General features: G+C 65.2%; 355 protein-coding genes, 1 tRNA gene, 2 other RNA genes and 2 pseudogenes (1 of these 360 running past the window's edge). 162 read left to right on the plus strand and 198 right to left on the minus strand.

Going from position 1 to position 416,736, the window contains the following annotated elements:
• On the minus strand, window positions 1-213 hold the 5' end (the start) of the coding sequence (locus QRQ56_RS23310; protein WP_438743274.1) for a LuxR C-terminal-related transcriptional regulator. Its footprint begins 3,066 nt before the window's first position; only the first 213 of its 3,279 coding nucleotides appear in the window; the start codon lies at window positions 211-213; the stop codon falls past the left edge of the window.
• On the opposite strand from QRQ56_RS23310, the gene QRQ56_RS23315 reads away from it, so the two are divergent.
• Window positions 207-542 (plus strand): nuclear transport factor 2 family protein, encoded by a 336-nt coding sequence (locus QRQ56_RS23315; RefSeq protein ID WP_438743276.1) that lies wholly within the window; start codon window positions 207-209, stop codon window positions 540-542. The genes QRQ56_RS23310 and QRQ56_RS23315 overlap by 7 nt on opposite strands.
• A gap of 158 nt (window positions 543-700) precedes the next feature.
• Here QRQ56_RS23315 and QRQ56_RS23320 read toward each other — a convergent pair whose 3' ends face one another.
• Both QRQ56_RS23320 and QRQ56_RS23325 read right to left on the minus strand, forming a co-directional pair.
• Window positions 701-904, minus strand: a complete 204-nt coding sequence (locus QRQ56_RS23320; RefSeq protein WP_438743278.1) for a hypothetical protein — start codon at window positions 902-904, stop codon at window positions 701-703.
• Between the two features lie 138 nt (window positions 905-1,042).
• Entirely contained in the window at window positions 1,043-1,384 is a 342-nt protein-coding gene (locus QRQ56_RS23325; protein WP_438743280.1) for a hypothetical protein, read from the minus strand.
• A 181-nt stretch (window positions 1,385-1,565) separates the two neighbouring features.
• Between QRQ56_RS23325 and QRQ56_RS23330 the strand changes: the two genes are divergently transcribed.
• Window positions 1,566-1,811: an ATP-binding protein gene (locus QRQ56_RS23330; protein WP_438743281.1), complete on the plus strand. Its 246-nt coding sequence runs from the start codon at window positions 1,566-1,568 to the stop codon at window positions 1,809-1,811.
• Between the two features lie 64 nt (window positions 1,812-1,875).
• Here the strand turns inward: QRQ56_RS23330 and rocF are convergent, their stop codons facing one another.
• Window positions 1,876-2,853 carry an arginase gene (rocF, locus tag QRQ56_RS23335; RefSeq protein WP_438743282.1) on the minus strand — a complete coding sequence of 326 codons (978 nt, stop codon included), beginning with the start codon at window positions 2,851-2,853 and terminating at the stop codon, window positions 1,876-1,878.
• A 258-nt stretch (window positions 2,854-3,111) separates the two neighbouring features.
• On the opposite strand from rocF, the gene QRQ56_RS23340 reads away from it, so the two are divergent.
• A complete protein-coding gene (locus QRQ56_RS23340; RefSeq protein WP_438743284.1) occupies window positions 3,112-3,372 on the plus strand; it encodes a hypothetical protein in 261 nt (86 codons plus the stop codon).
• Between the two features lie 98 nt (window positions 3,373-3,470).
• Here QRQ56_RS23340 and QRQ56_RS23345 read toward each other — a convergent pair whose 3' ends face one another.
• A complete protein-coding gene (locus QRQ56_RS23345) occupies window positions 3,471-3,650 on the minus strand; it encodes a hypothetical protein (protein ID WP_438743285.1) in 180 nt (59 codons plus the stop codon).
• Between the two features lie 437 nt (window positions 3,651-4,087).
• On the opposite strand from QRQ56_RS23345, the gene QRQ56_RS23350 reads away from it, so the two are divergent.
• Window positions 4,088-4,852, plus strand: coding sequence for a hypothetical protein (locus QRQ56_RS23350; protein WP_438743286.1), 765 nt, complete (start codon window positions 4,088-4,090; stop codon window positions 4,850-4,852).
• A gap of 387 nt (window positions 4,853-5,239) precedes the next feature.
• Here QRQ56_RS23350 and QRQ56_RS23355 read toward each other — a convergent pair whose 3' ends face one another.
• Together QRQ56_RS23355 and QRQ56_RS23360 are read right to left on the minus strand one after the other, a co-directional pair.
• Window positions 5,240-5,365: a hypothetical protein gene (locus tag QRQ56_RS23355; RefSeq protein WP_438743287.1), complete on the minus strand. Its 126-nt coding sequence runs from the start codon at window positions 5,363-5,365 to the stop codon at window positions 5,240-5,242.
• A 2-nt stretch (window positions 5,366-5,367) separates the two neighbouring features.
• A complete protein-coding gene (locus tag QRQ56_RS23360; RefSeq protein ID WP_438743288.1) occupies window positions 5,368-5,676 on the minus strand; it encodes a hypothetical protein in 309 nt (102 codons plus the stop codon).
• A gap of 509 nt (window positions 5,677-6,185) precedes the next feature.
• Between QRQ56_RS23360 and QRQ56_RS23365 the strand changes: the two are divergent.
• Window positions 6,186-6,859, plus strand: a pseudogene (locus QRQ56_RS23365) (SOS response-associated peptidase).
• Window positions 6,860-6,947: 88 nt separating this feature from the next.
• Here the strand turns inward: QRQ56_RS23365 and QRQ56_RS23370 are convergent.
• Window positions 6,948-7,976: a SphA family protein gene (locus QRQ56_RS23370; RefSeq protein ID WP_438743289.1), complete on the minus strand. Its 1,029-nt coding sequence runs from the start codon at window positions 7,974-7,976 to the stop codon at window positions 6,948-6,950.
• Between the two features lie 120 nt (window positions 7,977-8,096).
• Window positions 8,097-9,971 carry an alkyl/aryl-sulfatase gene (locus QRQ56_RS23375; protein ID WP_438743291.1) on the minus strand — a complete coding sequence of 625 codons (1,875 nt, stop codon included), beginning with the start codon at window positions 9,969-9,971 and terminating at the stop codon, window positions 8,097-8,099.
• A 420-nt stretch (window positions 9,972-10,391) separates the two neighbouring features.
• On the opposite strand from QRQ56_RS23375, the gene QRQ56_RS23380 reads away from it, so the two are divergent.
• Complete coding sequence (locus QRQ56_RS23380; protein WP_438743292.1) at window positions 10,392-11,372, plus strand: helix-turn-helix domain-containing protein; 981 nt, start codon at window positions 10,392-10,394, stop codon at window positions 11,370-11,372.
• A gap of 158 nt (window positions 11,373-11,530) precedes the next feature.
• On the opposite strand, the gene QRQ56_RS23385 is transcribed toward QRQ56_RS23380, so the two are convergent.
• Together QRQ56_RS23385 and QRQ56_RS23390 are read right to left on the minus strand one after the other, a co-directional pair.
• Window positions 11,531-14,272, minus strand: coding sequence for an EAL domain-containing protein (locus tag QRQ56_RS23385; protein WP_438743294.1), 2,742 nt, complete (start codon window positions 14,270-14,272; stop codon window positions 11,531-11,533).
• A 55-nt stretch (window positions 14,273-14,327) separates the two neighbouring features.
• Window positions 14,328-15,551, minus strand: a complete 1,224-nt coding sequence (locus QRQ56_RS23390; RefSeq protein WP_438743295.1) for a FecR family protein — start codon at window positions 15,549-15,551, stop codon at window positions 14,328-14,330.
• Between the two features lie 130 nt (window positions 15,552-15,681).
• On the opposite strand from QRQ56_RS23390, the gene QRQ56_RS23395 reads away from it, so the two are divergent.
• The 4 genes from QRQ56_RS23395 (at window position 15,682) to QRQ56_RS23410 (ending at window position 19,098) form a co-directional block, all read left to right on the plus strand.
• Complete coding sequence (locus QRQ56_RS23395) at window positions 15,682-17,478, plus strand: ShlB/FhaC/HecB family hemolysin secretion/activation protein (RefSeq protein WP_438743296.1); 1,797 nt, start codon at window positions 15,682-15,684, stop codon at window positions 17,476-17,478.
• 155 nt (window positions 17,479-17,633) lie between these two features.
• On the plus strand, window positions 17,634-18,464 hold the full coding sequence (locus QRQ56_RS23400; protein ID WP_438743298.1) for an alpha/beta fold hydrolase: 831 nt from the start codon (window positions 17,634-17,636) through the stop codon (window positions 18,462-18,464).
• 75 nt (window positions 18,465-18,539) lie between these two features.
• Window positions 18,540-18,746: a hypothetical protein gene (locus tag QRQ56_RS23405; protein WP_438743300.1), complete on the plus strand. Its 207-nt coding sequence runs from the start codon at window positions 18,540-18,542 to the stop codon at window positions 18,744-18,746.
• A 34-nt stretch (window positions 18,747-18,780) separates the two neighbouring features.
• On the plus strand, window positions 18,781-19,098 hold the full coding sequence (locus tag QRQ56_RS23410; RefSeq protein WP_438743301.1) for a c-type cytochrome: 318 nt from the start codon (window positions 18,781-18,783) through the stop codon (window positions 19,096-19,098).
• Window positions 19,099-19,346: 248 nt separating this feature from the next.
• On the opposite strand, the gene QRQ56_RS23415 is transcribed toward QRQ56_RS23410, so the two are convergent.
• Together QRQ56_RS23415 and QRQ56_RS23420 are read right to left on the minus strand one after the other, a co-directional pair.
• Entirely contained in the window at window positions 19,347-19,688 is a 342-nt protein-coding gene (locus QRQ56_RS23415) for a phasin (protein WP_438743302.1), read from the minus strand.
• A gap of 132 nt (window positions 19,689-19,820) precedes the next feature.
• Window positions 19,821-20,006 (minus strand): hypothetical protein, encoded by a 186-nt coding sequence (locus QRQ56_RS23420; RefSeq protein WP_438743304.1) that lies wholly within the window; start codon window positions 20,004-20,006, stop codon window positions 19,821-19,823.
• Between the two features lie 657 nt (window positions 20,007-20,663).
• On the opposite strand from QRQ56_RS23420, the gene QRQ56_RS23425 reads away from it, so the two are divergent.
• On the plus strand, window positions 20,664-21,020 hold the full coding sequence (locus QRQ56_RS23425; RefSeq protein WP_438743305.1) for a hypothetical protein: 357 nt from the start codon (window positions 20,664-20,666) through the stop codon (window positions 21,018-21,020).
• 46 nt (window positions 21,021-21,066) lie between these two features.
• Here QRQ56_RS23425 and QRQ56_RS23430 read toward each other — a convergent pair whose 3' ends face one another.
• Both QRQ56_RS23430 and QRQ56_RS23435 read right to left on the minus strand, forming a co-directional pair.
• A complete protein-coding gene (locus QRQ56_RS23430) occupies window positions 21,067-21,642 on the minus strand; it encodes a hypothetical protein (RefSeq protein ID WP_438743729.1) in 576 nt (191 codons plus the stop codon).
• 44 nt (window positions 21,643-21,686) lie between these two features.
• Window positions 21,687-22,217, minus strand: a complete 531-nt coding sequence (locus QRQ56_RS23435; RefSeq protein ID WP_438743306.1) for a GcrA family cell cycle regulator — start codon at window positions 22,215-22,217, stop codon at window positions 21,687-21,689.
• Between the two features lie 168 nt (window positions 22,218-22,385).
• Here QRQ56_RS23435 and QRQ56_RS23440 point away from each other — a divergent pair, with 168 nt between their 5' ends.
• Entirely contained in the window at window positions 22,386-22,994 is a 609-nt protein-coding gene (locus QRQ56_RS23440; protein WP_008130247.1) for a S24 family peptidase, read from the plus strand.
• 97 nt (window positions 22,995-23,091) lie between these two features.
• Window positions 23,092-23,367: a hypothetical protein gene (locus QRQ56_RS23445; protein WP_438743307.1), complete on the plus strand. Its 276-nt coding sequence runs from the start codon at window positions 23,092-23,094 to the stop codon at window positions 23,365-23,367.
• A 39-nt stretch (window positions 23,368-23,406) separates the two neighbouring features.
• On the opposite strand, the gene QRQ56_RS23450 is transcribed toward QRQ56_RS23445, so the two are convergent.
• On the minus strand, window positions 23,407-24,381 hold the full coding sequence (locus QRQ56_RS23450; RefSeq protein WP_438743309.1) for a quinone oxidoreductase family protein: 975 nt from the start codon (window positions 24,379-24,381) through the stop codon (window positions 23,407-23,409).
• A 224-nt stretch (window positions 24,382-24,605) separates the two neighbouring features.
• Between QRQ56_RS23450 and QRQ56_RS23455 the strand changes: the two genes are divergently transcribed.
• The 3 genes from QRQ56_RS23455 to QRQ56_RS23465 all read left to right on the plus strand — a co-directional run bounded on the left by QRQ56_RS23455 (window position 24,606) and on the right by QRQ56_RS23465 (window position 27,295).
• A complete protein-coding gene (locus QRQ56_RS23455) occupies window positions 24,606-24,806 on the plus strand; it encodes a hypothetical protein (RefSeq protein ID WP_438743311.1) in 201 nt (66 codons plus the stop codon).
• 147 nt (window positions 24,807-24,953) lie between these two features.
• Window positions 24,954-25,901 carry an AAA family ATPase gene (locus QRQ56_RS23460; protein WP_438743312.1) on the plus strand — a complete coding sequence of 316 codons (948 nt, stop codon included), beginning with the start codon at window positions 24,954-24,956 and terminating at the stop codon, window positions 25,899-25,901.
• A gap of 5 nt (window positions 25,902-25,906) precedes the next feature.
• On the plus strand, window positions 25,907-27,295 hold the full coding sequence (locus QRQ56_RS23465) for a vWA domain-containing protein (RefSeq protein ID WP_438743314.1): 1,389 nt from the start codon (window positions 25,907-25,909) through the stop codon (window positions 27,293-27,295).
• Window positions 27,296-27,314: 19 nt separating this feature from the next.
• Here QRQ56_RS23465 and QRQ56_RS23470 read toward each other — a convergent pair whose 3' ends face one another.
• Entirely contained in the window at window positions 27,315-27,497 is a 183-nt protein-coding gene (locus QRQ56_RS23470; RefSeq protein WP_438743315.1) for a hypothetical protein, read from the minus strand.
• Between the two features lie 348 nt (window positions 27,498-27,845).
• On the opposite strand from QRQ56_RS23470, the gene QRQ56_RS23475 reads away from it, so the two are divergent.
• On the plus strand, window positions 27,846-28,067 hold the full coding sequence (locus QRQ56_RS23475; RefSeq protein WP_438743316.1) for a hypothetical protein: 222 nt from the start codon (window positions 27,846-27,848) through the stop codon (window positions 28,065-28,067).
• Window positions 28,068-28,108: 41 nt separating this feature from the next.
• Here QRQ56_RS23475 and QRQ56_RS23480 read toward each other — a convergent pair whose 3' ends face one another.
• Window positions 28,109-29,482, minus strand: coding sequence for a hypothetical protein (locus QRQ56_RS23480; protein WP_438743318.1), 1,374 nt, complete (start codon window positions 29,480-29,482; stop codon window positions 28,109-28,111).
• A complete protein-coding gene (locus QRQ56_RS23485) occupies window positions 29,475-29,699 on the minus strand; it encodes a hypothetical protein (RefSeq protein ID WP_438743319.1) in 225 nt (74 codons plus the stop codon). The genes QRQ56_RS23480 and QRQ56_RS23485 overlap by 8 nt, the downstream gene beginning before the upstream one ends.
• A 238-nt stretch (window positions 29,700-29,937) precedes the next feature.
• On the opposite strand from QRQ56_RS23485, the gene QRQ56_RS23490 reads away from it, so the two are divergent.
• The 4 genes from QRQ56_RS23490 to QRQ56_RS23505 all read left to right on the plus strand — a co-directional run bounded on the left by QRQ56_RS23490 (window position 29,938) and on the right by QRQ56_RS23505 (window position 34,658).
• Window positions 29,938-31,527: an ABC transporter ATP-binding protein gene (locus QRQ56_RS23490; RefSeq protein WP_438743320.1), complete on the plus strand. Its 1,590-nt coding sequence runs from the start codon at window positions 29,938-29,940 to the stop codon at window positions 31,525-31,527.
• Window positions 31,511-32,602 carry an ABC transporter permease gene (locus QRQ56_RS23495; protein ID WP_438743322.1) on the plus strand — a complete coding sequence of 364 codons (1,092 nt, stop codon included), beginning with the start codon at window positions 31,511-31,513 and terminating at the stop codon, window positions 32,600-32,602. The genes QRQ56_RS23490 and QRQ56_RS23495 overlap by 17 nt, the downstream gene beginning before the upstream one ends.
• Window positions 32,589-33,506: an ABC transporter permease gene (locus QRQ56_RS23500; protein WP_438743323.1), complete on the plus strand. Its 918-nt coding sequence runs from the start codon at window positions 32,589-32,591 to the stop codon at window positions 33,504-33,506. The genes QRQ56_RS23495 and QRQ56_RS23500 overlap by 14 nt, the downstream gene beginning before the upstream one ends.
• A gap of 75 nt (window positions 33,507-33,581) precedes the next feature.
• Window positions 33,582-34,658, plus strand: a complete 1,077-nt coding sequence (locus tag QRQ56_RS23505; RefSeq protein ID WP_438743730.1) for a BMP family ABC transporter substrate-binding protein — start codon at window positions 33,582-33,584, stop codon at window positions 34,656-34,658.
• A 105-nt stretch (window positions 34,659-34,763) separates the two neighbouring features.
• Here the strand turns inward: QRQ56_RS23505 and QRQ56_RS23510 are convergent, their stop codons facing one another.
• Complete coding sequence (locus tag QRQ56_RS23510; RefSeq protein ID WP_438743325.1) at window positions 34,764-36,113, minus strand: 8-oxoguanine deaminase; 1,350 nt, start codon at window positions 36,111-36,113, stop codon at window positions 34,764-34,766.
• A 139-nt stretch (window positions 36,114-36,252) separates the two neighbouring features.
• Between QRQ56_RS23510 and QRQ56_RS23515 the strand changes: the two genes are divergently transcribed.
• Together QRQ56_RS23515 and QRQ56_RS23520 are read left to right on the plus strand one after the other, a co-directional pair.
• Window positions 36,253-37,077, plus strand: a complete 825-nt coding sequence (locus tag QRQ56_RS23515; protein WP_438743326.1) for an FAD binding domain-containing protein — start codon at window positions 36,253-36,255, stop codon at window positions 37,075-37,077.
• Complete coding sequence (locus tag QRQ56_RS23520) at window positions 37,074-39,815, plus strand: molybdopterin-dependent oxidoreductase (protein ID WP_438743327.1); 2,742 nt, start codon at window positions 37,074-37,076, stop codon at window positions 39,813-39,815. Before QRQ56_RS23515 ends, QRQ56_RS23520 begins: the two co-directional genes overlap by 4 nt.
• A gap of 182 nt (window positions 39,816-39,997) precedes the next feature.
• On the opposite strand, the gene uraD is transcribed toward QRQ56_RS23520, so the two are convergent.
• The 4 genes from uraD to QRQ56_RS23540 all read right to left on the minus strand — a co-directional run bounded on the left by uraD (window position 39,998) and on the right by QRQ56_RS23540 (window position 43,570).
• Window positions 39,998-40,885 (minus strand): 2-oxo-4-hydroxy-4-carboxy-5-ureidoimidazoline decarboxylase, encoded by an 888-nt coding sequence (gene uraD / locus QRQ56_RS23525; protein WP_438743328.1) that lies wholly within the window; start codon window positions 40,883-40,885, stop codon window positions 39,998-40,000.
• Window positions 40,886-40,890: 5 nt separating this feature from the next.
• Window positions 40,891-41,826: an allantoinase PuuE gene (gene puuE, locus QRQ56_RS23530; protein ID WP_438743329.1), complete on the minus strand. Its 936-nt coding sequence runs from the start codon at window positions 41,824-41,826 to the stop codon at window positions 40,891-40,893.
• The gene (locus QRQ56_RS23535) at window positions 41,827-42,240 is read right to left on the minus strand and encodes a DUF3830 family protein (RefSeq protein ID WP_298243817.1); all 414 of its coding nucleotides are present in this window, start codon (window positions 42,238-42,240) and stop codon (window positions 41,827-41,829) included.
• Window positions 42,241-43,165: 925 nt separating this feature from the next.
• Window positions 43,166-43,570 carry a hypothetical protein gene (locus QRQ56_RS23540; RefSeq protein WP_438743332.1) on the minus strand — a complete coding sequence of 135 codons (405 nt, stop codon included), beginning with the start codon at window positions 43,568-43,570 and terminating at the stop codon, window positions 43,166-43,168.
• Window positions 43,571-43,857: 287 nt separating this feature from the next.
• Here QRQ56_RS23540 and QRQ56_RS23545 point away from each other — a divergent pair, with 287 nt between their 5' ends.
• The gene (locus QRQ56_RS23545; protein ID WP_438743333.1) at window positions 43,858-44,109 is read left to right on the plus strand and encodes a DUF2798 domain-containing protein; all 252 of its coding nucleotides are present in this window, start codon (window positions 43,858-43,860) and stop codon (window positions 44,107-44,109) included.
• 6 nt (window positions 44,110-44,115) lie between these two features.
• Here the strand turns inward: QRQ56_RS23545 and QRQ56_RS23550 are convergent, their stop codons facing one another.
• The 3 genes from QRQ56_RS23550 to QRQ56_RS23560 form a co-directional block, all read right to left on the minus strand.
• Window positions 44,116-45,903 carry a chloride channel protein gene (locus QRQ56_RS23550; RefSeq protein ID WP_438743334.1) on the minus strand — a complete coding sequence of 596 codons (1,788 nt, stop codon included), beginning with the start codon at window positions 45,901-45,903 and terminating at the stop codon, window positions 44,116-44,118.
• An 8-nt stretch (window positions 45,904-45,911) separates the two neighbouring features.
• Window positions 45,912-46,565: a class II aldolase/adducin family protein gene (locus tag QRQ56_RS23555; RefSeq protein WP_438743336.1), complete on the minus strand. Its 654-nt coding sequence runs from the start codon at window positions 46,563-46,565 to the stop codon at window positions 45,912-45,914.
• 159 nt (window positions 46,566-46,724) lie between these two features.
• Window positions 46,725-47,351, minus strand: a complete 627-nt coding sequence (locus tag QRQ56_RS23560) for a MarC family protein (RefSeq protein WP_438743338.1) — start codon at window positions 47,349-47,351, stop codon at window positions 46,725-46,727.
• Window positions 47,352-47,579: 228 nt separating this feature from the next.
• Here QRQ56_RS23560 and QRQ56_RS23565 point away from each other — a divergent pair, with 228 nt between their 5' ends.
• The 4 genes from QRQ56_RS23565 (at window position 47,580) to QRQ56_RS23580 (ending at window position 51,254) form a co-directional block, all read left to right on the plus strand.
• Window positions 47,580-48,143, plus strand: a complete 564-nt coding sequence (locus QRQ56_RS23565; protein ID WP_438743339.1) for a YciE/YciF ferroxidase family protein — start codon at window positions 47,580-47,582, stop codon at window positions 48,141-48,143.
• Between the two features lie 152 nt (window positions 48,144-48,295).
• Window positions 48,296-48,679 (plus strand): Hsp20/alpha crystallin family protein, encoded by a 384-nt coding sequence (locus QRQ56_RS23570; protein WP_135161854.1) that lies wholly within the window; start codon window positions 48,296-48,298, stop codon window positions 48,677-48,679.
• 8 nt (window positions 48,680-48,687) lie between these two features.
• Window positions 48,688-51,093 (plus strand): endopeptidase La, encoded by a 2,406-nt coding sequence (gene lon, locus QRQ56_RS23575; protein WP_438743340.1) that lies wholly within the window; start codon window positions 48,688-48,690, stop codon window positions 51,091-51,093.
• Window positions 51,090-51,254: a hypothetical protein gene (locus tag QRQ56_RS23580; protein WP_438743755.1), complete on the plus strand. Its 165-nt coding sequence runs from the start codon at window positions 51,090-51,092 to the stop codon at window positions 51,252-51,254. The genes lon and QRQ56_RS23580 overlap by 4 nt, the downstream gene beginning before the upstream one ends.
• A 72-nt stretch (window positions 51,255-51,326) precedes the next feature.
• Here QRQ56_RS23580 and QRQ56_RS23585 read toward each other — a convergent pair whose 3' ends face one another.
• From QRQ56_RS23585 to QRQ56_RS23625, 9 genes are all read right to left on the minus strand, one after another.
• On the minus strand, window positions 51,327-51,629 hold the full coding sequence (locus QRQ56_RS23585; protein WP_025037698.1) for an HU family DNA-binding protein: 303 nt from the start codon (window positions 51,627-51,629) through the stop codon (window positions 51,327-51,329).
• Window positions 51,630-51,972: 343 nt separating this feature from the next.
• Window positions 51,973-53,205, minus strand: a complete 1,233-nt coding sequence (locus QRQ56_RS23590) for an acetyl-CoA C-acetyltransferase (RefSeq protein ID WP_438743342.1) — start codon at window positions 53,203-53,205, stop codon at window positions 51,973-51,975.
• 181 nt (window positions 53,206-53,386) lie between these two features.
• Window positions 53,387-54,850 (minus strand): GH1 family beta-glucosidase, encoded by a 1,464-nt coding sequence (locus QRQ56_RS23595; protein ID WP_438743344.1) that lies wholly within the window; start codon window positions 54,848-54,850, stop codon window positions 53,387-53,389.
• A gap of 145 nt (window positions 54,851-54,995) precedes the next feature.
• Complete coding sequence (locus QRQ56_RS23600; RefSeq protein WP_438743346.1) at window positions 54,996-56,567, minus strand: hypothetical protein; 1,572 nt, start codon at window positions 56,565-56,567, stop codon at window positions 54,996-54,998.
• Between the two features lie 416 nt (window positions 56,568-56,983).
• On the minus strand, window positions 56,984-57,391 hold the full coding sequence (locus QRQ56_RS23605; RefSeq protein ID WP_438743348.1) for a hypothetical protein: 408 nt from the start codon (window positions 57,389-57,391) through the stop codon (window positions 56,984-56,986).
• A 60-nt stretch (window positions 57,392-57,451) separates the two neighbouring features.
• Window positions 57,452-57,619: a hypothetical protein gene (locus QRQ56_RS23610; RefSeq protein ID WP_438743349.1), complete on the minus strand. Its 168-nt coding sequence runs from the start codon at window positions 57,617-57,619 to the stop codon at window positions 57,452-57,454.
• A 121-nt stretch (window positions 57,620-57,740) separates the two neighbouring features.
• Complete coding sequence (locus tag QRQ56_RS23615; protein ID WP_438743350.1) at window positions 57,741-58,076, minus strand: hypothetical protein; 336 nt, start codon at window positions 58,074-58,076, stop codon at window positions 57,741-57,743.
• 112 nt (window positions 58,077-58,188) lie between these two features.
• Window positions 58,189-60,663 (minus strand): TonB-dependent receptor, encoded by a 2,475-nt coding sequence (locus QRQ56_RS23620; RefSeq protein ID WP_438743351.1) that lies wholly within the window; start codon window positions 60,661-60,663, stop codon window positions 58,189-58,191.
• A 163-nt stretch (window positions 60,664-60,826) separates the two neighbouring features.
• Entirely contained in the window at window positions 60,827-62,185 is a 1,359-nt protein-coding gene (locus tag QRQ56_RS23625) for a histidine kinase (RefSeq protein WP_438743353.1), read from the minus strand.
• 138 nt (window positions 62,186-62,323) lie between these two features.
• Between QRQ56_RS23625 and QRQ56_RS23630 the strand changes: the two genes are divergently transcribed.
• Both QRQ56_RS23630 and fghA read left to right on the plus strand, forming a co-directional pair.
• Complete coding sequence (locus QRQ56_RS23630; protein ID WP_018320706.1) at window positions 62,324-62,944, plus strand: response regulator; 621 nt, start codon at window positions 62,324-62,326, stop codon at window positions 62,942-62,944.
• Between the two features lie 68 nt (window positions 62,945-63,012).
• Window positions 63,013-63,858 carry an S-formylglutathione hydrolase gene (gene fghA, locus QRQ56_RS23635; protein ID WP_438743355.1) on the plus strand — a complete coding sequence of 282 codons (846 nt, stop codon included), beginning with the start codon at window positions 63,013-63,015 and terminating at the stop codon, window positions 63,856-63,858.
• Window positions 63,859-64,070: 212 nt separating this feature from the next.
• Here fghA and QRQ56_RS23640 read toward each other — a convergent pair whose 3' ends face one another.
• Window positions 64,071-64,643: a DUF3280 domain-containing protein gene (locus tag QRQ56_RS23640; RefSeq protein ID WP_438743356.1), complete on the minus strand. Its 573-nt coding sequence runs from the start codon at window positions 64,641-64,643 to the stop codon at window positions 64,071-64,073.
• Between the two features lie 59 nt (window positions 64,644-64,702).
• On the opposite strand from QRQ56_RS23640, the gene QRQ56_RS23645 reads away from it, so the two are divergent.
• The 6 genes from QRQ56_RS23645 to QRQ56_RS23670 all read left to right on the plus strand — a co-directional run bounded on the left by QRQ56_RS23645 (window position 64,703) and on the right by QRQ56_RS23670 (window position 69,541).
• Window positions 64,703-65,884: an ABC transporter substrate-binding protein gene (locus QRQ56_RS23645; protein WP_438743357.1), complete on the plus strand. Its 1,182-nt coding sequence runs from the start codon at window positions 64,703-64,705 to the stop codon at window positions 65,882-65,884.
• 8 nt (window positions 65,885-65,892) lie between these two features.
• Entirely contained in the window at window positions 65,893-66,861 is a 969-nt protein-coding gene (locus tag QRQ56_RS23650; RefSeq protein ID WP_438743358.1) for a YVTN family beta-propeller repeat protein, read from the plus strand.
• Complete coding sequence (locus QRQ56_RS23655; protein ID WP_438743359.1) at window positions 66,858-67,664, plus strand: ABC transporter ATP-binding protein; 807 nt, start codon at window positions 66,858-66,860, stop codon at window positions 67,662-67,664. Before QRQ56_RS23650 ends, QRQ56_RS23655 begins: the two co-directional genes overlap by 4 nt.
• Window positions 67,661-68,509 (plus strand): ABC transporter permease, encoded by an 849-nt coding sequence (locus QRQ56_RS23660; RefSeq protein ID WP_438743361.1) that lies wholly within the window; start codon window positions 67,661-67,663, stop codon window positions 68,507-68,509. The genes QRQ56_RS23655 and QRQ56_RS23660 overlap by 4 nt, the downstream gene beginning before the upstream one ends.
• Window positions 68,506-69,114 carry a hypothetical protein gene (locus QRQ56_RS23665; protein ID WP_438743363.1) on the plus strand — a complete coding sequence of 203 codons (609 nt, stop codon included), beginning with the start codon at window positions 68,506-68,508 and terminating at the stop codon, window positions 69,112-69,114. Before QRQ56_RS23660 ends, QRQ56_RS23665 begins: the two co-directional genes overlap by 4 nt.
• 127 nt (window positions 69,115-69,241) lie before the next feature.
• On the plus strand, window positions 69,242-69,541 hold the full coding sequence (locus tag QRQ56_RS23670) for a copper-binding protein (RefSeq protein WP_438743364.1): 300 nt from the start codon (window positions 69,242-69,244) through the stop codon (window positions 69,539-69,541).
• A gap of 222 nt (window positions 69,542-69,763) precedes the next feature.
• Here the strand turns inward: QRQ56_RS23670 and QRQ56_RS23675 are convergent, their stop codons facing one another.
• Window positions 69,764-70,321 carry a PQQ-dependent catabolism-associated CXXCW motif protein gene (locus QRQ56_RS23675; protein WP_438743365.1) on the minus strand — a complete coding sequence of 186 codons (558 nt, stop codon included), beginning with the start codon at window positions 70,319-70,321 and terminating at the stop codon, window positions 69,764-69,766.
• On the minus strand, window positions 70,318-71,199 hold the full coding sequence (locus QRQ56_RS23680) for a substrate-binding domain-containing protein (RefSeq protein WP_438743366.1): 882 nt from the start codon (window positions 71,197-71,199) through the stop codon (window positions 70,318-70,320). The genes QRQ56_RS23675 and QRQ56_RS23680 overlap by 4 nt, the downstream gene beginning before the upstream one ends.
• 171 nt (window positions 71,200-71,370) lie before the next feature.
• On the opposite strand from QRQ56_RS23680, the gene QRQ56_RS23685 reads away from it, so the two are divergent.
• Window positions 71,371-72,297, plus strand: coding sequence for a quinoprotein relay system zinc metallohydrolase 2 (locus tag QRQ56_RS23685; RefSeq protein WP_438743367.1), 927 nt, complete (start codon window positions 71,371-71,373; stop codon window positions 72,295-72,297).
• Window positions 72,298-72,380: 83 nt separating this feature from the next.
• Window positions 72,381-73,199 carry a quinoprotein dehydrogenase-associated SoxYZ-like carrier gene (locus tag QRQ56_RS23690; RefSeq protein WP_438743368.1) on the plus strand — a complete coding sequence of 273 codons (819 nt, stop codon included), beginning with the start codon at window positions 72,381-72,383 and terminating at the stop codon, window positions 73,197-73,199.
• Window positions 73,200-73,397: 198 nt separating this feature from the next.
• Here the strand turns inward: QRQ56_RS23690 and QRQ56_RS23695 are convergent, their stop codons facing one another.
• Complete coding sequence (locus tag QRQ56_RS23695; RefSeq protein WP_438743369.1) at window positions 73,398-73,757, minus strand: hypothetical protein; 360 nt, start codon at window positions 73,755-73,757, stop codon at window positions 73,398-73,400.
• A gap of 126 nt (window positions 73,758-73,883) precedes the next feature.
• Between QRQ56_RS23695 and QRQ56_RS23700 the strand changes: the two genes are divergently transcribed.
• The 4 genes from QRQ56_RS23700 to QRQ56_RS23715 are packed head-to-tail and all read left to right on the plus strand — an operon-like array spanning window position 73,884 to window position 76,680.
• A complete protein-coding gene (locus tag QRQ56_RS23700) occupies window positions 73,884-74,843 on the plus strand; it encodes an ABC transporter substrate-binding protein (RefSeq protein WP_438743370.1) in 960 nt (319 codons plus the stop codon).
• A 1-nt stretch (window position 74,844) separates the two neighbouring features.
• A complete protein-coding gene (locus QRQ56_RS23705; protein ID WP_438743372.1) occupies window positions 74,845-75,582 on the plus strand; it encodes an ABC transporter permease in 738 nt (245 codons plus the stop codon).
• Window positions 75,572-76,282 carry an ABC transporter ATP-binding protein gene (locus QRQ56_RS23710; protein ID WP_438743373.1) on the plus strand — a complete coding sequence of 237 codons (711 nt, stop codon included), beginning with the start codon at window positions 75,572-75,574 and terminating at the stop codon, window positions 76,280-76,282. Before QRQ56_RS23705 ends, QRQ56_RS23710 begins: the two co-directional genes overlap by 11 nt.
• A 44-nt stretch (window positions 76,283-76,326) precedes the next feature.
• Entirely contained in the window at window positions 76,327-76,680 is a 354-nt protein-coding gene (locus QRQ56_RS23715) for a hypothetical protein (RefSeq protein ID WP_438743374.1), read from the plus strand.
• A 9-nt stretch (window positions 76,681-76,689) separates the two neighbouring features.
• Here the strand turns inward: QRQ56_RS23715 and QRQ56_RS23720 are convergent, their stop codons facing one another.
• From QRQ56_RS23720 to QRQ56_RS23735, 4 genes are all read right to left on the minus strand, one after another.
• Window positions 76,690-76,899, minus strand: a complete 210-nt coding sequence (locus QRQ56_RS23720) for a hypothetical protein (RefSeq protein ID WP_194403575.1) — start codon at window positions 76,897-76,899, stop codon at window positions 76,690-76,692.
• Between the two features lie 134 nt (window positions 76,900-77,033).
• Window positions 77,034-77,873 carry a hypothetical protein gene (locus QRQ56_RS23725; RefSeq protein ID WP_438743376.1) on the minus strand — a complete coding sequence of 280 codons (840 nt, stop codon included), beginning with the start codon at window positions 77,871-77,873 and terminating at the stop codon, window positions 77,034-77,036.
• A gap of 271 nt (window positions 77,874-78,144) precedes the next feature.
• On the minus strand, window positions 78,145-78,225 hold the full coding sequence (gene pqqA, locus QRQ56_RS23730) for a pyrroloquinoline quinone precursor peptide PqqA (protein WP_035663753.1): 81 nt from the start codon (window positions 78,223-78,225) through the stop codon (window positions 78,145-78,147).
• A 361-nt stretch (window positions 78,226-78,586) separates the two neighbouring features.
• Window positions 78,587-78,979: an EF-hand domain-containing protein gene (locus QRQ56_RS23735; protein WP_438743378.1), complete on the minus strand. Its 393-nt coding sequence runs from the start codon at window positions 78,977-78,979 to the stop codon at window positions 78,587-78,589.
• Window positions 78,980-79,323: 344 nt separating this feature from the next.
• Between QRQ56_RS23735 and QRQ56_RS23740 the strand changes: the two genes are divergently transcribed.
• From QRQ56_RS23740 to QRQ56_RS23765, 6 genes are all read left to right on the plus strand, one after another.
• Complete coding sequence (locus tag QRQ56_RS23740) at window positions 79,324-80,988, plus strand: methanol/ethanol family PQQ-dependent dehydrogenase (protein WP_438743380.1); 1,665 nt, start codon at window positions 79,324-79,326, stop codon at window positions 80,986-80,988.
• A gap of 11 nt (window positions 80,989-80,999) precedes the next feature.
• The gene (locus tag QRQ56_RS23745) at window positions 81,000-81,356 is read left to right on the plus strand and encodes a c-type cytochrome (RefSeq protein ID WP_438743731.1); all 357 of its coding nucleotides are present in this window, start codon (window positions 81,000-81,002) and stop codon (window positions 81,354-81,356) included.
• The gene (locus QRQ56_RS23750; protein WP_438743381.1) at window positions 81,353-82,282 is read left to right on the plus strand and encodes a substrate-binding periplasmic protein; all 930 of its coding nucleotides are present in this window, start codon (window positions 81,353-81,355) and stop codon (window positions 82,280-82,282) included. The genes QRQ56_RS23745 and QRQ56_RS23750 overlap by 4 nt, the downstream gene beginning before the upstream one ends.
• A gap of 262 nt (window positions 82,283-82,544) precedes the next feature.
• Window positions 82,545-83,534, plus strand: a complete 990-nt coding sequence (locus tag QRQ56_RS23755) for a Bug family tripartite tricarboxylate transporter substrate binding protein (RefSeq protein WP_438743382.1) — start codon at window positions 82,545-82,547, stop codon at window positions 83,532-83,534.
• 136 nt (window positions 83,535-83,670) lie between these two features.
• A complete protein-coding gene (locus QRQ56_RS23760; RefSeq protein ID WP_438743384.1) occupies window positions 83,671-84,096 on the plus strand; it encodes a hypothetical protein in 426 nt (141 codons plus the stop codon).
• A 181-nt stretch (window positions 84,097-84,277) separates the two neighbouring features.
• Window positions 84,278-84,550 carry a hypothetical protein gene (locus tag QRQ56_RS23765; RefSeq protein WP_438743385.1) on the plus strand — a complete coding sequence of 91 codons (273 nt, stop codon included), beginning with the start codon at window positions 84,278-84,280 and terminating at the stop codon, window positions 84,548-84,550.
• Window positions 84,551-84,648: 98 nt separating this feature from the next.
• On the opposite strand, the gene QRQ56_RS23770 is transcribed toward QRQ56_RS23765, so the two are convergent.
• Window positions 84,649-85,617: a helix-turn-helix domain-containing protein gene (locus QRQ56_RS23770; protein ID WP_438743387.1), complete on the minus strand. Its 969-nt coding sequence runs from the start codon at window positions 85,615-85,617 to the stop codon at window positions 84,649-84,651.
• A gap of 514 nt (window positions 85,618-86,131) precedes the next feature.
• Here QRQ56_RS23770 and xoxF5 point away from each other — a divergent pair.
• From xoxF5 to QRQ56_RS23805, 7 genes are all read left to right on the plus strand, one after another.
• On the plus strand, window positions 86,132-87,937 hold the full coding sequence (xoxF5, locus tag QRQ56_RS23775) for a lanthanide-dependent methanol dehydrogenase XoxF5 (protein WP_438743388.1): 1,806 nt from the start codon (window positions 86,132-86,134) through the stop codon (window positions 87,935-87,937).
• Between the two features lie 110 nt (window positions 87,938-88,047).
• Window positions 88,048-88,536 carry a c-type cytochrome, methanol metabolism-related gene (locus tag QRQ56_RS23780; RefSeq protein ID WP_438743389.1) on the plus strand — a complete coding sequence of 163 codons (489 nt, stop codon included), beginning with the start codon at window positions 88,048-88,050 and terminating at the stop codon, window positions 88,534-88,536.
• A gap of 60 nt (window positions 88,537-88,596) precedes the next feature.
• Window positions 88,597-89,706 carry an S-(hydroxymethyl)glutathione dehydrogenase/class III alcohol dehydrogenase gene (locus QRQ56_RS23785; RefSeq protein ID WP_438743390.1) on the plus strand — a complete coding sequence of 370 codons (1,110 nt, stop codon included), beginning with the start codon at window positions 88,597-88,599 and terminating at the stop codon, window positions 89,704-89,706.
• A 32-nt stretch (window positions 89,707-89,738) separates the two neighbouring features.
• The gene (gfa, locus tag QRQ56_RS23790) at window positions 89,739-90,302 is read left to right on the plus strand and encodes an S-(hydroxymethyl)glutathione synthase (RefSeq protein ID WP_438743391.1); all 564 of its coding nucleotides are present in this window, start codon (window positions 89,739-89,741) and stop codon (window positions 90,300-90,302) included.
• 628 nt (window positions 90,303-90,930) lie between these two features.
• Window positions 90,931-91,383 carry a (2Fe-2S)-binding protein gene (locus QRQ56_RS23795; protein WP_438743392.1) on the plus strand — a complete coding sequence of 151 codons (453 nt, stop codon included), beginning with the start codon at window positions 90,931-90,933 and terminating at the stop codon, window positions 91,381-91,383.
• 1 nt (window position 91,384) lies between these two features.
• On the plus strand, window positions 91,385-93,727 hold the full coding sequence (locus QRQ56_RS23800) for a molybdopterin cofactor-binding domain-containing protein (protein ID WP_438743394.1): 2,343 nt from the start codon (window positions 91,385-91,387) through the stop codon (window positions 93,725-93,727).
• Between the two features lie 72 nt (window positions 93,728-93,799).
• Window positions 93,800-94,057 (plus strand): hypothetical protein, encoded by a 258-nt coding sequence (locus QRQ56_RS23805; protein WP_438743396.1) that lies wholly within the window; start codon window positions 93,800-93,802, stop codon window positions 94,055-94,057.
• A gap of 205 nt (window positions 94,058-94,262) precedes the next feature.
• On the opposite strand, the gene QRQ56_RS23810 is transcribed toward QRQ56_RS23805, so the two are convergent.
• The 4 genes from QRQ56_RS23810 to QRQ56_RS23825 all read right to left on the minus strand — a co-directional run bounded on the left by QRQ56_RS23810 (window position 94,263) and on the right by QRQ56_RS23825 (window position 98,593).
• The gene (locus QRQ56_RS23810; RefSeq protein WP_438743733.1) at window positions 94,263-95,990 is read right to left on the minus strand and encodes a methanol/ethanol family PQQ-dependent dehydrogenase; all 1,728 of its coding nucleotides are present in this window, start codon (window positions 95,988-95,990) and stop codon (window positions 94,263-94,265) included.
• A gap of 129 nt (window positions 95,991-96,119) precedes the next feature.
• Entirely contained in the window at window positions 96,120-96,773 is a 654-nt protein-coding gene (locus QRQ56_RS23815) for a ubiquinol-cytochrome c reductase iron-sulfur subunit (RefSeq protein ID WP_438743397.1), read from the minus strand.
• Window positions 96,774-97,036: 263 nt separating this feature from the next.
• Window positions 97,037-97,501, minus strand: coding sequence for a group III truncated hemoglobin (locus QRQ56_RS23820; RefSeq protein ID WP_438743398.1), 465 nt, complete (start codon window positions 97,499-97,501; stop codon window positions 97,037-97,039).
• A 240-nt stretch (window positions 97,502-97,741) separates the two neighbouring features.
• Window positions 97,742-98,593, minus strand: coding sequence for a 3-hydroxybutyryl-CoA dehydrogenase (locus QRQ56_RS23825; RefSeq protein ID WP_438743399.1), 852 nt, complete (start codon window positions 98,591-98,593; stop codon window positions 97,742-97,744).
• Between the two features lie 400 nt (window positions 98,594-98,993).
• Between QRQ56_RS23825 and pstS the strand changes: the two genes are divergently transcribed.
• From pstS to QRQ56_RS23840, 3 genes are all read left to right on the plus strand, one after another.
• A complete protein-coding gene (gene pstS / locus QRQ56_RS23830) occupies window positions 98,994-100,064 on the plus strand; it encodes a phosphate ABC transporter substrate-binding protein PstS (protein ID WP_438743401.1) in 1,071 nt (356 codons plus the stop codon).
• A gap of 237 nt (window positions 100,065-100,301) precedes the next feature.
• On the plus strand, window positions 100,302-100,673 hold the full coding sequence (gene arsC, locus QRQ56_RS23835) for an arsenate reductase (glutaredoxin) (protein ID WP_438743403.1): 372 nt from the start codon (window positions 100,302-100,304) through the stop codon (window positions 100,671-100,673).
• Complete coding sequence (locus QRQ56_RS23840; protein WP_438743405.1) at window positions 100,670-101,368, plus strand: ABC transporter permease; 699 nt, start codon at window positions 100,670-100,672, stop codon at window positions 101,366-101,368. Before arsC ends, QRQ56_RS23840 begins: the two co-directional genes overlap by 4 nt.
• On the opposite strand, the gene QRQ56_RS23845 is transcribed toward QRQ56_RS23840, so the two are convergent.
• The gene (locus QRQ56_RS23845; RefSeq protein WP_438743406.1) at window positions 101,342-102,151 is read right to left on the minus strand and encodes a substrate-binding domain-containing protein; all 810 of its coding nucleotides are present in this window, start codon (window positions 102,149-102,151) and stop codon (window positions 101,342-101,344) included. The genes QRQ56_RS23840 and QRQ56_RS23845 overlap by 27 nt on opposite strands.
• Before the next feature lie 156 nt (window positions 102,152-102,307).
• Between QRQ56_RS23845 and QRQ56_RS23850 the strand changes: the two genes are divergently transcribed.
• Entirely contained in the window at window positions 102,308-102,580 is a 273-nt protein-coding gene (locus QRQ56_RS23850) for a hypothetical protein (RefSeq protein WP_438743407.1), read from the plus strand.
• A 62-nt stretch (window positions 102,581-102,642) separates the two neighbouring features.
• Here QRQ56_RS23850 and QRQ56_RS23855 read toward each other — a convergent pair whose 3' ends face one another.
• Window positions 102,643-102,978 carry a hypothetical protein gene (locus QRQ56_RS23855; RefSeq protein WP_438743409.1) on the minus strand — a complete coding sequence of 112 codons (336 nt, stop codon included), beginning with the start codon at window positions 102,976-102,978 and terminating at the stop codon, window positions 102,643-102,645.
• Between the two features lie 299 nt (window positions 102,979-103,277).
• Between QRQ56_RS23855 and QRQ56_RS23860 the strand changes: the two genes are divergently transcribed.
• From QRQ56_RS23860 to QRQ56_RS23875, 4 genes are all read left to right on the plus strand, one after another.
• The gene (locus QRQ56_RS23860) at window positions 103,278-104,666 is read left to right on the plus strand and encodes a hypothetical protein (RefSeq protein WP_438743410.1); all 1,389 of its coding nucleotides are present in this window, start codon (window positions 103,278-103,280) and stop codon (window positions 104,664-104,666) included.
• A gap of 60 nt (window positions 104,667-104,726) precedes the next feature.
• Window positions 104,727-105,002 (plus strand): TonB-dependent receptor plug domain-containing protein, encoded by a 276-nt coding sequence (locus QRQ56_RS23865; RefSeq protein WP_438743411.1) that lies wholly within the window; start codon window positions 104,727-104,729, stop codon window positions 105,000-105,002.
• A 154-nt stretch (window positions 105,003-105,156) separates the two neighbouring features.
• Window positions 105,157-106,041, plus strand: coding sequence for a BJP family subclass B3 metallo-beta-lactamase (gene blaBJP / locus QRQ56_RS23870; protein ID WP_438743412.1), 885 nt, complete (start codon window positions 105,157-105,159; stop codon window positions 106,039-106,041).
• A 296-nt stretch (window positions 106,042-106,337) separates the two neighbouring features.
• The gene (locus tag QRQ56_RS23875; RefSeq protein WP_438743413.1) at window positions 106,338-108,347 is read left to right on the plus strand and encodes a putative bifunctional diguanylate cyclase/phosphodiesterase; all 2,010 of its coding nucleotides are present in this window, start codon (window positions 106,338-106,340) and stop codon (window positions 108,345-108,347) included.
• Window positions 108,348-108,368: 21 nt separating this feature from the next.
• On the opposite strand, the gene QRQ56_RS23880 is transcribed toward QRQ56_RS23875, so the two are convergent.
• The 8 genes from QRQ56_RS23880 to QRQ56_RS23915 are packed head-to-tail and all read right to left on the minus strand — an operon-like array spanning window position 108,369 to window position 116,730.
• Complete coding sequence (locus QRQ56_RS23880; RefSeq protein ID WP_438743414.1) at window positions 108,369-109,088, minus strand: ABC transporter ATP-binding protein; 720 nt, start codon at window positions 109,086-109,088, stop codon at window positions 108,369-108,371.
• Window positions 109,081-109,836 (minus strand): ABC transporter ATP-binding protein, encoded by a 756-nt coding sequence (locus QRQ56_RS23885; protein ID WP_438743415.1) that lies wholly within the window; start codon window positions 109,834-109,836, stop codon window positions 109,081-109,083. Before QRQ56_RS23885 ends, QRQ56_RS23880 begins: the two co-directional genes overlap by 8 nt.
• On the minus strand, window positions 109,833-110,831 hold the full coding sequence (locus QRQ56_RS23890; RefSeq protein WP_438743416.1) for a branched-chain amino acid ABC transporter permease: 999 nt from the start codon (window positions 110,829-110,831) through the stop codon (window positions 109,833-109,835). Before QRQ56_RS23890 ends, QRQ56_RS23885 begins: the two co-directional genes overlap by 4 nt.
• Window positions 110,828-111,703, minus strand: coding sequence for a branched-chain amino acid ABC transporter permease (locus tag QRQ56_RS23895; protein ID WP_438743734.1), 876 nt, complete (start codon window positions 111,701-111,703; stop codon window positions 110,828-110,830). The genes QRQ56_RS23890 and QRQ56_RS23895 overlap by 4 nt, the downstream gene beginning before the upstream one ends.
• Window positions 111,704-111,714: 11 nt before the next feature.
• Complete coding sequence (locus QRQ56_RS23900) at window positions 111,715-112,956, minus strand: ABC transporter substrate-binding protein (protein ID WP_438743417.1); 1,242 nt, start codon at window positions 112,954-112,956, stop codon at window positions 111,715-111,717.
• A 23-nt stretch (window positions 112,957-112,979) separates the two neighbouring features.
• Window positions 112,980-115,355 carry a xanthine dehydrogenase family protein molybdopterin-binding subunit gene (locus tag QRQ56_RS23905; protein WP_438743418.1) on the minus strand — a complete coding sequence of 792 codons (2,376 nt, stop codon included), beginning with the start codon at window positions 115,353-115,355 and terminating at the stop codon, window positions 112,980-112,982.
• Window positions 115,352-115,873, minus strand: coding sequence for a (2Fe-2S)-binding protein (locus QRQ56_RS23910; RefSeq protein ID WP_438743419.1), 522 nt, complete (start codon window positions 115,871-115,873; stop codon window positions 115,352-115,354). The genes QRQ56_RS23905 and QRQ56_RS23910 overlap by 4 nt, the downstream gene beginning before the upstream one ends.
• On the minus strand, window positions 115,870-116,730 hold the full coding sequence (locus QRQ56_RS23915) for an FAD binding domain-containing protein (protein WP_438743421.1): 861 nt from the start codon (window positions 116,728-116,730) through the stop codon (window positions 115,870-115,872). Before QRQ56_RS23915 ends, QRQ56_RS23910 begins: the two co-directional genes overlap by 4 nt.
• A 255-nt stretch (window positions 116,731-116,985) precedes the next feature.
• Between QRQ56_RS23915 and QRQ56_RS23920 the strand changes: the two genes are divergently transcribed.
• A complete protein-coding gene (locus QRQ56_RS23920; protein ID WP_438743422.1) occupies window positions 116,986-117,606 on the plus strand; it encodes a TetR/AcrR family transcriptional regulator in 621 nt (206 codons plus the stop codon).
• Between the two features lie 376 nt (window positions 117,607-117,982).
• Here the strand turns inward: QRQ56_RS23920 and hutU are convergent, their stop codons facing one another.
• From hutU to hutI, 3 genes are read right to left on the minus strand one after another with little or no spacing between them, the layout of a single operon-like run.
• A complete protein-coding gene (gene hutU, locus QRQ56_RS23925; RefSeq protein WP_438743423.1) occupies window positions 117,983-119,653 on the minus strand; it encodes a urocanate hydratase in 1,671 nt (556 codons plus the stop codon).
• Window positions 119,654-119,664: 11 nt separating this feature from the next.
• Entirely contained in the window at window positions 119,665-121,224 is a 1,560-nt protein-coding gene (gene hutH, locus QRQ56_RS23930; protein WP_438743425.1) for a histidine ammonia-lyase, read from the minus strand.
• Entirely contained in the window at window positions 121,221-122,435 is a 1,215-nt protein-coding gene (gene hutI, locus QRQ56_RS23935; protein ID WP_438743426.1) for an imidazolonepropionase, read from the minus strand. The genes hutH and hutI overlap by 4 nt, the downstream gene beginning before the upstream one ends.
• A gap of 88 nt (window positions 122,436-122,523) precedes the next feature.
• On the opposite strand from hutI, the gene QRQ56_RS23940 reads away from it, so the two are divergent.
• The 6 genes from QRQ56_RS23940 to QRQ56_RS23965 all read left to right on the plus strand — a co-directional run bounded on the left by QRQ56_RS23940 (window position 122,524) and on the right by QRQ56_RS23965 (window position 128,510).
• Window positions 122,524-123,882 (plus strand): formimidoylglutamate deiminase, encoded by a 1,359-nt coding sequence (locus QRQ56_RS23940; RefSeq protein WP_438743427.1) that lies wholly within the window; start codon window positions 122,524-122,526, stop codon window positions 123,880-123,882.
• On the plus strand, window positions 123,879-124,607 hold the full coding sequence (hutC, locus tag QRQ56_RS23945) for a histidine utilization repressor (RefSeq protein ID WP_438743429.1): 729 nt from the start codon (window positions 123,879-123,881) through the stop codon (window positions 124,605-124,607). Before QRQ56_RS23940 ends, hutC begins: the two co-directional genes overlap by 4 nt.
• A gap of 108 nt (window positions 124,608-124,715) precedes the next feature.
• Window positions 124,716-125,660: an ABC transporter substrate-binding protein gene (locus QRQ56_RS23950; protein ID WP_438743430.1), complete on the plus strand. Its 945-nt coding sequence runs from the start codon at window positions 124,716-124,718 to the stop codon at window positions 125,658-125,660.
• 69 nt (window positions 125,661-125,729) lie between these two features.
• Complete coding sequence (locus QRQ56_RS23955; RefSeq protein ID WP_438743431.1) at window positions 125,730-126,503, plus strand: ABC transporter permease; 774 nt, start codon at window positions 125,730-125,732, stop codon at window positions 126,501-126,503.
• Entirely contained in the window at window positions 126,500-127,285 is a 786-nt protein-coding gene (locus tag QRQ56_RS23960) for an ABC transporter ATP-binding protein (protein WP_438743432.1), read from the plus strand. The genes QRQ56_RS23955 and QRQ56_RS23960 overlap by 4 nt, the downstream gene beginning before the upstream one ends.
• Window positions 127,278-128,510, plus strand: coding sequence for a Zn-dependent hydrolase (locus QRQ56_RS23965; protein ID WP_438743433.1), 1,233 nt, complete (start codon window positions 127,278-127,280; stop codon window positions 128,508-128,510). The genes QRQ56_RS23960 and QRQ56_RS23965 overlap by 8 nt, the downstream gene beginning before the upstream one ends.
• On the opposite strand, the gene bamA is transcribed toward QRQ56_RS23965, so the two are convergent.
• On the minus strand, window positions 128,507-131,020 hold the full coding sequence (gene bamA, locus QRQ56_RS23970; RefSeq protein WP_438743434.1) for an outer membrane protein assembly factor BamA: 2,514 nt from the start codon (window positions 131,018-131,020) through the stop codon (window positions 128,507-128,509). The two genes, QRQ56_RS23965 and bamA, sit on opposite strands and share 4 nt — an antisense overlap.
• Window positions 131,021-132,395: 1,375 nt before the next feature.
• On the opposite strand from bamA, the gene QRQ56_RS23975 reads away from it, so the two are divergent.
• Together QRQ56_RS23975 and QRQ56_RS23980 are read left to right on the plus strand one after the other, a co-directional pair.
• Window positions 132,396-133,550: an MFS transporter gene (locus QRQ56_RS23975; protein WP_438743435.1), complete on the plus strand. Its 1,155-nt coding sequence runs from the start codon at window positions 132,396-132,398 to the stop codon at window positions 133,548-133,550.
• A 158-nt stretch (window positions 133,551-133,708) separates the two neighbouring features.
• Complete coding sequence (locus tag QRQ56_RS23980; protein ID WP_438743437.1) at window positions 133,709-136,549, plus strand: ATP-binding protein; 2,841 nt, start codon at window positions 133,709-133,711, stop codon at window positions 136,547-136,549.
• An 18-nt stretch (window positions 136,550-136,567) separates the two neighbouring features.
• On the opposite strand, the gene msrA is transcribed toward QRQ56_RS23980, so the two are convergent.
• Window positions 136,568-137,083 (minus strand): peptide-methionine (S)-S-oxide reductase MsrA, encoded by a 516-nt coding sequence (msrA, locus tag QRQ56_RS23985; protein ID WP_438743438.1) that lies wholly within the window; start codon window positions 137,081-137,083, stop codon window positions 136,568-136,570.
• Between the two features lie 367 nt (window positions 137,084-137,450).
• Between msrA and QRQ56_RS23990 the strand changes: the two genes are divergently transcribed.
• Window positions 137,451-138,158 carry a hypothetical protein gene (locus QRQ56_RS23990; RefSeq protein ID WP_438743440.1) on the plus strand — a complete coding sequence of 236 codons (708 nt, stop codon included), beginning with the start codon at window positions 137,451-137,453 and terminating at the stop codon, window positions 138,156-138,158.
• 313 nt (window positions 138,159-138,471) lie between these two features.
• Window positions 138,472-138,978 (plus strand): annotated as a pseudogene (locus QRQ56_RS23995) (helix-turn-helix domain-containing protein); the annotation flags it as partial.
• Here QRQ56_RS23995 and QRQ56_RS24000 read toward each other — a convergent pair.
• From QRQ56_RS24000 to QRQ56_RS24010, 3 genes are all read right to left on the minus strand, one after another.
• Complete coding sequence (locus QRQ56_RS24000) at window positions 138,906-141,227, minus strand: molybdopterin guanine dinucleotide-containing S/N-oxide reductase (protein WP_438743442.1); 2,322 nt, start codon at window positions 141,225-141,227, stop codon at window positions 138,906-138,908. The pseudogene QRQ56_RS23995 and the gene QRQ56_RS24000 overlap by 73 nt on opposite strands.
• Window positions 141,228-141,485: 258 nt before the next feature.
• The gene (locus QRQ56_RS24005) at window positions 141,486-141,668 is read right to left on the minus strand and encodes a hypothetical protein (RefSeq protein ID WP_438743757.1); all 183 of its coding nucleotides are present in this window, start codon (window positions 141,666-141,668) and stop codon (window positions 141,486-141,488) included.
• 126 nt (window positions 141,669-141,794) lie between these two features.
• Entirely contained in the window at window positions 141,795-141,989 is a 195-nt protein-coding gene (locus QRQ56_RS24010; RefSeq protein WP_438743443.1) for a hypothetical protein, read from the minus strand.
• Window positions 141,990-142,075: 86 nt separating this feature from the next.
• On the opposite strand from QRQ56_RS24010, the gene QRQ56_RS24015 reads away from it, so the two are divergent.
• Window positions 142,076-142,591, plus strand: a complete 516-nt coding sequence (locus QRQ56_RS24015) for a YciE/YciF ferroxidase family protein (protein WP_438743445.1) — start codon at window positions 142,076-142,078, stop codon at window positions 142,589-142,591.
• Window positions 142,592-142,653: 62 nt separating this feature from the next.
• Here the strand turns inward: QRQ56_RS24015 and ubiV are convergent, their stop codons facing one another.
• Genes ubiV through ubiT form a run of 3 tightly spaced genes read right to left on the minus strand, consistent with a single transcriptional unit; the run spans window position 142,654 to window position 145,138 of the window.
• A complete protein-coding gene (ubiV, locus tag QRQ56_RS24020; RefSeq protein WP_438743447.1) occupies window positions 142,654-143,589 on the minus strand; it encodes a ubiquinone anaerobic biosynthesis protein UbiV in 936 nt (311 codons plus the stop codon).
• A 26-nt stretch (window positions 143,590-143,615) separates the two neighbouring features.
• Entirely contained in the window at window positions 143,616-144,593 is a 978-nt protein-coding gene (ubiU, locus tag QRQ56_RS24025) for a ubiquinone anaerobic biosynthesis protein UbiU (RefSeq protein ID WP_438743736.1), read from the minus strand.
• The gene (gene ubiT / locus QRQ56_RS24030) at window positions 144,593-145,138 is read right to left on the minus strand and encodes a ubiquinone anaerobic biosynthesis accessory factor UbiT (protein WP_438743449.1); all 546 of its coding nucleotides are present in this window, start codon (window positions 145,136-145,138) and stop codon (window positions 144,593-144,595) included. The genes ubiU and ubiT overlap by 1 nt, the downstream gene beginning before the upstream one ends.
• A gap of 100 nt (window positions 145,139-145,238) precedes the next feature.
• Between ubiT and QRQ56_RS24035 the strand changes: the two genes are divergently transcribed.
• Together QRQ56_RS24035 and QRQ56_RS24040 are read left to right on the plus strand one after the other, a co-directional pair.
• Window positions 145,239-146,768: a UbiD family decarboxylase gene (locus QRQ56_RS24035; protein ID WP_438743450.1), complete on the plus strand. Its 1,530-nt coding sequence runs from the start codon at window positions 145,239-145,241 to the stop codon at window positions 146,766-146,768.
• A complete protein-coding gene (locus QRQ56_RS24040) occupies window positions 146,765-147,361 on the plus strand; it encodes a UbiX family flavin prenyltransferase (RefSeq protein WP_438743451.1) in 597 nt (198 codons plus the stop codon). Before QRQ56_RS24035 ends, QRQ56_RS24040 begins: the two co-directional genes overlap by 4 nt.
• A gap of 35 nt (window positions 147,362-147,396) precedes the next feature.
• Here QRQ56_RS24040 and QRQ56_RS24045 read toward each other — a convergent pair whose 3' ends face one another.
• From QRQ56_RS24045 to QRQ56_RS24055, 3 genes are read right to left on the minus strand one after another with little or no spacing between them, the layout of a single operon-like run.
• A complete protein-coding gene (locus tag QRQ56_RS24045) occupies window positions 147,397-147,720 on the minus strand; it encodes a metal-sulfur cluster assembly factor (RefSeq protein ID WP_438743452.1) in 324 nt (107 codons plus the stop codon).
• A complete protein-coding gene (locus QRQ56_RS24050; RefSeq protein WP_438743453.1) occupies window positions 147,717-148,226 on the minus strand; it encodes a DUF2249 domain-containing protein in 510 nt (169 codons plus the stop codon). Before QRQ56_RS24050 ends, QRQ56_RS24045 begins: the two co-directional genes overlap by 4 nt.
• Window positions 148,227-148,240: 14 nt before the next feature.
• On the minus strand, window positions 148,241-149,587 hold the full coding sequence (locus tag QRQ56_RS24055) for a hypothetical protein (protein ID WP_438743455.1): 1,347 nt from the start codon (window positions 149,585-149,587) through the stop codon (window positions 148,241-148,243).
• Window positions 149,588-149,619: 32 nt separating this feature from the next.
• Between QRQ56_RS24055 and QRQ56_RS24060 the strand changes: the two genes are divergently transcribed.
• A complete protein-coding gene (locus QRQ56_RS24060) occupies window positions 149,620-150,276 on the plus strand; it encodes a hypothetical protein (protein ID WP_438743457.1) in 657 nt (218 codons plus the stop codon).
• A 153-nt stretch (window positions 150,277-150,429) separates the two neighbouring features.
• Window positions 150,430-152,970: a magnesium-translocating P-type ATPase gene (gene mgtA / locus QRQ56_RS24065; RefSeq protein WP_438743459.1), complete on the plus strand. Its 2,541-nt coding sequence runs from the start codon at window positions 150,430-150,432 to the stop codon at window positions 152,968-152,970.
• Between the two features lie 47 nt (window positions 152,971-153,017).
• On the opposite strand, the gene QRQ56_RS24070 is transcribed toward mgtA, so the two are convergent.
• The 11 genes from QRQ56_RS24070 to QRQ56_RS24120 all read right to left on the minus strand — a co-directional run bounded on the left by QRQ56_RS24070 (window position 153,018) and on the right by QRQ56_RS24120 (window position 199,289).
• Entirely contained in the window at window positions 153,018-153,236 is a 219-nt protein-coding gene (locus QRQ56_RS24070) for a DUF6894 family protein (protein ID WP_438743461.1), read from the minus strand.
• A 266-nt stretch (window positions 153,237-153,502) separates the two neighbouring features.
• The gene (locus QRQ56_RS24075) at window positions 153,503-187,372 is read right to left on the minus strand and encodes a tandem-95 repeat protein (protein ID WP_438743462.1); all 33,870 of its coding nucleotides are present in this window, start codon (window positions 187,370-187,372) and stop codon (window positions 153,503-153,505) included.
• A 21-nt stretch (window positions 187,373-187,393) separates the two neighbouring features.
• Window positions 187,394-188,080 (minus strand): hypothetical protein, encoded by a 687-nt coding sequence (locus QRQ56_RS24080; RefSeq protein ID WP_438743463.1) that lies wholly within the window; start codon window positions 188,078-188,080, stop codon window positions 187,394-187,396.
• Window positions 188,081-188,164: 84 nt separating this feature from the next.
• Window positions 188,165-188,794 (minus strand): toxin-activating lysine-acyltransferase, encoded by a 630-nt coding sequence (locus QRQ56_RS24085; protein WP_438743464.1) that lies wholly within the window; start codon window positions 188,792-188,794, stop codon window positions 188,165-188,167.
• A 584-nt stretch (window positions 188,795-189,378) separates the two neighbouring features.
• A complete protein-coding gene (locus tag QRQ56_RS24090) occupies window positions 189,379-190,842 on the minus strand; it encodes an HlyD family type I secretion periplasmic adaptor subunit (protein ID WP_438743465.1) in 1,464 nt (487 codons plus the stop codon).
• Window positions 190,839-193,028 carry a type I secretion system permease/ATPase gene (locus tag QRQ56_RS24095; RefSeq protein ID WP_438743466.1) on the minus strand — a complete coding sequence of 730 codons (2,190 nt, stop codon included), beginning with the start codon at window positions 193,026-193,028 and terminating at the stop codon, window positions 190,839-190,841. The genes QRQ56_RS24090 and QRQ56_RS24095 overlap by 4 nt, the downstream gene beginning before the upstream one ends.
• A gap of 595 nt (window positions 193,029-193,623) precedes the next feature.
• Window positions 193,624-193,699: transfer RNA gene (locus tag QRQ56_RS24100), tRNA-Lys, on the minus strand.
• A gap of 169 nt (window positions 193,700-193,868) precedes the next feature.
• A complete protein-coding gene (locus QRQ56_RS24105; protein ID WP_438743467.1) occupies window positions 193,869-194,504 on the minus strand; it encodes a Spy/CpxP family protein refolding chaperone in 636 nt (211 codons plus the stop codon).
• A 209-nt stretch (window positions 194,505-194,713) separates the two neighbouring features.
• On the minus strand, window positions 194,714-195,718 hold the full coding sequence (locus tag QRQ56_RS24110; protein WP_438743469.1) for a TRAP transporter substrate-binding protein: 1,005 nt from the start codon (window positions 195,716-195,718) through the stop codon (window positions 194,714-194,716).
• Window positions 195,719-195,964: 246 nt separating this feature from the next.
• Window positions 195,965-197,527, minus strand: coding sequence for a 2-isopropylmalate synthase (locus QRQ56_RS24115; RefSeq protein ID WP_438743470.1), 1,563 nt, complete (start codon window positions 197,525-197,527; stop codon window positions 195,965-195,967).
• Between the two features lie 1,501 nt (window positions 197,528-199,028).
• Window positions 199,029-199,289: a hypothetical protein gene (locus tag QRQ56_RS24120; protein ID WP_438743471.1), complete on the minus strand. Its 261-nt coding sequence runs from the start codon at window positions 199,287-199,289 to the stop codon at window positions 199,029-199,031.
• Between the two features lie 321 nt (window positions 199,290-199,610).
• Here QRQ56_RS24120 and QRQ56_RS24125 point away from each other — a divergent pair, with 321 nt between their 5' ends.
• From QRQ56_RS24125 to QRQ56_RS24175, 11 genes are all read left to right on the plus strand, one after another.
• Window positions 199,611-200,828: an SMP-30/gluconolactonase/LRE family protein gene (locus QRQ56_RS24125; protein WP_438743472.1), complete on the plus strand. Its 1,218-nt coding sequence runs from the start codon at window positions 199,611-199,613 to the stop codon at window positions 200,826-200,828.
• Window positions 200,829-201,064: 236 nt separating this feature from the next.
• The gene (locus QRQ56_RS24130) at window positions 201,065-202,249 is read left to right on the plus strand and encodes a calcium-binding protein (RefSeq protein ID WP_438743474.1); all 1,185 of its coding nucleotides are present in this window, start codon (window positions 201,065-201,067) and stop codon (window positions 202,247-202,249) included.
• 124 nt (window positions 202,250-202,373) lie between these two features.
• Window positions 202,374-203,474, plus strand: a complete 1,101-nt coding sequence (locus QRQ56_RS24135; RefSeq protein ID WP_438743475.1) for an NAD(P)/FAD-dependent oxidoreductase — start codon at window positions 202,374-202,376, stop codon at window positions 203,472-203,474.
• Between the two features lie 200 nt (window positions 203,475-203,674).
• Window positions 203,675-204,919, plus strand: a complete 1,245-nt coding sequence (locus tag QRQ56_RS24140; protein WP_438743476.1) for an ABC transporter substrate-binding protein — start codon at window positions 203,675-203,677, stop codon at window positions 204,917-204,919.
• A gap of 101 nt (window positions 204,920-205,020) precedes the next feature.
• A complete protein-coding gene (locus QRQ56_RS24145; protein WP_438743477.1) occupies window positions 205,021-205,896 on the plus strand; it encodes a branched-chain amino acid ABC transporter permease in 876 nt (291 codons plus the stop codon).
• A 1-nt stretch (window position 205,897) separates the two neighbouring features.
• Window positions 205,898-206,824, plus strand: a complete 927-nt coding sequence (locus tag QRQ56_RS24150; protein WP_438743478.1) for a branched-chain amino acid ABC transporter permease — start codon at window positions 205,898-205,900, stop codon at window positions 206,822-206,824.
• Window positions 206,824-208,305 carry an ATP-binding cassette domain-containing protein gene (locus QRQ56_RS24155; RefSeq protein WP_438743480.1) on the plus strand — a complete coding sequence of 494 codons (1,482 nt, stop codon included), beginning with the start codon at window positions 206,824-206,826 and terminating at the stop codon, window positions 208,303-208,305. The genes QRQ56_RS24150 and QRQ56_RS24155 overlap by 1 nt, the downstream gene beginning before the upstream one ends.
• A 38-nt stretch (window positions 208,306-208,343) precedes the next feature.
• Complete coding sequence (locus QRQ56_RS24160) at window positions 208,344-209,579, plus strand: ABC transporter substrate-binding protein (protein WP_438743482.1); 1,236 nt, start codon at window positions 208,344-208,346, stop codon at window positions 209,577-209,579.
• Between the two features lie 153 nt (window positions 209,580-209,732).
• Window positions 209,733-212,243 (plus strand): excinuclease ABC subunit UvrA, encoded by a 2,511-nt coding sequence (gene uvrA / locus QRQ56_RS24165; protein WP_438743483.1) that lies wholly within the window; start codon window positions 209,733-209,735, stop codon window positions 212,241-212,243.
• A gap of 238 nt (window positions 212,244-212,481) precedes the next feature.
• Window positions 212,482-213,792, plus strand: a complete 1,311-nt coding sequence (locus tag QRQ56_RS24170; protein WP_438743485.1) for an ABC transporter substrate-binding protein — start codon at window positions 212,482-212,484, stop codon at window positions 213,790-213,792.
• A gap of 549 nt (window positions 213,793-214,341) precedes the next feature.
• On the plus strand, window positions 214,342-214,542 hold the full coding sequence (locus QRQ56_RS24175) for a hypothetical protein (protein ID WP_438743486.1): 201 nt from the start codon (window positions 214,342-214,344) through the stop codon (window positions 214,540-214,542).
• A 182-nt stretch (window positions 214,543-214,724) separates the two neighbouring features.
• Here the strand turns inward: QRQ56_RS24175 and QRQ56_RS24180 are convergent, their stop codons facing one another.
• The 3 genes from QRQ56_RS24180 to QRQ56_RS24190 form a co-directional block, all read right to left on the minus strand.
• On the minus strand, window positions 214,725-215,894 hold the full coding sequence (locus QRQ56_RS24180) for a Gfo/Idh/MocA family oxidoreductase (protein WP_438743487.1): 1,170 nt from the start codon (window positions 215,892-215,894) through the stop codon (window positions 214,725-214,727).
• A gap of 74 nt (window positions 215,895-215,968) precedes the next feature.
• A complete protein-coding gene (locus QRQ56_RS24185) occupies window positions 215,969-216,283 on the minus strand; it encodes a septal ring lytic transglycosylase RlpA family protein (protein WP_438743488.1) in 315 nt (104 codons plus the stop codon).
• 104 nt (window positions 216,284-216,387) lie between these two features.
• Window positions 216,388-217,233 carry a CmcJ/NvfI family oxidoreductase gene (locus tag QRQ56_RS24190; protein ID WP_438743489.1) on the minus strand — a complete coding sequence of 282 codons (846 nt, stop codon included), beginning with the start codon at window positions 217,231-217,233 and terminating at the stop codon, window positions 216,388-216,390.
• A gap of 142 nt (window positions 217,234-217,375) precedes the next feature.
• Here QRQ56_RS24190 and QRQ56_RS24195 point away from each other — a divergent pair, with 142 nt between their 5' ends.
• Window positions 217,376-217,516 carry a hypothetical protein gene (locus QRQ56_RS24195; RefSeq protein ID WP_438743490.1) on the plus strand — a complete coding sequence of 47 codons (141 nt, stop codon included), beginning with the start codon at window positions 217,376-217,378 and terminating at the stop codon, window positions 217,514-217,516.
• A 15-nt stretch (window positions 217,517-217,531) separates the two neighbouring features.
• On the opposite strand, the gene QRQ56_RS24200 is transcribed toward QRQ56_RS24195, so the two are convergent.
• Complete coding sequence (locus QRQ56_RS24200) at window positions 217,532-217,978, minus strand: hypothetical protein (protein WP_438743491.1); 447 nt, start codon at window positions 217,976-217,978, stop codon at window positions 217,532-217,534.
• Between the two features lie 368 nt (window positions 217,979-218,346).
• Between QRQ56_RS24200 and glgC the strand changes: the two genes are divergently transcribed.
• From glgC to QRQ56_RS24215, 3 genes are read left to right on the plus strand one after another with little or no spacing between them, the layout of a single operon-like run.
• Window positions 218,347-219,609 carry a glucose-1-phosphate adenylyltransferase gene (gene glgC, locus QRQ56_RS24205; protein ID WP_438743493.1) on the plus strand — a complete coding sequence of 421 codons (1,263 nt, stop codon included), beginning with the start codon at window positions 218,347-218,349 and terminating at the stop codon, window positions 219,607-219,609.
• The gene (gene glgA / locus QRQ56_RS24210; RefSeq protein ID WP_438743495.1) at window positions 219,606-221,060 is read left to right on the plus strand and encodes a glycogen synthase GlgA; all 1,455 of its coding nucleotides are present in this window, start codon (window positions 219,606-219,608) and stop codon (window positions 221,058-221,060) included. The genes glgC and glgA overlap by 4 nt, the downstream gene beginning before the upstream one ends.
• 37 nt (window positions 221,061-221,097) lie before the next feature.
• The gene (locus QRQ56_RS24215) at window positions 221,098-221,358 is read left to right on the plus strand and encodes a SemiSWEET transporter (protein WP_438743497.1); all 261 of its coding nucleotides are present in this window, start codon (window positions 221,098-221,100) and stop codon (window positions 221,356-221,358) included.
• Window positions 221,359-221,458: 100 nt separating this feature from the next.
• Here the strand turns inward: QRQ56_RS24215 and QRQ56_RS24220 are convergent, their stop codons facing one another.
• Entirely contained in the window at window positions 221,459-222,253 is a 795-nt protein-coding gene (locus tag QRQ56_RS24220; protein WP_438743498.1) for a DODA-type extradiol aromatic ring-opening family dioxygenase, read from the minus strand.
• A 153-nt stretch (window positions 222,254-222,406) separates the two neighbouring features.
• Here QRQ56_RS24220 and QRQ56_RS24225 point away from each other — a divergent pair, with 153 nt between their 5' ends.
• Entirely contained in the window at window positions 222,407-222,586 is a 180-nt protein-coding gene (locus tag QRQ56_RS24225; RefSeq protein ID WP_063202383.1) for a hypothetical protein, read from the plus strand.
• A 22-nt stretch (window positions 222,587-222,608) separates the two neighbouring features.
• Here the strand turns inward: QRQ56_RS24225 and QRQ56_RS24230 are convergent, their stop codons facing one another.
• Complete coding sequence (locus tag QRQ56_RS24230) at window positions 222,609-224,069, minus strand: carboxylesterase/lipase family protein (protein WP_438743501.1); 1,461 nt, start codon at window positions 224,067-224,069, stop codon at window positions 222,609-222,611.
• A 76-nt stretch (window positions 224,070-224,145) separates the two neighbouring features.
• Window positions 224,146-224,358 carry a hypothetical protein gene (locus tag QRQ56_RS24235; protein ID WP_438743502.1) on the minus strand — a complete coding sequence of 71 codons (213 nt, stop codon included), beginning with the start codon at window positions 224,356-224,358 and terminating at the stop codon, window positions 224,146-224,148.
• Between the two features lie 229 nt (window positions 224,359-224,587).
• On the opposite strand from QRQ56_RS24235, the gene QRQ56_RS24240 reads away from it, so the two are divergent.
• The 3 genes from QRQ56_RS24240 to QRQ56_RS24250 all read left to right on the plus strand — a co-directional run bounded on the left by QRQ56_RS24240 (window position 224,588) and on the right by QRQ56_RS24250 (window position 228,077).
• Complete coding sequence (locus tag QRQ56_RS24240) at window positions 224,588-227,275, plus strand: flavin-containing monooxygenase (RefSeq protein ID WP_438743503.1); 2,688 nt, start codon at window positions 224,588-224,590, stop codon at window positions 227,273-227,275.
• Window positions 227,276-227,405: 130 nt separating this feature from the next.
• Window positions 227,406-227,678, plus strand: coding sequence for a hypothetical protein (locus QRQ56_RS24245; protein ID WP_438743505.1), 273 nt, complete (start codon window positions 227,406-227,408; stop codon window positions 227,676-227,678).
• 93 nt (window positions 227,679-227,771) lie between these two features.
• The gene (locus QRQ56_RS24250) at window positions 227,772-228,077 is read left to right on the plus strand and encodes a hypothetical protein (RefSeq protein WP_438743507.1); all 306 of its coding nucleotides are present in this window, start codon (window positions 227,772-227,774) and stop codon (window positions 228,075-228,077) included.
• Between the two features lie 287 nt (window positions 228,078-228,364).
• Here QRQ56_RS24250 and QRQ56_RS24255 read toward each other — a convergent pair whose 3' ends face one another.
• The 10 genes from QRQ56_RS24255 to QRQ56_RS24300 form a co-directional block, all read right to left on the minus strand.
• Window positions 228,365-228,520, minus strand: coding sequence for a hypothetical protein (locus QRQ56_RS24255; protein WP_438743509.1), 156 nt, complete (start codon window positions 228,518-228,520; stop codon window positions 228,365-228,367).
• A gap of 102 nt (window positions 228,521-228,622) precedes the next feature.
• The gene (locus QRQ56_RS24260) at window positions 228,623-229,144 is read right to left on the minus strand and encodes a septal ring lytic transglycosylase RlpA family protein (RefSeq protein WP_438743511.1); all 522 of its coding nucleotides are present in this window, start codon (window positions 229,142-229,144) and stop codon (window positions 228,623-228,625) included.
• Between the two features lie 155 nt (window positions 229,145-229,299).
• On the minus strand, window positions 229,300-229,467 hold the full coding sequence (locus QRQ56_RS24265; RefSeq protein ID WP_438743512.1) for a hypothetical protein: 168 nt from the start codon (window positions 229,465-229,467) through the stop codon (window positions 229,300-229,302).
• A 30-nt stretch (window positions 229,468-229,497) separates the two neighbouring features.
• The gene (locus QRQ56_RS24270) at window positions 229,498-230,748 is read right to left on the minus strand and encodes a DUF1501 domain-containing protein (protein ID WP_438743513.1); all 1,251 of its coding nucleotides are present in this window, start codon (window positions 230,746-230,748) and stop codon (window positions 229,498-229,500) included.
• 2 nt (window positions 230,749-230,750) lie between these two features.
• Complete coding sequence (locus tag QRQ56_RS24275; RefSeq protein WP_438743515.1) at window positions 230,751-232,220, minus strand: DUF1800 domain-containing protein; 1,470 nt, start codon at window positions 232,218-232,220, stop codon at window positions 230,751-230,753.
• A gap of 118 nt (window positions 232,221-232,338) precedes the next feature.
• Complete coding sequence (locus QRQ56_RS24280) at window positions 232,339-234,858, minus strand: M56 family metallopeptidase (protein WP_438743516.1); 2,520 nt, start codon at window positions 234,856-234,858, stop codon at window positions 232,339-232,341.
• Window positions 234,855-235,247: a BlaI/MecI/CopY family transcriptional regulator gene (locus QRQ56_RS24285; RefSeq protein WP_438743518.1), complete on the minus strand. Its 393-nt coding sequence runs from the start codon at window positions 235,245-235,247 to the stop codon at window positions 234,855-234,857. Before QRQ56_RS24285 ends, QRQ56_RS24280 begins: the two co-directional genes overlap by 4 nt.
• Before the next feature lie 288 nt (window positions 235,248-235,535).
• Complete coding sequence (locus QRQ56_RS24290; protein WP_438743519.1) at window positions 235,536-237,188, minus strand: NAD-dependent malic enzyme; 1,653 nt, start codon at window positions 237,186-237,188, stop codon at window positions 235,536-235,538.
• 323 nt (window positions 237,189-237,511) lie between these two features.
• Window positions 237,512-238,510, minus strand: a complete 999-nt coding sequence (locus QRQ56_RS24295) for a Bug family tripartite tricarboxylate transporter substrate binding protein (protein WP_438743521.1) — start codon at window positions 238,508-238,510, stop codon at window positions 237,512-237,514.
• Between the two features lie 99 nt (window positions 238,511-238,609).
• Entirely contained in the window at window positions 238,610-240,949 is a 2,340-nt protein-coding gene (locus QRQ56_RS24300) for a mechanosensitive ion channel domain-containing protein (RefSeq protein WP_438743523.1), read from the minus strand.
• 726 nt (window positions 240,950-241,675) lie between these two features.
• Here QRQ56_RS24300 and QRQ56_RS24305 point away from each other — a divergent pair.
• A complete protein-coding gene (locus QRQ56_RS24305) occupies window positions 241,676-242,560 on the plus strand; it encodes an MBL fold metallo-hydrolase (protein WP_438743524.1) in 885 nt (294 codons plus the stop codon).
• Between the two features lie 140 nt (window positions 242,561-242,700).
• On the opposite strand, the gene QRQ56_RS24310 is transcribed toward QRQ56_RS24305, so the two are convergent.
• The 8 genes from QRQ56_RS24310 to QRQ56_RS24345 all read right to left on the minus strand — a co-directional run bounded on the left by QRQ56_RS24310 (window position 242,701) and on the right by QRQ56_RS24345 (window position 250,159).
• Complete coding sequence (locus tag QRQ56_RS24310) at window positions 242,701-243,618, minus strand: polyphosphate kinase 2 family protein (protein ID WP_438743525.1); 918 nt, start codon at window positions 243,616-243,618, stop codon at window positions 242,701-242,703.
• Window positions 243,578-244,597: a branched-chain amino acid ABC transporter permease gene (locus QRQ56_RS24315; RefSeq protein ID WP_438743737.1), complete on the minus strand. Its 1,020-nt coding sequence runs from the start codon at window positions 244,595-244,597 to the stop codon at window positions 243,578-243,580. Before QRQ56_RS24315 ends, QRQ56_RS24310 begins: the two co-directional genes overlap by 41 nt.
• 11 nt (window positions 244,598-244,608) lie before the next feature.
• Window positions 244,609-245,490, minus strand: coding sequence for a branched-chain amino acid ABC transporter permease (locus tag QRQ56_RS24320; RefSeq protein WP_438743526.1), 882 nt, complete (start codon window positions 245,488-245,490; stop codon window positions 244,609-244,611).
• Between the two features lie 14 nt (window positions 245,491-245,504).
• Window positions 245,505-246,209, minus strand: coding sequence for an ABC transporter ATP-binding protein (locus QRQ56_RS24325; protein ID WP_438743528.1), 705 nt, complete (start codon window positions 246,207-246,209; stop codon window positions 245,505-245,507).
• Window positions 246,209-246,979, minus strand: a complete 771-nt coding sequence (locus QRQ56_RS24330; protein WP_438743529.1) for an ABC transporter ATP-binding protein — start codon at window positions 246,977-246,979, stop codon at window positions 246,209-246,211. The genes QRQ56_RS24325 and QRQ56_RS24330 overlap by 1 nt, the downstream gene beginning before the upstream one ends.
• Window positions 246,980-246,994: 15 nt before the next feature.
• On the minus strand, window positions 246,995-248,305 hold the full coding sequence (locus tag QRQ56_RS24335; RefSeq protein ID WP_438743531.1) for an ABC transporter substrate-binding protein: 1,311 nt from the start codon (window positions 248,303-248,305) through the stop codon (window positions 246,995-246,997).
• A gap of 94 nt (window positions 248,306-248,399) precedes the next feature.
• Window positions 248,400-249,104, minus strand: a complete 705-nt coding sequence (locus QRQ56_RS24340) for an NUDIX hydrolase (RefSeq protein WP_438743532.1) — start codon at window positions 249,102-249,104, stop codon at window positions 248,400-248,402.
• 29 nt (window positions 249,105-249,133) lie between these two features.
• Complete coding sequence (locus QRQ56_RS24345) at window positions 249,134-250,159, minus strand: ABC transporter substrate-binding protein (RefSeq protein ID WP_438743533.1); 1,026 nt, start codon at window positions 250,157-250,159, stop codon at window positions 249,134-249,136.
• Between the two features lie 149 nt (window positions 250,160-250,308).
• On the opposite strand from QRQ56_RS24345, the gene QRQ56_RS24350 reads away from it, so the two are divergent.
• The gene (locus QRQ56_RS24350; protein WP_438743534.1) at window positions 250,309-250,758 is read left to right on the plus strand and encodes a cupin domain-containing protein; all 450 of its coding nucleotides are present in this window, start codon (window positions 250,309-250,311) and stop codon (window positions 250,756-250,758) included.
• A 45-nt stretch (window positions 250,759-250,803) separates the two neighbouring features.
• Here QRQ56_RS24350 and QRQ56_RS24355 read toward each other — a convergent pair whose 3' ends face one another.
• Both QRQ56_RS24355 and QRQ56_RS24360 read right to left on the minus strand, forming a co-directional pair.
• A complete protein-coding gene (locus QRQ56_RS24355; RefSeq protein ID WP_438743536.1) occupies window positions 250,804-251,592 on the minus strand; it encodes an ABC transporter permease in 789 nt (262 codons plus the stop codon).
• On the minus strand, window positions 251,592-252,410 hold the full coding sequence (locus QRQ56_RS24360) for an ABC transporter ATP-binding protein (RefSeq protein ID WP_438743537.1): 819 nt from the start codon (window positions 252,408-252,410) through the stop codon (window positions 251,592-251,594). The genes QRQ56_RS24355 and QRQ56_RS24360 overlap by 1 nt, the downstream gene beginning before the upstream one ends.
• 124 nt (window positions 252,411-252,534) lie before the next feature.
• On the opposite strand from QRQ56_RS24360, the gene QRQ56_RS24365 reads away from it, so the two are divergent.
• Window positions 252,535-253,317 (plus strand): ATP-binding cassette domain-containing protein, encoded by a 783-nt coding sequence (locus QRQ56_RS24365; protein WP_438743539.1) that lies wholly within the window; start codon window positions 252,535-252,537, stop codon window positions 253,315-253,317.
• Complete coding sequence (locus QRQ56_RS24370; protein WP_438743540.1) at window positions 253,314-254,873, plus strand: glycine betaine ABC transporter substrate-binding protein; 1,560 nt, start codon at window positions 253,314-253,316, stop codon at window positions 254,871-254,873. Before QRQ56_RS24365 ends, QRQ56_RS24370 begins: the two co-directional genes overlap by 4 nt.
• Window positions 254,874-255,067: 194 nt before the next feature.
• Here the strand turns inward: QRQ56_RS24370 and QRQ56_RS24375 are convergent, their stop codons facing one another.
• The gene (locus QRQ56_RS24375; protein ID WP_438743541.1) at window positions 255,068-256,780 is read right to left on the minus strand and encodes a sulfatase-like hydrolase/transferase; all 1,713 of its coding nucleotides are present in this window, start codon (window positions 256,778-256,780) and stop codon (window positions 255,068-255,070) included.
• Window positions 256,781-257,005: 225 nt separating this feature from the next.
• Window positions 257,006-257,662, minus strand: a complete 657-nt coding sequence (locus QRQ56_RS24380) for a TetR/AcrR family transcriptional regulator (RefSeq protein ID WP_438743542.1) — start codon at window positions 257,660-257,662, stop codon at window positions 257,006-257,008.
• A gap of 107 nt (window positions 257,663-257,769) precedes the next feature.
• Here QRQ56_RS24380 and QRQ56_RS24385 point away from each other — a divergent pair, with 107 nt between their 5' ends.
• Window positions 257,770-258,390, plus strand: coding sequence for a hypothetical protein (locus tag QRQ56_RS24385; protein WP_438743543.1), 621 nt, complete (start codon window positions 257,770-257,772; stop codon window positions 258,388-258,390).
• 9 nt (window positions 258,391-258,399) lie between these two features.
• On the opposite strand, the gene QRQ56_RS24390 is transcribed toward QRQ56_RS24385, so the two are convergent.
• From QRQ56_RS24390 to miaA, 8 genes are all read right to left on the minus strand, one after another.
• Window positions 258,400-259,248, minus strand: a complete 849-nt coding sequence (locus QRQ56_RS24390; RefSeq protein ID WP_438743739.1) for an SDR family oxidoreductase — start codon at window positions 259,246-259,248, stop codon at window positions 258,400-258,402.
• Window positions 259,249-259,808: 560 nt separating this feature from the next.
• Complete coding sequence (gene ilvC, locus QRQ56_RS24395) at window positions 259,809-260,828, minus strand: ketol-acid reductoisomerase (RefSeq protein ID WP_438743544.1); 1,020 nt, start codon at window positions 260,826-260,828, stop codon at window positions 259,809-259,811.
• Window positions 260,829-260,961: 133 nt separating this feature from the next.
• Window positions 260,962-261,564, minus strand: a complete 603-nt coding sequence (locus QRQ56_RS24400; RefSeq protein ID WP_438743545.1) for a LysE family translocator — start codon at window positions 261,562-261,564, stop codon at window positions 260,962-260,964.
• An 8-nt stretch (window positions 261,565-261,572) separates the two neighbouring features.
• The gene (locus QRQ56_RS24405; RefSeq protein WP_438743547.1) at window positions 261,573-262,448 is read right to left on the minus strand and encodes an EamA family transporter; all 876 of its coding nucleotides are present in this window, start codon (window positions 262,446-262,448) and stop codon (window positions 261,573-261,575) included.
• A 63-nt stretch (window positions 262,449-262,511) separates the two neighbouring features.
• A complete protein-coding gene (locus tag QRQ56_RS24410) occupies window positions 262,512-263,201 on the minus strand; it encodes a class I SAM-dependent methyltransferase (RefSeq protein WP_438743548.1) in 690 nt (229 codons plus the stop codon).
• Window positions 263,202-263,204: 3 nt separating this feature from the next.
• Entirely contained in the window at window positions 263,205-263,747 is a 543-nt protein-coding gene (ilvN, locus tag QRQ56_RS24415; RefSeq protein ID WP_028145447.1) for an acetolactate synthase small subunit, read from the minus strand.
• A 24-nt stretch (window positions 263,748-263,771) separates the two neighbouring features.
• On the minus strand, window positions 263,772-265,547 hold the full coding sequence (locus QRQ56_RS24420; RefSeq protein ID WP_438743550.1) for an acetolactate synthase 3 large subunit: 1,776 nt from the start codon (window positions 265,545-265,547) through the stop codon (window positions 263,772-263,774).
• A 332-nt stretch (window positions 265,548-265,879) separates the two neighbouring features.
• On the minus strand, window positions 265,880-266,821 hold the full coding sequence (gene miaA / locus QRQ56_RS24425; RefSeq protein WP_438743551.1) for a tRNA (adenosine(37)-N6)-dimethylallyltransferase MiaA: 942 nt from the start codon (window positions 266,819-266,821) through the stop codon (window positions 265,880-265,882).
• 11 nt (window positions 266,822-266,832) lie between these two features.
• On the opposite strand from miaA, the gene serB reads away from it, so the two are divergent.
• Window positions 266,833-267,738 (plus strand): phosphoserine phosphatase SerB, encoded by a 906-nt coding sequence (serB, locus tag QRQ56_RS24430; RefSeq protein WP_438743553.1) that lies wholly within the window; start codon window positions 266,833-266,835, stop codon window positions 267,736-267,738.
• Between the two features lie 141 nt (window positions 267,739-267,879).
• Here serB and QRQ56_RS24435 read toward each other — a convergent pair whose 3' ends face one another.
• The 12 genes from QRQ56_RS24435 to QRQ56_RS24490 form a co-directional block, all read right to left on the minus strand.
• Window positions 267,880-269,379, minus strand: a complete 1,500-nt coding sequence (locus tag QRQ56_RS24435; protein ID WP_438743554.1) for a Do family serine endopeptidase — start codon at window positions 269,377-269,379, stop codon at window positions 267,880-267,882.
• Window positions 269,380-269,521: 142 nt separating this feature from the next.
• Window positions 269,522-269,728, minus strand: a complete 207-nt coding sequence (locus QRQ56_RS24440) for a DUF2065 domain-containing protein (protein ID WP_270162114.1) — start codon at window positions 269,726-269,728, stop codon at window positions 269,522-269,524.
• Between the two features lie 72 nt (window positions 269,729-269,800).
• Window positions 269,801-270,697 (minus strand): protease modulator HflC, encoded by an 897-nt coding sequence (hflC, locus tag QRQ56_RS24445; protein WP_438743555.1) that lies wholly within the window; start codon window positions 270,695-270,697, stop codon window positions 269,801-269,803.
• Entirely contained in the window at window positions 270,694-271,830 is a 1,137-nt protein-coding gene (hflK, locus tag QRQ56_RS24450) for an FtsH protease activity modulator HflK (RefSeq protein WP_438743556.1), read from the minus strand. Before hflK ends, hflC begins: the two co-directional genes overlap by 4 nt.
• Before the next feature lie 153 nt (window positions 271,831-271,983).
• On the minus strand, window positions 271,984-272,496 hold the full coding sequence (locus QRQ56_RS24455; protein ID WP_438743557.1) for a dihydrofolate reductase: 513 nt from the start codon (window positions 272,494-272,496) through the stop codon (window positions 271,984-271,986).
• Window positions 272,496-272,981: a GNAT family N-acetyltransferase gene (locus QRQ56_RS24460; RefSeq protein ID WP_438743558.1), complete on the minus strand. Its 486-nt coding sequence runs from the start codon at window positions 272,979-272,981 to the stop codon at window positions 272,496-272,498. The genes QRQ56_RS24455 and QRQ56_RS24460 overlap by 1 nt, the downstream gene beginning before the upstream one ends.
• A gap of 64 nt (window positions 272,982-273,045) precedes the next feature.
• On the minus strand, window positions 273,046-273,840 hold the full coding sequence (locus QRQ56_RS24465) for a thymidylate synthase (protein ID WP_438743559.1): 795 nt from the start codon (window positions 273,838-273,840) through the stop codon (window positions 273,046-273,048).
• 172 nt (window positions 273,841-274,012) lie between these two features.
• Window positions 274,013-274,996 (minus strand): tripartite tricarboxylate transporter substrate binding protein BugD, encoded by a 984-nt coding sequence (locus QRQ56_RS24470; protein WP_438743561.1) that lies wholly within the window; start codon window positions 274,994-274,996, stop codon window positions 274,013-274,015.
• Window positions 274,997-275,126: 130 nt separating this feature from the next.
• The gene (locus QRQ56_RS24475; protein ID WP_438743562.1) at window positions 275,127-276,641 is read right to left on the minus strand and encodes a tripartite tricarboxylate transporter permease; all 1,515 of its coding nucleotides are present in this window, start codon (window positions 276,639-276,641) and stop codon (window positions 275,127-275,129) included.
• A gap of 7 nt (window positions 276,642-276,648) precedes the next feature.
• Window positions 276,649-277,410 (minus strand): tripartite tricarboxylate transporter TctB family protein, encoded by a 762-nt coding sequence (locus QRQ56_RS24480; RefSeq protein ID WP_438743563.1) that lies wholly within the window; start codon window positions 277,408-277,410, stop codon window positions 276,649-276,651.
• Between the two features lie 94 nt (window positions 277,411-277,504).
• Window positions 277,505-278,035 carry a chromate transporter gene (locus QRQ56_RS24485; protein ID WP_438743565.1) on the minus strand — a complete coding sequence of 177 codons (531 nt, stop codon included), beginning with the start codon at window positions 278,033-278,035 and terminating at the stop codon, window positions 277,505-277,507.
• Window positions 278,032-278,637: a chromate transporter gene (locus tag QRQ56_RS24490; RefSeq protein WP_438743566.1), complete on the minus strand. Its 606-nt coding sequence runs from the start codon at window positions 278,635-278,637 to the stop codon at window positions 278,032-278,034. Before QRQ56_RS24490 ends, QRQ56_RS24485 begins: the two co-directional genes overlap by 4 nt.
• Before the next feature lie 96 nt (window positions 278,638-278,733).
• Between QRQ56_RS24490 and ssrA the strand changes: the two genes are divergently transcribed.
• The 10 genes from ssrA to QRQ56_RS24540 all read left to right on the plus strand — a co-directional run bounded on the left by ssrA (window position 278,734) and on the right by QRQ56_RS24540 (window position 288,698).
• Window positions 278,734-279,108, plus strand: a transfer-messenger RNA (tmRNA) gene (ssrA, locus tag QRQ56_RS24495).
• 112 nt (window positions 279,109-279,220) lie between these two features.
• Complete coding sequence (locus tag QRQ56_RS24500; RefSeq protein ID WP_438743567.1) at window positions 279,221-279,739, plus strand: SspB family protein; 519 nt, start codon at window positions 279,221-279,223, stop codon at window positions 279,737-279,739.
• An 88-nt stretch (window positions 279,740-279,827) separates the two neighbouring features.
• Window positions 279,828-281,276: a class II fumarate hydratase gene (gene fumC / locus QRQ56_RS24505; protein ID WP_438743568.1), complete on the plus strand. Its 1,449-nt coding sequence runs from the start codon at window positions 279,828-279,830 to the stop codon at window positions 281,274-281,276.
• A 281-nt stretch (window positions 281,277-281,557) separates the two neighbouring features.
• Entirely contained in the window at window positions 281,558-281,746 is a 189-nt protein-coding gene (locus tag QRQ56_RS24510; RefSeq protein WP_438743569.1) for a DUF4169 family protein, read from the plus strand.
• Complete coding sequence (locus QRQ56_RS24515) at window positions 281,743-281,994, plus strand: ribbon-helix-helix domain-containing protein (RefSeq protein WP_212080678.1); 252 nt, start codon at window positions 281,743-281,745, stop codon at window positions 281,992-281,994. The genes QRQ56_RS24510 and QRQ56_RS24515 overlap by 4 nt, the downstream gene beginning before the upstream one ends.
• A gap of 123 nt (window positions 281,995-282,117) precedes the next feature.
• Window positions 282,118-282,393: a FeoA family protein gene (locus tag QRQ56_RS24520; protein ID WP_438743571.1), complete on the plus strand. Its 276-nt coding sequence runs from the start codon at window positions 282,118-282,120 to the stop codon at window positions 282,391-282,393.
• 63 nt (window positions 282,394-282,456) lie between these two features.
• On the plus strand, window positions 282,457-284,328 hold the full coding sequence (gene feoB / locus QRQ56_RS24525; RefSeq protein ID WP_438743572.1) for a ferrous iron transporter B: 1,872 nt from the start codon (window positions 282,457-282,459) through the stop codon (window positions 284,326-284,328).
• Window positions 284,329-284,535: 207 nt separating this feature from the next.
• Window positions 284,536-285,033, plus strand: coding sequence for a GNAT family N-acetyltransferase (locus QRQ56_RS24530; protein WP_438743741.1), 498 nt, complete (start codon window positions 284,536-284,538; stop codon window positions 285,031-285,033).
• Between the two features lie 435 nt (window positions 285,034-285,468).
• A complete protein-coding gene (locus QRQ56_RS24535) occupies window positions 285,469-286,983 on the plus strand; it encodes an ATPase domain-containing protein (RefSeq protein ID WP_438743573.1) in 1,515 nt (504 codons plus the stop codon).
• The gene (locus QRQ56_RS24540; RefSeq protein ID WP_438743574.1) at window positions 286,980-288,698 is read left to right on the plus strand and encodes an ATP-binding protein; all 1,719 of its coding nucleotides are present in this window, start codon (window positions 286,980-286,982) and stop codon (window positions 288,696-288,698) included. The genes QRQ56_RS24535 and QRQ56_RS24540 overlap by 4 nt, the downstream gene beginning before the upstream one ends.
• A gap of 31 nt (window positions 288,699-288,729) precedes the next feature.
• Here the strand turns inward: QRQ56_RS24540 and QRQ56_RS24545 are convergent, their stop codons facing one another.
• The 4 genes from QRQ56_RS24545 to QRQ56_RS24560 all read right to left on the minus strand — a co-directional run bounded on the left by QRQ56_RS24545 (window position 288,730) and on the right by QRQ56_RS24560 (window position 295,449).
• Window positions 288,730-288,972 (minus strand): hypothetical protein, encoded by a 243-nt coding sequence (locus tag QRQ56_RS24545; protein WP_438743576.1) that lies wholly within the window; start codon window positions 288,970-288,972, stop codon window positions 288,730-288,732.
• Between the two features lie 19 nt (window positions 288,973-288,991).
• Window positions 288,992-290,110, minus strand: coding sequence for a DUF2336 domain-containing protein (locus QRQ56_RS24550; RefSeq protein ID WP_438743577.1), 1,119 nt, complete (start codon window positions 290,108-290,110; stop codon window positions 288,992-288,994).
• 321 nt (window positions 290,111-290,431) lie between these two features.
• The gene (locus QRQ56_RS24555; RefSeq protein WP_438743578.1) at window positions 290,432-294,073 is read right to left on the minus strand and encodes an AsmA family protein; all 3,642 of its coding nucleotides are present in this window, start codon (window positions 294,071-294,073) and stop codon (window positions 290,432-290,434) included.
• 143 nt (window positions 294,074-294,216) lie between these two features.
• On the minus strand, window positions 294,217-295,449 hold the full coding sequence (locus QRQ56_RS24560) for a cytochrome P450 (RefSeq protein ID WP_438743580.1): 1,233 nt from the start codon (window positions 295,447-295,449) through the stop codon (window positions 294,217-294,219).
• A 144-nt stretch (window positions 295,450-295,593) separates the two neighbouring features.
• Here QRQ56_RS24560 and QRQ56_RS24565 point away from each other — a divergent pair, with 144 nt between their 5' ends.
• Window positions 295,594-296,205 (plus strand): TetR/AcrR family transcriptional regulator, encoded by a 612-nt coding sequence (locus tag QRQ56_RS24565; RefSeq protein WP_438743582.1) that lies wholly within the window; start codon window positions 295,594-295,596, stop codon window positions 296,203-296,205.
• A 35-nt stretch (window positions 296,206-296,240) separates the two neighbouring features.
• Here QRQ56_RS24565 and QRQ56_RS24570 read toward each other — a convergent pair whose 3' ends face one another.
• The 3 genes from QRQ56_RS24570 to QRQ56_RS24580 all read right to left on the minus strand — a co-directional run bounded on the left by QRQ56_RS24570 (window position 296,241) and on the right by QRQ56_RS24580 (window position 302,990).
• Entirely contained in the window at window positions 296,241-298,826 is a 2,586-nt protein-coding gene (locus QRQ56_RS24570; protein ID WP_438743743.1) for an EAL domain-containing protein, read from the minus strand.
• Window positions 298,827-298,979: 153 nt separating this feature from the next.
• Window positions 298,980-300,287 carry an MFS transporter gene (locus QRQ56_RS24575; protein ID WP_438743583.1) on the minus strand — a complete coding sequence of 436 codons (1,308 nt, stop codon included), beginning with the start codon at window positions 300,285-300,287 and terminating at the stop codon, window positions 298,980-298,982.
• 273 nt (window positions 300,288-300,560) lie between these two features.
• The gene (locus tag QRQ56_RS24580) at window positions 300,561-302,990 is read right to left on the minus strand and encodes a bifunctional diguanylate cyclase/phosphodiesterase (protein ID WP_438743585.1); all 2,430 of its coding nucleotides are present in this window, start codon (window positions 302,988-302,990) and stop codon (window positions 300,561-300,563) included.
• A 289-nt stretch (window positions 302,991-303,279) separates the two neighbouring features.
• On the opposite strand from QRQ56_RS24580, the gene QRQ56_RS24585 reads away from it, so the two are divergent.
• Window positions 303,280-304,446, plus strand: a complete 1,167-nt coding sequence (locus QRQ56_RS24585; RefSeq protein ID WP_438743587.1) for an ABC transporter substrate-binding protein — start codon at window positions 303,280-303,282, stop codon at window positions 304,444-304,446.
• Here QRQ56_RS24585 and QRQ56_RS24590 read toward each other — a convergent pair.
• Genes QRQ56_RS24590 through QRQ56_RS24600 form a run of 3 tightly spaced genes read right to left on the minus strand, consistent with a single transcriptional unit; the run spans window position 304,443 to window position 308,325 of the window.
• Complete coding sequence (locus QRQ56_RS24590) at window positions 304,443-305,420, minus strand: NAD(P)-dependent oxidoreductase (protein WP_438743588.1); 978 nt, start codon at window positions 305,418-305,420, stop codon at window positions 304,443-304,445. The two genes, QRQ56_RS24585 and QRQ56_RS24590, sit on opposite strands and share 4 nt — an antisense overlap.
• A gap of 12 nt (window positions 305,421-305,432) precedes the next feature.
• Window positions 305,433-307,292 (minus strand): TRAP transporter large permease, encoded by a 1,860-nt coding sequence (locus QRQ56_RS24595; RefSeq protein WP_438743590.1) that lies wholly within the window; start codon window positions 307,290-307,292, stop codon window positions 305,433-305,435.
• A 1-nt stretch (window position 307,293) separates the two neighbouring features.
• Window positions 307,294-308,325: a TRAP transporter substrate-binding protein gene (locus tag QRQ56_RS24600; RefSeq protein WP_438743592.1), complete on the minus strand. Its 1,032-nt coding sequence runs from the start codon at window positions 308,323-308,325 to the stop codon at window positions 307,294-307,296.
• Window positions 308,326-308,509: 184 nt separating this feature from the next.
• On the opposite strand from QRQ56_RS24600, the gene QRQ56_RS24605 reads away from it, so the two are divergent.
• The gene (locus tag QRQ56_RS24605) at window positions 308,510-308,677 is read left to right on the plus strand and encodes a hypothetical protein (protein WP_438743593.1); all 168 of its coding nucleotides are present in this window, start codon (window positions 308,510-308,512) and stop codon (window positions 308,675-308,677) included.
• 78 nt (window positions 308,678-308,755) lie between these two features.
• Window positions 308,756-310,234 (plus strand): caspase family protein, encoded by a 1,479-nt coding sequence (locus QRQ56_RS24610; protein WP_438743595.1) that lies wholly within the window; start codon window positions 308,756-308,758, stop codon window positions 310,232-310,234.
• A gap of 48 nt (window positions 310,235-310,282) precedes the next feature.
• On the opposite strand, the gene QRQ56_RS24615 is transcribed toward QRQ56_RS24610, so the two are convergent.
• On the minus strand, window positions 310,283-310,639 hold the full coding sequence (locus tag QRQ56_RS24615; RefSeq protein WP_438743597.1) for a hypothetical protein: 357 nt from the start codon (window positions 310,637-310,639) through the stop codon (window positions 310,283-310,285).
• Between the two features lie 51 nt (window positions 310,640-310,690).
• Window positions 310,691-312,115: an FAD-binding oxidoreductase gene (locus QRQ56_RS24620; RefSeq protein ID WP_438743598.1), complete on the minus strand. Its 1,425-nt coding sequence runs from the start codon at window positions 312,113-312,115 to the stop codon at window positions 310,691-310,693.
• Between the two features lie 83 nt (window positions 312,116-312,198).
• Here QRQ56_RS24620 and QRQ56_RS24625 point away from each other — a divergent pair, with 83 nt between their 5' ends.
• Window positions 312,199-312,705: a thioesterase family protein gene (locus tag QRQ56_RS24625; protein WP_438743600.1), complete on the plus strand. Its 507-nt coding sequence runs from the start codon at window positions 312,199-312,201 to the stop codon at window positions 312,703-312,705.
• A gap of 57 nt (window positions 312,706-312,762) precedes the next feature.
• Here QRQ56_RS24625 and QRQ56_RS24630 read toward each other — a convergent pair whose 3' ends face one another.
• Window positions 312,763-312,936: a DUF1328 domain-containing protein gene (locus QRQ56_RS24630; RefSeq protein ID WP_018319670.1), complete on the minus strand. Its 174-nt coding sequence runs from the start codon at window positions 312,934-312,936 to the stop codon at window positions 312,763-312,765.
• A 237-nt stretch (window positions 312,937-313,173) separates the two neighbouring features.
• Here QRQ56_RS24630 and QRQ56_RS24635 point away from each other — a divergent pair, with 237 nt between their 5' ends.
• From QRQ56_RS24635 to QRQ56_RS24675, 9 genes are all read left to right on the plus strand, one after another.
• Window positions 313,174-315,753: an ATP-dependent helicase gene (locus QRQ56_RS24635; protein WP_438743601.1), complete on the plus strand. Its 2,580-nt coding sequence runs from the start codon at window positions 313,174-313,176 to the stop codon at window positions 315,751-315,753.
• A gap of 8 nt (window positions 315,754-315,761) precedes the next feature.
• Window positions 315,762-316,043 (plus strand): type II toxin-antitoxin system HicB family antitoxin, encoded by a 282-nt coding sequence (locus QRQ56_RS24640; RefSeq protein ID WP_438743602.1) that lies wholly within the window; start codon window positions 315,762-315,764, stop codon window positions 316,041-316,043.
• 88 nt (window positions 316,044-316,131) lie between these two features.
• Window positions 316,132-316,548: a hypothetical protein gene (locus tag QRQ56_RS24645; protein ID WP_438743604.1), complete on the plus strand. Its 417-nt coding sequence runs from the start codon at window positions 316,132-316,134 to the stop codon at window positions 316,546-316,548.
• Window positions 316,548-317,219, plus strand: coding sequence for an OmpA family protein (locus tag QRQ56_RS24650; RefSeq protein ID WP_438743605.1), 672 nt, complete (start codon window positions 316,548-316,550; stop codon window positions 317,217-317,219). The genes QRQ56_RS24645 and QRQ56_RS24650 overlap by 1 nt, the downstream gene beginning before the upstream one ends.
• Window positions 317,220-317,389: 170 nt before the next feature.
• The gene (locus QRQ56_RS24655; RefSeq protein ID WP_438743745.1) at window positions 317,390-317,908 is read left to right on the plus strand and encodes a DUF962 domain-containing protein; all 519 of its coding nucleotides are present in this window, start codon (window positions 317,390-317,392) and stop codon (window positions 317,906-317,908) included.
• A 27-nt stretch (window positions 317,909-317,935) separates the two neighbouring features.
• Window positions 317,936-318,967: an NAD-dependent epimerase/dehydratase family protein gene (locus tag QRQ56_RS24660; RefSeq protein WP_438743606.1), complete on the plus strand. Its 1,032-nt coding sequence runs from the start codon at window positions 317,936-317,938 to the stop codon at window positions 318,965-318,967.
• A gap of 27 nt (window positions 318,968-318,994) precedes the next feature.
• Entirely contained in the window at window positions 318,995-319,621 is a 627-nt protein-coding gene (locus tag QRQ56_RS24665) for a methyltransferase family protein (RefSeq protein WP_438743607.1), read from the plus strand.
• Window positions 319,622-319,908: 287 nt separating this feature from the next.
• Window positions 319,909-320,118, plus strand: coding sequence for a hypothetical protein (locus tag QRQ56_RS24670; RefSeq protein WP_438743608.1), 210 nt, complete (start codon window positions 319,909-319,911; stop codon window positions 320,116-320,118).
• 150 nt (window positions 320,119-320,268) lie between these two features.
• Window positions 320,269-321,573: a PQQ-dependent sugar dehydrogenase gene (locus tag QRQ56_RS24675; protein WP_438743610.1), complete on the plus strand. Its 1,305-nt coding sequence runs from the start codon at window positions 320,269-320,271 to the stop codon at window positions 321,571-321,573.
• Window positions 321,574-321,768: 195 nt separating this feature from the next.
• Here the strand turns inward: QRQ56_RS24675 and QRQ56_RS24680 are convergent, their stop codons facing one another.
• Both QRQ56_RS24680 and QRQ56_RS24685 read right to left on the minus strand, forming a co-directional pair.
• Window positions 321,769-322,593 carry an aspartate dehydrogenase gene (locus tag QRQ56_RS24680; protein ID WP_438743612.1) on the minus strand — a complete coding sequence of 275 codons (825 nt, stop codon included), beginning with the start codon at window positions 322,591-322,593 and terminating at the stop codon, window positions 321,769-321,771.
• Between the two features lie 37 nt (window positions 322,594-322,630).
• Window positions 322,631-323,548, minus strand: coding sequence for a LysR substrate-binding domain-containing protein (locus QRQ56_RS24685; RefSeq protein WP_438743613.1), 918 nt, complete (start codon window positions 323,546-323,548; stop codon window positions 322,631-322,633).
• Window positions 323,549-323,733: 185 nt separating this feature from the next.
• Here QRQ56_RS24685 and QRQ56_RS24690 point away from each other — a divergent pair, with 185 nt between their 5' ends.
• Complete coding sequence (locus tag QRQ56_RS24690; protein ID WP_438743614.1) at window positions 323,734-324,807, plus strand: tartrate dehydrogenase; 1,074 nt, start codon at window positions 323,734-323,736, stop codon at window positions 324,805-324,807.
• A 70-nt stretch (window positions 324,808-324,877) separates the two neighbouring features.
• On the opposite strand, the gene QRQ56_RS24695 is transcribed toward QRQ56_RS24690, so the two are convergent.
• Together QRQ56_RS24695 and QRQ56_RS24700 are read right to left on the minus strand one after the other, a co-directional pair.
• Window positions 324,878-325,828 (minus strand): LysM peptidoglycan-binding domain-containing protein, encoded by a 951-nt coding sequence (locus QRQ56_RS24695; RefSeq protein WP_438743615.1) that lies wholly within the window; start codon window positions 325,826-325,828, stop codon window positions 324,878-324,880.
• 159 nt (window positions 325,829-325,987) lie between these two features.
• Window positions 325,988-326,467 (minus strand): MarR family winged helix-turn-helix transcriptional regulator, encoded by a 480-nt coding sequence (locus QRQ56_RS24700; protein WP_438743616.1) that lies wholly within the window; start codon window positions 326,465-326,467, stop codon window positions 325,988-325,990.
• Window positions 326,468-326,567: 100 nt separating this feature from the next.
• Between QRQ56_RS24700 and QRQ56_RS24705 the strand changes: the two genes are divergently transcribed.
• Together QRQ56_RS24705 and QRQ56_RS24710 are read left to right on the plus strand one after the other, a co-directional pair.
• On the plus strand, window positions 326,568-327,779 hold the full coding sequence (locus QRQ56_RS24705; protein WP_438743617.1) for an ABC transporter substrate-binding protein: 1,212 nt from the start codon (window positions 326,568-326,570) through the stop codon (window positions 327,777-327,779).
• Between the two features lie 16 nt (window positions 327,780-327,795).
• Window positions 327,796-328,974, plus strand: a complete 1,179-nt coding sequence (locus tag QRQ56_RS24710; RefSeq protein WP_438743619.1) for a cytochrome P450 — start codon at window positions 327,796-327,798, stop codon at window positions 328,972-328,974.
• A gap of 49 nt (window positions 328,975-329,023) precedes the next feature.
• Here the strand turns inward: QRQ56_RS24710 and QRQ56_RS24715 are convergent, their stop codons facing one another.
• Window positions 329,024-329,644 (minus strand): CGNR zinc finger domain-containing protein, encoded by a 621-nt coding sequence (locus QRQ56_RS24715; RefSeq protein WP_438743620.1) that lies wholly within the window; start codon window positions 329,642-329,644, stop codon window positions 329,024-329,026.
• Between the two features lie 145 nt (window positions 329,645-329,789).
• Between QRQ56_RS24715 and QRQ56_RS24720 the strand changes: the two genes are divergently transcribed.
• The gene (locus QRQ56_RS24720) at window positions 329,790-330,641 is read left to right on the plus strand and encodes an alpha/beta fold hydrolase (protein WP_438743622.1); all 852 of its coding nucleotides are present in this window, start codon (window positions 329,790-329,792) and stop codon (window positions 330,639-330,641) included.
• A gap of 21 nt (window positions 330,642-330,662) precedes the next feature.
• Window positions 330,663-330,941, plus strand: coding sequence for a hypothetical protein (locus QRQ56_RS24725; protein WP_438743624.1), 279 nt, complete (start codon window positions 330,663-330,665; stop codon window positions 330,939-330,941).
• Window positions 330,942-331,005: 64 nt separating this feature from the next.
• Here QRQ56_RS24725 and QRQ56_RS24730 read toward each other — a convergent pair whose 3' ends face one another.
• On the minus strand, window positions 331,006-331,725 hold the full coding sequence (locus QRQ56_RS24730) for a hypothetical protein (RefSeq protein WP_438743625.1): 720 nt from the start codon (window positions 331,723-331,725) through the stop codon (window positions 331,006-331,008).
• A 286-nt stretch (window positions 331,726-332,011) separates the two neighbouring features.
• Here QRQ56_RS24730 and QRQ56_RS24735 point away from each other — a divergent pair, with 286 nt between their 5' ends.
• Together QRQ56_RS24735 and QRQ56_RS24740 are read left to right on the plus strand one after the other, a co-directional pair.
• A complete protein-coding gene (locus QRQ56_RS24735; RefSeq protein WP_438743626.1) occupies window positions 332,012-332,935 on the plus strand; it encodes an ABC transporter ATP-binding protein in 924 nt (307 codons plus the stop codon).
• The gene (locus QRQ56_RS24740) at window positions 332,932-333,693 is read left to right on the plus strand and encodes an ABC transporter permease (RefSeq protein WP_438743628.1); all 762 of its coding nucleotides are present in this window, start codon (window positions 332,932-332,934) and stop codon (window positions 333,691-333,693) included. The genes QRQ56_RS24735 and QRQ56_RS24740 overlap by 4 nt, the downstream gene beginning before the upstream one ends.
• Window positions 333,694-333,808: 115 nt before the next feature.
• Here QRQ56_RS24740 and QRQ56_RS24745 read toward each other — a convergent pair whose 3' ends face one another.
• Window positions 333,809-334,132, minus strand: coding sequence for a hypothetical protein (locus tag QRQ56_RS24745; RefSeq protein WP_438743630.1), 324 nt, complete (start codon window positions 334,130-334,132; stop codon window positions 333,809-333,811).
• Between the two features lie 288 nt (window positions 334,133-334,420).
• Here QRQ56_RS24745 and QRQ56_RS24750 point away from each other — a divergent pair, with 288 nt between their 5' ends.
• Window positions 334,421-335,251 carry a L,D-transpeptidase gene (locus QRQ56_RS24750; protein WP_438743632.1) on the plus strand — a complete coding sequence of 277 codons (831 nt, stop codon included), beginning with the start codon at window positions 334,421-334,423 and terminating at the stop codon, window positions 335,249-335,251.
• Between the two features lie 37 nt (window positions 335,252-335,288).
• Here the strand turns inward: QRQ56_RS24750 and QRQ56_RS24755 are convergent, their stop codons facing one another.
• Window positions 335,289-336,551, minus strand: a complete 1,263-nt coding sequence (locus QRQ56_RS24755; protein WP_438743634.1) for a hypothetical protein — start codon at window positions 336,549-336,551, stop codon at window positions 335,289-335,291.
• A gap of 129 nt (window positions 336,552-336,680) precedes the next feature.
• Here QRQ56_RS24755 and QRQ56_RS24760 point away from each other — a divergent pair, with 129 nt between their 5' ends.
• On the plus strand, window positions 336,681-337,694 hold the full coding sequence (locus tag QRQ56_RS24760) for a glycerophosphodiester phosphodiesterase (protein WP_438743635.1): 1,014 nt from the start codon (window positions 336,681-336,683) through the stop codon (window positions 337,692-337,694).
• A gap of 106 nt (window positions 337,695-337,800) precedes the next feature.
• Here the strand turns inward: QRQ56_RS24760 and QRQ56_RS24765 are convergent, their stop codons facing one another.
• Complete coding sequence (locus QRQ56_RS24765; protein WP_438743636.1) at window positions 337,801-340,080, minus strand: spermidine synthase; 2,280 nt, start codon at window positions 340,078-340,080, stop codon at window positions 337,801-337,803.
• Window positions 340,081-340,288: 208 nt separating this feature from the next.
• Here QRQ56_RS24765 and QRQ56_RS24770 point away from each other — a divergent pair, with 208 nt between their 5' ends.
• Window positions 340,289-341,899 (plus strand): phytoene desaturase family protein, encoded by a 1,611-nt coding sequence (locus QRQ56_RS24770; protein WP_438743637.1) that lies wholly within the window; start codon window positions 340,289-340,291, stop codon window positions 341,897-341,899.
• 272 nt (window positions 341,900-342,171) lie between these two features.
• On the opposite strand, the gene QRQ56_RS24775 is transcribed toward QRQ56_RS24770, so the two are convergent.
• The gene (locus tag QRQ56_RS24775) at window positions 342,172-342,327 is read right to left on the minus strand and encodes a Flp family type IVb pilin (RefSeq protein ID WP_438743747.1); all 156 of its coding nucleotides are present in this window, start codon (window positions 342,325-342,327) and stop codon (window positions 342,172-342,174) included.
• Window positions 342,328-342,490: 163 nt separating this feature from the next.
• On the opposite strand from QRQ56_RS24775, the gene QRQ56_RS24780 reads away from it, so the two are divergent.
• Window positions 342,491-343,378, plus strand: a complete 888-nt coding sequence (locus tag QRQ56_RS24780) for a 50S ribosomal protein L11 methyltransferase (protein ID WP_438743638.1) — start codon at window positions 342,491-342,493, stop codon at window positions 343,376-343,378.
• Window positions 343,379-343,471: 93 nt separating this feature from the next.
• Here the strand turns inward: QRQ56_RS24780 and QRQ56_RS24785 are convergent, their stop codons facing one another.
• Entirely contained in the window at window positions 343,472-343,651 is a 180-nt protein-coding gene (locus tag QRQ56_RS24785) for a hypothetical protein (RefSeq protein ID WP_438743639.1), read from the minus strand.
• A 188-nt stretch (window positions 343,652-343,839) separates the two neighbouring features.
• On the opposite strand from QRQ56_RS24785, the gene QRQ56_RS24790 reads away from it, so the two are divergent.
• Together QRQ56_RS24790 and QRQ56_RS24795 are read left to right on the plus strand one after the other, a co-directional pair.
• Window positions 343,840-345,669 carry an aminopeptidase P family protein gene (locus QRQ56_RS24790; protein WP_438743640.1) on the plus strand — a complete coding sequence of 610 codons (1,830 nt, stop codon included), beginning with the start codon at window positions 343,840-343,842 and terminating at the stop codon, window positions 345,667-345,669.
• A 303-nt stretch (window positions 345,670-345,972) separates the two neighbouring features.
• On the plus strand, window positions 345,973-347,253 hold the full coding sequence (locus QRQ56_RS24795) for a multidrug effflux MFS transporter (protein WP_438743641.1): 1,281 nt from the start codon (window positions 345,973-345,975) through the stop codon (window positions 347,251-347,253).
• A gap of 161 nt (window positions 347,254-347,414) precedes the next feature.
• Here QRQ56_RS24795 and ligA read toward each other — a convergent pair whose 3' ends face one another.
• From ligA to rsmH, 20 genes are all read right to left on the minus strand, one after another.
• Window positions 347,415-349,562, minus strand: a complete 2,148-nt coding sequence (ligA, locus tag QRQ56_RS24800) for an NAD-dependent DNA ligase LigA (RefSeq protein WP_438743642.1) — start codon at window positions 349,560-349,562, stop codon at window positions 347,415-347,417.
• Window positions 349,563-349,744: 182 nt separating this feature from the next.
• Complete coding sequence (recN, locus tag QRQ56_RS24805; RefSeq protein ID WP_438743644.1) at window positions 349,745-351,415, minus strand: DNA repair protein RecN; 1,671 nt, start codon at window positions 351,413-351,415, stop codon at window positions 349,745-349,747.
• A gap of 13 nt (window positions 351,416-351,428) precedes the next feature.
• Window positions 351,429-352,334 (minus strand): outer membrane protein assembly factor BamD, encoded by a 906-nt coding sequence (locus QRQ56_RS24810; protein ID WP_438743646.1) that lies wholly within the window; start codon window positions 352,332-352,334, stop codon window positions 351,429-351,431.
• A gap of 259 nt (window positions 352,335-352,593) precedes the next feature.
• Window positions 352,594-353,556 (minus strand): UDP-3-O-acyl-N-acetylglucosamine deacetylase, encoded by a 963-nt coding sequence (gene lpxC / locus QRQ56_RS24815; protein ID WP_438743648.1) that lies wholly within the window; start codon window positions 353,554-353,556, stop codon window positions 352,594-352,596.
• 363 nt (window positions 353,557-353,919) lie between these two features.
• On the minus strand, window positions 353,920-355,713 hold the full coding sequence (gene ftsZ / locus QRQ56_RS24820; protein ID WP_438743650.1) for a cell division protein FtsZ: 1,794 nt from the start codon (window positions 355,711-355,713) through the stop codon (window positions 353,920-353,922).
• An 87-nt stretch (window positions 355,714-355,800) separates the two neighbouring features.
• Window positions 355,801-357,123, minus strand: coding sequence for a cell division protein FtsA (gene ftsA / locus QRQ56_RS24825; RefSeq protein ID WP_438743651.1), 1,323 nt, complete (start codon window positions 357,121-357,123; stop codon window positions 355,801-355,803).
• Window positions 357,120-358,148 (minus strand): cell division protein FtsQ/DivIB, encoded by a 1,029-nt coding sequence (locus QRQ56_RS24830; protein ID WP_438743653.1) that lies wholly within the window; start codon window positions 358,146-358,148, stop codon window positions 357,120-357,122. Before QRQ56_RS24830 ends, ftsA begins: the two co-directional genes overlap by 4 nt.
• A gap of 348 nt (window positions 358,149-358,496) precedes the next feature.
• Window positions 358,497-359,483, minus strand: a complete 987-nt coding sequence (locus tag QRQ56_RS24835; RefSeq protein WP_438743749.1) for a D-alanine--D-alanine ligase family protein — start codon at window positions 359,481-359,483, stop codon at window positions 358,497-358,499.
• A 132-nt stretch (window positions 359,484-359,615) separates the two neighbouring features.
• The gene (gene murB / locus QRQ56_RS24840; RefSeq protein WP_438743654.1) at window positions 359,616-360,533 is read right to left on the minus strand and encodes a UDP-N-acetylmuramate dehydrogenase; all 918 of its coding nucleotides are present in this window, start codon (window positions 360,531-360,533) and stop codon (window positions 359,616-359,618) included.
• 4 nt (window positions 360,534-360,537) lie between these two features.
• Entirely contained in the window at window positions 360,538-361,941 is a 1,404-nt protein-coding gene (gene murC, locus QRQ56_RS24845; RefSeq protein WP_438743656.1) for a UDP-N-acetylmuramate--L-alanine ligase, read from the minus strand.
• A 122-nt stretch (window positions 361,942-362,063) separates the two neighbouring features.
• Window positions 362,064-363,164 (minus strand): undecaprenyldiphospho-muramoylpentapeptide beta-N-acetylglucosaminyltransferase, encoded by a 1,101-nt coding sequence (gene murG / locus QRQ56_RS24850; RefSeq protein WP_438743658.1) that lies wholly within the window; start codon window positions 363,162-363,164, stop codon window positions 362,064-362,066.
• Window positions 363,165-363,322: 158 nt separating this feature from the next.
• Window positions 363,323-364,474: a putative lipid II flippase FtsW gene (gene ftsW, locus QRQ56_RS24855; RefSeq protein WP_438743660.1), complete on the minus strand. Its 1,152-nt coding sequence runs from the start codon at window positions 364,472-364,474 to the stop codon at window positions 363,323-363,325.
• 224 nt (window positions 364,475-364,698) lie between these two features.
• Window positions 364,699-365,010, minus strand: coding sequence for a hypothetical protein (locus QRQ56_RS24860; RefSeq protein ID WP_438743662.1), 312 nt, complete (start codon window positions 365,008-365,010; stop codon window positions 364,699-364,701).
• 86 nt (window positions 365,011-365,096) lie between these two features.
• A complete protein-coding gene (gene murD / locus QRQ56_RS24865) occupies window positions 365,097-366,494 on the minus strand; it encodes a UDP-N-acetylmuramoyl-L-alanine--D-glutamate ligase (RefSeq protein ID WP_438743664.1) in 1,398 nt (465 codons plus the stop codon).
• 109 nt (window positions 366,495-366,603) lie between these two features.
• Window positions 366,604-367,707: a phospho-N-acetylmuramoyl-pentapeptide-transferase gene (gene mraY, locus QRQ56_RS24870; RefSeq protein WP_438743666.1), complete on the minus strand. Its 1,104-nt coding sequence runs from the start codon at window positions 367,705-367,707 to the stop codon at window positions 366,604-366,606.
• Window positions 367,708-367,857: 150 nt separating this feature from the next.
• The gene (locus QRQ56_RS24875) at window positions 367,858-369,237 is read right to left on the minus strand and encodes a UDP-N-acetylmuramoyl-tripeptide--D-alanyl-D-alanine ligase (protein ID WP_438743668.1); all 1,380 of its coding nucleotides are present in this window, start codon (window positions 369,235-369,237) and stop codon (window positions 367,858-367,860) included.
• On the minus strand, window positions 369,234-370,706 hold the full coding sequence (locus QRQ56_RS24880; protein WP_438743670.1) for a UDP-N-acetylmuramoyl-L-alanyl-D-glutamate--2,6-diaminopimelate ligase: 1,473 nt from the start codon (window positions 370,704-370,706) through the stop codon (window positions 369,234-369,236). The genes QRQ56_RS24875 and QRQ56_RS24880 overlap by 4 nt, the downstream gene beginning before the upstream one ends.
• Before the next feature lie 85 nt (window positions 370,707-370,791).
• Window positions 370,792-372,534: a peptidoglycan D,D-transpeptidase FtsI family protein gene (locus QRQ56_RS24885; protein WP_438743672.1), complete on the minus strand. Its 1,743-nt coding sequence runs from the start codon at window positions 372,532-372,534 to the stop codon at window positions 370,792-370,794.
• Window positions 372,531-372,923: a cell division protein FtsL gene (ftsL, locus tag QRQ56_RS24890; RefSeq protein ID WP_438743674.1), complete on the minus strand. Its 393-nt coding sequence runs from the start codon at window positions 372,921-372,923 to the stop codon at window positions 372,531-372,533. The genes QRQ56_RS24885 and ftsL overlap by 4 nt, the downstream gene beginning before the upstream one ends.
• A 3-nt stretch (window positions 372,924-372,926) precedes the next feature.
• Window positions 372,927-373,916: a 16S rRNA (cytosine(1402)-N(4))-methyltransferase RsmH gene (gene rsmH, locus QRQ56_RS24895; protein WP_438743675.1), complete on the minus strand. Its 990-nt coding sequence runs from the start codon at window positions 373,914-373,916 to the stop codon at window positions 372,927-372,929.
• A gap of 514 nt (window positions 373,917-374,430) precedes the next feature.
• On the opposite strand from rsmH, the gene QRQ56_RS24900 reads away from it, so the two are divergent.
• Entirely contained in the window at window positions 374,431-375,213 is a 783-nt protein-coding gene (locus tag QRQ56_RS24900) for an N-acetylmuramoyl-L-alanine amidase (protein WP_438743676.1), read from the plus strand.
• 119 nt (window positions 375,214-375,332) lie between these two features.
• Here QRQ56_RS24900 and QRQ56_RS24905 read toward each other — a convergent pair whose 3' ends face one another.
• Together QRQ56_RS24905 and QRQ56_RS24910 are read right to left on the minus strand one after the other, a co-directional pair.
• Window positions 375,333-376,565 carry an RNA polymerase sigma factor gene (locus QRQ56_RS24905; protein ID WP_438743677.1) on the minus strand — a complete coding sequence of 411 codons (1,233 nt, stop codon included), beginning with the start codon at window positions 376,563-376,565 and terminating at the stop codon, window positions 375,333-375,335.
• 61 nt (window positions 376,566-376,626) lie between these two features.
• Window positions 376,627-376,980 carry a YciI family protein gene (locus tag QRQ56_RS24910; protein ID WP_438743679.1) on the minus strand — a complete coding sequence of 118 codons (354 nt, stop codon included), beginning with the start codon at window positions 376,978-376,980 and terminating at the stop codon, window positions 376,627-376,629.
• A gap of 150 nt (window positions 376,981-377,130) precedes the next feature.
• Between QRQ56_RS24910 and rnpB the strand changes: the two genes are divergently transcribed.
• An RNA gene (gene rnpB, locus QRQ56_RS24915) (RNase P RNA component class A) lies at window positions 377,131-377,558 on the plus strand.
• Window positions 377,559-377,691: 133 nt separating this feature from the next.
• On the opposite strand, the gene QRQ56_RS24920 is transcribed toward rnpB, so the two are convergent.
• The 3 genes from QRQ56_RS24920 to QRQ56_RS24930 all read right to left on the minus strand — a co-directional run bounded on the left by QRQ56_RS24920 (window position 377,692) and on the right by QRQ56_RS24930 (window position 379,419).
• Complete coding sequence (locus tag QRQ56_RS24920) at window positions 377,692-378,210, minus strand: GNAT family N-acetyltransferase (RefSeq protein WP_438743680.1); 519 nt, start codon at window positions 378,208-378,210, stop codon at window positions 377,692-377,694.
• Window positions 378,207-378,917: an alpha/beta fold hydrolase gene (locus tag QRQ56_RS24925; RefSeq protein WP_438743681.1), complete on the minus strand. Its 711-nt coding sequence runs from the start codon at window positions 378,915-378,917 to the stop codon at window positions 378,207-378,209. The genes QRQ56_RS24920 and QRQ56_RS24925 overlap by 4 nt, the downstream gene beginning before the upstream one ends.
• A 67-nt stretch (window positions 378,918-378,984) precedes the next feature.
• The gene (locus QRQ56_RS24930) at window positions 378,985-379,419 is read right to left on the minus strand and encodes a DUF983 domain-containing protein (protein ID WP_438743682.1); all 435 of its coding nucleotides are present in this window, start codon (window positions 379,417-379,419) and stop codon (window positions 378,985-378,987) included.
• A gap of 79 nt (window positions 379,420-379,498) precedes the next feature.
• On the opposite strand from QRQ56_RS24930, the gene QRQ56_RS24935 reads away from it, so the two are divergent.
• On the plus strand, window positions 379,499-380,869 hold the full coding sequence (locus tag QRQ56_RS24935; protein WP_438743683.1) for a PLP-dependent aminotransferase family protein: 1,371 nt from the start codon (window positions 379,499-379,501) through the stop codon (window positions 380,867-380,869).
• 1 nt (window position 380,870) lies between these two features.
• Here QRQ56_RS24935 and QRQ56_RS24940 read toward each other — a convergent pair whose 3' ends face one another.
• Window positions 380,871-381,125, minus strand: a complete 255-nt coding sequence (locus tag QRQ56_RS24940; RefSeq protein WP_438743751.1) for a hypothetical protein — start codon at window positions 381,123-381,125, stop codon at window positions 380,871-380,873.
• A gap of 218 nt (window positions 381,126-381,343) precedes the next feature.
• Here QRQ56_RS24940 and QRQ56_RS24945 point away from each other — a divergent pair, with 218 nt between their 5' ends.
• Together QRQ56_RS24945 and QRQ56_RS24950 are read left to right on the plus strand one after the other, a co-directional pair.
• The gene (locus QRQ56_RS24945; RefSeq protein WP_438743684.1) at window positions 381,344-382,087 is read left to right on the plus strand and encodes a sulfite exporter TauE/SafE family protein; all 744 of its coding nucleotides are present in this window, start codon (window positions 381,344-381,346) and stop codon (window positions 382,085-382,087) included.
• A gap of 125 nt (window positions 382,088-382,212) precedes the next feature.
• On the plus strand, window positions 382,213-383,040 hold the full coding sequence (locus QRQ56_RS24950) for an FkbM family methyltransferase (protein WP_438743685.1): 828 nt from the start codon (window positions 382,213-382,215) through the stop codon (window positions 383,038-383,040).
• Here the strand turns inward: QRQ56_RS24950 and QRQ56_RS24955 are convergent.
• From QRQ56_RS24955 to QRQ56_RS24975, 5 genes are all read right to left on the minus strand, one after another.
• Window positions 382,929-384,251 (minus strand): O-antigen ligase family protein, encoded by a 1,323-nt coding sequence (locus QRQ56_RS24955; protein ID WP_438743687.1) that lies wholly within the window; start codon window positions 384,249-384,251, stop codon window positions 382,929-382,931. The genes QRQ56_RS24950 and QRQ56_RS24955 overlap by 112 nt on opposite strands.
• 100 nt (window positions 384,252-384,351) lie before the next feature.
• Complete coding sequence (locus tag QRQ56_RS24960; protein WP_438743688.1) at window positions 384,352-385,758, minus strand: MATE family efflux transporter; 1,407 nt, start codon at window positions 385,756-385,758, stop codon at window positions 384,352-384,354.
• Between the two features lie 61 nt (window positions 385,759-385,819).
• Window positions 385,820-387,619, minus strand: coding sequence for an ABC transporter ATP-binding protein (locus QRQ56_RS24965; RefSeq protein WP_438743689.1), 1,800 nt, complete (start codon window positions 387,617-387,619; stop codon window positions 385,820-385,822).
• Between the two features lie 485 nt (window positions 387,620-388,104).
• Window positions 388,105-389,688 carry a DHA2 family efflux MFS transporter permease subunit gene (locus QRQ56_RS24970; protein ID WP_438743690.1) on the minus strand — a complete coding sequence of 528 codons (1,584 nt, stop codon included), beginning with the start codon at window positions 389,686-389,688 and terminating at the stop codon, window positions 388,105-388,107.
• 27 nt (window positions 389,689-389,715) lie between these two features.
• The gene (locus QRQ56_RS24975) at window positions 389,716-391,026 is read right to left on the minus strand and encodes an HlyD family efflux transporter periplasmic adaptor subunit (RefSeq protein ID WP_438743691.1); all 1,311 of its coding nucleotides are present in this window, start codon (window positions 391,024-391,026) and stop codon (window positions 389,716-389,718) included.
• 195 nt (window positions 391,027-391,221) lie between these two features.
• Here QRQ56_RS24975 and QRQ56_RS24980 point away from each other — a divergent pair, with 195 nt between their 5' ends.
• Together QRQ56_RS24980 and QRQ56_RS24985 are read left to right on the plus strand one after the other, a co-directional pair.
• Window positions 391,222-391,857: a TetR/AcrR family transcriptional regulator gene (locus QRQ56_RS24980; RefSeq protein WP_438743692.1), complete on the plus strand. Its 636-nt coding sequence runs from the start codon at window positions 391,222-391,224 to the stop codon at window positions 391,855-391,857.
• A 46-nt stretch (window positions 391,858-391,903) separates the two neighbouring features.
• Entirely contained in the window at window positions 391,904-392,245 is a 342-nt protein-coding gene (locus tag QRQ56_RS24985) for a DUF6665 family protein (protein ID WP_438743693.1), read from the plus strand.
• A 17-nt stretch (window positions 392,246-392,262) separates the two neighbouring features.
• On the opposite strand, the gene QRQ56_RS24990 is transcribed toward QRQ56_RS24985, so the two are convergent.
• The 3 genes from QRQ56_RS24990 to QRQ56_RS25000 all read right to left on the minus strand — a co-directional run bounded on the left by QRQ56_RS24990 (window position 392,263) and on the right by QRQ56_RS25000 (window position 395,295).
• Entirely contained in the window at window positions 392,263-392,844 is a 582-nt protein-coding gene (locus QRQ56_RS24990) for a histidine phosphatase family protein (protein ID WP_438743694.1), read from the minus strand.
• 103 nt (window positions 392,845-392,947) lie between these two features.
• Complete coding sequence (locus tag QRQ56_RS24995; protein WP_438743695.1) at window positions 392,948-394,102, minus strand: extensin family protein; 1,155 nt, start codon at window positions 394,100-394,102, stop codon at window positions 392,948-392,950.
• A 332-nt stretch (window positions 394,103-394,434) separates the two neighbouring features.
• Window positions 394,435-395,295: a DUF2147 domain-containing protein gene (locus tag QRQ56_RS25000; protein WP_438743696.1), complete on the minus strand. Its 861-nt coding sequence runs from the start codon at window positions 395,293-395,295 to the stop codon at window positions 394,435-394,437.
• 194 nt (window positions 395,296-395,489) lie between these two features.
• Here QRQ56_RS25000 and QRQ56_RS25005 point away from each other — a divergent pair, with 194 nt between their 5' ends.
• Both QRQ56_RS25005 and QRQ56_RS25010 read left to right on the plus strand, forming a co-directional pair.
• Window positions 395,490-396,287 (plus strand): DUF2147 domain-containing protein, encoded by a 798-nt coding sequence (locus QRQ56_RS25005; protein ID WP_438743698.1) that lies wholly within the window; start codon window positions 395,490-395,492, stop codon window positions 396,285-396,287.
• Between the two features lie 297 nt (window positions 396,288-396,584).
• Complete coding sequence (locus QRQ56_RS25010; RefSeq protein WP_438743753.1) at window positions 396,585-398,078, plus strand: FecR domain-containing protein; 1,494 nt, start codon at window positions 396,585-396,587, stop codon at window positions 398,076-398,078.
• 263 nt (window positions 398,079-398,341) lie between these two features.
• Here QRQ56_RS25010 and QRQ56_RS25015 read toward each other — a convergent pair whose 3' ends face one another.
• Together QRQ56_RS25015 and asd are read right to left on the minus strand one after the other, a co-directional pair.
• Window positions 398,342-398,929 carry an NUDIX hydrolase gene (locus tag QRQ56_RS25015; protein ID WP_438743699.1) on the minus strand — a complete coding sequence of 196 codons (588 nt, stop codon included), beginning with the start codon at window positions 398,927-398,929 and terminating at the stop codon, window positions 398,342-398,344.
• 66 nt (window positions 398,930-398,995) lie between these two features.
• The gene (gene asd, locus QRQ56_RS25020; protein WP_438743701.1) at window positions 398,996-399,859 is read right to left on the minus strand and encodes an archaetidylserine decarboxylase; all 864 of its coding nucleotides are present in this window, start codon (window positions 399,857-399,859) and stop codon (window positions 398,996-398,998) included.
• Between the two features lie 35 nt (window positions 399,860-399,894).
• On the opposite strand from asd, the gene QRQ56_RS25025 reads away from it, so the two are divergent.
• Window positions 399,895-401,559 (plus strand): aminotransferase class III-fold pyridoxal phosphate-dependent enzyme, encoded by a 1,665-nt coding sequence (locus tag QRQ56_RS25025; RefSeq protein ID WP_438743702.1) that lies wholly within the window; start codon window positions 399,895-399,897, stop codon window positions 401,557-401,559.
• A 284-nt stretch (window positions 401,560-401,843) separates the two neighbouring features.
• Here QRQ56_RS25025 and QRQ56_RS25030 read toward each other — a convergent pair whose 3' ends face one another.
• The 3 genes from QRQ56_RS25030 to QRQ56_RS25040 all read right to left on the minus strand — a co-directional run bounded on the left by QRQ56_RS25030 (window position 401,844) and on the right by QRQ56_RS25040 (window position 404,403).
• The gene (locus QRQ56_RS25030; RefSeq protein ID WP_438743703.1) at window positions 401,844-402,503 is read right to left on the minus strand and encodes a hypothetical protein; all 660 of its coding nucleotides are present in this window, start codon (window positions 402,501-402,503) and stop codon (window positions 401,844-401,846) included.
• 123 nt (window positions 402,504-402,626) lie between these two features.
• Window positions 402,627-403,316: a methyltransferase domain-containing protein gene (locus QRQ56_RS25035; protein ID WP_438743705.1), complete on the minus strand. Its 690-nt coding sequence runs from the start codon at window positions 403,314-403,316 to the stop codon at window positions 402,627-402,629.
• 34 nt (window positions 403,317-403,350) lie between these two features.
• On the minus strand, window positions 403,351-404,403 hold the full coding sequence (locus QRQ56_RS25040) for a glycosyltransferase family 4 protein (protein WP_438743706.1): 1,053 nt from the start codon (window positions 404,401-404,403) through the stop codon (window positions 403,351-403,353).
• Window positions 404,404-404,677: 274 nt separating this feature from the next.
• On the opposite strand from QRQ56_RS25040, the gene QRQ56_RS25045 reads away from it, so the two are divergent.
• From QRQ56_RS25045 to QRQ56_RS25060, 4 genes are all read left to right on the plus strand, one after another.
• Window positions 404,678-405,394, plus strand: a complete 717-nt coding sequence (locus tag QRQ56_RS25045) for a L,D-transpeptidase (RefSeq protein WP_438743708.1) — start codon at window positions 404,678-404,680, stop codon at window positions 405,392-405,394.
• A 108-nt stretch (window positions 405,395-405,502) separates the two neighbouring features.
• Window positions 405,503-405,922: a c-type cytochrome gene (locus QRQ56_RS25050; RefSeq protein WP_438743709.1), complete on the plus strand. Its 420-nt coding sequence runs from the start codon at window positions 405,503-405,505 to the stop codon at window positions 405,920-405,922.
• Window positions 405,923-406,137: 215 nt separating this feature from the next.
• Complete coding sequence (locus QRQ56_RS25055; RefSeq protein WP_438743711.1) at window positions 406,138-406,467, plus strand: GIY-YIG nuclease family protein; 330 nt, start codon at window positions 406,138-406,140, stop codon at window positions 406,465-406,467.
• On the plus strand, window positions 406,464-407,003 hold the full coding sequence (locus QRQ56_RS25060) for a GNAT family N-acetyltransferase (RefSeq protein WP_438743712.1): 540 nt from the start codon (window positions 406,464-406,466) through the stop codon (window positions 407,001-407,003). Before QRQ56_RS25055 ends, QRQ56_RS25060 begins: the two co-directional genes overlap by 4 nt.
• Before the next feature lie 39 nt (window positions 407,004-407,042).
• On the opposite strand, the gene QRQ56_RS25065 is transcribed toward QRQ56_RS25060, so the two are convergent.
• Together QRQ56_RS25065 and QRQ56_RS25070 are read right to left on the minus strand one after the other, a co-directional pair.
• Window positions 407,043-407,288, minus strand: a complete 246-nt coding sequence (locus QRQ56_RS25065) for a hypothetical protein (RefSeq protein WP_438743713.1) — start codon at window positions 407,286-407,288, stop codon at window positions 407,043-407,045.
• Window positions 407,281-408,060, minus strand: coding sequence for a DUF899 domain-containing protein (locus tag QRQ56_RS25070; RefSeq protein ID WP_438743714.1), 780 nt, complete (start codon window positions 408,058-408,060; stop codon window positions 407,281-407,283). The genes QRQ56_RS25065 and QRQ56_RS25070 overlap by 8 nt, the downstream gene beginning before the upstream one ends.
• Before the next feature lie 150 nt (window positions 408,061-408,210).
• On the opposite strand from QRQ56_RS25070, the gene QRQ56_RS25075 reads away from it, so the two are divergent.
• The 7 genes from QRQ56_RS25075 (at window position 408,211) to QRQ56_RS25105 (ending at window position 416,656) form a co-directional block, all read left to right on the plus strand.
• Complete coding sequence (locus QRQ56_RS25075) at window positions 408,211-409,431, plus strand: helix-turn-helix domain-containing protein (RefSeq protein WP_438743715.1); 1,221 nt, start codon at window positions 408,211-408,213, stop codon at window positions 409,429-409,431.
• A 28-nt stretch (window positions 409,432-409,459) separates the two neighbouring features.
• Window positions 409,460-410,098, plus strand: coding sequence for a Vgb family protein (locus QRQ56_RS25080; protein ID WP_438743717.1), 639 nt, complete (start codon window positions 409,460-409,462; stop codon window positions 410,096-410,098).
• A gap of 131 nt (window positions 410,099-410,229) precedes the next feature.
• Window positions 410,230-411,798, plus strand: a complete 1,569-nt coding sequence (locus QRQ56_RS25085; RefSeq protein WP_438743718.1) for a DUF4403 family protein — start codon at window positions 410,230-410,232, stop codon at window positions 411,796-411,798.
• Window positions 411,799-412,125: 327 nt separating this feature from the next.
• Complete coding sequence (locus QRQ56_RS25090) at window positions 412,126-413,235, plus strand: ABC transporter ATP-binding protein (RefSeq protein ID WP_438743719.1); 1,110 nt, start codon at window positions 412,126-412,128, stop codon at window positions 413,233-413,235.
• A gap of 64 nt (window positions 413,236-413,299) precedes the next feature.
• Window positions 413,300-414,349 (plus strand): ABC transporter substrate-binding protein, encoded by a 1,050-nt coding sequence (locus tag QRQ56_RS25095; protein WP_438743721.1) that lies wholly within the window; start codon window positions 413,300-413,302, stop codon window positions 414,347-414,349.
• A gap of 220 nt (window positions 414,350-414,569) precedes the next feature.
• Window positions 414,570-415,832, plus strand: a complete 1,263-nt coding sequence (locus tag QRQ56_RS25100; RefSeq protein WP_438743722.1) for an ABC transporter permease — start codon at window positions 414,570-414,572, stop codon at window positions 415,830-415,832.
• Window positions 415,829-416,656, plus strand: a complete 828-nt coding sequence (locus QRQ56_RS25105) for an ABC transporter permease (protein ID WP_438743723.1) — start codon at window positions 415,829-415,831, stop codon at window positions 416,654-416,656. The genes QRQ56_RS25100 and QRQ56_RS25105 overlap by 4 nt, the downstream gene beginning before the upstream one ends.
• Window positions 416,657-416,736 lie beyond the last annotated feature (80 nt).

The raw sequence follows: 416,736 nt of genomic DNA on the forward strand, positions 1-416,736 counted from the left end.
CAGTCCCTGCAGGACGATCGGTTGCCGGTCAACAAGCACAAGCCGGATGGGTTTGAGAATCCCCTGCTTGGCAGATGCGTCCAACATCGACTTGGCCTCGGCCCGGTCCTCTATGTCCTTCGGCATATGGCCGTGGCCGGGTGGAATAATAAAATGCAATTGCTCGATTTGGTTCCTGCGGCTTAAATCAGATGGGACGGCAGTAAGTGACAAACATCTCCTATGACCCGATGGCCATTGCGGTCGACTGGCTTGATGCCTACCGCGCCGGCGATCTCGAAGCGATCATGGAACTTCATTCGGAAGATGCCGTGGTGCACTGCGGTTGCTGTGGCGTCCAAACCATCACCGGCCGCGAGGCAGTTCGTGCCTATTGGATCGATCGCCTTCGAAAATGCCCGGCCGGCACGCTGGACGACCTCAATCCTTCAGACGATAGAACCGTGATCCGCTACGTCACTGATGCGGGTGTCATGAGCGCAGTCTTGGCGTTCGACGCCGCCGGGAGGATCAAGGTGCTGGACTGCAGTCCATTGTATTAGCCGGACGCAGTCGGGCGTGGCGTCCGCAAACTAACTTCCGAAGATGACGCGCAAGGCGATCACGATGATCGCCGAGATGAGAGACGAAATCGCGAGCAACGTCCAACTGGGCCTTGTGCTTCCGCGGACTACGCGCGCGACCAGCGTTTTCATGCTCGTCAACATTCGTCGCTGGGGAGCCGGTACAGGTAAGCGATCCCGAAGCTGGCGAGTTCTTCGGTATCGCTCTGGCGCTCTTCTCTTCTCGTGAGCAGGTAACGTTCCAGCAGGCATCGCCGACTGTCGGACGCGTCCACATCGGGATGCCGCGCCCGATAGACGGTCCAGGCGGTTTCGGTGGCCTTCTTCAAGACGTCGTCCACGATGCTCGCTCTCCGAACCCGGATTCATCGCTGCCAACTCGAGGCGCCCCCGAAAGTTGCCAGTTTTTCCCGGTCATGTGACGCAATGCGGTCGCACGCGAGCGACCGCGGCTCTCATCAGTGAGGCAAGGCGCTGCGCTAAGGTCGCGCCGGCTGCGAGGGCGCTGGCGCCACGGGCTGCTGTGAAGGTGCGGTTGGCGGCTTGGACGGCTCCGCCGGCGCAGCAGGGTCGCTCCCACTGTGCGGCACACAGGTGCCCACGTTGCTCAGAAGCCGCTTTGCTTCGAGATCCCGGGCCTTCTTGTAGTCCCTGCGCCGGTCGATCCGCGCCGCAGCCGTGCGGTCCCACGCCTCGAACGCGTCGGAGTAATGCTGTCGCATCTGCTCCTCCGCGGACAGGCAGTCACTGAACTTGTCGAAGACGAGATCGGTGTTGACGGGCGCGACGCCACCCACGAGGACCACAAGCATCCATTTCATGACTCTTGCCTATATGCGCACCTGTTCAACGAAACCCGTGATGTCGGCACGGCTTCCGGTCGCCTCGCCGCGGCTTCGAAAAAAAGGCCCCGGCTCGCGGGAATAGTGGGGGGCATTCAAGCCGGGGCCATACGGGGTCACCCTTGGGGAAGGGCATCGGGAAAACTTGGCAATCGCGGGAATGTTCCTCTCCGAATGTTCACGCCGCGCCGACCCGTCTATCCAGGATACCGGCGCCGGAGTGCCCCCGCAGGACATGGAGCGTGTGTTTGATCCCTTCTTTACGACCAGGCCGGCGGGCATTGGACCGGGATTGGCGATCTGCCGCACCATCATCGAAAGGTATGAGGGCCGTTTGGTGCTTGCCGAATCCCGACCCCAAGGCTCGACGTTCGAGGTCATTTCGAGCTCATACTGCCGGTCGTAGGCCAGGCGCGTTAGTACGGAGGCTTCTCGATGTCGTTGGCGGCCACCATCGATCCGGCGCCGCTTCACTCGCCCGGAGCGATGGCGTTGCTCGGCGTCGGCCGGTCGGTGATCTGCTGGCCGAACAGGCTGCCGATCAGCTCGACGGCGGTGCGCGCCGTCCGGCCGCGTTCGTCGAGGAAAGGATTGAGCTCGACGATGTCGACCGATCCGACCACGCCGGAATCGTGCAGCAGCTCCATGATCAGGTGCGCCTCGCGATAGGTCGCTCCGCCCGGCACCGTGGTGCCGACGCCGGGCGCCACGCATGGATCGAGGAAATCAACGTCGAAGCTGACATGCAGCACGCCGTTGCGCGCCTTGACCCGCTCGATGACGCGCCGGGTCAACACTGCGACGCCGAACTCGTCGATCTGGCGCATGTCGACGATCCTGATCCGGCGTGCGCGCATCAGCTCTTTTTCCAGCTTGTCGATCGAGCGCGCGCCGAACAGATCGAGTCGGTCCGGGTCGATCGAAGCCCGCGGCTCGTCGCCGAGCAGGCCGTCGAGGCCGGGCTCGCCGCACAAGAACGCGGCCGACATGCCGTGCATGTTCGCCGTGATCGTCGTCTCCGGCGTGTTGTAATCGGCATGGGCGTCGAGCCAGAGCACGAACAGCTCCCGTCCGCTCTCCTGCCAGTGACGCGCCATGGCATTGACCGATCCCATCGACAACGTGTGATCGCCGCCGAGGAAGATCGGCAATGCACCAGTCTTTGCGATCTCGTAGCCTCTGCGGCTCAGAACGCGCGTCCAACGCTGAATCTCGCGGTAATGATTGGCCCTGTCCGGCGGACTGTCGGTGAGGTCTCGCATCTCGGCCACGGAAAGGTCGCCGTAGTCGACGACCTCGAGATCCAGGCTTTCGAGCAGCGTCGCAAGGCCCGCGGTCCGCAGCGCTGCAGGGCCCATCAAGGTGCCGCGCTGCGATGCCCCCATGTCGATGGGGGCCCCGAGCAAAGCGATGCGCCGGGCTCGATCCATCATGGTTTGATCGGTCACGGCTGTCTCCTGACATCAACAAGGCTCAGTCAGCCTAACAGAGATTCGCGCCCGGCGTTTCCCGGGGTCGCCGCCGCCGACATACCGCCAGGAACAAATTCATGCGCGCTGAATTGCCAATCAAGGGCCGGCACCCGCCGTTAATGACGGCGCCTGTCGCGGATAGCCAAAGGTCGTCAGACCCGCTGTTCAAAACGAGCGCTCGCGCGGATAGCCAAAGGTGCCGGCCTTGTTCATCGGTCATTGGAGGTCGCGCGCGTGAGCACGGAGATACCGCAGTCCCCTTCCCAACCCGGCGTGGCCGAGCGTGCCATCGATGCGGCGGCGGATGTCTCCCGCACGGTCGGTGAAGTCGCCGGAGGCCTGCACGCGGCCGTCAACCGCCTGACCTCGACGATCGAGGAATCGCGCAGGCCCGGCGGAGCCCTCGCGACAGTCGCGGCAGTCACGCGCGAAGCGCCGCTGGCCAGCCTGTTCGTCGCCTTTCTCTTTGGTGTGGCCGTCGCGCGGCGGCGATAGCTTTTCGGCGACCGCCCGCGTGGCAAGGCAGTCGTCCACTCGCCGTCGCTCCTCTCAGACGAGTGGAAGGAGAGCGAGATCGGTCCGTTTGGCACAGTTCAAACCGTATTCAATGGAGGCCTTCGCGCTTCATCAAGCGCTTCTTCGTCCAAGATAATCAGCTCATAGACGTCCCGACGATCGAACGGAGGCTCCACATCTCTCGGCATGATTGGGGTGCCGCCATTCTTCTGCGCGACGAAGGCAAGATATTTCTTCAGAAGTTGTCGATAATCCATATTGAAACTCCCTTCAGAACGGCAGTGAGCGCTAGGTTTCATCCCACTCTATGCGAGCTTCGCCGATAAACGCGTCCCCCGTGACAAATGCGCGAGAGCCACCGCAGGCGGGGCATGCGCGTCCCTCTGTTTTGTACTTCGGTGGAAAGGCGGTCGTGAGGTATACTTTATCGCAAATGGGGCACGTGAAGGCAGCGTTGTTACCGAACCAATCGGCGTTGGCATTGCCGTTGGCGCGGCCTCTGTAAAGCTCTGGATCCAAGTGTCTGACTGGCATTTTGCTCTCCGCTCCCCCGTCGTGGGCGGTCGAGAGGCTATTGCTTCCAATATGACCCGACAAGTTCGTTACCTCAAAGTGCGGACTTTCGTCGGGGTGAACTTCGCTCTATTCTTTACCAATGTCGGAAGCGGGTCCAAGGAGATACCCCGAGGCCGGAATGAAGGCGGCCGCCGTGGTCTCCGAATACATGTTGAAGCTTGCGCGGCCTCTATTTTGGCACATAGGGGCGATGTACGACGGTCCGTTGCGTGGGGCTACAACGTTCATATTGCGGTTCGAGAAACGGCATTTCGCCGTAACCGCTGACCATGTACTTGCGCAATATTTCGATGCCCGACGAAGCGATGCTCGCACTATATGCCAAATCGGAGAATGTCAGGTCTGGCCAGAGACGACGCTAATTGGGCGGAGCGCCAAGCTTGACATCGCAACTTTCGAGATTGATCCGGTCCAGCTCCGTGCGATGGGGGCTGAACCATTCGATTGTCGAAAGGATTGGCCGCCTATTAACGTAGAAGATGGAGATAGTTTGAGTTTGGCCGGCTATCTCGATAGTCGGCGCAGGGTAATTCGGCGCGGTCACCGCGAGCACGAGGCGTGGGGTGCGCATGGCATTGTCGACGCAGTCAGCGACCGAGAAATCATTACCATATACGATCCAGCAAAGGCGTTTGCTGCGGATGGTGTTGCAATGCCGCCGCTCGGCTTCAATATGAGCGGGTGTAGCGGCGGCCCCGCGATTTTGCTCAAGGACGTGAACGGCCTTCTACGCACTTTCCCCGTTGGCCTCATCTTCAAAGGATCAAATGGAAAGGCCGAAGGAGCGTTCGCAGACTTCGACCGAATTCATGTTCGTAAGCTTCACTTCATCCAACCTGACGGAAAGCTAGCTGAACCGGATTCAGGCTGGCTGCCAAGGTAATCTTGAGAGTAGTCCCCCCGTCCATCCCTCAGGGCCTCCAAACACCTAACGACGGAATGGTAGTGCTCCGACCGACCAAAAGACTTCCGCTCGGTTCTCATAACCGGACATTCTTCTAAGAACGCAAAGCCTGCAGCACGGAACGTTTCAGCAATAAGGAAGCCCGCGGCATCCCGCGGGCTCTCGCATTTCAAGTGTCGGATACTCGACTTAGTATCCGGATGTCGCGCCGCTCTTCGCTTTCCGGTGAGGCCGCTTTGGGCGGCGGGTCCAGCACTGCCAGTGGGCTCTCCGGCTGATACGCAAGCGCCTCCGCGATCCACCTCGGCCATTTCGGTTCTGGACCCGGCTCAGGACGCGCTTGAAGCAGCTTCTGGAGTAGGTCGCTCATGCCTGCTCCTGTGAATTCAGCCAACGCTCTTCAAAGGCTGCTTCGGAATCGCATATCGCGCCGAGGCTCCCGAGAACGCTGATCGGCACGCGCTGTGCGCTCTCCTCGATCTGGGCTTCCATGATCACGTTGTCGCGGGGGTGAACGATAACCCGCTCGATGCGGTGAACAAACTCCACGGGCTTGCCGTCTTCGCCGGCTGCAGCGCCTTGCCCCAGCCTCGATCGAAAATGAGGCTCGCTGCGGCGACGCGGGCATGGGCCGGGGCTTCCTTGTCGCGCATGATCTGCACGAGAGTTCTCATGGCGAGGGCGGTGTGCGTCCGTGCCAAGGACTTAATTTCGGTCAAGGTGCGTTGCTTCACCGCGCGACGAGCGGCCGCCCTCGCGAGCGCGTTCTGGGACAACAGGTTGACATTAGCTGGGTCAGGCATTGAAAGATTCCTCCAAATTCCCATGTTGATTCAAGATCGAGACGCAAAAAACCCGCGGCGGAATATCCGGCGCGGGTGCAAAACAATCTTCGTCTCGATGATGTTACTCTGACAGTGCTTTGCCCGACGTGTCAATTTGCGACGAAAGGCGATCGCTTGAACAAGCGTCGCCGTAAAACCCAAAGTTAGCTCGGTTCGCAGACCTACAGGAAGAGAACGCCGCCCGAATGGGGTCAAGCAGGGGGCGCACAGAAATTTCCTGATTACCCCAAAATAAAATTCAACCAGTCGGACGGGCAGCTTGGTGTGCCCGCATTGTGGGAGGTCAGCGTCGGCTGCGAACAAGGACCGTGCAAGAAGGCTGTCCCCTGACGACTCTTTGGTTTGCGACCGCGCACCCTGCACCGCTTCCAACAAACTTAAGAAGTGGCGAATGTGGGGAGATACGAAGCAGCCAATAGATGACATGATCAAAAAAGGTCAGTGACAGCCAGGCCGCGAAGAGGTGCCTGAAGGAGTGGTATTCGATCACGACGAACCAGGCTGCCATCACCGAACTGTTCCGCGTCGTCCGGCGCTACGAAGGCAACTTGCCGCCGATGCCCGGCGTATTTCCAGACTATCCCGCCCCCGTCGTCCGTGAAGCAGGCGGCGAGCGAGAAATGGCATTGATGCGCTGGGGCATGCCGCCGCCGCCGCGCACCGGCGGCCCGCCGGTGACGAACATCCGCAACACATCGTCGCCGCATTGGCGCGCTTGGCTGAAGCCGGAGCATCGCTGCCTCGTGCCCGCCAACAGTTTTGCCGAATACGCGCCCGAGCCGAACCCGGAGACAAAGAAGAAGGATGTCGTCTGGTTCGCGCTGAGGGAAGAGCGGCCGCTTTTTGCATTCGCCGGCATCTGGACAACGTTCAACGGCGATCGCGGCACGAAGTCCAAGCCTGTTCCGGGTCCGCATCAGGTCTATGGGTTTCTCACGACGAGTCCCAACGCGATCGTCGAACCGATTCATCCGAAGGCGATGCCGGTAATCTGACTTCACCCGAGGAGTGGGACATCTGGTTGCGTGCGCCGTGGGATGAAGCAAAGTCCTTGCAGCGGCCACTTCCTGGCAAAGAACTGAAGATCGTCGCCCTTGGGAGTGACAAGGAAGACACTGGAGGCAGTCCTAGGGACTTATAATCCCCTACGTCCGCTGATCTCCCGGTAGCGTCGCGAAAGCGGACATTGCGTGAGGTCCGGTAAGGGCCAAAAACAGACCAAAGCGAACTCAGTATTTTCGGCTTATTACGCTCGCGGATGGCGTCTTCTCGGGTGGTGCCGCGGAGACCGCAAACGTCACCCAAGTGCTCCATGTGCTTGCTCGGTTTTCGACTTCCAGATCCTTGTAGCCACGCAGATTGAGATAACCCTGATATCCCTCGGACAGCGGAATGATGAACCCGATCTGAGGCCCAATCCCTATTGCCCTACCTCTGAAGCCGCCGAGTTTCGCGCCGGGGCCGCTGTCGTCGGTTATCTGTTGGAAAAAGTAGCCGGCTACGCCGACGTGGACATTCTTCGTCACGAACTGCGAGGCCGCCCAGTCGACATGGAAGTCGATGCCGTTCTGATACTGCAGGTACGGATTGATAGTGCTGTAGGTCAGGCCGCCGACTACCGAGAACTCATGTCCGCTCTTGGGATCCAGGTAGGTGTAGCCCGCGCCTGCATCAATGGCCGGAAATCCGGGATTCAAATTGGCGAGGCGGGTCGGATCGTAGGTGCCGCTTGGGATGTTGCCGGTCACGTACACCATCGTATTGTGGACGCCCTGGTTCCACTTCAGCGTCCCCTGGTAGTAGATGTCGGATAAGGTCGTGCGGTTATCGCTCTGGCCGCCCGAGATGGTGTTGCCTCTGGGGCCGGTCAGCGTTGCATCGACCCCAACCCCGAGATTCCCCGGGGCGGCCAGCACGCTGAAACCGGCCTGGCCGCCGAGTACGGGCATCGCGGACGTATAGGTGATTCCTTGAACGAGGACGTCAGCGTGCGCATCGATCCCGGCTACCACGGACCCACGCGCACCGTTGCTGGTCACAAAGTTCTGTGAGGCGCCCGCGTTGGCCTGCAGGTGCAGGTAGACAGTCGAGTACGCCCAGCCGGGCGTTACCGGGGCGGCAGCCAGGCTGCCGAAGATACCGGGAAGCCAGAAGCTGACGCCGCCGGCGTCGGCACGCGCCTGTTGCACAAACTGCAAACACGCCAGCGCGCAGGCCCCGGCTTGAAGAATGGCTCGAACAATCGCGGTCCGTCCCACGTCGCTACTCCTCTTTCGGTCAGTTCTCGAATCATACGACTGGGGCCCTTCGAGACTCCGCCTTCGGCCAGGATGGACCTTCAAAAGCGCTCATCGTGAGCCTCTCTGCGCGGTGCGAACTCATCCCTTCCAAGCCGGGCGCGTCACGATCGGAAACAAGAACGGAGGGGTGGTCGTGAGGCCCAATAGTTCCGATAGCGCCGTCTGGTTCCCGTCGAAACTGAGTCCTGAATTCTCGCCAGATTTTCCGCTCATCAGCGCTGCTACGACGGCCGCGGTCGAACCCTTGACCGTCAGATCAGGCGAGGTCGCCGGCTTGTTGGAGTGATTGAGCACGCGATTGCGTAGCGTCAGCGACCGCTTTTCCTTACCGTCAACCTCGAAATTGATGGTGATTGATTTCCCAGCCGCCTTGTCGCTATCGATCTGAATTCCAAGGAAATCGAAGGCCATCTCAATCGGAAGGGCTTTGGCCATGTCCGGAGACGCCGCGAGACCCGGCGCCTCCTTTGGCAGACCATCTCTCAGCTCCTGCGCGCCTGCGAAGTAGATGTTGCGCCAGGTCGCCGCTTCGGACTGGTAGCCGAGTTGTTCGAAGGCATCGGCCTGGAGGTAACGCGCATTCTGGTTCTCGGGCTGTGCCAGAACCAGGTGTTGGAGGATCTGCGCGGCCCAGCGGTAGTCGCCCGCATCGTAGGCCTTCTGCGCCTTGTCTAGCAGCGCCTCCGGACCACCCATCAGCTCGACGTAGCGGGGCGCTGCCTGGATCGGCGGCAGAGGCTCGAGCTCGGCGGGATTCTCGCTGAAATAGCCGAGATAGAAATTGTAGACCGCACGTGCGTCATGGCTGACGGTGCCGTAGTAGCCACGGGTCGCCCAATTCTTCTCCAGCTCAGGCGGCAGCTTCACCAGCTCGCCGATCTCGGGCATCGTGTAGCCGGCGTTGGCGAGGTGCAGCGAGCGGTCGTGGATGAATTTGAAGGCGTCGCGATAGTTCTCAATGTGCTTTCGGATGTTCGCATTGCCCCACACTGGCCATTGATGCGGCGCGTAGAGAACCTCGGCCTGGTCGCCCCACATCTCGAGCGTCTGGTTCAGGTACTTCACCCACTTCGAGGAATCACGTGTCTTGGCGCCGCGCAAGGTGTAGAAATTGTGCAGCGTATGACAGGCGTTCTCGGCTGTGCACAGCGCCTTCAGTGCCGAAATGTAGAAGTGCATCTCGCTCGGCGCTTCACTCCCGGGCGCCATGAGAAATTCGAACTCGAGGCCGTCGATCGTCATCTTCTGACCGGTCTCGGTGATCGAGTCCGTCGGCGTAATGAGGGTCAAAGGATCGGTGGCGCCGGAGATTCCAAGCGCCGACCCGAGCGTTTGGCCGGCCCCCGGCCCTCGGCCCAGTCCGCCGCCCCCCATATACATCGTCCGGCGCAGCATCGCGTTGCCGGCGTAGACGTTCTCGCTGACGGCCTCTTCGGTAAAACCTGCGGGCGCGATCACCTTCACCTTCCCGGCGGCGACGTCCTCCCGCGAGATGACAGCTCCGACGCCGCCGAAATGATCGGCGTGGCTATGGGTATAGATGACCGCCGTGATCGGCTTTCTCGGCCGATGGGCAAAGTAGAGTTCGACGGCATTCCGGGCTGCCGACGTCGCGATGGCGGGGTCCATCACGATCACGCCGGTGTCGCCCTCGATGAACGTCACGTTGGCGATATCGAGATTCCGGGCCTGGTAGATGCGGTCGGTGACCTTGAAGAGGCCGGCGAAGCTGTTGAGCTGTGAAATGCGCCAGAGCGAAGGGTTCATCACATCGGGAGCAGGTCCCTCGGTCGGTACCTGAACGGTCTTCAAATCGAAAGTGACCTTCCCCTGTTCGTCCTTGAGCGCATTGCCCGGAACGCCGGCGATGAAGCCGCGCTGCGCGTCCTCGAAGTCCGTGCGATCGTTGAAGGGAAGCGTCTCCAGCACGCGGCGGTTGGCGGCCTTGGTCACATCCGTCGGCGGCTTTGGAGACGCCGATTGCGTCCGCGCGCTCTGCGCAGAGGATTGGCGGGAACTAGCCAACATTGAGATAGCGGCAAGCGTTGTCCCACCCAGCAGCGCAGATCGCCGGTTCATACTCGCAAATTTTTCGGCGGTGTTTTCGTCCTGCTTTTCCGGGCCGCTCATTGTGCACTCCATTCTTTTTGATTTGACGCCGTGGTGAGGCGCTCCCGCTTTGGTTGTGAATGCTATCCTAGCTCACCCCCAATGTGAGGCGTAGTTTCTGCCACTGCGACGCCTTGCCGCTCGGCTTAAAAACGACGTTCTTTCAGTCGCATAGGCCAGCGCGTTTTGAAGCAAACTGTCGACGCCGCTTTTCAGACGCAATTCCCCCTGAGCTTGTCGGTACGTGCGGCAATGGAGAGCTTTATGCCTGGCACCGTTGCAGCTATGGACCGTCCGGCCCCGAGCGACGTCGTGACGTCCAGCGAGGTCACTATCGACGGATTCGAGCAGCTTCGAGCGGCGACACCGACGACACGCGCCGAGATCATCCAGATCGAGGCTGGTCGGATGCAGGGCCGGCTCAAACACGCCGGCGTCGGTAGTCTCTCGCTCGGACTGGGCAGCTTTTCGCGCGGGCTCATCTCGCGAGGTGTCTACAGCGACGAGCGCGTGACGATCGGCTTTCTGTTCAACTCGGGCGGACCCGGGTCTCGGAGGGCTGGTGCTGCCGGCATTCGCATCTGGTCCCCTGGCGCGGAACACGAAAGGCGCCACTACGCTGGCGCGTCGTTTGGCGCCGTAGCGCTACCGGTCGACGACCTGGTGCAGTTCTTCGGCCCACGCAGCCGCTTCGGCGATCCGGCAGCCTGGCTCAATAACAACTCATTTCAGACGGCGGCGGGAGGGGGGAGCACCTCGGCCTTCGCGCTGCGGAGCATCATGGCAGGATTCGATCGGCACGCCGGCAAGCTGAAGTCGTCCGAGGCGGAATATTGGAAGAAGGCGATAATCGAGAGTGTATGCTATGCGGTCTCGAATTCAGAGCGGTCCGATTTGTTCGTTTCCTCGCCACGTCGCCTTGTGAGAAGGGCGGAGGAGTATCTCGACAGCGTTGGTTCGGCTCCCGTCCACATCTCGGCGCTCACGACGGCGCTGGGCGTTTCACATCGGTCTCTCTACAGGGCCTTCGACGAGGTTCTCGGCATCGCTCCCATCGTGTATCTGCGACACAAAAGATTGTGCGAAGCTCGAATTCTTCTGCAGCAGAGCGCGAGCCCCGAGACGGTCGCTGACGTAGCCTTCCGTCAGGGCTTTTCCGATTTCGGGCGCTTCGCCGGATACTATCGAAAGCTCTTTGGCGAGGGTCCCTCGGCCACGCTGAAATGGTCGAGGCGCAGGGAATAGGCCGTTATCGACAATGTACCGTGTCAGCTAATGTTGAGGTCTGCTCTGGGTCATAAGGGGCGGTGCAGCAGACGCTGTCCTACGTCCGGCCTGCCGTCAAAAGCCGACAGATGACCTCAAGCGTTGTTCGGTTGAGGCTCAAGCGAAAACAGCCTGGCTCAGGCAGCGCTCACGGCTTCGAGCTCAGCCGCCAAAAATTGCTGTTCGAAAGCCTGCGCAGGCATCGGACGGCCAAAGAAATAGCCCTGCCCTTCCTCACATCCCATGCTGACCAGGAAGTCGGCGGTGGCGCGGTCCTCGATCCCTTCAGCCACGACTGTGAGGCCGAGCTGCTTGCTGAGGCCGACGGTCGAGCCGACGATGGCCGCGTCGTCGGAATTCGAGAGCAGGCCGGACACGAACGACCGGTCGATCTTGAGCCCGTCGAGCGGAAACTTCTTCAGATAGCTCAAGCTCGCATAGCCGGTGCCGAAATCGTCGAACAGGACCCGGACGCCGAGCTCCTGGATTCGCTTGAACATGGCGAGCACGCGGGCTTCGTCGAGAAGCAGGATGTCCTCGGTGACTTCGAGCTCGAGCAGCGACGGCGTCAGCCCCGTCGATTCAAGCAAGGCCGCGACCGCATGCGCAAGATCGCCGGAGTGAAGCTGCGATGGCGAGAGGTTGATCGCGACGCGGGCGGCATTGCCGGACAGCTCCCAGGCGCGCGCCTGGCGGCAGGCCGTCTCCATCACCCAGTTTGCGATCCGCTCGGACAGGGCCGAAGTGTTGACCACGGGCATGAACTCGCCGGGCGAGACGTAGCCGCGCACGGGATGTCGCCACCGGATGAGCGCTTCGGCGCCGACCAGGCTGCCGTCGATCAGACGAACCTGGGGCTGATAGAACAGTTCGAACTCGCCGCGATCCGCCGCCAGCGCCAGCTCGCTCTCCAGCGTCAGCCGGCTCTCCAGCTCCTGCCTGATCGCGGCCTCGAAGACCACATGGCTGCCGCGACGCGTCATCTTTGCCTTGCTCAGCGCCAGATGAGCGTTGCTGAGAAGGTCGTCGGCGCCCTGTCCGCTTTCGGGATAGACCGCGACGCCGATGCTGATCCTGACGCGGTGCTGGCGCGTGCCCGTCGCCAGCGGCGTTTCGAATGCGCGCGCGATCCGCTCGGCGAACGCCACGACGGACTCGCTACCGTCTGCGCCTGCGCGCGCGATCGCGAATTCATCGCCGCTGAGCCGGGCGACGATCGTCCCGTCTCCGGCCTCGCCCTGCAGGCGAGCAGCGACCGCCTGCAGCACGAGATCGCCCGCCGAATGTCCGAGCATGTCGTTGATGCTCTGGAAGCCGTCGAGCCCGATCACGAGCAGAGCGACCTCGCGGGATCTGCGCTCCGCATCCGCGATCATGCCGGCCAGTGCGCCATGCAGCGTGTTGCGGTTGGCAAGTCCGGTCAGAGCGTCATGTTCCGCGAGATATCTGACGCGTTCGGCTTCGCGTTTGCGGACCGAGATGTCGCGCAGGATCGCACCGTACTGAAAGCCCTCCGTTCCCTGCCAGCCCGAGAAGCTCGCCTCGACGGGAAAGGTTTCTCCATTCTTGCGCCGCCCCTCGAACTCGACGACGACCGCCCCGCCAGGAACCAGCAGCGCCTGGCGCGCGGCGTCGTGCATGGAGGGCGCCGCATCATCCTTCGCGGGCACCGCGCACAGCGTGTCGAACGGACGGCCGATGATCTCGGCGGGCGTGTAGCCGAAGATCGCACTCGCGCCGGGATTCCAGACCGTGATCCGGTGATCCTCGTCGGTGCAGACGAGACCGTCGCCGAGCGACATCGCGATCCGGTGAAAGCGGCTTTCGGCGATCCGTCCCAGGAGACCTCGGAAATCGATCTCGTCCAGCGCGGTCGCGGTCAGGTAGGCGACGATCGCGATATGGAGCAGCGACGTGTCGATGACGAAGGACCATTTTGCCTGCACGAGGGCCGCGACCAGCTCGATAGCGGCGCCGGTGGCGACGAGGACTGCGACGCGCATTCCAGGCGCGGAGCGGCGCCACGAATACATCATCAGCAGGCAGATCACGCTGAGGCCCAGGATCATGCCGACATCGGACGTCCAGCGCAGCATCCGGCCCTGAAGGATCGATTCGGCGGCCATCGCCTGCAGGACAGGCCCCGAGACGATCTTGCCGTTGGGAACGCTGAAGCGGTCGCCGAGCTCGAGCGCGGTGGCGCCGACAATGATCTTCTTGTCTCTCAGCCTGTCGAGCGCAGCAGGATCGCCGCGCAGCACGTCGACATAGGAGACGGTCGGAATGGAGGCCGCACGAATGCTGAAATCGATCAGGAAAGGCGGCCGCCGGTTGGCGTCTTTCCCCGCCAGCACGACGGCCATCGAGGGTATCAAGACATCGCCGAGCTTCTCGCCGAACGGATAACGGCGAACGAGCCCGTCGGATTCGACGGCGACGTTCACGACGGCCGGCCAGGACTGGTTGCTGAACGGCTTCAAGGGACGATTGATGTGGGCCGGACCACCATTCGGCGTCGGTTGCTTGAAGGACGGCAGGACCGTCGAGCCGCCGACCTCGCGAAGTGCCCTGAGGAACGCCTCGTCGGACGCCGCGTCGGACGGCGAGCTGAAGTCGACGTCGAAGGCGACTTCCCCGGCGCCTGCCGAAGCGAGTTGGTGCAGCAGCTCGGCGTGCAGCCGGCGCGGCCAGGGCCACACCCCGATCCGTTCGATGGACGGTGCGTCGATGGCCACCACGACGACGTGGCCGCTGGCCTCACGCGATTGCCAGGCGAACCGCAGGTCGGTGAGCGCATTGCGAAGCGCACCGTGCCATCCCGTGGACAGCACGATCGCAAGCGCGATCACGACTAGGATATGCGGCCGATAGCGTTTCACTCCGATCCTCCCGCGCCCGCTTCTGCAGGCGCCCCCTTGCTGCTAGGAAGCCGCCTCAGCGTCTGCCGTAGGCGTGACCATGGCCGTTGCTGCCGTTACCGCCGCCGTTGCCATTGCCGTTACCGTTGTTGCCCTTGCCGTTGCCGGTGGCGCCGTTGTTGCCGTTGCCGCCGCCATTGCCGTTACCGTTGCCATTATTGCCATTGCCGGAATTGCCGTTGCCGCCGGCGTTTCCGTTGCTGGCCGCTGCGGCTATCGCGGCGCCCGCATTCGACGAGCTGCTGTTGCCGGCCGCTGCAGCAGCGCTTGTGGCCACCGCGGTCTGGACGGCGCTGCTGGACGTCGTGGTGCTGCTGTCGCTCCAGACCGTCTCGGTCGCGACGCCGGCGTTGGCGTTCGCGTTGCGCACCTGTCCGGGAGCCACCGCGCCGTGAGCGAGCCCGCGCGTGACCTTGTGGAAGTTCAGCTTGACCTCTCCGAGCGAGCTCGAGATGCGCACGACGCCGGGCTTGGAAACATGACCGCCGGCCGCCTGATGGGATGGCTTCGGCGTGGCGGCCGTCTTGGCTCCCTTGTCGATCGGGCCGAGCGCGTGGATCGCATGACCGTTCGCGGCATTGCGGGGCGCCGACAGGCCGGATTTCGGCACGGGCACGCGCTCGATCGACGAGGCGCGCGGCTTGCCCTGCTCGATCGCATTGAACGTGCCGGCACCGCTCAGGCTGAGACCGGGCTTGCCGTGCTCGAAGGCGGTGGCGGCCTGCCCCGGCATGACCTGGGCAATCTGTCCCGTCTTGAAGTCGGAGACCTCGACCTGGCCCCGGAGCACGCCGACCTTGGTGCTTCCCGCGCCGACCGTCACGCTGAACTGCGTTCCCTTGACCACGGCGGCGAGATAGGGCGTCTCGACCTCGAAATGCTTGACGTTGCGCTTCTCGACCTCGAGCAGGATCGAACCCGCCTGCTGGACGATGGTGGTCGAGAGTCCCTCCTTCTTCTCGGTCGGCAAGCCGACCACCGAGTTGGGGGAGATCAGGATCGTTTCCTCGCCGCGGACCAGCAGAACGCGTCCATTGCGGCCGGTGCGAATGGTGTCGCCCGGTTTCAGCGCGCCGTCCTGGCTCAGCGACACCTGCTGCGCGCCGTCCGTGGCGAGCCAGACCTCGCCCGAGGACTTGCTGACGGACCACACACCGTCATCCCCGGCGGATGCGGCGGAGGCCGTTCCCAGGATCAGCGCTGCCAAAAGAGCGCGCCGCATTCCAAATCTGCCAAGCATGACCAACCCCAGTCCGCGTTACAGCCAAGCCTGAGGGGTATCCGAAATCACTCAAGATAGAATTAGCGGGAAGCGGCCAGAGAAGAGGCCGGATTAACCAATCATTGACCATAAAAAACTATGAAAAATCATGCGCCTAACGAAGCCTTACCGCGCCACCGGGAAAACTCCGCATAATTACGGGGACCGGTTCGCTGTGCGGGTTGATAAATGGCATCTCGTTACCGCGTTGGCCCTGTTGGCGCCGATTTTCACCGGAGTTTCCCAGGCATTCGCCCAACAGGCCAACCAGCCGGGCTTCGATCCTCGGCAGCCCGAGAAATACTTTGAAAACCAAACCGAGCGGGAAACGCTGAGCCGTCCGCCGGTCAGGCTGCCGACGGTCGGCCAGCCCAACACCAGCGGCGATACCAAGCCGCAATTCGCGTTGCGCGGCGTCAGCGTCAGCGGTGCCCACGCGGTCTCCCTCGATCGGATTGCCGCGGTCTATCAGCCCTATCTCGGCAAGAAGGTCTCGCAAGCCGATCTCGCCGCAATAGCGGGCGCGATCAGCGACCTCTACCGCGCCGACGGTTTCCATCTGAGCCGGGCCATCGTGCCGCCACAGGACATCGCGGACGGCCAGGTCCGGATCCAGGTCATCGAAGGCGCCATCGTGCAAGCCGAGCTGAAAGGCGACGGCGCCGAGCAGTTCGGTGTCAGGCCGATGCTCGGCCCGGTTTTAGCCGAGCAGCCGTCGCGCCTTGCAACGCTCGAGCGCCAGCTCTTCCTGATCAACGGCAGGCCCGGCGTCCGGATCACCGATACTGCGCTCGAGGAAATCGGCGGCACCTCGGGCCGCTTCCGCCTCACCGTCTCTTTGAAGACCTGGCACGTCTTCTCCTCGTTTGGCCTCGACAATCTCGGATCGTCGTCGGTCGGCCCTTGGCAGACCTACGCCACCGGCGCGTTCAACTCCTATCTCACGCCGGGAGACACGCTGGCCGTCAACCTGTCGACTATTGCCAACGATCCTCGTCAGCTCGGTTTCGCGCGGCTGTCCTATGACACGCCCGTCGGCGTCGACGGCGTGCGCCTCGGCGCATCCGCCCTCTACAGCGCGGTCAGGCCGGGAGATGCCCGCCGCCTCGACAGCGACATCACCACGACCGAGGCTTTCGAGCTGCGCGCCAGCATCGTTCCGCTGCAATCCCAGTCCTCGACGCTCACGCTGACGGCGGCGACGACTTTCAGCAACGTGTCTGAGCACGATCTTTACGGGACCTGGTACAACGACCACATCAGGACAGCGAGCCTGACGGCCGACTACCGGCTGCAGGATCCCTTCGGCGGCACCAATTTCGCGACGCTGACCTACCGCCACGGCCTCGACGTCTTCGGCGCCTCGCATTTCGAAGACGATCTGCTGTCCCGCGACGGCGCCTCCTCGAACTTCTCCGTGCTGAACCTCTGGTTCACGCGCTACCAGACACTCAACGATGTCTGGTCGCTCAAGCTCGCCGCCGCGAGCCAGACGGCGTCGCGGCCGCTGTTCACTTCGCAGCAATTCTATCTCGGCGGCGCTGCCTTCGGCCGTGGCTATGGCGCAGCGGAGATCAGCGGCGACAACGGCCTGGCCGGCTCGCTCGAACTGCGCTTCGACCAGAAGCTTAATTTCCGCTACTGGACCGGCTATCAGCTCTACGCCTTTGGCGACGCTGGCGCCGTCTGGAACGACGGCTATCGCCTGAGCGACGGCCTGTCGCTCACCTCGGCTGGAGCCGGCGTGCGATTCTTCCTGCCAGACGATCTCCAGGCCGATCTCGGCGTGGCCGTGCCCTTGAGCTACCGGGCACCGGACAACGAGCGCCGCAGCCCCCGTTTCCTGTTCACGCTGTCGAGCGCGTTCCGGCTCTGCCCCAACCGCGGCACCCCCGGCTGTCTCTAGCCGCCTGTCGTTCGCGCGGTCGGACGGGGCCCTGCCGCCTTTTTGCGGCCTTGCTCACAGACTTGCCTAAATTTAATCCCGTAACCTGCTCACGATCGCTCGATCCGGGAGTTTCCGATGACCATGTTCAGCCAAACGTGATTTGAGACCAGGCCATGAAGAGGGTGTTTGCAATACTGGCGTTTCTCTGCGTCCTAGGCGTCGGGGAATATCTCGTCGTCAGCCGGTTTGCGATCCGCCATGAGAACATGGCGCTGTTCGACGACCAGCGGCAGCGGCCGATCGCGGTCGAACTGGCGGTACGGCGCGACTACGAGACCAAGGCCAATCTCGGCCTCTGGAAGCTGCCGCTCGCCATCATCAGCAACGGCAATACCGTCAAGGCCACCGAATATTCATTTCTGGCCAACGTGCTCGCCGCGCGCGGCTATCTGGTTGCCAGCATCCAGCAGGACCTGCCGAGCGACCCACCGCTGATGACGCAAGTCGGCCAGCAATATGTCGGCCGGCGCGAGGTCTATATCCGCTGCGAGGCCAATATCCTGTTCGTGCTGGACAGGCTGAGAAGGCAGCAGGAGAACGTCGATTACGACCACATTACCCTCGTCGGGCACTCCAATGGTGGCGATGTCTCCATGTATGTCACCCATCAGCACCCGGAGTTGGTGTCGAAGGTGATTACGCTCGACAATCTCAGGGTGCCCTTCGTGCTCAACGACGGCATGAAGATCCTCTCGTTCCGATCGAAGGACCCGCATTTCTTGACCGATCCCGGCGTGCTGCCGACGCCGGAAGAGGCCAAAGCGCGCGGCATCGACATCGTTCATACCGGCGCGCAGCACACGGAGATGAGCGATCGCGGCCCCAACGCGGTTAAGGAGAAGATCCAGGAAACCCTCGACCGCTTCCTGCGCGACAGCGCCAGCAGCGCCCTCGCGCCGGCCGATACGAAGACCCCGATGATCATGAACCCGGGCGATTATTAGCCGAAATCGCTTTGCGGCAGATCAAGGCGGCTCCGAGCCAGCGGGCTACAAGGTCCCATGGCCTCGGAGAGACACGTGTCCAACTATATCGAAAGTGTTGATGCGAAAAGTCTCGACACCAGAAGTCTTGACACGACAAGCCTTGATATAAGAAGTCTTGGTCTGCCCGCGGCGAGAATGCCCGCATTCCTGCGGCATCTTCATCGTTCGGCCCGCAAGCTGCTGCGGTCGATCATCGCTCGCATCGATCTCTCGCAATTCCCGGGATCGTGCTGCGGATAGGCATGCGGCGCAACGAATGCATGAAGGTTACCCTATGCGCCAGCATTTGAGACAAATCTGCCTGTTGCTTGCCGTAACCTCAAGCCTCGGCACCTCTGCCGCGCTCGCAGCGGACGCCAATCACGGCGCCGACCTCGCCAAGCGCTGGTGCGCGAGTTGCCATGTCGTCGCCGCCGGCCAAACCCAGGCGAACGCCGACGTCCCCTCCTTCGCCTCCGTGGCGCGCAGGCCGGACTTCAGTCCAGAGCGGCTCGCCTTCTTCCTGCTCGATCCGCACCCGAAGATGCCCAACTTCCCCTTGAGCCGTATCGAAGCCGGCGACATCGCGGCCTATATCGCATCGCTGCGCTAGAGCCATGATCCGGAAAATCGTTCAGCGGTTTTCCGAAAAGATCATGCTCGAACGATAAGATCGGCCCGGGCACGACACCTGCCACAAATGCAAATCCCTGCCGGAGGACCGACAGGGATCAGCAGAAGAGATGACTGACGGCGAATGGTGTCATTCGGTGGCCCGTCATGGATCTGCACCAGCATCGAAGTGCGGATCTTCACGCCGCGCAAGTTCAATTTATGAGCAGGCTGTGCACAAGCCGGGAATCAGGACTTGCCCTTGCCCGGCTGCATGAGACTGCCGGTCATCTGGCGCATGTGATCGCCGGCGCTGGTGAACTGGCTGCGCAGGAACTCGGACTGGATCCGCATCGCCTCCTGAATGTCGGTGGCATGGACCAGCTTGCGCGCATGCTCGAAGGCCGACTTCATATTCTGCTCGGTGAACATCAGCGCCTGCTTCGACACCTCGGTCCCCGCGCCGGGAACGGACGACACCGACTTGGTGGCGGCTTCGAAAAACATGCCGAATGCTTTCTCGGCCTGGTCAATCGTCTTCTCGGCCAGGTCGCGCAGTTCGGCCGGAACTTCAAGCTTCGGTTCGATCATGGTCGCACTCCCTCTGTTTTCCCAACGAATACCACACTTGCCGGACCGCGTTCCAGCGGCCAGCCCATGGGAAACGGCGCCGGCGGCCCGGCTCCGGCAGGAAAAAACGAAGAGACGGCGTTAAAGCCGGGTTCAGGACAAGGGGCGCTCGGGAAGAGCTTCCTCGGTGGCGAGGTCTTCGACCAGCTTGATGACCTCGAAGCGCTGACGCGGCGCGAGCTTGAGGAACGCGCGGAGCAGGCGCAGACTTTCGACCGTGCCGGTCGCGGGCGCGCCGAGCCTGAGGTGCAGTTCAGCCGCGAAATTGACGTTCTTCATTCCGCACCTCTGACAAGCATCGACCTTCGTGATCCACTCAAGAACCGAACGCCCTGGCAGGACTCCACGTCGGGGCCCTTTGGCGACGAACTCTCGACCGGGTGGCCCCGGCCGCTGGCACGCTGAACGAACATGTCGAAACGACGGGCTCAACCGTGACGGTTGCAACTATGACAAGTAACAACCCTTCCGGCAAGTCCAACCCTCGATAGAGTGATGCTTCGTCTGCATCGCACCACGGCAATTCCGGATAACAGGAATAGCGATCGCCGTCACCCACCTGCGTCAAGAAGCGTCATCAATCACGCACGGAGCCCCGATCGCTGTCAATCAGCCAAACGTTTCTGCCTGTTTCCGATAGGGACGGACATGAGCGACGAATTGGTACCCACCGGTCCATACACGTCATTGTTGTGTTGGGCTTCGACGGTTGTCCCCCGCGACAAAATGAATCGTACGGCCGGGCTCCAGCGCCCGCTTCGGCACAGGAGTCGCTCGGATCGATCGGTGCGGAAATGTTTCCGCCCATGAACGGTTGTCCATGAACCGTTCTCCATGAGCCGGCGACCAAGCGGGTGCGACACGGCCACGCGGATAACGAGCGCCATGGCTGAAACTCTTCGATTCGGGCGCGCGTCAGCATCAAAGGACGACGGCATGCTTTCTCGCTGCGATCTCATCAAGGGCGCCGCGGCCGCGCTTCTTACCCTCTCGATACAAGGCGCATGGGCGCAGGAGACCAAGATGAACCTGTTCAAGATCATCACCGTCAAGGACGAGATCGTCGTCGGGTTGTCGGCGGATGAACTCAAGGGGCTCGGCGGCAATGATGCGAGCGCGGTCGCGCACGCGCTGGCACAGAAGGGCGATCTCACCGTCTGGCAATACAACGTGCATCGCGGCCCGAACGGCGAATTGCAGCAGGCCCCGACCGCCAAGATCGGCCTTCTCGCCAACGCCTCGCTCCGCGTCGAGCCCTATACGACGCCTTACCAGATCGTACCGCATCCGTGAGTGACGCCCCGGTACGCCGGCGGCCGCGGCCGCCGGCGTGCCTTCTTCATCTGCGCGGCTCCGCCCGCCGCGTCCCCGCCTCCGTCGCAAAGCCGTAGACCAGCGCCAGCCGGTCAAGGCATTCGCGAAAACGACGCGCAAAATAGTCGTTCCAGCGTTGCGTCCGGACGGCGCGACGCACGCTGATCTGATCCATGCTCAGGCCCAGGACCAGCACGTCGTGCACCAATGCGGCGCCGTCGACGCCAAGCTCGCGCTCGACCCGGTTCAGCCGCAACACCGCCTGGCGCTGGCTCTCGGTGACAGGCTCGCGCGAGCGCGCGCCGTCGACATATTCCCTGGTCGGGTCCATTGCCTGAGGCCCCCGCTCCGCCCTTTCCCAGTCATTCTGGAAGGCGCGTCCGCCGAGGAATTGCGCCTCGTCGACCTGGTGGTGAGCCTGCAGCCGACCCAGCGGATCGCCACGGATCGACCGGATAGCCGCGATCTTCTCACCGGGATCGAGCGCCAGCGGATTGTCGACCTCCACCTCCGCCACTTCGGCATTGAACGGCAGCTCCCGCAACCGCCGGTCGTAGATTCTCGCCAATCTGTAAGACTTGTTGCGTCGGGCACGTGCCAAGCGAATGCTCCTTTGCGAAATTGACGGTTGAACGGCTGGCGCGATCACGCCGCGGAGACCAGCCTCAGCACGACGGGACCGGAGACACGGGCGGCCGCGGCCCCGGAGCGGCGGGTCAGGCGCGCATGCGGCGCGCAATAGCTGGAGCCGGGCCGGCAGGGATGGCCGCAGAAGGCGATCTCCTCGCCCTCCTTGTCGCCGCCATAGGGATAGCGGCAGTCGGCCGGCTCGAGGTCGACCAGTTGGACCAGGCGTGGCTGAACGCCGACGCAGCGCAACTTCACGGGCGCCGCCGGCTTCATTGCAGACTTCGGCGGCACGTTGAGGTTCGGCAGCACCGCACGGCGTGGCGAAACCGGGCCCTCGCCCGGCAAGTACGGCGCGAGGGATGGGCTCGTGATCCATTCCGGTATGACGAGTCCGAGCCGCTTGGCCCGGCCGATCACCGCATTGCGCGTGTAAGCCGTTCCAAAGCTTGCGTTAATCTGTCTTGCGATCTCCGCATAAGACATGCCCTTGCGAAAATGGTCGCGAAGCGCGTCGGAGTGCTCCGACGGCCAATGGCCCGGTTCCATGATGCTGTCCTGTGATGCGCCTCGTCCGATCGCATGACCGGAGCCGGCGAAACATACATTCCGGTATTCCGAAGCAAGAGTCAATCGATAATTCTGATATTCATAATTGCATCAATTCCGAATTTCGGATTACAAGAGGCAAGACGGTGTGCAATCGAGGGAATCACCATGTTGGACGTTGCAATGATCGAGCGGGGCCTGGAGAAGACGGGCAAGAGCAAGGGCGGCCTGGCGGCAGCCATGGGCGTGCGGCCCGGCGCGGTCTCGGAGATCCTCGGCGGCGAGCGTCTGGTGAAGGCCTCTGAGATCATTCCGATCATGGAATATCTCGAGCTCAATCTCGCGCCGATCATGGGGCGCGTCGGTGCGGGCGCCGTGATCGAGCCGGACTACGAGCAGGTTCCTCCGGAGGGGCTCGGCGACATCGCGCTGCCCTTCCCGATCATGGAAGAGACCGTCGCATTCGAGATCGTCGGCGATTCCATGCTGCCCAAATACGAGAGCGGCGACGTGATCGTGGTCTACAAGGACCAGCGCCATCCGCTGTCGAGCTTCTACGGCGAGGAGGCCGTGGTCCGGCTCAAGACCGGCGAGCGCTATTTGAAGACGATCGAGCGGGGCAAGACCCCGTCCGTCGTCAATCTCAACAGCTTCAACGCCAAGCCGATCGTCGGCGTCAAGCTGGACTGGGTCGGGGAGATCTGCCTGTCGATGCCCAAGGGACAGCTCGAGCGGCTGCGGGCCAAGTCGGCGCGCCCGCGCAAGAAGGGCAAATGACAGCGATTTCCGCTTTTCGGAAATTACTCTTGACTTTATTCCGTTTTTCAGAAATACTCTGCCGCGCCTCCGGTAAGGAGCGCGGCAGGATCGTTTCATGCAGTATTTCGTGGTGATGATCGACTATGGACGGCGCGGCCGGGAGGCCGTGGTCGACCCTGAAATCACGAGGCGCGAGGTTATTTCCCGCATCGCCTCGGGCGAGTACCGCAACATCTCGTTCATCCACGAGGTCGCGGAGAACGCGGTCGAGGACGTCACCGAGGCCATCCTGACCGAGGCCGCCCTGCCCGAAATCCCGCCTGAAGATGTCGACCTGCAGGCAATCCGCCTCGATCACGCCCGTGACCTGCGCAAGCACGAGAGGACGTGACGCAGGCTCAGGGAGCCTGCGCCACCGCCCGTTCGGAGGTTACACCGTGAGAACGGTCGATCCCGTGGTCTTGCGCGCGGCAAGATCGGCATGCGCCTTGGCGGCATCCTTCAGCGCATAGGTCTGGTGCACCTCGATCTTCACCGCACCGGACTTGACGACGTCGAACAACTCGCCGGCCATCGCGACGAGGTTCTCCCGCTTGGCGGCATAGGTGAACAGGGTCGGGCGGGTGACGTAGAGCGAGCCCTTCTGCGCGAGCAGGCCGAGATTGAGCGGCTCGACCGCGCCGGAGGATTGACCGAACAACGCGGCGACGCCGAGCGGCGCGAGACAATCCAGCGACTTCAGGAACGTGTCCTTGCCGACGGAATCGTACACGACCGGCACCTTCTTGCCGCCCGTGATCTCGTCGACGCGCTTCACGAAATCCTCGCGCGTGTAGATGATGACATGGTCGCAGCCATGCGCCTTGGCGAGCTTGGCCTTCTCGTCGCTGCTGACCGTGCCGATCACGGTCGCGCCGAGATGCTTGGCCCACTGGCTGAGGATGAGGCCGACGCCGCCGGCTGCGGCGTGGAGCAGGATGGTGTCGCCGGCCTTCACGCGATAGGTCTGCCGGATCAGATATTGCGTCGTCAGCCCCTTCAGCATCATCGCCGCCGCGGTCTTGTCATCGACGCCGTCGGGCAGCTTGAGCAGGCGATCCGCGGGGATCACCCGCGCCTCGGAATAGGCACCGAGCGGCGAGGCACCATAAGCGACGCGATCGCCCGGCTTCAGATCGGTGACGCCGGGGCCGACCTCCTCGACCACGCCCGCAGCCTCGCTGCCGAGTCCACTCGGCAACTGCGCGGGGTAAAGGCCCGAACGGTTATAGATGTCGACGAAGTTGAGACCGACGGCGGTGTGACGGATGCGCGCCTCGCCCGGCCCGGGCTTGCCGACACTGACCTCCTCCCACACCAGGACTTCCGGACCGCCGGTCTTGTGAAAACGAATGGCATGCGTCATGGGGCGTTGCTCCCTTATTGTTGCGATGATGGCAGAAAGCCTGATCGGCGGTGAAATAGGCATTTGGTCCGCCCGTTACAGTATAGAAGACGTAACAAGAATGTCACAGCGAACGACAAACACCCGCCGTTCCGTCTCTGTTCGAAAGAGTTGATGGTGGCTCCCGGGCAACCGGCAGTAGCTTCTGCGCGGGGTTTGGTGGTCGCCTGCGAAGGAGAGCCGAGATGCCAGCTTACGTACAGCATCATCAGGATATCGAAATCGCGCCTGTGATTTGCCCGACATGCATCGGGTTCCTGCCGATGTATGTCCGCGAGGTCGAGCCGCATTGGAGCCTTGCCAAGATCGACTTCGTCTATGAGTGCGCCGATTGCGGCGCCGAGGTCCGGCAGACGATCCGCAAGCCGGAGGTGCTGCGGCACTGATCCCAGGCGAACGGCGAGCCGCTCGACTATTTGCGTTCAGCGGAAAAACGCCGTTCTCGCGGGTCTGATGTCTCCCAAACGAGGCTTGTTCTTTGCCGGGAACGCAGGCAGAACAAGCTTCAAGCAAGACCTTTGGGAGCGCCTTTCGTGGCTGAACAGAAGGCCTCGACCGCGATCGAGGCAGTGGAGAGCGGCCTCGCCGCGCAGGGCTACATCGCGAGCCGGCAGATCGCGACAGCCGTTTATTTGTCGCAGCAGATCGAGAAGCCGATCCTGGTCGAAGGCCCCGCGGGCGTCGGCAAGACCGAGCTCGCCAAGGCTATTGCGGCCTGGCGCGGCATGAAGATGATCCGCCTGCAATGCTACGAGGGCCTGGACGAAGCCAAGGCGCTCTACGAGTGGAAATACGCCAAGCAGCTTCTCTACACGCAGATCCTCAAGGACAAGCTCGGCGAAGTGCTGGGCGGTGCGCAGACGCTGCATGCGGCGCTCGACCAGCTCCACGATTTCGGCGACGTGTTCTTCTCCAAGGAGTTCGTCGAGCCGCGTCCGCTGCTCCAGGCGCTGGAGCAGCCCGGCGGCTGCGTGCTGCTGATCGACGAGATCGATAAATCCGACGCCGAGTTCGAGTCGCTGCTGCTGGAGATTTTGTCCGACTTCCAGGTCACGATCCCCGAGCTCGGCACCGTCTCGGCGATCACGCCGCCGACGGTGATCCTCACCTCCAACAGCGAACGCGACCTTGGCGATGCGCTGAAGCGGCGCTGCCTGCATCTGCATATCGGCTTCCCCGAGCAGCGGCTCGAGGAACGCATCGTCGAGAGCCGCGTGCCCGGCATCTCGCAGGCGCTGCGCCGGCAGATGGTCGGTTTCATCCACGAGATCCGCTCGCTCGATCTGAAGAAGCTGCCCTCGGTCAGCGAGACCATCGACTGGGCGCGCGTGCTGGTGCTGCTCCAGGCCACCGAGCTCGACACCGACATCGTCAAGGACACGCTCAACGTGCTTCTGAAATACGAAGCCGACATCGAGGCCGCTTCGCCGCAGGTGACGACTTTCATTGCCAAGGCGGCCCGGTCGAACGTCTTCGGTTGACGCCGATGCGCGAGAATCTCCATCGTTTCTTTCGGGCCGCGCGGGGTGTCGGCGTCCACGTCTCGCCGGCCGAGAGCATCGATGCGATGCGCGCGGTCGCGAAAGTCGGCATCTCCGAACGTGACGTTCTGCGGGACGCGCTGCTCCTGACGCTCGCAAAGTCGCAGGACGAGAAGCTCGCGCTCGGCGATTGCTTTGACCTGTTCTTCAGCCAGCCGGAACCGCGGAAGGACCAGCCCGAGGCCGACAGCAACGACGACGCCTCGCAAGACAACGACCAACAGGCGGATCAATCCCCGTCAGGTTCGACCAGCGAAGCGGGCGAAGGCCAGCCACCCGAAAGCCTCGGCCCGCTTGCGCAGATGCTGCTTTCACAGGATCGCAACGCGATCCAGGCCGCAATCGCCAGTGCCTCCGGCGCGGCCTCCCTGTCCGATATCCGCTACTCCACCCAGCGCGGCATCTTCTCGAGCCGCATCCTCGACGCCATGGGCCTTCAGCGCCTGCGCGACGATCTCGACGGACTCACCGCATCCAATCCCGCGCTGGCCGAGCGTCTGCGGGCCGCGCTCGACGCCTTGCGCGAGGCCGTGCGCGACACCGTCTCGCAGGGCCTTGCACTTTACGCCCGCGAGGAGGCCGAAAACCTCCGCAACGAGATTCTGCGCAACGCGCCGCTTGCCCGCATCGAGCGACGCCAGGTCGCCGAGATGCGTGCGCTGATCCGCCAGATCGCGCGCCGCTTGCGCGAGCGCTATTCCAAGCCGCGCAAGCGTCAACGCCGCGGCCATCTCGACGTGCGCCGCACGCTCCGCCGCAACGCCGCCTGGGGCGGCGTGCCGTTCCTGACCGCATGGAAGCGCAAGCATCGCGACCGGCCGAAGATCGTGGCGCTCTGCGACGTCTCCGGCTCGGTCGCCCAGGTCTCCGATTTCTTCCTGCTGCTGATCCATTCGCTGCACGAGGTCGTCGACGACGTCCGCTCCTTCGCGTTCTCTTCGCACCTGATCGAGGTCAGCGACGTCCTGAAGGCAAAGTCGCCGGAAGAGGCGATGGCCGAGATCATGTCCAAGGTCGGCTTCGGCTCGTCCGACTACGGCTCCTCTCTTGTCGATTTCGAGAAGGATTTCATGAGCACGCTGACGCCGCAGACCACGGTGATCGTGCTCGGCGATGCCCGCAGCAACAATCTCGACCCGCGCGCCGATATCCTGCGCCGCGTCTCCGAGCGCTCCAAGCGACTGGTCTGGCTCAATCCGGAAGGACGACTCGCCTGGGGCTTTGGCGATTCCGAGATGCCGCGCTACGCGACGTTCTGCACCGTCGTGCGCCAATGTGCCACCGCGCAGCAGCTTGAGCGCGCTGTGTCGGATATCGTGGCGACTTATCAGTAGGTCTCACGCGCGATCCGCGTTAGTTTCGCGCGAGCCCGGCTTGCCCTCCGTTGCACTCCCGGAAGTGGTAGGCGATTTCGTCGAGCGCGCGCTGCTCCCATTCTTCGGCCTGCGTCAGCCAGAAGATCCGGCGATCAAAATCGCGGGCCGCACGCTCTCGGCACAGAAATTCCTGACTGCGAATTTCAACCAGCCTGTTCATGCACTCCACTCCCTGCGCGTGAAGTCATTTCCCACGAATCAAGCTAGCAGAATCCTGGATTGCCGGCCTCATGATTTCGCACCCGTCTCGTCGCATAATGGGACAGCGATGCTTCCCGTGCACTGCGGTAGCTTGCAGCGCAGCATCACCTTCGGATCAGCAATTAGTGATCGAGACACACGGACGAATTTCGCGATCGAGCGATCTATTTCTCGTGTCGCTACAACGTGCGGCAATTCGTGAAGAGACGTTCTAAACAGCTCACCGGATTCCCGACTCATTGTCGTCGCATGGTCTTCATGCAGCGTCGCTAACAGGGGCGCGAACGTTACGATCGCTTGAGGCAGTATGAGCAACGATTTCGACTTCGAACTTTCGCCGGACCAATGGGAAGCGCTGCGCACGCTTCGCAACTCGCCGTCGAATGGCCGGCTCTCGAAGGCCTATCTCGTCGATGGCCTGGTCGCGCTCGGCCTCGTCGCCATCAACGACGGCGTGCCCGTGATGACGCCAGCCGGGCGCAAGGTGCTCGTGCGCGGATCGTGCCGGCTGCTCGATCTCGTTGCGTGACAGGGTCGCGCTGATCATCCCCGCCGTCGTCTTCGCAGAGGTCAGTCATTCCACGTCAGGAGCGGCGATCCATACGCCCTTCGCCAAACCGACAGGAAGCGCGGAAACCAGGAGTGAGCCACCGCGCCCTGATACGCCCAGGTGCGATATTTCAGACCCTGCTCGGAAATCAATTCCGGATATCCGCCGTGCAACTCCGTCGCGGCCCGAATATCCCGCAATATTCCCTGGGCGCAGGAGCGATAGGTATAGCTCCCCGAGAATTCATCATAGTCCAGCATGCGATCGGCGAACTCGACGTTGAACGTCGGCCAGGACGATCGCCCCTGATAGGCCGGCGCCGCGATCTTGTGGATCATCTTGTTGCGCGGATTATCCGCGGACACCAGGAAGTGGAACGTAGAGGGGATGCGGAAGCGCGGCTCGGCAATGATCAGGTCCGCCGTAGCCGCGAACAGCGCCCGCTCGCCCGCATCGTTGAGATCCCAGAAGCCGCGATGCACGCTGACGAAGTCCAGCGCGACCATCGAGGCCGGCGGACCGTTCGGGCCATCCAGGGAATGCCTGATGAATCCGTCCCTGCCGAACAAGCGGAGCAGGTCCTTCTTGTATTGCGCGAGGTCGCGCCCGAGCAGCCGCTTCAGCTCGTTCTCGTCAACGATGCCGAGCTGCACGCTCCACAGGAACGTCGTGTAAACGCAGGCATTGGTCACGAACCGACGGCGCTCGGCGCGGGTGTCCGTTGCGGCGGAGCGAGGGCCTTTTGCATCACACAGCAAGTACCTGGCGCCGTCATGGTCGAATGGCTCGAGCTCGCTTCCGAGCTTGAGGACCGCACGCCGCAAATCGCCGCCATATTCGGCCAGCAACAGCCGACCCGCATGCGCGCATTGCGACATCGCCAGATAGGATGGCGCCCTCTGATCGGCCGAGATCATCTGCTGCAGGCCGGCCAGGATCCCCAGCAGCGTATCCGACGGACGCGAGAAGTAATTCACGCCGAGATACCGGCTACGCCCCGCAGGGACGATGGTCGTCGTCACGACGTCGGCGCGAACCGCCTCCAGCAACAAGCGGATGCTCTTGTCGAGCAGCCGAGCCCGCCGCACGGCGTCCTGCGCATCCATGATGGTCTCGGGATCGAGGACATCAGGATAGAACCAGGCGAAGTCGCGGGGATAATAGGCCGACGCGTGAGGTGCGCCCGTGACCAGGAAGGCTTCGGTCGCGGAAAAAGCGCTGTCCATCGCGTGCCGGTAGAGGTCCTCGATGGCCGACAACGAATGAGGTAATTTCCTCAGGAAACGATCCCCGAGAAAATTCACCGCCTGGAGGGCATCGGCGACAAGCGTGGCAGCAAGGCCTTTGTAGAATCGGTTTTCGCGCTCTGAAGACAACGAGGTATCGCTATTCATATGCGGCCAGGGTCACTCCGATGGTGCGGCCACCAGCCAGACCATGGCTGATTCGTATTTCCTCCAGATGACGTTCCAGTCTCCGGCGGGCACGCACAATCCCTTCGCCGAGCGGTACATTTGGAACGACCTTGGCGGCCCCTATCTCGATGAACTCTCTCTTCGCCGGACCGCGGCAGCCATCATCAAGGCGGCCCGCATACGCAATATTTTTCAATCGGTTATCGGAACGGTACGGCGGCAACGACCACCGGCGTGGTCGGCCGGCGCCCGATTTGACTTGAACCGTCACGAATCTACAAGAGGCGCGATCCGAGCCTTGCGCGGGGGATCGCGCAGCGTGCTCGCCGACGCGCCGCGGGCACCACCCCTCCGCCGAGGCGTTGAGCAAGGGATGACGCATTTTCACACCTTACGCCGGGGTACAAACTAGCCCACTATCGGGTCATTTCACCATGCAAGCGCAGCAGCGAATGTTGGATTCGACACCTGACGGCCAGACTTCCGGCGAGTCCCCGCTGCTGCGGACAATCGGGCTCACCAAACGGTATGGCGATTTCCTCGCCAACGATTCCATCGACATCGATATCCGGCCCGGCGAGATCCACGCGGTCCTCGGCGAGAACGGCGCGGGCAAGTCGACGCTGGTCAAGGCGATCTACGGGCTGATCCAGCCCAGCGCCGGCGAGATCCACTGGCAGGGCCGGCCTGTCGTGCTGTCCGGCCCCTCGGACGCGCGCAGCCGTGGCATCGGCATGGTCTTCCAGCACTTCTCGCTGTTCGACAATCTCACCGTCGCCGAGAACGTCGCGCTCGGCCTCGACGGCAAAGAGTCCTTCAGGGACATGTCGGCGCGGCTTGCGCAGGTGTCGAAGACCTACGGCCTCCCACTCGATCCCCGGCGCGACGTCTGGCAATTGTCGGTCGGCGAGCGCCAGCGCATCGAGATCGTCCGCGCCTTGATGCAGGATCCCAAATTCCTGATCCTGGACGAGCCTACGGCCGTCCTGACGCCGCAGGAAGCCGATCAGCTCTTCGTCGTGCTGGAGCGCCTCAAGGCCGAAGGCCGCGCCATCCTCTATATCAGCCACAAGCTCGAGGAGGTGAAGCGGCTCTGCGACACCGCAACGATCCTGCGCGGCGGCAGGAAGGTCGAGACCTGCAATCCCCGGCGCGAGACCGCAGCTTCGCTCGCGCGCATGATGGTCGGCGGTGAGATCAGGGAGGCGAAGGCGGCGTCCGGCCGCACAGCCACCGCGCCCCGGCTCGTCGTCGAGGATCTTTCGCTCGCGCCCGGAGAAGCCAATGGCGTGCGGCTGGATCGCATCTCGTTCGAGCTGAAGGGCGGCGAAATCCTCGGCATCGCCGGCGTCGCCGGCAACGGCCAGGACGAATTGTTTGCTGCGCTATCCGGGGAGCGCTTGTCGAAGCACGCGGCCACCGTGGTGATCGAAGGCACCCCCGCCGGCCACCTCTCCATCACGCAGCGACGCAGGCTGGGCGCGGCATTCGTGCCCGAGGAACGGCTCGGCCATGGCACCGTGCCGCGCATGAAGCTGTCGGAGAATGCACTGCTGACCGGACATGCCGCGAGCGGCATGGTCCATCGCGGCTTCATCAATATCGCGGCCGCCCTGCAGACCGTCGACCGAACAACCGAGATGTTCGACGTCCGCAAAGCCAAGCGCGATCCGGAGGCCGCATCGCTCTCCGGCGGCAATTTGCAGAAGTTCATCGTCGGACGCGAGATTCTGCGCAATCCTGCTGTGCTGGTGGCGAGCCAGCCGACCTGGGGCGTCGATGCCGGCGCCGCCGCCGTCATTCGCCAGGCGCTGCTTGATCTTGCAACTGCGGGCGCCGCCTTGCTCGTGATCAGCCAGGATCTCGACGAGCTCGAGGAGATCGCCGACCGCATCGCCGTGATGTTCCACGGCAGGCTGTCAGCGCCGCTCGCCACCAGCGCGGCGACGCGCGAGCAAGTCGGCCTTCTCATGGGCGGCGGCAGCCTGCAGCTACAGGAGGCCGCGCATGCAGTTGGTGCTTGAGAAGCGGGCCGAGCGCTCAGGCACGGTTGCCCTGGTCTCGCCGCTGATCGCGGTCGGCCTCACGGTCGTGACCATGGTCATTCTGTTTGCGATCCTCGGCAAGAATCCGCTGCTCGCCCTGCACGCCTATTTCATCGCGCCCCTGACCGACGGCTATTCGCTGCAGGAGATCGCGGTGAAGGCAACGCCACTGGTGATAATCGCGATCGGGTTGTCGCTCTGCTATCTCGCCAATGCCTGGAATATCGGCGCTGAAGGCCAATTCCTGATCGGCGCGGTGGCTGGAAGCTGGATCGCGGTGCGAACGCAAGGCACCGACGCCGGCGCCTGGGTCTTCCCCACCATGCTCGTCCTCGCTGCCGCAGCAGGCGCGCTCTATGCGCTGATCCCGGCGATATGCAAGGTGAAGTTCGGTGCCAGCGAAATCCTGACCAGCCTGATGCTGGTCTATGTCGCCGACCTCGTCCTCGACTATCTCGTGCGCGGCCCCTGGCGCGATCCGCACGGCTTCAACTTCCCGACCACCGCCGAGTTCGACCCGGTTGCGACGGTCCCGCTGCTGATCGAGGGCGGCCGGCTGCATCTCGGCTCGATCATCACGCTTCTTGTGGTCGCGGCCGCCGCAATCCTGCTCGGGCGCACCCTCAAGGGTTTTGAGATCCGCGTCGTTGGCGCGGCGCCCCGCGCGGCGCGGTTCGGCGGCTTCAAAGCCGATCGGCTGATCATCCTGACCTTCGCAATATCAGGCGCGCTCGCGGGCCTCGCCGGCATCATCGAGGTTGCAGGTCCCATCGGTCATCTCCAGCCCGGCATTTCCCCGGGGTACGGCTTTACGGCGATCATCGTTGCCTTCCTCGGTCGGCTGAATCCGCTCGGAATATTGGTTGCGGGCCTTTTCCTCGCGTTGACCTTCATCGGCGGCGAGCAGGCACAAATCGCGATGAAGATCCCGCTGGATGTCACCAAGGTCTTTCAGGGCATCCTGCTGTTCTACGTGCTCGCCTGCGATTCCCTGATCCTCTATCGCTTCAAGCTGGTCTTCCCCAACCGACAGGTGACACGTGGAGCTGGTTGAGGCCATCATTCTTTCGGTGCTCGCCGCGTCGACGCCGCTGCTGATCGCTGCGACCGGTGAACTCGTCGCGGAGCGATCCGGCGTGCTCAATCTCGGCGTCGAAGGTATGATGATCGTTGGCGCGGCCTGCGGCTTTGCCGGGGCGTGGCTGACCGGTTCGATCTTCATCGGCGCGCTGTTCGGCATCGTCGCGGGCGTTTTGATGTCGCTGATCTTCGCATTGATGACGCTCGGCCTTGCCGTCAACCAGGTCGCGACGGGCCTCGCGCTGACCATTCTCGGCGTCGGGCTGTCAGGACTGATCGGCGCCGGCTTCGTCGGCGAGCGCATCACGCCTGCCGTTCACCTCTCCATTCCAGGCCTCACCGACATTCCGCTGATCGGCCGCGTGCTGTTCGGCGAGGATGCTTTCGTCTATTTCTCCATCGCGCTGATCGTCGGCGTCTGGTGGTTGCTGTACCGTACGCGCGCGGGGCTGATCCTGCGCGCCTGCGGCGACAATCACGCCTCTGCCCACGCGCTCGGCTATCCCGTGTTGCGCATCCGTACCTTCGCCGTGATGTTCGGTGGTGCCTGCGCCGGGCTTGCCGGCGCCTATCTGCCGCTCGCCTATACGCCGTTCTTCATCCCGGGCATGACCGCGGGCCGTGGCTGGATCGCGCTGGCGCTGGTGGTGTTCTCGTCCTGGCGGCCGGGCCGGCTCGTGGTCGGCGCCTATCTGTTCGGCGCAGTGACGATCCTGCAATTGCACGCGCAAGGCTGGGGCATCGGCATTCCCTCGCAATTCATGTCGGCACTGCCTTATCTTGCGACAATCATCGTTCTGGTTCTGCTCTCCCGCGCGCGCAGTGGCGGCTCGACCGCGCCGGCCGCGCTCGGCACCGTGTTCGTACCAGACCGCTGAATTTCATTTCGCGACGCGCGCGATGGGGCTCGCGCGTTGCGGATCTTGGCTTTCCCCTGATGTTGGAGATCGATGATGTGGAAATCACTCGTTGCGCTGGCCACCGGGTTCTTGCTTGCCGGAAGTGTCGGCGCAGCCTCCGCCGCCGACAAGCTCAAGGTCGGCTTCATCTATCTCGGCCCGATCGGAGACCTCGGCTGGACCTATCAGCACGACCTCGCGCGCCAGGCGCTGGTGAAGGAGCTGGGCGACAAGATCGAGACCACCTATCTCGAGAACGTGCCCGAAGGCCCCGACGCCGAGCGCTCCATCGAGCAGCTCGTCCGCGCCGGCAACAAGCTGATCTTCACGACCTCCTTCGGCTACATGGACCCGACGCTGAAGGTCGCCAGGAAATATCCGAACGTGCATTTCGAGCACGCCACCGGTTACAAGCGCAATCCGAACATGTCGACCTACTCGGCCAAATGGTGGCAGGGCCGCTACATCCAGGGTCTGATCGCGGCCAGGATGTCGAAGTCGGGCGTGCTCGGCTATATCGGCTCGTTCCCGATTCCGGAGGTCGTCTCCGGCATCAACGCGACGGTGCTGGCGGCGCAGACCATCAACCCGAACATCAAGGTCAAGATCATCTGGGCCAACACCTGGTTCGACCCGGGCAAGGAAGCCGACGCCGCCAAGGCCCTGATCGACCAGGGCGCGGATATCATCATGCAGCACACGGATTCGCCCGCCGCGATGCAGATTGCCAGCGAACGCGGCAAGCTCGCCTTCGGCCAGGACTCCGAGATGATCAAGTTCGGCCCGAAGACCCAGCTGACCTCGATCCTCGACACCTGGGGCCCCTACTACATCGAGCGCGTCAAGGCCGAGCTCGCGGGAACCTGGAAGTCCGAGGACAGCTGGGGCGGCCTCGACAGCCACATGTTCGCGATGGCGCCCTACACCAACATGCCGGACGATGTGAAAAAAATGGCAGAGGATGCCCAGGCCGCGATCATTGCGGGCAAGCTGCATCCCTTCAAATGCCCGATCATTGGGCAGGACGGCAAGCCGGTCGAGTGCAAGGGCGGCGAACATCTCGACGACGGGCAGATCCTCGGCATGAATTTCTACGTGAAGGGCATCGACGACAAGCTGCCGGGCAAGTAGCACGCTTCTTGCTTTACCCAATTCACCTGCTCCTCCCGGAGGAGGTTCGGAGGGGGTGGCCAGAAGCACCCGGCACTTGTGGTCGCCCCCTCCTTCAATTCGTCCCTATCCCGCCTGCATCGCCCGCGCCGCGGAACCGTGGCGGCGGATGAGATCGGCGACATCGAGGCCCGGGATCGCACCGTCGATCACCGCCCATCGTCCTGCCACCATCACACGGTCGGCCCGATGTGCCCCGCATAGCACCAGCGCGGCCAGGGGATCGCCATGGCCGGAGAAGCGCAGCTCGTCGAGCTTGAACAAAGCGAGGTCAGCCGCCTTGCCGACGGCGATCTCGCCGAGCTCCGGCCGGCCGACGCAGGCCGCCGAACCCTTGGTGGCCCAGCGCAGCGCGTCCTTGTGGCTGACCCTGGTTACCCCGTAGCGCGCCCGCTGCAGCAGGAAGGCGGCACGCACCTCCTGCATCAGGTTCGACCCGTCGTTCGACGCTGAGCCGTCGACGCCGAGCCCGATGCCGACACCAGCCTCCTCCATCTCGCAGACCGGGCAGCAACCCGATGCCAGTATCTGATTGCTGCACGCGCAATGGCTGATGGTCGTCCCGGCCTTGCCGAGCCGCTTCATTTCATCCGCGTTGAAATGGATGCCATGGGCAAGCCAGGTTCGCGCGTTGAGCCAGCCGCACTGCTCGAGATAGTCGAGCGGGCGGCAGCCGAACATCTGCTGGCAAAACCTGTTCTCGTCCTCGGTCTCGGCGAGGTGGGTGTGCAGGCGCACGTCGAGCTTGCCGGCAAGATCGGCGGTGGCGCGCATCAGCGAGGTCGTCACCGAAAACGGCGAGCACGGCGCCAGCGCGATCTGCACCATCGCATCCGCACCGCGCTGATGATGTTTTGCGACGACGCGTTCGCTGTCGGCGAGGATCGTGTCCTCGTCCTGCACCACGCTGTCGGGCGGCAGGCCGCCGTCGCGCTGCGACAGGTTCATCGAGCCGCGCGTCAGCAGCACGCGCATGCCGAGCCGCTTGGCCACGGCCACCTCGATATCCACGGCGTCCTCGAGCCCCGCCGGGAAGACGTAATGGTGATCCGTCGTCGTGGTGCAACCTGACAGCAGCAGCTCGGACATCGCCACGGAAACGCTGAGCTCGAGCGCCTCCGGCGTCAGCTTCGCCCAGACCGGGTAGAGCGCCTGCAGCCAGGGAAACAGCTCGCGGTCCATCGCCGCCGGCAGTGCCCGCGTCAGAGTCTGGTAGAAATGATGATGGGTGTTGATCAGGCCCGGCAACACGACGTGTTCGCTTGCATCGAACACCGCGACATCCGCCGTCGCAGGCGTGCCGCCGGCCGGCACGAGCTCGACGATCCGGCCATCCTTCACCACAATCCCGCGCGCGGCGCCGTCGGCGAGGATGGAACGCGGATCCCTGATCCAGATCGGCTTCGTGTCGCCCATGATCCCGCTTCTCCCTCACATCGGCCGACGGCCAAACACCGGCCCGATCACCCTCGCACCGCGACTTGCTTGTTGCGACCTGGCTCCGGTCTTGCAAGACTCAGCGTCGCGATTCACCGGCGGAAGCTTTGGCACAGCCATGGATTTGAATACCATCACGACTGTGGCCCATCCGCAAACGCGGGCGCAATTGCCGGCCTGGACGGCAGGCGACGCCTGGCTCGCTGGCGGCACGTGGCTGTTCTCGGAGCCGCAGGTCCATTTGCGCCGGCTGGTCGACCTGACCGACCTGAAATGGCCGGCACTGACCATCACCGACAGCCATCTTTCGATCGCCGCCACCTGCACCGTCGCGCAGCTCGATGGTTTCGCCTGCCCGACCGATTGGCTGGCCGCACCTCTGATCGGCCAGTGCTGCCGCGCTTTCCTTGCCTCGTTCAAGATCTGGAAGACCGCGACCGTCGGCGGCAATCTCTGCATGTCGCTGCCCGCGGGGCCGATGATCTCGCTCACCGCGGCGCTCGATGGCACCTGCACTATCTGGAAGGCGGGCGGCGGCGAGCAGCGGATTCCCGTCATCGAGTTCGTCACCGGCAACCAGCGCAATCGCCTGACGCCGGGCGACCTGCTCCGGCAGATCGACATCCCGATCGGTGCGCTGAAGCGCCGCACGGCCTTTCGCCAGATCTCGCTGGCGCCGGTCGGCCGCTCGGCGGCGCTCTTGATCGGAAGCTTTGATGCTGACGGTACGCTCGCGCTGACGGTGACCGCATCCACGGTGCGGCCGATCCGATTGGCCTTCCGCAAGCTCCCCGACGCGAACGCCTTGCACGACGCCATCACGCAGCAAATCACAGACGAGCTTTATCATACCGACATCCACGGCCAGCCGCTCTGGCGCAAGCACATGACGCTGCGGCTCGCGGAGGAGATCCGCGGCGAGCTGCTGGGAGCGATGACGTGAGCTTCGAGATCAACGGCAGCACATTCGCGCAGGAGCCGCGCGCCGGCCAATGCCTGCGCACCTTCCTGCGCGAGCTCGGTCATTTCGGCGTCAAAAAGGGCTGTGACGCCGGCGATTGCGGCGCCTGCACCGTGCTGCTCGACGGTGAGCCCGTGCATAGCTGCCTGATCCCGGCGTTTCGCGCCGAGGGGCGCATGGTGACAACGATCGAGGGCCTCGGCGGCGAGGACGGCGCGCATCCGATGCAGCAGGCCTTCCTCGACGCCCAGGGCTTTCAATGCGGCTTCTGCACCGCCGGCATGATCCTGACCTGCGCTTCCCTGAATCAGGCGCAGCAAACCGATCTCGGCTCCGCGCTGAAGGGGAATATCTGCCGCTGCACCGGCTATCGCGCGATCGAGGACGCCCTGCTCGGCAAGACCAATGTCGAGGCGAGCGTGGAGCCTGGCACGGCCTTCGGCCGCAGCCTGCCGGCGCCGGCAGGCCCCGACATCGTCCGCGGCAAGGCGCGCTACACCTTCGACACCGCAATTAACGGCCTGCTTCACATCAAGCTGCTGCGGTCGCCTCATGCCCATGCCAGGATCGTCACGATCGACAAATCCGCGGCGCTGGGCGTTCCCGGCGTGCACGCGGTGCTGACGCACGAGGACGCCCCCCCGGTGCTGATGTCGACGGCGCGTCACGAAAAGGACTGGATGGACCCCGAGGACACCCGCATCCTCGACGACGTCGTCCGCTTCATCGGCCAAAAGGTCGCGGCCGTCGTCGCCGAGAGCGAAGCCGCCGCCGAGGAGGCCTGCCGGTGGATCAAGGTCAGGTACGAGATCCTGCCGGCGCTGATCGATCCCGAGCAGGCGATGGCGCCGGGTGCGCCCATTCTCCATCCCGACCGTACCACCGCGAACCGCATTGCCGATCCCCAGCGCAACCTCGCGGCGGAGACGCATGGTGAGTTCGGCGATGTCGCGGCGGCGCTCGCAACGTCCGCCGTCACCTATGAGGCCACATATCACAGCCATCGCGTGCAGCATGCTGCGCTGGAGACGCATGGCGGCCTCGCCTGGCTCGATGAGACGGGCGCGCTCAATGTCCGCACCTCGACGCAGGTGCCGTTCCTGACCCGGCGCGCGCTATCCGACATCTTCCAGCTTCCGCTGGACAAGGTGCGCGTGTTCTGCGAGCGCGTCGGCGGCGGCTTCGGCGGCAAGCAGGAAATGTTCGTCGAGGACATCCTGGCGCTGGCCGCGCTCAGGACCGGGCGTCCGGTGAAGCTGGAGCTGACCCGCGAGGAGCAGTTCATCGCGACCTCGACGCGGCACCCGATGCGGGTCCACATCAAGGCCGGCGCCGATGCCGATGGCAAGCTCACCGCGCTGCAGCTCGACCTGCTCTCCAACACCGGCGCTTACGGCAATCATGCCGGGCCCGTGATGTTTCATTCGCTGTCGGAATCCATCGCCGTCTACAATTGCCCGAACAAGCGGGTGGACGGCTACGCCGTCTACACCAACACCGTGCCGGCCGGCGCGTTTCGCGGCTATGGCCTGCCCCAATCGCAGATCGCGATCGAAGCTGCGATCGACGAGTTGGCGATGCAGCTTGGTATCAGCCCGTACGAGATGCGCCGCCGCAACATCGTCACGCCAGGCGATCCCATGCTGTCGCCGCCGCCGTCCGAGTTTCACGACGTGCTCTACGGCTCCTACGGGCTCGACCAGTGCCTCGACCTCGTCGAGCGCGCGATGCAGGCGGATGGCCCGCAGTCGGAACTGTCGGCGGACTGGCTGACCGGTGACGGCGTCGCGCTGACCATGATCGACACCGCGCCGCCGGCCGGCCACCTCGCGGATGCCGCCATCGCGCTCAACGAGGACGGCGGCTTCGAGCTCACCGTCGGCACCGCCGAATTCGGCAACGGCACCAGCACCGTACACCGTCAGATCGCCGCGACGACATCGGCGACCACGGTCGACAGAATCCATTTGCGCCAGTCCGACACCGCCCATGGCGGCCACGACACCGGCGCCTATGGCAGCGCGGGCATGTTCGTCGCCGGCAAGGCTACCCATGCGGCGGCCATGCAGCTTGCCGCCGCGCTAAAGGCGGCCGCCGCCGATGCATGGCTGTGCGACGTCGAGGCCTGCACACTCGAGGACAATGCCGTCGTCTGCGGCGTCCGGCGCATGGCTTTTGCGGAGTTGGCGAAGCTCGGGCGCGAACGCGGACAGCCGTTCGCAGGCAGCGGCAATTCCGACGGCACGCCGCGTTCGGTCGGCTTCAACGTCCAGGGCTTCCGCGTCGCCGTGAACAAGGGCACCGGCGAGCTCAGGATTCTCAGGAGCGTGCACGCCGCGGACGCCGGTATCGTCGCCAATCCCATGCAGTGCCGCGGCCAGATCGAAGGCGGGGTCGCGCAGGCGCTCGGCGCTGCGCTCTTCGAGGAGATGGTGATCGACGCAGAGGGTCGCGTCACCAACCCGAAATTCCGCGACTACCACTTGCCTTCGTTCGCCGATGTCCCGCACACCGAGGTGTTCTTCGCCGAGACGTCCGACACGATCGGTCCCTTGGGCGCGAAGTCAATGAGCGAGAGCCCGTACAATCCGGTCGCCGCCGCGCTCGGCAATGCAATTGCAGACGCCACCGGCATTCGCTTCACGGCGCCGCCGTTCAAGCCGGATCGCCTGTTTCCGGCGCTGCTCGACAAGTTCGGGGGCACCGATGGGACGCGATAGCAGCAGCCACGGCGACGTCGTACTCCCTCGCCCCGCTTGCGGGGAGAGGGTTGGGGTGAGGGGGAGTCTCCGCAAGGACGGCGACAGTTGAAGTCGCGGAGAGTCCCCCTCACCCGGATTGCATCTTCGATGCAATCCGACCTCTCCCCGCAAGCGGGGAGAGGTGAGAGCGCGCCTCGCAGCTAGCTGCCTCGATAGGTCGAATAGCTCCACGGCGTGATCAGCAGCGGCACGTGATAGTGATCTTCCGGCGCGCTGATGCCGAAGCGCAGCGGTACTTCGTCGAGGAACGGCGGGTCGGCCATCGGCACGCTGCGCTCGGTATAATACTGGCCGACACCGAATCTGAGCTCGTAGCGACCGATCGGCAGCGGCCGGCCGCCGATCAGCGGCTCGTCGGTACGGCCGTCCGCATTGATGACGGCACGCGTGATCACGCGGCTCTCGCCGAGATTTGCAAGCTCGACCAGCTCGACCGCGATGCCGGCCGCGGGCTTGCCGATGTGATTGTCCAGCACATGGGTCGAAAGCCTGCCATGCACCTTCAGCCTGTCCTCGGCTGTGACGAGTTGATCGAGCCGCAGCGCGGAGATACGGCCGATCTCCTCGATCGCACGCCGCGTCTCGGTCTTGAGCATGTTGCGCAACCGGATATCGAAATCGCGCAGCACGGAATCCCGGGTGTGACGGCGCACGCAGACGATATAAGGGAAGCCGAACTTGTCCCGATAGGCATTGTTGACGCGCTCGAACGCCACGTATTCGGCGTCCGAGAGCCGGTCGAGGCCGGCACTGTTCTGCTCATCGGTCGAGTCCGCCGTCAGCCCGGCCGCGCGCTGGGCCTTGCTGGCGAGATCGGGGTGCGCCCGGATCAGCGCCAGCTGCACGTTGGGTTCGGCGCCTTGAATCGCGGCCATGAGTGCCGTGTGCAAATCGTTGATGCCGGCGAACGGCCGCTTCGCGGCAAGCTGCTCGGCGATCCACGGCGAATATTCGACGACATTGGCGAGCACGGCGACGAAATCCGCCTTGCCTGCAGCGTTGAGTTCAGCGAGCGAGATCTTCGGCATCGCCCTCACCCGATCTCGAACGCGTCTGCGGCCAGATGCGCGAGCTTGTCGTGCCAGTGCTGCGCGATTTGCAGTCGCGTCGGCACCCAGACGCGATCATGCTTGCCGATGTAATCGAGGAAGCGGATCAGTCCCGCAGCGCGGCCGGGCCGCCCGGCGAGGCGGCAATGCAGGCCCACCGACATCATCTTCGGCGCGGTCTCCCCTTCGGCATAGAGCACGTCGAAGGCGTCCTTGAGATACGTGAAGAAATGCTCGCCCTCCGAAAACCCTTGCGGGTTGATGAAGCGCATGTCGTTGGCATCTAGCGTATAGGGAATGACGAGCTGCTTGCCATTTCCGCCCTTCACCCAATAGGGCAGATCGTCGGCATAGGAGTCGCAGAGATAGAGGAAGCCGCCCTCCTCCATCAGCAATCGGTTGGTGTTGATCGAGGAGCGCCCGGTGTACCAGCCGAGCGGACGCGAGCCTGTCGCTTCGGTATGGACGCGGATGGATTCGGCGATCTCGGCGCGCTCCTGCGCCTCGGTCATGTCCTTGTGCTCGATCCATTTCAGGCTGTGGCTGGCGATGTCCCAGCCCGCCTCGTTCATCGCCGCGACGATCTCGGGGTTACGCTTCAAGGCGGTGGCGACGCCGAACACGGTGGTCGGCCAGTTGCGCGCGGTGAACATCCGCCACAGCCGCCAGAACCCGGCGCGCGAGCCGTATTCGAACATGGATTCGATATTGGCGTGGCGCTGCCCCGGCCAGGGCTGCGCGCCCAGCACGTCGGACAGGAAGGCCTCCGAGGCGCGGTCGCCATGCAGGATGTTGTTCTCGCCGCCTTCCTCGAAATTGACGACGAACTGCACCGCGACCCGCGCGTTGCCGGGCCATTGCGGGTGCGGCGGGTTGCGGCCGTAGCCGCGGAGATCGCGCGGGTAGCTTGGCTCAGTCACTCAGACTTCCTCGAAACGGATCGGCAGGGCGCCCTTCCACAGCACGCTCTTGCCGAGGGGCGCCAGATTTTCCAGGCCCGAGGTCAGCGTGATGAAATGGTTGCCGGCGAGCTGTCCCATCTTGCTCGCGAAATGCACGCTGCCGTAAGCGAGCAGGATCTCGGTCTCGCTGATGCCGCCGGGATAAAGGATGATCTGGCCGGGCGCGGGATAACTGGTGTGGTTCTCGTAGCCGACGCCGAAGTCGAGGTCGCCGAGCGGCATCCACACCCCTTCGCCGCTCCAGCGCACGTGGATGATGTGGCTCTCGAACGGCAGCGCCTTGCGGAAGGCGGCAACGGTCTTCGGTGCCAGCTGCTCCTCGAAGCGGGCATCAAAGGTGAATTCGCCGGCGCGAATAACGAGTTTGCTCATCTCATCTCTCTGGGTCGGAAGCTTCGCCCCCGGAAATCCCTCAAGCAAAGAGCACTCCCGACCGTTTCGCGCAAGAGGCGCGGCCGTGTTGGCGGCGACCGCGAGGGTCGGCGGGTCAGTTCCGCCTGGAAGCTCGCTTCGTCCATTGAAGCGGATCGACGCAGGCAAGTCCATCGGCGTGGCCGGACATGATTGCCGAAAATTTGGCCCTCGCTGTGTCCCGGACAAGCCGCAACGCGCAAGCGATGCGGCGCTGAGCCGGGATCCAGGGACGACACGGTACGGTGACATGGGCCCCGGCTCTGCAGCGCATCACCCCGGACGATGCTCCGCATCGCCGGGCCGCTGCGCTGCGTCCGGGGCACGAGAGCGGTGGATGGGTGGGACGTACGCTCTCTCCACGTCATTGCGAGGAGCTCTTGCGACGAAGCAATCCAGAGTCCCTCCGCGGAGACAGTCTGGATTGCTTCGCTGCGCTCGCAATGACGGTGGATGACGCGACGGCTTCGCTTTCCCGCACTATCTCGCTTGCAGACATACCTTCGCGTTCTCGCGGCTGAATCACCCGAGCGATGCTTGATCTCATCGCCCTCTGAAATCCAAGAGGGCGCAGGGAAGGCCGGGTACCGACATCGCACCCGCGGTCCGCTGCGCGAAATGCACACGCAACCGACACATACGCAAAACCGAATTTCGGTAGAGTGGAATATCTCTGCGCAGGTCGATTGACGGAGGGCGACTACAGGCCCGGTGCGTAGCCCGGATGAGCGCAGCGACATCCGGGAAAGTGCGACATGCCGGGCGAGCGGCCCCGGATTACGCTTCGCTCCATCCGGGCTACGGGAGTACCGGCGCATCAAAAAAGGGCGGCACCACGTGCCGCCCTTTCGCGAAATCCAATTCCGTACCGCGTCGAAACGTTCGCTCAATACGGCCCGTAACGGTAGCCCGGATCGTAATAAAAGGGGCTGCCGCCGCCGTAATAGCCGGGACCGCCGTAATAGGGCCGCGGGCCGTAATAATAGCGGTTCTCGTAGTAGTCGCGGCGCCGCTGCTCGGCGATCACCCCGCCGATGATGCCCGCCGCGGCGCCCATGAAGGCAAGGCCGGCGGCGTTCGACCCGCGCCGGTAATAACGACGGCGGGCTGCGCTGAAGTCGGTAGCATCCGAGGAAGCATGGCTAGCCGCCGGCTTCCCGGAGAGCGCCGGGGCCGAACCAGAGGATGCCGCGGCCGAGGGCGACACCGAGGTTGCGAGCAGCGCCACGCTTGCGAACGCGGCCAGGACCGCATTTCGGCCGGCTGCGGATTTCATCGGTCCATCACTCATCTTGATCTTCCTCTGTTCTCGCCAAAAATTATGTAAGCAAACAGTCGGTAACGCGCAAACCCCTGGAATGGTTTCCTGATCGCGGCAATCCGCCACGCTTCGAACGATTGTAAACCTGACGGCCAGATCCAGCTTGAACCATCCAACCTGAGCGGATAATGAACAGCCGCACCGTTTTTCGGCTGCCGTAAGCGTTTTACGTGAACCAACGCATCAACCGACGCCGTCGGCTCGATGCCATTTTAGGGTTCACCGTGATCGACGCGTCCTTTCCCAAGAGAAACCAGATGACTTTGGTTCGCAAACTGCCGGCGCGCTATGCGCCGATCGTGATGCCATTCGTGCTGTCCATCCTCATGACCGCCGTCGTGTCGGTCATTTCGACGCTACGGAGCCTCGGCCCAACCCCGGCGTTCCTGGCGACCTGGCCAGGCGCCTGGGGGCTGTCCTGGCTGGTCGCCTTTCCCACGCTGCTCCTGGTGCTGCCGCTGGTCCGGCGGATCGTGGCCTGCGTCGTCGCGGCCCCCTCCGGCCGGTAGGAGGCTTTACGACAGCGCGCCCAGCACGCCCCTCGTCGCCTTGTCGATCTCCTCGACATAGCGGCGGCGGGCGAAGTTTTCGGTGAGGAAGCCGACCACCTTGCGGCTGTCGGTGGAATCCACCACCGCCAGCATCTCGGCCTCGGCCTCGTCGAACACCGCCATCGCCGACTTCACGTTCATTTCCGGGATCAGCACGATGTCGATCAGGCGCGCGAGCTCGATCACCTGGATATCGTCGGCGATGGCGTCGAGATCGCTGGAGAACAGGTCCGGCAACAGGACGAGGCCGATATATTCGTCGGTATTGTTGACGATTACGACGCCCGGCCGAGAGCCCAGCACGAACTCGCGCCGGACCGCGGCGATCGTGGTCGTCGAGGGCACCTTGCCGACGTCGGAGCGCATCAGGCGCTCGACGGTGAGATTGCGCAGCCAGCCGACGTCGTTGGCGCTGCGGATAGTCTCCCCGCGCAGATGCAGGCGCCAGGTCGAGAACGAATGACCGAACATGAAGCGGACGCAGATCGAGGTGACGATGCAGCCGGCCAGCACCACGGCGGTAACGTCGACATTGCGGGTCATCTCGAGCACGAGGAACGACATGGTCAGGGGGCCGCCGACGATGGCGACGCCGAGCGTCGCCATGCCCGTCAGCATCGCGACCAGCGGATCGATCACGAAGTTCGGGCTGATCAGGAGCAATACCGCCGCGAAGAACTTTCCGATCAGGCTGCCGACGAACAGCGAGGCAAAGAACAGGCCGCCGCGGAAGCCGGAGGCGAGCGAGATCAGGCACGCCGTCACCTTCAGGGCGATGATCAGCGCGATCAGGCCGATCGTCATGTCGTGAAACAGATCGAGCACCATGGCGCCGTGGCCGGCCGCCAGCACCTGCGGGGTGATGACGGCAAAGCCGCCGACGATGAGACCGCCGAACACCGGCCGGAGCCAGACCGGCAGCCAGGCGAACAGGCGTTCGAAATTCGGCGAGGAGCGCATCACGGCGATGCCGACGCCGCTGGTGACGAGCGCGAGCCCGATCAGGGCCAGATATTGCTCGACGCCGACGGCGCTGACCTTGGGAATCTCCAGCGAATATGGCGCGCCGCCGAGCCATTGTGCGGTGAGCGCGCCGGCGAGCGAGGCCGCCAGGATCGGCGCTGCGCTGCCGACAGAGTAGACGCCGACGATCAGCTCGCAGGCGTAGAACGCACCGGTGATCGGCGCGCCGAACGCCGCCGCGATCGCCGCGGCGGCGCCGCAACCAACCATCAGGCGAAGATCGTTGCGGCGCAGGTTGAAGAACTTCCCGAACAGCGAGGCGATGCCCGATCCGATCTGGGTATAGCCGGCCTCGAGCCCGACCGAGGCGCCGCAGCCGTTGGAGATCAGCGTCTGGCTCGACACGATGACACTGTCCCGCATCGACAGATTGCCGCCGCGCAGCGCGTTCGCCTCGATCGGGTCGACCGCGCTCGAGATCTTCATCCGCCGCCGCGACCATTCCATGATGCCGAGCGCCAATCCGCCGAGCGCAGGCGCGATCAGCGCCGCCCAGGGGCTGACCCGGGCGTTGGCAGAGAGGCGGACGTCGACCGGAATGCCGTAGATGACCATATGAGCGATCTGCGCGATCTCGGCCATCAGCGTCACGATGGCGCCGGCGAGTGTGCCGATCACCAGCGACAGCGGGATCAGGTAGAACTCGTTGCTGCGCAACAGCGCGCGCAGCCGAACCATGACGCGGTTGGATCCCTTGCGATCGGTGAGATGTCTGATCCGCACGAACACCGCCCGCCCTAACCTTCCGACAGGCCGTAGCCGGCCATGCGCTGGCGAACCCGCTCGATCTCGTCGCTGGCGAGGAGCGGCGGCTGTCCGATCTGGAGGCAGCCGTGATATTGCCGCGCCAGCGTCTCGACCTCGACGGCCAGCCACATCGCCTTGTCCAGCGTCTTGCCGATCGTGATCATGCCGTGATGGTCGAGCAGGCAGGCGAGCCGGCCCTCCAGCGCCCGCACCGCATGCTCGGACAGCTCCGCGGTTCCGAAGGTCGCATAGGGCGCGCAGCGGATGCTGTCGCCGCCTGCCGCGGCGATCATGTAGTGCACCGGCGGAATCTCCATCCCCATGATCGCCAGGATGGTGCAATAGGTCGGATGGGCGTGCACGACGGCGTTGACGTCACCCCGCGACTTCAGGATGTCGCGGTGAAAGCGCCATTCGCTCGACGGCTTCTGGGCAGGCGCGTGGGCGCCGTCCATGGTCATGAAGACGATCTGGTCCGGCGTCATGGCCTCATAGGGCACGCTGGTCGGCGTCACCAAGAGCCCGTCCACATGCCGGACAGAGATGTTGCCCGAAGTGCCCTGGTTGATGCCGAGCGCGTTCATGCGCCGGCAGGCGTCGATGATGGCCTGTCTCTTGGCGAGCTCGTCCGCTGTCATCGACATCCCGATTCCCTTACGGTGGGCTTGTTGGATCGGGAGTACGTCAAAGCGACATGGCAGTGCAAGCGAAAGCGGCCGGGAGCCTGCATTGCCCCGGGCGAGACTCCCGCCAGACCACGAAAATGCACGGCAAAATCAACGGATTTGCGTGATATCGCAGTCCTATGACAGGCTGGTCCGGACGGCCGCGATCCCGTTGATCACGAACTGCACCGAATAGGCGGCGAGCAGCATGCCGAGGACGCGCGAGAGCACGGCATTTCCGGTGCGGCCGAGGGTGCGCGCGATCAAGTGAGCCGAGACGAAGCACAGCATGCAGATCAGGCAGACCGCGACGACGACCGCGATGATGATCGCGAGCCTCGCGCCATAGCCGGCATCGCCCGCGAGCAGCAGCGTGGTCGCGATCGCGCCGGGACCGGCCATCATGGGAATGGCCAGGGGAAACACGGCGACATCGGAGGCGTGCTCCGAGGTCGCCTTGTCGGCCTCGCGGGCCTCGCGATGCGGACGGTCGCCGAAGATCATCTGGTAAGACACGCCGAACAGCAGCAGCCCGCCGGCGATCTGGAAGGCGGGGATGCCGATGCCGAGCTGGCGCAGCAGCCAGTTTCCGACCAGCGCGATCACCACCAGGATCGAGGTCGCGATCAGCGGCGCCCGCAGCGCGATCATGCGCTTGACCTTGTCGGGCATTCCCCCCGTGGCGGCCAGGAAGGCCGGCGCGAGCCCGACAGGGTCGACCACCAGCAGCAGCGTGACGAAGGCGGACAGAGCGAAGTCGAGCATGGTCGGCGTGGTCCTTGGACGCAGGAACGATGGCGGCCGGGCTGACTTAGCCCAGCCGATCCCCTTTGGAAATCACCGGAGACGACGATGGCCGACGGTGGAATTGGAATGCTCCCAACGATCGTCGCGCGCGGATGTCGGTTTGGAACTTTCATTCATGAAGCGGCTTTGATCGCCTGTGGATTGAGGAGGGCGAGGCCTTCCCGTGTTACCTCATGAGGAGGATGTATGGCTAAAGCAAAGAAACGAACGACGAAGAAGACCGCGACGCGCCGTCCGCGTCAGCCGCCGAAGATGCTGAGCGACCTGTTTCTGGAGACGCTAAAGGACATCTATTTCGCCGAGAACAAGATCATCAAGACCTTGCCGAAGATGGCCAAGGCGGCGCAATCGAAGGATCTCGCGGCGGCCTTCAACAAGCACCTGCGCGAGACCCAGGGTCAGGTCAAGCGGCTGGAGCAGATCTTCAAGATGCTGGGTAAGCCCGCGCGCGGCAAGCCCTGCGAAGCCATCAACGGCATCACCGACGAGGGTGCCGAGATCATGAAGGACTTCAAGGGCGCGCCGGCCCTCGATGCGGGACTGCTCGCCGCCGCCCAGGCGGTCGAGCATTACGAGATCTCGCGCTACGGCACCTTGCGCACCTGGGCCGAGGAGCTCGGCATGCAGGACGCAGCAAGGCTGCTTCAAGCGACGCTGGACGAGGAAGAGGCGACCGACCATTCGCTGACCGAGCTCGCCACGTCCGTGATCAACCTGGAAGCGGAAGAAGAGTACCGCGACGCGGCCTGATCCGCGCCGCTGCCGATTGAGCAAACGCCGCGGCCCGTGCCGCGGCGTTTGTTTTTCAATCGCACGACGGCGCATGGCACGTCGGCGCCTGCGCACTGGACTTCCGGGGAACCGGCACCATATGCAGGCTTTCCCACCCCCCGAGCCCCAACATGCAACCGAAAAATCCCCTCGACTGGATGCTGTCCGAAGCCCTGGACTCGCTGACCCGCGCCGACCGGCTGCGCCAGCAGTTCGGCCGCCAGGAAGCCTGCTGGGAGCCGCCGATCGACGTGCTGGAAACCGAGCACGAGCTCCTGATCCTGGTCGCGCTTCCCGGCGTCAATCCGGACAATGTCGAGACGGTCATTCATGACGGCGTGCTCGTCATCTCCGGCCAGCGCACACTGCCGCCGGAGCTCCGCAACGCCCGCATCCACCGGCTCGAGCTGCCGCAAGGGCGCTTTGAGCGCCGCATCGCATTGCCCCTTGGCCGCTACGCCATCAGCCGCTTCGTGATGGACGGCTGCGTCGCGCTGCGTCTCGCCAAATCCTGAGGTCGATCATGGCCACCGAACAGATGAACAACGAACAGACCAACACCGACGTGAAGATCCCCGACGACGCGCTGATCGTCATCCCCGTGCGCGAGATGGTGCTGTTCCCCGGCGCCATCGCGCCGATCACGATCGGCCGGGCGAAGTCCATCGCCGCCGCACAGCAGGCGCTGCGCGAGCAGCGGCCGGTCGGCATCGTCCTGCAGCGCAGCCCCGAGACCGAAGAGCCCGGGCCGGACGACCTCTACCGGGTCGCGACCATCGCCAACATCGTGCGCTACATCACCGCGCCGGACGGCACGCATCACATCGTCTGCCAGGGCGTGCAGCGCGCGCGCATCCTCGACTTCCTGCCGGGGACGCCGTTCCCGGTCGCGCGCTTCCAGCAGATCCCGGAACCGACCACGACCTCGCCCGAGATCGAGGCGCGGGCGCTGAACCTGCAGCGCCAGGCCATCGAGGCGATCGAGCTGCTGCCGCAGGCGCCGCCCGAGCTGGTCGCGATGTTCCAGAGCACCAGCGCGCCCGGCGCGTTGGCGGACCTGGCGACCTCGTTCATGGACATCAAGCCGCAGGACAAGCAGGAGGTCTTGGAGACCATCGACCTCACCCTGCGCGTCGAGAAGGTGTCAAAGCATCTGGCCGAACGGCTGGAGGTGCTGCGCATCTCCAACGAGATCGGTCAGAAGACCAAGGCTTCCTTCGACGAGCGGCAGCGTGAGGCGATCCTGCGCGAGCAGATGGCGACCATCCAGCGCCAGTTGGGCGAAGGCGACGGCAAGGCGGCCGAGGTCGCCGAGCTGACTGCTGCCATCGCCAAGGCCAACATGCCGCCGGAGGCCGACGCGCACGCCAGGAAGGAGCTGCGCCGCTACGAGCGCATGCCGGAGGCTGCCGGCGAAGCCGGCATGGTCCGCACTTATCTCGACTGGCTGATCGAGCTGCCCTGGGCGCTGCCCGCGGAGAAGCCGATCGACATCAAGGAAGCGCGAGCCATCCTGGATGCCGACCATTTCGGCCTGGAGAAGATCAAGACTCGGATCATCGAATATCTGGCGGTGCGCAAGCTGGCGCCGCAGGGCAAGGCGCCGATCCTGTGCTTCGTCGGCCCGCCCGGCGTCGGCAAGACCTCGCTCGGCCAATCCATCGCACGCGCGATGGATCGCCCCTTCGTGCGCGTCAGCCTCGGTGGCGTCCACGACGAGGCCGAGATCCGCGGTCACCGGCGCACCTATATCGGCGCCCTGCCCGGCAACATCATCCAGGGCATCAAGAAGGCAGGCTCGCGGGCCTGCGTCATGATGCTGGACGAGATCGACAAGATGGGGCGTGGCGTGCAGGGCGATCCCTCCGCCGCCATGCTGGAGGTGCTCGACCCCGAGCAGAACGGAACGTTCCGGGACAATTACCTGGGCGTGCCCTTCGACCTGTCGCGCGTCGTCTTCATCGCGACCGCCAACATGCTGGACCAGATCCCGGGCCCGCTGCTGGACCGCATGGAGCTGATCAGCCTTGCCGGTTACACCGAGGACGAGAAGCTGGAGATCGCGAAGCGCTATCTGGTGCGGCGGCAGCTCGAGGCCAACGGCCTGACGGCCGAGCAGGCCGAGATCGAGCCGGAGGCGCTGAAGCTGGTGGTCAAGGGTTACACCCGCGAGGCCGGCGTGCGGAACCTCGAGCGCGAGATCGGCAAGCTGTTCCGCCATGCCGCGGTGCAAGTCGCCGAGGGCACGGCATCCAAGGTCGTGGTGGCGTCGAAGGACATTGTCACGGTGCTCGGACAGCCGCGCTTCGAAGGCGAGATCGCGCAGCGCACCAGCGTTCCGGGCGTGGCGACCGGCCTTGCCTGGACGCCGGTCGGCGGCGACATCCTGTTCATCGAGGCATCGAAGGTGCCCGGCAAGGGCGGGATGATCCTGACCGGCCAGCTCGGCGACGTCATGCGCGAGAGCGTGCAGGCGGCGATGACGCTGGTGAAGAGCAAGGCCTCGCAGCTCGGCATCGATCCGCAAGCGTTCGAGAGGAGCGACATCCACGTTCACGTGCCGGCGGGGGCGACCCCGAAGGACGGGCCGAGCGCGGGCGTTGCGATGTTCACGGCGCTGACGTCCCTGCTCACCAACCGCACGGTGCGCAGCGACACCGCCATGACCGGCGAGATCTCGCTGCGCGGCCTGGTGCTGCCGGTCGGCGGCATCAAGGAGAAGGTGGTGGCGGCTGCCGCCGCCGGCCTGAAGCGGGTGATGCTGCCGGCGCGCAACAAGCGGGACTACGACGACATCCCGAAGAGCGCGCGGGACAACCTCGAATTCATCTGGCTGGAGCGCGTCGACGAAGCCATCGCCGCGGCACTCGAGCCGGCCGAGGCCAAGATCGATGCGAAGATCGATACCAAGGCAGAAGCCGCGGAGTGAATGCGATGAAGAAACTATTGGAAGAAGCGAAGCGATCGCGGACAACGCAGCGGCTGCGCCAGCTGCTCGATCGTGCCGTCGATCGGGTGCGCGATGCGCTTGCAGGACCCGAGCCGCGGCTTCAGCCTGTCCCGGTCCGGGTGAAGCGCCGCAAGGGTTGAGCCCTCCGTCTCAGGCCCTCGCGGCTGCCCCAAACAAAAGGCCCCCTCTAATCCGAGGGGGCCTTTGCGTTGTTAGCCCACGGCGTCCTTGGCCGCCTTGACCGGGCGGGCGCGGACGATCTTGCGGGCCGGCTTGGCCTTGAACATCATCTCTTCGCCCGTGAACGGGTTGGTGCCCTTGCGAGCCTTGGTCGCGGGCTTCTTGATGACGACGAACTTGGCGAAGCCCGGCACCAGGAACAGGCCGTTCTTCTTGAGCTCCTTGTGACCAACGTCGGTCAGCGTCTCCATGACGTTCTTGACGTCGCGCTTGGAAAGCTCGGTAGCGGTCGCAATCTTTTCGATCAACTGCGATTTGGACATCTGGGTGGCCATCGTGTCTCCTCTGATTCGTGACGGCTGCATATTAGACCAACCGGCGAAGGCCTATAGCCTTCTGCACAGTTTTGTCGCGGTTTTACGGGCTTTTTTGCCCCCATCCGACAAAAAACCCTGCTTTTTAGCTGCTTCCGGAGTGGAAGAAACCTCAAGCAGCGGATTTTGCCTTGTTTCAAAGGCCCGTACGACATCTTGCTAGAACTGATTCGCCGCTTTCGACAAGCGACGACCGGCCTCTTTGTGAAAGGAGGCGCGTGATTCACCCTGAAAAATAAGGTCCGGAGTGCATATCGCGGTCTTCCTCCCCGTAAAAACAGGGAGAAAGTGACGCGGCGATCGGCTAGACGCGCTCGATGATGATGGCGGGCGCCATGCCGCCGGCGGCGCACATTGTGACGAGACCACGCTTCAAGTCACGCCGTTCGAGCTCGTCGAGCACGGTGCCGATCAGGATCGAGCCGGTGGCGCCGATGGGATGGCCGAGCGCGATCGAGCCCCCGTTGACGTTGACCTTGGCGCGATCGAGCTTGAGATCGCGGATGTATTTTTCCGCCACCACCGCGAAGGCCTCGTTGATCTCGAACAGGTCGATGTCGTCGACGGCGAGGCCCGCCTTCGCCAGCACCTTGTGCGTCGCCGGCACCGGCGCGTTCAGCATCAGGGTCGGCGAGTCCCCCATGTTCGCCATCGCGACCACGCGAGCACGGGCCTTGAGGCCGTGCGCCCTGGCATAGGCGGGCGAGGCCAGCAGGATCGCGGCAGCGCCGTCGACGACGCCGGAGGAGTTGCCGGCGTGGTGCATGAAGTCGATCTCGAGGTCAGGATATTTCTGCAGGATCAGACCGCGATAGGTCGTTCCCTTGTCGTCGAGCGCGTAGTCCGCGATCGCGGGGAAGGCCGGCTTCAGGCTGCTCAGCCCCTCCATCGTGGTCTGCGGCCGCGGATACTCCTCGTGATCGAGCGCGAGGCTGCCGTCCTCGCGGTGGACGGGCACGAGGCTCTTCTTGAAGTGGCCGTTCGCGATCGCATGCGCGGCGCGCTTCTGGCTTTCCAGCCCAAGCGCGTCGACATCCCGCCGCGTGATCCCTTCCATGGTCGCGATCGCGTCCGCGCAGACACCCTGATGCGACTGCGGATGTATTGCCCGCAGGTGCAGATTGCCGTTGTCCATCATCATCGGACCGGAGCCGCGGCGTCCCTCCATCGACATCATCTCGCAGCCGCCGGCGATGACGAGGTCTTCCGCGCCGGCCATGATCGAGTTCGCGGCCATGTTGACGCTGGTGATGCCGGAACCGCAAAATCGATCCAGCGTCACGGCGCTGGCGCGCACGTCGTAGCCGGCATCGAGCGCCGACATCCGGCCGAGATCGCCGCCTTGGGTTGCGACCTGCGCGCTGCAGCCCCAGACGATGTCGTCGACGTCGGCCGTATTGATGCCGGTACGCTCCGCGAGGGCGCGCAGCACGGTTGCGCCGAGCTGCTGCGGATGAATGCCCGAAAGCGCTCCCTTGCCGGCCTTGCCGACACCGCGCGGGGTCCGGCAGGCATCGATGATCAGTGCGTCAGCCATGGGCGTTGTCCTCTTGTTATGGGTTGTTGAGGACGGTTTTGGATAAGGGGGCGAGGAGAGTCAATGCGGAGCGTGAGATGCCCTCTTCCATTCCTCACTGGATTTTCCGCTGAGCGAAAGCCTCCGCGGCGTCATGGCCGGGCTTGTCCCGGCCATGACGAACTCAGCGCGAGGGAGGTGCTCACGCTCCCGCCGCGTTCTTCGCGATCACGTTGCGGTAGAAGCTGGCACTGAGTTTTGGCGTGCGGACCTGGGTGTCGAAATTGACATGGTACAGCCCGAAGCGCTTGTTCAGCCCGTACACCCATTCGAAATTGTCCATCAGGCTCCAGAGAAAATAGCCGCGCACCGGCACGCCTTCGGCCGTGGCACGCTGGAGCTGGGCAAGATAGTTGCGCAGATACATGATGCGGTCGGTGTCGTAGATCTTGCCGTCGGGCGTGACGACGTCGTCGCCGGAGGCGCCGTTCTCGCTGATATAGATCGCATCCGTCTTCCAGATCTTTGCCGCCAGCTTCGGCACCCAGTAGAGCGTCTCCGGCCCGACGCGCAGCCAGTCCGAATTCATGTGCGGGAACGATTTCGGAATCGGCAGCGGCATGAACCCCGCGCCCTGGTCGGAGGCCACCACATAGTTCTGCGGCGCGTAGATGTTGAGGCCGAGGAAGTCGACCGGCGAAGAGATGATCTTGAGCTCCGCATCGGTGTATTTCGGCGCGTTGGCGCCGGCATATTTCAGGAACGCGTCGGTGTAGCGGCCCGTCATGATGACGTTGAGATAGCCGGCATTCATCTCGCGCAGCGCGATCTCGGCGGCCCGGACGTTCTCCGGCGTGTCGATCGCGGGCGCGCAGGCATCGATGTTCTCGGCCGGGCCCACCCGGGTGCCGCGGCGGCCATGGGCGCGCACCGCTTGCACCGCGAGCCCGTGGGCCAGAGCGCTGTTGTGCCTGATCTGGTTGACCTCGGCCTGCGGCAGCGTCTGCCCCGGCGCGTCGATGCCGATACCGTAGCCGAAATAGACGAAGCGGCCGCTCTCGTTCAGCGTGAAGACGTTCTTGACCCGGTCGGTCAGGTGAGCTGCGACATAGCCGGCATAATCGCCGAAGATCTTGCAGGTCTCCTGCGAGCGCCAGCCGCCGAAGCGATCCTGAAGCGATTGCGGCAGATCCCAATGATAGAGCGTCAGCCAGGGCTCGATGCCGTTCTTCAGGAGCTCGTCGATCAGACGGTTGTAGAAGTCGAGCCCTTTCGGGTTCGGCTTGCCATCACCGTCCGGAAACAGCCGCGGCCAGGCCACCGAGAAGCGGTAGGCCTTGCAGCCGAGCGCCTTGATCAGCACGATGTCCTCCTTGTAGCGGTGATAGTGCTCGTTGGCGCGGTCGCCAGTAGTGCCGTCCTCGATCTTGCCGGGGATGCGCACGAACTTGTCCCAGATCGAGGCCCCTCGCCCGTCCTCGTTGACCGCGCCCTCGACCTGATAGGACGAGGTCGCGGTGCCCCAGACGAAGCCGGCCGGAAAGCCGCCATTGTTGCGCAGCGACGCGGCCGGCTTGGCTTCCGCGATGCCGGGCGGGCTTGCCAGGCTCGCAGCAGACAGCCCCGCGAGTTTCGCGAACCGGCGACGCGAGACCTTGTCCGACATTGATGCAGCTCCACTTCCGACCTGTTGCGGGCGCACAATGGCGAGTCCGGGGCGGTTTGAGAAGCCGGCGAGCCGAGGGCTGAGCTGCAGAATTGCTGCACCTGGCGCATGGCCCTCGTTTTTGAGGTGCCTCCTCGCTCCTTCGCTAAGGTGCGCGGCGAATCCTGTAGAGAGCGAAGCGGGCGGACCTGTCCAATTCCTGCAGCAGGTCCGGCAGCGGGTTGGTGATGGCTGGGCCAACCAGATAGAGATAGTCGTAATCCCGATACCAGTTGCGGACGACGAGGGTGTCATCGGGCACCGTCGTCTTTGCTGCGGCAATTGCGCTCAGCAGGCGTATCGGCACCGGCCCGTCATTGGGAATGGCGAGACGGCGGACCTCGGCGCGCGCCTGAACCGGCTGCTTGCCCGTTTCGGCGAATACGTTCGATACGAAAGCGTTCGCATAATGCACGGCGAGCGTCGGCGCATAATAGATCGGATATTGAGTGAGGTCCTCGAACGGCGGGTCCTCGCTGTCCGCGCTGGTCCCGATCAGTATCTTCGCGCCACGGTCGATATGCTGAAACGAGTCGATGATGGCCGAATAGTCCGAACGGTAGGACAGCCAGACCTCGAGCACGACGCCGAGATTGGCGAGCGTGATGCCTGCGACAAGCACGAGCGCAGCGATCGTCCATCGACGAGACGGCAATGACAGCGAGCAGAAGGCCGGAAGGATCAAGGCGGCCGCGGGCAGAACCCGGATATCCGCAAACGACGTGCCGAACAGCCTTGGCGGAATTGCAAGATAGAGCAGCGCGAAGCCGGCTGCGATCCAGATCCCGGCGGACTTGAGCTCCAGCACGCTGCATCTGGCGGCGGCATACAGCGCGACCATCAGCACGATCGCGCTCATCCCCGACACGGCCATGCTGTAGCCGTTCATGATGAAGAACGGCCAGAGCAGCTTGTGGTCAAAACTCCAAAAGGTTCCCTCGCTTCCGACAGAGCCGGCGTTCAGCCGCATGACGACCAACGACGCGACGGCCGGTGTGGCGAGCGCGATGAGCCGGAGTGCGACATCGCGCGCAGGACGCTTTCGGCCGAAGGCGCGCCACAGCTCATAGAAGCCGAGCGTCGCGCCATAGACCCCGAGGGCAAAGAAATGCGCCGCTAGCAGCACCACGACGGATGCGGTGTTGACGACGAGACGTAAGGGCACTTGTTGCTCGGCAACGGCGAGATAGACGGCAATGCCGCAGAGTGCGATGCCGAGGGCGCATTCGAAATTGATGAAGCCCCACGAGAACGGAAGGCAGTAGAGGAACATGAGCGCCGCGAAACCGGCGAGATGAATGCGTCCTTTCACAACCCATTCGAGCGCCAGTGCGCCGCCGACTATCAATGTCTGGCTGAAAAGGAGGAACAGCCGGGTGGCGATCTCGGCGCCGACCAGCCGCGCCATCCACGGCACCACCAAATCCATCGCCAGGTTCGGATAGAAAGCCCAAGCCGCCTGATAATAGGGATTGGCATCCGCGGCGCCCATTTCGCTGAGAAGATACATGCGGGCGAGGTGATTGACGTAATCGCCCATCGCCGGAATCGGAGCTAGCAGCGTCGGGAGAAGCGACGCGATGGCCAGCAGGGCGAACACGACCGTCGCGACCGACCGATCAGAGCGGGTGTTGCGAGCGCTGAAATTCTCTGCCGTCGAGAGAGCCGGTACATGCACGCGAAGACTCCGGGGATTCGAACCCGGCAGGGTTGTTGTTATCCTTGCAAGCTATTTGGGATAGAGTCTTCTAACAACCCGTTAATCGGTTGTGTGATGGAAATATATCTACCCTAGCAAGAATAGGGAGCGCGGGATAAATTGAACTTGGTTTTCCGCTGCGAACGATCGCCTCGCCCGGAGAAATAATGCACGTCAGCGCGTCGGATCCGCTTCTCCGCACACAAGGACGTCATGATTTCGCCGGGCACAACACGCGCAGGGCAGCGAGCGCAACGCGCCCCCTGATGCAATCAGACGGCGGTCGCGGCCCGCAACAACGAACGCGACCGTGAAGCTGGAATTATTGGGTCGCGGGTTCGCCGCCGGCGAGATGCCGGTTCAACGCGATCGGACGGCTGGGGCCGTTGCCTCGTTCAGCGCGAGCGCCTGGGCAACTTTGGCAGCTTGTCGGGATTGAACGCCGGACGCGGCTCGGGGCGTTCGAGCACCGGCGACTGCTGCTCGGTGAGAATGAGCGTCCCCTGGAGCACCATTCCCGGCACCTGTTGTGCCGTCGCAACGTAGGTCGCGATCTTGCCGGGACAGTTTCCCTCGATGATCAAGGTGAGTTCGTCTTCCACACCGAACACCGTGACACGGCCATCGGTGTGACGCTTCGTCGACACGGTGGCGGTGAAGCGGTCTCCGTCGACCTGGCACGAGCCGTGATATGTCATCAGACTGTCGCGACCCCAGATCTGTCCGTCCGCGACGTGGACGATTCCGGTCCCCTGGTCGAGCGGCGTCTGGTACCACGCCGCGTATGTACCGTCCTTCAACATGGGAGCAGTCTCCCCTGGCATTCCCGCGCGATCATCCGCACGATTAGCGCTAACAAAGCGTTAATCGCGCGGCCCGTGCCAATGCGGACAGTCCTTGCGCAGCTCGGCTTCAAGCTCCTCGACGATGCTGTGAAGCAGACCTGCGGCGAGCGGATCCGTCACCTCCCGCTCCAAATGCCGATAACGCGCGAGCTGGCATTCCTGCTCTCTCAATTGGCGTTCTGTCATCAGATGAACCCTCCGACAAACTGACGCAGAGAACGCCGGGCAGTTTCGTTAAACTTTTCAGATCATTTGCGATGGTTGCTGATTGGTAAACCCGTGCGGCCGGCGAAGAGCGGCCTCTCCTTTAGGCAGACAGGCGCAGCCAGATATCCTCGCTTCCCAGCGTGCCATTCGGCGTGGCGATCTCCATGTCGACGACGTGCAGGGAGCCGGGCTCATCTCCGTAGATGTATTTGAGGTGCCACATGAGGCCGAGGTCGGGTGAAATGACAAAGTCGTCCAGCCCGTCGGTGATGGCCTTGATGGCATCGCGGTGCGACAGGGGCCCGGCAGACATCGCATCGATCAGGTTGGCGAGGCTCATGCCCTCGATGAGCATGAGGCGCGCGACCTCGTCACCATAATTATGTCTGAGCGCTGCAACGATAGCGGCGACGGCATCCGGATTTTTCAACGACACGGCAAAGCGAACCTCCGGCCGCATGATGCCGGAAGCGGGATATTCTACGCAAGCGATCCGGCGCGGTGTCGCGGAACTCTCCGCCCGGACGCCGGGAGCTGCGCCTCGGCAGCTAGAACGTCACCCGCATCCCCGCATAGAAGGCCCGGGGCCTCGCCGGGCTCAGCGAGCGAGGGTCGGTGAAGTCGTTGCCGCCATTGGTGAAGTTGGGCAAGGCGCCACGGTCGAAGAACTGGCCGTAGGTCACGTAGCGCTTGTCGAAGATGTTGTCGACCTTGCCATAGAGCTGGATGTTCTTCGCCACCTGGTAGGAGGTGTGGAGATTGAACACCGTGTAGGACGGCAGCTTCGCGAACTGGTTCGACTCATCCCCGACAACGTACTGGCTGGAGACGAACAGCGCGTTGCCACCGACCTTCCAGACGTCGGTCACCGCATAGTCGACGCCGACCTTGACCCGATGGCGGGGAATGGCGGGGAGCTGGTTGCCGGGCGAAACGTGGATGGTGTCGATCGCCGGATCGGCAAACGGGCTTTCCGAGCCGAGCTCGAGCGGGTCAAGATAGCGCGCGTCGACGAATGAGTAGCTCGCCTGGAACTGCAGCGTCGGCGATTTGATGTTGACCTCGGCCTCGAGGCCCTGCCGGCGCGTCCGGCCGACATTGGAGAAATAGCCGAAGCCGGTTCGGCCGACCACGGGCACCGCGACGATGTCGTCGTAATTGGTGGCGCGGAAGCCGCCGATCTTCCAGCCGAGGGTGCCGATGTTCAGCTCCTTGGTGCCGCGAAGACCGGCCTCGATCGTCTTGGACACCACCTGCTTCAAAGGAGGGTCCGCAACCAGGAACGCCGCGATGAGACAGGGCCGGGTCGGATCGGCGCAGCCGAGCTCGAGCGGCGTCGGCACGCGGTTCGCCTCCGAATAGCCGGCATAGGCGGTCAGCTCGGAAGTGATCTTGTAGGTGCCGCCGATCACCGGGTTGAAGCGGGTGAAGGTATGGTCGCCATTGAGGGCGGAGCCAAGCTGATCCTCGAGGCTGATGCGTGCCGCGTTGAAACGGCCGCCGCCGGTGATGGCGAAGGCATCCGTGACGTTGAACGTGTCCATCGCATAGAGGCCGTTATATTGGTTGACGGTCCTCAGCGAGACGGGGCCTGCAATGGGATCGGCCACGGGCGTCGCGCCGAGAAAGACGCCGCTGCCGCTGACGACGTAGTTTTCTCCCATCGAGCCGATCTCGGCGGTCGCATTGTAGCGCGTGACGCTGGCGTCATAGCTCGTGCCCATCACGAAGCGGTTTTCGTGGCCGAACAGCTGGTCGGTGTTGGTGGCCTGCCCCGACACGCCGAAGGTGGTCGAACGGATCGAGCCTCGGTCGATCTCGCCGAGGATGGTGCCCGGCGCAAAGGGATTGGCGAGCTGCACGCCGCCTGCGCCGTTGGCGGGCGTGGTGTCGTCGCCGAAGCACAGCAGTGCCGGATCGATGGCGCACTCCTGCGCGTCGGTCGGATTGCCGTCGACGATCTTCTGCTCGAACCTGCGCAAATGCGCAGTGCCTTCGAGCGTCCAGGTCGGCGTTGCATCGGCCTTTCCGGTCAGGTTGAGATAGCCGACGCGATTGGAGGTGGTCTGCGGCGTGGTGTAGGTCGCGCCCCAATATTTATCGAGCAGCTCGGCTGGAACGGTGGCACTGGCGCCGAAATCGTTCTTGGCGACGCCCATATTGGCGTGGAATTCGCTGTCGCCGGCCTTGTAGCCGATATCGCCGTAGAAGCGCCGCACGGTCGACTGCGAGAAGTTGCGGAAGCCGTTGTCGCGCAAACCTTCCAGCGCACCGTAGACGCCGAAATTCTTGTCGACGGTCTTGCCCCATTGCGCCGAGCCCTGGATGCGGCCGAACGAGCCACCCATGATGTCGATCTCGGCACCCTGATAGGTGAAGCCGTCCTTCATCTGCAGATTGAGCGCGCCGCCCAGCGCGTTGAGGCCGAAGGCGGGATTGTTGGTCACCAGCGTCACTGACCTGATCGCAGCGGTCGGGATCAGGTCCCAGTTAACGGCGTCCGAGAAGGCTTCGTTGATGCGAACGCCGTTCTGGTACACGGCAAGGCCCTGCGGCGTGCCCACCACGGGCGAGGCAACGAAGCCGCGGAATTCGATATCCGGCGTGAAGGGATTACCGGTGACCTCGCTGATGTTAACGCCGGGAATGTTGTCGCGCAGCGCGTCGGTGATGCTGAGCGAGCCGGTGCGTTTGATCTGGCTTGGATCGACGGCATTGATCGCCGACGGGACCTTGTCGACGTCGAGACCCCGGCCGGTGCCTGGCGAGGTCGGGTAGACGTAAATGCGCGTCCTAGGAGCCGCGGATTCCGACGCTCCTATCCGCGCAACCGGCCGGGTCGGCGCGACACGCCTCGCCACCGACGGCGGCGGCGCGGCCACTTCCACCGCCGGCAGATTCTGGACGTTGGTCTCCTCCTCCGGCGCCGCGGCGGCGGGATTCGCGAAAACCATCCCCGAGAGCAGCCCGGTCGACACCGAGGCCATCAGCAAACGACGCCTGAACGAAAGAACCTTGCCCATCCCCGCCTTCCCATCCGTCACCGCCGGCTGTTTTGATTTTCGCCGATTGGTTGAGGCTAGTGTATTCGGCCGCAATTGGTGCGCCAGCCACAAAAGGTCGGGCCTTATCCGCGCCCGTTTTCCCGACCAAATCGGGAATTTTTCCCGACCCCTTCGGGCACGATCAGGCAGCCGCGGTTGGAACCAGCGCTTCCACGGTCAAGCCACCGGCGCCGGAGACGACGTTGAGCGTGCCTCCCAGCGCCAGAATCCGCTCCCGCATGCCGACGAGGCCGAAGCCGAGCTTCTGGTCCGGCTCCATGCCGCGGCCATTGTCGCTGACCCGCACCCGGGCGCAGACGCGGCCATCGTGAGCCATCTGCTCCGCGGGCTCGATCACGACATTGACCGAGGTCGCGCCGGCATGGCGGAACACGTTGGTGAGCGCCTCCTGCACGATGCGATAGATGGTGAGGTCGGCGGTCTCGCCCGTCGCGCCCAGCGCGGGCGAGATCGACGTCTCGATCGCGACGTCGGGATGGGATTCCCGCCACAGCCGCGACAGCGATTCCAGAGCCTGGCGCAGGCCGAGCTCGGCAAGGCCGACCGGGCGCAGGCGCTCCAGCACGCGGCGATTGAACTGCTGCAGCGCGTTGATCTGCTCCAGCATGGCGCTGCCATGTTTGCGCACGGCCTCCGCGCTGGGAACGCGTCCGTCCGCCTGCTTTGCCAGTGCGGTAGCGTGCGCGCGCAGCGAGAACAGATACGGCCCGAACTCGTCATGAAGCTCGCGCGCGATCTCCTTGCGCTCGACGTCCTGGAGCGACACCGCGCGTTCGGCAAGCTTCCGCTTGTCCTCGACCGCCTCGCCCAGGGTGACCGCAAGATGGTTGAGCCTGGTGCAGATCGCCGCGAGCTCGGGCGCGCCGCCCGGTGCGACGCGGGCGTCGTAATGTCCGCCCTCGAGCTTCCCCATGGCCTCCGCGAGCGATTGGAGCGGGGCCAGCGCCCGGCCGACCACATTCATCATCAGGAAGAACAGCGCCAGCGCGATCACCGAGCCGACCTCGAGCTGGGTCACGATGCCGTCCCATATCTCGGCGATCTCGTCATCCGGATGCGAGGTGATCAGGAGCGAGCCGGGCTTGCCGTGGATCGACACCGGCACGCTCACCGCGGTCTGCTCGGGGTGGACCAGGCTGACGAACCAGGCCGGCGGGCCGCGCGTGTCGGACTCAAGGTCAAGCCGGCGCGGCGTCTGCGGATTGCCGCCCGCATCGCGGAGCGTGATGCTGACATGGCGCAGACGGCTGAGGTCGCGCGCGATCTGGTTCAATTTGGCATCCGGATCGGGCGCCTCGTTGAGATCGGCCACGATCATCTCGATGAATTCGCGCGCGAGACGGATCACGCTCTGGTCCTCGGCCTGCACGCGGGGCCCCGCCTCCGCGACCTGGCGGCCGATATTGACGGCGAGCCCCAGCGCCAGCAGGAGCGCCAGCAACAGGTTGATGCGCCCGCGCAAGGATAGATTTTGCCACATGGGTGTCGCTCGTGCCTCGCGAAGCCTTCCGCCACTGCCCGATGACGTTGACAGGGACGAAGCGGCGGATATCTAATCGGAAGCGTACAGCAATCCCGGCCGGGCGCGAAACAGGCCGGCGCTGTCAAGGAAACGCCTATGCGCATTCTCATCGTCGACGATCATCCCATTGTTGCCTCCGGCTGCCGCGCCGTGCTGGCCGACGAGGGCGAGATCGAGATTTTGGAGGCCGCCGACGCCGAGGACGGCGAGTGCGTCTTCATCGTCGAGCGTCCGGACCTCTGCATCATCGACATCAATCTGCCGACGGTCTCCGGCTTCGAGCTCGCGCGCCGCATCCTGGAGCGCGCGCCCGAGGCCCGCATCATCATGTTCAGCATGAACGACGATCCGGCCTTCGCCGCGCGCGCGATCGAATGCGGCGCCAAGGGCTACGTCTCCAAGACCGGCGACCCCGACGACCTCGTCGAGGCGATCCGCGCCGTGGGCGGCGGCGGCACGTATCTGCCGAGCGCGATCGCGCGCAGCATCGCTTTTGCGGGGCCGACGCTGGCGCAAAGCCCGCTGTCCAAGCTGAACGCGCGCGAGATGGAGATCCTGCGGCTGCTGAGCGCGGGAAAAAGCCTGTCCGAGATCGCCTGGCTGGTGCAATCGTCGTACAAGACGGTCGCCAACACCTCGTCCATCATGCGGCAGAAGCTCGGCGTGAAGACCTCGGTCGAGCTGGTGCGGCTGGCGATCGACAGCGGCGTCGCCTGACGAGGCCACAAATTTCGGTCACATAAGCGTTGCAATCTTGATGTGGTGAGATGCCACGGAGTGAAGGCATGACGATTCAGACTGTCTCGACCAACAAATCCTACGGCGGCGTGCAGGGTGTCTATCGCCATGCCAGCCAGGCGACGGGAACCGACATGGTGTTCTCGGTCTATGTCCCCCCGCATGCCGAGGGCGCCAAGCTGCCGGTGGTCTGGTATCTCTCCGGCCTCACCTGCACGCATGCCAACGTCACCGAGAAGGGCGAATTCCGAAAGGCCTGCGCCGAGCTCGGCCTGATCTTCGTCGCGCCCGACACCTCCCCGCGCGGACCAGACGTGCCGGGTGATGCCAACAACGCCTATGATTTCGGCCTCGGGGCCGGCTTCTATGTCGACGCCACGCAAGAGCCGTTCGCACGCAATTATCGCATGTGGAGCTATGTCACCGACGAATTGCCCAAGCTGGTGGCGGGAAATTTTCCCGTCGATGCCAAGCGGCAATCGATCATGGGCCATTCGATGGGCGGCCATGGCGCACTGACGGTGGCGCTGCGCAACCCGCACCGCTTCCGCGCGGCAAGCGCGTTCGCGCCGATCGTGGCGCCCTCGCTGGTGCCCTGGGGCACCAAGGCGCTGACCGGCTATCTCGGACCGAACAAGGACGCCTGGCGCAGCCACGACACGGTGGCGCTGATCGAGGACGGGGCCAAGTTTTCCGGCTTCCTGGTTGATGTCGGCGAGGCCGACAATTTCCTCAAAGAACAGCTCAAGCCCGAACTGCTCGAAGCCGCCTGCGGCAAGGCGGGCATCCCGCTGACCCTGCGGCGTCAGCCGGGCTACGACCACAGCTACTACTTCATCTCAACCTTCATGGGCGATCATCTGCACTGGCATGCGGAGAAGCTGAAGGGGTGAGTGCTGTGCGCGCCAAGCGCACGCTGCTTCTTCCCTTCTCCCCTTGTGGGAGAAGGTGGCGCGAAGCGCCGGATGAGGGGTTCGCTCGGCGATTTCGGTGAGAGTTGGACTCGCGGAGAGATACCCCTCACCCGTCTCGCCGCTATCGCGGCGAGCCACCCTCTCCCACAAGGGGCGAGGGTGCACCGCCGTAGCGGCGAGCTATTCCCGCCCTACTCCCGCTTGCCGTAATTCGGCGCCAGCAGCCTGTTGCGGATCAGATAGCTCATCGTGCGCGTCCAGGCTTCATCGGTATTGCCGCGCATGTCGGCGCTGGCCGCTGCGATCATGGCGCCCGTCTTCACGTCGCGCAGGTAGATGTTGAGGTTGATGATCAGGTTCGAGACCTTCTGCACCATGCCGGTGATCTCGAGCTCGGCACCGAGCTGTTCGGCGAGCTTGAGGTCGCAGCCGCCGCAGGCCTGCAGATTGGCGTGGCGGGCCGCGTCCCTGACAGGCGCGATATCGAGCACCTGGAACCTGCCGGAGTCAGCCAGTTCCTTGCGCAGCTGATCGCTGACGAGCACGAGCCGCGCCTCCTCCGGCCTGGAGCCGTAGAACTCGCCCGGCAGGCTGGTGTCGATCAGCTCGAAATCGAACACGGCCAGCTTCGGCGGATCGGCGCGCGCGATCGAGCCCGTCAACAGCAAAGCCGCAAAACATATCAGCGCTCGCATGATCGTGATTCCAGTCCTCATGCGCGCGGGGACGAAATGCGGGGTTGCATGCCCTGACAAATTGGTCATGCTTTAGCAGAGACAATTCTCTACCGGCGGTCAAGCGGGGGAGAGTGCCTGGAGGAAACATGATCCGATGGTTGGTCGGTCTGATCGGCTTTGGTCTTGCTGCGACGAGTGCGCTCGCGGCGGAGCCTGCCCTGATCGGTGTCGGCTATCTCGGCGTCACCGGCACCCGATCGACGCTGTCGCTGGTCGACCTCCCTGCGGAGAATGACGGCCTCGCCGGCGCGCGCCTCGCGATCGAGGACAATAACACCACCGGTAAATTCCTCGGCCAGCGCTTCGAGCTGGAGGAGCGTCGCATCAAGGAAGGCGAAGACCCGGTGCAGGCCGCAACCGCGCTCGCGGACAAGAACAGCTTCATCATCACCGATCTGCCGGCCGATGCGCTGCTGAAGGTCGCGGACGCCCTGCGCGACCGCGGCACGCTGCTGTTCAATGCTGGCGCGATCGACGAGCGGCTGCGCGAGGCCGATTGCCGCGCCAACGTCATCCACACCGCGCCGACGCGCGCGATGCTGGCCGATGCGCTCGGCCAGTATCTGGTCTGGAAGAAGTGGTCGCGCTGGCTGCTCGTCGTCGGCTCGCATGACGAGGACAAGCTGTTCGCGGACGCGCTCCGGCGCACCGCGACGCGGTTCGGCGCCAAGATCGTCCAGGAGAAGACCTTCGAGGACAAGGGCGGCGCGCGGCGCACCGATAGTGGCGTGACGCTGATCCAGCGCCAGATGCCGGTGTTCACGCAAGGCGCGCCCGCCTATGACGTGCTGGTTGCCGCCGACGAGAGCGAGGTGTTCGGCGCCTATTTGCCCTACCGCACCTGGGACGCCCGCCCCGTCGCGGGCTCGGCCGGCCTCGTGCCGCGCAGCTGGGACGCGGCGCAGGACCAGTGGGGCGCGATCCAGATGCAGAACCGCTTCATGAAGCTGAATTCGCGGCGCATGACCGCGCTCGACATGCAGGCCTGGACCGCCGCCCGCATGATCGGCGAAGCGACCTCGCGCACCAATTCCGGCGACGTCAAGAAGGTGACGGACTTCATCAAGGGCCCGGACTTTTCGGTCGCCGCCTTCAAGGGCACGCGGCTCACCTTGCGCGACTGGAATCTCCAGCTGCGCCAGCCGATCCTGCTGGTCGACGGCCGCATGGTGGTGTCGGTGTCGCCGCAGGAGGGATTTCTGCATCAGGTCTCCGAGCTCGACACGCTCGGCTATGATCGTCCGGAGAGCAAATGCAAGCTGAAGTGAGGACGCAAATGTTGCGGATGTGGCGTGTGGGGCTTCTGTCCGGCCTGGCGCTGGCGGCGGCGCCCGCGCATGCCTTCATCGCCTATGTCTCGAACGAGAAGAGCAACACGGTCTCGGTGATCGATACCGACAGCTGGACCGTGACCAAGACCATCAAGGTCGGCCAGCGCCCGCGCGGCATCGACTTCACGCGCGACGGCAAGTTCGTGATGGTCGCAGTCGGCGACGACGATACCATCCAGATGATCGACGCCAAGACGCAAGGCGTGGTGGACAGCCTGCCTTCGGGCCCCGATCCCGAGCTGTTCGCCCAAGATGCGGCGGGAAAAATTCTCTATGTCGCCAACGAGAACGACAATACGGTCACCGTGATCGACCTGGAAAAACGCTCCCGTCTCGGCGACATCCAGGTCGGCGTCGAGCCCGAGGGCATGACCATCAGCCCCGACGGCAAGACCCTGATCAACACGTCGGAAACGACCAACATGGCGCATTTCATCGACACCGCCTCGCGCCAGATTGTGGCCAACGTGCTGGTCGATGCGCGGCCGCGCTTTGCCGAATTCAAGCATGACGCGTCCGAAGTGTGGATCTCCTCCGAGATCGGCGGCACCGTCTCCATCGTCGATCCCGGAAAGCACGAGGTGATCGGCAAGGTCACCTTCGAGATTCCGGGCCTGCGGAAAGAGGCGATCCAGCCGGTCGGCATCGGCATGACCAAGGACGACAAGACCGCCTTCGTCGCGCTCGGCCCCGCCAACCGCATCGCCGTGGTCGACGTTGCCTCGCGCAAGGTGACGAAATACCTGCTGGTCGGGCAGCGGGTCTGGCACATGGCGTTCACGCCCGACGAAAAATATCTGCTCACCACCAATGGCGTGTCGAACGACGTCTCGGTCATCGACGTCGCCGCGCAGAAGGTGATCAAGACCATTCAGGTCGGCGAATTGCCCTGGGGCATCGCGATCGCGCCATGACCAGCCCCGCTCCAATTCCCGAGGCACAGGCGGCGTCGCAGCCGGAAGCGGCAGCGGTGCCGGCGCTATCGATCGACGGCGTCAGCCATGCCTACGGGCAGCGGCGGGCGCTGATCGACGTCGCCTTCGACGTGCGGCCGGCCAGCTTCACGGCGCTGCTCGGCCTCAACGGCGCCGGCAAGAGCACATTGTTCTCGCTCATCACGCGCCTGTTTGGCATCCAGACCGGCCGTGTCTCGATCTTCGGCAACGACATCAGCAAGAGCCCCGGCGAGGCGCTGCGGCTGCTTGGGGTCGTGTTCCAGCCGCGCACGCTCGATCTCGATTTGTCGCTGACGCAGAACCTGCTCTATCACGCCGCGCTCCACGGCATCAGCCGCCGCGAGGCCGCCGCACGCAGCGCCGAGCTGCTCGGCCGCATCGGGCTTCCCGACCGCGCCGGCAGCAAGGTGCGCGACCTCTCCGGCGGACAGATGCGGCGGCTGGAGATCGCGCGCGCACTATTACACCGGCCCCGGCTGCTGCTGCTCGACGAGCCGACCGTCGGCCTCGACGTCAAGGCGCGTGCCGACATCATCAGCCAGGTCCGCCAGCTCGTCACCGAGCAAGGCATCGGCGTGCTCTGGGCCACGCATCTGTTCGACGAGATCATGCCGAGCGACGATCTCGTGGTGCTGCACCAGGGCAAGGTGCTGGCGAAGGGGCCGATGGGCCGCGTCGTCACCGAGGCCGGCGCGCAGGACGTCAACACCGCCTTCATGCGCCTGACCGGCGCGCAGACCATGCCGGGAGCCGGCGCATGAGCAGCGTCACCACGCGCGACGCCCCGCGCGGCTTCTCGTTTGCCGAGTACATGACCTGCCTCACCGGCATCGTCTGGCGCGAAGGGCTGCGCTTCCTGCATCAGCGCGAGCGCTTCGTCTCGGCGCTGGTGCGGCCGCTGGTGTGGCTGTTCATCTTCGCCGCCGGCTTCCGCCAGGTGCTCGGCATCTCCATCATCCCGCCCTACGAGACCTACATCCTCTACGAGGTCTATATCGCGCCCGGGCTGATGGCGATGATCCAGCTCTTCAACGGCATGCAATCCTCGCTCTCGATGGTCTACGACCGCGAGATGGGCAACATGCGCACGCTGCTGGTCAGTCCGCTGCCACGCGGCTTTCTCCTGTTCTGCAAGCTGCTGGCGGGCACCGCAGTGTCGCTGCTCCAAGTCTACGCGTTCCTCGCGATCGCCTGGTTCTGGGACATTACCCCGCCATCCCAGGGCTATCTCACCGTGCTGCCGGCCTTGATCCTGTCCGGGCTGATGCTGGGCTCGCTCGGCATGCTGATCTCCTCCGGCATCAAGCAGCTCGAAAACTTCGCGGGCGTGATGAATTTCGTCATCTTCCCGATGTTCTTCGCCTCCTCGGCGCTGTATCCGCTCTGGCGCGTGCAGGAGGGCAGCCCCTATCTCTACTATCTCTGCGAGGCCAATCCATTCACCCATGCGGTCGAGCTGATCCGTTTTGCGTTCTACGGGCAGATCAACTGGATCTCGCTCGCCGTGGTCGCTGCCTGCACAATCGTCTTCATGGTCGGCGCGATTCTCGCCTATGATCCCTCGCGCGGGCTGGCGCGACGGGGGCCTGCAGGAGGCGAAGGATGAAGATTCTGGCGATGGCCGTTCTGGCGCTGACGCTGTCGGGCACGGCGGCGCGCGCGGCCGATCCGCGCTACCCCAACTGGCCCTGCACGCAGGCCAAGGTCCCGGAGATCTCGCTCGCGGCCGTCTGGGCCGGTCCTGCGCTCGACGACGCCGAGACCAAATGGAAGAACGACGCGAAGGTCACCGCGCTGGTGGCAAAGCTGTCTGCGCGCAAGACATCGATCGAGGACGCCGAGAAGTCGGTGAAGGACTTTCTGGCCGCCTCCTCCGCCGACAAGTCGGCGAATGCCAAGCTGCTGTTCGCCGGCCTGTTCGACACGCTCAACGCCCAACGCTCCCAGGTCATGAGCGGGCTGGAGCGCGTCAGCCGCAAGCAGCGCGAGGCCGCCGACAAAATTCGCGAGGAAACCATTCAGCTCCAGACGCTGCAGGGCGCCACCCCGCGTGACGAGGCCAAGGTCGAGGCGCTCGGCAATGATCTGATCTGGAAAACCCGCATTTTCGAAGATCGCAACAAAGTGGTGCGGTTCGTCTGCGAGGTTCCCACCACCATCGATCAGCGCCTGTTCGCACTCGGCCGCGTGATCCAGCAGGAAATGGAATAAACCCAGCTTCCCTGCCGGCAAAGTTCCCGCGAGATCGATACCGTTAACCTTTGCCGCGCTATCGGCCGGAACCAAATCGATCTAGGATGGCTTGTCGAAGTGAACTCCAAGACGTCGGGAGGCCTCGATGGGAACCACCAGATTCATCTTTGCAGGCGCTGCGGCCCTCAGCCTGCTCGCGACCAGTGCTCTTGCTGACGACATGACCGGGACCGTGATGCGGATCGACCGGCTCAACGGCACGATCTCGATCCAGCAGACCCAGAAGGGCACCGTCGGCGGCAGTGCCGGCGGCGCCGGCGCTCTCCAGGAGTACAAGACCAAGGACGCCGCGATGCTGGACGCCGTCCATGCCGGCGACAGGGTGAACTATTCTGCCACCGAGACGAACGGCACCGGCACGCTGACGAAGCTGCAGAAGCAATAGGGCTGCATCGCCTTGGTCCTCCTTGCGGGGAGATGTCTCTCGCCGCGGGCGCATTAAGTGGACGTGTGCGAGACTGCGCCCCACACCGTCATTGCGAGCGCAGCGAAGCAATCCAGAATCTTTCCGCGGAGGGACTCTGGATTGCTTCGCTGCGCTCGCAATGACGCGGAGAGAGTGTGCCGCTTGCTGGCGCCGTTTCTGCGCAGCGATCAAGAGACGCCGCTATTGCTCCGGCCTCACCTCCGGCTGCGACTCCTCGGTCGGCAGCTTGGCGCGCTCCCAGCCGTCGGTGCCGTCGGGGTACCAGGCGACGTTGGAGTAGCCGTAACTGAGCGCGCGCTTGGCGGCGTTCCAGGACATCCAGCAGTCGGCGAGGCAATAGATCACCAGCAGCGCGGCCTTGTCGCCGCCCGAGACACGGGCGAGCCCGCGCTGGAAATACTCCTCCATGGCCGGCGGCAGAGTGGCGTAGCCGGTATCCGGCAGCCAGACGCTGCCGGGAATATTGCTGCGCGGCGCATCGCGCCACACCGTGCCGGCGGGCAGGTTCTTCGGCTTCGGCGGGCGCGGCAGCACGTCGATGAACGCGCCACTCTTCGCGCGCCAGATCGCTTCGGCCTCCGGCGTGGTGAGCACGCGCGCACCGGCGAGCGTCGCCGGCACCGGCGCGCGGTAATTGTCGGCGCGATAGCCCTCGGGCTCGAACGGCTCCTGCTGCTGCGCGAACGACGGCACCGCTAACACGGCAGCGACGAGCGCAGCGGCAAGGCGCCGCATCATGGCGTCTTCTTGGCCGTCTCCGCGCCGAGCGGATTGTCGCTCTCGTCGAGCAGCGGGACGCCGAAGTCGACCAGGATCTTGTTGATTTCGGCCTGGTTCTCCTGGATCAGCTTGTTGAGCTGGCGCTTCCAGTTCTGGTCGGCGGGACGCACGCCCATGCCGATGCGATAGACCAGCTTCGGCCCCGTGGTTTCCTTCACCAGCGGGGTGACATGAAGCGAGCCGACCTTCTTCGCATAATAGCCAGCCATGGGTCCCCACAGCACGCCCGCGTCGATCTTGCCGGCAGCGAGGTCGTCGATCATGGCCTGCGCCGAATTGTCATAGCGCGTGTCGATCATCAGCGGATAGGGCTTTGCATTCCCCATCAGCCCGGCAAGGGCCATGTTGGTTGCCGGAGGCGTTCCCGCGACGATGCCGACATGCTTGTCCTTCAGCTTCGGGTCTTCGAGCGTATCGACCTCCTCCAGCCCGCTGCCTGCCTTGGCGACCAGCGCATAGGTCGTGCGGTAATAGGGATTGGTGCCCTGCACGACGTCATCGCCTTGCGGAAAGCCCATGATGACATCGCAGCGATGCGCCCCCAGCGTCATGCGCACGAAGCCGGTGGCTTGCGGAAAGAAGACGTAGTCGAGCTTCTTCTTGAGCTTGTCGGCAAAGAGCTCCGCCAGCTTGTTCTCGAACCCCTCGCCCTTCTCGTTCGAGAACGGCAGATTGCGGGGGTCGGCGCAAACGCGCAGCACGTTCGGATCGACCAGCTCGAATGAGAGATCGCCACTGTCCTTGGTCTGCGCCACCGCGATGTCGCCGAACGCGCAAGGCGCGACCAGGACCCACAGGGAAAACAACCAGCGACGATGTCGCCCGACCTCCATCATCGCGCTTCCTCCTCATTTTGTTTGAATGCTATCCATGCAACGCATGACGCGCCATATCTTGAACGCGTAATGTCTTGCTTGGCTGGTATTGCAGGCATTGTCTTGCCCGACTTTGGCTGCTTCGGTTTGTTGCAGTGCAATGCAGCCAATCCTTTGAACTGAGGCGGAAAAGTGTCTCGCATCGCTCGAGTGATCGCAGCCTTGTCCCTGCTGGGGACCGCAACGCTAGCACGGGCCGGGACGGCCGAATTGCCTGTGAGCGAAGTCGCAACCGGTATCTTCGTGCACTCCGGGACCATTGCGCTGATGACCCGCCAAAACGAGGGCGACATCGCCAATGTCGGATTCATCGTGGGCGACGAGGCGGTGGCCGTCATCGACACCGGCGGCAGCCTGCGCGAAGGCGAGGCGCTGCTGGCCGCGGTGCGGGCCCGCACGCCCAAGCCGATCCGCTATGTCATCAATACCCACGGCCATCCTGACCATGTCTTCGGCAATGCGGCCTTCGCGACCGGAGGCACAGTTTTCGTCGGCCACAGCAAGCTGCCGCAGGCGCTCGCGACGCGTGGCCCCTACTATCTCGACAATTTCCGTCGCATCATGGGCAGCGAGTTGATCGATCCCGTGAAGATCATTCCGCCGACCCTCCTGGTTTCCGACACGATGACGCTCGATCTCGGGTCCCGTCGCCTCACCTTGCGGGCATGGCGGACCGGGCACAGCGATAGCGATGTCACCGTGTTCGACGAGACGACCGGGACGCTGTTTGCGGGCGATCTCGTGTTTCTCCGCCACATTCCGGTCATGGACGGCAGCATCCGCGGCTGGCTCGACACGTTGAAGGAATTGCAGGCCATCCCGGCGCAACGCGTCGTTCCCGGTCACGGCCCCGTGAGCGACTGGCCCGCCGCGCTGGCCGACGAGCGGCGTTACCTGTCAACGCTGCTGTCCGACGTGCGCGCCCTGAACAAGAAGGGCGAGCCGCTCCGGACTGCCGCCGACAAGGCGGCGGCCGAGGAACAGTCGCGCTGGGAGCTGTTCGGCGATTACAATGCCCGGAACGCAACTGCAGCATTCTCGGAAATTGAATGGGAGTAGCGGACGCGCTACGATAGGGCGTGAGATCAGCTTCGCTGACTCCGAGGACGAGATCAGCTTCGCTGACTCCGAGGATCATGACCATGACCCGATGGACACGCCGCCTGCCTGTGATCGCCGCGCTGCTGGGCCTCGCCTTCGCTGCGCCGGTGCAGGCTGAAGAGTCCTACGATCCCTGGCCGGGCCTGGTGCAGGATATCTTCAACAACCGCCCCATGAACGACGGCAGCGCCGTCATCGGCATCGAGATGCCGTATCGGGCAGAGGACGCAGCGATCGTGCCGGTGACCTTGCGAAGCAAGCTGTCGCCCGCAGACAGCCGCCGTATCCGTTCGATCACGCTTGTGATCGACCGTAACCCGGCGCCGATGGCAGCGAAATTCGAGCTCGGCGCGGATGCCAACGTCACCGAGATCTCGACGCGCGTCCGCGTCAACAATTACACCGATGTCCATGCGGTGGCCGAGCTCAGCGACGGGCAGCTCTATGTATCGAAGGTCTATGTAAAGGCTTCCGGCGGCTGCTCGGCGCCGGCGGGCAAGAATGCCGAAGAGGCGCAAAACCGGCTTGGCCAGATGCGCTATCGGCAGTTCGCGCGCGAGGAGGCGCCGGCGAGCCGTATCCGTGAAGCCCAGATCATGATCGGCCACCCCAACAATTCCGGCCTGCAGATGGACCAGGTCACGCAGCTCTATATTCCGGCGTTCTTCGTCAACCAGCTCAAGCTGACGCAGGACGACAGCCCGGTGCTGTCGATGGAAGGCGGCATCTCGATCTCGGAAGATCCCAATCTCCGCTTCACCTACGTGTCCAGCGGCGCCAGGCGCTTTCGCGCGGAGGCCAAGGATACGGAGGGACACGTCTTCCGCAACGAGTGGGACGTCGAGAAGCCGGGGACGTAGTTAGCGCCGCTTACGCTGACTTCCCCTCTCCCCTTGTGGGAGAGGGTGGCTCGCCGCATAGCGGCGAGACGGGTGAGGGGTTGTCTCCGCGCGCACCTCTCTCACGCTAGAATACGCCGATAGAACCCCTCATCCGGCGCTTCGCGCCACCTTCTCCCACAAGGGGAGAAGGAAGATGGCACCGCCTACGCCGCTACATCAAAAACACCTCACCTCGGCTTCCGCCTGTGCGCGCCGCAGATCATTCACCGCGGTGTTGGCCTGCTCCGACGTGCGGAACTGGACGCCGAGATTGCCGCGGACCTGGGACATGCTGAGCGCGGTCTCCGCGGTAACATAGCGCTCATAGGGGACGATCGAGGCCACCACGTCGATCGAGCAGGAGCATTGTTCGATCGACTGCCGACTCTCGCCATTGGCCTTCATGCAGCCATAGACATATTCGGCGCGCGCGGAGGTGGGATAATCGTTGGCCTCTTCGGCCCGCGCCACGCATGCGGTCGCCGCCAGCACCGTCAATGCGGCGACAATCGGTCGTAGCTGTCTGGCCAGTTTCATGCGCTTCCTCCCGCGGGTTGCGAGCAAAGCTATGCTATGCGTATTGTCCTGAAAAGCACTCTGTCAGAGGAAACGGCTCACAAGGCGATGAGAGCACTCGGTGTGATAAGGGCATTTGGGCGGACGATGGCGCTCGCGACGACGCTGGCGCTGACACTGGCTGCGCCAGGCCGGGCTGCGGATACGATCCGCCTGGCGGTGCAGAAAACCGGAACATTCTCCTGGGAGCTGGCCGCGATCCGCGCGAGCGGTCTCGACAAGGAGGCCGGCCTCACGCTGGAGGTCAGCGAGCTCGCGAGCACCGAGGCCGGCAAGATCGCGATGCGCGCAGGCAGCGCGGACATGATCCTGTCGGACTGGCTGTGGGTGTCGCGCGAGCGGGCGCTCGGCGCCAAGCTCACCTTCTATCCCTATTCCAGCGCGCTCGGCGCGGTGATGGTGCCCGCCGCCTCCCCGATCAAGACACTGGCCGATCTCAAAGGCCGCAAGCTTGCCGTCGCCGGCGGGGCGATCGACAAGAGCTGGCTGCTGCTCCAGGCCCGCATGAAGCAGGACGGCATCGACCTGAAATCGGAGGCGACCATCGTCTATGGCGCGCCGCCCCTGATCGCCGCCAAGTCGCTCGACGGCGAGATGGATGCGAGCCTGAATTTCTGGAATTTCTGCGCCCAGCTCGAAGCCAAGGGTTTTCGGCGCCTTGCCGGCATCGAAGAGATCCTGCCGAATCTCGGCGCCAAGGGCGCCGTCTCCGCGGTCGGCTACGTCTTCGACGAAAGCTGGGCAGCCGCCCACAGGGACGCCGTGGCACGCTTCATCGCGATGACCCGCAAGGCCAAGCAATTGCTGATCAGCTCCGATGCGGCCTGGGACCAGATCGCGCCGCTGACGGGCACGAGCGACGCGACACTGCTCAAGACCTATCGCGAGCGCTATCGCGACGGCATTCCGCGCCGGAGCATCGCCGACGAGGAACAGGACGCGCGCGTGCTGTATCGCGTGCTTGCCGAGACCGGCGGCCGCGACCTCGTCGGGCCCGCGGCCGAGCTCGATCCCGGCACGTTCTATCACGCAGTCCCCGGAGACTGAGGTGCTGCGTCTTCTCTCGTTCGCCCTGTTCCTCATGATCTGGTGGATTGCCGCGCTGTTCGTCGGCGGTGCGAAGCTGCCCTCCCCGCCGGCCGTGCTCGAAGTGATGATCGCGGAAGCCTCATCCGGCGCCCTGTTCCTGCATCTGGGTGCGACGCTGGCGCGCGTGATCCTCGCCTTCGTGCTCGCGATGTCGCTCGGCAGCGCCATCGGCTATCTGATGGGACGGGTCAGGCTCGCAGACAAGCTCGGCGATCCCTGGCTGATCCTGCTGCTCAATCTGCCGGCGCTGGTCGTGATCGTGCTGGCCTATATCTGGGCCGGACTCACCGAGGCCGCCGCGATCGCGGCGATCGCCATCAACAAGCTGCCGACCGCCGTCGTCACCCTGCGCGAAGGCACCCGCGCGCTCGACCGCTCGCTCGACGAGATGGCGCGCGTGTTCGCGATGCCGCGCTGGCGCGCGTTCCGCCATGTCGTGCTGCCGCAGCTCGCACCCTATATCGCCGCCGCCGCGCGCTCCGGATTGTCGCTGGTGTGGAAGATTGTGCTGGTCGCCGAGCTGCTCGGACGTCCGAACGGGGTCGGCTTCGAGATCGGCGTCGCCTTTCAGCTGTTCGACACGCCGCGGCTGCTAGCCTATTCGCTGACCTTCGCCGCCGTCGTGCTCGTCATCGAAACCTTGCTGGTGCAGCCGTTCGAAGCCCGCGCAACACGGTGGCGGCCCCGTGCGGCTTGAAGTCGACATCACAGGCAAGACGTTCACGAATGCCGCGGGCGGAACGCACGAGGTTCTCGCGCCACTGAAATTCGCGCTTCAACCCGGCGAGGTCGGCGTGCTGATCGGCCCGTCCGGCTGCGGCAAGAGCACGATGCTGCGTATCATACTCGGTCTCGACGGCGATTTCAGGGGTCATGTCACCCGTCCGCCGCAGGCGCGGATCGGCATGGTGTTTCAGGAGCCGCGGCTGCTGCCGTGGCGTTCGGTCGAACAGAACATTCGGCTGGCGGCACCCGACGTGAGCGAAGCGAAACTGTCGGAGCTGTTCAGGATTCTGGAGCTGGATGCGCATCGCAATCACTTTCCAGGCGAGTTATCGCTCGGCCTTGCCAGGCGCGTCGCGCTTGCCCGCGCCTTCGCGGTCGAGCCCGATCTCCTCGTGCTCGACGAACCGCTCGCCTCGCTCGACGACGCGCTCGCCGGCCGCTTGCGCGACGAGATCGCGACGCTGGTGGCCGGCCGTCCGGTGATGACGCTGCTCGTCACCCACAGTCTCGACGACGCGATCCGGCTCGGTGACCGGCTGTTCTTCCTGTCGCCGCGCCCCGCGCGTATCGTTCAGGAGGTACCGATCACCATTCCGCGCGGGATGCGCAGCGACGCCGATCTCGGCAGGATCAGGGCCGAGCTCGCGGCGTCGCCGCTTGAATCGAAATGAAAGTTCGTAGCCAACTGGATCAATTTGTCGAAGGAGATTCACCAATGCGGCGTACCCTGATTGCGATCGGCATCCTCCTGGCCGCTGCGCCGGGCGCAGCGCTCGCGCAGGCCAAAGGCAAGGGCATCCGGCTCTGGAACCTGACGACGGAGACGATCTCAGGCTTCCAGCTCGCACCGGCCGGCAAGACCGACTGGGGCCCGAACCAGTGCCTGAACGACAAGGACAAGGAGGTCGACCACGACGAGCGGCTGCGCATCACCGGCGTCGAGCCCGGCCGCTACGATGCCAAGGTCGGCTATCCCAACGGACGCCAATGCGTCGTTCGCGACATCGAGATCAAGGCCGATGCGGTGTTCTCGATCGCCGACAAGGATCTGAAGGACTGCACCAAGTAGCGAGGCGCGTCACGCCTTGTCGTTGGGGTGCGGATATTCGCAGCGCCACCTCACGGCCTGCCATTTCGGATGCTCGCCGACCCATTGCGCGATATAGGGCGGCGCGGCCATCGCGCATTGCCGCGGCGACCCGCCATAGTTGAACATCAGATGCTGCTCTTCGCAGGTCGCGGGCGAGAGCACCGCACACACGGTCACCACAAGGTCAATCGGGTTCATGCCGGGTTCCTCTCACGGGGACGATTGAGATTAGCATGAAAAAATACGAGGCAAGGAGGGGGAAGTTTCAAACGGGCGTGAGGGGGGCGCCTCTTTCCCCTCTCCCCGCAAGCGGGGAGAGGGGAAGGGCAAACCTAGAAATTCACCCCGAACACCATCCGGGCCTGGTGGCGCTCGAAATTGACCAGGTCGAGATTGCCGCCTGATCCGGCCGATCGTCCCCAGGCCTGCATGCTCCAGCTCAAGGTCAGCCGGGAGCGCTCGGACAGCTGAAAATAGGCGGTCGGGCCGACGAACAGGGCCTGACCTGCAAACTCCCCGAGGCCGATGCCTTCATATTGCCGGAAGTAACGCAGCTCGCCGCCGAGCAGCATGTTGGGCCGCATCCGCACCAGGCCCGCGAACGCCGCGCCGATCGTCGAGCTCTTCTCCGACAGTCCCCTCACCTCGAAGCGCGCCCATTCCGGCTGATAGATCAAATTGAGGGCGCCGATGGCGAAGTTCGGAATGAGCTCGCGGTCGAAGGCCAGGGTGAAATCGGTGCCGTACATGCGCCCTTTCGCGCCGGTGGTCTCGTCGATGCGGTCACCATGGAGCTCGGCGGCGATGGTGAGGCCGAACGGCGCGCGCTCGCGGTCGAGCAGGCGGTAACGCAGGTCGAGCGAGGCGCCCTGGAAGTTGAACTGGCGGCGGTCGTCGATATCGGGGACGCCGGTGATGTCGTGCAGGCTGGCGGTGCCGCCGACCTCGATGCGGAAATTGGGCAGCGGCACGATCTCGATCTCGAACTCCTTCTCCAGGGCGCGATAGGTTCCGCCACCCTTGCCGAAGCGGCCGGTCGTCTGGCTCTGGAATTCGCGCTCGCCGGGATTGCCGACATCGGTGCCGATCATGAAGCCGAAGATATGCTCGGTGTCGAAGCCCTCCTCGGCACCGGCGCATGCCGGCGTCAGCGCGACCGCACAGGCAACCATCACCCGAAATCGCCAAGCTCCGCCGCGCATCCCGCACCCCAAACGCGCGCGCCGCATCAAGCGGCAGCAGCGCTGACCGAGCGTCAGCGTAACACACTGCCGCAGATCAAAGTCGAGATTCTGATTGGGGAAGGAGTGCGGCCTTCGCAGCGGCATCGCATCAATGACAAAGCGCGAAGCAGCGGGGGAAGCGCAAGTGGGGGAAGGGAAAGTCCGACACTGCCACGGCTTCGACGGCGTTCGCCATCGAAGCCGTAGCAGGTCGTTCGTCTTACTTGCGCGAAGCGCAGGCGTACATGTTGATTTCCATGCCGACCGACACTTCCACGATCTTCGGAGCTTTCCAAGCCATTCGGGTCTCCCAAGGTATTGAGCGCGACATCGCGCGGCGCAAAACCTAGGGCTGCGTCAAGTGCAGTTCAAGCCTCGATTCGACGCGTGAGCGCGTCTGTGTCGATTCTTCGCGACCGCATTTCTCTCTCGGACAAAGCCAGTTCTCTCTTGGTCAAACACGAGCTGGAAGAGGCTGGCTTGTGCGACGCACCGCACGTCGAATCGACACGAGCGAACCCGCGCGGTCAGCAGCCTTTGTCGGTGCTCACCCTGCCCCGCGCCCGGCAGGACATTGCGGGGAGAACCGGCCGAGCTGACCGATGTTCCGGCAATCGGAGCCGAAACGAGCAGCTCAATAGCGTCGGTTCCGATCGCGGCCTTCACCGCAGCAAGCGCAGCAGCGCGCGGCCGGCACGCGCGTTCAGCTCCTTCGCATCCAGCGTTCCATCCTTGTCGGGATTGGCTGCATTGAAGCGCTGCTCGACCACGGACAGATATTCGTCGAGCGTCAGGGTGCCGTCGCGGTCGGGATCGGCGGCGGCGAGCTCTTTCGCCGTCAACCGTCCGCGCAATTCGCGCGCATCGAGCGTGCCGTCATGATCGGGATCGAGCTTTGCGAACAACGCGGCGGCCGCCTTCTTCACTTCGGCCAGATCGAGCGTGCCGTCATTGTCGGTATCGAACAATTTGACCGCATTTCCGGAGGCGGACCATGCCGGAGCGGACATCAATGCAATGGTGAGCGCGAGCGCGACTGAACGACGTGAAATCATCAAGACCTCCCAGACAAAGAGCCCCGGTTCGGGCGGGATAGAAACGACATAAATCCACAAGAGGTCCCCGGTTCAAGCCCCGAATTGCAACTTGCACGCGCGACAACCCGGGGAACTCGAACGGCAGGCGCGGGCGCCACGATCCTGGGCATGCTTCACGTCGCGGAATTTTCGCAGCGTCTCCGCACAAGTGCGACTTCACCACGTCAGGTTTCCGTAAGGTGACCAGCACCTGTGCTCAGCGATATCGTCACGACACATGCGACTTTCGTATTGACGCGTTTTGGTTTCCGACGGAGTGTTGCTGTCGCAGCGTCAAAAGGCGCGCATATTGGGAGGAACGGATGAAACGCTTTGCGATGGCCGCGAGCCTCGTCATGCTTGCATCGACGTGTGCAAGCGCACAGACCACCGAGCAGCTGGTCAAGGGCGCGACTGATACATCGAACGTTCTCAACTACGGGATGGGCTACAATCTGCAGCGCTTCTCGACGCTGAACCAGATCAACAAGGACACCGTCAAGAATCTCGTCCCGGTCTGGAATTACTCCTTCAACGACGATCGCAGCGAGGAATCACAGCCCATCGTCTATCAGGGCGTGATCTACGTGACGTCGCACAACGCGACCATGGCGGTCGACGTCAAGACCGGCAAGCAGATCTGGAAAACCAAGGTCGAATACCCCGCCGAGACGCCGCGCATCGTCTGCTGCGGCATCATCAACCGCGGTGTCGCAATTCACGAGGGCAAACTGTTTCGGACGACGCTCGACGCCAACGTGATCGCGCTCGACGCCAAGAACGGCAAGGAGCTGTGGCGGCAGAAGGCGGCCGACATCAAGGAAGGCTATTCGATGACGGTGGCCCCGCTGGTAGCCGACGGCGTCGTCATCACCGGCATCTCCGGCGCCGAGTTCGGCACGCGCGGCTTCATCGACGGCTGGGATCCCGCAACGGGCAAGCATCTGTGGCGCACCCATTCGATCCCCTCGCCGGACGAGCCGGGCGGCGACACCTGGAAGGGCGACACCTGGAAGCTCGGCGGCGGCTCGACCTGGATCACGGGCTCCTACGATCCCGAGCTGAACACGGTCTATTGGGGCATCGGCAATCCCGGACCGTTCAATTCGGCGGTTCGCCCCGGCGACAACCTCTACACCTGCTCCGTGCTGGCGATGGATCCCAAGACCGGCAAGATCAAGTGGCACTACCAGTTCTCGCCGAACAATCCGTTCGACTATGACAGCGTGGCCGAGATGGTCCTCGCCGACATGAATGTCGAGGGCAAGCCGACCAAGGTCCTGATGGATGCCAACCGCAACGGCTTCTTCTACGTGCTCGATCGCACCAACGGCAAGCTGCTCGCGGCCAACCCTTACGTGAAGGTCAATTGGGCGACCGGCGTCGACATGAAGACCGGCAAGCCGATCGAGACCGACGTCGCCAAGGACGCGCGCGAGGGCAAGAAGGTGACCGTCTATCCGTCGATCCTCGGCGGCAAGAACTGGGAGCCAATGTCGTTCAATCCGCAGACCGGCCTCGCCTACGCCAACACGCTCAACTTCGGCGGCAAGTACAAGGCCGAGCCCGTCACCTTCAAGCAGGGTGAATGGTATCTCGGCATGGACCTGACCGACCCCTGGGAGTTCGGCGACGGGCCGCGCGGTCACCTCAAGGCCATCGATCCCATGACCGGCAAGTCGAAGTGGGAAGCACCGAGCGACATTCCGCGCTTCTCGGGCGTGCTGTCGACCGCAGGCGGCGTCGTGTTCTCGGGCGCTCTCACGGGCGAGTTCGAGGCCTTCGACGCCGACACCGGCAAGAAGCTCTGGCAGTTCCAGACCGGGTCCGGCATCGAGGGCCAGCCGGTGACCTGGCAGCAGGATGGCGTGCAGTATGTCGCGGTGACCAGCGGTTACGGCGGCGTCTACTCGCTGTTCTCCGGCGACGAGCGGCTTGCCAAGGTGCCGCCCGGCGGCTCGCTGTGGCTGTTTGCGGTGAAGCAGTAATCCACGGCATGATGCTGAGAGGGCTATCTCACAAGACGGCGGCGATCCTCGCCGCCGTCGCGGGGCTGACGGTTGCGCTTGCGGCGACCGTTCGCGCCGCGGACGACGCAACCGGCAATCCCATGCAGGCACAGATCGACCATGGCAAGTCGACCTATGCTTCGAAATGCTCACACTGCCATGGCCCCAACCTGATGAACTCCGGCACGATCACGCCGGACCTACGTGCTTTCCCCGACGACAAGACCCGCTTCGTCGCTACGGTGAAGAACGGCAAGAATAACAGGATGCCGCCCTGGGGCGATATCCTCAACGACGACGAGATCGGCTCTCTCTGGGCCTTCATCTCCAGCCGGAGGAAGCCATGAGAGGCCGGTCTGTTGCATGGAGCCTCGTCGCGCTGCTTTCGACGATGGCCTCGGCTGCGGTCGCGGCCGACGGTCCCCTCAGGATCTGCCTCGACGAGGACCGGCCGCCGCTCTCGGTGCATCACCGCGGCAAGCCGGATGCCGGCTTCGACGTGCTGCTGGCGCAGGCGATTGCGGAGCGGCTCGGGCGGCCGCTGGCGATCCAATGGTTCGAGAGCAAGCTGGACGAGGATTCCAGCCCGCAGCTCGAGGCCAATGCGCTGCTCTCGGATGGGCGCTGCTCGCTGGTCGGCGGCTACGCGCTGACGCAGGATTCGCTGGTCGTCCCCGGGATGAAGACCGCGCGATTGCCGGACTTCGCGGGCGCCACGCGCGACGACCGGCGGCGCCGCGTCGCGCTCGGCGTGCTCGCCCCGAGCCAGCCTTACGTCTATTCGCCGATGACGGTGGTGCTTGGACCGAAGGCAAGGGGCCGCAAGATCGGCGACATCGGCGATCTCGCCGGGCTTCGTCTGGTCATCGAAAGCGGCTCGCTCGGCGATGCCATCCTGATGACCTTCGACAAGGGACGGCTGATCGAAAACATCACCCATCTCGTTCCCGGCCGCGACGATCTGCTCGGCGCCCTGCAGCGCGGCGACCATGACGCGACGCTGATCGACCTTGCGCGCTTCGACGCCCATCGCGCCGCGCACCCCGACACCGCAATCTCGGCGTCCGGGTATTACTATCCGATCGGCGCCAATCGCGGCTATGTCGGGCTCGGCAGCGATCCCGCACTGATCGACGCCGTCAACAAGGCGCTGAGCGCCCTCGCGAGCGAAGGCAAGATCGCCGACTTCGGCAAGCAGGCCGGCCTCACCTATTTACCGCCGCGCGAGCCCGCGATTCTGGGCGACGTGTGGACAAAGATCATTCAGCGATGATTGGGAAGGCTTTGTGTCCCGGACGCGGTGCGGCACGCAGTGACGCTCCGCTGAGCCGGGACCCAGCAGGCCGCGCAATGCGCTGCCGAATGGACCCCGGCTCTGCAGCGCACCGCTGAAGAAGCGCTCCGCTGAGCCCGGAGCACCTACTCCGCCCACGATGTTCCGTGGGTGATCAGCCGGAATGCGCCAATCTGTCTCGCCTGAGGCCCGTGGCAGGGCAAGCCTGGTGCAGTACCCTCCAGGGAACCGGGAGAGAATCATGTCCAAGACAATCGATCGCCGCCACTTCATCGCCGCTGGGGCCGGCGCCGTCGCGATGCCTTTCGTCTCGCGTAGCGCCTCGGCGCAGGCAGGCTGGCCGGCGCGGCAGATCCGCATGATTTGCAGCTATCCCGCCGGCGGGCAGACCGATTTGCTCGCGCGCGCCTATGGCGAATTCATCTCCAAGCAGATCGGCAAGACCGTGGTGGTCGAGAACAAGCCCGGCGCCTCCGGCGCGATCGGCACCGCGGAGGTCGCCCGCGCCGAGCCCGATGGCCACACCATTCTGTGCTCGATCTCGACCACGTACATCATGAACCGGGTGGTGATGAAGAATCCCGGCTACGACATGGACAAGGATTTGACGCTGGTCAGCGTCATTCCCGGCGCCGGCCTGTTGCTGGTGGCGAACCCGAAGACCGGGGTCAAGACGCTGGAGGATTTCGTTGCCTTCGCGCGCAAGAGCGGCAAGGTGAACTTCGGCACCTATAGCGCGGGCTCGGCCCCGCACATGACGATCAACGAGCTCAACAAGCAATACGGCCTCAACATCGAGCCGGTGCACTATCGCGGCGAAGCCCCGATGTGGACCGGAATGCTGGAGGGCACGCTCGATGCCGCGATGGGCAGCTACACGGCCGCACAATCGGTGCTGCAGAGCGACCGCGGCAGCGTGTTCGCCGTGCACTCGAAGAAGGTCGATGCGATCCCCGCGATCAAGACCCTTCCCGAGCAGGGCGCGACCTCGAAATTCTTCACCGTGAGCGGCTTTTCGGGCTGGGCCGTGCCCAGGGCAACACCGCAAGCCGTGGTCGACCGCCTGTCGGAGCTGTGCGTCGCCGCCAACAGCGATCCCAAGGTCAAGGAGGTCCTCGCGACCTTTGTGCTCGAACCCGCGATCGGCTTCAAGGCGACCAACGACCTCTATCAGCGCGAACTGCCGATCTGGATCGAGAGCGCGAAGTCGCTCGGCCTGGAGCCAGCCTAGCCGCCGGCCGGCGCGCCGATCGCCCTTCCCCGGTCCCGGAATCCGACCAAAGCCTAGTGTCGGACGCGCAATTTCCCGCTATGATTGCGCGCCGCCGCTGGAAGCCCTCTGCCCGCGGCCAACAAGGGCCGATCGCATGACACCTGATGCAGTCGCCGTCGCAGTCATGGTCATCCTGCTTTTTCCGATGGGCTATTTCACGCTGGCCTCGCCCGCGTTCCTTCTGGTGAAGCTCGATATACAGCCCGTCGCCCAGTTGCTGCGCGGAATGTTCAACGCCCATTTCCTGGTGATGCGCGTCGCCGCCCTCATCGGAACCGTGGCGCTCCTCGTCGACGGCCGCCTGCTTGCCGCGCTCGGCGTCGGCATGCTCGCGGCGCTGGCGATCTGGGGACGCCGCTGGTTCATGCAAAGGGTGGACGATCAGCTCAGCGCGAGCCACGCCGGCGATGCCGATGCCCCGCGCCGGCTGCGGCGGCTGCATTGGAGCGGAATGCTGGCCAATGCGGCGCTGCTGGTCGCGCTCCTGGCCGGCATTCCCTACGTCGCGGCGACGGCGTAACGAGCAGCTTCGCGCCGATTGAGGCTCGCGCGCCGCAATCCTTCCTTCCATCGCGTCGCACCTGAAGCCCTCCGCAAGGGCCCTTCAGCAAACGTAAACCGCACGTTGTATCAGGTTGCATTTTTTGATAGAATTTACCTGGGATAGCACAACGCTATCCTCCGTTCAGGAGAAGAAGACGATGAAGACTCCGGTTTTTCTTCTTGCGAGCCTGACCATTCTGTCGATCGGCTCAGCCAATGCGGCGCCCAAGAGCACCGACGCCTCGACTTCGACAACGAAGGTCAGCTCGGTCGCGTGCTCTACCTCGGGCGGCGGCTTCGGATCCTACCCATCGGGCTGCCGCAACGGAGCCAACTTCAAGACCTACAATGAATGCAAGGAATCAGGCGTCAAGCGCGGTTGGCGGCACGAAGACATGGCCTGGTATTGCAGCGGCCTGGGACTGCAATAGTGATCAGCTGCGCGCGAGCGCGGCTGCCTCGCGAACGCCTTCGATCGACCGAGTATCAAGATTTCCGGCAAGCAAGGGAGGGCTAAGCGCCCTTCCTGCTAATGCTCGCCCGAGCTGGCCGCGACCTGCTGCGCCTTGTGGATGGAGGACGGCACCACGCCGAAATATTTCCGGAACACCCGGCTGAAATGCGACGAGCTGGAGAAGCCCCAGGAGAAGGCGACGTCGGTGATGGTCTTGCCGGCGTGGGCCTCGAGCTCCTGACGGCAGTTCTGCAAGCGCGCCTGCCAGATGTAGTCGCTCACGGTGGTGCCGCGCTCGGAGAACAGCATGTGCAGGTAGCGCTTGGAGCAGCCGAGCTCGGCCGAGATCTGGTCGATGCACAGATCCGGATCGCGCAGGTGCTCGCGGATGAAGAACTGCGCGCGCACATACATCGCTTCGGGCCCGACGCGATCGAACATCGTGTCGGCTTCGCGCAGCGGCAACAGCAACAGATCGATCAGTGAATCGGCAACCCCGACCGCGCTGTTCGCCGACAGCTTGGCAGCTTCGTCGAAAGTCGCATGGACGAAATCGTGGGCAATCCGCCCGGTGCCCGTCTTCGCCGACAGCTTGCAGGCGGGCATCCGCTGCGACGGAAATCCGCGATCGCGCAGCAGCGCCTTAGGCACAATCACGACGTCGTGACGCGTGAAGGCCGGGCTGATGATCGAATGCGGGCACGAGACGTCATAGGCGATGATATCGCCGGGATTGATCTCGATGTGACGGCCTTCTTGTTCGAAATAAGACACGCCGTAGGTCTGGAAGTGAATCTTGATGTAGGGGTGCTCATTCGCCTTCGCACGCGCCAGCGTGTGCGCGATGCGATGCTGGCTCACCTCGATCTGGCAGAGCTTCAGGCGCGACACGCTCGTATAGTCGATGCGGCCTTCGAGTGAGGACGCCTCCAGCGGATCGACGTCGAAATGCCCGCACAGGCTCGTCAGCCCGTCGATCCAGCTCTGAATCTGGCGCTTCGGCGTCATGCCGGTCGTCGAGAGCGTGTGAATGGTGTCGGACATTAATCCAGCCACTGGTTTGATCCGGAGATTCGACGCGAATCGCGACCAGCGCTGCTGGAGCCCTCAGCCATGATTGCGTGACGTTTACCTCGAATTTGAGCGGTCTTTTGGCACGAGCGCCATCGTTCCATTGCCACCCTTGAAAGTTAATCCTCCGCCTTAGTTGCAGCGCCGTCAAGGGGAACCTGAGCGTTGAGCGTGCTGCCAAGCGCTGCGGAAGCCGCTGAATTCGCTACTGCAAAATCAAAATCTTCGCCTCCGTGCGCTATCAAGCAAACCAGTTTCTCTCTTGGGCAAGTTTCCCGATGGCGAAGTCGTTAGGGATTGCGGCAGGAACAACAAGAACGGGCCGCTCCTGCGTGTGGACCCGTGGCTCTCATCAGGAGGAGGAAGCAGCACAGCATCGTTTCTGGTCCGAAACGTGACCGCCCTGCACGAGCAGACGCCGGACGAGAAGCCCGGTGACTTAACAATGCTTCGGGAAAAATAAACGAGACCAAACGGAGGAATGACTATGCGCAAGGTGCTACTGGCGACCTTTCTCGGCTCCGCGGCGGCCCTCGCCGTCGGGAGCGCGTCAGCAAATGACGAAGTGCTCAAGATGTCGCAGAACCCGAAAGACTGGGTGATGCCGACCGGCGACTACGCCAACACTCGCTATTCCAAGCTCAACCAGATCAACGCACAAAACGTAGGCAAGCTCCAGGTCGCCTGGACCTTCTCGACCGGCGTGCTGCGCGGCCACGAAGGCGGCCCGCTGATCATCGGCAACATGATGTACGTCCACACGCCGTTCCCGAACAAGGTCTACGCCATTGACCTTTCCAACGAGAACAAGATCGTCTGGAAGTACGAGCCGAAGCAGGATCCGAACGTCATCCCGGTGATGTGCTGCGACACGGTTAACCGTGGCCTGGCCTACGGCGACGGCAAGATCTTCCTGCATCAGGCCGACACCACGCTCGTGGCGCTCGATGCCAAGTCCGGCCAGGTTGCCTGGTCCAGCAAGAACGGCGATCCGAGCAAGGGCGAGACCGGCACGTCGGCACCCATGGTCATCAAGGACAAGGTGCTCATCGGTATCTCCGGCGGCGAGTTCGGTGTCCAGGCGCATATGTCGGCCTACGACATCAAGACCGGCAAGCTGGCCTGGCGCGGATTCTCGGAAGGCCCGGACAACCAGATCCTGGTCGACGCCGAAAAGACCACCGCACTCGGCAAGCCGGTCGGCAAGGACTCGAGCCTCAAGACCTGGCAAGGCGATCAGTGGAAGATCGGCGGCGGCGCGACCTGGGGCTGGATCTCCTACGATCCCGAACTGAACCTCGTCTATTACGGCTCGGGCAACCCCTCGACCTGGAATCCGAAGCAGCGTCCTGGCGACAACAAATGGTCGATGACCATCTGGGCACGCAACCCGGATACCGGCATGGCCAAGTGGGTCTATCAGATGACGCCCCACGACGAGTGGGACTATGACGGCGTCAACGAGATGATCCTCTCGGACCAGTCGATCAACGGCGCGGCGCGCAAGCTGCTGACGCACTTCGATCGTAACGGCCTCGGCTATACGCTCGATCGCGTCACCGGCGAGCTTCTGGTCGCCGAAAAGTACGATCCGAAGGTGAACTGGACCTCCGGCGTCGACATGGACAAGAACTCGCCGACCTACGGCCGTCCGAAGGTGCTCGACGCAGCTTCGACCGACAAGGCGGGCGAGGACCACAACGTGAAGGGCATCTGCCCGGCCGCGCTCGGCACCAAGGACGAGCAGCCGGCAGCCTACTCGCCGGACACGCAGCTGTTCTACGTTCCGACCAACCACGTCTGCATGGACTACGAGCCGTTCAAGGTGAGCTACACCGCGGGCCAGCCCTATGTGGGTGCGACGCTCTCGATGTATCCGCCGCAGGGTGAAACCCACATGGGTAACTTCATCGCCTGGGACGGCAAGACCGGCAAGATCGTCTGGTCGAACAAGGAGCAGTTCTCGGTCTGGTCGGGTGCGCTCGCAACCGCCGGCGGCGTGGTGTTCTACGGCACGCTCGAAGGCTACCTGAAGGCGGTCGACGCCAAGACCGGCAAGGAGCTCTACAAGTTCAAGACTCCCTCCGGCATCATCGGCAACGTCACCACCTATGAGAACGGCGGCAAGCAGTATGTCGCAGTGCTCTCCGGCGTCGGCGGCTGGGCCGGCATTGGTCTGGCCGCAGGCCTGACCGATCCGACTGCAGGTCTCGGCGCGGTCGGTGGCTACGCGGCTCTCAGCAACTACACGGCACTCGGCGGTACGCTGACCGTGTTCTCGCTGCCGAACTAGGCCCATCAGCATCGCTCCGGCGCGTGGATCAACTCCACGCGCCGGCTCGTCTCCCCCGGGCTCCTTCGAGGATGAATCTCTTGCGTAAAATCTGCTTTGGCATTGCTGCGATGATCTTGGTTGCGTCCGGAGGAATTGCGGCCGCGGACGGTCCGGGCGATCCGACCGCCGTGAAGAAGGAAGACGACGGAAAATGGCTCGATAAGGAAGGTACCCCGACTTACAAGATTACCGACGGCACCGTCGACTGGTTCACCTATTCCGGATACCGCCGCTACCACTCCGACTGCCACGTCTGCCATGGGCCCGACGGCATGGGCTCCACCTACGCGCCGGCACTCAAGGATTCCGTGAAGTCAATGAGCTATGGCGACTTCCTCGGCGTGGTCGCCTCCGGTCGCAAGAACATCTCGACGGCGCAGGAGAACGTCATGCCGGCCTTCGGCGATAACCCGAACGTCGCCTGCTACATGGACGATCTGTATGTCTATCTGCGCGCCCGCTCCACCGAAGCATGGGGCCGGCAGCGTCCCTCCAAGAAGGAGGAAAAGACAGAGGCCTATACTAAGGCGGAAGACGCCTGCATGGGCCATAAGTGAACGTTACTGGGATTGCCGAGACGAACTCTTGGCGCCTGATGAGAATCTAAGGAGTTTACGATGAAGACACGTGCCGCCGTCGCTTTCGAGGCCAAGAAGCCGCTCGAGATCGTCGAGGTCGATCTGGAAGGCCCGAAGGTCGGTGAAGTCCTGGTGGAGATCAAGGCGACGGGCATCTGCCATACCGACGCCTATACGCTCGACGGCTTCGACAGCGAGGGAATCTTCCCGTCGATCCTGGGGCACGAGGGTGCCGGCATCATCCGCGAGATCGGCCCTGGCGTGTCCTCGGTAAAGCCGGGCGACCACGTCATTCCGCTCTACACGCCGGAATGCCGGCAGTGCAAAAGCTGCCTCAGCCAGAAGACCAATCTGTGCACCGCGATCCGCGCGACGCAGGGCAAGGGCGTGATGCCCGACGGCACCAGCCGCTTCTCCTACAAGGGCAAGCCGATCTACCACTACATGGGCTGCTCGACCTTCTCGAACTTTACGGTGCTGCCCGAGATCGCGGTCGCCAAGATCCGCGAGGACGCCCCCTTCGACAAGAGCTGCTACATCGGCTGCGGCGTCACCACCGGCGTCGGCGCCGTCGTCAACACAGCGAAGGTCACGCCCGGCTCCAACGTGGTCGTGTTCGGCCTCGGCGGCATCGGCCTCAACGTGATCCAGGGCGCCAAGATGGCCGGCGCCGACAAGATCATCGGCGTCGACATCAACGACTCCAAGGAGGATTGGGGCCGCAGGTTCGGCATGACCGAGTTCGTCAACCCCAAGAAGATCACAGGCGACATCGTCCAGCACCTCGTCGGCCTCACCGATGGCGGCGCCGACTACACCTTCGATTGCACCGGCAATACCACGGTGATGCGCCAGGCGCTGGAAGCCTGCCATCGCGGCTGGGGCACCTCGATCATCATCGGCGTTGCCGAATCCGGCAAGGAGATCGCCACCCGCCCGTTCCAGCTCGTCACCGGGCGCAACTGGCGCGGCACCGCCTTCGGCGGCGCGCGTGGCCGCACCGACGTGCCGAAGATCGTCGACTGGTACATGAACGGAAAGATCCAGATCGATCCGATGATCACCCACGTGCTCAAGCTCGAGGAGATCAACAAGGGCTTTGACCTCATGCACGAGGGCAAATCCATCCGTTCAGTCGTCGTGTTCTAGCTCGAAAGCGTCACCCCAAGGAGGATCGACCCATGACTGTTGCACTCCATCCAACGATCGACAACGGCCTCAAACAAGGCAGCGGCAGCTTCGCCGGCGGCACTCTCGCCTGCAAATGCAAGGACCATCAGGTCAAGGTCGGCATCAAGGGCGACGTCGCCCACAACCATGCCTGCGGATGCACCAAGTGCTGGAAGCCGCAGGGCGCGACGTTCTCCGTCGTCGCCGTGGTGCCGCGCCAGAACGTCACCGTGCTCGAGAACGGCGACAAGCTCCAGGTCGTCGATCCCTCCGCCGTGATCCAGCGCCACGCCTGCAAAGCCTGCGGAACCCACATGTACGGCCGCATCGAGAACAAGGGCCACCCGTTCTACGGCCTCGACTTCATCCATCCCGAGCTGTTCCAGGAACAGGGTTCGCAGGCGCCGCAGTTCGCCGCCTTCGTCTCCTCCGTGATCGAATCCGGCGTGAAGCCGGAGCAGATGGCGGGCATCCGGTCGCGGCTGAAGGAAATCGGGCTGGAGCCCTATGATTGCCTGTCGCCTGCGCTGATGGACGCGATCGCGACCCACGTCGCCAAGGCCAAGGCCGCCTGAGCAAGGCCGCTAAGCTGCGGCCAGACCTTCCCGGCTCGCTGGCGCCGATCTCCGCCAACGAGCCGGACTGGTCCGAGATTTCGGACCATGGCGGCGATGACGCCGCTTCCGTACCAAGCGTCTGTGAGGGCATCAGCTCCTCAGTCCTGGTCTCTGAATGACTGCGCAGTGCTGCCAGCTTCCGTCTTGAAGTCCCCGGCCCGCTGCGTTTCTCCCTCCCTCGACTGAGGCATCCTGCTTCGTCCGCACAGTCACTCTGGCGGACGAAGCCTTTTTTCGTGATGCCTCCATCCGCGAACGCGGCACGGCCGCGCAGCGCGATTCCGCGCCCTGCTTTTGACAAACCATCGATGCAATCTTTTCCCGGTGAGAACACCCGGCTCTGAACGCCGGGCCGGCGCGATCTCTGCTACGGTCGGGCCGTCACGATGCCGCGCGAAATACAACCAAGAACAAGCACGGGAGGTATCGAACACATCCAGACATCGCGATTCGCGTTCCTGCCCCTGCCGGGATTTGCCCGTGCGGGCTCATGGCCCGAATGCGGCGACACGACGCAACCTGCACGGTGCCGCCCGGCATCGGCGCATTTTGAATTTGGCATGCTTATGAAGAGCGAGGGACGATCATGATCAAGGTGAAGATCAACGGCCAGGAACAGAGCTGGGACGGCGACCCGGATCTCCCGCTACTCTGGTTCCTGCGTGACGAGGCCGGACTGACCGGCACCAAATTCGGCTGCGGCCAGGCGCTGTGCGGCAGCTGCACCGTCATCGTCGACAAGGAAGCGGTGCGCTCCTGCATCACGTCGGTCAACGACGTTGCCGGACGCGAGATCACGACGATCGAGGGGCTGCATCCGAACGGCGATCATCCGGTGCAGAAGGCCTGGCGCCAGGTCAACGTGCCGCAATGCGGCTTCTGCCAGGCCGGCCAGATCATGCAGGCCGCCGCGCTGCTGATGGACAACCCGAAACCTTCGCACGACCAGATCCGCGAGGCGATGTCCGGCAACATCTGCCGCTGCGGCTGCTACCAGCGCATCGAGAACGCGGTCCATCTCGCATCGACGGGAGTGTGACATGAATTTCATCGACAATCCCGGCAAGCTCCATGATTCTGAAAGACATGGCTTCGAAAAACATGGCTTCGAAAAGCACATCAAGGTCGAGAAGGTCTCGCGCCGCAGCATCCTGAAGGGGCTCGGCATCACTGGCGGCTTCGTGCTCGCCGCCCCCGTGATGTCGCGCCAGGCGCTCGCCTACGAGACCGGCGCCGGCAAGATGCCGCACGGCGTCGTGGTCGATCCGCGCGTGTTCGTGTCGGTCGGCGCGGACGGCATCGTCACCATCATCGGACACCGTTCCGAGATGGGCACCGGTGTCCGCACCAGCCTGCCGCTGATCGTGGCGGAGGAGATGGAAGCCGACTGGTCCAGGGTCAAGGTGCAGCAGGCCCATGGCGACGAGGTCAAGTTCGGCAACCAGGATACCGACGGCTCGCGCAGCACGCGGCACTATCTCATCCCGATGCGCCAGATCGGTGCCTCGGCTCGCACCATGCTGGAGCAGGCCGCGGCCAAGCGCTGGGGCGTGCCGGCGACCGAGGTCAAGGCCGTCAATCACGAAATCGTCCACAGCGCCAGCGGCCGCAAGCTCGGCTTCGGCGAGCTCGCCGCCGATGCCGCCAAGGAATCGGTGCCCGCAATCGAAGGCCTCAAGCTGAAGGACCCCAAGGACTTCCGCTACCTGACCAAGGGCCAGGTCGGGATCGTCGATCTCCACGACATCACCACCGGCAAGGCGCGTTACGGTGCCGATGTGCGGCTGCCGGGGATGAAATATGCCGTGATCGCGCGTCCGCCGGTCACCGGCGGCAAGCTGGTCTCGTTCGATCCGGACGCGGCGCTGAAGGTTCCCGGCGTCGAGAAGGTGATGAAGGTTCAGGGATGGCCGTGGCCGTCGAAGTTCCAGCCGCTTGGCGGCGTCGCGGTGATCGCGCGCAATACCGGCGCTGCGATCAAGGGCCGCAACGCGTTGAAGCTGGTCTGGGACGACGGCGCCAACGCCAAGTACGACTCGGTCGCCTATCGCAAGGAGCTCGAGGAGGCCTCGCGCAAGCCCGGCCTCGTCGTGCGCCAGGAAGGCGACGCGGACGCGGCCTTGAAAGGCGCGGACAAGGTGATCGTCGGTGAGTACTACATCCCGCATCTTGCCCATGTCAGCATGGAGCCGCCGGTGGCGGTCGCCGACGTCAAGGGCGACAAGGCGGAGATCTGGGCGCCGGTGCAGAGCCCGGGCGGCACCCGCGACGACGTCGCCAAGACGCTCGGCATTCCCGAAGGGAACGTCACGGTCAACGTGACGCTGCTGGGCGGCGGGTTCGGCCGCAAGTCGAAATGCGACTTTGCGCTCGAGGCCGCCCTGCTGTCGAAAGAACTCGGCACGCCGGTGAAGGTGCAGTGGACCCGCGAGGACGACATTCGCAACGGCTTCCTGCACACCGTCTCGGCCGAACGCATCGAGGCCGGCCTTGACAAGAGCGGCAAGGTGATCGCCTGGCGCCACCGCAGCGTGGCTCCCAGCATCGCCTCGACCTTTGCCGCCGGCACGCTGCACCAGGCGCCGTTCGAGATCGGCATGGGCCTCGCCGACATGCCCTTCGAGATCGCCAACATCTCCTGCGAGAATCCGGAATCGGCCGCGCATACCCGCATCGGCTGGTTCCGCTCGGTCTCGAACATTCCGCGCGCTTTCGCGGTGCAGTCGATGGTCGGCGAGATCGCGCAGGCGACGGGGCGCGACCAGAAGGACATGCTGCTCGAGCTGATCGGCTCGCCCCGCATCGTCAAGCCGAACGTGAAGGACCTCTGGAACTACGGCGAGCCCCAGGACAGCTACCCGATCGACACCGCGCGCCTGCGCAAGGTGGTCGAGCTGGTCGCCGAGAAGGGGCAATGGGGCCGGCAGGTGCCGAAGGGCCATGGCCTCGGCATTGCCGTGCACCGCAGCTTCGTCAGCTACATCGCGACCATCGTCGAGGTCGCCGTCGACGACAAGGGCAAGCTGACGATACCGAGGGTCGACACCGCGATCGATTGCGGCACCTATGTCAATCCCGAACGCATCGCCTCGCAGATCGAGGGCGCTGCGATCATGGGGCTGAGTCTCGCCAAATACGGCGAGATCAGCTTCAAGGAGGGCAAGGTGCAGCAGAAGAACTTCGACGACTTCCAGGTCGTCAGGATCGACGAATCTCCTGCGGTGACCAACGTCTACATCGTGCCGCCCGGACCCGACACGCCGCCGAGCGGCGTCGGCGAGCCCGGCGTCCCGCCCTTCGCGCCGGCGCTGATGAACGCGATCTTCGCCGCGACCGGAAAACGCATCCGCTCGCTTCCGATCGGCAAGCAATTGGAGGCGTGAGACGAAACAGCGGCGCGAGACGGAACACAAGCCGCCTCGCGCCGTTTCCATCGATCTGACAGGAGCAGATCGATGACCAACATCTCAAGGGCGCTCGCAGTCTCGCTGTCGGGCGCCTTTCTTTTGACGGCTACAGGCGCGTTCGCCCAGGGCAATACGACGCCGCCGACGACCGCCACGCGCCCCGCCACGCCCGACCAGAACTCGCTGCCCAACGCCAACGCCCCGCCCGCTTCGACCACCCAGACCACCGGACAGCACAATCCAGATCCGAAGGTTCAGGAGATGAACCAGAAGGAAAAGGACAAGGTCGAGCGACAAGGGAAATAGACCTTCTGGTCGTTCACGCCGTCATGGCCGGGCTTGTCCCGGCCATCACGACCTTTGCCGCGGCCCGAAGAGCGTGGATGCCCGGGACAAGCCCGGGCATGATGAAGAGTGCGCGGGGCCGTCCATCACAAAAATGCGGCGGACGTTGCCGTCCGCCGCATTCGTACCCCCCTGCTGCTCCGCCTTCTTCGATCCGCCCGCGGAGCTACTTCTTGAGCGCGAACACCCAGATCACGCCGCCTTGCGGCACATTGGCCTCGATGCCGATGTTGTTGGTCACCAGTGCGTCCTGGATGCGCTGGGCGTCCACGCCCCATCCGGACTGGATCGCAACGTATTGGGTACCGTCGATCTCATAGGACACCGGCATGCCCATGATGCCGGAGTTGGTCTTCTGCTCCCACAACAGCTCGCCGGTCTTGGCGTTGAAGGCGCGGAAGTTGCGGTCGTTGGTGCCGCCGACGAAGATGAGATCGCCCGCGGTCGCCGTCACCGAGCCGAACAGCTGCGACTTCGGGAAGTTGTGCTGCCACACCTTCTTGCCCGTCGCGGGATCCCAGGCCTGCAGTTCGCCGAAATGATCCGCGCCCGGCTTCACCTTCAGGCCGATGTCCTCCGGCTTGGTGCCGAGCCACAGCTCGCCCGGCTTGAGCGCGACCTTCTCGCCGGTGAAACCGCCGCAGAAATTCTCGTTGGCGGGCACGTAGACGAGACCGGTCTTCTGGCTGTAGGCCGCCGACGGCCAGTCCTTGCCGCCCCACAGCGACGGACAGAACTCGACACGCTTGCCGATCATCGGCTTGTGCGCGGGGTCGACGATCGGCTTGCCGCTCTCGGGCTCGATGCCCTTCCAGACGTCGGTGGAAACGAACGGCCAGCCGGCGACGTAGTTGATCTTGGTCGGGGTGCGCTCGAGCACCCAGAAGATCGCATCGCGCCCCGGATGAACCAGGCTCTTGATGTTCTTGCCGTCGCGCTGCAGGTCGATCAGCATCGGTGCCTCGACCTCGTCCCAGTCCCAGGAATCGTTCTGGTGATACTGGTGATGGGTCTTGATCTTGCCGGTGTTGGGATCGAGCGCGAGCACGGAGGAAGTGTAGAGGTTGTCGCCGGGATGGGTCTCGCCGGGCCATGGCGCGGCGTTGCCGACGCCCCAATAGACCGTCTTGGTCTCCTTGTCGTAATTGCCGGTCATCCAGGCCGAGCCGCCGCCGTTCTTCCAGTCGTCGCCCTGCCAGGTCTCATGGCCCGGTTCGCCTTCGCCGGGAATGGTGAAGGTCCGCCACAGCTCCTTGCCGTCCTTGGCGTCGTAGGCGGCGACATAGCCGCGCACGCCGAACTCGCCGCCGGAGCCGCCGACGATAACCTTGCCGTCGACGATCAGCGGCATCAGGGTCATGTACTGGCCCTTCTTGTAGTCCTGTACCTTGGTGTCCCACACCACCTTGCCGGTCTTGGCATCGAGCGCGACGACATGGTCGTCGGTGGTGGCGAGATAGAGCTTGTCCTCCCAGAGGCCGACGCCGCGGCTGGTCGGGTGCAACTGGAACAGATCGTCGGGAAGCTGCCTCTTGTAGCGCCAGTACTCGTCGCCTGTCTTCGCGTTCAGCGCGATCACCTGCCCCATCGGGGTCGCCACGAACATCACGCCGTTGTTGACGATCGGCGGCGCCTCGTGGCCTTCGACGACGCCGGTGGCAAAGGTCCAGACCGGCGTGAGGTCCTTCACGTTGGAGGTGTTGATCTGCTCGAGCGGGCTGTAGCCGTGGCCGTCATAGGTGCGCCGATAGAGCATCCAGTTGCTGGGCTCCGGATTCTCCAGCCGCTGCGCGGTGACCGGAGAGTAACTCTCGATCGGGCCGGCTACGGCAGCGGTCGACAAGAGACAGGTGAAGGCGACGAAGCCGGACAGGTAGAATTGCTTCCTGGTCATGGAAGTGTTCATGGACGTTCCCCTTTTTCATCCGATTGAATTCTTGTGTTGAATTCTTGTCGTTCGTCCCGTCGTCCGCCCCTCGGCGGATACGACCTCTCGTGGCAGGCTTGCGGCCCGCACCGTCCGTCATCCTGGCTGCGCGCCACCTACCTTTCCGATGAAATTGCCGGCGACGCTGATCGAGCCGTCAGAGAGCGCCAAAGGCAGCGCCGCGAGCCGTCGCGGCGCCGGTCCGAACACGACCTGTGCGCCCGCACGAGGATCGTATTCGGAGTTGTGACACATGCACTTGAAGACCTCCTTGTCGCCGACATCGCTCTTCACCCAGGCGGTGACGGGACAGCCGGCATGGGCGCAGATCGCCGAATAGGCGATGATGCCGTCGACGGCGCGCTCGCGCGTCTTGTCGTCGAGCTCCGCCGGATCGAGCCGGATGATCAGGATCTCGTTGAGGCGGGAGCCGCTGCGCACCACCGATGTCTTGGGATCCTGCGGCCAGGCATGCACCGGCGGGCCGCCGGCGGGGAGATCGGCGGCGGTGACGGGCTTTCCCTCCTTGTCGCCTTCGGAGAAGACGAGCACGTCGCCTTTCTGGGGCCGTTCGTCGGCGCCGGGCGGGTCCTCGCCTGCGCGCGCGTGCGAGGAACAACCGAGGCAGGCGGTGGTGGCGAGCGCGCCGATCAGAACGGCGCGCCGCGTTTGCTCGGCGCGCGCGTCAGCGTTCAGTTCCGTGGAGCTTTCGGACGATGAGGAGTCGGCCGTGGATGATGCGCGGGACATGTCCACAAACAGGCGCTGGAACTCTGCCGAAAACAAGGCGAAGAATTGGCACCGCAGTGCATCAATATGGTTTTGCTCGCGTTGATTGAACGAGAATGAACGCAATCAAACGTGTTTTCTCGATTTCAACGTCATGCCGCGCGATCGGCATGATAATTTTGCACATCAGACCGATGATGTCGGAATTGGTGCAGCGCGCTATCCATCACGCGGCGCAACCGCAGCGTGATGCCGTTGCTCATTCTGCAAGCAGAGGATCGGCGTCAGGACCTGAGCACGTGACGCGGCGCGGCGATCGAACCGGCAACGGTCGCCGACGCCATCTCGAAACTGTCGGCGATGCGGCGCGCCTTGTCGATGAACAGCGCCGCCGCCGGAGGCGGGCAGACCTCGCGCGCGGTCTGCTCGAACAGATCGAGCCAGCGATCGAAATGGCCGCCGACCAGGCTGAGCGGCAGATGCGCCCGCATCGGCGAGCCGTGATAGCGGCCGCTCATCAGCACGACCGAGGACCAGAAATCTTTGAGCTTGGCGAGATGCTCGTCCCAGTTCTGCACGACTGCGAAGACCGGTCCCAGTTTGGCATCCTCGCGCACGCGTCCGTAGAAGCGGGTGACGAGTTCCCCGATCATCTCCTCGCTGATCCCCGTGCGCTCGATCGCATCCTGGGTCAGCAGGTTCCGCCGTGCGGCCGCCGCTTCACGCTCGGCCTTCAGTCGATCCGACATGTTTCTCTTCGTCCGTTTCGTCTTTCCCTCTCCCCTTGTGGGAGAGGGTGGCTCGCCGCGGAGCAGCGAGACGGGTGAGGGGTCTGTCTCCGCATACTCTTCAGCATGTGCGTCTGCGGAACCAACCCCTCATCCGGCGCTTCGCGCCACCTTCTCCCACAAGGGGAGAAGGAAGGGCGCCTGCGGCCACGCTAGGGCGATGCGCCACGACCGTCTTTGTCGCAACGCAAATAGCCTGGATCACGCACCGTAGCTGTAGAAGCCCTGCCCGGTCTTGCGACCGAGATGGCCGGCATCGACCATCTCCTTCAGCAGCGGCGCTGGCCGATATTTGGGGTCGTTGAAGCCCTTGTAAAAGACCTCCATCACCGAAAGCATGGTGTCGAGCCCGACGAGATCGGCCAGAGCCAGCGGTCCGATCGGGTGGTTGCAACCGAGCTTCATGCCGGCATCGATCTCTTCCGCCGTCGCGATGCCTTCCTGCAGCGCGAAGATCGCCTCGTTGATCATCGGGCAGAGAATGCGGTTGACGGCGAAGCCCGGGCTATTCTTGGCGGTAATCGCCACCTTGCCGACCCGCTTGGCGAAATCGAGCGCCTTGGCATGCGTGTCGTCGGAGGTCTGCAGGCCGCGGATCAGCTCCAGCAGCGCCATCACCGGGACGGGGTTGAAGAAGTGCATGCCGATGAAGCGATCCGGACGATCGGTCGCAGCGGCGAGCTTGGTGATCGAGATCGAGGAGGTGTTGGTCGCAAGCAGCGTGCGCGGCGACAAGGTGGCGCAGAGGTCCTTCAGGATCTTGACCTTGAGCTCCTCGTTCTCGGTCGCGGCCTCGATGACGAGGTCGCAATCCGACAGCTTCGCCCGGTCGGTCGTGCCGGTGATCCGCTTGAGCGCTGCCTCGCGATCGGCCGCCGACATCTTCTCCTTCTTGACCAGCCGCTCGAGGCTGCCGCCGACGGTCGAAAGCCCGCGGTTCACGGCCGCATCGGAAATGTCGACCATCACGACCGAGAGCCCGGCCGCCGCGCAGATCTGCGCGATGCCGTTCCCCATGGTCCCTGCCCCGATGATGCCAACGGTCTGGATCATTGCCTCATATCCTTCTCATCCTTGCGGGCGTGCCAGCACCGGCGCGGCCCAATGTTCCTGCATCAGGGTCTAGCACCGCCGGGGGGCGGCTGCGACCTGATCCGCCCGCTTCTTAAAGCATCCATGGCCGGAATAAAGCCGCCGCCGGGCGCGAAAAGGCCCGATTTGGCCGCCCGGCAGGCGATTTTGCCCGAATTTCCGCCGCGCCTTGCCCGGCTCGCCAAGCGGGCGACGGCTGCGCCGGCCCATGCCCGAACGCCCTCGATCTCCACCATCCGGACGACGCGGCACCGGCTCACGCGTGGTGTAGTCGGCGCGCAATGGCCCGCGCGAAACCCTCGCGAGGCGATTGTGACATCGGCCACATCGGCCTCAAGCCCTCCCTGTTAGCGTCGCGCAAATGAAGACACAGATTACACTCCCCATCGTCCTCACCGCCCTCCTGATCGCAGCGCAAGGCTTGGCAACCCAGGGAGTGGCAGCCGAGATCAAGGGCGCCGGCTCGACCTTCGTCGCGCCCGTGATGGCGAAATGGACCGACGCCTACAAGGCGAAGACCGGAAACAGCGTCAGCTACCAGGCTGTCGGCTCGAGCATCGGCCTCAGCCTGATCAAGAAGGACGCCGTCGATTTCGGGACCAGCGATATGCCGCTCGACCCGAAGGAGCTCGACAGGCTCGGCCTGATGCAATTCCCGATCGTGATCGGAGGCGTCGTCCCCGTGGTCAATATCGACGGCATCAAGCCGGGCCAGATCCGCTTCACCGGGCAGGTGCTCGCGGACATCTATCTCGGCAAGCTCAAATCCTGGAACGACCCGGCCATCGCCGCGATCAATCCCGACATCAGCTTGCCGAAGGCACCGATCACGGTGGTCCATCGCATCGACGGCTCCGGCACCACCTTCAACTGGTCGAACTATCTCGCGAAGGTCAGCCCGCAATGGCAGCGAAGCGTCGGCGAAGGCACCTCGGTCGAATGGCCGCTCGGCCTCGGCGGCCGGGGCAATGACGGCGTCGCCTCGCTCGTCGGTCTCATTCCCGGGGCAATCGGCTATCTCGAATACACCTACGCGCTGCAACGGCTCGACCGGATCTCCTTCGGCATCGTGCAGAACAGCGCCGGCCATTTCGTCGTGCCCGACGGCGCATCGTTCCAGGCAGCGGCCGCGAGCGCGGACTGGAAGGCGGAGAAGGATTTCCATCTGGTCCTCACCAACGCGCCCGGTGAAGACGCCTACCCGATCACGGCGACGACCTTCGCACTGATGCCGAAGACCCCGAAATCCAGCGAGCGCTCGGCCGCCGCCATCGACTTCATGCGCTGGCTGCTCGAGAACGGCAGGTCCCAGGCCGAGACGCTCAACTACGTCCCCCTGCCGCCCGCATTGATCGGCCAGATCGAGCGCTATTGGCAGCAGAGCATCGACACGACCCCCGCGATTTCGGCATCGGCGACCGTCAAACGCTGAGGCTGCGAACCGCGCCCGGCCGACCCGATCCAGAGGCCCTTCGCGATGAACCGCTTCCGACCTGGTCGGGAGCGGTCCGCCGCGTGCCGCTTCGGCCAGCCATGCCGATCCTTCTGGAAATTTCGCCGTGAATCGTGATCTAGTCGGCAGGAGGCCTGTTGCCGGCTCGCCGCGGTGAGACTGCGCGGGGGGCTCATGAGAGCGGCCAAAACGCCGCAGGGCACCGGGGACTTTCGAATGGACGTCGTCATCTACCACAATCCCGAATGCGGCACGTCGCGCACAACGCTCGCGACGATCCGGAACGCCGGGATCGAGCCGCATGTGGTGGAGTACCTGAAGACGCCGCCGGCGCGCGCATTGCTGCAGCAGCTGATCGCGCGCATGGGAATTTCGGTGCGCGAGGCGGTTCGCGAGAAGGCGCCAGTCTATGCAGAACTGGGGCTCGACGACCCCGCGCTGACCGACGATCAGTTGCTCGATGCGATGATGGCGCACCCGATCCTGATCAACAGGCCGATTGTCGTGACACCGAAGGGCGTCAGGCTCTGCCGCCCCTCGGAACTGGTGCTCGATCTGCTGCCGGCGCAACAGCGCCAGGCCGGATGAACGACTTCGCACGATCTATTGGCGCTGCGTTCTCGCTGATCGGCGAAGCCGACGCCGAGCTGCTCGGCATCGTCGCATTGTCGGTGCGCGTCAGCCTGACCGCGAGCATCATTGCCCTCGCGATCGGCGCGCCGATCGGGGCCGTGCTCGCCATCACCCGGTTTCGTGGCCGGCAGGTGATCATCGTGCTGACCAATGCGCTGCTCGGCCTTCCGCCGGTCGTGGTCGGGCTCGCGCTCTATCTCTTCCTGTCGCGGTCGGGCCCGCTCGGGGCGGCCGGACTGCTGTTCACGCCGGCTGCCATGGTCATCGCGCAGACATTGCTCGCGACGCCGATCGTGGTGGCGCTGGTGCATCGGCCTGCGAGCCTGTTGTGGGCGGAGTATGGCGACCTCGCCCGGATCGACGGACTGTCTGTACTCCGCAGCATGGAGCTGCTGTTCGCGCTCGGCCGAACCTCGCTGCTGACGGCCTTTCTCACGGCCTTCGGACGCGCCATTGCGGAAGTCGGCGCCATCCTCATCGTCGGCGGCAACATCCGTGGCTTCACCCGAACGATGACGACAGCGATCGCGCTGGAGACCAGCAAGGGCGATTTGCCGCTGGCGCTCGGGCTCGGACTGATCCTGCTTGCGCTCAGCGTGGCGGTTTCGACCGTAGCCTTCGTGCTAGTGGGACGCGTTGGGGAAAAATAGCTGCTCGCCGCCGACCTTGTAGCCGGCGATCGCGTCCTGCCCCTTCGACGAGACGAGCCAATCGATGAAGGCCTGCCCGTCCTTCACCTTCACGTTCGAATGCTTCTCGGGATTCACCAGCATGACGCCGTATTGGTTGAAGAGGCGCTTGTCGCCTTCGGTCAGGATGGCGAGCTCGCCGCGGTTCTTGAAGGACAACCAGGTGCCACGGTCCGACAAGAGATAGGCATTGGACGACGAGGCCATGTTCAGCGCGGGACCCATGCCTTGACCGATCTCCCGGTACCAGCTGTCCTTGCCGGCACTGAGATCGACCCCCGCCTCTTTCCACAGCCTCAGCTCGGCCGCGTGCGTGCCGGACTTGTCGCCGCGCGAAATGAACGGCGCCTTGGCCGCCGCGATCTTGCGCAGCGCATCCGTGACGTCCTTGCCGCCGGCGATCTTCGCAGGGTCGCTCTTCGGGCCAACGATGACGAAGTCGTTATACATGACGTCGAACCGCTTCACGCCCTGCCCTTCCGACATGAACTTGTCTTCAGCAGCCCGGTCATGGACGAACACCACGTCGGCGTCGCCGCGCCGCCCGATGTCGAGTGCCTGGCCGGTGCCCACGGCGACGACCTTCACGCCGATGCCCGCGGCCTTCTCGAACAGCGGTAGCAGATGGCCGAACAGGCCCGATTGCTCCGTCGACGTGGTCGAGGCCACCGTGATGGTGCGATCCTGCGCGAATGCGATGGTGGACCAGAGCAGAACCGCTCCGATGGCAACTATCCGTTTCATGTGTCGTCCTTGCAGGTGTCGGGTAGTTCCAAAACTACCCTGCGAGAACGGTGCAGGGAACCCTACATTCGGTGCACATGCTGGCCTGCGGCGCGGTTGGCCAGGAACGTCCATCCCGCGCGCAGGTTGTCCCGACGATGAACCCAGGAGGACGAGATGAAGAAGATCATCTTGGCAACAGCATGCATCACGGCGCTGGCGACCGGTGGCGTTTTCGCACAGACACAACCCGCTCCAGGCGCGTCGAACCAGGGCGAGGTCAGTCCCTCATCGCGAGGCCCCGCGACCAAGGGCATGACTACCGGGCGTGCGTCGAACATGCAGAACGAGGCCAGCGACAGCAAGGGTGCACAGCAACCCTCGGCCGGCGGTACCAACACCAATAATATGGGCAGCCAGGCCGGCGGCTCCGCGGGCTCCGGCAAATAGCCAGAGGAGGCGGAATTGCAGGAGGGGAGTGTGGTCCCTCCTGCAGGGCCACTCAGTTGCGGTCAACGACCGGGGCAATATCGCATCACGCTGCGGACGCCCTGCGGTTCCGGCTCCTTCATCCAATCGATCTTCCACGCCAGCCAAAGCTTGTCGTCGTCGATGACATAGGCAAAGGTCGACGTCGAAAAGCCCCGGTCATTGCGAACCGTGACCTCGCCGCAGACCACCTCGACCGCGCGCCCCTCGGGGGCGGATGCGGGACTGGTCCAGGAGATGTGGATTTCCGCATTGGGCGGAATGAGGTGAGCGGCGATTTTCGGGGTCAGTTCGTCCGCAAGCGCCGGCGCGCTGACGAGGATGGCGACGGCTGCAGCCAGACAAATCCTGTGGATCACGTTCGCTCTCCTTCGCTTTGAAGGGAAGCGTGTCGATTTCCACGCGGCTTGACTGTGGTCGCTGTCACATTGACCCGTCGTCCCGTAGATCCACTGGCATCACCGGCCTTGCGGTGATGGCTGATACCTCATCCGGTCGCACCGCACACGCCAGAGATTGCGGATGTTCTGCAATTGATCTCGCCTGCATTGACAGGGGTGTGACGGGCGGGGCAGTTTTTCACATTGCTGGCGAATCAGCGATTGCCTCACGCCGAGTACCTCTTGGACAACTCCTAGTGCTTTCGAGACTGATATCGTTGCTGCGCCGTATCCCGGCGGTGAAGTGGGCATTCACCCGGCTGCGGCCCGCGCCGCATGACGGCAGCATTGGCGCCACTCCGGTCGCCGCAGACGTCTCGTCCGTCATCGCTGAAGATATTGCGGTTGAGAATATCGCGGTCCGAGATGTTGAGGTCCAAAGCACCGCGGCTCAAGACGCCATAATCCAAGACACGACAGCTCAAGACACAACGGCTCAGGACGCCACCGCCGAAGACCTTGCAGTCGAAAGCCTTGCGGAGACTGCATCGACCGACAGCATCGAAACCAGCGCGATTGCAGTCCCCGACGATGCCGCGATCGCGGCCGCCGCGCCCTCCGCCCAGGATGATGCCGCGATCTCCGTCATCGCGGAGAGCCCGCCGGCCGCGCCAACCGACGCCGACGCCAGCGACGTTGCCTCTCGGGAAGCACCGTCCGACATCGAACCGGTCGCGCTCGCTGAAGACGAGATTTCCGTCCCGGTCGCGGAGATTGCCGAGATCGAAATCGCGGCGGAAGCTGTCCCCGAACCCGTCGTCAGCGCCGATCAGGTTGCGGAGATCGCAAACGAAGTCGAGCCCCTCGAAGCCGAGCCGGTCGCGGTCGATGCCGTCAACGAACCGATCGACACCACCGAACTCGTCATCAGCAATGATCCGCCTCAAGCAGACGAGAAGCCCGTCGTCACGGCGGAGGCATCGCCTTTGCCGGCCAAGGTCGAGCGCGCCCCGCTCGATGTCCCTGCCCTCGTGGTCGTCGATGAACATTCCGCTGATGTCATTGCGGACGATGAGCCGGCCATCACCGGACCCTGCGTCGCATCCGCCGATGCCGAAGTTTTGGCAGAGGCGGCCTCCGAGGATCATCTCGCCAACCAGTCCTCACCCGAAGATGCGGTCGCCATAGAGCCGTCCGCTGAGGATTTCGCTGCGCCCGTCGCCGCAGTGGACGCAGGTTCCATCGATGCGGCCAGCGTCGACGCTGAGATCGCGCCAGCTCCGGCGCTCGTGTTGCCGCCTCCAGTCGTTCGCCGCGCGCCGAAAGTTCGCGCAAGGCCGGCCGAACCTGCCGATCGCGCTGCACTGATCCGGCAGCGCTGGGCGGAAAGCGGAATCAGGATGTGGAACCCGCGGCTTCACGGCACCGGGGAAGCCACGCTGAACATCCAGGGCAGCGTGGGGCTGCTGCCGCCCGCCGACGGCGAGACGATGCCGCGCTACGACAAGCTGGAATTCAAACTGCTCGGCGGGCAGATCGTCTGTGAGGGCGTCATCGTCGAAGCTCCCGCCCAGGCGAGCCATCGCAATTTCACGCGGCTCGCAGAGCCCGACAAACTCGAGCGGGTTCGCGAACCCGCCCGCGAGCGCCGGGCCGCGCTCGCCTGATCCTTTCTCCCGCGACCACCGCGATGTGCTAGGCTGATATCCCGTCATGGGAGATCGCACATGCGCGCAAGCTCTTTGCTTCTGGTCGTGATCGCCGTCTGCATCTCACAGCCCGCTTTCGCCGGCAAGCGGCCCCGTCATGCCGTCACGACCGCTGCCGCTGCCGATCAGGCCGGATCCTACAAGTCCGATCGGCTCTCGTCCTCGCGCGGTGAACGGATCCTCGACACGCCCGGCCAAACCACCGTGCTGACGCGACAGGTGCTCGACGACATGAACGCGACCAGCCTGAGAGGCGCCTTGGGCTCGACCGCCGGCGTCACGATCGGGCGCTAGCCTTTCCGCCATTACGCGCTATTCCCACGCGAGCGAGAAAATTTCCTGTCACGACGCAGTTGCCCGCGACGCAGGCTGCAACGTAACCTGCATGCAGGTCGAGCCGCGACGTCCGCCCGATCAAGAACGACAAGAACAATATGGGAGGCAAACCATGAGAAGACTCACGGCCGTACTGTGCACGCTGGCGCTGTTCGCGACGGGCGCGGAAGCGCAGACCATCAAGGACTTCCTGGCAGCGGTCATGCAGAAATGGACGGCGCCGTTCGAGCCGTTCCAGCTCATCGGCAACATCTACTATGTCGGGACCGAAGGCATCGCCGTCTACGTCATCAAGACATCTCAGGGCCTGATCCTGATGGACACGGCGATGCCGCAGTCCACCGGCACGATCAAGGACAGCATCGCCAAGCTCGGCTTCAAGGTCGCCGACATCAAGATCATCCTCAACTCGCACGCGCATCTCGATCACACCGGCGGTTTCGCCGAGATCAAGAAGGAGACGGGCGCGCAGCTCGTGGCCGGCGAGCGCGACAAGCCGCTGCTCGAAGGCGGCTATTATCCTGGCGACGAGAAGAACGCGGACCTCGCCTTCCCGCCGGTACAGGTCGACCGCGCGGTGAAGGAAGGCGACAAGGTGACGCTCGGCGACACCACGCTCATCGCGCACGCAACGCCCGGCCACTCGCCCGGCTGCACGAGCTGGGAGATGACCGTCAAGGACGGCGACAAGAACCGCGAAGTGCTGTTCTTCTGCAGCGGCACGGTGGCGCTGAACCGGCTGGTCGGCCAGCCGACCTATCCGGGCATCATCGACGACTATCGCGCGACCTACGCCAAGGTGAAGGCGATGAAGATCGACGTGCTGCTCGGCCCCCATCCGGAGGTCTATGGCATGCAGGCCAAGCGGGCGCAGATGAAGGACGGCGCGCCGAACCCGTTCGTCAAACCGGACGAGCTTGCGACCTATGCCACCGGCCTGTCGGAGGAGTTCGACAAGCAGCTCGCCAAGCAAACCGCTGCGCTGGATAAGAAGTAGCGCCATCCGATGCCGGCCGCCGCACCTCTTCCCGACGGGCAGAGGTGCGGCAAGACGCTGCGTCAACGCGCATGGTTAGCAGAGCGTAGCGGCCGCTCCGCCGGGCACTTGCGGCCGATACGGCTGCTTTGCGCGCCCCTTTATCGTTAACACGGCCTCACCAATGCAGGCAGCCGCGGCAATGTGGTAGCGCGCAACCCTGCTGCCCTTCCCTGGTGCGGGATCGACCTAACGCACCCTTTACCCCCGCCATGCAAGATCGCCGCTGTTTTCAGGGATCCGGGGCTCGTATTTCAATGCCTGCAGCCAATTTGAAGTCTCAACTCGCAGCCGCGATAAGGCTGTTTCACGTTCCGGCCGACAATCCGGATCTGATGCGCGCGCAGTTCGACGCCTTCTCCAAGCAGGTCCCGCTGCTCTATTTCATCCTCATGAGCAACACGATCGCGGTTGCTTACACCTATGTGAACGTGGCGCCGGACTGGTTGACGCTGATCGTGCCGAGCGTGCTCACCCTTCTCGCGGGCTTGCGAACCTATTGGTGGCTGCGCCAGCGCCATTTGGTACGCAGCGATGCCGATATCCTGCGCAATCTGCGCGCCACCAACTGGCTGACCTTGCCGATCGGCGCCGGCTTCACCGCCTGGTCCTTCGCCCTCTACCCCTACGGTGATCCCTTCGCCAAGAGCCAGGTCGCCTTCTACATGGCAGTCACGGTGATCGGCTGCATCTTCTCGCTGATGCATCTGCGCTCGGCCGCGTTGATCGTGACGCTGATCGTCGACGTGCCCTATGTGCTGTTCTTCTTCGCCACCGGCGAGCCGACGCTGAAGGCCATCGCCGTCAACAATCTGCTGGTTTCCGGCGCGATGGTCACGGTGCTGTTCATTTACTACCGCGACTTCGCCGATCTCGTCGCCAGCCGCAAGTCGCTGCTCGCGCAGCAGGCGGCGACGCAGGCGCTGTCGGACGAGAACTTCCGTCTCGCCAATCTCGATTCCCTCACCGAGCTGCCGAACCGCCGCCGCTTCTTCGCCGAGCTGTCGAGTGCCTTTGCCGACGCCGAGCGCAGGCACGTTCGCGTCGCGGTCGGCATCATCGACCTCGACGGCTTCAAGCCGATCAACGACAATTACGGCCACTCGGTCGGCGACCGCGTCCTGATCGAAGCGGGCCGGCGCATCCGCGAGGTCTGCGAGGGCTTCGGCCCGCAGCGCGTGGAGTTCGCCCGGCTCGGCGGCGACGAGTTCGGCCTCGTCGTCTGCGGCGACCCCGAAGATACCGACCTGATGCGGCTCGGCGAACGCATCGGCAGCCAGGTCAAGCTGCCCTACCAGCTCGACACCGCCCATACCGGGCTGTCCTGCTCGATCGGCTTTGCCCTGTACCCGGACTCCGCGACGATGTCCGAAGCGCTCTATGAATGTGCCGACTACGCGCTCTACCACGCCAAGCGCCATCAGCGCGGCCGCACCGTGATCTTCTCGAGCGAGCTCGAAGCCGAGATCCGCAGCCGCGGCGTGATCGAGAACCTGCTGCGCACCTCGGATTTCGGCGCCGAGATGGAGCTGGTGTTCCAGCCGATCGTCGATGCCGTCAGCGAGCACACCGTAGGTTTCGAGACGCTGGCGCGCTGGCACAGTCCCCGCCTCGGCTGGGTCTCTCCCTCCGACTTCATTCCCGCTGCCGAGCGCATCGGCCTGATCCGCCCCCTGACGCAGGCTCTGCTGGCGCGCGCACTCGCGACGGCCAGAGCCTGGCCCGACCACATCCGCCTGTCGTTCAACCTGTCCGCCCACGACGTCTGTGCGGCCGAAGGCATCCTGCCGCTGATCTCGATCATCGAGAAGAGCGGCCTGCCGCCTCACCGGATCGATTTCGAGATCACCGAGACCGCCGTCACCTTCGATTTTGCACGCGCCCAGCAGTCGATCGCGACGCTGAAGGCGATGGGCTGCGGCATTTCGCTGGACGATTTCGGCACCGGCTATTCGTCGCTGAGCCACGTGCACCGGCTGCCACTCGACAAGATCAAGGTCGACCGCAGCTTCGTCGCCGAGATCAACGAGAACCCGGTGAGCCACAAGATCATCAAGTCGCTCGCGGGCCTCTGCGACGACATGGAGATCGCCTGCGTCGTCGAGGGCGTCGAGACCCGCGCCCAGCTCGACAGCCTGCGCCGGCTCGGCTGTGAGCTGATCCAGGGCTATCATTTCGCAAAGCCAATGCCGGCCACTGCGATTGCCGATTATCTCACGAGCGAACGCCAGCGCCTCGGCGGCGCCGAGGCCAAGGTCGTAGCCTGAAGCGCTGATCACGCTTTAACATCAAACGGCGCAGTAGCGCTCCTGGATGTCCTTGTCCGCCAGCAGCGCCGCGGCGCTGCTCTCATGGACCACCTCGCCCTGGTCGATGATCACGGCGCGATCCGCCAGGCGCAGCGCCCATTCGACGTTCTGTTCGACCAGCAGCAGCGTCTTGCCCTCGTCCCGCAGGCGGCGGAACAGCACGCCCATTTCCTCAACCAGCACCGGCATGATGCCTTCCGACGGCTCGTCGAGCAGGATCATCTTGGGCCTTGCGATCAACGCGCGCGCGATCGCCAGCATCTGCTGCTCGCCGCCGGAGAGCGTGACGCCCTCCTGGTCGAGCCGCTCTTTCAGGCGCGGGAAGGTCTCGGCGATCTCCTCGATCGCGGCGCGCTCCTCGATGTCGCGGCCGGCGGCGACAAGGCCGAGCCGGAGGTTTTCGCGGACGGTGAGCCCGGGAACGATGCGGCGCTCCTCCGGCACGTAGGCAAGCCCAAGATGGAAGCGTTGATGGGCGCGCAGCGGCAGCAGCTCCCTGCCCGCAAAGCGCACGCGGCCCTCGGCCTTCGGCATCAGGCCCATCATCGCGCGCAGGGTCGTGGTCTTGCCGGCGCCGTTGCGGCCGACCAGAGCGACCACCTCGCCCTCCTTCACCTGCAGCGAAATGCCGTGGAGGATGTGGCTCGCGCCATACCAGGCGTGGAGATTCTCGATTTCGAGCAACGCGGTCTCAGCCATAGCCTTCACTCTGTCCGAGATAGACCCGGCGGACCTCCGGATTGCTCCTGATCTCGTCGGGCGCGCCGTCCGCGAGCAGGCGGCCGTGATGCAGCACCACGACGCGCTTGGACAGGCCCAGCACCATCTTCATCTTGTGCTCGACCAGGAGCACGGTGCGCTTCTCGGCGAGCCGCTCCAGCAGCGCGACCATATCCTTGGTCTCCTCCGGCCCCATGCCGGCGGTCGGTTCGTCGAGCAGCAGCAATTCCGGCTCGGAGACCAGCGCGATCGCGATTTCGAGCGCGCGCTGCTGGCCGTGCGACAGGAATTTTGCGAACTCGTTCCGCTTGCCGAGAAGGCCTACCGCGTCGAGCGCCGCGTCGGCCCGCGCCTGCAGTTCGGTCAGCCGGGCGCGATTCCGCCAGATGTCGTAGCTCACGGTCAGCGCCTGGACCGCCACGCGCACGTTCTCATGCACGGACAGATCGGGGAAGATGTTCGTGATCTGGTAGGAGCGCGAGATGCCCTGATGCACGAAGCGGTGCTGCGGCAGGCCGTTCAGCTCGCGTCCCCGGAAATGCAGCTTGCCCGATGTCGGTGTCAGCGCGCCGGAGAGGATGTTGAAAAAGGTGCTCTTACCGGCGCCGTTCGGCCCGATGATCGAGGTGAGCTGGCCGGCCGCGAACGACACGCTGATGCCTTCGAGCGCGACGAAACCGCCGAAGCGCTTGCCGATGCCTTCGGCGCGAAGCAGTTCACTGCTCATGGTCGCGCCTTCCCGATGCGAAGCGCATCGAGCAGCGTGCCCCAAATGCCCTTGGGCAGGAACAGCACGAACAGCACGAAGATCGCCCCGACGAAGATCTGCCAGTGCGGCGTCCAGAGCGAGATGACGTCCTCCAGAATCAGGAAGCTCGCCGCGCCGACGAAGGGGCCGAAGAAGCTGCGGGCCCCGCCGAGCAGCACCATCATCACGATCATGCCCGAGGTCTGGTAGTGCAGGATGTCCAGCGGCACGATCGACAGATGCAGCGCCAGCATGCAGCCGCCGAGCGAGGAGATCGCGCCCGAGAGCATGAACACCACCAGCTTGCTGCGCTCGACGTCGTAGCCGCAGGCCCGCGCGCGCTGCTCGTTCTCGCGGATCGCCTCGATGACGGCGCCGAACGGCGAGTTCAGGATGCGCGACTGGAACCACATCGCGAGGCCCGCGAAAGCCATCAGCACGTAGTATTTGTTGACGGGGTCGAGGAAGTTGACCGAGAGGCCGAACAGGCTGATGCGATCGACGGTGAAGCCGCGCAGGCCGTTCTCGCCGCCGGTGAAGGAAGCCGCCTGCAGCGCGACGTAATAGACCAGTTGCGCCAAAGCCAGCGTCACCATGGAGAAATAGATGCCGCGCGTGCGCGTCGAGATGATGCCGATCACGGCCGCAAGGCAGGTGCTGAGGCCCACGGCGATGGCGACCGCGGCGAACCAGGGCACGCCGTAGCGGCCGATCGCAATGCCCGTGAAATAGGCGCCCGCGCCGAAGAACGCCGCCTGCCCAAACGACAGCAGCCCGGTGTAGCCGAACAGCAGATTGTAGCCCATTACCACGACGCCGTAGATCAGGACGTTGACCGCCAGCGCCTTGGACGGCAGCAGCCAGGGCAGCACCGCCAGCACGGCGATGGACAGCAGCACGCGGTGGTCCAGCAGCCGGCCGAGCATCCCCGGCGCGGGCTTGTCGAGAACCTCGCCGCTCGATGATCCCGTCACGCGGTCCTCCCTCTCACGCCGAACAGACCTTGCGGGCGAATCAGGAGCACCACGGCCATCAGCGCGAACATCACGATGGTCGCCATCTCAGGGGCGAACAGTGCCACCAGGCTGATGGAAATGCCGACCATCAGGCCGGCGACGACCGCCCCGACGATCGAGCCAAGGCCGCCGATGACAGTGACGACAAAGGCTTCGGCCAGCACCAGCGACCCCATCTCCGGATTGACGTTGCGCATGGGCCCCGCCAGCACGCCACCGAGCGCGGCAAGTCCGACGCCGAGGCCGAAGATCGCAAGCCAGACCCGGCCGATATCGACGCCCAGCACCTGCATGATGGTGGGGTCGCGCGCGCCCGCACGCACGATCAGGCCGATGCGCGTCTTCTCCAGCGCCAGCCAGAGCACCAGCAGCACCACCGCCACCAGCGCGATCACGAAAAGGCGGTAGCGCGGGAAGAAGCCGATGCCGAGATCGAGCACGCCGACCAGCTGGGTCGGGGTCGGAAACGGAATGCCGTCGCTGCCGAACACGATGCGCACGCCCTCGACCAGGATGTAACTGAGGCCGAAGGTGAGCAGCAGCGGATCGTCGATGGAGCGTCCATAGAGCCTGCGGATCAGGACGAACTCGATCAGCATGCCGAAAGCGCCGATCAGGATCGGCGCCAGCAGCAGTCCCCACCAGAAACTCCCGGTGAGCGAGGCCAGATAGAGCCCAGCATAGGCCCCGATCATGAACAGCGCGCCATGGGCGAAATTCACCACCCCGAGCATGCCGAACACGATCGTCAGCCCGAGCGCAGTGATCACCAGGACCGCCCCAAGGGCGATCCCGGAGAGAAGCTGCATGATGATCAGCGACAGGTCCATCGTCACGGGTCTTAGGTCGCGTGGCCGAGCTCGCTGCAGCTGCGCAGCATGTCGTCCGAGCCGGTATCGTTGGCGAGAATGGCGAACAGATCGTTCTCGCCTGACATCGCCGACTTCTTCTTGGACTCCAGCACCAGCACCGACTGCACCGACTGATGGTCGCACTTGCGATAGTGCTGCGGGCCCTTGGTCAGATCATATTGCAGCTTCTCCAGGGCATCGACCACCTTATCGGTGTCGGTGCCGCCGGCGGTTTGCATGGCGGCCAGCAAGGACCCCACGCCGGAATAGCCGTAGGCGCCGTAATCGGTCGGGATCGCGCCGCCATTGGCAGCCTTGAAGGCGGCGTTGAAGGCGGCCGCCGACTTGCTCTGCGCCTCCAGGCCCCAATAGTAATTGGCGCCGCCAACCACGCCCTCGAACACGTCGGGGCCGACCGCGAGCCGCTGGTTGTGCAGGATCACGGGTACGACGATCTTCATCTGCTGCTTGACGCCGAAATCCACCGCCTGCTTGATCGCATTGGCCTGGTCGCGGCCGAAATTGGAGATGCACAGCACGTCCGGCCGCATCGACATCAGGCGCGGCATGAAGGTGGAATAGTCGGCCGCACCGAACGGATGCAGGATCTCGCCGACATTGTCGGCGCCGATCGCGGCCTGGGCGCGCTTGAAGCCGCGCAGCATCTCGTGGCCATAGGCATAGTCCGCGACGAGATGGGCGACCTTCATGCCCTTCTTCAACGTCTGCCGCGCCACGGCCGCAGTCGTCATATGCGGGTTCAGCGCCTCGTGGAAGGTGTATTTGCTGAAATCCTTGGCCTCGTTGATGGTGTCGGACTGGCTGATCGAGACGTAAATCACACCGCGTGCGCGGGTGACCTCGTTGACCGCGAGCTGCACGGCGCTGGAGAGCGCGCCGACCACGGCGTGAACCTTGTCTTTCTCGATCAGCTCCAGGGTCCGCGTCGCGGCCTCGCCGGCATTGAGCTTGTCGTCGCGCAGCAGCAGCTCGACCTTGCGGCCACCGATGCCGCCCTTGTCGTTGACGAGCTTGACGGCGAGCTCGGCGCATTTGACCTGGTCGCGCGCTTCCGCCGCGAACGGGCCGGTGAGCGGCGTCGGAAAGCCGATGCGGATCGTCTCGTCGGCAGCGCGGCCCAGACGGGGCATGGCAAGCAGAGCCGCGCCGGCGGAGAGACCGGCGAGCGCGGTGCGGCGGGATATCTTCAACGTTGAACCGGACTTGGGCATGAATTCCTCCAATTGTCTTTTTTCTAGAAACGCTTCAGGGCTTTCAGGACTTTGGCAGGCGTGATCGGGATCGCGTTGATCGTCGCATCGAACGGCGTGAGCGCATCGTTGACGGCATTGAGCACGCAGGCCGAAGCCGCCGCCGTGCCGGCCTCGCCGACACCCTTGGCACCGAGCACGGTGTCGGCGGTCGGCGTCTCGACATGGGCGATGACGATGTCGGGCATCTCCATCGGCATCGGCACGAGATAGTCCGCAAGCGAGCCGTTCACGAGCTGGCCGGTGTCGCTGTAACGGCACTCCTCGAACAGCGCCGCGCCCAGCCCCTGCACGATGCCACCGCGCAGCTGCTCGTCCACCAGCATCGGATTGATGACGCGGCCACAATCCTCGACGATGAAATGCTTCAGGAGCTTGATGAGGCCGGTTTCGACATCGACCTCCAGCGTACAGCCCTGGATGCCGTTGGTGAAGGCAAAGGGATAGCCCTGCGGCGCGAAATGATGGCTGACAGTAAGCTGCGCCTGCGTCCCCGGCGGCAACGTGTCCGACCGGAAATAGGCAATGCGCGCGATCTCGGCGATCGGCATTCGCTGGTTTCGCGTGACGGCATCGACAACCTCGCCATCGACGATGTCGAGCGCCGACGGCTGCTCCTGCAGAATCAGCGCGGCGATTTCCAGGATGTTGCGCTTGAGCGCGCGCGTGGCCTGCAGCGCCGTCTCGCCGCCGATGCCGGCGCCGCGGCAGGCCCAGGTGGCACCGCCATGCGGCGTGACCTCGGTATCGCCGGTGATAACCTTGACGTGCTCCTGCGCGACGCCGAGCTGATCGGCCACGATCTGGCTGATGATCGCCTCGGTGCCCTGCCCCTGCTCGGTGACCGAGATCAGGCAGCGCACCTCGCCCGACGGCGTCAGACTGAGGATCGCGCCGTCCTGCGAGGAGATGCGCGCACCGCCGACGCCGTAGAACGCGGGGCTCGGATTGGTGATCTCGACGAAGGTCGCGATGCCGATGCCGCGATAGATCCCGCGCTTGCGCAACTCCGCCTGCTCGGCGCGCAAGACGTCGTAGTCCATGATCTCGTGCAGGCGCTTCAGGCAGGCCTGATGCGACAGCGCCTCGAAGCGGTAGCCCGTCGGCGAGGTCTGCGGATAGGCATCGTCGGGAATGACATTCTGGGCGCGGATGGCGAAGGGATCGAGGCCGAGCTTGCTTGCGGCCATGTCCACCAGCCGCTCGGTGACGGCGCAGGCGATGGGATGGCCGACGGCGCGATACTGGCTGGTCTGCACCTTGTGCTGGAAGATCACCTCCAGCGCGGCGCGATAATTCCTGAAGCGATAGGGCGCGCCGATCAGGCGGATCACCTGGTTGCCCTCGACGACGCTGGTGCGCGGATAGGTGGAGAACGCCCCGATCGCGGTGAGGTCCGTGACGTCCATCGCCAGGATCTCGCCCTTGGCATCCAGTGCCATGCGGGCATGGACGCGGTGGTCGCGCGCGTGGATGTCGGAGACGAAGGATTCCATGCGGTCGGCAACGTACTTCACGGGCCGGCCGAGCAGGATCGAGAGACCGACCACCGCCATGTCCTCGTGATAGACGTGCAGCTTCATGCCGAAGGAGCCGCCGATATCGGTCGCGATGACGCGGACGCGGGATTCGGGAACGTTGTAGTGCCGCGAATAGAGATCCTGAAACTGATAGGGCGTCTGCGTGCCGTGATGCACGGTGAGCATGCCCGCGGCGGGATCGTAATCCGCAACGAGAGCTCGCGGCTCCAGTGTCACCGCCGTGTGGCGGCCGAAGGAGAACTCTTCCTCCACCACATGCGCAGCATGCGCGAAGGCATCGTCGACGGTGCCGCTGTCGAGCTGGCTGCGGAAGCAGGTATTGTTGGCGCTGCCGGGATTGACCAGCACCCCGCCGGCCTCGCGCGCGCCGTCGATGTCGACGACGACGGGGAGGTCTTCGTAATCGACCTCGATCAGCTCCAGCGCATCTTCGGCGATCGCCCGGCTCTCGGCGACGACGGCCACCACCGCCTGTCCGGCCCAGACCACGCGGTCGAGCGGCAGCGGCAACTGCGGCGCCGATGTCATGCCCTTGAAATGATCGAGCGTGCCGGTCCATGGCGTGCAGATCTTGGCGAGATCCGCGCCCGTCGCCACAAGGTGTACGCCTTCGAGCGCACGGGCCTCGTCTATCCTGATCGCAACGATCTTCGCATGCGCATGCGGGCTGCGCAGGAACGCGGCGTAGAGCATGCGCGGCAGCTTGAGATCGCTGATATAGCGGCCGCGCCCGGCCAGCAGCCGCCTGGCGTTGGGCCGAGGCACGGAGCGGCCGATATAGGAATTCGGGCGGTCGAGCGAGGTCAGCGGCGCGCTCATGGGGCGCCTCCGTCCGCGCGCGATTTGGCCACCGCGTCGATGGCATCGACGATCGCCTCATAGCCGGTGCAGCGGCAGTAATTGCCCGACAGCGCGTCGCGGATCTCGTCGCGGCTCGGCTGCGTCACCTGCGACAGCAGCTCCTGCGCATTGACCAGCATGCCCGGCGTGCAGAAGCCGCATTGCAGGGCGTTGCGGCGATGGAATTCGGCCTGCAGGTCGGCGATCACGCCGCTTTCCGACAGCCCTTCGATGGTGTTGACGGCCGCGCCATCGGCCTGCACCGCGAAGACCAGGCAAGAATGCACGGCGCGGCCGTCGAGCTGAACCAGGCAGGCGCCGCAGGCGCCCATCTCGCAACCGGCATGCGTGCCCGTCAGCTCGAGCCTGTCGCGCAGGCAATCGACCAGCGTGTCGCGCGGCGCGACCTCGCACGTCACCTTGCGCCCGTTGACAATGAGGCGGACCCGCACCGTCTCGTCGGCCTCATCCAGCAGGGTTTCGCTGCGGCCGTTCATGCGCCCTCTCCCAGACGTCCGAGCAGGCGGCCAAGCAGCACGCGGGCAAGATGCAGCCGCATCGCCGGCGGCACCTCGTCGCTGTCGGGCGGCGCGAGATCGCCTTCAAGCGCGCCTTGCGCTGCGGTGATACGTTCCGCATTGAGACGCGAGCCGATCAGGGCGCGCTCGGCGTTCTTCACCCGGATCGGCGTATTGCCGACGGAGAAGAACGAGATGCGGATGTCGTCGATGCGCTCGCCAGCGAACGTTGCAAGCATGCCGCAACCCACCAGCGCATAGTCGCCGCGCCGCCGCGCCAGCTCGTCGAACGCGAAGCGCTGATCGGCCTTGAACAGCGGCACATGAATTGCGGTGATCAGCTCACCGGGCTGCAAGGCCGTCTCGAACAGGTCGATGAAGAAATCGTCGGCCTTGATGCGACGGCGGCCTGAAAGCCCCGCGATCTCGATCTCGGCATCCAGCGCCAGCGTCATCGCGGGAAATTCGGACGCCGGGTCCGCCAGCGCGACGCTGCCGCCGAAGGTGCCGCGGTTGCGAATGGCGGGATGCGCGACGAAGGGTGCTGCCGCATGCAGCAGCGGCGCGAACTCGGCGATCAGCGGCTCGCTCAGCATCTCGCAATGCCGCGTCAGCGCCCCGATGCGCAAATAGCCGCCCTCGCGCCGGACGCCGCGCAGCTCGTCGATATGGGTGATGTCGATCAACAGACGCGGCGCCTGCAGCCGCAGCGACAGCGCCGGCACGAGGCTCTGGCCGCCGGCAATGAAGCGCGCGTCGTCGCCGGCGCGGGCATGAGCATCCAGCGCCTGGTCGATCGTCGCCGCACGAAAATAGCTGAAAGCCCTCGCCTTCACTGCCGTTTCCTCAAGATCCATCGGCTCATCAGCCGGGATGCCAGATTTGTAACCATCTGGTCTCAAAATCCTGACACGGCGCCCGAGGCCGGTCAACAGGAAATGACCATTTGGTCACAAATGCGCCATGGGCTATGAAGGTTCGTAAACCCGCGATTCAGCGACGAAATGGCCCGAAAGACGCAGAAAACGGCGAAGCGACCGGTTCGGAAGCGAACCGAGACAGGCAGCAAGTCCGCGCCAAAGCGTCGCAACATGCGCGCGGCCGACCGCGAGCGCGCGATCGTGGACGAGGCGATCCGCTTTTTCGCGGAGCATGGCTTCGAAGGCCAAACCCGTGAGCTGGCCAAGCGCATGGGCATCACGCATTCGGCGATCTATCGCCACTTCCCAAGCAAGGAAGCGCTCATCGAGCGGGTCTACCAGGAGGTCTATCTCAGCCGCTGGTCACCCGATTGGGGGCCGATGATCCGCGACCGCTCGCAGTCGCTCGAAGCGCGGCTGACACGCTTCTATCTCGACTATGTCGAACGCGTGTTCGAGTACAATTGGGTGCGGATCTTCGTGTTCTCCGGCATGAAGTCGTTCGGCATCACCAGCCGCTATCTCGACATCGTCCGCCGCGAGATCATCGAGCCGGCGGCAGCCGAGTTGCGCTACGAGTTGAAGCTGCCCGACGCGACGGCGCATTCATTGAGCGAGCGCGAGACCGAGCTGTTCTGGGGCCTGCACGGCCGCATCTTCTATCTCGCGATCCGCAAGTTCATCTACGAGACGCCGATCCCGTCCGATCTCGACGCCATCGTCCGCGACGCCGTCGAGACCTTCATGGATGGAGCCAAGACGACGATGCCGAAGCTGCTGGTGAGCGGCTAGAACGACGAACGCAGCCGCGAACGAGGTGCCCCCCCTCTCCCGCTTGCGGGGGAGGGCTGGGGTGGGGGTGCCTCCACAATGAACACTCCCAATGTCGCACGAGCCCCCACCCGGCGCTCCGCGCCGACATTTGAGGAAACGCGGCGGCGAGCCCGCCTGCAGCCATCCTTCGAGACGCCCGCCTTTGGCGGGCCCTCAGGATGAGGGCGGAGTGTGTGGCAGCCATTTCACCAGGCAAACCTGCCAATCAGCCTCATCCTGAGGAGACCGCGCAGCGGTCGTCTCGAAGGACGAGGCGCTTGCTCAGGTCTCCGCCAAGTTCATATGCGATACCCCTCCCCCGCAAGCGGGAGAGGTTGACCGAGCCCGTGGCTGGCTACTTCGCCAGGCTCGGCAGATCGAGTCCCTTCTGGCGCGCGCAGTCGATCGCCGTCTCGTATCCCGCATCGGCGTGGCGCATGACGCCGGTGGCGGGATCGTTCCAGAGCACGCGCTCGATGCGCTTCGCCGCTTCCGGCGTGCCGTCGGCGACGATCACCATGCCGGCGTGCTGCGAATAGCCGATGCCGACGCCGCCGCCATGATGCAGCGAGACCCAGGTCGCGCCGCTGGCGCAGTTGAGCAGCGCGTTCAGCAGCGGCCAGTCGGACACCGCATCCGATCCGTCCTTCATCGCCTCGGTCTCGCGGTTGGGGCTCGCCACCGAGCCGCTGTCGAGATGATCGCGCCCAATCACGATCGGCGCCTTCAATTCGCCGCGCGCCACCATCTCGTTGAAGGCGAGGCCGAGGCGATGACGATCGCCGAGACCGACCCAGCAGATCCGCGCCGGCAGGCCCTGGAACTTGATACGCTCCCTGGCCATATCGAGCCAGTTGTGCAGATGCTTGTCGTCTGGCATCAGCTCCTTGACCTTGGCATCGGTCTTGAAAATGTCTTCAGGGTCGCCCGACAGCGCGGCCCAACGGAACGGCCCGACGCCGCGGCAGAACAGCGGACGGATATAGGCGGGCACGAAGCCGGGGAAATCGAAGGCGTTCTTCAGGCCCATGTCCTGCGCCATCTGGCGGATGTTGTTGCCGTAGTCGAGCGTTGGAATGCCCTGCGCGTGGAAATCCAGCATGGCCTGGACGTGCTCGACCATCGACGTCTTCGACGCACGCTCGACCGATTTCGGATCGGACGCGCGCTTTGATTCCCAATCCGCGAGCGACCAGCCCTTCGGCAGATAACCGTTGATCGGATCATGCGCGCTGGTCTGGTCGGTGACGATATCCGGCTTGACGCCGCGGCGCACCAGCTCCGGGAAAATCTCCGCGGCATTGCCGAGCAGGCCGACCGAGACTGCTTTCTTGGTCTTCGCGGCCTCCGACATGATCGCGAGCGCCTCGTCGAGCGTTGCGGCCTGCCGGTCGAGATAGCCGGTGCGCAGCCGCATCTCGATGCGGCTCGGCTGGCATTCGACCGCGAGCATCGAAGCGCCGGCCATGGTCGCGGCCAGCGGCTGCGCGCCGCCCATGCCGCCGAGGCCGGCGGTGAGGATCCATTTGCCGGCCAGGCTGCCGCCGTAATGACGACGACCGACTTCGACAAAGGTCTCGTAGGTGCCCTGCACGATGCCCTGGCTGCCGATATAGATCCAGGAGCCGGCCGTCATCTGGCCGTACATCATCAGGCCCTGGCGATCGAGCTCGTTGAAATGATCGAGCGTCGCCCAATGCGGCACGATGTTGGAGTTCGCGATCAGCACGCGCGGCGCGTCGGCATGGGTGCGGAACACGCCAACCGGCTTGCCGGACTGCACCAGCAGCGTCTGGTCGCCTTCGAGATTGCGCAAGGCCGCGACGATCCGGTCAAAGCTCTCCCAGTCGCGTGCGGCGCGGCCGATGCCGCCATAGACGACGAGCTCGCTCGGACGCTCCGCAACGTCAGGATCGAGATTGTTCATCAGCATGCGGAGCGGCGCTTCCGTCAGCCAGCTCTTGGCGCTGATCTCGCTGCCACGGGGAGCGCGGATGGTGCGGTCGTTGTCCAGTCGGCGGTTCATGCGGACACCCTTCAGTCGAGCTTTGGAAACGGATCGGATGAGAGCGCGGCAATCGCAGCGGTCGGCAATGCGTCGGCCTCGATCAGCGCAGCAGCCTTGGCGAGATCGCCGGCCATGTAGCGGTCAGCCCCGAGTGCGGGCACCTGTTCGCGAAGCCTGGCGATGACAGCGACGAGCGGCGCGCTGGTCGCATGCGGCGCACGCAGCGTGATACCTTGCGCGGCAACCAGGAGCTCGATGCCCAGAATGGCGGCGAGATTGTCGGCCATGTCGGAGAGGCGCCGCGCGGCATGCGCGGCCATCGAGACATGGTCTTCCTGGTTGGCGCTGGTCGGCGTCGAGTCGATCGAGCAGGCCAGCGCGCGCTGCTTGTTCTCGGCATAGAGCGCGGCAGCCGTCACCTCGGCGATCATGAAGCCGGAATTGATGCCGGGATCCGGGGTGAGGAACGGCGGCAGGCCGAAATTGAGCGCGGGATCGACGAGCGTCGCAATACGCCGCTCGCTGATCGCGCCGATCTCAGACAGCGCCAGCGCAATCGCATCGGCGGCAAACGCCACCGGCTCGGCGTGGAAGTTTCCGCCCGACACGATCTCGCCGGTCTCGACCAGCACCAGAGGATTGTCGGTGACGGCATTGGCCTCGACGATTAGCGTGCGTGCGGCCTGCGTGATAAGATCCAGCGCCGCGCCCGCAACCTGCGGCTGGCAGCGCAGGCAATAGGGATCCTGCACACGCTCGTCGCCCTCGATATGCGACAGGCGGATGTCGCTGCCGTCGAGCAAGGCCATGAGTGTCGCGGCCGCGGCGATCTGCCCGGCATGGCCGCGCAGTGCCTGGATTTCAGGGCGGAACGGCGCCGTCGATGCCATCGCCGCATCGACCGACAACGCGCCCGTGACCAGCGCGGCGCGCGCGAGAGCGAAAGCGCGCAGAACGCCGGAGATGGCATAGGCGGTCGAAAACTGCGTACCGTTGATCAGCGCGAGGCCCTCCTTCGGGCCGAGCGTCAGCGGCGCAAGGCCAGCAGCCGCCAGCGCCTCGCCGCCGGAGCCGGTCGCCCCGTCAACAAGCGCCTGCCCCTCGCCGATCATCACCGCGGTCATATGGGCAAGCGGCGCGAGATCGCCGGAGGCACCGACCGAGCCCTGCTGCGGCACCAGCGGACAGACGCCCCGCGCCAGCATGGCCTGCAACTGCTCGATCACCTCGCGGCGCACGCCGGAGGCGCCGCGTCCGAGCGAGATGATCTTCAGTGCCATCATCAGGCGAACGATCGGATTCGGCGTCGCCGGGCCAACACCGCAGCAATGCGAGACGATCAGATTGCGCTGAAGCAGCGCAGTCTGCTCGGGCGGAATCCGCTTCGAGGCCAGCTTCCCGAATCCGGTGTTGATGCCATAGACTGGGGTCGCAGCTTGCGCCGCCTTGGCGACAATCTCGGCCGCCGCCTCGACGCGCGGCCAGAACGAGGGATCGAGCATAACGGGCGCGCCCGCCAGCACGCGCGCGAGATCGTCGAGGTGCACCGTTCCCGGCGTGACGACGATCGCTGCGCCCGGCTCCGTCACTGTCCCCTCCAGATCCGGCGATGCAGCGGATTGAAGCCGATGCGATAGACGAGCTCGGCGGGCCGCTCGATGTCCCAGATCGCGAGGTCGCACCATTTGCCGGCTTCCAGCGTGCCGGTCTCGCTGAGCACGCCAAGCGCCCGCGCACCTTCACGCGTGACGCCCGCGAGGCATTCGGCGACATTCATCCGGAACAGCGTCGCACCCATGTTCATCGCCAGCAGCAGCGAGGTCAGCGGCGAGCTGCCGGGATTGCAGTCGGTCGCGAGCGCCATATGCACGCCGTGCTTGCGGAACGCTTCGACCGGCGGCTTCTGCGTCTCGCGAATGAAATAGAACGCGCCGGGCAGCAGCGCGGCGACCGTGCCGGCCTTCGCCATCGCGGCAGCGCCGGCTTCGTCGGTATGCTCGAGATGATCGGCCGAGAGCGCAGAGAATTTCGCCGCGAGCGCCGCGCCGCCGAGATTCGAGAGCTGGTCGGCATGGAGCTTGACCGGCAGTCCTAGCCCCCGCGCGGTCTCGAACACCCGTGCCGTCTGCTCCGCCGAGAACGCGATGCCTTCCATGAAGGCGTCGACGGCATCGGCAAGGCCCGCCTTCGCAATCGCCGGCAGCATCTCCCTGCAGACGAGATCGATGTAGCGGTCCTTGTCGCCGCCAGCTTCCACGGGCAGCGCGTGCGCGCCGAGGAAGGAGGTCCGGATCGAAATCGTGCGCTGGCGGCCAAGGCTGCGCGCCGCCGAAAGCTGGCGCATCTCGGTCTCGGTATCGAGGCCATAGCCCGACTTGATCTCGACCGTGGTCGTGCCCTCGCCGATCAGCGCGTCGAGCCGCGGCAATGCGCCTGCAGCCAGCTCGGCCTCGCTCGCCTTGCGCGTCGCGGCCACGGTCGAGACGATGCCGCCGCCGGCGCGCGCGATCTCTTCATAGCTTGCGCCCTTCAGACGCAGCTCGAATTCATGCGCGCGGTTGCCGCCATAGACGAGATGCGTGTGGCAGTCGACGAGACCCGGCGTGATCCAGCGCCCCTCGCAATCGATCCACTGGATGGCGTCCGCATCGGCAGGAAAGTCTGCGGCTGCGCCGGCATAGACGATGTGGCCGCCGCGCGAGGCGATCACGCCAGATTCGATCTCGCCGATCTCAGGGCGGTCGGCCCGCATCGTGGCGAGCCGGGCGTTGTGCCAGATCCGGTCGAAGCGTTCTGCCATGCCACTGTCCCCTGGTGTGGGATGCTTGACTTATATGTCTAGACATATAATCGTACGCCGGTTCTGTCCAGCCGGCGTGTCATCAATCATGTCCCGACTGCATTTCGCCTCCGCGCTCCTGCCTTCGGGCTGGGCCAATGACGTGCAGGTGGTGATCACCGCCGGCGCGATCGCCGAGGTGACGCCGGGCGTTGCTGCAGCCGTCGGCGACGAACGCCACGCCATCGCGCTCCCGGGACTTGCGAGCCTGCACAGCCACGCGTTCCAGCGCGGCATGGCGGGCCTCGCGGAGCTGCGCGGCGACTCGACCGACACCTTCTGGACCTGGCGCGAGACGATGTATCGCTTCGCCCTCGCCATGACGCCGGATGACGCTGCCGCCGTCGCAACGCTGCTCTATGTCGAGATGCTGGAGCAGGGTTTTACCCGCGTCGGCGAATTCCATTATCTGCATCACGACCGCGACGGAACGCCCTACTCCGATCCCGCCGAGATGGCCGCGCGGATCGCGCAAGCGGCCGAGACCTCCGGCATCGCCCTGACGCTGCTGCCGACTTTTTATGCGCATGGGTCGTTCGGCGGCACGGCGCCGCATGACGGCCAGCGCCGCTTCATCTGCTCGGTCGATCAGTTCGCCGCGCTGGTGGCCGCATCGCGCAAGGCGATCAGCACATTGCCCGGTGCCAACATCGGCATCGCGCCGCACAGTCTGCGTGCGGTGATGCCGGACGAGCTTACCGCGATCATTCCGCTGGCTGAAGGCGGGCCGGTGCATATCCATGCCGCCGAGCAGACCAGGGAAGTCGAGGATTGCCTGGCCTGGTCGGGCCGGCGCCCGGTGCAATGGCTGCTGGAGCACGCGCCGCTGGATCGGCGCTGGTGCCTCATTCACGCGACCCATATGACGGACGAGGAAGTCAGCGCGTTCGCTGCGACCGACGCGGTCGCCGGCCTCTGCCCGATCACTGAAGCCAGTCTCGGCGACGGCACATTCGCCGCGCGTGAATTCCTTGCTGCTGGCGGGACATTCGGCATCGGCACCGATTCCAACGTGCTGGTCGGTGTCGCCGACGAGCTGCGCCAACTCGAATACGGCCAACGCCTCAGGCATCGCCAGCGCAACGTGCTCTCCGGCGGCGCAGGCCGATCGACCGGCCGAACGCTGTTCGACCACGCGCTCGCGGGCGGCGCACAGGCGCTGGCGCAGACGCCGGTCGGCATCGCGCCCGGTGCACGCGCCGACATCGTCACGCTCGATGCCACGCATCCGTCGCTGGCGGGGCGGACGCACGACGCGCTCATCGACGGCTGGATCTTCGCGACCAGCAGCGGCGCGATCGATTGCGTCTGGGCCGGCGGCCACAAGGTGGTCGAAGGCGGGCGGCACAGGCTGCGCCAGGCGGCGCGCGAGCGTTTCAACGCGGCGGTGCGGAGGCTCGTCGCATGAGCCTTGCGACCGACACCGGCGATCAACCGACGCTCTACAAGCGAATCCGCGCCGACATCGAAAAGCGCATCCTGACCGGCGAATGGCCGCCGGGACATCGCATCCCGTTCGAGCATGAGCTGGTGGCCCGCTATGGCTGCTCGCGCATGACGGTGAACAAGGCGCTGTCGGAGCTCGCGCAGGCCGATCTGATCGAGCGGCGGCGACGCGCGGGCTCGTTCGTGCGCCGGCCGCAACATCAATCGGCGGTGCTCAAGATCGCCGACATCCGCGCCGAGATTACCGCGCTCGGTCGCGCTTACGGTTACGAGCTGATCGGCCGCAAGCTGCGCACGGCAACCGCCGCGGATCGCGACCGTCTCGGCGTCAAAAAAGCCGGCAAGGTTGTCGCGATCACCTGCCGGCACAGCGCCGACAACGTGCCGTTCGCCGTCGAGGACAGGCTGATCGACCTGTCGTCCGTGCCCGATGCCGCGGCCGCTGATTTCGCGCGCGAGCCGCCCGGCTCCTGGCTGCTTCATCATGTCCCATGGACCGAAGCCGAGCACACGATCAGCGCCATCGTCGCGGACGATCGCACGGCGGACGCACTCGCGATCGCGGTCGGCGCCCCCTGCCTCGTGATCGACCGCTACACCTGGCGCAGCGCACGCACGATCACCGCCGTGCGCCTGCTCTATCCCGGTGACTCTCACCGCCTTGTCGCGCGATTCAAGGGAGGCTGAGAGGACATGTCGGCACAAATCGTGCAAAGCTTCGGGCAACGGTCCAGATGGACCGACATCAAGAGATCAACAGGACTTCAATCCACCGATCGGCAGAGGACGACAATCATGCGTAGTTCGACGATATTTGCGACAATCATTGCTCTTTCGGCCGCCACTCCCGTACTCGCCGACGACGTCAAGGTCGGCGTCGGCATCTCCGGATGGACCGGCTTCGCACCGCTGACGCTGGCTAAGGAGGCCGGCATCTTCAAGAAGAACGGGCTCGACGTTACCATCAAGAAGATCCCGCAGAAGGATCGGCATCTCGCCGTCGCCTCCGGCGACATCCAGTGCGCGGCGACCACGGTCGAGACCTGGATCTCCTGGAACGCCAACGGCGTTGCGACCAAGCAGATCTTCCAGCTCGACAAGAGCTTCGGCGCCGACGGCATGGCCGTGCGCAACGATGTCGCCGCGATCAAGGACCTCAAGGGCAAGACCGTCGCCGCCTCCGCGCCCGGCACTTCGCCCTATTTCGCGCTGGCCTGGATGCTCAAGAAAAACGGCCTGACCACCAAGGACGTCACCGTCGTGAATCTCGAGCCGGCCGCTGCCGCGCAAGCCTTCGTCTCCGGCCAGAACGATGCCGCGATGACCTATGAGCCCTACCTGTCGACGGTTCGTGCCGCGCCCGACAAGGGCAAGATCATCGCGACCACGCTCGACTACCCCATGGTCATGGACACCTTCGGCTGCACGCCGAAATTCCTCACCGAGAACCCGAAGGCCGCCAAGGCGCTCGCCGACAGCTATTTCGAGGCGCTCGACATGATCGCCAAGGACCAGGCCAAGGCCTATGAGATCATGGGCGCCGACGTGAAGCAGACCGGCGAGCAGTTCGCCAACTCGGCGAAGTACCTGCGCTGGCAGGACAAGGCCGCGAACCAGAAGTTCTTCGCGGGCGACTTCCTGACCTTCAACAAGGAAGCCGCCGAGCTGCTGCTCGAGATCGGCATCATCAAGGCCGCGCCGAAGGTCGAGGACCTCTTCGACGCCAGCTATATCAAGTAAACCTTCTCGAAGCTGGCCCCGTCTCGCGGCGGGGCCGGCAAATTCGTTCACTGCCCGGATAGACCGTCGATGCGTCCCCTTGACCCTGTTACATCGAAGCAGCGTGTTGCTTACGGCCTCGCGTTCTTCGTCGTGTTCGTTGCCCTGTGGTCGTGGGCGACCTTCGGCGGCCATGTGTCCAAAGTGTTCCTCGCCAACCCGCTGACCATGGTGCAGGAAGGTTATGACCTGCTGGCGAAGCAAGGTTTTGCATACGACATCGGCATGACGATCTGGCGCGTCATCGGCGGCTTCGTGCTCGCCGCAATCATCGCGGTGCCACTCGGGCTGCTGATGGGCGCCTACAAGCCTGTCGAAGCCTTCCTCGAACCCTTCGTGTCCTTTGCGCGCTATCTGCCCGCCTCCGCCTTCATTCCGCTTCTGATCCTGTGGGCCGGCATCGGCGAATTGCAGAAGCTGCTCGTCATCTTCATCGGCTCCGTATTCCAGATCATTCTGATGATCGCCGTCACCGTCGGCGCCACGCGCCGCGATCTGGTCGAGGCGGCCTATACGCTGGGCGCTGGCGACCGCGGCATCATCCGCCGCGTGCTGCTGCCCTCCTCCGCACCCGAAATCGCCGAGATCCTGCGGCTGGTGCTGGGCTGGGCCTGGACCTATGTCATCGTCGCCGAGCTGATCGGCTCGTCCTCCGGCATCGGTCACATGATCACCGACAGCCAGGCGCTGCTCAACACCGGCCAGATCATCTTCGGCATCATCGTGATCGGGCTGATCGGCTTGCTCTCGGACTTCCTGTTTAAGGCGTTCAACGCCTGGCTGTTTCCCTGGAGGCTCGCATGACGATCCTCAGGGTCGAGCAGGTCTCGCGCACCTTCCCCGCGCGCCATGGCAACGCGCCGACCAGGGCGCTGGAGCCGACCGACCTCGTCATCGGCAACAACGACTTCGTCACCATCCTCGGCCCCTCCGGCTGCGGCAAGTCCACGCTGCTCCGCATCGTCGCCGGCCTCGATCGTCCGACCAGCGGCCGCGTCACGCTCGACGGGCGCGAGGTCACCGGCCCCGGCGCCGATCGCGGCATGGTGTTCCAGTCCTACACGCTGTTCCCCTGGCTCACCGTGCGCGAGAATATCGCCTTCGGCCTGCGCGAACGCGGCGTGTCCGAGGCGGAGCGCAACAAGGTCGCCGACGCCTTCATCCGCCAGGTTGGACTTGCCGGATTCGAAAACCACTGGCCCAAGCAGCTCTCCGGCGGCATGCAGCAGCGCACGGCGATCGCCCGCGCGCTTGCCAACGATCCAAAAATCCTGCTGCTCGACGAGCCGTTCGGTGCGCTCGACAACCAGACCCGCGCCCTGATGCAGGAGATGCTGCTCGGCATCTGGGAGCGCGACCAGAAGACCGTGCTGTTCGTCACCCACGACATCGAGGAAGCGATCTTCCTCGGCAGCCGTGTCATCGTCATGAGCGCGCGCCCCGGCCGCATCAAGGCCGAGATTACCGTGGACCTGCCGCATCCGCGTTCCTACAAGATCAAGACCACGCCGGAATTCGTCCAGCTCAAGGAACGGCTGGTCGAGGAAATCCGCACCGAGGCGCTGAAGGTTGCCGAACATGCCTGACACCAAGCCGCGCGCCGACGGCGTCCGCGTCCTCGCCGATCTCAACGCGTTGCGCGCCATCGGCACCTACAAGACCGGCGTGCACAAGCCGACCTTTTCCGAGCCGCACAAGCAATCGCTGGACTGGCTGGTGCGGAAGCTGCCCGACGCCGGCCTCGCCGCCGCAATTGACGGAATCGGCAACGTGTTCGGCACGAGCACCAAGGCCGGACCGAAGCTGCTGGCGGGCTCGCACCTCGAGAGCCAGAACTATGCCGGCTGGCTCGACGGTCCGCTCGGCGTGGTCTACGCGCTCGAGGCCGCGCGCGTGCTCAATGCCGATCCCTCGCTCAAGGGCGCGGTCGAAGTCGCAGCGTGGTGCGACGAAGAGGGTCATTTCGGCAGCTTCCTCGGCTCGCGCTCCTATGTCGGTCAGGTGACCGAAGCCGAGATCGACGCCGCGCGCGACCGCACCAGCGGCCGCACCATGCGCGATGCTCTCGCTGAGATGGGGCTCGCCGGCCGCCCGCGCATCGGCGTCGAGCCGGGCCGCCACGTCGGATATCTTGAGGCGCATATCGAGCAGGGCGACACGCTCGAAAGCGGCAAGCTCGCGATCGGCGTCGTCACCTCCATCGTCGGCATCTGGCAATACCGCATCAATTTCACGGGTGAGCAGAATCACGCCGGCACCACGCGCATGGCGGTGCGCAAGGATGCCGGGCTGGCGCTCGCCAAATTCTGTGTCGCCATCGACGAACGTTTCCCGGAGGCCTGCGGCCCCCGCACGGTCTGGACCACCGGCCGCATCACCCTCGATCCGGGCGCGCCGAGCATCATCCCCGGCGGCGCCGAGATGCTGTTCCAGATCCGCGACGACAACCCGGCCGTGATCGCGCGGCTCGAGGAACTGCTGCGGACCTTGGCGACCGAGGCGAACGCGAAGGGGCCTTGCACCGTCACCGTCGAGAAGATCCGCACCGGCGCGCCTGCCATGATGAACGCGGGCATTCAGAACGCGATCGAAGCGGCGAGCAAGGTGCTTGCGGATGGACGCTCCCTCCGCATGCCCAGCGGCGCCGGCCACGATGCGCAGATGCTGGCGACCGTGATGCCGGCCGGCATGCTGTTCGTGCCGTCGATCGGCGGCATCAGCCATCACTGGACCGAGAACACCGCCGACGCCGATATCGTCACCGGCGCGGAGGTGTACGTCGATGCGTGCCGTCGCATCCTCGGGGGTTAGAACGACGTTCCTCCGCCAAACCTGAACTCCTGGACGACGTCGTATTTGCCCTTCGTGATCGGCACGGCGTAGTCAAAGCGCAGCGGCCCGAACGGCGAGGCCCAGATCAGGCCGACGCCGACCGACGATCGCACCGTGTTGCCGTCGTCATATTGCAATCCGCAGGTCGGGCAGGCCTTGGTGTTGACCTCGCCCGTGGCCGACCATGAGGTCGGCCCCTGATAGCCCCAGAGCGAGCCGGCATCGGCGTAGACCGCGCCCTTCAACCCGACTTCCTTGGGCAGGAACCAGAACGGCATCTGCAGCTCCATCGACGCGCCCCAATATTTGGTGCCGCCGAGCGCGTCGCCGTTGGAGCCGTAATTGTAGTAGGTGATGTCGCGCGGACCGATCCCGTTCGAGGCGAAGCCGCGCACCAGGTTCGGGCCCATCTGGAAGTGATCCAGCATGCGCAGATCCTGGTTGCCGAGCTTGCTGAGCACGCCGCCCTGGAGATGGATCACGCTGATGATGTCGGAGACGAGCGGCGTGTAGTATTTGGCGTCCATCGCGGTCTTCAGGTAGGTGACATCGCCGCCGACGCCGGCAAAGTCCTGCTTGAAGTCGACCAGCAATCCGTCCGTCGGGTTCTTGGTGTTGTCGAGCGTGTTGTAGCTCAGCGTGTAGCCCAGCGCCGAGGTCCAGGTCGCGCCGTTGGCCAATTCCTTGCGCACCGGCAGGCTCGACTCGCCGTCGCCGTAGCAGCCATAGCCATAGACGCCCGAACTCGTGGAATTGGTCGGGTCGACACCGCCGAGGACGTTCTGGATGTAGGACGGCGTCGGATTGAAGGCCAGCGAGGTATTGGACGCGTTGTTGTTGCAATTGTTGTAGGCGCTGGCGAGCGTGATGCTCTGCTGATACAGCGAATAGCGGAGCTGGAGCGAGAGGTCTTCCCGCAGGGCAAGACCGATGCGCGGGGAGAAGCCCAGCGTCGTCACGCCGTAGCTCGTATAGCTGTTCGACAATTGCTGGCGCCAATAGGTGTCGAAGCCGAGCGCCATGCGATAGTCGAGCAGGTAAGGCTCGACGAAGGACAGCGATATGCCGCGTGAATATTGGCCGTAGCTGACCGACGCCTTGGCGTAGAGTCCCTTGCCGAGCAGATTGCGCTCGGAGATCGAGACTTCGGCCAGCGCTCCGTCGGTGGTGGAGTAGCCGCCGGAGATCGAGAAGTCGCCGGTCGATTTCTCCTCCATCTCGACGACCAGGATGACGCGGTCGCTGGAGGAGCCCGGCTCGGTCGTGATCTTCACGCTCTTGAAGTAGTCGAGGTTCTTCAGCCGCCGCTCGGCGCGGTCGACCAGCGCGCGGTTGTAGGCATCGCCTTCCGCGAGGTCGAATTCGCGCCGGATCACGTAGTCGCGCGTACGGGTGTTGCCGCGCAGGGTGATGCGCTCGATATAGGTTCGCGGGCCTTCGTCGATGTTGAACACGATCGAAACGGTGTGCGCCTCGAAATTGCGATCGCCGCCGGGACGAACCACGGCGAAGGTATAGCCACGACGCGAAGCCTCGATCTGCATCTCCTCGGTCGACTTCTCGACCGATTCGACGTTGTAGAGCGAGCCGGCACTGACACGCGAATAGGTACGAAGCGTGCCCGTATCGAAATTGGCAATGCTGGAGCGGAATTCGACGGAGCCGACGCGATATTGCGCGCCTTCCTCGATCTTGAAGGTGACCAGAAAGCCCTTCTTCTCCGGATCGTATTCGGTGAGCGCGGCAACGACCTGGACGTCGGCGAAACCGTTCTTGAGATAGAAGCGGCGGATCAGGTCGCGATCGGCCTCGACGCGATCGGGATCGTAGATGTCGCCGCTGGCGAGGAAGCTCAGCAGGTTCGATTCGCGGGTCTTGATGACGTCCCTGAGACGGTAGGACGAGAACGCATTGTTGCCGACGAACTCGATCGACTTGACGCCAGTCTTGGCGCCCTCCTCCACCGTGAAGATGAGGTCGACGCGGTTGTTCGGCTGCTCGATGATCTCAGGGGTAACGCGGACGTCGTAGCGGCCGGAGCGCCGGTAGATCTCCGCGATGCGGAGCGTGTCGGATTGCACCAGCGCGCGCGAGAACGTCCCGCGCGCCTTGGACTGGATCTCCGCCGAGAGCTGCTCGTCCTTGATCTTCTTGTTGCCCTCGAAGGCGATACGGCCGATGACGGCATTCTCGACCACCGACACCACGACGCGGCCGCCGGAGCGGTTGATCTTCACGTCCTGAAACAGACCTGTCGCGATCAGCGCCTTGAGGCCGTCATCGATCGCGCCTTGATCGAGCCGCCCGCCGGGACCTGGCCTGAAATAGGACCGGACCGTCTCGGCCTCCACCCGGCGATTGCCTTCGACGACGATCATCTCCATCGCCTGCGCTGCCGCCGGCTGCGGCAGCAGTGCCAGCGGAAGCGAACCTGCAATCGATACGGCACTCATCGCCACAGCGATCAGCCAGGTTCGCAAAAACGACATTCCACACCTCGAGCAGCACTTCTCATGCTCTGAAACGGGAATGCTGTGGCGACGATGTGGCTTTGGGATTTCTGGATTGTTTCTGCTCGTTGAATTTCGTGCAAGGCTGGTGGGGTGGGCCCGCGTGTCCCGGACAAGCCGCAACGCGCAAGCGTTGTGGCGCAGAGCCGGGACCCAGCGCGGCACGGAAGGTCGCGGAGAGATGGGCCCCGGCTCTGCAGCGCACCGCACCGGACGATGCTGCGCATCGCCGGGGGCGCTGCGCTGCGTCCGGGGCACGGGAGCGGTGGGTGTGAGCACAGGCTCTCTCCACGTCATTGCGAGCGCAGCGAAGCAATCCAGAGTCTTTCCGCGGAGGGATTCTGGATTGCTTCGTCGCTTCGCTCCTCGCAATGACGGTGGGTGAGATGACGGGGTGCTTCCCCCGGTAACGCTGTCATTCCCCGCGAAGGCGGGGAATCCAGTACGCCGTGGCTTCTCGGTTCAATCACTGCGGCCTCTGGAATACTGGATCGCCCGGTCAAGCCGGGCGATGACACCGAATGTGGGTGATAGATATGGCTTCGCATTCTCGCGGCTTGTTCGCCCGAGCTTTGCTTGATCTCATCGCCCCCAAATCCAGGAGGGCGCAGGGAAGACCGGGTGCCGACTACGCACCCGCGGTCCGCTGCGCGAAATGCACACGCAGAGAGAACCGCACAGCAGCATACAGGTGGTGCCGATCACTCGGCCTTCCCTGCGCGGTGGTCGGACGGCTTATGCCGTGATCTCCCGGGAGCCGAACTTTCCTTTGGCCTCCCTCACCGTTCGAATTGAATGATGCCGTCCACCCGGTCGGGCTCGCGCACATCTTCGAACGGCTTGACCGTGGCAACGACGGTCAGGACCACACGGTTTTGCCGTACGCGTCAGCGTCGCTCGTCTGCACGCGGGTTCGGGCTCACAGGGACACCCCGCCCTGCCCGCCCCATCTCGTGCCGACGCTGCCGCGTCCACCGCAAGCCCGGCTCGCGATCAAGACGACCTCGAGATCGCCCCTCCTGGTGAGCCCGGGATTGGCGAGTGATACGCCGAAACCGAATTTCGGTAAAGTGGAATATTTTTAAGGCAGCCGGTTGACGGAGCGCGACCACAGGCCGGGTCCGTAGCCCGGGTGAGCGAAGCGATACCCGGGATTTAGTGCGACAGGCACAAAGGCCCCGGATATCGCTCCGCTCATCCGGGCTACAACCGGCCGATCCGCAGGTTCCAACGATCGAATGCACACCGACCGGAGCCCTCTGCAGCCGCGACATGTCATGCGCGCCGCAGACATAAAGTCGCGACAATCGTCGGGCTTGTCGATTGTCCTGCCTCTGCGTCTTCCGGAGTTCCCATGTCTTCTGCCGACCGGCCCGCAACACGTCTTGCGACGCGGCTTGCCTTCCTCGTCGCTGGCTTCGGCATCGCGTGCTGGGCGCCGTTGGTGCCGTTCGCGAAGGCGCGGCTCGGCGTCGACGATGGCGTGCTCGGACTGCTGCTGCTCAGCCTCGGCATCGGCTCGGTCGTCGCGATGCTGGCGACCGGGATCATCAGTGCGCGCTATGGCAGCAGGCCGATCATCATTGCCGGCGGGTTCGGCCTGGCGCTGGTCCTGCCGCTGCTCGCGGTCGCAAGCACCCCCGCGACGCTGGCGCTGGTGCTCTTCGCATTCGGCGCCGCGCTCGGCTCGATCGACGTTGCCATGAACATCCACGCCGTCGAGGTCGAGCGCGCGGCGGGAATCCCGCTGATGTCCGGCTTCCACGCGCTGTTCAGTATCGGCGGCTTCGCCGGATCCGCGCTGATGACGGCGCTGCTGTCGCTGCAATTCGGCCCGCTCGCCTGCACGCTGATCTGCTCGATCCTGATGCTGATCGCGATGGTCGTGACCTCGCCGCGCCTGCTACGCTCCGTGCAGGTGCAGGACGGCCCGCTGTTCGTAGTGCCGCACGGCTCGGTGCTGCTGCTCGCATTGCTCGGCGCCATCACCTTCCTGGTCGAGGGCGCGATGCTCGATTGGGGCGCGCTGCTCGTGATCGGCGCAGGCCTCGTCACCGAAGCACAGGGCGGCATCGGCTACATCGTGTTCTCGATCGCGATGACGATCGGGCGGCTCGGCGGCGACGCGGTGGTGGCGCGCATCGGCGACCGCGCGACATTGCTCTGGGGCAGCCTCATCGCAATCACAGGTTTCGTGGTGCTGCTCATGGCGCCCGTGGCGGCGGTCGCCATCGCCGGATTCCTGCTGATCGGGCTCGGCGCGTCCAACCTCGTGCCGGTGCTCTTCCGCCGGGCGGCTCGGCAAACGGTGATGCCGACGGGGCTCGCGGTCGCGGCGATCACCACCGCCGGCTATGCCGGGATCCTGGTCGGCCCCGCCGGCGTCGGCTTCGTTGCACGTCTTGGCGGATTGCCGATGGCATTCTGGCTGCTGGCTGCGCTGATGGGCCTCGTCACGCTGTCGGCGCGCATCGTCACGGCGGATGCGCAACGAACGAGAGCGGCCTAACCCCTTCCGTTTTAAGCATGATTCAGGCAGCCCGAGGCTGACCCCAGCCATCCGCGCAGGTCTGTCAGCCATGCTGCTTTCGGCCAGTTTACTGGACGCCTCGTTCTGCTAGACCACAACAAGATACCTTTTGACTCCCGTTGCGGGGGCAATGGCACGTGCCAGCTGATAATCAACAAGACCCAGTCGTTTCATTCGGACCCTTTCGGCTGTTTCCAAAGTCCCGGCTTCTTGAGAAGGAGGGAGAGCCGCTGCATGTCGGCGGCCGCGCGCTTGATATCCTCATCCTGCTGGCCGAGCGTCCCGGGGAGGTCATCGACAAGAGAGAGCTGGTCAAGCGCATCTGGGCCGACGTGAATGTCGACGAGGGTAGCCTGCGCTTCCATGTCGCAGCGTTGCGCAAGGTGCTCGGCGACACCGGCAAGTCCGCCCGCTATGTCCTCAACGTGCCGGGCCGAGGCTATTGCTTCGTCGCTTCGTCCACCCAGGCCAGCTCGCCGGTTGCGCCGGCCCCGGCCGAAATCACCCTTCCTCGCTCGCTGCCGGCTCCGCTCGCGAAGATGATCGGCCGCGAGGAGATGATCGAGAAGATCTCGAACGGCGTGACGCTCCATCGCTTCACGACCGTCGTCGGCCCCGGCGGCATCGGCAAGACCGTCGTCGCCGTCACGGTCGGGCATCGCCGCTCGGCGGATTTCGGCGGGCGCGTCTATTTCGTCGATTTCGGCCCGTTGCGCGATGCCGGCCATGTCACGACCACCATCGCCTCCGTCCTCGGACTGACCGTCAGCTCGGAGGATCCGACGCCGGCCATCCTGACATTCCTGAAGACCGGACCGGCCCTGCTGATCTTCGACGGGTGCGAGCACGTGCTGGACACGCTGGCTCCGCTGGTCGAGCACATCGTTCGCGAAGCGCCGCAGCTGCGCGTTCTCGCGACCAGCCGCGAATCGTTCCGGAGCGAAGGCGAGCGGATCTTCCGCCTCTTCCCGCTGGATTGCCCGCCCGAGCGCGAGGGCCTCGAAGTCGCCGAGGTGCTCGCCTATCCCGCCGCGCAGCTCTTCGTCGAACGTATCGCGCAGAGCTCCGGGCCGTTCCAGCTCAGCGCCGAAGACGCGCCGCTCGTCGCGAGCATCTGCCGGCGTCTCGACGGCATTGCGCTCGCCATCGAGCTCGCGGCGGGGCGTGTCAATGCGTATGGCATCGCCGGCACAGCCTCCCTGCTCGACAACCGCTTCTCGCTGCAATGGCGGGGACGACGCACGGCCGTGCCGCGCCACCAGACACTCGCTGCCGCCCTCGACTGGAGTTACGACCTGCTGCCCCCGGCGGAAAGCGCGACATTGCGGCGATTGTCGGTGTTCGCCGGCCCCTTCGCACCGGAGGCGGCCGCCGCGGTCGCATCCGGCGACGGCCTCAGCGCCGCGGAGACGCTGGAGGCGATCGACAGCCTGGTCGCCAAATCGCTGATCTCGCCATCCGGCTCGCCGACGCTGCGCTATCGCCTGCTCGACACCACGCGCACCTACGCGCTCGGCAAGCTGAACGAGCTCGGCGAAGTCAGGCAGTTCGCGCAGCGCCATGCCGAGCATTTTCGCGACTTCTTCGAGCGCGCGGGCGCCGACGGCGCGACGCCGCTGCCAGACTGGCTGAACGTCTATGCCGGGGAGCTGGACAATGTGCGCGCCGCGCTGGATTGGGCCTTCGCGGGCGAAGGCGACGCGGGCCTCGGCATCGCGCTGACGGCGACCGCGGTCACGCTGTGGGTGCGGCTTTCGCTGTTCGCCGAATGCCGCGAGCGCTGCAAGACGGCCCTGGCGGCGCTCGGGGACGGCGGCGACGACCGCATCCGCATGCAGCTGATGTCGGCGCTCGGCTGGTCGCTGATGTATGGCGAAGGCCGCGCACGCGAGGCACGCCCGATCCTCGAGACCACCCTCGCGCTGGCCGACAAGCTCGACGACAAGGATTTCCGGCTGCGTGCGCTGTGGGGCCTGTGCATCGACCAGTTCAACAACGGGCAGTTCGGCAAGGCCCGTGCGCTCGCCGACCGCTTTGCGAGCGCGGCGGCGAGTTCATCCGACCACACCGATCTGATGCTGGGCGACCGCCTGACGGCCGTCGCGCTGCATTATCTCGGCGACCAGAACGAGGCGCGGCAACGGATCGACCGGGTGAACGCTTCGCTGCATGTGCTGGTGGAGAAGCCGAAGATCTTCCCGCTCGATCTCAGGATATCGACGCAATATTTCCGCGCCCGCATCCTGTGGCTCCAGGGATTTTCCGATCAGGCTCGCGCGCTCGCTGCCAACAACATCGAGGAAGGCCGTGCCAACGGCCATGCGCTGACATTTTGCAGCGTGCTGGGGCAGGCCGCCTGCCCGATCGCATTCTGGGCCGGCGATTTCGAAGCCGCCGAGCGCCACGGCACCGAGCTGCTCGAACATGCCGAGCGCCACGCCATCCGGCTGTGGGGCCTGTGGGCGCGGGCCTTCAACGCCGCCGTCGTGGCGCGGCGCGGCGACATCGCGACGGGCCTGCCACTGCTGCGCGAAGAGCTCAATCGCGCCGGCGATGCGCGCTTCCTGCCGCGCTTCCTTCCCCTGCTCGGCGAGCTCGCCGCATGCTTGCTGGAGGCTGGACAGATCGACCGCGGCCTCGACGTGATCGAGGATGTCCTGGCCCGTTGCAACGACCGGCAGGAGCTCTGGTATCTGCCCGAGCTGATCCGCATCAAGGGGGAATTGATGCTCAAAAGCCCGCGGCATTCTGCAGACGCCGAGACGCGCTTTCACGAGGCGGTCGACATTGCCGTCCAGCAGGGCGCGCGCATCTGGGAGCTGCGCTGCACGACCAGCCTCGCACGAGTCATGCTCGGCGCAGGCAGAGGCGCGGAAGCCCGCGCCGCGCTCGACAAGGCCTGCGGCGCGTTTGCCGAGGGCCCTGATATCGCCGACATGCGCATGGCCCGCGAACTGATGATGCAAGCGCGCGCCTGATGGCCGGTACGACCGGATCTAGCCTCCCACGGCCGCCGCGCGGCGTGGCAGCTTCCAGTCGGGCCGGATGAAGTGGCAGGTGTAGCCGTCCGGATAACGCTCGAGATAGTCCTGGTGCTCGGGCTCGGCCTCCCAGAACTCGGCCGCGGGCGCCAGCTCGGTCACCACCTTGCCCGGCCACAGGCGTGAGGCCTCGACGTCGGCGATGGTGTCTTCGGCGGTCTTCTTCTGCTCGTCGCTCGTATAGAAGATCGCCGAGCGATAGCTGGTGCCGAGATCATTGCCCTGGCGGTTGAGCGTGGTGGGATCGTGAATCTGGAAGAAGAACTCCAGCATGGTCCGAAAGCTGGTCTTCGCCGGGTCGAACATGATCTCGATCGCCTCGGCATGGCCCTCGTGGTTGCGATAGGTCGCGTTCTTCACCTTGCCGCCGGTGTACCCGACCCGCGTGGAGATCACGCCCGGTTGCTTGCGGATCAGGTCCTGCATGCCCCAGAAGCAGCCTCCGGCCAAAACTGCGCGCTCCGTCGTCATATGTTGGCTCCCGATTGATCACGCGGCCCGCTTGCCTGCCCTTGACGCTTGCCATCACAGGGCGGGAGCCTGGCATTCCCTTCAGGCATTGATGTCCGTTCGCCGTCAAAGCCTAGAGGACCCCAGTGTTCCCGATCCCGCGGGGATCGGCAACGTGCACGGCCGGCAGCGCGATCAATTTTGCGTCGAGCACGCCCGCTTCATCGAGCCTTCCGGGTCTGCACATGGTCCTTGCCCTGCCCTGAATTGGAAGCATCTTCAACGAGATACCGCCATGTGCCCGGCTCGCAAATCCTAACAAATTCTAACACGCCAAGCCGCCTGCGCCCCGCCATGGTGGCGGCATGCATGGTGGACATGGCGGGACATGGCGCTACTTGACGATGTGATCGATGCCAGCGGCGGAATGGCGCGCTGGAACAGCCTGAGCCGGTTCACGCTCCATTTGTCCATCGGCGGAACGCTGTTCGCCAACGCCGGACACGCCCGGGAATTCAAGGACGTGACCGCGGAGGGCTCGACCCGGACGCAATCACTCCGCTTCACCGGCATCACCGGAGGCGAACGCTCCGGCTCCTTTCACCCCGACGCGATCACCATCGAGAAGCTGGATGGCGAGGTCCTGCAGAGCTGGAGCAATCCCGGCCCCGCCTTTGCCGACATTGGCCAGCCCGAGCTTGCGGACGAATTGCAGCTCGTCTTCTTCTGCGGTGTCGCGATCTGGAGTTGCCTGACGATTCCATTTCTGCTCGCACACCCCGAGGTCGTGACCGAGGAGCTGTCGCCCCATCAGGAGGGCGCCGAGATCTGGCGCCGGCTGCGGGCGCAATTCCCCGACCAATTGATCACGCTCGCCTCGGAGCAGATCTTCTATTTCGACCAGAGCGGCCTGCAGCGGCGCACGGATCACGAGCTGTTCGGCATGAAGGTCGCGCACGCCTCCTGGGCGCATGACAGTTTCGGCGGGATCGTGGTGCCGACGCTTCGGCGCATTCAGACCGTGCAGGCGGATGGAACCGTGATCGCCAAGCCCGTGCTGATGGACGTCGAGATTTTCGACGCCGTGTTCGAGTGACGTCTTGCGAAAGTCGACGTTGAATCGAATTTGCAGGATTCGATCGACACTCCTGCGGCGGGCTGTCGCACGCGCCGCACAAAATCTAACAGATCCTCATCACCCCTAACGGGAGTCCTGGCCGGCTCACGTCTATGCTTCGAGCATGGAAGGCGTTGGTTTGCGCGAGGCCGGGCGTCGCAAACAGCAGCAAAGCCAGGAAGGAACGAGCATGTCGAATAATCTGCAGGCGGCGCATGCCGAAGGCCCGGCCGGCGCGCGGGATCTCAGGATTCTTCGCCTCGTGCCGGTGATCGACCGGGACAGCCAAGACGCTGCGGCGGAGCCGCCGCGCGTCAGGGTCAACGCCTTGCCGAAATGGCGGCTGCGGCGCGTCGAGCACTACATCGCCGATCATTTCGGCCGCCGCATCAGCCTGTCCGAACTCGCCAATGTCGCGGGCCTCTCCAGGATGCATTTCGCAGCCCAGTTCCGCACCGCGACCGGCTACCGCCCGCGCGAATATCTGCTCCATCACCGGACCGAGCATGCCAAGCGGCTGCTCGCGACCACCGAGCGGCCCCTGGCGGAGATCGCGCTGGCCGTCGGCTTCAGCACGCAGGCGCATTTTTCGACCGTCTTCAAACGCATCAGCGGCGAGTCTCCGGCGCGCTGGCGCCTCGCCAGCAAGGGCGAGCCGCCCGCGGCCGAGTTGCCGCAGCGTCGCCCGTCGCTGGAGAGGACCTGGATCGCCGGCGCTGCTGTGCCTTACGCCGGATCGAATGCGCGGATCGGCGGCAGGTTGCCGGTGAACTTCTCCACCTCGACCGTGGTCAGCTGACCGGTGCAGCCCTGCGCCAGCGACGAGGTGCCGAGGTCGCGGGTGAGCACGTTGGGATTGCCGTGCACGCAGAGCGGCGCCTCGTCCTCGGGGTCCATCGGATCGTACCAGGCCCCGGTCGGAAGCTGCACCACGCCGGCGGCGATGCCGTCGGTGACGTGAACCGCGGCAAGGCAGGCACCGCGCGCGTTGAACAGGCGGATGATGTCGCCGTCCTTGATGCCGCGCGAATCCGCGTCGACCGGGTTCATGCGGGCGACTTCGCGGCCGCGATGTTTCGCTGCCAGCGAATGCCCGCCGAAATCGAGCTGGCTGTGCAGGCGCGTCACCGGCTGGTTGGCGACGAGGAAGCACGGCGCGCCGGGCTTGGGCATGTCGGACTTCTCCAGCCAGACCGGATGGCCCGGGCAATCGGCATCGCCGTGGGCCGCGATCTTCGCCGAGAAGATCTCGATGCGGCCGCTCGGCGTCGGCAGAGCGTGGTTGACGGGATCGTCGCGGAAGCGGCGCAGACGGCCGCCGTCATCGGGCTGCTGCGGCACGACCAGGCTGCCGCGCGCCCAGAATTCCTCGAAGCTCGGCGCCTCCAGACCGCGCTTCGCCAGCGAGGCGCGGGTCGGCTCGTAGAGATGCTCCAGCCATTGCCGCGACGTGCGTCCCTCCGTGAAGGGTTCGCGCGCGCCGAGACGCTCGGCCAGATCGGCAAAGATGTCGTAGTCGTCGCGCGCAAGACCGAACGGCTCGGCGACCTGATGCATGGCGACCATCAGGGGATCGTTGGTGGAATAGCCGATGTCCTCGCGCTCCAGCGTCATCGTGGCGGGCAGCACGATGTCGGCGTGGCGCGCCGTTGCGGTCCAGGCGAGCTCGTGCACGACGAAGGTGTCAGCTTTCGCAAACGCCTTGCGCAGGCGGTTGATGTCCTGGTGATGGTGGAACGGATTGCCGCCGGCCCAATAGACGAGACGAATGTCCGGATAGGTGCGCGTCTCGCCATTGTAGCGATAGCTGGTGCCGGGATTGAGCAGCATGTCGGCGATGCGCGCGACCGGGATGTAGTCGCGCACGCCGTTGCGGCCCTGCCCCAGAGTCGGCCCCGGCACGTCGTTGACGCGGCGGCCGTAATAGCCGATCGCACCCAGCGAATAGGCGTAGCCGCCGCCGGCAAGACCGATCTGGCCGAGGGCTGCCGCCAGCACCATGCCCATCCACACCGGCTGCTCGCCATGCTCGGCGCGCTGCAGCGAATGCGAGACGGTGATGAGCGCGCGCTTGCCGGCGACGCGGCGCGCCAGCTTGCGGATGGCGTTCGCATCGACGCCGGAGATCGCGGCGGCCCATTCGGCATGCTTGGGCTGTCCGTCGCTCTCGCCCATGAGATAGCGCAGGAAGACGGGCCAGCCTTCGGTGTAGCGATCGAGGAAGGCCTGGTCGTGCAGACCTTCGCTGACCAGCGTATGGACGATGCCGAGCATCAAGGCGGTGTCGGTGCCGGGCGTGCAGGTCATCCATTCCGCGCCGGCTTCGACCGGCAGATCCTCGCGCAGCGGGCTGACCAGGATGAATTCGCAGTCGCGCTTGCGCGCAGCATCCATGGCGCCGCGCTCGACATGCTTGCTGATGGAGCCGCCGGCCACCATGGAGTTCTTCAGCGCCATGCCGCCGAAGGCCAGCACGATCTCGGTGGTTTCGGCGATCTGCTCCCAGGTGACGTTGCGCTTGGTGATGTCCTCATAGCCGGCCAGGATCTGCGGCAGCAGCACCGAAGATGCGCCGGACGAGTAGGAGTTGACCGAGCGCACATAGCCGCCCAGCGCGATGTTGAGGAAGCGATGCACCTGGCTCTGGGCGTGATGGAAACGGCCCGCGCTCGACCAGCCATAGGAGCCGCCGAACACGGCGCCGGGGCCGCGCGTGTCGCGGATGCGGCCGAGCTCGTCGCCGAGCAGGTCGAGGGCCTGCTCCCAGCTCACGGGGATGAACTCGTCGCGCCCCCGGCGGTCGTCGGGGCCGGGTCCGCGCTCCAGCCAGCCGCGGCGAATCGCCGGCTGGGCGATGCGCGCCTGGTGACGGAGCGCGCCGGGGAAATTGTCGATGATGCCACTGGGATCGGGATCGCCCGCATAGGCCCGGACCTCGAGGCCGGTCGCACCCTGGCGCGCCGAAAACACGCCCCAATGCGAGGTGTGCGGCTTGAAACCGTCGGAAAGGTCCAGACCGGGGTCGGGGAAGCCAATCGTATCGTCCATCGTCTGATCCTTGTTCCGGCGGCGGCCTGCAATCGGGGTGGTACTATACCGATCAGGCCTGGACGTCGTCGAGATCAGCCTTGACGGAAACGCTGGGCTGCCCCGCAGGGCGGCCGTATCGCCGGGAGCGAAGGCCATTTCATTGATGCCGTAGACGTGAGCCCAGCGATCATCATCGCCTTTGCGGCCTATGTGATCACGCTGTGACGATGTGCGCTTCGATGGAGGCGCGGACCGCGCCCGCCAATGTGCGCGGCATCACTCGCCGGCGCAGCAATCCACCAGCAGATCCCAGATCCGCTGCGCCTCGCCTCTCTCGTATCTCTGCGGCACCTTCTCGGCACTGGTCTGACCGTAGCCGGCGATGGCGCGCGATGCCCGCGGAACGATCCACTGCTCCGAGATCGGGTCATACCATTTTCCGATGTTCATCCCAGTCACGGCGATCGGCTCTCAGCTATGATCAACGGTTGAGCGAGGCGGCTGCCGAACTTCATGCGAGTCATTCGGCGGCACGTCGTCCAGTTTACCAATCATGAGATCGCGGGATCGTTCCTCTTTTCCGCCTCATCCCGGCCGGGCCGGATGAAGCGTGCGCGGATGCCGCTGGTGCAGCAGGCGCGCGAGCTCCTCGCGCTCGGTCCCGCGTCCCTTCATGGCAGCCTCGAACAGCGCCTCCTGGATGTCGCGAGGCATGTCGCCCCACACGTCCATCGCGGCGCGGCCGAGCAGCCCCGCAAGATGATCCACACCATCGTTCATACGACTCTCCTGGTCTCGACACGGAATGGAACAGCTGCCGACGTCGAGCGTTCCAGAGCCATCATTGTGAAAAGGAGGCGTCTTTTATGGGATTCTTCACCAAGGACATCAAGACAATGGAAGACCTGCTGCTGCACGGGCTGCAGGACATCTACTACGCGGAGCAGCAGATCCTGAAGGCGCTGCCCGACATGATCGAGAAAGCGACCAACAGGGACCTCGCCGCCGGCCTCAACGCCCATCTGGACGAGACCAACAAGCAGGTCGAGCGGCTCGGCAAGGTGTTCGCCAAGCTCGGCAAGGAGCCCAGCGGCACGCAATGCCCGGCCATCGACGGCCTCATCAAGGAAGCCAATGCGACCGCCGGCGAGATCGAGGACAAAGCCGTGCTGGACGCCGCGATCGTCGCCAATGCGCAGGCCGTGGAGCACTACGAAATGGCGCGCTACGGCACGCTGATCGCCTGGGCCGAGCAGCTCGGCCACGACGACATCGTACGCTTCCTCACGACTAATCTGAACGAGGAGAAGGCGGCCAATACCAAGCTGAACACGGTGGCGCTGCGCAAGGGCGTCAACGCCAAAGCATCGAACGCCGCCTGATCGTAAGATAGGCTTGGCGCAAGGCATGGCGGCCCGGCCCACGGGCTGCCATGCCTATCGCGCTAGACAGCGCCGCTGTGCGGCTGAACGCCCAGGCCGTCTCCCGATCTCGCCTGGCGATAGATATGACCCGGCTCGGCCCACAAGAACCCGTTCGAGAACGGCGCGCCGGGATAGGTCGCCGCGAGGCGGCGATTGCCGCCATCGACATCGTCGCGACCGTCCAGCACGTCGCGAAAGATTTTTGCGATTTCGACCATGTCGCAGTCCTGCGGCGACAGGCGCAGCGAGCCGACCTTGCTCTCGCGCAGGATGCCGGCCTCCCCCAGCAGATTGGCGCAGGTGTGCGACAGGGTCTGCACGCCGTTGATGGTGAGGAAGTCCTGCTGCTCCAGCGTGTTCAGGAGCAGACCATCCGGATCCTTCTCGCAGACGAAGCGGCAATTGTCCTTGGCGAGCTTGCGAAGGCGCGCGTGATAGCAGCGGGCCGAGATGGCCAGCGGCACCCTGCCGAACGCGAACACCTCAGTCGTGACATCGGGTACAGCCTTTGCGATTGCCGCGACCGAGGCCAGCGGCAATTCCGGCGGCAGGCAGATTCGCTTCGCCCCATGCGCGGCGTGGAAGGCCGCGCTCGCTTCGTTGTAGATGTTGACGAAAGGCCCGATGGCGTGCGGCCGGCCTGCGAGCGCCCGGAGACAGGTCAGATCATTCACCTCGACCATCGCGCCTTCGACCGCAGCAAGCTCTGCGGTCTGGCGGCGCTCACGCCGCAGCGAGACCAGGATGAGCGAGCCCAGCAGCACCTCTTTGCCTGCGCTCTGCAGCCGTTCGACCACGGCCGGGATGTGATCCGCGAAGAACGGCGAGCGTTTCGAGCAGACGATCTCGCCGACGGAAACGACGTCGACCGGCGCTTCGTCGGCGATACGGAAATAGAAGTCGCGCCAGCGTTTCGGCGCCCAATTGTACAGAACTGGACCGAGGCTGAGTTGCATCGCTGGACCTCACATACTGAAAAAGACTAGCGCCAGGTCTTGCGATAGGCGCCGACCGTGGAGGCCTGCCCTTCGGTGAACGGCTTCAGGCTCGCGATGTCGGCCGCGCTGCCGCTCTCGAGCGCTGCGAGCGCATGGCGGAAATGGCGCACCACGCTTTCGACATAGGCACGGCCGCGCTGGCGGCCCTCGATCTTGAGCGCGGTCACGCCGGCATCGCGCATGCCTTTGAGCAGAGCCGTGGCATCCAGGCTGACGGGATCCTCGAAGATGTAGCCGGCGCCCTGCGCGGTCGAGAAGCGGCCCTTGCACAGCGTCGGATAGCCCGCAGGCTCGCTCACTCCGAACCGATTGATGGCAAAGCCGCCGAGACTGGACTTCGTTCCCTCGGCGGTCTGCTCGTAGGTCACGTGGCTCGGAGGCGAGCAGACACCCTGCATGTTCGGCGATTTGCCGGTCGCATAGGACGACAGCGAGCAGCGTCCCTCGGCCATCACGCAGAGGCCGCCGAACACGAAGACTTCGGTCTCGCAGGCCGACTCCCGGGTGATCTCGGCGATCTCGGGCACGCTGAGGACGCGCGGCAGCACGACGCGCTTGGCGCCGAAGGTTTCGGCGTAGAAGGCGATGGCATCGGGATTTGCGGCCGCGGCCTGAACCGAGACGTGCAGACGCTGGTTCGGATGGCGCCGCGCGGTGTAGTCCATCAAGCCAATGTCGGCGAGGATCAGCGCATCGGCGCCGGCACTCACCGCATCGTCCACCGCGCGATGCCAGATGTCCACGGCGGAGGCGCGCGGGAAGGTGTTGATGGCCACGAGCACTCTCGCGCCGCGCTCATGCGCCAGCGCGATGCTCTTGCGCATCTCGTCGCGGCTGAAATTCAGTCCCGGAAAATTGCGCGCATTGGTTTCGTCGTTGAAACCGCAATAGATCGCATCGGCACCGGCATCGATCGCGCTTCTGAGCGCCGCCGGTGTGCCGGCGGGACAGATCAATTCCATCATCTCGGCTGCTCGCCTTGTCCTGTTGAGCCGATCACGCGCCCCCGGGCGGCCTCGAAGATGCGCCGCGCCGGTGCGCCCAGCGGGCCGAACAGCGAGGATGCCTCGGCCGCGAGATCGAGCTGGGCGTCGTCGATCGCATTGCGCAGCGCCAGCACCGCCTCGACATCGCCCTCGATGACGAGCTCGCGCGAGAACATCAAGGCATCGCCATCGACCCTGCCTTCGAGCAGAGCCAACAGATTGGCAAACGAGGCCGAGATCCGCGCATCCACATCCGGCGGCAGGTCGCGCACGACGGACAGGCGCGGCGGCTTCGCCTCGACCACGAAGGCAAAGGGCAGATCGGTCGGCCTGATGCCGAACCGCGCGCGCGCGTGAGGTCCGAGCCGGTCGAATATTGCAGGATTGCGCCGGTAGATCCGCTGCAGCACACCGCCGAGAACGAGCTGCAACGGCAGCAGAGGCAGGGGACGCATGGCAAATGCGACGAGCGGCGGAATCGTCGGCAAAGGGCCGGGCGATGCGGCGGACGGATCAATCATGGCCCCACATCTGGACGGATTGCACGCCGCTGTATTTGAGCGGGAACAATGAAGACCGAAAACAAGCCGGCTAGCTGTGATTTTTTGGGAGCTTGCTCAATTGCAACGTGATGTGCCGCGCTTCCGCGACTTGCCCGACTTCCTCCGCTTCCTCGAAAGCCGGGGACAGTTGCGACGCATTCGCGAAAAGGTCTCCGTCGTCCACGAGATCACGGAGATCCACCGGCGTGTCCTCGAGGCGCACGGACCGGCATTATTGTTCGAGCAGCCCGTCAAGGCCGACGGTCGTGTGTCGGAGATGCCGCTCGTCACCAATCTGTTCGGAACGGTCGAGCGGATCGCATGGGGCATGGGGATCGCGCCCGACCGTCTCGAACAGCTTGGCGAGCTGATGGCCGAGCTCCGCGCGCCGCGACCGCCGAACAGCATCAGGGACGCCTTCGACAAGATCCCCCTCGCCCGTGCCGCGCTGGCGACGCGCCCGCGCACGCGCGCTGGCGCGCCGGTGCAGGATTGCGTCACGATGGGGCCCGACATCGATCTTGCGAGATTGCCGGTCCAGATCTGCTGGCCGGGCGAGCCGGCGCCGCTGATCACCTGGCCGCTTGTGATCACCGTGCCGCCGGACTCCGCAACGGCGGACCAGGAAGAGAATGTCGGCGTCTACCGGATGCAGGTGCTCGGCCGCGACCGTGCCATCATCCGCTGGCTCGCGCATCGCGGCGGCGCCCGGCATCACCAGCAATGGAAAGCGATCGGGCGCGACATGCCGGTCGCGATCGTCATCGGCGCCGATCCTGCCACCATCCTGGCCGCGGTGCTGCCGCTGCCCGAAACCATGTCGGAACTGCGCTTTGCCGGCATCCTGCGCGGCGAGCGGCCCGACCTCGCATCCTGCCTGACTGTCCCGCTCGCGATTCCCGCCGAGGCGGAAATCGTCATCGAGGGTTTCGTCTCCGCGACCGAAACCGCGCCCGAGGGTCCGTATGGCGATCACACCGGGTACTATAATTCCGTGGAGGAATTCCCGGTGATGCGGGTGACGGCGATCACCACCCGTCGACAGCCTGTGTACCTCTCGACCTTCACGGGCCGGCCGCCGGACGAGCCGTCGCGGATCGGCGAGGCGCTCAACCGCCTGTTCGTGCCGCTGATCCGCCAGCAATTCCCTGAAGTAACCGACTGCTGGCTGCCGCCGGAAGCCTGCTCCTACCGGATCGCGGTCGCGTCGATCAAGAAGCGCTATCCCGGCCAGGCGCGGCGGCTGATGCTGGGCCTGTGGTCGATGCTGCCGCAGTTCAGCTACACCAAGCTCCTGATCGTGGTCGACGACGACATCGACGTCCGCGACTGGCAGTCCGTGATGTGGGCCGTCTCGACGCGCAGCGACGCCTCGCGCGATCTCGTGACACTCACCGACACGCCGATCGACTATCTCGACTTCGCCTCGCCGAAGTCGGGGCTCGGCGGCAAGCTCGGCATCGACGCCACAACCAAGATTCCACCGGAAACGGATCGGGAGTGGGGTGTTCCGCTGGCCATGGATCCCGCCGTGGTCGCGCGCGTCGACGCGATGTGGGCGAAGCTCGGGCTTTCCGGCCCGCCAGCACCCGCACCGGTCCTCACATGAGCGCACGGCAAGGCATCATCGTCGGCATCAGCGGTGCCTCGGGCGCCGCGATCGGCATGCGCATCGTCGAGCTGCTGGCGGACAATCCGCATTACGCGGTGCACCTCGTGGTCTCGCCCGCAGCCGAGCGCACCCTAGACGAGGAAGTCGGGAGCGATGCGCTGGCGCGACTGCGCGCGCTTGCCTTTTGCAGCCATTCCTATCAGGACATCGGCGCCGCGATCGCCAGTGGTTCGTTTCCCGTCGCGGGCATGATCGTGGCGCCGTGCTCGATCCGTACGCTCTCGGCCATCGCCTGGGGGCAGCTCGACAACCTCCTGACCCGCGCGGCCGACGTGCAGCTCAAGGAACGGCGCCGGCTGGTGTTGCTGGTCCGCGAGAGCCCGCTGCATCTCGGCCATTTGCGCAGCATGCTGCAGGCCACCGAGATCGGCGCGATCATCGCCCCGCCGATGCCGGCCTTCTATCTCAAGCCGCAGTCACTGGAGGATGTGATCGACCAGATCGCCGGCCGGGCGATCAACCTGCTCGACCTCGCGAATTTTCGCGCACCCGCAAAAGTCTGGTGTGGCCCGGACAACGAAGACGTGTAGCCGGCGGCGCGATCTTCGATCGCCGCCGCTCCGGATCAATTGACCTCGGCAAAGCCCAGCTCCGACCGCACACCCGGCGAGATCATCGAAGGCTGCCACGGCGGTTCGAACGTCATGGTGACGTCGACCGATTCCACGCCCGGGACGAGGCACGCGCTGTTGGCCACCCCTTCCTTGAGGAAGGACGCAGCGGGACATCCAGGTGTCGTCGCCGTCATGGTGATGTGCGCGGCGCCGTCGTCGATGGACACGTCATAGACGAAACCGAGGTCGACGATGTTGTGGCCGAGCTCGGGATCGATCACGACCTTCAGCGCCTGCCTGATCCGGGCGACGAGATCCTCATCATTGCTCATCATGCCTGCACCCTCACGGTCAGCTGATAAAACTCCTTCTGCGGTGTGAAGCCGCCGCGCCATTGATGGCCGCGTCTGCTCAGCTCCCGAAACAGGAAGACCGGCTCCCGACTGAGCAAAGCGTGGAGTGTCTGGCCCGGGGCCAGCTGTTCGAGCGCCGCCAGAATCCGAACCATCGGCTCAGGCGGATCGAGGTCGCGATTGTCGAGATGAACCGAGGGCTCAGGCCAATTCTCGTCGCCCGGCGCATCCGCGGCCGGCTCAGCCGTTTCGAGCGAGGCATTGTCCGGCATGAAGCGGATCTCCCATTCGCCGCCTTCCAGCTCGGCCTCGCGATGCGCAAAGCCCTTGCTGGCCATGACGTCGAACAGGGGAACCGGCTTGAAGGGTGCATAGAGCCGCAGACCCTCCCCGGGCGCGAGCCGCGCGAGCGCGGCCATGATGACCGAGAACGGCTCGCCGCCTGCACGCAGGATCGGCCGGACATCGACGTCGAGAAAAGCGGTCATTGCAAGTCTCCCTTTCAGTTCCGTGTGACCAGGAGATGGGGCATGGCGGCTCCCGCCGGCAGGCGCAGCGGCTCCGCTACGTCCGCAAGCCGGCGGGCCCTGATGAACTCGCCGCCCAGGCCGAGCGTCGCCAGCGTCATGGCCGCGACGGCGAAGCGAAAGCCGAGCGACGCGTCGATCAGGAGCATCAGCGTCGCGGTCCAGCTTCCGGCAAAAAACAGGACGAACCATTTCAACGCGCGGCGCTCTGCAACGAGGTCCTGCACGCGAGGCGTCGGCACTCTGCCCATCACCGGACCGTAGGTCTCGAGCCAGGTCAGGAACGGCACGATCTTGTAGAGGTTGGCGAGCACGAGGCCGCTGAGCCAGCCGAACGCGACGAGAAAGGCCAGCGCTCCGACATGGGGCAGGAAAGAGCCGGTCGCAACAAATGCGACACTGAGGATTGCGGCGACGACGAGGCTCGCCAGTGCAACGAGGCTCATGCGCGTGTTGAGCTCGAGCGCGCGGCGCTTGCGCGCCTTGTAGAGCCCGAGCACGTCACGGCCGTAGGCGGCCAGCGACAGCAGCGCGGCAGCGCCCGCGAGCAGAAGCGTCAGGTTGAGTCCCGTCATGCGCCAGAGCGCGAGCACGCCACCGATCAGTCCGACGGCCAGCGCAATGATGCCGGCGATCCAGGCGAGCCGGCCAAGCCGCGCATCGCCGTCCGGTGCGAGCATGAACATCGCGAGCAGGCGATAGCTGACGCCCATCGCGGTGAACGTCAGCCATCCGCCGAGCCCTGCCAGTGCGTGGATCGGAACACCCGAGACCAGCAGGTCCGGCCATTGCGTTCCGATGGCGGTGCCGGACAGCACCAGCGAGAACAGGCCGCCGAAGCTCGCCGTGACACAGATGCAGGCAAGGCCGCCTGCAACGAACCGTGCCGGCGCCGGCAAGGGACGGGCCGACCAGAGCGTCATGCCGAGATTGGCGACGACCAATGCGAAACCGGCGATCAGGAAACTGGCGCCGACCGGAAGCAGCCAGCGCGGCCCGTTGAGGTGACTGCCCAGCGTGAGAAAGCCTGAGAGCAGAACAGTCAGGCCAAGCGTCAGCAGCACGAGCGCCGGCAGCGTCCAGCGCTCCGCGTAAAGCGGCTTTGCGACCAACACTGGCACGAACTGGAACAGCGCGCCGCACAGGACCGTGCTCAACCAACCGATGGTGACGATGTGAACGATGACCAGCGTGTCAGGTCCGTCGATATCGTGGTTCGGAAAACCGAAGCCGGCAACGACAAGCCCCTCCGCAAGCAACAGCCACGCGATCGCGACCGCGAAGTAGCTGATTGCCCATCTGCAGAGGCTGGTTCCGATCACGGTTTCCTTCCCATCGCCGCGCACGACATTCCATGTTGGCACTCGATAACCCTAAGTGGCTGAAGTCACGGCCACTTTGTCGAGGCGCAAACTCCGGCGCCTTTCACGACAATGGGATCGGCGGCGATGGAGCATTGATGCAGCGCAAGAGAACGCCCGGCGGCGCTGATATCCAAGGTGTTCAATCAGCAGGGAATGGTCCGATGACGCTGAAGACTTGGTGTGCGGTGCTGGCGATTTCGGCGAGCGCGTTGACCTCCGCGATGGCCCAGTCCAGCCCGCCGCCCTCTCCGAACGCAAGGCAAGATGCGCCCCGTCTCGTCGAGGTCATGAGCCTGGCGCAGCAACAGCACCTCAAGCTTTGGTATGCCGGCAAGGCCAGGAACTGGGACCTTGCTGCATACGAATTGCGTCAACTGACCAACAGCCTGGCGCAGGCGGCGATCTTCTACCCGTCCATTCCCATCAGCAACGTCACGACGATGAAGGAGCCGCTGCTCTCGGTCGCCGACGCGATCGCGGCGGGAGACGATCGCAAGTTCGCCGCGTCGATGCGCGGACTGACCGACGGTTGCAATGCCTGTCACAGCTCGATGGACCGCAGCTTCATCGTCATCGGCGTGCCGACCGGCGGGCAGCCGCCCGCCAATCAGATCTTTGCGCCGCGGGGAAACAGCCGGAAGAAGTGAACCGGCTTGCGCTTAACGAATATTAAGCATCGCGCCCGCTCGACTTGACCTGACGGCGCCTCGTGAGACCGGATTGAGTTGCGTCAATCCGAGGAGCCGGCAATCGCTTAACCTCGGCCTCGCCCCAGTTGTCAGCGACCGCCGAGCCCCCGCATGATCGAACAATCCATCCCGGCCAAGGCTGTGGCCGCGGCATTCTGGCAAATGCCGACGGACGATCTCTATCGCGCGCTCGGCTGCGGCCCGGACGGCCTGTCGCAGGACGAAGCTATCAGGCGGCTGGCCATCCATGGCGCCAACCGCGCCGACGCCTCGCAAAGCCGATCGGCCTGGCGCAAGCTCGGCCAACGCCTGTGGAATCCGCTGATCGCGATGCTGCTGGCGGCTGCCCTCGTCTCCGGCCTGAGCGGCGACATCGGCAGCTTTGCCATCATCGCAACGGTGCTGTCGCTGTCGATCACGCTCGACATCGTCCAGGAGCATCGCGCCGAGCTCACGGCCGATGCGTTGCGGGAATCGGTCGCCATCCAGGCCGACGTCGTCAGGGACGGCAAGGACATGACGATCTCGGTGACGGCGCTCGTCCCGGGCGACGTCGTCAAGCTCCGCATCGGCGACTTGATACCGGCCGACGGCATCGTGCTCGAGGCGCAGGAGCTCCAGATCAACGAAGCCCTGATGACCGGTGAACCGTTTCCGGCGCTCAAGTCCGAGCGGCCCTGCTCCGCGACCTTGCCGGCGGATGCCACCAACGCCCTGTTCGCGGGCACGAGTACGGTCGGCGGAAGCGGCAGGATGCTGGTGGTGACGACCGGGAGCCGGACGCGCTTTGGCGCAATCGCCTCGGCGATGGCGGCCAACGCCCCGCCCACGGCGCTCGAACAGGGTGTCCGGAAGCTTGGACTATTGATCCTTCGGCTCACGCTGTTTCTCACGCTGTTCGTGCTGATGGCGCATCTGGTCGCCCAGCGCAACGCGATGGAGTCGTTCCTGTTCGCGATCGCGCTCGCCGTCGGCCTGACGCCCGAGCTGCTGCCGATGGTGATGACGGTAACGCTTGCCCGCGGTGCGCTGCGCATGGCGAAGCGAAAGGTCATCGTCAAGCGGCTGTCGGCGATTCACGATCTCGGGGCGATGGACACGCTTTGCGTGGACAAGACCGGCACGCTCACCGAAGCCAGGATCACGCTGGCGGCGCATATCGATCCGCAGGACCAGGCCAGCGATCGCGTCCTTGGGCTGGCGCGCCTGAACAGCACCTTCCAGGCCGGCGTCAGGAGCCCGCTCGACGACGCGATCCTGTCGGCGAACCACAACGATCTCGACGGCTGGACTCGGCTCGCGGAAGTGCCGTTCGACTTCGAGCGGCGATGCCTGTCCGTTCTGGCGGTCCGGAACGGCGAGCACATGCTGATCGCCAAGGGCGCGCCGGAATCCATCCTGTCGCGCTGCGTGGCCGTGGAGATCGATGGCCTGGCTCATCCGCTCGATGCCACCTGGCAACGGAAGTTGGCCGACATCCAGACCCGCTATGCCGGTGACGGCTTCCGGCTGCTTGCCGTCGCCATCAGATCCATTCCGGCCGGGCAGCAGACGATTGCCGTCGGCGACGAAGCCCAACTGACCATGGTGGGTTTTTGCGTGTTCGCCGATCCGCCGAAACCGGATGCGGCTGCGGCGATCGCTGCGCTCGCCTCGCTCGGCGTGACCATCAAGATCATTTCGGGCGACCACGACGCCGTGGTCGCGCATGTCGCGCGCTCCGTCGGTCTCGGCGCGGACCGGATCATGACCGGTGCCGAAATCTCGGAACTCACCGATGCCGCGCTGATCGCCCGGGTCGATCACGTCGACCTGTTCGCCCGCATCGATCCCGACCAGAAGCGGCGCATCATTGCCGCGCTCCGGCATCGCAATCACGTGGTCGGCTTCATGGGAGACGGCGTCAACGACGCCCCCGCGCTCCACGCCGCGCATGTCGGCATCTCCGTCACCGGCGCGACCGAGGTCGCCCGCGCCGCCGCCGACATGATCCTGCTGGCGCCGGACCTGTCCGTGCTTGCGGCCGGCGTGCGCGAGGGCCGCAGGACCTTCGCCAACATCCTGAAATATGTCCGGATGGGAACGAGCTCGAATTTCGGCAACATGCTCTCGATGGCCCTGGCCTCGATCGTGCTTCCGTTCCTGCCATTGCTGCCGCTGCAAATCCTGCTCAACAATTTGATCTACGATCTCTCCGAGATCGGTATCCCCTTTGACGACGTCGACCGCGAAGACATTGCCCGGCCCGAATCCTGGAACATGGCGAGCATCCTTCGCTTCACCATCGTCATGGGAATAGTGTCGTCGCTGTTCGACGCCATCACCTTCGCCGTCCTGCTCAAGCTGTTCGATGCGGATGCGGCGATGTTTCAAACCGGCTGGTTCGTGGAATCGATCGCGACCCAGATCCTGGTGATCTTCGTGATCCGGTCCCGCAAATTGCCGTGGCTGGCGAACCGTCCGCCCCGCATCCTGATCGCCACGTCCGTGGGCGCCCTGCTGGTCGGCGTGGCGCTGGCGCTCGGCCCGTGGCGCGGCGCGTTCGGCTTTACCGCGCTGCCCGCGGGACTGATAGCGACGATCATCGCCATCGCGGCGGCCTATCTGGTCTCGGCGGCCGTCGCGAAGCGGCTGGCGATCTCGGATCCGTAGTGCCTGAGAGGAAGGGCCGAGGTTGACGGAAACGCCCCGGCCAGGGATCAGGTCGCGTCCGGATAGATCTGCTCGCGGTGGACTTCGCGGCCGCTCTCGTCGAGCACCACGATCCGAAGGTCGCGATGGCCCTTCGGCTGCTCTCGGCGCACGCGGTTTGCCAGATCCTTGCTATGCGCGATGGCGGCGCCGTCGCTCACGAGGTCCAGTCCGGATTTGTCGCGGACGGGCACGCCATCCTTGAAATCGAAATAATAGGTACGCATCGGCTCATTCCCGCGGTCTTGCGCGGCTCGGTTCAATCATCATCCCGGAAAAAATGCCGAGGCGGGGGGACGAACCGCGGCGACTTGGGGGAACTGCATCTTAAGGAGGCAATCGATTCGAACGTTTGACCCGGATCAAACGCGGGAAAACCCGGCAAGTTTCCGACGGCGGGGAGGCCGGCTTCCACTCGCGCGAGCGGACAGGCGGCAAGGCAACGCCCTGCCGCATTTCATCCGTGGTCGCCGTTTGGCTCGAGCCAGAGCCGTCAGGCGAAGTAGTCCATCGGATGCGTGGCCGCATCCTTGCGCCAGGCGAGATCGGCGGCCCCCGCATTGGTGCCGAATGCGGACATCCCCTGACGCATCAGCGCGAGCAGCGCGGCCGACTGATCCGCCCCGTCCCCGTTCGCCACGCGGCCAGCCCAACCGTCCACGTCGGCGCCCGGGTGCGATGGACCTGCGACACCCGCGCCGTTCGGCGTGTCCGGCCCCGTCATCGCATCCATCGCGCGCCAGAACTGCTCGCCGATCGAGGGCGCGGGATTGGCGGACAGGATCTCCAGTGCCGAGGCCAGCGTTTGCGCCGAGCTTGCGGCGCTCGCATCGGCGGCGGCAAGCGGCTGCGTCGCCGTTGCCTGCGTCAATGCGGCATCGGCGTACTCCATCGTACGCCCGTCGGTGCGGGTATAGCTTCCGCGATTGACGATCACGGTGCTGCCGAACGCCCAGGATCCTTCCGTCGCCGTTGCCGCCAGATTGATCGAGCGGACGCCCGCGGCCGCCAGCGACACGATCTCGCCGTCCTCGGCCGTGCCGTCACCATTGCGGTCCTGCCACAGGTTGAAGTCGGCGAAGCGGATGTCGTCGGCCGACAGCAGTCCGTCGCGGTTGCTGTCGAAGGCACGCAGACCTTCGAGATCGGAGCGCGCGCCCGCCACGTCGTCGGCGAAGCTCAGCTCCGAGATGCCGCTCACGGTGCCGTTGCGGTCGCGATCGAGGAACAGGAAGGCTTCCGTGGTCCCGATCCAGCTGGTGTCGTCGGCGGTGCCGTTGCCGTCGATGTCGAACCGCGCCGAGGACTGCCTGGCCGTCGTCGTTTCCACTCCCAGCCCGTCGAGATCGAGGATGATCGGCGCCGCCAGCGTGACGGTCTCGCCGTTGCGGAAAATGAGCCTTTCGATGCTGGTGAGCGTGTCGACACCGTCGCTGCCATTCGCCGTGGAATTATCGGTGACCTGAACCGACCCTGCCGACGTGACGATCGAATAGGTCGACATCACGCCGTTGTAGTAGGCGGTGTCGGTGCCGTTGCCGCCATTGATCGTGTCGTTGCCGGCCATGCCCCAGAACTGGTCATCGCCGTCATTGCCGTTGAGCGTGTCGTTGCCGATGCCGCCGGCCAGGCGGTCCGCGGCCGCGCCGCCGGTGATGACGTCGTTGCCGCCGACGCCGTAGATGCTGTTCGGAGCGAGCGCATCGCCGACCAGCGTTTCCGAACTGGCGGTCCCGACCGCCCAGCCCTCGAAGGCGTTCGAGATGGTGAGGCTGACGGTGGCCGTCGCCGTCGCGACGCCGTCGCTGATCGTATAGGTGAAGCTGTCGGCCCCCTCATAGCCGAAATCGGGCGTGTAGCTGACGCCCTGCCCGTCGATCACGACGGTGCCCTTGGGCGGCGCACCGACGGAAACGATGGTCAGATTGTCGCCGTCGATATCGACGTCGTTGCCGAGCAGGCTGGCGCGCGCGATGGCGAGCGTGTCGCCATGGGTGACGGAGAACGGACCGTCATTGGCCGCGACCGGCTTGTCGTTCACAGGCGTGATCGTCAGGGTGAACACGTCGCTCGCCGTCAGCGTGCCGTCGCTGGCGGTGACCTTGATGTCGATCGCGCCGTTGAAATTCAGCGGCGGGGTGCCGGTGAACTTGGTGCCGGTCAGCGTCAGCCAGGACGGCAGCGGGCTGCCATCCGCCAGCGTGGCGGTGTAAGTGAGCGCGTTGCCGTCAGGATCGGTGAAGCGGCCGGTCGGGATCGTGTAGGAGATCGCGGCGTCCTCGGCCGAATTGACGTCGGACAGCGGCACCGCAACCACCGGAGCGTCGTTCACCGGCGTGATGGTCAGCGTGAAGATGTCGCTCGCCGACAGCGCGCTGTCGCGGGCGGTGACCTTGATGCTGAGCGTGCCGTTGTAGTTCGCCGGCGGCGTGCCGGTGAAAGTGGTGCCGTCGAAGCTCAGCCAGGCCGGCAGCGCAGCGCCGGTGGAAAGCGTCGCGGTATAGGTCAGCGTATCGCCGTCGATATCGGTGAAGCTGCCGGCGGGAAGCGTGATCGCCAGCGGCGTATCTTCCGGCGACGTCACGTCGGGAAGCGGCACGGCCAGCACCGGCGCATCGTTCTTCGGCGTGATGTTCAGCGTGAAGACGTCGCTCGCCGAGAGCGATCCGTCGCTCGCGGTGACCTTGATGTCGATGGCGCCGTTGAAGTTGAGCGGCGGGGTGCCGGTGAACTTGGTGCCGGTCAGCGTCAGCCAGGACGGCAGCGGGCTGCCATCGGCCAGTGTCGCCGAATAGGTCAACGTGTTGCCGTCCGGATCGGTGAAGCGGCCGGCCGGGATCGTATAGGAGATCGCGGCGTCCTCCGCCGAATTGACGTCGGCCAGCGGCACCGCAACCACCGGGGCGTCGTTCACCGGCGTGATGGTCAGCGCAAAAATGTCGCTGACTACCAATGCGCCGTCGCGCGCGGTGACCTTGATGCTGATCGTTCCGTTGTAGTTCGCCGGCGGCGTGCCCGTGAAGGTGGTGCCGTCGAAGTTCAGCCATGTCGGCAGCGCGGCGCCGGTCGAGAGCGTCGCGGTGTAGGTCAGCGTATCGCCGTCGACATCGGTGAAGCTGCCGGCGGGAAGCGCGATCGACAGCGGCGTATCCTCCGGCGAGGTCACGTCGGGGAGCGGCACCGACAGCACCGGCGCATCGTTCTTCGGCGTGATCGTCAGGGTGAAGACGTCGCTGGCCGAGAGCGTGCCGTCGCTCGCGGTGACGCGGATGTCGATGGCGCCATTGAAGTTGAGCGGCGGCGTGCCGGCGAACTTGGCGCCGGTCAGCGTCAGCCAGGACGGCAGCGGACTGCCGTCCGCCAGCGTCGCCGAATAGGTCAGCGGATTGCCGTCGACGTCGGTGAAGCGCCCGGTCGGGATCGTGTACGACACGGCGGCATCTTCGGCCGAGCTGACGTCGGACAGTGGCACCGAGAGCACCGGCGCGTCGTTCACCGGCGTGATCGTCAACACGAAGATGTCGCTGGTCGACAACGCGCCGTCGCTGGCGGTGACCTTGATGCTGACCGTGCCGTTGTAATTGGCCGGGGGCGTGCCGGTGAAGGTGGTGCCGTCGAAGGCCAGCCAGGACGGCAGCGCCGCTCCGCTAGAGAGGACCGCCGTATAGGTCAGCCGGTTGCCATTGACGTCAGTGAAGCTGCCGGCGGGGATCGCGACCGAGACAGCAGTGTCTTCGGCCGACGAGACGTCGGGCAGCGGGATCGCGACCACGGGCGCGTTGTTCACCGACGGGATGGTCAGGCGGAACACGTCGCTCGCCGTCAGCGCGCCGTCGCTCGCGGTGACCTTGATGTCGATCGCGCCGGTGTAGTTGGTGGGCGGTGTGCCGGCGAAGGTCGCGCCGTCGAAGGCCAGCCACGAGGGCAGTGCGCTGCCGTCGGCCAGCGTCGCGGTCAGGGTCAGCGTATCTCCGTCGAGATCGGTGAAGCTGCCGGCCGGGACCGGGATCGTGACGCGGACGTTCTTCGGCGAGACGATGTCAGCCAACGGCTGCGCCAGCACCGGCGCATCATTCACCGGCGTGATGGTCAGCCGGAACACGTCGCTTGCGTTAAGCGTGCCGTCGCTGGCGACGACCTTGATGTCGATCGCGCCGCTGTAGTTCGACGGCGGCGTGCCGGTGAAATTCGTGCCGTCGAAGCTGAGCCAGGACGGCAGCGCGCTGCCGTCGGCCAGCGTCGCGGCATAGGTCAGCGTATCGCCGTCCACATCCGCAAAGCTGCCGGCCGGAATCGTGATCGAGATCGGAGAATCTTCCGGCGATGACACGTCCGCCAGCGGCTGCGCCACGACCGGTGCGTCGTTCACCGGCGTGATCGTCACGCGGAACACGTCGCTCGCGGTGCGCGCACCATCGCTGGCCGTGACCAGGATATTGACATTGCCGTTGAAATTTGCAGGCGGCGTTCCCGTGAAAGTCGTGCCGTCGAAGCCGAGCCAGGACGGCAGCGCGCTGCCGTCGGCCAGCGTCGCCGAATAGGTCAGCGGATCGCCGTTGGGATCGGTGAAACTGCCGGCCGGGATCGCGATCGAGAGCGGCGCATCCTCGGACGAGGACACGTCGACCAGCGGCACTGACAGCACCGGCGCCTGGTTGACCGAGGCGATGCTCAGCCGGAACACATCGCTGGCGACCAGCGCGCCGTCGCTCGCGGTGACCTCGATGTCGAAATCCCCGGTCGCGTTCAGTGGCGGCGTGCCGGTGAAGCGTGTGCCGTCGAAGCTGAGCCAGGCCGGCAGCGGGTTGCCACCGCTCAAGCGCGCGGTGAATGTCAGCGTGTCGCCGTCGATATCGGCGAACGCGGATTTGTCGAGCGCGATATCAAGCGCCTGCCCCTCCAGGCCCGCCTGGTCGTCCAGCGGACGGAGCAGCACCGGCGCATCGTTGGCCGGGGCGATCGACACCAGCAGCTCCCGCACGGTCTGAGCGGTGCCGTCGGTCGCGGCGATCTCGAGCTGGATCGTGCCGTTGAAATTGGCGGGCGGATCGCCGCTCAGCAGCCGCGTCTGCGGATCGTATTGCAGCCAGGCCGGCAGCGCCGTGCCGTCCTTGCCTCTGATTTCGACCAGCAGCGCATCACCGTCGACGTCGGTGACGAAGCCGGCCGGCAGGGCCATGCTGAAGTGCTGATCCTCGGTTCCCTTGAGCACGGGCACCGCGGAGATGACGGGCGCGTCGTTGATCGCCGCCACGTTGATGTTGACCCGTGTCGTCGCGGTCAGGCCGGTCGAATCCTCAATCTCGTAGTCGAACCATGCCGGTCCGTTGACATCGGCATTCGGCGTGATCCGGAGCTGGCCGAAGCCGAGATCGGTCACCGTCACGCCCGAGGTCGCGACGATCCGGGTGAGCACGAACCCCTGCTGGTCGGCATCGCTGTCATTGGCCAGCAACTGGCTCGCAAACAGCGTCAGCGGCGAATCCTCCCGCATGTCGAGCGTGTCGGGGCGCGCGACCGGGGCATCGGCGACCGCCAGCACGTTGATCGTGACCGTCGTCGAGACCGCGAAGTCCTGCTCGTTCTTGACGGAATAATGCAGCACCAGCTCGCCGTTGAAGTTGGCGGCGGGCGTGATGCGATACTTGCCGTTCGCGAGCAACTCGGCGCCTTCGAGCCCGACGAAGGTCAGGGTCGATCCGTCCGGCGTAACGTCGTTCGCCATCAGCGCCGCGGGGTCGATGTCGATGAAGCTGTCTTCGAGCACCTCGAAGCCGGCATCCGACACCGGGATCGGCAGCGGCACGTTGGGGGCGACCAGCAGCGTCACGAAGCCGACGCTGGACGCGCCATGGCTGTCGGTGACGCGATAGTAGAAGCCGGCATCGCCGATATAGCCGGCGTTCGGCGTGAAGACCGCGGTCGAACCGACGCCCACCACCGTACCCTGGTCACCGTCGAAAACCTCGACGATCGCGAAGCCGTCGCCCTCGACGTCGCGGTCGTTGGCGATCAGCGCGGCGAAGTCGATGGTGATGGCCTGGTCCTGGGTCGTCCTGAACAGACCTTGCGGATCGTTGGCCGTCCCGGCTCCGTCCGGATTGGCGATCGGCGCATCGTTCACGGCGGCGACGTTGAACGTCACGGTGCCGGTCGAGGTCTTGCGGCCGTCGGAGATCGTGTAGCTGAAATTGACCGCGCCGCTGATGTTCTCGTTCGGCACGAACTGCCAGCGTCCGTCGGGCAGCTCGACGATGCGGCCGTTGCCGGCGCTGCGCGACAGCGACTGGAACGTGATGGTGTCGCCATCGGCGTCGGTGTCGTTGCCGAGCAGGTCGGCAGTCGTGAACTCGAACGGCGTGTCCTCGACGGTCTCGAACACGTCGGTCGCGGCGACCGGCGCGCGGTTGGTCGAGGCGACATTGACCTTGACCTTGCCCGTGCTCGAGCCGTTGGTGTCGTCGGTCACGATGTACTCGAACGAGGCGACGCCCTCGAAATTGTGGTCGGGCGTGAACACGATATGGGTGCCGTCGAAGCTGACGGTGCCATGCGCGGCATTGGCGACGCCGACGAAGCGGATCGGGTTGTTGTCGACATCATAGTCGTTGGCGAGCAGCGTCGCCGGGTCGATCAGCAGCGGCGTGTCCTCGATCGCCACGACCGTATCCTCGACCGTGGTCGGCGGATCGTTGACCGCGGCGACATGCACGACGGCCGAGCCGGTCGAAGGACCTTCGTGATCGTCGGTCACGACGTAGCTGAAGCCGTCATCGCCGGAGAAGGCATCCGCCGGCGTATAGACGACGAAGGCGCCGGCATTGCCGTCGAAATGCTGGCTCAAGGTCGCGCTCTGGCTGTCGCCGCCGAGCGTCCGCGTGAAGCGGATGTCGAGATTCGCAGCGAATGCCAGCGGCACGTCGCCCGAGAGCATGCCGGTCGCACTGTCGATGGTGAGCCAGCCCGGCAGTGCCGAGCCGTCCGTGAGCGTCGCGCTCCAGACCGCACCGTCGAGTTGGCCGAGCCCAGCCGGCGGCGCGATATCGGCATGGGCGAGCTCGATGACGAGCGAGCCGTTGGCCGGCTGGCCCAGCGACAGAATGCGCAAGGCATCGCGGTCGCGATCGAAATCGTTGCGCAGCAGGTCGGTCACCGCAAAGCGCGTGGACTGGCCCTCGCGTCCGGTCAGATTGTCGACCGCGGCGTCCGGCCGTTCGCGCGTCGGCTTGACGTCGTAGAAGATCAGCGCCGGGTTGCCGGATACGCCGCCCTTCTCGTCCGTCGCGTCGTAGCTCAGCACCACCGTGCCGTTGAAGTCGGTGGGAACCGTGACGTTGATCTGCTCGGGCGAGACCACCGTGGAGATCGGGAACGGCGCAATCTTGAAGGTGTCGTCGACCACGGCCTCGGTGATGATCGACATCGCGGGATGGCCGTTGCCGGCGGCGATATCGAGGCGGACCGGAACGGCGCCGACCCAGTTGGCCGGCGGCATGCCGGAGAAGGTGAAGGTGGCGGGGTCGAAGCTCAGCCAATCCGGCAGCGGCGCGCCGCTCTCGCGGGTCGCGGTGATCGCCCCGGCCCCCTTGAGGTCCAGCGCGAACAGGCCCCGGTCTGCGAAATAGGACTCGCCTTCCAGCGCGTGGTTGATCGCGGTCATCTGGCTCGCGAGATCGCCGTGCGGATCGACGACGAACTCCAGCGTGAAGCCGCGATTGCTCGACGCATAGGTCCCGTCGGGAAGCACGCGCGGGGCCGGCGTGAACACCACCTGCAGGCGCGCCAGCTGCGCGTCGGCATCCGGCGCGAAGCCGCTGAGGCTGACGGTGCGCGTCGCCGCATCGAAGGACAGCCAATCCGGCAATGGGCGACCGCCGATGACCGAGGCCGAAACCGTTCCGCCCTTGGTGTCAAGCAGCGCGATCTGGCTGTCATAGCTGACGCCGGCCGGCAACGTGGCCGGATCCAGCGTCATGCTGTCGGTGAAGGTCTTCGGGCTGCCGCCGCCCGCGGCCGAATGCGTGAAGGTGAGCTGGACGCTGATCGGGTCCGTCGTCCCCTCGGGCGGCGTTCCCGTGAACCGCAGCGTCTGGGTATTGAAGCTGAGCCAGGACGGCAGCACGGAGCCATCGGCGAGCGTGGCCGTGACGGTCGTGTCCGCATCGAGATCGGATGCATCGAATTCGTAGTCAACCGCGAAGGCAGAGCGGATCTCGTAACCCCTCAGGACATCGGTCCCGGCATCGAAGCCGCCCGAGATGTCGCCTGCCGTGAGCTCGAAGCGGGTGTTGAAGATCCGTCCATTGGAGGGATCGCGTACCCAGACGTCGACGGAGAGCGGATCCATTCCGGGCGGCGGCGATCCCGCAAACCGCATGGTGGCCGCATCGAACTGCAGCCAGGACGGCAGCGCCGAGCCGTCGGCCAGCGCCGCGCTGACCTCGTAACCGGCGGAGAGATAGCGGTGGTCGATCACGCCGAGCACGGTCGAGCGCTTGAAGAACAGCACGTCGCCGTCCGCGTCGATGTCGTTGCCGAAAGCTTCGCCCGGGATCACGAACAGCGGACCGTCTTCGAGGCCGCTGACATAGTCGTTGCGCACGACCGGAGCTTCGTTGCGCGGCAGCACCGTGATCGCGACATAGGCGGTCGACGTGCCGCCATGGCCGTCGCTGATCGTGTACTGGAAGCCGGCGGCGCCGTTGTAGTCAGGCGTCGGCCGGAACTCGATCATGCCGTCGTCGCGCAGGCGGACCTTACCGCCATCGGCGAACCGGGCAATGCTGTCGAGCACCAGCGTGTCGCCGTTCTCGTCGGTGTCGTTGGCGAGCATCGTCGCCGGGTCGATCACGAGGACCTGGTCCTCGAGTGTCCGGTAGCCATAGTCATTATAGGCCTTCGGCGGGTCGTTGAGCGGCTTGACCTTGAAGTCGTAGGTCAGGGTCGCCGCCGCGCCGCGCGCGTCGATCACGTCATATTCGATGCTTGCCTGGCCGAGCGAGGCCGGCGTGAAGGTGATGGTGCCGGTCGCCTGGTCGAACACCAGGCTGCCATTGTTGGCGGGGTTGTTGTCGAGACCGCCATGCAGGCCGACGAAGGTGAAACTGTCACCCTCGATGTCGTACGTGTTCGCCATCAGGTCGGCGACCGTGACGGTGGTATCCTGGCCGAGACGGATCCAGCGATAGGTGTCGCGATCGCGCGGTGCGTCGTTGACAGGCGAGATCGAGATCTCGACCCTGGCGGTCGAGGTCGCGCCGCTGGCGTCGGCCAGCGTGTAGACGAACCCGGCCGCGCCGAAATAGTCCGGACGCAGCTTGAACTGGATGTAGTCGCCATCCAGCCGCGCGGTGACGTTGCTGCCCTCGAAGCGGTAGTCGTTGTCCTTGTAGCTGTCGATCGCCTGTCCGGACGTATTGGTCAGCGGCGCGATCGAGACGATGTGCAAGCCTTCCAGACCGGCGTCGCCGTCGACGTCGAAATCATTGGCGAGCAGCGTGTCGATCCGGATCCGCAGGATCTGGTCTTCGACGCCATAGACCAGCGGATCATCCACCGCCGTCGGCGCGTCGTTGACCGGCGCGAGATCGACCTCGACACGGGCCGTGGATTCGCGGCCGAACTGGTCGCGGACGGTGTAGTTGAAGAAGGCATCGCCATTGTAGTTCGGCGCGCCCAGGAATTCGATCTTGCCGTCCTCGCGCACGCGCACGGTACCGTTCACGGCATTGCCGACGCCGGCGAGCGTCAGGTTGACCGCGCTGTCGGCATCGTTGGCGAACAGGGTCGCCGGATCGATCACGACCGGCTCGTCCTCGACGCCGAGATGCACGATATCGTCGGCGGCATTGAAGCGGCCGAGCTGTTGCAATTGATCGATGCGGCCGCGATCCCAGACCGTGCCGTTGGCGAACACGACTTCCTCGATGCCGCTCTCGGCGCCGAGGAAATGGTCGGTGACGCGCACGGTGTCGATCAGGAAGCCGTCCTGCCGCTCGAATTCGAGCAGGAGGTCGTTGCCCTCGCGGATGACGGAGACGTCCTTCGGCGCGATCGCCGACGACAGCACCAGGCGGTCGGTGTCGGTCTGTGCCCCCTGCTCGGTGATGACGTCCTGGCCGTCGTCGAAGCCGAACACATAGGTGTCCGAGCCGGCCCCGCCGGCGATCACATCATTGCCGCGGAGACCCTGGAACTGGTCGTCGCCGGCGCTGCCGGTGAGCTGGTCGTTCCAGAGCGAGCCGACCAGCATCTCGATCGAGGTCAACTGGTCGCCGGCCGCTTCGCCTGCTGTGCCGAGGCCGGTCGCCAGATTGACCGCCACGCCCTCGTCGGCCTTGCTGTAATCGGCGATATCGAAACCGCCGCGTCCGTCGATGATATCGGCGCCGCGGCCGCCGCGGATGCGGTTGTCGCCGGCATCGCCCCTGATCGTATCGTCCTGATACGAGCCCTGGACGATCTCGATCCCGGAGAAGGTATCGCCGAGCGCATCGCCGCCGCCGGCGGCGCCGTTGGCCATGTCGACGATAACCCCTTCGGTCGACAGCGTGTAGTCGGCCGTGTCGATGCCGTCGCCGCCGACCAGCTGGTCCGCACCGCGGCCGCCGATCAGGGTGTCGTCGCCGGCATTGCCGATCAGGATGTCGTTGCCGCGGCCGCCCGACAGGATGTTGGCGAGCGCATCGCCTTCCAGCGTGTCGTCGGCATCGGTACCGGTCAGGTTCTGGATGTTGGTGAGGACATCGCCCTCGGCATCGCCGCCATGGGCGGTGCCTGACGCCAGCGAAATCGACACGCCGGTCGCACCGAAGCTGTAATCGGCCGTGTTGTTGCCGAGGCCACCGTCGAGCACGTCGGCCCCTGCCCCGCCGGTCAGGACGTCGTCGCCCGCGCCGCCGAGCAGGATGTCGTTGCCGCCGCGGCCTTCCAGGATGTCGTTGCCGTCGCGTCCCTCGAGCCGGTTGTCGCCGGCATCGCCGCCGAGCTGATCGGCATATTGCGAGCCGATCAGCGCCTCGATGCCGATATAGACGTCGCCTTGCGCGTGGCCGCCCTGGCCGACGCGCGATTCGAGGTCGGCACGCACGAGGAAGTCGGAGTTCTCGAAGCTGACGGTATCGTAGCCGTCGCCGCCGGTGATGCGGTCGGCGCCGTCGCCCGCGTCGATCCAGTCGTCGCCGGCCCCTGCATCGATCTGATCGTCGCCGTTGCCGGCCTCGATCCGGTCGTTGCCGCCGCCGCCTAGCACGAAATCGTTGCCGCCGAGCGCCTGGATCAGATCCGCGCCCTCGGTGCCGACGAGGTAATCGGCCTTCGCCGTCCCGCGCAGCAGACCATTATAGCTGTCGGCCACCGAGGCCATCGCAAAGCCGGTATCGGTCGCACCATCGGTGTCGGCGATGCGGTACTCGACCGCGACCTGGCCGGTAAAGCCTTCCGCGAAGTGCACGACGATGAACTTCTCGCCGTTCCAGTCGACCACCTCGGCCGTGCCGCGCGGCACGCGCTGGCCGAGCGCAAGCGCATCGGCGTCATAGACGCCGTCGACGCCGACGAAGGTCGGCCGGGCGCGGTTGGGGTTGTCGAGGTCGTCGTCGATCACGCCGTCGCCGTCGTGATCGGCCTGCTCGACGTCGTAATCGTTCTTCAAGAGATCAGTGACGCGCAGCACCAGCGGCGCATCGAGCGGCGTGACGAAGCCTTCGTCCTGGCCGACCGTCGGATCGTCGTTGCTGGGAACGATGATGATGTCGACATAGCCTTCGGCCGAGCCGTCGGCATCGTCGGTGACCCCGTAGACGAAGCCGGAGCTCTGGCTCGCGTCCCGATTCGGCGTGAACACGAGGTTGCCGTCGGCGTCGAACTCGATCGTGCCGTTCAGCTTCTGGCCGGCATCGCCGCCGAAGACCAGCGCATCCAACGTCGTCGACAGGCGCCAGCCCAGGAAGCGGAGCGGGTCGCGGTCCACGTCGACGTCATTGGCGAGCAGCGTCGCGATCGGAATGACGGTCGGGATATCCTCGTTGACATAGATGACGTCGCGATGGGCGACCGGCGGCGCGTCGCCGACATTCTCGAACCACATCGTGACGGTGGCACCGTCGACCGCGCCTTCGTTGTCGCGGACAAGGTAGCTGAACGTCGCCTCGCCCCAGAAATCGGCATCCGGCGTGAAGATGATCGTGCCGTGGTCGGTGACTTCGATGTCGCCATGCACCGCGTTGCCGGCGCTCTCGAACTGCACCGCGAAACCTTCGATATCGCTGTCGTTCTTCAGCAGCTCGAGGATCGGAATCTCGATCGAATGGTCTTCGACGCCGCGCAGGATCGGCAGGCTCTGGTCGGTGTAGCTGTCGTTGCGGGCGTCCGGCAGGTCGTTGACCGGCTGATAGGCCAGCGTCGCGCGGGCCCAGGCGGTTCCTCCATGACCGTCGTCGACCTGATATTCGAACCAGGCATCGCCGTTGAAGTTGGGCGACGGCGTGAACAGCACCGTGTTGTTCTCGAGTAGCACGGCGTTGCCGCCATGGCTGTTGCGGACGGCGGTGAGCGTCATGGTCTCGCCGTCGTGCTCGATATCGTTGGCGAGCAGCCGATCGGCCCCAATCACGATCGGATTGTCCTCGCGGATCGGATCGCCGTTGTCTGTCGTCTCGAACCGGTCGTCGTGCAGCTCCGGCGGATCGTTGACCGGGGTCACGGCGAAATTGACCCGGCCCGTCGAGGTCGCGCCGCTGGGATCGGCGACGACATAGTCGAAATGCGCGCTACCCCAGAAATAGGCGCGTGGGGTCACATGGATCAGGCCGTCGTCGCCGATCGTCACTGTGACATCAGCGTTGGAGATCACCGACTGCACCGCGAGCCCGTCGTGGTCGATGTCGGTATCGTTGGCGGTCAGCGTGCCCGGATCGAGCGTGAAGGCCGTGCTTTCCAGCGTCGCATCGACCGTATTGTCATGCGCGACCGGCGCATCGTTCACCGCGGTGACCTGGATCGTCACCTTGGCCTCGGCCCGGCCGCCTTCGGGCGTGTTCGCCACATAGCTGAACTCGGCGGTGCCGTTGAAATCGGCGTTCGGCGTGAAGGTGATGTTGCCGTCGCTCGCCAGCGCCACCGTCCCGTTGACGGCCTGATAGACCTGGCCGACGATCATGCGATCGCCGTCGAGGTCGTTGGCGAGGAGCCGCTCGACGCGGATCACCAGCGAGCCATCCTCGGCGACGGTGAAGCCTGTGTCCGGATAGGCGGTCGCGACCGGGCGCACCTTGAGATCGACCGAGGCCGTGGCGAAGCCGTTATGACCGTCGGAGATCGTGTAGCTGATCGAGGCGGAGCCGTAATAGCCGTTGGTCGCAGTGTAGTGGATGTTGCCCTGGCCGTCGATCACGGCAACGCCGGAACTGCCGGCATCGACGCCGACGATGGTCAGCGCATCGCCATCGGCGTCGAAATCGTTGCGCAGCAGGTCGCTCGCCTTGATGACGAGCTCGACGCCTGTCGTGACCGAGAAGAAGCCGTCGCCGAGCGCCGTCGGGGCACGGTTGCCCAGCAGCTCGCGCAGGGTCTCCTTGGTCCAGGTCACACCGTCGGCGAAGACGTAGCTCTCGATGCCCTTGGCGTCGGTCGAAAGCGCGTCGAACACCGTCAGGCTGTCGGCGCTGTTGCCGGTGAAGCGGATGACGACGGCATCCGAGCCACGATAGAGCTGCTCGACATGGGCATCCGTCGAGGCGAAGTCGGCGATCTGGATCCGGTCGGTGCCGCTCGTTCCGGAATCGACGATGGTGTCGTTGCCGGCCCCGCGCCCGAACAGATAGAGGTCGTCGCCGGCAGCGCCCGAGAGCAAATCGTTGCCCGCCCGTGCGGCAAAGGTGTCGTTGCCGTCGAAGCCGTAGACGTTGTCATTGCCGGTGCCGTCGATATCCGACAGCGCGCGGGCGCGCATCGCATCGCGATTCCAGACCGTACCGTCGGCGAAGCGGACCGACAGGCCGAACGCCGGATTGTTGGACGGACTGAGGGCGTCGGTCAGCACCACGCGGTCGCCCGTTCCTGCGAATGAGAGCACGAGATCGTTGCTGTCGGGACCGGCGCGGACGGCGGAGACGACGTCGGCGACGTTGTAATCGATCAGGCTCAGGACGTCGGTGCCCTTGCCGACCGCGTTGATGCGATCGTCGCCATCGCCGCGGCGATAGAGATAGGTGTCGTTGCCATAGCCGCCGTCGACGAGGTCGTTGCCCTTGCCTCCCATCAGCGTATCGGCGCCGTCGGTGCCGATGACGATGTCGTTGCCGTCGGTGGTGAGGCTGGCGAGGATCGCCAGCTTCATGTCGGCGACGGTGTATTGCGTGCCGTCCGCGAGCGCGATGGTCTCGACCCCGGCGGAGTTGGCAGCGAGCGCATCGACGATGACGATCTGGTCGGTCGTCCCGGCAAAGCGGATCGCGACGTCGTCGCTGTCGGCGGCGATGCGGTGGAAGCTGATCTCCGCGGCGGAGTAGCCGCTGATCTCGAGCCGATCGGCCGTGGACGAGGCCTTGTCGTTGATGACGTCGCTGCCGTCGCCGCGGGCGAAGCGGTAGGTGTCGTTGCCGGCGCCGCCGGACAGATGATCGTTGCCGAGACCGCCGATCATGACGTTGTTGCCGGCATCGCCGGTCAGGACGTCGTCGGCAAAGCTCGGCGCGCGTGCGATCAGGTCGGAGGTGCCCCACACCGTGCCGTCGGCAAAGCGAATCGTCTCAACGCCGCCCGCACCAAGCGCGCCTTCGATGGTGATCCGCGCGCCGGTCGACTTGACGATCAGCGTGAAATCAGCCCCGTCCTCGCTCTGCGAGACCGTGACGTCGTCGGGCGCGATATCCGCCGCCAGCAGCAGCGTGTCGTTGCCGGCCGTATCGGCAATGCGGTCATGGCCGCCATGGGCCGCGAAGCGATAGGTGTCGTCGCCGGCGCCGCCTTCGAGGCGATCGTTCCCGGTGCCGCCGTCGAGATCGTCAGCCCCGCCATTGCCGATCAGCAGATCGTCGCCGGCGCCGCCGGCGAGCGTATTGTCGAGATCGTCGCCGCGAATGACGTCGTCGCCATCGGTCGCGGTGCGGGCCAGCGCGACCAGGGTCGACGCGGTCCAGACCGTGCCGTCCGTAAAAGTGACGCGCGAGACGCCCATACCCGGCGTCGCCGGTGAGCCAAGATCGACGCGGTCACCGGTGCCGATGATTTCGAGCACCAGATTGGCCGCGCCGCGCACGACGCGGATGTCGCTGGCCAGAATCCCGGCGGCAAAGCTCAGCGTGTTGGTGCCGGAACTGTCGAGAATAACGTCCTGACCGTCGCCTCGGGCGAACACATAGGTGTCGTCGCCACCCGCGCCCTGCAGCACATCGTTGCCGGTGCCGCCGATCAGCGTATCGGCTCCCGCGCTGCCTTGAAGGGTGTCGTTGCCCGCCTTGCCGTCGAGGGTGATGGAGTTGCCCTGGAAGCTTGCGGGAACCGCGAGCGCATCGTCGCCGCTCGATCCCTGCAGGGATCGCGTCAGCACGTCGTTCCAGGTCCAGTTGGTGCCGTCCGCGAAGGCGATGGTCTCGATGGCGCTGGCGCCGTCGAGCGCGCCGGTGACGCGGACCCGGCCGCCCTCGTTGTTGATGCGCAGCTCGACGTCGCGACCGACCTGCACGACGCTGATGTCGGTGGCCGCGATTCCGGTGGCGAATTCCAGGCGATCGCTGCCGCCGAGATCGGAGATGGTGTCGCGGCCGTCGCCGCGCGCGAAGCGATTGACGTCCGTGCCGGTGCCGCCGAACAGCTGGTCGTCGCCCTGGCCGCCCTCGAACACATCGGTGTCGGTCGCGAAGCTGCCGTCGCCGTAACCGGTGATCACGTCGTCGCCGGAGCCGCCCGACATGATGTCGTTGCCGCCGCCGCCGGTGATCTGGTCGTTGCCTTCCTGGCCCGCGATCAGATCGTTGCCGAGCCCGCCGTCGATCACATCGTTGTCGGCGCCGCCGGCGAGCCGGTCGTTGCCGCCGAAGCCGCTGATGACGTCGTTGCCGCCATTGCCGAAAATGCGATCGTCGAGCGCGCTGCCGTTGAGGACGTGGCCGACATCGTCATCGTTGATGCTGATCGAATTGTCGATCGCGATCGGAACGCCGTCGAAATTGGCCGAGGTCAGCGTCGTGGCGTTGACGCCGAGCAGGCGCACCAGCTCCTGGTCGGGCCCGGACGAGGCCCGCATCATGACGACCGCATCGCTGCCCGATTGCGCCAGGAAGATGCTGCCGCCCTCGAACGGATTAGGATTGCTGGTCATCAGGCGGATGACGTCGCCGCCGGCGCCCGCCTGGAAGTCGGTGATGACGTCGGCGACGATGGCCGTCGCACCTTGCCGGACCGGCAGGTAGTAATAGGTGTCGCGACCGGCGCCGCCGGTCAGCGTGTCGACGGAACCATCGGCGGAAATGTCGCCGAACTGATCGTTGCCGGCACCGCCCGACAGGATGTCGGCTCCCTCGCCGCCCCTGAGGTAATCGTCGCCCGTTCCACCCGTGAGCGTGTCGTCGGCGCTACTGCCGACCAGGAACTCGCCCGTGATCGCGACGTCCTCGACCAGACGGCCGCGCACGTCGGCAAGCGACAGCGTGACCCCGTCGGCCGCGATCTCGAAGGCGTCGACGAGATCGCTGACGCCGCTGCCGAGGCCGTTGCGCACGATGATGCGGTCGGCGCTTCCGGCGAAGCGGATGACGAGGTCCTGGCCGACCGCGCCGAAGCGGATCTGCGACAGGCCATAGCCTTCGATGCGGAGCGTATCGCTGGTGGCGTCGCCGCCGTCGGTGATCGTGTCGGTGCCGTCACCGGCCGCGAACACGTAGGTGTCGGCTCCGGTGCCGCCCGACAGCGCATCGTTGCCGAGACCGCCGACCAGACGGTCGTCTCCCGTTCCGCCGTTGAGCGTGTCGTCGCCGGCGCCGCCGAGCAGCAAATCGTTGCCGTCGAGGCCGGAGAGCGTGTCGTTGCCGCCGCGCCCGTCGAGGCGGTTGGCATCGCTGGTCCCGACCATGGCGTCGGCAGTGTCCTCGCCGATAAACGACTGATCCCGCAGGTCGTTCATCGACCAGACAGTGCCGTCGGCGAAGGCAATGCTCTCGATGACGTTACCCGCATTCACGATCACATCGGTGAGCTTGAGCTCTTCGCCGGTGTCGCGGATCCGCAGCACGAAGCTGCGCCCGTCGGGCGAAGTGACCTTGATATCCCCCGGCGCAACGCCGGCGCCGATCTCGACGCGGTCGGTCCCGCCGGTGTCGGTGAGCGTGTCGCTGCCCTCGCCGCGGCCCCAGCGGTAGACGTCGTCGCCCTGCCCGCCATACAGCGCGTCGTTGCCGGTGCCGCCGACCAGGATGTCGGCGCCGTTCGCTCCGGTCAGGGTATCGTCGCCGGCTTCGCCGAGCAGCGTGGCTGCGCCGAAGGCGATCAGGCTGTCATTGCCCGCGCCGCCCGCGAGGGTTTCGCCACTTGTTGTGCCGAGGATGATGTCGGCGCCCGCGGTCGGCGTCTTCCATCGCGCGACGATGTCGGCGAAATTCCAGACGGTACCGTCGGCGAAGGTGAACTTCTCGATCGCCCTGCCGTCGGTGGTCGAGCCGTTGTTGATGGTGATGCGGTCGTCGCTGTTGACGAACGTGACGACGAGCGTCGAGGAATTGCCGACCAGCGCAACCCTGACGTTGGCGGGATCGATGCCGGCACCGAACTCGATGCGGTCGGTTCCGTTTGCGTCGGTGATGATGTCCTGACCGTCGCCGGCCGCGAAACGATAGACGTCGTTGCCGAGGCCGTCGATCAGATTGTCGTTGCCCTTGCCGCCGATCAGGATGTCGTTGCCGGCATCGCCATTGATGGTGTCGTTGCCGCCATTGCCGTTCAGCGTGTCGTTGCCGTTGCCGCCGGAGATCACATCGTCGCCGGCACCGCCGCGAATGAGATCGTCGCCGTCAAGGCCGGACAGCACGTCGTTGCCGATCGCGGTGCTCGCGACGGCTTGCGTCCGCGTGAGACTCACATTGTCGAGGGAGGCGCCGACGCCATCCTGATTGCCGCTGCCGCGGAAGCTGAGCTGGTTGGTGCCGGCGGCTGCCGTCACCAGCACGCTGGAGCGCACCATCGCCGTGCCGGTATTGTTGAAGCTCGCGACCACCGTGCCGTTCCACAGCACATCGAACGAGCCGTTCCAGTCCCAGGTACGGTTGGCATGGTCGAACTGCACCAGGAGCGTCTCACCCTCGGTGAGACCGGTCACGTCCTGTGCGATCTGAACGTTGGTGCCGCCGGAGCCCGCCCCGTCGAGATCGAGCCAATAATTGCCGTTGGTCGCGGTGACACCGTTGTAGCCGGAATTCATCTGCTCGATGCCGAGCGTCGTCGCCGGCTGCGTGCTGTTGATCCGGCTCCAGCCCGGCAAGGTCGTTGCCGAGTAGCCCCAGCTTTGCGGGCTGGCATCCGCGGCGAGCTGCTCGAAGCTGCCGTTGACGACCAGGTTGGGGCCGACCGGCTGCCATTGCACCGTTCCGCCGCCGTTGATGTCATCGGCCGCAGCCGTCCCGGTCAGGTTGTCGCTGCCGGCAGTGCCGACCAGCTGTGCGCCGCCGGAAGAACTCAGAAGCGTCGGCCGGTTCGAATAGGTCAGCCGCGCCTCGATGTCGGCCGCGGACCACACCGTGCCGTTGGCAAAACGAACTTGCGAGATCACGGCGTCGTGGGCATTGCGCGAGACCCAGACGCGGTCCTCGCTGCCGGCGATCGACAGATAGTAATTGCCCGAGAGATTGGAGGCGTCCGTGAGGACGCTGACCTGCGCGGGGTCGATGGTCGCGTCGAACTCGATGACGTTGACGTCCGCGCCATTGACGGAATCGTAGATCCAGTCTTCGCCGAAGCCGGCAGAGAAGCGGTAGGTGTCGCTGCCGAGGCCGCCAAACAGCTGATCGGATCCGGTCCCTCCGACCAGGATATCGCTACCGCCGTAGCTGTTGATGCTGTCATTGCCGCCGCCACCCTCCATGACGTCGGCGTCGACCGAGCCGTACATGGTGTCGTTGGTGGCGCCTCCGACCAGCGGAATGCCGCCCTGATAGGGATGCTCGATCAGGCTCCAGCGCGCCCTGATGTCGTTGGAGTTCCAGACCGTGCCGTCGGCAAACGCGATGTCGAAGTCGGCGGAGCCGAAGCCGCCGCCCCATGTGATACGGTTCTCGGTCCCCGCCACGCGCAGGATCACGTCGGCATAGGTAATGTCGCCGTTATAGCCGGCCTCGTGCTCGATGATGATGTTGCTGGACGAGATCGAGGAGTCGAAGACGATGTGGTTGACGCCGGATCCCCACTCGTAGATCTGATCCTGGCCGAAGCCCGCCGAGAAGCGGTAGGTGTCGACCCCCTGATTGCCCTGCATCTCGTCGTCGCCGGCACCACCTTCGAGGATGTCGTCGCCGGTGGAGCCGTTGAGGACGTCGTCGCCGGCAAAGCCTTTGAGGGTGGACGCGACGCCGTATTTGGCCTCGAGCTTGTCCCAGCCGCTGGTTCCGAGAACGTCGGTGCCCTGGTCGCCCTCCAGGCTGACGCCCATCCACGGCGCAGCGAGCGAGGCCATGTCGTCATATGTCCAGATCGTGCCGTCCGCGAAATGGATCTCGGAGGTCGCATGCAGACCGTTCAGCATGATCCGGTCGGTGCTGCCGTCGATCGTCAGCAGCATGCTCGGCGGGTAACCGTCTCCCTCGAAGGTAAGATGGACATCCGCCGCGGCAATCGTCGCGTCGAACTCGATGACGTCGGTGTCGTCAGCATAGTACGGCGTGACATAGACCGTATCCGAGCCGAATCCGGCCGAGAAGCGATAGATGTCGTTACCGTATCCGCCGTCCATCTCGTCGTGGCCGGCGCCGCCGATCAGGATGTCGGCGCCGTCGCCACCGTACAGGAGATCGTTGCCGGCGCCGCCGATGATGGTCTCGTTCCCGGCATCGCCGTCGATGCTGTCGTCCAAGGCGGTACCGGTCAGGGTCTGATCGGTCGCGTCGCCCTGGATCACGCTGCCCGGCAGCGCCACGGCGGCGGCCACGAGCTGATCGCGGGTCCAGATCGTCCCGTCGTTGAAACGGACCTCGTCAATCCCCGCGGTTTCATCGGCATAGGCACTGCCGATCGTGATGGAATCGTCCGAGTTGGTTGATCTCAGGATCAGGTCGCCGTACTGCGAGAAGTAGACGGCAATGTCGGCGACGGCGACGGTCGCGTCGAAAACGATCGCGTTGGTCGCGCCGGCGTCGCGGAAATCGTTGATGACGTCGTTACCGAAGCCGCTGGAGAAGCGATAGGTGTCCGAACCGTTGTCGCCGATCAGGATATCGCTGCCCGCGCCGCCATCGAAGATGTCGTCGCCTTCCGCGCCCCACAGGAAGTCGTCACCCGCACCGCCGGTCAGCGTATCGTTGCCGCCGCCTCCGTTGAGGGAATCGTTGTACGTTGTGCCGACCAGCGTGTCGTCCGAGATCGCGCCCTGCAACTTGATGCCCGGCGTCCCCACCGCGGCATTGATGATGTCGTCCAGCGTCCACGTCGTGCCATCCGCGAAGCGGATGCCGGCAATGCTCTGGTAAGGATCCGGCGAAAGCGTGTAGCGGACTTCGATGATGTCGCCGGTGCCCTTGACGTGCACCAGCAGATCGTCGGTGAGGCCGCCGCCCTCGTAGAGATCATAGGGGCGCAGCACCTCGATATCATCAGGTGTCAGGCTGGCATCGAATTCGATCCAGTCGAGCCCGACGTCGCCCGTGGAGATGCTGTCGTGACCGAAGCCCGCCGAGAACCGATAGACGTCGGCACCCGCGTCACCGGACAGGAGGTCGTTGCCGGTCCCGCCGGTCAGGATGTCGGCGCCGGCGCCACCGTAGATGCGATCGTTGCCGCCGCCGCCGAGCAGATTGTCGTCGGTGCCACGGCCTTCGATCAGGTCGTCCTTCGCCGATCCGATCAGGGGATTCGGAATCGGCATGTCCGACGGGGAGAAGGAGCGGTCGTTGCTGGAGAGGCTGACCGCGCGGGCCAGCATCTGCTGCCTGTCGAGCACGGTGCCGTCGGCAAAACGGATCTGCTGGATCGTGTCGAGATCGGCGATCGTGATCCGGTCTTCGCTGCCCGCGAAGCGCAGCCGGGCCTGACCGAAATCGGAATTGCCGTTGCCGTCGGTAAAGACGTCGGCTTCCAGCACGAAATCATCGATCGAGAGCGAGGAATCGAACACGATGATGTTGTTGCTGCCGTTCGACGTGTATTCCTGAATCGTGTCCTGGCCGAAGCCCGCGGAGAACCGGTAGGTGTCCGCGCCGGCACCGCCCGTCAGCATATCGTTGCCGGTGCCGCCGATCAGAACGTCGTCGTAGGCGCTGCCGGTCAGCTCGTCGTAGCCGCCGCGACCATCCAATGTGCCGCCAGCCGCATAGGCCGACGCGTTGAGGAGTTCGGCAACATCGGTCCCGACGATGGCATTGCCGACAGCCGCCCCGATCTGAGTGATGCCACCGCGGTCGTTGGCATCGGCCAGCGCAAGCATGCCGGTGAAGTCGAGCGTGCTGCCGTCAGCGAAGCGGATTTGCTCGATCCGGCTCCAGTCGGTATCGATGCCGCGCGAGACCGTGATCTTGTCCTCGGTCCCCGCAATGGCAATGATCAGATCCTGGCCGTTGCTGGCGCGCGTGAACGAGAGGTCGGCGACGGCGATTCCGGCCCCGAACAGAATCGTGTCGTTGCCGTAGCTCCAGTCGCTGATGATGTCCTGGCCGTCGCCCCGGTTGAACACATAGGTGTCGTTGCCGTTGCCGCCACGCATCCAGTCATTGCCGGTGCCGCCGATCAGGATATCGTCGCCGTCGCGGCCATCGAGGATGGTGTCGTTGCCGGCGCCCCCCGAGATCGTGTTGGCGAACTGGTCGCCCGCGAACGTGTCGTCGCCGCTGGTCGGCGTCAGCGAGCGGTCGAGCAGCTGCGAATAGCTGAGCGTGCTGCCGTCGCTGAAGCGCAGCAGTTCGATCCGGCTCCAGTCGGTATCGATGCCCCGCGAGACAGTGATCTTGTCCTCGGTTCCCGCGATGGCGATCACAAGGTCCTGGCCGCTATTGGCCTGCGTCACCACCAGATCGGCGGCCGTGATGCCGGCGCCGAGCTGGATGGTGTCATTGCCGTAATTCCAGTCGCTGATGACGTCCTGACCGTCACCCCGATTGAAGATATAGGTGTCGTTGCCGGTGCCGCCGCGCAGCCAATCGTTGCCGGCCCCGCCGATCAGGGTGTCGTCGCCCTCGCGGGCGTCCGAGATGGTGTCGTTGCCGACCCCGCCCGAGATCGTGTTGGCAAACTGGTCACCTGAGAACGTGTCGTTGCCGGCCGTCGGCGCGAGCGACCGATCGACCATCTGCGTGTAGCTGAGCGTGCTGCCGTCACTGAACCGCAGCTGCTCGATCCGATTGTAGTCGGTGCTGAGGCCGCGCTCGATCGTGATCCTGTCGTCGGTCCCAGTGAAGGTGATGACGAGGTCCTGGCCGCTGTTGCCTTGCGTGACCACGACGTCGGCGGCCGTGATGCCGGCACCGAACTGGATGGTGTCGGTCCCGTAATTCCAGTCGCTGATGATGTCCTGACCGTCACCGCGGTTGAACACATAGGTATCGTTGCCGCCGCCGCCGCGCAGCCAGTCGTTGCCGGTCCCGCCGGTCAGGGTGTCGTTGCCGTCACGAGCATCCGCGAAGGTGTCGTTGCCGGCCCCGCCGGACAGCGTGTTGGCCGAATTGTCGCCGTTAATCGTGTCGTCGCCCCAACCGCCCTGAACCGGCGTTGCGCCGCTGGCGGTCAAGGTCTGGTTGGCAACCACGGTGAACGCGGCACCGGCAAAATTGACGCTGGTGAGGCTCGCCGGCGAAACGTTGTCCAGGCGCAACAGCAGCCGGGCGTCCGCAAAGCTCTGCGTCCCCTGCTCGGCGAAATAGATCAGCGTGTCGGCGCCGACCGCGCGCGCCAGCAGCGTTCCGGACAATCCTTCGGCGATGGCGATGTCGAGACTGTCGCCGGCATCACCGCTCTTGAAGTTGGTGACGACGTCGACACGGTCGCCCCACCGCGAAAGCGGCACGAAAACGTCATAGGTGTTTTGCGCGGCCGCACCCGCAAGCTCGCGCGCGAACAGGCCCGAGCCGATCTGCTCGACGGTGCCGACTGTCAACGGGTCGGCGCCGGCCCCTTGCAGGGTCGCGACCGAGAGGATCTGGACCCGCTGATCGTTGGTCGCGCCGCCCGTCGCAGCGCCGAAGCCGTACCAGACGTCGGAATCGCCTCCGAACAGGCTGCCGACGACATCATAGGTCTTGCGCCCGATCAGCGTGCCGTCGACGCTGTAGCTGAAGGTCTTGCTCGCCGCGTCCCAGCTGATGACGACATCGTGCCAGGCCGCGTCCTCGAGCTGGCTGAAGTCGTGCCGGGGATCGAAATTGTCGTCGCCGGTCTGGCCGTTGACGACGAACTGGCTGAAATCGGTCGCCTGCCCCCAGGTGTCGAAAATGATGCCGAACGAGCCGGAGACCAGCGCGCCCATGCCGCCGCCGCCCGATCCCGTCAGCTCGCTTGCGCTCTTGTTCTGGACGGCGAAGGACAGGCCGTCGGCGCCGCCTTCGTTGGCGCCGAAGAACATCTTCGTGGTCCAGACCACGTTCTGCGAAAGGTCGATGCTGCCCCAGACCGCGCCGGACCTGCTGCCGGCTTCGGGGGTCAATTGATAGGTGCCGCTGCCGACCTCGCTGGCGGATCCGACCACGGCAAGGCCGGTGACCGGCCGCGAAACGGCATCGTAACGGGCAAGTCCGATCGTCGCGGATCCCTGCGATCCTCCACCGCCTCCGCCGGAGCCCGCGCCCGCGAACACCGGCGCGGCGAACGGATCGGACGACGAATTGCTCGGATGCAGCACGTGCTCGGCCGCATCGGGCGTGAGTGCGCGCGAGAGCAGCGTCGCCGCGCTCCATTGCGTGCCGTCGTTGAATCGCACGACGTCGATCGGAGGCGCGCTCGCCGTCGCCTGGCCGACGATCGTCAGCCGGTCGTCGCTGCCGGCGAAGCGCAGCACGAGATCGTTGCCGTCCCTGACGACGACGACGTCGCTCGGAACGATCCCGCTGTTCAGGCGTAGCGTGTCGCTGGAGCTGGTCGCGTTGGCGGCCTCGCGGATCGTGTCGCGGCCATAGCCCCGGCCGAACACGTAGGTGGTGTCGCCGACGCCGCCGGCGAGCACATCGTCGCCCGCGCCGCCGTCGAGGGTGATCGCGAGGTCGAGCTGCGGGCCGAAATCGATGGAATCGGCGCCGGCGCCGGTCGACGCCGCCGCATGCGAGACGATGTCGGCGAGCTGCCAGACCGTGCCATCGGCGAACTCGAACTGCTCGATCCCGAAATTGTTCGCGCTATTTCCGGCGCGGAACATGTCCTTGATCGTCAGGCGGTCGTCGCTGCCGACGAGGCCGATCACGAGGTCATTCGGCCCGACCGAGAGGAAGCGGATGTCGCTCGGCAGGATGCCGGCGCCGAAATGGACCTTGTCGACCTTGGACGCATCGCTGGTCTCGACATCGGCGATAGTGTCCTGCCCGTCGCCGCGGCCGAAATAATAGAGATCGGCGCCGCTGCCGCCTTCCACGAGATCGTCGCCCTTGCCGCCGGTGAGGACGTCGGCGCCCCTTCCACCTTCGATATGGTCGTTGCCGAGACCGCCGGAGATCACCGAGCCGATGTCGGGATTGGCGAGATCGGAGGGAATGATGATGTGGTCGTCGCCGTCGGTCGATGCGATCGAGGCGGCAAGGGTTCGGTAGCTGAGGCTGCGGCCGTCGGCAAAGACCACCTTGGCGATGACCGGATCGATGTCGCCGGCGGGATCGACCAGCGTAACGCGGTCGTCGGTGCCGTTGATCGACAGCACGATATTGCCTGCGGCATCCCGCGTCGCGACGATGTCCTCCAGCGCGATGCCGGTACCGAAGACGAGCGTTCCCTTGCCGTCGGCCGAGCCGTTGCTCTCGATGCGGTCCTGCCCGTCGCCGCGCCCAAACCGGTAAACGTCGTCGCCGCCGCCGCCGATGATCACGTCATCGCCGGTGCCGCCGCTGAACGTCTCGCTGCGCCCGGAGCCGACGATGCGGTCGTCCTGCCAGGTGCCGACATCGGCGGCCATGTCGCGGAGCTGGTCGAGCGTGAACGAGGTGCCGTCGCTGAAACGAACCGCGTCGACGCCGTTCCAGCCCCAGACGTAGCGCAGCACGATCTGATCGGTCGAATCGGCAAAGGACAGCACGAGTTCGTTGCGCGCCGGGTCGATCTGCGAGACGCGCAGCTCGTCGGGCCGGTAGCCGGTGATGGCGAGCGTGTCGTTGCCGGAGGCATCGTCGATCACGTCGCGGCCGTCGCCGCGCGTGAAATTGTAGGTGTCGTCGCCGGCCCCGCCGCTCAGCAGGTCGTCTCCGGCGCCGCCGGCAATGACGTCCGCGCGGCCGCTGCCGACGATGATGTCGTTCCCCGCGCTCGCCTGCCCGGCGATGGCGGCCTGCACCAAGGTCGCCCCGCTCCAGGTGACGCCGTTGGTGAATTCGATGTTCGGCAGGCTGCCATTGCCGAGCGCGCCCCGGACGATCAGCTGGCTTCCCGACGAGAACGAGACGACGAGATCGGTCGAGTCGGTCGCAACCAGCCGGACCGTGGCATCGCTCGAGGCATAGGCCGAGAGCACGATGGTCGCGCTGGTCACGCCGAAGGGCATCTCGACGCTGTCGATGCCTTCCGAGGCGCCGATGACGACGCGGGAATCCTGCGCCAGGATGAGCCGGTCATGGCCGGCGCCGGGACGCAGCGTGCTGGCGGCCGGCAGCTCCCTGAGGTCGACGAGGTCCTGGCTGGCGTTCGACAGGCCGTCGCGGATGATGCCGCGCACGTCCTCGATCGACAGCGTGGTGCCGTCGGCGAAGACGAAGCTCTCGACGGGCCTTGCGCTGTAGCCGGACAGGATGGCGAGCCGGTCGATGCCGTTGCCGATCGAGATAAGCAGGTCGCCGTCGATGTTGCTGAAATGGACGAGGTCGGCGGTGATGCCTTCGCCGAACACGATCTTGTCGACGCCGCCGGCGTCGTCGACGCTGTCGCTGCCGTCACCGATGCCGAACTTGTAGGTGTCGTTACCGAAGCCGCCCTCGAGCGCGTCCTGGCCCGCGCCGCCCGACAGCGTATCGTTGCGGTTGTCGAAGCCGATCAGATGGTCGTCGCCGGCGGTGCCGGTCAGCATGCGGTCGATGATGGCTTCAACGGACAGAATCCGCCCGTCGGCGAACTCGAACTGCTCGACACGGCTGGTCGACAGGCCGTTGACGATAGTCAGGACATCGAGGCCGCTGCCGAGATCGATGATGAGATCGTTGCCATTGCGGCTGACGACGATGTCCTCGAAGCGGACGGAGGCGCCGAACACCACGCGATCGACGATGCCGGCCGAGTCCGGCCGCTCGATGATGCGGTCGAAGCCGTAGCCGGCCGAGAAGGCGTAGGTGTCGGCGCGGTTGCCGCCGTATAGCGTGTCGTCGCCCTGCCGCCCGTCCAGCACGTTCTCCTGTTCGAGCAGGCCCGTGATGATATTGTCGCCGCGGTTGCCGCCGGCGATCTGGAGCAGTTGCTCGACGTCCGAGATCTTGATGGTGGAACCGTCGAAGAAGCGGAACAGCTCGACGCCGTCCTCGGCGTCGCGGAACTGGTTGCGGATGCGCAGCGTGTCCGAGCGGCCGGTGATCGAGATCAGGAGGTCATTGCCGTCCTTGGTGAAGACGACGTTGTCGCGGGTGATGCCGCCGCCGAACTGGACGACGTCGTCCACCGGCACGTGCACGCCGCGCCGGTCGGACCAGCTCGCGCGCGCGCGGCGGTCGACGATGACGTCCTGGCCGTAGCCGGCGTCGAACCTGTAGGTGTCGCCGCCGTCGCCGCCGATCAGCGTGTCGTTGCCGCCGAGCCCGTCGAGGGTTTCGGCGAAATTCGAGCCGGTGATGGTCTCGTCGCCGTTGGTCCCGACGAGGTCGATATCTTCTGGATTGACGTCGAGGAACGAGACCGTGCGGTCGGTGAAGACCAGGCTCTCGACCGCATTGGTCTGGCCGTCGTCGCGCACATACTGGTTCTCCAGCACGAAGCGCTGGCCGGTGGCGCGGACGGTGATGACCAGGTCGAGCGCAGTGCGGGAGAAGTCGACGTCGGTCGAGGCGATGCCCGAGAGAACGACCTGGTCGTTGCCCGAGCTGTCGAGGATGGTGTCGTTGCCCTCCCCGAGCGCGACGTAATAGACGTCGTTGCCGCCGAAGCCGACCAGACGATCGTCGCCGGCGCCGCCGTCGATCGAGTCGGACAGCTCGTCATAGCCGTAGATCGTGTCGTTGCCGGCGGTCTTGGCGATATCGATATAATGCTGGGCCAGCTTGAAGCCGGTCCAGACCGTGCCGTCGCCGAACTGGATGTCCTCGATGACGTTGATGAAGCCGAGGATCGGAACGGTGGCAAGGAAGTCCTGCAGCACGACTTCATCGGTCGTGCCCTTGATGCGCATGCGCAGCGTATCGGTTGCGCCGTCGCGCAGGAAGTCGAGGTCGGTCCAGCGGATCTCGTCGATGAACTTCAGCTTGTCGTGTTGCGGCGGATCGAACAGGCCGGGAATGGCGTTGTCGAGCACGACGTCGCGGCCATAGCCGCGGCCGAAGATATAGGTGTCGTCGCCCTCCTTGCCGGACAGGAAGTCGTTGCCGGCGCCGCCGTCGAGCGTGTTGGCGTTGATCATGCCGTAGATCGCGTCGTCATTCGCGGTCCTGGCGTTCTCCAGCACCTTCTGCACGATATCGGTGAATTCGAGGCTGGAGCCGTCGTCGAAGACGAAGCGCTCGATCAGGTTCGGCGCGACGTAGTCCAGGCCGTCGCTCGAGCCGAGCGCCTCGGAGAACAGGCCGATGCCGGTCCTGATGCCGGCGAACTGGCCCTTGATGACGAGCGTGTCGCCGGTCGGCTGGCCATTGTCGTCGAGGAAAACGATCAGCAGATCCGGGCTTTCGCCGTCGCGGATCAGCTTCAAATTCTCAAGCTTGATGCCGCCCTTGAAGCTGAGCACGTCGATGCCGGCCTTGACCGGCCCGAACGAGAAATTGCCGAGGTCGTCGATGACGTCCTGTCCGTCGCCGGCCTGGAAGACGTAGATGTCCCCGCCGGCACCGCCGCTCATATAGTCGTTGCCCTTGCCGCCCCAGAGGATGTCGGCCGAGCCCGAGCCCATCAGGCTGTCGTTGAACTGGCCGGCGGCCCGCTCCCTGTCGAGTACCTCCATCGACATGCGGAAGCGGTCCCAGGCGACGCCGTCGGCGAACACGATGGCGCTGACGCCGGAATCGGCCCGCTTGCCGTTGCTCAAGAGCTCGTTGTTCTCGCCGAGGAACTGGTCGGTCAGGCGGATGGTGTTGGTGCGGCCGCGGATCTCAAGGATCAGGTCCTCGCCGTCGCGGATCGCCTTGACGTCGGTCGAGAGCACATCGGTGAGGCGCAGTTCGTCGCTGTCGCCGAAGTCCTTGTCGTCGATGACGTCGTCGCCGGAATTGCGCCCGACAAAATAGAAATCGGCGCCTTTGCCGCCGCGCAGGGTCTGGTTGCCCGCGGTCATGTAGAAATAGTCGGTCGCATCGGTACCATTGACGATGACGTCGCCGGCCGTGTGGGTGATGATGCGCTCGTCGCTGATCCCGAGCGCATGCGCGACGCCGCGGATGTCGAGATCGACGCCGACGGTCTCGAAGGCCGGCAGCATCATCTGCATGATGAAGGCCTGGTTGACCGCGAGCGTCGAGCCGCCGAGATTGCCTTCGCCTGAGGGGTGATAGTCCGGATAGACCTGCGCCAGGATGCCGTTCCACTGCGCGAGATAGTCGAACACAGCATCGCCGGTGTTGCTGGCCGGCGCGCCGGCGAAAATCGCCTCGAACATCGGGGCGAGCTCGCGGTTCGTCGTCGGCTTGTAGCTGTCGGTGGCGAGGTCGTAGCTGACGCCCCGGAAGAAGTCCTTGAGGCCGCCCTGCATCGCGATACGCACCGCGTAGCGGCGCGAGGTCGAGATGTACTCGGTCATGACCGGCTGCAGCATGTCGATCATGGTCGCGATGCCGGAGACGTAGTGCGCCGGATCGGTCGACAGGTTCGCGCTGCCGCCGGGGCCGACGGCATAGGCGATGTGCCCGGTCGCATTGTCGAGCTGCGCCGTCAGCATTTCGGGGTTGAAGTCGATGCCGCCGAGCGAAGTCGCGAAGTGGAACTGCGCCGGCGTCAGCATCTCGACGCGATAGGTGGAATCGTCGGTCGAATTCACCTCGTCGAGCGTATCGAAGTCGATCGCGTAATTGCGCAGGTTGAATTCGCGGCTGTCACCGGTCTTCCATTCCAGCTGCAGCGCACGGTCGAGATTGCGCGCCCAGACATAGAACGTGCCGTCCTGGTCGGTGACCTTGACGGTGTAGTCGACGGCGATGCCGTCGGTGAAGCGCACGCCGATCTTGTCGACGGGAAGGTTGGCGTAGGGGTTGAAGCCGAGCTGCTCGGTCCGCCATTCGGTCCCGGTGGGATGGGCGAGCGCGAGGATCGCGTCCTTGCTGGCGTAGCTGGTGGCGGCATCGGAGGCGAGCTTCCAGCTGCCGTCGGCCTGCTTGATGCCGTAGTCGAGAATGACCGCGCGCCCGTTGACGACGCTCATCAGATAGGGCGCGGCATCGCGATCCGTCAGCGCGGCGTCGCGGTCGGACGGCGACCATGTCTGCTCCAGGCGCCAAGCGGCACCTGACGCTGCCGCCTGCGCCAGCACGTCCTGCATGGTGGCGCGCGCGATCGGCTGGCCCTGCGCGTCGAGCACCGGTGCGCCGGAGGCGAGCGTCCAATGGCCGCCCTGGCCGTCCTCGACATAGACGCCGCGGTCGAGCAGCACGGCCTTGCCGCCTGCGTCGGTGCCGACCAGCACCGGCGTCAGCTCGCGCGTCTGCTCCAGCGCCTCGCCCCAGGCGCCGAGCAGCTCGCCGGCCTGCGCCACCAGCGTGCGCAGCTTCGGAACCGTCATCGCCGCCGCCGTCGAGGTCACCAGCTCGCCGAACGCGATGTCGTTGGCGGCGGCGACCGCAAGGTTGGTCACCCGCCCGAAGCCCTTGACGTCGAGCGTCGCGCTCGACTGCCAGGCCGCATGGCCGGCCTCGCCGGCATATCGGGTGTCGGTGTCGTTCGAGGCCAGGATGGCGTCGAACATGTGCCTGACGGGGCCGGTCTGGAAGGTGATGTCGCCGACGCCGGTGAGCCGCGCGCCATTGGGCGTGGTGATGTCGATCGCGGTGGCGCCGAGATCGATGCTGATGATGCCGAGCTGATCGAGCGTCTTCAGCTCGCCGGCATCGGTGATGCCGTCGCGGTCATAGTCCTGCCAGACCTTCAGCTCCGACCACAGCACGTCCGCCGCCGTGATCTTGCCGTCGCCGTTGGAGTCGAGCTGCGCGAGCTGGGCGAAGCCGGACCGTCCGACGCCGCCGAACATCTCCGAGATGTCGTCGATCCCGCCATTGCCGTTGAGGTCGCGGACCAGGAAGCCGTCGTCGCCCTTCAGCCAGCCGGTGCGTTCGGCGAACAGATCGTTGTCGATGTCGAAATAGACCTGCCCGGTGGCAAGCTCGGTCGTCTCGATGCCGTCGCCGTCCAGGTCGATCACCAGCGGATCGGCGGCGTTGGACCATCGCATGCCTTCCGCAAACCGCGCCGCAGCCGCGGACAGCGTCAAGGCCTGGTCGACCAGCGCCATGCCGCCATACTGCGCGGCCAGGGCCATGCCGATGACGCCGACCAGCGGCTGAACCTGCTCCATGAGGTCGGCCAGCGGATTGACCGCCTTGAACACCATGCCGAGATCGCCTTCGCCGGCAAGCTCGGCCTGGTGCTGCCCGATGAAGCTGCCGACCAGGTCGAAGTTCTCGACCTTCATCCAGCCCTTCAGGATGCCCTGCGCATCCAGCGCCTGTTGCGCCTTGTAGGAATCGCTCGCGGTGCCGCTGAACACCGCCGTGAACAGCTGGTCGAACTGGTTGGTCACATACATGTCCAGCCCGCCATTGGCGTTGGGCCGGAACACATAGGTCATCCAGGGGAACAGATCGTCGAAATAGACCGAGCGGGCCGGATCGTATTTGCCGTTCTCGTCGAGGGAATTGTAGAAATTGGCCATGCCGATGGTGGCGCCGAGAAGTCCACCGAACGCGGCAAGACCCGCGATGCCGCCTTCGGCATCGCCGCCGGTCAGAGTGAGGCCGTAGAACTTGAGAACGTCGTGGTGCTGCGCGTCCTTGATGATGGTATTGGCCGAGTACCAGAAATTGTCCGCATTCTCGGCCGTATCTTCGACCTGGGTCGGCGTGGTCTTCTGGCTGCCGTCCGGATTGAGCACCGGATTGCCATCCTCGTCGAAAACCGGCTTCTCATAGTAGCCGCCGACGGCGTCGCCCCAGATGATGCCGCCGTTCGAGGTGTTGTAGATCCAGTCCTTGCCGAGGCCGCCGGCGGCGATGCCGCGGTCACCGCCGACGAGCAGAATGTCGTCGTTACCCGCTCCGCCATCGACCGTGAGCGACAGCTCCTCGGCCGCCCTCGGGCCGTCCGGCTTGGAGAGATCGATGAGCTCGCCGGCGTCCTTGTGTCCGGCGCCGTAGTAGATCAGGAGGTCTTTGCCGTCGCCGCCCGAAATCTTGCCGAATCCGTCGTGATTGGCAGTGCCGAAGAAGCCCTGCTGCACACCGAGAAGATTCGACAGATTGCCGCCGAAATAGACGTCGTCCTTGCTAGTGAGGATGACGTTCTCCGCGCCACGGAAATGCAGCTCTGCCTCGGGCTTGAAGAACGCTCTCAAGAGCTTCAGCGCGACCGAATTCGTCAGATCGACGATCCCGCCGGCGCCGCCGGAATTGTCCGCAACGGAGCCGTTGATCGTGATGACGCCGTTGGTCCGCGCCTCGAACGATACGGTGTCGAAATCCTGCTCGCCCAAAACCCCGCTCTTGGGAGCGCTGAGGTCGACAATGACCGGCAGCTTGCTGAGGTCATCGCTGATGGAGACGAAGTCGGCTCGCTCGCTCAGTTCCACGATGTCGATATCGATCATGATATCGCTGCTGACCTGACCGGTATTGAGGTCGCGCACGGTCAGCTTGATGCCCTTGCTCGTTCCGTAAGTGACCAGCTCGCCGGAGACGATCTGCAGGCCCTTCGCGGCGAGTTGATGCGTGACGGGATCCTCGACGCTGTAGTGGACCTTGTCGACATCGCCGGCTCCCACGAGGCCGCGCAGATAGTCCAGGAAGCCCTGCACCATCGACTTGTCGAGGGTATCGCCGACATAGATGTCGCTGCCGTCGTCCTGCGGGCTGTGCACCTCGCCGATCTGGTCGATGAATTCGTCGTTGCCGGTGCCGCCAAGCACCATGTCCCGGCCGCCGCGGGAATAGACCACATCGTTGCCGGCGCCGAGGATCAGGAGGTCATTGCCGGAGGTGCCGTGCACCTCGTCGTCGCTCTGCGTGCCGATATAGACATCGACATGCACCTGATCGCCCTTGATCTCGGGGATCTTGTCCTTGTACGAACGTTCAGTGAGCGTGATTTCGTGGTCGTCGTCAGACGTGGCGATATGGTAGCGATCGAAGATCGATCCGGACGATGCCTCCCAGAAGGCGGCGAGCTTCTTGAGCGCCTCCTCATCGACCTTGGAAGCCGCAAACCCGGTAATCCCCGTGATCAGCCGGGATATCGTAGATGGATTCGTCTCGGCAGATTGGTCGAAGAACGCCGCGCGGAATGCGTCTTCATAGATGGGCTTGAGACGGTCTGGAGCGCCTGAGACGCCACCCGCCTTCAACACGTCGCCCCAGAGAATGCTGGAAAGATCAAGCGCGAGAGCCGTTCCGTCGTCGTCCACAGCGACTATGCCGTCGTCCGCACCGGCGCCTGCTCCCAAGACCTGCCGCAGTTCGGTTACTTCGACGTCATATTGGGCGAGCGCGCCAGCATATTGCGTGGCAAGATTGGCGATCTCCTGCGTGACATCAACGGTGCCGAAGAGCCACCCCGTTACTGTTTTGCTGAAGAACGAAGCCGGCGTCGCGCCATCGCTGAACAGGCTTCCGAGCTCCGCATAATCATTAAACATGGAAGCAATAGCGGTATCGCCGAACGGCTTTTGATCAGCCCCCATGCTCGGATCGATCACCGAATAGGCGATCTTCTTCTGCATCGTCGAAAAGTCTGTTATGCCCGCCGCGTTTGCAATCTCGTCTGAATACAAGGCTCCGACCGTTTGATTGTAGACCGGCGTCCACAACGAGTCGTAACCATTGACAGCCGAAAATTCCTTGATGTTCAGGAAGCTTTGCCAGTGAAGGTTGATCTGCTTTCCGAGCCCCGCACCGAGAAAGCCTAAGATCACGTTCAACCAGGTTGAAACCGAAGGGACGGCGGTGAGATTGTCGATGGCCGATTGGCTTCCCACACTGATGGTGGGAATAGCCTGAAGCATTCGGATGTTACCCGCGACATCGCCGGGCGTGACGAGCGCCTTGAGGGACGTGCGGTCGATCTCCGGAATGTTTCCGTCGGGGTAGAACGTATCGACGATGTCCTGCGGAACGACCCAGCCAAGATACGTCAAATCCACAAGAGGACCAGCGGCCGCCCGCAAGAGCGCGGCGGCGTATATGAAGGTCGAGGTGATTTCAAACGGGACGTTGTTGTAGAGAACCGCTCGGGTCCCGTAGAGACTGCCGACCGTTCCAGCCAGCGCGCCTCCGAGCGAATGGCCGGTCAGGACGATCGTCTTGTCGGGATATTTGCTCTTGATCGCTTGATAATATTTCGCGGCCAACGCGGCCTGCGACGGGACGCCGACGCCACTGGTGAACTGTGCATCGTTGGCTGCGTCATTAAGATCGTCGCTGCCGCGATAGGAAATGACGATCGTACCGTCCAAGTCGGTGTTGGTGCCGGCCACCGAATAGGTGGTCGCATTAAACCCGGAGGCATTCAGGGCATTTTGCAGTTCCGCCGAAAGTGGCAGCTCATCGTTCGGAACCACGCTGGCGCCGCCGATCTTTGTACCTACGCCGTCGACCCCCGCTCCAAAGCCCTGATTGTAGGCGTCCATGGCGAGGAGTGCGAGAATTTGATCGCTATTCATGGCCGATGTCACTTTCTCGAATCAAAGTGTATCGATGTCGATGAGATTGGCGGGACCGATGGGTGGCAAATCGGGACCCGCATTGAGCCGAAACCATCCGACCTGCCGCGACAGCCACGGCAGGATATTTCTTATGCCTCGTGTCACCGCATCATCGGTAATCTCGATTGTCACGCGTACGAGGCGGAAGCCGGGACCGAAGCTTTTAGCCAGATCGTCAGGATCGACGAGTTCCGCCGTCGCCGGATCCTTGATGTCGCGAAAGCGCAGGAAGCGTGGAAAAAGTCTTTGCGGTAGAGCGACCGGACCGCGGCCCTTCGCCGCCTGAACCTGCCTGAAAGTATCCGGCGACCAATAGAGCTTCTCGTCGCCGAAAAGTTTTGGTGCGATCAGCCCGGTGCATTGAGTCTCCTGGCTGTGCTGGTAGCCGAGAATCGCAAACAGGAACTGGCCTCTGCCGAGATCGATGGTCGTCGCGTCGCCTCGCAACGACAGATGATAGAGCGCGCCGCCCCAACCGCCCGAAAAGAAATTCTTGGCCCACGAAACAGATACGACGGAAAACCCGGAAACCTCTCCTTGAGGGGTCGATACCGTCACCGTCAGCTTCTGATTCCAGGAATAGATCGGGTAGTTGAGCTTCCACCACACGATCGCACCAGCAGTGAGGACCGCCAGGAGCAGCAGCACTTTTGTCAACCCGCTCATGCGGCAAGCTTTTCCATGCAGGTGCCCTGGACGTTCGCGTCGGCATGCTTACGCTGCCCACAGGCGCCCCCGTGTGATTTCGCTTTATGATCGGGGCTCACCACGCGCTTGTTTGGGTTCAGCCTCCTCCACCGGCCGTACCTTCATCTTCTCCAGCACCGCCGGATCAACCAGCTGGCTCACGATCGGATGAATGCGCACCGGCTTGTCCTTCACCACCTGCTTGAAATTGGCGAGCACGGCGGTGGCGACTTTTTGCGAGGGGGCGATGACGTCGAGCAGCCATGTGGTGTCGCCGCTGGCCCAGTCCTCGGCTTTGAGCCGAACCGGGAACACGCGCGCCTGAATCTGCTCGCGGATCTTGGCGTCGACTTCTTCGGAGACGCTCGCCCAGATCGCGATGCCGGCGGTCTCCTCGACCTTGCCTTCGCCGCCCGCCTTGGCGATCGCGATGCGGTCGCGCGTCATCGGCTCGACGACGAGATGCATGACGTCGGCCAGGGTCTGGTTGCGGTAGCGCGGCAGGTTCAGCATGGCGAGGACGACCTCGCCGACGCCAGCCTGGATCCTCATCTTGAACGCGGCGATTTGCGCCAGCACTTGCGGATCGAGCGCGCGCTCTTTCGCATTCGCGGGTTCGGCCGCAGCTCCGCCTTTGATCCCGTTCAATGCCGGCTTGGCGGCCGCTGCCGTCTCGTTCGCGCTTTTTGCCATGGCTCTAGCTCCCCACATTCAGCCCGTTCGACGGGGCTTTTCATGATCAACGGGGAAATGAGCCTGCCGCAGCAGCCAACGGCCCGTCCGGGCCGCTCGCCTGCCGACGAGAAGAATCCGTCCCCTGCACAATACCCGCTCCGGTTGTATCGGCGGTCGCCATGGAAGCGGATAAATAGTTCCGGCGCAGGTGATAGGACGCAGCCCCACTGCCCCCTCCTTCGACGTTCATAGAACGTTAACTCGGATACAACTTCAAGACGAAACCGCGGGGCGTCCAAAAAAATGTTTCGAAGTGTGTCTCACGTCCGTTGCGATCGGCAACGATCGGCAGTTTGAAAAACGGAACTCGGCGGGGTTCCGAGATCGGCGCGGACTGCTCGACGAAAAATTTGCGAAGCTCGAGACAAACGGGCAGCGGACTCGAGCGGAGCGATGGCGTCACGCGCCGTCATGCGATGGGCCTCGATGCCGCGCCCTTGATCCGTCGATCGCGCCAGCCACGCACGCGCGTATCGTGCGGGTCAGAGCATCTTCGTCTTTTCCAGCGCGGCCGGCTCGAACGGCCGGAGCGATCAATCGCCTCACCGCTCGCGGCCGGCCTCATCGAGCGACTGCGTGATTGGCGACAGCAGATATTGGATGATCCGGCGCTCCCCGGTCTTGATCTCGGCCTGCACGGAGAGGCCGGGGCCGAGCGGCTGCTGGCGGTCGCGGATGCGGATGCTGGTCTGCAACAGGCGGATGCGCGCGGCGTAGACGAGGCCGGGCTGGATCGGCCGGCCTTTCTCGTCGCGCTGCGGCTGGCCGTTCGACTGCGACAGGTCGATCGCATCGCGGCTGATGCTCTCGACGATACCAGGCACCAGCCCGTAATCGGTGAAGGGAAACGCCTCCAGCTTGACCCGGACCGGCTGGCCCTCGCGGACGAAGCCGATGTCCTTGTTGAGGACCTGGGCTTCGACCTCGATCTCGGCACCGTCAGGGACGACGGTCATCAGCGGCTGCGCCGGCTGCACCACGCCGCCGATCGTCGCGACCACGAGCTGCTGCACCGTTCCGGCCACCGGCGCGCGCAACTGCAGGAACTCGCGCCGCCGCGTGGTCTTGCGCAGATCTTCGGCCGCGAGCTGGGCCTTGTCGCGAGCCTGGACCATCTCGGTCACGGCGGTCTTGCCGAAGGTCTCGCGCAGCTTGCGGATCTCGGCCTCGAGCGCCGTCATCGCCGCGCGCGCCCGCGCGGCATTGGCGAGCTGCACGTCGACGTTCTGGACGTGCTCGATGCGTTGCTGCTCGTATTCGAGCAGCCGCAGCCGCGCGAAATTGCCCTGCTCGGTGAGCTGCCGGCGCGCCTCGAGCGATTGTTCGACGAGCGGCAGCGTGAGGCGCAGCTTGTTGATCTCGACCTCGGCCGAGGTCAGCTCGGCCGCGCGCTGCGCGATCTGCTGCTGCAGGCTTGCCACCTGCGCCTCGTATTCGGCGATGCTGGCGCGGACGTATTGCTCCTCCACCGCGATGGCGGCGGCCGGCGCGTCTTCCGGTGCGGCGAACCCGGCCGACCGGCCGTCGAGATAGGCGAGCAGCGCGGCGTTGCGGGCCTGGATCAGCCTCGAGGCCTGCAGGTTCTGGCGCGCCTGCGCCTCGTCGGCGGTCGCCAGCGTCGGGTCGAGCTCGACCAGAAGCTGCCCCTCCTCCACATGCTGGCCGTTGGCGACATGGATGGCGCGCACCGAGCCGATCTCCATCGGCTGAATTGTCTTGACCTTGCTCGACGGAATGATCTTCCCGCTCGCCACCGCCACGACGTCGACGGTGCCTATGACGGACCAGACCAGCGCGGCGGTGAAAAAGCCGCAGGTCATCAGCAGCAGCATGCGCAGGCCGGGGCTCGGGGGCTTCTCCATGATCTCGAGCGCGGCCGGCAGGAACTCGTGATCGGAGCGCGGTCGCCGGTTGCGGTCGGCCTCGTTCTGCATGCTCCAGCTCGCCCGCAGCACGGCCCAGTGCCTGGCGAAAGTCGGAAAGCGCTCGGCGACCCAGGCCGTCACGTGCTGCGCCCCATCTGCTTGGTGTAGAGCTGGGCATAGCGGCCGCCCGAGCGCAACAATGTCTGGTGATCGCCGGTCTCGGTGATCTCGCCGGCTTCCACCGTGACGATCCGGTCGCATTGGCGCACGGCGGAGAGGCGATGCGCGATGATGATGACGGTGCGGCCGCGCGCGATGCCGGCGAGATTATGCTGGATGATCTCCTCGCTTTCGGCGTCGAGCGCGCTGGTCGCCTCGTCGAGGATCAGGATGCGCGGATTGCCGATCAGCGCCCGCGCGATCGCCATGCGTTGGCGCTGTCCGCCCGAGAGGTTGCCGCCGCGCTCGTCGATCACCGTGTCGTAGCCGTGCGAAAGGCTGAGGATGAACTCGTGCGCGCCGGCGAGCTGCGCGGCTGCGATGACCCGCTCCATCGGCATCGTGGTGTCGGCGAGCGCGATGTTTTCGCGCACCGAGCGGTTGAACAGGATGTTCTCCTGCAGCACGACGCCGATCTGCCGGCGCAGCCAGGCGGGATCGACCAGCGCGAGATCGACACCGTCCACGAGCACCCTGCCCTGTTCCGGAACGTAAAGGCGCTGCACCAGCTTGGTCAGCGTCGACTTGCCCGAGCCGGAGGGGCCGACGATGCCGATCATCTCGCCGGGCTGGATCGCGAGCGAGACGCCGCGCAGCGCTTCAGGCGCGTCGGGACGATAGCGGAAGCGAACCCGATCGAAACTCACCGCGCCCTTGATCGGAGGAAGGCTCGCCCGGTTGGGATTGTGGTCGGGCTCGGCCGGCGCGTTCAGGACGTCGCCGAGCCGGTCGACCGAGATGCGCACCTGCTGAAAGTCCTGCCAGAGCTGGGACAGCCGCAGGATCGGCTGCGCGACACGCCCGGACAGCATGTTGAAGGCAACCAGCGATCCGACCGAGAGGTCGCCGGCGATGACTGCTTTCGCGCCGAAGAACAGGATCGCGACCGTGGTCAGCTTGGACACCAGCTGGATCAGATGGCTGCCCCAGTTCGCGAGCGTTGCGACCTGGAATCCGGTGCTGGTGTAGCCTGCGAACTGCTTCTCCCATTTCGCCCGCATCTGCGGCTCGACCGCCATCGCCTTCAGCGTGCCGATGCCGGTGACGCTCTCGACCAGGAACGACTGGTTCTCCGCGCCGCGCTTGAATTTCTCGTCGAGACGCGCGCGCAGCGGCGGCGTCACGACCACCGAGATCGCCACATAGAGCGGGATCGACAGCGTGACGATCAGGGTCAGGAGCGGACTGTAGGCGTACATGACGCCGAAAAAGACGATGGTGAAAAACAGGTCGATCACCACGGTGACGGCGTTCGAGGTCAGGAACTCCCTGATGCGATCGAGCTCGCGCACGCGCGCGACGCTGTCGCCGACGCGGCGGGCTTCAAAATAGGACAGCGGCAAGTTGAGCAGGTGGCGGAACAGCTGCGACGAAAGCTCGCTGTCGACGCGATTGGTGGTGTGCGCGAACAGCCAGTTGCGCAGCGCCGACAGGGCCGTCTCGAAGATCAGCACCGCCGACAGCCCGATCGCCAGCACGTCGAGCGTCGTCAGCGATTGATGGACCAGCACCTTGTCGATGACGAGCTGGAAAAAGATGGGCGAGATCAATCCCATCAACTGCAGGAAAAACGACCCGATCAGCACGTCGCGCAGCGGCCCGCGGTATTTCACCAGCGCCGGGATGAACCAGGAGATGTCGAAGGGGCGCGTCGCCCCCGCCATCAGCTCGCGCGTCGTCATCAGCAGCAGGCGCCCGGCATACCGGCCGCCAAAATCCTCCGCCGTCCACACTTCGGGACGCCCGCCATTGCCGCGTTGGATCAGGTAGCGCGATCCTGCTTCCTGCTGGTCGACCTTGAGCAAGACGACGGCCGAGCCGTCCTCGAGTTCGGCGAGCGCGGGCAACGGCACCTTGTGGAGCGCGTCGGTGGCCGCAGGCTTCACCTTGGCGACGATCTTCAGCCGCTTGGCGACCCGCGCGAGGTCCTCGAGCCGGTACTGCTCGCCCGGCGCGCCATGGTCATGCGCGATCTGCCCCGCATCGGCGGGAACGCCGAGGAATTTTGCGATCAGGATAAAGGAAAGCAGCGACGCAGGAAGCTCGGGATCGTTGCCGCCGGGCGTGCCTGCGGCCTCGTCAGGCGCTTTCGCAATCGCAATGGTCATGACCCAAGCTTTAAACCCGACCGAAATAGGCCGGGATCCCAACCGGGAACCGCGCAGGATGTGCCGGGTCCCCCAACTCGCACAGTAGATCGAGACAACAACTTAACCACGGATTAGACGATCGCTTACATCTAACGTTGTTCAATGGGCAAGCCAAGCCCTCCTTCGTCGCTCCCGACGAAGGTCGAGGTGACGCCGATGACCGTTGCCGGGTCGATATGATGGAGATGCAGTCGAGGCGGGGAATCTTCTCAGCGCGCGGCGACCTGCCTCGGCGCTCCCGAGCAATCCCAGCGCGAGCACGGGGCACACGCGCTTCGCGCAATCCGCATCCAGCTCTCACGCCAGCGCCAGGCTGCGCCGGGACGGATGATCGGTTTGAGATCATCCAGCCGGGCAAATCATCGACCGGCCCGATCAGGTCCGCTCGCCCTGTCGAATGCGGTGAAGGTGCGGAAGCGATGGACAGGTCGAACAGCGGGCCGGTGAGGTTCTGCCACGCAAGCAGCCTTACCGTGCGGCGTCCGCCCACACAGACGTCGCGCTTGTTCTGAGGCCCGACATGAAAAAACCCTGCCTCTGCAGGGCTTTGGAATGGTGGGCGCACCAGGGCTCGAACCTGGGACCCGCTGATTAAGAGTCAGCTGCTCTACCAACTGAGCTATGCGCCCGAAAGGCGATCAATGCCTTGCGAGGCCGGTCGTTTAGCAAAGCGAATCCGGTCTGGCAAGCGATGCGGCGAAGGTTTTTCCACAGTCCCCAAAAAGCGAAAAGCCGCTGGATTCCAGCGGCTTCGCCAAGGTTAATTCCGGGGTTAACGCCGGCAAAATCCCTGATAGCTCAGAGCCGGCCCTCACGGTCGCGGTCCGGGCCGCCATCACGGTCGAAACGGTCGTGATGGAAGTGCTCCATGCTGCGATCCATCATCCGGCCGCCCATGCCACGTTCCATGCCACGCTCCATGAAGTGGCGGGGGCCGTCTTCGCCGCCGCCGAACGGGCCGCGGTGCCGGGTCAGCACGGCGAGGCGCCGCTTCTGGCCCTCGTCGAGGGTCTTGTAGAGCGGATCGGCCGCATCGGCGATCTTCTTCAAGGCCGCCGACGTCGCGCCCATGTCCTCGGCGCGCTGGCGTAGACGGGCGACCGGATCCTCCGGCTTGTCGGCGTCCTTTGCAGCGTCCTTGCCGGCATCGCCGGGACCGGCGTTCATCCGCGCATTGGCGCGATCCATGCGCAGCTTGGCGAAGTCGCGTACGGCGGCCTCGACCGGCGGCCACAGCTTCTCCTGGTCGGCATTGAGCTTCAGCCCGGCATGCACGGCGGCGATGCGCGCGTCGACGAGGGCGGCGCGATCCTCCGGGTTCATGCGGACGTGGTGGCGCATGTGCTCCATCCACGGGCGATGGTATTGGGCATAGACCGCGCCCGAGCCGGCGATGCTGAGCACGGCGATGGCGGCGATGGTGAACTTCTTCATCCGAACCTCCTCTGGAAGGATGTCCATGAAGATGGGCGCGAGGCGGCTGACACGCAACTTACAACTTGGACAGGGAGCGCGTCCTTACGAAGATGTAACGCGCGATTTTACCTCCGGGCGAAGCGCAGACATCATTCGCAACAAAAAGGCTTCCGTGCAGCGCGCACGGAAGCCTTCGTTCATCGTCCGAAACGATCCGTTCGTCGTGCTCAGTTCGTCGTGCTCTTGGCCTCTTTGAGGAATTCGTCGATCAGCGGCTGGCCGATGCGGCCCGCGGCATCCTTGTAGACCGGCTCCATCGCCTTGCGCATCGCCTCGCTCTGCTCCGCGGTGAGCTTGATGATCTCGCTCTTGCCGCTCTTCTTGATCTCGGCGAGCGCGTCGTCGTTCTCCTTCTGCGACTGGGCGTTGCCGAATTCGGTCGCTTCCTTCATCGCCTTGGTGAGCGGGTCGCGGATGTCGGCCGGCAGATCGTCCCAGAACTTCTTGTTCACGATCACGACGTAGCCGATGTAGCCGTGATTGGTCTCGGTGATGTACTTCTGCACCTCGTGCATCTTCTGGGTATAGATGTTCGACCAGGTGTTCTCCTGCCCGTCGACCACGCCGGTCTGCAGCGCCTGGTAGACTTCCGAGAACGCCATCACCTGCGGCAGCGCGCTGAGCGCCTTGAACTGGGCCTGCAGCACGCGCGAGGACTGGATGCGGAACTTGACGCCCTGATAATCGGCCGGCGTGACCAGCTTCTTGTTGGCGCTCATCTGCTTGAAGCCGTTGTCCCAATAGGCAAGGCCGGTGATGCCCTTGGCATCCAGCAGCTTGAGCAGCCGCGTGCCGAGCGGACCTTCCGTCACCTTCCGCAGCGTCTTCAGGTCGGGCAGGATGTAGGGCAGATCGAACACCTCGAACTCGCGGATGCCGAGCGGTCCGAATTTGGAATTGGACGGCGCCAGCATCTGCACGCTGCCGAGCTGAAGCGCTTCGAGCTCTTCCTTGTCCTTGTACAGCGTCGAGTTCGGATAGACCTCGACCTTGACCTTGCCGCCGGTGTACTTCTCGGCCAGTTCCTTGAACTTCTCCGCCCCCTTGCCCTTCGGCGTGTCGGTGGCGACGACGTGGCTGAACTTGATGATGATCGGCGATTGGGCCGATGCCGGCCCGGCAAGTCCGAGTGCCAGTGCCGCGATGGACGCGGCGATCGCGAAGGTGCGCATAGTCTCTCCCTGAAATTATTTTGGCTGCCCTGACGCGCGGGGTGGCCGAGCCTTAAGCCGTTGACATCAATAGCGGCTGGGAGGCTGAGCCGCTATTGGCCCTTAGCAGGGCAGCTATTCATCATGAACGATGTCAATCCGGGGCGGTCCGAGGGACCTAACCTCCGGTGCGCAATTGCGCACCGGAGAAATCTGGAGATCCCGGGCTCGATGCTTTCGTCGCCCCGGGATGACAGGCTTCGTGTGTCAGCTCGCCGCAGCCGAGGTCACGGTGTCGCGCTGGCGCTTCATGACGATCTTGTTGAGCGCGCCGAGATAGGCCTTGGCCGAGGCCACCAGCGTATCCGGGTCCGCCGCGCGTGCCGTCATCGAGCGGCCGTCATGCGACAGCCGCACCGAGACCTCGGCTTGCGCGTCGGTGCCTTCGGTGACAGCGTGGACCTGGTACAGTTCCAGCTTGGCCTCGTGCGGCACCAGGCGCTTGATGCAGTTGAACACCGCATCGACCGGGCCGTTGCCCTCGGCTTCCTCGATCTTGATCTGGCCGTCGACGTCGAGCTTCATGGTCGCGCGCTGCGGGCCATGGGTGCCGGCGATCACGGTCAGCGAGGTCAGCTTGATGCGGTCGTGCGAGGCGGCCATCTCCTCGTCGACCAGCGCCTCGATGTCCTCGTCGTAGATGTCCTTCTTGCGGTCGGCCAGCGCCTTCATCCGCGTGAACGCATCTTCCAGCTGGTTCGGGCCGAGCTTGTAGCCCATCTCCTCCAGCTTGTGCACGAAGGCATGGCGGCCGGAGTGCTTGCCCAGCACCAGCGAAGACTGCTTCAGGCCGACCATCTCGGGCCGCATGATCTCGTAGGTGGAGGCGTCCTTCAGCACGCCGTCCTGGTGGATACCGCTCTCATGCGCGAACGCGTTCCGGCCGACGATGGCCTTGTTGTACTGAACGGGGAACGAGGTCGCCGCCGACACCACCTTGGAGGCGCGGGTCAGCTGCGTGGTGTCGATCTTGTTCCAGTACGGGAATTTGTCGTTGCGCACGTTGATCGCCATCACGATCTCTTCGAGCGCGGCGTTGCCGGCGCGCTCGCCGATGCCGTTGACGGTGCACTCGACCTGGCGCGCGCCGCCGACGATGCCGGCCAGCGAGTTCGCCACGGCCATGCCGAGGTCGTTATGGCAATGCACCGAGAATACGGCCTTGTCGGAGTTCGGCACGCGCTCGATCAGCGTCTTCATGAAGTGGGTGTATTCCTCCGGCACCGTATAGCCGACGGTGTCGGGGATGTTCACCGTGGTGGCGCCGGCCTTGATGACCGCTTCGACGATGCGGCACAGATAGTCCATCTCGCTGCGGGTGCCGTCCTCGGCCGACCATTCGACGTCGTCGATCTGGTTGCGGGCGCGGGCGACCATCGCGACCGAGGTCTCCAGCACTTCTTCCGGCGTCTTGTTCAACTTCACCCGCATGTGCAGCGGGGAGGTCGCGATCACGGTGTGGACGCGGCCGCGCTTGGCGAATTTCACGGCTTCGGCGCAGCGGTCGATGTCGGCGGGATGGGCGCGGGACAGGCCGGCGATGACGGCATTCTTGGAACGGCGGGCGATCTCGCTCACCGCTTCGAAGTCACCTTGCGAGGTAATCGGGAAGCCGGCCTCGATCACGTCGACACCCATATCGTCCAGCAGCTCGGCGACCTCGATCTTCTCCTCGAAGGTCATGGTGGCGCCGGGGCACTGCTCGCCGTCGCGCAGCGTGGTGTCGAAAATGATGACGCGGTCCTTCTCGGACTTGTTCACGGTGGCCATTTCAAATTTCCTTTTGAGCTTTTGCGCCGTTCAGGCCGTCTAGGTCCCTGGCGCTTGAGGTGTCCGGTGATCTCGACCAACCCCTGAGCGCCCAGGCGCATGGCGCCCAGCCGGCCCTCAGGGGCAGCTAAGAAGAAGCCCGCCAATCAGGAGGGTGGGCAGCAGCGCGGCCGGGATCGTGGCGGCGGCCAGAGCCACCTCCCCCGAAATCCCATCGATTTGGCCGCGAATCAGCATTGCCAGACCCTTTTGAGCCCACAAATCCTCGGGCAAAACCGTTGACGGTTGGTTGCCGGGAGGCCCAGTAGCGTCGTTTCTAGACGAGAAATGGCAACAACTGCAACGCCAAAAGATGGTCAGGGGGACTGACCTGGTTGGGGCGCGCCCCTCGCTCTTGCGTGTCCCGGATGCGCTGCAGCGTGAGACGCTGCTGCGCTGAGCCGGGACCCAGGGCGGCACGACCCGCGGCAGCATGGGCCCCGGCTCTGCAGCGCACCGCAAGAGCGCTGCGCTGCGTCCGGGGCACGAGAGCGGTGGGTGTGAGCGCAGGCTCTCTCCACGTCATTGCGAGCGCAGCGAAGCAATCCAGAGTCCCTCCGAGCAGGCAGTCTGGATTGCTTCGCTGCGCTCGCAATGACGGTGGATGAGGTGACAGGCTGTTTCCCCGAGTGGCACTGTCATTCCCCGCGAAGGCGGGGAATCCAGTACGTTGCGGCTTCTCGGCTCAATCACAGCGGTCTCGGAGTACTGGATCGCCCGCCCCCGTGCGCAATCGCGCACAAGGCGGGCGATGACAGTGAGTGTGTGGTCGCAGACATGCTTTCGCATTCTCGCGGCTTGTTCGCCCGAGCTTTGCATCGTCGCTCCGCCCTCCCAAATCCAGGAGGGCGCAGGGAAGGCCGGGTGCCGACTACGCACCCGCGGTCCGCTGCGCGAAATGCACACGCAGGAAGAACCGCACAGCAGCATACAGGTGGTGCCGATCACTCGGCCTTCCCTGCGCGGTGGTCGGACGGCTTATGCCGTGATCTCCCGGGAGCCGAACTTTCCTTTGGCCTCCCTCGCCGTTCGAATTGCATGATGCCGTCCACCCGGTTGGGCTCGCACGCATCTTCGAACGACTTGACCGTAGCAACGACGGCCAGGACCACACGGTTTTGCCGTACGCGTTCAGCGCCGCTCGTCTGCACGCGGTGTCGGACTCACAGGGACTACCTGCCCTGCCCGCCCCATCTCGTGCCGACGCTGCCGCGTCCACCGCAAGCCCGGCTCGCGATCAAGACGACCTCGAGATCGCCCCTCCTGGTGAGCCGGGATGGGCAATAGATACGCCGAAACCGAATTTCGGTAAAGTGGAATCTTTTGGGCGAAGCGGGTTGACAGAGCGCGACCACAGGCCCGGTCCGTAGCCCGGGTGAGCGAAGCGATACCCGGGATCTGGTGCGACAGGCACAAAGGCCCCGGATATCGCTTCGCTCATCCGGGCTACAAGGCCTCCGCCTCAGCCCGCGCGGCGGGCGCGGGCCCTGGTCTGCCAGCGGTCCAGCATCTGGCCGAGTTCGCCGTTGACGACGGGCACCGCCGTCATGGCGCTCGCGATCTCGTTGGTGTTGGCGGCGCTGGCGGGCAGCCAATCCGGCTCGGCATATTCGCGCCAGCGGCGGGCTTCCGCACGTCGTTTGCTGGAGATGTAGTCGCGCGTGAAATAGCCGGCCGCGAACGCGATCCCCAGCAACACAATCAATACGATGACGCCACCCACGTTCAACTCCGTTCATTGCCTCGAACGGTTTCTGCGTGGCAATCGGCGCGAAATCATGGCTCGAACCGGGCGGAATGCGTCGCATGCCGCGCTTTGCCGCACGCGCGTTCTTGCGCCAGCGAACATTTCGAAGCCCTCCCGATCGCACATCGCCGGACCTGGACGCAGATTCCCCGCGAGCGCATTCGAATATGACGACATTGCGACCTGCGGTCGCTCATTGGTTTCGATTCCACCCCTCGCAACCGGCGGCGGACCGCATTAACCTCCGCCTCCGCTCGGCCGGATCAACCGGCCAGCGAACATCATTGGGAGGACGCGATGACAAGCCAAGAGGCTCGTGACCAGGATGCTGCGCTTTCACGACGAACACTCGTCCGGGGGCTCGCGCTTGGGGCCGCCGCCACCGTCGCCGGCCCCGCGCTGGCGCAGACCGGCCCCGCCGCACCGCCGACCACCATCACCACCCCGCCGCGCGATTTCGGCCCCCATGGCGCGCCGACCACTTATTTCTGGGACCCCGACATCCTCGCGGTCGATCCCTCCTTCAACGACCTCGCGCAACCCAACACCGCGATCAAGCGTCTCTACACCGGCGTGCTGTGGGCCGAGGGCCCGGCATGGAGCGCGCAAGGCCGATATCTGTTGTGGAGCGACATTCCCAACAACCGGCAGATGCGCTGGAGCGAGGACGACGGCCGCGTCAGCGTATTTCGTACGCCGTCGAACAATTCCAACGGCAACTCTTTCGACTTCCAGGGCCGCCAGCTCTCCTGCGAGCATCTGACCCGCCGCGTGACGCGCTACGAGCATGACGGCACCGCGACCGTGCTCTGCGACAATTACAACGGCAAAAAGCTGAACTCGCCGAACGACGTCGTCGCTCATCCCGACGGCAGCTACTGGTTCACCGATCCTCCCTATGGCGGGCAGCTCTACGAAGGCGAACCGGATGCAGCCGGCGGCCCGAGCAATGCGGGCGGCAAACTCAATCCGCGGATCGGACAGCCGGCCGGCTTCACGCCGGGCAAGCGCGAGCTGCCGACCAATTGCTATCGCATCGACCCTTCCGGCCGCATCGATCTCGTCGTCACCGAGGAGCAGGTGCCGGATCCGAACGGCCTATGCTTTTCGCCGGACTACAAGAAGCTCTACGTCGCCTCCACCGGCAAGGGACCGGGCGACACCGGACCGGGCGGCAAGGGCGAGATCTTCGTGTTCGACGTCGGCAGCGACAACAAGCTGTCCAACGTCAAGAAGTTCAGCGATTGCGTGGTGGACGGCGTGAAGTGCGGACCCGACGGCCTGCGCTGCGACGTCAACGGCAATGTCTGGGCCTCCAGCAATGCCGGCCGCGCGGTGGGCTACAACGGCGTGACGGTGTGGTCGCCGGAGGGCAAGCTGCTCGGCCGCATCCGCCTGCCGGAAGTTTGCGGCAACATCACCTTCGGCGGCCCCAAGCGCAATCGCCTGTTCATGGCCGCGAGCCAGTCGCTCTACGCGGTGTTCACGGCAACGCAAGGCGCCGGGCCGGGCTGAACGAGGCACGACACGACGCGTAGGGTGGGCAAAGCGGAGCGTGCCCACCCTACGGCACCTGAGCCGAGGCCCGACCGCGCCACGATACAGGCACCGCACCGGCGCGGTTCCCCCAGCCGCAATCAAGCTGCACCGCGGGCCAATCTCCGCCATCAAGCCCAAGAAGATGTCTGGCGCGGTGCGCGGGCATGCAGCTCGCCGCGATCCGCACCTGACATGGATGGGGAGCCTTCGCGATGCGCTATATGCCAAACGACACCATCATCGTCAGCCTCGGAAGCGAGCAACTCGTGATCGCGATCGGAGACCCCGGCCTGCCGATCGACGGCCATGGCGGCAACGACATGATGATCGCGACGGTCGACGACGGGCCCAGCAGCCTGTTGCTTGTCGGTGACGAGTCGACGCTGAACGGCCGATCGCACGGCGGCAACGACCTTCTCGTCGCGACCGTTCAGGGTCGCCTGCCCTATGTGTCCCTGGATGGCGACGCACAGATCATGTCCGATCAAGCCCATGGCGGCAACGACGTGCTGCATGTCGAGGCTTCGAAGGCGATCTTTGCGAACCTCTATCTCTCGGGTGACGCCGAACTCGCCATGACCGGCGACGCCAAGGGCGGCAACGATCTCGTCGCGGCGGAGATGGGCGACAGATCGTATGGCCAATTCAGCGGCGATTCCGGATCGCTGATGAGCGGCAACGCCCAAGGCGGCAACGACATAGTCAGCGTGGTCCAGGCCGGCGGCTCCGGCAACGTGGTGATGTCAGGCGATGCCCTGGTATCCATGATCGGCGATGCACGCGGCGGCAATGACGTCCTCATCTATACCGCCGGCGTCGGCGCGCAGTCCGGCGGCGCATCGCTGTTCGGCGATGGCGGCGACATGAGCGACAATGCACGCGGCGGCGACGACATCCTGATCGCAACCGTCGACGGCAATCCCGACACGACCGCCATCGTGCTCGTCGGCGATGCCGCGCAGATGACCGGTAACGCGCAGGGCGGCAACGATGTTCTCTACGGCAGCGACCGCGGCGATTTTCTCTATGGCGATGCACGAGCCTACAACCCGTTCGTGGGCGGCGCGATCACCGGCGGCCGGGACGTCCTCAATGGCGGCGGCGGCAATGATCAGCTCTGGGGCGGACCAAACAACGATCGGTTCGTGTTCGGCGCCGGCTCGGGTCAGGACGTGATCAACGACTTCGATCAAGGCAACAAAGCCGGCGGCAGCGTGGCGCGCGAGCATGATGTGATCGACGTCCGCGCCTACGGCTTTGCAGGCTGGGCCGAACTGAAGAGCCTGATCAGCGACGACGGCGCCGGCGATGCTGTGATCCATCTGACCGCCAATGACACGATCACGCTGGACGGCGTCCACGCCGCCGATCTCAACGCCCGGGATTTCATCGTCTGAAGCGTGGTGAGGCCAGGATGGATCGGCATCGCGCGCTTGATTATCGTTCGCGCATGATCTCTGTGCTTGCCGGGAGGGATCACCTGTCGATAGGTTTCGAGATCATGCTGTGGGAATAGAGACCATGCGCGTTGTGATCTGCGGCGGTGGCGTGATCGGGGCCTGCACCGCCCCGTTTCTTGCCCGTCGCGGCATCGAAGTGATCGTCGTCGAGCGGGCCGAAGTGGCGGCGGCCGCCTCAGGCAAGGCCGGCGGCTTCCTGGCGCGCGACTGGTGCGCCGGCACGCCGCTCGATGCGCTGGCACGGCGCAGCTTTGCGCTTCATGCGCAATTGCCCGCGGAGATCGCTGGCGATTGGGGCCACCGCCCCATGAGCGCCTATAGCGGCTTCGTCGCCGCCGATGGCGACGAACGGCGGAACTTGCCGTCCAGACTCGACTGGCTCGCCGACGGCGTCGTGATCACGCAGCGCATCGGCACGGACGAGACGACCGCAATCGTCCATCCCCGCAAGTTCACCTCCTCGGTGATGGAGGCGGCGATCGCCTTGGGCGCGCAGCTTCGCCGCAGCGGCATCACCGGCATCCTGCGCGCCGCGGACGGCGTTACGGCGACAGGCGTGGAAGTCGAAGGCAGCATCATCGAGGCGGACGCCGTCGTGATCGCGATGGGCCCATGGTCGCTGCTCGCGGCGCAATGGGCGAGCCTGCCCGCGGTCTATGGCCAGCGCAGCCCGAGCATCGTGTACGACACCGGCGCCGATGTGCCTGATCACGCGTTGTTCCTGGAGCATGAAGACGACGGCAACGCCCTGTCGATCGAAGTCTTCCCGCGTGCCGACGGCAGCACGCATATCACCGCGCTTTCCGATATCGCTCCGCTGCCGCTCGATCCTGCCACCGTGCGGCCCGACGAGGATGCGATCGCGCGCCTGCAAGCGATGAGTGAGCGGCTGTCGCCGCTGTTCGCCCCCGCGAGGATCATCGCGCGGCAGGCCTGCTTCCGTCCGGTGACGCAGGACGGCCTGCCGCTGATCGGCAAGGTGCCGCAGAGCGAGAGCCTCTATGTTGCGACCGGACACAATGTCTGGGGCCTTCTCAACGCGCCCGCGACCGGCGAAGCACTGGCACAATTGATCGCCGACGGCACGACGCAGATCGACCTCTCACCGTTCGATCCGGCCCGGCTCGAAGCGCTCGATCCATCGTTGCTGCACACGCGCTGACCCCGCAGAGGGGGCACGCCGCATGCGCGCATAGGCATCGCCGAAATCTGCATGACTGCCCTGCTCTCTTTCTGCGCAGCGCTAGACTTTAGTTCGCTCTCACAATCCTGAACGCAGTTTCACTTGCCGAGAATGTCTCGGCCGGTATAGTTGCGACATAATGGCTCACAAGAGGCCTGTTCAAAGGGAGAGAGAACAACATGAAAAAACGACTCTCTGTTGCGTTGCGAATAGCACTCGGTACGGCCGCTGCCGGTGTGCTGGTGACCGCGCCAGACATGGCGCTTGCGGCGGATCCGCTTCGGATCGGTGTGATTGCTGAAGCGCAGGCGATTGCCGGCGCCTCCATTCCACAGGCGGCGCAACTCGCCGCAGACGAGATCAATGCGAACGGCGGCGTCGACGGCCGCAAAATCGAGATCATCTCCTACGACAATCATTCCTCCTCCGCGGATTCGGTGCGCGCGTTTCAGCGCGCGGTGAACGAGGACAAGGTCAATGTCGTCATCGCGAGCTACATCAGCGAGGTAGTGCTGGCGCTGGAGCCTTGGGCGTCGCGGCTGAAGACACCGTTCGTCACGCCTGGCGCGGCCTCCAATGAAATCAGCAAGAGCGTCCATGCCGATTACGAAAAGAACAAGTACACCTTCCACGGCTACCTGACGTCGGCGGCGCTGGCACTCTCGGTGTGCGACGGCGCCAAGGACCTGCTCGTCGACAAGATGCACATGAAGACCGCGGTCATCATGAGCGAGGACGCGGCGTGGACCAAGCCGCTCGACATCGGCTATGAGGAATGCCTGCCCAAGATCGGGCTGAAGGTGCTCGACCACATCCGATTCTCGCCTGATACCACCGACTTCACGCCGATCTTCAACAAGATCGAGGGTTCCAAGCCCGACGTGATCATCACCGGCATCTCGCATGTCGGCGTGCAGCCGACGGTGCAGTGGAAGAACCAGCAGGTACCGATCCCGATGTTCGGCATCTCCTCGCAGGCCACCAACGAAACCTTCGGCAAGGACACCAACCAGGCCGCCGAAGGCGTGCTGTACCAGGGCGTCTCCGGACCGGGCGTCGCGGTGACGCCGAAGTCGGTGCCGTTCGCCGAGAACTTCAAGAAGAAGTTCGGCAACTATCCGTCCTATGCCGGCTACACCGCCTATGACGAGGTCTACTACATCGCCGATGCGGTGAAGCGTGCGGGCTCGACCGAGGCCGACAAGGTGGTCACGGCGCTCGAGGCGACCGACTGGGAAGGCACGATCGGCCGCGTCCAGTTCTACGGCAGGGACGATGCCTTCACCCATTCGATCAAATACGGCAAGGGCCTGATCACGGGCCTGATGCTGCAATGGCAGGGCGGCAAGCAGAGCGCGGTCTGGCCGAAGGACGTCGCGAAGGTCGACGTCAAGTTCCCGGGCTTCATCAAGCTCAGCAACTAGTCGGAAATGCTCCCGGGACCACCTCCCGGGAGTTTCCACATGCGTCCGACGCAGCACCTTCCCTCAAAGCGGCAGCCCGGCTGCCACGCGGCAAATCATCAATGCGAGTCTTCCAGATCCTGATCGATGGCTTTGCCATCAGCGCTCTCTACGCTCTCGGTGCCACCGGCTTTACCCTGATCTTCGGCGTCTCGGGCGTGCTCAACCTCTCCCACGGCGCCATCATGGTCGCGGCGGCAGTGGCAGCCTGGGCCGCCGCCAGCATCCTGAATGTCGGCACCTATGCCGGCGCGCTGATCGGCGTCGGTGTCGCCCTTCTCACCGCGTTCGCCACCTACTTCGCGGTGGTGAAGCCGATCCAGGATTCACGCCGCATTCCCCACGAGGAGAAGGAGATCTTCGTCCTCACGGGCACGCTGCTCTGGGGCATCATGATCCAGGAGGTGATCGCCTATTTCTTCACCAACAACGCCAAGACCGTGCTGCCGATCGTCGAGGGCGTGGTCGAGATCCTCGGCGTGCGCACGCCGAAGAACGAGATCTTCACCGCCATCGTGTGCTGCCTCGTCATCGCCCTGTTGTGGCTGCTGGTGAACCGCACCCGTACCGGCAAGGCAGTGCTGGCGGCGTCGATGAATCCGCGCGGCGTCACGCTGCTGGGGCTGGAGCTCACCAACATCTACATCGTGGTGTGGGCGATCTACGGCATCCTCGCCGGCATCGCCGGCGTGCTGCTCGGCATGTTCCTCGGCGTCAGCTCCTACAGCGTCGGGCCGTTGACGGCGAGCGCGTTCTCGATCGTCGTGCTCGGCGGGCTCGGCAGCGTCTCCGGCTCGCTGATCGCCGCCTTCGTGGTCGGCTATCTCGAAACGCTGACGGCCTACCTCGTCTCGCCCGCCTATCGCACCATTCCGGCACTGCTGCTGCTTGTGTTCGTGATGTACATCCGGCCCCAGGGCCTCTTGGGGAGGCGCTGAGATGTCCACCTTCTTTACCTCGCGCCTGTTCTTCATCTCGCTCGTGCTCGTCGTCATCGCGGCGACGCTGCCGCTCTACGTCTCCGGCTATGTGCTGGGCCTGCTGACGGTCGCCTTCTATTTCGGCGTGTTCGCGATGGCCTGGGACCTCTTGTTCGGCTTCGCGGGCGAGGTCAATTTCGGACCGACCTTCCTGATCGGCGTCGGCGCCTACACAGCCGGCATCCTCAATGCCCAGCTCGGCTGGTCGGTCTATCCCTGCATCGTGCTCGGGGCGATGGCTTCCGTCGTCGCCGGCCTCGTGCTGGCGCTGCCGGCGCTGCGGGTACGCGGGCCCTATTTCGGCCTGACCACGCTGGTCGCGGTGCTGATGCTGCAGAACTTCATCGTGGTGTTCGCCGACCTCACCGGCGGCGAGATCGGGCTCACCATCCCCGACGTCATCAGCATCAATGCCGGCACCAATTACTGGATCGCGCTCGGCTTCATGACGATCTCGGCCGCAATCCTCTACGGCCTGTCGCAATCGCCAATCGGGCTCGTGCTGCAGGCGAGCGGCCAGGACCCGGTGCAGGCCGGCGCGCTCGGCTTCAACATCGTCAAGCACAAGCTCGCCGCCTTCATCGTCAGCGCATTCTTCTCTGGGCTGTCGGGCGCGCTGCTGGTGTTCTATTTCGGCACCGCCTCGGTCGGCACCGTCGTCGACGTCGCGGTCGGCGTCAACGTGATCGTCTCGGCCGTGCTTGGCGGCCGGCGCACCGTGCTTGGGGCTGCGCTGGGCGCGATCTTCCTGATCGTCGCCGGTGAGTTCCTGCGGCCCACGGGCGAGCTGGCGACCTTCATCGTCTCGGCGGTGGCACTCCTCGTCGTGCTGTTCTTCCCCGGCGGCTTCTTAGGGGCGGCCCTCTCGCGTGAGGCGCGCTCGTGATGGATATGAGGCTTTCAAACCGCGCCGTGCTCGAAGTCCGCGGCCTGACCAAGCGCTTCGGCGGCCTGACCGCGGTGAAGAATCTCGGCTTCGAGGTCAACAGCGGCGAGATCTTCGGCCTGATCGGGCCGAACGGCTCGGGCAAATCGACCGCGATGAAGAGCGTGATGGGGATCGAGCGCCCGACCGCGGGCGAGGTGATCTTCGAGGGCGAGAACGTCGCCGGCCTGCCCGCGCACAAGATCGCGCGCAAGGGCTTTGGCATGGTGTTCCAGCACTCGCGGCCGCTGAACCGGCAGACCGTGCTGGAGAACATCCTGGTCGCGCTGCTGCCGGACAGCCTGTTCATGCTGTTTCCGGACAAGGCGCTGGTCGAGCGCGCCAAATGGATCGCCGAGCGCGTCGGGCTCGGCAACGTGATGCACCGCCGCCCGCCGACGCTGCCTTTCGCCGATCTGCGCCGGCTCGAGCTAGCCAAGGCCATCGCGCGCGATCCAAAAGTCGTGCTGGTGGACGAGCCCTTTGCCGGGCTGACGCGCGCCGAAGTCGACGTCTTCTCCGACCTGATCCGCAGCTTCCGCGACGAGGGCCGCGCGGTGATGCTGGTCGACCACAACGTCAAGAGCGTCGCTGCGCTCGTCGACCGCGTGCTCGCGATGTATCTCGGCGAGGAGATCGTCACCGGCAAGGCCGAGGACGTCATGAAGAACGAGACCGTGCGCCGGGTCTATCTCGGCGGCGCGATCGAGACCCATGCGCGGCCCGAGACTAGTTTCAAGGACAAGACGCCGCTGCTGCAGGTCGAGAATGTCAGCGTGTTCTATGGCAAGGCGCAGGCGCTGGAGAACGTCTCGATCCACGTCCACGAGGGCGAGTTCGTCTCCGTGGTCGGCCTCAACGGCGCCGGCAAGACCACGCTGTTCAATACCATCTCCGGCTTCCTGCCCTATAGCGGCGAGATCGTGCGCGGCGGCGAGAAGTTGCGCGGTACCAGCCCGGCGAAGATCGCGCGCAGCGGCCTCGTTCAATGCCCGGAATCGCGCGAGCTGTTCGGCGAGATGAGCGTGCGGGAGAATCTCGATCTCGGTGGCCAGCATCTCGACGACGACAAGCGCGCCGCGCAGCTCGCCTGGCTGTTCGAGCTGTTCCCGATCCTCAAGGAGCGGCAGAGCCAGATGGCGCAGACGCTCTCCGGCGGCGAGCAGCAGATGCTGGCGATCGGCCGCGCGCTGATGATGCAGCCGCAGATCCTGATCCTGGACGAGCCAACGCTCGGCCTTGCCCCCGTGATCCTGGAGCAATTGTCGAAGGCGCTGACCAGGCTGCGGGAGACGACCGCGATCACGGTGCTGCTCGGCGAGCAGAACGTCACCTTCGCGCTTCCCCATGCCGACCGCGTCTACGTGCTCGAGCACGCCAGGATCGTCTGGGAGGGCGATCCCGGCCGCTTCGCCAGCGAGGCCGGCGCCGATTTTCTTTAAGTCCTCAACACCAACAAGAAATGGAAAGGGAAACGACCATGCGACCATCGATCCTCAGCAGCAGCTTCCTCGCCTCCGCGCTCGCGCTGTGCCTCGCCGCGCCGGCCTACGCCCAGTCGAACGACCCGATCAAGATCGGCGTCATCGCCGAGGTGCAGTCGATCGCGGGTGCCGCAACCCCCGGCGGCGCGCAGATCGCCGCCGACGAGATCAACGCCAAGGGCGGCATTTTGGGGCGCAAGGTCGAGATCGTCACCTATGACAACAAGAGCTCGTCGGCGGATTCCGTCCGTGCCTTCCAGCGCGCGGTGAGCGAGGACAAGGTCTCCGCGGTGATCGCAAGCTACATCTCCGAGGTCGTGCTTGCGCTGGAGCCCTGGTCGGCGCGGCTGAAGATGCCGCTGATCACCCCCGGCGCCGCCTCGAACGAGATCACCAAGGCGATCCACAACGATTACGAGAAGAACAAGTACACCTTCCACGGCTATCTGACCTCGGCAGCCCAGGCCCAGCTCGTCTGCGACGCCGCCAAGGACCTGCTGGTCGAGAAGCTCAAGTTCAAGACGGTCGCGATCATGAGCGAGGACGCTGCCTGGACCAAGCCGCTCGACGTCGGCTACGAGGCCTGCCTGCCCAAGGCGGGGCTGAAAGTTGTCGAGCATGTGCGCTTTTCGCCCGACACCACCGACTTCACGCCGATCTTCAACAACATCGAGAGCAAGAAGCCCGACGTGATCGTCACCGGCATCTCCCATGTCGGCGTGCAGCCGACGGTGCAGTGGAAGAACCAGCAGGTGCCGATCCCGATGTTCGGCATCTCCGCGCAGGCGCTGAGCCCAACCTTCTGGAAGGACACCAATGGCGCCGCCGACGGCATCCCCTCGCTCGCGGTCGCAACACCCGATGTCGCGGTGACCTCGAAGACCAAGCCCTTCGCAGCGGCGTTCAAGGCGAAGTTCGGCTCGCCGCCGGCCTATACCGGTTACACCGCCTATGACGAGGTCTATATGATCACCGACGCGATCAAGCGGGCCGGCTCGACCGATCCCGACAAGATGGTCACCGAGCTCGAAAAGACCGATTACGAGGGCACGATCGGCCAGATCCAGTTCTACGGCAAGAACGACGAATTCACCCACGGCATCAAGTCCGGCCCGGGCACGGTGACCGGTCTCGTCTTCCAGTGGCAGGACCAGAAGCAGGTCGTGGTCTGGCCGGAGAAGATCGCGGAAGGCAAGATGAAGTTTCCGAACTTCGTGAAGCTGTCGCAGTAACCGGCCGCACCCGAGCCTCAATCGAACGCCAAGGCCCGCCGCGATGTCAGCGGCGGGCCTTGCTGCTTTGTGCAGAACGGAACCTGCGCGCTGGCCACCGAGGACCCATCCTGCGATCTTGCCGTTAACCCCGTCTCGGAGCGGAGAGGCAAGATGGACGATCGACCCAAGCAAGCTGACGGCCTGACGCAGGACGACGGCTACGTCCGTGTCAGGGGCGCGCGCGAGCACAACCTCAGGAACGTCGACGTCAGGATTCCGCGCAACGCGCTCGTGGTGTTCACGGGCGTGTCGGGCTCCGGCAAGTCCTCGCTTGCCTTCGGGACGATCTATGCGGAGGCGCAGCGGCGCTATCTGGAATCGGTGTCGCCCTATGCGCGTCGGCTGTTTCACCAGATGCAGATCCCTGAGGTTGACGACATCGAGGGCCTGCCGCCGGCGGTGGCGCTGCAGCAGCAGCGCGGCGCACCGACGACCCGCTCGTCGGTCGGCAGCGTCACCACCATCTCGAACCTGCTGCGGATGCTCTATTCCCGTGCCGGCGATTATCCCAAGGGACTGCCGATGCTCTATGCGGAGGCCTTCTCGCCGAACACGCCGGAGGGTGCTTGCCCGACCTGCCACGGCATCGGCCGTATGCTCGACGTCACCGAGAAGTCGATGGTGCCCGACGACACCAAGACGATCCGCGAGCGCGCCGTCGCGGCCTGGCCGAGCGCCTGGCAGGGCCAGAACCTCCGGGACATCCTGACGACGCTCGGTTACGACGTCGACAAGCCCTGGCGCGAGCTGCCGAAGAAGGACCGCGACTGGATCCTGTTCACCGAGGAGCAGCCGACCGTTCCGGTCTATGCCGGTTACGATGCCGCCGAGGTCAAGCGGGCGCTGCGCCGCAAGGAGGAGCCGAGCTATCAGGGCACTTTCACCGGCGCCAAGCGCTACGTGATGCAGACCTACGCCAAGTCCGAGAGCGCGATGATGAAGCGCCGCGTCGCGCAGTTCATGATCACTCAGGACTGCCCGACCTGCCACGGCACACGGCTCAAGCCCGAGGCGCTCACGGTCAAGTTCGCAGGCCTCGACATCGCCGGGATGTCGCATCTGCCGCTCAAGGAGATGCACGAGGTGATCAAGCCATTCGCGCGAGCTTCAACGGACAAGTCGGAGAAGGCCGTCGTCGCTCGGCGCATCTGCGAGGATTTGTCGGCGCGGCTGACGGTGCTGCTCGACCTCGGCCTCGGCTATCTCGCCTGCGAGCGCTCTACGCCGACGCTGTCGCCGGGCGAGCTGCAGCGCCTGCGGCTCGCGACGCAAGTCCGCTCCAACCTGTTCGGCGTCGTTTACGTGCTCGACGAACCCTCGGCCGGCCTGCATCCCGCCGACACCGAGGCGCTGCTGCGCGCGCTGGATCGGCTGAAGCACGCCGGCAACTCGATCTTCGTGGTCGAGCACGAGATCGAATTGATCAGGCATGCCGACTGGCTGGTGGATGTCGGTCCCGACGCCGGCGACGGCGGCGGGCAGATCCTCTACAGCGGGCCCCCCGCAGGCCTCGGCGCGATCGAGCAATCGCACACCGCGCAATACCTCGCCCATCCCCGCAACAAGCTACCGACGGCACGCCGCGAACCCAACGGACATCTGAAGCTCAGGGGCGTGACCCGCAACAATCTGCGCAGCCTCGATGTCGACATTCCGCTCGGCGTCATCGCCGGCATCACCGGCGTGTCGGGCTCGGGCAAGTCGAGCCTGATCAGCCAGTTCCTCGTCGATAACGTCGCCGCGCATCTCGGCCACACCCTCGCCACCGACACCGACGACGACAGCCTGGCCCCGACGGTCGAGACCCTCGGCGGCAGGATCGTCGCCGGCCTCGACCAGGTCAACCGCCTCGTCGTGGTCGACCAGAAGCCGATCGGCCGCACGCCGCGGTCCAACCTTGCAACCTATACCGGCCTGTTCGACCACGTGCGGCGGCTGTTCGCGGCGACACCGCAGGCGAAGGCGCGCCGCTACGATGCCGGGCGCTTCTCCTTCAACGTCGCCAAGGGCCGCTGCGCGACCTGCGAGGGCGAGGGTTTCGTCGTCGTCGAACTGCTATTCCTGCCCAGCGTCTACGCGCCCTGCCCGACCTGCAAGGGCGCGCGCTACAACGACAAGACGCTGGAGGTAAAGATCCGCGGCAAATCCATCGCGGACGTGCTGGCGATGCGTGTCGACGAAGCCTTCGAGTTCTTTCGCGACGATGCCGCGCTCGGCCGTTCTCTGTCGGTCGTGCGCGAGGTCGGTCTCGGCTATATCCGCCTCGGTCAGTCCGCGACCGAATTGTCCGGCGGCGAGGCCCAGCGCATCAAGCTCGCGACCGAACTGATGCGTCCGCAACGCGGTCACACGCTCTATGTGCTGGACGAGCCGACTACCGGCCTTCACCCGCGCGACGTCGAACGGCTGATCGCTCAGCTCGAACGGATCGTGGACGCCGGCAACAGCGTGATCGTGGTCGAGCACGACATGGACGTCGTGGCGCACAGCGACTGGATCATCGATCTCGGACCCGGCGCCGGCGACGAGGGCGGCCGCGTCGTCGCGGCCGGAACGCCCGAGCAGATCGCCAAGGCCGGCGGCAAGACCGCAAGCTATCTGGCGCGCCGCCTCAAGCAATAGCTCCGGTCCCACCGTCATGCCCGGGCTTGTCCCGGGCATCCACGTTCTTTGTCCAGTGTGGCAAGGCGTGGATGGCCGGGACAAGCCCGGCCATGACGTTGGAGAGACTTGCGCCCCTCACTATGCGGTTGCCGGCCTGCCCCCGACTTTCGCGATGTTGACTTTCCGCGATCCCCCTCCCCATACTTCGCCAAAAAAAATAACAACCAATCATAAGACGGTTTAGAGGGAGGATAGGATGCCGACTTCACGCAGGCAGCTGCTGAAGGGTACGGCGGCTGCCGCCGCCACGCTCAGCCTCGATTGGACCAGGGCCCAGGCGCAGGCCGAGAATTTGCGCATCGGCCTGATCTACGACCTCACCGGCCCCTTCGCGGCCGGCGGTTCGGTCGCCTCCTCGGTCGGCGCGCAGATCGCCATCGACCTCGTCAACGAGAAGGGCGGCATCGGCGGCAAGACCAAGATCGTGCCTGTCGCGGCGGACTCGCAGAGCAAGGCGGACGTCGCCATCAACGAGGCCGAGCGGCTGATCAGCCAGGAAAAGATCGACATCATCAACGGTGTCTATTCCAGCGCGCACGCGGTGCCGATGGCGGCGAAGGTCGAGCAGCAGAAGAAGATCCTCTGGATCACGACCGCGGTCTCGACCGCCGTGTTCAAGGACAAGAACCTGCAATATGTATTTCGCGCGCAGATCCATTCCGACCAGTACGGCCAGGCCTTCGCCGGCTTCCTCGCCGAGCACGCGCAAGCCAAGCTCGGGATGGATGCCAAAGACGTCAAGGTCGCGCTGATCCACGAGGACGGGCCCTATGGCGTCGGCGTCGCCGCCGCGGACGAGGCCTATGCCAAGCAGGCCGGCATCCAGGTCGTGCTGCGCGAGGGCTATTCGGCGTCCGCGCCCGACCTCTCGGTGCTCGTCACCAAGATCAAGCGCGCCAAGGCCGACGTGATCTCGCATGCCGGCTACAACCCCGACATCACCCTGTTCCTGCGCCAGGCCCGCGAAAGCGGCCTGCGCTTCAAGATGCTGTTCGGCGCAGGCGCCGGCTACAGCCAGCTCGACAAGCTGCGCGCGACGTTCGGTGCCGACATCGACAATTTCTGCAACATCGATCCGGTGCCGGCGCAATTGCTCGATCCTTCCAAGCTCGCGCCGGGCATGGGCGAGCTGATCAAGACCATGGTCTCGCGCTACCAGACCAAGACCGGCGCCACCGACGTGCCGCCGCACTGCTCGATGGGATTCAACCAGACCTGGGTGCTGCTCAACAACGTGCTGCCGGTCGCCAAGGAGAAGTACGGCAGCTTCGAGCCCGAAGCCATTCGCAAAGCGGCGCTCGATGTCGACATTCCTGCCGGCGGCACCATCCAGGGCTATGGCGTGAAATTCTTCCCGCCGGGCACGCCGCTCTCCGGCCAGAACGAGCGCTCGACACCGGTGGTGATGCAGAACGCCGGCGAGCATATCTCGGTGGTGTGGCCGACCAACATCCGCACGCAGGACCCGGTGTTTCCGCTGCCGAAGGGCTCGACCTACGGGACGTGAGGTGCGAGCGACGGTGACGGTGCACCCTCTCCCCTTGCGGGAGAGGGTGGATCGCCGCGCAAGCGGCGAGACGGGTGAGGGGTGTCCCTCCGCGTACTCATGTCTCGCAGTCGAAGTGCTGAGAGAAACCCCTCATCCGGCGCTTCGCGCCACCTTCTCCCACAAGGGGAGAAGGAAGAGCAGCGCGCGCTCGTGGCGTTCAGCTCCCCGCAACGCCACTCTTCTCAATACCTCGCACGAGAGATAACCGCAGGCTGAGATCCTCCCACACCCGATTTACGCCGCGACGCTGCAAGCAAGCGCGCCTGCATCCGTAGATCATTTCTCTCGCGCTGTAGTTGGCTTTTCGGCCGCGTGGCGGCACGTACAGATTGTGAAACGAAGTCTTGTTGAAACAAAAAACTTCTAGAATGTGATCCAGGTAATCAGCCCTGCTTCGTTTCGGACGTACAAAGCGAACACCGATCCCGTTCAGCGTTTTCGCAAATCCGGCTCGCATGACGAAGCCGCCCAGCGGGGATCAGACATTGCAAAGCGTAGTTTTCAACGATGGGGGTGATGATGCCCGCCATATTCGATTTGCTCTACAAGGAATTTTGCCGCGCCCGGCTTGCTGAAATGCGCAAGCAGCTCCTGCTCACGGGCAAACGTCCCGAACTGTTTCGGGCGGATGAGCGGCTCTCCGACCCGGATGGTGCCGACAGGACCGATGCGACGCCTCCGGAGGAATGGAATCGCGTCAGGAAGTAGCGTGCGCACCTTTTGCCGTACCTGCATTTGTACAGAAGCAGATTTCAGGAGGCACCCTTGAACACACCCGAATTCTATACCGCATCGATTGCCTGCCTCTCCTGCATGACGATTGCGATCATGATCGCAATCGGCGCCTGGTAGATGGCGATAGCGGCAAGTAGCGAGGGCGCGGCGGCGCCCTACAGCACCACCCGCCGCCCCTCTTCCGCCGCCCAATAGCCGGCGTAGTTCACCTTGATCGTCTCATAGGCCAGCGCGAGATCCGACAGCGGCTGGCGACCCGTCGCCACGCATTCCATGAAGTCCTGGATCTCCTGCAGATAGCCGCGTGTCCATTCCTCTTCGAGGCAGACATATTGCCAGCCGGTTTTGCGGTCGACCTTTTCGGTGATGTAGACGGAGGCGAGCTTCTCCTCGGAGGTCTGATAGCTCATCAAATGATTGTTCGGCGTGATGTTGGCGAACAGCGAGCCGCCGGAGGTGTAGGTCTCGATCAAATTGCGCACGCCGCCCATGATCATGTCGCCGGAGAACACGGTCGCCTTGGTGCCGTCGGAGAAGGTCGCCGTCAACGTGCCCCAGTCCTCGACATCGACGGGATTGGCCTTGATGTAGGTGCGCTCCTCGGGCTTGAGGGCGGCGGTGACATTGCCGACATCGCAGGTGACGCTGGCGACACGAATGGTCTCGCCGCGCGCTCTGGCCTCGACCTGCTTGAGATACAGCACGGCCGAAAGCGGATGGCAGCCCATGCGGATCAACGAGCCGCCGCCGGTCATCGCCCATTGCGCGGCGTGCGCCGCGTGCGAACCGGAATGGCTCTCCTCGCCCTTCATGAACAGGATCTTGTCTTTCGTCGCCCTGATGATCTCCGCGGTCTTGGTCACCGCCGGCGCGTAGACCCAGTCCTCGGCATACATGAAGAGTTTTCCGGTGCGCTCGATTGCGGCGCGCGTCTCGTCCATTTCTTCCAGCACCCGCTCGTACATCAGCGCCTTCGGCACATTCTTGCCGATCGGCTGCGCATCGCCTGCGCGCCCGAAATAGCCGGCGAACGGCTTTTCACAGATCACGTGCTTGCCGGCCTGCATGGCCGCGATGATCATCTCCGCGTGGAGATTGGGCGGGGTGCAGATGTCGATAACGTCGAGCTCTCGGTCCACTATCAGATCCGTGAAGCTGCGATAGACGCGCGGAATGCCGTGATGCCCAGCGAATTCCACCACGCGATCGCCGCGCGCTGCGACCGCCACGACCTCGACATCCAGGCCATAGACGCGCCGGAACGCATACATGTGCAGCTCCGACACGAAGCCGCAGCCGACGAGTCCCACCCTGATCCCTGCCATAGCGCCCCCACCTGCTTTTGGCGCACTATAACGAATTCCGGTCAGGTCCTAACGCGATTATGAGGACGGCACGCCTATTCCACGGAGACGCGGACGACGCCGGCGCTCATCATGCCGAGCGCGCGGGCAGCCGGCACCGAGAGATCGACGATGCGGCCGCGGATGAAGGGACCGCGATCGTTGACGCGGCACTGGATCGAGCGGCTGCCATAGGACACCCGGAGCACGCTGCCGAACGGGCGCGTCCGGTGCGCGCAGGTCAGCTCCCCGCCTTTGCCGGCTTTTCCATATCCGTAATACGATGCAAGCCCGCTTTCGGCCTGGGCGACGGAGAAGGCTGACAGTGAAAAAGTGGCTAGGCATAAACAAAATGTCGTCTGCGCTCGCACGGCACCGCTCCCGGTTGACCCTGCCCGGCGCTGCAAACGTCGCGTTGTTCCCCAAGGTTCCCAGAACACGGCCGCGCAATGCGCGGCCGTGCCATCACACATTGTTACTGTTTGTGAAAGACCAGCGCGCGCACCTCGATGCTTTCGCGCGGCGCCGCATTCAGCGGCGTGGTCGGATCGATGAAAGCCGTGTGCGGCCCGAAGCGCGTGCGGCCATCGGTTGCGGAATCATAGCATTTGAGCAGCAGCGCCTCGTCCGGCGTCATCTCCGGGAAGTAGAACCAGCGATGCTCGGGATTGTACTTCACCGAATAGGTTTCACCGCGGCGGTTGGGATAGATCAGGTCTGAGGCGACGAGATCCGCGGGCGCAACTGTCGTGCCGTCCACCATCGCCAATGGTGAATCACGCAAGGGACCGCGGATCGGCCGCCACAGATTGATCACCTGCACGCGGCCCTTCAGCAGCTGTTCGGCTTCGTCAGGCAGATGCTCGCGCACGCGGTTGGCGCCGGAAACATCGGTCTGATCGACATGAACGCGTGTCGCCGGCTGACGCGGGCCACCGCCGCGAATATCAGGTGCGCCCTCGACGCGCTTGCGCACGGTGTGGTCGAAGATGACGACACGGTCGGCCTTCAGCGTGGCGCGCAGGAAGGCTTCGACGGCGGGATAGTAGACCGCCTTCACCTCTTCCTCGTTATAGAAATCCTTCACACGCGTCGGATGGCGCACCAGCGCGAAGCCCTCGCGATCGAGCGAGAAATCGTTCGCGATCAATCGCGCGTCGAAGATCGGCACCTGATGCGGCTCCGCTAGCGACGTGCTCCTGGGCTCGCCCGGCGGCGGATCGAACGCGTAAGTGCGCGGCTTGCCCGTAACAGGCGCGAGATAGTTGAGTTCGGCGGTGACGAAGGGAAGCGACTCGATTTTTGTTTCTTGCAGGCCCATGGCCGGTCTCCCGATGTGGTCGTCGAATTGATTTTTGACGGGGTGCACGGGGCCGCAAGGGAGGCGATGCAAATAGCAATGGGGATGTCGTCGTCAGCGCGAAATGCAGAAGGAACGTGTCGGGGATACCGATTGCTTTGGAATGCGCTCCATCCGCTTCACGCGCGCGGGGGCGCGGCGGGATGCGCTGGGCTCAGCCTCGAAGGCCGGCCCGCTGCATCTCGCCGCGATCATGCTCATGCATGTCGCCTGCATGAGCCTGATCGTCTGGCTCTCGCTCTAGCTGCGCGCGCGGCGCTCACCAATATCGGCGATAATAGTGACGGTGATAGACCCGGTACGGCCGGTTGTAGCCGTAGCCATAGCCGTAATACGGACGATAGGGCCGGTAATAGCGCGGATAGGCATAGGGCGGCCCGTAGGCATAGCCGCCGTAATAGGCAGGGGCATAGCCGTAACCATAGCCATAGCCGGGATAGCCATAGCCACCGTAATACGGTCTGCCGTAATAGCCGTAAGGCGCGCCGCTCGCGATGGCGCCACCGATGATCGCGCCGGCTGCTAGACCGCCGATACCCCAGCCCCACCCGCCGCCGCGCCAATGCACCTGCGTGACGTCGTCGCCGACCGCGGCCTTCATGGTCGCGACGTTGGTCGGCAGCGGGGCCGCTGCCGACTGCTGGATTTGGCCGCCGATGACCACGCCGGCCAGCGAACAGGCAATTACCGTTTTCCAGACCCTCATCGTCTCAACTCCTGTCTGACGTTTCGCTTGGAAAAGGATCGCAGTGTCATGATCGGGCATCCTTGCGCCAAGTCAAAGCCCCGATTTTCGAAGCCCGGACTTGCGTGCGCCGCACAAGCCTCGCTCTTGCCTCTTTGCAAGGCGGCTGCCAGCGTGCGAGACGGGCTGGCGCGCCAGCTGCCGCCCAGGTGAGGACGGCGCGACATCCGAGCCCTGCGGCCAAGGCAAAGCATTAAGCTTCCCGCGTTCGCAACCAACAACCGACTTCACGATTTACTATTCGTACCGTTACTATCGGTTCCAAGGGACGCGGGGCTTCTCGCGACAAATGGCCTCGGCCTGCGCCGGGCGGGAAGTGGGAGGATGACATGAGTGCCGTCGGTAATGAGCCGCTCGCCCGTCAGGCGCTGGCGTTCGTCCTGGCTGGTGGACGTGGCAGCCGGCTCCTGGAGCTGACTGACCGGCGCGCCAAGCCCGCCGTCTATTTCGGCGGCAAGTCCCGCATCATCGATTTCGCGCTGTCGAATGCCGTCAATTCAGGCATCCGCCGCATCGCGGTGGCAACCCAGTACAAGGCGCACAGCCTGATCCGGCATCTTCAGATGGGCTGGAACTTCTTCCGCCCCGAGCGAAACGAGAGTTTCGACATCCTTCCCGCGAGCCAGCGCGTCTCCGAGAACATGTGGTATGTCGGCACGGCGGATGCCGTGTACCAGAACATCGACATCATCGAGTCGCACAATGCCCGCTTCATCGTGGTGCTCGCGGGCGACCACATCTACAAGATGGATTACGAGGTGATGCTGCGTCAGCACGTCGACAGCGGCGCCGACGTCACGGTCGGCTGCCTCGAAATGCCGCGCGTGGAATCCTCGGGCTTCGGCATCATGCATGTCGACGAGAACGGCTGGATCCAGGAGTTCCTGGAAAAGCCGAAAGACCCGCCGCCGATGCCGGGCAAGCCGGACGTCTCGCTCGCCAGCATGGGCATCTACGTGTTCGACGCGAAATTCCTGTTCGACCAGCTCAAGCGCGACGCCGAGGACCCGAACTCGAACCACGATTTCGGCAAGGACATCATTCCCTATCTCGTCAAAAACGGCCGCGCCATCGCGCACCAGTTCTCGACCTCCTGCGTGCGCTCGCGCCAGAACAACGGCGCCTATTGGCGCGACGTCGGCACGGTGGATGCCTATTGGGCGGCCAACATCGACCTCACCGACGTGGTGCCGGAGCTCGATCTGTTCGACCGCGCCTGGCCGATCTGGTCCTACGCCGAGATCACCCCGCCCGCGAAATTCGTCCATGACGAGGAAAGCCGGCGCGGCCAGGCGGTGAGCTCGCTGGTGTCGGGCGGCTGCATCATCTCCGGCGCCTCGCTGCGGCGCTCGCTGCTGTTCACCGGCGTGCGCATCAACTCCTACGCCAATGTCGAGAATGCCGTGATCATGCCCTATGTGAACGTCGGCCGCGGCGCACGGCTGAAGAACGTCGTGATCGACCGCGGCGTCGAGATCCCGGAAGGCCTCGTCGTCGGCGAGGATCCCGAATTCGACGCCAAGCGATTCCGCACCACCGAGCAGGGCATATCGCTGATCACCCAGGCGATGCTCGACGGGCTCAATAAATGACGCCTGTCCGCGTCCTCGCCGTCGCCTCCGAAGTCTATCCCATCATCAAGACCGGCGGCCTCGCGGATGTCGCCGGCGCCCTGCCGGTCGCGCTGAAGACGCACGGCGTCGAGATGCGCACCTTGATGCCGGGCTATCCCGACGTGATGCGGCTGATGTCGGGCGCCGCGGAGATCCGGAGCTGGCCGGATTATTTCGGCGGTCCCGGGCGGCTGCTCGCCGGCTTCCACGAAGGGCTCGACCTGTTCGTGCTCGACGTGCCGCATCTCTATGCGCGGCCGGGCAATCCCTACGTCACCCCCGAAGGCGTCGACTGGCCCGACAACGGCCTGCGCTTCGCGGCGCTGGCGCGCATTGCGGCCGACATCGGCCACGGCCTCGTGCCCGCCTTCGTGCCGGACGTCGTGCATGCCCATGACTGGCAGGCCGGCCTCGCGCCCGCCTATCTGCACTATGACAATCGCCCGCGGCCCGCCACCGTGATGACGATCCACAACATGGCTTATCAGGGCAAGTTCGCGCGTGAGCTGATCGGATCGATCGGCCTGCCCTGGAGCGCGTTCGACGTTCGCGGCCTCGAATATTTCGGCGGCATCAGCTTCCTGAAGGCCGGCCTGCAATTCGCCGATCGCATCACCACGGTGTCGCCGACCTATGCGCAGGAAATCCAGAGCGACGAAGGCGGCATGGGCTTCGGCGGCCTGCTGCGCGAACGCGCCGGCGTGCTGAGCGGCATCCTCAACGGCATCGACACCTCTGTTTGGAATCCGCAGGAAGATCCGCACATCGCCTACCGCTACGGCGCCGATGATCTGACGTTCCGTGCCGCCAACAAGGCGGTGCTGCAACAGCAGTTCAACCTCGATTCCTCGGACGAGGCGCCGCTGCTCGGCGTCATCAGCCGGCTGTCATGGCAGAAGGGGCTCGATCTGCTGCTCGAGACCATTCCGACCATTATGGGCGAAGGCATGCAGCTCGCACTGCTCGGCAGCGGCGACCGCGATCTCCAGGAGCGCTATCAGGCCGCCGCCCGTGCCAATCCCGGCCGGATCGGCGTCGTGATCGGCTATGACGAAATTCTGGCGCATCTGCTCCAGGCCGGCTCGGACGCGCTGATCGTACCCTCGCGCTTCGAGCCCTGCGGCCTGACCCAGCTCTGCGCGCTGCGCTACGGCGCCATCCCGATCGTCTCGCGTGTCGGCGGGCTCGAGGACACCATCGTCGATATCGGCGAGGCCGGCACCTCGGGCCGCAACGCCACCGGTTTCAAGTTCGCGCCCGTGACGGCCGAGGCCCTCGCCGGCAGCTTGCGCAAGGCCAACGCCGCCTTCCACGACAAGCAGACCTGGCGGCAGCTGCAGCGCAACGGCCTTGCGACCGACGTCTCCTGGCGCGGCCGCGCCGGCGACTATGCCACGCTCTATCGCGATCTCATGGCGGCGCGCGCCTGAGGCATGATCCGTGTCGAATCCATGCTATAGAACCGGCATGGACCCTCTCGCGATCAAGCTGATCGGCTTTGCCGCCGCCACCTGCACCACCGTGGCCTACGCGCCGCAAGCCATCAAGGTTTGGAAGACCCGCTCCACCGGCGACATCTCGCTCGGCATGTTCCTGGTCATGGTGCTGGGCCTCGCGCTCTGGCTGATCTACGGCCTGCTTTCGGGTGATGCCCCGCTCGTCGCCGCCAACGCCATCACCATCGTGCTCGCCGGATGCATCCTGGTGATGAAGCTGAGATACGGGTGAGGCCGGCGAGATGCGTAGGGCGGATTAGCCGAAGGCGTAATCCGCCACCTTTGCTGCAGCAGAACGGCGGATTACGCTGACGCTAATCCGCCCTACGAATTCACCCAAACACATACGACGCCATCGCCACACCCGCGACCTCGTCCACGAAAACGCGCTTGCCGGTATCGCGGCCGGCGGCGCCGGCGGCGACCATCAGCGGCAGCAGATGGTCCTCGCGCGGATGCGCGAGGCGCGCGCTCGGGGCGTTCTCCCAATCCACCAGCATCGCGTTGCGGCGGGCCGCATCCGGATTGCTGATGGCCTCGTTGAGATAGGCCTCGAAATCGTAGGAGACGGGCTTCGACTCCGGCCGGTTGAAGCCGCGCATGTTGTGATAGGTCAGCCCGCTGCCGACGATCAGGATGCCTTCGTCGCGGAGCGAGGCGATGGCCTCGCCGACCTTGATGTGCTCGGCCGCGTCGTAGCTCGACTTCATCGACAGCAGCACGATCGGCATGTCGGCATTCGGATACATCAGGCCGAGCGGCACGAAGGTACCGTGATCGAAACCCTGATCGGGATCCTCCCGGCAATCGACGCCGGCGCCGGCCAGCAGCGCCTTCACGCGCGCGGCGAGCTCGGGACGGCCCGGCGCCGGATATTTGAGGTGGTAGGTATGCTCGGGGAAACCGTAATAGTCGTACACCATCGGCGGGTGCGCCGAGGTCGAGACGGTGAAGGCATCGGCCTCCCAATGACCGGTGATGACGAGCACGGCCTTCGGCCTCTCGGGGAGCAATTGCGGCAAGCGGCCGAACTCCTCGGCGGTCTTGGCATATTGCACCCGCCTGTCCTCCATGAACGGCCAGGGGCCGCCGCCATGCGACAAAAACAGGGTCGGAAATCGCGTCATCGGGCTCGTCTCGTCGGCAATAGGCGCGCCAGTTCCCGCGCGACCGGCGGCGAGCATAGGCAAACCGGCATGGTTAGCAAGTCGTTAACGATTTGCCGCCCAAAATCCCCGGCGTGGCCGAAGCAGTCGGCCTGAAGACATGTGAGACGTGAGATGAAGAAGTTCGCGCTGGGGGACGTCGTCAACAGTGACAAGGGCCGCCGCGGCATCGTTCGCGCCGCCTTTCGGTCGCGTGAAGGCCAGCAGTTCTACGCCGTCGAGAAGGACGGCGCGATGGACTATCTCGAGGAAGACCGGCTGACGCCGGCGCCCCGCGTCGAGCTCGCGGCCTAAGTCCAACCCATTTGCTGTCGCGCTAGCGCGCGAGCCGGTCGAGACGCTCCGCAAGGGGATCGTCGCCGCTCGCGATGCGATCGTTCGTGATCAGCAGCAGGCGATCGCTTGTCGCGGCTTGCTCCCAACGCGGCAGACCGGCGCCGTTGGGATCGCCGCTCCGGGCGAAGTTGATCCAATAGGACCGCATGCGGCTTGCGACCTCGCGATCGCCGCGCGAGAAGATGCCCGCGCCCAGCACGCCCTCCGCACCGAAGATGAACTGCAGCTCCCGCCCTCGCCCGCCCTCCGGATTGGCGCGCCTGGCCTCGGGCACATAGGCAAAGCGATAACGATAGGTCGCCGCGCCGCTTGCCGCGTGCAAGCGGGCCAGCATTCGGGCAGGCTCGGAAAAGACCCTGTCGGTGTAAAGCCGCGCCGCGAGCTCGGACGGCCTGTTAGCGTCAGGATAGATCTTGCGCAGCTCATCACCCGCAAGACCTGACGATGCGACCTCCTCCTTGATGTCGGGCTCGCTGTCGAAGCCGGTCTCGTCATCATTCGAGCCGATGATCAGGGGAATGCGGCCTTGATGTCCGGCCGCAAAGCCTGCGGCGATCTCCTCGTTCACGAGGCTTCCGTCCAGCATCGGCGCGAAGCTGTGCCGCGATATCTCCAGGAGGCGGGTTTCCGCGGCGAGCAGGCGGCGCGGATCTGCGGCGCGCGGATCGGTCTGCGGCGCCAGCGATGCCACGAATTGCCGGCCGACAGCCTCCGCCTCCTGCGCCGGGCGCAGCCGCGCGCGCGCAGGGATCGATTGCAGAATGGCTTTATGGAATAGCCCACGCGATCGCGCGGACAGCATCAGGAGTGCGATCGAGGTCGCGCCGGCGTCGCGGCCGAACAAGGTGACGTTGCCGGGGTCGCCGCCGAAGGCCGCGATGTTGTCGTGAACCCAATGCAGCGCGGCGATCTGGTCCATCAGGCCGTAATTGCCGGAGCCGCCTTGCGACAGCGCGGGATCGGCAAGCCAGCCAAGCGCGCCCAACCGATAATTGACCGTCACCACGATGAGGCCGGCCTGCGCCAGCCGGGCGCCGTCGAACAGCTTCTCGTTCGCGGTGCCGCTGATGAAGCCGCCGCCGTGGATGAACATCATCACCGGCAACGGACCGTCGACGCCGAAGGGGCGAAACACGTTCAGCGTGAGACAATCCTCGCTCGTCCCGGGCCGCGCCGGCTGAAGACACGCCACGCCATATTCGTAGGCGGTGTGCATCTCCGAGTTTTCGGGCGTCGGCTGCGGCGGACACCAGCGCAGCGCGCCGACGGGCGGCGCCGCATAGGCCAGTCCCTTGAACGACGCCACCTCGCCTTCGACGGCACCGAGCATCTGTCCTTCGCGAGTCAGCGCGAACGGAAACTGTCCGACCGGCTGAGCCATGGCCGCACCGGCGGGCAAAAGGAATGCAGAAACCGCAATGAGCGCAAGCAGGGATCGCATCTTTTGGGATTCTCGATGCGCTGAAAGGTTCCCGTGAGGTTATGTCCCCCCTGCGTGAAGACGCAAGTCTCGCGGCTCACTCATCGCGCTTTGCAAGAATCTCCGCCAGCGCGTGGCGCGCGACGATGCCGAGTTCGCCCAGCGTGGAATGTCCCGCCTGTGCGGCCTCGATCAGGCGCTCGGCGATGAATCTGCGGCTGTCGTGATCGCCGCCATGCGGCAGTTGGCGGCACGTCTCCTCCAGGACGACGTCCATGTTCGCTTTGGTCCGCTCATTCAACTCTGGCATGACGCTCGGTCGCTACGCGTGGCTTGTAACCGCAAGCATACACAGACCGATCGGGCATGATTAGCCCGGGTGATCACGGCCATTGTGCATCGCGATGCGTGTAATGCCGCATCATTCACGTGGCCACGATGCCGCCGCAAACAACCACCGAAGATTGCACTTGCCATGATGACAAGCTGAACCTGCAGCGATAGCCTGCCGGCAAAACGAAACATACGGGAGGAATGCCATGTCTGACGCGATGGTTGCCACACGTGCCTCCGAAGACCGCGGAACCGCGGAGCAGGTCGACGTCGCCGTGGTCGGCGCCGGATTTTCCGGCCTCTACCTCCTGCATCGCCTGCGCAAGGCCGGCCTCTCGGCCGTCGCCCTCGAAGAGGCCGACGACGTCGGCGGCACCTGGTACTGGAACCGCTACCCCGGCGCCCGCTGCGACATCCAGACCATCGACTACAGCTACACGTTCGATCCCGAGTTGGAGACGGCCTGGACCTGGTCGGAGAAATACGCCACCCAGCCCGAGATCCTGCGCTATCTCGGCTTCGTGGCCGACCGCTATGATCTCAGGCGCGACATCCGCTTCAAGACCAAGGTCACCGAAGCCAAATGGGACGACAAGGCCGAACGCTGGCTCATCACCACCAGCAACGGCGCGCCCGTCTCCTGCCGTCATTACATCATGGCCACCGGCTGCCTGTCGGCGCCCAAGCCGCCGGAGATCGACGGAGTCAAGGATTTCAAGGGCGAGATCTACTTCACCGGACGCTGGCCGCATGACGGCGTCGATCTCAAAGGCAAGCGCGTCGCCGTGATCGGCACGGGCTCGTCGGCCATCCAGTCGATCCCGCTGATCGCCGAGCAGGCGGCGCATCTGACCGTATTCCAGCGCACGCCGAACTTCGCACTGCCCGCACATAACGGCCCGGCGCCGTCGGACCGCATGAACCTGCTGCAGAGCGATCGCGCGGCCTATCGCGAGCAGGCGCGCCAGTCGATGGCGGGCGTGCCCTACCCGCAACAAACCGTCGTGAGCTGGCAATTGAGCGATGCCGAGCGGCGCGAGCGGTTCGAACGCGCCTGGGCCGCCGGCGACCTCGTCCACATCCTGACGCAGCTCTGGGCCGACCAGGCCGTCGACGTCGACGGCAACAAGATCGTGCAGGACCTGATCCGCGAGAAGATCCGCGCCGCGGTCAAGGATCCCGAGACCGCCGCGGCGCTGATGCCGGACGACCATCCCTTCGGCGCCAAGCGCCCGTGCCTCGACACCAATTACTACGCGACCTACAACCGGCCCAACGTCACGCTGGTCAATCTGCGCCAGGAGCCGATCAAGGCGATCACGGCGAGCGGCATCACCACGGCCAAGCGCGGCATCGACGTCGACGTCATCGTGTTCGCGACCGGGTTCGACGCCATGACCGGCGCGATCCGCGCCGTGCATCCGATCACCGGGCGCGGCGGCAAGTCGCTCACCGACGTCTGGGCGCACGGACCGCAGAGCTATCTCGGTCTCACGGTCGAGGGCTTCCCGAACTTCTTCATGATCACAGGGCCCGGCAGCCCGTCGGTGCTGTCGAACATGGCGGTGTCGATCGAGCAGCATGTCGACTGGGTGGTCGATCGGCTGGCCGCTCTGCGCGATGCCGGCTTCACGACGATGGAGCCGACCGAGACGGCGCAGGCCGGCTGGAACAGGCACATGGCCGACTGCTCGATGGTGACACTGCATCGGCTTGCCAACACCTGGTACACGGGCGCCAACGTTCCCGGCAAGGTGCACGCCCTGATGCCCTATACCGGCGGCGTCGGCCCCTATCGCAGCATCTGCGACGAGGTCACGAGCCGCGGCATGCTCGGCTTCAAGCTCACCGGCCCCAATGGCGCCACGCAATGCAATGACGGCGAGGTGGTGCGCCTGCAGCCGGACGTGCGGCTGGTGCTCAACCTCTTGGCAACCCTCAACCTGCCGCCGATCGAGTCGATGGGCGCGGAAGGCGCACGCGCCTTCGTCAACGAGTTCAACAAGGGCCGGCCTGCGGGACGGCTGATCGGCGACATCAGCGACGGCACCCTGCCCGTCAGCGGCGGCGCGCTGCCTTACCGGATCTACAAGCCGGCCACGCCGGGGCCGCATCCCGTCGTGGTTTATTTCCACGGCGGCGGCTGGGTGCTCGGCGACGAGCAGTCGGACGAGCCGTTCTGCCGCGACATGGTGCGGCGGACCGGCATGATGTTCGTCAGCGTCGGCTATCGCCACGCGCCGGAGCATCGCTTCCCGACCGCGGCCGAAGATGGCTATGCGGCAACACGCTGGATCGCCGAGCACGCCACTGAACTCGGCGGCAAGGCGGGCCCGGTCCTCGTTGCCGGCTGGAGCGCCGGCGGCAACGTCGCTGCCGTCACCTGCCAGCTCGCGCGCGACCGTGGCGGGCCCGAGATCGCCGGCCAGCTTCTGATCTGCCCGGTCACCGACTGCAGCTTCGACCGTCCCTCCTACAACGACAATGCGACAGGCTACTTCCTGACGCGCTCGCTGATGTACTGGTTCTGGGACCTCTACTGCTCACCGGCCGACCGCACCGATCCGCGCGCCTCGCCGCTGCGCGGCAAGGTCGACAGGCTGCCGCCGGCTCTCGTGGTGACCTGCGAATTCGATCCGCTGCGCGACGAAGGCGTCGCGTATGCCGAGGCGATGTCGGCCGCGGGCGTCCCGGTCGAACAGCTGAAGGCGCACGGCCATTTCCACTCGTCCTACACCATGGTCGACGTGGTGATCACGGGCGTGGCGGGCCGGGTGCAGATGGCGGAAGCCTTGCGGCGCTTCGCCGGACTCCCGCCCGAGGTCAGCCGCGACGATGCCTCCGGCCACGGTCAGGCCAGCCCGGGTCATAAAATCGCGGCCGCGGCGAGCTGATCATCACGCGGCGGTTCGGGAACCTTTTCCCGGCTGCCGCGTTGTGATGATGGCATTGAGATGCAGCGACAGGTGTAGGCCCCGGCACGCGAGACCGCGCGCTGGGGCGTTTTTTGCGTGAGGCGGGACGATGGGGGACGTGGTTGCGGAGTCGAAGGTCGACTTCGGTGCGCGTGCAGTTCTGAACAAATGGCCGTCGCTGGCCAATCAGCGTCAGCCTGACCGGGAGCCTTACCAGGTCATCGAAGGCACGCTCGACGAATGCATCTCGGCGTTCATGGGCAAGCCGGCGGCAACCCGGCACCTCTACGAGATCCGCACCGCGTCGCAGCCGCCGCTCGTCACCGAAACCCTCTCGCCCGAGCACGTCCTCGAGCTCGCGCGCCTGAGAGAATTTCTCTAACGGCACTTCCGAAAATCGCGTTGGAACCTTCTTCCGGATTTTCCCGTTAATGGGATGCCAAGTCCGGAAAGCCAAGTCGCGAGTGCCCTGAGGATGCTTGAAGCTGGCCCATCATCTCATGTCGTGCCCTATGGCGCAGACCAGACCCTGTTCGTGGTGATCGACCGCCGCGACAACGCGACCGAGATCCGTGTCGAGCGCAGCGACCTCGACGCCACGATCGGCGAGCTCGTCGCCGGCTGCTTCAACGATCCGATCAAGGTGATCTCGTTCAACACGCTCGAACATTGGATGAAGGACATCTCGACCGATGTCGCCGGCGAGATCCGCGCACGCTGCGATATCGACGGCGTGAAGCTGCCGGACTATCTCAGCGACTTCGTCGAAAACCATTCCTAGAGAGCTTGCGCCATCCCTTCACTGGAAAGGTCGAGCCCTTATGCGCAGGCAACAAAAAAGCGCCGCTTCCGCGGCGCTTTTCGTGTCGTGTGACGACCTCAGTGATGCCAGAACAATGCCAGCAGCAGAACGATCGGCAGCGGCACGCCAAGCAGCCAAAGCAAAGCACCTCGTCCAAAACCCATGGTGTCCTCCTCTTTCTCCACTGCCCATATGACGCAGGAGAGGCCAAGAAGTTCCGCGCGTTGCGGAAAGGACGAATGCGTTCAGAGCATGGTTTGCGGGCGCTATGCGCGGCGATATCTGCCGGCGATGACCTCGATCTCGCGGCGGCGTTCGACGGCGAAGGTCTCGAGCTTTTCGATCGTCAGCGTATCGGTGATCCGTTTGGCGAGCCGTTCGGCGCGCGCGGCCTGATCTTCGAGATACTGGATCGTCTTCAAGCGTCCGCCTCCCCAACAGCCCCAAATTGATCGGACAAGCATGGTGCTTGAGAAGCCGCTAACAGCGGGTTAAGCGCGCGGGCCGCGACCGATGCTTCCGCCTCATTGCACGACGTCGAGCCGGACATTGGCGAGGCCCTTGTCGACCATGCCGAGCGCCTCGGCCGCGGAGGGCGAGATGTCGACCACGCGGCCACGGACGAACGGTCCGCGATCATTGACCCTAACGGTGACGAAGCGGCCGGAGGATACGTCGGTGACGCGCAGCTTCGTGCCGAACGGCAGGCTCGGATGCGCCGCAGTCAATTCGTTGCGGTCGAACTTCTCGCCGCTCGCGGTCTCCGTGTCCGAGTAGAAGCTTGCAAGGCCGTGCGAGGCCTGCCTGGTCTCGCCCGGCGCCTCGGGAAGGCGTGCCCGGCTGATCGGCCGTGGATGCAGCGCCTCCACGCGGTGCGGCCGCTCGACTGCGGCCTGTCGGTTAGTCGTCGCGAGATCTGCCTTCTGGCGGCCGACCGGCGATTGCGCGCAAGCGGCGAGCGAGGCACCGGCGATGATTGCGAGCAGCAACCGGGATGCGGCTGCGGGGGAAATCCGGGCAGTTTCGGCATGTGCAATGCAAGACATGGTACGCCCCTCCGAACTGGGGCGGATTTTCGGTGGGCAATGAGGGCCAAACCTTGTCGGAACAAAAGCGGGCGTAGGGCCGCCACGGTTTCGCATCAGCTGTGACGATTCCATCACAGTGACACGTCCTGAATCGGGACAGCGGCGACGAAAAATCAGCCCGAGACGACCCGCCATGCGATCGGGCGCGTCTTCGGCTCGGCATCGTTCGCCTCGGCCTCACCCTTCATCAGCCGCGCAAGCTCACGCCGATAGAGCCGCCACCAGCCGGTTTTCAGGCCGGCGAGAAAGTCGAGATCCAATTGTGTCAGTGTGCACATCATGAACCCGATCGAGTTGCGAGGTTCGTTCCCTCAGCCGACGAGACCTTCCAGCGGCCTGATGTCGGCGCTGCCGGGGAAGACCAGCTCGGCCAGCACCTTCTCCTCGACGCGCAGATGATCCCTGAGCAGGCCCTTCAGCACGGCGCGCAGATCGGTGGTCGGCTTGAGATCGCGATCCTCGAGCAGTTGCGCCGGCTTCAATCCCGGCCAGTCCGCGATCACGCGGCCGCCGGCAAGCCCGCCGCCGATCAGGAAGGCGACCGTGCCGGTGCCATGGTCGGTACCCTGCGTGCCGTTGATGCGCGCGGTGCGGCCGAACTCGGTGACGACGGCGACGACCGACTCCTTCCAGGCCTCGCCCATGTTGCTCTCGATCGCGGCGAAGGCGCCGTCGAGCGCACCGAGCAGATTGTAGAGCTGGCCCGAAGCTGCGCCCTCGGCGATGTGCGTGTCCCACCCGACGAAGCCCATGGCGCCGACGCGCGGGCCGTCGGGCTTGGCGAGATAGCGCGCGGCGGTGCCGGCCGCTTCCGCGAAATAGGCGCGCACGCGCGCGATGCCCGGCGGCGCCAGCGTCGGATCGTCCGACATCGCTTCGCCCGTGCCCGGTGCTCCCATGAGCGAAGCGAGCTTGATGCGCGCCTCGAGCACGGTCGCAAGCTTGGGATCGGTGTGCTGATAGAGGTCGAGCAGGCGGCGCTGCGTGTCCTCGCTCGCCGGCAGCAGCCTCTGCGGCACCCATGTCATGACCGGCGCGGAGCCGCGCACCACCAGCGGCGTCACCGAGCCGATGCCGAGCGCGCGGCTACCGCGCGGATCGACGCGGCCGCCGCCTTCCATCGCGAGCAGCGCGCGGTTGAGCCAGCCCGAGGCGGTCGCGCCGGGCCTGGTGAAGCCGCTCTCCAGCACATCCTGGCCGTCGAAATGCGAGCGCTCGCGATAGGGCGTCGCGGCCGCATGGACGATCGCGGCCTTGCCGCTCTTGTAGAGGCGGTGCAGGTTCGGCATCGCCGGATTGAGCGCGAAGAAGGCATCGAGCGGCAGTGCCGGCGTCTTGCCGTCCAGCACCAGCGCGCGATCGCCGCGCAGCGAGATCCAGTCGGGATCGCCGACCGGCGCGACGACGCCGAGACCGTCGAGCGCGCCGCGCAGCACGATGACGAGCAGGCGCGGATCGCGTCCTTCCGCGCGCGCGATCCGCGGCATCTGACTCCACGCGAACAGCGCGCCGGAGCCGGCCAGAAGCTCACGCCTTGTCGGCAGGTGATTGACGATACCCATGCTCACCTCCTCTGAAAATCCGCCGACATGAACAGCAGCGCCAGCGCCTGCTGCCGGCTCTCGGCGCGGCCGACCGCCTGCTTCACCTCGGATGAGATCTGCGATGCGAAGACATCCTCGATGATGGCTTGCGGATCGGCCATGCCGCTGATGCGCTCGGCAAAATTGTTGGCGATGTCGAGCCGGCGGCCGACGCCGTCGATCCAGCTCGCCTCGTCGTCCGGATATCCCTTGGGCGCGGACGGGCGCCACAGCGGCTCGCCGAGCAGTTGCTGGCCGCCGGTGTAGAGCACGGGATCGACCTGGGTGATGCCGGTCGCACGCACCATGCCGACGACCCATTCGCTCGGACGCTTGAGCTTTGCCGGCGGCGGGCGCCACGCCTCGTCCGACGACACCATGGCGATGGCGACCTGCTTGAGATCACCATCGGTGTCGCGAAAGCGCTTCGCCATCTGCTCGACCAGGGCGGGCGGCGGCTCGTCGGCGACGAAGTGCCGTGCGAGCTTGGTTGCGACATGGGTCGCTGTCGCCGGATGCGCGGCGAGATCGCGCAGCACGGCACGGCCCTGCTCGACGTCCTCCTGCTCATAGCGTTTGCCGAGCACGGTCTGCCCGCCGGGCTCGTGCAGCCGCGGATTGAAGGTGAAGTCGCCGCCATGCTGGGGATCGGCGCCTGGCGGCACCAGCGTCCAACCGGTCATGACATTGGCGAAGCTGATGACGTCGCCCTGGGTGTAGCCGGTGCGCACGCCGAGCGTATGCAGCTCCATGATCTCGCGCGCGATGTTCTCGTTGAGGCCGCTGCTGCGATTGATGCCGGCGACCGAGTTCGCCCCCATCGAGCCGAGATTGTCGAGATAGAACAGCATGGCCGGATGGCCTTCGGCGGCGAGCAAGAGGTCGACGAAGCGGCCGAGCGCGTTGGCGCGAACCGCTTCGCGCTCATAGGCGCCGGACATGCTCTGGATCTTGTTGGCCGAGATGCAGAAATGATTGGACCAGAACCACACCAGCCGCTCGGCAAAGCCGAGATCGGCGCCAAGCGCGGCTTCGGTGCGCAGCTTGGCTTCCTGCAGATAGATCGGACGGCCGGGATCGGGAATGGCGTCGGCGGCCTGCTTGGCCGCCATCTCGGCCGCATCCTTCTCCTGGGCGTAGCCTTGCGCCTGCCCTTCGGCCCGCGCCGGCGTCTGATCGCCCGGAGCAGCCGAGGCCATCTGCTGCTTCTTGACCTGCTGCTGCGCCTGCTTGGCGCGCGCCGCTCGCCGCGCGTTGGCATCGGCCACGGTGCGATAGGCCTTCGCGCTGGCGGGAAGGCTGGCGGCAGCGCTCAAGCCGAGCGGCCGGTCGAGCTCGGCGATCAGCGCGCCGCGCGGATCGCTCCCGAGAGCGGCAATCGATCCCGGCCGCGGCCCCATCCCGAAGCGATGGAGCGCCAGCACGGCCTCGGCCTTTGCGGAATTGCTCATGCGGATGCCCAGTTATTCGCTACGAATTGTAATGCTACGTACCGTAACACTCACAATGGAGCCCGACAAGCAGAGATTGCGGCTCCTTCGTCACGACATCCGGAGCCGCCGGCGTCCCTTAGAAATTTGGCCCGAGCGCGATCTTCGTGATCGTGTCGTTCCTGACGCCGATGCGCCATTCCGCCGAACCGTTGGCGAATTGGGCAATGTAGATGTCGCTGTCGAGCGCGGTGACGCCCCGGAAGGAGACCGCACGCAGCGCGCCAAGCCGCGCCAGGATCGCCTGGTCGAACGGCAATTGCTGTCGCGTGATGTCGGCCACTTCCGACGTCATGTGCTCGTAGTCCGGCTGCCCCTTGCCGATGCTCTCGATATAGCGGCGCAGCATCTCCTCGCCATTGGCGATCGGAACGGCGCGGCGCGCGGCACGACCGGGATGCGCGCCGATATTCGAGGCTTCGACATTGTGGAAGCGGGTCTGCCGGCCCGGCATCACGATCTCCAGGCACCGTCCCGACTTGTCGGCGACCATCCAGGGATTGTTCACCGTCGTGGTGGTGGCCCAGGTCATATTCGGCCTGACGATCTGCGACTTGCGATTGCCATCCGCATCAAGATTGTAAACCTGGATGTCGCTGCCCATCTCGTTGTAGAGCATGATCCTGATCGGCGAGGTGCCGGCGCGGCCGCGCACGCTCGCCTCCTCCGCGCAAGGCATGATGCCGCCGAGCTCTTCATTGCCGTCGGCCCGGAAGAGCACGTCGCCGGCCTTGCCGTCCGGCTCGATCATCAGGCGAAATTCCGCGCTGCCGTTCTCGAACTTCACGCCATAGATGTCGTAGCCGCCCGGACCGACGCCGCGGAAGAAGATCGACTGCACCGCGCCGAGCGCCACGAAGGTCGATTGCATTTCGCCGACATAGCGGTGGACCTTGGCCGCGAGCGGCGCGCTCATGCGATCATAGTCCGGCGCACCGCGGCGCAGGTCTTCGATGCCGCGCAGGACCATCTCCTTGCTGCCGGCCGCAGGCACTTGCTCCCTGAATCTGTCGGACACCTTGGCGAGGCGGCGCGCGAAATCCGCCTCGACCGCCTGGGCCACCGCCGGGTCGACGCGGCCCCCAAGGCGGGCGCCGAAGACCGCGCTCTGCACCAGCACGCGCGAGACCTTCGCCTGCTCGTCGCGCAGGAAGATCACCAGATGATCGCCTGGGAAAGAGAAGGCATCCGTGCCCTCGGCGAGCACCTGCGTCGCGTCCTGCCCGGTCTCCTGCAGCAAGAGACGACTGCCGTCGCGGCGCACGGCGAGCACGCGGTTCGGCGCCAGCCTGTACCAGCCAACATACTGATCGAGCGACGCAGGTTCCGCGGACGACGCTGGCATCTCCGCGAGGCGGACAGCACGAATGTCGCGGCCGTTCATGCGCAGCTTCAGCTCGGAGGAGCGCCGCTCCGCATCCAGCGCGAACGTGATCTCGCCGGACGTGGCGGCGTAGGATGCCGTGCCGTCCTTTGCGACCGTCAGCGGCAAGCGACGCTGACCGGTGAGCTGGCCATAGAGGTCGTCGCCTTCCCGGAAGATGGCGAACACCGAGGCCGGACCCATGGCGTAGAAATTGACGAACGGGCGGTAATGCTGGGCGGGCACCTCTCCAGTCTCCGCGGCGACAGGCGCCGCATCCGGCGTGCGATAGGCGATCATGCCGGCGGACACGACCATGGCCGGGGCGATCGCGGCGACGATCCACAGCCGCTTGCGCCAGCTCACCGCGACGGGCATCGCGGCCGCCGCGATGATGCGTTCGACGCGGGCACGTACGGTCGCGGCCCGCGCCATCGCGAGCTCGACCGGCCTCGGCTTCACCGTACTGGCGAAATCGAGCAGGATTTCCGCGTAGGACAGCCGGTCGTCGATGACCTCGATCGCCTCGGCGTCGCTGATGATCTCGGCGAGTTCGGCAAGGCGCGCAAGCTGCCACCACGAGAACGGGCTGAACCAGAACACCGTGCGGTTGAGGGACGCCAGCAGAAGGACGTAGAAGTCGCGATTGGCGACATGCGCGCCCTCATGCGCGAGCACGGCGAGGCGCTTCTTGGCGTCCCAGCCGAAGAATTGCGGCGGCACCAGGATGGTCGAGCCGAAGGTGACGGGACCGCCGATTTCGCGGCTGACGCGCACATCGGTGCCGCTCGTCTCGACGCCGCCGATCGGCTTTGCCGCCCGTGCCAGCCGCCAGGTCAGGCAGAGACCGATCGCGAGCCGCAGCAGCAACAGGCCGGCGACGCCGGCATAGACGATGCCGGCAACCAGCCACCAATTGATCGACCAGCCGCTCCTGGAAACCTGCGGCGCGACATCGATGCCCGGCGCGACCGGCAGCACGGGCTGCGGCGTCTCCAGCATCGAGAGGTCGGCGGGCAGAAAATCATCCGGCACGGCGACCGGCAGAGGCAGGCGGCTGATCGTGAGCGTCGGCCAATGCATCACGAAGGGCATCGCCAGCGAGGCCAGCAGCACGACGACCCAGGCCGTCATGTGAACGTGCGGATTGCGCACGCGAAACAGGTTGAGACCGAACCAGACGACGCCTCCCAGCACCAGGGAGCGCAGTGCCGCCTCCGCCAGAGTTGCGATCATTCTTTCTTCACTCCCCTCGCTTTCTTCGCCTTGGCCACCTGATCGGCCAGCGTGCGCAATTGCTGCTGGTCGAGCATCTTGTTGTCCACCATGCCGACGAGGACCTCCTCGATCGAGCCATTGCAGAACCAGTCGACGATACGCTGCACCGCCTTGGCCGCCACCTTCGCGCGCTCTTCGGCGGCATGGTAGACATAGGTGCGGCCGTCCACGGTGTGGTGACAATAGCCCTTTTCCTCGAGCCGGCGCAGCACCGTGCGCACCGTCGATTCCTTCAGGCGCCGCGACAGGCGTTCACGCACGATCTCGGCCGTGACGGGACCATGGGCCCAAACCAATTGCATGACCTCGTGCTCGAGATCGCCGAGTTCGGGCAAACGATCGTCCATGGCATCTGACCTTGCGGCTTGAGTTCTTCTTGTAACGCTACAGACTGTCGCATATAGGGTCGCGCGGCACAATGGCGATTCCACCTGAGATGGTGGCGGCGGTGTGAGGATCTATGATCGGCCTGGCCTGGTGTCGTTGACGGTACACGAGGCCGTCATGCCCGGGCTTGTCCCGGGCATCCACGTTCTTTGTGCGCTTCAGCAAGAGGTGGATGGCCGGGACAGCCCGGCCATGACGGTGTGGAAGTGTCGGGACCCTATCGCGCCGCTTTGACGCGGGACGACCGCTCAGTAATGCGGCTCGTACATCTGGGATTGGACCAGGGCCTTGACGTCGTTGGGCGCCGGTCCGTCCGCGAGCCCGCGCTGATAGGCGACGTCCGCGACCGCGGCGGCGATGCGGATGGAGACTTCGCGGATGCGCGGCAGCGCCGGATAGAGACTGCCCTGCGCAAGATCATCCTTGCCGACGCAATCGGCAAGCGTATGGGCGGCCGCCATGAACATCTCGTCCGTCACTAGCTTCGAGCCGCTGGCGATGACGCCGAGGCCGACGCCGGGGAAGATGTAGGAGTTGTTGCCCTGGCGCGGCACGAAGCTGCGGCCGTTCAGCGTCACCGGATCATACGGGCTGCCGCAGGCGAACAGCGCGCGACCGTCGGTGTAACGATAGGCATCTTCCGCCGAGCACTCGGCCTTCGAGGTCGGATTGGAGAGCGCGAACACGATCGGCTGCTCGTTGAGCTCGGCCATCGCCTTCAGCACTTCGGGCGTAAAGGCGCCGCCGACCGCGGCCACGCCGATGATCGCCGTCGGCTTCAGCGTCTTGATCGCGGTGAGGAAGTCGGAGATCGGCGCTTGACCAGCGTGCGCATAGCGCAGCTTGTGGCCGGAGAGGCCCTCGCGGCCGCCGACGACGAGGCCGCGGGAATCCACCAGCCAGTTGCGGCGGAGCGCGTCCGCCTCCGTCGCGCCCTCCGCCATCATCGCCGACACCACGAGATCGGCGATGCCGGTCGCCGCCTCGCCCGCTCCCAGGAACAGGATCTTCTGGTCCTTCAGCTTGCCGCCGTTCACGCGCAGCGCCGAGAACAGGCCGGCGAGCGCCACCGCTGCGGTGCCCTGGATGTCGTCGTTGAAGACGCAGGCTTCGTCGCGATATTTGTGCAGCAGCTTGAACGCCGCATGATTGGCGAAATCCTCGAACTGGATCAGCACGCCCGGAAAGGTTTTTCGCGCGGCGGTCATGAATTCGTCGACGAAGGTGTCATAGGCTTCGCCCGTGAGCCGGCGCTCGCGCAGGCCCAGATAATAGGGATCGTTCAGAAGCTCTTCGTTGTTGGTGCCGACGTCGAGCACGATCGGCAGGCACGCTTCCGGATGCACGCCGGCGCAGGCCGAATAGAGCGAGAGCTTGCCGACCGGAATACCCATGCCGTTGGCGCCGAGATCGCCGAGGCCCAGAATGCGCTCGCCGTCGGTGACGACGATCAGTTTGGCCTGATAGGGCCAGTTCTTCAAGAGCTCGGCGATCTGGCCGCGGTCGCGCGAGGAGATGAACATGCCGCGCGGGCGCTGGAAGATCAGGCCGTATTTCTGGCAGGCGAGCCCGACCGTGGGCGTGTAGATGATCGGCTGGATCTCGTCGATATTGTCGACGACGACGCGGAAGAACAGCGCCTCGTTGCGGTCATGCAGCGCGTTCAGCGCGACATATTTTTCCAGATCCGTCGGCAGCGTGCGCAGATTGGTGAGCACGCGCTGCGCCTGGGTCTCCATCGTCAGCACGCAAGGCGGCAACAGGCCACGCAGACCGAGTGCGGCGCGCTCGGATTCCGTGAAGGCAGTGCCCTTGTTGAGCAGGGGATCGCGCAGCAGCGCCATGCCTTGCGGCGGATTTGACGACGTCGATTGGGCAACGACCCGGGCAGGTCTATTCACGAATTCCCCCAAGAAGCACATTGAACCGCGCGCATTGTCGGCCAGCGCTCCATTGAGATCAAGGACGTAGAGACCGAGGCCTCGATTGTGATCTCGCACCGCAGCGAGATTTGCGCGAACGACTGGCAGTCGCGCGTGAAAAGGTTAACGGGGCGAGGCTGATCTTTCTCGTGGCAGGTATTAGGGGCAGCGTCCGCTCTCTCCCCTTGTCATTCCGGGGCGCGCGACAGCGCGAACCCGGAATCCATTGGGCGGTAGTTCTGCAGCTTGATGGATTCCGGGTTCGCGACTTTGTCGCGCCCCGGAATGACGAAGCAACAGCCCTACTCCGGCTTGATATCCGCCGCTTTCACGATCGGCCACCATTTCTCGGTCTCGGCCTTCTGGAACGCGGCGAGTGCTGCGGGCGTCTGCTGGTCGGGCGGCGGTATCTCTTGCCCGAGTTCGCCGAAGCGCTGCTTGACGGACGCATCGGCGAGCACGGCGACGATCGCCGCGTTGATCTTGCCGACGATCTCCCTCGGCGTGTTCTTCGGTGCCCAGATGCCGTGCCAGTAGGAAATATAAAGACCCGGCAAACCTGCTTCGTCGACGGTCGGAACGTCGGGCGCTGAGGCGAGCCGGGTCGGCGAGGTCACCGCGAAGGCCTTGATCGCGCCGCTCTTGACGTGCGGCAGCGAGTTCGACGCCTGGTCGAACATGATGTCGATCTGGCCGGCGACGAGATCGATCATGGCAGGCCCTGCGCCGCGATAAGGCACGAACTGGAAATCGGTGCCGGTCTTGTTCTTGAAGAAGACGCCGGCGACATGGGCGCCGGTACCGGCACCGGCCGTCCCTGCGGTGGCCTTGCCGGGATTGGCCTTCAGCCAGGCGATCATCTCCTTCAGGCTGTTCGCCTCGAGCGTCTTCCGGCCGACGATGAGCTGCGTTCCCATCGCGATCATCGCGACCGGCTCGAAATCGCCGAGGATGTCATAGGGCAGCTTGAAGATCGCGCCGTTCAGCACATGGGTGCCCCAATGCCCGATCGTGATCGTGGTGCCGTCCGGCGCCGCGCGTGCGACGCGCGCGCCGGCGATGCTGCCGGATGCGCCCGCCACGTTCTCGACCACGACCGTGGTGTGCAGTTCCGCTGCGATCCGCTCGGACAGGATCCGCGCCAGCGTATCGGTCGGGCCGCCTGCGGCGAAGGGTACGATGAGGGTGATGGGGCGCGAGGGAAACGGCTGGGCATGACCGGGCGCGGGCGAAACCACCCATCCCAGCAACGCGCAAATGACGATCACATGACCGCGCAACACGGCCCACAGCCCCCGCATCAGCCTCTCCCACCCTTTTTGCCGCCCGCATGTCGTCTGCGGGCTGGAGGGCGAGTGAACGCTGCCGAACGGGCCGAGGCAAGCGGTAAGTTTCGGCGTCTATCCGGCCGCGCGCCGCGGCGTCAGAGTGGCGGCGCTGTCGGCCGGCGGCGCGATATGCATCAGGATGGTCTGGGTCGCCGATGCGACGTTGATGCCGTTCTGCTGGAAGCGCAGCTTCATGCGACGGTTGAATTCGCGCTGGACCGGCCAGCGCCCGGCCTCGGTGCAGCGGATCTGGCCGACGATCGACACCATCGCACCGTCGACCTTGTCGATGCCCCACAGTTCGAGGTCGCCGCGGATCAAGGCGCGGAAGTCCGGCTCGCGGCGCATCTCCTCGACGATATCCTTGAGGATCTGGCCCGCGCGGTCGGTGTCTTCCTTGTAGGCGACGTTGACGCTGACCGAGGCATTGCCGGCGCCGCGACTGGCATTGGTGATGGTCGTGACCGCGCTGAACGGCACGATGTGCACGGCGCCATCACCGGCGCGCAGCCGTATCGTTCGAATGGAAACGTTCTCGACCACGCCCGACAGCCCCGACACGCTGACATTGTCACCGACCTGCACAGTGTTCTCCAACAGCAGGAACAGGCCGGTGATGAGATCCTGCACCAGCTTCTGCGAGCCGAAGCCGATGGCGATGCCGACGATGCCAGCGCCCGCGAGCAGCGGCGCGACATTGACGCCGATCTCGCTGAGCGCGGTGAGGCCGACAACGGTGGCGATCAGGCAGAGCAGCGCGGTGCGCAGCATCGGCTGGAAGGTGCGCAGGCGCGCGGCGCGCGCATAATGCCCGTCGCGCGACAGCGTGTTGATCTGGCGGTCCAGGAGTGCGTTGCTCGCCTCCCAGATCGCGGCGGCGATGAACACGGCAAGGCCGATGGTCACCACGGCCGAGATCAGCCGGCTGCCGATCTGGCCGCCATAGAACCAGACGATGGCATCCACGCCCCAGACCTCGAGCATGGCAACGAAGCCGATGAAGGCGATCACGCCGGAGACGATCTTGCGCAGCAGCGGCAGATAGCGGTTGGCGCGGACCTCCAGGCCCGGGAAGCGCTGCAGGATCTCCGGCTTGATGCGAAAGCCGCGGTCGATCAGGCTGAGCGTCAGCATGATAGCAACGCGCGTGATCAGGGCGACTGCGATCGTGCCGACGAAATATTGCAGCAGCAGCGAATAGCCGTTGCGGATGTTGAGCGCCCACACCGCCCACAGCGCCAGATCGAGCGCGATGGCAAGATAATGCCAGCCGCCGGCAACGCGGTCACGCAGACGGGCGGCGATGCCCTGCCGCTCGGCCGGCGCGCGGATGGCCTGAGCCACCTGGCGGCGGCATTGCAAGATGATGACGACGACAAACAGGTGCACGATTAGCATGACCATGCGAAGCAGCGCCGCATAGCCGGCACGATGCAAGCCGAGCAGCAGCGCCACATTGGCAAAGGCGATGCCGGAGACGCCGACGCCGACGATGCGGCGCGCCCAGATCTCGATATAGGCCGCGGTCTCGGCCCGCACCGGGAACAGGCCGAACGGCCCGGCCAGCGCCCGCACCGCGCAGATCAGCCCGCGCGAGGATGCATAGGCGTTGACGACCGCGAGGATCACGAGACGAACGGTGGTGGGCTGGCCGACTTCGGTGCCCAGCAATGCCGTCGCGACACCGACGAAGACGACGACGGGAAGCAGCTCGAGCACGAGACGGCCGAGCACGAGGGGCAACCGCAGCATGACCTGCCAGGCCCGCGCGAGGCTGTGACGCCGCTTGTGCAGCTCGGGCGCGGGAGTGACATCGACGACCGACGACGGCGGATCGGCGATCGGCAATACCTGCGACGGCAAATGCGCGGTTTGCGGCACGCGTCCCTCCAGGAACGCGACCGGGCGCCGGATCAGGCGGAACAGCACCCATTCGGCGGCGAGCGCGCAGCCGATCACCAATGCCAGCTTCCAGGCGATCTCGATCAGCAGATTATAGGCCGCAGGGTCGTTCGCGGTCCGCACGATCCAGTAATAGAACGCCGGGAAATGCGTGATCGTCCGCGCGACGCTCGCAATCTCGCTCGAAATCTCGCCGATCTCCTCGGAGACCGTGAGCAGGAGCTGCGCGCCGAGACCATCGGCCGAGAGCGGGATCGGCGACTTCTGCTCGGGCGCGGGCGACGCAGGCGGCTGCTGACCGGAGGCCGTGGCGATCGCCCGCAGCGTATCGATCATCTGCGCACGGCGCTTGTCGTCCTGGAGCGTCTCCAATGCACGCCTGGCGTCCTCGGGCGACAACGCAGCGGCATTGCTCGTCGCCGGCCGCGGCGGCTCGGCGCGGGCGCCGGAGAGAGGAATGATTGCGAGGAAGAGAGCGGCGAAGAGAGCCGAGGCAAGCTTATGCGACACGAGGATTCCCTGAAATAAATTGCATGCGCCGGCGGCAACGAGACCGTCACCGCGCAAAGCGCATGCGTCATGTCGGATGGCCGTTATTCGCCCTTAGCCTGTGTCGGAAGTTGGCCTTCGAGACGACATTCTCTTGGCATTTGCCGCGATGCGAAGATGGGGGAACCCGCGAGATCGGCAGAGCTCCGAGGCACGGCAAAACGCCTCCGTCATTCCGGGCGTCGGCCCGGAATGACGGCGAGGAGGAAGGAGGAGGAGGAGAAAATCAGGATGTCAAAACGGCAATCGGCGCAGCAGCCTCGTCGCGGCTATTCGACACGATCGATGTGATGCAAAATACAGCGCCGGGCAGGTAGGGGCCATGCCACACTGATGGAGCCCTCTAAACCTGTACCCGGCGTGCCGTTCGCGGTTTCTGCCGCTATGCGATAGTCCGAACGAGCTCCATCGCACTTAACGCGGCTGGGTTTGCGGAGGTGGTGTCATAGACCTCCCCTTGCTCATGAGGTGGACGTTGCGCGTCGCTTGTTTGCGACCAACGACATGCTCCTCCCGTGACACGAAACTGTCAAGCGGGATCAGCGGGCCGTGGAATCACATTTGAACGCGCGGCGGTTCCCGCGACAGTTTGGCTGCACGCAGGGAGGAATAAATCCCTTGCCGCTGCGTTTGTGTCGAAGAGAATATCCTTCACTTTTCCCTTGTTCGATTTCAAGAAAGCCAGCGATGAAAGCGTCCATTTGCATCACCGTTCTCGCCGCCCTCGCCACCGGATCGGCATTCGCACAAAGCCCGCCGCAGACCTCGACGAAGAAGGTTGACGGCACCGAGAACGTCTACGTCTTCCGCTATGGCGGCCATCAATCGATCTTCATCGTGACGCCGCAGGGCGTGATCGCGACCGACCCGATCTCCTATTTGCGTCCCGCCAAGCCCTATATCGACGCGATCAAGGCCGTCACCGACAAGCCGATCAAATACGTCGTCTACAGCCATCACCACTACGACCACATCGCCGGCGGCCAGCCCTTCAAGGATCTTGGCGCCACCTTCATCGCGCACCGGCGGACCAAGGAGCGCTTTCTCGAGCTGAAGAAGCAGAAATCGCTGCTCGCCGACGTCGTGATGCCCGATCAGGTGGTGGACGACAAGAAGAGCATCACGCTCGGCGGGACCACGCTGGAGCTGAACTATGTCGGCCGCAACCATTCCGACAATTCGCTGGTGATGCGGCTGCCGAAGGAAAAGATCGTCTTCGTGGTCGACTTCGCCCCGATCGAGCAGGTCCAGTTCCGCAACATCCCCGACAATGCCTCGCCGCTCGAATACATCGCCTCGCTGAAGAAGCTGGCGTCGCTCGATTGGGAGCGGATGATTCCTGGCCATCCCTATGCAGGTGGCCGCTTCGGCACCAAGAAGGACATCGAGGACGACATCGCCTACATGGAGGACCTCTCCACTGAAGTGAAGAAGGCGGCCGATAGCGGCAAGTGCTTCGACACCGCGATGAAAGAGGTGAAGCTGCCGAAATACGAAAAATGGGCGAACTACGAGACTGCCCTTCCCGCCAATATCGAGCGCTTCTGCTATTGGTGGGCGCGCGGGTATTGAGGGCTTGCGCTGCCGCGACGAGCTTCGCTCGCGCTGAAGTCGTAGGGTGGGCAAAGGCGCGCCAGCGCCGTGCCCACGTCTTTGGACGGCGTGGGCACGCTTCGCTTTGCCCACCCTACGAGAGCGGCGACCGCCGCGCCCTACCGCTTCCCCTTGCCTTCCTTCTCCAGCGCCTTGCGCACCGCCTCGAACTCCTGCAACGAGGCCTTGTCGGCGCGCGGGAATTTCAGGTCGAGCTGCTCGAGCGTCGCATTGATCACCGAGCCGATCACGACGCGGGCGAACCATTTGTGGTCGGCGGGCACAACGTACCACGGCGCATGCGCCGTCGAGGTGTGCCGGACGATGTCCTGGTAGACGGCCTGGTAGCGCGGCCACAGCGCGCGCTCCTTGATGTCGTCCATCGAGAATTTCCACTGCTTGGCCGGGTCTTCAAGCCGGTCGAGGAAGCGCTCGCGCTGCTCGTCCTTGGACACGTTGAGGAAGAACTTCAGCACCACGGTGCCGTTGCGGCAGAGATAGCGCTCCCAGGCGGCGATATCCTCGAACCGCTCCTTCCAGATGTTCTTGGTGACGAGCCTTTGCGGCAGCTTCTCCTTGACGAGGATCTCCGGGTGCACGCGCGTCACCAGGCATTCCTCGTAATGGGAGCGGTTGAAGATGCCGATATGACCGCGTTCCGGCAGCGCGATGGCGTGGCGCCAGAGGAAGTCGTGGTCGAGCTCTTTGCTGCTCGGCGCCTTGAAGGCATGGACCTCGCAGCCTTGCGGGTTGATGCCCTCGAAGATCGCCTTGATCGCACTGTCCTTGCCGCCGGCATCCATGGCCTGGAACACGATCAGCAGCGACCAGCGGTCCTGGGCATAGAGCTTCTCCTGAAACTCGATCAGCCGCTTCTTGTTGGCGTCGAGGATCTCCTGCGCCTTCTCCTTGTCGAGATCGCCCTTCTCGTTGGTCTTGTGTCCCTTGAGGTGGAACTTGCCCGCACCGTCATAGCGGAACGGCGTGATGTAGCGGTCAAGCTCCTGGGCGAGCGATTTGGACGGCTTCTTGCTCATGAGCGCGGGGCACCTTGCGTTGCGGCTTCAATCGGTCGAGCAAGCTACCAAGAATGCCCTTGGGAAGGAATATGATGAAAAGCACGAGCAGCACGCCGTAGACCAGGTTGTCCCAGCCGACCGCCTTGGTGCCGAAGCCGATGCGAAGGGTTTCGGCCAGCAGGATGGTGATGACGGCGCCGAAGGTCGGCCCCAGCGAGACGAACAGGCCGCCGACGATGGCCGCGAACACCATCTGCAGCGACACCGCGATGCCGCTGACCGTGTCTGGCGTGATGAACATCTGGTACTGGCAATAGATCGCGCCCGCGAGCGCCGTCATCAAGGCACTGAGCAGCGTGATCTTGAGCTTCTCCGCGGTGACGTCGACCCCGGCGGCGGCCGCCGCGTCCTCGTCCTCCGAGATCGCCTCCAGCGCATAGCGGGCCATGCTGCGGTCGACCCAGTGCCAGACCACGATGCCGAACAGCCAGACCCCGAGCGCGATCAGGTACCACGTCGTCTTGTCGTCGAATTGCAGCGCCAGCAGCTTGTTGCCGGATGCCCGGTTTGGCGTATAGCCGAGCGAGCCGCCGGTGTAGTCGCGCGTCGCCGTGATGACCTGGAGCACGATGCCCGACAGGGCCAGCGTCACCAGCACGAAATAATGCCCGGTGATGCGGAAGCGGAAGCAGGGATAGCCGACGATCAGCGCCAGCACGCCGGCCGCTGCCATACCGATGGGAATGCCAATCCAGGGCGACAGGCCGAGATGATTCCAAAGAAGCGCGGTGACGTAAGCGCCGATCCCCATGAAGCCGCCATGCCCGAGCGAAACGAGACCGAACCGCCCCATCATCGACCACGATGTATAGGCGAACGACCAGATCAGGATCAGCACCAGGATGTGCAGATGATAGGGATCGCGATAAACGAACGGCAACGCGACCAGCGCCGCGAGCCCGATCCCCCATGCCGCAAGCCGCCCTTGCCCGGACATCCCCTGCCCCGTCATCGGCGCCTCGCAAGCAGGCCCGCGGGCCGGATGAACATCATGACGATGAAGAAGGCGAAGGCGAGCACGTAGCCCCATTCGAGGTCGGAGAACAGGCCGCCGAGCGAGATGATCTCGGCGAAGACGAAAGCGGCGATGAAACCGCCGATGAAATTGCCGAGCCCCCCGAGCACGCAGATCAGGAAGGTGATCGGCCCGAACGACAGGCCGACGAAAGGATGCACGTCGTATTGCAGCACCAGCAGGCACGCGGCGAGCCCGGCCAGCCCGCCGCCAATGGCTGACGTAATGAGATAGATGCGTTTGGTGTCGACGCCCATCAGCGCCATGATCTGCCGGTCCTGCGAGATGGCACGGATCGCGGTGCCGGTGAAGGTGCGCGTCATGAACAGATAGACCGCGACCATACCGACCAGCGCAGCCAGGAACGAGAGCAGCCGCGCGTAGCTGAAGTTCATGTCGCCGAAGGCGAGCACCGGCAAGCGGATGCCGAGATTGCGGAAGTCGATGCCGAAGGCGACGGTGGCGAAGCTCTGCAGTACGAACAGCACTCCGCCGGTCGCGAGCAGCTGGTTGATCGGCGGCGCGGTCAAGAGCGGCGCGATGACGAGGTAGTGCAGCGCCGCACCGAGCACGGCGACCAGCAGGATCGTGAGCGGCGCCGCAACGAAATAGCTGATGCCGTAAACCTGCACCAGGAAGTACATGGCGTACATGCCGATCATCACCAGTTCGGCGTAGCAGATCCAGGTCACGTCGATGACGCCGAAAATGAGATTGAGCCCGAGCGCGAGCAGCGCCAACACGCCGCCGAGCAGGATGCCGTTGATCACGGCCTCCAGCAGGTAAATGTCGAAAATGTCCAGAAAAGCTTGCATGCCTGGATGCCCCCTCACACCCCGAGATACGCTTCCTTGACCGTGTCGCTCGCCAGCATCTCGGCCGAGGTGCCGGATGCGCGGATCGTGCCGGCCTCGATCAGATAAGCGCGGTCCACCACTTTCAGCACCTGCTGCACGTTCTGCTCGACGATCAAGACAGTCAGCCCGCTGGCGCGGATCCGCTTCACCAGCTCGAACACCTGCTGCACCACGACCGGCGCCAACCCCGCCGACGGCTCGTCCAGCAGCAGCAGCTTCGGCTTGGACATCAGCGCGCGGCCGATCGCGCACATCTGCTGCTCGCCGCCGGACATGGTTCCGGCCATCTGGTGGCGGCGTTCCTTCAGGCGCGGAAACAGCTCGAACACGACCTCGAGCCGCCCGGCATAATGGCCGCGCGCCTCCTTCATGAAGGCGCCCATCTTGAGATTGTCGTCGACCGAAAGCTGCGGAAACAGCCGCCGGTTCTCCGGCACATGCGCGATGCCGAGGCTGACGATCTTGTGCGGCGGCGTCGCCACGACGTCCGTGCTCTCCATCCTGATCGCGCCGCGCGAGGGGCGGATCAGGCCGGAGATGACGCGCATCAGGGTGGTCTTGCCGGCGCCGTTCGGGCCGATGACGCCGACGGCCTCACCGGCCCTCACGTCGAGGTTGACGTCGAACAGCGCCTGGAAGGTGCCGTAGCCGGCATTGACGCCGCGGAGTTCGAGCATCAGGCGCCTCCCGCGCGGCGGCGCGCTTCGGCGGCCGCGGCCTGTGTGGTCTCGGCATCGGTGCCGAGATAGACCTCGATGACGCGGGGATCGCCGGCCACCGCGCTCGGCAGGCCTTCCGAGATCTTCTCGCCGTGATCGAGCACCATGACACGATCGACGACGCGCATCAGCACGCCCATGATGTGCTCGACCCAGATGATGGTGATGCCGAGCTCATCGCGGATGTTGCGCAGCATGTCGGCCGCCTGGTCCATCTCGGTCTCGTCGAGGCCTCCGAGGCTTTCGTCGGCGAGCAGCAGCTTTGGCGCGGTGGCGAGCGCCTTGGCGAGCTCGAGCTTCTTCAGCCCGGCCGCACCGAGGCCATCGACACTGGCGTGGCGATCGGTCGGCAGGCCCACCATGGCGAGCGCGCGCTCGGCCGCCTCTTCGGCCTTGTTGCGGCTGTGGCGGCCCTGTCCGTAGAAGCCGGCCAGCGCGACGTTCTCGAAGATGGTCAGGCGGCGGAAGGGCCGTGGAATCTGGAAGGTGCGCCCGACGCCGCTGTTGATGATCCGGTGCGGCGCGAGGCCCGCTATTTCGGTGCCGTCGAACAGGATCGAGCCCGATGTCGGCGCCAGCGTTCCCGAGAGCATGTTGAAGATCGTGCTCTTGCCCGAGCCGTTGGGGCCGATCAGGCCGAGGATCTCGCCCTGATCGACCCGGAACGACACGTTGTTGACCGCGGTGAAGCCGCCGAACCGCTTCACCAGCCCGCTGACTTCCAGCACCAGGGCCCTCCGCTGCTACTGGTTGCTGTAGGTGGTGCCCTTCGGCAGCGGCAGCACGGCCTCGCGCTGCGCCTGGCTCTTCGGCCACACCACATGGGACTTGTCTTCGAGATACTGGATCACGACCGGGAACGAGCGCTCGTTCTGTCCGGCCATGGGCGTGCCCTCGGCGTAGAACTTCACGCCGAATCCGAGCATGGTGCCGCCTTCGGCGATGTCGGTGTCGAGCGCCGCCTTGCGCAGCGACTCGGGATCGACGCCGCCATACTTCTTGATCGCGCGCGGCAGCACGTCGTTCATGAACACATAGGTGTTGGACGCGCCGATGCCGACATGGGCGGAGCGGATGGCGACCCCCGGCTTGATCTTGTCGAACTCCTCGCCGACCATCTTGATGACCGGCGCAAGCTTCGGATCCATGGTCTTCTGGTTGGCGAGCCAGATCGAGATCGGGTCGGTGTTGAAGATGTAGGTGGCGTCGGCCCCCATACCTTCCTTCAGCTTCTCGTAGACGCCATAGCCTGCGCCATGCCCCATCAGCGCACCGAACTTCAGGCCCTGCTCGCGGGCCTGACGCAGCAGCAGCGTGATGTCCGGATTGTAGCCGGTGTGGAAGATCACGTCGGGCTTGGCACGCTTGAGCTTGGTCACCAGCGCGGAGAGATCCGGCGCGGTCGCCGAATAGCCTTCCTTGAGCACGACGTTGAAGCCGGCCTTCTTGGCCCCGGCCTCGTTGCCCTTGGAAACGTCGACGCCGTAGGCGCCGTCCTCGTGGATGATGGCGACGCGCAAATCCTTCGGCTCCTTGCCGAACTTCTCCTTGGCGTTCTGCGCGATGAAATCCATCGTCATCATGCCGAACTGGTCGCCGCTCGCCTGCGGGCGGAAGACGTATTTGTAGCCCTTCTCGTTGAACACGGCCGACGAGATGCAGGTCGTCATCCACATGAACTTCTTGAGCTGCTCGACGCGCGCGGCTACCGGCACGCATTGCGCGGAGGAGAAGAAGCCGAGCACCATGTCGACCTTCTCCTGCTCGAGCAGGCGCACGGATTCGTTGATGGCGATGTCGGGCTTGCTCTGCGCGTCGGCATAGACCGCCTCGATCTTGTAGCCCTCGACGCCAGTCTTGGCGAAATGGTCGAGGATGATCTTGCTGCCGACATAGTTTAGCTCGGAGCCGCCGCCGGCCAGAGGGCCGGTCAAATCAAAGACGACACCGATCTTGATCTTCTTGTCCTGAGCCTGGGCGGACATTGCCAAGCCCGTCGCCGATATCGCGACCAACAGCCCACGTACCAAACGGGCAGCCATGCGCAGGCGCATCAAAACCTCCCTGGACGATTGTGCATTGCATTCTTGTTGCTTTTGCTTTTTGCCCATCACATGGGCTGAGCGCAGCGATGTCAAGCCTTGCGCATCAGCGCGAGGCGAACTGCTGCTCGACAAAGGCCGTGACAAATCGCGGCATGCTCGGCCTGAGATCACTCATCCCGCGCACGAGATGGATGGCCGACAATTCGGGCTCGTCCTCGCGGGCGAGATTGGCTTCGATCCGGGCGCGCGCTTCCTCGCCCGACATATCCAGGTTGAGCACCTGCATCATCGCAATCGTGGGGCCGCTGACGATGCAGTGCCAGTCCGGCTCGGCCCGGAAGTCCGCCGCGGTGAGGCCGGTCTCCTCCTCGAGCTCGCGGACGACGCTGCCGGGAATGTCCAGCGTGTCGCCCCTGACGTCGTCGAGATCGGGCGTGCCGGAGGGGAAATAGATGCGGCCCGCATTGGCGGTGTGCGGCGCCATCTCCCCCATCACGAAGGCGCCGTCGGCGCTGCGCAGCGCGCCCATGCCAAAGCCGTTGAATACGGCGGGCCCGGGAAAGCCCCAGTCGCGCCATGCGAGGAAGCTGGCAAAATCGGTCTCGAAATAGGTCGACGCGAAACGGCCGCCCGTGAACACGGGATCGCGCCCGAGCAGGACGCGGCCGTTCCAGATCTTCGGCCGCTCGCGCTGCTTCTCGGCGAAATGCGCCGCGATCTCGTCACGACGCTCCTCGGCGAACGGCCAGACTATCGGCCGCACGGCAAGTTCGAGCGTCGTGACGCGATGAATGATTGGTGACGTCATGAGGGACGACTACCCCATCTTCGCGTCAGTTATTTGGCATTCCCCGTGGTCTTCTTGGCCTGCTCGACGAACGTATTGGTGAAGGTCTTGCTGACGTCGATCTTGGCATTGGCGACCTCGGGCGAGCCGACGCTGAACACCGCGAGCACGGCGTCCGCGCCCTTCGGGTCCATCTTGCCGGTCTCCGAGTACATCGGGATCGTGTTCTTCAGCGCGGCGAGATAGAGGTCCTTGTTCTTGCCGACCGTCTCCTCCGGCATCTTGGCCATGATCTCTTCGGGGCTGTGCGAATGGATCCAGGCGAGCGTGGCGAGGATCGCATTGGTGAGCGCCTGCGTCTCTTTCTCGTGCTTGGCGACCCAGGCCGCGGTCGAGTACAGCGCACCGCCCGGATATTCGCCGCCGAAGGTCTCGAGCGTGTCCTTTTGCGTGCGGGTGTCGGAGAGGATGCGCAGATCCTTGTGGCTGCCCTGCAGCACGGTGACGGAGGGATCGAGCATCACGGCGGCATCGATCTGGCCCTGCTCCATCGCGGCGACCGCGGTGGCACCGAGGCCGACACCGATCACGGCGGCGCTGGTGGGATCGACACCGTTCTTCTTGAGCATGTATTTCAGGAAGAAATCGGTCGACGAGCCGGGCGCGCTGACCCCGACCTTCTTGCCGGCGAGGTCCTTGACCGACTTGATGTCGTTGGTGCGCGAGGGCGCGACCACCAGCACGAGGCCGGGATAGCGGTCATAGACCACGAAGGCCTGGAGCTCCTGCTTCTTGGCGGCGAGGTTGACGCAATGGTCGAAATAGCCGGAGACGACGTCGGCGCTGCCGCCGAGCACGGCCTTCAGCGCGTCCGAACCGCCCTTGAGGTCCACGAGCTCGACATTGAGGCCGGCCTTCTCGTATTCGCCGAGCTGCCTGGCCAGAACGGTCGGCAAATAGCACAGGCACGAACCGCCGCCGACCGCGATGGTGACCTTGCTTTGCGCCGCGGCAAATCCGGTGGTGAGCGTCAGCGCGAGCAGCGCACCGGCGAGCCTGGCAATCGTGTTCTTCATTGGTTTCCTCCGTTCGGCCGGCGGCACCATAGAGCAGCGCACCCGGCTTGAGAAGCGCAACCAAGGTCTTTGATCCCTCTCCTCTGGCCATCTTCCTTCGGTCGCAATAGCATGGCTCCACAACAACAATTCCAGATGGGGAGGAATCCATGAATCGCCTTGTTGCCGGGCTGTCGATCGCCGCCGCCTTTGCCGCCGGATGCGGCGCCAACCAGTGGCTCCGGCCGGCGCTGGCCGCCGAGAACATCACCGCGCAGATCATCCACACCGACGAGATGGCGGGCGACGCCCTCGGGGCCGCCAACAATGTCGGCTACCGCTCGAAGATGTTCGCCAGCGCCGACGGTGCCACCATCTCGATCCAGGTCGGCAATGTGCCCAAGCACATGCATCCCAACACCAACGAGATCCAGTACATCCTGGACGGCACCGGCACGATCTGGCTCGGCGACAAGGAGGTCACGGTGAAGCCCGGAGACCTCGTCATCATTCCGAAGGGCACGCCGCATGGCGGCACCAAGCCGATCAGCGGACAGGTCAAGGCGATCGCGATCAAGACCCCGCCGCAGGCGCCTGACGATACCAAGCTGCTGGACTAGGCCTACGCGCGATGCGGGGCTCGCGCCGATGCGCGGGCCCTGCTTCTACCCCCGCCCGTCCGATGCGGCCGGTCGCCACACCAGCAGGCGCCGCTCGACCAGCGTGACGCCGTAGTCGATCAGGATCACGAACGCCGACAGCACGAACATGCCGGCGAACACGCCGGCGACGTCGAACACGCCTTCGGCCTGCTGGATCAGATAGCCGAGCCCGGCGGCCGACCCCAGATATTCGCCGACCACCGCGCCGACCACGGCGAAGCCGACCGAGGTGTGTAGCGATGAGAACATCCACGACAGCGCCGACGGCCAGTAGACGTGCTGCATCAGCTGCCGCTCGCTCATCCCGAGCATGCGGCCGTTGTCGAGCACGGTGCGGCTGACTTCCTTGACGCCCTGATAGACGTTGAAGAACACGATGAAGAACACCAGCGTCACGCCGAGCGCGACCTTGGACCAGATGCCGAGGCCCAGCCACAGCGCGAAGATCGGCGCCAGCACCACGCGCGGCAGCGCATTGACCATCTTGACGTAGGGGTCGAACACCGCGGCGACCAGCGGCTGGCGCGCGAACCAGAAGCCGACGAGGACGCCGCCGGCCGACCCGATCACGAAGGCAAGGATCGATTCCGTCAAGGTGATGCCGAGATGCTTCCAGATCACGCCGGAGGCGAACCACTTCACGATCTGGCTGAACACGTCGAGCGGGTTGGAGAAGAAGAACGGCGGCAGCAGGATCTTGCCGAACACGGGGACGGTCGACAGCACCTGCCACAGCACGATGCAGACGACCGCGACCAGCACTTGCAGCGCGAACAGCGTCGGGCGCGACATCAGACCGCCTCCGCCGGTTGCGTGGATTGCGCGTAGCCCTTCATCACCTCGTCCTTGAGCACGCCCCAGATTTCGCGATGCAGCTCGTGGAACTGCTTGTCGAGCCGCACCTCGAAGATGTCGCGTGGCCGCGGCAGCGTAACCTTCCAGTCGCCGATGATACGCGAGGACGGCCCCGCCGACATGATCACGACGCGGTCGGCGAGCGCGATCGCCTCTTCCAGGTCATGGGTCACGAACAGCACCGCCTTGCGGTCGGCGCTCCAGAGGTCGAGCAGCAGATTGCCCATCACCTGCCGGGTCTGCGCATCGAGCGGCCCGAACGGCTCGTCCATCAGGAGGATCTTGGGGTCGCGGATCAGCACCTGCGCCAGCGCCACGCGCTTGCGCTGGCCGCCCGAGAGCATGTGCGGATAGCGGTTGGCAAACGCCCCGAGGCCGACCGAAGTCAGCCATTGCTGCGCCCGGGGCAGCGCTTCGCTGCGCGGCGTGCCCTGCACCTCGAGCCCGATCGCGACGTTGTCGAGCGCGGTCTTCCACGGGAACAGCGCGTCGGCCTGGAACAAATAGCCGGCATCCCGGTTCAGCCCGGCGAGCGGCCGGTCGAAAATGCTGACGCTGCCGGCGGCCGGCTTCAGCAGCCCGGCCGCGACGTTGAGCAGCGTCGATTTTCCGCAGCCGGTGGGGCCGACGATGGCGACGAACTCGCCCTGCGCGACCGCAAGATGGGCCTTCTCCACCGCCGTATAGACCCGCCCGTCCCCGAGCCGGAACGCGACCTTGGCATCTTCCAGCGCCACTGCCGTGGGCGTCGACATCTGCTTCCTCCGAATTTCGCCTGATGCCTTAGCCGCTCGCGCGGCCAAGTTCAATCAAGCCGCCAAGCGTGCTACGCATGCCCTGCCCCTCCAGGGGAGGGGAAGCAAGAATGAGCTGCGTCGAATGCCTTCCAAGCCGGCCATCAGCTATGTGCACGTCACCAAAAGCTTCGGCCGGCTGAGGGCCGTCGACGATGTCTCGCTCGATATCGCCGAGGGCGAATTCCTGGCGATCGTCGGCGGCTCGGGCTCGGGCAAGACGACGCTGCTGCGGCTCGCCAACCGGCTGATCGAGGCCGACGGCGGCAGCATCATTGTTGACGGCGAGGACGTGCAGAACGTCGATCCGGTCGCGCTGCGGCGGCGGATCGGTTACGTCTTCCAGAGCGGTGGATTGTTTCCGCATCTGAGCGTCGCCGACAATATCGGGATCACGCCGAAACTGCTGGGCGAGCGGCCCGCGGATATCGCAGCGCGCGTCGACGAGTTGCTGGAGCTCGTGCAGCTCGACCGCACCGCGCATCGCGACCGCTTGCCCGAGGCGCTCTCCGGCGGCCAGCGCCAGCGCGTCGGCGTGGCGCGGGCGCTGGCGGCAAGGCCGCGCATCGTGCTGATGGACGAGCCGTTTGGGGCGCTCGATCCCCTCACCCGCGACGCGCTCGGCGACGATTATCGCTCGCTGCATCGCAAGCTCGGCCTGACCACGGTGATGATCACGCACGACATGACGGAGGCGATCCTGCTCGCCGACCGCATCGCGGTGATGCGCAGCGGAAAGCTGCTGGCGCAGGGCACGCCTGCCGAGCTGTCGAACAGCGGCGATGCCTACGTGCTCGAGCTGCTGCGCACGCCGCGGCGCCAGGTCGAGCGGCTGAACGCCCTGCTGCCGACGGGCGGTGCGGCATGAGCTTCCTCGCCGATCCGCGCTGGGTCGAGGCGCTGTCGCATCTGCCCGACTATCTCGGCAACCACGTGCGGGTGAGCCTCGCCGCGCTCGCGCTCGGCCTTGCCGTCAGCCTGCCGCTGGCGATCCTGACGCGCAATCGCCCGGCACCGCGCGCCATCCTGCTCGCGCTCGCCAGCATCGTGCAGACGGTGCCGGGGCTCGCATTGCTCGCGCTGTTCTATCCGTTGCTGCTGCTGATCGCGTCCGTGACGCTAGCCTGGTTCGGCGTTTCGTTCTCGGCGTTCGGCTTCCTGCCGGCGATGCTGGCGCTGGCGCTCTATTCGATGCTGCCGGTGCTGCGCAACGGCATCACCGGCCTCAACGGCATCGATCCCGCGCTGATTGAGGCCGCCAAGGGCGTCGGCATGACGGCGCGGCAGTCGCTGGTGATGGTCGAGCTGCCGCTGGCGCTGCCGGTGATGATGGCGGGCATCCGCACCGCCGCGGTGTGGGTGATCGGCACCGCGACGCTGTCGACGCCGATCGGGCAGACCAGCCTCGGCAATTACATCTTTGCGGGATTGCAGACCCAGAACTGGGTGTTCGTGCTGTTCGGCTGCTTTGCCTCGGCCCTGCTCGCGCTCGCCGTCGATCAATTGCTCGGGCTGATCGAGAGCGGCCTGCGCCGGCGCAGCCGCGTGCGCGCCGGGCTCGGCGCAGCCGGCATCGCGGCACTGGTCGCCGCGACGCTGGTGCCGACCATGGGACGTTCGTCGCAGGGCTACGTCGTCGGGGCCAAGACGTTCGCCGAGCAATATGTGCTATCGGCTTTGATGAAGGACCGCCTGCAGGCGGCGGGCCTGTCCGCAACGGCACGCTCGGGCCTCGGCTCCAGCGTGATCTTCGAGGCCCTGAAGGCCGGCGACATCGACCTCTATGTCGATTATTCCGGCACGCTGTGGGCCAACCAGCTGCATCGCACCGACATCAAGCCGCGCGCCGAGCTGATCGCGGAACTGAAGCCGGCGCTGGCGAAGGAGAACATCACCCTGCTCGGCGAGCTCGGCTTCGAGAATGCCTATGCGCTGGTGATGCCGCGGAAGAAGGCCGAGGCGCTCGGCATCCGCAGCGTTGCCGACCTCGCCGCACATGCTCCGACGCTGTCGATTGCCGGCGACTATGAATTCTTCTCACGCCCCGAATGGGCGGCGCTGCAAAAGGCCTATGGGCTTTCGTTCCGCGCCCAGCGCCAGATGCAGCCGGACTTCATGTATGCGGCGGTTGCCGGCGGCGAGGTCGACGTCATCGCCGGCTACACCAGCGACGGGTTGATCGCGAAATACGACCTCGTCGCACTCGACGACCCCAAGCACGCGATCCCGCCCTATGATGCGATCCTGCTGCTCGCACCGAAACGCGCCGGCGACGAGCGGCTGAAGGCCGCGCTGAGCCCGCTGCTCGGCAAGATCGACATCGCCACGATGCGCGAGGCGAATTTGCGCGCCAGCGGCAATGACGCGAATTCGTCGCCGGACGCGGTTGCGAGATGGCTGTGGGAGAAGGTGGGCGGACGGTAGATTCGCGACCCGTCATCCTGAGGCGCGAGGCATGGGACGCAACGCGTCCCATGGGGAGCCTCGAAGGATGAACGGCCCCGATGTCGATACAGCCGGGCTGTCGCCCTTCGAGGCTCAGCAAGCGGCTTACGCCGCCTACTGAGCACCTCAGGGTGACGGTCGAAGAGTTGAAGTTGCGGTGCAGGCGATCGCCGCTACAGCCCCCGGATCATGCCCGCGTTGATCAGCAGGCGGTTCAGCCGGCGGGCTTCGGCGCCGTCCTTGCAGCCGAAGAACACGCCCTTGCAGCGGAGCATGATCTCCTTCTGCTCGGCGAAGGACGGGTCGAGCGGAATGCCGGCGGCTTCCTGGATCACCAGCGGCAGATAGGGGCCGTCGATCGTGTCCATCACGGCATCGCTCTTCACCGGCTCGAAATTGAGGGCGTCGATCGCGTAGTAGGTCGCGTAGAGGCGCGGATCGTAGGCGTCGAGCTTCTTGCCGAGTGCGCCTTCGTCGAGCCCCGGCTCGAGGATCCCAGGCGCAAACTCCGGCTGGTGATCGCCATAGCGCACGATCAGGAACGGCTCGCCGGGAAAGGTCTTCTTCAGGCCCGCGACGAACGCCTTGTACTGCTCGGCGCTCATCGCCTGCCGGCGCAGATATTCGTCGATGGACGCCACATTGCCCGGCGCGCGCCAGTTCGGCAGCAGCTCGGGGCGGAAGCGCGTCTCCCAGGGGAAATGGTTGGCGCCGAGATAGATGAAGGTGAACAGCGGCTTGTTGGGCGGCTGCTGTCCCATCAGCTGGAGCGCCTTGTCGTAGAAGAAGCTGTCGGGCTCGACGTCCTTGGCGTGGAGATCCTTGGAATCGAAGAAGCGTTCGATGCCCGTCGTCATCTGGAAGCTGCGGGCGGCCATGAAGCCGCCATAGGCGGGATAGAGCGACATGGTGTCGTAGCCGCAACGGCGCAGAGCCAAAGGCAGCCCGCGCTCGACGCGGTTGGAGGCGATGCGCGTCACGAAATAGGCGAAGCGGCCGAACGAGCGCGACGAGAGCCCCGCCAGCACGTTGTATTCGGTGAACCAGCTCGGCCCGCCATTGCTCTCGGCCAGGAACGTGCGCTGCTTGCCGTCCCAGGACTTGAAGTGGCTGCCATAGCCTTGCGGCACCTTGATCCCTTGCGCCGCGCGGATGTCGAAGCTCGATTCATCATGGATCATGATGATGTTCGGCCGGCGACCGGCGGCGTGGCAGGAATCGACCAGCGGCATATTGAGCCGCTCGTTGCTCGCGGCGGCCGATTCCATGAAGCCGTATTGCACGAAGTCCGACACCGAACTTACGCCGGAGCGGAAGAATTTCGAGAGATAGCCGTCGTCGTAATAGCCGCGCCAGGCCTCGTCCGGATGATAGAGCGAATAGCCGACCAGCGCGGCAAGACAGGCGAGCTTGCAGGCGAGCGCCGGCAGGCGGCGGATGCGGAACGGGTCGAGCCACCACAGCGCATACATCAGCGGCAGCGTGACGAGGCCGGCCAGGATCACCGACCAGCGCAAATTCGGGAAGATCGTGAACAGGAATGCCACGGTGTCCCGGTCGATCATCATCAGGTCGATGAAGTTGACCGTCATCTGGACGACGTCGTGCTTGAGCCGCGACAGCAGCACCAGCACCACGACCATGGTCAGCGACAGCGCGCCCGACAGCGCCGGCCGCCGCAGCAGCGTGATCCAGAAGAAGTTGAGAATGCCCCAGGCGAGCGCAAAGGACAGGCGCGAGCCGAAATCGGTCTCGGTCTGGTACATCAGTGCGAGCGCGGCAAGGTGCGGGGCGGCAACGGCGAGCAGGCGCCAGATGCCGAGCGCGGCGACGCTCGCCAGCACGGCGGTGGTGGCAGAAGGACCTGGATTAGGCGCGGACGCCATCGACGGCACGCAACAGCTGGTCCGGCAATGATACCTAGCCGTCCGGCCGGCCTCACGGCGGCTAGGGCATCCGGCGCAGCCGGAAGCCTGCACCGTGTCATAAAACTGTAACGGAACGGTCAAGGACAGGCAACGTGCGCGGTGACCCGACCTTCGCTTAGTCGTGTCGAGCGGCGAGGTGCCGCACAGGGCACCATGAAGGTTCGGGCAGAGCTGCCGCCGGCGTCAGGACTTCGCGATCCCGGCGATGAACAGGTCGATCACCTGTTCCGCCATCCGCTCGATCTCCCCTTCCGCGACACCCCAGCGCGGAAAGTGGCCGTCGAGATTCATCCGGGCAAAGCCGTAGACCAGCGCGCGGCCGGCGATCTGGACTTGCTTGAGATCGGCCGGACGCAGCAGCCCCTGCTCCGCCGCCTCGGCCAGGATCCCTTCGGTCAGGCCGATCAACTCGGCATTGTCGCGGGTCAGCTCGGCGGAGCTGCCATGGGCGAAATAGCGCCCGGTGGAGATGATCTCGAAGTGAGCGGGATTGCGCATCGCCCAGCGCAGGTAGGCCAGGCCGAAGGCGCGGAAACGGCCGAGCGGGCCGGCGGCCGGAGCCTTGCTCAGCGTGGCCTCGATCTCGGCGCGAAAACGCCGCTGCGCCTCCTCGGCCGCCGCGGCCATCAGCGCATCGCGGTTCGGAAAGTGCCGGAACGGCGCGCCCGGCGACACCGCGGCCCGGCGCGCAGCCTCACGGACCGAGACTTCTGCGCCCTCCGCAGCGAGTTGCAGCGCAGCATCGATCAGGACGCGGCGAAGATCGCCGTGGTGATACGGCCTTGGTTTTTGGGCCGCGGGACGGCGGGGACGCGGCTTGGAAGGCTGACGGGTGGTCATGGATGCGTCCTAGCATCACCCGAACGTGAATGTAAGCAGCGATTACACGATTGACCGCACCCGCGTCGCACAATGTAATCGATGATTACATAATGGAGGAGATGATCATGTCGCAACGTCAAGGCTGGCTCGAAGGCTGGCGGCTGCTGGCCGCCCTCACCCTTAGCCTCGTCGTCCTCAGCCTGTGGATCGCCTCGATGCGGCAGTTCGAGGTCGAGGGCGTGCGGATGGTGATCCGTTTCACGGCGCGCAGCTCGCTGCTGCTGTTCTGCCTCGCCTTCAGCGCGGCGGCCCTTGCCCGGCTCTGGCCAAACGCCTGGACGCGCTGGCAGCGCCGCAACCGCCGCTATCTTGGCCTCAGCTTTGCCGCGTCCCACGCCATCCACGCGGTCGCGATCATCGCCTTCGCCAACATGGACCGGGCCGGCTTCGCGGAGGCCACCTCACCCGCCTCCTACATCTTCGGCGGGATCGGCTATGCTGTCATCATCGCCATGAGCGCGACCTCGTTCGACCGCGCGGTCGCACTGATCGGACCGCGCGCCTGGCGAATGCTGCACCTTGCCAGCGGTTATTATCTCTGGTTCCAGTTCATGGTCTCGTTCGGCAAGCGCGTGCCGGCGATGCCGCTCTATGCCGCCTTCCTCATTCCGCTCCTGATCGTGATGGCGCTGCGCATGATCGCGATGGCCCGCCATCCGCATCAGCAGACCGTTGCGGCGGGCTGAGCGCCCGCTTCACTGCGGGAGGAATCCGAGCCGCTTGGCGATGATGCGGTCGAGCGTCCGTTTCGGCAGCACGCTCGAGATCAAATGGCGCATCGGGTCCGGGGTGATCTGGTAGCGCACCTTCGGGCTCGCCGCAGTGAGCGCCTCGAACACGATCTCGGCGATGCGCTCGGCCGGCAGGCCCTTGGCGCCGAGGTCCATCATGAAGGCCATGACTTTGTTCAGCGCCGGCAGATAGGGCGAGTTCTGGTAGACGGACAGGTCGATCTCTTCGGCCTTGCTCCAGATCGGCGTCTTCACCGCGCCTGGGGCGACGATGATGACGTCGATGCCGAACAGCATCAATTCGCGGCGCAGGCTTTCCGACAATCCCTCGATGGCGTGCTTGGAGGTGCAGTACGGCGCCGAGAGCGGATTGCCGTTCTTGCCCGCAACCGAGCTGATCATCACGATCCGCCCCTTTGGCCCCTTCAGCGAAGGATCCGCGCCGAGTAGTGGCCCGAAGGCCTGCGTCGCGATCACGGGGCCGATGACGTTGATGTCCATCTGGCGGCGGAAATCGTCGGCCGACAATTCGAGCACGGGACCGGCGACGGCGACGCCGGCATTGTTGACGAGGCCGGCCAGCGTCTCGCCCGCCAATGCCTCGCGCACGCCCCGCGCAGCCGCGAGGACCGCAGCCTCGTCGGTGACGTCGAACAGCAATGGAGTGAAATTGGCGCCGAACTCGGCCTCGAGCCTGTCGGCATCGGCCTGCTTGCGAACGCTGCCAAAGACGCGATAGCCGCGCCCAATCAGGAATTTTGCAGTGGCCCAACCGATGCCGGTGGACGCTCCGGTGACGACGACGGATCGCATGGTCATTCCCCCTGTTGTGCCCCGCGACCAATGTAGGGAACGGCCGCGCCGGCGCAACGCCGTCAGGTTCTCAAGCCGCGCACCGACGACTTTTTCCTTCCCTGGGCGCGCTGCAAGAACATGCGGCAGGTGTCGGTTCTCAAGATGAAGCGGCGCGCGAACGTGAAAAAGCGCGATCGACCGCATCATGAGAACGCGGATGAAGAGGCGAATCCTAGACTCTGAGGGCACAGCGCTTTTGGCGATCGAGGACTCCCGAAAAGCCCTGACAAACGACGCGAGATCAAGAATGTGGATTAAGCGTCAGTTCTTCGTGCTCGGAGAACACATCAGCTCGCGAAGAATTTGAATGAAGCAGCAATGCTTCGCGCGAGACGAAAAGAGCGAGACCGCTATTTGCGATCTCGCTCCAATCTAGTCGCGAAGATTTAAGAATTGGTTTGGCGAGCGAAGCTTGTGTTTTACTCGTCATTCCGGGGCGCGCATGAGCGCGAACCCGGAATCCAGAGGTCGTCGATCGAGATTCCGGGTTGCGCTTCGCGCCTCCGGAATGACGGTCGTCAGTTCTTCGACTTGTCGACCAGCGCGCCCTTCTTGATCCAGGGCATCATGTCGCGCAGCTTGGCGCCGACTTCCTCGATCGGGTGAGCGGCGAGCTTGGCGCGGGTCGCCTTGAACGAGGTCTGGTTGACCTTGTTCTCGAGCATCCAGTCGCGGGCGAACTTGCCGCCCTGGATGTCGGCGAGAACGCGCTTCATCTCGGCCTTGGTCTCGGCGGTGACGATGCGGGGACCCGTGACGTACTCGCCGTACTCGGCGGTGTTGGAGATCGAGTAGTTCATGTTGGCGATGCCGCCTTCATAGATCAGGTCGACGATCAGCTTCACTTCGTGCAGGCACTCGAAATAGGCCATCTCCGGGGCGTAGCCGGCTTCGACCAGCGTCTCGTAGCCAGCCTTGATCAGCTCGACCAGACCGCCGCAGAGCACGACCTGCTCGCCGAACAGGTCGGTCTCGCACTCTTCCTTGAAGGTGGTCTCGATGATGCCGGCGCGGCCACCACCGACGGCCGAAGCGTAGGACAGGCCGAGGTCATGGGCATTGCCCGAGACGTCCTTGGCGATCGCGATCAGGCAGGGCACGCCGCCGCCGCGCTGATACTCCGAGCGCACGGTGTGGCCGGGGCCCTTCGGCGCGATCATCAGCACGTCGAGGTCGGCGCGGGGGTCGAGCAGGTTGAAATGGACGTTGAGGCCGTGCGCGAACACGAGGGCGGCGCCCTTCTTCATGTTGGCGTGCAGGTGCTCACGATAGATGTCGCCCTGGAGCTCGTCCGGGGTCAGCATCATGACGAGGTCGGCCCATTTGGCGGCCTCGGCGACGTCCATCACCTTGAAGCCGGCAGCTTCCGCCTTCTTGACCGAACCCGAGTCCTTGCGCAGCGCAATCGCCACTTCCTTGACGCCGGAATCCTTGAGGTTGAGCGCATGGGCATGGCCCTGGCTGCCATAGCCGACGATGGCGACCTTCTTGCCCTTGATCAGGTTCAGGTCGGCGTCGCGATCGTAATAAACACGCATGGGTCGTTTCCTCGTTCAGGGCCGAAATCGGCCATTGGTCAGTGTCCGAAGGGTGAAATTTGCGGATTTCGGGGGCTGTCTAGAGCATTTCGGCCCCTGAGGGAAACCCGTTTCTGCATGGAAATCCGCGACATCATGCATCCATGAAAACGGGGTAGAGGGAGGCCAGGAGCAGGAGCGCCATCAGGATATTGAAGGCGCGGACCAGCCGCTCCGAGGTCAGGACCGGCCGCAAGGCCGAGCCGAACAGGGCCCAGAGTACGGTCGAGACCGTGCCGATCAGCAGGGTGACCAGAGTCTGGATCGCGATGTTGAGCGGGAATTGGGCGATGGCCGCATAGGCGGTGATGGTGCCGATCACGATCACCCAGCCCTTGGCGTTGATCCACTGGAACATCGCCGCGCCCCAGAACGTCATCGGGCCGCGGCCATCCTCCTCGCCCGGCCTGGTCGGGCCGGACATGGCGATCGCGGCGGCAAGATAGATCAGGTAGGCCGCGCCGGCATATTTCAGGATGGTTTGAAGGATCGGATAGGCCAGGAACAGGGAGCCGAGCCCGAGGCCGACGGCCGCGACCATGAAGGCAAAGCCGAGGACGATGCCGACGATGTGCGGGATGGTGCGCCGGAAGCCATAGGTCAGGCCCGAGGACAGCAGCATGATGTTGTTCGGCCCGGGCGTGAAGTACATCACGACCATGAAGACGAGGAAGGCATAGAATAGCGAGGAGGTCATCGGTCACCTCACGCGGTTTTCGGCAGGACTTGCGGGCGGTTCGCCAACACCATCACCGCGATACCAGCGATCACGGTCAGCATGCCGGCAAGCCGCAACGGCCCGAACCGCTCGCCGAACACGACGCTGGAAGCGGCCGAGCCGACGAACGGGACCAGCAGGGCGAACGGCACCACTTGCGCGGCGGGATAGTCGCGCAGCAACCGGCCCCAGAGCCAATAGGCGATGCTGGTGGAGATCGCGCCGATCACCAGCAGGCAGATGAGACCCTTGAGCGACATGTGGATCAGCGACTGGAAGGTCGGCACTGGCCCGTTGACGGCCAGCGCGAGCGCGAAGAGCGGCACCGCGGCGGTGAGGCAGAGCCAGGCAAACAAATCGAACATCGGCGCGCCCCGGGCGCCGCGCAGCAGCAGATTGCCGACGGCAAAACAGACCGGCGCGATCATCAGCACCGCGAACGCTCCAACGCTGAAATCGTAGCCGACCGTGCCGCAGATCATGAGCAGGCCCGCTGCAGCGATGGCGATGCCGAGCGTCTGCACCGGCGTCGGCCGCTCGCCGAACGCGACCGCGGCAAAGCCGATGGTGAACAGCGCCTGGCTCTGCACCACGACGCTGGTCAACCCGACCGGCACGCCATGGGCGATGCCGTAGGCCTGACTCAGAAACTGGCCGAGGAACAGCGTGAGGCTGATCGCGATCAGAAGCGACCAGGCGACCTTGGGCCTCGGGACGAACAGACAGGGCAGCGCAGCGATGGAAAAGCGCATCGCCGTCATCAGCTCCGGCGAAAACTCGTCGAGCGCAATGCGGCTCGCCACGAAGGCAAGCCCCCAGATGATCGCCACCAGGATGGCAATGAAGATATCGGCCGGCTTCATTGTTGTTCTCGGTTCTGCCCTGTCGTGCAGCCCTGTTGTTGGTCTAGCCTTGCTCGCCGGCTCTTACGTGGAAGGATTGGGTTTGCGCAGCAGATACGTGCCGTGCATCGGTGCGTGGTAGTCGGCCGAGACCAGCGTGAAGCCGACGTCGGTCAGCATCCGCTCCATCACCCAGCCGAAGGTCGAATATTCGTCGCGCATATGCGTCACCACGCTTTCGCGCGCGAAATCGTGATTCTTGATCTGGAAGTCGGCCCATTGATCGACGTCGCGCTCGATCGCGTCGGGCATCGATGCGTAGACGATATCGCGCAGATAGAACGTCGCCCCGGGCTTGAGCGCGCGGAAGATCCGCGACATCGCCACCGCCTTCCAGAAGTCGGGCAGGTGATGCAGCGTGAATTCGCTGACGATCAGATCGTAGGATTCCGGCCGGTAGGCGAAGCTGAGCAGGCCGGCGGACTGGGTGCGCACGGGCGCCTTGCGGTCGCGCGCATAGATCTCGGCGAGCGCCAGCATCGCCGGCGAGATGTCGATGGCGTCGACCTCGGCGCCCATCAGCGCCGCTTCGGTCGCCAGCACGCCGTTGCCGCAGCCGATGTCGGCGATGCGCCAGCCGCGCTGGACTCCCAGCAATTTCAGTGCGGCGCGCGCCCGCAGATCGGCGTCGTCGTGGGCGTCGTAGATCGAGGCCACAGCGGGCCCGATCCCCATCCGGTTACGCTCGTTGTAATACCAGTCGCGCGCCAGCATGGTTCACATCCCTTCAGGCCCGCGGCCGATCGCGGCAACGCCGGTGCGCGACACCTCGACGAGGCCGAGCGGACGCATCAGGTCGATATATTGATTGATCTTGTCCGTGTTGCCTGTGATCTCGAACACAAAGCTCTCGGTGGTGGCGTCGATCACCCGGGCGCGGAACGCGTCCGCGAGACGGAGTGCCTCGACCCGATGCTCGCCCTGCCCGCGCACCTTCACCATCGCGAGCTCGCGTTCGATCGAGCGCCGGGTCTGGGTCATGTCGACGACCTGGTAGACCGGGATCATGCGGTCGAGCTGGTTCTTGATCTGCGCGATCACCATGGGCGTTCCCGTGGTGACGATGGTGATGCGCGACAGATGCTTCTGAGCCTCGGTCTCCGAGACCGTAAGGCTTTCGATGTTGTAGCCGCGGCCCGAGAACAGGCCGATGACGCGCGCGAGCACGCCCGGCTCGTTCTGCACGAGCACGGCAAGCGTGTGCGTCTCGTTGGGATCGTGGCGCTCTTCGATGAAGTAGGCGGATGCGGGCTGGTTCATTGTCGTCCCCTCAAATCTCTCTCGTCACACCAGCGCCTTGCCGCCGGCGAACGCTTTCGCGGTCGCCTCGTCATTCGCCTGCTCCGGCAACAGCATCTCGTTGTGCGCCTTGCCGGAGGGAATCATCGGGAAGCAGTTTTCGAGCGCCGCGACGCGGCAGTCGAACAGCACCGGACGCTTGACCGAGATCATCTCCTGGATGGCGCCGTCGAGGTCGCCGGGCTTGTGCACCTGGATGCCGACGCCGCCATAGGCTTCCGCGAGCTTGACGAAATCAGGCAGCGCCTCCGAATAGGAGTGCGACAGGCGATTGCCGTGCAGCAGCTGCTGCCACTGCCGCACCATGCCCATGTACTGGTTGTTCAGGATGAAGATCTTGATCGGCAGCTCGTACTGCACCGCCGTCGACATCTCCTGCATCGTCATCTGCACCGAGGCATCGCCCGCGATGTCGATGACGAGGCTGTCCGGGTGGGCCACCTGCACGCCGACCGCGGCCGGCAGGCCGTAGCCCATGGTGCCGAGACCGCCCGAGGTCATCCAGCGATGCGGCTCCTCGAAGCCGTAGAACTGCGCCGCCCACATCTGGTGCTGACCGACTTCGGTCGTGATGTAGGTGTCGCGGCCCCGCGTCGCCTCGAACAGGCTCTGGATGGCGTGCTGCGGCAGGATGACGTCGTTGCTCTTCTTGTAATAGAGCGAATTGCGCGCGCGCCACTGTGCGATCTGCTGCCACCAGGCCTTGACGTCGGGCTTCTTCGCTTCCGCCTTGAAGACCTGGAGGATGTCGCCGAGGATGTTGCCGCAATCGCCGATGATCGGCACGTCGACGCGGATGTTCTTGTTGATCGAGGACGGGTCGATGTCGATGTGGATCTTCTTCGAGCCGGGCGAGAACGCGTCGACCCGGCCGGTGATGCGGTCGTCGAAACGCGCGCCGACGCACAGCATGACGTCGCAATCATGCATCGTCATGTTGGCTTCGTAGGTGCCGTGCATGCCCAGCATGCCGAGCCAGTTCTTGCCCGATGCCGGGTAGGCGCCGAGGCCCATCAGCGTGGAGGTGATCGGAAAGCCCGTGACCTCGACCAGCTCGCGCAGCAGCCTGGTCGCTTCAGGGCCGGAATTGATGACGCCGCCGCCGCTATAGATCACGGGGCGCTTGGCGTTCGCGAGCAGCGAGACGGCCTTGCGGATCTGCGTCGCATCGCCCTTCACGCGCGGCGCGTAGGAGCGGTGCACGTCGGATTTGCGCGGCGGATGATAGGTGCCGGTCGCGAACTGCACGTCCTTGGGCACGTCGACGAGCACCGGCCCCGGGCGGCCGGAGGTCGCGACGTAGAAGGCCTCGTGCAGGACTTTCGCCAGATCGTTGACATCGCGCACCAGCCAATTGTGCTTGGTGCAGGGCCGCGTGATGCCGACGGTGTCGCATTCCTGGAAGGCGTCGTTGCCGATCAGATGCGTCGGCACCTGGCCGGAGATGCAGACCAGCGGGATCGAGTCCATCAGCGCATCCGTCAGCGGCGTCACCATGTTGGTGGCACCGGGGCCGCTCGTCACCAACGCAACGCCCGGCTTGCCGGTCGAGCGCGCATAGCCCTCGGCGGCGTGGCCCGCGCCCTGCTCGTGACGAACCAGGATGTGCTGGACCTCGCTCTGCTGGAAGATCTCGTCGTAGATCGGAAGCACCGCGCCGCCGGGATAGCCGAAAATGTCGGTCACGCCGTGATCGATGAGCGCGCGGACGATCATCGCGGCGCCGGTCATCTGGTTCGGATCGTGGCTCTTGTCGCTCATTGTCTTGCTCCGGATGCGCTGTTGTCAGCGGCTTCGTTCGTGTCGGTTTCGGGAAATAAAAAAGGCCCCGAAGAGGGACCCTGCACACCGCCTGTCATGTGGATGGCAGCTAGCCACCCCCGGCGGTGTGCCTGGGTACGACGGCGATAAGGAGTTTGGTAATAATGTTGCGCATGACAGACGCTCGGCTTCCCAAAGGTTGCGCGAAACATAACGACCAAAGCCTCGATGTCAAGGCAAAGCGGTCGCTTCCGCGCGATTTAGGCAATGTAGCGGTGTTCCCGGGGTTCGGCGAGAGGTAAATTGGGGAACCCGGTCAGAAAAGCGTGTCGCTATCCCCGCATGATGGCGCCGAGCCATCCCCTCGCCTCCTCCGGTTTCACCCATTCGAAGTCGGGCAATTGGTGCCGGAACCAGGTGAACTGCCGCTTGGCGTAGTGACGGGTATCGGCGCGCCCGATGGTGGCGGCCTCTTCCAGGCTGAGCTCACCGCGCAGATGCCGGATCAGGGCCGGGACGCCATGAGCCTTCATGGCCGGCAGCAGCGGATCGAGCCGTCTGGCGGCGAGCCGCTCGACCTCCTTCAGCGCGCCGGCATCGAGCATGGCATCGAAACGGGCGTCGATCCGGGCATAGAGCTCGTCGCGCTCGGGCGCGAGAAAGACCGCGCGAAAGCTGCCCTGCGGCAGCAGCGGCGGCTGGCCCTCCTGGTGCCAGTCGAGCAGCGAACGGCCGGTTGCCTCGATCACTTCGAGCGCGCGCGCGATGCGGGTGCGATCACGCAGGTTCAATCGCTCGGCGGCGCGGGCATCGCGACGCGCCAGTTCCGCATGCAGCGCCTCGACGCCGTTCTGTTCCAGCCGCGCACGCACGTCCTCGCGCACCGCGGCCGGAATCGGCGGCACCACGGAGAGCCCCGCGGTGAGCGCCTTGAAATAGAGCCCGGTGCCGCCGATGAAGATCGGCAGGCGGCCTTCGGCTTGCGCCTCGTCCAGCGCCTTCGCCGCATCGCTCACCCAGGCACCGGCCGAAAAATTCACGGCTGCATCGATATGGCCGTACAGACGATGGGGCGCGCGCGCTTCCTCGTCCTGTGTGGGGCGGGCCGTGATGATCCTGAGGTCCCGGTAGACCTGCATGGAATCGGCATTGATGACGACGCCGCCCGCACTGAGGGCGAGCTCGAGCGCCAGCGCCGACTTGCCGCTGGCGGTCGGGCCTGCGATAAGCACGGCCTTGCCAACAGGCCTTCTGCCGACTTGCCTCTCGCTCACGAAAACCTCAAATGTCCCTCGTCGCCACGCTGATCTGCAACCCCGACAATCCCGCGCTCGACAGTACCATCGTCGACGGCGCCCGCGCCGTGCTGCCGCAGGCCGCGCCCGCGCACTGGCTGTTCGACGGCGTCGCGGTCGATATTCCCTTCGGCGCCGACAATAACCTCGAAGCCGACCGTCACGCCATCGAGCAACGCCTGCGCGAGCTGCGCGGCGACCTGCCCATCGACATCGTCGTGCAGCCTGTTGGCTTCAGGCGCAAGAAGCTTTTTCTCGCGGACATGGATTCCACCATGATCGGCCAGGAATGCATCGACGAGCTCGCCGACCTCGTCGGGATGAAGGCCCATGTCGCCGGCATCACCGAACGTGCCATGCGCGGCGAGATCGAGTTCGAGCCGGCGCTGCGCGAGCGCGTCGCGCTCTTGAAGGACCTGCCCGCCGGCGTCGTCGACGAGGTCCTCGCCAAGCGCATCACGCTGACCCCGGGCGGCAGCACACTGGTTGCGACCATGCGCAAGCATGGCGCCTATACCTGCCTCGTCTCCGGCGGCTTCACGCTGTTCACCCGCGCGGTCGCCGCCAAAATCGGCTTCCAGGAGAACCGCGCCAACGAGCTCGTGGTGCGCGACGGCAAGTTCACCGGCGAGGTGAAGGAGCCGATCCTGGGCCGCGCGGCCAAGCTTGCGACGCTGGTGGATCTGATGGAGTCGTTTGATCTCGACGACATCGATTCCGTCGTGGTCGGCGACGGCGCCAACGATCTCGCGATGATCCAGGCCGCGGGGCTGGGCGTCGCCTATCACGCCAAGCCGGCGGTCGCAGCCGCAGCAGCCGCGCGGATCGACCACGGCGACCTCACCGCGCTGCTCTATGCACAGGGCTATCGGCGCGACGAGTTCGTGGAGGGATAGCCGCCTCCCCTCCGCCGTCATGCCCCGCGAAGGCGGGGCATCCAGTACTCCGCGCCCCACGGGGGACTCACTGCCGTCTCTGGGATACTGGATCACCCGCCTTCGCGGGTGATGACAGTGAGTGTGGGGCTAAGACCGCCCCTACTGCACGCTCAGCGCCACGAACCGCAGCTCGCCGTCGGCATTCGAGACCAGCAGCAGCACCGACTTCTTGCCGTCCTTCTTGAGCTGGTCGACGCGCTTCTGGATATCGGCGCCGCTCGACACCGCCTCCTGCGCGACCTCGACGATGACGTCGCCGGCGGAGAGCCGCTTCTCGGCGGCGTCGGAACTGGCGTCGACATTGGTGACGACCACGCCCTTGACGCTCTCCTTGATCTTGTAGCGCGTGCGCAGATCCTTGTTCAGCGCGGCGAGATCGAGGCCGAGCGCCTTCTGCGTCACCGGCTTCTCCGGCGCGGGCTCCTCGGTCTTCGCCGCGGTCTGCACCTTGTCGGGATCCTGCAGGCGGCCGAGCGTGACCTTCTTGGTCTCTTCCTGGCCCTTGCGGATGATGACGACGTCGACCTCCTTGCCGACCGCGGTGTCGGCGACGACGCGGGACAGATCCTTGGGATCCTTGACGTCCTTGCCGTCGAACTTGACGACGACGTCGCCGGGCTCGATCCCCGCCGGCTTCGCCGGGCCCTTGTCGTCGACGCCGGCAACCAGCGCGCCGCGCGGCGGCTTGATGTTGAGGCTCTCGGCGATCTCGTCGGTGACGCTCTGGATGCGCACGCCCAGCCAGCCGCGGCGCAGCTCGCCGAACTGGCGGAGTTGATCGACCACGCCCGCAACCGTCTTCGACGGCACGGCGAAGCCGATGCCGATCGAACCGCCGGAGGGCGAGATGATCAGCGTGTTGACGCCGATCACATCGCCGTCGAGATTGAACAGCGGTCCGCCGGAATTGCCGCGATTGATCGAGGCGTCGGTCTGGATGTAGCTGTCATAGGGCCCCGAGGAGATGTCGCGGTTCTTGGCCGAGACGATGCCGGCCGTCACCGTGCCGCCCAGGCTGAACGGGTTGCCGATCGCGACCACCCAGTCGCCGAGGCGCAGCTTGTCGCTGTCGCCGAACTTCACCGCAATCAGCGGCTTGGTCGGCTTGAACTTCAGCACGGCAAGGTCGGTCTTCTTGTCGACGCCGACCAGCTCGGCCTTGATCTTGGTGCCATCGTTGAGGATGACGTTGATCTCGTCGGCGTCCGCGATGACGTGGTTGTTGGTGACGACGATGCCCGAGGTGTCGATGATGAAACCGCTTCCGAGCGAGTTGGTCTTGCGTGGCGGGTTGTTGCCGCCGTCGCCGCCCTTGCTGCCGCCGCCGGGGCCCCTGCGGTTCTTGAAGAAGTCGTCGAAGAACTCCTCGAAGGGCGAGCCGGGCGGCAATTGCGGCATGGCGTTACTGCCGCCGCCCTTGGCCTCGACGGTCTGCGAGGTCGAGATGTTGACGACCGCGTCGATCACCTTCTCGGCGACGTCGGCGATGCCCTCCGGGCCGCGCGCCTCGGCCGGCGTGCCGAACGCTGTGAAAGCACCGACGGCGAGCGCGGCCAGCCCTAAACGCAAGCGGGTCGGGGCAATGGTGGCAGCGGTCATTGGTATCTCCAGAGAAAAGGATTCGACGTTCAGACTGCGCTCGAACGGGGGGGCGGCGCAAGCGCGTAGCTTAGCGGCCTCAAGACCCCGATAATACGGCGAAAACCGGCCGCTCGCCTTCACTTTGGCGTTGGCGCAGGCGCTAAACCGGACGCCGCATGACCCAGATCAGGATCAGGCCGGCGACCGCCGAGCCGATCCCGACCACCCGCAGGATGTTGTCCGGCGTGGCGATGGCGCTCTTCATGGCCTTGCGCATCCAGTTCGGACTGGCTGCGAACATCAAGCCTTCCAGCACGAACAGGATGCCCAGGCCGATGAGGAAGTCGGCGAACGCAATGGACCTCATCGGATGGGAACCTCCCGTGGTGCTGTTTTCGTTTGGACGAAGGGCGGCGAGATCCGCCGCCCCCTGTCTAGCTTACGGTTTCGCCGGCGTCTCGGTTGCCAGCTTGCCCGACGGGTTGCTGAAATACCGGAAGAAGTCCGAGTCCGGCCGCAGCAGGAAGCGGGTGTCGTTCGACTTCAGCCCGTTCTCATAGGCCGTCATCGACCGGTAGAACGCGAAGAAGTCGGCGTCCTTGCCGTAGGCTTCCGCGAACAGGCGGTTGCGCTCGGCGTCGCCACCACCGCGGGTCTGCTCGGCCAGCGAATTGGCTTCCGCGATGATCACGGTCGCCTCGCGGTCGGCCTTGGAGCGGATCTCCTGTGCCTTCTGGCCGCCCTGAGCGCGGAACTCGGCCGCTTCACGCTCACGCTCCGTCTTCATGCGCTGATAAACCGCCTGGCTGTTCTGCTCCGGCAGGTCGGCGCGACGGATCCGGACGTCGACGACCTCGATGCCGTAGCCGTCGGCCTCGCGGTCGAGCTGGTCGCGGATGCGCTGCATCAGCTTCTCGCGGTCGTCGCGCACCACGTTGATGAAGGTGACCTCGCCGAGCACGCGGCGCAGCGCCGCGTTCAGGAGCGTGGTGAGCTGGATGTTCGCAGCCTGGATCGAGCCCACGCTCTGATAGAAGCGCAGCGCGTCCTTGATGCGGTAGCGCGCGAACGCATCGACCACGAGCCGCTTCTGGTCGGACGCGATCGCTTCCTGCGACGGGTTCTCGAGGTCGAGAATCCGCTTGTCGACGTTGATCACCGAATTCCACGGCGCCTTGAAGTGCAGGCCGGGCGCGGTGACGACGTCGACGGGACGACCGAACTGCAGCACGATGGTCTGCTCGGTCTGCGCGACCGTGAACAGCGACATGTAGCCAACGATCACGACGAGCAGGAGCGCGAGCAGCGTGACGATACCTGTGACCGGAGACCTCATCGGTTGCCTCCGCTCGACTGCGGACCGGGGGTAGGCGGCCGCTTGGCGGACAGTTCGCCGAGCGGCAGATAGGGCACGATGCCCTGGCCCGAGGGGCCGCCGTCATAGACGAGCTTGTCCGCGCCGCCGAGCACGCGCTCCATCGTCTCCAGATAGATCCGTTCACGCGTCACGTCGGGCGCCTTCTTGTATTCCTCGTAAACCTTCAGGAAGCGCGCGCTCTGGCCCTTGGCCTCGGCGACCGCCTGCTCCTTGTAGCCTTCCGCATCCTGCTGGATCTTGGCCGCGCGACCGCGCGCCTGCGGCACGACCTGGTTGGCGTAGGTCTGCGCTTCGTTCTGCAGCTGCTCCAAATTGGCGCGCGCCGCCTGGACGTCGCGGAAGGCGTCGATCACCTGCGCGGGCGGATCGACCTTCTGCATCTGCACCTGGGAGATCTGGATGCCGGCGCCGTAGCTGTCCAGCGTCTTCTGGATCAGCTCCTGCACGCCCTGCTCGGTGACGTTGCGCGCACCGGTCAGGATCGGTTGGATCTGTGATCGGCCGATCACCTCGCGCATCGCGCTTTCGGCGACCGCCTTCACGGTGCCCTCGGGGTTCTGGATGTTGAACAGGAAATTGCCGACGCCGTTGGGCTTGATGCGCCACAGCACGGTGAAGTCGACGTCGACGATGTTCTCGTCGCCCGTCAGCATCAGGCTCTCCTCCGGCACGTCACGGATGGAGCGGCCGCGCCGGGCCGGATCGTCGATCAGCGTCATGCCGATCGAGATGGTGTTGACGCGCAGCGCCTTGGGCAGCAGCACGGTCTCGATCGGATAGGGCAGATGATAGTTCAGGCCCGGATCGACGGTGCGGACATGCTTGCCGAAGCGCAGCACGACGCCCTGCTCTTCGGACTGCACGCGGAAGAAGCCCGACAGCAGCCAGAATGCGATGATGAGCAGGACGATCAGCGTGATGCCGATGCCGGAGAAATAGCCACCCGGCATGATCTGCTGGAGCCGATCCTGGCCGCGCCGCAGAAGGTCTTCCAGATCCGGCGGCCTCGGCCCGACCGGTTGCGGGCCTGAGCCCCACGGTCCCTTCGGACCCGAGCCCCATGGGCCACCGCCCTGATTCTTCCACGGCATTCGACGCTCTCCTCGGCAGGGTGGAATTGCCCCCGCCCGCTTTGTCCGGATCGGCTTTATAGGGGACAGGCAGGTCCCTTACAACGCAGCCCTCACCGTCTTCCGAGCTATGCTCGGGCACGAAAAAGTCAATGTAAACATTGACGAAAGCGGTTAATGGCCGCGCCGCCGACGATATGTCACATAGGAGTAGTCGGCGCTGTCGTCGCCTCCGGCAGGATGACGGACACGCGCGACCTCGTCCCACTCGGCCCTGTCGATGTCGAAATGCGTGTCTCCTTCGGGCCGTGCGTGCACCTCGGTGATTTCGAGGCGATCGGCGCGATCGAGCCATTGCCTAAAGATCTCGGCCCCCCCGATCACCGCGATCTCAGTGACCGAACGCCGCAGGGCATCACCATGCGCCACCGCGCCGGCATCCGCCGCCGACGTCGTGACGATGGCGCCGTTGGCGCGATAACCCGCATCGCGCGTGATCACAATGTTGGTGCGGCCCGGCAGGGGACGGCGAGGCAGGGACTCGAAGGTCTTGCGGCCCATGATCACGGGCCTGCCGATCGTCAGCGCCTTGAAGCGCGCCAGGTCGGATTTCAATCGCCAGGGCATCGCGTTGCCGGCGCCGATGACACCGTTCTCCGCGATCGCGACGACGAAGACGATCTCCATCAGGATACGCTCCCGGCCAGCCGCGTCAGCGCCGGCCCCGTGACGCGGCACAATGTCCAGTCGTCCATCATGACGGCGCCGAGCGATTTGTAGAACGCGATCGACGGCGCGTTCCAGTCGAGCACCGCCCATTGCAGACGCGACCAGCCGTTATCGACGCATTCCTTCGCGAGATAGACCAGCAGCGCCTTGCCGAGGCCCTTGCCCCGATGCGAAGGCCGCACATAGAGGTCCTCGAGATAGATGCCGTGACGGCCGCTGAAAGTGGAGAAATTGACGAACCACACCGCAAAGCCGACGGCCTCGCCGTTCCACTCGGCGATCGCGCAATAGAGCCGCGGCGCCTCGCCGAACAGCGCCCCGGCGATGTGGGCCTCGGTCGCCTCGACCTCGTGCGAGAGCTTTTCGTAGTGTGCAAGCTCGCGAATGAAGGACAGAACGAGCCCGGCTTCTCCGGGCTGCGCACGGCGGATGGTCAAGGACATCGGTCTATTCTTTTTCGCGCATGATCTGATCGGAAAACCGCGGCACACTTTTCCGGATCATGCGCTAGACCGCGACTTCCGCCTTGATGTGCGGGTGCGGGTCGTAGCCGACGAGCTCGAAATCCTCGTAACGGAAGGAGAAGATGTCCTTCACATCAGGGTTGATCCGCATCACCGGCAGCGCACGCGGGGCGCGCGAGAGCTGAAGCCGCGCCTGTTCCAGATGGTTGGAATAGAGATGGGCGTCGCCGAACGAATGCACGAAGTCGCCGGGCTTCAGGCCCGTGACCTGCGCCACCATCATGGTGAGCAGCGCGTAGGAGGCGATGTTGAAGGGCACGCCGAGGAAGACGTCGGCCGAGCGCTGGTAGAGCTGGCAGGACAGCTTGCCGTTGGCGACGTAGAACTGGAACAGCAGATGGCACGGCGGCAGCGCCATCTTGTCCACGTCGGCCGGATTCCAGGCCGTCACGATCAGCCGACGCGAATCCGGGGTGCGCTTGATCATGTCGATGACCTTCGCAATCTGATCGATGCTGCCGCCCTCGGGCGTTGGCCAGGAGCGCCATTGATGGCCATAGACCGGGCCGAGATCGCCGTTGGCGTCGGCCCACTCGTCCCAGATGCTGACGCCGTTGTCCTTCAGATATTTGATGTTGGTGTCGCCCTTCAGGAACCACAGCAGCTCATGCACGATCGCCTTCAGCGGCAGCCGCTTGGTGGTCAGCATCGGGAAGCCGGCGGATAGATTGAAGCGCATCTGATGGCCGAACACCGAGAACGTGCCGGTGCCAGTGCGGTCGGTCTTCTCCGCGCCGTCTGAAAGAATCCGCTCGAGCAGGTCCTGATACTGGTGCATGTGCGACTGAGCCTTTGGGGAGGCGGCGAACTTAGCGGCCACCCCCGCGCTGCAACAGCGGCGATTCGCTGTCCGCACCGATTATACCCGGAAAAATGAGTGGTCTCGGCGCAAACGACAAGGGGCGGAACTCGGCTGTCCCGCCCCTCGCCTATCGGCTTGAAGTTGCTGCTTAAGTGGCCGGCTTCAGCACCGGGGTCCACTTGGCGATCTCGTTCTTGACGAGGGTCGCCAGCGCCTCCGGCGTGCGCTCCGCCGGGGTCGGGATCACGCTGCCGAGCTCGAGCAGGCGCTTCTTCACGGTCTCGTCGTCGAGCGCCTTGCTGGCCGCAGCGTTCAGGCTGGCCACGATCGCAGCCGAGGTTCCCTTGGGCGCGAACATCGCATTCCAGGCCTGGGCCTGGAATTTCGGCAGGCCGGCTTCCGCCGTGGTCGGCACGTTCGGCAGCGACGGATTGCGCTCCGGCGTTGCGATCGCATAGGCCTTGATGGTGCCGGCGTTGATCTGCGGCACGGCGTTGACGATCTGGTCGCACATGTAGTCGACCTGGCCCGCCACCAGCGCGTTCATCGCAGGTCCCGTGCCGTTGAAGGGCACGCCGACCGGCTTGACGTCGAGAAGCGAGTGCAGGAGCTCGCAGGAGACGTGCGAGACCGAGCCTACGCCGGCATGCGCCGCGTTCACCTTCTCGGCGTTGGCCTTCACGTAGGCCACGAACTCGTTCAGGTCCTTCGGCGGAAAGTCCTTGCGCGCCAGGATCAGGATCGGCGTGCCCGCGAGCAGCGCGACCGGCTCGAAATCCTTCTCGGGATGGTAGGCGAGCTTGGGATAGAGCGGCACGGAAGCGGCATGGGTGCCCATGTGACCGGTGATCAGCGTGTAGCCATCATTGGCCGCGCGCGCGGCGCGCGTGGTCGCGGTGGTGCCGCCGGCGCCGACCACGTTCTCGATGATGATGCTCTGTCCGAGCGTCTGCGCCATGTGCGACGTGACGATGCGCGCGACGACGTCGGTCGGACCGCCGGCCGCGAACGGCACGATCATGGTGATGCTGCGCGTCGGATAGGCCTGGGCATTCGCCGGCGAAACAAAGGCACACAGCGATGCGAGCGCTGCTGCACATGCGCCCGAAGCGAGCGCGCGAATGGAAGTCATATCGGTCCTCCGGGACAAACAAAAATGCCGGCCCAAGGGCCGGCATTTTCATTTCACGAAGCCGTCACACAAGTCGATTCGACTTCCGAATGCGGCGCGCGGACGCAGGGCGCCGGGCGCCGCGACAACCTCAGTTCTCGGATTCGGTGAACACCTCGTCGCGCTTCGACCGCAGCGCAGGCAGCACCGTGAGCAGCAGCAGGCTCGCCGCGATCGCGAGCAGCACCGCCGACAGCGGTCGCGTCAGGAACACACTCCAGTCGCCGCGCGAGATCAAGAGCGCGCGGCGCAGGTTCTCTTCCATCAGCGGTCCGAGCACCATGCCGAGCAGCAGCGGCGCCGGCTCGAAATCGTGCTTGATCAGCCAGTAGCCGACCAGACCGAACACGCCGGCGAGGATGACGTCGACCGGTGCGTTGTTCACCGAGTAGATGCCGATCGCGCAGAAGATCACGATCGAGGGGAACATCAGCCGGTACGGCACGCGCAGCAGGCGGACCCAGATTCCGACCAGCGGCAGGTTGATGATGATCAGCATCAGATTGCCGATCCACATCGAGGCGATCATGCCCCAGACGAGGTCGGGCTGCTTCTGCATCACCTGCGGGCCCGGCACGATGCCGTGGATGGTCATCGCGCCCACCATCAGCGCCATCACCGCGTTCGGCGGGATGCCGAGCGTCAGCAGCGGGATGAAGGAGGTCTGCGCCGCAGCGTTGTTGGCGCTTTCCGGTGCCGCCACGCCTTCAATCGCGCCGCGACCGAACCGCTTCGGGTCCTTCGCCAGCTTCTTCTCGAGCGTATAGGCCGCGAACGAGGCGATGACCGCGCCGCCGCCAGGCAGGATGCCGAGGATCGAACCGAGCACGGTGCCGCGCAGGATCGCAGGCGTCGAATCCTTCAGATCTTTCCTGGTGGGCATCAGACCGGTGATCTTCTGCTGCACGAGGTCGCGATTCATCTCGGCGCCTGCGTCGAGATTGCGGATGATCTCGGCGAAGCCGAACACACCCATCGCCACCGTCGCGAAGCCGAGACCGTCGGCAAGCTCCGGGATGTTGAAGGCCATGCGCGAGGCGCCGGTCTCGATGTCCGAACCGACCATCGACAGCAACAGGCCGAACACGATCATCGCGATCGCCTTCAGCACCGAGCCCTTGGCCAGCACGACCGCGAAGATCAGGCCGAGCACCATCAGCGAGAAATATTCGGCCGGACCGAACGCCAGCGCGAGCTTCGTCAGCGGCGCGCCGAGCACGGCAATGAGCACGGTCGCGACGCAGCCTGCGAAGAACGAGCCGATCGCCGCGATCGCCAGCGCCGGGCCGGCGCGGCCCTGCTTGGCCATCTGGTGACCGTCGATGGCGGTGACGACCGATGTCGCCTCACCTGGAATATTGACCAGGATCGAGGTGGTCGAACCACCATATTGCGCGCCGTAATAGATGCCGGCGAGCATGATCAGCGCGCCGACCGGCGGCAGTCCGAAGGTGATCGGAAGCAGCATCGCGACGGTGGCGATGGTGCCGATGCCCGGGAGCACGCCGACCAGCGTGCCGACCAGCGCGCCGATCAGGCACATCAGCAGATTGATCGGGGACAGAGCGACGACGAAGCCGTGAGCGAGGTTCGCAAAAATATCCATCACGCCCTCACTGGATCAGGAAACGCGGAAACATCGGCATCGGAAGCCCGAGCACGTAGGGAAAGAGGATTGCGCAGCCGGCCGTCAGGCAGGCCCCGACGATGGCAGCTTCCAGCCAGCGTGTCTCGTGCGAGCCCGTTGCTGCGATCATGAAGCTTGCGAAGGCCGTGACCACGAGGCCGAGCGGCCGGATCGCCAGCGCGAAGAACACGATCGCGACCATCACGAACATCGGCCCGCGCCAAGCATAATGGGCCATCGCCGGCCCGTCGGTCAGAAGACCGGTCAGGGCGATGCCCGCGGACATCGCGACCAGCAGTCCGCCGAACATCCGCGGCGCGGTGCCGGCGCCGAAGGAGAAGCCGCGCATGCCCTGCAGGTCGCTGGAAGCCCACAGTGCGAACAGGGCCAGCGCCATCAGGATGATGCCGCCGACATAGTCCTGGGCCGACCTGATGGTCATGAACAGCGTGACGATCGCCACCGCAAAGAGCGGATAGGAATAGATCAGCGCCAGCAGAACCTCGGATGACGCCTTCTTGGTGTCACCGCTGGCCGCTCCGATCAGCGCGCCGGGCGCACCGGCGAGCAATGCCGTGGCATGGGCGATCACCACTGCGGCCGGGCCGCGGCCCGCGCCCCAGCCGAAAATCGTCCCGATCGACCAGATGAATTCGAAGATCTGCGGCGCTATCGCCAGCAGACAGAAGCCGAGCGCCACCGAGGTGTTTCGGGTGGCTGTCGCCGAGTGGCCCATCGTATCGGCCATGCATGTCTCCTCCGCGACCCGTAAGTCACGAGCACTGTTGTTCTAAATCGGCTGGAATTGGATCCCCCGCCCGGACATTGCCTAGCCACTTTCATCACACAATGCCAGCAAAACCAAACAGGCCTCCGGCGAGCAGGAGCCAGAGCGGATTGATGCGCGAGACCGATGCGACCACCGCAACCATGGCGGTCAGAAGCAGTGCAGCAATCGTGCGATCGGTCGACTGGGCCAGGATCAGGGCACTCGCGGCCATCAATCCGATCGAGAGCGGAACCAGTGCAGCCTGAATCAGGCCCGGCCAGCGCGATTGACTGGGCCGATTCAGGAGCCGGCTGACATAATAAGCAAGCAGCGCCGTCGGCAGGCACATCGCCAGCGTTGCCGCCAGCGCGCCGGGGATGCCGGCCACGGCATAGCCGATTAACGTCACGATAAGGACGTTCGGACCTGGCGAGAGCTGCGCGATCGCATAGGCGTCGCTGAACTGCTTGTCGGTCATCCAGTGCTGCACCTCGACCGCGATGCGGTGCATCTCGGGCACCGCCGCCGCGGCGCCTCCGACGGCGAACAGCGACATCAGCCCAAAGGTGGTGATCAGCGCCCAGATCGGGTTCTCGGCGTTCATGCTGCTACTTTCCGCCGCAGGAAATAAGTTGCGCCGATGCTCACGGGGATCGCGACCAGCAGCACCGCCGGAAGCGGCAGGCGGAGCACGCCGATGGCGAGGAAAACGCCGAGCATCAGGGTCAGCGCCAACGGATCCATCCGCTTCAACAGCGGCGTCATCATGCGGAAGACGACCGCGATCAACAGGCCAACCGCCGCGCAGGAGATGCCGGCGAGGCTGCGGCGCAGCAGATCGAGGTCGCCGAAACGGGCGTAGACGATCGCGAGCACGGTCATGATCAGCGTCGGCGGAAGCAACAGCCCGGCGAAGGCGGCAACCCCGCCGGCGATGCCGCGCAGCCTCGATCCGAACACCATCGACAGATTGACGATGTTGGGCCCCGGCAGGAAATGGCAGAGCGCAAAGGTCTCGTTGAACTCGTCCGCCGTCATCCAGCGGTGCTGCTCGACGATGGCGCGCCGGGCAAACACCAAAACCCCGCCGAAACCGGCCAGCGACATCCTGGCGAAGGCCAGAAACAGGTCCAGCAGGCCGGGCGGAGCGGCGTCGGCTGTGGGGATATCCGGCTCTTGAGCGGCCGATGCGGAATCCGGGGGCATGTCAGGAGCTTAGAACGGGGCCTGCGGTGCGGCCAAGGTCGGGCGCAGGGCCACGTCGGACCTATCCAAAGGGAACCGGGCCCTCCCCGATCGAAACCCCTGTTTTTCAAAACCTTTGCCCCCTATATTGGGGGTGCCGGTTCGCCGGCTATGGAAATAAACGGTCGTCGCAATAAACCATTCGGACCCGGGGGCGGTACCCGGCGCCTCCACCAAAGCTCATCGTTCGGCGAGCTTGGCCCACTGACAGGTGAGCTTCGGCGGGGGCGAAATAGGATCGACGAGGGCGTAAAGGGCGAACTTTTTCCCGGTATTGTTCCGCCGTTATCGGGCTATGCAATAGTTGCCAACGACAACTTTGCTCCGGTTGCTCAGGCTGCGTAACGCAGTTTGAAAGACCATTCTGAAGTCCTAACGGGTTAAGCTCCGTTAGGCGGGGTTCGGAGGCACCTGGCAACAGAAGCCTCCACTTACCTTCATTTCTTCCCAGGCGGGGACTCCTGCTCACCCGTCCGGCGCGATATCATTGCGGCTTGGCGAGTCGAGCCGGCTGGTTCGGCTTCGGGGATGCAACAGGACCACCATGGCGACCGATCATATCCGATACGATGTGCTGGCCCGCGACGCGCTGCGCGGCGTGCTGCGGAAGGTGCTGACCGATGCCGCGGCCCATGGCCTGCCGGGGGAGCACCATTTCTTCATCACCTTCGTGTCGAAGGCCGAGGGCGTGAAGCTGTCGTCGCGGCTGCTGGCGCAATATCCGGAAGAGATGACGATCATCCTGCAGCACCAGTTCTGGGACCTGACCGTGCTGGAGGACCGCTTCGAGGTCGGCCTGTCCTTCGGCGGCATCCCGGAGCGGCTGATCGTGCCGTTCAGCTCCATCAAGAGCTTCCTCGATCCGTCCGTGAAGTTCGGCCTCCAGTTCGACACCTCCGATGTCGCCGAGGTCGCGCCCGAGACGCTGCCGGCCGCTCCCGCGCCGTCGGCGGTCGCCGTGCAGACGCCTGCCGCCGAATCGGCGGAAGGTGCGGAGGAGCCGGCGGCCCCGACCAAGGGCAGCGCCGAAGTGGTACGGCTCGATCGTTTCCGCAAGAAATGATCTAGGTTGGCCTCGGAGCCGTCGCGCCCGGCCAGACTGCCTATATAGAAGAGCACATGAAGAACCGCGCGGCGTTTCGCGCGGCAGAATGGATGTGCTCATGGCCAAAGCTTCCCGCTCCAAGCCCACGAACTCGAAGACCACCCGCCCCGCGACCCGCACCGAGACCGACAGTTTCGGTCCCATCGAGGTCGCCGCCGACCGCTATTGGGGCGCGCAGACCGAACGCTCGCGCCAGAATTTCCGCATCGGCACGGATCGCATGCCGATCTCCCTCGTTCACGCGCTCGGCATCGTCAAGCTTGCCGCGGCGCAGTCCAATCTCGAACTCGGCCTGCTCGACCAGCGCCGCGCGGGCGCCATCATCCGCGCCGCGCGCGAGGTGATCGAGGGCAGACTGGACGACCATTTCCCGCTTGTCGTGTGGCAGACCGGCTCAGGCACGCAGAGCAACATGAACCTCAACGAGGTCATCGCCAACCGCGCCAACGAGCTATTGGGCGGCGAGCTCGGCACCAAGAAGCCGGTGCATCCCAACGACCACGTCAACATGAGCCAATCGTCGAACGATTCATTCCCGACCGCCATGCACATCGCGGCCGCGAGCCGCATCAATGTCGACCTCGTCCCCGCCCTCGGCGAGCTGCTGCGCGCACTGCGCAAGAAGGAGAAGGCGTTCGCAAAGATCGTCAAGATCGGCCGCACCCATACCCAAGACGCGACGCCGCTGACGCTCGGCCAGGAATTTTCCGGCTATGCGGCGCAGGTCGAGAGCGGCATCGCACGACTGAAGGTCGCGGTGAAGGATCTCTATCCGCTGGCGCAGGGCGGCACCGCCGTCGGCACCGGCCTCAACTCCAAGCCGCGCTTTGCCAAACTGTTCGCAAGGCATGCCGCCTCCATCACCAAGTTGCCCTTCACCAGCGCCGCCAACAAATTCGAAGCGCTGGCTTCCAACGATGCCTATGTGCTGGTGCATGGCGCCATCAATTCCGTCGCGACGGGCCTGTTCAAGATCGCCAACGACATCCGCCTCTTGGGCTCGGGCCCGCGGTCGGGATTGGGCGAATTGATCCTGCCGGAGAACGAGCCGGGCTCGTCGATCATGCCCGGCAAGGTCAATCCGACGCAGTGCGAGGCGATGACCATGGTGTGCTGCCAGGTGTTCGGCAATCACACCGCCATCACGGTGGCCGGCAGCCAGGGCCATTTCGAGCTCAACGTCTACAAGCCCGTGCTCGCCTACAACATGCTGCACTCGATCCGCCTGCTGGCGGACGCCGCGCGGTCCTTCACCGAGCATTGCGTCAGCGGCATCCGTGCCGACGAAAAGCGCATCGACGAGCTGATGCAGCGCTCGCTGATGCTGGTAACGGCCCTCGCCCCCAAGATCGGCTACGACAACGCCGCCAAGGTGGCCAAGACGGCCCACGCCAATGGCACCACGCTGAAGGAGGAAGCGCTGCGGCTCGGCTTCGTCTCCACCGAGGAGTTCGATCGCCTGGTGCGCCCCGAGAAGATGACCAGCCCGGGATAAAATTCCGAATTCCGATACCCATCCGTAATGATACGGACGCCGGGCGCCCCAGAAATGTGCGGCTTTGGGGGTGGGATTTGATTACCGTCAATGTTCAGGCCGGACGGCGTGCTACGCAGCCATTCTGCCTCCCGACGGGGGCCAAATTCATCGTTTGATGGCCCCAGGGGCCGATTGACGAGGACGAGCGAATGGCGATCAAGTCTTTTGGGGCGCAACGCGGCACCCTGTTTCGGAATGTTTCATCCCTCCTGACGAGGATCGGATGATGGAGACGCGGCATGGGGAACGTCATCAACCTGAATCGTTTCAGGAAGCGCGCCGAGCGGGAAACCTCGGCGAAGCAGGCGGACGCCAACCGGACGAAGTTCGGTCGCACGAAGGCGGAACGGTCGGCGGAGCAGACGCGCGCGGACAAGGCGAAAGCGCATCTGGACCAGCATCAGATCGATCCCGAGGAGCAGCCATGAAGTCGCCCGTCGTGAAACGGTCGATCGTCGTCGCCGGACACAAGACCAGCGTCAGCCTGGAAGAGGCGTTCTGGAACGGCATGAAGGAGATTTCCGGCCTGCGCAACATGACGTTGTCCGAGCTGGTCGGCGAGATCGACAACAACCGCCAGCAGGGCAATCTGTCGTCGGCGATCCGCCTTTTCGTGCTGGACTATTTCAAAAGCCGGGCCATGGCCGCCCAGCCGGACAAGATTCCGGCCCAATAGGCTCAGCCCTTGCGGGAGCGCCCTCGCCGGCGCTCCGGCACCCGCACTTTAAAATCACTCTAAGGTGCGGTTTCAACGAGCGCCCGCGCTTGACCTCAATGCCTTGCGTTGAAAATACAGGGCATGACCGACACCAATGACACGCGCCCGCACATGCCGCTGGGTCTAGCCCAGCGCGGCTATTCCGGCGTCATCCAGCACCTGTCCGCTCGCGATGCGGGCTCCGCGCTCTCGGACATCGAGCTCGAGAGCCGCCTGATCGAGCTCGGCTTCGTCGAGGGCGCCCGGGTCGAGGTCCTGCACGAGGGCCTGGTCGGGCGCGACCCGATCGCCGTGCGGGTCGACAGCATCACGATCGCGGTCCGCCGCCGCGAAGCCATGGCCATCATCGTCGCCTAAGACTGCGACCAGACGCCTCATCCCCAAGTCTCTCGCCAAGCCCTCTGCCAGGCCGTTGATCACATGGAATTACCCCTGCTGCATCTCGCCCTGGTCGGCACGCCAAACAGCGGCAAGACCTCGCTGTTCAACGCCCTGACCGGCAGCCGGCAGAAGGTCGCGAACTATCCCGGCGTCACCGTCGAGCGCAAGGAAGGCTTCTTCGTCACCCCCCAGGGGCGCCAGGTCTCCGTGGTCGACCTGCCCGGCACCTATTCATTGCGCGGCCGCAGCCCGGACGAGGAGATCACCCGCGACTTCGTGCTCGGCAAGGCCTCCGGCGAGACCGTGCCGGATCTCGTGCTGTGCGTGGCCGATTCCACCAATCTGCGCCTCACCATCCGCCTGCTGCTCGAGCTCAAGCGCACGGGACGGCCGATGGTGCTCGTGCTCAACATGTTCGACATCGCCGCCCGGCGCGGCATCACGGTCGACGTCGAGCGGCTCGCCAAGGAGCTCGGCCTGCCCGTGGTCACCTCGATCGCGGTGCGCAAGGGCGGCACCGCCGACCTGTTGAAACTGACCGACGAGATCTCGGCCAGGCTCGCCGCCGAGGCGGAGGCGAACAGCTGGCGCGCGCTCAGCGTCGCCGAGTTGCGCGCGACCCAGCGCGAGGCCGACCGCATCATCGCCGATTGCGTCAGCCTGCCGGCTCGGCCCGACACCTGGACCGCGCGGATCGACGCCGTGGTGCTGCATCCCGTCGGCGGTCTCGTCGTGCTGGCGCTGATCCTGTTCGTGATGTTCCAGGCGGTGTTCGCCTGGGCGCAGCCGGCCATGGACCTGCTCAAATCCGGCTTCGACGCGCTCGGGGAGCTGGTGCAGACCACCCTTCCCGACGGCTTGTTGCAGAGCTTCCTGCAGAACGGCGTGATCTCCGGCGTCGGCAGCGTCATCGTGTTCCTGCCGCAGATCATCCTCATCTTCCTGTTCATCCTGCTGCTGGAAGATTTCGGCTACATGGCGCGCGCCGCGTTCCTGATGGACCGCATCATGGGCGGCGCCGGCTTGCACGGCAGGGCCTTCATTCCGCTTCTGTCGAGCTTTGCCTGCGCCATTCCCGGCATCATGGCGACGCGCGTCATCGACAACAAGCGCGACCGGCTGACCACGATCCTGATCGCGCCGCTGATGACCTGCTCGGCGCGCATTCCGGTCTACACGTTGATCATCTCCGCCTTCATTCCAGCCAAGGACATCTGGGGCTTCATCAATCTGCAGGGCCTCGTGATGTTCGGCCTCTACGTCACCGGCATCGCCAGCGCGCTTCTCGTCTCGTTCCTGATCAAGTTCTTCATGCTGCGCGACTATGCGCCGGCGCCGTTCATGCTGGAGCTGCCGGATTACAAGGTGCCGCAGCTCAAATCGATCCTGATCGGCATCTACACCCGCGCCAAGATGTTCCTGGTGCGCGCCGGCACCACGATCTTCTCGATGATGGTGCTGATCTGGTTCCTGGCCTCGTTCCCGCAGCCGCCCGCGGGCGCGACCGAGCCCGCGATCGACTTCAGCCTGGCTGCGATCATCGGCAAGGCGCTCGAGCCGCTGCTCGCGCCGGTCGGCTTCAACTGGCAGATCGCGGTGGCGCTGATCCCGGGCATGGCGGCCCGAGAGGTCGCGGTCGCAGCGCTCGGCACCGTCTATGCGATCGAAGGCGGCAAGGAAGCGGCCGAGCAGATCGGCCAGGTGCTGGCGACGAAATGGTCGCTGGCGACCGCGCTGTCGATGCTGGCCTGGTACATCTTCGCTCCGCAATGCGCATCCACGCTGGCCGTGATCCGGCGCGAGACCGGCAGCTGGACCTGGATGGCGGTAACCTTCTTCTACATGCTGGTGCTGGCCTACGCCGCGAGCTTCCTGACCTACAACGTCGCGGTCGCGTTCGGGGCCGGCTAAGGCCCCTCAGAACAAAAAGTGCGAAAACAACCCCATGCACAGTAGACGGGGGTCGTGAAATCAATGGGTTACCGAAGCTCGAAATCATCCGGGCTACGAACTCCGCCTGGTTGCTCCGTCGGGCAAAACAGGGGCATGATGTCGTGATGGACCTGCAGCGATAGCAGCATGAACGACGACGTTCCGCGGACGCGACGATCTGATCCCGTGGACCACTTCAGCACCAACAGGCTGACCGCCGAGCGGCTGCGCGAGGACCATCTCGCCGACCTCGTCGCGCTGCATCTGGATCCCGAGACGTCGCGCTACCTCGGCGGCGTTCGCTCGGCGGAGACGACGGAAAGATATCTCGTCACCAACATGGCCCATTGGGACCAGCATGGCTTCGGCCTCTGGGTGCTGCGAACGCAAGACGGAGCGTTTGTGGGACGCGCGGGCATCCGGCACGTTCTCGTCCACGACGTCGACGAGATCGAGATCCTCTACGCGTACAAGCGCGAATTCTGGGGCCAGGGATTCGCAAGCGAGATCGCAACCGCGATGACGGACATCGGACTGTCACACTTCGGGCTGCCGTCTCTCATCGGCATCGTGAATGTCCGCAACGGTGCATCCCGCCGCGTTCTGGAAAAGTCGAGCTATCTGCTCGAGCGGAGCATGAACAGCCGCGGCGAGGACGTGGTGATCTACCGCATTCGGCGGTGAGAGACGATCCGCCGCTCAGGGAGCGGTGCGAGAGACAGCACCACGGAATGCCGATGATCACAGCAACGTGCGCGATGAGCGATCGTGCGTAGCGATCAGTTCGTTCCTGGCGATCGTCCGAGCCGCGCGGGTCCTGCCACTTACCGCTGACAGGCGACGACTGGCGCCGGTCCATCGCCGAAACGGCTTGTGTTAGATTCTGAACCGACAGCCCGGACTTCCGGGCGCAGTCTGGCAGCACAAATGCCCCTGCGTTCGACGCGCCGCAAAGGAGCGCCAGGGGCTGCCCGGGATGCCCGCGCATAGGGGCTCAAGCGGAACTCAATCCTTCTCCGCGAGTTCCTTAAGAGAAACATTTTTCGGTCCTGATTCAGCGATCCGTCGAAGGGTCGCTCAGGACATATCGCGGAATTCCAGGACATCGCGAGGGGGATCATGACTGGTCGGTCCAATGCCGGGGCTAGCAGCGAGTTGAGGGATTTGCCGAGAATTTCGACGGGCAGCGAAGGCCTGGACGACATCCTGGGCGGCGGTTTCGACGCCAACCGGATGTACCTCTACGAGGGACGGCCCGGGACCGGAAAGACGACGATCGCCCTGCAGTTCCTGCTTCGAGGCGTGCGCGATGGCGAACGCGTGCTCTATGTCTCGCTCTCCGAAACCAAGCGAGAGCTGAACCTGGTCGCGCATCGGCACGGCTGGTCGCTGGAGGGCGTCGACATCTTCGAGCTGGTGCCGCCGGAGACGACGCTCGATCCCGACCGCGAGCTAACCGTGTTTCATCCGGCCGAGGTGGAGCTGAGCGAGACCACCAACCTGATCTTCAAGGAGGTCGAGCGGATCAACCCCACGCGCGTGGTGCTCGACAGCCTGTCCGAACTGCGCCTGCTGGCGCAGAATCCTCTGCGCTACAGACGCCAGGTTCTGGCCTTGAAGCACTTCTTCACCAATCGCAACTGCACCGTCGTGCTGCTCGACGATCTCTCGTCGTCCCAGGACGACCTGCAACTGCATTCGATCGCCCACGGCGTCGTCATGCTCGAGCAGCTCGCGCTCGACTACGGGGCCGAGCGGCGGCGGATTCGCGTGATCAAGATGCGCGGCATCCGGTTTCGCGGCGGCTATCACGACTTTACGATCGCGGAAGGGGGCTTGCGCATCTTCCCCCGGCTGGTCGCGGCCGAACATCACAAGGCGTTCCCCGGCCAATCCATGTCCAGCGGAAATTCCGAGCTCGACCAGCTGCTGGGAGGCGGACTCGAGCGCGGTACCAACGCGCTTCTGCTGGGATCCGCCGGCGTCGGCAAATCGTCCCTCGCGCTGTGCTATGCCATCGCCGCGGCCGAGCGTGGCGAGCACGCCGTGTTCTTCGCGTTCGACGAAGGCCGCGGAACGATCGAAGCGCGCGCCCGGACGCTCGGCCTGCCCCTGCAGAAACATCTCGATTCCGGAAAGATCCGGTTTCAGCAAATCGATCCCGCCGAATTGTCGCCCGGCGAGTTCGCGGCGAACCTGCGTCGGAGCGTCGAGGTCGAGAACGCCCGCGTCGTCATCATCGACAGCCTGAACGGCTATCTGAACGCCATGCCGGATGAGCGCTTTCTCATCCTGCAGATGCACGAGCTTCTGAGCTATCTCGCCCAGCAGGGTGTGCTCACCATCCTGATCCTCGCGCAGCACGGACTGGTTGGCCCGATGGATACGCCCATCGACCTCAGCTATTTGAGCGATGCGGTGGTGATGCTGCGCTATTTCGAGTTCGGCGGGACGGTGCGACGCGCCCTGTCCGTCGTCAAGAAGCGCAGCGGCAACCACGAGAACACCATCCGCGAATTCCGGCTCGGCCGCACCGGCCTCAGGCTCGGTCCGCCCCTTCAGGAGTTCAGCGGCATCTTTTCCGGCAATCCCCGTTACAACGGGGCGGCACTCCCGGAAGGACCGATGGAATGAGGGCGGACGGGGATAGCCGCGTTCTCATATTCGCTCCGATCGGACGTGATGGAGCGGCATCAGCCGAGCTCTTCCGCAGCTCCGACCTGGATGCGGTCAATTGCCGAAGCCTGCCCGAGCTCATCAGCGAGATGACGGCCGGCGTGGGTACCGTCTTTCTCGCCGAGGAAGGATTGTTCGGAAAGGACACGGCGCCGCTGGCCCAATGGATCGCGGCCCAACCGCCATGGTCGGACCTGCCTTTCGTCGTTCTCACCAGCCATCGCGAGCAGCCGGCGGTCGTTGCGTGGCGACGCAGCATCGTGGAGCTTCTCCGCAACGTTTCGCTGCTCGAACGGCCGGTTCAGCCGATAACGCTGACCAGCGCGGTTCAGTCCGCCATCAGGGCGCGGCGGCGACAGTACGAGATCCGGGCCCTGCTCCGGGCGCGCGAGCAGACTGCGCAGGAGCTCGAGAAGCTGGTGGTCGAGCGAACACGCGAGCTGAAGGAGGCCAACGAGCAACTGCGTCTCGAAATGAGCGAGCGAGCCCGGGTCGAAGAGACTCTCCGCCAGGCGCAGAAGATCGAAGCGATCGGCCAGCTCACCGGCGGCGTCGCGCACGACTTCAACAATCTGCTGATGGTGATTTCTGGCGGCCTCGACATGCTCGACCGCCAGACGGATCCCAACCGGCGCCGGCGTCTGATGGACGGAATGATCCAGGCCGCGCAGCGCGGCGCCAGCTTGACCAAGCAGCTGCTGGCATTCTCGCGCCGCCAGACGCTGCGCCCGGAGCCCGTCGACGTCGCCATGCAGATCGGCGGCATGCGCGAGCTGCTCGATCGCAGCCTGCGGGGCGACGTGCATGTCGAATTCGACTTCCCGGATGCGCTCTGGCCGGTGGAGGTCGATCCCGGGGAGCTCGAGCTGGTTATCCTCAACCTGGCCGTCAACGCCCGCGATGCGATGCCCAACGGCGGCACCATCCTGGTCCGCGGCGAGAACCTGCCCGGGCTGAGTGACGGGGAGATCGCCGGCGACTACGTTCGGCTGTCCGTCGTCGATACCGGCGTCGGCATGCCGCCGGAGATCCTGTCGCGGGTTTTCGAGCCGTTCTTCACGACGAAGGACGTCGGCAAGGGATCTGGCCTGGGCCTTGCGCAAGTCCACGGCTTCGCGACCCAGTCACGCGGGACGGTCCGCATCAAATCGCAGGTCGACCAGGGCACCAGCATCGAGCTTTACTTGCCGCGCTCGCTGAATTTGGCCTCCAAGCAGCGGCACTTGATCGATTTCAACAGGGCGGTGCGACCGAAGCAGAGCGGACAAGGCCAGGTCCTCCTGGTCGAGGACGACGACGAGGTCGCCACGCTCGTGGGGGAGATGCTCGGTCAGCTCGGCTACGAAGTCACGCGGGCCGCCAGCGCGGCAGCAGCCCTCGGCGCCCTGGCGGACGGCCGCTCGGTCGACCTCATCTTTTCGGACATCATGATGCCGGGCGGCATGAACGGCGTGGAGCTCGCACGGGAGATCAGACGGCGGCGCAGCAACATCCCGGTGCTGCTGACCAGCGGATATGCCGAGGCCGCGATCCACGAAGCCGAAACGGCAGGCATCCAGATATTGGCCAAGCCCTATCACATCGACGAGCTCGCCGCGGCGCTGAATGCCGCGAAGTCGACCTTTCGACTTGAGACCGAATCCAAGCGCTCAGGCTCCTTCCTGAACTCGTGAGAGGTCCGCTTGCGAAAGGCGTGTGTCGCGCTTAGCGGAAATATCCCATCACGAGATCGACGTCCGCGCTGCGGGCGACTGCACCGGTCAGCTCGGCGTCGATGACGCGGCGGCAGGCTTCGATCGCGGCGTGGTCGCCGAGATCGTTGGCGGCCTCGAGCACGAGCCAGGCCGCGTCCACCGAGGCCTTGTCCGGTGCTCCACCGCCGAGATCGGCGGAGGCGGCGCTGTTGAGGTTCTTCTTGCGAACGGCGGAGCCGAATTGAGGCAACATTGCAGATACTCTCCTGTCCTCAATGGACCTGAAGTTCGGGCTGACGGCCCGCATCGACACCCGCGCTATTCTTGCGCGACTGGTAGAACTTCAGAACGCTGCGCGAGGTCTCGATCTTGAGCCGGCCGAAATCGCGCTCGTTGTCGTGGAGCTCGCGCGCGGTGATCAGATGATCCTTGGCGCCGAGGAACAATAACGACATGGTCGTGTCCCAGGAGAAGTCGAGCGCCTTGCACAGCACCAGGATCATCTCGCGGTTGCGGTCCATCATCGCGCGCTCGATCACGTCGACCGGCAGCGACGACAGCAGCGACAGGCCGATCTGCACCTCGTCGAAGCGGTGCTGGCGCGCATAGTTCGAGATCGAATCCTGATTGAGGTTGCCCTGCCGGTACTGCGTCGTTACCACGCGTTTGGCGACGAAATAGCTGCGCGAGGACGGGCCGAACTTGGACTGGAGATCGCCGGTGACCTCGGTCACCGAGCTCTGGATCTGCGCCATCATCTCCGGCCGCTCGGTCTCGAGGCGGCGTCGGACGTCTTCCGACGCCTTCGAGATCAACTGCTGGAAGATGTGGCGCGGCACGTCCTTGCGGAGGCCAAGCTGCTCGGCGAGGATCGAATCGCCCTCGGCGCGGCGGACCATGTGCAACAGGCCCGAACCGGAGAAGCGCGCGCCCTCGTTCTTCGCAACCGACGTCACGACCTCCTGATCGCCGCGCTTGACCAGCACGTCCGTCACGGCCTCGCCGATCGACTGACGCTGGGAGATCGCGAGTAGGTGCGACTGCCCTTTGGTCAGGGCGCTCTCGACCAGCATCTTCTCGTCGATGCGACTGGAGTTGCGCAGCACGGGGCCGGCGACCTCGATCGCGTCGTCGAGCGCGAGCTTCTCGATGACGTTGAGCGGGGCATGATCGCACGCCGACATGACGTCCGAAAGCTGCGCGCGCGCGGCGACCTCGATCTCCTCGGCGAGCCGGCCGATCACCTCGCCGAACATGCTGATCTCGTCGTCACTATAACGGCCGGTGATCAGAATGTCGGTCGCATGCCACAACGCCTTCGACCGGCTTTCGTCGGTGCCGCGCGCGATCGCGTCGTCCAGATCTTGCAGAAGCGATTTCGCCCCGTTCATCTCGATCACCCCAGTTCTTGGCGAGCTATTCTTGGCGAGCCGTCCCGCCGCTCGTGGCGGGACTTTCGAAGTCCTCTGGGAACCGAAGCTAGAGATCAAACGCGAGAATTCGGTAAAATCGGCAAATCAGTTTTGCCGGGCAAAATTCATTCAAATGCGAGGGAATGAGTTAACTGAGCGGCAAGGTGCGCCGCGAAGCAAGCCTGAAGCACCGATGCCTCTCCGGCGTCATGGCCGGGCTTGTCCCGGCCATCCACGCCTAGCCGCACGGGACCAAGAACGTGGATGCCCGGGACAAGCCCGGGCATGACGGAGGGTGCTTCACGGATTCTGCGGCGTCAGCACCAAGGGCGGCTTCGGCTTGGTCCTTGCGGGCGGCGGCCCCGGGGCAGGCCTCACATCGATGGCCGGCGGCAGCGGCGCGAGTTGCTGGCTGGCGAGCGGAGGACTTGCAAGCGGAGGACTTGGCGCGGCGGGAGCGGCCTGCGGGGCCTTCGGCGTCGGCGCGGCCTTCGGCTTTGGCGGCGCGCGGCGCGGATCCTGGCCCGGCAGCGGCACATTGGCGGGCGCCTGCTCGGGCGCAAGCTCCGGCGACACCAATGTCGGCAGCGCGGCGGTCGCCGGCGGCGGCTCGCCGCGCTCGATCGCATCCAGCCGGCGCGTCTCGCGGTCGATCGTGCGCACCGCGAGCCACGAGGACAGCGGCGCAAGATCGATGGTGCGATTGAGCCTGTCGGGGGGACCCGCCGCGAACAGCTGGATCTCCGGCGGCGCGCCGGAGAGGCCGGTCATGATCGGCGTCAGGCTGGCGCGGATGTCGGCCTGGTCGGCGGGAATGTCGTAGCCGCCGGAGACGATGGCACGGGCGTTCTTCGCTTCCAGCGGCGTCGCGCCGACACGCAGGCGTCCGTCGCGGATCGTGAAGGGGATCTGCGCCGAGGCCACCGCAATCGGCGCGGCGGCAAGCGCCGGCTCGACCAGCTGCCGCAGGCGGTTGTCGTCTGCGACCTGGCCGCCGTCGCTGGCGCGGATCGCGATCTCGAAGGCGCGCGGATTGAGGCCGCTGATCTCGGCGGCGTCCAGCGTCACCGTACCGTTGCCGGCGAGCGCGCCGGTGAGCGCCGCGACGCTGCGGCCCTGGCTGGTCAGTGCCGTCTGCACCGAGACGCGGCCCTTGGGCAGCGCGAGGTCGCGATAGCGCAGCGTCGCCGCATCGACATTGCTGAGCTCGATGCGCGTGTTCAAGGCAAGGCCGCCCGCGCCATTGCGCGCGTCGAAGCTCGCCGACATCTCGCCGCCGCCGATCGCGCCCTTGAGTCCGTCGAGCGCGAGCGACTGGCTGTCGCTCCTTATCGTGCCGCCGAACTGGCGCAGCTCGAGGCCGCCGGGCAGCATCCCGCGCAAGGCCTGGAACGCGACCCGGCCGCGCCAGCCCGTGACGAGCCCTGCGCTCAGCGGCTCGCCCGTATCATGCCCGGCCGCGCCGATCGCCATCGCGAGCGCCGGCGCGAGATCGAGCGTATCGAGGCCGACTTCGCCGTCCACGCTCCTGTCCTGATCGAGCGTCACCGCCAGATGGCCGCGCAGATGCGAGCCGGCCGCGTTGCCGTCGAGATCGTCGAAGCTCAGGCGATTGCCCGTCAGCGTAAGGCGTGAGGACAGGCTGACATTCTGGGCCGATTTGTCGGTCAGGCTGGTGCCGAGCAGCGGCGCGAGATTGACGCTGCGCACGCGCAGGTTCACGCTGCCCTTCGGTTCCGACAATTCGACACTGCCCTGCGCGTCCGCATCGAGCCCGCCGCCGCTGAGCTTTGCGTTCAATTGCAACGGCTTCCGCCAGGAACCGGTCAGCTTGCCCTCGAACTGCGAAGCGCCCTCGCCCGCGGCCACCATGCGATCGAGCCCGAGCAGCGCCAGCAGCGCGCCGGCCTGCGGCGTCGAGACTTTCGACTCCAGCGTGAAGTCGCTGTTGCGCAGGCGGTCGAGATCGATGCCGCCAATCGCGGCCGCCGGCGTCTGCGCGGCCAGCGTCGCGGTCGCCTTGAGCTGCGGTGCGTCGAGCTCCAGCACGGCGCGGGCGTTGCTGCGGTCGGCATGCTCGGCATTCTTGTCGAGGCTGAGATCGAGCTTGAGGCGCGTCGCCCCGGGCAGCGACGGCATGGCATCGAAACGCGCCCGCACCGAAGGCGCGAACGGCTCGAGCAGCGCGGTGAGCTCGCGTAGCGAGCTGGCGGAGGATTTCAGCGCGAGCTTGCCGGTGACCTTGGCGCGATCGAAGCTGCCGCTCGCCTCGGTGGTGACGCCGCCGGCCTGGCCGAAGCGCAGCTGCTCCAGCGACAGCGATGCCGGGCCGTAGCCGAGCTTCGCCGCGAACGGCCGCAGCTCCTGGCCGGCGGAGATCGCGCGGCCGATATCGAGCGAGAGTTTTGCTTCCTCCGGCCATTCGCCTTGTGGGCCGCCAAGCGCACGCACGAAGCTCGCGGCAGCATCGAGGTCGAGCCGGTCCGCCCTCAGGTCGGCGTCGATCCGCGAGCCCTTGCTCGCGCCCGTTTGCACGAAAGCGATGCGGCCCTCGACGGTGCCGCCTTCGATGTCGGCCTTCAGCTTGTCGACGGCCAGATGATTGGCGGCGATCGTGACGTCGCCGGCGAGGCGTAGCGGCCGCGTGCTGCGGCGGTTGATCTCGCTGCGGCCCTGGAGCCAGGCCACGAGCGTATCGGGGTCGGAGGATTCGACGCTGAGGCGGCCGCTGAAACTGTCGGCACCCGGGGTCGCGCCGTTGAGCGAGAGCTGCGTCATGCCGGGCGCGCGCAGCTCCAGCCGCTGGAAGGTCCAGGATCGTCCGTCGGTCTGCAGCTCGGCCGTGATGTTCTGCAGCGGACGGCCGCCGAGCATGATCTGGTCGGAGTTGAACTCGATCTGCGCCGGGATCGGCGCCTGCGGAATGGCGGCAAGCCCCGCCCGCAGCGCCGGCAGGATGCGCAGCGGCTCGGCATCGTTCTTATCCGTATTCTTGGCCGTCAGCTTGTCGGCATCGACCTGGCGGGCCGAGAGCACCGCGCGCAACAGCGGCGAGGCACCGAACCTGAGGTCGCCGACGCCGCCGAGCTTGAGCGCGGTGTCCTCGGGACCGAAGCTTGCGTCGACCTGCTCGAACTTGGCACCGGCCGGATCGGCCTTGAGCTTGGTCGCGAGCTTCCAGGGTGTCGGCCCCGCCTCGCCCGCCTTCTTCGGCGGCGGCACCGCCAGCGTCAGAGCGCCGTCGAATTTCGGCAGGCGATTGTCGAAGGCGAGCACGCCTTCGAGATCGGCGAGGATGGCGCGCTCGCCGGGATCGATGTTGAGGTGAAGGCGGGTGGCGCTGCCGTCGGCGCTCGGTCCGGACGAGACCCGAAACGGATAACGCACCCCATTGGCGCTGAAGCTGCCGTCGCCGCGCACCGAGCCCGCGAGCGAGCGGACGTCGCCGGAGAAGGCGATGTCGTTCAGCTCCAGCGTCGAGCGGCTGGCGGCATCGTGCAGGGCGATGCGGCCGGTGAGATTGACCCGCTCGATGGCGAGCGAAGCCAGATTGAAGGTGCCGCTCGCGGTGGAGGGCAGATCGACCCGCCCGCGCGAATCGAGGCCGAGATCCACCGCCATACCGCCGACCGACAGCTCGGTGGCGCGCCATTCACCGCGCATCAGGGAGCTCAGGCTGAACTCGACATCGAGCTTGTCGGCGCGCAGGCGGCCGAGATCGTTGTTGCCGCCGAAGGTGACCTGGCGCAGCCTCAAGGTCGGCGCCGGCAGCAGCCGCGCGTCGAGCTCACCCGCGACCCGCACCGGTACGCCGATGATCTTGCCCGCCTCTGCCTCGAACTGGGGCCTGAACTGGTTCCAGTCGACGTAGTAAGGCCCGATCAGCGCGGCCAGCAGCGCAATGATGAAGGCAATCGCCAATCCGAGCAGCGTCGTCTGCACGGGTCTCCCCTCGGCCAAACCGGTACCCGGACCAAACCCTGGCCTTCGTGGACTTCAGGCGTGCCGGAACACTCCCTTATATAAGGGGAAGTGTGGCGAAGTCACAGCGACTGTTGCGCGCGGAGGTTAATGCCGGGGCCGCCTCACCAGCTCGCCGGCAGCCGCTTCAGGCCGCGCAGCACGAAGGTCGGCCGCCATTCCGGGTTTTCGACGTCGTCGATGCGCAGGTCAGGCAGCCGCCGCAGCAGGGTGGCGATGGCGATCTCGGCCTCGATGCGCGCCAATTGGGCACCCAGGCAGAAATGGATGCCGCCGCCGAACGACAGCGGTTTCACGTTCTGGCGGGTGACGTCGAGCCGGTCGGGCCAATCAGGATAGACGGCCGGATCGCGGTTGGCCGAGCCGAGCAGGCACAGCACAGTCTCCCCCTTGGGAATCCGCTTGCCGCCGAGATCCTCGATATCCTCCAGCGCGACGCGGCCGGTCATCTGCACCGAGGAATCGTAGCGCAGGAATTCCTCGATCGCGCCTTCCATCAGCTCGGGGCGCGCCTTGAGCAGCGCCAGCTGGTCCGGGTTGCGGTGAAGCGCCAGAAGACCGTTGCCGATCAAATTGACGGTGGTCTCGTGGCCGGCGCCGAACAGCAGGATGATGTTGGCGGTCAGCTCCTCGTTGGTGAGCTTGTTGCCGTCCTCCTCGGCCTGCACCAGCTGGGTGGTGAGATCGTCTCCGGGATTCTTGCGGCGCAGCTCGAACAGCTGCTGGAAATACATCTGCGCCATCAGGTTGCCGTCGTTGCCCTTCTTGATCTCCTCCGGCGTGAGGGGCACGGGGTCGAGCAGCCGGCCGCCGTCGCGCGAACTCTTGTAGAAGACCTCGCGATGATCCTCTGGGATGCCGAGCATCTCGCAGATGATGGTGACGGGCAGGCGGAAGGCGAAATCCTCGATCAGGTCCATGTAGCCGCGGTCGATCACGGCATCGATCGCCTGGTCGACGATCTCCTGGATGCGGGGACGCATGTCCTCGACCCGGCGCGCGGTGAAGGCCTTCACGACGAGGCCGCGCAGGCGGGTGTGGTCCGGCGGATCGGCCTGCAGCATCCAATGGCTCATGCTGCGGAACACCGGCTCGTCCATGATCTTGTCGCCGTAGCGGCGCTTGGAGCGCTCGACGTAATCCTTGCCGAAGCGCTTGTCGCGCATGACCAGGGTGACATCGGCGTGGCGGCTGGCGACGAAATGGCCGAACGGCGTCACGTGGATCGGGTCGCTCGTGCGCAGCCGGTCGTAATGCGGATAGGGATCGCGGATGAAGTCCGGCGAGAGCGGGTTGAACAGCGGCGCGCCGCCGGCGCCTTGCACGTGCTCGTTCATGGTGACCTCAAATCGGTTGCCGCAATCTCTTGCCACATGACACGAATACGCCGAGCGCAGCCCCACTGCCCGGCGTAACCATCCCTGAATTTATAAACTCGATACATTGTTGTATCGAGTTGCATTCTGCCCTAACCTCGTCCGATGTCAAGGGTGAGAACCAGGCCGACCAGGGACGATACGCGCGACAAATTGTTCGAGGCGGCGGCCCGGGTGTTCGAGGAGGACGGCATCGGCGGCGCCAGCATCGAGGCGATCGCGGCGGCGGCGGGCTTCACCCGCGGCGCGTTCTACTCGAACTTCAAGAGCAAGGACGAGCTGATCATCGCCATGCTCGAGGACCATGTCGAGCAATCGATCCGGCGCAACATGGACATCCTCGCCGAGCACGACAATCTCGACGACTTCATCGCCGCGCTGAAATCGATGGACCGCACGCGGCAGGATCCGCTCGGCCGTTCGCCGCTCCTGCACATGGAGATGATCCTGTTCGTCGCCCGCGCCGAGAAGCGCCGGCCGGACCTCGCCAAACGCCTGCGCGCGCGCCGCAAGCTGGTCGCCGACATCGTCGAGGCCACGCTGAAGAGCAACGGCAGGAACGACAATCTGAACCCGCCCTGGATGGCCTCCGTCGTGCTGGCACTGGAGGACGGCTTTCGCCTGCACCGGCTGATCGACCCCGAGACGACGCCGGCCGACAGCTTTTTGCGCGCGATTACGGATTTGCGGCGAAGGACGGGGCTGGCGGGGGAGTGACGTGAGCGTCCAGACCGCGAAGCTTCGACGCGTGGCTACGCCGACTTCCTCACCGCCCCCCCGCCCGCCGGCCTGACCTCCAGCCGTCCCAGCATCGCCCTCGCCTGCTCGGCGCAGTGCTCGATCAGCCAGCGCTCGAATGCGACGGGTGCCAGCGCCGGCGCGTAGAGGAAGCCTTGCACGACGTCGCAGCCGAGGTCGGCCAGCGTCTTGCGCTGTCCTTCAGTCTCGACGCCTTCGGCGATGACGGTCATGCCGAGGCCCTGGCCGACGCGCACCACGGCGGTGGCGATGGCAAGCGCGCCAGCATCCTTCTCGATGTCGCGCATAAAACTGCGGTCGATCTTGAGCTCGCGGATCGGCAGATGGGCGAGCCGGCTGAGGCTCGAATAGCCGGTGCCGAAATCGTCCACCGCCAGCCCGATGCCGAGCTCGCGGATCGCGTTCATCGTCTCCAGCGCGGCGACGCTGTCCTGCATGAAAGCGCCTTCGGTGATCTCGAGCATCAGGACATCCGCCGGCAGATCGTATTCGGCGAGGATGTCCTTGAGCCGCGCGGCCAGCGTGACGTTGCGGAAATTGATCGGCGACAGGTTCACCGACACGGACGGGATATTGAGCCCGGCGCTACGCCAGCTCGCCATCTGCCGGCAGGCCTCGCGCACCGACCAAAGGCCGATCTGCTCGATCAGGCCGCACTCCTCGGCGAGCGGGATGAACTTCGCCGGCGAGACGTCGCCCAGCACGGCATCATGCCAGCGCGACAGCGCCTCGACGCCGTGGATCGCGCCGTCGCAGCTGCGGATTTGCGGCTGATAGCTGAGGGTCAGCGCGCCTTCCGCGATCGCGCGGCGGAGCGCGGCGATCAGCGCCAGTCGCTGCTCGGTGAGCCCGTTCATCTCAGAGCTGAAGATGCGATGGGTCGAGCGGCCCGCCTGCTTGGCCATGTACATGGCGGCGTCGGCCTGCTGCATCAGGGTGTCGATGTCAGTCGCATGATCGGGATAGAGGCTGATGCCGATGCTGGCCGACATCGGCATCAGCTTCGAACCGAGCCGCAAGGGCGCGGCCAGTGCCTCGGTGATCCCGGCTGCGATGCGCTCGGCGCTTTCGGCGTTGCGCTGCGGCAGCAGGACGACGAATTCGTCGCCGCCGAGCCGTCCCAGCATGTCCTCGGGGCCGATCTGCTCGCGCAGGCGCTGGGCGAGCTGGATCAGGAGCTCGTCGCCGGCGGCATGACCGAGCGTGTCGTTGACGTCCTTGAAATGATCGACGTCGAGGAAGGCCAGCGCGACATGACTGCCGGTCGGGCAGGCATCGATCGCCGTGGTGATCAGGTTGCGCAGCTGCGCGCGGTTCGGCAGGCCGGTGAGGATGTCGTGATAGGCGAGCCGCGCAATCTCGGCGCGCGCCTCCTTGCGCTCGATCGCGAAGGCGCCGAGGTTGACGCAGGCGTCGACGATGCGCCGGTGCCAGTTGCTCGGCGCGCGGGGCTCGCGATAGTAGAAGGCGAAGGTGGCGATGACCCGGCCGTCCTTGGCCTTGACCGGCGTCGACCAGCAGGCGCGCAGGCCGATCGCGAGCGGCATCGCCTTGTAGGGCTGCCAGCGCGGGTCGGTCTCGAGATCGGTCGCCAGCACCGGCTCGCCGTAGAAGGCCGCGGTTCCGCAAGAGCCGACATTGGGGCCAATCGCAACACCGTCGAGCGCGCGAGAGTAGTCCGCAGGCAGAGAGGGACCGCCGAGCGGGTGAATCACGCCGGCGGCATCGACGTGGAGCAGCGAGCAGACGACGTCGGGCGCGATCTCCTCGACGCGCCGGCAGAGCCGGTCGGCGATGTCGGTGATCGGAACTTCGTCCGCGAGCGAGCCCATGATGAGCTGCTGCAGCGAGCGCAGCTGCTTGGTTTCGGTGATGTCCTCGAGCAGCGCGAAGATGTGCTTGACCCGGCCCTTCTTGTCGCGGAACGCGTCGAGCCGGGCGCAGACCCAGATCTCCTCGCCGTCCTTGTCGTAGGCCAGCACTTCGGTTTCGCCGCGGCGGCCGCCATGCAACAGGCGCTGGACCAGCCTCGCGACCGCCTTGCGGTCGGTGTGGCAGCCGGCGATCAGCTCGCCCGCCCTGCGGCCCTCGGCTTCGATGCTGGTGTATCCGAACAGCGTCGTGAAGGCCGAGTTGACGTAGACGATGTTCTGCTCGGTGTCGGTGATGATCACCGCCCGGTTGGTCTGATCGGAGACGGCGTGAAGAAGCCCGATCCTGACGCGGCGCTCGGCCTCGCCGGTGACATCGCGCGCAAACACGAGACGGTAGGTCGCGCCGTTGCGCACGACGGACGACACCGATATGGCCGCACGGATCCGGCTGCCGTCCTGCCGCACGAGGCTGATCTCGTCGCGGAACTCGGCGCCCGGCTCGGCCTGAAGGCATTTGAGCGTGAGAATGCCGACATCTCCGCCGAGCACGTCGGCGCGGGCCAGCCTCCAGATCTGCTCGGCCGCGGCATTGAAGTGGACGATGCGGCCGTCCTCGGTGACGATGACGACAGCGTCGTCCGCCTGATCGAGCGCAGCCAACAGGACTTCCGGCATTTCGATCGCGGGGCAATCGGGAGCGGACATCATTCGACCCAGGAACATCTCACGGATATGACGATGTCACGAGCCTAGCGCCGCGGTGGTGTCCAAGACGTTCGCGTCCTCCGGTAGCAAATTACCAAGGCGCCGGATGCTTAAGATTGCGCGAAGAAGTGCGACGGCATTTGGCAGGAGATTCTACCGGCCTGTTCCGCCGGTTCCCGACGAAGGCTTTGGCAGCCGGCCGGCAACGGCCCGTACCTTGCCCGGCGATGCCTGCCAGATCGAGAGCGCCGACAATCCGCTCACGACCATCGCGATGCCGAAGGCGAGCGTGTAGTCGCCGGCGCGGTCATAGAGCAAACCGGTCACCCACGGTCCGGCCGCACCACCCGCCAGCGCCGCCAGCATGATCGTGCCGAAAATGCTGCCCTGGTGCTTGCCCTGGAAAATCTCGAACACCACCGCGCCCATGATCGAGGTGAGGCCGTAGCCGAGCGCGCCCTGCGCGAACACCATGACGTAGACCAGCCAGAACGAGGGTTGGTACTTCAAGGCGATCAGCGCGGCGAAGCAGATGACGAAACCCGCGCAGCTGATCGCCCAGACCCATTCGCGTCCGATGCGGTCGGAGACATGACCGAGCACGATCTGGCCGGGAATGCCGAGCAGGCTGACGATGCCGAGCGCCCACACCGCGACAGACGCGCTGAAGCCGATATCGAGCAGGAACTTGGTTTGATGCACCTGCACCGCGTACCAGATGTACAGGCCGCAGAAATAGCCGACCGCGATCCACCAGAAGCGCGCGGTGGCGACGGCGCGCTTCAGCGTCCAGTCGGTGTTGACCCAAACGGGATCGACGATGTTGGAGATCGGTGCGGCGCCGCCCGCAGCCGGCGCGGCATCGCCGTCCGGTTCGAGGCCGATGTCCTGCGGGCGCTTGTGCAGCAGTAAATTGACCGGCGCCAGCACGATGAGGATGAGCAGGCCCATCGCGGTGCAGGCGGTGCGCCAGCCGGTCTGCTCGATCATGTGCTGCACCCATGGCAGCAGCGTCACCGAGCCGATACCGACGCCGGCGAACGCGATGCCGATGGCAAAGCCCCGCTTGCGGATGAACCAGTTCGGCAGGAACAGCGACTGGCCGGAATAGCCGAGACACACCGAGCCGGCTCCGACCATAACGCCGATGGTGACATAGAGATGCCAAGGCGTGCTGGTGAGCGGCGCAAGCAGCAACCCGCCGCCCATCAGCGCCACACCGAGCTCCATCACCGCGCGCGGACCGGCGCGGTCCATCAGGCGGCCGATCAGCGGGCTGACCACCCCCGACACCACGAAGCCGAAGGAGAAAGCACCCGCGGTGACGCCGCGCTCCCAGCCGAATTCGGAGATGATGGGCGGAAAGAACAGAGAGAAGGCGGTACGCGCGTTGACGCCGATGGCCATGGTGACGAAGGTCACGGCGACCACGACCCAGCCGTAAAAAAACGGAAGCCGCATGATGTGATTGTTTCATCCCTAGATGGTTCTACCGACCATCCGGGACCGTCCGGGTCAAGCGATTTTCCGCGCGTCTCGCTCTGCCGCGGGGCTCACGTGATGGCCAAATGTTTCCGCATCGTCATGGCCGGGCTTCCCGGCCATCCACGTCTTGCGACGCGAGAGACAAAGAACGTGGATGCCCGGGCCTTCGCCGCGCCGGAGCGGCTTCGGCCGCGCAAGCGGGACAAGCCCGGGCATGACGACCTCAAGGACCAAAGAGGAGACGCCCGCTCAGGCGGCGTCGCGCCGCGAGGGCTTGACCGGCGCATCGAACAGGATGCGCTCGATCGGCTGCGGGCGACCGAACAGATAGCCTTGCGCGAAATTGACGCCGAGCGCCTTCAGCCGCTCGTATTCTTCGCGGGTTTCGACGCCCTCGGCGGTGACCGACATGTCGAGCCCGCGCGCCAGGGTCACGATCGACGAGATGATCGCGGAAGAGCGCGGCTGATGCGTGAGGTTGCGGATGAAGGATTTGTCGATCTTGATCTTGTCAAACGGAAACGCCGTCAGATAGCTCAGCGACGAATAGCCAGTGCCGAAATCGTCCAGCGCGAGCTCGATGCCGAGCTGCTTCAGGCGCTGCATGAAGGCGAGGTTCTCGCTGCCGCGTTCCAGCAGCACGGATTCCGTGATTTCGATCTCCAGCCGTTGCGGCGACAGTCCGGAATCGGTGAGCGCCGCGCAGATCATTTCGAACAGCTCGGCCTCCTTGAACTGGATCGGCGACAGATTGACGGCGACCGCAAGGTCCGCCGGCCAGTTGGCCGCATCCGCGCAGGCGCGCCGCAACACGAATTCGCCGAGCGGCACGATCAGCCCGGTCTCCTCGGCCAGCGAGATGAACTGGTCCGGCGGGATCAGGCCGCGAGTCGGATGCCGCCAGCGCACCAGCGCCTCGAAGCCGCGCCGCGCGCCGCTGAGCGCGTCGATGAACGGCTGGTAATGCACCTCCAGCTGGCACTGCGCGATGGCGTCGCGCAGATCGCCCTCCAGCGTGTTGCGGGCCTCGAGCTCGGCCGACATCGCTTCGTCGTAGATGGTGAAGCAGTTGCGGCCCGCCGATTTCGATCGATAGAGCGCAAGGTCCGCCTTTTTCAGGAGCTGCTCCTGATCGCTGCCGTGGTCCGGCGCGATGGCGATGCCGATGCTGGTGCCGATCTCGACGCGGTGGCCAGGCAGCAGGAACGGTTCGGTCAGGAGCTTGGCGATCCGCGCCGCAAGCTCCGTTGAGCAGGCGCGCTGATCCGAACCGGCTTCCTGAATGATGGCGAACTCGTCGCCGCCGAGCCGCGCCAGCACGTCATTGGCGCGCACGGTGGATTTCAGCCGTTCCGCCACCTGGCGCAACAGCGCATCGCCGGCGCCGTGGCCGAGGGAATCGTTGACGTTCTTGAAGCGGTCGAGGTCGAGCATCAGGATCGCGAATGGCAGGCCGCGGACGCCGAGCTGGCTGTTCATCTCGTCGAGCCGGGTCAGGAAGAAGGCGCGGTTCGGCAACCCGGTCAGGATGTCGGTCTGGGCGAGCTCGAGCACGCGCCGGTTGGCCAGCGACAGCCGCCGCGAGTTGCGGCTCGCCAGCATGAGATAGGTCGACAGCGACAGCGTCAGCAGCATGCCGACGACCAGCACCGCGCCGGCGCGATCATAGGTCGTCTCCAGCGGACCGCCGGCGGTCGGGACCGCCCGCACCTGCCAGTCGGTATCGCCGATCCTGAGACTGCCCGACCAATGCAGCGCCCGCGCGACATCGCGCATCGACTGCGGCACGGTGGCCGCCGAGGAATAATCCGGCAGCATCTGCTCCAGGCTGACGATCTGCGCCGTGAAGGGCGGATAGACATTCATGCTGACCGCCGGGCTTGCACCCGTGGTCACGCGAATGGCCTGGATCAGCAGCGGCAGGTCGAAGATGCCGACCACGAAGCCTGCGAGATTGCGGCGCCGGTCCGCGACCGTCTCGCGCGACGTTCCCTTGGCGTAGACCGGAACGGCAACGAGGACGTCGGGCATCCGCCCGCCATTGTACGGCTCGAACAGGCGCGTGCGAATGGCCGCGACCTTGTCGCTGTCGCGCGCGCGCTCGAGGACAGTGCGGCGCTCCGGAACGGAGGTGTAATCCATGCCGTAGACCGGCGAGGTCTTCGGCTGGGTGGAGTAGAACACCGGAAAATATTCATCGCTCTGCGGTGCCGTCGCGAAGCTCTCGCCCTGCAGCGACTTGATGCGATAGCCGGAGACGCCGTCGGTGATCGCCGCCGTCTCGTATTCGCTGCGTTCCTTGCGGTTGACGCGCGGCAGCCAGGCAATGCGCAGCATGCCGGGATGGCGCTCGAACAGGCGGGCGCTGAAGGTCTCGAACTCGCTGCGGGTGACCTCGTCGTTGGTCGATTCGAACAGCGTGCGCAGCGCGACCAGCCTGGAGATGTACTCGCCCATGCCGTTCTGCATGACGATCGCTTCGGTTTCGGCCGCGTTCTCGAACTCGATCCTGTTGACGCGATCCTCCCACCGCGCCACGGCGGCCGCGCCCACGATCGAGAAGAGCAGGCCCACGGCGACAGCAACGAGCGCAGGGCGATAGAGCCCGAGCAGCGGCGCGGCACGCCACCATCCGGTCTTACGCCTCCGATCCTGATCGTTCTGATCGCGATCGCCCATCTTGAAAGCCGCCGTCCCCTCTTCGCGACGAACCGAACCTCTGGTTGAGGTACCGGCGGGGCTATCGGAACAAGACCGCGGTTAAGAACTGCACAATTTCGGAACCGGACCGTTCCGCAACGCACGGGTTAGTTAATGAAGTGCGCGAATGTCGCAGCAGAGTGGAAACAAGTTGCAGGTTTTGCCCGGAGTACTACGGCCCTCCAGTTCGATGCCGCTTAGCGAGCTATTCAGCCTCCCAGGGATATGTTGCATCAGGTTTCCTCCAGCACTCCAACAAGATCGCCCGATGTCTCGATTTCGATCAGCGAGATCCGTCGTCCTCAGCATCGCTTTGCTGGCCGGGGCGATGCTGCCGGCGCAAGGCGGCGAGGCCGGCGTCAGCGATGATGCGATCCTGTTCGGCCAGGCCGCCGCGCTGGAAGGCCCCTCCTCCGCGCTCGGGCAACGCATGCGGCAAGGCATCGTCGCCGCGTTCACCGAGGTCAACGCCAAGGGCGGCGTTCACGGCCGCAAGCTCCAGCTCATCAGCCGCGACGACGGCTACGACCCCGACCGTTCGGTGGCGCAGACGCTGCATTTGATCGACGACGACAAGGTGTTCGCGTTGATCGGCGCGGTGGGCACGCCAACCGCGATGGCGACGATCCCGATCACCAGCTCCAGGAACGTTCCCTTCATCGGCCCGTTCAGCGGCGCCGAATTCCTGCGCGACCTCGAGCTTGCGAACGTCATCAACATCCGCGCGAGCTATGGAGCGGAAGCCGAAGCGTGGATCAAGCACCTCACCGAGGACCGCCATTTCACCCGCATCGCCATCTTCTATCAGGACGATTCCTTCGGCCGCGACGGCCTTGCCGGCGTCAAGCTCGCGCTCGCCAAGCGCGGCCTCGAGCTCGCCGCCGAGGGTACGTTCGAGCGCAACACGCGCGCGGTCACGGCCGCCTGGCGGATGATCAAGCGTGCCGAACCCGAGGCCGTCGTGATGGTCGGGACCTACGGGCCGTGCGCGGAGTTCATCAAGCTCGCACATCGCAACGGCTTCAACCCGACCTTCGTCAACATCTCCTTCGTCGGCGCCAACGCGCTCGCCAAGGAGCTCGGCCCGGACGGCGAAGGCGTCATTGTCTCCCAGGTGGTGCCGTTTCCGTGGGACCGCTCACTCAAGCTCGTCGCCGACTACCAGGCGGCGCAGAAGGCATTCGATCCGACGCTGACGCCGGACTTCGTGTCGCTGGAAGGCTATCTCTCGGGCCGCCTCGCGGCCGCGGCGCTGGAAAGAGCCGGCCCGCAGCCGACCCGCGCGAGCCTGCTGCGCGCCGTCAACGAGATCGGCCGCTTCGACATCAGCGGCAGCACCGTCACCGTCGGCGTGCGCATGTTCGACACGCCGCCCAAGGTCTACCTGACGGTGATCCAGAAAGACGGAACGTTCAAGGCGGTGGACCGGCTCTAAGGCCGCCGCGTCCAGCGGTCGGCGTTCGCCGCGCCTGGCGGCACTTCGCCCCTCACGATCGCCTCGACCTGCCGCACCGTCTCCAGCGACTGGTATTCGATCGCCTGCGGCGTCAACCCGCCGACATGCGGCGTCGCGATGACGTTGGGCAGCTTCGCCAACTCCGGCGTCGGCATCTGGTCGGGCGCGCGGCCGACGTCCATTGCGGCGCCGGCGATGCGGTTCTCGCGCAGGGCGCGCGCGAGCGCAGCTTCATCGACGAGATTGCCGCGCGAGAGGTTGATGAAGACGGCATGTCTCTGCATCCGCGCCAGCGCGGCTTCGCCGATCAGATTTTCGGTCTGCTCATTGGCAATCGCAAGGCAGACCACGTAATCCGATGCGGTCAGCAGTTCGTCGAGGCCGACCTGCCGGATCGCCGCGTCGCCGACATTTGCGAAGGGATCAGCGACCAGCACCTCCATGCGCATCACCTTGGCGATCTCGGCCAGATAGCGCCCGATGCTGCCATAGCCGATGATGCCGATCCTGCTGCCGGCGAGCTGACGGCCCATCCGCGCCTCCGGCTTGCGGCCGGCCTGGTAGTCCGCCGTGGCGCGCGAGACGCCGCGGGAGAGATCGACCATGTAGCCGAGCGCGAGCTCGGCGACCGCCTGCACGAACCCTGGACCTGCGCGGGTCACCAGCACGCCGGCCCCTGATGCCGCGTCCACATCGACGTTGCGGATGTCGACGGCACAGCGGACGAAGGCCCGCAGGTGCGGCAGTTGCGAGAAGATCTCGCCGCGCCCTTCCGTCATGCGATCGGCGACGATGATGTCGGCATCCTGCGCGGCGCGCACGAGGCTAGCGGCATCGAGCGTCTCGTCGCTCTCGTGCAGAATCACCTCGGCCGCCGCGCGCAGGCCATTGAGGCTGCGATCGCCATAATAATTGCGCCGCATCTCGGGGGTGTGCGCGAGCAGGACCTTCACGGCAAGACTCCTTCAGTAGCCGAATGCCCGCGGCAGCGCGGTCGACAGCCATGGCACGAAGGCGATGACGAGCAGGCAGAGGAACAGCAAGCCGAGATAGCCCATGATCGGCTTCACCGTCTGCTCGATCGGCACGTTGCCGATCAGGCAGGCGCCATAAAGCCCGAGCCCGAGCGGCGGCGCGAACAGGCCGATGCCCATGGCGATGACGAGGACGACGCCGAAATGCAGGGGATCGACGCCGAGCTGCACCGCGACCGGCAGCAGCAGCGGCCCGAAGATGATCAGCGCGGCCGCGCCTTCCAGCACCGAGCCCATCACGATCAGCACGGCGATCGCCAACAGGATGAACAGCCAGACGCCCGAAGTCTTGGACAGCCCCAGCATGAAGTCGCCGACTGCGTGCGGCACCTGCTGCAGGGTCAGCGTAAACGCGAGCGATTGCGCGGCCGCAACGATGAACAGCACGAGACCGGCGCGCGTCGCGGCCTGCACGAAACTGTGCGCGGCCGATCTGAAGCCGAGTTCGCGGAACACCACGCTGCCGACGATGATCGCATAGGCCACGGCGAAGGCCGAGATCTCGGTTGCGGTGGCAAAGCCGCTCTTGAAGCCGAAGAAGATCATGAAGATCAGGCCGAACGAGGCGATCGCCCCGCTCCACAGGCCGGACACCGGCATCTGCGGCGCGACGTCCTCGGCGTCCGCCGGCCGCTTGCCGAAGATGATGGACACCGCGATCAGCACCGCCGCCATCAACGCCGCCGGCAGCAGGCCGGCGACGAACAGGCCGCCGATCGACAAATTGGCGACAAAGCCCAGAATGATCAGGTTGATGCAGGGCGGGATCGTCTCCGCCATCACCGCGGAGGCCGCAAGCAGCGCCACCGCGCCGCCGGGATTCTGCTTCGAGCGCCGTGCGGCCGGGATCAGCACCGAGCCGACCGCGGCAACGTCCGCCATCTTCGAGCCCGAGATGCCCGAGAACAACACCATGGAAGCGACCATCACGACGTTCAGCCCGCCGCGCATGCGCCCCACCCCGCGCTGCAGCAGCTCGATCAGACGCACCGACATGCCGTTGGCTTCCATGAGGTAGCCGACGAGGATGAAGAAGGGGATCGCCAGCAGCACGAAATTGTCGATGCCGCGGGCCATCTGCTGGGCGAAGATGACGCCGGGCAGCGCCCCCTCGACCCAGATGAAGATCAGCGCGGCGAGCGCCAGCGCAAAGCCGATCGGCAAGCCGCCGAACAGGGTGGCGAAGAAGCCGACCAGCATCAGGACGCCGGCCGACGGCACCGAGGACGGCGACAAATAATCCCAGGCCATATAAAGGCCGCTCACCACGATGATCGCAACGAGCCCCCTGAAGATCTCGGGTAACGGCCTTGCGCAGAGATGGTCGATCGCAAACACCGTCATGAACAGCGCGCCGATGCCCATCGGATAGAAGGTCAACTCCAGCGGCAGCCCGGAACCGGTCGTCTGCCCCGCCGTCAGCGCACCCAGCTTGACGGCGTTGTAGGCGACGTAGCCGGAGATCAGCACGATCAGCAATGCGCTGGCGGCATCGACCAATGCACGCGACCGCACCGGCAGGAGATCGCGGAAGAAGGAAACACCGACATTCTCGCCGCGCGCGAGCGCGCTCGCGGCGCCGAAGAAGGCCGACCCGACCATCAGCCCGCGCGCGACGTCGTCCGACCATTCGACCGGCGCGTTGAAGAAGAAGCGCAGCAGCACGGAGACGCAGACCACCACGAGATCGGCGGCGAGCAGGACGGCCGCGATCCCATCGCTGAGGCGAAGCAGCAGGGCGATGCTGCCATGGCGGCCGCCCGAGACGGGAACGGCGGCTGTGATCGTCATCTCAGGCTTGCGTCGCGCGGATGATGTCGATGACGGCCTTGGATTCGGGCCGCGCCTTGATGAAGTTCTCGATCTGCGGCGCGACGCGCTTCTTGAAGGCCTCGCGGTCGCATTCGGCGACCGTCACGCCCTTCTCGGTCAGCGCCGCCAGCGCTTCCTTCTCGACCGCAAGACCATGGGCCCGGGTGTCGACCGCGGCCTTCCTGGCCGCGTCGAGGAAGCCCTCGCGCAGTTTCGGATCCATGCGGTTGTAGGTCATGTCGCTGAAATAGACTGCGAGCGGCGAGAAATTGTGCTGGGTCAGCGCATAGAATTTCGCGGTTTCGAAGAACTTGCTGGCGAGGATGGTCGGCGGATCATGCTCGAGACCGTCGAGCACGCCGGCCTGCAGGGCCGTGTAGATCTCGCCGAACGCCAGCGGCGTTGCGGCGGCACCCATCAGGCGCAGGCATTCGGTGATGACGGGATTGGGCAGCGTCCTGATCTTGAGGCCGGCGAGATCCTCAGGCGTCTTCACCGGCTTCTTCGCCAGCACGCTGCGCGAGCCGAAATTATAGGCCCAGGCGATGATGCGGATATTGCCGCCCTTGAGCAGCGCGTCCTCGATCGGCTTGGCGGCGCCGGCGTCGAACGCCTTGGTCTGCTGCGGGAAGCTCGAGAACAGAAAGCCGAGATCATAGGTGCCGACCAGCGGCACGAGGTTCGCCGAGATCGAGGAACCCGACACCATGAGGTCGATGACGCCGAGCTTCACCGAGTTGATGACGTCGATCTCCTGGCCGAGCTGATTGTCGGGGAAGAAAGCGACCTCGACCTGCTCACCGAGCCCGTTCGCCTTCAGGCTCTTGACCAGATTGTCGTAGTAGACGCGGCCGTTGGCGAATTTGGGATCGTTCGGCAGGGAGGAGGAACATTTCAGCTTCAGCGTCGCCGCCTCGGCGCGGCCGATGATCGCGGGAGAGAGCACGAGGCCGGCACCAACCGCCGCCGATGACTTGATGAACGCGCGACGGTTCACGGGCACGATGGTCATGGTGCGGCTTCTCCCACTTTATTTTTTGTACGCCGCGGTCGTTGCCGCAGCCTGTTGCCCGAACTCTATGGCCAAAGCGACGGCACAGGCAAGCGCGGCGGCCGGCCGCCGGCGAACGGCGCGGCGCGCGCAGGGGTCAGTCTGCACGCACAGCTGAACGACGGGGATTCCCTTGGGATTTGCGATGAAGAACGACCTGCGCCGACATCCGCACAGCGAGCGTTGTCGTGCAAAAGACGACATCAATCCATTTGGTGCATGGATCAATGCGCAATTCACATGGATGAGCACGGAGCGACATCATCCGGCTCCGGCAGACAGCCTGCCCCATTTTGCCGCAGCCGAACCGTGATTTAGGGCACAGACAGACTCATGGCGGCCCCCTAGAAAAAGTGGCATCATCGCACGCATTGCCGATGGAGGTGACACCATGCGCCGCCCAGTCTTTTCCAGTCTATTTCTAGCCTCCGGCCTTGTTGCCCTCACCCAGTTCATGACCCCCACCGAGGCCGCGGCCGAAGCGCGGCTTGCGCTGGTGATCGGCCAGTCCGCCTATCGCACCGTGCCCGAGCTGCCCAACGCCGCCAACGACGCCAAGGGCATGACGGAACTGCTCGGCAATGCCGGCTTCAACGTCACCACGGCGGCCAATCTGGCGCAGAGCGAGATGCGCGCGGCGATCTCGGATTTCGCCGGCAAGGTCAGCGCCAGCGGCGCCGACACCGTCGCGCTGGTGTTCTATGCCGGCCACGGCCTGCAGATCGACGGCGAGAATTATCTCGTGCCGGTCGATCTCGATCCCAAGCGCGAGGCCGACATTCCGCTCCAGGGCGTGCGGCTGAACGATCTGCTCAACACGCTCGGCGCGCTGCCGACGCGGGCGCGCATCTTCATGCTCGATGCCTGCCGCAACAACCCGTTCCCGGCGCTCAGCGGCACCGGCCACGGGCTTGCGATCGTCGACACCAAGGCCGGCGCGCCGGGCTCCTTCATCTCCTATTCGACCTCGCCCGGCGCCGAAGCCGAAGACGGCAATGGCCTCGATAGCCCCTACACCACGGCGGCGCTGACCGTCGCCAAGCAGCCCAATCTGCCGATCGAGGAGGTGTTCAAGCGCATTCGCGTCGCCGTCGCGCAATCGACGGACGGACGGCAGATTCCCTGGGAAAGCTCCTCGCTGACCACCGACTTCAAGTTCTTCGGCGAGAGCAGCGGCAGCACGCCCGCCGTTCCCGGCGCATCCGCGATGGCGCTCGCCAGCGGCACGCGCAGCGTCGATGACTGGCGCAAGACCTTGCAGGGCAAGCCCGCCACGGCTGCCTATGAGCTCGTGATCACCGACGACACCGTGGAGGCGTATCAGGCCTATATCGAGCTGTACGCACAGGACACCCGGACGCCGCGCGTGCGCACCGTTCTGGAACGGCGGCGCCAGATGCTGGCCTGGGAGCGCGCCACCGCGATCAACACTCGCGCCTCGTTCGAGGCCTATCTCGCCAATTGGGACAACAGCGACCTCGCCGCGACGGCGCGCCGGCTGCTGCTGCGCGTGCAGAACCGCAATTACGGCGTGCCTGTCGCCGCCGTGGCGACCCCGGTCGCCGTCGCGATGGCCCCGACCTGCCCCTGCTCGACGCCGTCCGCGCCGGCATCACCGGTCAATCCGAGCGTCGCGCCCGTGATCAAGAAGCGTGTCGACGACACGCCGCCCAAGCGCAAGGTGGTCGAGACGCCGCCCAAGCGCCGCCCACCGCCCGAGGAAGTTGTCGTCTACGAACGTGCCCCACCGCCCCCGCCCGTAGGTGTCGGCATCGGGATCGGAATCGGCGTAGGCCGCGGCGGCTACGGCGGAGGCTATGGCGGCGGTGGCTATAACGGTCCTGCCCGCGGCGATTACCGCAGGTACTGATCCGCCCCAACACCATCCCATCGGCTCGCGCTAACGCGCGAGCCGATTTTATTGCGCCAGCGCCGGATGGTCGCGCTGGACGGCCTCGCGGACCCAGCCGGCCTGGATCGCGCGAAACAGGATCTGCGCCGTCTTGAGATCGCTCGCCTTCATGCAGAGATCGACGATGCGGCGCACCGCATCGTCGCGCATCAGCTCGTCGGACATCTTCATCGCGATCTCCATCGCGACGCGAGCGGCACGGTCGTAGCGCTCGCGCTGGCCGGGCTGCGCAGAACCTGTCGCACTGGCGGCAGCGGCATCGCAGATCGCACGGATGCGCTCGGCGGCTTCGATGTCGCCGAGCGGTGCGTCGATCGCTTCGTCCCAGATATCCTGTCGCGTCTTGCGCGCGAACCAGCGCATTGCCCGCTCCGTAGCTGATGGAGCGAGCATAAAGGGCGCCTACGCTGCGCGCTACGCCTCCGGAACGATCTTGCCGGGGTTGAGGATGTTGAGCGGATCGAGCGCCTGCTTCAGCGCGCGCATGGCCTCGATCGCCTCGGGGCCGAGTTCCGCCTTGAGGTATTTCTGCTTGCCCTGGCCGATGCCGTGCTCGCCGGTGCAGGTGCCGTCCATCGCCTGCGCACGCTCGACGAGGCGGTGCATGAACTCCTCGCCGCGCGCCATCTCGGCGGCGTCGTTGGTGTCGCAGACCAGCGAGCAATGGAAATTGCCGTCGCCGACATGGCCGACGATCGGCGACAGCAAATTGAGGCGCTTGAGATCCTCCTCGGTCTCGCTGACGCAATCGGCGAGCCGCGAGATCGGCACGCAGACGTCGGTCGCGACCACGCCGATGCTGTCGCCGGGGCGCAGCGCCTTCACGGACCAATAGGCGTCATGCCGGGCCTGCCACAGCTTGGTGCGGTCCTCGGGCTTGGTAGTCCAGGAGAAATCGCCGCCGCCGCACTCCCTCGCGATCTCGCCAAAGGCCTTGGACTGCTCGGCGACCTCGACTTCGCTGCCGTGGAATTCCATCAGCAGCAGCGGCGTCTCGGGCAGCGTCAGCTTGGAATAGGCGTTGCAGGCCTTCACCTGCGCGGCGTTGAGCAGCTCGATGCGCGCCACGGGAATGCCGGTCTGGATCGCGAGGATGACGGCCTGACAGGCCCCGTGCACGGTCTCGAACGACACCGCGCCGGCGGCGATGGTGTCGGGAATGCCGCGGAGCCGAATGGTCAGCTCGGAAATGATGCCGAGCGTGCCTTCGGCGCCGACGAACAGATGCGTCAGGTCATAGCCCGCGGACGACTTCTTGGCGCGCGTGCCCGTCGTGATGATCTCGCCGTCGCCGCGCACCACTTTCAGCGCCAGCACGCTGTCGCGCATGGTGCCGTAGCGCACCGCGTTGGTGCCGGAGGCGCGGGTCGAGGCCATGCCGCCGAGCGAGGCATCGGCGCCAGGATCGATCGGGAAGAACAGGCCCTGGTCGCGCAGATGCTCGTTGAGCGCCTTGCGGGTGACGCCGGGCTGGATCACGCAGTCGAGGTCCTCGGCATGCACCGCGAGCACCTTGTTCATGTCGCGCAGGTCGATCGAGATACCGCCGGCGGGCGCATTGACCTGGCCCTCGAGCGAGGTGCCGGTGCCGAACGGAATGACGGGGACGCGGTTTTTGGCGCAGATCCGCACCACATCCTGGATGTCCGCGGTCTCCTGCGCCATCACCACGCCGTCCGGCGGCTGGTTGGGGATCCAGGTGGTGGTATGGCCGTGCTGCTCGCGGACGGCCTGCGAGGTGATCAGGCGGTTGCCGAAGCGTGCGGCAAGCTGCTCCAGCGCGCTCGCGAGGGCTTTCGGCTCCGGCCGCGGCGGATTATTGGTGATGGTCGTACCCACGGAATTCCTCCCGACAGAAGAACCGTGGCAAAGGACATAAAACCGGTCAAGTCAAGCGATCGGACGCATAGCTGGAAGGAAACATGCCGGAGACCGCCGCCTCAACGCCCAAGGCCGAGCCGTTCCGCGCCTCGATCATGCAGATCGAGCCGCAATGGATCGACTATAACGGCCACCTCAACATGGCCTATTACAACGTGATGTTCGACCGCGCGATCGACCAGCTCTGGGGCGAGCTCGGCATCGGGCCGACCTACATGAAGGAGCGCGGCGGCTCGACCTTCACCGCCGAATGCCATGTGCGGTACTTGCGCGAAATCCATCTCGGCGATCCCGTGCAGATCTTCGTCTGGCTGCTGGAAGCCGACGACAAGCGGCTGCATACCTTCGAGGAGCTGCGGCACGCGGGCGAAGGCTGGCTGTCCGCGACGTCGGAAAACATGTCGCTGCACATGGACATGAATGCGCGGCGCGTGGCGCCGTTTCCGCCCGATATCAGGGAGCGCATTGCCGCGGTCACAAAGGCCCACAGCGTCCTGGCGCGGCCTGAGGGCATCGGCCGGAACGTGGCGATGCCCTCGAAGCGGTAGTGAATGATCCGGAAAGCTGCGGCTCTCCGGAGAGATCATGCACCCGATCGGATCGCGCTAGACCCTGTTGCGGCCGCGGGCCAGGCCGACCACGGCCGAGACCAGAAACAGGACGACCGCGATGAAGAAGATGATCTTGGCGATCTCGATGGAAGCGCCGGCGATGCCGCCGAAGCCCAGGATGCCGGCGATCAGTGCGATAACCAGAAACGTCACAACCCAGCCAAGCATGGTCAAACCCTCGTCTTGATGTCTGTCTGCGATCGGCGCGGCTGACCGCGCCACCTGTCCAGACAATCTCGAGGCGGGAACAATGGTTCCGGCCCGCGCCGGGTGGAAATTCGCGGGGCTCGCAGGAACAAATTGGCCCGCCGCGCACGTGGAAAACCCCATTCCGCCGCCCCATATAGGCACCAATCCCTGTTAGAAGGCTCCCTTCCACCACCCTGCGGTGCCATCGTGGGGCCAATGATTCGCATGACCGAGCCGAGCAAGATCACCTCCCAGAACGTCCCCGACCACCAGCCCGCAGCCGGCGGCATTGCCGCGCGTGCGCGCGCCTCGGTGGGCCCGAAATACCTGTCCGGCCTCAATCCGGAGCAGCGCGAGGCGGTGGAGACGCTGGACGGCCCGGTCCTGGTGCTGGCCGGCGCCGGCACCGGCAAGACGCGCGTGCTGACCACGCGTATCGCCCACATCCTGAGCCAGGGCCGTGCCCGCCCCGCGGAAATCCTGTCGGTGACCTTCACCAACAAGGCCGCGCGCGAGATGAAGCACCGGCTCGGCCAGATGCTCGGCCACGCGGTCGAGGGCATGCCGTGGCTCGGCACCTTCCACTCGATCGGCGGCCGCATTCTCCGCACCCATGCCGAGCTGGCGCAGCTCAAGTCGAACTTCACCGTGCTCGACACCGATGATCAGGTTCGTCTGCTCAAGCAGCTGCTCCAGGCCGACGACATCGACGACAAGCGCTGGCCGGCGCGGATGTTGGCCGGTCTGATCGACGGCTGGAAGAATCGCGGCCTGACCCCGTCGCAGGTCCCGTCAGGCGAAGCTGCCGTGTTCGCCAACGGCAAGGGCGGCAAGCTCTATGCGAGCTACCAGGAGCGGCTGAAGATCCTGAACGCCGCCGATTTCGGCGATCTCCTGCTGGAAGACATCCGCATCTTCCGCGAGCATCCGGACATCCTGCGGCAATACCAGCAGCGCTTCAAATTCATCCTGGTCGACGAATATCAGGACACCAACGTCGCGCAGTATCTCTGGCTCCGGCTGCTGTCGCAAGCGCCGTCAGCGGCGAAGCCAACCACACCCGCCGTCATTCCGGGGCGCGTCGAAGACGCGAACCCGGAATCCGGAGATGAGTCCTCAGCTCGAGATTCCGGGTCTGCGCCTTCGGCGCATCCCGGAATGACGGTGACTCCTACCGGCCCCACCAAAAACATCTGTTGCGTCGGCGACGACGACCAGTCGATCTATGGCTGGCGCGGCGCCGAGGTCGACAACATCCTGCGCTTCGACCACGATTTCCCGGGCGCCAAGGTCATCCGCCTCGAGCGCAACTACCGTTCGACCGGCCACATCCTCGCCGCCGCCTCGCATTTGATCGCGCACAATGAAGGCCGGCTCGGCAAGACGTTGCGCACCGAGGACCATGACGGCGAGAAGGTCACCGTCACGGGCTCGTGGGATTCCGAAGAGGAAGCCCGCGGCATCGGCGAGGAGATCGAGCAGATTCAGCGCAAGGGCGAGAAGCTCAACGAGGTCGCCATCCTCGTGCGCGCCTCCTACCAGATGCGCGAGTTCGAAGACCGGTTCGTCACGCTCGGCCTGCCCTATCGCGTCATCGGCGGCCCGCGGTTCTACGAGCGCGCGGAAATCCGCGACGCGCTGGCTTACTTGCGCGTCATCAACTCGCCGGCCGACGACCTCGCCTTCGAGCGCATCGTCAACGTCCCCAAGCGCGGCCTCGGCGATGCCACCGTGCAGATGCTGCACGACCACGCCCGCAAGCGCCGCATCCCCTTGTTCGAAGCGGCGCGTGCCGTGGTCGAGACCGACGAGCTGAAGCCCAAGGCGCGTGGCTCGCTTCGCAACGTCGTCGCCCAGTTCGACCGCTGGCGCGCCCAGCGCGAGGTCACCGCACATACCGACCTCGCGCAGATCGTGCTCGACGAGAGCGGCTATACCGAGATGTGGCAGAAGGACCGCTCCGCCGACGCCGCCGGCCGGCTGGAGAACCTGAAAGAGCTGGTGCGCTCGATGGAAGAGTTCGAGAACCTGCAAGGCTTCCTCGAGCACATCTCGCTGGTGATGGACCGCGACAGCGGCGCCGATGAGGACGCGGTGTCGCTGATGACGCTGCATTCGGCCAAGGGGCTGGAATTCGACAACGTGTTCCTGCCCGGCTGGGAGGAAGGCCTGTTCCCGAGCCAGCGCACGCTGGACGAACAGGGCCGCGCCGGCCTCGAAGAGGAGCGCAGGCTCGGCCATGTCGGCCTGACCCGCGCCCGTCGCCGCGCCATGATCTATTTCGCGACCAACCGGCGCATCCACGGCACCTGGTCCACCACGATCCCCTCGCGCTTCCTCGACGAACTGCCGGCGGCCAATGTCGAGATCACGGAGTCCAAGGGCGGCTCGGCCTGGGGCGGCACCGGCGGTTACGGTGCCTCGCGTTTCGACGACATGGAGGCGTTCGGCTCCAGCTACACGACGCCGGGCTGGCAGCGCGCGCAGGCGCAGCGCAACCGCGGCGGCGGCCGAAGCGGCGGCTTCGAGGAAGAGGCCGCGACGTTCTCGTCTTCCCCGTCGTCGGGCCCGGATTTCGGCAGCTTCTCCTCGCGCCGTCGCGGTCCCCTGACGATCGAGGGCGAGCTGGTCGCCAAATCCACCGGCACGACCTCGGAATTCTCGCTTTCCGACCGCGTCTTCCACCAAAAGTTCGGCTACGGCCGCGTCACCAAGATCGACGGCAACAAGCTCACCATCGATTTCGACAAGGCCGGCGAGAAGAAGGTCGTGGACAGCTTCGTGCAGCGGGCGTGAGGCCCGACATGGCTCAGTACGTCGCCATCATCGAGGACACCGATCCGGACGCCGTCAGCCTCTGGTTTCCGGACCTGCCCGGCTGCATTTCCGGCGGCGACGATATCGACGAGGCCATGGAGAATGCGCCCGAGGCGCTGGCATTCTATGCACAGGAGCTGGCCGCCGACGGCCGCGAGCTTCCGCCGCCGCGGACATTGGACGAGCTCAGGGCCGCCCCTGACGTGGCCGACGACCTCGGAAACCACACCGTGGTCCTGATCGAATGGCCGCCTCTCGACGCAGAGTGAGGACTGTTCGCCGCACTCGCCGGACGTTCGACGGTTCTCCTTCGAACAGGTCTTGACCAGCCCGAACTTCCCCGTATCAGATGCAATCATGGTCCGGGGATCCATCACACTGATCGTGCTTGCATTGGGGATGCCGTCGCTTGCGATGGCGGAGACCATGAGCTTTGGCGATTCGATCGGGCTGCTGGCCAAGAGCTGCGGCGCGGAGATCGTCGCCAATTGCCGCGGCGTCAACCCGGACTCGACCCGCCTGAAGGAGTGCCTGTCGCGCAACCGCGACGTGCTCTCGCCGCAATGCGCGAGCGACTATCTCGGCGCCTTCGACGCCATCCAGAAGCGCGTCGCCGCGCGCGTCACTGTGGCGAACGCCTGCCAGCGCGAGATCGTCAAGGTCTGCGGCGGTTCGACCAAGGAGACCAGCAAGTCGATTCCCTGCCTGATCTCGACGCCCAAGGGCATCAGCAACAACTGCCTGAAGGCCGTCGACGACGCGGGGTATCGCTGATGGGCGCGAACAGGCTTCTCATGGCCGGAACGGTCCTCGCGTTCGGCCTTGCTCTGCTCGCGGGCACAGCCGGCGCCCAGACCGCCGCGCCGACCCGCGACGACATCGTCGGCAAGCTGGGCCATCTCGAAGAGCCCGGCGAGGTCGATCTTCCCGCGCTGAAGACGCAGGTGATGGAGCGCGCCAAGGCCAGGATCAAGAACGATCCGGGCCCCGTGAACCGGCCGCCGATCGCGCCGGATCTCGCCAAGCTGCCGACTTTCAACGCGCAGATCCAGTTCGACGCCGACACGCCGATCATCCAGCCGGCCTCCTACCAGACCGTCGGCCGCATCGCGGACGCGATGGTTCATTCCTCGCTGCTGCCCTACACGTTCCTGATCGTCGGCCACGTCGAATCCAATTCGAAGACGCGCGAGGCCAATGCGATCCTGAGCCAGCGGCGCGCCGACGCGATCCGCGACGTGCTGGTGAACACGTTCAAGATCTCGACCAAGCGGCTGCACCCGATCGGCCTTGGCGAGGAGCAGTTTCTCGACCGGGCCAAGCCGACATCGGCCGTCAACGGCCAGTTGCAAATCCTGACCTATGCCAAGGTGCCCGAGGAGGCGCCCGCGCATCCCGCTGCGGCGCCTGCGCCTGCGGCGAAAAAGCCCGCCAAGAAGCGTTGAGCGAACAGAGTTCGCGGTCGACGGAACCCTTTGAAGTCTTGATCGTTTTGATGCCTGTCCGGGGCGCAGAAATACGGTTTTGCGCGACAAATTCGCAGGTTTGTGCACTGCCCGGTCCAGTGCTATAGCCACTATTCGCCCTTCCCGACCCCGTGCCGCATGAGACCGAAATGGGTGGCTTCTTTCAGCGCCAACTTGCCGTTTATGTCGAGTATCATCGCGATCCCCGGAACACGGCGATGCATGTGGTCGGCATTCTCCTGTTGTTCACCGGCGCCGTCATGCCGCTGACGCTGGTCAAGCTTCCGCTGTTCGGTTTCAACGTCAGTCTGGCCGTGATCCTGGCCCTTCCGGTTCTGGTCTACTGGCTGCTGCTCGATGCGGCGCTCGGGCTCGGCATTCTGGCCGTCTCCGTCGTGCTGTTTTCGGTGGCGACGACCATTGCGGCGCAGGTCAGTCTTGCGACCATGTGGGCGATCTTCGCCGCGCTGGTGGCGCTCGGCTTCGCCGCGCAGACGATCGGCCACAAGGTTTTTGAAGGCCGCGAGGCCTCGTTGTTCACATTTCCGTCGCACCTTTTGCTTGGACCTATGTTCGTGATGGCAAAATTATTCATTGCATTGGGCTTCCGTCGCGACCTTGCCGCGATTTTGGCGCCTCTTCCGGCCAATTCCCTTTCAACCCGATAGTCCCGAAGCGAAATAGCACCTCTCTGCATGGCTCTCGTACTGGTTACCGGTGGCAGCGGTTTCATCGGACATCATCTCGTCGAAGCGCTCCGCGCCCGTGGGCAGCGGGTGCGCGTTCTCGATGTCCGCCCCCCGGCTGCGGCAAACGCCGAGGTTGAGCATGTCCAGGGTTCGGTGCTGGACGGCGCGGCGGTCGACGCTGCGATCGCCGGCGTCGATCAGGTCTATCACCTCGCCGGCCTGCCCGGCATGTGGGTGGCCAACAAGCAGGACTTTCACGACGTCAATTGTCGCGGCACCGAGATCGTGCTTGCGGCCGCAATGAAGCGCGGCGTCTCGCGCTTCCTGCACTGCTCGACGGAATCGATCCTGTTCCCCTATTGCGACCTCCAGGGCGTTGCCGCCGAAGAGGCACTGCAGCCGGCCGACGCGATGCCGGGCGCCTATACGCGCTCGAAGTCGCTCGCCGAGCATCATGCCGCGAAGGCGGCGGCGAGCGGCTTCCCGCTCGTGATCGGCACGCCGACCATGCCGATCGGCGCGGCCGACCACAATCTGACGCCGCCGACCGCGATGCTCTGGTACTTCCTGCAGAAGAAGGTGCAGCCGCATCTCAACTTCCTGGTCAATCTCGTCGATGTCCGCGACGTCGCCATGGGCCTCGTGCTGACGATGGAGCGCGGTCGCCTCGGCCAGCGCTACATCCTCGGCGGCGACTGCGTCCCACTCGGCAACATTCTGCGCATGATGTCGGCGATGAGCGGCCGCAGGCAGTATCCGATCGTGGTGCCCGGCAAGATCGCCGAGGCCTCCGCGATCATGCTGGAATACATCTCCGACCAGTTCACGCGCCGGCCGCCCAACGGCACCGCCGAGGGCGTGCGTATCGCGCTTGCCGCCAGCGATCTTTCGATCGGCAAGGCCCGTAACGAGCTCGGCTATTCGCCGCGCCCGATCGAGCCGGTCCTGCGCGAGACCATCACCCATCTGCTCGCCCGCAACGGCCAGCAGCCCTCCGGCGCCATCGAGCATCGCGCGCTCTCCTCGCGCGCGAGCTGACGCCGCCGCCCAACGCAAAGAACCTTCATGTCCTTCGATTTCAGCAAGCTTCTTTCCGTCGCCTGGGGCGGCTGGACCACTGCCTGGCCGACCGAAATCCTCGCCCTGCTGTGGCTCGCCTTTCTCCTCAGCTGGGTCGGCGCTTCGTTCTGGCAGGGGCAGACCAAGAAGCAGGTCATGACGCTGGAGTCGCAGCGCTACCGCCTGCCGATCCTGGTCGGCGGCATCCTGTACACGCCCTTTATTGCGGAGATCCTGGGCTGGAAGCCGCTCTGGGTGCTCGGCAACACCGGCATCACCGTCGCCGCGATCCTCTCCGCCGCCGGCATTGCCTTCGCCTGGTGGGGCCGGCTGCATCTCGGAAAATTCTGGTCCAACACCATCACCCACAAGGAAGACCACCGCGTCATCGACACCGGCCCCTACGGCATCGTGCGCCACCCGATCTATACCGGGCTGATCTTCGGCATGCTGGTGACCGGCGTTGCGATCGGCCTGGTGACGACGATCCTCGGCGCCATCCTGATCTCGCTCGGCATGTGGCAGAAGGGCCGGATGGAAGAGGTGTTCCTGTCGAAGGAGCTCGGCGAGGACGCCTATGGCGCCTATTGCCGCCGCGTGCCGATGATCATCCCGTTCCTGTCGCCGCGGTGATGTAGCAGAACGCCTGGCGCTCGTGTCCCGGACGCGCTGCGACGCCATAGCGCGTCGAAGACGCGCGTAAACGCGCTTTTGGCGTTGCTGCGCAGAGCCGGGACCCAGTTAGCTAGTTGCGCATACCGGTGAGATGGGCCCCGGCTCTGCAGCGCACCGCTGGATTAGCGCTGCGCTGCGTCCGGGGCACAGACGCGCGATCCGGCACCAAGGAACCGCCCCTCCGCTCGCCCGTTAGTCCTCGGCAGTTGCTACCTGCCGCGGAGCATCGAGCCGGGCACCAAGCCATGTCGGACGCCTACGATTATTTCCGTGAGCATGCGATCGCCGCCGTCCGCAAGGCGCGGGCGCTGCCGCCCGGACGGACGAAGCAGAAGCAGCGCACGGTGGCGCGGGTCTATCACCTGCTGTCCCGAGAGGCGGCGCTCGCACCGAATGTCCATCACCTCGACGATTTTCGCGCGGCGCGGCAGCTCGAGCGGCAGATCGGCCGCTGATCCCGACAGGATCCAGCAAGACCCGCCGGCGCTGCTCCCATGCAAATTCGATCGGCTGCCATTCGCAGGGAATAGCCCCTGCGTGGGCGCAGCACCGGTTGACGCGGGCCCCGTCAACCAGTTGGATGCGCGCGCAAACAGGGGCCCTTCATGACTTTTTCGAGCATCTTCGCGCAGTTCGTCGCGTTCATCGGCGGCATCGCGCTGCAATGGCGCAAGATGACGGGCACCGAGCCCGCGCCGGCCTGGGGCCAGACCCCCGCGATCCCCGACGCGAAGCCGCAAGGCGCGATCCCGACGCTGAAGATGCCGACCGCGCGCGGCTGGCGCGACGGCGAGAAGCCGACCGTCGCGCCGGGCCTCAAGGTCAACGCGTTCGCGACCGGGCTCGACCATCCGCGCTGGATCGAGGTGCTGCCCAACGGCGACGTGCTGATCGCGGAGGCCACGCAGATCGCGGGCGCGCCGCGCAGCGTGTTTCACTATGCGATGCAGGCGACGATGCGGCGCGCCGCCGCGCTCGGCGTCTCCGCCAACCGCATCACGCTGCTGCGCGACAAGGACGGTGATGGCGTCGCCGAAGTGCGCGGCGCCTTCATGGAGAATCTCAGCCAGCCCTTCGGCATGGCGCTGGTCGGCGACACGTTTTACGTCGGCAACACCGACGGCGTGATGGCCTTCCCCTACGTCGCCAATGCCGATCGCATCACCGCACAGGGCAAGCGGCTCACCACCTTCAAGCCGAGCGGCCACTGGACGCGCAGCCTGCTGGCGAGCCCCGACGGCAAGAAGCTCTATGCCGGCGTCGGCTCGCTCAGCAACATCGCCGAGATGGGCATGGAGGTCGAGGAAGGCCGCGCGGCGGTGTACGAGCTCGACCTCGTCGCCGGCACGCATCGCATCTTCGGCGCCGGCCTGCGCAATCCGGTTGGATTGGCTTGGGAGCCGAATACGAACGTGCTCTGGACCGTCGTCAACGAGCGCGACGGGCTCGGCGACGAGACCCCGCCGGATTATCTCACCTCGGTGCGCGACGGCGGCTTCTACGGCTGGCCCTATTGCTACTGGGGCAAGACGGTGGACGACCGCGTGCCGCAGGATCCGGCAATGGTCGCCAAGGCGCTGCAGCCGGACTATGCACTCGGCGGCCACACCGCCTCGCTCGGCCTGTGCTGGATGCCGGCGGGCACCCTGCCCGGCTTCGGCGACGGCATGGTGATCGGCCAGCATGGCTCGTGGAATCGCAGCACGCTGTCCGGCTACAAGCTGGTATTCATCCCCTTCGAGAACGGCAAGTCGTCCGGCCCGGGTCGCGACATCCTTTCGGGCTTTCTGTCCCCGGACGAGAAGGAATCCTACGGCCGCCCGGTCGGCGTCGTGATCGGCCCCGACAAGAAGTCGCTGCTGATGGCCGACGACGTCGGCAACGTGATCTGGCGCGTCACGGGGGCGTAGTCGAGATAATCGAGATCGGCGGCGCGGACTCGCTGCACCTCTCCCGCTTGCGGGGGAGGTCGACGCGCGAAGTGCGGCGGGTGGGGGCTCTTTACCCTTGGGGGTTCTCGCCCGCGGAGATACCCCCACCCCAGCCCTCCCCCGCAAGCGGGAGAGGGAGTGCACCACCTTCCGGGTTAATCCTGCGTCAAGCTACTAGGTCCCCACGCACAACGTGGCGCGCTGCTTGCGCAGCAGCGCGATCACGGACAGTGCGGTGATCAATCCGGTCTTGGGATTTTCGGACGGGATGTTCTCGATACCCATGGAGAAGCGCGCCGAATCCGCCTCGACCTCGATGCGGTGAACGTTGCGCGTAACGGTGGGGTCCGCCCAGACCTGGATCTGGGTGCGGTCGGGCCCGATGCCCGCCAGCGACAGCGCCACCGCGACGTTGACGTTGGCCGGAAAGCCCTTCGCCGCTTCGCGCGCACTGCCCTCGAACAGCTTGAGCGGCTCGCGCAGATTGTCGATGTCGATCTTGTTCTGAACGATGAACGGCGCGCCCTTCAGCCCGTCGATCGGCTTACGCGTCACCATCGTCACCGAATGAATGGTGCCGACCGCGGCGGCGTTGACCGCGTCGAGCCCGATCAGCGCGCCTGTCGGCACGAGGATGCGGCCGCCATTGGCGCGGGCGAGATCGATCAGATCGTAGTTGTCGAGCAGGCCGCCGACGCTGACCACAACGGCGGACTTGCCGCGCTTCACCGCGGGTTCGACGATGGCACGCAGATGATGGCTCGGCGCGCATTCGACCACGAGATCGGCGGCATCGCCGAGCTGGTCGATCGGCATGATTTGCGGCTGACGGCGCAGGCCGCCGAGGAAGGCCTGATGCTTGGCGGGATCGCGCACCGCCACGGCCGACAGCGTCAATCCCTCGATGCCCTGATCGAGCGCCGTGGCAATCTTGGTGCCAATCGAGCCCAGCCCGGCAATGGCAACCCGCATTTCGCCCGTGGACTTCTGTTCAGTCATCGCATCCACCTTCTCACCCGACATAATTCATAGCCGCTCACGCCTCCCGCGCATAGCTGCGCAGCCGCGCTTCCAGCACGGCCAGCATGGCGTCGCGGGCGGGATCGCGCGAGCCGCGCAGCCAGGCGGCGGCGAGCGGCAGCCGCCCAACGGGACCGCTCTGCTTCGGACGAAGCGGCACGAAGCGAACGCCCGTCGCCGCCATCCGCGTGGTCCAGCGCGGCACGATCGCGACCCCGAGCTTGGTGGCAACGAGGTTGATGATCGTCTGCTTCTCGTCGGCCACCTGCACGATGCCAGGCGTGAGGCCGGCCTGCTCGAACAGCTTGATGGTGAGGTCGTGGCTATGCGGCCGCGAGCGGCGGTCCGGCACCAGCATCGCCTCGTCGGCGATGTCGGCCAGCGAGACCCATTTACGCCCTGCCAGCGCGTGCCGCCGCGGGAAGGCGACGATGGCGGTCTCCTGGAGCAGGTCGCGGAATTCCAGCCGCTTGTCCGCACGGTCCGGCGGACGAACGAAGGCGAGATCGAGCGCGCCGGTCAGGATTTTGGGCAGCAGCCGGACGGTCTTGTCTTCGAGGAGCTGCACCGCGATCTCGGGATGCCCAGCGCGGAAATCGCGCAGCAGCGGCGGCAGCAATCCGGCCGCCGCGCTGTCGATGGCGCCGATCCGCAGCCGCCGCGCCGCGCCGGCTCGCGAACGGTTGCGCAAATTGCTCTCGACCGCCTCGACCTTGGCGAGGATGGCGCGGGCATCGCGCAGCAGCGTCGTGCCGTCTTCCGTCAGCGAGACCGCGCGCGTCGTCCGTGCGAACAGGCGCGTGCCGAGATCCTCCTCCAGCAACCTGATCTGGCGCCCGAGTGCGGAGGGCAGCATCTTGAGCTGCTGCGCCGCATGGCCGAAATGCAGCTGCTCGGCCGCCGCCACGAAGCATCGCAACTGATGCAATTCCATCCAATATCCTCTCGCCTCGCCCCAAGGGATTATATCATTTTTTTGTATAAACCAGCGCCAATTGAATCCGGCCTGCAACTCCGCCTAGGCTCGCTGCCAACACAACCCTGCTATGGTCGCGCGCGAGAACCGCGCCCGTCGAACCCGTCCCGCAATCCCACTGATCTCTCCAACGGAGCCTATCCATGCGCACCCATTCGATCGCAGCCATTCCCGCCGACGGCATCGGCCCCGAGGTGATCTCGGCCGGCGTCCGCGTGCTGGAGGCGCTCGCAAAACGCAGCGGCGATCTTGCCTTCAACGTCAAGACGTTCGACTGGGGCTCGGACTATTACAAGAAGCACGGCGTCATGATGCCGGCGGATGGCCTCGCTGAGCTGAAGAAGTTCGACGCGATCTATTTCGGCGCGGTCGGCGCCCCTGACGTGCCCGACCACATCACGCTGTGGGGCCTGCGCCTGCCGATCTGCCAGGGCTTCGACCAATACGCCAATGTGCGGCCGACCAAGATCCTGCCGGGCGTCGCCTCGCCGCTGCGCAATGTCGGCGTCGGCGATCTCGACTGGGTGATCGTGCGCGAGAATTCGGAAGGCGAATATGCCGGCATGGGCGGCCGCGCGCACAGGGGCCTGCCGGAAGAGGTCGGCACCGAGGTCGCGGTGTTCACCCGCGTCGGCGTCGCCCGCATCATGCGCTACGCGTTCCAGCTCGCGCAGTCGCGGCCGCGCAAGTTCCTGACCGTCGTGACCAAGTCGAACGCGCAGCGCCACGGCATGGTGATGTGGGACGAGATCGCGGCGGAAGTCGCGACCGAATTCCCTGATGTCACCTGGGACAAGATGCTGGTCGATGCCATGACCGTGCGCATGACGCTGCATCCGAAGAGCCTCGACACCATCGTCGCCACCAATCTGCACGCCGACATTCTCTCCGATCTCGCCGGCGCACTCGCGGGCAGCCTCGGCGTCGCGCCGACCGGCAACATCGATCCGCAGCGCCGCTTCCCCTCGATGTTCGAGCCGATCCACGGTTCGGCCTTCGACATCACGGGCAAGGGCATCGCCAACCCCGTGGCGACCTTCTGGACCGGCGTGCAAATGCTCGAGCATCTCGGCGAGAAAGATGCAGCGTTACGGCTGATGGCGGCCGTCGAGAAAGTCTGCGCCGCGGGCATTCTCACGCCCGATGTCGGTGGCAAGGCGACGACGAAGGAGGTCACCGACGCCGTGATCGACGCAATCCACGGATCGAATGTTTAGCTGAATTGACCGAGCCCGCGCCGCGGGTCGGTGCGCCCCCTCGCCCCGCTTGCGGGAAGAGGCGAGGAAGCTACTTCCGTCTCGCCGGAGCTGCCGCCGGCGGCGGCGTTACCATCGCGGCGGCCGGCTCGGGCGGCGTCAGGTGCCGGGGCACGATGATTGTCTGCCCCGGGGTGAGCGTCGCATTCTCCGCCAGCGAATTGCTCTGGGCGAGCGTCCACAGCGGCACGCGATTGGCGGCGGCGATGCTTTCCATGGTGTCGCCGCGGCGCACCGGCAACCGCACGCCGCTGTCCCATAGCTCGACCAGCGTGTCCGCGGGGACGAGATAGCGCAGCGGCACGGCATCGGCCTGGGTTTGCGGCGGAATGCGCGGCAACTGCGTCACCATCGCGACGATCTGGCGATGGATGTCGTCGGACTTCTCAATGTTGATGTGCGAGACGCGCGCGTTTTCCTTCAAATCGTAGCTGGCGTAATGGCCGCGAAAGCCGGGGACCGCCACGACGTCGCCGCCGCCGAGCACGCTGTCGGACAGGAAGATGTTGATGAAGCGCTCGACATTGAGCGGCACGTCGCCGGTCGCGTGCGCGGGATCGATGGCGATGACGAGGCTGATCGGGATGTTCTCCTTGGCCGCCATCTCGGAGATGACGACCGAGCACAGTCCGCCCATGGAGTGGCCGATCAGCACGATCGGCGCGGGGCTTTCCTTGTAGCTGGCGATGGCACGGTCGCCGATCCATCGGCAGATGGTGAACTCATAGACGTTGGCCGAGAAGCCGGCCTTCGTCAGCTTCTCTTCGAGCCGATCCATGCCGGTCGAGAAGATCGGCCCCATGGCGCCGCGGAACAAGTAAATCTTCGGCGGCGGCAGCGGCTCGAATGGCGGAGGCGGCGGCGCAACCGGCACGGCGGCTGGGGCGGGCTTCGACTTCGCGGGGGAAGCGGCGGCGATGCCGGGATCCAGGGCGAGCAGCGCAATGGCTGCCAGCACGACGAGGCGCCTCAGATCAATCATCAGTCCAGCAGTCCCACCACGGGAGGCAAAGGCCCCCTCCGAGCGCTTAGTGACCATCGATTTGGCGGATTTTGGGGCATGGAGGCACGCCATCCGCCACACCCATGCACGATTTGGCCGGGCTTTGCGACCATTGGCCCGGGCTGCGCCCGCCAACGGCTAAAGCGGCAGCATCCGGTTCAGCAGCTCGAGCAGCGTGCGCTGCTCCGCCTCGGTGAGCGGGGCCAGCATCTTCCGATTGTAGGGCTCCGTCAGCCTTGCCCCGTCGGCAATGAGCTTTGCGCCCTTCGGGGTGAGCACGAGCTCGACGGCGCGGCGATCCGACTTCGAGCGGTTGCGCTTGATGAGCCCTGAGGATTCCAGCTCGTTCAGGAGCTTGATCAGGTTCGGCAGCCGTAGCCGGAGCAGGCCGGCAAGGCTGCTCGGCGGAACGCCCGGATTGTCCCTGATGACGACGAAGATCGCGTAGGTCGCGGGCGTCAGGCCGAGGGCCGCGAACTCCTCGTAAAAGCCTTCGAAGAACTTCAGCTGGGCCAGGCGCAGCATGAAGCCGGGCGTGCGTTGCAGTGCCCGCAGGTCCAGCGATCGCTCCGTTTGCTGAGCCGATTTGGCCCCTCGTCTCAACGCTTTCGCGCTCATGGTCCTTGATCCCCGGGGCGGCCGAATTGACACTCTCGAAAATAGCTATAAATTATAACTATTATGCAGCGGCACCAAGACCGTGCATGGGAGGGAGACAATGAACAGCAAATTCCTGCACAAATTGTGCATTTCGGCCTTGTTGATGGCGGCCACGGGTCCAGTATTCGCTCAGGACGCGGTGAAGATCGGCATCCTGAACGACCAATCCGGCCCGTTCGCGAGCTATCAGGGCATCGGCTCGGTCGTCGCCGCCAAGATGGCCGTCGAAGACTATGGCGGAAAGGCCGGCGGCAAACCGGTCGAGGTCGTCGCCGCCGATCACCAGAACAAGACCGACATCGGGATCGGCGTCGCACGACGCTGGTACGAGAACGAAAACGTCGATGCGATCTTCGACTTGCCGAACTCGTCGATCGCGCTCGCGGTCGCCGGCATGAGCGCCGAGAAAAACAAGGTGTTCGTCGGATCGGGCGCCGGCACGGTGCTGCTGACCGGGGAGAAGTGCACGCCGAACACGGTGCACTGGACCTACGACACCTATGCCTACGGCCGCGGCCTCGGCAAAGCGATCGTGCAGCAGGGCGGCAAGAAATGGTTCTTCATCACCGCCGACTATGCCTTCGGCCATGATCTGGAGAAGCAGGCCGCGGAGGCCGTGAAAGCCTCCGGCGGCGAGGTGCTCGGCAGCGTGCGGCATCCCCTGGGAACGGCCGATTACGCCTCATTCCTGCTCCAGGCGCAGGCTTCCGGCGCGAATGTCGTCGGCTTTGCCAATGCCGGCGACGACACCATCACGTCGATGAAGCAGGCCGCCGAGTTCGGACTGACCAAGGACCACAAGCTGGTCGGATTGATCCTGGGCATGAACGGCCTACCCGCGCTCGGCCTCAAGTTTGCGCAAGGCGCGCAGATCATGAACCCGTTCTACTGGGATCTGAACGACGGCACGCGCGCCTTCGCAAAGCGTTTCGCCGAGCGCATTCCGTCGAAAGCCTATCCGAACGACATGCAGGCCGGCGTCTATGCCTCGGTCATCCACTATCTCAAGGCGGTCGACAAGGTCGGCAGCGCCAAGGACGGCAAGGCCGTCGTGGCCGCCATGAAGGAGATGCCGACCGACGATCCGCTGTTCGGCAAAGGCTATATCCGCAAGGACGGACGCAAGATCCACCCGCTCTACCTGCTCCAGGTCAAATCGCCCGAGGAGTCGAAATCCGCCTGGGATCTGCTGAAGGTCGTCGCCACCATCAAGGGCGAGGACGCGTTCCGCTCCGAGAGCGATGGCCAGTGCGCGCTCGCCAAGCCATGACAGACGGGAGCAGACCATGAGCGGCATGACAGCCAGTCGGGTGGACCCGTTTGCACCTGACTTCCTGATGGATCCCTACCCGGCCTATGAGGCACTGCGCGCGCTCGGGCCTGTGTTCGCGCTGGAGCAATACGGCGTGTGGGCGATGGCGGGCTACGCCGAGGTCGAGCCCGCCTTGAAGGACTGGAAGACCTTCATCAGCGGCGAGGGCGTCGGGCTGCACGGGATGAACCCGGCGCTGCCAAAGCCGCTCACGCTGCAGATCGATCCGCCCGACCACGACAAGGGCCGCCGCGTCCTTGGCCGCACCTTGTCTCCGGGCGTCGCACGGAAGCTGCGCGAGACATTCCAGCAGGAGGCGGAGAAGAAGGTCACGGAGCTGATCGACAAGGGCACCTTCGATGCCGTGACCGATCTTGCCGAAACCTTTCCGATGAAGGTATTCCCGGATGCGATCGGCATCCGGCCGGACGGCCGCGAGAAACTGCTGGCCTGGAGCACGTTCGTGTTCAACAGCTTCGGCCCTGAGAACGAGATCCTCGCGGCTTCACGGAAGGAAGGCCTCGCCGCGCAGAGCTGGATCATGGAATGTTGCGCGCGGGATGCCTTGCGGCCCGACAGCCTCGGCATGATGATCTACCAGGCCGCCGACGAGGGCGAGATCAGCGAGCACGAAGCCACGCATCTGGTGCGGCCCTTCCTCACCGCCGGGGTCGACACCACCGTCAACGGCATCGGCAACACCCTGCTCGCGCTCGCCACCCATCCGGATCAATATCGCAAACTGCACGAGAGACCGGAGCTGGCGCGCAATGCCTTCGAGGAAGGCCTGCGCTGGGACTCGCCGGTGCAGACGTTCTTTCGCACCACTTCGCGCGACGTCGAGATCGCAGGCGGCGTGATCCCTGCCCACCGCAAGGTGCTGCTGTTCATGGCCTCGGCCAACCGCGACCCTGCGCGTTGGGACAGAGCCAATCGCTTCGAGGTCGAACGGGCCGCGACCGGCCATGTCGGCTTCGGGGCAGGCATTCACGCCTGCGTCGGCCAGATGATCGCGCGCCTGGAAGGCGAATTGATCTTCGGCGAGCTTGCAAGGCGCGTGAAGACGATCGAGCTCACGGCAGCGCCGACACGCAGGCTGAACAATTCCCTGCGCGGGCTGGAGAGCATGCCGGTTCGCGTGACGCCTGCTTAGACGGGATACCCGCGGCGCGCGATGAACAAATCGCCGCCACCGCGGTCAACTACTGCCTGCTCTTGAGCCGGCTTCGATGCGCGGCCTGCTTGGCGCGGTTGCCGCAAATCGCCATCGTGCACCAGCGCCGCGCACGCCTGCGTGTATGGTCGGCGAACAGCATCGTGCAGTTATGGCCTTCGCAGGCCTTCACGTCGGAAAAGTCTTCTTCGCAGACGAATTTCGCCAGGGCTTCGCCGACCGGGAGCAGCAGCGCTTCCGCTGATCGCCAGCGCCGCATCCTTTGCAGCGCGAGACCATCACCCTGCGTACCACGGCGTGTCACGATCTGCTGGAACGCATCCTCGCGCTCCAGGATGCCGTTCAACGGGCCAAGCTCATGCAACGCCTTTGCCGTCAGCGGCCGGCCCGCATGCTCCCGGACAAAACCCCTGAACCACTCGCGCAGGTCGCGGGCCTGACCCGCGACCCTGTCGAGTTCGCCGGGCTTTGCCCGCGCTTTCAACGCGTCCAGTTCCTCCGCCGGCACCAGCTTCGCCTGCGCCAGCCAATCGATCAGCCCATCGCCATCGTCGAGCCAATCGACTGGCGTATCGACCGGTGTCGCCACCGAGTTGAGGAAATCGAGGCCGAGCGAGTCGGCGATGAACATGGCGGGCGGGCGATCCATGGGCGGTTTTCGACCGGTCCTTTGCGCGTTGGGAAAAGGCAGGAACCTAGTAACCTCTAAAATTACATTTGACAAGTTACTCCGCGAATACATAACCTCAAAATCTCGATTTCACAGGTTACGGAACTATCCCAAGGAGACTGTCATGACCCCGACGACTTACCGCACTGCCGACATTGATGGCTTCAAGGTGTTCTATCGCGAGGCCGGCGAGAGAGGCGCGCCGAAGCTCCTGCTGCTGCATGGCTTCCCCAGCGCCGGCCACATGTTCCGTGACCTGATCCCGTTGCTCGCGGACAAGTCTCACATCGTCGCGCCGGATCTGCCGGGCTTCGGCCAGTCCGACATGCCGCCGCGCAAGGACTTCGTCTACAGTTTCGACAACATCGCGCATGTGATCGAGCGCTTCACCGAAGTGATCGGCTTCGATCGCTTCGCCGTCTACGTCTTCGACTACGGGGCACCGACGGGCTTTCGGCTGGCGCTCAGCCACCCCGAACGAATCACGGCGATCATCTCGCAGAATGGCAACGCCTACGAGGACGGCCTCAGCGATGGCTGGACCCCGATCAAGGCCTATTGGCAGGATCCCTCTCCGGCGAACCGCGAGGCGCTGCGCGGCTTCCTCACGCCGGATGCGACGCGCTGGCAATACACGCACGGCGTCCCCGACCCAGCCCTGGTGTCGCCAGACGGCCAGAACCTCGACAATTTCTACCTGGCGCGCCCAGGCTCGGACGATGTGCAGCTCGACCTGTTCGGCGATTACAAGAGCAACGTCGCGCTCTATCCGCGCTTCCAGAGCTACTTCCGCACGCACAAGCCGCCGTTCCTGGCGGTGTGGGGAAAGAACGATCCGTTCTTCATCCCGCCCGGCGCCGAGGCGTTCAAGCGCGACAACCCCAACGCGGTGGTCCAGTTCTTCGATACCGGCCATTTCGCGCTGGAGACGCATGCGAGGGAGATCGCGGAGAGCATTCGCAAATTCTTGAAATAGACGGGAGCTTCGCCATGGCCCTTGCGAGACGATCTCCGGAGCGTCTACGCCGCGGTGTTCTTCCTGGTGAACGCGACCTATGTCGCGCTGATCTTCGACCTCGTCGGACGAGCGTCGGCGGGCGAGGTTTCGTTTCGCGAACGCAAGATCATGCGGATACGCTCGGTCGCCACGCTCGCGATCTTCGCGCTTGCGGCGGGCGTGGCCTTGCGGTTTCCCATCGCCGGGCTTGCGATGTGTTGCGGCTGCCTGATCGTCTATCTCAAACCGGAAGCGCCGGGCGGCGAGGACCATGCGTAAAACAATGCCGCCGTCGATCTGAGATCGACGGCGGCACGAATGACGTCAAACGGATTGAAGGGCTTCAATTCCTCGCCGGAGCAGTCGCTGCCGCCGAGCGCGCCTGGCGCGGCGCGCCGGGTTCGGCAACCGGCAGCGCCGGGGCGCGCGAGCGCATGATGGCGGCATCGATCTCGGCGATGACGCGGCGCTGGATCGCCTCGTTCTTGTCGATCGAGATATGGCCAACGCCGGTGCCGCGCACATCGACATTGTCGAGCTTGCCGCGCAGGCCCTGTGCGGCGCGCACCGGCTCGCCGGGACCGTCGCCGATATAGATGTTGATGTAGCGCTCCGCGCCGGTCGAGAGCTTGGTCTTGAACACGGAGTCGAGACCAATCGCGAGCTTCACGGGCACGCCGAGCTGGTTGAGCTTGGCGATCATGTCCGGCAGCGCGGTCGCGCCGGAGGAATGCCCGACCAGAACGATGGTCTTGATGCGGCCGGCCTTGTAGGCGGTCGCGGCTTCATCGGCGAGTGAGGACCAGGACACGAAGTTCGCGACGGTCACCGGGACGCCCTGCGCCTGGAGACGGGCGCCGATCGTGTCGAGCCCGAGCGAAAAGATGTTGAGCACGCCACGGAGCAGATAAACGTGGGTGGTCGCGGCCTGGGCCTGGCTCGGCGCCGCCTTGGCGGGGGCCGGGCTCATGGCAACAGCTGACAGCAGGAGCAGGCCCATCGCCCACGCGCGGAGGGCGGACAATTGGCTGGCGCCGGCGGTGTGACGGCCGTTCGGTCTCATCGATGTTTTCCCTGGGGACATACGCTTCGCAATTGGCCGGAATCGTAGCCACGGCCTGCTCGCAGACGCAACAAAGAGCCGCGTGAACGGCAATCTTAGAAGCAGGCCGTGACCATCGCGCAACACTTGCCCGAAACCTGCCGCCGAAGCGCCTGTTTTGAGACCATTTTTCTACGGGCAATTGCGGGCGGGCAACGGCATTCCTATCTCAGGGCTCCGCTGACCGGCCCTCGCGGCAGGTTCCAGCCTTCCCTCCCCATCCATGCCCCCAAGCCTTGCGGCCATCATGTCATCCATCATTTCCGTCGCCAATCTGTCGAAGACCTATGGGTCCGGCTTCAAGGCGCTTAAGAACGTCAATCTCGACATCCAGCGCGGCGAGATCTTCGCGCTGCTCGGCCCCAACGGCGCCGGCAAGACCACGCTGATCTCGATCATCTGCGGCATCGCCAATCCGAGCGAAGGCCGCGTGCTCGTCGGCGGCGAGGACATCCAGACCTCCTACCGCAAGGCGCGCTCGCTGATCGGCCTGGTGCCGCAGGAACTGCACACCGACGCGTTCGAGAGCGTGTGGGCGACGGTGAGCTTCTCCCGCGGTCTGTTCGGCAAGCCGAAGAACCCCGACCACATCGAGAAGGTGCTGAAGGACCTCTCGCTCTGGGACAAGAAGGACAGCAAGATCATTACGCTGTCCGGCGGCATGAAGCGCCGCGTGATGATCGCGAAAGCGCTGTCGCACGAGCCGCAGATCCTGTTCCTGGACGAGCCGACCGCAGGCGTCGATGTCGAATTGCGCAAGGGCATGTGGGAGGTCGTGCGCACGCTGCAGCAGTCCGGCGTCACCATCATCCTCACCACGCACTACATCGAGGAAGCCGAGGAGATGGCCGACCGCATCGGCGTCATCAACAAGGGCGAGATCGTGCTGGTCGAGGACAAGGCGACCTTGATGCAGAAGCTCGGCAAGAAGCGGCTGACGCTGCATCTGCAGGGCAAGATCGCTTCGCTGCCGGAAAGCCTTCATCATTACGAGCTCGAGCTCTGCGACGGCGGCGCCACGCTGGTCTACGACTACGACACCAAGGGCGAGCGCACCGGTATCACCAGCCTGCTCGGCGACCTCCGCACCGCCGGCATCCGCTTCAATGATCTCGACACGACGCAATCGTCGCTCGAGGACATCTTCGTCGATCTCGTGAGGACGTCATGAACCACCGCGCCATCCGCGCCATCTACCTGTTCGAAATGGCGCGCACCTGGCGCACGCTGCTGCAAAGCATCGTCTCGCCGGTGGTCTCGACTTCGCTGTATTTCGTGGTGTTCGGCGCCGCGATCGGCTCGCGCATCAGCCAGGTCGAGGGCGTCAGCTACGGCACGTTCATCGTGCCCGGCCTGATCATGCTCTCGGTGCTGACGCAGAGCATTGCCAACGCCTCGTTCGGCATTTACTTCCCGAAATTCACCGGCACGATCTACGAGATCCTGTCGGCACCGATCTCCTATTACGAAATCGTGCTCGGCTATGTCGGCGCCGCCGCCACCAAGTCGATCATCCTGGGCCTGATCATCCTGGCAACAGCGGGCCTGTTCGTGCCGCTGCACATCCACCATCCGGTGTGGATGCTGGCCTTCCTGGTGCTGACGGCGGTGACGTTCAGCCTGTTCGGCTTCATCATCGGCATCTGGGCCGACGGCTTCGAGAAGCTGCAGATGATCCCGATGCTGGTGGTGACGCCGCTGACCTTCCTCGGCGGCAGCTTCTATTCCATCGACATGCTGCCGCCCACCTGGCGCACGGTCGCGCTGCTCAATCCGGTCGTCTATCTGATCTCCGGCTTCCGCTGGAGTTTCTACGAGATCGCAGACGTCAGCATCGCGGTCAGCATCGGCATGACGCTGGCATTCCTGCTGATCTGCCTCGCCATGATCTGGTGGATCTTCCGGACGGGGTATCGGTTGAAGAACTGAGCTGTCATTCCGGGGCGTGCGAAGCACGAGCCCGGAATCCATCAGACGGCAGTGTCAGTGGATGAATGGATTCCGGGTTCGCGCTACGCGCGCCCCGGAATGACGGCGGTAGACCTCACCGGTAGCAATGAAAACGGTGATATCCGTCGTAATAGCCGCGGCAGTGGCGGTAGTGACGGTGGGGAATGCCGAGCACGCCTTCGACCGCACCAACGGCACCGCCGACACCGGCCCCGACGACACCTCCGACCGCCCCGCCCACGGGGCCGGCGATCCGGTTGCCTTCATAGGAGCCTTCCTGGGCGCCGCGCACGATGCCCTGGGCGTGACCAGCTTGCGGCAAGGCCAGCAGCGCAAGAAGGATGGCGGCGGCTGCGAACAGCAGACGGGCGGGCAAACCGGCCGGCGATTGGGCAGCGGCGATACGGGCTTTGTTCATCTTCGGTCTCGGGGAAGGTAACAGAGGGAAAGCGGGTGGCAGCCGCCACACGCTGAGGTGACCATTATCAACGCCGGAGGCGGCCGAATGGTTGCGCCTTTGTGACGAATTGTCGGCGTCGTAAACGCGCGCGCTCGCGAAAATGTCAGCACCGCGCGAACCGGCGTGGCACAAAGCGGCCTTGCTTACGCCCCGCATCGCGTTAACGATGGGCTTGCAGGCCGCTGGAACGAAAGCCGGATTGCAGGCATATTGCACGCCGGGGGACGGAGAGCCGCGGCGCGTTGCATGAACAGGCCGGAGGCCAGAACTCAAATGCGTTTCCAGATGCGTTCATTTTTGATCGCTTTTACCTCACTGATGCTTTTGAGCGCGGGCACCGCGCAGGCCAAGGTCGAGATCACCGTCGACAAGGACAATCAGCAGATGACCGTCGCGGTCGACGGTGTCGCGCGCTATCACTGGCCGGTCTCAACCGGCATCCCCTCGCGCGAAACGCCGAACGGCGCATTCCGCACCTTCCGCATGGAAGAGGATCACTACTCCAAGGAATTCGACGACGCGCCGATGCCGCACGCGATCTTCTTCACCAAGGTCGGGCACGCCATCCACGGCACGGATTCGGTCGGCCGCCTCGGCTCGCCCGCCTCGCATGGCTGCGTGCGGCTGTCGCGTCAGAACGCCTCGACGCTCTATGCCCTCGTGCAGCAGCAGGGCGTGCTCAACACCACGGTGACGCTCACCGGCTCGGCACAAGTAGCGCTGGCGCGCAATCCGCGCGGCCGCAACAACACGGCCGTCGCCCGCGCTCCGCAGCAGCAGCCGGCCGAGGAGCAGTACGCCACGACGGGTGATCCCGTGAACCTGACGCCGCCGGCGCAGCCCGCCCGCCGCTACATGCCGCAGGACGACAATTACATCTATCCGGCGGACGGCAGCGACACCGGCGCACGCTATCCGGCACCGCGCCCGATCACGCGCCCCTATGGCACGCAGGCCTATCAGCAACTGCCCCAGCCAAATTACGACCAGGGCTATGGCCAGCAGGGCTACTATTACCAGCAGCAGCAGCCTCGCCAATATTATCAGCCGCGCAACAACTATTACTATCAGAACTGACGCTGCGGCCCCGGCATGATCGCCTGCACATCATGCCCTATCTGAACGCGGCCTCGCCGCGTTCGACGATCTTTCGTACGGCATCGGCGAAAGCCCGCGCGACCGGCTCGAGGATCTCGGGCCCGGTCGCGTCGAGATCATCCGACGGCGTATGAAAGCTGCGGTGGCGGCCGGCCATGCCGAGGAAATTGGCGTAGCCCGCCGCATGCACGTCGCGCAGCTCGCCGACAGCCTGCTTCTCCGTCACCAGACGTTTTGCCGCGACCTGCGCGAAGGCCTCATCTATCAGCGCGACCGCGGATTTGCTGAGCACGAGATAGCGCTCCTCCTCGGGCCGATCGGTCCGGACACCCTCGGCAAAGCCATAGCACGCGTTCGACGAGCCGAAGTGAATCCACGCCAGCGTGTCCTTCGGCGCGGGCGCGCCGTGCTTCAGGAACAGCTCCATGCCGCCATGGCCGATCTCGTGGCCGGCGGTGGCAATGAAGACGACATGCGCCGGCCATCTCTCGGCGGCGATGGTGCGGGCTAGCGCGAGGAAGTTGGCAATGCCGGGGCCGCGCTCGCAGACGCAGGAGTACCAGCCGGTCATCGGCGTCGAGACGACGATGGTCGGTCCGCGGCCGGCGCCGAATTCAGCGATCACGTTCCGGCCGGCGACATCGCGCTCGTAATGGCCCTTGACGTCGAAGGTTACAGGCGTACCCGCGGCGAGCGAGCGCTCGAACGCCGCTCGCGATTTCGCAGCCACGACGACCACCGGCACCGGCCAGGGGGCATCCTCCTGCGTGACGTTGTAGGCGAAGCGATCGTCTGCGGGATTGCCTATCATCAGCAGGATCGCCGCCGGCCTCTTCGCCGCAGCTTCGGCGATGACGGCCCGATGGGCCGGCCCGAGATAGGCGCCGCGATCGAACGGCAGATCGAGCCACAATATCTTGCCGGCGACATCGCCATCGCGGGCGAGCGGCGCGGACAGATCGAAGCTCGTCTGGTCCTCCGGCGGCCACCAGAATGGCGTCGCCTCGACAGAGGTGCCGGCGGCCTCGACGCGGGCCTGCTCCACGACATATTGCCGGCCAAGCACGACGGGCTGAAAGCTGACATCGAAGCCCGCCTGCTTCATCTCGCCGGCGATCCAGTCGGCGGTCGCGCGATCGCCGGGCGAACCGAAGCGATGCAGGCCGAAGGAAGCATAGCGCGATACGTCCTCGTAAAGGCTCGCACCCGAGAGCACATCCCTGGCTGCCGCTTGTCCGACCATAAGAACTGCCATTGCTGCGATGACGACAAGCCGCATGTCAGTGGCTCCCGAACCGTTTCTTTTGAGTCGCAGTTTCCGCCTTCCACGGCCGCCGTCAACCACTGGGCTGGACGAAACGCGCAAAGATTTCATAAGCTCCCGTTTTCACGAGCGCTGTGAACCTTGATGCCGTCACGTGCCACGACAATTCTGACTGTGCTCTCGGTTCTGCTGACGGGGCAAGCCGTAACGGGGCAAGTCATAGCGGAACAAGTCATGGGATTCGATATCGAGGCGCATCGCGGCGGGCGCGCGCTGCTGCCGGAAAACACCCTGCCCGCCTTCGCCAACGCGCTGTCGATGGGCGTGGACACGCTGGAGCTCGACGTCGGCGTGACCGCCGACGGCGAGATCGTGGTCTCCCATGAGCGCGGCCTCAATCCCGATATCACGCGGGATGCGAGCGGCGCCTATTTGGCTCCACCCGGGACGCCCTTCGTCAAGCTGCGGCTGGCCGACATCAAGACTTATGACGTCGGCCAGATCCGGCCGGACAGCAACTATGCGAAGCAATTCCCCGACCAGCGTGCCGTGGCGGGGACGCGCATTCCAACGCTTAGCGAGCTGTTCGCGCTGGTCCGGAAATCCGGCAATTCGCGGGTGCGATTCAACATCGAGACCAAGATTGACCCGAACCGTCCCGACGAAACGCTCGATCCGGAAGGTTTCGTCGCGAAGCTGCTCGGACTGATCGACGCCGAAAAATTCTCCGATCGCGTCATGATCCAGTCGTTCGACTGGCGGACGTTGCGGCTCGTCCAGCAGCAGGCGCCGAAGATCCCGACGGTGTACCTGACGCTCCAGCGCGGCTCGGCTCCGACCATCGCGCTCGACAAGGCGACCAACTGGACGGCAAGCTTGAGCCCGGCCGATCACGGCGGCTCGCTGCCGCGCACGATCAAGGCGGCGGGCGGCGCGATCTGGTCGCCCTATTTCGGCGACGTGACCACCGCGCTGGTCTCCGAGGCCCACGAGCTCGGATTGCGCGTCGTGGTGTGGACGGTCAACAAACGTGAGGACATGGCGCGGATGATCGAACTCGGCGCCGACGGCATCATCTCGGACAGGCCGGACCTGCTGAGAGAGGTCGCCGGCGAGAAGGGCATCGCGCTGCCGGCGGGGACGCCGGTCGAGCCGTAAGCTCGCGTCGCCTTGTAGCCCGGATGGAGCGCAGCGCAATCCGGGGCCGCTCGCCCGTTCGACATAGCTCCCGGATTACGCTGCGCTCCATCCGGGCTACCGATTCTCACTCCCCGTCCCGCAGGCGCCGGTACAGCGCACCCAGGATGTTGGAATAGTCGTCAGTCCAGACCCTCACCCTGTCGTCGGCCTCGGTCTGCTCCCATGACTTGGAGGACGCGAGCTTGCCGACGTCTTCCCCCTCCCGCGCGGAGATGACGACGTCGGTCGAGAAGATGTAGTCCGCATCTCGCCCGGAATCCTCGTTGAAGACCCAGCTCTTGAGATCGTTGGCGTCGGCAATGCCGACCACGACGGTTTCGAGATCGAGGTGACGGTTGGAGACGTGCATCACCACGGCGCCATGCGGCGCCAGCTTGTCCTTGTAGATCTTCATCGCCTCTTCGGTCGCAAGATGGATCGGGATCGCATCTGACGAATAGGCATCGACGATGATGAGGTCGTAGGCGCCGTCGGGCTCCTTGGCGAAGGTGAGACGCGCATCGCCGATCACCGGCTTCAGGTCCGGCATGCAGCTCGAGATGTAGCGGAAGTTCTTGGGGTTGCGCGCGGCGTCCACCATCGACTGGTCGATCTCGAAGAACTTCCAATCCTCGCCGGGCGCTGCGGCGCAGGCCAGCGTACCCGACCCGACGCCGATTGCGGCGACCTTGAGCGGCGCGCCCTTGCGCTCGCGGATCGCATTGACGGCCTGACCGATGCCGCCGTCCTTGTGATAATAGGTGATCGGCTCGGGCCGGCCGGTGACCGGCGTGCCGTCATTGTTGCGGAAGCGCTCGGCGCCGTGGATGGTGGTGCCGTGCATCAGCACGTGGAAATAGCCGCCGGGCGTCTCCACGATCTTGTGCACGCCGAAGAAGCTGCGCACCGTCGTGACGCGGCCTTCGTCCGCGGGATAGATTCGGATCAGCGCCAGCGCGAGCGCGACGGTGGCGAAGATCTTCCAGCGCTCGGCATTGAGCGCCAGGGCAAGCAGCGCAGCGAGCACACCGACACTACCGGCGACCCAGACGCGATGATCCTCGAACCAGGTTGAAAGGCCGCCGCTGGTGGTGGACGGCATCACCAGCGCGACCGCAAGCGCGGCGAGCACCAGCCAGTACCATTTGACGATGCCGGCCAACCGCTCGTTCGCCGGCGGCCGGCACAACGCCGCAAGCGCGACCAGGATTGGATATTCGGCGATCCACGAGAAGGTGAAGGGCGCAACGAGGCCGGCAAACAGGCCTCCGACCATGCCGCCGAACGACAGCGCGACATAGAAGCCGGTGAGATATTTGGCCGCCGGCCGGGTCCGTGCCAGCTCGCCATGGCAGGCCATCGCGATGACGAAGAAGCACAATTGGTGACCGCCGAGCGTCAGCAGCAGGTTCTGCTCGCCACCGAAGGCGAGCAGCACGACGACGCCTGCGATCGCGACCGGCTGGAGCATCAGCATCCATTTGTGCGGCAGCAGCGGCCGCGACTGGAACACGACCACCCATGTCAGCAGGTACAGCGACAGCGGCAACACCCACAGCAGCGGCGCCGCCGCGACGTCGGTCGAGATATGCGCCGTGACGGCAATGAGCAGGCCGGACGGCACCGCGGCGAGGAAGATCCAGCGCAGCCGCGTCAGGAACGCCGGCGCCGGCGCGTTCAGGTCCTCGGTTTTGGCGTCGACCACCGCGAGTTTCGGCGAGCGCAGCAGCAGCACGCCGCAGGCCGCGATCAGGAGGATCAGCAGGCCGTAGCCGCCGGTCCACAGCCGGTTCTGCGTGTGCAGCGTGAAGATCGGCTCGAGCAGGAACGGATAGGACAGCAGCGCGAGGAAGCTGCCGATGTTGGAGGATGCATAGAGGAAGTAGGGATCGTGCCCGGCGGGATGTCCGGTGCGGACGAACCAGGCCTGCAGCAACGGATTGTTGGCGGCGAGCGCAAAGAACGGCAGGCCGATCGAGACCACGAACAGGCCGAGCAGCCAGAACGCATAGCCCGAGGCCGGCGGCTCGCCATAGGCGGAGGCAACGCCGAGCGGCAGCGTGACGAACGCCAGAACCAGCAACACCAGATGCACCACGACCGGAACGACGCGGTTCTTCGCCTGCATCAACAGATGCGCATAGGCATAGCCCGCCAGCAGCAGCGACTGGAAGAACACCATCGCCACCGACCACACCGCCGGCGAGCCGCCGAGGCGCGGCAGGACCATCTTCGTGAACAGCGGCTGCACCGAGAACAGCAGCAGCGCGCTGACGAAGATCGCAGCGGTGTAGACCGTCAGCAGCAACCGGTTGCGCGAGGCGGACGGCTGCTCCGTGGCGGCGGGTTGCACGATCGAATCCATGGAAGCTCCGGCTCAAACCCCGGCGGGCGCCGGACGTGCGCAATGGAGCACAAGGCGCCTGAACGGGCAATAAAGGCGCTCGTGATGTTGCAGTGAGGATTGCTTGATATACAGATGTCGTTCCGGGGCGATGCGAAGCATCGAACCCGGAACCTCGAGATTTCGGGTTCGATGCTTCGCATCGCCCCGAAATGACGCCAAGGAAGTCATGAGCGAAACCGACGTCGTCATCATCGGCGCTGGCCATAACGGCCTCACCTGCGCGGCCTATCTCGCGATGGCGGGTTTGCGCGTGCGCGTGGTCGAGCGCCGCAAGGTGGTCGGCGGAGCCGCGGTGACCGAGGAGTTTCACCCCGGCTTCAGGAATTCGGTCGCGGCCTACACCGTGAGCCTGCTCAATCCGCAGGTGATCCGCGACCTCAAGCTCGCCGAGCAGGGCCTGCGTGTGGTCGAACGGCGCGCCCAGAATTTTCTGCCCGCGACCGACGGCAGCCATCTGCTCACCGGCGAGGGACGAACGACGGCGTCGGTCGCGCGGCTCAGCGCGCGCGATGCGGAGGCGCTGGACGGCTTCTCGCGCGAGCTGGAGGACATCGCCGACGTGCTCAGGCAGTTCGTGCTGCGGGCGCCGCCGAACCTCGTCGACGGCTTTGGTGCGGCGGCGGTGCGCGAGGGCGTCAATGCCTGGAAGACCGCCGGCATCCTGCGCGGTCTCACCCTGGAGCAGAGCCGCAGCCTGCTCGATCTCTTCACCCGCTCGGCCGGCGAGATGCTGGACGAGCGCTTCGAGCACGATCTGGTCAAGGCGCTGTTCGGTTTCGATGCCATCGTCGGCAACTACGCCAGCCCCTACGCCGCGGGCTCCGCCTATGTGATGCTGCATCACGCCTTCGGCGAGGTGAACGGCAAGAAGGGCGTCTGGGGCCACGCCATCGGCGGCATGGGTGCGATCACGCAGGCCATGGCGCGCGCCGCGCGCGACCGCGGCGCCGTGATCGACACCGATGCGGGCGTCCGCGAAATCATCGTCGAGCGCGACCGCGCGGTTGGCGTCGTGCTGGAGAACGGCGAGACGATCCGCGCGAAATATGTCGCAGCCAACGTCAATCCGAAGCTGCTCTATACGCGGCTGGTCGCAGCCGACGCCCTGCCTGCCGACTTCCTCGCCCGTATCCGGCATTGGAAGAACGGCTCCGGCACCTTCCGCATGAACGTGGCACTGGACCGCCTGCCCTCCTTCACAGCACTGCCGGGCGAGGGCGATCACCTCACCTCCGGCATCATCCTGGCGCCGAGCCTTGGCTATATGGACCGCGCCTATCTCGACGCGCGCGCGCAAGGCTGGAGCCGACAGCCCGTCGTCGAGATGCTGATCCCTTCGACGCTCGACGATACGCTGGCGCCTCCGGGACAGCACGTCGCGAGCCTGTTCTGCCAGCACGTCGCGCCCGAGCTGCCCGATGGCAAATCGTGGGACGATCACCGCGACGAGGTCGCGGATCTCATGATCGCGACGGTCGACGCTTACGCGCCCGGTTTTGCGGGAAGCGTGCTCGGCCGCCAGATCCTGTCCCCGCTCGATCTCGAACGGCAGTTCGGGCTGCTCGGCGGCGACATCTTCCACGGCGCGCTGAGCTTGAACCAGCTGTTCTCGGCGCGGCCGATGCTGGGCCATGCCGATTATCGCGGGCCGCTGAAGGGCCTCTACCATTGCGGCTCCGGCGCCCATCCCGGCGGCGGCGTCACCGGCGCGCCCGGCCATAACGCCGCCCAGGCGATCCTGAGGGATCACCGCTCGCTGTTCGGAAGCCGTGGATAGGCCTGTGGACGGCTTGTGTACGGGCTGTTGAAAGAGCTGTGGTGAACCCGGCACCGGCTCTCAGCACAAGCATGGACCAGATTGTGGAAAGGGCTTGGGATAAGCAGGGTATAGGGCTGTGGATGTTCCGCGCATAACACGCGCATAGGCTGTGGGCGTCACTACCAGTCGCCCCCTAAATGAGTTCGCCCGCCGGAGGCAATTCCCCGCGCGGGCGCTCATCAGATGCAGCCTATGAAGAAAGTGCCCCCGCTGGGAAATGGGGGCGGAAATTACTTCAAGGAGCTGCTAATGGACGTGAACTTGTCGTTCAGGGTGACGCCGAGGCTGTTCACCACGGTAATGATGGCCAGCGCGATACCCGCGGCAATCAGCCCGTATTCGATCGCCGTCGCACCGGATTCGTCCAACCAGAACTTTTGAACCATGCTTTTCAAGACTCGCCTCCGTTTCAATTCCAAGCTGTGTTGGCTTAATTCAACACCCGGAAATGTACGGAACACAACCTACGGGCCGGTTAACCCGGGAACCGCAACTTGTAGCGATAATTGACGGCAAAAGTTCCAAAAATTGAACTCAACGGAACCCTGAATGCAGCCTTCCCCCACCCATCGCGCCAGCTTTTCGATCGGCAGCGAAGCCGACGCCAGGCGCGTCGTCGACGTGCTCACCGAGATGTTCTTCGAGGGCGACGCGGCGGTCGCCGCGTTCGAGCGGCCGGACGGACAATGGGACGTCACGCTCCATTTCGCCGACGCGCCCGATCAGGCCTGGCTACGCGAACTCATTGTAACTTCGGCAGGAAATGACGTCGCCGCAGGGCTCAGTTTCGACACCGTCGAGGCCAAGGACTGGGTCAAGGCCAGCCTGGAAGATCTGGTCCCGGTCCCCGCAGGACGCTTCGTCGTGCACGGCAGCCATGACCGCGACCGCGTGGCGCCGAACAAGCTCGCCATCGAGATCGAGGCGGCGCTCGCCTTCGGCACCGGCCATCACGGAACCACGCGTGGCTGTTTACTGCTGCTTGACCATGTCCTGAAGAGTTCCCATCCGAGGAACCTGCTGGACCTCGGCACCGGCACGGGCGTGCTGGCGATCGCGGCGGCAAAGGCGCTGCATCGGGCCGTGCTCGCCTCGGATATCGATGCGCCCTCGGTGCGGGTGGCGGCCGAGAACGCCGCGCTGAACGAGGTCCGCAATCATGTGCGGGTGATCCGGGCCACCGGCTTTGCCGCGCCAGACTTCGGACAGGCCGGTCCGTTCGACCTGGTGCTTGCGAACATCCTCGCCAATCCCTTGCGGCAATTGGCAGGCCCGATGTCGCGGCATCTCGCGCCCGGCGGACGCGTCATCCTCTCTGGCCTGTTGACGCACCAGGCCCCCGCCGTGATCGCCGCCTATCGCGCGCGCGGCCTCGTGCCGTTGGAGCATCTGCGGATCGAGGGCTGGAGCAGCCTGTTGCTGCGGAAGGTGTCGTAGGGCGGATTAGCGAAGCGTAATCCGCCAACGCATGCGGCACCATAGTGGTGGGTTACGCCTTCGGCTAACCCACCCTACGGCACCGTGGCCGCCCTACTCCGCCGGCTTGTCGTCCCGCTGCGGCGAGCGCTCATCCTGCAAGCTGCGCCTTGCCCGGCGCTCGGCAATGCGGTCGATCATCTGGCTGATGACGCTACGCGGCTTCTTCGGTGCAGGCACAGTCGGCGTGCGACGCGCCGACGGCGTAATCTTCTCAAACGTGAACGCTGGCATCGTGTGTCCCCTCGCCGTTGAGATGAACCACCTGCTCGAATTTTCCTGTTATCCGGACGAAGCGCGACTGCCGCATCCCTCAACTCCACTCGATACGAATGGAACTATTTCAAGCACAGTCCATGCCAGATGCGACGCAAATGCGTCCAGATTGCGGACTCGTCACCATGATCCTAGAGTGATCCACCATGTTCGAAGCACACTTCCAGACATTCGAGGAGCCGGAGGCCGGCGTCGCATTGACGGCACGGCTGGCCGCACTCCGCGAAGAACTCGCCCGCCGCAAGCTCGCCGGCTTCGTGATTCCGCGCGCCGATCAGCAGCAGAACGAATATGTGCCGCCGTCGGAAGAGCGGCTGGCCTGGCTGACCGGCTTTACCGGCTCGGCAGGATTGGCGGTGGTGCTGGCCCAGGAGGCCGCATTGTTCGTCGACGGCCGCTACACGCTGCAGGCCGCCAAGCAGGTCGATGCAAAGGCGTGGGCCGTGGAATCGCTGATCGACCCGCCGCCGGAGAGCTGGGTGGCGGCGCATCTGAAAGCCGGCGACCGCCTCGGATTTGATCCGTGGCTGCACACTTTTGCGGCAGCCGAGCGCCTGTCCGCCGCCTGCGCCAAGGCCGGCGCCGAGCTGGTTGCCGTCGACAGCAATCCGGTCGACGCGGTCTGGCAGGACCGCCCGCAGCCGCCGCTCGCCCCCGTCGCCGTGCACGGCCTCCAGCATGCCGGCGTCGCGGAAGCCGAAAAGCTGACGCAGATCAGAAGCGAGATCGACAAGCTGGGCGTCGACGCGCTCGTGCTGTCCGACAGCCATGCGGTCGCCTGGACCTTCAACATCCGCGGCGCAGATGTCGCCCATACGCCGCTGCCGCTGTCCTACGCGCTGGTGCCGAAGGACGGGCGGCCGACCATCTTCATCGACAACCGCAAGCTCTCCAATCTCACCCGCGACCATCTCGAGCAATCCGCCGACGTGCGCGAGCCCGACGCGATGGCGCCGACATTGATGGCGCTCGCCAAGGGCGGCGGATCGATCGCGCTCGACAGCGCCACCGCGGCCGACGCACTCGGCCGCCTGATCGCAAGCGCCGGCGGCAAGCCGGTGCGCGGCAGTGATCCGATCGCACTGCTGAAGGCGGTCAAGAACGCGACCGAGATCAAGGGCACCAAGACCGCCCATGTGCGGGATGCCGTGGCGCTGGCACGCTTCCTTGCCTTCATCGACCGCGAGGCCACGAGCGGCAAGCTCACCGAGATCGACGCGGTCGAGGCTCTGGAGACGTTCCGCCGCGACACCGGCGCGCTGAAGGACGTCTCGTTCCCGACCATCTCCGGCACCGGCCCGAACGGCGCCATCGTGCACTACCGCGTCACCCGCAAGAGCAACCGGCGGATCGCGCCCGGCGATCTGCTGCTGATCGATTCCGGCGCGCAATACGAAGACGGCACCACCGACGTCACGCGCACCATGGCCGTGGGCGAGCCCACAGCCGAGATGCGCGACCGCTTCACCCGCGTGCTGCGCGGCCATATCGCCATCGCGCGCGCGGTCTTCCCGGACGGCGCCACCGGCGCACAGCTCGACACGCTGGCACGGCAATATCTCTGGGCCGCCGGCGTCGATTTCGAGCACGGCACCGGCCACGGCGTCGGCAGCTATCTCAGCGTGCACGAAGGACCGGCGCGCATTTCGAAGCTCGGCACCACGCCGCTGAAGCGCGGCATGATCCTCTCCAACGAGCCCGGCTACTACAAGACCGACGGCTTCGGCATCCGCATCGAGAATCTCGAGCTGGTGGTGGAAGCCAGCATCAAGGGCGCGGAGAAGCCGATGAACGCGTTCGAGACGCTGACGCTGGCGCCGATCGACCGCCGGCTGATCGATGTCGGGATGCTGGGCAAGGACGAGCTCGCCTGGCTCAACGCCTACCATGCGCGCGTCCGCACCGAGGTTGGACCGGCGCTGGACGAGGCGACGAAAGCCTGGCTCGATCAGGCGACGGCGGAGCTGAAGGCATAGCGCGCGCATGGCGCTACGCGACTGACGCAAGGCTGTTCGCTCCACCACAATCGTCATGCCCCGCGAAGGCGGGGCATCCAGTATCCCAGAGGCGCCAAACGTATCCGGATAAGCCGCGGCGTACTGGATTCCCCGCTTTCGCGGGGAATGACACCGACCTGCTGGAACACGATGTGCGCCCAATCGTCGCCATCGCGCTGCAATGATAACCATCCCGAAATCCGAATAGCCGCATTCCGAAACGCCGATATCCGTCTTGCGCAGGCACGCTACAGTCGATTCGAATTCGAAAGACGGACGCCTATGCACGGCATGATCAGCAAGCCGCCGGACGCGGCAACGAAGCACATCGCGACATCGCGCGGGGTGTTGCTGCTGCTGGTCGTCATGACCGGAATCGCCCCGATCTCGCTGTACATCCTGGTTCCGGCACTGCCGGTGCTGGCAACGAATTTCGGACGCGACATCTCGATCGCGCAGATGACGGTGTCGCTCTACATGGTTGGCATCGCGCTGTCCCAGCTGATCATGGGGCCGCTGTCGGATAAATTCGGCCGGCGCCCGGTGCTGCTGAGCGGTCTTGCGCTGATGGTCGTGGCGAGCGTCGCCTGCATCTTCGCCGAGACCCTACCGCAATTGATTGCCGCGCGCTTCTTCCAGGCGCTTGGCGGCGCCTCCGGCATGGTGATCAGCCGGGCCATCATCCGCGACATCTACGAGCGCGACCGCGTCGCCTCCATGATCAGCCTCGTGGTCGCGGCGCTGATGATCGGACAGATGGTCTCGCCGCTCACGGGAGGCCTGATCGAAACCGCCTTCGGCTGGCGCGCGATCTTCTACGCCGTCACGATCGCCGCGCTCGCCGTTGCCGTCGGCATCGCACTGGCGCTGCCAGAGACGCGCCGCGACCGTGCCGCCGGCAGCGGCGGCTTTCGCAGCGACGTCGGCACCCTGATCAAGAGCCGCGCTTTCGTCGGCTATGTGTTGTGCCAGGTGCTGGCTTCGCAGATCATCTTCACCTTCGCGGGCGGCGGTCCCTACATCGTGGTGACGCAGATGGGCCGGACCAGTGCGGAATACGGCGCCTGGTTTGCAACGACCGGCTTTGCGTATCTGGTCGGCAATTTGCTCTGCGTGCGCTTTGCGCCGCGGCACTCGCTGGAGAAGCTGATCTGGTTCGGGCTCGGCCTGCAGCTCTGCGGCAGCCTGTTGAACCTGCTCTGGAGTTTTGCGGGCTGGAACGAGGCGCCGGCCTGGCTGTTCGGCACGCAGATGATCGTGATGGTCGGCAATGCCTTCGTGATGGCGAACTCCGCCGCCGGCGCGATCAGCATCCGCCCCGAAGCGGCCGGCACGGCCTCAGGCGCGATGGGTTTCCTGCAACAGGGTATCGGCGCGCTGATGTCGCAATTCGGCGCCTATCTCGGCGGCCACTCCGCAACGACGCTGCCGCTCACCTCGGCGGTGCTCGCGATCTCCCTGCTCTGCGCCTGCGTGATGATCTTCATCGTCCCCCGCCGCGAGGTGGTGGTGAGCGAGAAGCTGATCGAGCAGGCGGAAGAGGAAGAGACGGGGATGATGTAGCCGTCGCCATGCGACGGCTGTCACGACACGCTCAGCGTCATCCCCGCGAAGGCGGGGGATCCAGTACGCCGCAGCTTCTCGGCTCTAGCACTGCCGTCTCAGAGTACTGAATCGCCCGGTCAAGCCGGGCGATGACAGCGGAGTGAGTGGAAGGCGCACCCTCACTCCCCGATCAGCGTCAGCCACTCGTCCTCGGTCAGCACCTTGACGCCGTGCTTGTTGGCTTCCGCGAGCTTCGAGCCCGCGCCGGGGCCGGCGACGACGAGATCGGTCTTCTTCGACACCGAACCCGATACTTTGGCGCCGAGACGTTCCGCGGTCGCCTTGGCCTCGTCGCGCGTCATCTTCTCCAGCGATCCCGTGAACACCACGGTCTTGCCGGCGACGGCCGAATTGCTCTTTGGCTTCTCGGCGTCGATGATTTCGACTTCCTTGGTCAGCCGCTCGACGATGCCGCGATTGTGGCTCTCGCCGAAATAGTCGGCGATGCTCTTGATCACGGTGTCGCCGATCTGGTCCAGTGCGTCCATCTCGGCGATCGCCTCCTCGTCGCCCTTGGCGACCTTGAGGCAGGCGTCGTGGAAGGCGTCCCAGGAGCCGTAGCCGCGCGCGAGCGCCAGCGCCGTGGTCTCGCCGACATGGCGCATGCCGAGCGCATAGACGAAGCGTTCCAGCGCGATTTTCCGGCGGCTCTCGATGGCGCCGAACAGGTTGCGCACCGAAGTTTCGCCGTAGCCCTCGACCTCCTCGAGCTTCAATTTCGAATTGCGCTTCTCCAGCGTGAAGATGTCGGCGGGCTCCTTGACCCAGCCTTCGTCGAAGAAATACTGGAGCTGCTTCTCCCCCAATCCATCGATATCAAAGGCACGGCGCGACACGAACAGCTTGAGATGCTCGATCTTCTGATAGGGGCAGGCGAATTCGCCGCTGCAGCGGGCGCGGGATTCCTCTTCGCCGGCCGCGGTCTCGCCGCGCACGACGTCGGTGTGCAGCGGGCACGGGCACTTCTTCGGGAAATGAAACTCCTTGGCGCTCTTAGGTCGCTTGTCGAGAACGACGTCGACGATCTGCGGGATCACATCGCCGGCACGCTGGACCACGACCGTGTCGCCGATCCTGATGTCGCGCCCCTCACGCAGGACCTCGCCCTTGTTGCCGATGCCCTTAATGTAGTCCTCGTTGTGCAGTGTGACGTTCTGCACGATCACGCCGCCGACCCCGATCGGCTCCAGCTTGCCGACCGGCGTGAACGAGCCGGTGCGGCCGACCTGGATCTCGATGTCGCGCAGCACCGTCATGGCCTGCTCGGCCGGGAATTTGTGCGCGATGCCCCAGCGCGGCGTGCGCGACACGAAGCCGAGGCGCTCCTGCCAGTCGATGCGGTCGACCTTGTAGACGACGCCGTCGATGTCGTAGTCGAGTTTTGCGCGTTCCTCCTCGATCTTCTGGTGGAACGCGATCAGCTCCTCGACGGAGTGACACAGCCTGGTCAGCGGATTGGTCTTGAAGCCGCAGCGCTCGAACCAATGGATCATGCCACTCTGCGTTTCTTCCGGCATGTCGCTCATCTGCCCCCACGCATAGGCGAAGAAGCCGAGAGGACGCGAAGCGGTGATGGTCGGGTCCTTCTGGCGGAGCGAGCCCGCAGCCGAATTGCGTGGATTGGCGAAGATGGTATCGCCCGCAGCCTTCTGCCGCTCGTTGAGCGCCAGGAACGCCTTCTTGGTCATGTAGACCTCGCCGCGAACCTCGCATATCTCCGGGATATTGCGTCCCTTCAGCTTCTGCGGCACGTCTTCGAGCGTGCGGATATTGGCGGTGACGTCCTCGCCCACCGCACCGTCGCCGCGCGTCGCCGCGGTGACCAGCTCGCCGCCCTCATAGCGCAGCGACATCGACAGGCCGTCGATCTTCGGCTCGGCGGAGAAATTGACCTTGTCGTCGTCGAGCTTGAGGAAACGCACGATACGCCCGACGAAGTCGCGCACGTCCTCTTCGGCAAAGGCGTTGTCGAGCGAGAGCATCGGAACGGAGTGCTGCACCTTCTTGAAGCGGCCTGACGGTGCCGCGCCAACTTTCTGGGACGGCGAGTCCGCGCTGACAAACTCGGGAAAGCGCTTTTCGATGGCATTGAAGCGCTGGCGCAACGCGTCGTACTCGGCGTCGGTGACGGTGGGCGCGTCCTCCTGATAGTAGCGCTCGTTGTGTCCCTCGATCTCCAGCGCCAGCCGCATGTGCTCGACCTTGGCCTGCGCCTTGGTGAGATCGGCGACGTCACGAAGCGGTTTGGATTTTGCTGCTCTTGCCATGCTGCTTGGATACGACGGAGCGGGCGGGAGGGTAAAGGCAGGTTGGGCGCTTTGTTCCCTGGATGCTGTGCAGCGCTCCCGCCGATGCGCAGCATCGTCCGGTGCGGTGCACTGCTAATCCGGGTCCCGTGCGGCGGCAGTCTGGGTCCCGGCTCGCGCTATGCGCGTCCGGGACACGAGACCTAGCTTGCCGCCTTCAGAAGCCGTTCCGCCGCAGCCCTCGCCTCGGCCGTGATCTCGGCTCCTGCCAGCATCCGCGCGATTTCCTCGCGGCGGTGGTCGGCGGCGAGCGCGTTGACGCGGGTGGCGACGCGCTTGCCCTTGTCGAGGGCGTCCTTGGAGATCAAGAGATGCTGGTCGGCCCTCGCGGCGACCTGCGGGGCGTGGGTCACGGCCATCACCTGGACCTTGCCGGCGAGGCGCGCCAGGCGGCCGCCGATGGCGTCCGCGACCGCGCCGCCGACGCCGGTATCGATCTCGTCGAAGACAAGCGTCGGCGCCGAGCCGCGGTCGGACAGCACGACCTTGAGCGCCAGCAGGAAGCGCGAGAGCTCGCCGCCGGAGGCGACCTTCATCATCGGCCCCGGCTTGGTGCCCGGATTGGTCTGCACCCAGAACTCGACCCGGTCGAAGCCTTGCGGCCCGGGCGCGGCTTCGTCGGTCGCGACCTGGGTCATGAACTTGGCGCGCTCGAGCTTGAGCGGGGCGAGCTCGGCATTGACGGCCTTGTTGAGCTTCTCCGCCGATTTCTGCCGCGCCATCGACAGCTTCTTGGCAGCGGCGGCATAGCGGCTATCTGCCTCGATTGCGGCCTGCTCCAGCTTCTTCAGCTGCGAGGCGCCGGCATCGATCAGCACGACGTCGGCGGCATATTTGGCGGCGAGGGCCGCGAGCCCGTCGACCGGCGTCGAATATTTGCGGGAGGCTGCGCGCAAGGCGAACAGCCGCTCCTCGATGCGCTCGAGCTCGGCCGGGTCGAAATCGGTGGCGGCAAGGGCGGCCTGGAGATGCTGGTCGGCCTCCTCCAGCGCGTTGATGGCGGCGTCGATCGCCTTCACGGCGGGCTCGACCAGTGCCGGCGAATTGACGCCGCGACGCTCCAGCCGGCGCACGGCGGCCGCGAGTGTCGCGACCGGCGAATTGTGACCGCCGACCGCCTCCTGCGCCTCGCGCAGATCGGAGGCGATCTTCTCGCCCTGCATCATGGTGGTGCGGCGATTGGCGAGCGAGGTCTCCTCGCCATCCTTGGGGGCAAGCTGCTTCAGCTCGGCCGAGGCATGACGCAGATAATCGGCCTCGCGGGCGGCGCGCTCCATGCCGGCGCGATGCTCCTCCAGCTCCGTGTTGGCGGTCCGGCGCACGTCCCAGAGCGTCTCGATCGCGGCGACGTCCTTCTCCAGGCCCGCGAAGGCATCGAGCAGGCGGCGATGGGTGGCGGCATCGACCAGCGCGCGCTCGTCGTGCTGGCCGTGGATCTCGACCAGGGCGGCCCCGACCGCCTTCAACGTTTGCACGGAGATCGACTGGTCGTTGATGAAGGCGCGGGTGCGGCCGTCGGCGAGCTGCACGCGGCGGAGAATCATCTCGCCGGTGTCATCCAGACCGTTTTCGGCGAGGATCTTCGCCGCGGGGTGATTCTTCGGGATATCGAACACGGCAGTGACCTGCCCCTGCTCCGCGCCGTGGCGCACGAGGCCGGCGTCGCCGCGGCCGCCGAGCGCCAGCGCAAAGGCATCGAGCAGGATGGATTTGCCCGCACCGGTCTCGCCGGTCAAAACCGCAAGTCCGGTGGCGAATTCGATATCGAGCCGTTCGATCAGGACGATGTCACGGATCGACAGACGCGCCAGCATGGAACCCTATTTCCTAGCCGAGACCCATTTTCTTGAAGGTCTTGCTGATCCAGGACCCCTGATTCTCGCTCGGCTCGAGACCGCCGGATTTTACAAGATTATAGGCGTCCTTGTACCAGCGGCTGTCAGGAAAATTGTGACCAAGCACAGCCGCCGCGGTCTGCGCCTCCCCGACGATGCCGATCGCCATATAGGCTTCGGTCAGCCGGTACAGCGCCTCCTCGACATGGCGGGTGGTCTGGTACTGCGTGACGACGGTCTTGTAGCGGTTGATCGCCGCCGTGTAGTCGCGCTTCTGCGCGTAGTAGCGGCCGGTATTCATTTCCTTGCCGGCGAGCTGGTCGCGGGCACCCTCGATCTTGGCCTTCGCCGACGTGGCGTATTCCGAGTTCGGATATTTGCGCACCACCTCTTCCAGCGCCGCGATGGACTTCTCGGTGCGGGCCTGGTCGCGGCTGACGTCCGGGATCTGGTCGTAATGGGAAGCGGCGATCAGATACTGCGCATAGGCCGCGTCCGGGCTGCCGGGATGCAGCGTGACGTAGCGGGTGGCCGCGCCGATGCAGCCGTCGTAGTCGCCGCCCTGATAGGACGCATAGGCGGACATCAGCAGCGATTTGCGGGCCCACTCGGAATAAGGATGCTGGCGGTCGACCTCTTCGAACTTCTTGTTCGCCGCCTTCATGTCCTTCTTCTCGTTCATGAGGTACAGGCCCTCATTGTAGATCTTGTCGGCGGGCTCCTCGACGAAGGTGTCGTCCTTGGCGGTGAACTTGTCCCAGAGCGAGCCGGTGCCGCAGCCGGCGAGCGGCAGCGCGAGCATGATGAAGGTGACGGCCTGAAGCAGCCCGCGGCCTCGCGACGAGACCTCTCGGGACAAGGCCTGGAAATATCCGCGCGTCATACGCTGTGCCGACATGAGTTTAAGCCCTGACGCCCTGTGGTGCGGTGCTCGCCAGCCCATGAACCCCGCCATGGGCGCGAAATGTAACCGTGGTGCCTCGCCATGCGACCACGCCGATGTATCCGAAAAGCGATCTTTAACCAACCGGATAGGCAGGCATTCCGCCCGGATTAAGGCGAACTTGCCGCAATCCTAGTCGATCATGGTTACCAGGAGTTTCCCGGGGCTGCCGCGGCCAATACCTGCGACAGCAAGGCTGCCAGGAGCAGATCTGTCAGGACACGTCCGGCCCGTAGGCCGCAGCGATCCGGCCGCCGACGATGCCGTAACCGACTTCGCCGACGGGGCGCGTGGTGCGGCGAGCAGCCTCGCCCTCGACCACCCGCCAGGCGGTACGGTCGGCGAGCAGCGCGGTGAGGACGGCGTGGTTGAGCTTGTGGCCGCCACGCACCGAACGGTAGGCGCCGAGCAGCGGCAGGCCGGCCAGCGACAGGTCGCCGATCACGTCCAGAACCTTGTGGCGGGCGCATTCGTCGGCGTAGCGCAGGCCCTCGGTGTTGAGCAGCCGCTCGTCGTCGAACACGACGGTGTTGTCGAAGGAGGCGCCGAGGGCATAGCCCGCGCTCCACAGCCGGGCGACGTCGCACATCAGGCCGAAGGTGCGGGCCCGGCCGACTTCGCGGCGGAAACGCTCAGGGCTGAGGTCGAAGGCATAAGCCTGCTGGCCGATGACGGGATTGGTGAAGTCGATCTCGACCTCGGCACGGAACCCGTTCGCGTAAGGACGGATCTCGCCGAAGGAGTCGCCGATCTTGACCGAGATCGGCTTCAAAACCTGGATGAAGCGGCGCTGTGCCGATTGGGTGACGATGCCAGCCTGGTCGATCGCCGCAACGAAGGCAGCGGCGCTGCCGTCCATGATCGGCACTTCCGGACCGTCGATTTCGATGGTGGCGTTGTCGACACCCATGCCCCGCAGCGCAGCAAGCACGTGCTCGGCGGTGGAGACCAGCGGACCGTTGCGGTCGCCGAGGACGGTAGCGAAGTCGGTCGCAATCACCTGCTCGGCGGTTGCCTGAACTTCGCGATCACTTCCCTCGAGGCCCGTGCGGACAAAAATAAAACCCGCGTCGATAGGCGCAGGTCCAAGCGTGAGAGTGACGGGAAGACCGGAATGAACGCCTACGCCTGCCACAGAGGCCTGCGCACCAAGCGTTGTTTGCCGGCTAAATTTCATCAGGAACCCGCCCCACTACGACCCACTGCGACTTATACTAGACCCGCTTGGCCGGCCAGTGCCGAGCCCCTGCGAATCCGTATCCCCAAGTCACGCCAAACCATAGTCACTGCCTCAAACAGCGCCAACTCACGCTTTTTTACCGATTGTTACCCCAAACCTGCCGCATTCGCGCCAAGGCTTAACCAAATTGCGCCGAGGTTTTGGGCCGTTTCCGGCAGTTTTACTGAACACCCGAATGCGTAATTAATGATTTAAAATCAGTTGCTTGCTTACGCAATCCGGGCATGCACGGGACAAAAGGAAAGGTCCCGGCAAGCTTGTTGCCGGGACCCTTTTTCGTCCGCCTTATTGTAACAATCCTCAGGTCGCCTGACGCCGCAGGAAGGCCGGGATATCAAGATGGTCGTCGCCCTGTGGCGCCGGCGCAACAGGCGCCGGACGGCCATGCATATCCAAGCCCTGGGGCGCGGGACGACGGGCGTACTCAGATACCGGGTCGCTCGACGCGATCTGCTGCGCTACGGTCTTCTGCGGCCGGCGATCGGGCAGCGGCGGCATCGCGGGACCGGCGCTACGGGCGGCGACCGGAGCCTCGCTTTCCTCGTCACGACGGCCGAGGCCGACATTGGCGAGGCGCTGCAACAGCGACAGGCGGGTCTTCTGGGTGGGTTCCTCCTCGACCTCGCCGCGGGCCTGGCGAATCTCGGCCTGGGCCTGCATCGGCAGCTCGTCGATGCGCGGCATCCGCGGCGCGCGGACCGGCGGGCGCTCGGCCTGCGGCGGGATGAAGTTTTCCGGCATCATCGGCTCCTGCATCGCGACCGGGGCCTGCTCCGGCTCCGGGAACAGGGTCGGCTTCTGCGCGATCGGGCGCACGGTCACGTCACCATAGGTCTGCATCGGCGCCGGAGCCTGCGGGACATCCGCGACGGCGGCGGCAATGGCGGCGAGCGCGGCGCGCTCGACATTCGGACGGGGCGCCATCGGCGCGGCAGCGACTGCGGCCGGAAGCTGGCCTTCCAGCTTCTGGGCGCGCTCAGCCATACGCTGATTGTCGGCGCGGAGCCGGGCGGTCAGGTCGGCAAGGCGGCTCTCGGCGGCGACGGCCGGAGCTGCAGGCGCCTGCTGCGCCTGCGGCGCCGCGTTCGCAACCGGAGCACTGGTGGCCTGGCTGTTGCGGGCGATCGCGGCCTGCTCGATGCCGGTGGCAACGACGGAAACGCGGATCAGGCCGTCGAGCGCTTCGTCGAAGGTGGCGCCGACGATGATGTTGGCGTCCTGGTCGACCTCCTCGCGGATGCGGGTCGCGGCTTCGTCGACTTCGAACAAAGTGAGGTCCTTGCCGCCGGTGATGGAGATGAGGAGCCCCTTGGCGCCCTTCATCGAGCTGTCGTCGATCAGCGGGTTGGCGATCGCGGCTTCAGCAGCGGTCAGCGCGCGCTTGTCGCCGGAAGCCTCGCCCGTGCCCATCATCGCCTTGCCCATCTCCTTCATCACCGCTCTCACGTCGGCGAAGTCGAGGTTGATCAGGCCTTCCTTGACCATGAGGTCGGTGATGCAGGCAACGCCCGAGTAGAGCACCTGGTCGGCCATCGCGAAGGCGTCGGCGAAGGTGGTCTTCTCGTTGGCGACCCGGAACAGGTTCTGGTTCGGGATGATGAGCAGCGTATCCACGACCTTGTGCAGCTCGGCGATGCCGGCCTCGGCCGTACGCATGCGGCGGGCGCCCTCGAAGTGGAAGGGCTTGGTCACGACGCCGACGGTGAGGATGCCCATGTCGCGCGCGATCCTGGCGATGACGGGAGCAGCACCCGTGCCGGTACCGCCGCCCATGCCGGCGGTGACGAACACCATGTTGGCGCCGGAGAGATGGTCGCGCAGCTCGTCCATCACCTCTTCCGCCGCGGTGGCGCCGACGTTCGGCTGCGAACCCGCGCCGAGGCCCTGCGTGACCACCGTGCCCATCTGCACGATACGCTGCGCCTTCGACATCGTCAGCGCCTGCGCGTCGGTATTGGCGACCACGAAGTCGACGCCCTGAAGGCCCGCCGTGATCATGTTGTTGACGGCGTTGCCGCCGGCGCCGCCGACGCCGAACACGGTGATCCGGGGCTTCAACTCGTGAATATCAGGAACGTTGATGCTGATGGTCATGTTTGCCTCTCGATCACGTGCGCGTGGGTTCGCCCCGGCCGTCGGCCGCGGGAGTTGGTGAAAATGAGAATTTGCGGAAAGCGGTCATCAGAAGCCCTCGCGTAGCCATCGTCCGACCTTTCCGAAATAGCCGCCCGTCCCCGTCCTGACCTGCTGCCGCGTATGCCGCGGTTCGACATGTTCGAGGTGAACATATTGCGGGTAGACGAGAAGTCCGGCCGGCACCGCGAACGCGGCGTTCTTCGCCTCGTTGGGCAGCCGGCCAAAGCCGAGCGGACGTCCGACCCGCACGGGCCGGCCGAGAATCTGGGTGCCGAGTTCGACGAGGCCGGTGAGCTGCGAGGCTCCACCCGACAGCACGACGCGGCCGTTGGGCTCCGAGGCGAAGGGCGAATCCTTCAGCTTGTCCCGAACCATTTCGAAGACTTCCTCGGCACGGTGCTTGACGATGTTGGCGATGGTGGCGCGGGAAACGATCTGCGGCAGATCCTGCTCGTCACCGGCCGTCGGCACAGACATCAGCTCACGCGAGTCCGATCCGCCGGTGATGACGGTGCCGTATAACGTCTTGATTCGCTCGGCATCGGCAATGGTCGCCGAGAGTCCGCGCGCGAGATCCATCGTGATGTGTTGCCCGCCGACCGCAAAACCGGCCGCATGCACGAAACGGCCGCCGGAATAGACCGCGATCGTGGTGGTGCCTGCGCCCATCTCGACGACGGCAGCGCCGAGATCGGCCTCGTCGTCGGTGAGAACCGACAATCCGGCGACATAGGGGCTCGCCGCCATGGCTTCGACATTGATGTGGCAGCGTTCGACCGCCAGCATCAGGTTCCGCGCTACGGTGGCGTCGCAGGTGACGACGTTCATGTCGACGCCGAATTGATGGGCAACCATGCCGCGGGGGTCGCGGATGCCCTTGACGCCATCCAGGGTGTAGCCGACCGGCAGTGCGTGCAGCACGGTGCGGCCCTCGCCGGTGGCGTGACGCATGCCGGTGGAGGTGACGCGGCTGACGTCGGCCTGGGTCACGGCGCCGCCACGGATGTCGGCTGCGGCTTCGACCAGCTGGCCGGAAAGCCGGCCGCCGGAGACCGAGAGCAGCACGGACTCGACCCGCACCTTGGCCATTTTCTCCGCAAGCGCGACGGCCTGGCGCACCGCCTGCTCGCATTCGGTCAGATCGATCACCGCGCCGGCCTTCATGCCGCGCGACTGGATCTGGCTGTATCCGATCAATTCCACCGCGTGGGTGCGACCGCGCAGCGCCTCGCTCGGCGCCGACGGCCTCAGCCGCGCGATCATGCAGGCGATCTTGCTGGTGCCGATGTCGAGGCAGGCGACGAGGCCGCCGCGCTTGTGCGGCATCTGGCGCGTCTTCGGCGTCTGGGTGCGATCAAGACCGGTCATGCGGAATCCCCGGCCTTCTTTTTCTTCTTGTCCTTGAACAGGTCTTCGCGCGCCTTGGCGGCGTCCTCGGACAGCTGCACCACCAGCCGATCGGGCAGGCGCATGTCGACGGCGACGATGTCGCGGGAGAACAGCCTGTCCTCCTTGTCGAGCTTGGTCAGCAGCGCGAGCGCGTTGCCGACGTCCTGCTCGGGCAGGCGGATGTCGAGACCGTCCTTGAGGCGCAGATTCCAGCGGCGCTCGCCGACGTAAATCGCGGCTTTCGTCACCGCATTGACCTGCGGATAGCGGGCCAGCAGCGCGAGGAAATCGCGTGCCTGGGTTTCGGCGCCCTTGCCGACCACGAGCGGCAACGACAGGAAGCGGCGCGAGACGTAGGGCTCGAGCACGGCGCCGTCGTCGGCGATGACGGAGAGCCGGCCGGCCTCCTGCCACAGCGCGAACGCCTTGCGCTCGGTGAGCTCGATCATGAGCTGGCCCGGGTAGAGCTTCAGCACGGTCGCATCCGCGATCCAGGCATTGGCCTTGAGCTTGTCGCGCACGGCATCGGCATCGAGGAACAGCAGCGAGGAGCGGCCGCTGACGCCGCCGATCGCCAGGATTTCGTCCTGGGTGAGCTGTTTGCGGCCGTTGATCACGACCGAGGTGATGCGGAACCCGGCGGAATTGGCCAGCGCGTTGCGGGTGTCGCTGACCGCGGTGATGAAATCCTGGAGATGGCCGCCCTTGACGATGCCGAAACCGCAGCTGGCGATCAGCAGCAGCACGGTCATGCTGATCCCGACCCGGCGCGGCATATAGCGCTCGACCAGTGCGACGACGCGCGGCGGCGGCTCGCGCTCGACGACGGCCTTGGCCTTCGCCTTGGTCTGGATCTTGTCCTTGGCGGCGGCGCGCGCCTCAGCGTGCTTGTCCTGCATCCACTCGCGCAGAAGCACGACCGCTCCGACAGCGGCCGCCTTCAGGTCAGCTTGGGGCCTCAGCGATCTGAAAAAGGACCGGGTGAGGCTTCCTGCTCCATCCATTGCACGAGCTCGTCAACAGTTTGACCGCGACATCGCGCGGATCCTGGCGAACATGACGTTCTGAACATGCCGGGTCGGGTCCTGGTCTTCAGCAGAAGAAGCCTCTCCCCTTCATACGTGCGCTGGAGGTGACATCACCCGCGACAGCTCACGCGCCGGCAGCCAAAGCGCCATATGCGCCGCCAGCGTTAACCTTCGGACGTCCTGGTAAACAAAAGGTAAAGTTCGTTAACGTCCGGCGTATTTTGCCTCGTCATGTGAGGCATTTATGCCGCGATGTCCGGCATTTTACCGGTTTTGGACGCCAAACCGGGCCGTTTCGGCGTTCCGGCCGTTAACCAGTCCTAATTATTTCCGTACGCCCCGCCCGGCGAGCTCCACCAGGCCGCGCAGAAAGTCGACGAACGCGATGCCCTCGGCCTTCAGCGCCTTGGGGTAGAGCGAGGACTTGGTCAGCCCGGGCAACGTGTTGGTCTCGAGATAGACGAGGCCCTTGTCAGAGACGATGAAGTCCGACCGGGAATAGCCGCTGCAGGACATCGCGCGGTGCGCGAGCATCGCCTGCGTCTTCAGCGCGGCGGTGATCTCGGGTGCGAAACGGCCCGGGCAGATCTCCTGGGTCGACTTCAGCAGATATTTCGCGGCGTAGTCGAAATTGCCCTCGCCTGGAATGATCTCGATCGGCGGCAGCGCGATGATCGAGCCGTCGGCGCGCTCCAGCACGCCGCAGGTCGCTTCGATTCCGGCGATGTAGGGCTCGATGACATACTCCTCGTGCTTCGCCGCGTTGCGGACGGCGACGAGGTCCTGCTTGGCGTTGACGAAGATCAGGCCGTAGCTCGAGCCATCGCGCGCCGGCTTTGCGATCAGCTTGCCGTATTCAGCGAAGGCTTCGTCGATGTTGGCAAGCGCAACGTTCTCCGGCGGCGTCACGCCGCCGAGCGTGGCAAACCGCTTGGCCGCGATCTTGTCGAAGGCAAGATGCGAGGACGCCGAGCCGGATCCAGTGAACGGCACGCCGCGCGCCTCGCACATCACCTGCAATTCGCCGTTCTCGGCGCGCCCGCCATGCAGGCCGAGCACAAGCACGCGATCCTCGGCACTGGCCTGGTCGAGCGCCTGCTCCAAGGGAATACCGCGCGTGCCCGGCTTGAACTCATCCTCGAACGGACGGGCATGTTCGAGCAGTTGCCTGGACTGCACGACATGCACCTTGTCCTCGACGTCCCACCACCAGAGATCGGCCTCGGGCAACGCCTGATGCAGGGCCTGGGCCGAGGCGACCGAAACCAGGCGTTCGCGGTTGGAGCCGCCGAAGAGGATGGTGATGCGCATGGTCATGGTCCGTAATCTCTCTCGTTCGTCATTCCGGGATGCGCCGTTAGGCGCAGGCCCGGAATCCATAACCGAAGGCTGTGGTTATGGATTCCGGGCTCGCGACTTCGTCGCGCCCCGGAATGACAGGGATCATGAAACCCCGATCCGCTTGATTTCCCAGTGTAACTCAATTCCGGAATTTGCCTTCACCCGTTCGCGCACGGTCTCGCCCAGCGCCTCGATGTCGTGCGCGGTGGCATCGCCGGTGTTGATCAGGAAATTGCAGTGCATCTCCGAGACCTGCGCGCCGCCGACGCGCAAGCCGCGGCAGCCGGCGGCGTCCACCAGCTTCCAGGCGGAATGGCCGGGCGGATTCTTGAAGGTCGAGCCGCCCGTCTTCTCGCGGATCGGCTGCGCGGTCTCGCGGTGGCTCTGCACCTCCGCCATCCGCGCGCGGATCGCTTCCGCGTCCCGGACCTCGCCGCGAAAACGCGCGGAAGTGAAGATGATAGAGGGATCGACACCACTGTTGCGGTAGACGAACTTCATGTCGGCGTTGGAGAAAACATGCTTGGTGCCGTCGCGCCCGACGCCGCGCGCCTCGATCAGCACGTCCTTGGTCTCGCCGCCATTGGCGCCCGCATTCATGCGCAACGCGCCGCCGATCGTGCCGGGAATGCCGAAATAGAATTCGAGCCCGCCGATATTGGCGCTCGCAGCCACCTCAGCCACGCGCTTGTCGAGCGCGGCGGCTCCTGCGGTGACGATGTCTTGGCTCGCGCTCGCCTCGCCGAAGGCGCGCGGCGCCAGGCGGATCACCACGCCGGCAATGCCACCATCGCGCACGATCAGGTTGGAGCCGACACCGACGACGTAGACGGGAATGTCGGAGGTGAGATGCGCGAGGAAATAAGCGAGATCGTCCTCGTCCGCCGGCGTGAACAGCACCTGCGCCGGACCGCCGACGCGAAACCAGGTCAGCTCGGCCAGCGACTGGTTAGCGAGCAGCCGGCCGCGAAGTTCAGGCATCGCGGCCTTGAGGTCCGGCGTGATGTCGGGAAAGCTCACCGCCCTACCCCAGCGCCTTCAACTGATCCGGCAGCGCATACGCCCATTGCGTGATGTTGCCAGCCCCCAGGCATACGACGAGATCGCCCGACTTCGCCAATCCCTTGACGATACCCGCAAGCTCCGGCGCGGCCGGCAGCGGCACCACCTCGCGGTGGCCGTGGGCACGCAAACCCGAAACGAAATGATCGCGATCGATGCCATCGACCGGCGCTTCGCCGGCGGCATAGACATCGGCGACGACAACCGCATCCGCATCGTTGAAGCAGGTGCAGAATTCCTCGAACAGTGATTGCAGGCGGGTGTAGCGATGCGGCTGCACCACGGCGATGATCTTGCCGTTGGTGGATTCCCGCGCCGCCTTCAGCACCGCCGCGATCTCGACCGGATGGTGGCCGTAATCGTCGATCACGGTGACGCCGTTCCACTCGCCTGTCTTGGTGAACCGGCGCTTGACGCCGCCGAAGCCGGCGATTGCCTTGCGAATATCATCGTCAGAGACGCCGAGCTCGCGCGCAACCGCGATCGCGGCCGTCGCGTTGGAGGCGTTGTGGCGGCCCGGCATCGGCAGCATGAGATCGGCGATCTCGTGCACGGCGCCGGTCTTGCGATCGCGGAACGCGACCTTGAACTTCGAGCCGCCGCCCATCGGCGTGAGATCGACGAACCGCACATCGGCCTGCGGGTTCTCGCCGTAAGTGATGATGCGGCGATCCTCGATCTTGCCGACGAGGCTCTGCACCACGGGATGATCGATGCACATCACGGCAAAGCCGTAGAACGGCAGGTTCTCGACGAAATGGCGGAACGCGTCCTGCACGGCCTCGAAGGTCTTGAAGTGATCGAGATGCTCGGGGTCGACATTGGTGACGATCGCGACATCGGTCGGCAGCTTCAGGAACGTGCCGTCGCTCTCGTCGGCTTCCACCACCATCCAGTCGCCGGCACCGAGCCGCGCGTTGGAACCGTAGGCATTGATGATTCCGCCGTTGATGACGGTGGGATCGAGCCCGCCGGCGTCGAGCAGCGTCGCGACCATCGTGGTCGTAGTGGTCTTGCCGTGCGTGCCGGCGATGGCGACGCAGCTCTTCAGCCGCATCAGCTCGGCCAGCATCTCGGCGCGGCGCACCACGGGAATGCGGCGCTCGCGCGCCGCCATCAGTTCCGGATTGTCGCGCTTGATCGCGGTGGAGACGACGACGACCTCGGCACCGTCGACATTCTCGGCCTTGTGGCCGACCGACACCTTCGCGCCTTTCTTGCGCAGACGGTCGAGATTGTAATTGTCGGAGGCGTCCGAGCCCTGCACGGCATAGCCGAGATTGACCAGCACCTCGGCGATGCCGCTCATGCCGATCCCGCCGATCCCGACGAAGTGGATGGGTCCGATCTCGCGCGGCAGTCTCATGCTCTGTTCCCTGACCTCGCCGCCGGAAAAGGGCGGCATCTGGCGAAGGTCACGGCCAAATCAGCCGCGCCGTTGTTACTGGATGCCCCGCTTTGAGAGGCCAAGACAAGGGCTTTTTCGCGTCAGATTCCAGCGACCTTGACCACCAGATCGGCGAGCCGCTCGGCCGCATCGAGACGGCCGGCGCCGCGGGCGGCCTCGGCCATCGCCGCAAGCCGTGCAGGCTCGGCGGCGAAGGCGGAGATTTCGGACGCCAGCCGGTCCGAGGTGAACTCGGTCTGCGGGATGCGGATCGCGCCGTCGACCTTGGCCAGCACGCCGGCATTGGCGAACTGGTCCTGGTCGATCGCGCCCGGCAGCGGCACCAGGATCGAGGGCCGGCCGATCGCGGCAAGCTCGGCCACCGTGCCGGCGCCGGAGCGCGATACCACGAGATGGTTGGAGGCGAGCCGCGCCGGCAGATCGGTGAAGAACGGCGCCAGCTCGACGTTGATCTTGAGCTTGTCATAGACGGCGCGCACGCGCGCCATGTCCTCGTCGCGCACCTGCTGGGTCAGGATCAGCCGGCTCCACAGTGCCGGCTCGAGCCGCTCGATCGCGCCCGGCACGATGTCGGCCATGATGCGCGCGCCCTGGCTGCCGCCGACGACGAGCAGGCGCAAGGCTCCGTTCATCTCGGGCGCGGCATAGGGCACGGCGGCGGCAGCGAGGACTGCCGGGCGCATCGGCGTGCCCACTGTCGTGGTCTTTCCCGCCAGCGCCGGATCGCGGTCGAGCACGCCCGGCAGCGACGTCGCGATGGCGCGCACGCGGCTCGACAGGAACCGGTTGGCGCGGCCGAGTACGGCGTTGGCGTCGTGAATGATGCTGGGCACGCCGGCGAATTTCGCGGCAACCAGCGGCGGCAGCGTCGGATAGCCGCCGAAGCCGACGACGGCGATGGGCTTCAGGCGCTTGATCAGGCTGTAGGCCGACAGCGTGCCGGCGGCGAGCGTGAAGCCGGCATAGGCGAGCTGCAACGGATTGCGGCCGCGTGCGGTCTCACTCGCGACGACGTCGATCATGTCCTTGGTGAACAGCCCGCTATAGCGCAGCGCGCGCTCGTCGGTGACGAGGCGAACGCGAAAGCCGCGCCGGATCAGTTCGACGCCGAGCGCCTCGGCCGGAAACAGATGGCCGCCGGTGCCGCCCGCGGCGAGAAGAATCAGGGGGGAGGTGGTCATGAAGGGCAGTATTACAGGGACTTTTTCGCGATTGCGAGCGGACTACGACGCTCGTGCCCCGGGCGCAGCGCCCTTGCGGTGCACTGCTGAACCGGGGCCCATTGGTGCGGCATTCTGGGTCTCGGATCAGCGCGTCGCTTGTCCGGGACACGAGACCGTCACGCGTAACTCCGCATCGCGTCGGCGTGGCCGCTGGCTTCGACCTCGGTACGCGGGCGCAGCCGTGTCAGCGCCAGCATCATGCCGACACCGTAAGCCAAAGATACGATCGAGGAGCCGCCGTATGAAATGAACGGCAGCGTCATGCCCTTGGCGGGAATGAGTTGAAGGTTCACCGACATGTTGATCGCGGCCTGCACGCCGAAGAGGATCGCAAGACCGGAGGCGGCAAAGCGCGAGAACATGTCCTCGTTGGCGTAGGCGCGCGACAGCGTGCGGATGACGACGAAGGCGAACAGCGCCAGCATCGCAAGGCACAGGATGATGCCGAACTCCTCGGCGGCAACAGCGAACACGAAGTCGGTGTGGCTGTCCGGCAGGCTGCGTTTGGCGATGCCCTCGCCCGGTCCGAGGCCGAACCAGCCGCCGTTGTAGAAGGCTTCCATGGCGGTATCGACCTGGAAGGTGTCGCCCGAGGCCGGGTTCATGAAGCGCTTGATGCGGCCTGCGACGTGCGGGACGAACAGATAGGCGCTGAACAGGCCGGCCGCGCCGAGACCGGCGAGGCCGAATACCCAGATCATGCGCATGCCCGCGATGAAGAACAGCGAGCCCCACACCATCAGGATCAGCATGGTCTGGCCGAAATCCGGTTCCATCACCAGCAGCGAGACCAGCATCAGCAGCAGCACCAGCGCCATCGTGGTCGCGGGCATTTCCGGCCGCTTGGTCGATTCCGCGAACAGCCAGGCGGCGATCACGACGAAGGACGGCTTTGCGATTTCGGAGGCCTGGATGTTGACGCCGAGCAGCGTGATCCAGCGCCGCGAGCCCTTCACCTCGGGGCCGATCGCGAGCGTGAGCACGATCAGGATGATGCTGGCGGCGAAGATGATCAGTGCCGAACGGCGGATCGACCGCGGCGACAGGAAGGACACCCCGAGCAGCACCAGGCAGGACGGAGCCAAGAACATCACGTGGCGGCTGAAGAAGTGGAACGGATCGAGCCCGATACGGGTCGCAACCGGCGGGCTCGCCGCCAGCGACAGGATCACGCCGGTCAGCATCAAGCCCAGGATGGCGCCCATCAGCGGCTTGTCGACGGTCCACCACCACTCGGAAAAGGGGGTACGTTCTTCACGGGAGAGCATGGGCGGCCGCTTTCGGACAGAGGTCGGTCCATTGGTCGCCGAGGTTGGTTACTGCGGAGTTAAGGAGGTGGATTAAGTTGTGAACAGGTCTCGTGCCCCGGACGCAGCGCAGCGCGCTTGCGTTGCGCTGCAGAGCCGGGGCCCAGCAGCCTCTGGGTCCCGGCTCTGCGAAGCGTCACTCCGTGCCGCATCGCGTCCGGGACACGAGACCCTGCGGAGCTGCCCTATTCGTAATAGATCGCGACATCGCCCACGCGCTGATCGCGCTTGTAGACCTGCTCTGGCCCGGGAATGAATCCGATCCTGACCGCCCGCTCGCTGCTCCAGGCGACGACGACCTCGGGATGCCCGCGGACACTGAAAAAGGTCGGCGTGCTCTCGGGCGAGAACGTCCGGCCGCGCGCCACGATGCTGGCTTGCGTACTATCAGGCTCCGTCGCGCCGCACGACTTCCAGACCACGACGACCAACTGGCTTCCGCTGGGCGAGGCGAATGCGCGCTGACGAACGACACGGCACGCGCCGAATTGGTGCATGACGTTGTCGACGAGGACAACACAGAGGAAACCGACTGGAATAGCAAGAGCAGCGACCAACCAGATCCAGCGTCGCCGCGACATCCTCACACCACCGGCTTCACGCCCGGCAGCGCCTGCACCAGTTCGCGGAACTTGGTGCCGCGGATCTCGAAATTGCGGTACTGGTCGAACGAGGCGCAGGCCGGCGACAGCAGCACCACGGCGTCGGTGAGGCCTGATGCTTCCGCATCGCGCGCGGCGTGCTCGACGGCAACGTCCAGCGTCTGGCTGATCTCGTGCGCCACCGAGCCCAGCGTTCCCGAGAACTCCTGCGCGGCCTCGCCGATCAGATAGGCTTTGCGGATGCGCGGGAAATACCCGGTCAGGCCGGTGATGCCGCCCGCCTTCGGCTTGCCGCCGGCGACCCAGAAGATGTCGGCAAAGGACGACAGCGCATGCGCGGTGGCGTCGGCGTTGGTGCCCTTGGAATCGTTGACGAACAGCACGTTGCCGCGGCGGCCGACCTGCTCCATGCGATGTGCGAGGCCGGGAAAGCTGCGCAGGCCGCTCTGCAACACGTCCTTGCCGATGCCCATCGCGAGCACGGCTGCGGCCGCGCAAGCTGCGTTCTGCGCATTGTGCTGGCCGCGCAGCGAGCCGATGCCGCCGAGCGCGGCGACCTCGCTGCGGGCGCCGCCGGCCGTGCGCACGATATTGCCGTGCTCGACATGGATGCCTGAGGCCAGCGGATTCCTGACGGAGATGCGCACCACGTTCTTGCCGGCGCGGTCGAGCCGGTCGGCGATGTCGCGGCAAAAGCCGTCGTCGACGCCGACGATCGCGGTGCCGCCGTCCTGCACGCCCGCAACGAGGCGCTCCTTCACCGCCGCGTAATGCGCGATGGTGCCGTGACGGTCGATATGGTCTTCGCTGACGTTGAGCAGAATGCCGACGGAGGGATCGAGCGAAGGCGTGAGGTCGATCTGGTAGGACGACATCTCGATGACGTGGACCCGACCCATGCGCGGCGGCTCCAGCGACAGGATCGCGGTGCCGATATTGCCGCCCATCTGGGTGTCGTAGCCGGCGACCTTCGTGAGATGGGCGATCAGGGCCGTCGTGGTCGACTTGCCGTTGGTGCCGGTGATCGCGACGAACGGCGCGTTCGGCGCGTGGCGGCGACGCTCGCGGCAGAACAGCTCGATGTCGCCGATCACCTCGCAGCCCACCTCGCGCGCCTTCAGCACGCTCCAATGCGGCACCGGATGGGTCAGAGGCACACCGGGCGCGAGCACGAGCGCGGCGAAATTCGCCCAGGACACGTTGCGCAGATCCGCCGTGATGAACCCGGCCTGCGCTGCCTTGGCGACGTTCTCGGCATTGTCGTCGGCGGCGATCACCTCGGCGCCGCCGGCTTTCAGCGCGTAACAGGAGGCGAGCCCCGAGCCGCCGAGGCCGAACACCGCGACCGTCTTGCCGGCGAAGGATGTGACCGGGATCATGATTGGACCTCTGTCATTCCGGGGCGACGCGCCAGCGTCGAACCCGGAATCTCGAGATTCCGGGTTCTCGCTTCGCGAGCCCCGGAATGACGATCCTGAGACATCACCATCACCGCAGCTTCAGGGTGGAGAGGCCGGCGAGCGCCAGCATCACCGAGATGATCCAGAAGCGGATCACGATCTGCGGCTCGGTCCAGCCGAGCTGCTCGAAATGATGGTGGATCGGCGCCATCCGGAAGATGCGCTTGCCCGTGAGCTTGAACGACACCACCTGCACGATGACGGAGACCGCCTCCAGCACGAACAGGCCGCCGATCACCGCGAGCACGATCTCGTGCTTCACCGCGACCGCGATCGCGCCGAGCATGCCGCCGAGGGCGAGCGAGCCGGTGTCGCCCATGAAGATGGAGGCCGGCGGCGCGTTGAACCAGAGGAAGCCGAGGCCGGCGCCGAGCAGCGCGCCGCACAGCACCGCGAGCTCGCCGGTGCCTGCGACATATTTGATCTGGAGATATTCGGCGAACACCGCGTTGCCGGCGAGGTAGGCGATCATCGCAAAGCTCGCAGTCGCGATCATCACCGGCACGATGGCGAGGCCGTCGAGACCGTCGGTGAGGTTCACCGCGTTGCCGGAGCCGACGATGACGAAGGCGCCGAAGATGACGAAGAACCAGCCGAAATGCAGCACGGTGTCCTTGAGGAAGGGGATCGTCAGCGCGGTCGAGGCGGGATCGCGGTTCAGCCGCACCAGCGCGTAGCAGGCCACCAGCGCGATCGCCGCCTCGATCAGGAGGCGCAGCTTGCTGCCGAACCCGCTCGTGGTCTGCTTGGTCACCTTGAGATAGTCGTCGTAGAAGCCGACGAAGCCGAAGCCGAGCGTCACCGCCAGCACGATCCAGACGTAAGGGTTGAGCGGATTGGCCCACAGCACCGTGCCGACCGTGAGGCCGGACAGGATCATCAGCCCGCCCATCGTGGGCGTGCCCTTCTTGGCGAGATGCGATTGCGGACCGTCGGCCCGGATCGGCTGGCCCTTGCCCTGGCGGATGCGCAAATGATCGATGATCCAGGGCCCGAACAGGAACACGAACAGCGCACCGGTCACCACCGCGCCGCCGGTGCGGAAGGTGATGTAGCGGAAGACGTTCAGGAAGGTGCGGACGGCACCGAAGCCCGGAAATGTGTTGGAGAGCTCGATCAGCCAGTAAAACATTCAGACGGTCCTATGGCGCCTTTGCACGCTTGATCGACGTGCCTCACGCGCATTCGCTGGTCTTCATCGCGGGTCGTGCGGCCTTTTGGAGCACCGGACGGCTTCGCGCCGCAAAGGGTTGGGATTCGGGAACGGCGCCTTCCAAGCAGTTTACGCCTTTGCCTGCAAGGCGGCCACCAGGCCCGGCACAAACTTGTTGACCCAGAACATCTTCTTGCTGCCCTTGACAACCACGACATCGCCTGCCTGCAGCAGGCCCGCGACCTCGCCCGGATTCAGCGTGGCGGGATCGTCATGCCAGCCGAGGCCCTTGCCCGATGGCAGCACGTCGTAGAGGTGGCGCATCAGAGGCCCGACGCAGTAGACCCCGTCGATCCCGTCGAGGTGCTCAAGAAGCGCGGTGTGATAATCTGGCGCATCGTCGCCGAGCTCCAGCATGTCGCCGAGCACCGCAATGCGGCGGCCGCTGGTCATGTTGCGGGCCTGCAGGCTCTGCAGCGCGGCGGCGACGCTGGCCGGATTGCCGTTGAAGCTGTCGTCGATCACGGTGATACCGCCGACGGCCTGCTCGACGCCGCGCCCGTTCATGATGCCGACCCGGTCGAGCTTGATCGCGAGCGTCGCCGCATCGAGCCCGGCCGCGCGGATCGCGGCGAGCGCGGCCAGCGCATTCTGCACGCGATGCGGCCCGCCCGGCGTCAGGCTGAAGGCGAGCTCCTTCTTGCCGATCATCGCCACGATCTGCCAGCTCTCGCCATGCGGCGCGTGCGCGACCTCGTGCACCTCGGCATGCTCGCCGAAGCGCACGACCTTGCCCTTCCATTCCGAGGCCTTGAGCCCTGCGGGCAGCACCAGCACCCCGCCCTCGGGCAGGCCGAGCGCGATCGATACCTTCTCGTGCCGGATGGCTTCGAGCGAGCCGAGCTTTTCCAGATGCACGGGCTGCACGTTGACGACGAGCGCGACGGTCGGCCGGGTCAATTCGCTCAGCCGCGCGATCTCGCCTTTCTGGTTCATGCCCATCTCGACGACCCAGAGGCTGGCATCGGTACGCGCATTGCACAGCGTCAGCGGCACGCCCCAGAAATTGTTGAAGCTCGAGGGGCTGGCATAGGCGTTCGGATAGGCCGCCAGAAACTCCTTGGTGCTGGTCTTGCCCGCGCTGCCGGTGAGGCCGATCACCTGACCTTTGAAACGCGCACGCGCGGCGCGTGCGAGACCCCAGAGGCCGTCGATCAGCGTGTCCTTGACGACGATCTGGGGAATGCGGATGCCCTTGATCTCGTGCGGCACGATCATCGCGGCCGCACCCGAAGCCTCGGCCTTGTCGGCGAACTCCCAGCCGTCGCGCCCGCTGGCGAAGGCCGAGACGAAGCCTCCGCTCGGTGTACCGCTCAGCGCCACGAACAGGCTGCCTGGCTTCACCAGCCGGCTGTCCTGCGTGACGAAATCGATCGGGGTATCCGGGAACGATCCGGCAGCGCCCAGCGCGCGCGCCACTTCGGCAACCGTCCATATCGGCGCGCTCATGCAACCCTCGACGCTAATGCGGCGGCAACCGCCTCGTGATCACTGAAGGGCAAAACCTCGCCACCGACGATCTGTCCGGTCTCGTGACCCTTGCCGGCGACGAGCAGCGCATCGCCGTCCTGCAATTCTTCGATCGCGGTGCGAATGGCCGCGGCACGGTCGCCGATCTCGCGGGCGCCCCTGGCCGTGGCGAGGATCGCGGCGCGGATCGCTTCCGGCTTCTCGCTGCGCGGATTGTCGTCGGTGATGATGATCCCGTCGGCGTTCTCGGCCGCGATCGCGCCCATGATCGGACGCTTGCCGGCATCGCGATCGCCGCCGGCGCCGAACACGACGACCAGCCTGCGCTTGGCGTAAGGACGCAGCGCCTGCAATGCCTTCACGAGGGCATCCGGCTTGTGGGCATAGTCGACGAAGATCGGCGCGCCGTTGCGCTCGCCGACGAGTTCGAGTCGCCCCTTGGCGCCTTCGAGATGCTCCAGGCTTGCGAACACGTCGGCCGCGTCGCTGCCGGTACCGATCGCAAGGCCGGCCGACACCAGCGCGTTCTCGATCTGGAATTCGCCGACCAGCGGCAGCCGGATCGGATAGCGCTTGCCGCGATGCTCGAGCGTCAGCTTTTGCGAGAAGCCCTCCACCACGGCCGCGACGAGACGAATGCCCTCGCCGGCCCCGTCGCCGTTGCGGCCCACTGCCATCACGCGCAGGCCGCGCGACTTTGCCGCATCGATCGCCTCCGCCGAGCAATCATGATCGGCCGAGATGACGGCCGCGCCGCCGGGCGCCACGAGCTCGCGGAACAGGCGAAGTTTCGCAGCAAGATAGTGCGCGACGGTCGGATGATAATCCATGTGATCGCGCGACAGATTGGTGAAGCCGCCGGCGGAGACGCGCACGCCGTCGAGCCGGTACTGATCGAGCCCATGCGACGACGCCTCGAAGGCGAGATGCGTGACGCCTTCGCGCGTGATCTCGTCGATCTGCCGGTGCAGCGCGATTGGATCCGGCGTCGTCAGCGAACCGTAGACGGTGCGCTTGGGCGAGACGAGGCCGATGGTGCCGATGCTGGCCGAGACATGCCCCAGCCGTTCCCAGATCTGGCGCGTGAAGGCGGCAACCGAGGTCTTGCCGCTGGTGCCGGTCACGGCCGCGATGGTCGCCGGCTGGGCGGGGAAGAAGGTTGCCGCAGCCAGCGCCAGCGCGCGGCGCGGATTGGCGACGCTGATGAACGGCACCTTGCTGCCGTCAGGGGCATGGTCGCCGACCACGGCCACCGCGCCCGCGGCAATCGCGGCGTCGATGAAGCGCGCGCCGTCGGTCTTGCTGCCCGCGAGCGCGAAGAAGAGATCGCCCGGCCTGACCGCGCGGCTGTCGAGCGCCACGCCGGTGACGTCGAGCGCCCCGACGGCGGGCTCGATCGCGGCATCAGGGCCCAGAATATCCTGACCTAAGAGGTCGCGCAGCTTCATGGTCTTCCAGTCGACATGCCCTGCCGGAAAGCCGAATCCGGGTGGAAAATCCCCGACTCAGCCGCGGCAATGGCCACCCCGTTGATTACTGGGTTGTCCTGGATGCTGCAAGAATAAGGCGGTCCGCAGGCGGCAGGTCGAACCGCGGCTCGACGCCCAGCAGCGGCGCGATCCGCTCGATCACCTTGCCGCCGGTCGGCACCGCGTTCCAGCCCGAGGTGATGAAACCCTTCGTTTCCGGGATCGCCTGCGGCTCGTCCAGCATGATCAGGATCTGGTACTTGGGATCGTCGCAGGGCATGATCGCGGTGAAGGAGTTGAGCACGCGCTTCTTGGCATAACGGCCGTTGATGACCTTCTCGGACGTACCGGTCTTGCCGCCGACATAATAACCCTTGACGTCGGCGGTCTTGGCGGTGCCGATTTCGGCATTGAGCCGCATCAGGAACCGCATCTTGTCGCTGGTCTCGGTCTTGATGACGCGCTTGGCCATTGCCGCGGCCTCGGCCTCGGTGCGCTTCATGAAGGTCGGCGGAATCAGATAGCCGCCGTTCACCAGCGCGTTGATGCCCATCACCGCCTGCAGCGGTGCCACCGACATGCCCTGGCCGAACGCGATGGTGACCGTGTTCAGCTCGCCCCATCGTCGCGGCACCAGGGGCGCCGCGCTCTCCGGCAGCTCGGTGCGCAGCCGCGTCAGTTGGCCCATCTTGGCAAGGAACGCCTTGTGTGCCTCCACGCCCTGGCTCAGCGCAATCCGCGCCGCGCCGATGTTGGACGAGTAGGTGAACACTTCCTTGGTGTTGATGAAGCGCCCGAGCGCGTGGCTGTCGTGGATGGTGAACTTGCCGTAGTGCAGGTTTCCGCGCGCATCCCACGACGAGTTCAGATTGATCTTTCCGGAATCGAGCGCCATCGCCAGCGTGAACGCCTTGAAGGTCGAGCCCATCTCGTAGACGCCGGTGGTCAGGCGGTTGATGCGGTCGGGGTCGTGCGCTTCCTTGGGGTTGTTGGGGTCGAAATCCGGCAACGAAACCATCGCCACGAGTTCGCCGGTCTTGACGTTCGAAACGATGCCGGAGGCCGCCTTGGCGTGATACTTCTCCTTGGCCTTCAACAGCTCGTCGCGCAGCGCGTGCTCGACGCGCAGATCGATCGAAAGCTCGATCGGCTTCTGCAGCCGGTCGGTGGCAAAGCCGGCGCGGTGGAGATCGGCGAGGCCCTGATTGTCGAGCCACTTCTCCATGCCGGCGATGCCCTGGTTGTCGATGTTGACGAGACCGATGAGGTGGGCGACCTCGTTGCCGGTCGGATAGACGCGCTTGTTCTCGCGCAGGAAGCCAATGCCGGGAATGCCGAGCTTGTGGATGGCCTGCTGCTGCTTTGCCGTGACCTCGCGCTTGAGCCAGACGAAGCCCTTGCGCGTCCTCAGGCGCTCGCGCACCTCGGCCTCGTCGAGGTCGGGCACGGTGGCGGTGAGAAGCTCGATCGCTTCGTCCTTGTCGATGATGCGGCGCGGCTCGCCGAACAGGCTCGCGGCCTTGACGTCGGTGGCGAGGATCGCGCCGTTGCGGTCGACGATATCAGGGCGTGCGGTCGCCACCACCTCCTGCGCCGCGGCGCGGCGCGCGCTGTGGGCGTCGGCGCCGATTGCGAACATCACGAGCCGGCCGCCGATCAGGGCGTAGACCGAGGCGAAGGCGAGCATGGCGAGGCCGACGCGCGCGCGCGCCTTGGCGGCGCGGTCGACGTTGCGCCCGTACAGCAGGCTGCGGATCAGCCGCTGGCGCCAGGGCTCGGTCGGTTTGGCTGGAGTCGCGGTGCTCATTGATTGTCCTCGGGCTGAGGCACGGAGCCCGTCACGGTGTCAGGGTCGCTTGCGGCTTCGATGGTGTTGAGCATGGCCCCGATCGGGTCGGGCTCGCCCGGCCTGAACATCCGCGGCGGACGCTCCGGCAGGTTCTTCAGCGAATCGTATTGCGTCCCGTTGACCGGCTTGAGCTGCAGATGCCGGTCGGACAGGCCCTGCAGGCGCAAGGGCGCATCGAGCTTGGCCCATTCGGAGCGCAGCGAGGCGATCGCGTCGCGCTGCTCGCGGATTTCCGCATGCAGCCGCAGCACCTTCTCGGTGCGCGCCGTGGAGTCCATCTTGATCCGGTAGACATAGGACGCCGCGAAGATCAGCGCGCCGATGACGAGGAGGTGGATGATGCGCATGCGCTAGCCGCCCCTCATCACGTCTGAGAGCTTTGGCCAGGGCGATACCTCATCGTCCGCATGCGCCGGCGCCGAGGTGCGCTCGGCTGCGCGCAGTTTCGCGGAACGCGCCCGCGGATTGTGCGCAACTTCGTCGTCGCCGGCGACGAGCGGCCGCCGCGTCAGCAGCTGAAAGCTCGGCGGCATCTGCGCCACCTCGGGCAGATGCCGGGAGCCGCCGCCGGTTTTCGAACGCTCGGACAGGAAATTCTTGACGATGCGGTCTTCCAGCGAATGGAACGAGACCACCACGAGGCGGCCGCCAGGCTTGAGCATCCGCTCGGCCGCGGCCAGCGCGGTCTGCAGTTCCTCCAGCTCTTCGTTGACGAAGATGCGCAGGGCCTGGAACGTCCGCGTCGCGGGATGGATGTCACCGGGCTTGGAGCGCACGATCCTGCCGATGAGGTCGGCGAGTGCGCGCGTGGTCGTGAACGGCGTCTCCTGCCGGTCGGCGACGATGGCGCGAGCGATCCGGCGCGACTGCCGCTCCTCACCGAGCTGATAGATGATGTCGGCGAGATCGCCTTCGGCCGCGCGTGCGACGATATCGGCTGCGGTCGGCCCCGTCTGCCCCATCCGCATGTCGAGTGGGCCGTCGAGGCGGAAGGAGAATCCGCGACCGGCCTGGTCGAGCTGCATCGAGGACACGCCGACGTCCATCACAACGCCGTCTACAGCCGCCACGCCTTGCGCGGTGCAGACCTCGGCAAGATTGGAGAAGCGATCCTCGACCAGCGTCAGCCGGCCCGCGGAGCGTTCGACGAGATCGGCCCCGCCGGCGATGGCGGTGCGGTCACGGTCGATCGCGATCAGGCGGGTTCCGGGCACATCGAGAATCGCGCGGCTGTAGCCGCCGGCACCGAAGGTGGCATCGACATAGGTCCCGCCCGCATGCGGGGCGAGATGGTCGAGAGCTTCACGGCCGAGAACGGGGATGTGCGGAGCCGAGCTCATGCGCCAACCTCGCCGAACGACCAAGCCAGATCGGGGGCGTAGCTGCCCATAACGCCTCGAATCATTCCGCGTCGCGGCGGTTCCACGACAAAGCCCCAGTCCAGCATGGTTACCGGGCCCGATCGCCCGGAGCCGCAAACCGAGTGTTCCCAGCGGAATTTGTCGGGCAGCCATGGGATTTCGAGCCAAAATTACGCTTTGGCCGCCTCCGGACGCAGGTCGGCTCTTCATCCCTCAGTAACGGCCCTTAGCGTTAAGAAAGCGTTGATCAGCTCGCTACAAGTCGCAAAGGTGACGCGGCGGTGATGCTTCATCCACACACATCGGCGAAAATGCATCCGTTAACCGCACCGCGCGATTGCGCGCGGTGGAGGGTAAAGGAATAGTAAAGAGAAGGGCTTGGCCCATTCGCGTCCGACTTGAGTTGTCTATGCCGCCGTCCGGTTCCTCTACCCCGTCTGGGTCTGATTCGAAGCGTCAACGCGTTCTCCCGGTTCCCAAGGCCGCGGCGAACATGCGGACGTTCGAGCCGGATTCCTCGATCGTCTCCGACATCATCCCGTCACCGAACCATGGCGAGCGCAACAAGGGACGGCAGCCCGACATGATCGTGCTGCACTACACCGGCATGCCCGATGTCGAGGGCGCGCTGGCGCGGCTCTGCACGGCCGGCACCGAAGTCTCGGCGCATTACGTCGTGCTGGAGGACGGCCGCATCGTGCAATGCGTGTCCGAGGCCAAGCGCGCCTGGCATGCCGGCGTCTCTTCCTGGGCCGGCGAAGACGACATCAATTCCTGCTCCATCGGCATCGAGATCATCAACCGCGGCCATGACTGGGGCTATCCGGACTATCCGCTGCGCCAGATCGCCGCCGTGATCGCGCTGTGCCGCGGCATCATGCTCCGCCGCAAGGTGCCCGCGCACCGCGTGCTCGGCCATTCCGACGTCGCGCCCGCGCGCAAGAAGGACCCCGGCGAGAAATTCCCGTGGCACTCGCTGGCCAATTCCGGCGTCGGTCATTGGGTCACGCCCGCCCCTGTCGTGCGCGGCGAGACCCTGATGCTCGGCACCATCAGCGACGAGGTGATGGGCCTGCAGCAGGCGCTCGCCAAATATGGCTACGGCGTGCCGCTGACCGGCAAGTACGACGCCGCGACCATGGAGGTCGTCACCGCGTTCCAGCGCCATTTCCGCCCGGCGCGGCTCGACGGTGTCGCCGACCACTCGACGCTGTCCACGCTGCAGGCGCTGCTGGCAAGCCTGCCGCCCGAGGGGACGACGGTCGCGTCGAAATGACTGGGTAAGCTCCATCCTCCGTCATTGCGAGGAGCTCTTGCGACGAAGCAATCCAGACTGCCTCCGCGGAAACAGTCTGGATTGATTCGCTTCGCTCGCAATGACGGAGTGTGTGGCTGCTACTCCATCTCCCTCACTCTCCGCGCATATAGCCTCCGCAACGGCTCGAGCTGCGTCGCCTCCGTCGCCGCCCGGTACGCCTCGCGCGCTTCGTCCTTGCGGCCGAGCCGCCGCAAGAGATCCGCGCGCACCGCAGGCAACAGCTCGTAGCCGCGCAGCCCGCCGCGCGCGCTGATCGCATCGACGAGATCGAGCGCGCGTGCCGGCCCATCGACCATCGACAGGGCGGCAGCATGGTTGAGCTCGATCACGGGAGAAGAACCGATGCGCAGCAACACCTCGTAGAGCCCGGCGATCTGCGGCCAGTCGGTCTCTGCAAAGCTCGGCGCGCGCGCATGCAGCGCGGCGATCGCAGCCTGCACGACATAAGGCTGCGGCCGGCCGGGGATGCGCAGCGCATCGTCGACCAGGCGGAGGCCTTCCTCGATCTGCGCGCGATCCCACAGCATGCGATCCTGCTCTTCCAGCAGCACGATATCGCCGGCCGCGGTCTCGCGCCCGGCGCGGCGCGCATCGTGCAACAGCATCAGGGCCAGCAGGCCCTTGATGCCGGCGCGGTCCGGCATCAACCGATCGAGCAGCCGGCCGAGCCTGATCGCCTCAGCCGCAAGATCGGGACGCATCAGATCCGCGCCTGCGGTCGCGACATAGCCCTCGGTGAAGACGAGATAGATCACGGCGAGCACGCCATCGAGCCGAGGCGCCAGGGCGTCGCGCTCGGGCACCTCATAGGGGATGCCGGCGAGCCTGATCTTCTGCTTGGCGCGGACGAGGCGCTGCGCCATCGCCTCTTCGCCAACGAGAAAGGCGCGCGCCACTTGCGCGGTCGAAAGGCCGCAGACCGTACGCAGCGTCAGCGCGACCTGGACCTCGGGCGCAAAGGCCGGATGGCAGCAGGTGAAGATCAGCCGCAGCATGTCGTCGTCGAGCATCGCGGCCGGCTCGTCGGCGGCCAGCGCGTTCAGCTCGATCTCATGCGCGAGCGCCTGCTGCTTGCCGCGGAACACCGCCTGCCGCCGGACACGGTCGATTGCCTTGTGCCTGGCGACGTTAACCAGCCAGGCGCGCGGATTGTCGGGGCGATCGCTCGCTGTCCAGCGCTCCAGCGCGACGGCAAAGGCATCCTGGAGCGCATCCTCCGCGAGATCGAAATCGCCGACGAGACGGATCAGCGTGGCCAGCGCCCGCCCCGCCTCGTCGCGAAAGATCCTCTCGATCTCGGAAGGTGTCATTGCAGGATGCTGCGCACGCGACGCAGTCGTGCCCGGGAAACGCGAGATGACGGCTTCGCCGTCACTTGTCGTAGACCCAGATCGGCCGCACCTCGATCGAACCGACGCGCGCGCTCGGAATCCGCGCGGCGATCTCGATCGCGGCGTCGAGATCCCTGGCCTCGATCAGATAGTAGCCGCCGAGCTGCTCGCGCGTTTCCGCGAACGGACCGTCGGTCGTCAGCGTCTTGCCGTCGCGCACGCGCACCGTGGTCGCCGTCGTGGTCGGCCGCAGCCGGTCGCCGGCCTTGAAATTGCCGTTCCGGATGATGGATTGCGTGAAAGACTCGTACTCCGCCGACATCTTCTGGCTGGTTCCCGTGTCGATCTTCGCGTACTCGGCCTCGTTCTGGTAGATCATCAGCAGATATTGCATCGCTTCACTCCTGTTGTTCGGCTACCTCGCCGACATCCAGTCGAACGGGGCCCCTGCCAAACGACATCTTCAGGATAAATTATTTCACGCCACGCGTGGGCGGCGATCTCGGCTTGACGGGACCGATGCAAATGCCCCATGCATGCCCCGTCAGTCGGCCGGACGGCCGCTCCGGCAAGTGCCGAAAGGCCGCCGGGGAGGAAAGTCCGGGCTCCCTTGACATACGGTGCCGGATAACGTCCGGCGGGGGCGACCCCAGGGAAAGTGCCACAGAGAACGAACCGCTCCGCTTCGCCTTCGGGCTTTGCGGAGTAAGGGTGAAAAGGTGCGGTAAGAGCGCACCGCGGCGCCGGCAACGGAGTCGGCATGGTAAACCCCACCGGGAGCAAAACCGAATAGGGACGGCGTAGCGGGCTGTTTCGCGAAAGCGATAACGCCGCGGGGCGATGTCAGGCCCGCCGTCCGGGTAGGTTGCTCGAGGCCATGTGCAAATATGGTCCCAGAGGAATGGCCGTCACGTATCGTTCGCGCAAGCGGACGGTGCCTTACAGAACCCGGCTTACAGGCCGGCTGATATTCTAAAGCGTTTTCGAGCGAAGCCGTCTTCCGGTTCGCGTGAAGAAAACGCGTCTTACCAACGAAGTGACGAGGGGTTCGATGCCGACGCATCGGACCCCTCACCATTTTGGGCAAGGTTGTCATTCCCGGCCTTCAGTTCACGGCACGCCGGATATCTGCTTCCAACACAAAGTTTTCGTACGCCCTGTCAGCAATCACGAAATGCGTGGAGCCGATCCTTTTGAAGCCATGTCGCAGATAGAAGGCGATGGCTCGATCATTCTGCGCGTTGACCTTCAGCCAGACGCGCTCGCCACCGATGCTCCGGCAATGAGTCAGGGCGCGCTGCAGAAGTGCAATACCTTTCCCGCCCGACTGGTGTCTCGGCTGAACATACAGGGTCATGATCTCCAGCGGCGAGCAATTGGCCAGCGGCGGTTCGGACGTCGAACCCACCGTCACGAAACCATCGATCCCTATCCGGTTCTCCGAGACCCAGATCGATCGATTGGGATCACCGACAGCGTCACGAAACTTCTGTGCAGTGAACTCGGACAAAACGTAATCCGCGAAAAATGCGTTCACCCCTTCGCGGAGATAGGTGCCCAGCCAGACTTCGATGCTCACCGCTGCCAGGCTCGATGCGTCTCGCTGCTCGGCCTGCCTGATCACGACGCGCTTTCCAGCACCGCCATCAACGCCTCCGGCGCCGTCACATTCGGCGCGTGGCTCGCATCGAGCTCGAAATAGCGCCAGCCTTCCTCGCTCTTCGTGCGCGTCGCGAACTGCCCGAACACATCGCCCGGGGGAGTGCGCGTGCAATAGATATAGCTGCGCGGGATCGCCGGCTCGCCGTTTGCAAGCTTCAGCTTCGTCTCGAAGCATTTGAGCGGCATGTTGATGCGCCGAGCGTTGAGCCAGTCGAGATCGGCCTGCGGTGTATCCGGCGGCGGCGGGTTCGGCGGGATGCGACAACCGTCACCCGAGATTGCGGCCTTGCGCATCGGCTCGCGCCCGGCCTCGTTCAGATCGAACAGCGACTGGCCGTCGCGCGGCACGAAGGCGTCGAGATAGATCAGTTGCGTCACGCGCTCGCGGGCGCGGTCAGCGACACCGGTCGCGACCATGCCGCCATAGCTGTGGCCAAGCAGCACGATGTCGCTGAGATCCTCGAAGGTGATGACGTTCAGGATATCCCGGATGTGCGTGTCGAGATCGATCGCGGGACTAGCGAGATGCGCGCGTTCGCCGAGGCCGGTATAGGTCGGTGCCACCAAGCGGTGACCGGCCGCAGCCATCAACGGATGCATCTTCTTCCAGGCCCATCCGCCGGACCACGCGCCATGACAGAGCAGGAAAGTCTTCGCGCGGGCGGCCATCGGCGTTTCCATCGTTCTTGTTTCTGCGATGGAGTGTAGCCGCCGGCCGCGCGATGTAAACGCCGTCTCAGGCAGCGCGCGTATCGACCTTCGCCAGCACCGGCGCGAGCTCGCCGGCCTCGCGCCGCAGCTTGCCCGCCTCGAAGCCGTGCATGCCGACCTGCCATTGCAGCCCGACGATGGCGCCCTTGGTCGGCTGAAGCAGCGCGAGCGAGGCGAACAGCGTCACCGGCAGCCACACCGCGAGTTGCAACCACTCCGGCGGAGCATAGGCGGTCTCGACCGCGAGGATCGCGGGCACCACGAGATGGCCAACAACCACGATGACGAGATAGGCGGGAAAGTCGTCGGCGCGCTGGTGGAACAGCTCCTCGCCGCAATGATCGCAAGCGTGCGCGACCTTGAGGAAACGGCCGAACAGATGGCCCTCGCCGCAGTTCGGGCACTTGCCCCGGAAACCGCGCCACATCGCCTTCGCCAGAGAGATCGAACCGGTCGTCATGACCACACCTCTTCCTCTTCACAGATCCATACAATAATATCTTGCATCCATACACTCAAAGGATATGGGCCTATATTGCATGGATTGGACCCCTACAATCTCGGAGCTGTCGGGCCCGCGCTACCAGCGCATCGTCGAGGCCATGGAGGCCGACATCGCCGCCGGCCGGCTGGTGCGCGGCCAGCAATTGCCGACCCAGCGCGCGCTGGCGAAGGCGCTCGACGTCGATCTCACCACGGTGACGCGCGCCTACACCGAGGCGCGGCGCCGCGGCATCATGGAGGCGCGGGTCGGACAGGGATCGTTCGTGTCGGAGACCAGCGCGCGGCGCGCGGTCGACCTGCCGCATCCCGTCGCGATCGACCTGTCGATGAACGTGCCGCCGCATCCGCTGGAGGCGCAGCTCGACGAGCGCATCATCGCCGGCATGGAAGCGCTGCGCGCCCAATCGGGCCTGACCGCTTTCCTGAACTATCAGCCACCCGGCGGCAGCGCGCATGAGCGCGAAGTCGCGGCACGCTGGATGCGCGCACGCGTGCCGCACGCACATGCCGACAGGCTCGTGATCTTTCCCGGCGCGCAGACGATCATCTTCAGCCTGCTCGCGCACCTCGCGAAGCCCGGCGATATCGTGCTGACGGAAGCCCTCACCTTCCCCGGCATCAAGGCTGCCGCGGCGCGGCTCGGCATCAAGCTCGTCGGCGTTGCCATGGACGATGGCGGCATCCTGCCCGATGCGCTGGCGAAAGCCTGTCGTACGCACAGGCCGAAGGCCGTCTACCTCATTCCGACGCTGCACAATCCGACCACGGCGACGCTCTCCCCCGAGCGACGCAGCGCCATCGCGAAGATCATCCGCGAAGCCGGCACGATCCTGATCGAGGACGACGCCTACGGCCTGCTCGACCGCTCGGCCTCGCCGATCTCAAACCTCATTCCGGAGCGGACCTATCTGGCGAGCACATTGTCGAAATGCATCGCGCCGGCGCTGCGCGTCGCCTATCTCGTGACGCCCGATGACGCCGCGCAGCAGGAGATGCGCGCCCATCTGCAAGCCATTGTGCAGATGCCGGCGCCGCTGATGGTCGCGCTGGTGACGCACTGGATCGAGACCGGCGTCGCTGACCGCATCATCACCGCCATCCGCAACGAGGCGGTCGGCCGGCAACAGCTGGCGCAGCGCGCATTGAAGGGCTTTCAATTCCTCGCCAGGCCCGCCGCCCATCATCTGTGGATGCGGCTGCCGGAAGGCCGCCCCGACGTGGCGGCGCACCTGCTGCGCAATGGCCTCGCGGTCGTCGCGGCCGATGCCTTTACCGTCGATGCGACAGCGCCGCACGCAGCACGTGTCTCGCTGGGAGCGGCCCGCAACAGATCAGAGCTGGCGGAGGCGCTGCGCATCCTGGTCGGCGCGCTGCAGAAGCCCACCGACACCAGGCAGATCGTCTAGATCATCGGCGATGACGGCGATGGCCGGGGCGCACGAGCGGCGCCACACCCGAGGGATAGGCCTGCGATGCATAGGCATTATCGGGCGTTCCAAGCTGGCCACGCGCCGCAGGCGTGAGCTGACCGCCGTTCAGCACATCGCGGTCAGGATGGGCGGCCTGATAGGCCGCAGGTTCGGAAAACTGCGCCTGGGCCATCGTCGGCAACGCCATCGCCGCCAGCAACGCGGCTGCGGCGATAATCCTCGCGCGGGTCATGATCATTCTCCATCTTCGCATGCGCAACCGAGCGATCAGCGTGCAGCATCGGCCCGCCCGAATTGAAAGTACGACCGTCATGTAGGCGCGTCTTTCACGAGTGCCCGACGCCGCAGATCACGCTTGCGTGCGCGATGGATTGACTTGCACGACCGCAGCCGTGCTATGCGGGCCATGGCGATCAACAGTTCGGGATCGCTCCGGCGAGGAATAGCCTGTTGGAAACGCTCACCTACGTCCTGCTGCTGCTCGGCGCCCTGGCCGGTGGCTTCGTCTCGGGGCTGGCCGGTTTCGGCACGGCGCTGATGGCGCTCGGCATCTGGCTCTACGTGCTGCCGCCCTCGCTCGCGGTGCCGCTGGTGCTGATCTGCTCGGTGATCGCGCAGACCTCGACATTGCCGTCGATGTGGAAGAGTTTCGATCTCTCGCTGGTCTGGCCGTTCCTGATCGGCGGGCTGATCGGCGTTCCGCTGGGGACCATGCTGATCGCCTCGGCCGATCCAAAGGTGTTCAAGCTGAGCGTCGGCGTCCTGATCCTGATCTTCTCCAGCGCGCTCTATCTGAACAAGAAGCCGCTCGCGATCAAATTCGGCGGTCGCATCGCCGACGGGGCGATCGGCTTTGCCGGCGGCATTCTTGGCGGCCTTGCTGGCTTGTCCGGGCCGCTGCCGATCCTGTGGGCCAACATCCGCGGCTGGAACAAGCACGAGCGGCGCGGCATCTTCCAGCTCTTCAATTTCACGGTGCTCGCCAGCGCGCTCGTGCTGCAAACCGCATCGGGCCTCGTCGAGCTGAAAGTGGTCTGGCTCGCGATGGTCGCGTTTCCCGGCACGCTGATCGGCGCCTGGGCCGGCGCGCGGGTCTATCACGCCCTCAACGACAAGCATTTTGGCGATGTCGTGCTCGGCCTGCTGTTCCTCTCCGGTCTCACCCTGGTCTGGAACAGCATCGGCTCGATCTAGATCGCGCCGATCCATCGAAAGCCGTTAGTGCGACCGCACGGCCCTTTGCAGCCTGCTCAATTGCGCGCTACGCTCCGGGATTGCCTGAGTTTCATGATTTATTTTTCCAAGGACATTTCGACCCGATGGGCATTTTTCGTGCCTGGCTCGCCACCGCGAGCATCAGATTTCGGTTTCGTGCGCTGAAGGCGCTGCTGCGCAACGAGCGGACGGAGCTCACCGCAATTTGGCGGCATCTCAAACCCGGCGACATCGCCTGCGACGTCGGCGCCAACAAAGGCAGCTTCATCTATTGGCTGTCGTTGTGGGTTCACGATGGCCGGGTTATCGCGTTCGAACCGCAGCCCGAACTGGCGCACGCGCTCGCGGGCATCTGCGACGTCATCGAGCTTGCGAACGTGACTGTCGAAGCCAAGGCAGTCTATTCGCAGTCCGGCCCGCAGGATCTCTACGTGCCGGAGGGCCACCAGCCCGGCGCGTCGCTCTGCCACGGTGACGCAAAGGCCAAGAGCGTTTCTGTCGTCTCGGTCCCCGCAGTCGCGCTGGACGACTACTTCAAGCCGACCGACCGGATCGCCCTGCTCAAGATCGACGTCGAAGGCGCCGAGCTTGCCGTGTTCAAGGGGGCCGAACGCATTCTGCGCAGCGACGGGCCATTGCTGGTCTTCGAATGCGAGAACCGCCACCTCGCCACCGGTCACGTCGGCGACGTCTTCACCTTTCTCGAAGGCCTCGGCTACGAGGGACGCTTTGTGTGCCGGCACCGGGTGCTTCCCATCTCGCAATTCGACGCAGCCACGCATCAGCGGCAGGACGGCGACTGGTTCTGGAAGCGCAAGGACTATTGCAACAGCTTCATTTTTCGAAAGCAGTCAGCCGGATCGGTCGGCCAGGCCGGCGTCTTCCTCCCCGCCAACGCCATGCCTCCGGCAACGCCGACCCCGAGCACGTAGATCCAGCCCGGCGTGAAGTCAAACAGATGCGTGTTGAACAGCGAGGTCAGCATGTTCTGCAGCACGACCAGCAGGCCGATCCACGAGGCCAGCCCCTCGCCGCGAAACAGCGACAGGTGCGCAAACCAGAGCGCGTAGAGGATCAGGACACCGACGACGCCCCATTGCACGGCGACGCTGAGGGTTTGATTGTGCGGGTTGCTGACGATCTCCCCGCGCAGAGGATCGATCTCTGCATCGGCAGCCGCGCCGGCGAACAGGCCGCGGATCGCCCCGGTGCCGTGGCCGAGCAGCGGCGCATCAGCGATGAAGCCGAGGGACTTCCGCCAATATTCCAGACGTGAGCCCATGCCGCTGACCTGACTGTCCTGCACGCTCGTCGCATAGTCGGCCTGAAACTTCGCAACGGTCGTACGCAGATGCGGCGACACGGCAAGGAGCAGCCCGGCCAGCAATCCCGCCACGGCCACGGAAAGCAGCGCCGCGCGCAGGCGCAGATGCAGCAGCGCGAACACGACCATCAGGACCGGCAGCGTCACCAGCGCCGTGCGCGAGACCACGACGAACATCATGTTGACGAGAAACCCGATCGCGAGAGCCACGAGCAGCACCGCGCCGACCGGGCGCCCTTGCCGCAGCAGCGACATGACCGGATAGACCAGCGCCAGCGCGCAGAGCGCGAATTCCTGGCTCTGGTCGATATAGTTGCGCACCGCGATCCCGCTTTCGACCTTGTAAGGTCCGCGCGACAGATAAAGCTTCAGCGAGAGCGCGGGGTCGATGGCGACGGCGAAGGAATAAAGCATCAAGGCCGCGCAGGACGCCAGGAAGGCGCAGAACACCCAATGGCCGTACGGCCAGCGCTCGAACTGGTAGATCAGGAGCGGGATGACCAGCAGCTTCGCCGCCGGCCCGAGCGCATGAATTCGTTCCGGCCATGGCGCATCCGACCAGCACATGCCCACCGCGGCGAGCGCGACCAGCGCGATCGGCAGCAGGCAGATCGGGCGGAGCAGCGAACGCGGAAATGCGCGCAGATCGACGAAGGCGAAGGCAATCAGCCAGGGGATGAGCGCAAAGATCAGCCCGGTCGTGGTCCATGGCAGCAGCAGCGCGATCAGCGCCACGAAGCGGGCCGGCGTGCGATAGCGCGCCGCCCAGATCGCGGCGAGCCATGACGCCGGCTTCTGCTCGTTGGTCGGCCCCGTCATTCCGCCCCTTTTGCCCGTTACCGGCGCTGCGAAACTAGCCGGAGCCGCGCCGGTCTCAAACCTAAAGCGCGATGACGATTCATCCAAATCTCATCGCGCTTTAGGCCGGCGCCCGCGCGGGCGGCGTCACCGGATCAGCCTCGACCGGCGCCGCGGCCGCCGCAGGCCGAACCGTTGCCAAGCGCTTCCTGAACTCGCGGCGGAGCAGCCACACGCTCAGGGCCGCCTGGAACGTGGTTGCCGCGACCGATAAATACCAGACATATTCCATGCGAAAGCCCGGCCGCGTCGAGAGCCAGATCGCCGGCAGCGAATAGGTGAACACGCGCGTCGCCGAGCTCAGGAGGACCGGCTTGGTATTGCCGAGCCCCTGGAACATGCTCGAACAGGTGAAGATCAGCCCCTGCGCGACCATGTTGAACGAGATGATCCGCAGGAACAGGTAGGCAATCTCCATCGTCTCGCGGTCGTTGGAGAAGCCAGCCAGCAGCAGCTCCGGCTTCAATTGCGCAAGGATCATGAACCCGATCATCACGATCGTGACGATCAAGACGGTCTTGACGAAGGTCTCCCGCACGCGCGCGCCGTTTGCGGCACCGACGTTCTGGCCGGCGATCGGCCCGGCCGCCAGCGCAACAGCAAGCGCCGGCATGTGGATCAGCCCGAGCACGCGCTGCCCGATGCCGAAGCCTGCTTGCGCGGCCGCGCCGAAGTCACGCAGGACGTAGTAGACGACCGCCATGAAGATGAACATCATCGCGAACTCGCCGCCGGCCGGCAGGCCGACATTGAGGATCCGCTTCAGATGGCGGGACTGCGGACGCCACTGCGCGGGATTGAAGGCGACATAGCGCTCGACCTTGCGGAAATACACAAGCAGGATCACGGCGCCGATGACGACGGCGATCGAACTCGCCAGCCCGGCGCCGGCCACGCCGAGCGCATGGCCGGTGCCCCATCCCGAGATCAGCACCGGCGCCAGCGCGATGTTGACGGCCACGGCAAACGCCTGCACCAGCATGGTGGGACGAACGATACCGGTTGCACGTAGCGCAGATCCCATCACCTGGGTCGCGAACTGCAAAGCGAGTGCCGGCATGAACCAGATGAGATAGGTGGTACCGGCCTCGATCGTGGCCTGATCGGCGGCAATCGAACGCATGTAGGCGCGCGACAGCGCGATACCGGCGACCAGGGTCAACAGTCCGAACAACACCGACAGCAGGATCGCCTGGTTGAAGATCAGGTTCGCATCCGGCCGGTCCTTGCGTCCCACGGCATGCGCGATCAGCGCCACCGTTCCGACACCGAGCACCTGCATGAAGGCGTTGACGAGGAAGCCGGCATTGCCGGCAGCGGCGACGCCGGCGACCGCCGCATCGCCGAGGCTCGACACGAAGTACAGATCGACCAGCTGGCAGATCATGATCGTGACCATCCCGACCATGATCGGAGGCGACATGGTCAGGATGTGTCTCACGATGGAGCCGTTTGTCAGGTCTTTCATATCATCCCATCCCTGGCGCCGTGACCGACATTCGTCCGTCGGCCACGCGCCATTCGATTCCTCACTCAGCTGCCGCCACGTGCCCGAGCTCCACCACCTGGCGCTCGAACAGGCCGCGATAGATGCCGCCCGACTTGCCCGCGAGCAGGGCATGCGTGCCCTGCTCGACGATCTCGCCCCGGTCGAACACCAGGATGCGATCGAGACTTCTCACCGTCGACAGCCGGTGCGCGATCACGATCGAGGTGCGGCCCTTCATCAGCCGCTCCATCGCCTGCTGGATCAGCGCCTCCGATTCCGAATCGAGGCTCGACGTCGCCTCGTCCAGGATCAGCACCGGCGCGTCCGCCAGGAACGCGCGCGCCAGCGCCACGCGCTGCCGCTCGCCGCCCGACAGTTTCACGCCGCGCTCGCCGACCAGCGTGCCGTAGCCCTTCGGCAGACGCAGAATGAAGTCGTGCGCGTTGGCAAGCCGCGCCGCCTGCTCGATCGCCTCGAGGCTGGCGCCGGGCCGGCCATAGGCGATGTTCTCGGCGAGCGAGCGGTGAAACAGGATCGGGTCCTGCTGCACGATCGCGATCTGGCTGCGCAGCGATTGCTGCGTCGCCTGCGCGATGTCCTGCCCGTCGATCAGCACGCGGCCGCCGGTGACGTCGTAGAGCCGCTGCACCAGCTTGACGAAGGTGGTCTTGCCGGAGCCGGAGCGGCCGACCAGGCCAACCCGTTCGCCCGCGCGGATCCTCACCGACAAGCCGTCGTATAGCGGCGCGCGATGGCCGCCATAATGGAAGGTGACGTCGTCGAACACGATATCGCCCCCCTCGATCGCGATCGGCCGCGCACCGGCCGCATCGGCAATGCCGATCGGCTCGTCATGGATCGCCACCAGTTCCTCCATGTCGTTGACCGAACGCTGGAGATTGTTGATGTGCATGCCGACGTCGCGCAAATACGCGTGGATGACGTAGTAGCTCGTCAGCACATAGGTGACGTCGCCGGGCGAGGCATGCCCGTACATCCACAGCAGCACCGAGCCGCCGATCACGGACCCCCGCAGGCATAGCAGCAGCGAGAGCTGCGCCATGGCGGTGTAGTTGTAGCGGAACCAGGTCCGCCGCACCCGTACGCGCCAGCGATTGATGACGCGGGCCAACCTCGCCTCCTCGCGCATCTCGGCGCCAAAGGACTTCACCACCGCATTGCATGTCAGCGCATCCGCCAGCGTGCCGCCGACCTTGGTGTCCCAGGCATTCGAGACGCGCGCGGCCGGCGCGATGTAGCGGGTCGAGAACAGCACCGTCATCGTGACATAGATCAGCGCGCCGAGCGCGATCACCGCACCGAGCGAGGCCCAGTGCACGCCGAGCAGGATCATCGACCCGATCAGCACGACCAGCGACGGCAGCAGCGCCAGCAGAATGGTGTCGTTCAACAGGTCGACCGCCCACATGCCGCGCGTGATCTTGCGCACGGTCGAGCCGGCAAAGGAATTTGCGTGCCAGTCGGTCGAGAAGCGTTGCACGCGCAGGAAGGCATCCTGGGCCAGGTCGGACATCATCTTCAGCGTGAACGGCACGATCGCCTGCAGGCCGGCCAGGCGCAGCACCATCGAAGCCGCACCCAGCGCCACGATGGCGCCGAACGCGACCAGCGCGGCATGGCGTGCCTCCGGATCGGACGGACCGCGCGTCAGCGCGTCGACCAGATGTCCGGAGAAGACCGGCATGAACAAATCGGCGGCGGTCGCGCCCAGCAGGCCACCGGCGATGACGAGGCCGCGGCCCGGCTGCTTCAGCCAGTGCCGGAACACGAAGGGCAGCACCACGCGGATCGCCGCGGGCTTTTTTGACAAAGCGGTCATGGCATCATCCGGCCGCTTCGCGCGGTCCGGCTCCATCGATGGACGCAAAGCCGGCCGCAGGGGCCGGGACGGCGTCACTTGAGACTGATCTTGACTTGGGAAGCTGGAAGATCGGGACTTCGGGCCCAATCGAAACTGGCGGAAAGGACCTCTATGAGGTCGAGCACATACCGAGCCAGAAGGTCATCGAGCGCGGAAATGCGATCTGCGAATGCGACGAAATCATGCAAATCTCTCCCCGGTTCGATTGAATAAGGCGCGCTTTATAGATGTACCGTTTCCGGTTTGCAACGGGGCTCCGGCGAGATCACGGACGAGTGTTGCAATTTGGTGCGGGGCCGCCGCCTCACACTCCGCTGTCATCCCCCGCGAAGGCGGGGGATCCAGTACGCCGCGGCGGACGTGGTGAGCGTGCGCTCTGCAACGCAGGCCTCTGGGATACTGGGTCGCCCGGTCAAGCCGGGCGACGACACCTGTCGTGTGGCCTAATGCGCGTCGCCGCCGCCGGTCAGCGAAGCCGGCTTGTTCAAGAGCGTCACCAGCAGGGTGAGGCCGAGATAGAACACCGTCAGCACGAAGAAGGCGTCGCCGAAGCTCATCACCACGGCCTGGCGATGCACGAGCTGGGAGAGCTGCTTCATCGCCATCAGCGTGGAGTCGCCGAGCCCCTGGAACTTCTGCATAAACATGGTGAGGGTTTCGGTCGCCGTGGCGTTGCCCCAGGTCACGCGTTCCTGCAGACGGCTGATGTGCAGATCGGTGCGATCGTTGAGCACGGTGTTGATGACGGCAAGGCCGACCGCGCCGCCGAGATTGCGCATCAGGTTGAACAGGCCCGAGGCGTTCTTCACCCTGTCGGGCGCCAGCGTGCCGAGCGCGATGTTGTTGGTCGGCACCATCGCGAACATCATGCCGACGCCGCGCAGGATCTGCGGCACGAGCAACTCGTAGAAATCGTAGTCGCGGGTGATCCAGGTCATCTGGTAGGAGCCGATCGCGAACACGACGAGGCCGAATGCGATCATGTAGCGCATGTCGAACTTGACCATGAGCCGGCCGACCAGGGGCGCGACCAGGAACATGGTGATGCCCGAGACGAACATAGTCTCGCCGATCATCAGCGCGCTGTAGCCGCGCACTTCGGCGAGATAGCGCGGATAGATGTAGGTCAGGCCGTAGAGGCCGATGCCGATGCAGAATTGCAGGAGGCAGCCGATCGCGAAATTGCGGTCGGAGAAGGTGCGCAAATTGACGATCGGCTCGGCCGCCGTGAACACCCGCCAGAAGAAGGCGATCGCCGAGACCGCACAGATCCAGGCGCAGATCGCGACCGAGGTGTCCTGCATCCATTCATATTGCGGCCCCTCCTCCAGCACATATTCCAGCGTGCCGAGGAAGCTGGCCATGAACGCAAGACCCCACCAGTCGAAGCGGTCGAGCAACTCGAAATGCGGCTCGTCGAAATCGACCAGCGCCAGCACGCCGACGGTGATGCCGATGCCGGGCACGACGTTGATGAAGAACAGCCAGTTCCAGGACATCAGGTCGGTGATGTAGCCGCCGACCGTCGGCCCGATCGTGGGCGCGAGCGTCGCGACCAGCCCGATGATGGGGCCGACGATGTGGAATTTGGAACGCGGAAACACGGTATAGGCCGAGGCGAACACCGTCGGGATCATGCCGGCGCCGAGGAAGCCCTGCAGCGCGCGCCAGAGGATCATCTCCTCGATGGTGGTGGCGAAGCCGCAGAGCAGGCTCGAGGCGGTGAAGCCCGCCGCCGAGATCGCGAACAGCAGCCGCGTGCCGAAGGCGCGCGACAGGAATCCCGACAGGGGAATCGCGATGACCTCGGCGATCAGATAAGCGGTCTGGACCCAGGAGACCTCGCTGGAGCTGGCCGACAGGCCGGCCTGGATCTCGCTCAGGGACGCCGAGACGATCTGGATGTCCAGGATCGACATGAACATCCCGAACACCATGATGATGAAGGCGAACAGCCGCTTCGGCGCAATGCGCTCCGAAGCGGGGTCCGCCATCATGGCAGCTGAAGCAGTGGTGGCGTTGGCCATGGCGAGACCTCGCAGTGCTCGATGCGCTTACTGCGGGTGGATCGCGGTGGGATCGTCGAGGTCGACCTCGCTGTCGGCGTCGGCCGCGCCCTTGTTGGTGTCGACGGTCGCGTAGACCGACATGCCGGCACGCAGCAGGTTCTGCTTCGCCACAGACTTCGGCACGCGGATGCGGACCGGCACGCGCTGCACGATCTTGGTGAAATTGCCGGTGGCGTTGTCGGGCGGCAGCAGCGTGAACACGGAGCCCGCACCCGCCGCGATGCTGTCGACGACACCGGAGAACTTGCGCATGCCGTAGGCGTCCACCTTGATCGTCACGGGCTGGCCGGGACGGATGCGCTTGAGCTGCGTTTCCTTGAAGTTGGCGTCGATATAAACGTCATCGAGCGGCACGACATTGCCGAGGCGCTGGCCGACCGCGATGAAGTCGCCGGTGTTGACGAGACGGTTCGAGAACGTGCCGTCGACCGGGGCCCGCACCGAGGTGAAGGCGAGGTCGCGCTCGGCCTTGGCGAGCGAGGTCTTGAGTTCGGCGAGCTGGGCCTGTGCTTCGGCCTGCTGGGCCTTGGCGACATCCACATTGCTGACGGCAACGTCGTAGGCGGCCTGCCCGGCCTTGACCGCGGCGGCGCCCTGGTCGCGTCCGGCTTCCGAGGTCTCGAAGGTGGCGCGCGAAGCAAAGCCCTTGTTGCTCAGCGCCTGCTGACGCTCATAGTCGAGATCGGCGCGCTTGAGACCGGCCTGAGCCGAGACGAGTTGCGCCTTGGCCTGGGCCACCTGGCTGTCGAGCGCGGCGATCTGGCGGCCGATGCGATCGATGGTTGCCTGCTGGGTCGCGATCTTCGTCGCGGCGGCGTCGACCGCGATCTTGTAGTCGCCGTCGTCGATGCGGAAAATGACGTCGCCCGCGCGCACCGTGGTGTTGTCGCCGGCGAGGATCGCGGAGATGTGGCCGGCAACGCGCGCGCCCAGCATGGTGTTGTTGGCGCGGACATAGGCGTCGTCGGTGGCGATGTAGAAGCGGCCGACCAGCGTGTAGTAGCCGGCATAGCTTGCCGCGGCGAGCGCCAGCACCAGACCAACGCCCATCAGGACGAATTTACGCTTGCCCGGCTTGGGCGCACCGGCGGCGGGCGCCTCGGCCACGGGTGCAGCGGGCTTGTCGACCGCAGGCTTCTCCGGCGCCTCGGCCGTGCGGCGCTTGGCCTCCTCGACCACATGCGCCCGCAATTGCTCGGCAAGGGGTGTCGTCTCGGACGCAGCATTGCCGCCCGCCTGTTCCTCCACCGCTTCCTGGCGAAGGACGCGCGCAGCCTGGTCTCTCGATACGGCCATAAAGGCCTCCCCAAAGAAAAATGCGAACAAGGACGGCCGTTCTCCGGCCGGTTCCCTTCGCTGATCCAAATACCATTGACCGAACGGTTCGGTCAATATACATAATATTCCCGGGCGGACCCTACTGGCCCGAATCCTTTATTTGCGTTTCATCGTTCGGCACCCTGTCCAGAAACCTTCCGAGACCCTGAACCAATGGTTGTAGCTGCCGGCGAACATCTGCACGTCATCCAAGAGGAGGACTCCTCCAAGCGTCGCCAAATCCTCGACGGTGCCCGTAAGGTCTTCATGGATCTGGGGTTTGACGGCGCCAGCATGGGCGAGATCGCGCGCGCGGCGCAGGTCTCCAAGGGCACCCTCTATGTCTACTTCGCCGACAAATGCGCGCTGTTCGAAGCCATCCTCGAGCAGGAGGCGCTCCAGCACGGCCAGGTCGTGTTCAATTTCGATCCCGCGCGCGATGTCGAGACCACGCTGAAGGAGTTCGGCCGGGCCTATATCCAGCTGCTGTGCCGGCCCGGCGGCGGATCGGCGATCCGCACCGTGATGGCGATTGCCGAGCGCATGCCCGATGTCGGCCGCCGCTATTATGCGCGGGTGCTGGATAAATCCATCAACCGCCTCTCCAGCTATCTCGGGGCTCATGTCGCTTCCGGCGATCTCAAGATCGACGATTGCGACCTTGCCGCCTCCCAGTTCATGGAGCTGTGCAAGGCATCACTCTTCTTGCCTTTCGTGTTCCAGGCCGCGCCCGCGCCGTCGGAAGAGCGCATGACCGAGGTGGTCGGCAGCGCGACACGGATGTTCCTGGCGGCGTATCAGGCGGCATAACGGCGGCGCGTTGCGCGGGCTGGAGCGGCGGCACTATATTGCGGCCATGTCCCGTGATCTTCGCCCGCCCGTCGATATCCTTCATTACGAGATCGTCCAGGAACAAGCTTCCGCGCTTGGACGGATGGGCCGCACGCTCGAACAGGCGCTGACGCGTCTGCGCGAGTTCGATACCGCACACGCTTCCCCGGAAGTGCCGGCCTCGATGCAGCCGGCGCGGCGCAAGCTCGTGCTGGAAGCCGGCCAGGCGCTCTGGATGTTCGTGGTGCAGCGTGAGGCGACGGGTCTGCGCGACAGCCGCCACATCATGCGCACCTACAACGTTCCAGGCGAGGTGCAGCTCTGCATGGGGCTCCCTCCTGCGCTGACGAAGCCGGTCTCGAAATAACCGCTCGTGCCGCAGAGTTAGATTCCGGCCTCTTCCATCCTGCGCCATCCATGCAGGATGCCGTGCCCTTGCCGGGCGAACGCAAAACAATTGCCGCCGCCCGCCGGCTGGTCGTGGACGCGAGCTATGGGATGGCCGGCATACCAGCAGAACAGCAGCGTGCCGACCGCGCCATGACCGACGAACAGGACGTCGCCCGGGCGATTGCGCGCCAGCACCGCCTCAGCCTCGCGGACGATGCGTGATTGCGCATCCACCGCGCGCTCCCAGCCGCGGACGCTAAGCTCGGGCTCGGCGAAGAACTGATCGGCGACGGCCTCGAACTCGGCCGGCTTCAGGAAGCCGGTCGCCGAGCGATCGTTCTCGTGCATGGCGTCGCGGATCTCGATCATGACACCGAGACCAGCGGCAATGATCTCGGCCGTCTCGATCGCCTTGCGCTCGCCGCTCGCAACAATCTGCGTGGTGTTAGCGAGCCAGGCCGCATTCGCCAGCACCTCGGTGCGTGCGCGGCCGATAGAACTCAGCCCCCATTGCGGCACGGGCACTGCAGGATCGATTTGCACCTGCGGATGGGTGAGATAGCGGACGATGAACATTTTGGCTGACGCGATCGTAGCCCGCATGAGCGCAGCGATATGCGGGAATGCTGGTCCCGGATATCGCTGCGCTCATCCGGGCTACAAGAGCGGCTGCATCAGCCTAGTCGTCGGCGTAATCGTCCTCTTCACGCTTGCGTGACGTCGTCTTGCGCGCGCCGAGCGAGCCGGTGACCGACGGTTCGTGCGCATTCGCATAAGGCCTGCGCGACTGCACACGCGAGGCGACCTCTTCGCCGGAGACCGCGGCGGGCTGGCAGATCAGGCGGCGGCTGGCGCGGCGCATCAAATCGACGTGGATGTGATCGTAGTGATAGACGTTCGACCCCGGCGCGAGCACGGTCGTGAAATGCGCGCAGGCGCCCGACTGCACGTCGCGCAAAAATCCCTGCTCCTCCGGCATGCCACGCCAGCCGTCCTTGACGGTGACACGGCGGCCGTCGGCGAGCACAAAGGCGGCGATGTCGAGCGCGTTGCCGAAGGCGTGCTCGGAGATGTGCGAATGCGGATTGCCGTTCATGCCGCGGCAGGAATAGGCCGAGATCTGCTTGATCTCGGCGACGCGCACGCCGAACCAGCGCATCGCGGACGGCTGCACGGTATCGGCGAGCCAGCGGTCGAGCTCGGAGACGATCGGACAGGCAAGCGTCGCGGTCGGCTTGATCGTGACCGGGCCGACGGCCGTGACGGGATTGCCCTGCGCGGGGCCGAGACGCGGCGGCGGCTGCTGCGCGGGCGCCTGCGAGTAAGGCGCCGGCCGCGACGGATAGCTCGGCGAATTCATGTAGCGCGACGCGCCCGCGGCGTCGGTGCCGTCGGGCGGCAGGTCGATCTCGTCTTCCTGCGAGGCGACGCCGGGCGCGTTCAGCGACATCGGTCCGGAAGATGCGCCATAGCCGGCGGGCTGGCGCACCGCGCTTTCCGGATAGTTCGAGCGCGGCTGCGACACCGGCCAGCGCGGCTGGCCGCCGATGCTGCCGGGCGGACGCAGTTCCTCGTCGGCAAAGCCGTAGCTGCTCGAGGCCTCGCCGAGGGCGGCGACCTTGAGCGGAAACTCGGCGCCGCACATGCCCGGCCCGGAGATCGGGTCAATGCGAACGAGATCCGGCCCCTCTTTCACCGCGCCCGATTTCAGGCATGCGGCTTCAGCCTCGGCCCGCCATGGTTCGCGTTCGGCCTGGAACATGCCGCGTCCGCAACCAGCTAGCGAAACAAGGACGATGGAGCCGACGAGATACAAACGAACTCCGCGCGTCATGCACGCACGTTCGGTGAATTTACTTAAAGACTCTTCAACACGTTGATTTCAGTGTTCTTTAACCATACCGCCGCGGGTGCATCGAAACCCTGGCGGGCATGAGCGGCAGCAGTGCTGACTTTTTCGCGTGGAGACTCTCTGTTAACCATGACGAACGTGCGCGACGTAGCGCGCGTGGAGGGAGCCACCTCATGACGTTCGCCGGGAGACTGAGCGTAGTCACCGCGTACCTCGCCATGGCCTTTGTCGGAGCGATCGTGCTCGGCATGGTCTAGACGACCCACCCGCTACAAGACTTTCTGCCCTAGCCCTCTTGCGGGCGAAGGTGAGAGCTATGACCGCGCGCTCCACTGCCGCGACGTCGTGATCAGCTGCACGCGCGGCGCCTCGACCCGCGTCCAATCGTTGCCTGAGCACCAGAAACGGCCGATCGCGCACGCTTCGACGCGGAGCTTGCCGGAGCTCTTCAGCGTCATGGTCGCGTAATAGGTGTTGCCGCTGGAGCGGCTGAAGATGCTGCCGGCCCAGGCGTCATGCGACTTCGGCTTCATGTTGACGAGCACGCTCTCACCGCGACTTGAAGCCTCGGTCAGCGCGTAACCGCACAGTGCGGGCCCGCAGCGCTCGATGCGGACCGTGCCCTTGGCGCCGTCGCTCTCCCATTCGCCGAGCGGCGAATAGCTTTGCTCGTCATCGCCGCCGTGTGCGACCGTCGCGGCTTGCTTGATCTCTGGGCCCGGAACGGGCGGCGGCTCCAACCGCGGCGGCTCAGTTCGCGAAAGCTCGACGCGCGGCGGACCGGCGCTCAGTGCCTCGGGTCTGGATGCCTCCAGTCTTGGTGCTGGCGGCGGCATGATCGGCTGTGACGTCGTCGCAGCCAGGGTCGGCTCTGGCGCCGCCGGCGGCGGCGCGACCACGGCCGCCTGCAGCGGACGGACCGGAATGGCCGGCGCAACCAACGGCGCCTGCACCATCGCCGCCGGCGGCGGGGCCGGTTTCGTCGCGGTGTCGTCCGCCGGCCGAAGGCTGCGATTCGACGAGATCGACACGCAGGTCGAGGATCGGCACGCCCTGGACGCCTCGACATGGAATCGGTGGCCACCGACCGAGAACGAGTACGAGCCGGCCTCGGCTGCGGGTGTCACAGCCATCAAGGCGATCACTGTGCCAAGCGAAGTCAAAAGCCGGGTCATCGGCGCCTCCTGTCGTGTCGCGACGAGGTTATGCGGGATGGACCGCGGCTGGATGTGCGCTGGCTCACCCAAGCGCCTGGAGCCGTTGTGACTCCCATCACAGAAAGCGAGGCCAGGCCGGCATAGGGTCGAACCACGCTTCATCCACCGGCGACTTCAGTCCATCAGGGACCACGCCATTTTCGGAGGTTGTCATGAACAAGCTCACCATCGCCGCCACCGCGCTCTTCCTGGCATCGACCGCCGCAGCCCATGCCGGCGGCGGCAATTCGATCTCGTTCCAGGTCGAAGGCCAGCACATCCGCATCGAAACGCCGCGCAACTGCGCCTCGCTCAATTGCGTGACCATCGTCGCGCCGGGCCTGTCGGACAAGCCGATCAAGCTGAACAACATCAACCTCAAGGGCCTCGGCGGCTCCAAGGACGACGACGTCGACACCACGCCGGCTCCGGCCACCACGACCGCGCAGCCCGCGCCGGCTCCGGTGCAGCAGCAGCCGGTGCAACAGGCGCCGGTTCAGGCGGCCGCGCCCGTGGCCGTCGCCCCCGCGGCTCCCACCACCGCGATCGCCGCAGCTCCAGCCACAAGCTACAACACCACGCAGCCCGCGCCCGTTGCCGCTCCGGCTCCCGCGGTCGCGCCCGCCCCAGTCGCCGTTGCTCCGGCGTCCGCTCCGGCTCCGGTGGCCGCCGCGCCCGTGGCCGCACCGAACTCGCCGATCGGCGTGTGGGCGACCGAAGAGAACAAGGGCAACGTCCGCGTCGAGCAGTGCGGTGCCAATCTGTGCGGTTATGCCGAGAAGACCAACGAGCGCATCCTGATCAACATGAAGCCCGAGGGGGCCAAGTGGAGCGGCCGCATCCACGATCCCGACTCCGGCCGCAACTATGACTCGACCATCGCGATGAAGGGTCCGAACGCGATGCGTGTACAGGGTTGCGCTTTCGGCGGCATGTTCTGCGGCGGTCAGACCTGGAAGCGCGTGAGCTGAAGCGCAAAGCGTCAGCCCAACGACCAACAACCTATCGTCATGCCCGGGCAGAAGCGCGACTTCGCGCTGGATGTCCCGGGCATCCACGTTCTCAGTGACGCAAAGCATGGCGTGGATGGCCGGGACAAGCCCGGCCATGACGACGTAGAAATAGTCGAGCCCTATTTGCTTGGCCTCTCCTAGCCTCTGAACGCTCGCCCAGCGCAGACCACACGCGTTCATCCACCATTCAGGTCCGCCCGGCTGATATCGACCGATCTCGCCTCGCGTTCTCACCGGGACTTTCTCGTGACATCCATGCTGGCTTGGCGCCGCTTCGTGTTCGCGCTCGTGCTGCCGGCATTGCCGCTGGCAGGCAGCAGCGCGACTTTTGCATCCGAGACGATCGAGATCGCGCAGGCACAGCCCCAGGCCGACCCGGCGCCCGCACCTTCCCCGACGCCCTCGGCCTCGCCGGCGCCCGCAGCCGATGCACAATCCGCCACCGTCGAGCCGATCGGCAATGTCGCGACGGTCACGGGGATCGCGACCGTGATCCGCGACAAGAATTCCTATCCGCTGCGCGTACGCGACGACATCTATCTCAACGACGTCGTGCAGACCTCGTCGAACTCCACGCTCGGCATCACCTTCAACGACGCCACCACGTTCAACCTCTCCGCCTCTTCGAAGATCACCATCGACAATTACGTCTACGAGGACGGCGGCAAGCAGAACTCGGGGATCTTCGACATCGGCAAGGGCACCGTCGCTTTCGTTGCCGCCGCGGTGGCCAAGACCGGCGACATGAAGATCACGACGCCGACGGCGACGCTCGGCATCCGCGGCACCACGGGGGTCGTCGACGTGCCCGAAGGCGCAACCGCCGGCAGCACCAACAACGTCAACATCAAGCTCTATCCCGACGCCGACGGCCGCGTCGGGCACATCGACGTCGACGACCGCACCAGCGGCACGCGGCTCGGCGCGCTGACGCAGGGCGCGAGCGGCTTTGCGATCCGCCCCGGCGCGGCCACCGCCGGTGTGATGCGCTTTGCCGCCGTGCCGATCACGATTGCCCCGCAGCAGATCGCGCGCGACCGCGGCTTTGTAAGTCAGGTCCATCTGGCGCAAACCACGGGCCGGCAGATCGTCACCGAGCAGCGCGACTTCCGCCGCGCCAATCCGGCCGCGCTCAGCCGGATTCCGCGGCCGGCGCAGCCGCCGCAGCAGCAGCAATTGCGACCGGCGACCGTGCCCGCTCAGCAGCCGCAGCGCCCGAACGGCCAGCCCGGCCAGAACAACCGCCCGGGTCAACAGCAGCCGGGAACGCCGGGCCGCCAAGGCGCGCAGCCGCCGCAGCGGCAGGGACAGGGCCAGCAAGGCGGCGCCGTGCAGCCGGGCACACCGCGCGCGGGTCAGGGGCAACAACAAGGACAGCAACAAGGGCAACAGCGCGGCCAGCAGCAACAGGGTCAGCCGCAGCCCGGCCAGCAGCCAGGTGCCGGACGCCCAGGCGCGCCGCGCACTGGACAGGGCGCAGCCCCCAACGGCACGCCGCAAACCCTGCCCCAGCGCGGCGGAGCAAATCAGCCCGGAGGAGTAGTGCCGCCGCAACCGGGCGGGACGCAGCCGGCAAGCCCGCAGCCGCAACAGCCGCGCACCGGCCTGCAGCCGGGCCAGCCGCCCGCAGCCCAACCACCCGGCATGCAACGCCAAGGCGGGTACCAGCAGCGCCTCCCCGCCGCTCAACGCCCGGCAGCCCCGCGCAGGCCCGTGCCGGCACCGAAGGAGAAGAAAGAGCGGCGGTGACGCTGCACTTTCTTCGATGCGGGCGAGCAAGCGTTGTCAGCCCTGTGGCTGCTTCTGAGCAAATACTGCGAAGCAATCGCGCTCCGCTATCTCCCCGTCATTGCGAGGAGCCCTTGCGACGAAGCAATCCAGATTCCCTCCGCGGAGGCAGTCTGGATTGCTTCGCTGCGCTCGCAATGACGGCGTGGAGAAGCTGACGCTCCCACAGGCACATCAGCTCGCGGAAATATCCGAATTCACTAGCAGCGCGGCGGGAGAAGACCTCACGCCTCGCCGCGCAGCCAGGCCTTCACCTTCTGCAACAGGCCGTGGCGCAACTCGTCCACGGAGGCGGCTTCCGCGGGCGTCAGCGTCTGCAAGGCTGCATCGATATCTTCGCTCGCCAATGGTGACTCCGGCTCGGCAACGGAGGTCGGCGACGCCGCGGCCCCAGGCGCCAGCCCCGCCGCCGCGAGTGCGATCGGACCAATCTGTGTCAGGAACGCACGCTCATATTCGCGCGACAGCCGCGCGACCGCGTCCTCCAGCGTCAGCCAGTCCACCGCCTTGATGTCGTTCATCAGCTTGCGGACCGGCCCGCCCCCGGCCTCCATCCGCCAGAAATGCACGATCTTGGAGCGACCGCCGGACTGATAGGCGATCGTGCCCAAGAATTCGTGCACGGCGACGTCGTGCCCGGTCTCTTCCAGCACCTCGCGATGCGCGGCGTCCTTCGGCGTCTCGCCGTCGTCGAGCTTGCCCTTGGGCAACACCCATTCATTTCGCTTGCGCTGGCGCACGACTGCGATCAGCGGCTCCGATCCTCGCCGCAGCACAATTCCACCCGCCGCCATGACCGGCGCCCGTGCCATCGCCACATCCGTGTCGTCAAATCGTCCCCGCCACACATATAGACGGCGGTGACGGTGGATTGAAGGCTACTTTCTCCTCAGCAACGCCTGTCCGGCGCGAATGCGCGTGCCTTCGGCGATGCCGTCGCAGAACGTGAAATCGCCGGGGGCAAGGATGATGATGGTCGAGCCGTGCTCGAACCAGCCGAGCTCCTCGCCCTTGGCGACATTGACGTCACAGGGAAAGTTGACGGGGCCGCGAGTCTGCGCATTCAGCACCATGTCGAGGAAATGCAGGCGGATGCTCGCGACCAGGATCGCGGCGACCGGCACCAGCGTCACGGCTTCACCGGTCGCCAGATGGGTACGGATCACCGCGCGCTCGTTCTTGCAGAACAGGCGCTCGACCCGCTTCAGCGCGATCGGGTTGACGTTCCAGACGTCGCCATGGATCAGCGTGACCCGCTCGATATGCGCGTCATGCGGCGCATGAAAACGGTGATACATGCTGGAGGTCAGCCGCAGCGTGACGAAAGAGCCGTTGCGGTGCTGATCGACCAGCGCGGGATCGCCGACGAGGTCGAGCAGCGAATAAGGCGCGCCCTTGACCTGGAACAGCTCGGTGTCGGCGATCTTCCCGTGGGCGCCGACGATGCCGTCCGACGGGCTGGCGACAATCGAGGGGTCGGGATCAAACGGCCGCAGGCCCGGCTTCAGCTCCCGCGTGAAGCAGTCGTGCAGGCTCGTGAAATGATCCTTCCGCGCCTCCGACAGATCGAGGTCGGAGAACAGCTTCCACAGCGCGATCGAGAAGTCCCGGACCAGCGGATTCTCGATCTTGGAGAACCAGCCCATGAAGCGGGTCAGCGCGGCGCGCGGGATACGGTTGGTCAACAGGAAGTTGAGGTCTTCCTGCTGGGTGAAAGAGGCGATGAGGGCTTTGACTGTCATGAATCTGTCAGCTCACAGTATTAGCGCTTGTTGACATGGAAACGACACTCCCGATTCTCTCGATGTCCGTGGCCGCCGCAGCGTCTGCTGCCGCCGTCCTCCCGAAGATCAAGGCACGGGTCGAACTGTCCCGCGCCAAGCACCGCTCGCTCGCCGGACATTCCAAGATGTCGCGGCGGGTAGCGAAGCTGCTGCCGTTCTACGAGTTCGAGGGCGATAAGTACTTCGGCTGCGATGGCGCGCCCGACAACGTGGTGAAGCAGCGCAAGGACGCCTTCTTTCGTCTCGCCAAACTCTACGCCGAGCGCTACCCCAAGGGCCGCGCGATGACGAAGGAAGCGGCCGAGACGATCTCCGATCTCAACTTCACCGAAAGCTACCGCGTGCCGTTCCAGTTCGCGCGCCTCGTTCGCGAGCACCTGGGCACCTCGACCTTCATGGAGTCCTCGCGCGGCGTCACCGTCACCGATGTCGACGGCAACACCTCGTACGACCTCACGGGATCCTACGGCGTCAATATCTTCGGCAACGACTTCTACAAGGAGTGCATCGAGGGCTCCGAGAAGCGTGCGCATGCGCTCGGTCCCGTGCTCGGGCCCTACCATCCCGTCATCCTCGAGAACGTGCAGCGGCTCTGCCGGATCTCCGGCCTCGACGAGGTCTCGTTCCACATGTCCGGCACCGAAGCCGTGATGCAGGCGGTGCGCCTCGCGCGCTACCACACCAAACGCACGCATCTCGTTCGTTTCGCCGGTGCCTATCACGGCTGGTGGGGCGACGTGCAGCCCGGCGTCGGCAATCCCATTGCCGCGCACGAGACCTACACCCTCGCCGAGATGTCCGAGAAGACGCTGCACGTGCTGCGCACGCGCAACGACATCGCCTGCGTTCTGGTCAATCCGCTGCAGGGCCTGCATCCGAACGGCAACGCGCCCGGCGATTCCTCGCTGGTGGATTCCTCCCGTGGCGGCAACTTCGATCGCGCTGGCTACACCGAGTGGCTGAAGAAGCTGCGCGAAGTCTGCACCAAGCGCGGCATCGTGCTGATCTTCGACGAAGTCTTCGTCGGCTTCCGTCTCGCCGCCGGCGGCGCCCAGGAATATTTCGGCGTCAAGGCCGACATGGTGACCTACGGCAAGAGCCTCGCCGGCGGCCTGCCGGTCGGCGTGGTCTGCGGCAAGCGCGAATTGATGCGCCGCTTCCGCGACGACCGTCCCGCCGACATCTGCTTCGCCCGCGGCACCTTCAACTCGCATCCCTACGTCATGACGGCAATGGACGAGTTCTTGAGCCGGCTCGCCAGCCCGAATTTCCGTGCGGTCTATGACGGGCTCGAGGAGACCTGGAACGGCCGCGTCCAGACGCTCAACCGGATGATGGAAGGCGCGGACCTGCCGGTACGCTTCGCCAATCTCTCGTCGATCTGGACGGTGAAATACACCACCCCGTCCCGCTACAATTGGATGCTGCAATATTACCTGCGCGCCGAGGGCCTCGCGCTGAGCTGGGTCGGCACCGGCCGGCTGATCTTCAGCCTGAACTACACCGACGCCGACTTCGCCGAAGTCGCCGAACGCTTCGTCCGCGCGGCCGAGAAGATGAAGGCTGACGGCTTCTGGTGGCACGACGGTGTGCTCACCAACAAGAACATCAAGCGGCAGATCCTGAAAGAGATGCTGGCCAAGCGCTTCGGGCGCTGAGGCCGGTCTCCTCGCCCCGAGCACCGCCGCCAATTCCCCCTCGCCCCGCTTGCGGGGAGAGGGTCGGGGTGAGGGGGACTCTCCGCGCGTGTGATGAGAGTTAAGGCACGAGCCGTTGGCAGCACCCCCGTGGATAGCCCCCCTCACCCGCCGCGCTGCGCGCGTCGGCCTCTCCCCGCACGCGGGGAGAGGCGAAGAAACAGCCCCCAAGACGTGGATGCCCGGGACGAGCCCGGGCATGACGTAATCATCAGACATCGGAGTGCTTGGCGAGAACAGCGCGCTCAGGCGTGCTGCTCTTCGAGCGTGGGCTCGGAGATCAGGCCCAGCGTGTGCTCGGGGTTGAGGTGCAGGCCGGGGTCCATCAGCTCGCCGCGCATAAGGGCGAGCGGCGCGTTGCGATAGAGCATCAGGTCGTGGAAGGGGTCGGTCAGGATCTTGGTCATCCAGACGAGGCCGGTCTCGACGTCGCGGATGAAGAACAGGTGCACGGTGCGGAACAGAAGACCGCCGCCGCCGACCACCAGCCAGATCTTGGCGACCTGCCGCATGAAGTCGGTCGCCGTTGCCCAGGGTGTGAACAGGCCGAACAGCGTGGGATCGGCGAACAGCACCATCGGCGAGGCCGCCCAGATCGCCATCAGCACGACCTTGCGCTGCAGATTGTAGCCGACCTTGATCTCTTCCTTGTACTCGTGCGTCGCCTGGTTGACGTGGTCGTAAGTGTGCGGCTCGAAGAAGAAATGGCCGGCCTGGCGCGAGGTCATCGAGACCAGCCATCCCACGAGGGCGGAGACGACGGGATCGATGAACAGCCAGACATAGGCGAAGAGGAAGCTCAGCGCGCTGATGAAGTGCAGGCTCTGATTGATCCGGCTGTGGTGATAGTAGCGATGGTCGTCCCAGCGCTGGATCCGCAGCTGCTCGAGATAATTCTTGATCATGCTCTTCCCCAAATGCGTTCGGGTTCGGGATTTACAGGGATTCGATGTAGGCCGTGTGACATCATCGTTTTGTCTTGTGACGATGCGCAGCGGCGCGATGACGCACGCGACGCGTGAGCGCGATCAGGCCGCCTTGGCGACGTCGATCTTGCGGAAGCGCACCAGCGAGAAATGGCCGAGCGGCGGAATCAGGCGGCGCTCGGCGAGCTCCATGCCGCGCGCGCCGGCCAGCCACTTCGCATAACGCGACCAGGCGAACTCGGCGGTGCGGAAGCCGAGCGGACGAACCACCGGCTGCAGCTTCTGCTCGATGAAGCGGCGCATGCCGGTATCGGCACTGACGCGGGTCAGGATGATCAGCTCGCCGCCCGGGCGCAGCACGCGGGCGAATTCGTCCAGCGCGACTTCCGGGTTCGGCACGGCGGTGACGACATATTGCGCCATCACGACGTCGAAGGAATTGTCAGGGAATTCGAGCTTCTCCGCGTCCATCACCGCGAGGCCCTCGACGTTCTTGAGCTTGCCCTCGGTGACGCGCTGACGCGCCTTGTCGAGCATAGCTTCCGAGATGTCGGTGCCGAAGATGCGCAGGTTCGGCGCGTAGAGCGGCAGCGAGATGCCGGTGCCGACGCCGACCTCGAGCACGCGGCCGCCGATCTTGTTGGTGGCCGCGATCGCCGCCTGACGACCCTTGGCGAACACGCCGCCGAACACGAGGTCGTAGACCGGCGCCCAGCGATCATAGGCCTGCTCGACCGTGCCGCGGGTGAGGTCGAGCTGCTGGGTGCCGTCAAGGTTCATGATCTTGGCCATCGGTGAGGTTCTCGCTTGTGGGTCAAATGAAAGGTCAGCCGCGCACCGGCCGCCGCGCCAAGCGAGGCGAGGCGCGCAGGACGCGGCTGGGCTGAAGTGAGGTCAGGTTGCCGACGAACTGGCGCGCACTGTTCTCCCAGGAACGCTCCAGTGCAAAATTGCGGCAGGTCTCGCGCGACATGGTCAGCGCGCGCAGGCACGCGGCGCGCAGATCGTGGTCGATCGCGCCGATCGGATGATCGGCGATGACGTCCTTGGGTCCTGTCACCGGAAACGCCGCGACCGGCGTGCCGCAGGCCAGCGCCTCGAGCTGCACCACGCCGAACGTGTCGGTCAAGCTCGGGAACACGAACACGTCGGCAGCGGCGAGATGCGCGGTGAGATCGGTGCCCTTCTTTTCGCCGAGGAAGACCGCATCGGGATATTTCTTTTCGAGCGCGGCCTTCTGCGGACCGTCGCCGACGACAACCTTGGTGCCGGGCAGATCGAGCGAGAGGAACGCTTCGAGATTCTTTTCGACAGCGACGCGGCCCATGGTCATGAAGATCGGGCCCGGCAGGTCGAGCTTCGCCGGGCTGTCGGGGTGAAACAGCTCGGTGCTGACGCCGCGCGTCCAGAAGCCGAGCCGCTTGAAGCCGCGCTCGGAGAGCTCCTGCCGCAGCGAGGGCGTCGCCACCATGGTCATGGCGGCGGCATCGTGGAAGTGACGCAGCACGGCGTAGCCGACCGCCGCGGGAATGCCGGTCCGCACTGCAACATATTCCGGAAAACGCGTCGTATAGGAGGTGGTGAAAGCCAGGCGGTTGCGGCGGCAATAGGCGCGCGCGGCCCAGCCGATCGGGCCTTCGGTCGCGATGTGCAGCGCTTCGGGGGCGGCCTTCTCGATCCGCCGCGCGATCTCCTTCGCCGACGGCAACGCAAAGCGCAGGCCCGGATAGGTCGGCAGCGGCCAGGACGGAAAGCCGTCCGGGGTCAGGAAGTCGATCTCGACATCGAGCGCCTTGGCCGCGTTCGCCAGCGAGGTCAGGGTGCGCACTACGCCGTTAACCTGCGGATGCCAGGCGTCGGTTGCGATTAATACCCGCATGGGAAAATCCCGAGAGTTTGATGATTCTCAGGCATCGACCATCAACGAAGGATATTTCAGGCGTGTGACGTCACAGAAGTGTCGGCACCCGGTTTTGTGCGGCGCCCGGTGGCCCGGGCCACGAAACTGTCATGAAACAATCCTTGCCGCCGTGAAACCGTTTTCGGTTTTCCACGCAAATGTCCCGAAACGTTTTGCCGTTAGTGATCCAGGCAACAGAGCACCGCAACGGTGCCGCGGTGGCCGAAGCCACCGAGCAAACAGGGGCAATCACATGTTCAATCTGGGCACGTTCAAGACGTTTTCGCGCGCAATTGCTTTTGGCGCAGTCGCGGTCTCCGCGATCGCATTCGCGGGTAGCGCCAAGGCCGCGCCCGTGCAGATCTTCCCCTTCTTCCAGCCGCTGCCGCCGATCGCCGCGCCGCAGCCGTTCCAGCCCTATCAACCGTATCAGGCGCCGACCTATCAGACCGAGCCGTCCGAGGATCAGGATGCCGTCGAGATGCCGGCCCGCTTCCGCCGCCAGACCGTTGCTTACGCGACGCGTGAGGCGCCGGGCACCATCATCATCGATACCCCCAACACCTATCTCTATTACGTGCTCGGCAACGGCCAGGCGCTCCGCTACGGCATCGGCGTCGGCCGCGACGGTTTCACCTGGTCCGGCGTGCAGTCGGTGACCCGCAAGGCCGAGTGGCCGGCTTGGACGCCCCCGCCGGAGATGATCGCCCGCCAGCCCTATCTGCCGCGTCACATGGCCGGCGGCCCCGGCAATCCGCTCGGCGCACGCGCCATGTATCTCGGCGGCACCATCTACCGCATCCACGGCACCAACGCCCCCGACACCATCGGCAAGCGTGTCTCGTCCGGCTGCATCCGCTTGACCAATGACGACGTCACCGACCTCTATTCCCGCGTCAACGTCGGCACCAAGGTCGTGGTGCTGCCGATGACGGAGCGCCGCGCGGAGCTTGGAACCACGACGCGCTGAGCAACAGGACATTGTGACGCAAACGGCCCCGGAACCCACCGGGGCCGTTTTCGTTGGCCCTCGGCATGCCGACGCGCGCTTGAGGCGCGGCTGTTGATGGAGGCGCCAATGCAATCACGCCGGCAATCCCTGCCATATAAGTGGATGCACGCGGTCGCCGGCGCCGGAGCCCTGGCGCTGCTGGCGTCCGCGCCCGCCTCGCGCGCGCAGCAGCCCGCGGGCGATCAGGGCGGCCAGCAGGCCTTCAACAATTCCTGCCGCACCTGTCATTCCACCAAGGAAGGTGACAACCGTCTCGGTCCCAACCTCAATGGAATCGTCGGCCGCAAGGCCGGCTCGCTGCCCGACTACAACTACTCATCGTCCATGAAGGAAGCCGGCTTCGTCTGGGACCAGGACAAGCTCACCCGCTTCATGCTCAAGCCGGACGAGGTGGTCTCGGGCAACAAGATGCAGCCCTATGGCGGCATCTCGGCGGAGGAAGCAGCGAAGGTGGTGGGGTATTTGAAGGCGGCCGGATCGCAGTAACCGCACCTGTGCCTGGCTTGAAGTCGCGGCGCATCCTTCGAGACGCCCGCCTCTGGCGGGCCCTCAGGATGAGGGCTGAGTGTGTGGCTCGATTGATTCCTGAAGCGTTTGTTCACGAGATCAACGACCACCTCTTGCGCCAAGGCACGCCTGCCAGTTAGCCTCATCCTGAGGAGCGCGCCCTAGCGCGCGTCTCGAAGGACGAGGCGTTCACGATGACCGACGGCGCGTGGCTCTACATTCTCAGATGCGCCGACGGCAGCTACTACATCGGCACGACGCGCACCGAACTCGATATCAGGATCGCGCAACATAACGCAGGCACGTTCGAAGGCTATACGAAGTCACGCCGGCCTGTAGCACTGATGTTCTCGCAATGGTTCGATGGGAACACCGACGCGATCGAATGTGAGCGCAAGCTCAAGAAGTGGAGCCGCGCCAAGAAGGAAGCCTTCATGCGCGGCGATTTCGTCGGGCTCCATGAGCTGGCCAAGCGCGCATCAAACCATCCTTCGAGACGCCCACGAGGTGTCACTTCGATATGACGCCGCCTCCTCATGCCGCTTCGCCGGCGATCCGCCTGCTCACGCCCGCCGATGCCGAGCGCTACCGCGCGATCCGGCTGGAAGCGCTCGCGACCCATCCCGAAGCGTTCACCAGCACGCTCGAACGCGAGCGGGAAAAGCCGCTCGCCTGGTTCGAGGAGCGCCTCGCGGCATCGGACGTGTTCGGCGCGTTCATCGCGGGCGAGCTCGTGGGCACCGCGGGCTTCCGCCGGGAGGACGGCGCGAAGACCGCGCACAGGGCGGTGCTGTGGGGAATGTATGTGCGGCCGCAGGCGCGGAAATCGGGCATGGGACGATTGCTGGCCGATGCCGTCGCCGCGCATGCGGCAAGCCGCGTCGAGCAGCTTCACCTCGTCGTCGTCAGCGAGAACCTGCCCGCATTGCGGCTCTACAAGGCGGCCGGCTTCGCCGAATATGGCCGCGGCGTGAAGGCGCTGAAGCAGAACGGCCGATATTCCGACGAGATCATGATGGCCTTGTTCTTTGGCGAAGGCGGCACGTCTCGGCCCCGGTGATCTCCGGGGCCGTTCGCGTCGCGCCACTTACCGGCCGCCCTAGCCCCGCCGCTCCGCGAGCAGCCTCAGCCACGCCGCCGAATGGAACGCGCTCATCAACAGATACATCGGCACCATGCCGCCGAGCACGGAGCTGCGGCCGGCGGCGCACAGTATGTCCGCCGGCCCACCCGCGACCACGGCCATGATCGCGAACGTCGGCGTGGCAGCCAATGCCAGCCATCGGGCGAGATGACGCGCGGCCACCACGCCATCGCCGGCCATTGCGTCCATGGGACTAATCACGGCCTTCTGCCGCCTCCCGGCGAAACGCCTTCTCGCCGGCGTCCGAGATCTCCACCCATTTCTGGTCGGGCGCTGCGTTCTCCGTATAGCTGTCGTGCCAGTTCCACCATTTGTAGGTCGGCGTCTGCGGATAGCCCTTCGGCGAATCCTCCCACACCTCCTGCCGGCCGAGCGGGGTGATGTCGAGATAGTTCCAGGTGCCGCCCATTTGCTCGTCGCCGCGGCTCTTGACGAAATAGGTGCGGAAGATGCGCGTCCCGTCGCGATAGAACACGTTGGTGCCGTGCCATTCGTCCACGCCGAAATCGGCATCGAAACTGTCGGTGACGGTGACCCAGGGCATGGTCCAGCCCATCCGCTGCTTCAGCCTGACAATGTCGGCCTGTGGCGCGCGCGAGGCGAACACCAGCGTGGTGTCGCGGGCATTCAGATGCGAGACATGGGCGACCTGGTCGGCCACCATGGAGCAGCCGCGGCAGGCATGATCGGGCCAGCCGAACACGCCGGGCTCGAAAAAGGCGCGGTAGACGATCAGTTGCCGCCGGCCCTGGAACAGGTCGGCGAGACCAAGCTTGCCGCCGGGCCCCTCGAACGCATAGGTTTTGGCAACTTCCATCCACGGCATGCGCCGGCGCTCGGCGGCCAGGGCATCGCGGGCACGGGTATGCGCTTTTTCCTTCACCAGCAGTTGCTGACGGGCTGCTTCCCAGTCCTGCGGCGACACCACCGGCGGTGTCTGCATGGCGGTCTGTTTGTCTGCTGAAGTCATCATGGTTCTCCAAAGCTCTCACTTGAAGTCTTGCCTGAACGACCATTCCGCTTCTGGCGAAACCGCCGGCCCATTGCCGCACATTGTCGGTCGACAACGATTTCTGGCACTGCGCGGTTGCGCGGTGGGAGTAACAAGTGTGGCGGGATTTGAATGGAGTCGCTGATCACGGCGGCCGCGCGCGCGCTCGAGGCCGGCGATCCGCTCGGCGCGCTGAACCGCGTCGCACTGCGCAACGACGCTCCGTCACTGGCGCTGCGCGGCATCGCGATGGCGCAGCTCGGCGATCTCGCCAAGGCGAAAACGCTATTGCGCAGCGCCGCGCGCGCCTTCGGTCCGCGAGAAGCCGTCGCGCGCGCCAGGTGCGTGGTGGCCGAGGCCGAGATCGCACTGGTCTGCCGCGATCTCGGCTGGCCGGACAAGACGCTCACGGCGGCACGCGCGACCCTCGAAAAGCACGGCGACCTCGCCAACGCCGCGCATGCCGGCCATATCGCCGCGCGGCGGCTCCTCCTTCTTGGACACATTGACGAGGCGGAGCGCACGCTCGCTGATCTCGGCTCCCTCCCGCTGCCGCCCGCCTCGCAGGTCGTCCGGGAGCTCGTGTTCGCCGGCATCGCCATACGGCGGCTCAGGACGAAGGATGCGCGCGCGGCGCTCGCGCGGGCGGCCGGCGCGGCGCGGCAGGCCGATATCCCCGCACTCTCGGCCGAAGTCGACAGCGCAAGCCGCGTGCTCGACACGCCGGCGGCACGCCTGATCGCGCGCGGCGACGAGCGGCCCCTGCTGCTGGCGGACATCGAGGACCTCGCGACGTCTGAGGCGCTCGTCGTCGACACCTTCCACCATTCGGTTCGCCGGCGCGGCACCGTCGTGCCGCTCGGCACGCGGCCGGTGTTGTTCGCGCTCGTCCGCATCCTGGCGCAGGCGTGGCCCGCGGACGTCTCGCGGCAGACGCTGATCGCGGGCGCGTTTCACGCTAGGCATGTCGACGAATCGCATCGTGCGCGGTTGCGCGTCGAGATCGGGCGACTCCGCACCAAGCTCAAGCCGCTCGCCGGCATCTGCGCGACCAAGCAAGGCTTCGCGCTGGCGCCGCGCAAGACGCGCGAGATCCTCGTGCTGGCGCGGCCGGTCGAGGAAAAGCATGCTAGCGTGCTCGCGCTCCTCTCCGACGGCGAGCCCTGGTCGAGCTCGGCGCTCGCGCTGGCGCTGGGAACGAGCGCGCGCACGGTGCAGCGCGCCCTCGACGAGCTGGCGCGCGCGAACAAGGTGCAATGCTTCGGACACGGGCGGGCGCGGCGCTGGATGATGCCGCCCGTCCCGGGTTTCCCGACAGGCTTGTTACTCCCTACGCCGCTCCTGAAGGCGTAATTTGGGACCACATCACAGGAGCCAGCAGATGAAGCGTTCAGCCGCCGAGATCGTCAGGGAATATGGACCGTTCGAGGGCGTCGATGCCGTGCATGGCGTCACCTATGACGGCAGCCATGTCTGGTTCGCATCCGGCGACAAATTGAACGCGGTCGACCCTGATAACGGCAAGGTCGCGCGCTCCATCGATGTCGCCGCGCATGCCGGCACGGCGTTCGATGGCAAGCATTTGTTCCAGATCGCCGAGGATCGCATCCAGAAGATCGACGCGACCTCGGGCAAGGTGCTCGCCACGATTCCGGCGCCGGGCGGCGGCGGCGATTCCGGCCTCGCCTGGGCCGAGGGCTCGCTGTGGGTCGGGCAATATCGCGAGCGCAAGATCCATCAGGTCGATCCGGAAAGCGGCAAGGTCCTGCGCACCATCGAGAGCAAGCGCTTCGTCACCGGGGTGACCTGGGTCGACGGCGAGCTCTGGCACGGCACCTGGGAGAACGACGAGAGCGACGTGCGGCGGATCGACCCGGCGACCGGCAAGGTGCTCGAGCAGCTCGACCTCCCGGCCGGGACGGTCGTCTCCGGGCTGGAGTCCGACGGCGGCGGCCGCTTCTTCTGCGGCGGCGGCCCCAACGGCAATGTGAGAGCGATCCGCCGTCCGAAGCGCGGCTAGCGCCGCAATTAACGCTCTCAGCAGGCGGCAACAGCCGTTAACCCGTTCGCCGCAATTCCACCCCACCGGTGCGCTCTAGCGCCCTGCTCGCCCGCCCTGTAAAATCCCCGCCGGGGCGGCCTGGGGGAGTGATGCGACTAACGTTGAATTTGAAGACGATCCTGATCGGCGTCGTGGTGCTCGCGGCGTCGTTCTTCATCAGCCTGAAGGCGATGGACTTGCTGTCGCCGCGCGCGACGAATTCGGCGCCGCCGGTCGCGCAATTGCCGCCGCTGCCCCCCGCCTCGAAAAGCTCGGTCGTGATCGCCCCCGTGGCCATCGCGATCTCCGCGATCCGCGAGCAGGCCGAGAAGGCGGCGCCGCGCAACTTCGCCGGCAAGGCCGACAACCCGGTCTCGCAGATCCTGGAGAATGCCGACATCGGCTGGACCGCCGTTCGGGGGCCGATGGCCGCCAGCGGCGACAAGGACGTGCTGACGATCTCGACGCCGCTCACCGGCAAGCTGAACGTGACCGGCTCGCTGTCGGCGAAAGCCACCGGCGCACTCGGCGACGCACTCGGCAGCGTGCTCGGCGGCGATGCCGCCAAGCGGATCGGCGCCGTCAACATCAAACACCTGAACGCCAGCGCGGAGATCAAGGGCAACGTGGTCGTCACCTCGCGCCCGAAGCTCGCGGCCAACTGGCACATCGAGCCCAATCTCGGCGCCCAGGTCAATCTCGGCGACACCAACCTCAACGTCGCCGGCGCCAAGGTCAACGTGCCGGCGCAGGTCAAGCCGCTGATCGACAAGAATGTCGGCGAGCAGATCAACATCGTCTCCGAGCGCATCCGCAACGATCCCTCCCTGCGCGACAATGCGAAGGCGCAATGGGCCAAGGCCTGCCGCTCGATCCCCCTGCAGGGCTCGGGCTCCTCGGCCGCGCTGCCGCCGCTCTGGCTCGAGATGAAGCCGATCCGTGCCATCGCCGCGCAACCGCGCGTGGATGCCCAAAACGTGACGCTGCTGATGGGCCTGGAAGCGGAGACGCGCGTTACCTCGACGCCGACCAAGCCGGATTGCCCTTTCCCCGACAAGATCTCGATCGTGCCGCCGAGTGGCACCGGCGTGAACATCGGCGTTCCCATCGACGTGCCCTTCACCGAGATCAACAAGCTGATCGCAGCGCAGATGGTCGGCCGCACCTATCCCGAGGACGGCTCGGGCCCGGTCGACGTCACCGTGAAGAGCGTCAACGTGATCCCCTCGGGCGAGCGGCTGCTGATCTCGCTGCTGGTGCGCGCCAAGGAGAAGAAGAGCTGGCTCGGCCTCGGCGCCGAGGCCACCGTGCACATCTGGGGCCGGCCGGTGCTCGACCAGGCGCAGCAGACGCTGCGGCTCACCGACATCCAGCTTGCGGTGGAATCGGAAGCTGCGTTCGGCCTGCTCGGCGCCGCCGCGCGCGCCGTAGTGCCGCAGATGCAGCAGGCACTGCTGCAGCGGGCAACGCTCGACCTGAAGCCGATCGCCGCCAATGCGCGCGAGAAGATCGCCGCCGCGATCGCCGACTACCAGAAGACCGAAGACGGCCTCAAGGTCGACGCCAAGATCGAAAGCCTGACCCTCGCGGACATCGCCTTCGATTCCAAGACGCTGCGCATCGTCGCGGAAGCCGGCGGCTCGCTGAACGTGCATGTGAGCAAGCTGTCGGGAATGTAGCCGCCCTCGCGGGCCGCAGGACGATAGCATTCGAGAGCTGTCTCTTCGGCCATCCTTCGAGACGCCCGCTTGAGGCGGGCTCCTCAGGATGAGGACGGGAGTGCGCGGCAGCAGTCTCAGCGAGCACTCATGCCGATCAGCCTCATCCTGAGGAGGCGCGTCAGCGCCGTCTCGAAGGACGAGGCGTGCGCACCTTCTGCGCCGCGCGTGAAACCTGCGCCTCTGCATCGGTCGCACCGCTTGCCCCCTCGCCCGAGGGTGCTAAGCTGCTTCTCGGCAACCTCGAAAGAGGTGCCGACAGCATTGTAGCGGCAAGCCGAGGACAGCATGGAAGCCGGCATGGTCATACCCGCGCCGGCATTGGTGCGCTTTTCCGGCATTCAAAAGACCTATGATGGCGAGCATCTCGTGGTGAAGAACCTCGATCTCGACATCAGGAAGGGCGAGTTCATCACCCTGCTCGGCCCGTCGGGCTCGGGCAAGACGACCACGCTGATGATGCTGGCCGGGTTCGAGGTTCCGACCCATGGCGAGATCTACCTCAGCGACCGGCCGATCAAGAACATGCCGCCGCACAAGCGCGACATCGGCATGGTGTTCCAGAACTATGCCTTGTTTCCGCACCTGACGATCGCCGAGAATATCGCCTTCCCGCTATCCGTTCGCAACACGAGCAAGGCGGAAGCGCAGGAGCGCGTGAGGTCGGCATTGCGCATGATCAAGATGGAAGCGATGGCGCACCGCCGACCGGGACAATTGTCCGGCGGCCAGCAACAACGCGTGGCGCTGGCCCGCGCGCTGGTGTTCAATCCGCAGCTTGTGCTGATGGACGAGCCGCTCGGCGCCCTCGACAAGCGGCTGCGCGAGCAGATGCAGCTGGAGATCAAGCAGCTGCACGAGCGGATGGGCATCACCATCGTCTACGTCACTCACGACCAGAGCGAAGCGCTCACCATGTCGGACCGCATCGCCGTGTTCAACGACGGCATCGTGCAGCAGATCGACAGGCCCGATGCGCTCTACGAGCATCCGGTGAACAGCTTCGTCGCCCATTTCATCGGCGAGAACAACGTGCTTTCAGGCAGCGTCGAGACGATCGACAAGGACTATTGCCGGGTCGCGCTGGCCGGGGGCGGCACCGTCACCGCGCGGGCGGTCAACGTCTCGGGTGCGGGCGCGTCCACCTCGCTGTCGGTGCGGCCCGAGCGGATCAGTCTTGTCCCGGACGGCGCCTCCAGCGACGGCGTGAACCGCCTGCCCGCGCGGGTGCAGAACACCATCTATCTCGGCGATCACGCGCTCGCCGTGCTCGAGGTCGCCGGCAATGGCGAGTTCATGGTCAAGCTTCAGCCGGGGGCACATGACAGCCTGAGCCACGGCGAAAGCGTCTTCATCACATTCCGCCCGGAGGATTGCCTCGCCCTCGATCCCGTTTGATCCGATTGAGAGCGGATCCTCGACAATCAACATCAACGCAACTCACGAAGAAGGAACGAAGACCATGCTGAACCGCAAGATCGCTCTGGGTTTCGCCGCGGCGTTCAGCGCCGGCGCGGCGCTGGCAACGGTTGCCGAAGCGCGTGACCTCACCGTCGTGTCGTGGGGCGGCGCCTATCAGGATGCCCAGAAGAAGGCCTATTTCGAGCCGTTCAAGAAGGCGGCAGGCGTTGCGATGAACGACGAGTCCTGGGATGGCGGCGTCGGGGTGCTGCGCGCCAAGGTGCAGGGCGGTGCCGCCACCTGGGACGTCGTCCAGGTCGAGAGCGACGAGCTCGCGGTCGGCTGCGAGGAAGGCCTGTTCGAGAAGATGGACTATACCAAGATCGGTGGCGAGGCGGCCTATATCCCGCCGTCGGTCAACCCGTGCGGCGTCGGCGCCATCCTCTACGACTTCGTGCTCGGCTACGACAAGGACAAGCTGAAGGAAGCCCCGAAGGGCTGGGCCGACTTCTTCGACACCAAGAAGATTCCGGGCAAGCGCGCTCTTCGCCAGGGCCCCAAGACCACGCTGGAGATCGCGCTGATGGCCGACGGCGTGCCGCCGAAGGACGTCTACAAGGTGCTGGCGACCGACGAGGGCATCGAGCGTGCGTTCAAGAAGCTGGACACCATCAAGGGCGACATCGTCTGGTGGAAGGCCGGCGCCCAGCCGCCGCAACTGCTCGCCTCCGGCGAGGTCGCGATGACCTCGGTCTACAACGGCCGCATCGACACCGCGAACAAGAACGAGAAGAAGAATTTTGGCATGGTGTGGGACGGCGCGCTGTTCACGCTCGACAGCTGGGTCATCCTGAAGGGCAGCCCGAACAAGGACGCCGCCTACAAGTTCCTCGACTTCGCCGGCAAGGCGGAGAACCAGTCGAAGCTGTCGGAGAACATCTCCTACGGCACCTCGAACAAGGACGCCGCTGCCAAGCTCGCGCCCGCCGTCCTGAAGGACCTGCCGACCGCGCCTGACAACATCAAGAACGCGGTCGAGATCAACGTCGCCTTCTGGCTCGAGAACATCGACCGCCTGACCGAGCGCTTCAACAAATGGGCCGCGAAATAGCGCATGACGGAAATGGCGCTGAGGGAAGACGTGGCGTACATCTCGCCCGCAGCGCATCCTTCGAGACGCCCGCCTGCGGCGGGCTCCTCAGGATGAGGTCTGAGGCTGTGGCCATGTCTCCACTGGCGCCGATGTCGATCAGCCTCATCCTGAGGAGACCGCGAAGCGGTCGTCTCGAAGGACGAGGCGCTTGCTCTGGCTGCGCCGCGGGGCGCTTTGTATGACGGAAGCGTTGCAGACCGGCGCCAGTGCGTCGACAGAAGTCCCGCTCAAGCGCCGCCTGAAGCAGGCCGAGCGCGCGCGTCAGTTCAAGGCACTCGCGCTGGTCCTGCCGCTTCTCGTCTTCCTGCTCTTCACTTTTGCGGGGCCGATCGCCGGCATGCTGTGGCGCGCGGTCGATGACCGCGAGGTGCGCCAGGTTCTGCCTCACACCATTGCTGCCCTCGCCGGTTGGGACGGCAAGGACCTGCCGGATGAAAAGGCCTATGCGGCGCTGGCAAGCGATGTCCAGGCCGCACGCGAGTCCGGCACCCTCGCCATCGCGGCCAAGCGGCTCAACTATGCCCTGAACGGCTTTCGCACCATCCTCACCAGCACGTCGCGCAATCTGAAGGCGATGCCGGAAGCCGGCACGGCCAAGGAGACGCTGGGCAAGATCAACCCGGCTTGGCGCGAACGCAGCACCTGGACGACGATCAAGGACGCCGGCGGCCCGGTGACCGGCTTCTATTTGCTGGCAGCGCTCGACCTGACGCGGAACGCGGACCGCGCGATCATCGCGGCGCCGCCGGACCAGGCCATCTACCGCGAGGTCTTCACCCGCACTTTCCTCATCAGCCTCAGCGTCACCGCGCTCTGCCTGATCCTCGGCTTCCCGGTCGCCTACCTCCTTGCGGCGCTGCCGCCGGGACGATCGAACCTGCTGATGATCTTCGTCCTGCTGCCGTTCTGGACCTCGCTCCTGGTCCGCACCTGTGCCTGGATCGTGCTGTTGCAGAGCAAGGGCGTCGTCAACGACAGCCTGCACTGGCTCGGCATCATCGACGAGCCCTTGCGCCTGATCTACAACCGTTTCGGCGTTTGCGTGGCGATGACCCACGTGCTGCTGCCGTTCATGATCCTGCCGCTGTACAGCAGCATGAAGGCGATCTCGCCCGCCTACATGCGAGCCGCCGCCTCGCTCGGTGCGCCGCCGATCACCGCGTTCCTGAGAATCTACCTGCCCCAGACCCTGCCCGGCATCGGCGCGGGAAGCCTGCTCGTCTTCATCCTGGCACTCGGCTACTACATCACGCCGGCGCTCGTCGGCGGCGCCGCCGACCAGATGATCAGTTACTTCATCGCGCTCTACACCACCGAGACCGCCAATTGGGGCCTTGCTTCAGCGCTCGGCGCCGTGCTGCTGCTGGCCACGATCCTGCTCGCTCTCGTCTACGGCAAGCTGGTGCAGGGCCAGCAGGTCACGGGAGGCATGAAGAATTGACCGACAATTCCTCCCTGCGCACGCCAAGCCAGCGCATCGCCTGGACCGCGACCATCGTCGTCTCCGCGTTGGTGTTCGCCTTCCTGATCGCGCCGATCCTTGCGATCATGCCGCTGTCCCTCAGCTCGGGCTCCTATCTCACCTATCCGCTGCCCGGACTATCCTTACGCTGGTACGACGACTTCATCACCTCGCCGCGCTGGATGAACGCGCTGAAGAACAGTGTGATCATCGGCGTCGCTTCGACTGTGCTGTCCATGGGGCTCGGCACGCTGGCCGCACTCGGGTTGGCGCAGTGGAAGAGCCGCTTCAAGCCGCTGGTGCTCGCCTTCGTGCTGTCGCCGGTCGTCGTGCCCGGCGTCATCACCGCCGTCGGCCTGTATTTCTTCTTCGCGCCGATCGGATTGACCGGCAGCTATCTCGGCCTGATCCTGGCCCACACTGCGCTGGCGACGCCCTTCGTCGTGATCACGGTCGGCGCGACGCTGCAGAGCTTCGACACCAACCTCGCCCGCGCCGCCGCCTCGCTCGGCGCATCGCCGATCTACGCCTTCCGCCGCGTGATCCTGCCGCTGATCCTGCCGGGCCTCGCATCTGGCGCGCTGTTCGCCTTTGCAACCAGTTTCGACGAGGTGGTGATCGTGCTGTTCATGGCAGGCCCCGAGCAGCGCACCCTGCCGCGCGAAATGTTCAGCGGCATCCGCGAGAACATCAGTCCGACCATCACGGCGGCGGCCGTGATCCTGACGACGGTGTCGGTCATCCTGCTCGCGACCATGGAAGGCCTGCGCCGACGCAACGAACGTCTCAAGGCCGGCGGGTGAGCGGCGGCGCTCTTGTCCAGCGGATGGATGGGTAACAGAACAGACCGGATGGATAGGTAACAGTCGTTCATGGTTCGGTC

The organism is Bradyrhizobium sp. U531 (assembly GCF_051710265.1).
Taxonomy (GTDB): domain Bacteria; phylum Pseudomonadota; class Alphaproteobacteria; order Rhizobiales; family Xanthobacteraceae; genus Bradyrhizobium.

What these genes read in the sequence shown, in the direction of transcription:
- QRQ56_RS23325 (WP_438743280.1), bottom strand. Translation starts at nt 1,384, where the DNA reads ATGAAATGGATGCTTGTGGTCCTCGTGGGTGGCGTCGCGCCCGTCAAC.
- QRQ56_RS23330 (WP_438743281.1), top strand. Translation starts at nt 1,566, where the DNA reads ATGTTCCTCTCCGAATGTTCACGCCGCGCCGACCCGTCTATCCAGGAT.
- QRQ56_RS23345 (WP_438743285.1), bottom strand. Translation starts at nt 3,650, where the DNA reads ATGGATTATCGACAACTTCTGAAGAAATATCTTGCCTTCGTCGCGCAG.
- QRQ56_RS23350 (WP_438743286.1), top strand. Translation starts at nt 4,088, where the DNA reads ATGAAGGCGGCCGCCGTGGTCTCCGAATACATGTTGAAGCTTGCGCGG.
- QRQ56_RS23355 (WP_438743287.1), bottom strand. Translation starts at nt 5,365, where the DNA reads ATGGAAGCCCAGATCGAGGAGAGCGCACAGCGCGTGCCGATCAGCGTT.
- QRQ56_RS23360 (WP_438743288.1), bottom strand. Translation starts at nt 5,676, where the DNA reads ATGCCTGACCCAGCTAATGTCAACCTGTTGTCCCAGAACGCGCTCGCG.
- QRQ56_RS23380 (WP_438743292.1), top strand. Translation starts at nt 10,392, where the DNA reads ATGCCTGGCACCGTTGCAGCTATGGACCGTCCGGCCCCGAGCGACGTC.
- QRQ56_RS23390 (WP_438743295.1), bottom strand. Translation starts at nt 15,551, where the DNA reads ATGCTTGGCAGATTTGGAATGCGGCGCGCTCTTTTGGCAGCGCTGATC.
- QRQ56_RS23395 (WP_438743296.1), top strand. Translation starts at nt 15,682, where the DNA reads ATGCGCCTAACGAAGCCTTACCGCGCCACCGGGAAAACTCCGCATAAT.
- QRQ56_RS23400 (WP_438743298.1), top strand. Translation starts at nt 17,634, where the DNA reads ATGAAGAGGGTGTTTGCAATACTGGCGTTTCTCTGCGTCCTAGGCGTC.
- QRQ56_RS23410 (WP_438743301.1), top strand. Translation starts at nt 18,781, where the DNA reads ATGCGCCAGCATTTGAGACAAATCTGCCTGTTGCTTGCCGTAACCTCA.
- QRQ56_RS23415 (WP_438743302.1), bottom strand. Translation starts at nt 19,688, where the DNA reads ATGATCGAACCGAAGCTTGAAGTTCCGGCCGAACTGCGCGACCTGGCC.
- QRQ56_RS23420 (WP_438743304.1), bottom strand. Translation starts at nt 20,006, where the DNA reads ATGAAGAACGTCAATTTCGCGGCTGAACTGCACCTCAGGCTCGGCGCG.
- QRQ56_RS23425 (WP_438743305.1), top strand. Translation starts at nt 20,664, where the DNA reads ATGCTTTCTCGCTGCGATCTCATCAAGGGCGCCGCGGCCGCGCTTCTT.
- QRQ56_RS23435 (WP_438743306.1), bottom strand. Translation starts at nt 22,217, where the DNA reads ATGGAACCGGGCCATTGGCCGTCGGAGCACTCCGACGCGCTTCGCGAC.
- QRQ56_RS23440 (WP_008130247.1), top strand. Translation starts at nt 22,386, where the DNA reads ATGTTGGACGTTGCAATGATCGAGCGGGGCCTGGAGAAGACGGGCAAG.
- QRQ56_RS23445 (WP_438743307.1), top strand. Translation starts at nt 23,092, where the DNA reads ATGCAGTATTTCGTGGTGATGATCGACTATGGACGGCGCGGCCGGGAG.
- QRQ56_RS23450 (WP_438743309.1), bottom strand. Translation starts at nt 24,381, where the DNA reads ATGACGCATGCCATTCGTTTTCACAAGACCGGCGGTCCGGAAGTCCTG.
- QRQ56_RS23455 (WP_438743311.1), top strand. Translation starts at nt 24,606, where the DNA reads ATGCCAGCTTACGTACAGCATCATCAGGATATCGAAATCGCGCCTGTG.
- QRQ56_RS23465 (WP_438743314.1), top strand. Translation starts at nt 25,907, where the DNA reads ATGCGCGAGAATCTCCATCGTTTCTTTCGGGCCGCGCGGGGTGTCGGC.
- QRQ56_RS23470 (WP_438743315.1), bottom strand. Translation starts at nt 27,497, where the DNA reads ATGAACAGGCTGGTTGAAATTCGCAGTCAGGAATTTCTGTGCCGAGAG.
- QRQ56_RS23475 (WP_438743316.1), top strand. Translation starts at nt 27,846, where the DNA reads ATGAGCAACGATTTCGACTTCGAACTTTCGCCGGACCAATGGGAAGCG.
- QRQ56_RS23480 (WP_438743318.1), bottom strand. Translation starts at nt 29,482, where the DNA reads ATGAATAGCGATACCTCGTTGTCTTCAGAGCGCGAAAACCGATTCTAC.
- QRQ56_RS23490 (WP_438743320.1), top strand. Translation starts at nt 29,938, where the DNA reads ATGCAAGCGCAGCAGCGAATGTTGGATTCGACACCTGACGGCCAGACT.
- QRQ56_RS23495 (WP_438743322.1), top strand. Translation starts at nt 31,511, where the DNA reads ATGCAGTTGGTGCTTGAGAAGCGGGCCGAGCGCTCAGGCACGGTTGCC.
- QRQ56_RS23505 (WP_438743730.1), top strand. Translation starts at nt 33,582, where the DNA reads ATGTGGAAATCACTCGTTGCGCTGGCCACCGGGTTCTTGCTTGCCGGA.
- QRQ56_RS23510 (WP_438743325.1), bottom strand. Translation starts at nt 36,113, where the DNA reads ATGGGCGACACGAAGCCGATCTGGATCAGGGATCCGCGTTCCATCCTC.
- QRQ56_RS23515 (WP_438743326.1), top strand. Translation starts at nt 36,253, where the DNA reads ATGGATTTGAATACCATCACGACTGTGGCCCATCCGCAAACGCGGGCG.
- uraD (WP_438743328.1), bottom strand. Translation starts at nt 40,885, where the DNA reads ATGCCGAAGATCTCGCTCGCTGAACTCAACGCTGCAGGCAAGGCGGAT.
- QRQ56_RS23535 (WP_298243817.1), bottom strand. Translation starts at nt 42,240, where the DNA reads ATGAGCAAACTCGTTATTCGCGCCGGCGAATTCACCTTTGATGCCCGC.
- QRQ56_RS23540 (WP_438743332.1), bottom strand. Translation starts at nt 43,570, where the DNA reads ATGAGTGATGGACCGATGAAATCCGCAGCCGGCCGAAATGCGGTCCTG.
- QRQ56_RS23545 (WP_438743333.1), top strand. Translation starts at nt 43,858, where the DNA reads ATGACTTTGGTTCGCAAACTGCCGGCGCGCTATGCGCCGATCGTGATG.
- QRQ56_RS23555 (WP_438743336.1), bottom strand. Translation starts at nt 46,565, where the DNA reads ATGTCGATGACAGCGGACGAGCTCGCCAAGAGACAGGCCATCATCGAC.
- QRQ56_RS23560 (WP_438743338.1), bottom strand. Translation starts at nt 47,351, where the DNA reads ATGCTCGACTTCGCTCTGTCCGCCTTCGTCACGCTGCTGCTGGTGGTC.
- QRQ56_RS23565 (WP_438743339.1), top strand. Translation starts at nt 47,580, where the DNA reads ATGGCTAAAGCAAAGAAACGAACGACGAAGAAGACCGCGACGCGCCGT.
- QRQ56_RS23570 (WP_135161854.1), top strand. Translation starts at nt 48,296, where the DNA reads ATGCAACCGAAAAATCCCCTCGACTGGATGCTGTCCGAAGCCCTGGAC.
- lon (WP_438743340.1), top strand. Translation starts at nt 48,688, where the DNA reads ATGGCCACCGAACAGATGAACAACGAACAGACCAACACCGACGTGAAG.
- QRQ56_RS23585 (WP_025037698.1), bottom strand. Translation starts at nt 51,629, where the DNA reads ATGGCCACCCAGATGTCCAAATCGCAGTTGATCGAAAAGATTGCGACC.
- QRQ56_RS23590 (WP_438743342.1), bottom strand. Translation starts at nt 53,205, where the DNA reads ATGGCTGACGCACTGATCATCGATGCCTGCCGGACCCCGCGCGGTGTC.
- QRQ56_RS23595 (WP_438743344.1), bottom strand. Translation starts at nt 54,850, where the DNA reads ATGTCGGACAAGGTCTCGCGTCGCCGGTTCGCGAAACTCGCGGGGCTG.
- QRQ56_RS23605 (WP_438743348.1), bottom strand. Translation starts at nt 57,391, where the DNA reads ATGTTGAAGGACGGTACATACGCGGCGTGGTACCAGACGCCGCTCGAC.
- QRQ56_RS23610 (WP_438743349.1), bottom strand. Translation starts at nt 57,619, where the DNA reads ATGACAGAACGCCAATTGAGAGAGCAGGAATGCCAGCTCGCGCGTTAT.
- QRQ56_RS23620 (WP_438743351.1), bottom strand. Translation starts at nt 60,663, where the DNA reads ATGGGCAAGGTTCTTTCGTTCAGGCGTCGTTTGCTGATGGCCTCGGTG.
- QRQ56_RS23625 (WP_438743353.1), bottom strand. Translation starts at nt 62,185, where the DNA reads ATGTGGCAAAATCTATCCTTGCGCGGGCGCATCAACCTGTTGCTGGCG.
- QRQ56_RS23630 (WP_018320706.1), top strand. Translation starts at nt 62,324, where the DNA reads ATGCGCATTCTCATCGTCGACGATCATCCCATTGTTGCCTCCGGCTGC.
- fghA (WP_438743355.1), top strand. Translation starts at nt 63,013, where the DNA reads ATGACGATTCAGACTGTCTCGACCAACAAATCCTACGGCGGCGTGCAG.
- QRQ56_RS23640 (WP_438743356.1), bottom strand. Translation starts at nt 64,643, where the DNA reads ATGACCAATTTGTCAGGGCATGCAACCCCGCATTTCGTCCCCGCGCGC.
- QRQ56_RS23645 (WP_438743357.1), top strand. Translation starts at nt 64,703, where the DNA reads ATGATCCGATGGTTGGTCGGTCTGATCGGCTTTGGTCTTGCTGCGACG.
- QRQ56_RS23650 (WP_438743358.1), top strand. Translation starts at nt 65,893, where the DNA reads ATGTTGCGGATGTGGCGTGTGGGGCTTCTGTCCGGCCTGGCGCTGGCG.
- QRQ56_RS23655 (WP_438743359.1), top strand. Translation starts at nt 66,858, where the DNA reads ATGACCAGCCCCGCTCCAATTCCCGAGGCACAGGCGGCGTCGCAGCCG.
- QRQ56_RS23660 (WP_438743361.1), top strand. Translation starts at nt 67,661, where the DNA reads ATGAGCAGCGTCACCACGCGCGACGCCCCGCGCGGCTTCTCGTTTGCC.
- QRQ56_RS23665 (WP_438743363.1), top strand. Translation starts at nt 68,506, where the DNA reads ATGAAGATTCTGGCGATGGCCGTTCTGGCGCTGACGCTGTCGGGCACG.
- QRQ56_RS23670 (WP_438743364.1), top strand. Translation starts at nt 69,242, where the DNA reads ATGGGAACCACCAGATTCATCTTTGCAGGCGCTGCGGCCCTCAGCCTG.
- QRQ56_RS23675 (WP_438743365.1), bottom strand. Translation starts at nt 70,321, where the DNA reads ATGATGCGGCGCCTTGCCGCTGCGCTCGTCGCTGCCGTGTTAGCGGTG.
- QRQ56_RS23680 (WP_438743366.1), bottom strand. Translation starts at nt 71,199, where the DNA reads ATGATGGAGGTCGGGCGACATCGTCGCTGGTTGTTTTCCCTGTGGGTC.
- QRQ56_RS23690 (WP_438743368.1), top strand. Translation starts at nt 72,381, where the DNA reads ATGACCCGATGGACACGCCGCCTGCCTGTGATCGCCGCGCTGCTGGGC.
- QRQ56_RS23695 (WP_438743369.1), bottom strand. Translation starts at nt 73,757, where the DNA reads ATGAAACTGGCCAGACAGCTACGACCGATTGTCGCCGCATTGACGGTG.
- QRQ56_RS23700 (WP_438743370.1), top strand. Translation starts at nt 73,884, where the DNA reads ATGGCGCTCGCGACGACGCTGGCGCTGACACTGGCTGCGCCAGGCCGG.
- QRQ56_RS23715 (WP_438743374.1), top strand. Translation starts at nt 76,327, where the DNA reads ATGCGGCGTACCCTGATTGCGATCGGCATCCTCCTGGCCGCTGCGCCG.
- QRQ56_RS23720 (WP_194403575.1), bottom strand. Translation starts at nt 76,899, where the DNA reads ATGAACCCGATTGACCTTGTGGTGACCGTGTGTGCGGTGCTCTCGCCC.
- QRQ56_RS23725 (WP_438743376.1), bottom strand. Translation starts at nt 77,873, where the DNA reads ATGGTTGCCTGTGCGGTCGCGCTGACGCCGGCATGCGCCGGTGCCGAG.
- pqqA (WP_035663753.1), bottom strand. Translation starts at nt 78,225, where the DNA reads ATGGCTTGGAAAGCTCCGAAGATCGTGGAAGTGTCGGTCGGCATGGAA.
- QRQ56_RS23735 (WP_438743378.1), bottom strand. Translation starts at nt 78,979, where the DNA reads ATGATTTCACGTCGTTCAGTCGCGCTCGCGCTCACCATTGCATTGATG.
- QRQ56_RS23740 (WP_438743380.1), top strand. Translation starts at nt 79,324, where the DNA reads ATGAAACGCTTTGCGATGGCCGCGAGCCTCGTCATGCTTGCATCGACG.
- QRQ56_RS23745 (WP_438743731.1), top strand. Translation starts at nt 81,000, where the DNA reads ATGCTGAGAGGGCTATCTCACAAGACGGCGGCGATCCTCGCCGCCGTC.
- QRQ56_RS23750 (WP_438743381.1), top strand. Translation starts at nt 81,353, where the DNA reads ATGAGAGGCCGGTCTGTTGCATGGAGCCTCGTCGCGCTGCTTTCGACG.
- QRQ56_RS23755 (WP_438743382.1), top strand. Translation starts at nt 82,545, where the DNA reads ATGTCCAAGACAATCGATCGCCGCCACTTCATCGCCGCTGGGGCCGGC.
- QRQ56_RS23760 (WP_438743384.1), top strand. Translation starts at nt 83,671, where the DNA reads ATGACACCTGATGCAGTCGCCGTCGCAGTCATGGTCATCCTGCTTTTT.
- QRQ56_RS23765 (WP_438743385.1), top strand. Translation starts at nt 84,278, where the DNA reads ATGAAGACTCCGGTTTTTCTTCTTGCGAGCCTGACCATTCTGTCGATC.
- QRQ56_RS23770 (WP_438743387.1), bottom strand. Translation starts at nt 85,617, where the DNA reads ATGTCCGACACCATTCACACGCTCTCGACGACCGGCATGACGCCGAAG.
- xoxF5 (WP_438743388.1), top strand. Translation starts at nt 86,132, where the DNA reads ATGCGCAAGGTGCTACTGGCGACCTTTCTCGGCTCCGCGGCGGCCCTC.
- QRQ56_RS23780 (WP_438743389.1), top strand. Translation starts at nt 88,048, where the DNA reads ATGATCTTGGTTGCGTCCGGAGGAATTGCGGCCGCGGACGGTCCGGGC.
- QRQ56_RS23785 (WP_438743390.1), top strand. Translation starts at nt 88,597, where the DNA reads ATGAAGACACGTGCCGCCGTCGCTTTCGAGGCCAAGAAGCCGCTCGAG.
- gfa (WP_438743391.1), top strand. Translation starts at nt 89,739, where the DNA reads ATGACTGTTGCACTCCATCCAACGATCGACAACGGCCTCAAACAAGGC.
- QRQ56_RS23795 (WP_438743392.1), top strand. Translation starts at nt 90,931, where the DNA reads ATGATCAAGGTGAAGATCAACGGCCAGGAACAGAGCTGGGACGGCGAC.
- QRQ56_RS23800 (WP_438743394.1), top strand. Translation starts at nt 91,385, where the DNA reads ATGAATTTCATCGACAATCCCGGCAAGCTCCATGATTCTGAAAGACAT.
- QRQ56_RS23805 (WP_438743396.1), top strand. Translation starts at nt 93,800, where the DNA reads ATGACCAACATCTCAAGGGCGCTCGCAGTCTCGCTGTCGGGCGCCTTT.
- QRQ56_RS23810 (WP_438743733.1), bottom strand. Translation starts at nt 95,990, where the DNA reads ATGACCAGGAAGCAATTCTACCTGTCCGGCTTCGTCGCCTTCACCTGT.
- QRQ56_RS23815 (WP_438743397.1), bottom strand. Translation starts at nt 96,773, where the DNA reads ATGTCCCGCGCATCATCCACGGCCGACTCCTCATCGTCCGAAAGCTCC.
- QRQ56_RS23820 (WP_438743398.1), bottom strand. Translation starts at nt 97,501, where the DNA reads ATGTCGGATCGACTGAAGGCCGAGCGTGAAGCGGCGGCCGCACGGCGG.
- QRQ56_RS23825 (WP_438743399.1), bottom strand. Translation starts at nt 98,593, where the DNA reads ATGATCCAGACCGTTGGCATCATCGGGGCAGGGACCATGGGGAACGGC.
- pstS (WP_438743401.1), top strand. Translation starts at nt 98,994, where the DNA reads ATGAAGACACAGATTACACTCCCCATCGTCCTCACCGCCCTCCTGATC.
- arsC (WP_438743403.1), top strand. Translation starts at nt 100,302, where the DNA reads ATGGACGTCGTCATCTACCACAATCCCGAATGCGGCACGTCGCGCACA.
- QRQ56_RS23840 (WP_438743405.1), top strand. Translation starts at nt 100,670, where the DNA reads ATGAACGACTTCGCACGATCTATTGGCGCTGCGTTCTCGCTGATCGGC.
- QRQ56_RS23845 (WP_438743406.1), bottom strand. Translation starts at nt 102,151, where the DNA reads ATGAAACGGATAGTTGCCATCGGAGCGGTTCTGCTCTGGTCCACCATC.
- QRQ56_RS23850 (WP_438743407.1), top strand. Translation starts at nt 102,308, where the DNA reads ATGAAGAAGATCATCTTGGCAACAGCATGCATCACGGCGCTGGCGACC.
- QRQ56_RS23865 (WP_438743411.1), top strand. Translation starts at nt 104,727, where the DNA reads ATGCGCGCAAGCTCTTTGCTTCTGGTCGTGATCGCCGTCTGCATCTCA.
- blaBJP (WP_438743412.1), top strand. Translation starts at nt 105,157, where the DNA reads ATGAGAAGACTCACGGCCGTACTGTGCACGCTGGCGCTGTTCGCGACG.
- QRQ56_RS23875 (WP_438743413.1), top strand. Translation starts at nt 106,338, where the DNA reads ATGCCTGCAGCCAATTTGAAGTCTCAACTCGCAGCCGCGATAAGGCTG.
- QRQ56_RS23880 (WP_438743414.1), bottom strand. Translation starts at nt 109,088, where the DNA reads ATGGCTGAGACCGCGTTGCTCGAAATCGAGAATCTCCACGCCTGGTAT.
- QRQ56_RS23885 (WP_438743415.1), bottom strand. Translation starts at nt 109,836, where the DNA reads ATGAGCAGTGAACTGCTTCGCGCCGAAGGCATCGGCAAGCGCTTCGGC.
- QRQ56_RS23895 (WP_438743734.1), bottom strand. Translation starts at nt 111,703, where the DNA reads ATGGACCTGTCGCTGATCATCATGCAGCTTCTCTCCGGGATCGCCCTT.
- QRQ56_RS23900 (WP_438743417.1), bottom strand. Translation starts at nt 112,956, where the DNA reads ATGCCCAAGTCCGGTTCAACGTTGAAGATATCCCGCCGCACCGCGCTC.
- QRQ56_RS23905 (WP_438743418.1), bottom strand. Translation starts at nt 115,355, where the DNA reads ATGAGCGCGCCGCTGACCTCGCTCGACCGCCCGAATTCCTATATCGGC.
- QRQ56_RS23910 (WP_438743419.1), bottom strand. Translation starts at nt 115,873, where the DNA reads ATGAACGGCCGCAGCGAAACCCTGCTGGATGAGGCCGACGAGACGGTG.
- QRQ56_RS23920 (WP_438743422.1), top strand. Translation starts at nt 116,986, where the DNA reads ATGCGCGCGGCCGACCGCGAGCGCGCGATCGTGGACGAGGCGATCCGC.
- hutU (WP_438743423.1), bottom strand. Translation starts at nt 119,653, where the DNA reads ATGAACCGCCGACTGGACAACGACCGCACCATCCGCGCTCCCCGTGGC.
- hutI (WP_438743426.1), bottom strand. Translation starts at nt 122,435, where the DNA reads ATGGCAGAACGCTTCGACCGGATCTGGCACAACGCCCGGCTCGCCACG.
- QRQ56_RS23940 (WP_438743427.1), top strand. Translation starts at nt 122,524, where the DNA reads ATGTCCCGACTGCATTTCGCCTCCGCGCTCCTGCCTTCGGGCTGGGCC.
- hutC (WP_438743429.1), top strand. Translation starts at nt 123,879, where the DNA reads ATGAGCCTTGCGACCGACACCGGCGATCAACCGACGCTCTACAAGCGA.
- QRQ56_RS23950 (WP_438743430.1), top strand. Translation starts at nt 124,716, where the DNA reads ATGCGTAGTTCGACGATATTTGCGACAATCATTGCTCTTTCGGCCGCC.
- QRQ56_RS23955 (WP_438743431.1), top strand. Translation starts at nt 125,730, where the DNA reads ATGCGTCCCCTTGACCCTGTTACATCGAAGCAGCGTGTTGCTTACGGC.
- QRQ56_RS23960 (WP_438743432.1), top strand. Translation starts at nt 126,500, where the DNA reads ATGACGATCCTCAGGGTCGAGCAGGTCTCGCGCACCTTCCCCGCGCGC.
- QRQ56_RS23965 (WP_438743433.1), top strand. Translation starts at nt 127,278, where the DNA reads ATGCCTGACACCAAGCCGCGCGCCGACGGCGTCCGCGTCCTCGCCGAT.
- bamA (WP_438743434.1), bottom strand. Translation starts at nt 131,020, where the DNA reads ATGTCGTTTTTGCGAACCTGGCTGATCGCTGTGGCGATGAGTGCCGTA.
- QRQ56_RS23975 (WP_438743435.1), top strand. Translation starts at nt 132,396, where the DNA reads ATGTCTTCTGCCGACCGGCCCGCAACACGTCTTGCGACGCGGCTTGCC.
- msrA (WP_438743438.1), bottom strand. Translation starts at nt 137,083, where the DNA reads ATGACGACGGAGCGCGCAGTTTTGGCCGGAGGCTGCTTCTGGGGCATG.
- QRQ56_RS23990 (WP_438743440.1), top strand. Translation starts at nt 137,451, where the DNA reads ATGGCGCTACTTGACGATGTGATCGATGCCAGCGGCGGAATGGCGCGC.
- QRQ56_RS24000 (WP_438743442.1), bottom strand. Translation starts at nt 141,227, where the DNA reads ATGGACGATACGATTGGCTTCCCCGACCCCGGTCTGGACCTTTCCGAC.
- QRQ56_RS24010 (WP_438743443.1), bottom strand. Translation starts at nt 141,989, where the DNA reads ATGAACGATGGTGTGGATCATCTTGCGGGGCTGCTCGGCCGCGCCGCG.
- QRQ56_RS24015 (WP_438743445.1), top strand. Translation starts at nt 142,076, where the DNA reads ATGGGATTCTTCACCAAGGACATCAAGACAATGGAAGACCTGCTGCTG.
- ubiV (WP_438743447.1), bottom strand. Translation starts at nt 143,589, where the DNA reads ATGCAACTCAGCCTCGGTCCAGTTCTGTACAATTGGGCGCCGAAACGC.
- ubiU (WP_438743736.1), bottom strand. Translation starts at nt 144,593, where the DNA reads ATGGAATTGATCTGTCCCGCCGGCACACCGGCGGCGCTCAGAAGCGCG.
- ubiT (WP_438743449.1), bottom strand. Translation starts at nt 145,138, where the DNA reads ATGATTGATCCGTCCGCCGCATCGCCCGGCCCTTTGCCGACGATTCCG.
- QRQ56_RS24040 (WP_438743451.1), top strand. Translation starts at nt 146,765, where the DNA reads ATGAGCGCACGGCAAGGCATCATCGTCGGCATCAGCGGTGCCTCGGGC.
- QRQ56_RS24045 (WP_438743452.1), bottom strand. Translation starts at nt 147,720, where the DNA reads ATGATGAGCAATGATGAGGATCTCGTCGCCCGGATCAGGCAGGCGCTG.
- QRQ56_RS24050 (WP_438743453.1), bottom strand. Translation starts at nt 148,226, where the DNA reads ATGACCGCTTTTCTCGACGTCGATGTCCGGCCGATCCTGCGTGCAGGC.
- QRQ56_RS24060 (WP_438743457.1), top strand. Translation starts at nt 149,620, where the DNA reads ATGTTGGCACTCGATAACCCTAAGTGGCTGAAGTCACGGCCACTTTGT.
- mgtA (WP_438743459.1), top strand. Translation starts at nt 150,430, where the DNA reads ATGATCGAACAATCCATCCCGGCCAAGGCTGTGGCCGCGGCATTCTGG.
- QRQ56_RS24070 (WP_438743461.1), bottom strand. Translation starts at nt 153,236, where the DNA reads ATGCGTACCTATTATTTCGATTTCAAGGATGGCGTGCCCGTCCGCGAC.
- QRQ56_RS24075 (WP_438743462.1), bottom strand. Translation starts at nt 187,372, where the DNA reads ATGAATAGCGATCAAATTCTCGCACTCCTCGCCATGGACGCCTACAAT.
- QRQ56_RS24080 (WP_438743463.1), bottom strand. Translation starts at nt 188,080, where the DNA reads ATGAGCGGGTTGACAAAAGTGCTGCTGCTCCTGGCGGTCCTCACTGCT.
- QRQ56_RS24085 (WP_438743464.1), bottom strand. Translation starts at nt 188,794, where the DNA reads ATGGCAAAAAGCGCGAACGAGACGGCAGCGGCCGCCAAGCCGGCATTG.
- QRQ56_RS24095 (WP_438743466.1), bottom strand. Translation starts at nt 193,028, where the DNA reads ATGACCATTGCGATTGCGAAAGCGCCTGACGAGGCCGCAGGCACGCCC.
- QRQ56_RS24105 (WP_438743467.1), bottom strand. Translation starts at nt 194,504, where the DNA reads ATGAAGAAGTTCACCATCGCCGCCATCGCCGTGCTCAGCATCGCCGGC.
- QRQ56_RS24110 (WP_438743469.1), bottom strand. Translation starts at nt 195,718, where the DNA reads ATGCGCACCTTCGCGATCGCCGCGTCCATCGCGGCACTGGCACTCGGA.
- QRQ56_RS24115 (WP_438743470.1), bottom strand. Translation starts at nt 197,527, where the DNA reads ATGGCCACCGTGAACAAGTCCGAGAAGGACCGCGTCATCATTTTCGAC.
- QRQ56_RS24125 (WP_438743472.1), top strand. Translation starts at nt 199,611, where the DNA reads ATGACAAGCCAAGAGGCTCGTGACCAGGATGCTGCGCTTTCACGACGA.
- QRQ56_RS24130 (WP_438743474.1), top strand. Translation starts at nt 201,065, where the DNA reads ATGCGCTATATGCCAAACGACACCATCATCGTCAGCCTCGGAAGCGAG.
- QRQ56_RS24135 (WP_438743475.1), top strand. Translation starts at nt 202,374, where the DNA reads ATGCGCGTTGTGATCTGCGGCGGTGGCGTGATCGGGGCCTGCACCGCC.
- QRQ56_RS24140 (WP_438743476.1), top strand. Translation starts at nt 203,675, where the DNA reads ATGAAAAAACGACTCTCTGTTGCGTTGCGAATAGCACTCGGTACGGCC.
- QRQ56_RS24145 (WP_438743477.1), top strand. Translation starts at nt 205,021, where the DNA reads ATGCGAGTCTTCCAGATCCTGATCGATGGCTTTGCCATCAGCGCTCTC.
- QRQ56_RS24150 (WP_438743478.1), top strand. Translation starts at nt 205,898, where the DNA reads ATGTCCACCTTCTTTACCTCGCGCCTGTTCTTCATCTCGCTCGTGCTC.
- QRQ56_RS24155 (WP_438743480.1), top strand. Translation starts at nt 206,824, where the DNA reads ATGGATATGAGGCTTTCAAACCGCGCCGTGCTCGAAGTCCGCGGCCTG.
- QRQ56_RS24160 (WP_438743482.1), top strand. Translation starts at nt 208,344, where the DNA reads ATGCGACCATCGATCCTCAGCAGCAGCTTCCTCGCCTCCGCGCTCGCG.
- uvrA (WP_438743483.1), top strand. Translation starts at nt 209,733, where the DNA reads ATGGACGATCGACCCAAGCAAGCTGACGGCCTGACGCAGGACGACGGC.
- QRQ56_RS24170 (WP_438743485.1), top strand. Translation starts at nt 212,482, where the DNA reads ATGCCGACTTCACGCAGGCAGCTGCTGAAGGGTACGGCGGCTGCCGCC.
- QRQ56_RS24175 (WP_438743486.1), top strand. Translation starts at nt 214,342, where the DNA reads ATGGGGGTGATGATGCCCGCCATATTCGATTTGCTCTACAAGGAATTT.
- QRQ56_RS24180 (WP_438743487.1), bottom strand. Translation starts at nt 215,894, where the DNA reads ATGGCAGGGATCAGGGTGGGACTCGTCGGCTGCGGCTTCGTGTCGGAG.
- QRQ56_RS24190 (WP_438743489.1), bottom strand. Translation starts at nt 217,233, where the DNA reads ATGGGCCTGCAAGAAACAAAAATCGAGTCGCTTCCCTTCGTCACCGCC.
- QRQ56_RS24195 (WP_438743490.1), top strand. Translation starts at nt 217,376, where the DNA reads ATGCGCTCCATCCGCTTCACGCGCGCGGGGGCGCGGCGGGATGCGCTG.
- QRQ56_RS24200 (WP_438743491.1), bottom strand. Translation starts at nt 217,978, where the DNA reads ATGAGGGTCTGGAAAACGGTAATTGCCTGTTCGCTGGCCGGCGTGGTC.
- glgC (WP_438743493.1), top strand. Translation starts at nt 218,347, where the DNA reads ATGAGTGCCGTCGGTAATGAGCCGCTCGCCCGTCAGGCGCTGGCGTTC.
- glgA (WP_438743495.1), top strand. Translation starts at nt 219,606, where the DNA reads ATGACGCCTGTCCGCGTCCTCGCCGTCGCCTCCGAAGTCTATCCCATC.
- QRQ56_RS24215 (WP_438743497.1), top strand. Translation starts at nt 221,098, where the DNA reads ATGGACCCTCTCGCGATCAAGCTGATCGGCTTTGCCGCCGCCACCTGC.
- QRQ56_RS24220 (WP_438743498.1), bottom strand. Translation starts at nt 222,253, where the DNA reads ATGACGCGATTTCCGACCCTGTTTTTGTCGCATGGCGGCGGCCCCTGG.
- QRQ56_RS24225 (WP_063202383.1), top strand. Translation starts at nt 222,407, where the DNA reads ATGAAGAAGTTCGCGCTGGGGGACGTCGTCAACAGTGACAAGGGCCGC.
- QRQ56_RS24230 (WP_438743501.1), bottom strand. Translation starts at nt 224,069, where the DNA reads ATGCGATCCCTGCTTGCGCTCATTGCGGTTTCTGCATTCCTTTTGCCC.
- QRQ56_RS24235 (WP_438743502.1), bottom strand. Translation starts at nt 224,358, where the DNA reads ATGCCAGAGTTGAATGAGCGGACCAAAGCGAACATGGACGTCGTCCTG.
- QRQ56_RS24240 (WP_438743503.1), top strand. Translation starts at nt 224,588, where the DNA reads ATGTCTGACGCGATGGTTGCCACACGTGCCTCCGAAGACCGCGGAACC.
- QRQ56_RS24245 (WP_438743505.1), top strand. Translation starts at nt 227,406, where the DNA reads ATGGGGGACGTGGTTGCGGAGTCGAAGGTCGACTTCGGTGCGCGTGCA.
- QRQ56_RS24250 (WP_438743507.1), top strand. Translation starts at nt 227,772, where the DNA reads ATGCTTGAAGCTGGCCCATCATCTCATGTCGTGCCCTATGGCGCAGAC.
- QRQ56_RS24260 (WP_438743511.1), bottom strand. Translation starts at nt 229,144, where the DNA reads ATGTCTTGCATTGCACATGCCGAAACTGCCCGGATTTCCCCCGCAGCC.
- QRQ56_RS24265 (WP_438743512.1), bottom strand. Translation starts at nt 229,467, where the DNA reads ATGATGTGCACACTGACACAATTGGATCTCGACTTTCTCGCCGGCCTG.
- QRQ56_RS24270 (WP_438743513.1), bottom strand. Translation starts at nt 230,748, where the DNA reads ATGGGTATCGTCAATCACCTGCCGACAAGGCGTGAGCTTCTGGCCGGC.
- QRQ56_RS24275 (WP_438743515.1), bottom strand. Translation starts at nt 232,220, where the DNA reads ATGAGCAATTCCGCAAAGGCCGAGGCCGTGCTGGCGCTCCATCGCTTC.
- QRQ56_RS24280 (WP_438743516.1), bottom strand. Translation starts at nt 234,858, where the DNA reads ATGATCGCAACTCTGGCGGAGGCGGCACTGCGCTCCCTGGTGCTGGGA.
- QRQ56_RS24285 (WP_438743518.1), bottom strand. Translation starts at nt 235,247, where the DNA reads ATGGACGATCGTTTGCCCGAACTCGGCGATCTCGAGCACGAGGTCATG.
- QRQ56_RS24295 (WP_438743521.1), bottom strand. Translation starts at nt 238,510, where the DNA reads ATGCGGGGGCTGTGGGCCGTGTTGCGCGGTCATGTGATCGTCATTTGC.
- QRQ56_RS24305 (WP_438743524.1), top strand. Translation starts at nt 241,676, where the DNA reads ATGAAAGCGTCCATTTGCATCACCGTTCTCGCCGCCCTCGCCACCGGA.
- QRQ56_RS24310 (WP_438743525.1), bottom strand. Translation starts at nt 243,618, where the DNA reads ATGAGCAAGAAGCCGTCCAAATCGCTCGCCCAGGAGCTTGACCGCTAC.
- QRQ56_RS24315 (WP_438743737.1), bottom strand. Translation starts at nt 244,597, where the DNA reads ATGTCCGGGCAAGGGCGGCTTGCGGCATGGGGGATCGGGCTCGCGGCG.
- QRQ56_RS24320 (WP_438743526.1), bottom strand. Translation starts at nt 245,490, where the DNA reads ATGCAAGCTTTTCTGGACATTTTCGACATTTACCTGCTGGAGGCCGTG.
- QRQ56_RS24325 (WP_438743528.1), bottom strand. Translation starts at nt 246,209, where the DNA reads ATGCTCGAACTCCGCGGCGTCAATGCCGGCTACGGCACCTTCCAGGCG.
- QRQ56_RS24335 (WP_438743531.1), bottom strand. Translation starts at nt 248,305, where the DNA reads ATGCGCCTGCGCATGGCTGCCCGTTTGGTACGTGGGCTGTTGGTCGCG.
- QRQ56_RS24340 (WP_438743532.1), bottom strand. Translation starts at nt 249,104, where the DNA reads ATGACGTCACCAATCATTCATCGCGTCACGACGCTCGAACTTGCCGTG.
- QRQ56_RS24345 (WP_438743533.1), bottom strand. Translation starts at nt 250,159, where the DNA reads ATGAAGAACACGATTGCCAGGCTCGCCGGTGCGCTGCTCGCGCTGACG.
- QRQ56_RS24350 (WP_438743534.1), top strand. Translation starts at nt 250,309, where the DNA reads ATGAATCGCCTTGTTGCCGGGCTGTCGATCGCCGCCGCCTTTGCCGCC.
- QRQ56_RS24355 (WP_438743536.1), bottom strand. Translation starts at nt 251,592, where the DNA reads ATGTCGCGCCCGACGCTGTTCGCGCTGCAAGTGCTGGTCGCGGTCGTC.
- QRQ56_RS24360 (WP_438743537.1), bottom strand. Translation starts at nt 252,410, where the DNA reads ATGTCGACGCCCACGGCAGTGGCGCTGGAAGATGCCAAGGTCGCGTTC.
- QRQ56_RS24365 (WP_438743539.1), top strand. Translation starts at nt 252,535, where the DNA reads ATGCCTTCCAAGCCGGCCATCAGCTATGTGCACGTCACCAAAAGCTTC.
- QRQ56_RS24370 (WP_438743540.1), top strand. Translation starts at nt 253,314, where the DNA reads ATGAGCTTCCTCGCCGATCCGCGCTGGGTCGAGGCGCTGTCGCATCTG.
- QRQ56_RS24375 (WP_438743541.1), bottom strand. Translation starts at nt 256,780, where the DNA reads ATGGCGTCCGCGCCTAATCCAGGTCCTTCTGCCACCACCGCCGTGCTG.
- QRQ56_RS24380 (WP_438743542.1), bottom strand. Translation starts at nt 257,662, where the DNA reads ATGACCACCCGTCAGCCTTCCAAGCCGCGTCCCCGCCGTCCCGCGGCC.
- QRQ56_RS24385 (WP_438743543.1), top strand. Translation starts at nt 257,770, where the DNA reads ATGTCGCAACGTCAAGGCTGGCTCGAAGGCTGGCGGCTGCTGGCCGCC.
- QRQ56_RS24390 (WP_438743739.1), bottom strand. Translation starts at nt 259,248, where the DNA reads ATGCGATCCGTCGTCGTCACCGGAGCGTCCACCGGCATCGGTTGGGCC.
- ilvC (WP_438743544.1), bottom strand. Translation starts at nt 260,828, where the DNA reads ATGCGTGTTTATTACGATCGCGACGCCGACCTGAACCTGATCAAGGGC.
- QRQ56_RS24400 (WP_438743545.1), bottom strand. Translation starts at nt 261,564, where the DNA reads ATGACCTCCTCGCTATTCTATGCCTTCCTCGTCTTCATGGTCGTGATG.
- QRQ56_RS24405 (WP_438743547.1), bottom strand. Translation starts at nt 262,448, where the DNA reads ATGAAGCCGGCCGATATCTTCATTGCCATCCTGGTGGCGATCATCTGG.
- QRQ56_RS24410 (WP_438743548.1), bottom strand. Translation starts at nt 263,201, where the DNA reads ATGCTGGCGCGCGACTGGTATTACAACGAGCGTAACCGGATGGGGATC.
- ilvN (WP_028145447.1), bottom strand. Translation starts at nt 263,747, where the DNA reads ATGAACCAGCCCGCATCCGCCTACTTCATCGAAGAGCGCCACGATCCC.
- QRQ56_RS24420 (WP_438743550.1), bottom strand. Translation starts at nt 265,547, where the DNA reads ATGAGCGACAAGAGCCACGATCCGAACCAGATGACCGGCGCCGCGATG.
- serB (WP_438743553.1), top strand. Translation starts at nt 266,833, where the DNA reads ATGTCCCTCGTCGCCACGCTGATCTGCAACCCCGACAATCCCGCGCTC.
- QRQ56_RS24435 (WP_438743554.1), bottom strand. Translation starts at nt 269,379, where the DNA reads ATGACCGCTGCCACCATTGCCCCGACCCGCTTGCGTTTAGGGCTGGCC.
- QRQ56_RS24440 (WP_270162114.1), bottom strand. Translation starts at nt 269,728, where the DNA reads ATGAGGTCCATTGCGTTCGCCGACTTCCTCATCGGCCTGGGCATCCTG.
- hflC (WP_438743555.1), bottom strand. Translation starts at nt 270,697, where the DNA reads ATGAGGTCTCCGGTCACAGGTATCGTCACGCTGCTCGCGCTCCTGCTC.
- hflK (WP_438743556.1), bottom strand. Translation starts at nt 271,830, where the DNA reads ATGCCGTGGAAGAATCAGGGCGGTGGCCCATGGGGCTCGGGTCCGAAG.
- QRQ56_RS24455 (WP_438743557.1), bottom strand. Translation starts at nt 272,496, where the DNA reads ATGGAGATCGTCTTCGTCGTCGCGATCGCGGAGAACGGTGTCATCGGC.
- QRQ56_RS24460 (WP_438743558.1), bottom strand. Translation starts at nt 272,981, where the DNA reads ATGTCCTTGACCATCCGCCGTGCGCAGCCCGGAGAAGCCGGGCTCGTT.
- QRQ56_RS24465 (WP_438743559.1), bottom strand. Translation starts at nt 273,840, where the DNA reads ATGCACCAGTATCAGGACCTGCTCGAGCGGATTCTTTCAGACGGCGCG.
- QRQ56_RS24470 (WP_438743561.1), bottom strand. Translation starts at nt 274,996, where the DNA reads ATGACTTCCATTCGCGCGCTCGCTTCGGGCGCATGTGCAGCAGCGCTC.
- QRQ56_RS24475 (WP_438743562.1), bottom strand. Translation starts at nt 276,641, where the DNA reads ATGGATATTTTTGCGAACCTCGCTCACGGCTTCGTCGTCGCTCTGTCC.
- QRQ56_RS24480 (WP_438743563.1), bottom strand. Translation starts at nt 277,410, where the DNA reads ATGGCCGATACGATGGGCCACTCGGCGACAGCCACCCGAAACACCTCG.
- QRQ56_RS24485 (WP_438743565.1), bottom strand. Translation starts at nt 278,035, where the DNA reads ATGAACGCCGAGAACCCGATCTGGGCGCTGATCACCACCTTTGGGCTG.
- QRQ56_RS24490 (WP_438743566.1), bottom strand. Translation starts at nt 278,637, where the DNA reads ATGCCCCCGGATTCCGCATCGGCCGCTCAAGAGCCGGATATCCCCACA.
- QRQ56_RS24500 (WP_438743567.1), top strand. Translation starts at nt 279,221, where the DNA reads ATGGCGACCGATCATATCCGATACGATGTGCTGGCCCGCGACGCGCTG.
- fumC (WP_438743568.1), top strand. Translation starts at nt 279,828, where the DNA reads ATGGATGTGCTCATGGCCAAAGCTTCCCGCTCCAAGCCCACGAACTCG.
- QRQ56_RS24510 (WP_438743569.1), top strand. Translation starts at nt 281,558, where the DNA reads ATGGGGAACGTCATCAACCTGAATCGTTTCAGGAAGCGCGCCGAGCGG.
- QRQ56_RS24515 (WP_212080678.1), top strand. Translation starts at nt 281,743, where the DNA reads ATGAAGTCGCCCGTCGTGAAACGGTCGATCGTCGTCGCCGGACACAAG.
- QRQ56_RS24520 (WP_438743571.1), top strand. Translation starts at nt 282,118, where the DNA reads ATGACCGACACCAATGACACGCGCCCGCACATGCCGCTGGGTCTAGCC.
- feoB (WP_438743572.1), top strand. Translation starts at nt 282,457, where the DNA reads ATGGAATTACCCCTGCTGCATCTCGCCCTGGTCGGCACGCCAAACAGC.
- QRQ56_RS24535 (WP_438743573.1), top strand. Translation starts at nt 285,469, where the DNA reads ATGACTGGTCGGTCCAATGCCGGGGCTAGCAGCGAGTTGAGGGATTTG.
- QRQ56_RS24540 (WP_438743574.1), top strand. Translation starts at nt 286,980, where the DNA reads ATGAGGGCGGACGGGGATAGCCGCGTTCTCATATTCGCTCCGATCGGA.
- QRQ56_RS24545 (WP_438743576.1), bottom strand. Translation starts at nt 288,972, where the DNA reads ATGTTGCCTCAATTCGGCTCCGCCGTTCGCAAGAAGAACCTCAACAGC.
- QRQ56_RS24550 (WP_438743577.1), bottom strand. Translation starts at nt 290,110, where the DNA reads ATGAACGGGGCGAAATCGCTTCTGCAAGATCTGGACGACGCGATCGCG.
- QRQ56_RS24560 (WP_438743580.1), bottom strand. Translation starts at nt 295,449, where the DNA reads ATGAACGAGCACGTGCAAGGCGCCGGCGGCGCGCCGCTGTTCAACCCG.
- QRQ56_RS24565 (WP_438743582.1), top strand. Translation starts at nt 295,594, where the DNA reads ATGTCAAGGGTGAGAACCAGGCCGACCAGGGACGATACGCGCGACAAA.
- QRQ56_RS24570 (WP_438743743.1), bottom strand. Translation starts at nt 298,826, where the DNA reads ATGTCCGCTCCCGATTGCCCCGCGATCGAAATGCCGGAAGTCCTGTTG.
- QRQ56_RS24575 (WP_438743583.1), bottom strand. Translation starts at nt 300,287, where the DNA reads ATGCGGCTTCCGTTTTTTTACGGCTGGGTCGTGGTCGCCGTGACCTTC.
- QRQ56_RS24580 (WP_438743585.1), bottom strand. Translation starts at nt 302,990, where the DNA reads ATGGGCGATCGCGATCAGAACGATCAGGATCGGAGGCGTAAGACCGGA.
- QRQ56_RS24585 (WP_438743587.1), top strand. Translation starts at nt 303,280, where the DNA reads ATGTCTCGATTTCGATCAGCGAGATCCGTCGTCCTCAGCATCGCTTTG.
- QRQ56_RS24595 (WP_438743590.1), bottom strand. Translation starts at nt 307,292, where the DNA reads ATGACGATCACAGCCGCCGTTCCCGTCTCGGGCGGCCGCCATGGCAGC.
- QRQ56_RS24600 (WP_438743592.1), bottom strand. Translation starts at nt 308,325, where the DNA reads ATGACCATCGTGCCCGTGAACCGTCGCGCGTTCATCAAGTCATCGGCG.
- QRQ56_RS24605 (WP_438743593.1), top strand. Translation starts at nt 308,510, where the DNA reads ATGAAGAACGACCTGCGCCGACATCCGCACAGCGAGCGTTGTCGTGCA.
- QRQ56_RS24610 (WP_438743595.1), top strand. Translation starts at nt 308,756, where the DNA reads ATGCGCCGCCCAGTCTTTTCCAGTCTATTTCTAGCCTCCGGCCTTGTT.
- QRQ56_RS24615 (WP_438743597.1), bottom strand. Translation starts at nt 310,639, where the DNA reads ATGCGCTGGTTCGCGCGCAAGACGCGACAGGATATCTGGGACGAAGCG.
- QRQ56_RS24625 (WP_438743600.1), top strand. Translation starts at nt 312,199, where the DNA reads ATGCCGGAGACCGCCGCCTCAACGCCCAAGGCCGAGCCGTTCCGCGCC.
- QRQ56_RS24630 (WP_018319670.1), bottom strand. Translation starts at nt 312,936, where the DNA reads ATGCTTGGCTGGGTTGTGACGTTTCTGGTTATCGCACTGATCGCCGGC.
- QRQ56_RS24635 (WP_438743601.1), top strand. Translation starts at nt 313,174, where the DNA reads ATGATTCGCATGACCGAGCCGAGCAAGATCACCTCCCAGAACGTCCCC.
- QRQ56_RS24640 (WP_438743602.1), top strand. Translation starts at nt 315,762, where the DNA reads ATGGCTCAGTACGTCGCCATCATCGAGGACACCGATCCGGACGCCGTC.
- QRQ56_RS24645 (WP_438743604.1), top strand. Translation starts at nt 316,132, where the DNA reads ATGGTCCGGGGATCCATCACACTGATCGTGCTTGCATTGGGGATGCCG.
- QRQ56_RS24650 (WP_438743605.1), top strand. Translation starts at nt 316,548, where the DNA reads ATGGGCGCGAACAGGCTTCTCATGGCCGGAACGGTCCTCGCGTTCGGC.
- QRQ56_RS24655 (WP_438743745.1), top strand. Translation starts at nt 317,390, where the DNA reads ATGGGTGGCTTCTTTCAGCGCCAACTTGCCGTTTATGTCGAGTATCAT.
- QRQ56_RS24660 (WP_438743606.1), top strand. Translation starts at nt 317,936, where the DNA reads ATGGCTCTCGTACTGGTTACCGGTGGCAGCGGTTTCATCGGACATCAT.
- QRQ56_RS24665 (WP_438743607.1), top strand. Translation starts at nt 318,995, where the DNA reads ATGTCCTTCGATTTCAGCAAGCTTCTTTCCGTCGCCTGGGGCGGCTGG.
- QRQ56_RS24670 (WP_438743608.1), top strand. Translation starts at nt 319,909, where the DNA reads ATGTCGGACGCCTACGATTATTTCCGTGAGCATGCGATCGCCGCCGTC.
- QRQ56_RS24675 (WP_438743610.1), top strand. Translation starts at nt 320,269, where the DNA reads ATGACTTTTTCGAGCATCTTCGCGCAGTTCGTCGCGTTCATCGGCGGC.
- QRQ56_RS24680 (WP_438743612.1), bottom strand. Translation starts at nt 322,593, where the DNA reads ATGACTGAACAGAAGTCCACGGGCGAAATGCGGGTTGCCATTGCCGGG.
- QRQ56_RS24685 (WP_438743613.1), bottom strand. Translation starts at nt 323,548, where the DNA reads ATGGAATTGCATCAGTTGCGATGCTTCGTGGCGGCGGCCGAGCAGCTG.
- QRQ56_RS24690 (WP_438743614.1), top strand. Translation starts at nt 323,734, where the DNA reads ATGCGCACCCATTCGATCGCAGCCATTCCCGCCGACGGCATCGGCCCC.
- QRQ56_RS24695 (WP_438743615.1), bottom strand. Translation starts at nt 325,828, where the DNA reads ATGATTGATCTGAGGCGCCTCGTCGTGCTGGCAGCCATTGCGCTGCTC.
- QRQ56_RS24700 (WP_438743616.1), bottom strand. Translation starts at nt 326,467, where the DNA reads ATGAGCGCGAAAGCGTTGAGACGAGGGGCCAAATCGGCTCAGCAAACG.
- QRQ56_RS24705 (WP_438743617.1), top strand. Translation starts at nt 326,568, where the DNA reads ATGAACAGCAAATTCCTGCACAAATTGTGCATTTCGGCCTTGTTGATG.
- QRQ56_RS24710 (WP_438743619.1), top strand. Translation starts at nt 327,796, where the DNA reads ATGAGCGGCATGACAGCCAGTCGGGTGGACCCGTTTGCACCTGACTTC.
- QRQ56_RS24715 (WP_438743620.1), bottom strand. Translation starts at nt 329,644, where the DNA reads ATGGATCGCCCGCCCGCCATGTTCATCGCCGACTCGCTCGGCCTCGAT.
- QRQ56_RS24720 (WP_438743622.1), top strand. Translation starts at nt 329,790, where the DNA reads ATGACCCCGACGACTTACCGCACTGCCGACATTGATGGCTTCAAGGTG.
- QRQ56_RS24730 (WP_438743625.1), bottom strand. Translation starts at nt 331,725, where the DNA reads ATGAGACCGAACGGCCGTCACACCGCCGGCGCCAGCCAATTGTCCGCC.
- QRQ56_RS24735 (WP_438743626.1), top strand. Translation starts at nt 332,012, where the DNA reads ATGTCATCCATCATTTCCGTCGCCAATCTGTCGAAGACCTATGGGTCC.
- QRQ56_RS24740 (WP_438743628.1), top strand. Translation starts at nt 332,932, where the DNA reads ATGAACCACCGCGCCATCCGCGCCATCTACCTGTTCGAAATGGCGCGC.
- QRQ56_RS24745 (WP_438743630.1), bottom strand. Translation starts at nt 334,132, where the DNA reads ATGAACAAAGCCCGTATCGCCGCTGCCCAATCGCCGGCCGGTTTGCCC.
- QRQ56_RS24750 (WP_438743632.1), top strand. Translation starts at nt 334,421, where the DNA reads ATGAACAGGCCGGAGGCCAGAACTCAAATGCGTTTCCAGATGCGTTCA.
- QRQ56_RS24755 (WP_438743634.1), bottom strand. Translation starts at nt 336,551, where the DNA reads ATGCGGCTTGTCGTCATCGCAGCAATGGCAGTTCTTATGGTCGGACAA.
- QRQ56_RS24760 (WP_438743635.1), top strand. Translation starts at nt 336,681, where the DNA reads ATGCCGTCACGTGCCACGACAATTCTGACTGTGCTCTCGGTTCTGCTG.
- QRQ56_RS24765 (WP_438743636.1), bottom strand. Translation starts at nt 340,080, where the DNA reads ATGGATTCGATCGTGCAACCCGCCGCCACGGAGCAGCCGTCCGCCTCG.
- QRQ56_RS24770 (WP_438743637.1), top strand. Translation starts at nt 340,289, where the DNA reads ATGAGCGAAACCGACGTCGTCATCATCGGCGCTGGCCATAACGGCCTC.
- QRQ56_RS24775 (WP_438743747.1), bottom strand. Translation starts at nt 342,327, where the DNA reads ATGGTTCAAAAGTTCTGGTTGGACGAATCCGGTGCGACGGCGATCGAA.
- QRQ56_RS24780 (WP_438743638.1), top strand. Translation starts at nt 342,491, where the DNA reads ATGCAGCCTTCCCCCACCCATCGCGCCAGCTTTTCGATCGGCAGCGAA.
- QRQ56_RS24785 (WP_438743639.1), bottom strand. Translation starts at nt 343,651, where the DNA reads ATGCCAGCGTTCACGTTTGAGAAGATTACGCCGTCGGCGCGTCGCACG.
- QRQ56_RS24790 (WP_438743640.1), top strand. Translation starts at nt 343,840, where the DNA reads ATGTTCGAAGCACACTTCCAGACATTCGAGGAGCCGGAGGCCGGCGTC.
- QRQ56_RS24795 (WP_438743641.1), top strand. Translation starts at nt 345,973, where the DNA reads ATGCACGGCATGATCAGCAAGCCGCCGGACGCGGCAACGAAGCACATC.
- ligA (WP_438743642.1), bottom strand. Translation starts at nt 349,562, where the DNA reads ATGGCAAGAGCAGCAAAATCCAAACCGCTTCGTGACGTCGCCGATCTC.
- recN (WP_438743644.1), bottom strand. Translation starts at nt 351,415, where the DNA reads ATGCTGGCGCGTCTGTCGATCCGTGACATCGTCCTGATCGAACGGCTC.
- QRQ56_RS24810 (WP_438743646.1), bottom strand. Translation starts at nt 352,334, where the DNA reads ATGTCGGCACAGCGTATGACGCGCGGATATTTCCAGGCCTTGTCCCGA.
- lpxC (WP_438743648.1), bottom strand. Translation starts at nt 353,556, where the DNA reads ATGAAATTTAGCCGGCAAACAACGCTTGGTGCGCAGGCCTCTGTGGCA.
- ftsZ (WP_438743650.1), bottom strand. Translation starts at nt 355,713, where the DNA reads ATGACCATCAGCATCAACGTTCCTGATATTCACGAGTTGAAGCCCCGG.
- ftsA (WP_438743651.1), bottom strand. Translation starts at nt 357,123, where the DNA reads ATGACCGGTCTTGATCGCACCCAGACGCCGAAGACGCGCCAGATGCCG.
- QRQ56_RS24830 (WP_438743653.1), bottom strand. Translation starts at nt 358,148, where the DNA reads ATGGATGGAGCAGGAAGCCTCACCCGGTCCTTTTTCAGATCGCTGAGG.
- QRQ56_RS24835 (WP_438743749.1), bottom strand. Translation starts at nt 359,483, where the DNA reads ATGCGCATCACCATCCTCTTCGGCGGCTCCAACCGCGAACGCCTGGTT.
- murC (WP_438743656.1), bottom strand. Translation starts at nt 361,941, where the DNA reads ATGAGACTGCCGCGCGAGATCGGACCCATCCACTTCGTCGGGATCGGC.
- murG (WP_438743658.1), bottom strand. Translation starts at nt 363,164, where the DNA reads ATGACCACCTCCCCCCTGATTCTTCTCGCCGCGGGCGGCACCGGCGGC.
- ftsW (WP_438743660.1), bottom strand. Translation starts at nt 364,474, where the DNA reads ATGCTCTCCCGTGAAGAACGTACCCCCTTTTCCGAGTGGTGGTGGACC.
- QRQ56_RS24860 (WP_438743662.1), bottom strand. Translation starts at nt 365,010, where the DNA reads ATGCACCAATTCGGCGCGTGCCGTGTCGTTCGTCAGCGCGCATTCGCC.
- murD (WP_438743664.1), bottom strand. Translation starts at nt 366,494, where the DNA reads ATGATCCCGGTCACATCCTTCGCCGGCAAGACGGTCGCGGTGTTCGGC.
- mraY (WP_438743666.1), bottom strand. Translation starts at nt 367,707, where the DNA reads ATGTTTTACTGGCTGATCGAGCTCTCCAACACATTTCCGGGCTTCGGT.
- QRQ56_RS24875 (WP_438743668.1), bottom strand. Translation starts at nt 369,237, where the DNA reads ATGAGCGCGCCGATATGGACGGTTGCCGAAGTGGCGCGCGCGCTGGGC.
- QRQ56_RS24880 (WP_438743670.1), bottom strand. Translation starts at nt 370,706, where the DNA reads ATGAAGCTGCGCGACCTCTTAGGTCAGGATATTCTGGGCCCTGATGCC.
- QRQ56_RS24885 (WP_438743672.1), bottom strand. Translation starts at nt 372,534, where the DNA reads ATGAGCACCGCGACTCCAGCCAAACCGACCGAGCCCTGGCGCCAGCGG.
- ftsL (WP_438743674.1), bottom strand. Translation starts at nt 372,923, where the DNA reads ATGCGCATCATCCACCTCCTCGTCATCGGCGCGCTGATCTTCGCGGCG.
- rsmH (WP_438743675.1), bottom strand. Translation starts at nt 373,916, where the DNA reads ATGAGCTCGGCTCCGCACATCCCCGTTCTCGGCCGTGAAGCTCTCGAC.
- QRQ56_RS24900 (WP_438743676.1), top strand. Translation starts at nt 374,431, where the DNA reads ATGCGGACGTTCGAGCCGGATTCCTCGATCGTCTCCGACATCATCCCG.
- QRQ56_RS24905 (WP_438743677.1), bottom strand. Translation starts at nt 376,565, where the DNA reads ATGACACCTTCCGAGATCGAGAGGATCTTTCGCGACGAGGCGGGGCGG.
- QRQ56_RS24910 (WP_438743679.1), bottom strand. Translation starts at nt 376,980, where the DNA reads ATGCAATATCTGCTGATGATCTACCAGAACGAGGCCGAGTACGCGAAG.
- QRQ56_RS24925 (WP_438743681.1), bottom strand. Translation starts at nt 378,917, where the DNA reads ATGGCCGCCCGCGCGAAGACTTTCCTGCTCTGTCATGGCGCGTGGTCC.
- QRQ56_RS24930 (WP_438743682.1), bottom strand. Translation starts at nt 379,419, where the DNA reads ATGACGACCGGTTCGATCTCTCTGGCGAAGGCGATGTGGCGCGGTTTC.
- QRQ56_RS24935 (WP_438743683.1), top strand. Translation starts at nt 379,499, where the DNA reads ATGGATTGGACCCCTACAATCTCGGAGCTGTCGGGCCCGCGCTACCAG.
- QRQ56_RS24940 (WP_438743751.1), bottom strand. Translation starts at nt 381,125, where the DNA reads ATGACCCGCGCGAGGATTATCGCCGCAGCCGCGTTGCTGGCGGCGATG.
- QRQ56_RS24950 (WP_438743685.1), top strand. Translation starts at nt 382,213, where the DNA reads ATGGGCATTTTTCGTGCCTGGCTCGCCACCGCGAGCATCAGATTTCGG.
- QRQ56_RS24955 (WP_438743687.1), bottom strand. Translation starts at nt 384,251, where the DNA reads ATGACGGGGCCGACCAACGAGCAGAAGCCGGCGTCATGGCTCGCCGCG.
- QRQ56_RS24960 (WP_438743688.1), bottom strand. Translation starts at nt 385,758, where the DNA reads ATGAAAGACCTGACAAACGGCTCCATCGTGAGACACATCCTGACCATG.
- QRQ56_RS24965 (WP_438743689.1), bottom strand. Translation starts at nt 387,619, where the DNA reads ATGACCGCTTTGTCAAAAAAGCCCGCGGCGATCCGCGTGGTGCTGCCC.
- QRQ56_RS24970 (WP_438743690.1), bottom strand. Translation starts at nt 389,688, where the DNA reads ATGGCCAACGCCACCACTGCTTCAGCTGCCATGATGGCGGACCCCGCT.
- QRQ56_RS24975 (WP_438743691.1), bottom strand. Translation starts at nt 391,026, where the DNA reads ATGGCCGTATCGAGAGACCAGGCTGCGCGCGTCCTTCGCCAGGAAGCG.
- QRQ56_RS24980 (WP_438743692.1), top strand. Translation starts at nt 391,222, where the DNA reads ATGGTTGTAGCTGCCGGCGAACATCTGCACGTCATCCAAGAGGAGGAC.
- QRQ56_RS24985 (WP_438743693.1), top strand. Translation starts at nt 391,904, where the DNA reads ATGTCCCGTGATCTTCGCCCGCCCGTCGATATCCTTCATTACGAGATC.
- QRQ56_RS24990 (WP_438743694.1), bottom strand. Translation starts at nt 392,844, where the DNA reads ATGTTCATCGTCCGCTATCTCACCCATCCGCAGGTGCAAATCGATCCT.
- QRQ56_RS24995 (WP_438743695.1), bottom strand. Translation starts at nt 394,102, where the DNA reads ATGACGCGCGGAGTTCGTTTGTATCTCGTCGGCTCCATCGTCCTTGTT.
- QRQ56_RS25000 (WP_438743696.1), bottom strand. Translation starts at nt 395,295, where the DNA reads ATGACCCGGCTTTTGACTTCGCTTGGCACAGTGATCGCCTTGATGGCT.
- QRQ56_RS25005 (WP_438743698.1), top strand. Translation starts at nt 395,490, where the DNA reads ATGAACAAGCTCACCATCGCCGCCACCGCGCTCTTCCTGGCATCGACC.
- QRQ56_RS25010 (WP_438743753.1), top strand. Translation starts at nt 396,585, where the DNA reads ATGCTGGCTTGGCGCCGCTTCGTGTTCGCGCTCGTGCTGCCGGCATTG.
- QRQ56_RS25015 (WP_438743699.1), bottom strand. Translation starts at nt 398,929, where the DNA reads ATGGCACGGGCGCCGGTCATGGCGGCGGGTGGAATTGTGCTGCGGCGA.
- asd (WP_438743701.1), bottom strand. Translation starts at nt 399,859, where the DNA reads ATGACAGTCAAAGCCCTCATCGCCTCTTTCACCCAGCAGGAAGACCTC.
- QRQ56_RS25025 (WP_438743702.1), top strand. Translation starts at nt 399,895, where the DNA reads ATGGAAACGACACTCCCGATTCTCTCGATGTCCGTGGCCGCCGCAGCG.
- QRQ56_RS25030 (WP_438743703.1), bottom strand. Translation starts at nt 402,503, where the DNA reads ATGATCAAGAATTATCTCGAGCAGCTGCGGATCCAGCGCTGGGACGAC.
- QRQ56_RS25035 (WP_438743705.1), bottom strand. Translation starts at nt 403,316, where the DNA reads ATGGCCAAGATCATGAACCTTGACGGCACCCAGCAGCTCGACCTCACC.
- QRQ56_RS25040 (WP_438743706.1), bottom strand. Translation starts at nt 404,403, where the DNA reads ATGCGGGTATTAATCGCAACCGACGCCTGGCATCCGCAGGTTAACGGC.
- QRQ56_RS25045 (WP_438743708.1), top strand. Translation starts at nt 404,678, where the DNA reads ATGTTCAATCTGGGCACGTTCAAGACGTTTTCGCGCGCAATTGCTTTT.
- QRQ56_RS25050 (WP_438743709.1), top strand. Translation starts at nt 405,503, where the DNA reads ATGCAATCACGCCGGCAATCCCTGCCATATAAGTGGATGCACGCGGTC.
- QRQ56_RS25055 (WP_438743711.1), top strand. Translation starts at nt 406,138, where the DNA reads ATGACCGACGGCGCGTGGCTCTACATTCTCAGATGCGCCGACGGCAGC.
- QRQ56_RS25060 (WP_438743712.1), top strand. Translation starts at nt 406,464, where the DNA reads ATGACGCCGCCTCCTCATGCCGCTTCGCCGGCGATCCGCCTGCTCACG.
- QRQ56_RS25070 (WP_438743714.1), bottom strand. Translation starts at nt 408,060, where the DNA reads ATGATGACTTCAGCAGACAAACAGACCGCCATGCAGACACCGCCGGTG.
- QRQ56_RS25075 (WP_438743715.1), top strand. Translation starts at nt 408,211, where the DNA reads ATGGAGTCGCTGATCACGGCGGCCGCGCGCGCGCTCGAGGCCGGCGAT.
- QRQ56_RS25080 (WP_438743717.1), top strand. Translation starts at nt 409,460, where the DNA reads ATGAAGCGTTCAGCCGCCGAGATCGTCAGGGAATATGGACCGTTCGAG.
- QRQ56_RS25085 (WP_438743718.1), top strand. Translation starts at nt 410,230, where the DNA reads ATGCGACTAACGTTGAATTTGAAGACGATCCTGATCGGCGTCGTGGTG.
- QRQ56_RS25090 (WP_438743719.1), top strand. Translation starts at nt 412,126, where the DNA reads ATGGAAGCCGGCATGGTCATACCCGCGCCGGCATTGGTGCGCTTTTCC.
- QRQ56_RS25095 (WP_438743721.1), top strand. Translation starts at nt 413,300, where the DNA reads ATGCTGAACCGCAAGATCGCTCTGGGTTTCGCCGCGGCGTTCAGCGCC.
- QRQ56_RS25100 (WP_438743722.1), top strand. Translation starts at nt 414,570, where the DNA reads ATGACGGAAGCGTTGCAGACCGGCGCCAGTGCGTCGACAGAAGTCCCG.